The 458935-nt window shown below is 51.2% G+C and carries 399 protein-coding genes, 5 tRNA genes, 2 rRNA genes, 1 other RNA gene and 1 riboswitch (1 of these 408 running past the window's edge); of the genes, 145 read left to right on the plus strand and 262 right to left on the minus strand.

Going from position 1 to position 458935, the window contains the following annotated elements; translation table 11 throughout:
* The 4 genes in view from ACVB80_RS01630 to ACVB80_RS01645 are tightly spaced (at most 10 nt apart) and all read right to left on the minus strand, a layout consistent with a single transcriptional unit that may run on beyond the window.
* A protein-coding gene (locus tag ACVB80_RS01630) for an outer membrane lipoprotein-sorting protein (protein ID WP_481079512.1) crosses the window boundary here: on the minus strand, positions 1–13 show its start. The gene continues 743 nt to the left of window position 1, outside the view; the window shows 13 of its 756 coding nt (coding positions 1–13); its start codon is at positions 11–13; its stop codon lies off the left edge, out of view.
* Entirely contained in the window at positions 6–1268 is a 1263-nt protein-coding gene (locus ACVB80_RS01635; RefSeq protein ID WP_481079513.1) for an ABC transporter permease, read from the minus strand. Before ACVB80_RS01635 ends, ACVB80_RS01630 begins: the two co-directional genes overlap by 8 nt.
* Positions 1256–1942: an ABC transporter ATP-binding protein gene (locus tag ACVB80_RS01640; RefSeq protein WP_481079514.1), complete on the minus strand. Its 687-nt coding sequence runs from the start codon at positions 1940–1942 to the stop codon at positions 1256–1258. The genes ACVB80_RS01635 and ACVB80_RS01640 overlap by 13 nt, the downstream gene beginning before the upstream one ends.
* Before the next feature lie 10 nt (positions 1943–1952).
* Positions 1953–2597, minus strand: coding sequence for a hypothetical protein (locus tag ACVB80_RS01645; RefSeq protein ID WP_481079515.1), 645 nt, complete (start codon positions 2595–2597; stop codon positions 1953–1955).
* A gap of 220 nt (positions 2598–2817) precedes the next feature.
* On the opposite strand from ACVB80_RS01645, the gene ACVB80_RS01650 reads away from it, so the two are divergent.
* The gene (locus tag ACVB80_RS01650) at positions 2818–3543 is read left to right on the plus strand and encodes a MipA/OmpV family protein (protein WP_481079516.1); all 726 of its coding nucleotides are present in this window, start codon (positions 2818–2820) and stop codon (positions 3541–3543) included.
* Positions 3544–3619: 76 nt separating this feature from the next.
* Here the strand turns inward: ACVB80_RS01650 and ACVB80_RS01655 are convergent, their stop codons facing one another.
* On the minus strand, positions 3620–4525 hold the full coding sequence (locus ACVB80_RS01655; RefSeq protein WP_481079905.1) for an aldo/keto reductase: 906 nt from the start codon (positions 4523–4525) through the stop codon (positions 3620–3622).
* Between the two features lie 659 nt (positions 4526–5184).
* On the opposite strand from ACVB80_RS01655, the gene ACVB80_RS01660 reads away from it, so the two are divergent.
* The 6 genes from ACVB80_RS01660 (at position 5185) to ACVB80_RS01685 (ending at position 13460) form a co-directional block, all read left to right on the plus strand.
* Positions 5185–6354 carry a porin gene (locus ACVB80_RS01660; protein ID WP_481079517.1) on the plus strand — a complete coding sequence of 390 codons (1170 nt, stop codon included), beginning with the start codon at positions 5185–5187 and terminating at the stop codon, positions 6352–6354.
* Between the two features lie 54 nt (positions 6355–6408).
* Positions 6409–7014, plus strand: coding sequence for a DUF2057 family protein (locus ACVB80_RS01665; protein ID WP_481079518.1), 606 nt, complete (start codon positions 6409–6411; stop codon positions 7012–7014).
* A 140-nt stretch (positions 7015–7154) separates the two neighbouring features.
* Positions 7155–9224, plus strand: a complete 2070-nt coding sequence (locus tag ACVB80_RS01670; protein WP_481079519.1) for an alpha-amylase — start codon at positions 7155–7157, stop codon at positions 9222–9224.
* A 220-nt stretch (positions 9225–9444) separates the two neighbouring features.
* Complete coding sequence (locus tag ACVB80_RS01675) at positions 9445–10113, plus strand: hypothetical protein (protein ID WP_481079520.1); 669 nt, start codon at positions 9445–9447, stop codon at positions 10111–10113.
* A gap of 194 nt (positions 10114–10307) precedes the next feature.
* Complete coding sequence (locus tag ACVB80_RS01680; RefSeq protein ID WP_481079521.1) at positions 10308–11513, plus strand: cyclic di-GMP phosphodiesterase; 1206 nt, start codon at positions 10308–10310, stop codon at positions 11511–11513.
* 99 nt (positions 11514–11612) lie between these two features.
* Entirely contained in the window at positions 11613–13460 is a 1848-nt protein-coding gene (locus ACVB80_RS01685) for a M3 family metallopeptidase (protein WP_481079522.1), read from the plus strand.
* A 64-nt stretch (positions 13461–13524) separates the two neighbouring features.
* On the opposite strand, the gene ACVB80_RS01690 is transcribed toward ACVB80_RS01685, so the two are convergent.
* Positions 13525–15144, minus strand: a complete 1620-nt coding sequence (locus tag ACVB80_RS01690) for a hypothetical protein (protein WP_481079523.1) — start codon at positions 15142–15144, stop codon at positions 13525–13527.
* 477 nt (positions 15145–15621) lie between these two features.
* On the opposite strand from ACVB80_RS01690, the gene trpB reads away from it, so the two are divergent.
* Positions 15622–16845, plus strand: a complete 1224-nt coding sequence (trpB, locus tag ACVB80_RS01695; RefSeq protein WP_481079524.1) for a tryptophan synthase subunit beta — start codon at positions 15622–15624, stop codon at positions 16843–16845.
* Between the two features lie 47 nt (positions 16846–16892).
* Here the strand turns inward: trpB and ACVB80_RS01700 are convergent, their stop codons facing one another.
* Both ACVB80_RS01700 and ACVB80_RS01705 read right to left on the minus strand, forming a co-directional pair.
* Positions 16893–17300, minus strand: a complete 408-nt coding sequence (locus ACVB80_RS01700) for a hypothetical protein (protein ID WP_481079525.1) — start codon at positions 17298–17300, stop codon at positions 16893–16895.
* 358 nt (positions 17301–17658) lie between these two features.
* On the minus strand, positions 17659–17874 hold the full coding sequence (locus ACVB80_RS01705) for a DUF3820 family protein (RefSeq protein ID WP_481079526.1): 216 nt from the start codon (positions 17872–17874) through the stop codon (positions 17659–17661).
* 131 nt (positions 17875–18005) lie between these two features.
* Here ACVB80_RS01705 and ACVB80_RS01710 point away from each other — a divergent pair, with 131 nt between their 5' ends.
* Positions 18006–18671: a hypothetical protein gene (locus ACVB80_RS01710; protein WP_481079527.1), complete on the plus strand. Its 666-nt coding sequence runs from the start codon at positions 18006–18008 to the stop codon at positions 18669–18671.
* Here ACVB80_RS01710 and ACVB80_RS01715 read toward each other — a convergent pair.
* Both ACVB80_RS01715 and ACVB80_RS01720 read right to left on the minus strand, forming a co-directional pair.
* Positions 18656–19363 carry an SIMPL domain-containing protein gene (locus tag ACVB80_RS01715; protein WP_481079528.1) on the minus strand — a complete coding sequence of 236 codons (708 nt, stop codon included), beginning with the start codon at positions 19361–19363 and terminating at the stop codon, positions 18656–18658. The genes ACVB80_RS01710 and ACVB80_RS01715 overlap by 16 nt on opposite strands.
* A 2122-nt stretch (positions 19364–21485) precedes the next feature.
* The gene (locus tag ACVB80_RS01720) at positions 21486–22814 is read right to left on the minus strand and encodes a DEAD/DEAH box helicase (protein ID WP_481079529.1); all 1329 of its coding nucleotides are present in this window, start codon (positions 22812–22814) and stop codon (positions 21486–21488) included.
* Positions 22815–23099: 285 nt separating this feature from the next.
* Between ACVB80_RS01720 and ACVB80_RS01725 the strand changes: the two genes are divergently transcribed.
* Positions 23100–23369, plus strand: a complete 270-nt coding sequence (locus ACVB80_RS01725) for an Lpp/OprI family alanine-zipper lipoprotein (protein WP_481079530.1) — start codon at positions 23100–23102, stop codon at positions 23367–23369.
* A 37-nt stretch (positions 23370–23406) separates the two neighbouring features.
* Here ACVB80_RS01725 and ACVB80_RS01730 read toward each other — a convergent pair whose 3' ends face one another.
* From ACVB80_RS01730 to ACVB80_RS01745, 4 genes are read right to left on the minus strand one after another with little or no spacing between them, the layout of a single operon-like run.
* Positions 23407–24282: a L,D-transpeptidase family protein gene (locus tag ACVB80_RS01730; protein WP_481079906.1), complete on the minus strand. Its 876-nt coding sequence runs from the start codon at positions 24280–24282 to the stop codon at positions 23407–23409.
* A gap of 31 nt (positions 24283–24313) precedes the next feature.
* Positions 24314–25747: a deoxyribodipyrimidine photo-lyase gene (gene phrB / locus ACVB80_RS01735; protein WP_481079531.1), complete on the minus strand. Its 1434-nt coding sequence runs from the start codon at positions 25745–25747 to the stop codon at positions 24314–24316.
* A gap of 1 nt (position 25748) precedes the next feature.
* Positions 25749–26552: a MerR family transcriptional regulator gene (locus tag ACVB80_RS01740; RefSeq protein WP_481079532.1), complete on the minus strand. Its 804-nt coding sequence runs from the start codon at positions 26550–26552 to the stop codon at positions 25749–25751.
* Positions 26542–27492, minus strand: coding sequence for a YbgA family protein (locus tag ACVB80_RS01745; protein ID WP_481079533.1), 951 nt, complete (start codon positions 27490–27492; stop codon positions 26542–26544). The genes ACVB80_RS01740 and ACVB80_RS01745 overlap by 11 nt, the downstream gene beginning before the upstream one ends.
* Positions 27493–27803: 311 nt before the next feature.
* On the opposite strand from ACVB80_RS01745, the gene deoD reads away from it, so the two are divergent.
* The 5 genes from deoD (at position 27804) to ACVB80_RS01770 (ending at position 36588) form a co-directional block, all read left to right on the plus strand.
* On the plus strand, positions 27804–28514 hold the full coding sequence (gene deoD, locus ACVB80_RS01750) for a purine-nucleoside phosphorylase (RefSeq protein ID WP_481079534.1): 711 nt from the start codon (positions 27804–27806) through the stop codon (positions 28512–28514).
* Positions 28515–28536: 22 nt separating this feature from the next.
* Positions 28537–30006, plus strand: a complete 1470-nt coding sequence (locus ACVB80_RS01755; protein ID WP_481079535.1) for a transposase — start codon at positions 28537–28539, stop codon at positions 30004–30006.
* Positions 30007–30172: 166 nt separating this feature from the next.
* A complete protein-coding gene (locus ACVB80_RS01760; RefSeq protein WP_481079907.1) occupies positions 30173–31636 on the plus strand; it encodes a hypothetical protein in 1464 nt (487 codons plus the stop codon).
* 4 nt (positions 31637–31640) lie between these two features.
* Complete coding sequence (locus ACVB80_RS01765; RefSeq protein WP_481079536.1) at positions 31641–33224, plus strand: GGDEF domain-containing protein; 1584 nt, start codon at positions 31641–31643, stop codon at positions 33222–33224.
* 538 nt (positions 33225–33762) lie between these two features.
* Complete coding sequence (locus ACVB80_RS01770; RefSeq protein ID WP_481079537.1) at positions 33763–36588, plus strand: C25 family cysteine peptidase; 2826 nt, start codon at positions 33763–33765, stop codon at positions 36586–36588.
* 56 nt (positions 36589–36644) lie between these two features.
* Here the strand turns inward: ACVB80_RS01770 and ACVB80_RS01775 are convergent, their stop codons facing one another.
* From ACVB80_RS01775 to ACVB80_RS01830, 12 genes are all read right to left on the minus strand, one after another.
* The gene (locus ACVB80_RS01775; RefSeq protein WP_481079538.1) at positions 36645–37061 is read right to left on the minus strand and encodes a bactofilin family protein; all 417 of its coding nucleotides are present in this window, start codon (positions 37059–37061) and stop codon (positions 36645–36647) included.
* Positions 36971–37912, minus strand: a complete 942-nt coding sequence (locus tag ACVB80_RS01780; RefSeq protein ID WP_481079539.1) for a M23 family metallopeptidase — start codon at positions 37910–37912, stop codon at positions 36971–36973. The genes ACVB80_RS01775 and ACVB80_RS01780 overlap by 91 nt, the downstream gene beginning before the upstream one ends.
* A 141-nt stretch (positions 37913–38053) precedes the next feature.
* Positions 38054–39409: an MFS transporter family glucose-6-phosphate receptor UhpC gene (gene uhpC / locus ACVB80_RS01785; RefSeq protein ID WP_481079540.1), complete on the minus strand. Its 1356-nt coding sequence runs from the start codon at positions 39407–39409 to the stop codon at positions 38054–38056.
* A 2-nt stretch (positions 39410–39411) separates the two neighbouring features.
* Positions 39412–40920 (minus strand): signal transduction histidine-protein kinase/phosphatase UhpB, encoded by a 1509-nt coding sequence (gene uhpB, locus ACVB80_RS01790; protein WP_481079541.1) that lies wholly within the window; start codon positions 40918–40920, stop codon positions 39412–39414.
* On the minus strand, positions 40920–41528 hold the full coding sequence (uhpA, locus tag ACVB80_RS01795; protein ID WP_481079542.1) for a response regulator transcription factor UhpA: 609 nt from the start codon (positions 41526–41528) through the stop codon (positions 40920–40922). Before uhpA ends, uhpB begins: the two co-directional genes overlap by 1 nt.
* A gap of 139 nt (positions 41529–41667) precedes the next feature.
* Positions 41668–43062, minus strand: a complete 1395-nt coding sequence (gene uhpT / locus ACVB80_RS01800; RefSeq protein ID WP_481079543.1) for a hexose-6-phosphate:phosphate antiporter — start codon at positions 43060–43062, stop codon at positions 41668–41670.
* Between the two features lie 235 nt (positions 43063–43297).
* Positions 43298–44050 (minus strand): response regulator, encoded by a 753-nt coding sequence (locus ACVB80_RS01805; protein ID WP_481079544.1) that lies wholly within the window; start codon positions 44048–44050, stop codon positions 43298–43300.
* A complete protein-coding gene (locus ACVB80_RS01810; protein ID WP_481079545.1) occupies positions 44050–47625 on the minus strand; it encodes a PAS domain-containing hybrid sensor histidine kinase/response regulator in 3576 nt (1191 codons plus the stop codon). Before ACVB80_RS01810 ends, ACVB80_RS01805 begins: the two co-directional genes overlap by 1 nt.
* A gap of 253 nt (positions 47626–47878) precedes the next feature.
* Positions 47879–48979 carry an ABC transporter ATP-binding protein gene (locus ACVB80_RS01815; RefSeq protein WP_481079546.1) on the minus strand — a complete coding sequence of 367 codons (1101 nt, stop codon included), beginning with the start codon at positions 48977–48979 and terminating at the stop codon, positions 47879–47881.
* 22 nt (positions 48980–49001) lie between these two features.
* Complete coding sequence (locus ACVB80_RS01820) at positions 49002–50162, minus strand: carbohydrate ABC transporter permease (RefSeq protein WP_481079547.1); 1161 nt, start codon at positions 50160–50162, stop codon at positions 49002–49004.
* Between the two features lies 1 nt (position 50163).
* The gene (locus ACVB80_RS01825) at positions 50164–51189 is read right to left on the minus strand and encodes a carbohydrate ABC transporter permease (RefSeq protein ID WP_481079548.1); all 1026 of its coding nucleotides are present in this window, start codon (positions 51187–51189) and stop codon (positions 50164–50166) included.
* A 70-nt stretch (positions 51190–51259) separates the two neighbouring features.
* Entirely contained in the window at positions 51260–52609 is a 1350-nt protein-coding gene (locus tag ACVB80_RS01830) for an ABC transporter substrate-binding protein (RefSeq protein ID WP_481079549.1), read from the minus strand.
* Positions 52610–52913: 304 nt separating this feature from the next.
* Here ACVB80_RS01830 and ACVB80_RS01835 point away from each other — a divergent pair, with 304 nt between their 5' ends.
* The 3 genes from ACVB80_RS01835 to ACVB80_RS01845 all read left to right on the plus strand — a co-directional run bounded on the left by ACVB80_RS01835 (position 52914) and on the right by ACVB80_RS01845 (position 57208).
* Entirely contained in the window at positions 52914–53945 is a 1032-nt protein-coding gene (locus ACVB80_RS01835; RefSeq protein ID WP_481079550.1) for a LacI family DNA-binding transcriptional regulator, read from the plus strand.
* Between the two features lie 53 nt (positions 53946–53998).
* Entirely contained in the window at positions 53999–55693 is a 1695-nt protein-coding gene (locus ACVB80_RS01840; RefSeq protein ID WP_481079551.1) for a glycoside hydrolase family 13 protein, read from the plus strand.
* Positions 55694–55807: 114 nt separating this feature from the next.
* Positions 55808–57208, plus strand: coding sequence for a coniferyl aldehyde dehydrogenase (locus ACVB80_RS01845; RefSeq protein WP_481079552.1), 1401 nt, complete (start codon positions 55808–55810; stop codon positions 57206–57208).
* A gap of 85 nt (positions 57209–57293) precedes the next feature.
* Here ACVB80_RS01845 and ACVB80_RS01850 read toward each other — a convergent pair.
* The 6 genes from ACVB80_RS01850 to ACVB80_RS01875 form a co-directional block, all read right to left on the minus strand.
* Positions 57294–57369, minus strand: a tRNA-Gly gene (locus ACVB80_RS01850).
* Between the two features lie 22 nt (positions 57370–57391).
* Positions 57392–57465: transfer RNA gene (locus ACVB80_RS01855), tRNA-Cys, on the minus strand.
* Between the two features lie 131 nt (positions 57466–57596).
* Positions 57597–59042, minus strand: a complete 1446-nt coding sequence (locus ACVB80_RS01860; RefSeq protein ID WP_481079553.1) for a methyl-accepting chemotaxis protein — start codon at positions 59040–59042, stop codon at positions 57597–57599.
* A gap of 169 nt (positions 59043–59211) precedes the next feature.
* A complete protein-coding gene (locus ACVB80_RS01865) occupies positions 59212–59718 on the minus strand; it encodes a GNAT family N-acetyltransferase (RefSeq protein WP_481079554.1) in 507 nt (168 codons plus the stop codon).
* A gap of 90 nt (positions 59719–59808) precedes the next feature.
* On the minus strand, positions 59809–61257 hold the full coding sequence (gene viaA / locus ACVB80_RS01870) for an ATPase RavA stimulator ViaA (protein WP_481079555.1): 1449 nt from the start codon (positions 61255–61257) through the stop codon (positions 59809–59811).
* An 8-nt stretch (positions 61258–61265) separates the two neighbouring features.
* Complete coding sequence (locus ACVB80_RS01875; protein WP_481079556.1) at positions 61266–62927, minus strand: ATPase RavA domain-containing protein; 1662 nt, start codon at positions 62925–62927, stop codon at positions 61266–61268.
* Positions 62928–63223: 296 nt separating this feature from the next.
* On the opposite strand from ACVB80_RS01875, the gene ACVB80_RS01880 reads away from it, so the two are divergent.
* Both ACVB80_RS01880 and ACVB80_RS01885 read left to right on the plus strand, forming a co-directional pair.
* Positions 63224–63742, plus strand: coding sequence for an NUDIX hydrolase (locus tag ACVB80_RS01880; protein ID WP_481079557.1), 519 nt, complete (start codon positions 63224–63226; stop codon positions 63740–63742).
* A gap of 76 nt (positions 63743–63818) precedes the next feature.
* Positions 63819–64115 carry a c-type cytochrome gene (locus ACVB80_RS01885; protein WP_481079558.1) on the plus strand — a complete coding sequence of 99 codons (297 nt, stop codon included), beginning with the start codon at positions 63819–63821 and terminating at the stop codon, positions 64113–64115.
* Between the two features lie 30 nt (positions 64116–64145).
* On the opposite strand, the gene ACVB80_RS01890 is transcribed toward ACVB80_RS01885, so the two are convergent.
* Positions 64146–65402: a DEAD/DEAH box helicase gene (locus tag ACVB80_RS01890; RefSeq protein ID WP_481079559.1), complete on the minus strand. Its 1257-nt coding sequence runs from the start codon at positions 65400–65402 to the stop codon at positions 64146–64148.
* Between the two features lie 46 nt (positions 65403–65448).
* Positions 65449–66045, minus strand: coding sequence for an acyl carrier protein phosphodiesterase (locus ACVB80_RS01895; protein ID WP_481079560.1), 597 nt, complete (start codon positions 66043–66045; stop codon positions 65449–65451).
* Positions 66046–66467: 422 nt separating this feature from the next.
* Between ACVB80_RS01895 and ACVB80_RS01900 the strand changes: the two genes are divergently transcribed.
* The gene (locus tag ACVB80_RS01900) at positions 66468–67676 is read left to right on the plus strand and encodes an aromatic amino acid transporter (protein ID WP_481079561.1); all 1209 of its coding nucleotides are present in this window, start codon (positions 66468–66470) and stop codon (positions 67674–67676) included.
* A gap of 324 nt (positions 67677–68000) precedes the next feature.
* A complete protein-coding gene (locus tag ACVB80_RS01905) occupies positions 68001–68210 on the plus strand; it encodes a hypothetical protein (RefSeq protein ID WP_481079562.1) in 210 nt (69 codons plus the stop codon).
* A 61-nt stretch (positions 68211–68271) separates the two neighbouring features.
* On the opposite strand, the gene ACVB80_RS01910 is transcribed toward ACVB80_RS01905, so the two are convergent.
* The 5 genes from ACVB80_RS01910 to ACVB80_RS01930 all read right to left on the minus strand — a co-directional run bounded on the left by ACVB80_RS01910 (position 68272) and on the right by ACVB80_RS01930 (position 72581).
* Complete coding sequence (locus ACVB80_RS01910) at positions 68272–70011, minus strand: TadE/TadG family type IV pilus assembly protein (RefSeq protein ID WP_481079563.1); 1740 nt, start codon at positions 70009–70011, stop codon at positions 68272–68274.
* A gap of 5 nt (positions 70012–70016) precedes the next feature.
* Entirely contained in the window at positions 70017–70595 is a 579-nt protein-coding gene (gene tadF, locus ACVB80_RS01915; protein ID WP_481079564.1) for a tight adherence pilus pseudopilin TadF, read from the minus strand.
* Complete coding sequence (locus ACVB80_RS01920; RefSeq protein WP_481079565.1) at positions 70588–71055, minus strand: TadE/TadG family type IV pilus assembly protein; 468 nt, start codon at positions 71053–71055, stop codon at positions 70588–70590. The genes tadF and ACVB80_RS01920 overlap by 8 nt, the downstream gene beginning before the upstream one ends.
* 152 nt (positions 71056–71207) lie before the next feature.
* Positions 71208–71885 carry an HAD-IA family hydrolase gene (locus tag ACVB80_RS01925; RefSeq protein WP_481079566.1) on the minus strand — a complete coding sequence of 226 codons (678 nt, stop codon included), beginning with the start codon at positions 71883–71885 and terminating at the stop codon, positions 71208–71210.
* A 186-nt stretch (positions 71886–72071) separates the two neighbouring features.
* Positions 72072–72581: a flavodoxin gene (locus tag ACVB80_RS01930; RefSeq protein ID WP_481079567.1), complete on the minus strand. Its 510-nt coding sequence runs from the start codon at positions 72579–72581 to the stop codon at positions 72072–72074.
* 514 nt (positions 72582–73095) lie between these two features.
* Between ACVB80_RS01930 and ACVB80_RS01935 the strand changes: the two genes are divergently transcribed.
* The 3 genes from ACVB80_RS01935 (at position 73096) to ACVB80_RS01945 (ending at position 76991) form a co-directional block, all read left to right on the plus strand.
* Positions 73096–73566: a CreA family protein gene (locus tag ACVB80_RS01935; protein WP_481079568.1), complete on the plus strand. Its 471-nt coding sequence runs from the start codon at positions 73096–73098 to the stop codon at positions 73564–73566.
* 194 nt (positions 73567–73760) lie between these two features.
* Positions 73761–75065, plus strand: a complete 1305-nt coding sequence (locus ACVB80_RS01940) for an inosine/guanosine kinase (RefSeq protein ID WP_481079569.1) — start codon at positions 73761–73763, stop codon at positions 75063–75065.
* A gap of 183 nt (positions 75066–75248) precedes the next feature.
* A complete protein-coding gene (locus tag ACVB80_RS01945; protein ID WP_481079570.1) occupies positions 75249–76991 on the plus strand; it encodes a formate--tetrahydrofolate ligase in 1743 nt (580 codons plus the stop codon).
* Between the two features lie 316 nt (positions 76992–77307).
* On the opposite strand, the gene ACVB80_RS01950 is transcribed toward ACVB80_RS01945, so the two are convergent.
* Positions 77308–77976, minus strand: a complete 669-nt coding sequence (locus tag ACVB80_RS01950; protein WP_481079571.1) for an OmpA family protein — start codon at positions 77974–77976, stop codon at positions 77308–77310.
* A gap of 208 nt (positions 77977–78184) precedes the next feature.
* Between ACVB80_RS01950 and ACVB80_RS01955 the strand changes: the two genes are divergently transcribed.
* The 3 genes from ACVB80_RS01955 to ACVB80_RS01965 all read left to right on the plus strand — a co-directional run bounded on the left by ACVB80_RS01955 (position 78185) and on the right by ACVB80_RS01965 (position 81538).
* The gene (locus tag ACVB80_RS01955) at positions 78185–78817 is read left to right on the plus strand and encodes a thiol:disulfide interchange protein DsbA/DsbL (protein ID WP_481079572.1); all 633 of its coding nucleotides are present in this window, start codon (positions 78185–78187) and stop codon (positions 78815–78817) included.
* A 12-nt stretch (positions 78818–78829) separates the two neighbouring features.
* Positions 78830–79303 carry a BamJ family beta-barrel-assembly machinery protein gene (bamJ, locus tag ACVB80_RS01960; protein ID WP_481079573.1) on the plus strand — a complete coding sequence of 158 codons (474 nt, stop codon included), beginning with the start codon at positions 78830–78832 and terminating at the stop codon, positions 79301–79303.
* 468 nt (positions 79304–79771) lie between these two features.
* On the plus strand, positions 79772–81538 hold the full coding sequence (locus ACVB80_RS01965) for a methyl-accepting chemotaxis protein (RefSeq protein WP_481079574.1): 1767 nt from the start codon (positions 79772–79774) through the stop codon (positions 81536–81538).
* A gap of 59 nt (positions 81539–81597) precedes the next feature.
* On the opposite strand, the gene folE is transcribed toward ACVB80_RS01965, so the two are convergent.
* A complete protein-coding gene (folE, locus tag ACVB80_RS01970; RefSeq protein ID WP_481079908.1) occupies positions 81598–82251 on the minus strand; it encodes a GTP cyclohydrolase I FolE in 654 nt (217 codons plus the stop codon).
* A gap of 162 nt (positions 82252–82413) precedes the next feature.
* Between folE and moeA the strand changes: the two genes are divergently transcribed.
* Positions 82414–83649 (plus strand): molybdopterin molybdotransferase MoeA, encoded by a 1236-nt coding sequence (gene moeA / locus ACVB80_RS01975; RefSeq protein WP_481079575.1) that lies wholly within the window; start codon positions 82414–82416, stop codon positions 83647–83649.
* A gap of 10 nt (positions 83650–83659) precedes the next feature.
* Positions 83660–84424 carry a molybdopterin-synthase adenylyltransferase MoeB gene (gene moeB / locus ACVB80_RS01980; RefSeq protein ID WP_481079576.1) on the plus strand — a complete coding sequence of 255 codons (765 nt, stop codon included), beginning with the start codon at positions 83660–83662 and terminating at the stop codon, positions 84422–84424.
* Positions 84425–84565: 141 nt separating this feature from the next.
* Here moeB and ACVB80_RS01985 read toward each other — a convergent pair whose 3' ends face one another.
* The 3 genes from ACVB80_RS01985 to ACVB80_RS01995 all read right to left on the minus strand — a co-directional run bounded on the left by ACVB80_RS01985 (position 84566) and on the right by ACVB80_RS01995 (position 87513).
* Positions 84566–85873, minus strand: coding sequence for an ATP-binding protein (locus ACVB80_RS01985; protein ID WP_481079909.1), 1308 nt, complete (start codon positions 85871–85873; stop codon positions 84566–84568).
* 15 nt (positions 85874–85888) lie between these two features.
* Entirely contained in the window at positions 85889–86572 is a 684-nt protein-coding gene (locus tag ACVB80_RS01990) for a response regulator (protein ID WP_481079910.1), read from the minus strand.
* A 167-nt stretch (positions 86573–86739) separates the two neighbouring features.
* Positions 86740–87513 (minus strand): EAL domain-containing protein, encoded by a 774-nt coding sequence (locus tag ACVB80_RS01995; protein WP_481079577.1) that lies wholly within the window; start codon positions 87511–87513, stop codon positions 86740–86742.
* A 516-nt stretch (positions 87514–88029) separates the two neighbouring features.
* Here ACVB80_RS01995 and ACVB80_RS02000 point away from each other — a divergent pair.
* The 3 genes from ACVB80_RS02000 (at position 88030) to ACVB80_RS02010 (ending at position 91518) form a co-directional block, all read left to right on the plus strand.
* On the plus strand, positions 88030–88503 hold the full coding sequence (locus ACVB80_RS02000; RefSeq protein WP_481079578.1) for a winged helix-turn-helix domain-containing protein: 474 nt from the start codon (positions 88030–88032) through the stop codon (positions 88501–88503).
* A 73-nt stretch (positions 88504–88576) separates the two neighbouring features.
* A complete protein-coding gene (locus tag ACVB80_RS02005) occupies positions 88577–88888 on the plus strand; it encodes a hypothetical protein (protein WP_481079579.1) in 312 nt (103 codons plus the stop codon).
* A gap of 329 nt (positions 88889–89217) precedes the next feature.
* On the plus strand, positions 89218–91518 hold the full coding sequence (locus ACVB80_RS02010; RefSeq protein ID WP_481079580.1) for a bifunctional diguanylate cyclase/phosphodiesterase: 2301 nt from the start codon (positions 89218–89220) through the stop codon (positions 91516–91518).
* Positions 91519–91531: 13 nt separating this feature from the next.
* Here ACVB80_RS02010 and ACVB80_RS02015 read toward each other — a convergent pair whose 3' ends face one another.
* The 4 genes from ACVB80_RS02015 to ACVB80_RS02030 all read right to left on the minus strand — a co-directional run bounded on the left by ACVB80_RS02015 (position 91532) and on the right by ACVB80_RS02030 (position 97011).
* Positions 91532–92515, minus strand: coding sequence for a zinc-binding dehydrogenase (locus ACVB80_RS02015; RefSeq protein ID WP_481079581.1), 984 nt, complete (start codon positions 92513–92515; stop codon positions 91532–91534).
* A 225-nt stretch (positions 92516–92740) separates the two neighbouring features.
* A complete protein-coding gene (locus ACVB80_RS02020; RefSeq protein WP_481079582.1) occupies positions 92741–93502 on the minus strand; it encodes a DeoR family transcriptional regulator in 762 nt (253 codons plus the stop codon).
* A gap of 207 nt (positions 93503–93709) precedes the next feature.
* Positions 93710–96121 (minus strand): formate C-acetyltransferase/glycerol dehydratase family glycyl radical enzyme, encoded by a 2412-nt coding sequence (locus ACVB80_RS02025; protein WP_481079583.1) that lies wholly within the window; start codon positions 96119–96121, stop codon positions 93710–93712.
* Between the two features lie 2 nt (positions 96122–96123).
* Complete coding sequence (locus ACVB80_RS02030) at positions 96124–97011, minus strand: glycyl-radical enzyme activating protein (protein ID WP_481079584.1); 888 nt, start codon at positions 97009–97011, stop codon at positions 96124–96126.
* 132 nt (positions 97012–97143) lie between these two features.
* Between ACVB80_RS02030 and ACVB80_RS02035 the strand changes: the two genes are divergently transcribed.
* Positions 97144–97818, plus strand: coding sequence for a fructose-6-phosphate aldolase (locus tag ACVB80_RS02035; protein WP_481079585.1), 675 nt, complete (start codon positions 97144–97146; stop codon positions 97816–97818).
* A 558-nt stretch (positions 97819–98376) separates the two neighbouring features.
* On the opposite strand, the gene ACVB80_RS02040 is transcribed toward ACVB80_RS02035, so the two are convergent.
* Positions 98377–98892 carry a lipocalin family protein gene (locus ACVB80_RS02040; protein WP_481079586.1) on the minus strand — a complete coding sequence of 172 codons (516 nt, stop codon included), beginning with the start codon at positions 98890–98892 and terminating at the stop codon, positions 98377–98379.
* Between the two features lie 81 nt (positions 98893–98973).
* Positions 98974–99297, minus strand: a complete 324-nt coding sequence (locus tag ACVB80_RS02045; protein ID WP_481079587.1) for a hypothetical protein — start codon at positions 99295–99297, stop codon at positions 98974–98976.
* Positions 99298–99663: 366 nt separating this feature from the next.
* On the opposite strand from ACVB80_RS02045, the gene ACVB80_RS02050 reads away from it, so the two are divergent.
* From ACVB80_RS02050 to ACVB80_RS02060, 3 genes are all read left to right on the plus strand, one after another.
* Positions 99664–99987 carry a putative quinol monooxygenase gene (locus ACVB80_RS02050; protein ID WP_481079588.1) on the plus strand — a complete coding sequence of 108 codons (324 nt, stop codon included), beginning with the start codon at positions 99664–99666 and terminating at the stop codon, positions 99985–99987.
* A gap of 73 nt (positions 99988–100060) precedes the next feature.
* Positions 100061–100597: a nuclear transport factor 2 family protein gene (locus tag ACVB80_RS02055; protein WP_481079589.1), complete on the plus strand. Its 537-nt coding sequence runs from the start codon at positions 100061–100063 to the stop codon at positions 100595–100597.
* Between the two features lie 153 nt (positions 100598–100750).
* Positions 100751–101284 carry a peroxiredoxin-like family protein gene (locus ACVB80_RS02060; RefSeq protein WP_481079590.1) on the plus strand — a complete coding sequence of 178 codons (534 nt, stop codon included), beginning with the start codon at positions 100751–100753 and terminating at the stop codon, positions 101282–101284.
* Between the two features lie 63 nt (positions 101285–101347).
* On the opposite strand, the gene ACVB80_RS02065 is transcribed toward ACVB80_RS02060, so the two are convergent.
* On the minus strand, positions 101348–102247 hold the full coding sequence (locus ACVB80_RS02065) for a LysR family transcriptional regulator (protein WP_481079591.1): 900 nt from the start codon (positions 102245–102247) through the stop codon (positions 101348–101350).
* Between the two features lie 227 nt (positions 102248–102474).
* On the opposite strand from ACVB80_RS02065, the gene ACVB80_RS02070 reads away from it, so the two are divergent.
* On the plus strand, positions 102475–103512 hold the full coding sequence (locus ACVB80_RS02070) for an alkene reductase (protein ID WP_481079592.1): 1038 nt from the start codon (positions 102475–102477) through the stop codon (positions 103510–103512).
* A 194-nt stretch (positions 103513–103706) separates the two neighbouring features.
* Here ACVB80_RS02070 and ACVB80_RS02075 read toward each other — a convergent pair whose 3' ends face one another.
* The 18 genes from ACVB80_RS02075 to ACVB80_RS02160 form a co-directional block, all read right to left on the minus strand.
* On the minus strand, positions 103707–104225 hold the full coding sequence (locus ACVB80_RS02075; RefSeq protein WP_481079593.1) for a hypothetical protein: 519 nt from the start codon (positions 104223–104225) through the stop codon (positions 103707–103709).
* Positions 104222–105217, minus strand: a complete 996-nt coding sequence (locus tag ACVB80_RS02080; protein WP_481079594.1) for a hypothetical protein — start codon at positions 105215–105217, stop codon at positions 104222–104224. Before ACVB80_RS02080 ends, ACVB80_RS02075 begins: the two co-directional genes overlap by 4 nt.
* A 559-nt stretch (positions 105218–105776) precedes the next feature.
* Positions 105777–105995, minus strand: a complete 219-nt coding sequence (locus tag ACVB80_RS02085; RefSeq protein WP_481079595.1) for a hypothetical protein — start codon at positions 105993–105995, stop codon at positions 105777–105779.
* Between the two features lie 91 nt (positions 105996–106086).
* Positions 106087–106497, minus strand: coding sequence for a structural protein (locus tag ACVB80_RS02090; RefSeq protein WP_481079596.1), 411 nt, complete (start codon positions 106495–106497; stop codon positions 106087–106089).
* A 51-nt stretch (positions 106498–106548) separates the two neighbouring features.
* Complete coding sequence (locus ACVB80_RS02095) at positions 106549–107169, minus strand: hypothetical protein (RefSeq protein ID WP_481079597.1); 621 nt, start codon at positions 107167–107169, stop codon at positions 106549–106551.
* Complete coding sequence (locus tag ACVB80_RS02100; protein ID WP_481079598.1) at positions 107166–107996, minus strand: hypothetical protein; 831 nt, start codon at positions 107994–107996, stop codon at positions 107166–107168. The genes ACVB80_RS02095 and ACVB80_RS02100 overlap by 4 nt, the downstream gene beginning before the upstream one ends.
* A complete protein-coding gene (locus ACVB80_RS02105) occupies positions 107993–108553 on the minus strand; it encodes a chemotaxis protein (protein ID WP_481079599.1) in 561 nt (186 codons plus the stop codon). Before ACVB80_RS02105 ends, ACVB80_RS02100 begins: the two co-directional genes overlap by 4 nt.
* Entirely contained in the window at positions 108553–108963 is a 411-nt protein-coding gene (locus ACVB80_RS02110; protein ID WP_481079600.1) for a hypothetical protein, read from the minus strand. Before ACVB80_RS02110 ends, ACVB80_RS02105 begins: the two co-directional genes overlap by 1 nt.
* On the minus strand, positions 108960–109166 hold the full coding sequence (locus tag ACVB80_RS02115) for a hypothetical protein (protein ID WP_481079601.1): 207 nt from the start codon (positions 109164–109166) through the stop codon (positions 108960–108962). The genes ACVB80_RS02110 and ACVB80_RS02115 overlap by 4 nt, the downstream gene beginning before the upstream one ends.
* Entirely contained in the window at positions 109166–109321 is a 156-nt protein-coding gene (locus tag ACVB80_RS02120) for a hypothetical protein (protein ID WP_481079602.1), read from the minus strand. Before ACVB80_RS02120 ends, ACVB80_RS02115 begins: the two co-directional genes overlap by 1 nt.
* A gap of 3 nt (positions 109322–109324) precedes the next feature.
* Positions 109325–109594: a hypothetical protein gene (locus ACVB80_RS02125; protein WP_481079603.1), complete on the minus strand. Its 270-nt coding sequence runs from the start codon at positions 109592–109594 to the stop codon at positions 109325–109327.
* A gap of 9 nt (positions 109595–109603) precedes the next feature.
* A complete protein-coding gene (locus tag ACVB80_RS02130) occupies positions 109604–110440 on the minus strand; it encodes a major capsid protein P2 (protein WP_481079604.1) in 837 nt (278 codons plus the stop codon).
* A 260-nt stretch (positions 110441–110700) separates the two neighbouring features.
* Positions 110701–111360 (minus strand): type IV secretory system conjugative DNA transfer family protein, encoded by a 660-nt coding sequence (locus ACVB80_RS02135; RefSeq protein WP_481079605.1) that lies wholly within the window; start codon positions 111358–111360, stop codon positions 110701–110703.
* The gene (locus ACVB80_RS02140; protein WP_481079606.1) at positions 111361–111840 is read right to left on the minus strand and encodes a hypothetical protein; all 480 of its coding nucleotides are present in this window, start codon (positions 111838–111840) and stop codon (positions 111361–111363) included.
* Positions 111841–112218, minus strand: coding sequence for a hypothetical protein (locus ACVB80_RS02145; RefSeq protein ID WP_481079607.1), 378 nt, complete (start codon positions 112216–112218; stop codon positions 111841–111843).
* Between the two features lie 78 nt (positions 112219–112296).
* Positions 112297–114300 carry a replication endonuclease gene (locus tag ACVB80_RS02150; RefSeq protein ID WP_481079608.1) on the minus strand — a complete coding sequence of 668 codons (2004 nt, stop codon included), beginning with the start codon at positions 114298–114300 and terminating at the stop codon, positions 112297–112299.
* Complete coding sequence (locus ACVB80_RS02155; protein WP_481079609.1) at positions 114297–114491, minus strand: helix-turn-helix domain-containing protein; 195 nt, start codon at positions 114489–114491, stop codon at positions 114297–114299. Before ACVB80_RS02155 ends, ACVB80_RS02150 begins: the two co-directional genes overlap by 4 nt.
* Positions 114492–114682: 191 nt before the next feature.
* Positions 114683–114934 carry a hypothetical protein gene (locus tag ACVB80_RS02160; protein WP_481079610.1) on the minus strand — a complete coding sequence of 84 codons (252 nt, stop codon included), beginning with the start codon at positions 114932–114934 and terminating at the stop codon, positions 114683–114685.
* 124 nt (positions 114935–115058) lie between these two features.
* On the opposite strand from ACVB80_RS02160, the gene ACVB80_RS02165 reads away from it, so the two are divergent.
* Together ACVB80_RS02165 and ACVB80_RS02170 are read left to right on the plus strand one after the other, a co-directional pair.
* Positions 115059–115727: a S24 family peptidase gene (locus ACVB80_RS02165; protein WP_481079611.1), complete on the plus strand. Its 669-nt coding sequence runs from the start codon at positions 115059–115061 to the stop codon at positions 115725–115727.
* On the plus strand, positions 115724–116716 hold the full coding sequence (locus tag ACVB80_RS02170; RefSeq protein ID WP_481079612.1) for a phage integrase: 993 nt from the start codon (positions 115724–115726) through the stop codon (positions 116714–116716). The genes ACVB80_RS02165 and ACVB80_RS02170 overlap by 4 nt, the downstream gene beginning before the upstream one ends.
* A gap of 161 nt (positions 116717–116877) precedes the next feature.
* Here ACVB80_RS02170 and pstB (ACVB80_RS02175) read toward each other — a convergent pair whose 3' ends face one another.
* The 4 genes from pstB (ACVB80_RS02175) to ACVB80_RS02190 all read right to left on the minus strand — a co-directional run bounded on the left by pstB (ACVB80_RS02175) (position 116878) and on the right by ACVB80_RS02190 (position 120398).
* Positions 116878–117627, minus strand: a complete 750-nt coding sequence (pstB, locus tag ACVB80_RS02175) for a phosphate ABC transporter ATP-binding protein PstB (RefSeq protein ID WP_481079613.1) — start codon at positions 117625–117627, stop codon at positions 116878–116880.
* 72 nt (positions 117628–117699) lie between these two features.
* On the minus strand, positions 117700–118563 hold the full coding sequence (gene pstA, locus ACVB80_RS02180; RefSeq protein ID WP_481079614.1) for a phosphate ABC transporter permease PstA: 864 nt from the start codon (positions 118561–118563) through the stop codon (positions 117700–117702).
* A gap of 1 nt (position 118564) precedes the next feature.
* Positions 118565–119497 carry a phosphate ABC transporter permease subunit PstC gene (gene pstC, locus ACVB80_RS02185; RefSeq protein WP_481079615.1) on the minus strand — a complete coding sequence of 311 codons (933 nt, stop codon included), beginning with the start codon at positions 119495–119497 and terminating at the stop codon, positions 118565–118567.
* Positions 119498–119576: 79 nt separating this feature from the next.
* Positions 119577–120398, minus strand: coding sequence for a phosphate ABC transporter substrate-binding protein (locus tag ACVB80_RS02190; RefSeq protein ID WP_481079616.1), 822 nt, complete (start codon positions 120396–120398; stop codon positions 119577–119579).
* Between the two features lie 299 nt (positions 120399–120697).
* Between ACVB80_RS02190 and ACVB80_RS02195 the strand changes: the two genes are divergently transcribed.
* Entirely contained in the window at positions 120698–122338 is a 1641-nt protein-coding gene (locus ACVB80_RS02195) for a methyl-accepting chemotaxis protein (protein WP_481079617.1), read from the plus strand.
* A gap of 121 nt (positions 122339–122459) precedes the next feature.
* On the opposite strand, the gene ACVB80_RS02200 is transcribed toward ACVB80_RS02195, so the two are convergent.
* Positions 122460–122648, minus strand: coding sequence for a hypothetical protein (locus ACVB80_RS02200; RefSeq protein WP_481079618.1), 189 nt, complete (start codon positions 122646–122648; stop codon positions 122460–122462).
* A gap of 765 nt (positions 122649–123413) precedes the next feature.
* Between ACVB80_RS02200 and ACVB80_RS02205 the strand changes: the two genes are divergently transcribed.
* Positions 123414–125051 carry a methyl-accepting chemotaxis protein gene (locus ACVB80_RS02205; protein ID WP_481079619.1) on the plus strand — a complete coding sequence of 546 codons (1638 nt, stop codon included), beginning with the start codon at positions 123414–123416 and terminating at the stop codon, positions 125049–125051.
* A 41-nt stretch (positions 125052–125092) separates the two neighbouring features.
* On the opposite strand, the gene ACVB80_RS02210 is transcribed toward ACVB80_RS02205, so the two are convergent.
* A complete protein-coding gene (locus tag ACVB80_RS02210) occupies positions 125093–125827 on the minus strand; it encodes a hypothetical protein (RefSeq protein ID WP_481079620.1) in 735 nt (244 codons plus the stop codon).
* A gap of 166 nt (positions 125828–125993) precedes the next feature.
* Here ACVB80_RS02210 and ACVB80_RS02215 point away from each other — a divergent pair, with 166 nt between their 5' ends.
* On the plus strand, positions 125994–126995 hold the full coding sequence (locus ACVB80_RS02215) for an AraC family transcriptional regulator (RefSeq protein ID WP_481079621.1): 1002 nt from the start codon (positions 125994–125996) through the stop codon (positions 126993–126995).
* Positions 126996–127065: 70 nt separating this feature from the next.
* On the opposite strand, the gene ACVB80_RS02220 is transcribed toward ACVB80_RS02215, so the two are convergent.
* Positions 127066–128919 (minus strand): DEAD/DEAH box helicase, encoded by a 1854-nt coding sequence (locus ACVB80_RS02220; protein ID WP_481079622.1) that lies wholly within the window; start codon positions 128917–128919, stop codon positions 127066–127068.
* A gap of 359 nt (positions 128920–129278) precedes the next feature.
* On the opposite strand from ACVB80_RS02220, the gene rnb reads away from it, so the two are divergent.
* Positions 129279–131273 carry an exoribonuclease II gene (rnb, locus tag ACVB80_RS02225; protein WP_481079623.1) on the plus strand — a complete coding sequence of 665 codons (1995 nt, stop codon included), beginning with the start codon at positions 129279–129281 and terminating at the stop codon, positions 131271–131273.
* A 212-nt stretch (positions 131274–131485) separates the two neighbouring features.
* Positions 131486–132313, plus strand: coding sequence for a helix-turn-helix domain-containing protein (locus ACVB80_RS02230; RefSeq protein ID WP_481079624.1), 828 nt, complete (start codon positions 131486–131488; stop codon positions 132311–132313).
* An 81-nt stretch (positions 132314–132394) separates the two neighbouring features.
* Here the strand turns inward: ACVB80_RS02230 and ACVB80_RS02235 are convergent, their stop codons facing one another.
* The gene (locus ACVB80_RS02235) at positions 132395–132754 is read right to left on the minus strand and encodes a DUF3024 domain-containing protein (RefSeq protein ID WP_481079625.1); all 360 of its coding nucleotides are present in this window, start codon (positions 132752–132754) and stop codon (positions 132395–132397) included.
* Between the two features lie 172 nt (positions 132755–132926).
* On the opposite strand from ACVB80_RS02235, the gene ACVB80_RS02240 reads away from it, so the two are divergent.
* On the plus strand, positions 132927–133739 hold the full coding sequence (locus tag ACVB80_RS02240; protein WP_481079626.1) for a phosphate ABC transporter substrate-binding protein: 813 nt from the start codon (positions 132927–132929) through the stop codon (positions 133737–133739).
* 57 nt (positions 133740–133796) lie between these two features.
* On the opposite strand, the gene ACVB80_RS02245 is transcribed toward ACVB80_RS02240, so the two are convergent.
* Positions 133797–134486, minus strand: coding sequence for a MaoC family dehydratase (locus ACVB80_RS02245; RefSeq protein WP_481079627.1), 690 nt, complete (start codon positions 134484–134486; stop codon positions 133797–133799).
* Between the two features lie 442 nt (positions 134487–134928).
* Here ACVB80_RS02245 and ACVB80_RS02250 point away from each other — a divergent pair.
* Positions 134929–135019 (plus strand) — tRNA-Ser (locus tag ACVB80_RS02250).
* Positions 135020–135451: 432 nt separating this feature from the next.
* Entirely contained in the window at positions 135452–135706 is a 255-nt protein-coding gene (locus tag ACVB80_RS02255) for a hypothetical protein (RefSeq protein ID WP_481079628.1), read from the plus strand.
* Between the two features lie 296 nt (positions 135707–136002).
* Here the strand turns inward: ACVB80_RS02255 and ACVB80_RS02260 are convergent, their stop codons facing one another.
* Together ACVB80_RS02260 and guaD are read right to left on the minus strand one after the other, a co-directional pair.
* Positions 136003–136599, minus strand: coding sequence for a hypothetical protein (locus tag ACVB80_RS02260; RefSeq protein ID WP_481079629.1), 597 nt, complete (start codon positions 136597–136599; stop codon positions 136003–136005).
* Between the two features lie 106 nt (positions 136600–136705).
* Positions 136706–138016, minus strand: coding sequence for a guanine deaminase (gene guaD / locus ACVB80_RS02265; protein ID WP_481079630.1), 1311 nt, complete (start codon positions 138014–138016; stop codon positions 136706–136708).
* A 176-nt stretch (positions 138017–138192) separates the two neighbouring features.
* On the opposite strand from guaD, the gene ACVB80_RS02270 reads away from it, so the two are divergent.
* Together ACVB80_RS02270 and ACVB80_RS02275 are read left to right on the plus strand one after the other, a co-directional pair.
* Positions 138193–139131, plus strand: coding sequence for a sensor domain-containing diguanylate cyclase (locus ACVB80_RS02270; RefSeq protein WP_481079631.1), 939 nt, complete (start codon positions 138193–138195; stop codon positions 139129–139131).
* A 278-nt stretch (positions 139132–139409) separates the two neighbouring features.
* Positions 139410–140153 carry a TetR/AcrR family transcriptional regulator gene (locus ACVB80_RS02275; protein WP_481079632.1) on the plus strand — a complete coding sequence of 248 codons (744 nt, stop codon included), beginning with the start codon at positions 139410–139412 and terminating at the stop codon, positions 140151–140153.
* A gap of 102 nt (positions 140154–140255) precedes the next feature.
* On the opposite strand, the gene ACVB80_RS02280 is transcribed toward ACVB80_RS02275, so the two are convergent.
* From ACVB80_RS02280 to ACVB80_RS02315, 8 genes are all read right to left on the minus strand, one after another.
* Positions 140256–140597, minus strand: coding sequence for a hydrogenase maturation nickel metallochaperone HypA/HybF (locus ACVB80_RS02280; protein ID WP_481079633.1), 342 nt, complete (start codon positions 140595–140597; stop codon positions 140256–140258).
* Positions 140598–140666: 69 nt separating this feature from the next.
* Complete coding sequence (locus ACVB80_RS02285; protein ID WP_481079634.1) at positions 140667–143357, minus strand: FAD-dependent oxidoreductase; 2691 nt, start codon at positions 143355–143357, stop codon at positions 140667–140669.
* A complete protein-coding gene (hypB, locus tag ACVB80_RS02290; protein ID WP_481079635.1) occupies positions 143350–144054 on the minus strand; it encodes a hydrogenase nickel incorporation protein HypB in 705 nt (234 codons plus the stop codon). Before hypB ends, ACVB80_RS02285 begins: the two co-directional genes overlap by 8 nt.
* A gap of 63 nt (positions 144055–144117) precedes the next feature.
* Positions 144118–144699 carry a HupE/UreJ family protein gene (locus ACVB80_RS02295; RefSeq protein ID WP_481079636.1) on the minus strand — a complete coding sequence of 194 codons (582 nt, stop codon included), beginning with the start codon at positions 144697–144699 and terminating at the stop codon, positions 144118–144120.
* Between the two features lie 114 nt (positions 144700–144813).
* Positions 144814–145380, minus strand: a complete 567-nt coding sequence (locus ACVB80_RS02300) for a chalcone isomerase family protein (protein ID WP_481079637.1) — start codon at positions 145378–145380, stop codon at positions 144814–144816.
* An 84-nt stretch (positions 145381–145464) separates the two neighbouring features.
* Positions 145465–146340, minus strand: a complete 876-nt coding sequence (locus tag ACVB80_RS02305; protein WP_481079638.1) for a hypothetical protein — start codon at positions 146338–146340, stop codon at positions 145465–145467.
* An 80-nt stretch (positions 146341–146420) separates the two neighbouring features.
* Positions 146421–147590, minus strand: a complete 1170-nt coding sequence (locus ACVB80_RS02310) for a DUF5692 family protein (protein WP_481079639.1) — start codon at positions 147588–147590, stop codon at positions 146421–146423.
* 65 nt (positions 147591–147655) lie between these two features.
* Entirely contained in the window at positions 147656–148549 is an 894-nt protein-coding gene (locus tag ACVB80_RS02315) for a hypothetical protein (protein WP_481079640.1), read from the minus strand.
* 1305 nt (positions 148550–149854) lie between these two features.
* On the opposite strand from ACVB80_RS02315, the gene ACVB80_RS02320 reads away from it, so the two are divergent.
* Complete coding sequence (locus ACVB80_RS02320; protein ID WP_481079641.1) at positions 149855–150034, plus strand: DUF3012 domain-containing protein; 180 nt, start codon at positions 149855–149857, stop codon at positions 150032–150034.
* A gap of 50 nt (positions 150035–150084) precedes the next feature.
* Positions 150085–150468, plus strand: coding sequence for an MAPEG family protein (locus tag ACVB80_RS02325; protein WP_481079642.1), 384 nt, complete (start codon positions 150085–150087; stop codon positions 150466–150468).
* Positions 150469–150537: 69 nt separating this feature from the next.
* On the opposite strand, the gene melA is transcribed toward ACVB80_RS02325, so the two are convergent.
* Genes melA through ACVB80_RS02350 form a run of 5 tightly spaced genes read right to left on the minus strand, consistent with a single transcriptional unit; the run spans position 150538 to position 157737 of the window.
* Positions 150538–151884 (minus strand): alpha-galactosidase, encoded by a 1347-nt coding sequence (gene melA / locus ACVB80_RS02330; protein WP_481079643.1) that lies wholly within the window; start codon positions 151882–151884, stop codon positions 150538–150540.
* A 39-nt stretch (positions 151885–151923) separates the two neighbouring features.
* Positions 151924–153546: an ABC transporter ATP-binding protein gene (locus tag ACVB80_RS02335; RefSeq protein WP_481079644.1), complete on the minus strand. Its 1623-nt coding sequence runs from the start codon at positions 153544–153546 to the stop codon at positions 151924–151926.
* 1 nt (position 153547) lies between these two features.
* On the minus strand, positions 153548–154630 hold the full coding sequence (locus ACVB80_RS02340) for an ABC transporter permease (protein ID WP_481079645.1): 1083 nt from the start codon (positions 154628–154630) through the stop codon (positions 153548–153550).
* Positions 154631–154638: 8 nt separating this feature from the next.
* Positions 154639–155637: an ABC transporter permease gene (locus ACVB80_RS02345; RefSeq protein WP_481079646.1), complete on the minus strand. Its 999-nt coding sequence runs from the start codon at positions 155635–155637 to the stop codon at positions 154639–154641.
* 48 nt (positions 155638–155685) lie between these two features.
* The gene (locus tag ACVB80_RS02350; protein WP_481079647.1) at positions 155686–157737 is read right to left on the minus strand and encodes an ABC transporter substrate-binding protein; all 2052 of its coding nucleotides are present in this window, start codon (positions 157735–157737) and stop codon (positions 155686–155688) included.
* Between the two features lie 369 nt (positions 157738–158106).
* Between ACVB80_RS02350 and melR the strand changes: the two genes are divergently transcribed.
* Positions 158107–159027, plus strand: a complete 921-nt coding sequence (gene melR / locus ACVB80_RS02355) for a transcriptional regulator MelR (protein ID WP_481079648.1) — start codon at positions 158107–158109, stop codon at positions 159025–159027.
* Between the two features lie 39 nt (positions 159028–159066).
* Here melR and ACVB80_RS02360 read toward each other — a convergent pair whose 3' ends face one another.
* From ACVB80_RS02360 to ACVB80_RS02385, 6 genes are all read right to left on the minus strand, one after another.
* Positions 159067–160755 (minus strand): pyridoxal phosphate-dependent decarboxylase family protein, encoded by a 1689-nt coding sequence (locus ACVB80_RS02360; protein WP_481079649.1) that lies wholly within the window; start codon positions 160753–160755, stop codon positions 159067–159069.
* Positions 160756–160801: 46 nt separating this feature from the next.
* Positions 160802–162706, minus strand: a complete 1905-nt coding sequence (locus ACVB80_RS02365; protein ID WP_481079650.1) for a methyl-accepting chemotaxis protein — start codon at positions 162704–162706, stop codon at positions 160802–160804.
* Between the two features lie 398 nt (positions 162707–163104).
* Positions 163105–164358, minus strand: a complete 1254-nt coding sequence (locus ACVB80_RS02370; RefSeq protein ID WP_481079651.1) for an LssY C-terminal domain-containing protein — start codon at positions 164356–164358, stop codon at positions 163105–163107.
* A gap of 3 nt (positions 164359–164361) precedes the next feature.
* Entirely contained in the window at positions 164362–165093 is a 732-nt protein-coding gene (locus ACVB80_RS02375; protein ID WP_481079652.1) for a glycosyltransferase, read from the minus strand.
* A 93-nt stretch (positions 165094–165186) separates the two neighbouring features.
* Complete coding sequence (locus ACVB80_RS02380; RefSeq protein ID WP_481079653.1) at positions 165187–165768, minus strand: GNAT family N-acetyltransferase; 582 nt, start codon at positions 165766–165768, stop codon at positions 165187–165189.
* A 74-nt stretch (positions 165769–165842) separates the two neighbouring features.
* Positions 165843–166316: an arsenate reductase/protein-tyrosine-phosphatase family protein gene (locus ACVB80_RS02385; RefSeq protein WP_481079654.1), complete on the minus strand. Its 474-nt coding sequence runs from the start codon at positions 166314–166316 to the stop codon at positions 165843–165845.
* Positions 166317–166486: 170 nt separating this feature from the next.
* On the opposite strand from ACVB80_RS02385, the gene ACVB80_RS02390 reads away from it, so the two are divergent.
* Positions 166487–167917, plus strand: a complete 1431-nt coding sequence (locus tag ACVB80_RS02390; protein WP_481079655.1) for a protein adenylyltransferase SelO — start codon at positions 166487–166489, stop codon at positions 167915–167917.
* Between the two features lie 22 nt (positions 167918–167939).
* Here the strand turns inward: ACVB80_RS02390 and ACVB80_RS02395 are convergent, their stop codons facing one another.
* The 4 genes from ACVB80_RS02395 to ACVB80_RS02410 all read right to left on the minus strand — a co-directional run bounded on the left by ACVB80_RS02395 (position 167940) and on the right by ACVB80_RS02410 (position 173217).
* Positions 167940–170081, minus strand: a complete 2142-nt coding sequence (locus tag ACVB80_RS02395; protein ID WP_481079656.1) for a bifunctional diguanylate cyclase/phosphodiesterase — start codon at positions 170079–170081, stop codon at positions 167940–167942.
* A gap of 9 nt (positions 170082–170090) precedes the next feature.
* A complete protein-coding gene (locus tag ACVB80_RS02400) occupies positions 170091–171044 on the minus strand; it encodes a phosphate/phosphite/phosphonate ABC transporter substrate-binding protein (protein ID WP_481079657.1) in 954 nt (317 codons plus the stop codon).
* 181 nt (positions 171045–171225) lie between these two features.
* On the minus strand, positions 171226–171672 hold the full coding sequence (locus tag ACVB80_RS02405) for a dCMP deaminase family protein (protein WP_481079658.1): 447 nt from the start codon (positions 171670–171672) through the stop codon (positions 171226–171228).
* 144 nt (positions 171673–171816) lie between these two features.
* Positions 171817–173217, minus strand: coding sequence for an alpha-amylase family protein (locus ACVB80_RS02410; protein WP_481079659.1), 1401 nt, complete (start codon positions 173215–173217; stop codon positions 171817–171819).
* A 469-nt stretch (positions 173218–173686) separates the two neighbouring features.
* Between ACVB80_RS02410 and ACVB80_RS02415 the strand changes: the two genes are divergently transcribed.
* The 3 genes from ACVB80_RS02415 to ACVB80_RS02425 all read left to right on the plus strand — a co-directional run bounded on the left by ACVB80_RS02415 (position 173687) and on the right by ACVB80_RS02425 (position 177277).
* Complete coding sequence (locus ACVB80_RS02415) at positions 173687–174130, plus strand: exoribonuclease R (protein ID WP_481079660.1); 444 nt, start codon at positions 173687–173689, stop codon at positions 174128–174130.
* 506 nt (positions 174131–174636) lie between these two features.
* Positions 174637–175278 carry an HD domain-containing protein gene (locus ACVB80_RS02420; RefSeq protein ID WP_481079661.1) on the plus strand — a complete coding sequence of 214 codons (642 nt, stop codon included), beginning with the start codon at positions 174637–174639 and terminating at the stop codon, positions 175276–175278.
* Positions 175279–176011: 733 nt separating this feature from the next.
* Entirely contained in the window at positions 176012–177277 is a 1266-nt protein-coding gene (locus tag ACVB80_RS02425; RefSeq protein ID WP_481079662.1) for a Rid family hydrolase, read from the plus strand.
* 57 nt (positions 177278–177334) lie between these two features.
* Here ACVB80_RS02425 and ACVB80_RS02430 read toward each other — a convergent pair whose 3' ends face one another.
* Positions 177335–179803 carry a diguanylate cyclase gene (locus ACVB80_RS02430; RefSeq protein WP_481079663.1) on the minus strand — a complete coding sequence of 823 codons (2469 nt, stop codon included), beginning with the start codon at positions 179801–179803 and terminating at the stop codon, positions 177335–177337.
* Positions 179804–179951: 148 nt separating this feature from the next.
* Here ACVB80_RS02430 and ACVB80_RS02435 point away from each other — a divergent pair, with 148 nt between their 5' ends.
* The 5 genes from ACVB80_RS02435 to ACVB80_RS02455 all read left to right on the plus strand — a co-directional run bounded on the left by ACVB80_RS02435 (position 179952) and on the right by ACVB80_RS02455 (position 185281).
* Complete coding sequence (locus tag ACVB80_RS02435; RefSeq protein ID WP_005472135.1) at positions 179952–180173, plus strand: VF530 family protein; 222 nt, start codon at positions 179952–179954, stop codon at positions 180171–180173.
* A gap of 241 nt (positions 180174–180414) precedes the next feature.
* On the plus strand, positions 180415–181026 hold the full coding sequence (locus ACVB80_RS02440; protein ID WP_481079664.1) for a rhomboid family intramembrane serine protease: 612 nt from the start codon (positions 180415–180417) through the stop codon (positions 181024–181026).
* A 107-nt stretch (positions 181027–181133) separates the two neighbouring features.
* Positions 181134–182078: an NmrA family NAD(P)-binding protein gene (locus ACVB80_RS02445; protein WP_481079665.1), complete on the plus strand. Its 945-nt coding sequence runs from the start codon at positions 181134–181136 to the stop codon at positions 182076–182078.
* Positions 182071–183438, plus strand: a complete 1368-nt coding sequence (locus tag ACVB80_RS02450) for a Na+/H+ antiporter NhaC family protein (RefSeq protein ID WP_481079666.1) — start codon at positions 182071–182073, stop codon at positions 183436–183438. The genes ACVB80_RS02445 and ACVB80_RS02450 overlap by 8 nt, the downstream gene beginning before the upstream one ends.
* 334 nt (positions 183439–183772) lie before the next feature.
* On the plus strand, positions 183773–185281 hold the full coding sequence (locus ACVB80_RS02455) for a phosphoethanolamine transferase (RefSeq protein ID WP_481079667.1): 1509 nt from the start codon (positions 183773–183775) through the stop codon (positions 185279–185281).
* A 111-nt stretch (positions 185282–185392) separates the two neighbouring features.
* Here ACVB80_RS02455 and ACVB80_RS02460 read toward each other — a convergent pair whose 3' ends face one another.
* From ACVB80_RS02460 to ACVB80_RS02475, 4 genes are read right to left on the minus strand one after another with little or no spacing between them, the layout of a single operon-like run.
* A complete protein-coding gene (locus ACVB80_RS02460; protein WP_481079668.1) occupies positions 185393–185992 on the minus strand; it encodes a fructose PTS transporter subunit IIA in 600 nt (199 codons plus the stop codon).
* Between the two features lies 1 nt (position 185993).
* The gene (locus tag ACVB80_RS02465; RefSeq protein ID WP_481079669.1) at positions 185994–187697 is read right to left on the minus strand and encodes an alpha-amylase family glycosyl hydrolase; all 1704 of its coding nucleotides are present in this window, start codon (positions 187695–187697) and stop codon (positions 185994–185996) included.
* Between the two features lie 15 nt (positions 187698–187712).
* Positions 187713–190343: a glycoside hydrolase family 38 N-terminal domain-containing protein gene (locus ACVB80_RS02470; RefSeq protein WP_481079670.1), complete on the minus strand. Its 2631-nt coding sequence runs from the start codon at positions 190341–190343 to the stop codon at positions 187713–187715.
* Between the two features lie 60 nt (positions 190344–190403).
* A complete protein-coding gene (locus ACVB80_RS02475; protein WP_481079671.1) occupies positions 190404–191804 on the minus strand; it encodes a PTS fructose transporter subunit IIC in 1401 nt (466 codons plus the stop codon).
* Between the two features lie 175 nt (positions 191805–191979).
* On the opposite strand from ACVB80_RS02475, the gene ACVB80_RS02480 reads away from it, so the two are divergent.
* Both ACVB80_RS02480 and ACVB80_RS02485 read left to right on the plus strand, forming a co-directional pair.
* Positions 191980–192627, plus strand: coding sequence for a MurR/RpiR family transcriptional regulator (locus ACVB80_RS02480; RefSeq protein WP_481079672.1), 648 nt, complete (start codon positions 191980–191982; stop codon positions 192625–192627).
* A 689-nt stretch (positions 192628–193316) separates the two neighbouring features.
* Positions 193317–194945, plus strand: a complete 1629-nt coding sequence (locus ACVB80_RS02485; RefSeq protein ID WP_481079673.1) for an endonuclease — start codon at positions 193317–193319, stop codon at positions 194943–194945.
* 83 nt (positions 194946–195028) lie between these two features.
* Here ACVB80_RS02485 and add read toward each other — a convergent pair whose 3' ends face one another.
* Entirely contained in the window at positions 195029–196024 is a 996-nt protein-coding gene (gene add / locus ACVB80_RS02490; RefSeq protein WP_481079674.1) for an adenosine deaminase, read from the minus strand.
* A 197-nt stretch (positions 196025–196221) separates the two neighbouring features.
* Between add and ACVB80_RS02495 the strand changes: the two genes are divergently transcribed.
* The 7 genes from ACVB80_RS02495 (at position 196222) to fbpC (ending at position 205033) form a co-directional block, all read left to right on the plus strand.
* Complete coding sequence (locus ACVB80_RS02495; protein ID WP_481079675.1) at positions 196222–196887, plus strand: Crp/Fnr family transcriptional regulator; 666 nt, start codon at positions 196222–196224, stop codon at positions 196885–196887.
* Between the two features lie 106 nt (positions 196888–196993).
* Positions 196994–197629 (plus strand): response regulator, encoded by a 636-nt coding sequence (locus ACVB80_RS02500; RefSeq protein WP_481079676.1) that lies wholly within the window; start codon positions 196994–196996, stop codon positions 197627–197629.
* Positions 197626–199221 (plus strand): MASE1 domain-containing sensor histidine kinase, encoded by a 1596-nt coding sequence (locus ACVB80_RS02505; protein ID WP_481079677.1) that lies wholly within the window; start codon positions 197626–197628, stop codon positions 199219–199221. The genes ACVB80_RS02500 and ACVB80_RS02505 overlap by 4 nt, the downstream gene beginning before the upstream one ends.
* 93 nt (positions 199222–199314) lie before the next feature.
* Positions 199315–200649, plus strand: coding sequence for an MFS transporter family glucose-6-phosphate receptor UhpC (uhpC, locus tag ACVB80_RS02510; protein WP_481079678.1), 1335 nt, complete (start codon positions 199315–199317; stop codon positions 200647–200649).
* Between the two features lie 87 nt (positions 200650–200736).
* Positions 200737–201771: an ABC transporter substrate-binding protein gene (locus ACVB80_RS02515; protein ID WP_481079679.1), complete on the plus strand. Its 1035-nt coding sequence runs from the start codon at positions 200737–200739 to the stop codon at positions 201769–201771.
* 97 nt (positions 201772–201868) lie between these two features.
* The gene (locus ACVB80_RS02520; protein WP_481079680.1) at positions 201869–203953 is read left to right on the plus strand and encodes an ABC transporter permease; all 2085 of its coding nucleotides are present in this window, start codon (positions 201869–201871) and stop codon (positions 203951–203953) included.
* 18 nt (positions 203954–203971) lie between these two features.
* Positions 203972–205033 carry a ferric ABC transporter ATP-binding protein gene (fbpC, locus tag ACVB80_RS02525; protein ID WP_481079681.1) on the plus strand — a complete coding sequence of 354 codons (1062 nt, stop codon included), beginning with the start codon at positions 203972–203974 and terminating at the stop codon, positions 205031–205033.
* A gap of 167 nt (positions 205034–205200) precedes the next feature.
* On the opposite strand, the gene ACVB80_RS02530 is transcribed toward fbpC, so the two are convergent.
* Positions 205201–205782, minus strand: coding sequence for a hypothetical protein (locus ACVB80_RS02530; protein ID WP_481079682.1), 582 nt, complete (start codon positions 205780–205782; stop codon positions 205201–205203).
* A 135-nt stretch (positions 205783–205917) separates the two neighbouring features.
* Between ACVB80_RS02530 and ACVB80_RS02535 the strand changes: the two genes are divergently transcribed.
* Positions 205918–207447, plus strand: coding sequence for a DUF7400 domain-containing protein (locus ACVB80_RS02535; protein WP_481079683.1), 1530 nt, complete (start codon positions 205918–205920; stop codon positions 207445–207447).
* Positions 207448–207615: 168 nt separating this feature from the next.
* Here the strand turns inward: ACVB80_RS02535 and ACVB80_RS02540 are convergent, their stop codons facing one another.
* The 9 genes from ACVB80_RS02540 to ACVB80_RS02580 form a co-directional block, all read right to left on the minus strand.
* On the minus strand, positions 207616–208401 hold the full coding sequence (locus ACVB80_RS02540; RefSeq protein ID WP_481079684.1) for an NPP1 family protein: 786 nt from the start codon (positions 208399–208401) through the stop codon (positions 207616–207618).
* A gap of 75 nt (positions 208402–208476) precedes the next feature.
* Positions 208477–210546 (minus strand): metallophosphoesterase, encoded by a 2070-nt coding sequence (locus tag ACVB80_RS02545; RefSeq protein WP_481079685.1) that lies wholly within the window; start codon positions 210544–210546, stop codon positions 208477–208479.
* 2 nt (positions 210547–210548) lie between these two features.
* On the minus strand, positions 210549–211031 hold the full coding sequence (locus ACVB80_RS02550) for a hypothetical protein (RefSeq protein ID WP_481079686.1): 483 nt from the start codon (positions 211029–211031) through the stop codon (positions 210549–210551).
* A 137-nt stretch (positions 211032–211168) separates the two neighbouring features.
* Complete coding sequence (locus ACVB80_RS02555; protein ID WP_481079687.1) at positions 211169–212332, minus strand: MFS transporter; 1164 nt, start codon at positions 212330–212332, stop codon at positions 211169–211171.
* A 40-nt stretch (positions 212333–212372) separates the two neighbouring features.
* On the minus strand, positions 212373–214859 hold the full coding sequence (gene ptsP / locus ACVB80_RS02560) for a phosphoenolpyruvate--protein phosphotransferase (RefSeq protein ID WP_481079688.1): 2487 nt from the start codon (positions 214857–214859) through the stop codon (positions 212373–212375).
* 4 nt (positions 214860–214863) lie between these two features.
* Entirely contained in the window at positions 214864–217449 is a 2586-nt protein-coding gene (locus ACVB80_RS02565) for a glycoside hydrolase family 38 N-terminal domain-containing protein (RefSeq protein ID WP_481079689.1), read from the minus strand.
* A 225-nt stretch (positions 217450–217674) separates the two neighbouring features.
* A complete protein-coding gene (locus ACVB80_RS02570; protein ID WP_481079690.1) occupies positions 217675–218787 on the minus strand; it encodes a PTS fructose transporter subunit IIC in 1113 nt (370 codons plus the stop codon).
* Complete coding sequence (locus tag ACVB80_RS02575; protein WP_481079691.1) at positions 218787–219095, minus strand: PTS fructose transporter subunit IIB; 309 nt, start codon at positions 219093–219095, stop codon at positions 218787–218789. The genes ACVB80_RS02570 and ACVB80_RS02575 overlap by 1 nt, the downstream gene beginning before the upstream one ends.
* Positions 219077–219547 carry a hypothetical protein gene (locus tag ACVB80_RS02580; protein ID WP_481079692.1) on the minus strand — a complete coding sequence of 157 codons (471 nt, stop codon included), beginning with the start codon at positions 219545–219547 and terminating at the stop codon, positions 219077–219079. The genes ACVB80_RS02575 and ACVB80_RS02580 overlap by 19 nt, the downstream gene beginning before the upstream one ends.
* A gap of 402 nt (positions 219548–219949) precedes the next feature.
* Here ACVB80_RS02580 and ACVB80_RS02585 point away from each other — a divergent pair, with 402 nt between their 5' ends.
* Positions 219950–220600, plus strand: a complete 651-nt coding sequence (locus tag ACVB80_RS02585; protein ID WP_481079693.1) for a CatB-related O-acetyltransferase — start codon at positions 219950–219952, stop codon at positions 220598–220600.
* 39 nt (positions 220601–220639) lie between these two features.
* Here the strand turns inward: ACVB80_RS02585 and ACVB80_RS02590 are convergent, their stop codons facing one another.
* Positions 220640–221050 (minus strand): DUF192 domain-containing protein, encoded by a 411-nt coding sequence (locus tag ACVB80_RS02590; protein WP_481079694.1) that lies wholly within the window; start codon positions 221048–221050, stop codon positions 220640–220642.
* Positions 221051–221281: 231 nt separating this feature from the next.
* On the opposite strand from ACVB80_RS02590, the gene ACVB80_RS02595 reads away from it, so the two are divergent.
* The 9 genes from ACVB80_RS02595 (at position 221282) to ACVB80_RS02635 (ending at position 232423) form a co-directional block, all read left to right on the plus strand.
* Positions 221282–221824 (plus strand): heme NO-binding domain-containing protein, encoded by a 543-nt coding sequence (locus ACVB80_RS02595; RefSeq protein ID WP_481079695.1) that lies wholly within the window; start codon positions 221282–221284, stop codon positions 221822–221824.
* The gene (locus ACVB80_RS02600) at positions 221824–223485 is read left to right on the plus strand and encodes a response regulator (RefSeq protein WP_481079696.1); all 1662 of its coding nucleotides are present in this window, start codon (positions 221824–221826) and stop codon (positions 223483–223485) included. The genes ACVB80_RS02595 and ACVB80_RS02600 overlap by 1 nt, the downstream gene beginning before the upstream one ends.
* Before the next feature lie 113 nt (positions 223486–223598).
* A complete protein-coding gene (locus ACVB80_RS02605; RefSeq protein WP_481079697.1) occupies positions 223599–224114 on the plus strand; it encodes a 4Fe-4S binding protein in 516 nt (171 codons plus the stop codon).
* Between the two features lie 157 nt (positions 224115–224271).
* Positions 224272–226713: a DMSO/selenate family reductase complex A subunit gene (locus ACVB80_RS02610; protein WP_481079698.1), complete on the plus strand. Its 2442-nt coding sequence runs from the start codon at positions 224272–224274 to the stop codon at positions 226711–226713.
* 12 nt (positions 226714–226725) lie between these two features.
* Entirely contained in the window at positions 226726–227343 is a 618-nt protein-coding gene (locus ACVB80_RS02615; RefSeq protein WP_481079699.1) for a DMSO/selenate family reductase complex B subunit, read from the plus strand.
* 3 nt (positions 227344–227346) lie between these two features.
* Positions 227347–228159 carry a dimethyl sulfoxide reductase anchor subunit family protein gene (locus tag ACVB80_RS02620; RefSeq protein ID WP_481079700.1) on the plus strand — a complete coding sequence of 271 codons (813 nt, stop codon included), beginning with the start codon at positions 227347–227349 and terminating at the stop codon, positions 228157–228159.
* Between the two features lie 53 nt (positions 228160–228212).
* Positions 228213–228791, plus strand: a complete 579-nt coding sequence (locus ACVB80_RS02625) for a TorD/DmsD family molecular chaperone (protein WP_481079701.1) — start codon at positions 228213–228215, stop codon at positions 228789–228791.
* A 269-nt stretch (positions 228792–229060) separates the two neighbouring features.
* A complete protein-coding gene (locus ACVB80_RS02630; protein ID WP_481079702.1) occupies positions 229061–231097 on the plus strand; it encodes a methyl-accepting chemotaxis protein in 2037 nt (678 codons plus the stop codon).
* A gap of 1047 nt (positions 231098–232144) precedes the next feature.
* Positions 232145–232423, plus strand: coding sequence for a hypothetical protein (locus tag ACVB80_RS02635; protein WP_481079703.1), 279 nt, complete (start codon positions 232145–232147; stop codon positions 232421–232423).
* A gap of 81 nt (positions 232424–232504) precedes the next feature.
* On the opposite strand, the gene ACVB80_RS02640 is transcribed toward ACVB80_RS02635, so the two are convergent.
* From ACVB80_RS02640 to syd, 3 genes are all read right to left on the minus strand, one after another.
* On the minus strand, positions 232505–232921 hold the full coding sequence (locus ACVB80_RS02640) for a globin domain-containing protein (protein ID WP_481079704.1): 417 nt from the start codon (positions 232919–232921) through the stop codon (positions 232505–232507).
* 88 nt (positions 232922–233009) lie between these two features.
* Complete coding sequence (locus ACVB80_RS02645; protein WP_481079705.1) at positions 233010–233786, minus strand: Zn-ribbon-containing protein; 777 nt, start codon at positions 233784–233786, stop codon at positions 233010–233012.
* Positions 233786–234340, minus strand: coding sequence for a SecY-interacting protein (gene syd, locus ACVB80_RS02650; RefSeq protein ID WP_481079706.1), 555 nt, complete (start codon positions 234338–234340; stop codon positions 233786–233788). The genes ACVB80_RS02645 and syd overlap by 1 nt, the downstream gene beginning before the upstream one ends.
* Positions 234341–234430: 90 nt before the next feature.
* Between syd and queF the strand changes: the two genes are divergently transcribed.
* From queF to xni, 5 genes are all read left to right on the plus strand, one after another.
* Positions 234431–235276 (plus strand): NADPH-dependent 7-cyano-7-deazaguanine reductase QueF, encoded by an 846-nt coding sequence (queF, locus tag ACVB80_RS02655; protein WP_481079707.1) that lies wholly within the window; start codon positions 234431–234433, stop codon positions 235274–235276.
* A gap of 24 nt (positions 235277–235300) precedes the next feature.
* Positions 235301–237571 carry a tetratricopeptide repeat protein gene (locus tag ACVB80_RS02660; RefSeq protein WP_481079708.1) on the plus strand — a complete coding sequence of 757 codons (2271 nt, stop codon included), beginning with the start codon at positions 235301–235303 and terminating at the stop codon, positions 237569–237571.
* 100 nt (positions 237572–237671) lie between these two features.
* The gene (locus ACVB80_RS02665) at positions 237672–239243 is read left to right on the plus strand and encodes a GGDEF domain-containing protein (protein WP_481079709.1); all 1572 of its coding nucleotides are present in this window, start codon (positions 237672–237674) and stop codon (positions 239241–239243) included.
* A gap of 142 nt (positions 239244–239385) precedes the next feature.
* Positions 239386–240747, plus strand: coding sequence for a nucleotide 5'-monophosphate nucleosidase PpnN (gene ppnN, locus ACVB80_RS02670; RefSeq protein ID WP_481079710.1), 1362 nt, complete (start codon positions 239386–239388; stop codon positions 240745–240747).
* A gap of 76 nt (positions 240748–240823) precedes the next feature.
* Complete coding sequence (xni, locus tag ACVB80_RS02675) at positions 240824–241594, plus strand: flap endonuclease Xni (protein ID WP_481079711.1); 771 nt, start codon at positions 240824–240826, stop codon at positions 241592–241594.
* Between the two features lie 213 nt (positions 241595–241807).
* Here the strand turns inward: xni and rlmM are convergent, their stop codons facing one another.
* From rlmM to pomA, 7 genes are all read right to left on the minus strand, one after another.
* Positions 241808–242899, minus strand: a complete 1092-nt coding sequence (gene rlmM, locus ACVB80_RS02680; protein ID WP_481079712.1) for a 23S rRNA (cytidine(2498)-2'-O)-methyltransferase RlmM — start codon at positions 242897–242899, stop codon at positions 241808–241810.
* Positions 242896–243291 carry a DUF423 domain-containing protein gene (locus ACVB80_RS02685; RefSeq protein WP_481079713.1) on the minus strand — a complete coding sequence of 132 codons (396 nt, stop codon included), beginning with the start codon at positions 243289–243291 and terminating at the stop codon, positions 242896–242898. The genes rlmM and ACVB80_RS02685 overlap by 4 nt, the downstream gene beginning before the upstream one ends.
* The gene (locus ACVB80_RS02690) at positions 243281–243904 is read right to left on the minus strand and encodes an alpha/beta family hydrolase (protein ID WP_481079714.1); all 624 of its coding nucleotides are present in this window, start codon (positions 243902–243904) and stop codon (positions 243281–243283) included. Before ACVB80_RS02690 ends, ACVB80_RS02685 begins: the two co-directional genes overlap by 11 nt.
* Complete coding sequence (locus ACVB80_RS02695; RefSeq protein WP_481079715.1) at positions 243904–244806, minus strand: transcriptional regulator GcvA; 903 nt, start codon at positions 244804–244806, stop codon at positions 243904–243906. The genes ACVB80_RS02690 and ACVB80_RS02695 overlap by 1 nt, the downstream gene beginning before the upstream one ends.
* Positions 244807–245374: 568 nt before the next feature.
* Positions 245375–246823, minus strand: a complete 1449-nt coding sequence (gene thiI / locus ACVB80_RS02700; RefSeq protein ID WP_481079716.1) for a tRNA uracil 4-sulfurtransferase ThiI — start codon at positions 246821–246823, stop codon at positions 245375–245377.
* 115 nt (positions 246824–246938) lie between these two features.
* Positions 246939–247895: a flagellar motor protein MotB gene (locus ACVB80_RS02705; protein WP_481079717.1), complete on the minus strand. Its 957-nt coding sequence runs from the start codon at positions 247893–247895 to the stop codon at positions 246939–246941.
* A 5-nt stretch (positions 247896–247900) separates the two neighbouring features.
* Positions 247901–248665 carry a flagellar motor protein PomA gene (pomA, locus tag ACVB80_RS02710; protein WP_481079718.1) on the minus strand — a complete coding sequence of 255 codons (765 nt, stop codon included), beginning with the start codon at positions 248663–248665 and terminating at the stop codon, positions 247901–247903.
* A 282-nt stretch (positions 248666–248947) separates the two neighbouring features.
* On the opposite strand from pomA, the gene xseB reads away from it, so the two are divergent.
* Genes xseB through dxs form a run of 3 tightly spaced genes read left to right on the plus strand, consistent with a single transcriptional unit; the run spans position 248948 to position 251960 of the window.
* The gene (xseB, locus tag ACVB80_RS02715) at positions 248948–249199 is read left to right on the plus strand and encodes an exodeoxyribonuclease VII small subunit (RefSeq protein ID WP_481079719.1); all 252 of its coding nucleotides are present in this window, start codon (positions 248948–248950) and stop codon (positions 249197–249199) included.
* On the plus strand, positions 249196–250080 hold the full coding sequence (gene ispA, locus ACVB80_RS02720) for a (2E,6E)-farnesyl diphosphate synthase (protein WP_481079720.1): 885 nt from the start codon (positions 249196–249198) through the stop codon (positions 250078–250080). The genes xseB and ispA overlap by 4 nt, the downstream gene beginning before the upstream one ends.
* Before the next feature lie 20 nt (positions 250081–250100).
* A complete protein-coding gene (gene dxs, locus ACVB80_RS02725; protein ID WP_481079721.1) occupies positions 250101–251960 on the plus strand; it encodes a 1-deoxy-D-xylulose-5-phosphate synthase in 1860 nt (619 codons plus the stop codon).
* A 70-nt stretch (positions 251961–252030) separates the two neighbouring features.
* On the opposite strand, the gene pgpA is transcribed toward dxs, so the two are convergent.
* The 16 genes from pgpA to ACVB80_RS02805 form a co-directional block, all read right to left on the minus strand.
* Positions 252031–252537, minus strand: a complete 507-nt coding sequence (gene pgpA / locus ACVB80_RS02730) for a phosphatidylglycerophosphatase A (protein WP_481079722.1) — start codon at positions 252535–252537, stop codon at positions 252031–252033.
* A gap of 2 nt (positions 252538–252539) precedes the next feature.
* Positions 252540–253514 carry a thiamine-phosphate kinase gene (gene thiL / locus ACVB80_RS02735; protein WP_481079723.1) on the minus strand — a complete coding sequence of 325 codons (975 nt, stop codon included), beginning with the start codon at positions 253512–253514 and terminating at the stop codon, positions 252540–252542.
* Positions 253515–253595: 81 nt separating this feature from the next.
* On the minus strand, positions 253596–254063 hold the full coding sequence (gene nusB, locus ACVB80_RS02740) for a transcription antitermination factor NusB (RefSeq protein ID WP_481079724.1): 468 nt from the start codon (positions 254061–254063) through the stop codon (positions 253596–253598).
* On the minus strand, positions 254063–254533 hold the full coding sequence (gene ribH, locus ACVB80_RS02745) for a 6,7-dimethyl-8-ribityllumazine synthase (protein ID WP_004415274.1): 471 nt from the start codon (positions 254531–254533) through the stop codon (positions 254063–254065). The genes nusB and ribH overlap by 1 nt, the downstream gene beginning before the upstream one ends.
* Before the next feature lie 144 nt (positions 254534–254677).
* Positions 254678–255574: a 1,4-dihydroxy-2-naphthoyl-CoA synthase gene (locus ACVB80_RS02750; RefSeq protein WP_481079725.1), complete on the minus strand. Its 897-nt coding sequence runs from the start codon at positions 255572–255574 to the stop codon at positions 254678–254680.
* Between the two features lie 131 nt (positions 255575–255705).
* Entirely contained in the window at positions 255706–256449 is a 744-nt protein-coding gene (locus ACVB80_RS02755) for an alanyl-tRNA editing protein (protein WP_481079726.1), read from the minus strand.
* A 127-nt stretch (positions 256450–256576) separates the two neighbouring features.
* The gene (gene ribBA / locus ACVB80_RS02760) at positions 256577–257686 is read right to left on the minus strand and encodes a bifunctional 3,4-dihydroxy-2-butanone-4-phosphate synthase/GTP cyclohydrolase II (protein ID WP_481079727.1); all 1110 of its coding nucleotides are present in this window, start codon (positions 257684–257686) and stop codon (positions 256577–256579) included.
* Positions 257687–257781: 95 nt separating this feature from the next.
* Positions 257782–258435 (minus strand): riboflavin synthase, encoded by a 654-nt coding sequence (locus tag ACVB80_RS02765; RefSeq protein ID WP_481079728.1) that lies wholly within the window; start codon positions 258433–258435, stop codon positions 257782–257784.
* Positions 258436–258442: 7 nt separating this feature from the next.
* Positions 258443–259534, minus strand: a complete 1092-nt coding sequence (ribD, locus tag ACVB80_RS02770) for a bifunctional diaminohydroxyphosphoribosylaminopyrimidine deaminase/5-amino-6-(5-phosphoribosylamino)uracil reductase RibD (protein WP_481079729.1) — start codon at positions 259532–259534, stop codon at positions 258443–258445.
* Complete coding sequence (gene nrdR / locus ACVB80_RS02775; RefSeq protein ID WP_481079730.1) at positions 259534–259983, minus strand: transcriptional regulator NrdR; 450 nt, start codon at positions 259981–259983, stop codon at positions 259534–259536. Before nrdR ends, ribD begins: the two co-directional genes overlap by 1 nt.
* Positions 259984–260088: 105 nt before the next feature.
* The gene (locus ACVB80_RS02780; RefSeq protein ID WP_481079731.1) at positions 260089–261333 is read right to left on the minus strand and encodes a glutamate-5-semialdehyde dehydrogenase; all 1245 of its coding nucleotides are present in this window, start codon (positions 261331–261333) and stop codon (positions 260089–260091) included.
* A 12-nt stretch (positions 261334–261345) separates the two neighbouring features.
* Entirely contained in the window at positions 261346–262479 is a 1134-nt protein-coding gene (proB, locus tag ACVB80_RS02785; RefSeq protein WP_481079732.1) for a glutamate 5-kinase, read from the minus strand.
* Between the two features lie 110 nt (positions 262480–262589).
* Complete coding sequence (crl, locus tag ACVB80_RS02790) at positions 262590–262982, minus strand: sigma factor-binding protein Crl (protein WP_481079733.1); 393 nt, start codon at positions 262980–262982, stop codon at positions 262590–262592.
* A gap of 80 nt (positions 262983–263062) precedes the next feature.
* On the minus strand, positions 263063–264310 hold the full coding sequence (frsA, locus tag ACVB80_RS02795; protein ID WP_481079734.1) for an esterase FrsA: 1248 nt from the start codon (positions 264308–264310) through the stop codon (positions 263063–263065).
* Positions 264311–264400: 90 nt separating this feature from the next.
* Positions 264401–264859: a xanthine phosphoribosyltransferase gene (gene gpt / locus ACVB80_RS02800; protein WP_481079735.1), complete on the minus strand. Its 459-nt coding sequence runs from the start codon at positions 264857–264859 to the stop codon at positions 264401–264403.
* Between the two features lie 62 nt (positions 264860–264921).
* Entirely contained in the window at positions 264922–266217 is a 1296-nt protein-coding gene (locus ACVB80_RS02805; RefSeq protein ID WP_481079736.1) for an NCS2 family permease, read from the minus strand.
* Positions 266218–267192: 975 nt separating this feature from the next.
* On the opposite strand from ACVB80_RS02805, the gene ACVB80_RS02810 reads away from it, so the two are divergent.
* Positions 267193–268647, plus strand: a complete 1455-nt coding sequence (locus ACVB80_RS02810) for an aminoacyl-histidine dipeptidase (RefSeq protein ID WP_481079737.1) — start codon at positions 267193–267195, stop codon at positions 268645–268647.
* Between the two features lie 205 nt (positions 268648–268852).
* On the opposite strand, the gene ACVB80_RS02815 is transcribed toward ACVB80_RS02810, so the two are convergent.
* Both ACVB80_RS02815 and purL read right to left on the minus strand, forming a co-directional pair.
* Positions 268853–269158 carry a DUF3622 domain-containing protein gene (locus tag ACVB80_RS02815; protein WP_481079738.1) on the minus strand — a complete coding sequence of 102 codons (306 nt, stop codon included), beginning with the start codon at positions 269156–269158 and terminating at the stop codon, positions 268853–268855.
* 134 nt (positions 269159–269292) lie between these two features.
* On the minus strand, positions 269293–273186 hold the full coding sequence (gene purL / locus ACVB80_RS02820; RefSeq protein WP_481079739.1) for a phosphoribosylformylglycinamidine synthase: 3894 nt from the start codon (positions 273184–273186) through the stop codon (positions 269293–269295).
* A 323-nt stretch (positions 273187–273509) separates the two neighbouring features.
* Between purL and mltF the strand changes: the two genes are divergently transcribed.
* Together mltF and ACVB80_RS02830 are read left to right on the plus strand one after the other, a co-directional pair.
* Positions 273510–274991 (plus strand): membrane-bound lytic murein transglycosylase MltF, encoded by a 1482-nt coding sequence (gene mltF, locus ACVB80_RS02825; protein ID WP_481079911.1) that lies wholly within the window; start codon positions 273510–273512, stop codon positions 274989–274991.
* A gap of 252 nt (positions 274992–275243) precedes the next feature.
* Positions 275244–275378 carry a hypothetical protein gene (locus ACVB80_RS02830; RefSeq protein WP_481079740.1) on the plus strand — a complete coding sequence of 45 codons (135 nt, stop codon included), beginning with the start codon at positions 275244–275246 and terminating at the stop codon, positions 275376–275378.
* A 36-nt stretch (positions 275379–275414) separates the two neighbouring features.
* Here the strand turns inward: ACVB80_RS02830 and tadA are convergent, their stop codons facing one another.
* The 7 genes from tadA to ACVB80_RS02865 form a co-directional block, all read right to left on the minus strand.
* Complete coding sequence (gene tadA / locus ACVB80_RS02835) at positions 275415–275990, minus strand: tRNA adenosine(34) deaminase TadA (protein WP_481079741.1); 576 nt, start codon at positions 275988–275990, stop codon at positions 275415–275417.
* A gap of 12 nt (positions 275991–276002) precedes the next feature.
* Positions 276003–277559 carry an AbgT family transporter gene (locus ACVB80_RS02840; protein WP_481079742.1) on the minus strand — a complete coding sequence of 519 codons (1557 nt, stop codon included), beginning with the start codon at positions 277557–277559 and terminating at the stop codon, positions 276003–276005.
* 327 nt (positions 277560–277886) lie between these two features.
* Positions 277887–279446, minus strand: coding sequence for an AbgT family transporter (locus ACVB80_RS02845; RefSeq protein ID WP_481079743.1), 1560 nt, complete (start codon positions 279444–279446; stop codon positions 277887–277889).
* A 314-nt stretch (positions 279447–279760) separates the two neighbouring features.
* The gene (locus ACVB80_RS02850) at positions 279761–280162 is read right to left on the minus strand and encodes a type IV pilus modification PilV family protein (RefSeq protein WP_481079744.1); all 402 of its coding nucleotides are present in this window, start codon (positions 280160–280162) and stop codon (positions 279761–279763) included.
* Positions 280152–281195 (minus strand): hypothetical protein, encoded by a 1044-nt coding sequence (locus ACVB80_RS02855; protein WP_481079745.1) that lies wholly within the window; start codon positions 281193–281195, stop codon positions 280152–280154. The genes ACVB80_RS02850 and ACVB80_RS02855 overlap by 11 nt, the downstream gene beginning before the upstream one ends.
* A gap of 250 nt (positions 281196–281445) precedes the next feature.
* Positions 281446–282009: a PilW family protein gene (locus ACVB80_RS02860; protein ID WP_481079746.1), complete on the minus strand. Its 564-nt coding sequence runs from the start codon at positions 282007–282009 to the stop codon at positions 281446–281448.
* Positions 281990–282484, minus strand: a complete 495-nt coding sequence (locus tag ACVB80_RS02865; RefSeq protein WP_481079747.1) for a GspH/FimT family pseudopilin — start codon at positions 282482–282484, stop codon at positions 281990–281992. Before ACVB80_RS02865 ends, ACVB80_RS02860 begins: the two co-directional genes overlap by 20 nt.
* 141 nt (positions 282485–282625) lie before the next feature.
* Here ACVB80_RS02865 and ACVB80_RS02870 point away from each other — a divergent pair, with 141 nt between their 5' ends.
* Entirely contained in the window at positions 282626–282985 is a 360-nt protein-coding gene (locus ACVB80_RS02870) for a type IV pilin protein (RefSeq protein WP_481079748.1), read from the plus strand.
* Between the two features lie 63 nt (positions 282986–283048).
* Here ACVB80_RS02870 and dnaJ read toward each other — a convergent pair whose 3' ends face one another.
* From dnaJ to grpE, 3 genes are all read right to left on the minus strand, one after another.
* Positions 283049–284197: a molecular chaperone DnaJ gene (dnaJ, locus tag ACVB80_RS02875; protein ID WP_481079749.1), complete on the minus strand. Its 1149-nt coding sequence runs from the start codon at positions 284195–284197 to the stop codon at positions 283049–283051.
* 514 nt (positions 284198–284711) lie between these two features.
* On the minus strand, positions 284712–286628 hold the full coding sequence (gene dnaK / locus ACVB80_RS02880; protein ID WP_481079750.1) for a molecular chaperone DnaK: 1917 nt from the start codon (positions 286626–286628) through the stop codon (positions 284712–284714).
* A 422-nt stretch (positions 286629–287050) separates the two neighbouring features.
* Positions 287051–287650, minus strand: coding sequence for a nucleotide exchange factor GrpE (grpE, locus tag ACVB80_RS02885; RefSeq protein WP_481079751.1), 600 nt, complete (start codon positions 287648–287650; stop codon positions 287051–287053).
* A gap of 150 nt (positions 287651–287800) precedes the next feature.
* Here grpE and nadK point away from each other — a divergent pair, with 150 nt between their 5' ends.
* From nadK to bamE, 3 genes are all read left to right on the plus strand, one after another.
* Entirely contained in the window at positions 287801–288685 is an 885-nt protein-coding gene (gene nadK, locus ACVB80_RS02890) for an NAD(+) kinase (RefSeq protein ID WP_481079752.1), read from the plus strand.
* 124 nt (positions 288686–288809) lie between these two features.
* On the plus strand, positions 288810–290474 hold the full coding sequence (recN, locus tag ACVB80_RS02895) for a DNA repair protein RecN (protein WP_481079753.1): 1665 nt from the start codon (positions 288810–288812) through the stop codon (positions 290472–290474).
* A 282-nt stretch (positions 290475–290756) separates the two neighbouring features.
* Positions 290757–291116 (plus strand): outer membrane protein assembly factor BamE, encoded by a 360-nt coding sequence (bamE, locus tag ACVB80_RS02900; RefSeq protein ID WP_481079754.1) that lies wholly within the window; start codon positions 290757–290759, stop codon positions 291114–291116.
* Between the two features lie 75 nt (positions 291117–291191).
* Here the strand turns inward: bamE and ACVB80_RS02905 are convergent, their stop codons facing one another.
* Complete coding sequence (locus ACVB80_RS02905) at positions 291192–291548, minus strand: RnfH family protein (protein WP_481079755.1); 357 nt, start codon at positions 291546–291548, stop codon at positions 291192–291194.
* The gene (locus tag ACVB80_RS02910) at positions 291545–291976 is read right to left on the minus strand and encodes an SRPBCC family protein (RefSeq protein WP_481079756.1); all 432 of its coding nucleotides are present in this window, start codon (positions 291974–291976) and stop codon (positions 291545–291547) included. The genes ACVB80_RS02905 and ACVB80_RS02910 overlap by 4 nt, the downstream gene beginning before the upstream one ends.
* 103 nt (positions 291977–292079) lie before the next feature.
* Between ACVB80_RS02910 and smpB the strand changes: the two genes are divergently transcribed.
* From smpB to ACVB80_RS02925, 3 genes are all read left to right on the plus strand, one after another.
* Positions 292080–292565 (plus strand): SsrA-binding protein SmpB, encoded by a 486-nt coding sequence (gene smpB, locus ACVB80_RS02915; RefSeq protein WP_481079757.1) that lies wholly within the window; start codon positions 292080–292082, stop codon positions 292563–292565.
* A gap of 67 nt (positions 292566–292632) precedes the next feature.
* Positions 292633–293000, plus strand: a transfer-messenger RNA (tmRNA) gene (gene ssrA / locus ACVB80_RS02920).
* A gap of 165 nt (positions 293001–293165) precedes the next feature.
* Positions 293166–294404: an integrase domain-containing protein gene (locus tag ACVB80_RS02925; RefSeq protein WP_481079912.1), complete on the plus strand. Its 1239-nt coding sequence runs from the start codon at positions 293166–293168 to the stop codon at positions 294402–294404.
* Here the strand turns inward: ACVB80_RS02925 and ACVB80_RS02930 are convergent.
* The 7 genes from ACVB80_RS02930 to mads1 form a co-directional block, all read right to left on the minus strand.
* Complete coding sequence (locus ACVB80_RS02930) at positions 294401–295234, minus strand: ATP F0F1 synthase synthase (RefSeq protein WP_481079758.1); 834 nt, start codon at positions 295232–295234, stop codon at positions 294401–294403. The genes ACVB80_RS02925 and ACVB80_RS02930 overlap by 4 nt on opposite strands.
* The gene (locus ACVB80_RS02935; RefSeq protein ID WP_481079759.1) at positions 295215–295784 is read right to left on the minus strand and encodes a hypothetical protein; all 570 of its coding nucleotides are present in this window, start codon (positions 295782–295784) and stop codon (positions 295215–295217) included. The genes ACVB80_RS02930 and ACVB80_RS02935 overlap by 20 nt, the downstream gene beginning before the upstream one ends.
* Before the next feature lie 66 nt (positions 295785–295850).
* Positions 295851–296531, minus strand: a complete 681-nt coding sequence (locus ACVB80_RS02940) for a M48 family metallopeptidase (protein WP_481079760.1) — start codon at positions 296529–296531, stop codon at positions 295851–295853.
* Entirely contained in the window at positions 296531–300517 is a 3987-nt protein-coding gene (locus ACVB80_RS02945) for a type I restriction endonuclease subunit R (protein WP_481079761.1), read from the minus strand. Before ACVB80_RS02945 ends, ACVB80_RS02940 begins: the two co-directional genes overlap by 1 nt.
* A 62-nt stretch (positions 300518–300579) precedes the next feature.
* Complete coding sequence (locus tag ACVB80_RS02950) at positions 300580–301845, minus strand: restriction endonuclease subunit S (RefSeq protein ID WP_481079762.1); 1266 nt, start codon at positions 301843–301845, stop codon at positions 300580–300582.
* Positions 301838–304507 (minus strand): type I restriction-modification system subunit M, encoded by a 2670-nt coding sequence (locus ACVB80_RS02955; protein ID WP_481079763.1) that lies wholly within the window; start codon positions 304505–304507, stop codon positions 301838–301840. The genes ACVB80_RS02950 and ACVB80_RS02955 overlap by 8 nt, the downstream gene beginning before the upstream one ends.
* Before the next feature lie 85 nt (positions 304508–304592).
* Positions 304593–304772 carry a methylation-associated defense system helix-turn-helix domain-containing protein MAD1 gene (mads1, locus tag ACVB80_RS02960; RefSeq protein ID WP_007464736.1) on the minus strand — a complete coding sequence of 60 codons (180 nt, stop codon included), beginning with the start codon at positions 304770–304772 and terminating at the stop codon, positions 304593–304595.
* 229 nt (positions 304773–305001) lie between these two features.
* Here mads1 and ACVB80_RS02965 point away from each other — a divergent pair, with 229 nt between their 5' ends.
* Positions 305002–306162: a phospholipase D family protein gene (locus tag ACVB80_RS02965; RefSeq protein WP_481079764.1), complete on the plus strand. Its 1161-nt coding sequence runs from the start codon at positions 305002–305004 to the stop codon at positions 306160–306162.
* Positions 306163–306237: 75 nt separating this feature from the next.
* On the opposite strand, the gene ACVB80_RS02970 is transcribed toward ACVB80_RS02965, so the two are convergent.
* From ACVB80_RS02970 to ACVB80_RS02980, 3 genes are all read right to left on the minus strand, one after another.
* On the minus strand, positions 306238–308499 hold the full coding sequence (locus tag ACVB80_RS02970; RefSeq protein ID WP_481079765.1) for an ankyrin repeat domain-containing protein: 2262 nt from the start codon (positions 308497–308499) through the stop codon (positions 306238–306240).
* Between the two features lie 230 nt (positions 308500–308729).
* Positions 308730–308873 carry a hypothetical protein gene (locus ACVB80_RS02975; RefSeq protein WP_481079766.1) on the minus strand — a complete coding sequence of 48 codons (144 nt, stop codon included), beginning with the start codon at positions 308871–308873 and terminating at the stop codon, positions 308730–308732.
* A 114-nt stretch (positions 308874–308987) separates the two neighbouring features.
* Positions 308988–309203 (minus strand): AlpA family transcriptional regulator, encoded by a 216-nt coding sequence (locus tag ACVB80_RS02980; RefSeq protein WP_481079767.1) that lies wholly within the window; start codon positions 309201–309203, stop codon positions 308988–308990.
* 111 nt (positions 309204–309314) lie between these two features.
* Between ACVB80_RS02980 and radC the strand changes: the two genes are divergently transcribed.
* The 6 genes from radC to ACVB80_RS03010 all read left to right on the plus strand — a co-directional run bounded on the left by radC (position 309315) and on the right by ACVB80_RS03010 (position 312978).
* Complete coding sequence (radC, locus tag ACVB80_RS02985) at positions 309315–309791, plus strand: RadC family protein (RefSeq protein ID WP_481079768.1); 477 nt, start codon at positions 309315–309317, stop codon at positions 309789–309791.
* Positions 309788–310213: a DUF2787 family protein gene (locus ACVB80_RS02990; protein ID WP_481079769.1), complete on the plus strand. Its 426-nt coding sequence runs from the start codon at positions 309788–309790 to the stop codon at positions 310211–310213. The genes radC and ACVB80_RS02990 overlap by 4 nt, the downstream gene beginning before the upstream one ends.
* A 28-nt stretch (positions 310214–310241) precedes the next feature.
* The gene (locus ACVB80_RS02995; protein ID WP_481079770.1) at positions 310242–310676 is read left to right on the plus strand and encodes a DUF2787 family protein; all 435 of its coding nucleotides are present in this window, start codon (positions 310242–310244) and stop codon (positions 310674–310676) included.
* A 94-nt stretch (positions 310677–310770) separates the two neighbouring features.
* A complete protein-coding gene (locus tag ACVB80_RS03000) occupies positions 310771–311520 on the plus strand; it encodes a helix-turn-helix transcriptional regulator (RefSeq protein WP_481079771.1) in 750 nt (249 codons plus the stop codon).
* A 70-nt stretch (positions 311521–311590) separates the two neighbouring features.
* Positions 311591–312412: a hypothetical protein gene (locus ACVB80_RS03005; protein ID WP_481079772.1), complete on the plus strand. Its 822-nt coding sequence runs from the start codon at positions 311591–311593 to the stop codon at positions 312410–312412.
* A gap of 65 nt (positions 312413–312477) precedes the next feature.
* On the plus strand, positions 312478–312978 hold the full coding sequence (locus tag ACVB80_RS03010; protein WP_481079773.1) for a lecithin retinol acyltransferase family protein: 501 nt from the start codon (positions 312478–312480) through the stop codon (positions 312976–312978).
* Between the two features lie 52 nt (positions 312979–313030).
* Here ACVB80_RS03010 and ACVB80_RS03015 read toward each other — a convergent pair whose 3' ends face one another.
* Together ACVB80_RS03015 and ACVB80_RS03020 are read right to left on the minus strand one after the other, a co-directional pair.
* Positions 313031–313687: an inovirus Gp2 family protein gene (locus ACVB80_RS03015; RefSeq protein WP_481079774.1), complete on the minus strand. Its 657-nt coding sequence runs from the start codon at positions 313685–313687 to the stop codon at positions 313031–313033.
* A 262-nt stretch (positions 313688–313949) separates the two neighbouring features.
* Complete coding sequence (locus ACVB80_RS03020) at positions 313950–315017, minus strand: hypothetical protein (protein ID WP_481079775.1); 1068 nt, start codon at positions 315015–315017, stop codon at positions 313950–313952.
* A gap of 111 nt (positions 315018–315128) precedes the next feature.
* Between ACVB80_RS03020 and ACVB80_RS03025 the strand changes: the two genes are divergently transcribed.
* Positions 315129–315728, plus strand: a complete 600-nt coding sequence (locus ACVB80_RS03025; protein WP_481079776.1) for a hypothetical protein — start codon at positions 315129–315131, stop codon at positions 315726–315728.
* A gap of 411 nt (positions 315729–316139) precedes the next feature.
* Positions 316140–316934, plus strand: a complete 795-nt coding sequence (locus ACVB80_RS03030) for an arylamine N-acetyltransferase family protein (RefSeq protein WP_481079777.1) — start codon at positions 316140–316142, stop codon at positions 316932–316934.
* A 135-nt stretch (positions 316935–317069) separates the two neighbouring features.
* On the opposite strand, the gene ACVB80_RS03035 is transcribed toward ACVB80_RS03030, so the two are convergent.
* The 4 genes from ACVB80_RS03035 to ACVB80_RS03050 form a co-directional block, all read right to left on the minus strand.
* Complete coding sequence (locus ACVB80_RS03035) at positions 317070–318113, minus strand: amidohydrolase family protein (RefSeq protein ID WP_481079778.1); 1044 nt, start codon at positions 318111–318113, stop codon at positions 317070–317072.
* A 451-nt stretch (positions 318114–318564) separates the two neighbouring features.
* Positions 318565–319356, minus strand: coding sequence for a retron Ec78 anti-phage system effector HNH endonuclease PtuB (gene ptuB / locus ACVB80_RS03040; RefSeq protein WP_481079779.1), 792 nt, complete (start codon positions 319354–319356; stop codon positions 318565–318567).
* Positions 319343–320956: a retron Ec78 anti-phage system effector ATPase PtuA gene (gene ptuA / locus ACVB80_RS03045; RefSeq protein WP_481079780.1), complete on the minus strand. Its 1614-nt coding sequence runs from the start codon at positions 320954–320956 to the stop codon at positions 319343–319345. Before ptuA ends, ptuB begins: the two co-directional genes overlap by 14 nt.
* Positions 320956–321903: a retron St85 family RNA-directed DNA polymerase gene (locus ACVB80_RS03050; protein WP_481079781.1), complete on the minus strand. Its 948-nt coding sequence runs from the start codon at positions 321901–321903 to the stop codon at positions 320956–320958. Before ACVB80_RS03050 ends, ptuA begins: the two co-directional genes overlap by 1 nt.
* A gap of 1329 nt (positions 321904–323232) precedes the next feature.
* Here ACVB80_RS03050 and ACVB80_RS03055 point away from each other — a divergent pair.
* Positions 323233–323883, plus strand: coding sequence for a hypothetical protein (locus ACVB80_RS03055; protein WP_481079782.1), 651 nt, complete (start codon positions 323233–323235; stop codon positions 323881–323883).
* A gap of 71 nt (positions 323884–323954) precedes the next feature.
* Here the strand turns inward: ACVB80_RS03055 and ACVB80_RS03060 are convergent, their stop codons facing one another.
* Together ACVB80_RS03060 and ACVB80_RS03065 are read right to left on the minus strand one after the other, a co-directional pair.
* Positions 323955–324860 carry a DUF2167 domain-containing protein gene (locus tag ACVB80_RS03060; protein WP_481079783.1) on the minus strand — a complete coding sequence of 302 codons (906 nt, stop codon included), beginning with the start codon at positions 324858–324860 and terminating at the stop codon, positions 323955–323957.
* A 628-nt stretch (positions 324861–325488) separates the two neighbouring features.
* On the minus strand, positions 325489–326835 hold the full coding sequence (locus ACVB80_RS03065; RefSeq protein WP_481079784.1) for a magnesium transporter: 1347 nt from the start codon (positions 326833–326835) through the stop codon (positions 325489–325491).
* Between the two features lie 461 nt (positions 326836–327296).
* Between ACVB80_RS03065 and ACVB80_RS03070 the strand changes: the two genes are divergently transcribed.
* The 3 genes from ACVB80_RS03070 (at position 327297) to ACVB80_RS03080 (ending at position 333114) form a co-directional block, all read left to right on the plus strand.
* Positions 327297–328529 (plus strand): acyl-homoserine-lactone synthase, encoded by a 1233-nt coding sequence (locus ACVB80_RS03070; protein ID WP_481079785.1) that lies wholly within the window; start codon positions 327297–327299, stop codon positions 328527–328529.
* Positions 328522–331431, plus strand: a complete 2910-nt coding sequence (locus tag ACVB80_RS03075; protein ID WP_481079786.1) for a hybrid sensor histidine kinase/response regulator — start codon at positions 328522–328524, stop codon at positions 331429–331431. Before ACVB80_RS03070 ends, ACVB80_RS03075 begins: the two co-directional genes overlap by 8 nt.
* A gap of 210 nt (positions 331432–331641) precedes the next feature.
* Positions 331642–333114 (plus strand): C69 family dipeptidase, encoded by a 1473-nt coding sequence (locus ACVB80_RS03080; RefSeq protein WP_481079787.1) that lies wholly within the window; start codon positions 331642–331644, stop codon positions 333112–333114.
* Positions 333115–333176: 62 nt separating this feature from the next.
* Here the strand turns inward: ACVB80_RS03080 and ACVB80_RS03085 are convergent, their stop codons facing one another.
* Entirely contained in the window at positions 333177–335510 is a 2334-nt protein-coding gene (locus ACVB80_RS03085; RefSeq protein WP_481079788.1) for a S8 family serine peptidase, read from the minus strand.
* Between the two features lie 745 nt (positions 335511–336255).
* On the opposite strand from ACVB80_RS03085, the gene ACVB80_RS03090 reads away from it, so the two are divergent.
* From ACVB80_RS03090 to ACVB80_RS03115, 6 genes are all read left to right on the plus strand, one after another.
* Positions 336256–337260 carry a LacI family DNA-binding transcriptional regulator gene (locus tag ACVB80_RS03090; protein WP_481079789.1) on the plus strand — a complete coding sequence of 335 codons (1005 nt, stop codon included), beginning with the start codon at positions 336256–336258 and terminating at the stop codon, positions 337258–337260.
* A 238-nt stretch (positions 337261–337498) separates the two neighbouring features.
* Positions 337499–337825, plus strand: coding sequence for a PTS sugar transporter subunit IIB (locus ACVB80_RS03095; RefSeq protein ID WP_481079790.1), 327 nt, complete (start codon positions 337499–337501; stop codon positions 337823–337825).
* A 3-nt stretch (positions 337826–337828) separates the two neighbouring features.
* Positions 337829–339163: a PTS sugar transporter subunit IIC gene (locus ACVB80_RS03100; RefSeq protein WP_481079791.1), complete on the plus strand. Its 1335-nt coding sequence runs from the start codon at positions 337829–337831 to the stop codon at positions 339161–339163.
* Positions 339160–339522 carry a PTS lactose/cellobiose transporter subunit IIA gene (locus tag ACVB80_RS03105; RefSeq protein ID WP_481079792.1) on the plus strand — a complete coding sequence of 121 codons (363 nt, stop codon included), beginning with the start codon at positions 339160–339162 and terminating at the stop codon, positions 339520–339522. Before ACVB80_RS03100 ends, ACVB80_RS03105 begins: the two co-directional genes overlap by 4 nt.
* Positions 339503–340384 carry a DUF7916 family protein gene (locus ACVB80_RS03110; RefSeq protein ID WP_481079793.1) on the plus strand — a complete coding sequence of 294 codons (882 nt, stop codon included), beginning with the start codon at positions 339503–339505 and terminating at the stop codon, positions 340382–340384. The genes ACVB80_RS03105 and ACVB80_RS03110 overlap by 20 nt, the downstream gene beginning before the upstream one ends.
* 186 nt (positions 340385–340570) lie before the next feature.
* Positions 340571–340756: a hypothetical protein gene (locus tag ACVB80_RS03115; RefSeq protein ID WP_481079794.1), complete on the plus strand. Its 186-nt coding sequence runs from the start codon at positions 340571–340573 to the stop codon at positions 340754–340756.
* Positions 340757–340844: 88 nt separating this feature from the next.
* Here ACVB80_RS03115 and ACVB80_RS03120 read toward each other — a convergent pair whose 3' ends face one another.
* The 6 genes from ACVB80_RS03120 to ACVB80_RS03145 are packed head-to-tail and all read right to left on the minus strand — an operon-like array spanning position 340845 to position 347268.
* Positions 340845–341612: a substrate-binding periplasmic protein gene (locus ACVB80_RS03120; RefSeq protein WP_481079795.1), complete on the minus strand. Its 768-nt coding sequence runs from the start codon at positions 341610–341612 to the stop codon at positions 340845–340847.
* Between the two features lie 55 nt (positions 341613–341667).
* Positions 341668–342357: an ABC transporter ATP-binding protein gene (locus ACVB80_RS03125; protein WP_481079796.1), complete on the minus strand. Its 690-nt coding sequence runs from the start codon at positions 342355–342357 to the stop codon at positions 341668–341670.
* Positions 342358–342379: 22 nt separating this feature from the next.
* Positions 342380–343663 carry an ABC transporter permease gene (locus ACVB80_RS03130; protein ID WP_481079797.1) on the minus strand — a complete coding sequence of 428 codons (1284 nt, stop codon included), beginning with the start codon at positions 343661–343663 and terminating at the stop codon, positions 342380–342382.
* A 2-nt stretch (positions 343664–343665) separates the two neighbouring features.
* Complete coding sequence (locus ACVB80_RS03135; protein WP_481079798.1) at positions 343666–344880, minus strand: ABC transporter permease; 1215 nt, start codon at positions 344878–344880, stop codon at positions 343666–343668.
* Positions 344877–346145 carry a TolC family protein gene (locus ACVB80_RS03140; protein ID WP_481079799.1) on the minus strand — a complete coding sequence of 423 codons (1269 nt, stop codon included), beginning with the start codon at positions 346143–346145 and terminating at the stop codon, positions 344877–344879. Before ACVB80_RS03140 ends, ACVB80_RS03135 begins: the two co-directional genes overlap by 4 nt.
* A complete protein-coding gene (locus ACVB80_RS03145) occupies positions 346138–347268 on the minus strand; it encodes an efflux RND transporter periplasmic adaptor subunit (RefSeq protein ID WP_481079800.1) in 1131 nt (376 codons plus the stop codon). The genes ACVB80_RS03140 and ACVB80_RS03145 overlap by 8 nt, the downstream gene beginning before the upstream one ends.
* Before the next feature lie 308 nt (positions 347269–347576).
* On the opposite strand from ACVB80_RS03145, the gene ACVB80_RS03150 reads away from it, so the two are divergent.
* The gene (locus ACVB80_RS03150) at positions 347577–347729 is read left to right on the plus strand and encodes a hypothetical protein (protein ID WP_481079801.1); all 153 of its coding nucleotides are present in this window, start codon (positions 347577–347579) and stop codon (positions 347727–347729) included.
* A 60-nt stretch (positions 347730–347789) separates the two neighbouring features.
* Here ACVB80_RS03150 and ACVB80_RS03155 read toward each other — a convergent pair whose 3' ends face one another.
* From ACVB80_RS03155 to ACVB80_RS03195, 9 genes are all read right to left on the minus strand, one after another.
* Entirely contained in the window at positions 347790–350450 is a 2661-nt protein-coding gene (locus ACVB80_RS03155; protein WP_481079802.1) for a hypothetical protein, read from the minus strand.
* A 257-nt stretch (positions 350451–350707) separates the two neighbouring features.
* Positions 350708–351877, minus strand: a complete 1170-nt coding sequence (locus tag ACVB80_RS03160; protein WP_481079803.1) for a tetratricopeptide repeat protein — start codon at positions 351875–351877, stop codon at positions 350708–350710.
* A complete protein-coding gene (locus ACVB80_RS03165) occupies positions 351874–352488 on the minus strand; it encodes an energy transducer TonB (RefSeq protein WP_481079804.1) in 615 nt (204 codons plus the stop codon). Before ACVB80_RS03165 ends, ACVB80_RS03160 begins: the two co-directional genes overlap by 4 nt.
* Positions 352489–352893: an ExbD/TolR family protein gene (locus ACVB80_RS03170; RefSeq protein ID WP_481079805.1), complete on the minus strand. Its 405-nt coding sequence runs from the start codon at positions 352891–352893 to the stop codon at positions 352489–352491.
* Positions 352890–353438: a MotA/TolQ/ExbB proton channel family protein gene (locus ACVB80_RS03175; protein WP_481079806.1), complete on the minus strand. Its 549-nt coding sequence runs from the start codon at positions 353436–353438 to the stop codon at positions 352890–352892. The genes ACVB80_RS03170 and ACVB80_RS03175 overlap by 4 nt, the downstream gene beginning before the upstream one ends.
* On the minus strand, positions 353438–354787 hold the full coding sequence (locus ACVB80_RS03180) for a MotA/TolQ/ExbB proton channel family protein (RefSeq protein ID WP_481079807.1): 1350 nt from the start codon (positions 354785–354787) through the stop codon (positions 353438–353440). Before ACVB80_RS03180 ends, ACVB80_RS03175 begins: the two co-directional genes overlap by 1 nt.
* Positions 354784–355554: a DUF3450 domain-containing protein gene (locus ACVB80_RS03185; protein ID WP_481079808.1), complete on the minus strand. Its 771-nt coding sequence runs from the start codon at positions 355552–355554 to the stop codon at positions 354784–354786. The genes ACVB80_RS03180 and ACVB80_RS03185 overlap by 4 nt, the downstream gene beginning before the upstream one ends.
* A gap of 100 nt (positions 355555–355654) precedes the next feature.
* Positions 355655–356830 (minus strand): GGDEF domain-containing protein, encoded by a 1176-nt coding sequence (locus ACVB80_RS03190; RefSeq protein WP_481079809.1) that lies wholly within the window; start codon positions 356828–356830, stop codon positions 355655–355657.
* On the minus strand, positions 356811–357857 hold the full coding sequence (locus tag ACVB80_RS03195; protein ID WP_481079810.1) for an alcohol dehydrogenase catalytic domain-containing protein: 1047 nt from the start codon (positions 357855–357857) through the stop codon (positions 356811–356813). Before ACVB80_RS03195 ends, ACVB80_RS03190 begins: the two co-directional genes overlap by 20 nt.
* Before the next feature lie 358 nt (positions 357858–358215).
* On the opposite strand from ACVB80_RS03195, the gene ACVB80_RS03200 reads away from it, so the two are divergent.
* Both ACVB80_RS03200 and ACVB80_RS03205 read left to right on the plus strand, forming a co-directional pair.
* Positions 358216–358707, plus strand: a complete 492-nt coding sequence (locus ACVB80_RS03200; protein ID WP_481079811.1) for a hypothetical protein — start codon at positions 358216–358218, stop codon at positions 358705–358707.
* A gap of 335 nt (positions 358708–359042) precedes the next feature.
* Positions 359043–360545: a winged helix-turn-helix domain-containing protein gene (locus ACVB80_RS03205; RefSeq protein WP_481079812.1), complete on the plus strand. Its 1503-nt coding sequence runs from the start codon at positions 359043–359045 to the stop codon at positions 360543–360545.
* Between the two features lie 183 nt (positions 360546–360728).
* On the opposite strand, the gene aroQ is transcribed toward ACVB80_RS03205, so the two are convergent.
* The 16 genes from aroQ to ACVB80_RS03285 all read right to left on the minus strand — a co-directional run bounded on the left by aroQ (position 360729) and on the right by ACVB80_RS03285 (position 376991).
* The gene (gene aroQ, locus ACVB80_RS03210) at positions 360729–361274 is read right to left on the minus strand and encodes a gamma subclass chorismate mutase AroQ (RefSeq protein WP_481079813.1); all 546 of its coding nucleotides are present in this window, start codon (positions 361272–361274) and stop codon (positions 360729–360731) included.
* A 46-nt stretch (positions 361275–361320) separates the two neighbouring features.
* Positions 361321–361758, minus strand: coding sequence for a bactofilin family protein (locus ACVB80_RS03215; RefSeq protein ID WP_481079814.1), 438 nt, complete (start codon positions 361756–361758; stop codon positions 361321–361323).
* 284 nt (positions 361759–362042) lie between these two features.
* Complete coding sequence (locus ACVB80_RS03220) at positions 362043–366440, minus strand: SslE/AcfD family lipoprotein zinc metalloprotease (RefSeq protein ID WP_481079913.1); 4398 nt, start codon at positions 366438–366440, stop codon at positions 362043–362045.
* Positions 366441–366558: 118 nt separating this feature from the next.
* On the minus strand, positions 366559–366882 hold the full coding sequence (locus ACVB80_RS03225; RefSeq protein WP_481079815.1) for a hypothetical protein: 324 nt from the start codon (positions 366880–366882) through the stop codon (positions 366559–366561).
* Positions 366883–366895: 13 nt separating this feature from the next.
* Positions 366896–367333, minus strand: a complete 438-nt coding sequence (locus tag ACVB80_RS03230; protein WP_481079816.1) for a NirD/YgiW/YdeI family stress tolerance protein — start codon at positions 367331–367333, stop codon at positions 366896–366898.
* Between the two features lie 67 nt (positions 367334–367400).
* On the minus strand, positions 367401–367745 hold the full coding sequence (locus ACVB80_RS03235; RefSeq protein WP_481079817.1) for a hypothetical protein: 345 nt from the start codon (positions 367743–367745) through the stop codon (positions 367401–367403).
* A gap of 183 nt (positions 367746–367928) precedes the next feature.
* Positions 367929–368747 (minus strand): EAL domain-containing protein, encoded by an 819-nt coding sequence (locus ACVB80_RS03240; protein ID WP_481079818.1) that lies wholly within the window; start codon positions 368745–368747, stop codon positions 367929–367931.
* A gap of 11 nt (positions 368748–368758) precedes the next feature.
* Positions 368759–369670, minus strand: coding sequence for a type II secretion system F family protein (locus tag ACVB80_RS03245; protein ID WP_481079819.1), 912 nt, complete (start codon positions 369668–369670; stop codon positions 368759–368761).
* A 99-nt stretch (positions 369671–369769) separates the two neighbouring features.
* Positions 369770–371302, minus strand: coding sequence for a GspE/PulE family protein (locus tag ACVB80_RS03250; RefSeq protein ID WP_481079820.1), 1533 nt, complete (start codon positions 371300–371302; stop codon positions 369770–369772).
* Positions 371299–371859, minus strand: coding sequence for a hypothetical protein (locus ACVB80_RS03255; RefSeq protein WP_481079821.1), 561 nt, complete (start codon positions 371857–371859; stop codon positions 371299–371301). The genes ACVB80_RS03250 and ACVB80_RS03255 overlap by 4 nt, the downstream gene beginning before the upstream one ends.
* Complete coding sequence (locus ACVB80_RS03260; protein ID WP_481079822.1) at positions 371834–372655, minus strand: hypothetical protein; 822 nt, start codon at positions 372653–372655, stop codon at positions 371834–371836. The genes ACVB80_RS03255 and ACVB80_RS03260 overlap by 26 nt, the downstream gene beginning before the upstream one ends.
* Positions 372652–373152 (minus strand): hypothetical protein, encoded by a 501-nt coding sequence (locus ACVB80_RS03265; RefSeq protein ID WP_481079823.1) that lies wholly within the window; start codon positions 373150–373152, stop codon positions 372652–372654. Before ACVB80_RS03265 ends, ACVB80_RS03260 begins: the two co-directional genes overlap by 4 nt.
* Entirely contained in the window at positions 373152–374573 is a 1422-nt protein-coding gene (locus tag ACVB80_RS03270; protein WP_481079824.1) for a hypothetical protein, read from the minus strand. Before ACVB80_RS03270 ends, ACVB80_RS03265 begins: the two co-directional genes overlap by 1 nt.
* Positions 374548–375297 carry a LysM peptidoglycan-binding domain-containing protein gene (locus ACVB80_RS03275; protein WP_481079825.1) on the minus strand — a complete coding sequence of 250 codons (750 nt, stop codon included), beginning with the start codon at positions 375295–375297 and terminating at the stop codon, positions 374548–374550. The genes ACVB80_RS03270 and ACVB80_RS03275 overlap by 26 nt, the downstream gene beginning before the upstream one ends.
* An 11-nt stretch (positions 375298–375308) precedes the next feature.
* Complete coding sequence (locus tag ACVB80_RS03280; RefSeq protein ID WP_481079826.1) at positions 375309–376391, minus strand: hypothetical protein; 1083 nt, start codon at positions 376389–376391, stop codon at positions 375309–375311.
* A 63-nt stretch (positions 376392–376454) separates the two neighbouring features.
* Complete coding sequence (locus ACVB80_RS03285) at positions 376455–376991, minus strand: prepilin-type N-terminal cleavage/methylation domain-containing protein (RefSeq protein ID WP_481079827.1); 537 nt, start codon at positions 376989–376991, stop codon at positions 376455–376457.
* 370 nt (positions 376992–377361) lie between these two features.
* On the opposite strand from ACVB80_RS03285, the gene ACVB80_RS03290 reads away from it, so the two are divergent.
* Complete coding sequence (locus ACVB80_RS03290) at positions 377362–377841, plus strand: winged helix-turn-helix domain-containing protein (protein WP_481079828.1); 480 nt, start codon at positions 377362–377364, stop codon at positions 377839–377841.
* A gap of 189 nt (positions 377842–378030) precedes the next feature.
* Complete coding sequence (locus ACVB80_RS03295) at positions 378031–379584, plus strand: winged helix-turn-helix domain-containing protein (RefSeq protein WP_481079829.1); 1554 nt, start codon at positions 378031–378033, stop codon at positions 379582–379584.
* 966 nt (positions 379585–380550) lie between these two features.
* On the opposite strand, the gene ACVB80_RS03300 is transcribed toward ACVB80_RS03295, so the two are convergent.
* The 4 genes from ACVB80_RS03300 to ACVB80_RS03315 form a co-directional block, all read right to left on the minus strand.
* Positions 380551–380727: a hypothetical protein gene (locus tag ACVB80_RS03300; protein ID WP_481079830.1), complete on the minus strand. Its 177-nt coding sequence runs from the start codon at positions 380725–380727 to the stop codon at positions 380551–380553.
* 123 nt (positions 380728–380850) lie between these two features.
* Positions 380851–381249: a hypothetical protein gene (locus ACVB80_RS03305; RefSeq protein WP_481079831.1), complete on the minus strand. Its 399-nt coding sequence runs from the start codon at positions 381247–381249 to the stop codon at positions 380851–380853.
* Entirely contained in the window at positions 381227–381472 is a 246-nt protein-coding gene (locus ACVB80_RS03310; protein WP_481079832.1) for a hypothetical protein, read from the minus strand. Before ACVB80_RS03310 ends, ACVB80_RS03305 begins: the two co-directional genes overlap by 23 nt.
* A gap of 206 nt (positions 381473–381678) precedes the next feature.
* Positions 381679–382545, minus strand: a complete 867-nt coding sequence (locus tag ACVB80_RS03315; RefSeq protein ID WP_481079833.1) for a glycerol kinase — start codon at positions 382543–382545, stop codon at positions 381679–381681.
* A gap of 226 nt (positions 382546–382771) precedes the next feature.
* Here ACVB80_RS03315 and ACVB80_RS03320 point away from each other — a divergent pair, with 226 nt between their 5' ends.
* The 3 genes from ACVB80_RS03320 (at position 382772) to ribB (ending at position 387513) form a co-directional block, all read left to right on the plus strand.
* Entirely contained in the window at positions 382772–383956 is a 1185-nt protein-coding gene (locus ACVB80_RS03320; protein WP_481079834.1) for an acyl-homoserine-lactone synthase, read from the plus strand.
* Complete coding sequence (locus ACVB80_RS03325) at positions 383949–386495, plus strand: response regulator (RefSeq protein ID WP_481079835.1); 2547 nt, start codon at positions 383949–383951, stop codon at positions 386493–386495. Before ACVB80_RS03320 ends, ACVB80_RS03325 begins: the two co-directional genes overlap by 8 nt.
* A 76-nt stretch (positions 386496–386571) precedes the next feature.
* Positions 386572–386728: riboswitch (FMN riboswitch) on the plus strand.
* A gap of 122 nt (positions 386729–386850) precedes the next feature.
* Positions 386851–387513 (plus strand): 3,4-dihydroxy-2-butanone-4-phosphate synthase, encoded by a 663-nt coding sequence (gene ribB, locus ACVB80_RS03330; RefSeq protein ID WP_481079836.1) that lies wholly within the window; start codon positions 386851–386853, stop codon positions 387511–387513.
* A 116-nt stretch (positions 387514–387629) separates the two neighbouring features.
* Here the strand turns inward: ribB and ACVB80_RS03335 are convergent, their stop codons facing one another.
* Both ACVB80_RS03335 and malX read right to left on the minus strand, forming a co-directional pair.
* Positions 387630–388796, minus strand: coding sequence for a MalY/PatB family protein (locus ACVB80_RS03335; protein ID WP_481079837.1), 1167 nt, complete (start codon positions 388794–388796; stop codon positions 387630–387632).
* A 58-nt stretch (positions 388797–388854) separates the two neighbouring features.
* Positions 388855–390423 (minus strand): maltose/glucose-specific PTS transporter subunit IIBC, encoded by a 1569-nt coding sequence (malX, locus tag ACVB80_RS03340; protein WP_481079838.1) that lies wholly within the window; start codon positions 390421–390423, stop codon positions 388855–388857.
* 286 nt (positions 390424–390709) lie between these two features.
* Here malX and malI point away from each other — a divergent pair, with 286 nt between their 5' ends.
* The 4 genes from malI to ACVB80_RS03360 all read left to right on the plus strand — a co-directional run bounded on the left by malI (position 390710) and on the right by ACVB80_RS03360 (position 396403).
* Positions 390710–391732: a Mal regulon transcriptional regulator MalI gene (malI, locus tag ACVB80_RS03345; protein ID WP_481079839.1), complete on the plus strand. Its 1023-nt coding sequence runs from the start codon at positions 390710–390712 to the stop codon at positions 391730–391732.
* Positions 391733–391817: 85 nt separating this feature from the next.
* The gene (locus ACVB80_RS03350; protein ID WP_481079840.1) at positions 391818–393791 is read left to right on the plus strand and encodes a HAMP domain-containing methyl-accepting chemotaxis protein; all 1974 of its coding nucleotides are present in this window, start codon (positions 391818–391820) and stop codon (positions 393789–393791) included.
* 9 nt (positions 393792–393800) lie between these two features.
* The gene (locus ACVB80_RS03355; protein ID WP_481079841.1) at positions 393801–395108 is read left to right on the plus strand and encodes an ABC transporter substrate-binding protein; all 1308 of its coding nucleotides are present in this window, start codon (positions 393801–393803) and stop codon (positions 395106–395108) included.
* Between the two features lie 98 nt (positions 395109–395206).
* On the plus strand, positions 395207–396403 hold the full coding sequence (locus ACVB80_RS03360) for an EAL domain-containing response regulator (protein WP_481079842.1): 1197 nt from the start codon (positions 395207–395209) through the stop codon (positions 396401–396403).
* Between the two features lie 157 nt (positions 396404–396560).
* Here ACVB80_RS03360 and ACVB80_RS03365 read toward each other — a convergent pair whose 3' ends face one another.
* The 3 genes from ACVB80_RS03365 to ACVB80_RS03375 form a co-directional block, all read right to left on the minus strand.
* A complete protein-coding gene (locus ACVB80_RS03365; RefSeq protein ID WP_481079843.1) occupies positions 396561–398345 on the minus strand; it encodes a glycoside hydrolase family 5 protein in 1785 nt (594 codons plus the stop codon).
* Between the two features lie 257 nt (positions 398346–398602).
* Positions 398603–399535 carry an SRPBCC family protein gene (locus tag ACVB80_RS03370; RefSeq protein WP_481079844.1) on the minus strand — a complete coding sequence of 311 codons (933 nt, stop codon included), beginning with the start codon at positions 399533–399535 and terminating at the stop codon, positions 398603–398605.
* Positions 399536–399589: 54 nt separating this feature from the next.
* Positions 399590–400570 carry an ion channel gene (locus ACVB80_RS03375; RefSeq protein ID WP_481079845.1) on the minus strand — a complete coding sequence of 327 codons (981 nt, stop codon included), beginning with the start codon at positions 400568–400570 and terminating at the stop codon, positions 399590–399592.
* A 329-nt stretch (positions 400571–400899) separates the two neighbouring features.
* Here ACVB80_RS03375 and ACVB80_RS03380 point away from each other — a divergent pair, with 329 nt between their 5' ends.
* Positions 400900–402447, plus strand: a complete 1548-nt coding sequence (locus ACVB80_RS03380; protein ID WP_481079846.1) for an alanine/glycine:cation symporter family protein — start codon at positions 400900–400902, stop codon at positions 402445–402447.
* A 73-nt stretch (positions 402448–402520) separates the two neighbouring features.
* Here the strand turns inward: ACVB80_RS03380 and ACVB80_RS03385 are convergent, their stop codons facing one another.
* The 3 genes from ACVB80_RS03385 to guaB form a co-directional block, all read right to left on the minus strand.
* Entirely contained in the window at positions 402521–403117 is a 597-nt protein-coding gene (locus ACVB80_RS03385; protein WP_481079847.1) for an acetate uptake transporter, read from the minus strand.
* A gap of 200 nt (positions 403118–403317) precedes the next feature.
* Positions 403318–404895, minus strand: a complete 1578-nt coding sequence (guaA, locus tag ACVB80_RS03390) for a glutamine-hydrolyzing GMP synthase (protein ID WP_481079848.1) — start codon at positions 404893–404895, stop codon at positions 403318–403320.
* A 72-nt stretch (positions 404896–404967) separates the two neighbouring features.
* Positions 404968–406434: an IMP dehydrogenase gene (guaB, locus tag ACVB80_RS03395; RefSeq protein ID WP_481079849.1), complete on the minus strand. Its 1467-nt coding sequence runs from the start codon at positions 406432–406434 to the stop codon at positions 404968–404970.
* Between the two features lie 184 nt (positions 406435–406618).
* Here guaB and xseA point away from each other — a divergent pair, with 184 nt between their 5' ends.
* Entirely contained in the window at positions 406619–407962 is a 1344-nt protein-coding gene (xseA, locus tag ACVB80_RS03400) for an exodeoxyribonuclease VII large subunit (protein WP_481079850.1), read from the plus strand.
* Between the two features lie 13 nt (positions 407963–407975).
* On the opposite strand, the gene ACVB80_RS03405 is transcribed toward xseA, so the two are convergent.
* From ACVB80_RS03405 to trmJ, 21 genes are all read right to left on the minus strand, one after another.
* Entirely contained in the window at positions 407976–408200 is a 225-nt protein-coding gene (locus tag ACVB80_RS03405; RefSeq protein WP_481079851.1) for a zinc ribbon domain-containing protein, read from the minus strand.
* A 319-nt stretch (positions 408201–408519) separates the two neighbouring features.
* The gene (locus ACVB80_RS03410) at positions 408520–409368 is read right to left on the minus strand and encodes an alanyl-tRNA editing protein (RefSeq protein ID WP_481079852.1); all 849 of its coding nucleotides are present in this window, start codon (positions 409366–409368) and stop codon (positions 408520–408522) included.
* Between the two features lie 58 nt (positions 409369–409426).
* The gene (gene der / locus ACVB80_RS03415; RefSeq protein ID WP_481079853.1) at positions 409427–410908 is read right to left on the minus strand and encodes a ribosome biogenesis GTPase Der; all 1482 of its coding nucleotides are present in this window, start codon (positions 410906–410908) and stop codon (positions 409427–409429) included.
* Positions 410909–411065: 157 nt separating this feature from the next.
* Positions 411066–412223: an outer membrane protein assembly factor BamB gene (gene bamB, locus ACVB80_RS03420; RefSeq protein ID WP_481079854.1), complete on the minus strand. Its 1158-nt coding sequence runs from the start codon at positions 412221–412223 to the stop codon at positions 411066–411068.
* Between the two features lie 10 nt (positions 412224–412233).
* On the minus strand, positions 412234–412854 hold the full coding sequence (locus ACVB80_RS03425; protein WP_481079855.1) for a YfgM family protein: 621 nt from the start codon (positions 412852–412854) through the stop codon (positions 412234–412236).
* 12 nt (positions 412855–412866) lie between these two features.
* Positions 412867–414135 (minus strand): histidine--tRNA ligase, encoded by a 1269-nt coding sequence (gene hisS / locus ACVB80_RS03430; RefSeq protein ID WP_481079856.1) that lies wholly within the window; start codon positions 414133–414135, stop codon positions 412867–412869.
* A gap of 17 nt (positions 414136–414152) precedes the next feature.
* A complete protein-coding gene (gene ispG / locus ACVB80_RS03435; RefSeq protein ID WP_481079857.1) occupies positions 414153–415277 on the minus strand; it encodes a flavodoxin-dependent (E)-4-hydroxy-3-methylbut-2-enyl-diphosphate synthase in 1125 nt (374 codons plus the stop codon).
* Between the two features lie 8 nt (positions 415278–415285).
* Positions 415286–416218 carry a RodZ domain-containing protein gene (locus ACVB80_RS03440; protein ID WP_481079858.1) on the minus strand — a complete coding sequence of 311 codons (933 nt, stop codon included), beginning with the start codon at positions 416216–416218 and terminating at the stop codon, positions 415286–415288.
* A complete protein-coding gene (gene pilW, locus ACVB80_RS03445; protein WP_481079859.1) occupies positions 416199–416963 on the minus strand; it encodes a type IV pilus biogenesis/stability protein PilW in 765 nt (254 codons plus the stop codon). Before pilW ends, ACVB80_RS03440 begins: the two co-directional genes overlap by 20 nt.
* A gap of 47 nt (positions 416964–417010) precedes the next feature.
* Positions 417011–418129 (minus strand): dual-specificity RNA methyltransferase RlmN, encoded by a 1119-nt coding sequence (rlmN, locus tag ACVB80_RS03450; protein ID WP_481079860.1) that lies wholly within the window; start codon positions 418127–418129, stop codon positions 417011–417013.
* A gap of 272 nt (positions 418130–418401) precedes the next feature.
* Positions 418402–418836 (minus strand): nucleoside-diphosphate kinase, encoded by a 435-nt coding sequence (gene ndk, locus ACVB80_RS03455; protein WP_481079861.1) that lies wholly within the window; start codon positions 418834–418836, stop codon positions 418402–418404.
* A 59-nt stretch (positions 418837–418895) separates the two neighbouring features.
* Positions 418896–420185, minus strand: a complete 1290-nt coding sequence (pepB, locus tag ACVB80_RS03460; RefSeq protein WP_481079862.1) for an aminopeptidase PepB — start codon at positions 420183–420185, stop codon at positions 418896–418898.
* A gap of 152 nt (positions 420186–420337) precedes the next feature.
* Positions 420338–420538, minus strand: coding sequence for a Fe-S cluster assembly protein IscX (iscX, locus tag ACVB80_RS03465; RefSeq protein WP_481079863.1), 201 nt, complete (start codon positions 420536–420538; stop codon positions 420338–420340).
* A 131-nt stretch (positions 420539–420669) separates the two neighbouring features.
* Positions 420670–421008 carry an ISC system 2Fe-2S type ferredoxin gene (gene fdx, locus ACVB80_RS03470; RefSeq protein ID WP_481079864.1) on the minus strand — a complete coding sequence of 113 codons (339 nt, stop codon included), beginning with the start codon at positions 421006–421008 and terminating at the stop codon, positions 420670–420672.
* 22 nt (positions 421009–421030) lie between these two features.
* On the minus strand, positions 421031–422884 hold the full coding sequence (gene hscA, locus ACVB80_RS03475; protein WP_481079865.1) for a Fe-S protein assembly chaperone HscA: 1854 nt from the start codon (positions 422882–422884) through the stop codon (positions 421031–421033).
* 13 nt (positions 422885–422897) lie between these two features.
* Positions 422898–423413, minus strand: coding sequence for a co-chaperone HscB (gene hscB, locus ACVB80_RS03480; RefSeq protein ID WP_481079866.1), 516 nt, complete (start codon positions 423411–423413; stop codon positions 422898–422900).
* Positions 423414–423487: 74 nt separating this feature from the next.
* A complete protein-coding gene (gene iscA, locus ACVB80_RS03485) occupies positions 423488–423811 on the minus strand; it encodes an iron-sulfur cluster assembly protein IscA (RefSeq protein WP_481079867.1) in 324 nt (107 codons plus the stop codon).
* A gap of 67 nt (positions 423812–423878) precedes the next feature.
* Positions 423879–424262 (minus strand): Fe-S cluster assembly scaffold IscU, encoded by a 384-nt coding sequence (gene iscU, locus ACVB80_RS03490; protein WP_481079868.1) that lies wholly within the window; start codon positions 424260–424262, stop codon positions 423879–423881.
* A gap of 26 nt (positions 424263–424288) precedes the next feature.
* Positions 424289–425503, minus strand: a complete 1215-nt coding sequence (locus ACVB80_RS03495; RefSeq protein ID WP_481079869.1) for an IscS subfamily cysteine desulfurase — start codon at positions 425501–425503, stop codon at positions 424289–424291.
* A 32-nt stretch (positions 425504–425535) separates the two neighbouring features.
* Positions 425536–426042, minus strand: coding sequence for a Fe-S cluster assembly transcriptional regulator IscR (gene iscR / locus ACVB80_RS03500; RefSeq protein ID WP_481079870.1), 507 nt, complete (start codon positions 426040–426042; stop codon positions 425536–425538).
* 112 nt (positions 426043–426154) lie between these two features.
* Positions 426155–426880, minus strand: a complete 726-nt coding sequence (trmJ, locus tag ACVB80_RS03505) for a tRNA (cytosine(32)/uridine(32)-2'-O)-methyltransferase TrmJ (RefSeq protein WP_481079871.1) — start codon at positions 426878–426880, stop codon at positions 426155–426157.
* A gap of 180 nt (positions 426881–427060) precedes the next feature.
* Between trmJ and suhB the strand changes: the two genes are divergently transcribed.
* Positions 427061–427864, plus strand: a complete 804-nt coding sequence (suhB, locus tag ACVB80_RS03510) for an inositol-1-monophosphatase (protein WP_481079872.1) — start codon at positions 427061–427063, stop codon at positions 427862–427864.
* Between the two features lie 283 nt (positions 427865–428147).
* On the opposite strand, the gene secF is transcribed toward suhB, so the two are convergent.
* From secF to queA, 5 genes are all read right to left on the minus strand, one after another.
* Entirely contained in the window at positions 428148–429095 is a 948-nt protein-coding gene (secF, locus tag ACVB80_RS03515; RefSeq protein WP_481079873.1) for a protein translocase subunit SecF, read from the minus strand.
* Between the two features lie 9 nt (positions 429096–429104).
* Positions 429105–430961 (minus strand): protein translocase subunit SecD, encoded by a 1857-nt coding sequence (secD, locus tag ACVB80_RS03520; RefSeq protein WP_481079874.1) that lies wholly within the window; start codon positions 430959–430961, stop codon positions 429105–429107.
* A 21-nt stretch (positions 430962–430982) separates the two neighbouring features.
* Positions 430983–431315, minus strand: coding sequence for a preprotein translocase subunit YajC (gene yajC, locus ACVB80_RS03525; protein ID WP_481079875.1), 333 nt, complete (start codon positions 431313–431315; stop codon positions 430983–430985).
* Between the two features lie 90 nt (positions 431316–431405).
* Positions 431406–432536, minus strand: a complete 1131-nt coding sequence (gene tgt, locus ACVB80_RS03530) for a tRNA guanosine(34) transglycosylase Tgt (protein WP_481079876.1) — start codon at positions 432534–432536, stop codon at positions 431406–431408.
* 356 nt (positions 432537–432892) lie between these two features.
* A complete protein-coding gene (gene queA, locus ACVB80_RS03535) occupies positions 432893–433942 on the minus strand; it encodes a tRNA preQ1(34) S-adenosylmethionine ribosyltransferase-isomerase QueA (protein ID WP_481079877.1) in 1050 nt (349 codons plus the stop codon).
* 313 nt (positions 433943–434255) lie between these two features.
* Between queA and ACVB80_RS03540 the strand changes: the two genes are divergently transcribed.
* On the plus strand, positions 434256–434702 hold the full coding sequence (locus ACVB80_RS03540; RefSeq protein ID WP_481079878.1) for a CBS domain-containing protein: 447 nt from the start codon (positions 434256–434258) through the stop codon (positions 434700–434702).
* Between the two features lie 4 nt (positions 434703–434706).
* On the opposite strand, the gene ACVB80_RS03545 is transcribed toward ACVB80_RS03540, so the two are convergent.
* The gene (locus ACVB80_RS03545) at positions 434707–435612 is read right to left on the minus strand and encodes a hydrogen peroxide-inducible genes activator (RefSeq protein WP_481079879.1); all 906 of its coding nucleotides are present in this window, start codon (positions 435610–435612) and stop codon (positions 434707–434709) included.
* Positions 435613–435801: 189 nt separating this feature from the next.
* Here ACVB80_RS03545 and ACVB80_RS03550 point away from each other — a divergent pair, with 189 nt between their 5' ends.
* The 3 genes from ACVB80_RS03550 to ppk2 all read left to right on the plus strand — a co-directional run bounded on the left by ACVB80_RS03550 (position 435802) and on the right by ppk2 (position 438276).
* Positions 435802–436410 carry a peroxiredoxin C gene (locus tag ACVB80_RS03550; RefSeq protein WP_481079880.1) on the plus strand — a complete coding sequence of 203 codons (609 nt, stop codon included), beginning with the start codon at positions 435802–435804 and terminating at the stop codon, positions 436408–436410.
* Positions 436411–436619: 209 nt separating this feature from the next.
* On the plus strand, positions 436620–437366 hold the full coding sequence (locus ACVB80_RS03555; RefSeq protein ID WP_481079881.1) for a copper homeostasis protein CutC: 747 nt from the start codon (positions 436620–436622) through the stop codon (positions 437364–437366).
* Between the two features lie 97 nt (positions 437367–437463).
* On the plus strand, positions 437464–438276 hold the full coding sequence (ppk2, locus tag ACVB80_RS03560; RefSeq protein WP_481079882.1) for a polyphosphate kinase 2: 813 nt from the start codon (positions 437464–437466) through the stop codon (positions 438274–438276).
* 63 nt (positions 438277–438339) lie between these two features.
* On the opposite strand, the gene phoU is transcribed toward ppk2, so the two are convergent.
* Genes phoU through ACVB80_RS03580 form a run of 4 tightly spaced genes read right to left on the minus strand, consistent with a single transcriptional unit; the run spans position 438340 to position 443725 of the window.
* Positions 438340–439044, minus strand: a complete 705-nt coding sequence (gene phoU, locus ACVB80_RS03565; protein ID WP_481079883.1) for a phosphate signaling complex protein PhoU — start codon at positions 439042–439044, stop codon at positions 438340–438342.
* A 24-nt stretch (positions 439045–439068) separates the two neighbouring features.
* Positions 439069–439887, minus strand: a complete 819-nt coding sequence (gene pstB / locus ACVB80_RS03570) for a phosphate ABC transporter ATP-binding protein PstB (protein ID WP_481079884.1) — start codon at positions 439885–439887, stop codon at positions 439069–439071.
* A 1-nt stretch (position 439888) separates the two neighbouring features.
* The gene (pstA, locus tag ACVB80_RS03575; protein WP_481079885.1) at positions 439889–441541 is read right to left on the minus strand and encodes a phosphate ABC transporter permease PstA; all 1653 of its coding nucleotides are present in this window, start codon (positions 441539–441541) and stop codon (positions 439889–439891) included.
* 21 nt (positions 441542–441562) lie between these two features.
* Positions 441563–443725, minus strand: coding sequence for an ABC transporter permease subunit (locus ACVB80_RS03580; protein ID WP_481079886.1), 2163 nt, complete (start codon positions 443723–443725; stop codon positions 441563–441565).
* A 196-nt stretch (positions 443726–443921) separates the two neighbouring features.
* Here ACVB80_RS03580 and ppk1 point away from each other — a divergent pair, with 196 nt between their 5' ends.
* Complete coding sequence (ppk1, locus tag ACVB80_RS03585; protein WP_481079887.1) at positions 443922–446006, plus strand: polyphosphate kinase 1; 2085 nt, start codon at positions 443922–443924, stop codon at positions 446004–446006.
* Positions 446006–447505 (plus strand): exopolyphosphatase, encoded by a 1500-nt coding sequence (gene ppx, locus ACVB80_RS03590; protein ID WP_481079914.1) that lies wholly within the window; start codon positions 446006–446008, stop codon positions 447503–447505. The genes ppk1 and ppx overlap by 1 nt, the downstream gene beginning before the upstream one ends.
* Positions 447506–447722: 217 nt before the next feature.
* Here ppx and ACVB80_RS03595 read toward each other — a convergent pair whose 3' ends face one another.
* Genes ACVB80_RS03595 through phoB form a run of 3 tightly spaced genes read right to left on the minus strand, consistent with a single transcriptional unit; the run spans position 447723 to position 450673 of the window.
* The gene (locus ACVB80_RS03595; RefSeq protein WP_481079888.1) at positions 447723–448667 is read right to left on the minus strand and encodes a PstS family phosphate ABC transporter substrate-binding protein; all 945 of its coding nucleotides are present in this window, start codon (positions 448665–448667) and stop codon (positions 447723–447725) included.
* Complete coding sequence (phoR, locus tag ACVB80_RS03600) at positions 448664–449962, minus strand: phosphate regulon sensor histidine kinase PhoR (protein WP_481079889.1); 1299 nt, start codon at positions 449960–449962, stop codon at positions 448664–448666. The genes ACVB80_RS03595 and phoR overlap by 4 nt, the downstream gene beginning before the upstream one ends.
* A gap of 21 nt (positions 449963–449983) precedes the next feature.
* Positions 449984–450673 (minus strand): phosphate regulon transcriptional regulator PhoB, encoded by a 690-nt coding sequence (gene phoB / locus ACVB80_RS03605; RefSeq protein WP_481079890.1) that lies wholly within the window; start codon positions 450671–450673, stop codon positions 449984–449986.
* Between the two features lie 193 nt (positions 450674–450866).
* Between phoB and rdgC the strand changes: the two genes are divergently transcribed.
* The 4 genes from rdgC to ACVB80_RS03625 all read left to right on the plus strand — a co-directional run bounded on the left by rdgC (position 450867) and on the right by ACVB80_RS03625 (position 454226).
* Positions 450867–451781, plus strand: coding sequence for a recombination-associated protein RdgC (gene rdgC / locus ACVB80_RS03610; RefSeq protein WP_481079891.1), 915 nt, complete (start codon positions 450867–450869; stop codon positions 451779–451781).
* A gap of 166 nt (positions 451782–451947) precedes the next feature.
* Positions 451948–453345 (plus strand): prephenate-dependent tRNA uridine(34) hydroxylase TrhP, encoded by a 1398-nt coding sequence (trhP, locus tag ACVB80_RS03615; RefSeq protein WP_481079892.1) that lies wholly within the window; start codon positions 451948–451950, stop codon positions 453343–453345.
* A gap of 262 nt (positions 453346–453607) precedes the next feature.
* Positions 453608–453841, plus strand: a complete 234-nt coding sequence (locus ACVB80_RS03620) for a hypothetical protein (RefSeq protein WP_481079893.1) — start codon at positions 453608–453610, stop codon at positions 453839–453841.
* A gap of 130 nt (positions 453842–453971) precedes the next feature.
* Complete coding sequence (locus ACVB80_RS03625; RefSeq protein ID WP_481079894.1) at positions 453972–454226, plus strand: YfhL family 4Fe-4S dicluster ferredoxin; 255 nt, start codon at positions 453972–453974, stop codon at positions 454224–454226.
* Positions 454227–454235: 9 nt separating this feature from the next.
* Here ACVB80_RS03625 and mepA read toward each other — a convergent pair whose 3' ends face one another.
* Positions 454236–455096 (minus strand): penicillin-insensitive murein endopeptidase, encoded by an 861-nt coding sequence (gene mepA, locus ACVB80_RS03630; protein ID WP_481079895.1) that lies wholly within the window; start codon positions 455094–455096, stop codon positions 454236–454238.
* Between the two features lie 18 nt (positions 455097–455114).
* A complete protein-coding gene (locus ACVB80_RS03635; RefSeq protein WP_481079896.1) occupies positions 455115–455447 on the minus strand; it encodes a DUF1904 domain-containing protein in 333 nt (110 codons plus the stop codon).
* 340 nt (positions 455448–455787) lie between these two features.
* Between ACVB80_RS03635 and ACVB80_RS03640 the strand changes: the two genes are divergently transcribed.
* Positions 455788–458112: a starch-binding protein gene (locus tag ACVB80_RS03640; protein WP_481079897.1), complete on the plus strand. Its 2325-nt coding sequence runs from the start codon at positions 455788–455790 to the stop codon at positions 458110–458112.
* Between the two features lie 281 nt (positions 458113–458393).
* Here ACVB80_RS03640 and ACVB80_RS03645 read toward each other — a convergent pair.
* From ACVB80_RS03645 to ACVB80_RS03660, 4 genes are all read right to left on the minus strand, one after another.
* Positions 458394–458470 (minus strand) — tRNA-Trp (locus ACVB80_RS03645).
* A gap of 37 nt (positions 458471–458507) precedes the next feature.
* Positions 458508–458584, minus strand: a tRNA-Asp gene (locus tag ACVB80_RS03650).
* 42 nt (positions 458585–458626) lie between these two features.
* Positions 458627–458742, minus strand: a 5S ribosomal RNA gene (rrf, locus tag ACVB80_RS03655).
* 86 nt (positions 458743–458828) lie between these two features.
* Positions 458829–458935: ribosomal RNA gene (locus tag ACVB80_RS03660) — 23S ribosomal RNA — on the minus strand; the annotation flags it as partial.

Here is a 458935-nt window from a genome sequence, read left to right on the forward strand (position 1 = left end):
ATTTTCTAAACATAAGCCAGAGCCTCCGTAATTGGGCGGTTCACCCCTTTTCGGGCAGAAAAATACGCTGCAGATACACAAATCACCACCACGGCAAAAAGCGCCATCACGCTCAGCTCCGCTGAGAAATAGATATTGAGTGGATACCCCTCGTTATGACCCGGAGGTGGTGGCATCTGAATATCAGCAACCATTAAAAATACCGTCGTCAGTGCGCTGAGCAGGATCCCAGCCAGTCCACCCACAGCAGCCAACAGCCCTGCTTCTCGCAGGAATCCACTGACGACTTCCCGTGGGTATGCGCCCATCGCAGAAAGCGTACCAATTTCCCGGGTCCGCTCGGTCACCGACATGGTCATGGTGTTAAACAGAGCGACAAATACCAGCAGCGCCATCACCAGCCCCATAATCCCGAAGATACGATCGTAGAGATCTTTCACTTTCTTGTAGAAAAACGCGCGCTCTTCCCACGGCGTGATCTCCAGTCCACCATCCCAGTTAAGCTTCTGCTCCAGTTTGTTCTTAACATTTGCCGTTTCTGGCGTATCAAACAGGAACACCGACAGGGTGCTCACTTTGTCGCTCACCAGCAGCTCCTGAGCCATGGAGATATGCAGATAAAGCTGACGCTTATCCAGCTCCGGAATACCGGTAGAGAATATCCCCTTCACCTTAAAGTCATACGCATTCAGCGCGCCGTCTGCCGTGGTGGCCAACAGGGTAATCCAGTCACCGGTTCCTACACTCAGGTTGCGCGCCAGTTCCCGGCCCAGCATAATTTCCGGCTCAGCCGGGTCATAACGAACGGAATTGACATCCATCAGGGTCCGGCCTTCATCGATATTCAAAAAAGGCCCTTTCATATCAAATTCACGCTCATTCACCCCAATCCCCATAAAGATGGTGGATTTGGAACCGTTTGAAATCAGACCTGACAGGTAAACCCGTGGCTGGACTCCGCGCACCTCTTTAAGGCCGGTAATTTGGGGTACCAGCTCAGTGCTGTTATCCAGCCCGTTACTGAGCGGCATCTCTTCTTCTTTTTCAAAATAGCCAGGCTGACTGATGGTCAAATGACCGGTATCCCTCGCGGTAGACTCTTTGAGAGATTCGTAGGTATAGAGACCAAAACCACCAGCCGAGACCATGGCAAACACCGCGATAGCAATAATGCACACCGACAGCAGGCTTCGGCGTCCATTACGAAACAGATTCAGCGCTGCAATCCGGTAGTTCAGCGGCAACAGTGTGTTTATCAGCTTGCCCATGACAAACTCTCCTTTTCCGTCAACTGACCATCGGAAAGCTCAATCACCCGGTCACAGCGGTGTGCCATACGCGGGTCGTGAGTAGCGATGACAAACGCGGACCCACGTTCATGACCGAGCTGCTTCATGATCTCAATCACGTTGGTCGCCGTTTTGCTGTCGAGACTGGCCGTTGGCTCATCGGCGATAACCAGCTCAGGACTGTGTACCAGAGCGCGGGCAATCGCCACCCGCTGCTGTTGTCCGCCTGAAAGGTGGTCCGGGCGATGATGAATAAACGCCTCAAGCCCAACCCGCGCAAGCATATCCGTCGCCAGCTTTGTCTGTTCGGCCACAGAATATCCATTGAGTCTGAGCGGATAGGCCACGTTCTCCAGTGCGCTCATGACGGGGATCAGATTGAAACGCTGAAAAATAAAACCCATTCGGCCACGTCTTACCGCTGCTGCAACAGCAGGTGCCTGAGGCAAAGATTTTCCGCCCAGTGCCACATTACCCTGATACTGCTGGTCAAGCAGGCCGAGTATGTTGAGCAGCGTACTTTTTCCCGAACCGGACGGCCCGCACAGGGCAACCATTTCCCCCTCTGCGATACTGCCTGATACCCCTTTCAGGGCATGAGTCTCAAGCTCACCCTGACGATACGACTTAACAATGTTATGAAATTCAAGCACTTGATGCTCCTTAACGCTTACTGATCAGCGCCTGGGCTTTGATGGTGTCCATGTGATCCGGTGCGCGCCGGTTCATCACGTCCAGCCACTGCTCTGCCCGCGGCATATCTTCAGCCCGAATCGCCGCAGAAATAGCATACACATATACCCATGATGTGGCTTCAAATGGAGCCTGCTCAAATACCGGCTCTTCCAGCATCGACAGATACAGGTCGTAACCGCGTTCAAAATGGTTAAACATATCCGGAAGTTCGGTATAGGTGCTGGCCGCAAGCGCCGTCGCCAGATAACTGGCAGGCAGGCCCTGAATCACCGCCTGATCGGTTACCGGGACCGGGTTGGTTTTGATAAGTCCCAGGCCTTTATCTATTGTCGCCAACCCCTGCTCTACGTACTTCATTTTGTTCCATGGCAGAAAAGCATCCCGCCCCTGCAGGGTCTGGGTGCTGCCGAGCAATACCAGGCTCAGTGGATCCGCGCCCCGGGCGTCAATCAGTGCGCTGAGCTGCTCTGCTACCGGCTCTACCTGAGCTTCGTCTCCTTCTGCGGCCTGATAATATTGATCTATCAGTGCCTGGGGCGGATTCGCCAGCACAAAACTGCTGCACAGCAAAATCGCAGCGCCGGAAATAAGTCGGGTAATCTGGTTTGTCATTGCCTTGTCCTTAATCTGTTTGGCGTTGATTAAAGAGTATCCGTCCCGGGCACTGAAAACCCCGAAATGCGATAAAACGGCAATGAAAAGGATAAACGGGCGATTTTTCGGACAAACGGCAGAAGCGCTTCGCCAACTGTGTCAAAAATTCAGGTATAAAATTTGCAGGTAACTGGCCGATATAGCATTTTAGTCACCCTGGACTTCACGGATGTACACCATGAGAAAATTCGGCCTGTTATTACTTGCCCTGCTGTCAGCTAACAGCTCTGCTTTGGAGATGAATGATGAGTATGGCTATATTGGCGTCAACACCTGGTATGGTCAGAGTACGTTTTCGACCGTAAACAACGCCATCTGGCGCCTGATGCCTACTGTTTATTACGAAGGGCGGGATGGTTTTATCGATGATAACCTGATCAACTACTACGTATTGCCCTACGTTGGCCTGACGGGTCAGTGGCGCTTTGCCGAAATTGGCGGGATACACGCCAGTGCCCCACACGGTATTGATGACCGGAACGGTAACCTGGACTTTGGTTTTACTCTTGGTGATCAGAATCTTCGCCTGACGTATCTATACGACGTCATGTCGGTCCATAGCGGCCATGAGCTCCAGGCATACGTCAGCCACTCAATTGGCAATGTATTCCGCCGCTTCGAGCTGACACCTTTTATCGAATTCAGCTGGCAGGACAAAAAACTGTCAGGTCATCTGTACAACGTGTCTGCAGCCGAAGCTGCGGCCAGTGGCCTTGACGAGTACACATCCGGGGCAACATACGTCTACAGGGCGGGCCTGACCGGACGCTACGATATGTCGCGTAAACTGATCATGGTGAGCCGTCTTCAGTTCGAAGGCCATGATTACGACAGTCCGCTGGTACAGCGCAACTATGGCTGGTCATTTGAGGTTGGATTCAGTTATCAGTTTGCTGGCTATTGATACCGCAAACTGATTTTCATCTGCATTAATAAAAAACGCCCCGCGGGGCGTTTTTTGTTATCTGTTGAAGGGGCTGCTATGGCACACCGTGTCCTTTCGATGCAACCCATACCCGATACCACTGCTCACGGGTCAGTTCCAGTGAAAGGCCCCGTACCGCCTGCTCCACACGCCCGATTTTGCCCGAGCCGATAATGGGTACCGGCAGAGAAGGCAGTCGTCTTACCCAGGCGTAAATCACCTGCTCAATATTCTCTGCGCCGATCTCTTTGGCAATCACCGTCAGCTCATCACGTACACGCTTATGCTGCTCTGACTCACCGTTGAAAATCGCACCACCCGCCAGACAGGACCAGGCCATTGGGCGAATACGCTCCATCTGCAGCTGATCCAGGGTACCGTCATGCACCACATCAAAGTTAATCGGGTTAATCTCAACCTGATTGGTCACCAGAGACTTGCTCAAACGGGACTGCAACAGAGAAAACTGAGACGGGGTAAAATTAGATACACCAAAGTGCTTCACCTTACCTACTTTATGCAGCTCACCAAACGCTTCCGCCACCTCATCGGCGTCCATCAGCGCATCGGGACGATGAATAAGCAGAACATCAATCTCATCCACACCCAAACGCTCCAGCGAATTATCAACTGAACGGAAGATATGTTTACTGCTGGTATCATAGTGATTGATTTTTCGCTCCGGATGCGCAGCGGTCAGATTAATATCGCACTTGGTAACGATCTCAATCTGGCGGCGCATTGCCGGGTCAAGTGCCAGTGCTTCACCAAACAACTGCTCACACTGATAGCCGCCATAGATATCGGCATGGTCTACCGTGGTAATACCCAGATCCACATGCTGCTTAAGAAAAGTCAGCCGCTCCTGCGCTGTCATGCCCCATTCGGCCAGTCGCCAGTATCCCTGAACCAGTTCTGAAAACTCTGGTCCCTGATTTGCCGTGGTTACTTTCGCCACCATGGATAGTTCTCCTTTCACTTATTTTGCTCCCCATCCTATGGCCGTTCCACCAGCTCGGCAACGGTTAATTTGTTCCAAAAGCTATCTTTGCGGCAAACAAAAAGACCGCTGGCAATGATACAGCGGCCAAATACGATAAAAGAAAGCCCCAAAAAATACCGTCACACAAACGGTAAACACCCGGTTTACGTTGATAAGCCGGTCAGTTATTTCTCTTTTCTAAAAAACTCAGTTGCCTGTCTCTTCGAAAGTTCCACTGAAATAACGGTTTTAACGTTGAATTTACGAGAGAGAGATCAAGTTTTCAGCTCAAAAAAAACTAAACCCTTATCAGTCACTTATGAATAAGGCAAAAAGTGATGTGCCTCCGCTCCCATACCCGCATTGAGATTTGAAGTGCGTCGCATTTAGAACTCCTGAGACCCTCTCGCATTCTTTCATATAAGCACCATAAAACATTGATATTGCAGAATTTACCTTTCCTGCCCGTTCTAAAATTTGAACACAATCATGTTCGGACATGTGTCCCATATTCGTGACAGAAATTCCGGGTAAGCTTATTCCCGTCATCAATCAAAACGACACAACCTGACGGAAAATCAGCGGCCCATTCGATTGCCCTCAAGTTGTAACTAACAGCTAATACATTTGGAGTTTATATGAACAAGCTATTTGCCCGTACACTGATCGCCAGTGCAGTTGCCAGCGTGGCACTGACCGCTACGCCAACCATGGCAAATGAGACGGATGCAAAATATGAGGTCTACGGCATCATTGCCGTTCAGGCTCACTACCGTGACTACAAAGACCAGTCAGAGCATCGTTATGATAAAACGGCTACTCCTGAGAATCTGACCGGTTTCCAGACCAACAACGAAAGCCGGATCGGTTTCCGCGGCTCCAAGCAGTTCAAAAACATGGATTCAAAGTTCATCTGGCAGGTAGAAAGCGGTTATGTTGACCCTTCCTACGCTGGTCATGAAGCAAAAGGTGGTCTGGGTGAACGTGATACTTTCGTTGGTTTTGAAGACTTTGACTCATTCGGTCAGGTTCGTATCGGCCGCGTTCTGACTCCACTTTACGAAGTGGTTGACTGGCCAGGCGCAAACCCGGGCCTGGGCGATGTGTGGGACTGGGGCGGCATGATCGGCGGTAACAAGTTCCAGGACCGTTCATCCAATACAGTACGCTGGGATTCCCCAACCTGGGGTGGCCTTAGCCTGGATGTAGCCTATGGCCGAACCAAAGCCGCAGCAACCGGCAGCGACCAGGGCTGGTGGCAGGGCGGTGCAGCCCACTATAAAGTTGGTCCTGTTCAGTTCGATGCCGCTTATGAAGTCAACCGCGACGTATCAGAATCGGTAGGCAAAGCTGACACAACAGATAACACTGATATCAGCCGTGTCTGGGACAACAACACCTACCTGCTGGGCATGCAGGGCTGGTTCGAGAACGGTATCTCGTTCTTCGCCCAGTACCGTATGCAGGATGCAGAAGTGAAACAAGGCACTGATACCGGCCGCAATGAGAAGCAAAATGCCCTGACCTCCGGCCTGATGTACAACGTCAACGACTGGCAGTTCAAAGTCGGTTACACCAAGAACTTTGATCTGGAAGTGAACGGCAAGACCATCGAAGACAGCGCAGATGACACCATCTCTGCGCAGGCGATGTACTTCGTCGACCCGTCCGCTGTACTGTATGTACGTGCCCGTGACGTTCGTATGGGTGATAACAACACCGTATCAACCGGCAACGGCGGCGACTATGCTCGCTGGAAGTCACACTCCTTCTCAGAAGTATCTGTCGGTGTAGAATACTACTTCTAATCTCAACCAGACAAAGCGGGTGGTGCTGCCACCCGCTGTTGTAAGGAGAAAACTATGAAACAACGTCTGATCACCATCGCAGCAGCGCTGGCTGCTCTGGGCAGCGCACAGGTCATGGCAGACAACACGGTCACCTTCAGTAAAGAGATTGCTCCAAAGGTGCTCAATGAGAAAGGGATCGACAGCGGCTGGTTTGAGACAACCTCAGAACTGACCACCGGAAATGGTCAGAACCAGTTGGTCGTTACCCTTGGCCAGATTGTGGTTGAAGACGGTCGCCGGGTTAAGTACGACTCTGACCCTTATGTAATCGACTTCACCGCATCGGATGCCCAGCTGTCACTGAGCTATAAGCCGTTCCGCACAATTGAAGATGCCCGTATCTTTGCCAAACAACCTGAGTTCAGCCTGATGGATGATCAGGGTAACCGGGTAAAGCACTCGGTAACCAAACTGCACATTGGTGGCCTGCAACTGATGCAGGACTATGAAGGTGCAGTGAAGAAACACAATAGAGGCGATGCTCCGTTGGCCGCGGCAGCGCCACCCACTGCCCCTGCGAGCCCGGCGATGGATGTGATCAAAACCGGATTTGACGCCCTGTCCGCCAGCGAGCAAAAAGCATTTATGATGTGGGCAATGGAAAACATGAAAAAATAGTCCCTGTTTTATTGTTCTCTACCCTACGCCCTGTGCCACGTTTTTTTGATCAATGTAGCGTATTAGGGCGTAGATAAGCAGAATGATGTCAGCCCCTTCTTTGCGGGGTACCCTAAGAAAAAACCTTAGGGAAAAGAATCATGAAGCGTACCTTACTTGCCTGCGCCGTTGCCCTGACAACTGCGCCGGCATTTTCTGCACCCGGCATTACCATTGCCACCTCAACCAACAGCCGCGACTTTCCTCTCAGCGCAGAACAACCACTGGTTGTCCCGCTGACCAAATCGGAATACACCTTTAAAATCGAAGGCCTGAGCGGAGACTGTAAAGCCGCGCCGGGACAAAAAGTAAAGTTCAACACTCCTCTATCCCTGAACTGCCACGAACCCACTACCCTGAAATTCAAAGTACGTTTCAGCGGCGATTATGCGTTCTACTTTGACGATAAAGCCAACACCCTGCTGCTCAAGCGTCAGCCAAAGAAAAGCGCAACGAAAGAGTTTAAGCGCCCTCTTCCTCAGGTTGATTGCCCGGTCTATACCGGTGGCCCGGTCACTATCTCTGTTGGAGATACTTTTTCCGATGGAGAACAACTGCGCGACGCTTACTCTGGCCAGAAGGTCACGGTAAAAAATGGCCAGGTGACGCTGACTCCGGCCCCTGCAGCCGACGGTCTGGTACTGCTTGAGCCGGTCAAAGCGACAGGCCAGGATGCCCCACTCGACTGGCGCAACGCCAACATCTACTTTGTGATGGTGGACCGTTTTAACAATGCGGACAGTTCAAACGATCACAGCTACGGACGCCGCAGTGACGGCAAAGACGAGGTCGGCACCTTCCACGGCGGTGACCTTCAGGGCGTTATCGATAAACTCGACTACATCAAAAACCTCGGCACCGACGCTATCTGGCTCTCTCCTGTTGTAGAGCAGGTGCACGGGTTTGTTGGTGGCGGTGACAAAGGTTCGTTCCCGTTTTACGCCTATCACGGTTACTGGACGCGGGACTTCACCAAAATCGACCAGAACTTTGGTAACGACGATGACCTGAAAGAACTGGTCAGCGAAGCCCATAAACGTGGCATCAAGATCCTGATGGATGCGGTTATCAACCACAGCGGCTACTCTACCCTCGCAGACTTACAGTTCGATAACCTGAACGTGGTGCAACCAGGCCAGAACTGGCCGGAAAAATGGGCTGACTGGCAGCCTGCAGGCGGTGAAAACTGGCACAGCTACCACAAAGCCATCGACTACCAAAGCCAAAACTGGTCAGCCTGGTGGGGCAAAGACTGGGTACGCACCGGTCTTCCCGGATACACCGCACCAGGCAGCTCAGATACCGCAATGGCACTGGCCGGCCTGCCGGATTTTAAAACCGAGTCCGGCGATTTTGTGACGCCACCAAAATGGCTGCTTGAGAATCCGGGCACCCGGGTTAAGCACCGCGATAACTATACCGTCAGTGATTATCTGATTGAGTGGCAAACCGACTGGGTAAAACGATTTGGCATTGATGGCTACCGGGTCGATACGGTGAAGCATGTGGAAGGCGATGTCTGGAAACGCCTCAAAGCCGAAGCAGCAACCAGCCTTGAGCAGTGGCGGAGCCAAAACGGCCGTACCGGACAACCTTTCTGGATGATGGGTGAAGTCTGGGGCCATACCGCCTGGCGCAGCCCATACTTTGACGATGGTTTCGATGCCCTTATCAACTTTGATCTGCAAAAGAAAATGGACAAAGGCGCTGCCTGCCTGATGCAGATGGACGAAACCTATCAGTCGTATGCAACCACTATGGCGCAGGAAGCCGACTTCAACCCGGTCAGTTATATGTCTTCCCATGATACTGAACTGTTCTTCGGCCGCTTCAAAGACATTCCGATGCAAAAAGGTGCGGCAACCGCCCTGCTAATGAGCCCGGGTGCCGTTCAGGTCTACTACGGTGATGAAGTGGCGCGTAAACCCGGGCCTTATGCGGATGACTTCCATCAAAGCACCCGCTCCGATATGCCATGGAAACTGGATAACAAACAGCAGGCTCTGCTTAAACACTGGCAGATCCTGGGCCAATTTCGAAACAAACACCCGGCTATTGGCGGTGGTCAACATACTGCCATCCGTCAGGAAAATGGCTATGGTTTTGCCCGGGTAATGAACAACGATAAAGTTGTGATTTATTTTGCAGGAAAACAGGCCAGAAAAAACTAACACAGACACAATACGTTACAGGGAAAGCGCCTTTCCTTTGAGCTCTGTCTGTAATTAATTGGCACCCATCGTGCTTGCCTTGATGCAGGGTGGGTGTCTTTTTTTTGCGTAGTTTTAACGCAGCAACTACACTTTATAAAAGAGGCATATTGAGCTAATTAAAAAAGAAAACCGGCGCTGAGGCCCACCCCCAAATGCGATCCGGTAAAGGGTGGATAAAATGAGCAAAGAACAATCCAGACTGGCGCTGGCCATCATCAGGGCCTGCACCGCTTTTATCACAGCCATGTACCTTTACCTGTACGTGCTGACTTTCAACTCACAGCAAATTGCATTGAGCTTTGAGCTGATCCCGTTCGTCATCGCAGCTGTGCTGTTCCTGTCTGCAATCCTGTTGGGCGCCTGGTTTTTCCGGCGCTACCATGTATTCATCATAGTAATCCCGGCCGTGCTGTTTGCAGTCGGATACTTCGCCTGGCAGACTCCGGTCATGAACGTAACCCTGCCCTTCCCTATCCATGCTGCACTGGCCTTTTCGGCCATGATGCTTCTGATAGCCCTGGTTCACTTCGTACTGCCCAACAAACTGACCGAACCGGTACTGATCCTGCTGCCGGTCACCGCTTTTGCCTGGCTGTTTCTTAACTTTGTCTATGCTCCGGCGCTGTACTGCTATCAGTTCTGGCTCAATGGCAACATGATCCCACTTGACCGGATCTTAAGGGCAACCTATACCACGCCGCTGAGCTACGACCTGGTCGCCTTCCCACTGGTGATCCTGAGCATCTATCTGATCGCCAAATATGCCAACCCATTCAGTCAGTTTGTATTTGAAGAAGCAGAAGAGGCTCTGCAGAAGTTCCGGCGTTCCGGACACAAGCACTCATAAACCCTGAAACATGAAAGGAAAGCGAAAATGCTTTCCTTTTATCTTGATGTTGCTGAGTCTATGCTTAATAAGAATGAAAATGACCGGATATTATTGCGCAAACGGTTGATTACATTCTCTGTTGCACTTTTTTATAGCGCAATATTTATTTTTTGCTAAAGTAACGCGCCTGATGTTACCAGTGGTTTGAGGTCATGCATTACAATCCTGAACAATCAATAAAAATCGACATATCCAGCCTCGAAATCGGGATGTTTGTTACGGCAATCGAACAAAGCAAACGCGTCAACCTTGCCAATGCAGGCCGGGTTTCTTCAGTTGCCGCCATCAGCCAGTTGAAAAACAGTGGCGTCAGATTTGTATGGGTTGACGTCGGCCTCTCTTCCGGAAAATGCACCTTTAAGCCGGTTAGCACCATCCCGGTCGAAGTGGATACCACTCCGGACACCGGTCACATGACGCCGATAAAACTCGGTGACCGCGGGATCCGCAATAAAAAGGCAAAAAAGCTGATCACAGAAGCCCGTGGGCTGGCGCACAAAATCCTCAGCGAAACCTTTGATGGTAAGCCAATCAACGTTGGCCCGATAGAAGCCTGGGCTGATGACGTAATCGATACCATCCTGGTAGACCCGGACGCGGTAAAATGTGTCTCGGCCCTGCGTAACAAAGATACCTATCTGCTTGAGCATTCGGTCAATGTTGCCTGCCTGCTGATCACTTTCGGCCGCTTTCTTGATTTTGATAAGCCGACCCTCAAGCACCTCGCAATTGGCGGCATTTTGCATGACATCGGCAAGATCAAAGTCGATGACAAGGTACTCAACAAACCCGGTCGCCTGACTGCGAAAGAGTTTGAACACATGAAAATGCACCAGGTGTACGCCAAAGAGATAATCCCTCAGGTACAGGGGCTGAATGACATCAGCCAGAACGTCTGCCTGATGCACCACGAAAAGCTCGATGGCAGCGGTTATCCAAGCGGCTTAACCGCAGAGCAAATCCCGCTCTACGGCCGGATGAGCAGCATCATCGATATCTATGATGCCCTTACCGCTCAACGCTGTTACAAAGACGGCATGAGCTCAGCAGAAGCATTTAAAATTCTGCTCAGTCTGGCGCCTCATCACCTGGATCAGGAACTCGTTTACAAGTTCATCAACTGTATCGGCGTGTATCCGGTTGGCTCACTGGTCGAACTCAGCGATTCGCGTGTAGGCATCGTCTGGACCACCAACCAGCACCAGCCTCTCAAACCTGAAGTAAAATGTTTCTATTCCAGAAAATACAAACGCTTTACCGAAGTGAGTTTTGTTGACCTGAGTAAAAACGATACCAAAATTAACAAAGCGATTGCTCCCACCTCGCTCGAAGTGGATGCAGCCCCCTTCTTTGACTGAAAGCCCTGACTACAGTGGTTTTGCAGCCCTCCTCCCTGTTTTTGTTACCCGGCCGTGCTAACTTATTGGTTTGGACAACAATTTACAGGGAGAAGCGCAATGAGCGCAACGAAGTATCTCAACGGGCTGGACAGCCAGTTCCTTAAGCTCCACCACACCAAAGAAAATGCATTCTGGCACACCTATATGGCACTCAGCGGCCAGTGCGCCGACCTGGCTGATGCTGAAACCGCCATGAGTCGTTACCTTGGCGACCCTGCCAACATCACCATTACCCGCGATCAGCTCAAAGCAGCTGAACAAATTCTGGATCCAGCCGAACGTGACAGCACCGTACAGGCACTTAAAGGCTGGCTGGCCGTGTTTGAAGCCAATGCAATTGAGTCCCCGGAGGCCCGCGAACTAAAAGAAGAACTGATCTCTTTTGAAAGCGAGTTGTTTGACAAAAAGAAATGTCACCCACTGTTCTTTACCGCCGAAGACGGCTCTCAGCAACAGGGCTCCCTGCCAGTGCTGGCCGCTAATATCCGTACCAGTGACAATGAAGACGTACGACAAAGTGCCCATCAGGCGCTGCTCAACCTTGAACAATGGGTACTCTCAAACGGGTATATTGAGCTGGTAAAGAAACGCAACCAGTTTGCCCACCTGATGGGTTTCGATAACTTCTTCGAGTACTCGGTCCAAAAAACCGAAAGAATGACCAGTAAAGAGCTGTTCACCATTCTCGATGAGTTCGAAGAAAAAACGCGAAAAGCCTGCCTGGACAGTCAGCAGGCATTGGCTGATGAAAAAGGATCGCACATTCTCAAGGGGCATAACTTTGTCTATGCCTTCTCCGGCGACAGTCAGCGCAAACTTGATGCTTACGTGCCTTTTGGCCGTTCACTGCGCCGGTGGGTGGAAACCTTTGGCAGACTGAATATCGAATTCTCTATGGCTGAACTGACGCTTGATCTGCTCGACCGCAAAGGTAAGTTCCCCAACGGCTTCTGCCACGGCCCGAATCCGGCCTGGTTTAACGGCCCGGAGTGGATACCGGCCAAAGTGAACTTCACCAGCAATGCAAAACCCGATCAGGTCGGCAGCGGTTACGATGGTATTAATACCCTGGTCCATGAAGGAGGCCATGCCGCCCACTTCGCCAATATCAAGATGAACTCCCCTTGCTTCGCCCACGAGTTCGCGCCAATGTCGATGGCGTATGCCGAAACCCAGTCTATGTTTTGTGACAGCCTGCTGGCTGATGCCGACTGGCTGAAGCTTTACGCTAAAAATGCACAGGGTGATGCAGTGCCGGATGAACTTCTGAAAGAGATCGTCTTCAGCAAGCAGCCATTCCGGGCCTACTCAGAACGCAGCCTGATGGTCGTGCCGTATTTTGAACATGCTCTGTATCAGATGGACGAAGCAGAGCTGACACCGGAGAACATCACTGCGCTGGCGCGCCGTACTGAGCAGAAGATACTGGGCCTGTCGGTCAGTCCCCGTCCGGTAATTTCAGTGCCTCACCTGCTCAGTGATGACTCCGCCTGCTGTTACCACGGCTATCTTCTGGCAAACATGGCCGTTGAGCAAACCCGGGCATTTTTTACAGACAAGTTTGGCTACCTGACCGATAACCCGCAAATAGGTCCGCTGATGGCAAAACACTACTGGCAACCCGGCAATAGTCAGAGCCATTCCGGAAGTATCGAAAGCCTTACCGGCAGCCCGTTCAGTGCCCGGCACCTGGCTGAAGCCTGTAACAAGAGCGCCGAAGAAGCATGGATGGAAGAACAGGAGAAAATCTCCCGGGCAGTGATGCGCCCACAACAGGCTCCGGCACCACTGAATGCCCACATCCGGGTTATTGACGGAGACACTCTGCTGGCAGATAACAGCGGATCAGATGAGACGATGTTTGCAGCGTTTGAGGGATATATAGAAAAGACCTATTTCAGTTGATCATCTCTTCGTGTACAGAACTGATAACGGGGCCCGTCTGTGGCCCCGTTTTATTAATCCCGCCTCAGTTAAGAGACTCCACACACACCAGGCCTTTATCATCCCCCATTGGGTTTGTCATCCCGTAGTGTGAGCCCTTCATTTCACTCTGCAGAAACTCAACCAGCCAAATCACATACCCTGACGGCTCATCCCGACTCAGGAAACGGGTTTTAGTCAGCTCACCCAGTTTATTATTGGCCGCCAGGTGATCCCATAGCTTCTGATAGTCTGCTTTGGTCGCCAGTTGTGAGCCCGGCTGATCACAGGCACCGCGGATTTCCCAGCCGTTAGCAGCCGGGTCCAGCAACACATCATTCAGCTCGGTATATTTCACCCCATCAAATGACCAGGATTTCGAAACCACCAGATCTGATAAGCGAACCCGTAACGTTGAAAAGTAATCACTGCTTTCAGAGCTGGCCATCAGGTACACCGGCTGCTTTGGCAATGTATTGAACCTGAGTTCAGCCTGTCCGCTGCCGGACGTATAACTCAGAGTTACATCCTGAGCTTCACCACTGAGCAGAGTAAGATCAATGGCGCTTTGCGCCTGGCCGGTTTGATAAAAATTCACTGTCAGGCGCCCGTCTTCAGCCACCTTTTTATCCATAACTATGCCCGGTAGCTGGATTGGATTACGCGTCCTGCGCTGCGCGTCTGAAAAATTTTGCTGAGCATAGTTGTTACCCCAGTTATCCGCCAGACCGTAACTCATTCCACTACTGTGAGAAAAACCATACGCATGGGCAATCTCGTGAAACAGGTGATCATAAGTGATGGGTGCATAATTACGGTAAACACTTTTCGACGGATCCTGATAATCTTCCCACAGAGAAGCCCAACCGCCCGACGTAGTAGTAATCTTAGCTATATCCGGAGAAGAACCCCCGCCCATTCCTTCTGCCGCATACACATTGCGCATCGCTTTCAACCCAAGCTGATGGCCATCAAACCCCATCTTCAGCAGACTCAGCCAGCTGTAGCTCAGGCCACCAGCCGGATGCCCGCTGCATCCGGTATAACTGGCACAACTGTTCCCGAAAAACTCCTCAGAAAACTGAGTAAAAGAGCGGCGATTAAACGAGTTTCTGATATTTATCGCAATGACTTCATATATCTCGCGCTCGGTCGCATTCAAATCGTCGTAACAGGTCTTGCTGGTGTCACTGCAGTTTGCGTTAAAACCGGATACCTGCACCACAGGCAAAAACAGCGCGGCCTGCTCCTCCATAGTCAGTTTACTTAAAGTCACAGCCGGAAAATGCAGTGTCCCCTGACTGTATGGCGCAAGAGGTGTATCCAGTACCAGCAACGCCAGACTGCCATCACCGGTTCTCACTGTCAGTCTCTCTGCAGGCTGAGGGGTATGGTTCTCTATCTGCCAGTCGCTGCCAGATGAGGTAAACCGGACATCACTGAAACGAAAATGCGATGTCTGCGCCAGTGGTGTTACCGAAGAAAGCTGAGCGTCAAGACGCGGAAGCTCCTGCGGGGAAAGCGAGGAGGAAAAACTGATTTGGGTGCCGGTACCTGATAGCACGTTTACAGGGAGCGTATCGGGTGCGGAAGAAGAGCCCTCCTCACCACAACCGCCAAGCACTGCTGCAGAGGCCAGCAGTAAAGCTTTATAGGTAAAATTCATAAATACACCCGAGACATATAAAACATCAATGCTACAGGAATGGCACGCCAGCCAGAACCTGCCGGTCAGAGATTTGGGTTCGGGATCAAGTTAAGCAGAGCTTCAGCACAAACTATGAGCAAATTCGCTCACAAGTGATGGTTGAAATCGAAAGTAAGTTGCAAAAAACCGCCCGCCCACATTCGATATCGAACAAAAATAAAACAGAAATGCTCGGTTTCGAAAGGCTTAGTTACATACCTTCAGGAGGGCATCAGAAATTCCGGTGAAATAGTGCCTGAAGCGTTCAAGTACCGCATTCGGGAGACAAACTCCGGTTTTTACTCATTTATAAACCCAGCCCCTCAAAAGTGCCCGACCAATCGCACTATTGAACTAGTGCACGAGATCATCATCACGAAATGTCATCCCCGAGCACTGCGACGACCGCCATTTGGGTATAAATGCATCACCATGCTCATTACCAGGATGTAAACAATGAAAAACTCTTTTGATCTCCCAATGCCGAATGAAGACGGCTATTTCGGCGAATATGGCGGCAGCTTTATCCCACCTCAGCTTGAAGCGATCATGGTGGAAATCAACGCAGCCTATGATGAATGCCGGAAAGATCCGGGCTTCCAGGCTGAGCTTGCCCGTCTGTACAAGCACTTTGTTGGTCGTCCCAGCCCCATTTTCCACGCTGAGAACCTTTCCAGAAAGTACGGTGTTGATGTCTACCTGAAACGGGAAGACCTCAACCACACTGGCGCGCATAAGATCAACCACTGTCTGGGCGAAGCGATCCTGGCTAAGAAGATGGGCAAAACCAAACTTATCGCAGAAACCGGCGCGGGCCAGCACGGCGTTGCGTTGGCTACTGCAGCGGCACTGGTTGGACTGGAGTGCGATATCTATATGGGTGAAGTGGATATCGCCAAGGAGCACCCGAATGTGGTCAGAATGCGTATTCTGGGCGCGAACGTTATCCCGGCAACCCACGGCCGCAAAACGCTGAAAGAGGCCGTAGACGCAGCTTTTGAAGCTTACCTGAAAGACCCTCACACCCAGCTTTACGCGATCGGCTCAGTCGTTGGCCCTCACCCATTCCCAAAAATGGTGCGCGATTTCCAGTCCATTATTGGTAACGAAGCCCGCGTCCAGTTCCAGGAGATGACAGGCGGCCTGCCGGATAATCTTGTCGCCTGTGTTGGCGGCGGCTCTAATGCCATGGGCCTGTTCACTGCATTCCTGGAAGATAAAGACGTCGCCATTCATGGCGTCGAACCTGCTGGGCGCTCACTGGAAGTACCGGGTGAACACGCCGCTACCCTGACCCTCGGCGAACCTGGCGTAATGCACGGATTTAAATCTTACATGCTCAAAGATGACCAGGGCGAACCTCAGGAAGTGCATTCGGTTGCCAGCGGGCTGGACTATCCGTCGGTTGGGCCTCAACACAGCTACCTCAAAGATCTTGGCCGGGTTAACTATGGGACGGTCACAGATGATGAAGCGATCGATGCTTTCTTTGAACTCTCACGTCTTGAGGGGATCATCCCGGCGATTGAATCCTCTCACGCGGTTGCTTATGCACTCAAACTGGCCAAACAGGGACTGAAAGGCTCTGTGCTTATCAACCTGTCAGGACGTGGTGACAAGGACATCGACTTCGTTGTTGAACACTATGGGGCTGACTACGGGATAGAGTCTCTGGTGTAGGAAATGGCAGGCCACCTGGTAAACGGGTGGCCTTTTAGTTTATATCGCTAGTCATCAATACCAAAATCAAGAAAATCAATTCCACCAGAGCTATCTAAACTGGTATTCGTAACTTTACTTCCGGGTACAATATTGACTTCTGCATATAACAAGTAACTTTCAAAAGAAGGTGCTTCAGGTACGTTAAACAAGATCTTTCCAACAGACTTTTTAAACTCTTCCAGCTCACCTAAATCACCTGCCAGCTCCAGAGCCAGGTCGTTACTGTAAGGCAGCAGCATGCCATAGGAAACAGACTTGTAGAACGGGTCATCAGTTCGTTTAATCTGTTTCAGGGCCCAATTGATTTCCTGAAACGAATAGAACTGCTTTTTTCCAAATTTCACGCACAGTTTAGGGGCTACATCTTTGGCTACTGACTTTACGTATGCTTTTTTATTTGAAAAGTTAAACATATCTGACTTCCTTGCTATTCAACGGGCTAAGCAAATGATTAGCTACACAGAACCCGATTTACTTACTGCCAACTGCACCGTACACAAACAAATCACCGCAGAAACAAGCTCCGTGAATTGCACCACAATGCCATCAATTGCACATCATAATACAGGAGTTATTTCAGAACATCTTACTGAATACATAAAGGGCGCAACCCACGGTGCGACACTTCAGGCGCGGTATGTATTCGCACGCTGGAGCATGGGAACAAGGATATAGCAGCAAACTTCAGGACAAAAACGAGTCGGCCGGGGGCTGACTCTTTTGGATGAAAGCGGATCAATCCAATGCAGATTTTTCCGCGATGATGACAGATCACATTCGTTTAAGCGGCCGTACCACACTGTCCAGCCCTTCGATTTTCAGTGCCAGGCACAGTTTAAGCAGCTCGCCCAGTTCACCGGACGGCCAGCCTTTTTTGTCGAACCACAGCAGGTACTCTTCAGGCAGGTCAATCAATACTCTTCCGGCGTATTTTCCAAACGGCATCTGCATTCGCGCCAGTTTGAGCAGGTTTTCTTTTTCAAGCATTACGCTGTCCATTCGCTTATCTGATGGCGCAGCAGTCTACACCACAAGCGATATCCAGCCAAACCAGATACGATTCAGTTGCCATCATTTATCAATTCGCTACACTGACCAAAAACATCCGGAAGTCCTTTATGAAAAAGCGTTTTTTGCCTGTTCCCCTGCTGCTGTTGATCCCCGCTCTTCTGCTTGTCGCCGTGATTGCCGCTGGCAGTTACCGCCTGTCACTCGATGATGAAGACATCGCCTCAAAACAGGGACGCCACGTCCAGAAGGCAGAGGGCGGAGAAGTGATGAAAATGCTGTTTTCGATCACTGATGCAAAGCCCTGGCAGGTTGCAATACCAGAGACCATGGTCAGCGCAACCCTGACCCGGCTCAGTGATATGAAAGGCGACAACCCACGGGCGGAAGGCGATTATGTCAACGAGCCAGAGCGCGGTAGTGTGTCGCTCGATTACACCCAACTGGTGGTGCTCTACTTTGAAGAGCTGCCGGCCAGCCAGATGCTCTTTGCTGCCCCATATACAGTATCCAACCAGGGCAGCGGGCTGTTTACCTACCTTGGGCTGTTCCGCCTCGACCATGACGCAAAAAAGATAACCCAGCTCGATTACCACTTCATCGGTGACCGGATCGCAGGTCTGTCACTGAGTATTGACCACCCATTTGATGTCAGTCACTCGCTGGTGGCAGAGTTCAAAACCCATAAAGATAACCAGGCAATGGCTGAAGAGCCGGCTCAGCAAAACCGCCTGGTCATTGAAGTCACGCCTGAGAAGTTTCAGTCAGACAAGTAATATTCCACCGTAGACACCACCCGGATTTTCTTGATCCAGGCAGTGTTGCTGTCACGGTTTGAGATACTGAAACGCCCCTGAGAGGCAGAGCGGATTTTGCCAAGTCTGGATTCAGAGTCTTTGGCAAACTTCTCTGCCACCTGGCGGGCGTTGCGGGTTGCCTCTTCTACCATTTCAGGCTTGATTTGATTGAGGCCGGTAAACAGATACTCGGGGCGACTGTCATAATTGTCCTGATTGAGCACAATTCCTGCCTGACCAAGTTCACCGAGCTGATTCATCACGCTGCGTACCTTATCCACCCGGGTGCTGTATACCGTCAGCGTCTGGGTGGCGAGATAACGCAGTTCAACAAAGCTGTCACCGTATTGCTGGGCTTTCTTATCGACCACGCCCGGGGAAGAAAAGCTCAGTTCTTCGTCATTCAGCCCCTGCTTCTTTAAAAATTCCGCAACCGTATCCACCTGCTTATCCAGGGTCTGATACAGGTTTTGCAAATCATTATCCGCCACCGTCACCTGAATCGGCCAGATTACCGTATCTGCAGCCACTTCCCTTTCAGACAATCCTTTAACCGTTACAACCCGGTCAAAACTCTTAAAACTGACCACCGCCTGCTGCAACTGAAATCCCAGCAGCGCCAGCCCCAATACCAGGCCAACACCGGTCGCGAGTGAGAATTTTTGATTCATAAGCACGTCCCTGAAATGTTTTTGATTTTTATCAGAATAGGCTTTCAGGGATGAGCATGGTGTGCGCACTGGCGGGTTACGGGAAATTTTGACGGGGAATTTGCATGAAACTTCTGCAGGGCTGACGGGCTGCTGTTGTGCCGATCGCTTCACCAGATCCCGGGTCGCACCTACCAGTGAGTGTTTGGCTGGTGCTGTGGAATGCGCCCGGGATGACTGAGTTTTCCGTTAATAAACAAATAATAAGATTCTGTCATCCCGGAAATTCTGCCCACAGGTGTTTATGTGGTGCACACTGTCTAACCAGAATTATCCGGGATCTCGTGAAGCGATCCGTGGACCACATAGTATTAACTATCGGTTCAGTTATCCCACGATAACCCTCTGCCACCTCCCCTGACCACGCCCACTGTGCCATTCTGAACTTAATTCAGAATCTGCTCACAGCACGCCGTATACTCACGCGCAAGCTATCACTGTGCCCGCGGCAACAAATGCGTGTCGCTGTCGCGAGATAAGCTCGCCCTCGCGGACAGAAGATTCTGAATCGCGCTTTACCTGTTTAACGCGCGGATGATTATGGGGAGCGCGTTCAGAATGACAGGTGTGATGGCAAGGTCGACTGCAACTTTATGGTTCTTCGAATGTTGACAGCATAACCGGGCTTTCACTAACGGTGCTCTTTTGCAGCACAGTTCGCTTCACGAGATCCCGGGTCGCGCCTACCTGTGAACACTTGGCAGGATCAGTGGAATGCGCCCGGGATGACTGAGTTTTCCGTTAATAAACAAATAATAAGATTCTGTCATCCCGGAAATTCTGCCCACAGGTGTTTATGTGGTGCACACTGTCTAACCAGAATTATCCGGGATCTCGTGAAGCGATCCGTGGACCACATAGTATTAACTATCGGTTCAGTTATCCCACGATAACCCTCTGCCACCTCTCCTGACCACGCCCACTGTGTCATTCTGAACTTGATTCAGAATCTGCTCACAGCACGCCGTATACTCACGCGCAAGCTGTCACTGTACCCGTGGCAACAAATGCGTGTCGCTGCCGCGAGGTAAGTCCGCCCCCGCGGACAGAAGATTCTGAATCGCGCTTTACCTGTTTAACGCGCGGATGATTATGGGGAGCGCGTTCAGAATGACCAGCGTGATAGTTAAAAAGTGCAAAACTTCAAAGTTTTCCATGCGCTGACAGCATGAGTTAACTTTCGTTTCGAGTAACCATTTACAGCACAGTTCGCTTCACGAGATCCCGGGTCGCGCCTACCTGTGAACACTTGGCAGGATCAGTGGAATGCGCCCGGGATGACTGAGTTTTCCGTTAATAAACAAATAATAAGATTCTGTCATCCCGGAAATTCTGCCCACAGGTGTTTATGTGGTGCACACTGTCTAACCAGAATTATCCGGGATCTCGTGAAGCGATCCGTGGACCACATAGTATTAACTATCGGTTCAGTTATCCCACGATAACCCTCTGCCACCTCCCCTGACCACGCCCACTGTGCCATTCTGAACTTAATTCAGAATCTGCTCACAGCACGCCGTAAGCTCTCGCGCCAGCGGTCACAGTACCCGCGGCAACAAACGCGTGTCGCTGCCGCGAGGTAAGTCCGCCCCCGCGGACAGCAGATTCTGAATCGCGCTTAACCTGTTTAACACGCGGATGATTCTGGGGAGCGCGTTCAGAATGACCAGCGTGACAGTTAAAAAGTGCAAAACTTCAAAGTTCTCCATGCGCTGACAGCATGAGTTAACTTTCGCTTCGAGTAACCATTTACAGCACAGTTCGGTTCAGTTATCCCACGATAACCCTCTGCCACCTCGCCTGACCACGCCCACTGTGTCATTCTGAACTTGATTCAGAATCTGCTCACAGCACGCCGTAAGCTCTCACGCCAGCTGTCACAGTACCCGCGGCAACAAACGCGTGTCGCTGCCGCGATATAAGCCCCCCCTCGCGGACAGAAGATTCTGAATCGCGCTTTACCTGTTGAGTGCGCGGGTGATTCAGGGGAGCGCGTTCAGAATGACCGAGGTGACCATACACACAAAAAAACCGGAAGCACGACACTTCCGGTTTCTTTAAATCTCAGTCACACCAGCAACAATCAATCGTCACTTGGCTCAACCGGCTTTTTCTTCTTCGGCATGAACACCTGGTCACCCACTGCAACGTTGTTGTAGAAACCCTTATCGCGTTTCGCTGGCTTCTTGGCAACTTTCTTCTGCGGGCGTTTGCCTTTGGCTTGAGGCTTGCCTTTTTGAGCCGTTGGCTTGCGTGGTTTCAGGCCTTTGAACTTACCTTCCAGACCTTCCAGTACATCAAACTTCATGTCCTGCTGCAGGAAAGCTTCAACGCGTTTAAAGCTGTCCCAGTCTTTAGGGCCAACCAGTGAGATAGCTTCACCCTTGTTACCTGCACGGCCGGTACGGCCTACACGGTGAACGTACTCTTCAGTATGTTTTGGCATATCGAAGTTAATCACGTGAGTAACGTTGGCAATATCCAGACCACGGGAAGCCACATCAGTCGTTACCAGAATCTTAAACACATGACGCTCAAACTGGCTCATGATGGTGTTACGCTTGGTCTGGTTCAGGTTGCCACTAAGGGCCATCGCCTTAAGCTTCTTCTCGTTCAGCTTTTCGGTCAGGCGGTCAGTATCAGCGCGGGTCGCGGTGAAGATGATCACCTGGCGATATTCTGCTTCTTCCAGAATACGGTCCAGCAGAGCTTCTTTATGGTCCAGATGGTCACACAGGTAAAAGCGCTGAGTAATGTCCATGTGCTGCTCGTTGGCAGAGCCTATTGAAATACGCTTTGGATTGTTCAGCATCTCAGATGCCATGTCATTCACTTCAGCGTGTTCCAGGGTTGCTGAGAACATCAGAGTCTGGCGACGACGGTGTTTGGCCGCTTTATGAATACGGCGCAACTCTGGCGCAAAGCCAAGGTCCAGCATACGGTCGGCTTCATCCAGAACCAGGGTCTCCAGACCATCAAGGTACAGTGAACGGTGTTCAAGGTGGTCGGCCAGACGACCCGGAGTCGCAACGATAAATTTAGGGTAACGGCGCAGGGCTTTAACCTGGTCGTTAAAGTTTTCACCACCCAGGATCAGTGCTGCTTCATAAGACAGGCCCGCCAGCATGGAGCGCAGTTCACCAAATACCTGTTTAGCCAGCTCACGGGTTGGAGCCAGAATCACGGCACGCGGGTCTTTAGCGGAAAATGCTTTGGTTTTAAGAGATTTATGAAGCATCGGCAGCACAAACGCCAGGGTTTTACCCGAGCCGGTTTTCGATGATGCCAGCAGATCTTTGCCTGCGATCGCTACAGGGATCGCCTGCGCCTGAATGTCAGTCGCACGGGCAAAGTCGTAATGCTTAAGGTTTTTCAACAAGCGGTTATCAAGACCTAAATCTTTAAATTGCAAAGGATTCTCCGGATACAAATCTGAATGTAAAACCCGGCCGGTGCCAGGTAGCCCGCCATGATACTCCCTTTTGATATAAAGCGGTATAGATCACACTAAAAATCCCCCCAAATTGGACGCCATCCTGGTCACCAGCCTCACTTCTGGCTGTTTTTTCTGCGAAAATCTTACTTTTGCCACATATCCACAGCAAAATGTGCCATATTATTAACGAGCGGAAGAGTAAATACCGGAAAAGGCAGATCTGCTCTTTTGCCCGAATCACGTTCCAACAAGGAGTTAAAAATGAGCAAAAAACTACTACTAGCAGCGGGTGTGACTTCTGTACTGTTTCTTGCCGGCTGTTCCGGTAGCCCGGATCCAACCGCAGAGAAGATTGACAACCTGACTAACCAGGTTGAAATGCTGACCAAAGAAGTTCAGTCACTGAAATCAGGTCAGACTCAGGCAACTATGCAGGCTAAAGAAGCGGCCAGCGCAGCGATGGCAGCCCGAGAGGAAGCTGAACGCGCGAACGACCGCATCGACAATATTGCTCAGTCTTACAAAAAGTAAGTACTCCGCAAATTCGCACTTGGCGATTTAACCTGACTTATGGCGTGGCAATTTCGATTGGCACGCCATTTTGTACCTGCAGTACTGCCTTGGCCTTACTGTCGGAGATATTAAACTCATCCATCCACCACTCCAGCTCCATCGGCAGCTCCAGCGCTTTCTGAACGCCCCGGCTGTTGGTCAGCGGTTCATGAGCTTCCATAAACACACTGCGATCCGGCTCCAGCGTCACCTTAACCGGCTGGTTGATGACCCGTACCGGAAGGCCTTTTTCAACCTGTTCGAAAAGCCAGGCAATGTCTTTCGGCTCCATTCGAATACAACCCGCACTCACGCGAAGGCCAATACCAAAATCTTTGTTGGTACCGTGGATAAGATAATCGCCCTTGCCATAAGCAAGGCGCAGGGCAAAGTCGCCCAGAGGGTTATCCGGCCCGGCAGGAACGACATCCGGCAGCTCAATGCCTTTCTCTTCCCGGTACTCTTTGCGAATAGAGGCGGGCGGCGTCCAGGTCGGATTGGGGATTTTTACCGACACTTTGGTCAGCATCTCCGGGGTATCGCGTCCAATACGGCCGATTCCCACCGGGAAGACATGCACTTCACCCCCACCCGGCGGATAGTAATAAAGCCGGAGTTCAGGCAGGTTAATGACAATCCCTTTGTACTCCACCGGAGGAAGAATAAACATCGAAGGAATCGTCAGTACGGTGCCTTCGGCGGGCAGGAAAGGGTCGATTCCACGGTTGGCCGCCATCAGGGACAAAAAGCCAATGTCATAGTGCTTGGCAATTCTGGCGAACGTCTCCCCTTCGCTGACGATATGCCGCTGCACCCGGCCTACGATCCGGCTGCCATCTTCGGGAAGGTCAAACTGCGCAGCAGCAGAAGGAAAGGCGAATCCCATTCCCATTGCGACAGACAACAGCAGCCACAACCATTTCCTAATCATCCTTTATCTCTTTTGCCTGTTTATATAACTCTAAGGCTAATGCTCTTTGGTGGCTGTGATCAACTATTGGCGGCGGATAGTCTGTCTGGCTGTGAGCCGGACAGCACCACGGGCGGTGAATGTACTTATCTGGTACGGCCTTAAGCTCAGGCAGCCAGCGCCGGACGAACGCACCGTCTGGGTCAAACTTTTCGCCCTGAGTCACCGGGTTAAAGATGCGAAACCAGGGCTGGCCATCGCACCCTGTGGACGCGCACCACTGCCAGCCGCCATTGTTGGAAGCAAAGTCGCCGTCAGTCAGCTGAGACATGAAATAGCGCTCACCTTCACGCCAGTTGATCAAAAGGTCTTTACACAGGAAACTCGCGACTATCATCCGCAGCCGGTTGTGCATCCAGCCGGTAGCATTTAGCTGGCGCATCGCGGCATCGACTATCGGATAACCGGTTTTGCCCTGTTTCCAGGCTTCCAGATGCTGCCTTCTTCCCGGCCAGAAAATCCTGTCCGTCCAGGTCACAAAGGCTTCGCCCCGGGAAAGGCGCGGTTCAAAGGCCATCAGGTGAGTGTAAAACTCCCGCCAGACAAGCTCACTCAGCCAGGTCGCTTCCCCTTCACTGAGCTCATCAACAGGCCGGTTTTTCAAAAGCGGGGCCAGGCACTGATTAACCGACAGCGCGCCAATGGCCAGATACACAGAGAGCCCGCTTGTTCCCTGCCGGGCTGGAAAATCACGGCTGTTTTTATAATCGGCGGCCCGCTGTTCCACAAAGCTATTCAGCCGCGCCGAAATCGCTTCGTCTGTCACCGGCAACTCACTGTCGCTGCCATAATCAAAGGCCGGTAACTCAGGCAGCCAGCCGGAGGGTAATGAAGAGAGCTCTGGCATTGCCTGAGCAGGCTGCGGAACACGCAGTTTCAAAGACGTTTTGCCAAACTCAGCCAGCCAGGCCCGTTTGAATGGGGTGAAGACTTTGAAGTAATCACCCTTCTTGTTTCTGACCTGGCCCGGTGGCAACGCGCAGTGAGCGTGATACCAGTACACAGAAATGCTGCCCTGTGCCAGCAGAGCATCAAAGCGGTTATCACGGCGCTGCTCATCGAGCGGATACTCGCAGTTGGCGTGCACAGCGGTTACGTTCAGCTGAAGGGCAAGTTCAGCCACTCTTTCTGCCGATTCGGTAAACGAATCACATTCGGAGTAAACAAGCGGTACATTAAGCTGCTCAAGGCCCTGCTTTACCACCTCCAGTCTCCGGCGGATAACGTCCTGCTGGCGCTCTGCCATGCCATGACGCTGCCATTGCCCGGGCGTGGCAACATACACCGCTGTAACCGGCTCGCCATTTGCCACTGCATGACTCAAAGCATGACAAAGTGCCGGATTGTCCATCCAGCGCAGATCCCGCCTCAGCCACACCAGTTGCATACTAAGCTCCTTCTCCAAAATGAAGCTGACGAATTAGCGGGCTGATGATGACCTCAATATCGTCATCCAGCGCAAGCGACTCCAGCTCACTGACCAGACGCGCAGGCAGCGCCTGACTGGCAAAGAAACAAACGCCCTGATAGAGCTCAGAACTCAACATCTCTTTCAGCCCGACCAGATCTTCCACCTGCTCAATCAGCACCACTCGATGCCCCTGCTCCACCAAACGCAGCATCTGCATTCTGGCGTCAACCGAGCCAAACGGGTCAAAACTAATCAGCAGCATTTTGGGTTTCTTGCCTGCTTTATGCTCAGCTTCAACCACCTTGTGTACTACGCTGCTGACCACAGAATTAAACAGACCAGCCTGCAGAGACTGACGGGTATTTTTCACCAGTTTCAGCGCACTCAGCACCGGACGGATCCCCTGCTCAATGACCAGCTCTCCCGGGTACTCTTTAAACAGCCCCCCAAGCACCTGCTCACAGCGGCTGTACTGCAGTTTCGACAAACAATCCAGCAGCGTTTCCACTTCTTCAAGCTGCGCATTTTGCAAAGGCTCAATGTCAGGCTCATTGCCACTTTTCAGCAGCTCTTTCACTTTGCCGATCGACACCCCTTTCTCAAGCCATGCCTGTATCTTGTGAATGAGCTCAATGTCCTGATCTGAATAGAGACGGTGGCCCTTTTCAGTACGCTGTGGCTGAAGCAGGCCGTAACGGCGCTGCCACGCCCGCAGTGTCACCGGCTTTACACCGGTCATTTCAGAGACTTCCCTGATGGCAAATTTAGGATCACATCCCATATCTTAATCGCAACTCCTGTGGGTAAGGGTCAAAGTAGTGCTGAGTGGCCAGATACGCATCCGGGTAAAGGCTCAGATGATGACGAATCAGGGTCAGCGGCGCCAGAAGCGGAGACAGACCTTTGCGGTAATCGTGGATCAGCTCTGCCAGCTCTTTTTTCTGTTGTTTGTCCAGCGAGCGTTTCAGGTACCCCTGAAGATGCATCAGCACATTGGTATTGGTTTTACGGCTGGCACGATTTCTCAGTGCCAGCATAAATTCCTCCCTGTAGAGGGTGTAAAATTCTTCCGGCTCATGGTCTTTCACCTGGGCAACCAGTCGACCGAGCTCCCGGTAAGACTCCGGATGATGCGCCATCAGCGTCAGTTTATAGCGGGAATGAAACTCCACCACTTTTGCCGGGGTCACACCACCCTCCATAGAGAGATAGAAATCTTTCAGGGCAAACACCCGGGTAATAAAGTTCTCTTTTAAAAATGGATCACTCAACCGGCCATCTTCTTCTATTGGCAACCACGGATTGTGCTCCATCAGCTTCTGGGTAAACAAACCCACGCCGGTTTTATCAGCCCGGTTAGCGGAGTAGACCTTAACCCGCTCCATGCCACATGTCGGTGATTTGCCGCACACTACATAGCCACACAGTTCATCCTGTGCCAGTTCGCGGGCTTTTTGCTCGGAGAAGCTGAGCATTTTATCGGTGTGATCATTAGCAGCGTTTTTGGTTTCAACCAGTGCGATACGCTCTTCATCTGTTACCAGACGAATCGTCGGACGCGGAACCGGCAGACCAATTGAGACTTCCGGGCAAATCGGCACAAACTGCGCGTATTCCCCAAGCTCAGACAATACAAAGCGATTCGCCTTATGGCCCGAGTCAAACCGGACTTTCTGACCAACCACACAAGCACTGACACCAATTCTGATTTCATTACTCATGAGCCCTCTCCTTGTACAGAATGAATTTATGTATAACTTATAGCACAACACCAAAAAGTTGTACAAATAATTTGCATGTACAAGGCACAATAATAGTAAACGTTAGCCAAAACGATTGCCCTCTCCCTTTCAACAAAAATGGTTATCAATAGGAATTTTTCGTGTCGCTACCGATAATTTTGTGACTTAGCTCTCACGGAATAAGCTATATCAGGGCTAATATTGCTTCCAACGAAACAACACATATCAACACGATTGGTAATTAGAGATAAGAAAACCTCATAAATTATCAACATATGGAGTACAACATTATGGCTACCCCGCACATTAACGCTCAACCTGGTGATTTCGCTGAAACTGTCCTGATGCCAGGCGATCCACTACGCGCTAAATACATCGCAGAAACTTTCCTGGATGACGTAAAGCAGGTTTGTGACGTTCGTAACATGTTTGGCTACACAGGTACTTACAAAGGTAAGAAAGTTTCTGTAATGGGCCACGGCATGGGTATCCCATCTTGCTGTATCTACGTTCACGAGCTGATCGCTGAGTACGGCGTGAAAAACGTAATCCGCGTAGGCAGCTGTGGTGCAGTACGTGATGACGTTCAGCTGATGGACGTAGTAATCGGTATGGGTGCATCTACTGACTCTAAAGTTAACCGCATCCGCTTTGGTAACCACGACTTCGCAGCTATCGCTGACTACGACCTGCTGGAAGAGTCTGTGAAACAGGCACGCTCTCTGGAAGTGCCAATCAAGGTTGGTAACATCTTCTCTGCAGACCTGTTCTATACTCCTGAGCCAGAAATCTTCGAAACCATGAAGAAACTGGGCATCCTGGGCGTAGACATGGAAGCAGCAGGCATCTACGGCGTAGCAGCTGACCTGGGCGCTCGTGCACTGACTATCCTGACTGTTTCTGACCACATCCTGCGTGGCGAGAAACTGTCTTCTGAAGACCGTCAGAAGTCTTTCAATGACATGATGAAAGTAGCGCTGGAAACAGCGATCAACATCTAAGAATAATCCAGAGGGGGAGATCGTGTCGTACGGCGAACTGCCAAAAGAAGCGGAAGGGTTGCAACTCAACTTTTGTAAAACATTGGCGTGTGACAACTTTGGATTGAGTGATGCAAAATACTACGTTTTGCAGCAGGCTAACCCTAAGCGACCAGCGATGGTTTGCCGTGAATGCGGCGCTTTCCCCCCCTTACTTAACAACCAGGAAGTGCTGAACGAACTTCAGCGCTTGCGCCGGGTACACAGTGACGGCCTGCCGGCCTGCCGCAATACCGAATGTGAAAACTTCGGTAAGACCGTCCATACCCACAAACATCTCTACCATTCTTTTGGCTACAGTGGTGACCGCCAGCGTTACCGTTGCAAAGCCTGCCAATCTACGTTTGTCGATAAATGGTCCGGTTCCAACCAGAAGCTTCAGCTGCAGGAAATGCTGCTCGGCTTTCTGTTTACCGGTTACTCAGTGCGCGAGATCTGTCGCAAGCTGAGCATGAACCCGAAAACCTTCTATGATCATGTTGACCAGGTAGCCAGCCGCTGCCGGCGTAAACTGGCAATGTTTGATGCCCGCTGGCTCAAGCATGCTACCGAATATACCCTGGCATCACGCTACACCACACTTCAGCCACTGAGTAACAACGGTGTGTTCTGGTTTGTCACCTGTGATGCAAACTCAGGCTATGTGCTCAATCAGCACGTAAACTACTCATTTGACGAAGAGCCACAAGGCAGTGAGGAGCACAATCCTTATCTGACCCCGGCGCGCTTCGTCCCGCGCAGCTATCAGCCGGAAGGCGCTGCCCTGCCCTCGATGAAGAACATGTCATTGCGTGAGCGCATTGACCATAAGTATCAGCAGATACTGGCAAGGGGTAACGTAGAAGATCCGCTCGGTAACCTGTCGCAATTCTATTACCCGTCAAAAGGGGCACTGATCCGTCCGCCGTATACCTCCTACGCGCACTATCTGCAGATCCTGTCGATGTGTGAGCCGGAAAAACATGTGACCCTGTTCATCCCTCAGGACCCGGTTCTGCGTTCAGCCGCACTGACCATTTACATGAACTCCATTCGTGAAGGCAGTGCAGACCTGGTGTACGTGGAAGAAGATGCAGAGTGGAGCTCAGAAATGGACAGCCAGAAGACCGACTTTGTCCATGTCGGCTGGTGGCGTGACCGCTGGGCAATCAAGAGCCACGACAAAGCCGCCAAAGGCATCTGCCACCTGGCCGGTAAAAGCGAAACGCCGGACTACTGGCTGAGCCACGCCACCACGCGTCAGGCTGAGTTTTTCCAGCAGCGTTTTCAGGTGCTGTTCGAAAGCTTCATCAATGAACCCCGTCGCAAACTTCGTCCTGGTGGTTTATTGCCTTTGCTGGACATCTTCCGTGCCTGGCACAATTTATGCTATCAAAATAAGGATGGCCAAACGCCCGCTCAGCAAATGGGGTTATCTGACAAGCCTTTGACGCTTAAGTCTTTACTCTCCTGACAGGTTGAAGAGTTTTTAACCAGCTTGCTGAGCTACGGAGACTGATCTCTGACGGCGATTCAGCAAAATGCGGCTATGATCATTGTATTAGCGGTACCGGGTTTCCCATCGGCGCTCTATAATGAACAGAGCTAATGGCAAAAATCTCAACAGCCTGGACGTAATATTGGATAAAGCCCAACTCCTCATTCAAAATGAGCTGGAACAGTTAAGAGACAAAACAGAAGCGCAACCCAATGAAGTTTTACTTCAGGCTCAACAATGCCTGATCCGCGCTGAGCAGATCCTGTTCCATGATGGCGAAATACTCGCTCATATTATTATCGCCCGCGCATACTGGTGCCTGATGGATTACCGTAACGGTATGAAATCAATCAAAACCGCGCACAATCTTCAGGGCCGGCTGGAAAACGACAATTACCTGCCAGAAATTCTTCATGTCTATGCCCAGCAATACTGGGGTCAGGCCAAATACTATTCTGCCCAGCAATACTGGATTAACGCCCTTGAGCAGTCCGCTCTGGTGGGTGAGACCATTATCGAAATTGAAGCCCTGATCGGCCTTGGTAATGTCTGGCGGATCACTGATGACGTTCAGCTGGCGCGCTCCACTCATGAACTGGCAGTCAAGGTTGCTAACAATGCCCGTATCGACTGGCTGGAAGGCAAATCCCGCATCCTGCTGGCCTGGGACTACTATCTCCTCAACAACTACATTGAGATGCTGTCAGTGCTCGACGGGGCAGAAGAAGCTCTCAAATATCACCAGGACCCGACCTGGCGCGCTGAAATCCTCGATTTTCGCGGCCTCGCTCTGATCGGGCTGGAAAAGCTGGATATTGCTGAAGAAGTAACGCTAAAGGCACACGAACTGGCCGTCGAGCACGACCTCAAGTGGATGAAAGCACATTCATACATAAGCCGGGCACGACTGGAGCTGATACGCAAAAACTACGAAGAAGCTGGCAAGCTGCTGCAAAGTGCGGAAGAAGCTGCCAATAACTTTGACAACGGCGAGCTGCTGTCTCAGATCTGTTTCCAGCAATCAGTTGTGGCCGAAGAGAGCGGCAACTATGAACTGGCGCTGCGCTCGTTTAAAAAATACCGCCACCATTCGATCCTGATGCAAAAGCAGCAGACCAACCGGATCGGAATGGACAAAGCCCGAAGCTCCAAGCGTCAGCTCGAACAACGGGCGCGTAAACTTATTAACCGCATCCGCGGCCAGGTGGAGTTCCACCGGGAGCGCGGTTTCTCTAACGCGGTGTCAGAAACCTACTGGTGGGAACAACTGGTACTGTATAAGGTGGAATCCACTCCGCAGCACGGGGTGATCATCATCCGACATAAAGACACCAATTTTCTTGAAATCTGCATGGAACTCGCGCACTGCCTGTGCGGGCGTGATGACCTGCTCACCCGGCTCGATAATACCCGGATCGGAATGCTGATCGCAGAAAAAGACCAGGGGGCCAAACACCTGTTTGGGATCCTGACCCGAATGATCGAACTCTATCCATGGCAGCGCCGCGGACTGAAAGGCGATACTCCGGTTCTGTCTCTGCATGACATCGCAGCTTTCCCGTTTACGCTCGAACAGCTGGACGAAGACGAGCCTGACCAGGAGTAGGACAATGGATGCAATTCTGACTAAAGTCTCCGATGCCGGCCTTGACCCATCCTCTGTACAGGGGGAGGACGCGATCATTTTTTGGGATCACGTCCGCCAGCATATCGCGACCAATAACGAAGAGCGGGCACACTGCTATGTGATCAGCTCACAATACCGAATCAAACTTAAACAGTCCCGCGCCTCCCTCGATGAGCTGCGCGCCGCCCTTGAACTGCTGACCCTGCCTGAGCACGCAGACGATATTCTCAATATCAAAGCCAGCCTGGCCGATCAGCTCAGTGACAACGGCGACTACGCGCTGGCACTGAAAGAGCTGGTAGCACTCTCTTCACTGGCGGTCGAATACGCGGACATCGACTTCTATGTCATCGCGGTGATGGGCATGGGCAACCTGTGTGACGCCTACGGCGATCACGCGCGTGCCTACAAGTATTACCAAAAAATCGACGGCATTGACCACGCTATCACCAGCCGTTCACTGAGGCTGAGATACAAGCTCTATCTGGTCTCGTGTCTGATCTCACTCGGCAGACTGGCGCAGGCTGAAGAGCAACTGCGCGAATGTGAAGAGCTGAGTATTCTGGTGAGTGACAAGATCCTCGCCGGACAGATTATCCTCTACCAGGCAAAGATCCAGAGCCGTCAGAAGCTTTATCACGAAGCCCTGCTGACCATGACCAAAGCCCGTTATTCGCTCAATAACGTCAGTGCGGTCTGGCTGTCTAACATGATGCGCCTGGAGCTGGCCCGCTGCCTCAATGGCATTGGCCGGACCGATCTGGCTGAAGGCATTCTGCACAACATGACCCGCCGTATCGAACTGGCCAACTCGCCGGTCCTGTTGCGCCGCCTGTACGATACACTGAGCGATGTTCTGGAAGGTCAGGGAGATTATCAAAAAGCCCTCGCCTACCAGAAACACGCGTACCGAATCCATTCAGACCTGGTGAAAAACATCCCGATAAGTGAACTGGCCGGCTTCCAGCTGCGCCGCCTGTCCCGCTTTGAACTTCAGCTCAAGCTGATCATGTCTGAGCAGGAAAACCGGGAACTGAAAGAGACCACCGAGACCCAGAAGTCTACCGTAGCCAAACTTCAGCAGGACGTCTTCACCGATCCGCTGACCAGCCTGCACAACCGACGCTGGCTGGACGTCAAGCTGAAAGACCTGCTGCTCCACGGCACACCATTCTCGCTGCTGGTAGTGGATATAGACCACTTTAAATCGATCAATGACGAGCTGAGCCACCTGGTCGGTGATAAAGCCATCGTCAACGTTGCTCACGAACTGAAAGCCCACTTCCGCTTTAAAGGCGCGTCATGCGTCCGTTTTGGTGGTGAAGAGTTCCTGGTGATCCTGGAAAACGCCAACACCGAACAGGCAGTGATGCACGCAGAGCACTATCGCGAACGCATCTTCCAGTTTGGCTGGCACGAGATCCTCGGCGAACGTGGCCTGACGGTAAGTATCGGCGTCACCAATCACAGAGACGGGGAAAACACACAGCGCACTTTCTACCGGGCCGACAAGGCACTTTACCGGGCGAAAGCTAAAGGGCGAAATCAGGTATGTTATGAAGTATAGATATCCGATACGCCTTTTAAAGTTATAGTACAGTCAATAATAACGCCACTTATTTAAAGTGGCGTTATTATTATGAAACAAATTAAACTATCTTAAATATGATCTTCACCCCAACAAATTCCGGTGCAATCGTTTTAATTGCTTAATATTATCTGATTACAAAACCTTCCATTAAACCATTCTGTTTTATTCCATTCTAAATTAGCTTAAACACAACAATCAGCACCAGAAAAACAGCAAAACCCACAGCAATACCGTTGTTTTTACTGTTATTTTTAACAAGATACAATGATGGAACAAAGATCATACTTTGCGTATTAATAAGCCACACCCAGCTTATGACACCTTGCAGAATCATCACGACATCATATATATATAAATAGGAATGCGGATTTTATAAACTTCTAATTTAGCATTCTCACCCATAAAACTAAAAAGCCATTAATAAGGGAGGCCAACTTCACTCGTTTTAAATAAACAAGACAACCACTTTTATACAAATGTCAGTAATTAAATAAACCTAAAACAGGAAATACTTATGAAACCTTATCAGGCTAGGATACTGTTACCATTCCTTGCATTTTCCGCTACTGCCACAGCCGTTGAACATACCGATGCAAATCTGTTCGACCAACAGATTATCCGTTTTGCCCCCGCTGTCGAAGCCCGCTCCGGCGCAGACAGTGACTATATTCAGCTGGTAGCCAGGCAGGGCCAAAGCGCTGTTTTTGAAGCAAGCCTTACCGAGCTGACCCTTGCCAAAGTTAAAATGGCGGATGGGAACATCTATAACCGCGTGATGCTCCCTGATGGAGGCTCTCCTGCTGAGCCAGGCAAGCCCAACCTGACCGGCTACCAGAAACTGGTACGCATCCCGGACGGCACCCAGCTAAGCGTTGAGATTGAAAGCATTGACTGGTCCAAAGTATATAACCAAATGGAAGTTGACCCGGTACAGCTGCCATTCCCGGACGTAGTCGAAGCTGACGGAAACCGTCCCGATCACAATATGCCATTTGTCAAAGATCAGGCCGCTTATACCCAGCCTGTTGATGCTGCCGAACCGGTTATTTTCGTCAGCGACATTATCCGGGTTCGCGGCAAAAGCTATGCAGTGATCTCCTACCGCCCTGTTGATTTTGACCCAATCGCTCAGACTGTTCGTTTTGCCGGTAAGGTCCGGTTTAAGCTTAATTATCAAAAAACTGACCAGGCCTCAGACAAACGTGCCGACCCGTTAGGTGAAAGCCAGAACGGTTCTGTGATTGACCTCCGTCCAGAGGAGAGCAAAAACACTGAAGCAAAGCCGCTAAACAATAATCAGGAACTGACACCCGCACAGAAAGCAGACTACCTGATTATTACCGCAGACCGTTTTCGCGACGCTATCGAGCCACTCGCCGCCTGGAAGCGCAAAAAAGGCTACCAGGTGCACGTTGAACTGATTTCTGAAGTCGGTAACAGCGAACAACAGATCAAATCCTATCTGCAAAATGCTTACAGCCAGGGGACAATGACCTCGTATGTACTGTTTGTCGGTGACCACGAAGACATCAACAGCTACGAAATTGTCGGTCACCCATACCACGGTGCCAACCACCGCTGGCACACCGACTATGAGTACGCTCTGCTTGATGGCGATGACAAATATGCAGACGTCGCTATCGGCCGTTTCCCGGCAGATACAGTGGCTCAGGTTACCTCTATGGTAAACCACACCCTCGCTTACGAGCAGAACCCTGTTGATACTGACCGCTATCAGCACGTTCTTCTTGCCGGCCAGTACCAGGATAACGACGGCAACCGGGTTGCTGACCGCATGTTTATGGAAGATCTGCATCGTGTAGCTGACTTCCTTGGTGGTGACTATAACTTCTTCTCAGGTCAGGGAGACAGGTATAACAAAGGCTACCAAATCCACACCGCGCTCCAGTGGGATGCTGATCTTACTCTGCCTCTGAGTTATGGCGGCTGGAACTACGGAACAGCGCGTATTAATCCACCAGCCTCAGTACCTCAGGTCTGGAAAGATCAGGGGAACGGCGACCGCCACCAGATAGCGGACGCGATAAACCAGGGTGTGGGCTTTGTCATGCACCGTGACCACGGCTATGGTGACGGCTCCGGCTGGGCGGATCCGCACTATACCGCTATGCAGGTCAATGCCCTGGCAAACGGCAACATGACGCCATTTGTGTTCAGTCTGAACTGTGCGACTGGCTGGTTTGACGGAAAAGACTCATTTGCCGAGTCCTGGATGCGAAATGCTAACGGTGGTGCTGTTGGCTTCACCGGTGCTGCGCGGGTCAGCTATTCCGGCTATAACGACCTGATGCACGCGGCCATCATGGACAGCTTCTGGGATGACTATGACAATAACTGGAGCAGCGACATCTACCCGGTGTCCTGGCGTCCGGCTATGGCACTTAACCGCGCTAAAGAGCGTCTGTTTAATCACTACAGCAGCAGAAATGACACCGCAGTGCTTACTGCTCAGTTCTTTAGCTGGTTTGGTGATCCGGAACTTGAAATGCGTACAAAACGTCCTGCCGAACTGACGGTGACCTACCCTGAACAACTGGCAAAAGGACAGGACACAGAATTTGATGTCGTCGTTCGCCGTGGTGAAACAGCACTTGCTAATGCACGCGTTGCTCTGTTATCAACCAGCGGTAAGCAGTTTGTCGCGACCTCAGATGAAAACGGTATCGCCCACTTTGCGGTTAATCCCGATGGCAAGCTGAGCGTCACTGTCACTGAGCACAACGCCAAAGCTTATCAGGGTGAGATCACAACAGATGGTGATGCTCCTGTGGCCAAAGTCGCAAAAGATATCACCGCCAAAAGCTGGCAGTGGGTTCTGCTCGACGGACGTGAATCAGTCATCCCTGAAGGCAGTAAAGTGACATACAGCTGGCAGCAAATTACAGGCCCAGAAGTACGAATCGACTACGCTGACAGTCCATACGCTTATGCCCTTACACCAGCACAAAGCGGAGAGCTTAAGTTCAGACTGACTGTAACTGACGAACAGGGAGCCAGCAGCAGTGCGGTTCAGACCGTTGTTGTTCTCGGCAATGACGACGATAACAAGGCGCCACTTGCTAAAGTGAAAGTCGGTCAGTACGGTACCTCACAATGGGCAGCACTTGACGGCACAGACTCATCCGATCCGGATGGACAGATCGTCAGCTACCAGTGGCGTCAGCTTTCCGGACCAGAGGTCAAACTGGCCTACGCGGATACGCGCTACGCTTATGCATTGACACCATCTCAGCCTGGTAAACTTACGTTTGAACTGACGGTCACTGATGATAAGGGCAAGTCTGCATCATCGACTGCAGAGCTAAACGTCAGCCTGTAATAAAATAAAAACGCGCCGGATAAACCGGCGCGTTTTTTAATTAGTGCTGCTTTCGCTTACTTCACTTTTGCCAGCGGTGTTACCGCCTCTTCCTTAGCAGAAATATTCACAACCTGATCAGCAGGCTCAGAGGCCGTAGTACCAACAAATCGGCCACCTGGTTCAATACTCAGCGCTTCACTGAACACAGTGCCATTCACCAGGCCATTGCTCAAAATTTCAATCTTGTTGGCGTGACAAACACCTTCGATATTGCCGTTCACGATCACATGGTCAGCATAGATTTCACCATTGATGGTGCCGCCTTCGCTGACAATCAGAGTTTTGGTTACGTGCAGTTCGCCGCTGACGTGGCCGTCAACCTGAATGTCGCATTCCAGTCTCAGCTGTCCTTCGAGGGTACAGCCTTTTGCGATGACAGTAACAGCTGAGTGCTGACCCGCTGCTCGACTTTTTTTACCAAAGAGTCCCATCTGATACCTCGTTCCTTTGTAAAAATGGATTCAAAATTGTTGATGTCCCAGTCAACGAATGACCTTGGGTTCAGTGCTCTTCCCACAAAACGCACTTCGTAATGCAGGTGCGGGCCGGAAGACAGGCCGCTGTTACCGGAATATCCGATGAGCTCACCTTTCTCGACAAACTGTCCGCTCTTCACTGAAAACTTCTTCATATGCGAATATGAGCTGGAAAAACCAAATGAATGCTGAAGCCGCAAGAAGTTACCGGAACCTTTATTACTTGGCCGGGTAACTTCCACCACACCATCAGCAGGCGCATAAATCGGTGTACCGGTATTAACCGCAAAATCCAGTCCACGATGTACAGTTCTCTTTTTGGTCACCGGATGAACCCGTTTACCGTAACCGGATGATAAACGTGCGTCCTTCACCGGCGGTCCGCTTGGGATCTGGTTCAGCATCAGTACCCGCACTGTAGTGGTGATCGCTGCAGTATCGAGCCTTTTATCCAGTCCACCCTGGGCATCTTCCATACCGAGCGCAGATTCAAGATCCCCGAGGCGGTCTGCCACTTCATGCATCCGCGCCTCGCGCTCCAGCAGGTCACTTTCCAGATTGTGTTTCAGGGATTTGAGTGATTCCACTTCTTCGGTCAGGGAGGAGGACTGATTTTCCAGCTCCTGCTGCTTTACCTTAAAGATATCGACTTCACTTTTAAGGTAATAAGCTGTGGCGGCGATCCCAGCGACGCCAAGCATAACTGCGTACGCACTGCCCTTTAAAATCCGGCGGATACGCTTACCCAGCCGGTAATGGCGGGTGCCTCTGATTGAAGAAACGGAAACTACAACGCTTTCTTTCATGACTTGCGAAATTACAAAAACTTAAGGAGCGCGATTGTATCAGGTGCAATCTTTTTGCCGAAGCGTCAACAACGCCAGATTGCAGACTCTTCACATACTTATTGTCAGATTTGTGATTTGTGCTCCGGGTTTGAACCGGAGCTAGTAAGTAATTTGATTGTTTGTTAAGCGGGTTCCGGTACTGCCCTGTGGCGCCTGTGCACGAAGGAACGGCAACAAAAGCAGCCCCACCACGGCTGCAGAGCCGGAAATGACAACAAAGAAGCCATCCCACTGCCAGTGCTGAAGCACCAGTGCCAAAGGATAACCTGCCAGCGCCGCGCCCATATAAGCGAACAGGCCAACAAATCCGGTCGCGGCACCGGCCGAGTTTTTGTGAGAACACTCAGCAGCAGCCATACCGATCAGCATCTGGGGGCCAAAGACAAAGAAGCCGATGGAAAACAGTGCACCGGCCTGCAACGTCAGGCTGGCGATAGGCATGAGCCACAACGCCGCTACTGACATAAATATTCCCATCGCGAAAATCAGGTTCATCGGTCCCCGGTTACCACCAAACAGACGGTCAGAGCCCCAGCCTGCCACCAGCGAACCAGCGAAGCCACCAATTTCAAACATCGACAGCGCTCCATTCGCCGTAATGAGGTCATAACCATACTGCTCGGTCAGATAGAGGTTACCCCAGTCATTTACCGCAGTGCGCACGATATAGACCAGCACATAACTGAATGCCAGCAGCCAGATGTATTTGTTGCTCAGAACATACTTGGCAAGGATCTCCCGGGCACTCAACCCCTGCCCTTCACTTTCCTGGGCAAGCTCCAGTGTGTCGCACCGCCAGTGACCCACGGTTGGCAGGCCCATAGAAGCCGGACGGTCACGAAGCCGCCAGCACAGGAACGCACCACCGGCAACGGCCAGAAGGCCCGGTACAATAAAGCCATGCCGCCAGCTGTAGTGCAGGGTCAGATAGCCCACCACCAGCGGGATCAGCGCCCCGCCCACGTTGTGCGCCGTATTCCACACAGCCCACCACAAACCACGCTCAGAACGGGAGTACCAGCTCGTCAGCAGTTTCGAACACGATGGCCAGCCCCAGCCCTGAAACCAGGCATTCAGAATCCACAGCGAGGTAAATACAAAAATCGACTCTGACAGGCCAAACAAAATATTAATGACCCCGGTAGCGATAAGCCCGGCCCCCATAAACCAACGCGGATTAGAGCGGTCTGAAATAATCCCGGAGAAGAACTTGGAAAAACCGTAAGTGATATAAAACAGGGTACCCATCATACCTATGTCCGATTTTTCCAGCCCAAGATCAGCGATCATCGCTGGCATGGCGTAACTGAAGCTCTTACGGGTAAAGTAAAACAGTGCATAGCCGACGTACATGGTCAGCATGATATGAAAACGCCAGTAACGATACGCCTGATTTACCTCTTCGCTGTTTTCACGAACAGGCAGGGCTGGCAGGGAGCGAAACAGTGACAGCATGGTTACAACCTCGGCAAAACAACAAACAGGCGGGTACCGTGAGCCTGAGCTTCACCGGCACAGCTGGAATCAAGCACAAACCGCCCCCCAAGCGCCTGAACGCGCTCTCTCATCCCGCGAAGACCAAAGCCTTTGAGGTTATCCTGAGGGTGAAAACCGATACCATCATCTTCAATAGTCAGCTGCAGCTGTTCACCGGCTTCAAGGGTAATAGTGACCTGACTGGCTTTGGCGTACTTAACCACGTTATTCAGCCCTTCCTGACAGATCCGGTACAGAGTGACCTGAGCCGCATCACTCAGCTCTGTGCCTGACTGCTGCCAGTCGATGTCCACTTCAATACCGTGTGCCTGACATTCAAGATCCCGCGTCAGCTGCACTATTGCCTCTTCAAGGCCAAGATCATCCAGGGTTTTGGGTCTGAGCTGGGTCAGCAGGCCCTTAGTGGTATCGTAAATATTCAGCGACAGATCTTCGATCATGCCCGCACATCGCTCACCCATGGCGCTGCTTTCCACCCGTTTAAGGATGCTGGCCTGAGTGCGAATGGCCGTAATGTTCTGACCAATTTCGTCATGAAGCTCACGTGCAATGTTGCGCCGCACTGATTCTTCTGCCCGCACCAGTTGGCGGGAGAGATTATGATTACGACCAAGCTCAAATCTGAGCTGACTGTTGAGATCCCGTTGACGCTGGATGGCAATCCCCAGCAGAATGCCCGTCAGGCTTTGGGCAGAAAGAGAGAGCAGCAAATCGGTGACTTCCAGCTCCGACACTCCGCTCCTTGCAGCGATCAGCGCCACTGAATTGAGCAGGGTTCCAAGCAGTGCCCCCTGCCAGCCATAGCGAAATGCGAGCAGGATAATAGGAATTGCAAGGCAAAACGGAGCGAAACGGCGTAACTCTTCCGGAAGACCGATTTGAAGAGCAATACTGACCAGAAACAAAAGGGTATACAGCAGCACATGGCGAAAACGCAGCTCGATGCTGCGGGAAACCAGATTGGCTGTCAGCGGGATCCAGGTGCTCTGGAACAAGTAACTCCAGATCAGATAACACGCAGGCACCAGCATCAGGCCGCCGGTAATACTCACCAGCATTACCATCCACAAGGACGGGCCGTGATCGTTAATCGCCACCACATTTATCAGGGCCGTTGCCAGAATGACCGCCCCCATCACGCAAAGCCGCTGCCACTGACTGCCCCGATAGGAGGTATGCGCAACCCAGACCACAGGAATACTGGCCATACTGGCGGCCAGTACCGCAAACCACTGCGGCTGATCGAGCAACAGAGCAAGACCAATCGTCAGCCACCACTCTGCGCCATACACCACCGGCCAGTACGCTTTAGGGGTATGCAGCGTTACGCCAAGGCGCAGGGCAAAGGGGAACAGAAGAATGGCGAGCTCGGGCTCCATAATGAAGTAGTTAGCAATCGCCCACAGGCAGAACCAGCTGCACGAGAGCAAAAACCAGCTGCACACCGAGGTCAACAGATAGTTACGCATTACATCAGCTCAGACTGAAAGAACTTCGCCAGCCCAACGTTATTCTTAACCCCAAGCTTATCCATCGCATTAGCGCGGTGAACATGGACCGTTTTGTGGCTCAGACCCAGCTCAGCAGCCACTGCCTTAACATCCAGACCGGAAGCCAGCATTTCGCCAATCTGACGCTCACGGCGGGTCAGCTGTTCAATCTGCTTATCACTGCGCTTTGGTGAGGCCAGCTTCATCGCAATATCCGGCGTCAGGTAGCATCCGCCAGCGGCAGCAGTACGTACCGCCTGAACCAGCTCATCCGGACTGCAGCGCTTACTGAGATAGCCACGAGCACCGGTTTCAAGGGCTTTTTCCACCATCGCGGGCGAGTCATGCACGCTCAGCATGATGCAGGCCATAGCAGATGGCAGATCGGCCAGCAACTCAAGGCCACTCTCTCCCGGCATGGAAATATCGATGATACACACCTGCGGACGGGTCGCCGCAAGGCCCGGACGGGCTTCCTGAGCTGAGCCGTACTCACCGGCCACTTCAATGTCCGGCTCCAGCGCCAGCAACTGGGCAAAGCCCGAACGCACAATCATGTGGTCATCGACCAGTGCAACCTTGATCATCAATCTTCCCCCGTAAAAAAGATGGCTAAATTACTCCCAATCGGGATATCACGCAAGCGAATAACCCGCCGTTTCCCGGATAGCAAAACACCACCCATAGCTCAGCCAGGGTGGTGTTTTTTTTAATTCAGTGCCTTACTTATGCAGCAGCAGAAGCAGCCTGAAGTTTTTTGGCACTGCGGATCTTCTTCTCTTCCGCAATCGCTACGAATGCCAGCAGTACAATACAGCAAACTGCAGCGGTATCCAGAGCAGCGAATGTACCCGCCCAGCCGGTCAGACCAAAGATTGGTGTACCATCTGCAATCATACCCAGACCCAGTTTCGCAAAGCTGTCACCGATAAGGTATGCAAAAGTACCTTTGATGCCGTCTGCCACACTGATGGCTTTCTTAGGAACGAAACCTACCGCGGCAACACCAATCAGAAGCTGAGGACCAAATACCAGGAAGCCAAGAACAAACAGTGACGCCAGGTACATAAACTCGCTGGTCGCGTGCTGATACAGACCCAGGGCAAAGATGATCAGACCAAGAGACACACAGGCAACCAGAGCACGGCGGCCATTCGCCAGGTCAGACAGGTAACCCCACATCAGGGTACCGACCAGAGCGCCCACTTCAAACAGGGTGAAACCTGAGATCGCCGCTTCTTTTGACAGACCCAGTTCCTGGTAGGCGTAAACAGTTGACCACTGGTCGATACCGATACGTACGATGTACAGGAAGATGTTGGCAAAACACAGCAGCCAGATAACCTTGTTCTTCAGCACGTACTTCATGAAGATTTCGCGCTTGGTCATTTGGTTCTCTTCAGCGTCGATATCTTCCTGAGAGACTTCCTCTTCAAACAGCTCTTCTACTTTACCCAGACCATAAGCTTCCGGTGAGTCACTGCCGTAACGAAGACCGATGAAACCAACAACAATCGCGATCGCTGAAGGGAACAGGAACATACCGATTACGTGGCCGTCAAACAGGTAGTTAGCACCGAACAGGGCAACACCTGCCGCGCCCGCACCACCAACGTTGTGCGACATGTTCCACATACCCAGGTAACTGCCGCGCTTATTACGCGGAGTCCATTTGGTAATGGTCGAGTAACTTGAAGGACCGCCGGTACTCTGGAAGAAACCACTCAGGCCGTAGAAAGCAATCATCAGGAACAGGCTGACGCTTGAACCGCCCATACTCATACTGAAACCAACCATCGCCAGACCGGACAGGATCAACATGAATGGCAGAAACTGTTTGGTGTTCTTGCCGTCGGCGTAATAGGAAACGACGGTTTTACCGATACCATAGGTAATCGAGAAGCCCAGACCGATCAGACCCAGATCTGTCATCGACAGGCCATAGGTTGAGATCATATCGTTCTGCGCGACGTTAAAGTTTTTACGGATCAGATACATGGTCAGGTAACCGATAAACACAACCAGGTAAGATTGCATAAACGGTTTGAACCACATTTTACGACGTTCTTCGACAGGCAGGTCAAGCGTTGGTTTTCTGACCTGTTCCAGCAGTTTTAACATGTGAAATCCTCAAGATACTCACGAAATCCCCTCACCTGACGCGTCATTGCATCAGGTAACCCAATCATTGCCCGCGTATTTTTGTGCAGGTCTTATTGATGAAATGAATTTTATGGAGTTTGAACGCGGGCTTCCTGAGAAGCCGGCCTAAAACAATTAGGAATAATTCCTGGTTTCGGGCCGGCAGGGGAAAAAGCGTGAATGGCGTCACGCTATGAGAGTGTCATGCACTGGGTCAGTCGGCGAGTTTTTTCACTTTGAGCTGATTGAGTTCGATAATGCTGGCCAGCTCGTTCAACCGGTTGAGCACGCTCCGGTTCAGGGCTATCCCCTGAGCAACCAGGCAGGCACCATTTTTAGCACACAAGTCCTGCATCAGTATCATGCCCGGCTCCAGATGACTCAGTCTGCTGACGGTCAGATAGATCATGTTATTGGCCCTGCGCGCTACCGGCGGAGCTTTGGGCTCTGGCGGCATTTCATCCGGGAAATTCGGCGTTGCCAGGCTGCGCGGTGGCGGGCTTTCAGAAATGGTATCGAAATCGCTGTAAACGTGCTCATAATCGTCTTCATGACACATCTCGGTCTTTTCGACAATCGCCAGCATCACTTTGTTTTTTACGTTATCCAGGGTAATGGGTTTCACCAGAAAAGCATTGATATCCAGGCTCATACAGGCGCGGATGACTTCAATGTTGGAATAAGAGGTCACCGCGATCACTTTGGTTGCAGGGCTGTTTTCCGTCTGATTGGTCCGGATCCGTTTCAGCAACTCTATACCATTCATTTTTGGCATATTGATATCGGTGATCACCACATCCACATAGTGCTGATTGAGTGCGTTCACCGCCTCCTGGCCGTCAGATGCTCCCCAGACCTGGTCGAATCCCAGCCTTTTGAGCATGGTGATCAGGGTAGTGCGGGAAAATGGATGGTCTTCCACAATAAGTGCAGTGCGCCTGTTTAACAGCTCTCCATCACTACTCATTATGCCGCTCCTTTGTTGATTATGGTTTTCTCTGTCAGCAGTTGTTCAATGCTTCCGGCCTGCTGGCGGGCCTGACTGAAATATTGCGCCAGTTCGCTCCATTCAAGCTCCGGCGCCCCCTGCTCAAGGCGGTAGAACGCCTCACCCAGTCCCTCAGCCCCGGCGGACTTCGCAGCCCCCTTAGCTGAGTGCGATACTTTTTGCAGCTCTGAGCGCTCTTTTGCATCCAGCGCCTGTTTAACCGCCGCCATATCATCCTGCAACGCCTGCCAGAACCCTTCCAGTAATGGATACAGCAGTTCCGGGTCATCGGTACCCAGTATTTCCGCCAGACGGTTAAAATCTATTGCGTTTCCCTGGCTATCTTCTGTTTCCGGAGTCTCCGGCTCAGACGGTTCAGGCTCACACTGCGCCTGTGACTCAAAATCCGCTCCCGAACCAGCCAACATGGCCCACTTCCTGAGCATTTTGTTCAACCGCTTCAGCTCTACCGGTTTGGACAGATAATCGTCCATGCCCGCCTGCATACAGGTATCTGCCGTTCCCACCAGCGCATTGGCCGTCAGAGCCAGAATAGGAGTGCGGCCCAGCGAAGAGTCATTCTCTTCTCTCAGCCGAATCTGGCGGGCAAGCTCAAAGCCATCCATTACCGGCATGTGGCAATCGGTCAGCAGCAGGTCAATTCCGCCCTGCTGCCAGCGCAGGAGCGCCTCTTCTCCGTTTTCGGTCATTTCACAGCGGTAGCCAAGCCGCTGCAGCTGACGCTGAATCACATCCCGGTTAGTTGGCTGATCTTCCGCAACCAGAATCAATACATCTTCATGCCTGAGCTCTCCCTCTCCGGGCTGAACAAACTGTCCGGCAAACGTCTCTACCGGAAGACTGGCACGACCAATGGCCGCCAATACTGTTTCAGTCAGCTCACTGACTTTAAACGGATGTACCCCCATACGCAGACACTGAGGCGCAATTACTCCTTTGGCATCCCGGGGCTCTGTTGTCATCAGGATGATGTTCAGTTCCGGATTGGCAGATTTAGTAATGAGCATTTCAGCATCCGGCAGTTCAAACTCAGGCCCGAGAATCACTACATCGAACTGCGGCTGCGCTGCCACCTCATCAAGCACGCTGCCGAAAGTCTCTTTTTCCGTAACCCTGGCCTGTCGCCACTCCAGGTTCTGACTGACTGTGCGGGAAAGCTCCTGATTGCCAATCAGGGTTAATACATGACAGTCCTGAACGCTCTGGGTTTCACTCAGCAGTTTCTCACCATTGACCACCGTAAGCGGCAGGTAAACCGAGAATGTGGTGCCTTTTGACTCCTCGCTCTGCACCATGATCTCACCATTCATCATTTCCACCAGTGAATGGGAAATAGACAGGCCAAGTCCGGTGCCACCATAGAGCCGGGTGGTCGAGTCATCCCCCTGAGAAAAAGCGCGGAACAGGTTGTTCACCTGTTCTTTTGACATGCCAATACCGTTGTCAGTTATCGAAATACAAACCCGGTTGGTCACCCGCTCAAGACCGACCCAAATCGTCACCAGACCCGGGGCATCCGGCTCCCCTTTGGAGAACTTAACCGCATTACCCAGGATATTCAGCAACACCTGGCCAAGACGCACCGGATCTCCTTTGATATGGCGTGGCAAATGGGGTGAGAAGGAAAGATAAATGCCGATATGATTCCGGGTTGCCTGCCACCAGAGCACATCCATGGTGCGCTCAACCGTATCCAGCAGGTCAACAGGCATAGTTTCAATCGACATCTGCCCCGCTTCGATTTTGGAGAAATCGAGAATGTCATTGATGATGTTAAGCAGGTTCAGCGCTGAATCGCGAATGGTACCTGTCATGCTGCGCTGCTCAGAGCTGAGGGGGGTATCGGCCAGCAGGTCAATCATCCCCACAACACCATTCATTGGGGTGCGGATTTCATGACTCATGTTAGCAAGGAACAGGGATTTGGCCTGGCTCGCTGCGTATGCATCTTCTTTTTCCCTGCGCAGCAGAATTTGGGCATTCTTCTCTTCCGTGACATCCAGGTTAACTCCGCCCATGCCGATAGGCACATTGCTGTTTTGATCAAACATTACATCAGCAGAGGCGCGAATCCACCGGAGCTCTCCACTCGGCCTGCGAATACGGAACTCAGCAAAATAACGCGTAAGGCTGCTGCGTGCAGCCTGTAGATCAGCCTCAGCCTGTTCCCGGTCATCTTCAAATATACACTCACGCCACACATCATAAGTATTGCGAACCTCAGTGGGCTCCACCCGGTACATACTGTACATCCGGTCATCCCACTCAAGGGAATCGGTAAGAAAGTTCCATGTCCAGATACCGATACCACCAGCTTCAGTCGCCAGGTTCAGGCGCCGGATGGTCTCTTCCAGATTTCGCTGGCTGTATTTCAGTTCAGATTCAGCGTGTTTACGCTCACTGATATCACGCAGGGTAACCAGATAACAGTTTTTACCATCAAGCATAAGTGGAGCGACCAGTATTTCGACCGGCAGAAGGTTTCCCTCTTTGGTCACCGCCACCGTCTCACGCAGACACTCATTCAGCGTAGAGCCTTCATTATAGTGACAATCACGCAAGTAATTAGTCTGCTCAACGTTAAACTCCTGTGCCAGCAGGCACTCAAACAGGCTGCCAACGATTTCTACTTCTTTCCAGCCAAACATCCGCAACGCTGACTGGTTCATATCAATAATGGTCTCTTCATCACTGACCACTACCATACCGTCAAGTGCAGACTTAAATACGGCCTGCATCTGGCTTTCTGTGCCTTCCAGTTTACTGGTGGTCTGCTCCAGCACCTGCTCCAGTTTCTGGTGAGTCTGGTTAGTTTCCGCCTGGGCAGCCCTCAGTTCGGTGACATCATTGTGAACCAGCATATAGTGCGTCAGCTCATCACCGTTACGAAATACCGGACTGACAACCACTTTGTAGTAGCGGAGCTGATGATAAATGTCATAAAGACTGATAGTGGTTTCAAGCGGCCGATTGAGAGACATTGCGTCCTGAATTTCCGCCAGCTGTACCTGATTGAGTTCACGGTGGTAGAGATGATCCCAGCGGGAACTGAAAAGTTCCTGCTCACTGCAATTGGTAAAGATCTGCATTGCCTGGTTGGCATAAACGACTTTGTACTCACCCTCATCAACATCGAGAATAAGCAATCCGGATGTGGCAGCGTCCATCGCCCTGAGCTGAATATCGAGTTGTCTCTGCTGCAGGCTGTTTTCAAGCTCAAGGATCTGGTGCTGTTCCAGAATCCGCTGCACGCTTACCAGGGTTTCTTCCATCCCATCGATATCGGCAACCACGGTAGTATTGGGGGCCGCGTCCGGGTCTTCAAGCATGCCATTAAACACCCGCCGGACCGAATCAAAACGCCTCTTCATCAGGGCGACGCTGACAGCCACAGACAGGCCACCTGACAGGCAGGCTGCTCCAATCAATACCTCTACAGGCAGGACAATTACAGCAGCCAGCAGGTAGATCCCCAATAGTAAAACCCCATTGAGTACGGCGGCTCCCAATATGACTTTGATATTATGTGCCATACATTCCCTTTGGGATCGCCGGCTCTGCAATCCCTGTAACCCAGCATCTAACGTTATCAGCCAGCCTGTTATCAAAATGTAACACCATGAAAACACAGGCTGTTCATAGCTTAAGTATTGTTGCATATTCACAGAATGCAATGCCGGCCGGAGTGGTTTGCAACAAAATGAGACAAAAGGACGATGCGAATAAGGAGCAGGCACAAAAAACCGGCTGACGGAAAACCGTTCAGCCGGTGATATTTAGCATGATTTACCGGTAAAGATGGCGCAGGGAAATCCCGTCACTGTTGAACAGATGCACTTTAGCCGGGTCCGCTTTAAGACGGACCTGCTCACCTTTGTGCAGGCCAACAATTCCCGGCAACTTGGCTACGATGGCTTCCTCGTGCCCTTCTGCCTCAATATGCAGCAGAGTCACTTCTCCGAGAGATTCAACAAACAATACCTTGCCGGACACCAGTGCGCTGGTCTCATCTGCCAGGATGAAGTCCTCCGGCCGGATCCCCATCTGCAGCGACGTACCGGTATCCAGATTGCAGCGTGGTACCGGCACTTCAATTTCCAGGCCCTGCTCACAGCGGATACGACACTGCTCATTTTGGGTTTCAAGCATAGTCGCCGCCAGCATGTTCATCGCCGGTGAGCCGATAAATCGCGCTACAAATACATTCGCCGGATCGGTATAGAGCTCAAGCGGCGTGCCGACCTGTTCAATACGCCCTTCAGACAGTACGACAATACGGTCTGCCAAGGTCATGGCTTCTACCTGATCATGAGTCACATAGATCATGGTGGTCTCAGACATGGTTTCTTTCAGGTTGGCTATTTCAATCCGGGTCTGAACCCGCAGCGCCGCATCCAGATTCGACAACGGCTCATCGAACAAAAATACCTTAGGATGACGGACAATCGCCCGGCCAATTGCGACCCGCTGACGCTGTCCACCAGAAAGCGCCTTGGGCAGACGGCCAAGATACGGCGTTAACTGAAGCATTTCCGCTGCTTCATTTACCCTCCGGTCGATCTCTTCTTTGGACTCTTTGGCAATCCGCATCGCAAACGCCATGTTGTCGTACACCGTCATGTGCGGATAAAGCGCATAGGTCTGAAACACCATTGCTATACCACGCATCGCTGCCGGGGTGTCGTTCACCCTCGCTCCCTCAATAAACAGATCGCCTGAGGTGATGTCTTCAAGACCGGCAATCATCCGCAGCAGGGTCGACTTGCCACAGCCGGATGGCCCAACAAAGACGATAAATTCCCCCTGGGTGATGTGAAGGTCAATGCCATGCAGGACCTGAGTGTCACCGTAGGCTTTTTTTACGTTAGTTAAGCTTAAACCCGTCATATCATTCCTCACGGTTACACAGTTATTTCACAGAGCCAGACAACAGGCCGCGAACCAGATAGCGCTGCAGAGTAAAGAACACCATCAGCGGCACGGCAATTGAAACAAACGCCGAAGCGGTCAGAATTTCCCAGTTACCACCCCGCGAACCCAGCAGCTCACGCAGCCGCCCGGTCAGTACCAGTTCCTCTTCTCCCACACCGAGGAACACGGTCGCCACCAGCAGGTCATTCCATACCCACAGGAACTGGAAGATGGCGAACGATGCCAGCGCCGGAAAAGAGAGCGGCAGTACGATGCGCATAAATATTTCAAAGTGGGTCGCACCGTCTACCTTGGCCGATTCAATGATTTCCCGCGGCAGACTGGAGATGTAGTTCCTCAGAAGATAGATCGCCAGCGGCAAACCAAAGCCGGTATGCGCCAGCCAGATCCCCAGATAAGTTTTGGCCCCCACACCAAAAAATGACCCTATGTCGTTATACAACCTCAAAAGCGGGATCAGTGACATCTGCAGCGGAACCACCAGCAGGCCAACGATCAGCGCAATCAGTGCGGTTCTGCCCGGCAGCTTCATCCACGACAATGCGTAAGCGGCAAAAGCTGCGATAAGAATAGGAATAACCGTAGAAGGAATGGTGACCGTCAGCGAGTTGATAAACGACTGCCCTATCCCTTCTGCCGTCAGCACTTCCCGGTAGTTATCCAGGCCGAATTTCGGCGGCACCAGCGCGGTATAGAAAATCCGCTTGCCCCGCTTTCCGGTAAAAGGTTTTGGGGAGACCATTTCATAGCGGCCATCCCCGTACACCACCAGAGTCACTCCGCGGCGCATCTCAGCTGTGTCGCCCGGTTTAAATGCAGTCGGATCTTTGGAACTCCAGCCAAAAGCGTGGACTTCCAGCGCTTCGCCATTTTCCCCGAGCATGCCTTTCAGCACATAGTTATCACCGTCCTGAACCTGGGTATCCGGATGACCGGTACGGGCAATAAGATTTTGCTCTGAAGCAGAAAGCGAGGTCCACCAACCGGAGACTGCCAGCTGGTCTTTGTCACGAAATGAGGAGATAAGCAGACCTGCGGTCGGAATCGTCCACAGCACCACCAGAATAAACACCGACAGATGCACCACGATCGTCAGCGGTGAACGGCGCAGGGCACTCATACTAAAACGCGCACTCATACTACCTGCCCTCCATCTGCTGCTTCGCCTGACGTATGTTCCACACCATTACCGGTATCACCGCAACCATAATGATCACTGCAATGGCCGCGCCACGGCCAAAGTCACCTCCACCGCGGAACATCCAGTCAAACATCATATTTGCCAGTACCTGTGTACTCCACTGACCATTGGTCATCGCCAGCACGATATCGAAGACTTTCAGAACCAGAATGGTAATCGTGGTCCATACCACGGCAATGGTGCCCCAGATCTGGGGGATCAGGATTTTGAAAAAGATTTGAACGCCACTGGCGCCATCAAGCACCGCCGCCTCCACGGTTTCCTCCGGAATACCACGCAGCGCTGCAGAGAGGATAACCATGGCAAAACCGGTCTGAATCCAGATAAGGATCACCATTAAGAAAAAGTTGTTCCAGAAAGGGATGGTTATCCAGGCCTGTGGGGTACCGCCAAAATATTCCACCAGCGCATTAAGCAGGCCAATTTGCTCCGAGCCCTCTGCCCGGTAGTCATAAATAAACTTCCAGATGATCGACGCACCAATAAAGGAGATCGCCATCGGCATAAAAATAAGGCTTTTGGCTATGTTGCCCCAACTGACCCTGTCGGTCAGCGCGGCGATCACCAGGCCAAAAAAGGTCGATGCCGCCGGTACCACCAGCAGCCAGAGCAGGTTGTTAAATAGCGACTCCCGGAACTCAGGGTCATTGAACAGCCAAAGGTAGTTATCCAGCCCGACATACTCTTCCCCTGCCCTGTCATGCAACGACAAAATAAAGGAATCGAATACGGGATAAACCAGATAAAGGCCGAGAAAGGCAAGCGCCGGGCCAAGAAACAGCCAGGGCCGGATGGCCGCTGCACGCTGGATATTACGCGCCATGACCGCATTGGAAACGCCCCGGACCGGAAACAGGATAACCAGCAGCCAGTTCGTTCCGAGGAAGTACAGGGCGCAGCCAAGTACGCCAAGAACCATGATAAAGATCGAGTAATAGAGTTGATCCATAACTACCTCGCTCATGCAGGCTCAGCCCGCGATACACAGGCTGAGCACATCCTCCTGCCACCAGAGGCAGCAGGAGGCAGGACGGTTACTTCAGGGCATCCCAGGTTTTCTGGATGTCATCCGCAACCTGTTTGGCAGGTTTGCCACCACTGTAATCCACCATACCTGTCCAGAACGCACCGGCACCGATTTTACCCGGCATCAGGTCTGAACCATCAAAGCGGAAGGTGGTGGCATCAAGCAGGATCTTACCCTGTTTCTTAAGGGTTTCATTGCCATACGCCTCAACATTGGCGCCTTTAAACGGAGTCAGGAAGCCAGACTGTGCCATCCAGATCTCATGGGCGACCGGCGAGCGCAGGAACTGCATAAACGCCTGTGCCCCTTTCGAATCTTTGGTGATGCTCCACATAGTACCTGCGCCAAGAACCGGTTTACCCAGGTCTTTGGACTCATAGGCCGGGAAGTAGAAGAAGTCGGCATCCAGGCCCAGCTCAGTACCTTCAGGGAAGAAGCTAGGAATAAACGAAGCCTGACGGTGCAGGTAACATTTAGCCGGAGAGCTGAACAGACCTTTCGGGCTGTCACGGAAATCCGTCGCCGCTACCGCGCGCGAGCCACCGTCCACGTACTTGTCATTCAGGAACCAGCCAAACTCTTCAATGGCACCCACCACCTTAGGATCGTTGAACTTCAGCTCATTGGTCGTCCACTTATCGTAATCAGACGGGCTTTGGGTACGCAGCATAAAGTCTTCCACCCAGTCTGTCGCTGGCCAGCCGGTCGCACCACCACTGCCAAGACCAATACACCATGGGGTATCGCCATCTTTGGCGATCTGTTCGGTGAGCGCTTTCAGCTCTTCCATAGTCTGAGGGACTTCGTATCCGGCATCCTCGAAGTTTTCCGGTACATACCAAACGAGGGATTTCAGGTCGACTTTGTAGAAAAATCCGTACAGATGATCTTTACCCATCTTGTCAGGGAAAGTACCCAGATCTACCCATGAAGAGCCAGCCGCGTAGTTCTGTTTAATCCAGCTGTCCCAGTCACCGCTGAGCGGAGTCAGGAAACCTTTTGAGGCCAGATCGGCAGCCAGGCCAGGCTGAGGGAAAATAGCGATGTTCGGGGCACTGCCTGCCTGAACATCAATCGCGATCTGCTGCTCGAATGAATCCGAACCCGCGTACTTCACATCCGCGCCGGTCGCGGCTTCAAAGTATGCGATTACGCTTTCTACCAACTCTTTGTCCGGACCAAGCCAGGGACCGCTGATGGTGATCACATCACCCTTCAGATCCATTTTCTTCAGTGCTTCATAGCTTTGCCAGTTGAAACGGGGATCTTTACCCGGCTCATATTTCAGATCCGCAGCAAGGACGCTGCCGGAAGCAACGGCGAGGGAAACAGCAGTGGCCAGAATGGAAGTCTTCATGGTTAAACTCCGTTTTAGTAGGGTACTTTATGGTTATGCTTTAACCAGACTTAATCGGTTAAGTCCTGATAAGTACATTAGTAACGATTGGTTATTTCGCCCAAAAAACAAACACAGAATGTGCCTGCGATCATATTTCTGTACAAATTTCACTCACTGTAGTGATGGCGCTCAAATTGTTATCATCTGTTTACCGAACGGGTTTCTGCTTTTATCTTAATCGTTCTAGAATTCATCAGGGATACTCATTAAGACGGGTATTAATTCTGATACGGCTTTCAGAAGAATTTCAGACGGGTGTGTGATGGACCAGAAAAAACCAACCTTAAAATCTATCGCCAAATCGCTCGGGGTCTCTACCGCGACGGTCTCCAACGCCTTTAACCGCCCGGACCAGCTTTCCCTGTCGCTGCGGGAACGGATCCTCAACGAATGCAAAGCCATCGGCTATACCGGTCCCAGTGTCACCGCCCGGGCCCTGCGTACAGGAAAAACCGGAATTATCGGTGTACTGCTGGCGGACTTCCTCGCCTATAACTTTACCGACCCGGTTGCCACCGAATTTATGCGCGGTGTCTCTGAAGCCCTGGATGAAGTGCACGTTAATATGCTGCTGCTTCCGTCCGATGCTGAGAACTATCAAAACACCCAGGTCGATTCGATTCCCGACAGTTTCATTATTTACGGCAAGCCGATGGACAGCGGCATTGTTGAGCGTCTGAGAGCCCAGGGTAAACCTGTGGTTGCGGTGGACTTTCACGCTGAAGGGATGGCCTCAATCAATGTGGACAATCATCAGGCCTGCTATGAAATCGCCAAACACGCGCTGGCCGGAGGGGCCAATAAAGCACTGATCCTCGGGCTGAGGCTTGAGTCTTCCACTTCCCTCTCTCTTGCCAGGCTCGATCAGCTCTATGACCGTGATGAGTCCATCTCCCGCTGTCGCTACGATGGCTTTATGCAGGCGCTGGATGAAACGGGAATAAAAATGAGCCGCAAAGACGTATGGCAGATCCACGACCTTGAGCCTTCATCCATGAACACCTTCCTGCGCGGCGCACTTACCGCCCCTGACCGCCCGGATGTACTGCTGTGCATGAGTGACCGGCTGGCACTGGCAGCCAGCTCGGTAGCCGCCCAGCTCGGAATAGCCGTTCCGCAGCAGCTGAAAATTGTCGGCTTTGATGATATTCCGGACGCCAAAGCCGCCGGGATCACCACCGTCCGCCAGCCTATTGCAGAAAAAGGCCGCCTCGCTGCCAAAATGGCGCTCGGCCTGGTTCCTTATGAGTCCGTTATTCTCAATACCGAGTTAAAAGTTCGTTCCAGTTGCTGATCCATGCCTGGTGCTCACAGGTATAAAATCAGCGCAAATCAGGAGTTCCAGCAATGAGTAAGGAAAATGCGTTTAACCTGACCCCGAAATGGTGGCACGATGCCGTGGTCTACCAGATTTATCCCCGCAGTTTTAATGACTCCAATGGCGATGGCATTGGTGACATTCCCGGTATCACCGCCCGCCTGGACCACATTCAGGCCCTCGGAGCCAGCGTGATCTGGCTGAGCCCGGTATATCAGTCCCCGATGGATGACAACGGTTACGACATCTCAGATTACTATCAGATTGCCCCGGAATTCGGCACCATGGAAGACATGGACACCCTGATCGCCGAAGCGGATAAACGCGGGATCAAAATCGTGATGGATCTCGTGGTCAACCACACATCGGATGAACACCCGTGGTTTACCGAGTCAAAGAGCAGCCGTGATAATCCCAAACGGGACTGGTATATCTGGAAAGACCCCAAAGCCGATGGCAGCGAACCTAATAACTGGGAATCCTTCTTTACCCCTAAAGCCTGGAAACTGGACCCGGCCACCGGCCAGTACTATCTGCACCTGTTCAGTAACAAGCAGCCGGATCTTAACTGGGCCAACCCTGAAGTGCGCCACGCTGTGTATGACATGATGCACTTCTGGCTTAAAAAGGGTCTCGGAGGCTTCCGTATGGACGTGATCAACATGATTGGCAAGCCGGAAGACTACCCGAACGCGACCATATTTGATCAGGGGGTTGCAGGCTGGGAGCACTGGGCCAACAACAGCCTGTGTCATCAGTACCTGCGCGAAATGCACCATGAAGTGCTGCGTCACTATGATGTGCTGACGGTTGGCGAAACACCTTTCACTACCACTCAGGACGGGCAACTGTACTCCAACCCCGCACGCAACGAGTTGTCGATGATCTTCCAGTTTGACCACGTCAGCATCGACCGGGAAGAACACAATGCGGTGCGCAAACCATTTGATCTGGTGGAGTACAAAGCCATTATGACCCGCTGGCAGGAAGCCCTGCACAACAAAGGCTGGAACAGTGTCTACTGGAGCAACCACGACCAGCCCCGCCCGGTTTCCCGCTACGGTGACGACAGCGAGCAATATCGGGTGATCAGCGCCAAAATGCTCGGAACAGTGCTCCATCTGATGAGTGGTACACCCTATATCTACCAGGGCGAAGAACTGGGCATGACCAACCGCCACTTCAGCTCGATTGAAGAGTTCAACGATCTGATGGCCCATTTCCACTATAAGAAGCTGACTGAGCGCGGCGTCTCATCGCAGGATGCGCTCGATTTCCTCAACGCTTTCTCACGCGACCACGCCCGGGTACCGGTTCAATGGGACAGCAGTGCCAATGCAGGCTTTACCTCTGGCACACCATGGCTTCCGGTCAATGAGAACTATGTGACTATCAACGCAGAACAGGCGCTGGCCGACCCTGAATCGGTCTTCCACCACTATCGCCGGTTAGTTGAATTGCGTAAAAGTGAAGAGTATGGCGCGACTATCGTCTATGGTGAACATACCCTGCTCGATCCGCAGGACGATAAAGTTTACGCATATCAACGCTCAGGGAACGGCAAAAACCTTCTGGTGGTCACCAACTTCAGTGGCGAAACTCAGCAGCGTGACTATAACGGGAATATCAGAAAAGTAATGCTGGATAACTATCCGGCACAGAACCACTCACTGGCCAGACTGGAACTCCAGCCCTGGCAGGCGCTGGTGATTGAACTGGCCTGATGCCCTGTCTTGTGGGAAGGTGGCCGGTTCACTCAGGCCACCTTGCACAGAGTTGCAATAGTCGTTTAATTATCACAACATAGCGTTATTCATTGCTTATCTGCGGCGGAAAATATGGACGATCCCATTACCCGGTTACATCAGGATTTCGAACAACTAAAAACCGACTGTCTTACGACTCCATACCCGGAAGTTAATGACCGAATCAACCGCATCCAGGCGATTAAGCAGAGCCTGATCACAAACAAGCACGCGCTGATTGACGCACTCAGTGAAGATTATGGATACCGGAGTGAGTTTGATACCCTTCTGGCCGATATTCTCGCCACCGTTAATCACGCCAACTACACCCTGAAGCACATCCGTGGCTGGACCAAACCGCAGCGCCGCAGCGCCGGCCTGATGCTGTTTCCATCCCGGGTTGAAGTCTTCCCTCAGCCTCTGGGGGTCGTCGGCATCATCACGCCGTGGAACTTCCCGGTAAACCTGAGCCTGAATCCAACCATAACCGCGCTTGCGGCCGGCAACCGCGTTATGCTCAAAATGAGCGAATTTACACCTGCCACTAACAAGGTTGTTCGCGAGGTCCTTAAGCCGGTTTCTGATCAGGTGGTGTTGGTCGAAGGTGAAGTGGAAGTCGCAAAAGCATTTTCCTCACTGACATTTGATCACCTGTTTTTTACCGGGTCGACCAGTGTCGGCAAACAGGTAGCTTTGGCAGCCGCGCAAAATCTGGTGCCGGTGACCCTGGAGCTGGGCGGTAAATCTCCGGTGATCATTGACGACAGGATCGACATGCGCCGGGCCATTGATGCCATACTGCTGGGCAAGTCCGTCAACAGCGGTCAGATCTGTGTCGCCCCCGATTATATTCTGCTGCCGCCAGGCCGGATTCAGGAGTTTATCGACAGTTATCAGAAACGCTTTGACCATTACTATGCGCGTAATAAACAAAACAACCGTCTGAGCTGTATCATCAATCAGCAGCAGTATCAGCGGCTTCAGGATCATCTGGAGGACGCGAGACAAAAAGGCGGCAGACTGCACCACATCAACGCTGCCCAGCCTTTTGGCGGGCACTTCCTTCCCCCGACACTCATCAGCAACGTCAATGACGACATGACTGTAATGCAACATGAAGTGTTCGGCAGCCTGCTGCCACTGGTGGGCTATCAAACACTTGATCAGGCCATTGACTTTATCCGGGCGCGCCATCACCCACTGGCGCTGTATATCATGAGTGACAACAAGACTCTGGTTAAGACAGTGGTCAAACAGACCCACAGCGGCGGAGTGGCCGTCAACGATACCCTGTTACAGGTTGCGGCCGAGGGCGCTCCGTTTGGAGGGATTGGGCATTCAGGTATCGGGTGTTATCACGGCAAAGAAGGTTTTGACACTTTCTCTCACGCCAAAACCGTTCTGCATACGGGCTCATGGCTGCCGAGAAGCCGCTTTCTGCTGAGATACCGGGATCTGTCCGCCCGGCTGCTGGACAAGCTGTTCATCCGCTGACTTCTCATCGCCGCATTTCTGAGCGGCATTTTTCCATACGACAAACAGCAAAAAGCCCGGTACAAAATACCGGGCTTTTTTAATCTGGAGCGACACACGAGGTTCGAACTCGTGACCTCAACCTTGGCAAGGTTGCGCTCTACCAACTGAGCTAGTGTCGCTTTTCATTTTCAACAAAGAAAATGGAGGCGCGTCCCGGAGTCGAACCGAGGTCCACGGATTTGCAATCCGCTGCATAGCCACTCTGCCAACACGCCTTTATTTGTTTCCCTCATCGCGGGAACGAGGCGTACTTTACCCTATCCCCGAAATGAGTCAACACTAAAAATCGAAAAAGCTCTCCAAGTGCATACTATTAAAGCAATTTGCTGATTATTAGCTCAAAACACTAATCCGCTGTGCGGTATTTCGCCAGCGTGGTACCCAGCTCCTGTGACGCACACACCAGCTCCTGGATACCGGTAACCGATGCCTGAGTGGTACTCAGCAGCTGAGCTGACTGACCGCGGATCTCTGACAGGTCGGCAGAAATCGACTGAACGGTAACATTTTGCTGCTCTGCCGCAGCAGCGATCTGCACGCTCATGTCCATCACCTGCTTGGAAGACTCAGCGATAGAACCCATATCCTCGCCGATTTTCTCGATCATGTCCTGGCCTGACTGGGTTTGCGACAGGGTATCACTGGTCATGTCAGCGATGGTGCGGGTGTCATTTTGCAGCTGATCAATCGTAGAACGAATTTCCACCGTGGCCTGCTGGGTCCGGCCCGCCAGGGTGCGAACCTCATCAGCCACCACAGCAAAACCCCTTCCCTGCTCACCGGCACGCGCCGCTTCGATCGCTGCGTTCAGCGCCAGCAGGTTGGTCTGTTCAGAAATCGCAGTAATGGTGCTGAGCACGTCATCGATTTCCACAGCCTTCTCATTCAGGCTGGCAATTGACTCAGATGCCATCTGAGACTGCTCAGAAAGACTCTGCATAGCTTTAATTGCCTGCATCACTCGCTGGTGGCTCTGCGCGACTTTTTCTGCGTCTTTGTCTGCGTGTTCTGCAGCCTGAGCACCATGACCGGCTATCTCACTGGCAGCAGCAGACATTTGCTCTACCGCCGTCGCGACTGAATCTACAGAAGCATGCTGAGCGTTCACATTCGACTCAGACTCACGGGCATTCTGCTCAAAACTGTCGGCCGTGCTGGTCAGGGTCGCTGAGCTGTTTTTCACCGTATCCACCAGGTGACTGATGGTATCCATACTGCGGTCGAGCTCGAAACCGATCATACCAAACTCATCACGACCAACGTGGAAGCCAAGACGGGAAGTCAGGTCGCCATCTGCAATACGGCGGGTTGCCTGATGCATCACCCACAGTGCGCCGAGCAGGTAAGTGGCTACCCAATAGAAAACCAGTCCAATCAGCGCCAGCGGTAAAAGAGAGAAAATCAGAGTTCTGGTGGCCTGAGAACGGACTTCATCAAAAGAAGTGGATTGAGTGAGCTGTGCGTACTGACCCTTGTAAGGAACAGAAACCTGCACACGACCACCTGTGACAACGTCACCTGAATTAACCTGACTTAATATCACCTGCTTGCCTGAAAGCAACTGACCCGCCTGATCCGGTGAAAGTGTTTGAGCAATACCGGTCAGCATCGTCAGCTCTGCCCTGGCAGCGGAAATAGCCGCCTGCTCGGCCTGAGCCAGACTCTGGTGATAGCGATACCCTGCGGCTCCGCCTAAAGACAGGGCGATGATAATGAACATGGCCCAGAACTTGTCTGTGATATTGGTTTTCACAAACAGCCTGTCTATGGTGCGGAAGTCTACTTCTCTCATGGTTGTTCCTTGTAATCTGCAAACACAATGCGACAACAGTCACACTAATTTGCAATTGTAATAAACATTCCATCAAATATAAGTGAGCAGAATCTCATTAGATTTTTGCCAGCTAAAAAAAAGCAGCGTTCCGCGACGCCGCTCTTAACTTAAACGTATCTGTTAAACATTAATCGTATGGCGTATTGCGGATCCGGCTCATATAGAGCACATCCACGTAACGGCCGCCGCGAAAAGCAAAGTCTTTTGCCTCGCCTTCCACTTCAAAGCCAAACTTCTTATACAGAGCAATCGCCGACTGATTATCTTTGTAAACCGTCAGCTCGATCCGGCGCACGTTAAACCAGTTATCCGCAAGTTCCAGCGCGGCACCAAGCAGTGCACTGCCCACACCTTTACCCTGACAGGAGTCCAGCACACCCATGCCCAGAGTCGCCACGTGTTTACGGCGCGGGCGGGTCATTTGTTCCATACCGAGATTGCCCACCACTTTACCATTGAGTTCAGCGACCAGAGCGGTAACGTGCTCCGGCACGTTTTCGAGTCGCTGCTGCCAACGTTTGGCTGGCGGGTATGGGGTTTGCAGGGTTTGGCCACAGGCATTCTCACCTGCGTAGATGGCGCTGACGGCCGCAGCATCGTGCGGCTCAGCGTGACGGACATGAATATCGGACATGGTACCTCCTGTACAGCGAAAACCAACCTGAACAAGCTGTTATTCAGATTGGCACAATACAGCTAAGTTACCGAAATTCTGATGCTTTTTCTACCAGCGCTTCAGGAGGCGGTTCATGACGTTTGGTGTGTAGGTCCAGGTGTGGTCAAACATCGACATCAGCTGGGGGTTACCGTATTTTGACAGGCAGATAGCATGAAAGCGGTTAGCCGTGGATTTCAGCTGTTCTACTTTTTCCAGAATATGCTCCGGCTGTTTGGGCGCGATGAAGTCAGAAATGACCACCAGATCGCCGTTGCGGTAACGGTCACCCTGCATCAGTTCAATCGCCTGCTCTATCACCGGCTCGATTTCGGTCCCGCCGTGAAAACGGTAGGAAAGAAAATCGCTGGCTTCACGCAAACCGTCCTGACGGGTCAGCTCATAGGTGATCTGCTCGGTGGAGAAGATGATAACAAAGCAATCACGCTCTTCAGCCAATGCGATTTGCATCAGGGCATACGCCATGCCCTTAGCGCACTGCTCCGGAAAACCCGCCATAGAGCCTGAGGCATCCACACAGACAATAAACGGCCCTTTCTCTTTATCGACCTGTTTGTTCTCCGGAGCCTGGGCTTTGACTTTGCGCAGAGTCCGGCGCTTACCCTGGGTTTTGTAGTTCATCAGCCGCTTATCGACCAGATGCTTGTAAAACACCACTTCAAGTTCCGGGTACGCCAGAAACATGGTTTCGTTGGGCAGCAGCTTACTCAGATCGTCACTCTCATGGATGCCGACGATATCATCGGTCGCCTCATCGCTCTTCTCTTCAACCATCTTCAGTTCTTCTGCAGGACTGCGGTTGAGACTCGGGTCGTCCACCTCACTCGCCATACGGCCAAGCTGGCGGGCGATCTCCTGAAGCTGAGTGTTCTTTTTCAAAAACTCAGCGTGACGCTTAATCACTGACATATCCGACTTCGAGAGTTTGGCGGAAGCCATATCCCACAGCCGCCCCACACCAGCCTCATCACCGCTTTCAGTTACCGTGTCCATGTTCTTCATGGTTTCGATGCGCTGATACAGGTCTGCGAACAGACGTTCTTTATCTGCCTCCAGCTCAGTTACCTGCGCCTGGCGAATCGCATCACTCAGGTTCTGGTACCACTGGTCACAGAAGTAATGAGCAAACATCGGATTATCGATGCCTTTGTTTTTCTCCAGCAGACGGCGGGCAGGCATATAGAAAGAGGAGTGCCATTCAAGCTGTTTGACCACGTCATGGATGCGCTCAAAGAACTGCTCTTCATCCCAGTAAATCACTTCCTGATACAGGCCAAGCTCGTGCTGAAAACGCTCGGTTTCGCACACTTTGGTCATCCTGTGCTTCACCTTACCGCGCCATTTGAGCAGATGATTTTTGATCGAGGTTTTCATCCCCCGGTTGCTTTCCGCCATCATCATCACCTGCGAGCGGCCAAGCAGGTCGTTCACCGCCGCGTCCACCAGACCGGAGTCGGCGATCATCAGGGCAAGGTTTAGTCCGTCAGCTCCAAGCATCCCGCCTCCTACTCAAAGAACTGGTTAAGGTTCTCAATCCGGCGTGCCGCTTTTTCACTCTCTGCGGTCACTTTTTCCAGCTGTTTTGACAGCAGTTGAATAGTCGATTCCATCTGGGTTGGGATCTCCGGTTCAACAAAGCTGTGTGGCAGTGCGCCGTGAAAATCGGATTTCACCTTACGCAGATGATGTTCTGCCTGAGTCAGCTCAGCCTGAGCCACTTTCGCCCGCTCACACCACTCCTGATAGAGCTCCTCATCAAGGCCTTTGCCCGTTACCAGCGCTACCAGCACCGAACGGTTGGCAATGTCTTTGATCACCAGGCGCTCATGAGCGTCGATATCAAAATGCATCCGGCACATGCTGGTATTCTGGTTTACATAGCCATAAGCGTCACCGCCGCCCTCTTTGACGGCTTTCTCCAGCTCAGCGGCGCTGACATACACCCAGCGGCTGTCGCCTTTTTCCGACTCAGACACCGACATATTAGCCTGCAGCAGAACCAGTTTGTACAAATCGCGGGTAGCGCCGACCTGATATTTTTTGCCCTGGCTCAGGTCACAACTGTAGGATTCTTTCCTCAACAGTTTACCCGGAGCTTCCATGGTCAGTGGCATGGCAAACTCAGACTCGATACTGGCCTGGATATTGGCCAGCTCTTCCTGACAGGTCTCCAGCTGACGATTAATATGGGACTGATCAAAGGCGTGGTGCAATGCAAAGTCCTGCATGACTTCATTGACGATAAGACGTGATTCCGGACTGTGCCACAGACAGTCGCGCAGCAGCAGCAGATCCAGCGGGTTAATCGCGTCCCGGCCACAGAAATAGGCACTGGCTTTTAGCAGCTTGACCGCTTTTTTCCAGCGACGGTCAGAGATATACAACTCAGAGTGATTAAACTCCTCGCCCCGTTCTTCGGTTCGTTTCTCTATCAGGGTTTTCAGGGTATAAAGCTTTTCGAAACAGTCATCCGTAAGCTGCAGCTGGTCAAGCTCCTGCTGCCACTGACGGTATTCGCTGTCAGTAATTGCCAGCCCTTCGGGGATCTGTGCTTCCTGCTCTGTGCCCACTGTCAGCATGGAGCGGAAGTTTTGTTTGTTCTGAATGCGGTTGACAAACACCCGAACCAGCATCCGGTCATACAGGGCTTCCAGGCCGCTGTCTTCATCGGGCAGTTCGTTAGAGGCGGTGATCAGAAGGCGCATCGGCACTTTTTCAACTTCGTTGCCGTTTTTAAAGGTTTTTTCGTTCACCACCGTCAGAAGGGTATTTAAGATCGCAGGACCTGCTTTCCAGATCTCATCGAGGAATACCACCTGAGCAGTCGGCAGGTAGCCCTGAGTCAGACGAACGTACTTTCCGTTGTCTTTCAGCTCCTGGATACTGAGTGGGCCAAACACTTCTTCGGGGGTGGAAAAACGGGTCATCAGGTATTCGAAATAACTGCTGTCATCAAAAGCCTGGATAAGACGCTTGGCGATAAGGCTCTTGGCGATACCTGGCGGGCCAAGCAGAAAGACGCTCTCGCCTGAAAGAGCCGCCAACAGGCAGAGTTTAATGGTGTGCTCACGCTCATACACCCCGTCGGACAGGGCGGTCACCAGCTTATTAATTCGCTCAGAGAGCAAGGCCTTTTGTGCGTGGGAGCGCGGAGTGGTGTTTGGCATTCAGGGTCCCTCAAATCCCGGGCCAGCCCTGGTCCGGGTAATCATATTTTATTATTAGCATGCTTCCCCACCGATTGAGGTCAGGGGGAAGTCGTTATATCAGATCGCAAAATTACAATAAGTTCAGCAAACTATGTTTACCAGAATAGCAACCCCGTCACAATTTCACCTGGTGGAACGCTCATAGGGTGACTTTGCTCAAATTGCGCCTGATGCCTTATAAAACGGAGATGTTGCTTTACAATCCCCCGGGTTCACAGGCAGTATCGCTAAAAACAATACTCAAACGGGCTTCCATGAACCGCACTATCCACCAATGGAAAAACATTTCACTCTGTGAAGAGGACGTCGAACTGCCTGGCGGAAAGAACGTCCTGCACACTAATATCGTCCACCCTGGCGCCGCTGTCATTCTGCCGGTCTTTGACAATGGCGAGATCCTGCTGATTAATCAGTTTCGTCCTTCATTAAAAAAGTGGCTGCTTGAGTTGCCCGCAGGAACCCGTGAGCCCGGGGAAGACCCGCTGGAATGTGCCCGCCGTGAGCTGGAAGAAGAAACCGGATACAGCGCAACAGAATTTATCTCTCTGGGACAGGTAACACCGCTGGCAGGCTTTTGCGATGAAATCCAGTACCTGTATGTCGCCAAAGGGCTCTGCAAAACCGGGCGTCTGGAGTGTGATGAAGACGAAGTGATCCTGAACCGGACCATCACCATGGATGAACTGGAGCAAATGATTGCCGGTGGCAGTCTGACCGATGCCAAGACCATCGCCTGCCTGTATAAGGCTAAACTCTGCGGACACCTCTCCTGAGCAGTAAAATCGCTTGAGCTTCCCCCTGCGGGAAGCTTTATGCTCATAGCCATTCCCATTAACGGAAATGAACATCATGACCCGCTTTTTCGTAATGCTTTGTGCGTTATATTCCCTGAATGCGTTTGCCGCTGACCCCGAAGCCGGCAAACTCAAATCCCCAAGTTGTCAGTTCTGCCACACTCAGCAGGGTGTAAGCCAGGATGGCTATCCCAGCCTGAACGGGCAAAATGAAACTTATCTGTTCAATTCAATGAAGGCCTACCAGCAGGGCCTGAGAGAGGGAGCGATGGCCGAGCTGATGAAAGCTCAGCTACAGCACCTGAATGATGAGGATTTAAGGGATATTGCGGCTTTCTATACAAACCAGTAAACCGCATTCCAATAAGTAAGGCTCAAGCGATTAACGTTTCTTACCCCGCCCGGCGTGGATCTTAAGCTTGGCTTTCATTTTACGCTTTTCTGAGGAACGGGAGCGGCGACGCGGAGCGCGCTCTTCCTCTCTTGCCGGAGCCGGGGACATACCCGGCTCGTAACCGGCCAGCCACTCCTGAGGAAGACGGGTGTCCAGCAGCCGCTCAATCGCTTCAAGCAGGTAATGCTCATCTTCACTCATCAGCGAAATCGCATGGCCCGGATGACCCGCGCGGCCGGTACGTCCGATACGGTGAACATAGTCTTCCGCCTTAAACGGCATATCGAAGTTAACCACCTGCTCCAGCTGCTGAATATCCAGCCCGCGTGCGGCCACATCGGTCGCGATAAGTGCGCGCACCTTGCCGGATTTAAAATCATCCAGTGCTTTCTGACGTGCGCCCTGGCTTTTATCTCCGTTAATCGCCGCCGCTTTGATGCCATCTTTTTTCAGCTCTTTTGCCAGTGACTCACTGCCTTCGCGGGTTTTGGTGAACACCAGTACCTGCTGCCAGTTACGTGAGCCGATAAGAAACGCCAGCAGCTCCGCTTTACGGTGTTTATCGACCGGATAAACCATCTGCTTCACCAGCTCCGCGGTGGAGTTATCCGGCGTTACCTGCACTTCCACCGGATCTTTTAACATTCGGTAGGCAATGCTTTTCACTTTACCGGCAAAAGTCGCCGAGAAGAAAAGAGTCTGACGCTCATCGCTCATACGTTTGAGGATACGGCTGATGGAAGGCATAAAGCCCATATCCAGCATGCGGTCCGCTTCATCGAGTACCAGCACTTCGGTTTTTGCCAGAGTCAGGGTACCAGTGTACATGTGGTCAATCAGACGCCCCGGGGTGGCGATCAGAATATCTGCGCCCCCTTTCAGATTGCGGGTCTGAACGTTAATGCTGGTTCCGCCGTAAGCCGTAACGATCTTCAGCTGATCGTTGGCATAACTGGTCAGGGCATCAAACACCTGTTGCGCCAGTTCACGGGTCGGTACCAGTACCAGCGCACGAATATCACGGCTCTCTTCATCACGCGAAACCGGCTGGCTGATGAACTTCTGGATCATTGGCAGACCAAACGCCGCTGTTTTGCCGGTACCTGTCTGCGCCCCTGCCAGCACATCTTTCCCCTTCAGTACCGGTTCAATGGCCAGTTTCTGGACCGGAGTTGGCTCAACCAGCCCCAGAGTGGTCAGGTGGCTACAGATCTGAGGGTGAATACCCAGGCTTTCAAAAGACATGCTGAAGTTCCGCGTGCATAAAAATGAGCGCGCGATTGTATCAGCATCAAAGGCTTTGCACCATGCCCGCCGCTTTTATCCTGCCCTGCTCCAGCACGTCCGGATACAAACGGGTAAAGCAGTCACTCAGTCTGGCGTATTCCTGCTTCAGAAAATGGCTGGTATTCGCCAGGGGCGCCATGCGTGGACTGCGGGTAGCCATTCGGCTCAGCGCATACGCGATGTTATCAAACTCAGCGTATGACTGAAGCCAGCCTCCGCGCCACATTGCATCCGTAACGGCAATAAAGCGGGCTGGCAGCACCACGTCAGCCGGTTTCGTCTCTCTGCGGCAATGGTGGCAAAACTGCTCCAGCGAAAGGGAATGGTACTGAGACCAGTCACGGGCCAGACAGTGATCCCAGAACATATCCAGCGCTATGGCAGCAAAACGCCGGTGATCGGAAGGAAAGCACAGCTTTGCCTTCCGTGCCAGCGGATGACTGTCGGTATAGCTGTCAATAAAGCGGTGGAGCCGGATACCATTGGCAATATCCGGCGGAAACTGAACACCGGGGTCACCCTTTACAAAATCGCCGAGCAGGTTGCCTGACAGGTCGCTGTCGCAGGCATCGGCAATATGCAGATGGGCCAGAAAGTTCATTGTGACCTCCGGTTAAAAAAGAGGAGCGTTACTCCTCTTCCTGTTGGGGCTTTTCTTCATAATCGGCGAGACTCAGGCCGATTTCCATAGCATCGAGCAATTCCAGTCCCTGCTCATTTACGCACTGTTCACTCATTAATTTTCTCCCTGAGCAAATTGGTCAGCTTTCGTTATACGACATTTAGCGTACGGGTAACACTATGTTTTACATGAATTACACTGCATATATGACACAGATCACACTATCGTCACCCACACGACTGTAAACCAATATTTACACCAAAAGTACAGATTGGCATACATTTGGGGTTGTTTCTTCCTTCATTTTCTGACAAATTAGCCTGCATCACTGGTAAACATGCCACGTTCAGCAAGAAATACTTAGTGTAAACACAACTCCAGAATTATAAGTGTAAAATAAGATGTACAAGAAAAACTCCAGGCTGCTGGGCAGCACACTAATCATCGCCGGAACCACAATTGGTGCCGGTATGCTGGCTCTGCCACTGGCGTCTGCCGGGCTGGGCTTCACCACGTCCACGATGCTGATGCTGCTCATCTGGAGCCTGATGGCATTTACCGCCCTGCTGATGCTGGAACTTCACCAGCATGCCGACCACAAAGCGACGCTTCACAGCCTCGCGGGTCAGTTTCTGGGTAAGAAGGGCCAGGTAATTGCCACCGTTTCAATGCTGTTTCTGTTCTACGCACTGTGTGCAGCCTACATCGCAGGTGGTGGTGGCCAGTTCCATGAAAAACTGACCAACTGGGCCGGGCTGGACGTTGCACCAGAGTTTTCGACCATCCTGTTTACTGTTGTCATCGCTGCAGTAGTAACCTTTGGCACCGCTTCGGTAGATAAAGTGAACCGACTGCTGTTCACTGCCAAGCTGCTGGTGATGGTAGCCGTGCTGTTTTTCCTCTCACCAAGCATCCGGATGTCTAACCTGGTCGCAATGCCGCTGGAACAGGGTCTTGTTATCTCTGCCCTGCCGGTGATTTTTACGTCATTTGGTTTCCACGGCAGTATCCCTGCGGTAGTACGTTACATGGAACTGGATATCAAAGGACTTAAAAAAGCACTGGTGATCGGTTCATCACTGCCGCTGGTCGTATACCTGTTGTGGCAGGTGTCAGCGCTGGGTGTGGTCAGTCAGTCTGAACTCGCTTCCCAGTCAACGCTGACAGCTCTGATCCAGACCCTGGCTTCAACTGTGCATCAAACCTCACTGTCGCCAGCGGTCTCAGTGTTTGCTGACCTGGCACTGCTGACCTCATTTCTGGGTGTAAGCCTGGGCCTGTTTGAGTTTCTGGGTGACTCGATGAGCAAGCGAAAAGGCGTGCAGAGCCGCGTAGCAACCGCTGTGCTGACTTTCACTCCACCGCTCGGCTTTGCACTGTTCTACCCTCAGGGCTTCATTACTGCACTGGGTTATGCGGCTATTGCCCTGGTGATCCTGGCCGTCTTCCTGCCGGTTGCCATGGCTACAAAAGCGCGTCAGCAGATGAGCTACACCGGTTGCTACCAGGTAATTGGTGGCCGTATCAGCCTGATTGCGGCAGCCAGCGCGGGCGCCATTATTATTCTCACCCAGATGGCCATAAGCCTGGGGCTGCTTCCGGCACTATAATGCCACTCTGAATAAGTCCCTGATTAAATCACTGAGCAGGGATTCAGATCAAACTGGTGTAACCAGACTCATTGCGCGCAGATACTTTATCTGCGCGCTTTAATATCTGCCCTCAGAAAACATTCCGCATAGCGTGCTGTTAGTTTATTTAAAAGCTCAGATAAATAGACAGCACAAATCATTTATGCAAAAAAATTTGAGGTGCGCTGTAGTTCGCAAGGGAAAGCGCAAATTGGTTGGTATTATTTTTGAACGGTTGTTATAGTCAAAAGGTGATTATCACACAATTATTCGGTGGCAAACCATTTTATAAAGAGAGGTGTTATGCCTTACAAAGTCACTGCTTCATCAACCCATTATTTCGCTATGCAGCCCATGAAACATTGCCCAAAATGTGGCAGTCAGGACTATATGATTTCTGAGACAGGTAAGATCTTTATCTGCGAAAAATGCGGGTTCCTGACCCGTAATGCTTCGCAGCCGAAGGTTTCTCTCGATGACAGCCCTGCTTCAGAAGAAGATACGGTACACTGACCATAACTAAAATAAGAAAAGGCCCATTACGGGCCTTCTTTGTTTTTATGTTCTGCGACTGCTATAGCTTTTTGTGACGGTCAATCAGCCCGCCCACTTCACCATTGGCACTGCAGCCATACGCCTGACCCGCTTCCTGCAACAGCTGGGCTATTTTATCTGACCAGCCTTTCAGCTCTGCCTGGTCAAAGTCATAGTCGTTGGTAGTGGTATTGAAGTTAGTACATTTACCAATAGCCGTGTTTCCTGATGCTTTCTGGTAATGAAGGTCTTCAACTATATCAAACTCACTTTCGTAGTTAAGCTCTAAATACTGCTTAGGATCATCTGGCTGCAACTTAATCAGAGCAAATCTGACGTGCGGATGGCGCTCACGCACCTTGGCAAACAGACCATTTTGACCTGAGATCAGCGTTTTGGTCAGCATGTCCTGACTAAACGGAACTTTTTCATAATCCTTGGCCAAGCGCTTCGGATTACTATTGCTGTTCGGCGTATCCGGGCCACCAACCACTACCACGAATAATAGTGGTTTATCCCCATTATGCGCCTGAAGCTCCCTTATACCGCCCAGAATACCCTGAAAAGATGAAGTCCAGCTGCCAAGGTATTGATCTGGTCTGCCATCCATCGCTGGCTGCCAGGCACTGCCTGAGTTAAAACGACGAACCAGGTGAGTATAAGGGTCGTAAACATGGCCATTCCGTTTCAGTGGCGCTTTATTGAACTGATGATCAAAGCCTACCGTCTGCATATTACCGCGGCAAATTCTGTTATATGGCTGCGTTACCAGGTTGTTACCATCAACAGGAAGATCCGCATTGTCATTACGTTTTTTTCCGCTCAACACGCTTTGGATAGTCGCATTCACATCGACTTCCTCTGCATTAAAAGGCAACCAGTCAAAGACTTCCCGGCCATCGGTGCTTTTATTACCTTGTGTAAACAGCGCCTGTGAAACATAAGGCTGCATCAGCGAGCCGCCTTTGGCTATTTGAGCCGGAGACTGCCAGCTGTTTCTCAGCTCCTGTTTCCAGTTAAACTCACCATAACCGGCGCCGCCACCAGATCTGAATTCAAGGTGATTCTCACACATAACCTGCCCAGGAGTACCACTTCGCATTTGACTGCGGGTACCGTTCTCAAATGGCACCAGTGCCAGACGGCCCTGTTTGCTTTCGTCCTGAGTATCAGGCTTTCGGATCTTCTCGATAAACATACGAATCATCTGATGTGTCACTGCTACCTTGGCGCTTTGAAGACGAGGCTTCATAGCTGTCTCAGGCCACGAACAGGTGTTCTGGTTCATCGACATCGAGTGATCCACCACCAGCACAACGTCACCATTGTCCCCACCCGCAGAACCGGAAGGCTGCTTGGCTGCTGCGGCAAAGTTAGCGATATCCTGAGTCGGGCCAAATGAAGGCGTGGAGGCGTACGACATCCAGCTGTTGTAGCGGGTTGTCGCGGCTACCCGGTAGGCAAAACCACGCTCTGGTAACCGAATCACACTGGCTTTGACCTCAGGGAATGATTCAGTATCATGCAGATAAGCCTGAATGGTTTGCTTAACCAGCTCATGAGAGCGTTCGATACGCTCCTTTTTTGGTTCGCCATTCAGTTTCAGCTCCCGTTCCGCCCGATCGGCAGCCAGGATAAGCGATGAGGTTTCCAGCGCGTCACCCAGACGCGCCTTGTAAGTCAGGTAACGCGAGCCTTCAATGCCCAGCGCAGTAATACTGGCAAGCGCAGCGAAGATCAGTACAAACCAGATCGCTGCAACGCCCTGCTGTTTTTTCATTTCAATTACCTGCTGACACTGATACTGGAAGAAACCAGCGCCGTTGGCTGGGTAGCTTCATCAAAGAAACGCGGAAATACATTGTGTGGCCGGTAGTACACAGACACCCGGTACATTGGCTTATAACGCTTTTTCGAGGTGTAAGGAGACAGACGAACCAGGTCAGACAGGCTCTCTTTCTTACCCGCGACATCCCGGTTACCCAGCACACTGGTAAATGCACGGTGCAGCTTGCGAACATCAGGGTCATTTTTCAGTGTCACCGCTTCAACTCTGAGCGCGTAACGCTGCTCATCGAAATTTGGCCACTGAAACGCCAGCTGCTTTCTGACCACCTGATCAATAAGCAATGCCTGGCGCAGATTCGAGCCACCGTCATGCTCGGATGCCTGCATCTCTTCTTTAAAAAGCAACTCCTGCTCACTGAGCATATTGACTGCGGCATAACTCACGTTATCCAGCTCTGCCTGAAGTGAGGTCTGACGCGACAGCTCCGAGGCGAAAACTACCCCCAGCGCCAGCGCGCCGAGAATAAAGGCCATTTCTATCGCGATAACTCCGCGATACTGAGAAAACTTAATCATGTTTGGCGGCCTCCTGAACCACAAGTACGCTACGCCTGATCTCATTGACCGGCATCAGGCTGAAAGTAAGCAGTGGCTTATAGGTATAGGAAACCTGATACTGGGCAATCGGGGCCCGCTTGGAGTGGTGCTGTGAAGAAGGCAGATCATAGGCGAACGCTTTCAGAGAGTGATAATGCTTCACCTTAACCCTGAGCTCCCCCTGATTAATCAGAATCCCCCACAGGGAAAAATGGTTACGCTTGATGATTTTGCGAAAGTTCTCTTCAAACTGCGCTTCAGTGGTCAGGTTCTGAACCTTAACGTCCCTTGCAGATTCGGAGGCGGCAAAGTTGACGACTGCCACGCTGTAGTTCTGCAATCCAATATCCATCAGCAGAATAGTTACCAGCCACAGGGCAATAAAACTGAGCGCAAACTCAATCGTCGCTACGCCTTTTTGTCGCATTTTGTGCGCCATGTCATATCCCGGGGTTGAAAAATGACGAGATATTACGACATAAAACTTATATTAATCAAGAAATAAAAGCCGTCAAAAACGTCAAATTGACCGGAGATCAGATGTGTTGGCGATGAACTATTCAGCAAACATGAGTACAAAGCGTATGATGACTAAGCTATTCTTTCGCCACGCGGTAAAAGCACTTCAGGCGCCAGCTGTCCTATTTGCATGATGGTAGAGACCTGCGGATGAGATATAGATACATCAGCAAGGTTCGGGCGGAAATAGTAGGTACGGATCCCGGCGGCAATGCCGGCTTTAACTCCCTTCAGGGTATCGTCCACATAGACACACTCGGAAGGCATGAAACCCATGTTCATCGCGGTATAGAGCAACAGATCCGGTTCAGGCTTCCAGCTGTTGGCTTCAAATGCGCTGAATACAGCATTGGGGAAATAGTCAGACAGCCCCGTCAGGGCAAGCGCGTGTTCAATACGGTCTTTTTCGCTGTTACCGGCAATGCACAGAGCAATACCGGCTTCACGCAGATCGCCAAGCAGTGACACCACCCCGGGCATCGCTCTGAGCTCTGCATCATAGAGTTGCTGCTTACGGTCGCGATAGCGGGGTTCGAGTTCATCAACAGAGATATTAAGGCCATATCGCTGGCAGGCTTCGGTAAGAATGTCGGCAGGCTTGCCTCCCTGAAAATGACGCAGCGCATCAGCCAGGGCAACTTCGCAGCCGTAACCGGAAAAAACGTCAACCAGCGCACGACAGCAGAGGGTTTCACTGTCCACCAGCGTCCCTTCACAGTCAAAAATGACACATCGGGTTTTCTGCAACATATCTCACCTCGCGTCCTTCCGGGAATTTCAGTGTTGTTCACCTGTTCCCATTTGCAAAGTCCGAGTAGTGAAATCTGCTAACCGTCACCGTTTTTTGATAGTAAAGCGGAGATGAGATCACGAAAAGTGACGTTTACTGCCTTTTTTATCAGCACGTTAACCGGTCACTGTTCGGTCACAACCTCATCAGGTGTCTTCTGTTACCAGCAACGTCAGCCCCGGATGCCGGGTACTCACCTCTGCGGCCACCTGGCTGATAAAGGCCTCTCTGACAGCCGCATCTTCAGCGAATATATCGCTGATCAGCAGGCTATCACCTTCAACCAAGCACAGGGCACACGCCTGAGGCTCGCCATTGAAGAAGCGGATATAGATAGGGTATTGCGGATCCAGAATAATCTGAGTCAGGAATTCGACAATCAGGGACTGATCGGACTCCTGTTGCCAGTGTCTCGACATCATCAGAGAAAACATGATGGTCAAACGATGAAAATCAACCAGATACAGTTCTGATTCATCAGGAGAGAAAGGAGGAAGCTCAGCGAGCTCGCTTTGGGTGTAACTCAGTTCGTCGGCCCGGGCCTGATACAACTTGCGGCCACTCAGGCTCTCTTTGGTAGGAAACTCTACATCTACCTGGCTGTATAACCAGGCCTGCTTCCGGGAAATCAGGCTGGCTGTCTTATCGTCAGTCATAAATCATCACTTATTCAGCCCCAGATATCACAACCGCGGGAATTGCAGATCGGGCGGGGCGTGGAACTACAACCGACAATGATAGTCGCTAACACCACACACAACAATACTTTAGACAGCATAACTACTCCTGGGCAGCAGTATAAAATCAGGATTCCACACCAACAGGGTTTCGTCCCGGCTCAACAGCAAGTATAGAAGGCCTGATCTGCCTTTTAGAAACTTTGCTACGCAGAAACAACCATGATTGTGACACTGATGCGAACGCTGGGGCCCGAATTGAGACTATATGAAACCTTTAAGAATTACTGAGATAATTACGGCCCACTTGCCGGGCCAGATTTCATAAACTCAACAACAAATCTTAATCTGCTGCATTTACCTCCTGAGAGCATTTGCTTCAGTCAGAGCCTGTTTCCCTTCTTATACCTGAGACAGAACAGAATTTGAGCTTTGGATTCAATGGGTTTCTGCTCTATCATTGACAGCAAGTACCACAAAGGACGAACAAAATATGAAAAAGATAGTGATTGCGGCCATGCTGGCAGGTGCCCTGAGCGGATGTGACAGAAATGAAGTTGGCGACGTGTCTCTTGGGGTATTTACCACCAAAGACATTAAACTGAACACCCTGACCGACCCTCTGGTGCCGGGCGTAACCTGTCATATCGCCAGCATCGAAGCGGATCTGAGCCTTGCTGATCCAAGCGACAGCTCCATTTCCTGCCGCCAGACCGGTGATATTACCGCCGGGATGATCGCATCAGTCGATAAGTCCAAGTCCGGTGAAGTGGTATTTAAGAAGTCCAAGAGCATCTTCTTCAAGTCAATGAAAATCCGCCGTATCTACGATGCTCAGACCCAAACCCTGATGTACGTATCCTACTCCACCAAAGAAACGTCCGGCAGCTTTAAGCACAGTCTGTCGACAGTCCCACTGTGGGGAACGAAAGCTTACGTTGAACCAACCGCTGAAGCCAAGTAAATCTCCGGATCACGCAGCCCCTGCCACGGGCTGCGTGAGCGATTGCTTTCGTTTCAGCGGCGGTTATTTAAGCACTCAATGAAATCTGCTCCATTTCCGGCCATTTTTATTGCCAATTTGCCCGCAACAAGTGTCAATTTGATAAAAAAAGTGTGGTAGAATTCGCGCCCTGTTAACCAATCACCTTTTTTTTCATGAAATTTCCTGGTCAGCGTAAGTCGAAGCACTACTTTCCAAGCCACTCCAGAGATCCTCTGATCAACCAGATCCGTCAGGCACCAAGGCTGCACCGCCCTACTATTGTGGGCGTAGGACAAACCATCGTTGATATCGAAGCACGGGTAGACGATGACTTTCTTGCCAAATACGAACTGAGTAAAGGCCATTCGCTGGTTCTTGAAGAGAGCAAAGCAGACGCCCTTTACCAGGAGCTGAAAGAGAAGCACCTGATCACCCACGAATACCCGGGTGATACCATTGGTAACACACTGCACAACTACTCTGTTCTGGCCGACAGCAAATCCGTCCTGCTGGGCGTAATGAGCAAGAACATTGAAGTGGGTTCTTACGCCTATCGTTACCTGTGTAACACCTCTGCCCGTATGGATCTGAACTACCTGCAAACGGTAGACGGGCCTATCGGCCGCTGTTACACCCTGATCTCGGACGATGGCGAGCGTACTTTCGCGATCAACGAAGGCCACATGAACAAGCTTTCTCCTGAAAGCATCCCGGACAAAGTGTTTAAGAAAGCGGCAGCCCTGGTTGTCTCTTCGTACCTGATGCGTGGTAAACCAACCGACCCAATGCCGCAGGCCGTTCAGCGCGCGATTTCACTGGCTAAAGAGAATGACGTACCAGTGGTACTGACCCTTGGCACCAAGTACGTGATTGAAGGCAAATCAGAGTGGTGGCAGGAGTACCTGAAAGAGAACATCACTGTGGTTGCGATGAACGAAGAAGAAGGCGAAGCCCTGACCGGTGAAAGCGATCCTCTTCAGGCTGCAGACAAAGCGCTTGAGTGGGTAGACCTGGTTCTGTGTACCGCAGGCCCTGAAGGTCTGTACATGGCCAGCTACACCGAAGAAAGCGTGAAGCGGGAAACCAACTACCCGCTGCGCGAAGGCAGTATTGAAAACTTCAACCAGTTTGAGTTCAGCCGCGCGATGCGCAAACAAGACTGCACCAACGCGATGAAGGTGTACTCGCACATTGAGCCATACCTTGGCGGCCCGCTGGAAATCAAGAACACCAATGGTGCCGGTGATGCTGCGCTGTCTACCCTGCTGCACGACATGGCTGCAAACCTGTATCACAAGGTGAACGTGCCAAACTCAGTGAAGCACGACCACCAGTACCTGAGCTACTCATCACTGGCGCAGATCTGTAAATACGCCAACCGCGTAAGCTACGAAGTACTGACCCAGCACTCTCCACGCCTGACCCGCTCTCTTCCTGAGCGGGAGGACAGCCTGGAAGAAACATACTGGGATCGGTAACCCAATTTTAGCCAGCGCTCTGTCGCTGGCTTTTTTATTTATACAAACATCAATTATACTGAGTTATATATCCAGCCGAAGTGATTTATCACTAACGAAAACACTTTACAAAGCCGAATAGCAAGGTATATTGCCCACGCAAACGTTTTCGTCTCTGGCTTTATGGCATTTAGGGGGTTTTAAATGCTGAGCGATATCGATATCTGTCGTTCCACTCCACTTTCTTCAATTGATACTGTAGCCCGCAAAGCAGGCCTGCAGGATAACGAATTTAACGCGCACGGACGCCACAAAGCGAAAATTTCTCTCGACTGTCTTAACCGTCTTGCAGATAAACAGGAAGGTAAACTGGTCGTTGTAACGGCAATTACCCCTACCCCTCTGGGTGAAGGTAAAACCGTTACCACTATTGGCCTGGCCCAGGGACTGGCTAAGCTGAACAAATCTGTGATGGCGTGTATCCGTCAGCCATCCATGGGCCCGGTATTTGGTGTAAAAGGCGGCGCTGCAGGCGGCGGCTACAGTCAGGTTGCTCCAATGGAAGAGCTGAACCTGCACCTGACCGGTGACATTCACGCGGTAACCGCAGCTCATAACCTCGCTTCTGCGGCTATCGATGCCCGTCTTTTCCACGAGCAGCGCCATGGCTACGAAGAGTTCAGCGCCAAAACCGGCATGAAAGCCCTTCGTATAGACCCTGAGCAGGTCGTATGGCGTCGTGTGATGGACCACAATGACCGCGCTCTGCGCATGGTCACCGTGGGTAAAAACCAGCCAGGTAAAACCATTAACGGCTTTGAGCGTGAAGACGGCTTTGATATTTCTGCCGCTTCTGAACTGATGGCAATTCTGGCACTGGCCAGTGACCTTCACGACCTGCGTGCCCGTATCGGCCGCATCGTAATGGCATACAACCTGGACGGTGAACCGGTAACAGCAGAAGAACTGCAGGTAGCCGGTGCGATGACTGTCACCATGAAAGAGGCCATTGAGCCAACCATGATGCAAACGCTGGAAGGCGTTCCGACTCTTATCCATGCGGGTCCTTTTGCCAACATTGCACACGGTAACTCGTCTATCATTGCTGACCGTATCGCCACCAAACTGGCTGATTACACCATCACTGAAGGTGGTTTTGGTTCAGATATGGGCTTTGAGAAAGCGTGTAACATCAAAGCGAACATGTCCGGCAAAGGTCCGGATTGTGCGGTTGTCGTTGCTACCCTGCGTGGCCTGAAAGCGAACTCTGGTCTTTACGACCTGCGCCCGGGTCAGCCATTGCCGGAAGCGATTTTCGGTGAAGATGAAGCCTCACTGAAAGCGGGCTTTGAGAACCTGAAATGGCACATCAACAACGTTGCCAAATATAAGGTGCCTGCCGTAGTTGCAATCAACCGCTTCCCGCAGGACAGCGACAAAGAGCTGAAACTGCTGGCATCGTGGGTTGAAGCACTGGGCGCGAAAGTCGCGATCAGCGAAGCCTTTGGTAAAGGCGGCGAAGGTGCAGAAAAACTGGCTGAAGCTGTCACACTGGCCTGTGAAACTCCATCTGACTTCACTCCGCTCTACACCCTTGAGCAGAGCCTGGAAGAAAAGCTGATGGCTGTGAGCGAGACCGGCTACGGCGCACGCAACATCGCGCTGTCTGAACTGGCTCAGAAGCAGCTGACCCGCTTTAATAAGCATGGCTTTACTGACCTGGCCGTTTGTATGGCTAAAACACCAGCGTCGATTTCTGCAGATGCATCAATGAAAGGTGCACCATCAGACTTCGAAGTTGAAGTCCGTGAGCTTAAGCTGTGTGCCGGTGCAGGATTCATCTACGCGCTGTGCGGCAACGTGATGACCATGCCAGGTCTTCCGGAAAAGCCAGCCTTTATGAACCTGGATATCGATGAGAATGGCGATATTATTGGGTTGAGTTAATACTCTCAGCTCTCTAATAAGAAAGCGGTCACTTTGGTGGCCGCTTTTTTTTGCGTGGTTCGCGGGACGCGGTTCGGGAGCCTTTTTCATCCCCCTGCCTTTCTCGTTCCCATGCTCTGCGTGGGAAAGCATACCTGAGCTGCCATTTGCCCATGATCAGAATACTGCTGATACTATTGACCGGCAGATAATTCCTGTCAGACGGGAAGCACGATATGTATTCCCACGGAGGACCGTGGGAACAAGCATTTTAATTTAAGAGCCGGATGGTTGAACGGGTGATCTTTCGGAGAAAGGAATGCAGGGAAAAGCAGAATTACAGCTTGGAAGCCACCGACTGAATAAACATGATCTCAACCCTGCGGTTACACGCCTTACCCTGGCGGGACAGGTTGGTGCAGCTTGGCAGGTGTTTGCCGTAGCCGCGGGTGTAGACATTTTGCGGGTTGACCTGGGCGCCGGTCAGCAGCAGTTTAACTTCCAGCGCGCGTTTGTCGGACAAAGGATCGTTAACCCTGTTACTGCCGGTGCTGTCGGTATGGCCATCAATGATAGTTTTGATATTAGGCCGGGTCGCCAGAAAGCGGCCCAGTTCCGTCAGCCAGATTTTGGAATGGGGAGAGATTTTAGCAGAGCCGGTCTGAAACAGTACCGTCTCTTCCAGCTTTACCACTGTATGAGCTCCCGGAATAACGTCATATCTGAGCTGCTGATTCTCCATATACATAAGCAGAGCACGCATATCGTCCATCGGCAGCACCTGCTTCGCATTGAGCGGTGATGGCTGAGCCTTCTGCGGAATGGCAGCGGCGCTTTCGTCTTCACCCCAGTCAGGATGACGGACTTCCATATCAGTTTTTGGCGCAGTATCGAGCATACTTGGCGGGGTCAGCGCACTGCACCCGGCAAGGCCAAGGCCGGCCAGACCAAACAAAGCGAGTTGTGACAGCATTCGCCCTGCTGACAGCTTTAATCCCATTTTCATCCTCTGTGCCTTTTCATATCACTGTTTTTCCCGGGGTTTGATACTATGCATATCGGCCGCAGCACAAAATACTTTAAGCCAACCGGAACCATTTTTGCCACGGTCTATCTAATTATATCAGTTAACATCACAAACTCCTGTACGTCTGACCCCGGCCATTCAGAGCTGTGGCAGACAAATCTTGCAGTAAACAACGAAGAACCACTACATGCTCAAACAAAAATTCTCCATTCTTTTGGCTGCCACCCTTGGCTTTCTGCTGACCGCGTGCAGCGATAACAACACACCTCAGGAAGGCGTACAGTACCGGCTGCTGCCTACTCAGCTCAGCCAGCCCTCCCTCTCACCCGTTACTGAAGTATTCTCCCTGAGCTGCAGACACTGCAGGACCATGGAAGCCATGCTGCCAGAAATCGAAACTCAGATTAAGCAGCCGATTGGCAAGCTGCATATCATCTTTAACAAGAGTGCTCACGTCGGTGCGCTGATTTACTATGCGGCAGAAATGCAGCTGGGTCACAAGCCGGATCAGGCCATGATGGAAGACCTGTTCAACGCAGTGCAGTCACAGGATTTTTCAGATTCAGCAGAACGCCAGCACGCGCTGGAAGAAGCGTTTAACAGCCGCGGCCTGGTCAGCCCGTACCAGTTTGATGAGATCCAGCAAAAAGCGCTGTTTGAAGTACTTACTGAGGCAGAGACCATCAGCCAGCAAAGCCAGATCAATGCCGTGCCGACATTTATCATCAACGGACGTTACGAGCTCATCACTTCTGGCCATAAAGATGTGAATGATCTGGCAAAAACGATAAACTACCTGCTTTCTCAACCGACTAAGTAAAAAGGACAGCAAATGTCGAAGTTCGTTTTTCCGATTATCATCTTTATCCTCGCGGGCTTTTTTATTTACCGCACCTGGAATAATCATAAGGCTACAGATGAGAACTTTGCTGCCGGACAGGCGTTCCTGGCCGAAAACGGTCAACAGGAAGGCGTGATCACCACCGAAAGTGGTCTTCAGTACAAGGTACTGACTCCGGGAACCGGCACAGAGCACCCGACCGGTGACAGCACAGTAACGGTTCACTACCACGGTACCCTGCTGGATGGTACAGTGTTTGACAGTTCCGTTGACCGTGGCGAGCCAATCAGCTTTAAGCTCAGCCAGGTGATCCATGGCTGGCAGGAAGGTGTTCAGCTGATGACCGTAGGTGAGAAAGTGCGCCTGTTCATTCCAAGCAATCTGGCTTACGGAAACCGCTCAACCGGCCCTATCCCACCAGCATCGACTCTGATATTTGAAGTTGAGCTGCTGAAAATTAAGTAATACTGCACAGACCGCCTCCGGGCGGTCTTTTTTTGCCCAAATTGTTCGTTTCTCACACCAAGCATGGTTCGATAACAAATATAGCTTGTCGACCTCTTCTCCAAATGCCAGACTAGCACAAGCTAACTTATTGAGTTTAGATGGTTTATTCTAAAATGTATGCTATTCAGACGAAACTCTGAACCCTGTCGCATAAGTCGAACATTTATTTTGTGATTTTACTAAAGATTATTTCAATGAAGCCGAAAGGCTCTCATGTGGCAGTGTTAAACTTTGAAATATTATAAAAACGACTATGCTTTTAAAAAGAAGCAATAAACAGAAATGTCAGTTGGATTTGATTAGCGCAGCACCGGCACAGCGCATGGCTTTGCGATTTGAGGTGGCGGCATTACCTCCCATACAGGGGCAAGGTAACGACGGCACAAACTACCAGTTTGGTAACATTTAACGCAAAAAGTAAGTACTATGAATATCAAATCCCGTCTAATTCTCTCCGGCGCTCTGTCCATTTTGGGTATTGTCGCTATTTTAGGAGTCACCGTTAACTTCAACCAGACGGTTGGAGAGCTGGCTCAGGCCCGTACCAACCTGGCTGAGCTCGAGGTAAGGTTGCTCAATCTGCGCCGCAATGAAAAAGACTTCCTGCTGCGTGGTGATGCCAAGTACCTCGACAAGTTCAACAAGAACACTCAGCTGTTTGAGCAAACCAATCAATCCATCCGTACCACCCTGGCAAAACACGATATCCCATTCCCTGCCCGCCTCAGCGATGATCTCAGGCAATACAAGCAGGCTTTTGTTCAGCTGGTGAACGCATCACAAACCCTGGGGCTAAAGGCAGACCAGGGGCTGATGGGTAAATATAACATCGCACTGGAAAATGCCCTGAGCAAAGTCGATACCGAAGGGGACCTCAAACTCAGTATGTTTAATCAGCACATCCTTCAGGGTGAGCTAATGGAAGATCTTGTCAGGGGCGTTGCAGATGAATCCTTGCTTGGTGCCGCGCGCCAGGTTATCGGACAAAAGGAAACCATAGGGCTTAAGTACAACGAAGGCCTCAAAGGCAATGTCCGCAACGGATCTCACCAGATTGAAGAGCAGTTTGGTAAAGCCGCTGAAGCACTTCAGCAAGGCGTCACCGCGATGGAATCGCGCCTGAACACCCTCAAGTGGGGATTGTCTGCGACCATCATTCTGTTGATCGGCGGCCTGATCACTCAAATCATCTTCTCCGTCAGCCGGGTTATCAACGAACTGCTTGTCACTATTCAGGAGATTTCTGAAACAAACAACATTGGCATGCGCGCCAGCCTGAAGGGTAAAAATGAACTGGTTACCCTGGGAAGTTACTTCAATGGCCTTCTGGTGAACATTGAAGATCTGGTTACCGGTTCTCAGCAAAAAGCACGCCACCTGTTCCAGAGCACCGACTCAATGCACCGTGAACTGCAGGGAGTCATTGAGCAGTTTGACGTTCAGTCACAGCACACCACTTCTATGGCGACTGCCGTTCAGGAAATGGTATCTACCATCGGTGAAATCTCTGAGAGCACTGCTGTAGCGGCTGAAGGGGTTCAACAGGCGGCCAATAACGCAAATTCAGGTCGCAGTGTGGTGAGTGATACGGTAGATAACATCAACTCCCTTTCTACAACTCTTGCCAACAGCCAAGCATCGATCTCTTCTCTGGATCAGCACGTTGCTCAAATCGGTGGCGCTGTTGAGATGATTCAGGGCATTGCAGAACAAACCAACCTGCTGGCACTGAATGCGGCGATTGAAGCAGCCCGCGCCGGTGAACAGGGTCGTGGTTTTGCCGTCGTGGCCGATGAGGTACGCGCACTAGCAAGCCGTACTCACGAGTCTACCCAGGAGATCACCTCAGTGGTCAGCGCAATTCAAAGCCAGATGTCTACAGTTGTGGATGACATTGAAGACTGTAACCGCCAGGGCGAAGAGACCAAGCAATACTCCCAGACTCTGGATGAGAACTTTGCTCAAATCATCAATGATATGGAAAACATCCAGAGCAACTCTGAACGTATCGCCTCTGCTATTGAAGAACAGGGTATCGTGATGAACCAGGTCGCGGAGTCCATCACTGAGCTGCAAACTATTTCAGACGGCAATATGGTTTCCGCCAAGCAGTGTCTGGAAGAAGTCGACGGCGTATCCGCTCAGGCGCAGGAAATGGAAAGCGCGGTCTCTCAGTTTAAGACAAGTAATTAATCCTGCTGCAAAAACAAAAAACCGAAGCTGAAAAGCTTCGGTTTTTTATTGCCGGCTGATTACCTCAGACCATGCAGAAATTCGTGACGGGTGGCCGGATTGGACTTAAAAATCCCACCCAGTGCCGTTGTCGTGGTTTCACTGGTGGCATCCATTACGCCGCGTGACTTCACGCAATAATGTACCGCATCCATAGTCACCGCTACGTCATCCGTCTCAAGCAGGGTTTGCAACGCAACCAGGATCTGCTGGGTCATGCGCTCCTGCACCTGAGGGCGCTGGGCGAAAAAGCGTACAATGCGGTTAATCTTAGAAAGGCCAATGATCTTACTGCGCGGAATATACGCGACAGCTGCCTTGCCATCGATAGTAACAAGGTGATGCTCACACGTGCTGGTCACGGTAATGTCTTTTACCCGTACCATTTCACTGCAGGCCATCTTGTTGTCGATAACAGTAATCTTAGGGAAATTGGCGTAATCCAGTCCTGAAAACACTTCGTCCACATACATTTTCGCAATGCGGTGCGGCGTCTCTTCCAGGCTGTCATCGGACAGATCCAGTTCCAGCAGGGACAGGATTTCCCGCATGTGGAACTCAATGCGCTCTTTCTTCTCTTCACGGCTGATATCGTTCGGTACCAGCGGTGTTTCGATCCCTTTTTCGATCAATGCGTCTCTGACCAGAATGGCCGCTTCACTCAGACCCGACATGTTTACCTCTCGCATGCGTGTATGACCCTACCAGAATGGCTGACAAGGATACTCGGATTTTTAAACAATTACACCCATATTTTGCAACCGGTTACTGCTGTGCAACCCGGATTTATGCTATGGTTCGGCAGATCTATACTTATAAATAACAGGAATACTTCAATGGGTTGTTGTGACGCTCCGGGCCTGATGCCTATCGAACACGCAATGGAGAAAATGCTGTCTGCTGTAACTCCGCTTGCACAAACCGAAATCCTTGCATTAACAGAAGCCGAAGGCCGGGTGTTGGCTGAGCCAATCCACTCCCCTATTTCCGTTCCGCCATTTGATAACTCGGCGATGGATGGCTATGCCATTCGACGGGCCGAACTTAAACCCGGTATTGCCATGCCAGTGGCCGGTAAATCTTTCGCTGGCCAGCCATTTGAAGGCCTGTGGCCAGCTGGCAGCTGCGTTCGGATCATGACCGGTGCTCCGGTACCTGCCGGCTGCGATGCCGTGATCATGCAGGAACTGGCACAACAGAGCGATGACGGCATTGTGTTCAGTGTTGATTCGGTTAAAGAAAACGACAATATCCGTCCGCTTGGTGATGACATTACAAAAGGCGCGCTGATCCTCGACGCCGGTCATCGCCTGACCCCGCGCGATATTCCAATGGTCGCATCACTGGGGATTGCCAGCGTATCCGTTTTCCGCCGCCCTGTTGTCGCTTTCTTTTCAACCGGTGATGAACTGAAACCGCTTGGAGAACCACTTGATAAAGGCCAGATCTACGACAGCAACCGCTACGGCATACACTCACTGATCAAAAACTTTGGCTGTGACGCACTGGATCTTGGCATTATTCCCGACTGCCCGGAAACGCTCAAAGTAACGTTTGAACAAGCTCAGCAACAGGCAGACGTAGTAATTACTTCTGGTGGTGTCAGCGTTGGCGAAGCAGACTACACCAAAGATATCCTTGAAGAGCTGGGCGAGATTGGTTTCTGGAAACTGGCGATTAAGCCAGGCAAACCATTTGCGTTTGGAAAGCTGGACAATGCCCTGTTCTGCGGTCTTCCTGGCAACCCTGTTTCCGCGATGCTGACCATGTATGTACTGGTGCAGCCCCTGCTGGCCAAACTCAGTGGTCACAGTCAGTGGCAGCCGCAAGAGTCCATTCCGGCCACCACCCGCTCCCGGTTTAAAAAAGCACCCGGCCGCACCGATTATCAGCGTGCGATTTACCGCATTGAAGATGGGCTGTTTGTCGTGGAGAGTACCGGAAACCAGAGCTCCGGTGCGTTCCGTTCTATGAGTCTGGCCAACTGTTTCGTCGTTCTTGAACGCGAACGCGGCCACGTGGAAGCCGGTGAAACCGTGCAGCTGCAACTGTTCAACCACACTTTATACTGACAGGCGGATTATGGAAGTCTTAAGCGACCAGGAAATGCTGCGGTACAACCGCCAGATCATCCTTAAACAGTTCGATTTTGAAGGCCAGGAAGCACTAAAACAGGCCAGCGTTCTGATCATCGGCGCTGGCGGCCTTGGCTGCGCGGCCAGTCAGTACCTTGCCTGTGCGGGTGTGGGCTCTCTGACCCTAGTCGATGACGACAAAGTCGAGCTTTCCAACCTGCAGCGCCAGGTGCTGCATTGTGATGAGACCATTGGACTGGCGAAAGTTGAATCTGCCGCCAAAGCGCTTGGCAGGCTCAACCCGCATACCACGATTACCACTCACTGCAAGCGTCTTAATGACGACGAAATGGCAGACCTTATCAAAGACCACCAACTGGTTCTTGATTGCAGCGATAACGTTGATACCCGCAATCAGCTCAACCGGCTCTGTTTTGAACATAAAGCTCCGCTGGTATCCGGTGCCGCGATCCGGATGGAAGGTCAGGTCAGTGTGTTTACCTATCAACCAGATCAGCCCTGCTACCAGTGCCTGAGCGCCCTGTTTGGTCAGCAGGCCCTGACCTGCGTTGAAGCCGGGGTAATGGCACCGCTGGTCGGCATCATCGGTGCTACCCAGGCGCTGGAAGCGATCAAAGTCATTGCAGGTATGGGACAGCCGCTGAGCGGAAAACTACTGATGCTCGATGCAATGAGCATGAGCTGGCGGGAAATGCAGCTGGCGCAACTGCCAAACTGTGAGGTTTGTGGGGGGGAAGGCTCGGGGCGCTAGGCTCTCGGTTCTGAAAGAGCCTCCCCCAGAACCCAGAACCTAGAACCTAGAACCTAGAACCTAGAACCTACAAACCCAGAACCTACAAACCCAGGACCTTAAAACAAACGAGAGCCTTAAAAAAGCTCTCGTTTCTCATTTCTAACCTTTCGTATCTGAAGTCAACTCCCGCACCGGCAGCGTTATCCTGAAACACGCCCCACCGAGTGGGCTGTTGTCGACCTCCACCTGTCCGTGCAGGCGGGTGGTTATCTGGCGGACGATCGCCAGTCCCAGGCCGTAGCCACCCTGCTTTTTGTTTCGGGATTTATCAACCCGATAAAACGGCTCAAACAGATGTGGCCAGTGCTCTGCCGGGATGCCTGGGCCATCGTCATGCACACCAATGGTTACCTCTTCCTTCCGGTAATCACATTCAATAATCACCTTTGAACGGGCGTAGCGTGAGGCATTACCCACCAGGTTCACCAGCACGCGCTGAAGTAAAAAGGGATCGCTTTCAATGACCGGCGGTACATTAAGGAGCTGAAGCATGACCTCACAGGAGTAATTGCGCTGCCATTTCAGGTGTTCTTCCGTCAGCCAGCTACTGAGATCGAGCGAACTGACATTCAGCTGCATATCCGGCCGCTCTACTTTGGCATGATAAAGCAGTTCATCCACCAGGTGCTCCATCTCTTCGCTGTCTTCAATGATCGAGCTGATGTCTGCAATATCCTGGGGGGTTTCCAGCCTCTCTTTCAGAATTTCAGCCTGCCACTGCAGGCGAAAAATGGGCGTGCGCATCTCATGGGCTACCGCATTGGTTAACGCTTTGTTACTGGTGATAAGGCCGGAGATCCGGTCCGCCATGTAGTTAAAGCTGCGGTTTAAGTTCCCAACCCGGGCCGAACTTCTCTCTGGCGCCCTGACTTCAAAGTTACCGTCCGCAAACTCATTGGTTACTTTCTCAAGCGCCCTCAGTCTGCGACTTAAAAACCAGATAAGGCCAATACAATAAACAACGAACGTAAAAAGGAAAAACACCCAGACCAGATTCTGACTAAGCTGAGCCGTTTTAATCAGTTCCGCATCATAATCAACGGACAGGCTGTAGAACTCTGAACCACTGTCAAACTGAAACCAGTCCACTTCACCTATCGAATGAGCATGAGACCCGGGATTCTCGTGAAAAAACTCTCTCACCTCATCCGGAGCATCCTTTGCAGGGTAACTTTCGAGCAGGTTATGAATACCTTTTGCATAATCGCCCAACGCATCAACAGCAGCCGTATGACCATTACTGATAGAGATGGTGTTCAGTACCTCACCAAATCCCTGGATATGATGTTCATACAGAGCATCATCCGGATCTGGTCTGGTTTCATAAACGAGAAATTCGTATGCAAACACACTTAACGCAAACAGAACAATCAGTCCTGTCAGAGACTCAAAATAAATACGCCACATCAAAAACAGCCACCGTTACTGATCCCATCCATCCGCGACAAACAGGTAACCTTTACCCCTGACTGTCACAATACCCTGCGGATTGGTAGCATCATCCTTTAGTTTCTTACGCAAACTGACGATCCTGTTATCCACACTGCGGTCAATACCATCATAATCGATCCCGCGAAGGGCTCTTGTCAGGGTATCCCGGGAGAGGACCTCCCCTGCCGACTCAGCCAGAAGCAACAATAAATCAAATTCACTGTCGGTGAGAGTAACGGCTTCTTCTGCAAGATGGCAGCTGCGGCTGGCTTTACTGATACACAGCCGGCCAAACGCCAGGCTGGCTTTATCCGCCGGGTTCCAGTCTCCACGGCGAAGCAGGGTGCGCACCCGTGCCAGCAGAACCCTTGGCTTAACCGGTTTGGTGACATAGTCATCCGCACCGGTTTCCAGTGCCGCAACGTGGTCAAAATCATCATCACTTGCAGTAAGCATAAGCACTTTTCCGTGATATGTTGTCCGGACCTGTCGGCAAATTGTCAGACCATCCTGACCTGGCAGCATCAGGTCCAACAACACAATATCCGGGTCTTCACTGTTGATCACTGCAGCGGCATCCTCTCCGTTGTCACACTCCACAACGCGAAATCCCTGCCCGGCAAAGTAATCAGCCAGCATCTGGCGCAGTTTGTCATCATCTTCAACGATGACCATATTATAATCAGACACAAAAAGACCTATAAGTCAGACGAATGTTGATGGAAACATACCCCTGTTTTATGCTCCAAACAACAAATGGTACGTCAGACTATGACTTTGTGTTGAAGATAGTAGCTGTCTGTAAGTAATGGTCGTAATTTTGTCATTAATCGACGACAAAATCAGAACGAAGCCGCTTCCAACTCCCGCTGTGTCAACAGGTCTCGCGGATAACCCAGATAATACCCCTGTAAAAGCACGACCTTATGTCGTTTCATAGCGAGTAGTTTTTCCAGGGAGTCAATCCCTTCTACGATAACTGCACTGCCAATTTGCTGTGCCAGCTGCAAGGCACCGAGAAGTGGAGCACGATCCATACGCATATACCGGTCAAGCAGTTCCGAGTCCACTTTCAGTACACCCGGCTTAAGCCGCTCTGCGCGGTGGCAGTCCGAGCCCCCTTTACCATAATCATCGATGGCAATACCCAGTCCAATACCCCTGCAATAGTCACATACCTCAGTCAGGGAGTTTTCATCGTCACACTGTTGCTCTGTCACTTCCAGGCACACCTGACCGAGGCTCATACCTTTCTGTTCTATCAGTTCAATAAGGTAATTCATAGCGTCACAGTCACTGGCCAATGTCAGCAAAACATTGGGAGAGACATTGATAAACAGCCGCTTTTTCGCTCCCTTAGGGAAGTTCTTAACGTGGATAATTAAAGAACAGAATTCAAGAGTACTTCGTTCACTGCGGGTCAGGCCGCTCATTACAGGCGCGTTCCCCTCATCAAAGCCATATTCACAGATCCGGCGAAGCAGGGCTTCATAACCGTATATCTGCCCCCGCGATCGATGAATACTTTGATAAACAGAATAATAACGGCGACCTTTAAAATTGATTGTCCAGCCACACTCATCACTAAAGGAGAGTTGGTTCAGGTCAGAGTTCATTGTCTTTCCTCAAGATGTATTTGCCCAGTTCTGAGAGCAGAAACAAGCACACGAGGAATCCGCCGAAGAGGCTGAACAGATACTGTAACGTTTCCATGCTTACCACTTTGATTTCTGAAGTTACCCGGTGCAGGTTGTTCCACTACAAACCTTTCTGCGCCAAGCCTACACTTTTCGTGGCAGTACCCTACTTAAACAAACTAAAACCCCATTCAACCTTTCATTCATGTACAAATAATATTGAATAATGAGCTGATTACGAAAAAGATACCTGAAGATTGCCAAAGCAGAGTTCAACAAAAGATAAAAAGATCAAAACTCTTGCAAACCCGTACTCCGCCCAGAAATCCGCAACCGTTACCAATCTCCCGTCAGATATTGGCTTTGAGGAGATAAACCTCTAAGAGTTCGTTTAAAAAACGTTAATACCGCACCTGAACTGGTTTCAAAATTTTGGATAAAGATCATAGAATGCCGTGATTGCATATCGCACTATAGTAAAAACAAAAAATGCCTATGAATATCACCAAAGAAAAGTTTGTCTTGCTCGACCACTACCTTTTTGACTCCGACCTTATGATCGTCTCCCACCTTGAGCCAGAAAGAAAAGAATCGATCACACTAAACAGAAATGAAACGGCGCTATTAATCCATCTGCTCACCCAATATCCCAACGTCGTTTACCGCAATGAAATGCTCGAGTTCATCTGGAAGGGGCGCCATGTGGTCGATAACAGCCTTAATGTCGTCGTATCGCAGTTAAGGGGGAAGCTGAAACTGCTCGACCCGGCCCTGAAAGAAAGCATCGTCACAGCCCAGGGAGAAGGCTACCGATGGAGAGGACCGGTCACACATGTCAGTTCATACATAGAGCCCCTTCAGGAGAGCTACCCCGGCGTCACAACCCAGGCGACCCTGCCAACGGCCAGCCATATTGTGCTGCTGTTTATCATGATGGTGCTGATCATAGGCATGTTGCTTTATTCGTAGTCGTTGCACACTTGCCCACTATCAGAGAACGATTGCATAATAGGTTATCTGATACCAACAGACAGGGAATAACATGCGCGCAGCCATTATCAGTTTCGTACTCCTCTTTGCCGGCATGTTATTGCTGACTGCGCTGGTGCGCTGGCCAATCACCAGCCCGGAAGGTGAACCCGTGCGGGCTGAAGTAACCAGCAGTGTGTTGACCCAGTCTCTGGATGGTAACCGCTACTATGTGGTGGTCCGCCTGGGGCAGGAAAACCTGCGGGTGTCTGCCGATCCCGCTATCCGGTGCCAGAACGGGGACACAGCCCTGCTCCAGCCTCTGAAGAGTCACCTGCTCTCAGAACAGGGGTACAAGTTGCTGCGCTGTGATAAGAGAGAATAAAGAGAGCGGAAAAACGCGGGACAGATTTCAGCGCTTTATCACCCTGGACAGCAACGCACAGAATGATTTGCAACCAAATTTATAAAACATCAGCATTTGGCTGGAATTTTATGCACAGCTGCTATTTGTCAGGAAGCTCACCAGGACGACCATTTAGACCAAAAAACATTCACTAACAATACATTAGCAAACCAACACTTACTGAGCCCATCCAAATATGGAGCAAGGTCACACTCTTTTATTCAATAATATCAATAGGCGTGACTTCTGCCCCGCCACTGAGATAATACGTCAAAATATGACAGTATTATTTTTTTAACAGGGGTGGTATGCGGAATATCCGGCACAATATCTGGGCGTTATACCGCTTTCTGGTCTTTACCGGCACAATTGTGTTTGCCTTTGTTCTCTGGCAGCAGTACACCGATGTCTCTGAAGCTCACCACGATGAACAGTACAATTCAGTTCAGCTGTTCGCCAGTGGAACCAGTTCTCTGCTTGATAACCAGGAAATGCTGCTGAACATGGTCGCAGAGCGGCTGATGAACTCTCCAAAACTGTCAGATGAAGAGCATCGCCAGTGGCTGAAAAGTCTGCTCGAACTCAACCCAAACATCGCCGGGTTCGGGCTGGTCTCACCATCCGGAAAAGTCATGCTTACCAGCGCAAACCTCAGCCGGGGCCGCCAGCCAAACCTGCTGGATAAAGCCGAAACTCAAACCACTTTTTTGCGCACTCTCAACAGCCACCAGATGATTGTCGGCCGTTCTTATTTTAAACCCGATTTGCACCAGGCCATTCTTCCCATCCGTAAAGCTATCCGGGATGAGAACGACAAAGTGATTGCGGTTATGGCTGCAGGACTGAAACTGGATGGTTCCAGGCTTTTCAATGCCGAGCTTCACGCCCATGACGAACACCAGATAGGCCTGCTCAGATCAGACTATTTCTATCAATACATCGCCGGAGAATCTGAACCTGATCTCTACAGTACTCCGGAGCCCGCGCAAATGGTTAATGCGCTGTTCCAGCAAATTGCTGAGGCAAACAATCTCACCACTGAGGAACTGGAAACGCAAAGTACGCCGGTCTCTGCGACAGTAAAGTACGGCGATGACTATATCTGCTATACCGTTCTGTACCTGCCGCGATATGAACTCTGGGCAGTATCCAGGATCGAGCTGACACACATGCTCAATGAGTACCTCAGCGGTTGCTGGGGTTATATTGTGGTTTACCTCTGTCTGCAGCTGCTGCTCTACTTCTTTGTCCGCTCGATTCACCGTCATGAGAACCGAAGACGTGACGAACTGTTTTATCAGGCCCACCACGATCCTTTAACGGCTCTGCCCAACCGGCACTATCTCCGTGCGCGGTCATACCGCTGGTTCTCAGATCAAAGCCAGAGCTGTGGCCTGCTCTACATTGATATGGACCACTATAAAAGGGTTAATGACAGCGCCGGCCACGAAACAGGCGACAAGGTACTGCGGCAGATTGCCGGGCGTCTGAAAAATCTTCAAACCCGGAATATGACCCTGATCCGCGCCAGTGGTGATGAGTTCCTGTTTCTGGTGACAAACGCCGATTACGAAGAGCTCAATGACCTGGCAACAAGAATCATTGCCAACCTGTCTGAGCCTTATGTGATTGAACAGTTTAGTTTTATCCTGAGTTGCAGCATTGGGATCAGCCGCTTCCCTGACCAGGGTACCAACCTGGATGATCTGCTCCGCGCTGCTGATATTGCCATGTATCAGGCCAAGCAAAAACGTAACAACTTCTGTTTCTTTACTCCTGCGATGCAGCAAAGCTACCTGGATGAGATCCGCCTGGAGCAAAAACTTCGCAAAGCCGTGGCAGAAAAGCAGCTGTTTATGGTCTATCAGCCACAGTTTGATAACCTTGGCAAACTCCACGGCGTTGAAGCCCTGGTACGCTGGCAGGATGACGAGCTGGGTTTTGTCTCACCGGATACTTTCATCCCGGTTGCAGAGTCCTGTGGCCTGATGCCAGCCCTTGGCGACCTGGTGCTTGAGAAAGCACTCTCTGAAATGCGTCAGCTTCAGGAGCAGCTGGGAGTAACCTTCCAGACAGCAGTAAATATCTCCGTTCGTCAGATCACCCAGCCGGATTTTCTCAATAAACTTCTGGTCAGCATTCAGACTGCTCATTACAACCAGCATTATCTGACTCTGGAGATCACCGAAAACCTGTTTATCGAAGATATTGAACTGGTTCGGCCGCTGTTTCACGATCTGGCTAAACTTGGGATACGAATTTCTCTCGATGACTTTGGCACCGGCTACTCCTCGCTGAGTATGCTTGGCGAGCTGCCTTTTAATGAAATCAAGATAGACAAAAGCTTTATTGATAAGATTCTGACTGATGAGGCGGCCTCGCGGATGGCGCAAAACATCATCGCTATCGCCAAGAACTTTGACCGTGAGGTGCTGGCAGAGGGAGTGGAGTGTGCAGAGCATGAAAAGCTGCTGCAGGAGTTTGGCTGTGACCTGTATCAGGGTTACTTCTACGCAAAGCCGGTGTCTGCTGAGGCGCTGATGGCAATGCTGGAGTCTCACAGTGAACAAACGCCCAGGCCGGAAACAACTCAGGCAGTGCTCACATAATACAGGTTACACCTTACGGTTTCAGAACCAGCTTACCTACGGTTCTTCCTTCGCGGATCTTCCTGAGACGGGGACCCAGTGCATCAAAACCAATGATTTCAAGCTCAGGTACCCGAATCACTTCGCGCTCAGTAAGATAGCTGAAACGCTCCCCTGCGTACTGCATATCATGACGACCCAGGCTTCCGTTAACATGCCCGGCACCCAGGCTGAACTGATGAAAGCTCAGGCCACGCATAAAGGCATCCGGGTAGGCTTCCGGCCGCACGGTGCGTACCAGTTCAACCATCTGCCCTTCAAAGCCAAGCACATTGGCACACAGAATGTCGTTGTCACCACCCACACAATCCAGCGCGACATCTACGCCCTGGCCATACGTCAGTGCCATGGTCTCTGCCACCACATCCTGATTTCGATAATCAATGGCATGGGTTGCACCAAGACACCGTACATACTCATGATTGGCCTTACTGCAGGTGGTAATAATAGTTTCAATGCCTGCAAAGCTCGCAAGCTGAATGGCAAAACTCCCGACTCCACCAGAGCCTCCGGCTATAAAAATGCTTGAACGATTTTTGGCATCCAGTTTGTCAAACAGAGCCCGGTAGGCTGTCCAGCCTGCGCATGGGGTAGCGGCAGCCAACTCGGCAGGCACATCAGGATGCGACACAAGAGTGCGGCTGTCGTGGAGAGCGAACTCGGCAAACCCTCCGTACGGACGACGCATGTCACCATGATAGAGCACCCGGTCCCCCACTCCCCAGCCCTCTACTCTGTCACCTGCGTCCACGATTTCACCCGCCACATCCAGTCCGCCAACGAAATCATCGCCCATATCGGGCACCATGCCTTTCCACAGATGAATTTTGGCATCCACCGGATTAAGGCCGGTCGCGTGTACCTGAACCAGCACATCGTAGTCACCTTTCAGTTCCGGAACGGGAAGCTGACGCAAAACAAAGTCATCACTGGCAGCGTGGTAGGTCAGAGCTTTCATGGCGGACTCCTTGTCTGTGAGCCAGGGCAGACAAAACATACCCGAGCAAAAACTCAACACCGCCATTATACCGCTGCAAACACGGTTTCGGTGGTTAATTGAGCAAAATTCAGACAAAAAAAAGCATCCCGAAGGATGCCTGTCGAAAGAACGATAAATTATCTATAGGGGTGTTTAGTTTCAACACAGCCAGTATTGCCCAGGATAATTATTTGAAAAAGTAAATTAAATCGTTTCAGGTGAATTTTTTTCATTTACCACTTCAACCCCCTGATTGCGCAGGTGCTCAATATCTTTTGCCGGGGCATCAGAGTTGGTCACCAGCACCGCGATATCACTAATCTGGCCTACAGATGAGGGATAGATCTGTCCGAACTTGCTCGAATCAGTCACCACGATGTTACGTTTGTTCTTTGCGATAATCGCATTGGCGATATCAGCACGCATCATATCCCGGCTGGTGAAGCCTGTGTCCTGGTGATAGCCGTCAATACCGATAAAGGCGGTGCTGAAATGAGTATGCTCGATACAAAGCCGGGTCAGCGGCCCGACCAGGCTCTCCCCCTGATGCTGATATACACCACCAAGCAGGATCACATTCGACTCACAGTGACGGATAAGGTGAGCAATATAAGCACTTGGGGTAATAATGGTTACATCACCACGGTCTGCCAGGATTCTTGCCAGCAGGGCGTTGGCACTGCCGCCTTCAATCAGTACAGTTTCCCCCGGCACCACCAGCTCTGACGCACGTTGCGCCAGTTGCTGCTTGATATCAAAATGCACTTCCATCCGCGCATCGATATCATCACTCTGCAGGGTAACCGCTGCACCGTGAACCCGCTTGAGGTAACCGTTCTGCTCAAGGAAATTGAGATCCTGACGCACGGTGACACCGGATACCCCTGTCAGCTGCGACAGCTCGGTCACCTGCACTCTCTTGCGCTCATTTACGATTTGCAAAATCTCGCTCTGCCTTGAATTCATGGTTACCCCGTCAGTTGAAAATAAAAAAGCCGGGTTATTGTAACCCAGCCTGGTTTCATTTGAAACTTAAGTGAAAGTCAGGAGTTCCCGGTCCGCCAGTCAGAAGCCACTAAACAAACACGCATGAACCCATCCATGGGGCTTCACCGTTCAGTCCCTTGAACGGAGAGTTTGTTTAGTGACTCCTGACCGGCTCCTATCGATGAACTACAAACTGTGCTCAGTCCTGGCAATAATATCGTCCTGAGCGTCCGGAGACAGCGCAGTGAAGAACGCCGAATAGCCCGCAACACGTACCACGAGATCGCGATACTGCTCCGGATTCTCCTTCGCCGCCAGCAGGGTATCGCGTGACACGATATTGTACTGAACGTGCCAGCCCTTATGATGATTGAAGAAAGTACGAATCAGCATTGAGAGCTTTAGCTTATCACTGTCGGTTGCCAGCGCCGCCGGAGACAGTTTCTGGTTAAGCAGCACACCACCGAGGATTTTTCCGGTCTGGATCTTGGCAATGGAGTTATATACCGCTGTTGGCCCTAAGCGATCCGAGCCTGAGGCCGGGCTGGCCCCCTCTGCCAGAGGGGTGTGGGCTTTACGGCCATCGGGCGTCGCCATGGTCGAGGCGCCAAACGGTACATTGGCTGAAATACTGGATGTGCCTGCGTAGTAGCCACCGCCGATCGGCCCGCGTCCGAAACGGGTATTGTGATAGTGAGACAACTCATCAATATAAGCCTGATAGGCCTGTTCCAGCAGCAGATCGACACTGTCATCATCATTTCCGTATTTAGGTGCAAAGTTGATCAGACGCTGGCGCAGCGCTTCCTGATCTTCAAAATCTCCCTCAAGGGCCTCTGCCAGTTGCTGCTGGGCAATTTCCCCTCTGTCAAATACCAGATGTTTAATCGCAGCCAGGCTGTTCCCCAGGTTTGCAATCCCCACCTGCAGACCGGAAACCCAGTCATACTTCGCCCCACCCTGCTTAACGGTTTTGCCGCGGGCGATGCAGTCATCCACCAGCGCACTGCAGAGAATGTCGTGAGCCTGGTCTTCCAGTACCCAGTCCACAACCGTATCAATCTCAATTGATTTGCGGGTGTAGTAGCGCACCTGTTCGTTCCAGGACTCCATCACCTGGCCGAAGTTTTCAAAGCTGCCATCAGCCAGGGAACGGTTATGAGGCAGGAAAGCTTTGCCACTGGTGGCATCGACACCTTTGTTAAGCGCAGCCAGCAGAATACGGGCAAAGTTAATAAAGCTCATGCCGGTGCAGCGGTAACCCCATTTACCCGGCACGGCAGTTTCGATACAACCAATCGACGCGTAGTTGTAGGCATCTTCACGCTCTACGCCCAGCTTAATAAATTCCGGGATCACGATTTCATCGTTGTTAAACGCGGGCATACCAAAGCCACATTTAATCACTTCAACACACGCCATCAGAAAATCCTGATCAAGGTTCTCATGATAGCGAACACTCAGGTTTGGCTGGGTCGAGCGAAGCTGACCGCAGGATTCCAGAATCGCCCAGGAAAGCGGGTTGACCGCATCATGTGCTTCGCCATTTTTATCCAGACGCTGACCACCGATACAGACATTCTGGTAAAGCGGGCTGCCTGCCGATGCTTTGGAGTGCGCGCCGGAGCGGATTTTGTTCACTTCAAGCAGCTTAAGCCAGCAGCTTTGAAGCAGTTCCAGACCAAACTCACGCTGCAGTCTTCCCTGCTCAAGGTCTTTGGTGAAGAAAGTATTCAGGTACTGGTCCATCCGTCCAAAAGAAACCGAGTGACCGTTAGACTCGATCTGCAGAATAAGCTGGATAAAGTAACAAAGCTGCAGTGCCTGCCAGAAAGTCTCCGGCTTATGGTAAGCAATATGGCGACAGTTCACGGCAATCTGTTTCAGCTCTTCGCTGCGCTCTTTACGGCTCTCTTCACCGGCCATCTTCTCCGCCAGTTCAGCAAAGCGGATAATGTGCTGCTGAACGGCTTCCAGCACGATCTCAACAGACTGATGGAACTGAGCCTTGTGCAGCCCGTCCAGACTGGTCAGTTCCCGTGGCTGAGCCTGCACTTCTTCAAGCAGGCCACCAAGGCCCAGAGAAAGCAGCTTTTCATTATCAATAGCAAGGTGGGCATCGCCCGATGTCATGTTGCCTTCGGCCTTGATGATGGTGGTCGCCAGAATCGCCTGCTGCTCTTTCGTAAACAGGCCGTAGCAACGATCCTGAACGGTATTGCCACGCCAGAACGGAACCAGCTCATGGATGTCTTCTTTATCCTGCTCGCTTACTGCAAAACCGGCACCCGGACGGTCAGCCAAATCATCAATTTCCGCTTCAATCCAGCGCACGGTATATTCAGGGAAAATCGGCGCGGCGCGCACTTTGCTCGCCTGGTTACCGACGATGAGCTCATCGTGTTTAATCCAGATGCTTTTGGTACGCAGGTGCTCTGCCAGAGCCAGAGCCCGGCGGATGATCACAGGTTTATCCTGGTGCGCTTTGTACACCTGAGTATAAGCCTTTGCCCGCTCAGTACAGACTGGCGGAGTTACGATATTCACCAGCGCCAGTTTATGAGCGCGAATTCGCTGGGGTAAGGTGTTGAGTTCCATGCTTAACCTCGTATTGTCACGTTGACGCTGGCGTAGTCCTTAATGCGCTCCAGCAGCTCAGGCTTATTGAGCGGCGTGGTCGCGCACTGGTAAGGCATATCCAGCAGGCGGTATTTGTTAATGCCAAGGGTGTGGTAAGGCAGCAGGTGAATTTCCTGACAGCCCGGCAGACTCTGGGCAAAATCGACGATAGCTTTCAGCTCCGCTTCGGTATCGTTAAATCCGGGAACCACGGGAACGCGGATCACCAGCCGTTTGGCAAGCGGAGCCAGTTTTTCAAAATTAGTCAGAATGCGTTTAAGCGAACCTTCGGCCCATTCGCTGAACTTCTTCTCATCAGTGTGTTTCAGATCGGTCAGCCAGCAATCCACCAACGGCGTCAGCGGCCCGATGTTTTTCCACGGCACATGCATGCAGGTTTCAATCGCAATATTGACCTCCCGCTCCACCAGTTTCTGGCTGACAGAGCGCACTAACTCACTCTGCATCAAGGGCTCTCCACCGGAAAAAGTCACTCCGCCTCCGCTCTGCTGGTAAAAAGGCAGGTCTTTCATCAGTTCTTCAAACAGCTGCTCTTCATCTGCTTCTTTGCCACATACGGTCAGCGCCTGACTCGGGCAAAGGTCATGCAGAGTAATAAGGTCTTCGGTACTGATCTTTCTGCGGTTGATCAACACAATGTCGTCGTGTTTGGTGATAGCAGGCGTTGCCAGGGTGCAGAGTTCACACTCTTCCATACAAAGGCGCTGATCCATCATCAGCTGCGGATGACGGGCACGGCTTTCCGGGTTCTGACACCAGCGGCACGCGAGGCTGCATCCCTTTAAAAACAGAATGCTGCGAATGCCATCCCCGTCGTGAGTAGAGAACCTTTGTATGTTGAAGTACATGTCTGTGTCCTGCTTGCTTTCGATATTTGAAATATAAAAACTTTCATTTGAAATTTCAATTGATCGAAATCAAGATTTCATTTGATGGATAAATTTATATTGAATGCAACTGAAAACGACAGGATTGAAACCATGACTGAACTCTATCTTGATACCGCTGACCTTAACGAAGTCACCCGCTTTGCACGCTGTATGCCACTGAAAGGCGTAACGACCAACCCGACTATCCTTGCCAAACAGGGCTCTGGCGTAAAAGAGACGCTGACAGCCATGTCTGAACTGCTCGGCCCGGATGCCCGCTTTCATGCTCAGGTCGTCAGTGAGACAACCGAAGCCATGGTAGAAGAAGGAATTTCGCTGAGTGAGCTGCCGTGGGATATGGTTGTAAAGGTGCCCGCTACAGAGGCTGGCCTGGCAGCAATTAAGCAACTAAAACAAAGAGGTATCGCAGTACTGGCCACGGCCATTTACTCAACCCAGCAGGGCCTGATGGCAGCACTGAATGGTGCGGATTACCTTGCCCCTTATGTAAACCGAATTGATGCAATGGGCGGAGACGGCGTTGAAGTAGTCGCAGAACTTCAGCAGTTACTGGCGGCCTATAACCTGTCAGCCAAAGTACTGGCGGCAAGCTTTAAGAACACCCGCCAGGCGCTGGAAGTGATGAAACTGGGTATCGGTGCAATCACCCTGCCGGTGGATGTGGCAGCTCAAATGGTGACTCACCCGGCGGCTGAGCCTGCGGTAGCGCAGTTTGGAAAAGACTGGAAAGGGAGTTTTGGGGACAAGCTTTCATTTGAAAGTTGATTATTGCCTGAACTTGTTAGGTTCTCAGATCGCTTGACGGGGTCCCGGCTCAGGGCCGGGATGACAGATTTATGCTTATGAAACAACAGCTAATGACCTGGCGCTGTATCTAACCACGCCCACCGTGTCATTCTGAACCTGATTCAGAATCTTCTTACAGCACGCCGTATATTCACGCGCCAGCTGTCACCGTACTCGTGGCAGCAAATGCGTGTCGCTACCGCGAGGTGAGTCCATCCTCGCGGACAACAGATTCTGAATCGCGCTTTACCTGTTGAGCGCGCGAATAACTCAGGGGAGCGCGTTCAGAATGACCGGGATCGTGGAGAAGGGGATATAACTACTGATTCTCCATGCACTGACAGCATTACCAGGCTGACACTTCAAAATATAATCAGGGTAAACAGATCGTTTCACGAGGTCCCGGCTCAAGGCCGGGATGACAATAGTTTATTGAATGTTAAGGGGAATTTGTCATCCCGGACGCGCTCCACTACCCTTGCCATCCGCACGCAGGTGGGCGCGAGCCGGGATCCCGAACAGCAGGCTTTGTACGGTTCACTCCTGCCCCACAAAAATCAGACGCTCAGTGTCAAAACCACGCTCTTTTGCCATCTGAACAAACTTATCGATGACTTCCTCGTCCACCTGAGGCTTGCGAGCCAGAAGCCACAGATAATCTGTATTCGGGCCTGAGACAAAAGCGTATTCGTAGTTGTCACTGTCTAAAGCAAAAACCACGTAAGAACCATAGAACGGGCCAAAGAAAGACACTTTCAGGTAGCCCTCCGATGTGCTGTTGACGAAATAGGCTTTACCTTCTGCTTCTTTCCATCTGTTTTCGGCTGCCAGAAAGCCTCTGTTCAAAACGGAAACCCCACCATCATCCCTGAGCGTATATTCCGCGGTTACCTGACTCAGTCCCTCTTCAAATGAATGGTCAAGGCGGGCTATTTCGTACCATTTTCCGAGGTAGTTGTTCAGTTCAAAATCAGATACTGGTTTGACTGATTCCGGTATTCCGAGACAACCACTTAAAGCTAAGGAAAGTGCTAACAACAGAATTTTTTTCACAAATACCTCCTGAATAACCGGCTCCCTGTTAAACGACTGCCGGATCACAAACTGGCAGCCGGTCTTTATTGCCTGTCTGCTTTAGTCTCCATTGACGTCACTGTCAGTATCACCGACATGGTCAGCATCACCTGAACCAGATTGGCCGGTATTCAAAGCTACAGCCCATGACAGGAACAGTAAGTTACAAATGTCCGGGCCCCTCTTTCTGATTACCGGAATATCTTCTGCTACTGAGGCCAGAATCAAACAGGATCCAAGCACCGGTACCAGCCAGCTAAAGACAACAGCAGCAATTTTCTGCTTCCTGTTAAGCCCATCTGACAGTACGACGCAATATGACACTACGATATTCAAATAAATGATGGCTGCAACTGACAACCAGATAACCACATAAACTGCCATACTGATCTCCCGTGTACTTCATGCAGCCACATTAATGGTAGTACACCCGAACAACTTCATGAACCATCAGCATTGCAACCTGTTGGATTGCTCCTGCTGCACGCTACCGTTTATACAAATCACGAAACTCCTTTTCGTTTCAGCACGTAATCTTCCAGCTGCGCTCTCTGTACCCGTCTTGTTTCCGACTCAATTCCAAAATCGAATTTAAGCTATTCCATCTGGCCTGGTTCTCCAGCCAGGCAATTAGCCATACCATTTTTCCAGCGATAAGAATCTGCGAACCTGTCCCAACAGACACTTCGCTATTCCTGTCAGTTCTTAGCAAGTTAAATCCTGACCAGTCAGGAGAAGAGGTAGCTAATCATGTCAAAACATCTTGTTTTCTACGTCGAATTCAATGTGAAGCCTGAGTGCGTCGACAAGTTTCTGAAAGGCGCTACCAGCGTACTGGAAGCCATGTCCCATGAAGAGACTTTTGTTTCAACGTATTTCCATCGCGATATCAGCAATCCAAACAAGTTCACCCTTTATGAACGCTGGGATGAGCCATCCATGGAAGCATTCGTAAAGAACCAGCTGGAAGGCAAATCTTACCGCGATGAATACGAAGCCTATTTGCCGGACCTGCTAACCAGTCCGCGAACATTCGCAGTACTTGAACCGCTCGATGAGTGGAAAAGCAATTAACCCGAACGTCAATAAGTAACTGTCACTGCCTCCCGCCAGAACCGGAGACAGTACCAAATCAGAGGAAACAAAAATGGATATGCAGCAAAAGATACAACAACTGCTTGATAAGCAGGAACTGACCGAAATCATGTACAAGTTCGCGCGCGCCCTGGACCGGGTAGACGGTGAGCTAATGAAATCAACCTACTGGGAAGATGCCACTGAAGAACACCAGGATCCAATTTTCCCGGATCTGTTCTTCTACAACGACAACGCTCACACATTCGTTGAACCTGCTATGGAAGGGTTCCGGGCATTGAAAGCAACTCAGCACCGTATCAGTAACCCTCTGATCGAAATCGATGGCGATAAAGCGACCGCTGAGTGCTACGTCTGGGCTTACCACGTTCACGAACAGGATGGTGCCGATAAAGAAGGGATTCTGGGTGGCCGCCATCACTTCCGTTTCGAGCGCCGTGATGGTGTATGGAAAATAAAGCACCGCTCCACTGTATTCGACTGGAACCAGAACCAGGATGCCACGGCTATCTGGGCTGAAAACTACAGTGACAAGCTGCGCGGCAAACGCAACAAAGATGATGACAGCTACAACTACATCAGCTTCTGATTGAATAGCCCTCACCACTCCCTTCAAAGACAGGCAGCAACTGGCAGCTGGTTCAACAGCGCTTTAGTCCGATGCCGGAGCCAGTCACTGCCTGCTATTGAAGGCACCAATTGTGCGAGCCTCAACGTCAGCCCACATTAAAAGGAAAAACTCATGACATCCATCAAGTTCATGCCTGGTACTCAGTTTCCCGCTATCGACTTACCCACTGTCGGCGGTAGCAGGGTTTCTCTTAGCACCCCACAAACAGGCTTCGACTGGCAGTTAGTACTGGTCTACCGTGGCCAGCACTGTCCACTATGTACCCGTTACCTGACTGAAGCAGAAACGCTGAGAAAGGAGTTTCAAAAGCTGGGGATTGATATCATTGCGGTCTCTGCTGACAGCGAATCACAGGCAACTATCCATAAGGAGAAAATGACCATCAGCTTCCCGATTGCTTACGGCCTTAGCATACAGCAAATGCAGCAGCTGGGGCTTTACATCTCATCACCAAGATCTGAGCAGGAAACTGACCACCCGTTTTCAGAACCGGGCCTGTTTGTGATTAACGAGAAAGGCCAGGTGCAGATCCTGGATATGTCGAATGGCCCCTTTGTGCGCCCGGAACTCAAAACTCTGCTTGCCGGGCTGGCTTTCATTCGCAACCCGGAAAATAACTACCCGATTCGTGGCACCTTCCGGTAAAGTACGGCAGCCCGGTCCTCCGGGCAGAATCGAAGCGTTCCCTCATGACATAACGTATTCCGGCTAACAAAACACCGGGTTTGCTGCCAGTTTCTGTTTCATATAGTCAACAAAACTGCGCACTTTCAGCGGGACATGTCTGCTCTGCGGATAAATGGCATTGAATGGCAGTGAACTGGCCTCATAGTCCGGCAGCAATACCTGAAGCCTTCCCGATTTAACATGATCATCAACCATCCAAACCGGAAGCTCTGCGATACCTGTGCCGTTCAGTGCCAGTTCCAGAATCACATCACCACTGTCACACTGACAGTTACCGCTTACCGGTACTGAAAACGCCTCCCCATTGTGCTTAAAGTGCCAGATATTAATTGATTTCAGCAACGAGTAGACCAGGCAGTTATGATGTTTCAGGTCTGCTGGATCAGCAGGCTCTCCCTGTGTTTCGAGATAGTCAGGCGAAGCCACCAGCAACATGGGGTTATCAAACAAATGACGTGCAATCAGTGAAGAGTCTTCCAGCTTTCTGGCACGGAACGCCACATCAATCCCTTCCGCAATCAGGTCGACGTGTTTATCACTCAGAGCCAAATCTACCCGAATGTCCGGGTAAAGAGCCAAAAACTCAGCCAAAACCGGAGCAATAGCTAACCGGCCGAACACCACCGGTGCCGCTACCCTGATGGTCCCCCTTGGAGAGGCCACCTGAGAACGCGCTGTTGCCTCAGCTTCATCCAGCTCACTGATAATCGCCACACATTTTTCAAAGTAACCTGCGCCCGCTTCGGTAAGTGAAAGCTCCCGGCTGCTGCGGGTCAGCAGTTTAACCCCCAGCTTAGACTCCAGTGCAGCGACTTTCTTGCTTATTGTAGCCTGACTGGTGTTTTGCTCTCTGGCCGCAGCTGAAAAGCTGCCTATCTGTACAACCCGGATAAATGCCCGCATCGCGCCCAACTGATCCATCCGCTCTCACCTCATTCAAAACAGGAATAATTAAATGAAAGATTAGCACCCATCTATTCACAATAACAATCCACCCTTTCAATTTTGTTATCCATCGGTCACCTGATACTTAACGAAATTCCTTTTTCGAATAAATGCTATTCGGTTACCCCAGGTTCTCTCCCTTTAAGCACTGCAGTACTTTTTAGGTCATCACACGAAAGATTTCTTAAACGAGGGAAACCGCTATGAACCAGGATATCCTGTTTAACCCATACCCGCTCAGCCCGGAACTGACACTGAAAAATCGCATCGTTATGGCCCCAATGAACCGCAGTATGGCAGACGATGAGTTTGTACCGACTAGGGCTATGGCTGACTACTATGCCCGCCGCGCTGAAGCCGGATTGATCATTACTGAGTCCCTTATGATCTCTCCTTCAGCTCAGGGTTACCCAAATACTCCTGCTATCTTTACCCGCGCGCACATTGAAGGATGGAAAAAGGTAACGGAACAGGTTCACAAAAACGGCGGCAGGATTTTTGCCCAAATCTGGCATACCGGGCGGGTCTCCCATCCTGTTTACCTAAACGGAGAAAAGCCACTGGCTCCTTCTGCCGTTGCCCTTAAGGGCCGGGTTCCGCGCACTGATGATCTGCAATACGGTACACCAAGGGAAATGACAGAGTCTGAAATTGAGCAGATGATCGCAGATTTTGCCCGCGCAGCCGCTAACGCCAGACAGGCGGGGTTTGACGGTGTTGAAATCCATGCTGCCAATGGTTATCTGCTCGATCAGTTTCTGCACTGGGATACCAACCGCCGCACAGATGCATGGGGAGGCAGTGCGGAAAACATGAGCCGCCTCCTGTTTAACGTCCTGGAGGCGGTAAAGCAGGAAATCCCGCACGTTGGGATTCGACTGTCCCCGGTCGCTTATATCCACCTGGAGCATGACGATCGTGATAAGCAAATCTCCGACTATGTTCTGCAGCGCCTGAATCAGTATGAAATAGCCTACGTTCATACCGGAATGTTCGAAGACAGTTACTACCAGCATCTTGCCGGGACCGTTACCCAATATATCCGCAGTATTTACAAAGGCAGTGTGATCGCCTGTGGCAGCTACAGCGCTGTAAGTGGCAGAGAAGCTCTGAATAAAGATGATGCGGATCTTATCGCCATCGGTCGTCCATTCATTGCCAATCCGGATTTTGTTGAAAAAGTCAGGCTCGGTCAGCCCCTCACTCCCTATGAGGCCGGGATGCTTAACGAGCTGTACTGAGCTCATGTGGCCATCAGCCCAAATACAAAAAAAGCCCCTCATAGAGGGGCCGAATAAAATAAAAACAGGCTAATTTTCAATACCTTAAGGTAAACACAATTAATCGCGACCCTATAATGTCCACCACTTACGGGTTACTACCGAACATGGGGCACCTCATCACCTAAAGCACATTTGAAGCGCATCTCATAGGTTCAACCTTTGTTCTCGTCGCCATCTTGCTCAGGTTTAATACCCTCTGCTTTTCTACGAACCTCTATCTCTTGCTCAATTCGCTCTCGCTGAAACTCAACTAAAGAAGCTGGTAGAGAGAACGAAAACATACATGCGATAGAAGCACTAAATAGATAGACATGCTCTAAAATGAGTATGCACTTGGGATACTTGTTATTTAGTAAGATAGATACAAAAATGACAAAGAGTGTGAACAAGTAGAGTTTGAAGAGCCACTTATGCCTATTCAAACGATTAAATGTCAGTTCACTTCCGAGCTGTGCTGCTTGCCACCCCCCGGAAGGCAGTGACTTTGGGTCACCAACCAATGTAATGACCGCTATCAGGAAACCAGCTAAGATAGAGAAAACCGTAACGATTACGTTCACAGCATCTTTGTTCCCATGCAAAAGCGGCTGTCCCAACCATGAGACAAGCCCGCCAATGCAGCAAATAACCGCCGCCCTTAGTACTTTCTTTTTGTCTATCTCAACATTCATTGAACCAATATGCCATTTGCGTCCAGCTGGCCATGATAATCTTTAAGCGCTTTCCAAGCACTAGGTCGACTTAAAGATTTGCCAAGCACTTTAATTGTAAATGTGTCTGATACTCTGATTTCTTCAGATGTAATGACCTGATCATTACTCGTTACTATCACAAAACCATCTTCATTGTGCTTATCGAAAGCATCAAGTACCAAACCAGCGGTTTTGGTTAATCGCTGTCGGCCTTTCTCACCAAAACCAATAGGTAAGTTCTTTCTACGAGCCGCCTGGCCATCAAATTTTATCGACAGGCTGACATTTAGGTTTTCAGTTGCACGTATATCTTTCATACTAGGATCTTTTGCAAACAAGTTCCGTAACTCATCCGCAACTTTTCCACTTAGACTGGCAACTGGAGAGGCATTCTTATTTGCATAGTTCAAACTGGCATCATAAAGACTTGTGTTGAGGCGAATCTCTTTCACACCTTGCTTTTGAATCATGTTCACTTTGCTAACTTTAGCCACTTTGGACAACTCCAGCATAGTTGACTCATGAGGGTAATTCCCCTTGTGCAAAAGGCCAGCCAGATAGCTTACTAAAACTGATTCACGAACTTTAGTTGTGCACATCACAATATCGTTATTTCGAATGTAGGCAAAAACTTCGCCATCAATATAGTCTTTACCCAATGGTGCAGGTTCAGCATCAACTTTTGATGATTTCGCCCCCAAATTCGGCTTGATTGTTGATGCGTGTTCCCCTGGCATATAGGCCGTTATCTGAACAAAAATTCCGGTCCCGGCACCATCGTCTTTAACAAAAGACGCTGTCAATGTACCGGACGTTGTCGCCAAGGTTCTTTCTCCAACATTGCTTAAATGGTTAAAGCAGTCACGAGCAATACTCTCAAGATTTTTCTTAGATTTCGTTTGAGCCCCCCACTCAGCCCGTCGGTAGTAAACTCTTTTACGCTTTGTTTGGTCAGTCTTTTTCTTTGCCACTATTGATAACTCACTCTATAAACAAGATTACTTCTGTCAATGTTGTATCACTTTCAGAAAACGCGATATACACCACAAATCACATTTTATAACTTGTTTATATTTAATGTGGAACTTTTTTTGAGGGATAGATGATGGCCATATACTGCGTAAGCTATGACCTGAATGCACCTGGACAAGACTACGATACTCTAATTGACGAAATAAAAGCACTCGGTGATTGGTGGCACTACCTTGATTCAACGTGGTTAATACATACAAGCTCTTCGACCGCTTCAGATATCGCAACACGACTTAACAAAGCAATTGATAATGATGACAGCTTACTTGTCATTCGAGTGACAAAGGACTTCGCTGGATGGCTACCGCAAAAGGCTTGGGACTGGATTCGAGAACGAGACTAACTTTGAGCCCACTGCAAGTGGGCTTTCCACAAATCAAAACACCTTTGACTCCAGCCTGATAAGGCGGTTGTTGTGCTGCCAGAACATCCCAATAATGACTAGCATTGATGGGGGCAAACCCATCGAAGTTAAGTACTGCAAAATCTCAACCATAACTATTTCCACTCATCTCGCACAGTCTCATACAGACCAATAGCCACCGGTGCCAGTGCACCAATCAGGCCACCGTATTGCACACCCTCTGCGGTCACGCTGGCGGTGATAAGCTCCGGGTGTCCGGTCACCAGTGCAATGCCTGCGCCCAGAAGCGCTACGCCTTTCTTTGTGGATGGTTGGTCAAGGTCGATGCCGATTTTTGCCAGTAAGTCTTTCATAGTAGTTTTGCCTTTTTCAGATATTTAATGGTGTAGGCAGCGAGCACCCCGCCCGCTACCGTCAGTAGTACACTTTTCAGATCTTGCTTGGTCATGCCAGCGCTACCCCCTGCCGGGCGTCACTCAGCGTGTAGTGGTGCCCCACCTCCATCTGTGACATGGCGTGAAGCACCCGCGCTAACAGCTCACTGTCGGACAGGTCAATGGCCGCGTCCGGCGTGGTGCCGACCTTACGCGCCACAAAGCCCGCATAATTGTGAGTCTTGTTTTCGTTTGGCGGCGCAAAGCGGTGAATGATTTCGCCAAGCGTGTACAGGCCATAGTTACGCTGGTAATTGCGCAGCAGCTTGGCACCGGCCCGGAATCCGTATTTGTGGTGTTTGAACGTTTCAAACGACACATCCCGGCTGATTGCCGCTTCACCCTCCCAGTCATTGCCCTTTCGGATGTTGAGCGGGTTGTTATTGCGTATCCCGCGAACGCTTGATTGTGTGTGTGCCATATACAGCCCTATGAGAATTACGGTCAGTAGTACAAAGCGCGTTTTCATGGCTTACACCGGTGAGGGTGACTGATAACCATAGTTCGGCGTTGCGTCGATAGGCGTCACCACTTCCCCAATTACCATGATGGTGCCAGAGCCTGATGAGAGTCCGTTTGGATCCCACTGCATCGTGGTCTGGTGTTTCAGCTCCGGGTGTGGGTTGGTTTTGTCGCCTGTTGGTTCCAGTCGCACAGACATAAAGCCGGTCACCTTATGACGCGAATCATTCTGAAAGGTCGGTGCGAACTTTGGCATTTGCGCCGCGCAGGAGCCGCCATTCATGCTCGGACTGTATCCGTTAGCGTTGGCCGGGTTACCCCGCACAAACACATCAAAATCCACGTAGAGCATCATGGTGACGACTTCACCCGGCTTGGCCTGACGGTAAAGTTTGGAGAGCGCAGCAACAGAAATCTTGCTGTAATCACCACGCCAACCAAGTGAAGTGCGCTCAACTTCGCAGTCATACCCCAAAGCGTCATAGAGCTTTGATTCCATCATCAGGCCCTTATCGCCGCTGTTACGACCAAATTCCACCGGGATAACCACCGCCCCGGTCATATTGCTGACATGGTGCGCCAGAGCCTGAACCTTGTTCTCTGTGCTGCCAGTCCCTAGTTCCACAGTCATTGGACTACCTCGATAAATTCAATGTGATCAGTTTCCCCGCCGGTCATGGCGAGTGCTGCGCAGGTATTCAGGGTCAGTGTCTCGCCTGCTTCGAGACTGAATGCACCGACTTTCACGGCTTCCGTGTTGGCTTTGCTGGCTTTAAGCGTGACGCTCTGCCGCTGGATGTTCTCGGCCAGCTCAAACGGCAACGGCTCAGCGCCGGTGTTGATGCCCTTTGCCACCTCAAGGCCAACCGTCTGGCCGGGCGCAATTTGAGCTTTTGGCATACTGGTGACCGAAAGCGCCTGACCCTGCTCAAGGGCCACTTTGGGCAGGCTGGTTACTGCCAGTTGCTGGCCGTCGGCAATCTCCACCGCTGGCAATTGGGTAACACCCACCGTCTGCCCTTTCTTGATGCCTACCGCTGGCAGTCGCTCAACCTCAAGGCTCTGACCGTCAGCAATACGCATGGCAGGCATAGCGATAACCGCGATTTCCTGACCATCAGCAAGGCGCACCCTTGGCAGGTCGGTAATGGCAAGGTGTTGCCCCTCTGCAATCTCTACCGGGGGCTGTCGCTCAACCGTGACTTTCTGGCCGTCAGCCGGTGGCACATAGCGCCCCATCCCGGTGATGACCTCCACCATGCCCGCTTCGCCCAAGTTCTCCACGGTCACCAGCCCTGACAGCTTGTCATCGAGTACCTGAGCGCCCGGCCTGAGCCGGTACTCACCACGCTCGGTCTGAATACGCAGCTCTGACGGGCAGGACTCGATATAAATAAACTCACCGACCACCTGAAACTGTGCCCGCGCCCTTGGCTGCATCAGCTGTTTCATGCTCATGAGGTCACCGCCTTAGCCACGGCCACAATAGCTGCAGCCCCTGCGATTACGCCCACAACCTTGGTCACCGTGGCGTTAGTGTCTGCGCTGCCGCCGTTAGAGTTGGTTTTTGCCAGTTGCGTCATGGCTTTGAGATTGTCTGAGTTCTGCTTGGCCTGGCTGCCCGCCAGCCCCGCAATGTATTGCAGGTTCTCACTGTGGGCGTTTGCCATGACTTCGCTGTTTTCCCGGCTGAGGTTAATGGCATCCTCGGCAAGGTTTTCCCCCATGCTGAGCGCCGATTGCGTCACTTTGGTGTTACTGTCCAAAGCCGCTTCACTCATCCGGGCGGTCTTATCAATTGCCGAACTGGCAATATCCTTGGTGTTGTTGAGCGCCAACTCGCCCATTTCCTTAGCGGCCTCAATCGCTCCGTGGTCGCTCATGCTCACGTTGATTTGAGAATCCGATACACCGGACAGCGCCACCCCAAGGTTGTCCCCCTGAATGGCGTTTTGTCCGGTGGTGTTTTTGGTGTTGGTTGTTGTGTTACTGGAACTGCTGCCACCGCCGCCCATCAGCACACCTCCATATCGAGTGACAGCACGGAGTCATGCTCACCGCTTGCCACTTGTTGAAATCCAAAGGGGCGCAGAATGCGGCGCATTCCCGGCCGCACCGTGTGATACTTAATGGTGCAGTAACCCCTTGCCCGGACTTTAGCGATGATGGACGGGGCGGCTTTCACCATCCCCTTACCCGTCATGGCTAAAATCAAATACTCGTTGTCATCAGTGACGATGCCGACAAAGCGCACATTCACGCCCTGTCCTTTGATGTGATAGAGACTGGCGCGCCCGGACCTGACCGACTCACAGCAGAAATCAAACTCCTGCTTAGCGCCGTGAACGCCATTAAAGGCCGGGCGCAACAGGTGAAACTGCGCGTTAATATCGGCGCGGCCTGCGCGCATCACTCCCCACTTCATTTGCGCATCACCCACCAGATAAACAGCCCGGTCACACCCGCCACCGCGAGCGTTTTCCACGGCGTCTGACCAAAGGTCACATTGCCATTTCGGGCACCGCCAATGGTGTTGTGAGAGCTGGCCCCACTTGGCCCGGCTGCGCCGCCTCCGGCATTAATCGGCATAGAGCCGCTGTTTGATAAAGTGCCTAATCCTGGAAACATCACTTCACCCCTTTTGTCAGTACGTGGTAAGCGGCATACGCGCCGCCCCCAATCAGGCCAAGTTTGACCGCCTTACTGGCTCCCGAACCTGTCCAGTTACCAAGGCCAAAGCCCACGCCACCTGCGACCAGTGGCAGCAATACAATCAATGGCATGGCTTACCCCTTTTTTGCGACCAGATAGACCAGCGCGCACAAAAGCCCGGTGCCTACCAGCATGGTGGTAGTATTCAGGCGCGGCGCGTAGCCGGTCTGGATTGGCTGACCGTTTGGCTGGCGGGCAGGCTCACTGGTTGGGCGCTGCTCCTCCGGCGCGGCCTGACGGACCCGCTCTGACTCACTGTCAAACCACGAATCCACAAAGCGCTGACTGCCTGACACCACAGAGTCAGAAAGCCCGCTCAGGGTTTCCCCCCAATCGTCAAACATGCCGCCCCCTTACGCGCTGGCGGTAGGCAGTGCGTTTACCTGCTCAACGGCTTCAACAATCACCGGCACAGAGCCAATGGCCGATTTATCCAGCTCAAAGGTCAGCTGTGAACGGGCGGCAGTGTTAAGCATGCCGTCAGCGCCAAAGCCGTAGCGGATAAAGTCCAGACTGAACCAGCCGTCGTTTTGCTCTTTCTTGGCCTGCGCAAGGTCAAAGGCGTTGTCTTCCTTGGTGACGTTGATTTCCTCGTAGGTATCACGCACCACACGCACCCGGTTGATGCTGTCGTCAATGAAGTGAATACGCTTGAGGTTCAGCGCCGGGCTGCGCTCGGCAAAGTCAAACGGGGTACGGCCAGAAGCGGCAGCAAACCACGTCAGCTCATACAGGCGCGGCAGGTAGTAACGCTGGCTTTGCGCTGGCAGAACGTGACCACGGGCGCGAATGGTTGGCGCGTCAGTACCCGGGTCTTTGGCTTTCAGCTGGATATGCACAAACCAGATTTCACCAGGCAGTGTCACAAGGTCGGTCTGACGCACACCAATTTTGGTGCGCAGGGTCGGGTCACCGAATGAGATGATGTAACGACCATCTTCGGCGTAGGTCTTGCGGTGCGCCTGCAGCGCCACCAGTGCTTCGCCCGATACGCTGTATTTAGCCGAACCGTTAAGCGAGACTTCCACGCGCTCAATGTCTTTCGGGTTTTTGATGTTGGTTACCAGCTCGATAGAGTGATAAGTCGGGCCTGACACCAGACGCAAAGAAGCGCGGTTACCCCAGCCAACACCCTCAAGCGGATCCAGCTCTTTAGGACGTGGCGCGAATTTGGTGTTAATGAGTTCCATGGCGCAGCCCCTTAACCAATTACGTCTTCGACTGCATCCACGTTATTGGATGCCCAAACCACCACGCCAGATACCAGCGCAGCAATGCCCGCCACAATGGCAATGTTTTTACCTGTCAGTTTCATCTGTTTTCCTTTTTGAAAATAAAAAAGCCGCTCCACGCAGAGCGGGGAACGACTTCTATTTAAGGGAAAGATTTGGTTTCGATTCCTAATGGTTATTCGGAATCGGTTGGGAATAATTGTGATTTAAATCACAAATCACCAGCGAATGACGCCTTTTTGGAACGCTTTGCCGTCCTGCAGCAGGTACTCAAGCGGGTTGAGCTGGTCAATGTCCTGCGCCGGGATGCCGGTCATTTTTTCCAGATACGAAGCGCTGGCGCGGGTCTTTTGCATCATCACACAGGCCCGCTGACAGTTATCAATGATGGTTTTGGACACCTCCTGCCCCCGCTGAAACAGGTTGATGGTGTGCAGGTTGAACTTGCGCCCAAGGCGTAAAATCTTGCCGTGGTAGCCGGTGGCCTTGCCTGCATTCTCGCTGTGCTCGGCGACTTCCTCACAAATGATTTTAAGCGGTTTATTGTGCTTACCGTTTCCCATTGCCCAAACCACCTGACAGAACCGGTCAAAGTCTTTGGGAGTGGTTTCGTGAGTGGGTTGATAGGCAATCTTAAAGCCCTGTTTGGTTTTGCGTCCGGCGATAAGGGCGGCGGCAAACTCTTTAATGTTGCTGTAACCGCGCACCACCCGCCCGGCCAGCTTGCCGGTGTAATCGCCCATTGGGTCAAAGATAGCGACCTGATCCTTATCTTTGATAAAGAGCTTTTTGGCAGCGGAGGTTTTGCCGCTGCCACTCATCCCAACCGCAAACACATGGCCGTTTTTAAGCGCATTATTCGGGTTAATGGGTTGCATTTATTGGGTCTCCTCCTTTGGCTCGGATTCCGTTTCCTGCTCCACTTCCTTGGCCGCATCCGCCGCTTTAAGGTGACGGATTTGCTGGTAAGAGGAAAAGCCCAGCGCACCCGCTGCCATGACAAAGGCAATCTCTTCCTTGTAAGCGGCCAGCCACGGCGGCATTTCACCGCCATACTTCACCAGCAGCGGCGCGGCAGCATTCGCCACGTTTTCGGCCTGTGATGGGTCAAAAGCAAAATCCTTGTGCCCCATCTGCTTAAAAATCTGCTCGGAAATCCCAAGCACGGCCATCGCAGAAGCCGCACCCTGTGCCAGTGCCTGCTTGTTATCGGCCACCGACAGTCCGGCCTGCTCCGGGTCAAAATCGGCCTCATCGCCAAGCTCACTCAAAAGCGCGGCTTCCTGCTCCGGGGAGTGTTCCTCCACACCCTCAATTTCTTCAATGTCGATTTGGTTTTCTGTGTCTACGGTTGTCATTTACGCCACCACTTTGATTGTTTTTACCAGACCGCCAAACAGCAGCCCCAAGACAGCGCCAATACCGACACAGGTTGCGGTGCCGATTGGCTTCGATTCCGGTTCCGGCTTTGGCTCCGGGTTCGGTTTCGATTCGGTTGGATTGGCAACCGGGGTCGGCGCAGGCGCGGTCAGCGCTTCCAGTTCCGCTTTGACTTCCTCAAGCGGTTTGAAGGCTTTCATTTTCTCCTGCGCGGCTTTGCCGGTTCGGGTATCCGGGCCACATTCACAGCGGCCATGCACAAAAGCCGCCCGCTTGCCTTTGCCCTGCTTAATCGCTTTGGGGGTCAGGCAGGTGCTGCACACCACGTATCCTAAAATTTCGTTTACTTGTTCCATTCGCTGCGCTCCTGCTCTAAGGCGTTAAGTCGTTGGTTAAAGGCTTTAAACAGCCAGACGGTTTTATGTAGCCAGGGTTTAATGAACCCGAACCCCATCGGCGGTTTGTAGGCTTTGGATTCCGTATCCATTTCCTCTAAAAGGCGCTGGGTTTCCGTTTGTAATGTCTTCATTGGTTCCTCGTGCGTTCCAGAACTCCTCCCACTCCGGCGTGCCGCCTCCGTTGAGTTCCATATCTAAGAAAAAGTTGCTGATAATTTGTTGTTGTCGGGTTGGCCTGACTGCTTGCGTACAGTTAGTGCCACTAGTCCAAGGGCGCAGGCTCCCGCCTGCTTGAGAAGCCTCCGGCAAGCCGGACGGCTTTTTAATGAGTTTCCATTCGATATCGCGGGTGATCACGGTCAGGCCGCTACCCTGCAAACCGATAGTTTTGGTGACCGTCTCGCCGTACTTGTTTTCGGATAGCTCCACATAGGGTTTGATTGGACGCAGAGCCTGCGGCAGGCGGTGACCGCCCATGTAATCGAAGTAGGCAGAGAAAAATCCGCTGTCAGCCGCACGGCGCGCTTTCTCGAACTGACAAAACTCCTGCTCGTCAGCAATACGGCGCAGCTCACGCCAGACCGTTACGCTTGGGGTCTTCTGAAACTGGAACTGGCGAAAGCCAAAGGTGCGCGACCACGCCGTGACGTTGGCAATGGTTTCCTGCAGTTTTACCTGCTTCGCATTGAGATCGGACAGGCCGTCAAGACCGAAGCCGTCCACGTTTTTGGCAATGTATTTGGCGATATAGGACACGGCGTCGCCTTTATCCCGGTCGATAACGTCCACGCTTACCCGCGCTTTCATCGCTTTGGGTAACGGCTGGCCATCTTCGGTGTATAGCTCGTCTTGGTCGCGCTGCCACTGGTAGTGCTGCAGGAGCGAGATAAACGCGCCTACATGCTCAAGCGGCAGGAAAAACACGCCATGCCAGTGTGGGGTTCCGTCTGTGTGTGGTTCGACTACCCGCATGCCGTAGTAGGTCAGCTCTGCGCGGTCTGCAGCCGCCCTGAACCGCTGCCAAGACAGGGAAAGCCACTGGTGCGCCAGTTGCGGCGGTGCACCGTTCCACAGAGGATTTTCCACCCAGTATTTACCGCGCATTTTGAGGCGGTGATACTTGCCCGGCGCGGTCATGGTGACGAACACCGCGACATGGTTGTTTGAATCGGCGTATTCCTGACAGCCTGCAATGCGGGTCATCAGCTCATGACGGCGGTTCTCCGGGTTAGCGACAGAACTTCTGTACACATCGCCCATATCCAGTACATCGCCCTTTTCAGACTCAATCGCCATAAGCTCTAACCACTCACGCTGACGGTCTTGGCGGATTTTGAGCCACTCACAGGCCGAGAATGACGCATAAGGGGAAACGTGCGGCGATACCATGCCCACAGCGCGGCGGGCATTTTCAAACGCTGCGGCGACCTGTTTCTCAATGGCTTTTTTCCACACGGACTCATCCATCAGGCGCACCAGCATCGAGTAACACAAGTCATCATCCGACCCTACTTTGTCATCCGGCACCAAGTGCGGCATCCAGAGGCCAGAACCTACATGCTGGTCAATCATCAACAGCGTGTCTTTCACAGAAAGGCCGCTGCCATAGCGCTCACTGGTGGCGTTTTCCAAGTGCATGCGGGCGCGCCCTGCCAATTCCGTGGCAAGACGTGCGCGCTTGAACTCGTTATCCAGTTTCCACCATGGCTCTGGCAGTACCGACAAAGCAGAGAACGCCGCCGGGGCGCGGGACTCGATAAAGGCCAGTGCGCGCTTGAAACCATACTTACGCAGGCGGGCAGCAGAGGCTTTATCCAGATAGTTTTTAATGTCACCCGGTAGCTTGAACTGATTGGCAACCTGCGCAGCAAACGCAAATACCCGCTCACGTGGTGTTTGACCACCAGAGCGGGAGCCGGACACCATTGCCAGTGCCGGCGCGGTTGCCTGATTTTTCACAACGAACGTCGCCAGCTCCTGACGCAGAGCGTCCGGGAGCTTAGTCAGCGGGTTATTGGTGGTTTTGGTGTAAGTCTTCACAACGTAACCGCTTGCAGAGCACCGACTTTGATCAGCACCTCAGCAGGTACAACAATGCGCCCTTTCTCCCAACGTGAGAAAGTCGCTTGAGTTACGTCAAGCTGATGCTTTGCAATAAACTCAAATTGGCTTAAACCGGTGCGTTTGCGGGCTTGTTTCAGCGCAATAGCTGACATTGGAAATTGACTCATGTGTTTGCCTTTTGACGGAATCGGGCGGGAATGTGGGATTTGCGTGCTGGCTTCGTCTGACGGCGAACGTCAGATAAAAGGCGCGATACCCACTCAAGGGATTTTTGGGTTAACTCAGGGTCAGGGTTCACCGTGCCCGCCATATCCGGGCAGGGTTTATGAATAGGATCAAGGATCATCAGAAAGCCTCCTTAAATCGCAGCTTTCCAATCTTCATAAACAGCAGCCTGCTCAACTGCATACATTTCCAGAGCACGCATATTGATCAGGGTTCGGCCACGACGACCACCCTCACGACGGATCACGGGCAGCTTTCCGGTCTGAACCTGGCATTTGACAGCATCCAGCGTGTATCCCGTCAGCTCGGCATACTTCTCCGGTGTAACAAAAGGCGCATAATTGCTTGTTTGACCATTCCCTAATGACTCTTTATGACCTATCATGGTTTATTACCTCTATTGGCATATTCTCGACCTCTCACAACCGTAGAATATGAATTATTAATGACTGATTATGGCGTATTAAACGATCTAATCAGTCATCCGTCAACCTAAAAGGTTATGAATTATGAAGGAATGGTTTTTAAGCTCTGAGCTAGTTGGCCTCCCCGGCATGCCTAATGACGTGAATGGAATAAGCCAAAAAGCCCGCAGAAACAACTGGATAAAACGAAAAGCAGTTGGGCATGGCCGTTCTATGGAGTACCACATTTCCAACTTTCACGATGACGTATTAGAAGTATTAAATCAGAAGTACGGTTCGCTCCCTCCAAGCAACGTGAAGAAGATTGAACCGCTAAAGGACATTAAAGAATGGTGCAGTTTGCCAGTGTATGACGTTCACGCAGCAGCGGGCGCAGGAACGCTAGTAGAATCAGAGTTTCAAATCGGTGTCCAACTTATCCCGTGTGACTGGTTATCCGTCTACGGTCTTTGTGACCAAACCGCCTCGGTGATTTTTGTTGAGGGTGACTCAATGGAACCGACTCTATGCAGTAAGGATCGCCTGCTGGTAGATATTCGGGAAAGGCCGCACCCGGTTGCGAATGGCGTTTATGTCATCAGTATTGACGGTGCCGTTTTCGTTAAGCGCCTGCAGTGGGATATTGAGAACGGCCTGTATGACGTAATTTCAGATAACCCGAAATACAAGAGCTTTAAAATCGACCACAACAACGGCCGTAACTTCAAAATCATTGGCAAAGCCATTACAACTCTGATGAAAGAAGTCCTATGACAATCAAAAAAGACGGTGATAAATGGCTCGTTGACGTTCGTCCTGCTGGCAGGCAGGGCAAACGCTATCGCCGCAAATTTGATAAAAAATCAGAGGCTCTGGCCTATGAAAAACATATCTTGGCGACAGCTCACAACAAAGAATGGCTGGGTTTACCAAAAGACAACCGCCACCTTTCCGAGCTAATTGAGCTTTGGTGGAAAAAAGCAGGACAGTTCAAACGAACTGCAAGCAGCTACCACCGGCACCTGAAACTGGTTTGCAAAGAACTTGGGGATCCAACTGTCAGCCAAATTGATGCCACTCTTATAACTGACTGGCAGAGAGGGCGGGCTGAAAAAGGTCAGGCTACAGGCACAATTCGACGGGCAACTAACTGTATCAGCAACGTTTTCACCGAACTGATAGCAACAGGTGACTTTACTCAAGAAAACCCTATGAAAGGGATAAAACGCCCGGTAGAAAAAAGGCCGGAAATGGCCTATCTGACCAAAGAGCAAATAGCGGTTTTACGTGAACATATCAAAGATGACCGGGATTTAGCCCTGGCAGTAGATGTTTGCCTGTCTACCGGTTCAAGGTGGCGTGAAACTATCACTTTAAAAGCGAGTAACCTATCACCCTATCGAATCCGGTTTACTGAAACCAAAACAGATAAATCCCGGACAGTGCCGATTTCGAAAGAACTGTATGACCGTTTATACCCTAAAGATGGTGGAGCCGTTTTCAGCAGAGATCCCCAGCAAAAATTACGTTATGTAATGACAGAGCTAAAATTCGACTTACCGAAAGGACAAAAGATCCACAGCTTACGCCATTCCTTTGCCAGTTACTTTATGATGCACGGCGGGAATATCCTCACCTTGCAGAAAATCCTTGGTCATAAAGATATAAAGCAAACTATGGAATATGCCCACCTTGCGCCTGACTATCTGCAAGATGCCATAAGGCTCAACCCACTCCAAAGTGACCACAACTTGCCCACATAGTTAATTTTTCCTGACTTTCCCTGATTACAAACAAGAGAGAAATACCATTAGTTTCAATAACATAACCACAAACAACTTTTCTTGACGCATAAAAAAAGCCCCTCATAGAGGGGCAATAAGTACCATCGCTTATAGTTATAAGTTTAGTGCCAGTAAAATAATTAACCGAAATCACCATTTACATAGCCCTGAGTGCGGTCATCGCGGGGGCTGGTGAAGATGGTTTCGGTGTTGTCGTGTTCGACCAGTTCGCCCATCAGGAAGAAGGCGGTGCGGTCTGAGATACGGCGCGCCTGTGCCATTGAGTGGGTAACGATAACGATGGTGTAGTTCTTCTTCAGATCTTCCATCAGTTCTTCGATTTTATGAGTAGCGATTGGGTCCAGCGCTGACGTTGGTTCGTCCATCAGGATCACGTCCGGTGCCATCGCAATGGTGCGGGCGATACACAGGCGCTGCTGCTGACCACCAGACAGGCCAAAAGCGTGTGATTTCAGGCGGTCTTTAACTTCATCCCACAGGGCAGCGCCGCGCAGGGAGTCTTCCACTACCCTGTCGATGTGCTTCTTGTCTTTGATACCCTGAGCGCGCAGGCCGTAAGCCACGTTCTCGTAGATGCTCATTGGGAACGGGTTTGGCTTCTGGAAAACCATGCCAACTTTGATACGCAGGTCTGCCACGTCGATGTTGCCATATACGTCCTGACCATCCATATCCAGCTTGCCTTTGATGGTCACGCCTTCGATAAGGTCGTTCATGCGGTTCAGACAGCGCAGCAGGGTGGATTTACCACAGCCAGACGGGCCGATAAGCGCCGTTACCTGACGTGCAGGAATTGGCAGGTTGATTGCTTTCAATGCCTGGTTGTCGCCGTAGAAAAGATCCAGGTTTTCAATGTTAAATTTGTTCATTTTCGTCATCTCTTAATTCGTAAACTCTGTCAGTGTCAGTGCTGTAAGCAGCTATCCGTTAAACAAACGGGCTTAGTAAGTCGCGGTATTGAATTTCTTCGCGATCAGCTTCGTCAGCGTGTTGATAATCAGTACGACAACAATCAGTACGGTAGCGGTACCGTAAGCCTGATTCCACTCTTCAATAGTGAACAGCTCAGTTGTCAGCTTATACAGGTGAACGGTCAGCGTACGACCAGAGTCCAGCAGGGAGTCCGGGATACGTGCAACCATACCCGCGGTAAGAAATACCGGAGCAGATTCACCGATGACACGACCAATACTCAGAATGACCGAGGTTAAGATACCTGGCATCGCACTCGGCAGAATGAGGCGCCAGATGGTGTAAATTTTGGATGCACCCAGACCGTAAGAACCTTCACGGTAAGTTTGCGGTACTGCCATCAGGGCTTCTTCCGTGGTACGGATAATAACCGGCAGGATAAGAATACTCAGCGTCAGCGCACCTGACAGAATTGAGAAACCCAGTCCCAGGATGGCAACAAAGAACGTCATACCGAACAGACCGAAGATAATCGACGGGATACCCGCCAGGGATTCGGTACAGAAACGGATAACTTTAACCAGCTTACTGCCGACCTTGGCGTACTCAGTCAGGTAGATAGCGGTCATGATACCCAGTGGCGCAGCAACAGCAATGGAAGCTACAACCATGTAAATTGTTGAAACGATCATCGGGAAGATACCGTGCTCTTCACCGGTGCGGGTGTAGTTATCGGTAATGAATGCCCAGTCAACGTGTTTCAGACCGTTAGACAGGATGTACCAGATGATCCAGAACAGAAAGCCTACCGTCAGGGCTGCTGCTGCCCAGACGAAGACATTCAGCATGTTGTCTTTAAAGTTACGTGCTTTTTTAAGCTTTAGCTTGTCCATCTTACTTCGCCTTCTGACGGTTCAGGTATAGAAGAATACCGTTTAAGGTCATGATGAATACCAGCAGAACGACGCCGGTTGCGTACAGTGCGTTGGCGTGAACGCCACTTGCGTACGACATTTCAATCGCAATGTTTGCTGTCAGGGTACGCGCTGAGTCCAGCAGGCCTTCCGGCATCGCCGGGGCGTTACCCATTACCATGATGATCGCCATGGTCTCACCCAGCGCACGGGCAATGCCCAGAATGACACCCGTCATGATCCCCGAGCGGGCAGCAGGAACAAGCAGTTTAAAGATGGTGTAGATTTTCGAAGCGCCCAGCGCCAGCGAACCCTCTTTATATGAGCGGGGTACGGCGCGAATCGAGGTTTCCGATACAGTGATCACCGTTGGCAGGATCATCACACCCAGAACGACAATACCGGCCAGAATGGTGTTACCCGCAGGTACGTCGAATACGTTCTGAATCAGAGGAACAATGATAACCAAACCAAAGAAGCCGTAGACAACCGATGGGATACCCGCCAGAAGCTCTACCGCCGGGCGGATAAGATTCGCTACTGGTTTGGGCGCGATTTCTGCGATAAAGACAGCGGTCAGAACACCAACAGGCACACCCACCACAACCGCACCAAAAGTAGAAACAACCGAGGCAACAATCATGGTTGCAACGCCGTACAGCGCAGGTGGTAACCAGTCCTGGCCCAATACGATGCCGCTTACACCGGCTTCCTGAAATGCCGGGATACTCTCGGCAACGATAAAGTAAGCAATAGTGGCAAGAGAAACGATACCGATAACCGCACTGGAGAGAAACAGCGCATGGAAAATACGCTCTTTAACATCCACACCCTGTTTGGTGCGAAGTTTACTGATCTGCGGTTGTGTGTTTTCACTCTTCAAAGAGTCTTCACTATTTAACGCGATGGACATAACAAATACTCATATCGAAAGTTTCGAGATGGGAAAAGAGCTCAGCTCTTGCGAGCTGAGCAAGGATGATAAAGTTTGATTAGTTAACTGAGATGTAGCCTTTCTTCGCTACGATTGACTGGGCTTCATTTGTCAGCATCCAGTCCAGGAACTTCTGAGTTTCTGCAGAAGGTTTGCCCTTCTTGTAAAGAACCAGGAATGGACGGGCTACTTTGTAAGAGCCGTTCTTCACGTTTTCAACAGAAGCCGGAACACCATCTACCGCCAGAGCGTGTACAGATGCGTCTACCGTACCCAGAGAGATATAGCCGATAGCGTAAGGGTTGCTTGCAACCATGGTTTTCAGTGCACCGTTACCGTTAGCAACCTGAGCGCGCTGAGAGATAGCAGAAACTTTTTTGCCTGCGATTTTCTTCTTCAGCTTCATGATGTCTTCGAATGCACCGCGGGTACCTGAAGCAGTGTCACGGGTAATCGCTACGATTGGCTTGTCAGCACCACCCACGTCTTTCCAGTTAGTCACTTCACCCTTGTAGATTGCCGTTACCTGCTCAGCAGTCAGACCTTTCAGGCCGTTTTTCGGGTTAACGACTACTGCGATACCGTCACGGGCAACCACTTCTTCAACCAGGGTTGCTTCTTTTTCTGATGTCTTCAGGTTACGGGAAGACATGCCCAAATCAGCACTGCCGTTTTTCGCGGCCTTAACGCCAGCAGAAGAGCCGGGCCCCTGAACTTCAATAAATACGTTCGAGTTGGTCTTCATATATGTTTCTGAGAAAACTTCCATCAGTGGCGTTACGCTGCTTGAGCCCACTGCAGAAATAGTTTCTTTCGCCAGAACTGGATTTACTGTTAGTGTGCCAAGAAGAGCTAGTGCACCGATTACTGTCTTTTTCATCACAATTTCCTTAAGAGGCATAGTTGCCGTTGTGTTTCACTTGAACGCTGCTCACTTTAGGAGGGAAATATGACAGTTACGTTTCACCTGTTTGAATCCTGTATGACAGTCACTGTCATTTTTCTGAAACAAAAGCTAACAAATTCAGTTGCCTCAATGGCTCCTGGCCGCGCAAGGGATTCGGGCATCCGTTCTATAAATAATGTGCGCCAACCCAAACTTTTTCAATTGCAACCAGCTGCAGTCCTAATAGAATAAATCCCCTCTAATAACAAAAGGATAAATAATCAGGGCTAGCTATGAACTCATCATTGAAAAGGCTTTCTATTAAAACTCAGGTCATGGTACCTATGCTGTTTACCCTAGTGATTATGGTAGGCGGACTTCTCTTCTCCTCCGGCGAACTGCGCAACGCATTTAATGAAGTAGCCTCATCGGCGGAAAATCTGGCAAACCAGAAAGACGCCATTTCCGGGCTCGATGATGCGGCTTTCCGCATGCGTATTGCCGCGGTCTATGGTCTGAGCGATCTGGATAAACTCAATCAGCTGGATTCCACTCTCAGCCAACGCCACAGCAAAATTGAACAGATGCTGGCACCGCTGAAAAGTCATGGCTCCCTGAGCGATGAGATCAGAACACTGGAACGCTCAATACAGAGCTACAGGGATCTGACCAAAAACCAGATCATCCCGGTTGTTGGCCAATACCTGAATGGCCGCGACGATGAAGCGTTCCTCGATCAGCACCAGCAACTCATCCGAAAGTATGGTGCCCTTGGTGAAGAAATTATTCAGAATATCGACGCGCTTTCAGCCAGTATGGACCGTGAAGCTGAGAAAATATTGCTGTCACGTGAAGCTCAGCACACGCTCGTTCTGAATGCATCAACAGTGGGCATGATCGTTATGCTGTTGGTTGCGCTGACCGCGTGCTGGTTCATCGCCGGTCTTATCGTGGCGCCAATTAAGCGCCTGCAACTGGTAATGCGCGATGTTGCTTCAGGAAATATGACCGTTCAGGCCGGGGTTGAAGGTGAAGACGAAGTAGCTGCGCTGGCTGCCGATGTTAATGCTACCGTTAACCACCTGCGAACCACCGTGGGTTCTCTGGTCGGCATCAGTGACAGTGTGGCCTCTGCAGCAACTGAACTGGCTGCCGTGATGGTCCAGACCCAGGCCAACAGTGAGCAGGAGAAACTGGAAGTTGAGCAGGTTGCTTCTGCCGTAAATGAGCTGTCCAGCACGGCGCAAAACGTCAACACCAACGCCGTAGAAGCGGATACCGCTTCTGCTGAGGCAAATCAGATGGCAGACGCCAGCCTCACGATGTTTAACCAGGCAAGTGAAGCAAGCGAGCAGATGGCCGCTCAGCTGGCACAGGCGGCTGACGTGGTGACAAACCTGAAAGCTCAGTCTGAGAAGATTGGTTCGGTGATTGAAGTGATCCGCGGCGTCTCTGAGCAAACCAACCTGCTGGCACTGAACGCAGCGATTGAAGCCGCCCGTGCCGGTGAAAGCGGACGTGGTTTTGCCGTGGTTGCTGATGAAGTGCGTATGCTGGCCGCGCGCACTCAGGAATCGACCATGGAGATCGAGTCGATTATCGAAGAACTGCAGGCCCAGTCCGGTGTTGCCAACACCAATATGCAGGCGAGCATGGAAGTGCTGGAAAGCAACCGTGAACTGACCGTTCAGGTGCGCGACTCTCTGGATGGGATCAGTGGCGCAATGGATGCGATGACCAACATCAACAACCAGGTAGCAACAGCAGCGGAAGAGCAGAGCCAGGTCACCGATGATATTAACCGTAATATCGCAAATATCTACGAGCTGGTCAGCCAGAACGTCACAGGCGTCCTTCAGTCAAGCGAAGCGAGTAAAGAGCTGTCTGAGCTTGCTGAACAGCAAAAAGACCAGCTGAGGTTCTTTAAGTGCTGATTTAGACAAAATACGTAATCAAAGCGAAGCGCCGGGCGCTTCGCTTTTTTTTTTAACTTTCTTAAGACAACAAAAAGCCCGCATTAAATGCGGGCTTCTCAGCTGTCCGGAGTCCGGTTTGTTATCGGTAAAGACCGATATCGCGCTGCATGTGTGATGACAGCTCGTTTGCGTTGTAGCTCTTTTCTGTATCGCTTACGAAAAGGATGTCCAGAAGGTGAGCAATCAATCCTTTGAAGTTAACAGCGTAAGATTTCTTGTCCATTGACGCTGGAGCTGCGATTGTGCCGATTTGCATTACCTGTGCCATGATTGCCTCACAAAAAATAGTTTTAAGTTTTGATGGGGTAATAATAGGCAATTTCTTCCTGGTTAAATAATGACAAATCTTCCAGATTCGGATTAGATTTTCTTATGCAACATTCCGTTAACACGCAAGATTGGCCCGGATTTAAAATCGTTGCATAACTATTCAGGAAACAGCATGGTGACTGAATAAACGGGATTCATCCCTGCAACGGACAAACGTCAGAAACATTTCGTTTACAATTTGAGCATTTCAATAATTTGAACCTGCTCCCACAAGGGTTTATGCCGTTCTGGCCGGTTCCTGTATCCGGCAGAATAACCGACCGTATTTTGCAAAATCTGCAGCACATCCCTCCCCCACCAGTTTGTCCCCCACAAGCAGGAACATCACCGTTAAGGCCCTGAAAAAACGAGGGTGGCCGCCATATCATGTATAAAAAAGCAATTCTTTCTTCCCTGAATATAACTAATCCAAATATCCACCAACCGGAAAAAGCCATGCCAGTCCCGGATATTTCCAAAAACCAAACGCAAAACCTGTGATCCCTGCTGGCAGGTGTTGCTGTCCGCCGCTTTACGGTATGACACCCTACACACACAGTTACATTTCAACAAACAGACAATTTAATCTAAATTTCATATATTTATATTGAGCAAAATGTAGATTAGATCGCATTTAGCAAAACATAAGGTTCCCTTTATCAATCTCTTCAATAGAATCCATCAACCAGACAAATGAGACCATTTATCAACAAACAGGGACATTATGTTCGCCACCATCCTTAACCGGCTGAAAGTTTCGGCCAAAATTCGTCTGATCATCGCTATTGCGAGTGTTCTGATCCTGGCGGCCAAAATCACTTCGGCTTACAACCTCAAAGAACAAATTATTTATGAACGGATGCAGGCTGCGCAGTCTCTGGTTGAAAGCGCAGTCCATCAGATTGATGCCCTGGGGACAAACAGTGGTAACTTAACCCTGTCGGATGAAGAGTTGCGGTCACTGGCGCTTAAACAGATTGAAGCCATGCGCTATGGCGATAATGGCTACTTCTGGATCAATGACCTTGATGGTCAAATGCTGATGCATGCCACCAAACCCGCGCTGACAGGTAATAACATGGTGACACATCACGAGCACTACATCTCTTATGCCTTCTCGCAGTTCGTCAACACCGCAAAATCGGCAGGCAAAGGCTTTGTAGACTACCAGTGGCCGGTGCCTGGCAGTAAGGAGATGGACGATAAGATCTCATTTGTCATGAAGACATCTTCTCTGCCATGGGTGGTCGGTACCGGGGTGTACTTTGCCGATGTTGAGCAGACCTTTGAAAAAGAGCTGATGACTACCGCCCTGACCACCACGCTTATCGTCGCTGGTCTGATCCTGGTCTCCTCCACCATCGCATCAAACATTCTCAAGCCGATGAACAAACTGACCCGGACCATGGTTCTTATCGCAGACGAGAAGGATCTCTCTGTCGTGATGCAGAGTAAAGGCCGTGATGAGCTCTCCACCATGGCGACCGCATTTAACAAGATGAACGCCAACCTGCGCGAAGTGGTAGTCAATATCCACCGCAATACCGGCTCCCTCGCCTCTCAGGCTGAAGAGCTTTCGTGCGTGACCAGCCAAATCCAGGCCGGGATCCGCGAACAAAAACAGCAGACCAGCATGGTTAACGACCGGATGGAAAATCTGGCCGCTTCAGCAGACCTGGTGACAGACAAAGCCAACCTGGTTCTGAGCGCTACTGGTGAGTCCTCGCAGGCTGTCGCACTCGGCACCCGGGAAATGCAGGAAAATATCGAAGCCATCTCCTGTGTGGCTGAACGGGTCTCTGAGGCCGTAGATGTAGCCAGTGAACTGGAGAAGTCTTCACAGCAAATTGATGCCATCCTGGACGTTATCAAGCAAATAGCGGAACAAACCAACCTGCTGGCGCTTAACGCGGCGATTGAAGCCGCAAGGGCCGGAGAGCAGGGACGTGGTTTTGCCGTAGTAGCCGATGAGGTTAGAACCCTGGCGCAACGCACCCAGGAGTCCACCGGCAGCATTCAGGCCATCATCACAGACCTGCAGGCCGGTGTAGAACAGACGGTAACTACCATGCGAAGCTGTGAAGAACAGACCGGAAGAGGAATAGAAAAAGCCAACCAGTGTGGCGAAGCGCTGGCAAGCATCGGGCAGACCATTGAGACCCTGACCTCAGCAGCCAATGACATTGCGACTTCTGCCGAAGAGCAGCGCCTGCAAATCTCAGACATCAGCGCCAGCCTGAGCAGTATTACGGCCGTAGCCGAGCAGACAGAGGCCGGCACCAGCCAGACCTCTCAGTCGAGCGAGCAGCTGAGCAACATGGCTCAGCGGCTGAATGAGCAGGTTTATGAGTTTAAGGTATAAACGGTTCGAGGTCCTCGGTGCGGGGTCCTCGGTTTTGTGCGCTAAGGTAACAGCTTACGGCATAGGCCAGCCGGATCATAAACGGCGATGCCATCGGATTCGGTGAACTTGTGGCCGTACTCGCAGCGTTTGATTTCATCGGCGCTGGCATCGCCACCGGGTTTCACAAAACTGGTGATGATGCTGCCCATTTTGTTCAGCACCACCGGCTCAGACAGGGTATCCGGTTCCAGATCCTGCTGTGCGCGCGTTCCGTCTATATATAAGTCAGTCTTTTCGCCGGTGTTGAAGTTAGCCACGCGAAAAACACTTTCCGTCTCCCCTTTAGCAACCGGGGCCGGCTTTTCGGTCAGCTTCAGGCGAAGGTCTCCGCCTTTTTTTGTTCCGGCTGCAAACAGATAATACTCGTGGCCCGCCAGGATCGATTGCGGTGCGGTTGAGTAAATAACAGACTGAGTGTTTGGCTCTTTCAGTTCAAACACGACCACCACACTGTCGCCTTCCATCGACAAATCAGACCATTGCGCCGCACCAAACAGGGTGCTGTTCAGCAGAGTCTTCGGCCCTTTGCCTGCGGCAATGGCTGAGACTTCTACCGGAGCCGGGTCAGATGGGTCTGCGTCCGCCGCCATTGAGGTTTCAGCAAGATGATAGACTTTAATTCGGGCTGATTTCAGCTGAGAAGTTGTCTGAGAAGACGAAACGGAAGAACCCTCACCACCACAGGCAGAAAGCAGGACGATAAGAGCGGGAATAGCGATAAATCTGTTGAGCATTAAGGACACCATTTATTATTAATTAATCAATGCTGGTCCGTCAGCAGCGGCCTATGTTAACTGTTATGAGCAAAAACTCAACCAGACAAATTCACAAAACCAATAATAGTGTTGGGCCAGATTGCGGGGTATCATGCTGCTATAAAGCCGAATCAAGCACTTAGCCATGAACACCAGTCATTTGTTTATCCGCTCGCTGTTTTTACAGGAAATGCATAACCACCTCTGCCAGTGGGATGAGCACTCCGCTCCGGCCACTCTCATCCCCGGCTCCGTGTTTTCCAACCCGATGAACCTTATCCCCTGCTCTGAAATGATCCGCTGGTATGAAGAGATCATTCGCAGCTACCCCAGCCCGCACTTTGCACTGGAGATGAACCAGACCCTGAACCTGAAATCACTCGGCAGTATCGGTCTTTGGATGTTTTCCGGAACAGACGCAATCGCCACTATACGGCGTATCAACTTCGGTATGGGGTCTTTGTGTTCAGGGGTGTATATGGCCGGTGCGCAAACCGGCAAGTTCCTGAAATGGAGTTACCGGAATCCTAATCTGCCGGCAGAACTGAGAGTCCACGATGCCATCCGGGTAGCAGTATTCCAAAACAAGGTACTGCGCCACTATCTGGGGGGGAACTTTCGCCCGGCCCGGATAACGCTGCCCGGCAACCGGCCGGACACCGCCCGTTATGAACGCTATTTTGGCTGTCCGGTGGAATGGAACCAGCCGGAACTCACCGTCTGGCTTAACGCTGCCCAGCTTCAGCAGAGCGCCTTCAGCCCACGGCTCAATACCGGCGGAATGTCGGTCAGCTTTAACGACCTGGATGAGTTTCTGGATATGCCCCAGCCTTACGATGAGATCAAAGTGGTATTTGAGGTAATCAACTACAGCCGTCACTTTGGCCTGCCGACCCTGGAGAGAACCTCTGCCCTGCTCGGCCTTTCGACACAGCAGTTCCAGCGCCGCCTGAACGGGCTCGGGCTGAACTTTACTACTGTGTGTTCTTATGTGCTGAGCATCGTTGCGATTAACGCGTTCAAATACACCGACGATATCGACCAGGTAGCGCGCTCACTCGGCTATACCAATACCGAAAGCTTCAGCCGGATGTTCAGGAAAACCCGCGGCATGACGCCAAGGCAGTATCTCTATCATCAGACCTGATGTCTGTATTTTGCGGGTATAAAAAAAGCCGGGTTTCAAACCCGGCTTCTCTTTAACTTATAAGCAGTGCTTACGCTTCCTGGCGACGACCGCGTGATACGCGCTCACCACGGTGGCTGCCACGGTGATCACCACCACGGTTGCGATCGAAACGACGCTCGCCACCTTCGCGACGACCACCGCGTGAATCACGGCCGCCTTCGCGGTTGCCACGGTAACCGCCACCTTCGCGACGAGGACCGCCGTCACGGCGACGACCACGTGGTTCACGGAAGTCATCAAAGTCACATACTACCGCGCCCACTTCTTTCTGACGGATGCGCAGTTTACGCAGCTTGTTAGCAACGTCAGAAGACATAGCTTTAGGCAGCTGTACGAAAGTGTGGCCCTGAGCCAGCTTGATCGCACCGATAGAACCTTTGGTCAGGCCCAGCTCGTTTGCCAGTGCACCAACGATATCTTTAACCTGAACACCCTGCTCACGGCCAACCTGCAGCTGGTAAGTATCCCAGTCCTGGTTACCGCCACCAAAGCCTTCACGACGCTCAGTGCGACGCTCACGACGACGCTGCTTATCACGCTCGATAGCCTCGATCATCGGATCCGGACCAACGTAGAACAGAGGACGTTTGCCCTGCTGACGCTTAAGCAGGATAGCAGCAAGGGTAGCCGCATCCAGTTCCAGAGATTCCTGCAGTTTTTTAACCAGCTCAGTGAATTTCTCCAGAGCTTTGTGCTCTTTCTCAGCTTCCAGCTCAGTGCCCAGTTTAACCAGACGAGCTTCTGCTACTTTGTCACGCTCAGGAAGCTGGATCTCTTCCATAGTTGACTTGGTTACGCGCTCGATGGTGCGCAGCATACGCAGCTGGTTAGTACGTACCAGCAGGATCGCACGACCTTTACGGCCAGCACGACCGGTACGGCCGATACGGTGGATGTATGACTCAACATCGAATGGGATGTCGTAGTTGAATACGTGAGTGATACGCGGCACATCAAGACCACGTGCAACAACATCAGTTGCTACCAGAATATCGATCACACCTTGTTTGATGTGGTCAACAGTACGCTCACGCAGAGACTGAGGAATGTCACCGTGCAGAGCAGCAGCTTTAAAGCCACGTGCGCTCAGCCAGTCAGCCAGACGCTCGGTATCCTGACGGGTACGAACAAACACGATAGACGCATCGGTCTCTTCGGTTTCCAGCAGACGCATCATTGCTTCGTCTTTTTCTACGCCTTTAACAACCCAGAACTGCTGCTCTACTTTAGCAACGGTTTGGTTTTTACCAGCAACGTCAACAGTAACCGGCTCACGCAGGAAGCGCTCAACGATGTTTTTCAGCATCGGAGGCATGGTTGCAGAGAACAGTACGCGCTGTGCTGATTCAGGAGCGTGCTCCATGATCTCGGTTACGTCATCAACGAAACCCATGTTCAGCATTTCGTCTGCTTCGTCCAGTACGAAAGTGTGTACTTCGTCAAGATGCAGGCGTTCGCGGTTGATCAGGTCCTGAACACGGCCAGGAGTACCAACAACGATGTGTGCGCCGCTCTTAAGAGCACGCATCTGATCAACGATAGAAGTACCACCGTAGATTTCCAGAACTTTCAGGCCTTTGATGTTCTTGCCCAGGTTCTTCATTTCTGCTGCAACCTGGATAGCCAGTTCGCGGGTTGGTGCCAGAACGATAGCCTGTGGCTTACGCTGACCCAGATCGATTTTGTTAAGCAGAGGAAGAGAGAAAGCAGCAGTTTTACCGGTACCGGTTTGCGCCTTACCCAGCGCATCTACGCCTTTCATCAGGTGCGGGATAGAAGCCGCCTGGATTGGAGTTGGGGACTCAAAACCCATCGCGTCAAGAGCAGACAGGATGGAATCGTTCAGAGCTAAATCACTGAACTTCATTTCGGAATCTTGCATTGGGATCCTACTATATTAAATTAAAAAACCAGGTCCCATCAGCTCTACCAATTCCAGTACCAATCCAGTTGATTGACTGACTCCGTTCAGATGACGATCAGTATTAAAACGCATCAAGCCACGCAGGGACATTCTTAAGGGAGCGCGATTCTGCCCGAAAAGCATAAAAAAAGCCAGAAAAAATTGAATTTCATCACAAAATTAGTTCAAGACTGAGAAAATCGAATGTAAAGCCGACAAAAAGCGCAACAAAACATCATTCTGAATCCCCGGCTCAACAAAGCATAGCAGGCTTTACGCTGGCATTTGGGCAGTTTGCACATTATAGTGAGGCAGAATTTTTACAGTGATCAGATAAGATGTTTCAAGATAACCCATTACTCGCCCAGCTAAAGCAACAGATCAAAGAAACCCTGCCAACGAAAGAAGGCACGATTAAAGCCACTGATAAAGGCTTTGGTTTCCTGGAAGTTGACAGCAAAACCTCTTTCTTTATCCCACCACCGTACATGAAAAAGTGTATCCACGGTGACAAGGTTGAAGCCATCATCCGTACCGAAAAGGATAAAGAAGTTGCAGAGCCGGACAAACTGCTCGAGCAGTCACTGACCCGCTTTATCGGCCGCATCAAAATGTTCAAGGGTCGCCTGAACGTCGTTCCTGATCACCCGCAGCTGAAAAGACTGTCACTGAAAGCCAAAGCAAAGAAAGGCCTGAATCCTGAAACCCTGGCCGAAGGCGACTGGGTTGTGGCTCACCTGACGCGCCACCCGCTAAATGGTGACAAAGACTTCTTTGTGGAAGTATCCGAAAAGATCACCGACGCCAACGACAAAATCGCACCATGGTGGGTAACCCTGGCACAAAACGACCTGCCAAACTCAGAGCCGGCAGGTATCGACAACTGGCAGCTGAACGATGACGCCGACCTTGAGCGAATCGACATGACTGACCTGCCGTTTGTGACCATCGACGGCGAATCGACCAAAGATATGGACGATGCCCTGCACGCGAAGAAAAATGAAGATGGCAGCTTCTCGCTGACCATCGCAATTGCAGATCCAACGGCCTACATCGCACCTGAATCTGAGATGGACAAAGTTGCCCGCGAGCGCGGCTTCACCATCTACCTGCCTGGCCGCAACATTCCAATGCTGCCACGCGAACTGGCCGACGAGCTGTGTTCCCTGCATGAAGGTGAAGTGCGTCCGGCCCTTTGCTGCAGCGTAACCGTATCGGCAGACGGCGTTATCGGTGACGATATCCGCTTCTTTGCAGCAAACATCAAATCTCACGCACGTCTGGCTTATGACCACGTTTCTGACTGGCTGGAAACCGGCAGCAGCGACAAGTGGCAGCCAGGCGACGAAATTGCTGAAGTGGTACGTGACCTGTACGCCTTCTCTCTCGCCCGCGCTGACTGGCGTGAAAAGAACGCAGTCGTATTCCCGGACCGCCCGGACTACCGCTTTGAGCTGAGTGAAGATAACGACGTAGTTGCGATTCACGCCGACTCTCGCCGCAGCGCAAACCGTCTGGTAGAAGAATCAATGATCACCGCCAACATCTGTGCCGGTGAGTCTCTGAAAGCCAAATTCGGTACTGGCGTGTTCAATACTCACGCAGGTATTAAAGAAGAGAAGCTGAAAGACGTACTGGAGCTGGTAAACCCGGAAGGTGAACTGCCGTTTACCGAAGAGAGCGTAGCAACTCTTGAAGGCTTTGCCGAGCTGCGCCGCTGGCTGGGCAACCAGGAAACCATGTACCTGGACAACCGCATCCGTAAACACCAGACTTTCAGCGAAATCGGCAACCAGCCGCTTGAGCACTTCGCTATGGGCCTGCCTATCTACGCGACGTGGACTTCTCCTATCCGTAAATACGGCGATATGATCAACCACCGCATGCTGAAAGCGCTGATCATGGACAAAGAGCCGGTACAGGTACCGGACGAGACCGTAGGTGAAGAGCTGGCGCTTCACCGCAAGCACCATAAGATTGCCGAGCGCAACGTCGGTGACTGGCTGTATGCACGTACTTTCGTCAACGCACCAAAAGAAGAGACCCGCTTTACCGCAGAGGTCTTTGACGTAAACCGTGCCGGCGTTCGTGTTCGCCTGCTGGAGAACGGCGCTACCGCATTTATCCCGAGCTCACAGATCATGGACAACCGCGAGCGCATCGAATGCAGCGCAGAAACCGGTCAGGTGATCATCGACAAAGTAGTCGAGTGGCAGCTCGCAGATACCCTGGAAGTAGTGCTGATTGATGTCAATATTGAGACACGCAGCCTTGTTGCTAAGCCAACAAAGATATTCCCTGAGCTCCCAGAGAAAGTCGAAATAGCACAGTAAAATCAATAACATAATAACGCCCTCGACCGAGGGCGTTTTTTTATCCTGAAAGAACAAAAGGTTTAATTGTATATTCCTATCAATAGCTTAGACTGTATCTTACACCTCTTGTATCGAAACCTGCTATCGATCATAATTCCGCGCCGCCGGCTTGATTTCGTCTCCGGCTTAGAAATAATTAACACTAAGCAGCACCACAACAGAGCAGCATTATGGCAAAACTATCCCTTCAGCACTTTACTCAGTTCTACCAGCGTAACCGCGACCGCTACGACACCGCGAATCCGGTTATCTTTTATGTCCAGAGTGGCTACGCCTCATTTGTCTTTCCGGACGGGATCAAAGGCGAGCTGAAACAGGGCGAATTTACCCTGCTGGATATTGCCACCCTGTCTGACGTGCAGACCCGCGGCGATGAAGAAGAATTCCGCGCCATCGGCGTTCACATGGATACCGCCCTGCTTCGTGGCCTGTCTGCCGGCAATCAGGAGTACGTGTTCGGTGAAAGCGAAAACGTGTTTGCCAGCTTTGACAGCAGCCACTACATGGCGCACTCCCTGCTGGATCTGCTGATCACTACCATGGGCGACAAACGCCCGACCGAATCCACCGAACTGCTGGCCCGTTCGCTGATCAGTGAAATGCTGGCGACGTATCCTAACCTTCGCCGACTGATCCACAACTCTTTTGAGCTCAAAGTCAGCCAGAAAGTGATTCAGTACATCGAGCAGCACATTCGCGATGAAATCTCGCTGGAAGGGGTATCACGCAGCCTGAGCATGTCTCCGGCCACCCTGAAGCGACGCCTGTCCGCCGAAGGCCTCTCCTTCTCTAACCTGCTCAAGGAAAAGCGCATCAACTATGCGGCCAACCAGCTGCGTGCCTCACCAGAGTCTATCTGTGAGATCGCTTTCCAGAGTGGCTTTAAGAGCGCAGCGCACTTCAGTACTGCGTTCAAGAGTGTTCAGGGCATCACACCAAAAGAGTTCCGCGCCCGCATCAACTGGAACCGCGAAGCGCTCCGTCCGCATCACAGCTGATACCCTGGCGTGTTAAACCCGGGCTCTGAAACCAAAACACCTCCTGAACGGAGGTGTTTTTGATTCGGGAACGGAAAAACATCAGTACCAGATACAGTCTTCCCTGTCGTGTTCAACGACGTTCATCAGCGCAGATACGTCCGAATGGCTGGACAGAACCGGATGCTGACTCCAGACCTTTTGCAAACCGCTGCTGTCCCGTTTACTGATATACAGATGCCAGTGATGATTGTTCGGCTCAAACTCAATTTTCGCCACCTGACAGGAATAACTTGGCGCGCTGGAATCAAGCAGGAAGAATGCCTTAGTAAACACTACTCCGGATTCAATCAACTCATAATACGCCTTACCATGTTCCACCGGAACGCTCTGATTTCTCTGCTCACACAGACGGTGAGCCAGTTTCTCCAGCCGTTGACGTTCAATGTCGCTGCACAACATACGCCTTCCTTTTTTTGCCATTATAGTCAACATTCTAGACACTTAACCCCGCACTGTATGTGATTTAAGAAGCGGATTGGGTAAATCACGATCCTTGCAACAAAAGTGTAACCATTACGACATAGTATAAAGCGCAGTTAACCCCCCTACTGTACCCAAATGGAGTCTATCTATGTTTCGAGTCGCGGCAGCCACTCTTTTATCTGTTCTGGCATTTGGCGTTTCCGCCAAGGAAGTCAATATTTCCGGTTCCACCTCGGTTGGCCGCGTTATGGACGTACTGGCTGAACAGTACAATGTCAGCCACCCGGAAACCTATATTGCAGTACAGGGAATCGGCTCAACAGCAGGTATCACCATGGTCAACAAAGGCGTGGCAGAAATCGGCATGAGTTCCCGCTACCTGACAGAAGCCGAATACAATGAAAAACTTCATGTTTCACCGATCGCGTTCGATGGCCTGGCGGTCGTGATCAACAAAACCAACCCGGTAACCAACCTGACCCGTGAGGAACTGACCCAAATCTATCAGGGCAAAATCACCAACTGGAAACAGCTTGGCGGCAACGATAAGAAAATCGCGGTCGTTACCCGTGAAAGCTCATCGGGTTCACGCTACAGCTTCGAAAGCCTGCTGGGGCTGACCAGAGTTATCAAAGGCCGCATGGTGTCTGACATCAGCGCAGAAAACCTGGTGGTAAACAGTAACAGCATGGTGAAGACCATTGTAAACCACAACCCACAGGCTGTTGGCTTTGTCTCTCTTGGCTCAGTAGACCACTCGGTTAAAGCCATTTCTTTTGAAGGGGTGCAGCCAACCTCTAAAGCGATTGCCAACAACAAATACGAACTGGCACGGCCATTCCTGGTACTGTACAACGAAGACAAGATCACCAAAGACGGCGAATCGTTTATTTCATTTATCCTGTCTGACCAGGGCCAGGCATTGATCGCAGATTACGGCTATACCCCGGCAAAGAAATAACCCCCTAAAACGCGAAAAGGAGCCAAACGGCTCCTTTTCCTGTCTTTAGGCTGCTTATCAGATAACCAAACGGATCACCGACACCACCACACAGCCGGGACGACGAATGCCTTCGATCTCTACCTTAATTTCGCGTTCGATTTCCAACCCTTTGCTGACCGGCGTCACCTTTAACAGTGTGCTGCGCGCGCGAACCCGGTTACCGGCTTTAACCGGATAAGGAAAACGCACCTGGTTCATGCCCACATTAACCGTCATCTTAGCGGTCGGGAACTGAGGCTTTTCCGGATCAACGGCATCGGTCAGACGCGGCAATAGTGACAGCGTCAGGAACCCATGCGCAATAGTGGTTTTAAACGGAGACTCACCCGCCGCCCGCTCAGGGTCGGTGTGGATCCACTGCATATCTTCGGTCACCTTACCGAAAGCATCAATGCGCTCCTGATCTACGGTGATCCAGTCACCCACATGAATCTCTTCACCAATCTGCTGCTGCAGCTCATCAAACAGCGCCTGGCCATCTTCACTCAGAACGATAACTGGCTTGGCACTCTCTTCATTCACCGCCGGCTGCTGGTAGTCGCGGATCCACGGAAAGATTTGATGAGTCTGAGCTTTGTGAACAAAATCGCTCCAGTATTCCCGAAGCGTTGGCGACATCAGATCGCGCAGTTCGCGCAAATCATCCAACGGATGCTTTTTCGCCAACATTTCACTTTTATGCTTGAGAATATCAACAACTTTCATATCTGACCTTGCTAAAAATACCTGTCTCCATAGGAGAATCACAGGCTTATACTGAATGAAAACCGGATTACAGGCAATTTCTTTCGGGCGAACACGCGTATCCTGAGCTCTCAATTAACCATAAATAACAATGAGATACCCAATAAAACAATATTTTATTAATAACTTTGCAATTATGTTTTTGTTACAGAATTTCTACCACTCAGATCACAAATCTGAACAAATACTCTATTTCGTCAAAACCACCCTGTCTCATAAACATAGCAAATAGCATTCCGCTTTCACTACGATATGCCCACAGGCTCACTTCTTCATCCGGGCAAAAAAAACATCACTTCGGAAGCAAAAACATCAGACTGATTAACCTTTGATCGAACGACCCGTTTTTTCTAAAAATATCCTTTACATAACAAGGGATGTTTCTTACTATACGCCCCGCAACGGAGAGATGGCTGAGTGGTTGAAAGCACCGGTCTTGAAAACCGGCATACGTTAATAGCGTATCTAGGGTTCAAATCCCTATCTCTCCGCCACATTCTAAGAAGCCGCTGTTTTTACAGCGGCTTTTTTTCGTCCTGAGAACGAGGATAGAGGGATTTGATGTTAATCCCCCCTGTTCCTTGTCTGGCTCCACCACATTCGAAGAAGCCGTTGAAGATCCCTGCCGAGCCCTTCTATTCCCATGCCATTCCTGCAATGTCCTGATCACCAGGCTCGTTAAACGTCACTGCGACATAATCCTGGTCCGTTCTGAATGCATGTACCAGGCAAGATGCGCGACGGCCAGCAAATAAGGCCGGCAATATTGATTAAGTGAAAGTGAGAGCGTACTATTTGTGCAGGTTCGTTGGAAACCTGCCTCGCGAAAACGAAAGTACCAACATTTACCTCATAACACTGCAAGCATTTCACTTGCATATCATCTCACAGCCGATAGCGAGCAGGCTGACTATAAGGAGAACGATATGCGTCATCAGGAAACAAACGATCTTAAGTTGTGGCTTCGGGAAGCAAAACTGCTGCAAAGAGCGGCTCTGTCATCCTCGCTTTCGCAATCACTGCCTGTACTCCGGCGGCTGATCAACTCTGAAACTCTGACAGGTATTTCATTGCCTGAGTTAAAGAACAAAACCAACATTATTCAGCGTAAACACATACTAAATATGCTGGCTGCAGAGAACGGTGCTGGCTCATGGGCTGAGTTCCGGAAAATGGTCTAGGCATCTCCACAGGGTGAAATGCAGCCATACAGCATTGAACTGCGTAATGCCGGCTATCCGGTTTTATGGTTCCCAACCCAATCAGAAGCTCAGGCATATTTAACCCAACACAACGGAAAGCTGGTGAAAGTTGGCAGCCAGGCAGTCGTCATACCTGCAGAAACAACAGCATAATTCCATAACAAAAAACTCTGAAACGATATGGGGATCGCAGGATTTAAGCAACCTGAACTTATATGAAAATATCACTACGCCAGCCCGGGAAGCTTAAACGCTCCCGAGCTGGCGTTAAAACCTTAAAAATAATATTTCAGCCCAAGACTCAACATATAAAACTCATAATGATGCAGTCTTACCGAATCCTTATTACCGCTTTTAGATGTAGTGATATTTGAGCTGCTTAGCTCTCCGGTTACAGCCAAACGATATCTCGCAGCAATGAACAACTGCGGCAATATCTCATAACCGGCCTCCAGACCGACCTGACCACATGGTTCATACGAGGACAAATCGTAGAGCCCCAGGCCAGCAAAAAGTCCTGCATATAGCTGAGGTGTTATCTGACCGTCTAAGAAAACATTGATGAAAACTGCTGATGCACCATCAAAGTAGAGATACTCTCCTTCAAATCCCCCTATACTGCCAGCCCCAGGTGAAGCGTATCCAGCGGTGATGCTATATGCTGAAGCAACGCCTTGTGTTCTTTCCGTTGTGCACCTGCCTCCTCCCCATATTCCTGAAAAAATGTTCATGCCAGAATCGTCTTCATAACAGGCTGTAATATGGCTGTTAATACTGGTTTCATAACCAACATAAACACCACTCAATTGGTTCGCATGTACCGGAACTACCGTAACACTAAGAGCTATGATAGTTATCAAAAGCTGCTTCATTCTGCCGGACTCCACTGGGGAAAAAAGAGAGCAATATTCAACATCAAGATTAGCCGTTATTTGCGTTGGCTCATGCCTGTTCTGGGAGACGCCGTATATTTGCGATTTAACTGCTCCCTGAATACCTCCGCACCCCGGCCACATACGTCGCCTCAACATTCCTGTCATCCCCCAGCATCATAAGCGCGAACAACTGGTCTTCCAGCTTGGGCGAGTACTGCGCGTGAAGTTTTTGCAGATCGGTAGCCAGCCATTTGAGCACTGCAAAATCGGCTTCTTTGCCTGGGATGAAGTTACCTACTTTATCATCGATGCTGAGCGCTCTTGCTCCGCCTAAGGTGGCCAGGTAGAACCCCATAAAGGCGGAGAGTTTTTCACCCTGCAGCTGCAAGACTTTATAGGCTTCGTTAAGGGTTTGCAGTTGGGAGAAGCTGGTGCCCGCACCAACGTCCGTACCCAGGCCGACGCGGATGTTATTGGCTTCGGCTTTTTCGTAATCAAACAAGCCGCTGCCAAGGAACAGGTTAGAGGTTGGACAAAAGGCAATGACAGAGTCCGTGTCCCGGATTGCCTGCCACTCCTCTGGGGTTAAATGAATCGAATGAGCAAACACGGATTTGGGGCCGGTCAGCCCGTAGTGATGATACACATCGAAGTAATTGCTGTGCCCCGGAAACAGCGACGTCACCCACTCTACTTCGTTCACGTTTTCTGAAAGGTGGGTGTGCACATACACCTCCGGATATTCGGCTTTCAGTTTGCCGGCCAGTGCCAGTTGCTCAGGGGTCGAGGTTGGTGCAAACCGGGGCGTGATCGCGTATTGCAGCCGGGCCTGATTGTGCCATTTTTCAATCAACGCTTTACTGTCTGCGTAGCCTGTTTCCGGAGTGTCCAGCAGATACTCCGGCGCATTACGGTCCATCATCACCTTACCGGCGATAAGGCGCAGGTTCTTATCCTGCGCAGCCTGAAACAGTGCATCCACGGACTGGGGATGGACGGTGCAGAACACCAGCGCACTGGTGGTGCCATTCTTTAAAAGCTCATTGATAAAAAAGGTGGCAATGGCCTGGGCGTGCGCCGGGTCTTCAAACATTTTTTCTGTCGGGAAGGTATAGGTCTCCAGCCACTCCAGCAACTGCTCGCCATAGGCGGCAATCATCTGAGTTTGAGGGTAATGAACATGCGCATCAACAAAGCCGGGAACCACCAGTTTACCCCTCATGTCCTGAATATCCGGGTACAGCTCATTGTCCTCTTCCCTGAACGGCCTGAGCTCGCAGATTAAGCCCTGCTCTACAACCATAAGGCCATCCGGCAGATACTCATACGAATCTTCGGGATTGGCTGATTTCAGCGGATCTTCAGTAAAATGAAGAAAGGCTGAACGAATGCTCACAGACGATGCGGATTTCATAGCTGACTCCTTCCAACGCTTACTCTTTAACTATAATTCACCCCAAAAGGCACGCCACAAACTTACCTGTCCACCAGCGATTTTTTTAAGCAACGCAGTGCACTTAATTTGCCCGCCTCAGCTACGCTTAAGAGAGTCATGAACAAGCAGGCACGTCAGTAAACCGGGGCTATCTTATGGACAACACAGACAACTTCTTTCGTATTGCTCTCGACTCCCTGCCAGAGCAGCTGGCCATTATCGACTCAGAGGGTGAGATCGTGTTCGTCAACCAGAGCTGGCAGGAGTTCGGAGAAACCAATCAGGGTGGCAATCACTGCTGGCAGGGGGATAACTATCTGGCGGTATGTGAACGCTCTGCCTCACAGGGTGACGAAGACGCTGCAAACGTTGCTAAAGGGCTGAGAGAAGTCCTTGCCGGAAATGTGCCCGGCTTTGTTTTCGAGTATCCCTGTCACGGTCCAAAGTCTAAACGCTGGTTTATGATGCGGGTGACGACAATCAATACCGAACAGGGCAGGTTCGTCGTTATCGCTCATCTCAACATCACCGAACGTAAACAGGCTGAGGATAAACTGGCCTGGCTGGCAACACTTGACCCGCTGACGCAGGCTGCCAACCGTTCCAAGTTCGATGAGTTTTTCCTGACCCAGTGGAAAGAACATATGCGGCGGCAACGCCCACTATCCCTGGCCCTTGTTGATATCGACCACTTTAAACTGATCAACGACTGTTTCGGCCATCAATCCGGTGATAAGTGTCTGACTACTGTGGCCGAAATCATGCAGACTCACGCCAGGCGTCCGTGGGACTTATGCGCCCGGCTCGGAGGTGATGAGTTTGCCCTGCTTCTGGGTGAAACCCGCTTAAAAACAGCCCTTGAAATCGCAGACGATATATTGCGTTCAATACGGGAGATCGCTCTGCCCGAAGATGATTCTGAAGAAGCACCAAAACAAATAACGGTCAGCATAGGTATCGCCACTACAACACCCGGAATCGGCTCTGAAATGCTGGATTTGTACTCCGTTGCCGACAGCATGCTCTATAAAGCGAAAAGTGAGGGGCGCAACCGGATTTCATCTCAGGCAGTAGAGAGCAAACAGAAGATATAAGCGGAGATAGTTTCCCCAAACTACCGGGGAAACAGTCTGCTTACCGCCTCCCGGTCAAACCTGTTGCATAACGGGTAATTTGTGAACTCAGCCGGGCACAATCTTATATGCCAATATCCGAAGATGACGGGGCAGCCTGCAAGCAGTATACTCAACCGAAACGCTTGCCATGATGCACGTAATATCGCTGCAGGTTCGACACCCCATCTGGTGTTCTCTTCTGAGTTTCTCCTGACAGCGATTCTTATAATAATTCTATAGCCTGTCTGGAAGGGATAATGAAAACCCGCGATAAAATAATCTATGCAAGCCTGGAGCTGTTTAATCAGCACGGCGAACGAGCTGTTACTACCAATCATATCGCTGCTCATCTCGGTATCAGCCCGGGTAACCTCTACTATCACTTCAGAAATAAAGAAGACATTATCAAGTCCATTTTTCAGGAATATATCTGCTATATGGATGAGTCTTTCCATCCCGCTGACGATAATATTTCTGCTGGCGAGTTTCTCCGCCTCTACTGTGACCAGATTTTTGATGGTATCTGGCGCTTTCGTTTTTTTCACGCCAGTGTACGAGATATTGTTATCCGTGATGAAACACTACACCAGCAGTATCAGGCCAGCCATAAACAACTCAGTGAGCGTGCGCGCACCTCGCTGCTTCGCCTTAAGAAAGAAGGTATCATCGCCATCGACAATGATGACATTGATGATCTGGTTGAGCTGATGAGGCTGGTCGCCGGTTTCTGGATCACCTCCTGGATGGTTAACACCCGAAACCAGTCTATCTCACGCGCTGCCGTATCCCAGGGGGTATTGAAAATGATCGCCCTGCTCAGCCCTTATTCGACAAAAAAGGGTAAGCCGACATTTGATAGTCTGAAAGCTGAATACCGTGCTCTTAAAAACGAACTGGAAGAAAAAGGTGACAGTGAAGAACGGACCCTGATGAAAAGAGGTGACACAGATCAGCGTTCCCTGATCCGCCGTTATGATGAGTTCTTGGGAAAAGGTAAATAGAGATACGAGATTAAGAGGGACGGGGGACGAAGAGCAAAGACGAAATCAAGATCTCTTTGACCAGCCTCCCGTATCTCGTCTCTGATTTCTGTATTCTGGCCTTTAGCAGGCCACTATCTCCTTAATCATAAACTCCCGCCCCCCAAGTAAGCCCCACTCTTCACTCTGGCAGTGAGGACAGCCGGAACGATGCTCAATCACATTAAATACCTTGTGGCATCCTTTACACAGCGCATTGGCTGGCAGCCTTTCAATCTTAAGCCGGGTATTTTCATAAGGCGTGCCGTCTACCGCCGCCGGGTAGCAGGCCTCGATAAACTGCGGCACTACTGAAGAGAGCTCGCCGATTTGCAGCACTATGGTGTCCACCTTTGAAACGCCATTCTGACGTGCAAACCGGTCAACCGTGCGAATTACTTCCATTACCACGCCAAGTTCATGCATAGTCAGACTCCGTTAAAAAGCCGGGGACAGCGCCCCGGCATATTAGGGCGTGTTGAAAACGCCTCTGACTCAGCGGGTTAAAAACGCTGCTTTGATTTGACGAAACGGCTTTTTCACCGCGATTTTAACCTTACGCTTCAGTGCATACTTAATGATGGTCTTCTTCACATCCTTAAGATCCACGCCCTCGGCATCATAGGCCCGCTCCAGAGAAATGGCGTCAAACTTACAGCGGGTAGTACAGGCCCCGCATCCGACGCACATAAACTCATCCGCAACCGCAACGCCACAGCCAAGGCAGCGCTCGGTTTCCGCTTTCACCTGCTCTTCGGTAAAAGTATCCCGCAGATCGCGGAAAGTCTGTCTGGCCTGTTTACCGTCCACATGCGCTATGGTCTGACGGCTGGCATTGTCATAACCGCCAAGCTCCAGCACCTGCTTGTCAAACGAGCGATAATCGCGTTTAATCCGTCCCAGCACCAGACTCTGACCATGCTGCACAAAACGGTGAACAGAAATCGCACCCTCCTTGCCCTGGGCAATAGCATCAATGGCAAACGCCGGCCCCGTCAGGGCATCACCACCGGCAAAGACATCCGGCTGAGCGGTCTGAAAAGTTGCTTCATCGGCGCGGATTGTCTGATTCGGGTTGAGCTCCGCCTGACTTCCTGTCAGCAATTCGCCCCATTCAATCACCTGACCAACCGACAACAGCACATTATCCGCTTCCACCAGCCGGACTTCATCCGGGTCAAAGCACGGATTAAAGCGCCCCTGCTCATCAAAGACCGACAAACATTTCTGGAACTCAACTCCGGTCACCCGGCCATGCTCACTGACGATACGTTTTGGACCCCAGCCGTTATTAATCCCGACTTCCTCCTCCAGTGCTTCGTCCACTTCTTCCTGGTGCGCCGGCATTTCACCAGCCGCTTCAAGACAGTATAGGCTGACGCTATCCCCTTCCAGGCGCACAGCGGTTCTCGCCACATCAATGGCAACATTACCACCGCCGATCACCACGGTTTTTCCACCCAGCGTGCTGCGCTCGCCAAGGTTAACCTCGCGCAGAAAGTCCACGCCACTCATTACGCCAGTGGCATCTTCACCTTCAATCCCCAGACGACGCCCGCCCTGCGCACCCACCGCCAGGTAGAATGCCTGATAGCCTTCGGCGCGAAGCTCATCCAGAGTCGTATCTTTTCCGACATCCACACCGGTTTTAAAAGTCACCCCCAGCTCCCTGAGCACGTCAATTTCGGAGCTGATGACGTCTTTTTCCAGCCTGTATGAAGGGATCCCGAGTGCCAGCATGCCACCGAGCACCGGCTGCCGCTCGAACACCGTGACAGGGTAACCTTCGACCGCAAGAAAATACGCACAGGACAGCCCGGCCGGGCCACCGCCGATCACCGCGATCTTCTTGTCGTAACTGGCTTTGATCTGCGGAACGAAGCGATGCTCTGCATTCATATCCTGCTGGGCGATGAACTTCTTGATATCATCGATGGCGATCGGGTCATCAATGTCGCCCCGGGTACAGTCAGATTCGCACTTCTTCGGACAAATCCGGCCACACACCGCCGGGAATGGATTCTCGTGCTTGATAAGCTCCAGCGCTTCTGAATACTTGCCCTGAGAAGCCAGCTTGATATAGCCCTGAATACCAATGTGCGCCGGGCATTCTGCTTTACACGGACTGGTACCACCTTCGGCTACTACCGCCTTGTTCAGCCGGTAATCCGGGTTCCATTTATCCTCGCCCCACTCCTGGTCGTATGGGAAATCCGTTCTCGGCTGAGGCTGGGCTGCGGTGCCACACAGTTTCTGGCCCAGTTTCAGCGCATTGGTCGGACACGCTTCCACACACTCACCACAAGCCACACACTTCTGCTTGTCCACTTTAACCACATAGTTGGAGCGCACCATATCCGGATTCTGCCACATCTCAGCAAGACGCAGGGCAAAACAGCCACAGCCGCAGCAGTTACAGATAGCGTGGGTTTTGCCCGAACCATCAAGATTGGGAATGCTGTGCATCAGGCCGTTGGCTTCGGCCTTTTTGATCACCTCAAACGCTTCATCACGGGTGACCTTTCGGCCACGCCCGGTGCGGATGTAATACTCCGCCGCATGACCCATCTGAATACACATATCTTCTTTCAGATGACCACAGCCCTCGCCCATGGCTTCACGGGAAGTACGGCAGGCACAGTCTGAGATTGAGAAAGTATCGTTGTCATTAAGGTATTTCGATACCTCTTCATAAGAAGCACTGCGGCTGCTGCCATCAATGGCCGTTTCAATCGGGATCACCCGCATCGGCCCCGAGCCAACCGGGATGTTGCCCGCCGCCAGCGGGCCTTTCTTCTTGCCGAACTCATCAAACGCTGCACCCAGCTGTGGGTATTTGGCGATCAGCTCTTTGTTATTAACGATCATCTCCATGTGGCCCGGTACCCAGACATCAATCCAGTACTTGTCCACCCCGTCGATTTCATTCACAAACGCAGTGCCGGCAACCGCTGATTCCCACAACAGCTTCTCCGTTTCCTCAACGGTTTTTCCGCACATCGGCGCGATTTCTGCTGCGCTTCTTGGCTCTCTCAGCTCAAGGCACAGGGTGGCTTCCGCTACCTCTTCAGAGATGATCGGTTCCAGAATTTTGTATTCCGGGTCATCAACAGTGACACCCGAAGAAGAGCCCCGTTTGGTGCGGCTGATCTTATTGGCCAGATCGAGTACTTTATCCTTAACCATGACAGGCCTCCCCATCCGGCTGCGGCGCTTTCTCTTGCCATTTGGCAACCGTGTTCACCAGCCAGTCAGCCCAGACATCAACCCCTTCGCCGGTTTTGGCGGACACAGGGATAATGGTAATGTTTGGATTCAGCCGTTTAACGCGCGCTTCCAGCACTTCAAAGTCAAAATTAAAGTACTCCATAGCATCGATTTTGTTCACCAGCAGCACATCACAAATGGAGAACATCAATGGGTACTTCAGTGGCTTGTCGTCTCCTTCCGGCACACTCAGGATCATGGCGTTCATCGATGCGCCGGTATCAAACTCCGCCGGACACACCAGGTTACCAACGTTCTCCAGGATCACCAGGTCCAGGCCGTCTGCTTCCAGCCCGGAAAGACCCTGACGTGTCATACTGGCATCCAGGTGACACATGCCACCGGTATGCAGCTGGATCACTTTTGCGCCAGTTTCGGAGATAGTTTTAGCGTCGACATCCGAGTCGATATCTGCTTCCATCACGCCCACGGAAAGCCTCTCTTTCAGCTGCCCGATAGTGCTCACCAGGGTAGTGGTTTTCCCCGCGCCAGGTGAAGACATCAGGTTCAGAAGAAACTGCCCGCGCTCTTTCAGCTCAGTACGCAGCTGCTCTGCCTCTCTGTCGTTATTGCCCAGTACGTTCTCTTTTATCTCTAAAACTTTAAAATTATCCATTGCTCAGCCTTTAATCATGAAAGCCGGACTGAAGCTTTCAGCCCGGCAGAAAATCCGTTTGTTTTAACCGGCGACTACCAGTAACACACCACTTGAAGCCACCATCGCTGCCAGCACTTTCTGTGGCAGATACTGAGCCAGGCGATAACCAATACCGACCAGCATCGCTGAACTGACCAGCATGCCCGGGATAAACTGCATCATGCCGATATCGTGCAGCTCTGCGCCATGTGCCCAGCCGTGAAACAGCACCAGACCAATGGAAATGCTCACCAGCACTGTGCCCGTTGCAGAACGGGTTTGGTACGCTTTCAGAATGGCCACGGCCGCTACAAACGCAGAGCCCAGGATCAGTGCTTCCATTCCGCCAATAACACCAAATAATGCACCCGCTACCGCACCGGCAAACATCGACAGGATCACCCCGCCAGCGAGCAACATGCTCTGTTTTCTGGTCGGAGCCGTGTACGCGAGAACCCCCATCGCCAGCAGAACCAGCAAATGGTCGAAACCTAAAATGGGATGAAGAAAACCATGGGCAAAGGAGTCCACCAGCCCGTGATCACCCACGTGAGCCGATGCAAGAGAAGGGAAAAGTGCCAGTACAGTCCCCGGCAACACAAGATTGCTCTTTTTCATTTTCATAGTGCGTCCTTATTAAAGTAAAAACCAATAATCTGAACGTCCGAAATTATTGGTTTTCACTCTGAAAAAAGGCCGCAGGCTGAACGCCAAAACCGCCTGCGGCCATACGCCAATCTATGACTGGCTGAGCATATCCTCTTTCAGATCTTCATCGGTTGGCTTATCTCCCAGCCAGATCGCCAGCACCGCACGGCGGAACTCCTCACCCGGCGTGACCGACAGTTCGTTACCGTTTTTGTACGCCACGATGCCTTTTTGCGGCACGCTCAGAAAAGTAAACTGATCGCCTTCTTCAATCGGCTCATCGAAGGCGGTCAGGAAGGATTCAATGCTGGATTTCAGCGGGTCGATATTGCCATTGGTTGCCAGCTCAAAGCCGTCATACACTGCTTCGGTCATTTTCTTCGAAGTGATCATTCCCGAAGTGATGTTGAGACGAATCGCCACCGGCTTATCACTGGCCAGCACCTGCTCTGAATCCGACATCAGCGCCGGCGTAAACAGAGAACCCACGTAAAGGTCGACAAAGAACTTACTGCGCACACCCGCGCCGTTAAAGGTCATCTCAGCCCCGTCCAGGGAAATCGTGCCCGGCAGCGTTACACCGGACACTTCTGTATCAGCCATGGCAGGCAGAGAAAAGAGACACGCTGCACCAAGCAGCAAAGCGTTTTTATTCATGGTATATACCCTTGTTTGGGCCGTACCGGCTCCCTGCCGGTACGGGTAAGGAAATAAAGGCAACCGCAGTACGGTGCCTGCCGGTTAAAACGCGTAGTTAAACTCTACCCAGTAGCTGTCATCGGTCGCGTCACTGTTGTCCGACTTGTAGTTAAATCGCACGTTCTGGTGGCTGGTAAACTGGTAAGCCAGAGAAAGCTCACCTTCTACACTCGCCATCTCCATACCGCCATCGAGCACATCCGCATCCCAGCTCTTGCCCTGAATGGAACCGGTGTATCGCGCGCTGCCCAGTACCCACCAGTTATCGTTGATGGTGTAACGCGCATAAGCCATACCTGTCATGATCAGGGATGCCACATCAACCCCGCTGCTGCGAAGACTCAGGGCACCTGCGGTTTTTGGATCCAGGCCGGACTTGGCCAGCAGGTCCAGGTTGTCTTCCACAATCACACCACCCACATACAGAACCGGGAAGATGTAGAAGTCATCCGTTACCGGAATCGTCATCACCGGACCAACCTGCACCGCAGTCATGGTGCCGTAGAACGGGTGCTCACCAATCGCGGCATCAATCGACCAGCCGGTACCGTTGGTGGTATTGATGGTGCCAAAGCGAAGGCGGTAAGAGCTCTTGCTGGTTTCATCATTAAAAGTAGGAACCAGGCCGTATTGTGGGTGAGCAACGGTGCCGGAGAACTTAGGGGTCTTATCACCCTCGTTAAAAATGTTTTTGGCTTCCAGGATCACACCAGTTTTTTGGCCAGATTCACCTTTGGTTTCAGAAAGCATCAGCTGCCCTTTGATATTCATCCCTTCACTGCCGTATGAAACGCCCAGAGAGGTATAAACGTCAGTCGGGTTAGACATATCAATTTCGCTTTTCGCTTCTTCAGCTGCCAGACACAGACCAGGAGCGGTCATAGCCATCACTGCAATGGCAAGGGTTTTCATTTTCATGTTTTCACCTGTTGGATTTTTAAATATTGAAAGTTTTGTTTCCTGGAGCGGCCTTTATATACAGCCGCTCTGTTTTTTATTTATGCGTTCGCTACCTGCTGACGAAGTTTCCATTTCTTACTAAAGAATATGTATGCGTAAACACCATTAATTACGAAGCTTGAAAGACCGGCCAGCAGCATTAATTCATCATTACGTGGCATCATTACCACATTACTTTCGTACATGAACGGGCACGTGAAGTAATACATAAATGAACCTGCCAGGGTAAATGCACGGGCCTGTAGCCAGGTACCTTTCTTGATATAAATAGCTGGAAGCGTGGCTGCGATCAGAACCATTAATTGCGCGGTCGCTGAACCCGGGAAGTTGAGATATACAAACACGATATTCCAGACGTCATAGGCAATAATCCAGAATGAAGTCATCGCCGGCCAAATCATGTCGCGCTCTTTACTCTTGTCTGCGGCAATCTGCGCCCAGCCCGCCAGAGTAATAATCGACAGCACACCACCAATCGCATTCAGAATGTTCGCCAGGTTGCCCATACTGAAGTCCTGCATTACGGCTTCAGAAATGTTGATGGCAAGGAAAGCCGCCGCGCCGAACTTGGCCCACTTCATATCCCCGACTTTGGTAAATCGGATCAGAGTGAACAGCGCTGCTGCGCCAACCACCGAGTAGAGTTTGACCCACTTAAACCAATAGGTCACGCCGTAGCTGCTCCACAATGGGATAAGCACAATCGGCAGTACAAACCAGAACAGGTAGTTGATGTTCTTGTTACGGCGACACAGCTCATTAAGTGCCATCAGGCCAAACAGTACAAAGGTTACGTGCAGCCATGAGCGCCACTGATACCATTTATGGATATTGAAACCGTCATCTTCCAGGGTAAAACGCAGCTCTTCACTGTCTTTTACCGTCATGACTGCGCCATCGAAATCCTTGATTTCATTACCTTCACGGCTTGAGATGGTGACAATCCCATCCTTAACGCGCCAGTCCTGCTGCTCAGTTTTGTTAAAACCGCCTGACTGCTTAGTAACCAGAACGTTGCCGCCTTCTTCAAATTCCAGCCGGTAGAACAGGCTGCCTTCACCTGGTTTACCGTCCCTTGTACCCTGCCAGGTTTCCCCTGCCGGGTTCAGCGACATCTGCTCTGCAGCATTCACCGGCATCACAACAGAGGCCAGCATCAGCAGCGCAGCAAACAGGGCCGCTGTAAAATGTTTAATATTGAGTTTCATATCCGATACTCTCGTCTGCTTCTTCATGTCAGGTGCCCGCAGGCACCTGCTCAGTTTTGTGTTGTTCAGGCTGTGGCTGGTTTTGCCTCGCCCTCTTTGTCCTGCTCAATTTCCGGAGGCGGGTTCTTGCCAAACGGAGGTTCGCCGGTTTCGCTTTGTTTCTGTTTTCGGAAGTACCAGATTGCAAACGGAATATGCAATGCCAGGTTTATCGCACCCCAGTAATAGAGCACGCTGTCATTTGCCCAGCTGGACGAGTCCATAATTGGGGTAAAGATATCGCCCAGCGCACGGACAAGAATATGGAATGCCAGAGTGTAAACACGCGCAATAATATACAACTCAGGGCGACCTTTAATTAATGGGTAAAGTTCTGCTGCCAGCAAAATACAGAATGATGATGCGAAGTAGCCTGCATTTTCACCGTAAACAAACGCCAGGTTCCATGTGGTATACAGGAAGTTCCATGAAGCGGTTGAATAAAACAGAAGATCGTTCGGCTTATCTTTGCCAATCAGCCAGTAACTGCGTTTACCATTCTTATAACGCGGGAATGGAATGGTAATACACAGAATTACACCACACAGGAAGTTAAAGTAATTTCCGGTCACCAGATCTTTTAGTGTTGCTTCTGCGATATTAATAAACAGTACCGCGTACAAAACTTTCAGAACCCAGTCACCACGGAAGAACTTCAGCACGCGGTTTGGGTTGTCATAATAAAGCCAGGCGATCCGCGCACCACCTACGATGATTGCAGTTGGGATCAGTACGCTGACGGTTTTCGCCCATCGGAACCAGCCGTCCAGGTTCTCCGCCCATAGTGGCGCGGTAAACAGTGACAGCAGCCAGAACGCCGCAGTCAGTCTTGGTGTACGTCGCATTGCTTCCACGATAATGAGCAAAATCAGTATGTAAGCGCTCATAGAAACAACATATTGCATAATGGGTATGTCCATTGCCCCCTCCAGGATTGTGTAAGTATTTTCAAATTCGGTTGTCATTGCTGCCCGCTGCCGGCAGTAGTGCCAAAGCTCTACTTTAGAGTCATTGCACTAGACTAGAGCTATTACTCTAGATCTGAAATCGGATCTTTTTTGTGCTCTGGCTCATAAAACAAATCGGTCACATCGGACCAGTTACTGAGTTATTTATAAAAGCGTGAGCAGGCTCCCGTTTGGCTAAATGTTTTCAAATGCGGGGAAAGTGACGCCAAATGGCGCCAAATCACAGAAACTGACAAAAAGGTCACTATCTGTCGGGAAAGTGGGCTAAGTGTTACGTTTGTGTTTAAAGTGGGGCTGATTAGGCATCTTTGTGCTGTGTGCCATATTGTTCGAAACAACGGCAGGAAAGAGGAGTCGCTGCCGCGAGGTGAGTTTTACCCCTGTTGAACGCAGATCCTGAATCGCGCTTTACCTCCTGAGAGCGGGGAAAGTTACCGGGAGCGCGTCCAGGATGACACGATATTTGTTAGTGGTTTCTTGCCGGAAATTGGCTCCTGTATGCTCGGATGGTTTGCTAAATAAAAACGGCCCTGTTTGCAGAACGCACACTGTCCCCACCCACTGTGTCATCCTGAACTCGATTCAGGATCTTCTCACAGCGTGTCGTATGGGTTATGCGCAAGCAATTCTCTGAAATCAAAGCGTTAACCGGGATAACGGTAAGTCTGGTGCCGTCTCTGCCGCGAAGTGGGTTATGCCCCTGCTGAACGCAGATCCTGAATCGCGCTTTACCTCCTGAGAACGGGGAAAGTTGCCGGGAGCGCGTCCAGGATGACACGGTATTTGTTAGTGGTTTCTTGCCGGAAATTGGCTCCTGTATGCTCGGATGGTTTGCTAAATAAAAACGGCCCTGTTTGCAGAACGCACACTGTCCCCACCCACTGTGTCATCCTGAACTCGATTCAGGATCCTCTCACAGCGTGTCGTATGGGTTATGCGCAAGCAATTCTCTGAAATCAAAGTTTTAACCGGGATAACTGCAAGTCTGGTGCCGTCGCTGCCGCGAGGTGGGTTATGTCCCCGTTGAACGCAGATCCTGAATCGCGCTGTACCTCCTGAGAGCGGGGAAAGTTACCGGGAGCGCGTCCAGGATGACACTGTGTTTGTTGGTAGTTTCGTGGATGAAATTAGCTTTTGTGTCTTCCGGATGGTCAGCTTAACGAGAACTGTTTTGTTTGATATGTACTTACGATCCCCTCACAACCAACAACTTCGTGTTACGCTTTATACATAACCAATCACTCAAGGAAGAAACTGATGAAACGGATATTTCAAAAAACACTCGCCACCGCCGGACTGCTCTTTGCGGCGCTGGCTGTTCAGGGCTGCGCGCCGGAAGTAGGCAGCGACGAATGGTGTAAGGACCTGAAGCAAAAACCAAAAGGCGACTGGACTGCCACTGAAGCCAAAGACAACGCCAAACACTGTGTCTTCTGACCGCGTTCTGTAATTGAAAGCGGCCCGGAGCCAAAACAGGAGAAGCGCCTATGATCACCGCAATGTACACCGCACTGCTGGCCCTGTTCTATCTCTACCTGAGCCGGAAAGCGCTGCGGGCCCGCAAGATGGCAAGGATCCCGGTGGGAACCGGAGAGAGTGAAGAGCTGCAGCGCGCGGTGCGGGTACACGCTAACTTTGCGGAGTATGCCCCGTATGCGCTGCTGATCCTGTTTATGCTGGAACAGCTCGGTGGACATCCGGCGTTTATCCATGTCAGTGGGCTGCTTCTGGTCACCGGCCGGACACTGCACGCATGGGGGCTCTCTCAGCTCAAAGAGAACTATCACTTTCGTAAAATTGGCATGGGCTGCACTTTTATCAGCATAGGTGCCGGAGCCCTTTACCTGCTCTGGATCTCGCTGATGAGCTGATACTCTCAGGAAGTTCCACTGAAACAAAACCGCCCGCAATAGCGGGCGGTTTAATGTTATCGGTACAGCTTATCGGAAGTACTCAGGAATAAAGTCCCCGTGCGCTTCAATCAGCTCATCCACCAGTGACCAGATCTGGTCCAGATCCAGTTCCGCTGCGGTGTGCGGGTCCAGCATCGCTGCATGGTACAGGTGTCCGCGGTCACGGGTGGCAAAGGCTTCCACTACCATCTCCTGAACGCCCACGTTAGTGCGGTTCAGCGCTGCAAGATGAGCAGGCATACGGCCCAGTTTCACGGGCTGAAGACCATTGTTATCCACCAGTACCGGCACTTCAACAGCGCAGTCCTGTGGCAGGTTATCAATCAGGCCGTTATTTCGAACGTTGCCATAAATCACCGAAGGTTCACCGGTCCAGATTGCGTTCACTATCTTACTGGCGTACTCATTGCTCTGCTTCACCTCAATGGTTTCAGCGTTGCGGTACTCCTCTGCCTGGGCCTGCCAGCCGGCGATTTGCTCTACACAGCGTTTTGGATACTCATCCAGCGGAATGGAGAACTTCTCCAGAATGTCTTTACGGCCTTCCTTGATAAACCACGGCGTATATTCAGAGAAGTGTTCAGAAGACTCAGTAACAAAGTAACCAAGACGCTTAAGCATTTCGTAACGTACTTTGTTCAGACAACGCGGGTTCCACGGATTCGGTTTCGGATAGTCGCCTTTTTCATAGCCTTCCAGCAGGCGCGGATAGAGCGACTGATAACTGCCGTCTTCCATCTTCTGCTCAAGGTTGAAGTAAAACGCCATGTGATTGATGCCTCCACACACGTAGCGAACCGACTCAGTATCAATATCCAGATCATGGCACAGCTCGTTGACCGTACCCTGAACCGAGTGACACAGGCCAACATATTTGATCTCCGGAGCAAGGCGGGTCATCGCCCAGCTGATCATCGCCATTGGGTTTACATAGTTCAGCATGGTCGCATCCGGACAGGCCTTTTTCATGTCTTCTGCGATATCGAGGAACACAGGAATGGTACGCACCGCACGCATGATGCCACCGATACCCAGGGTATCTGCTATCGTCTGACGAAGACCATACTTCTTCGGAATATCAAAATCGGTAACGGTGGCGGGCTCATAACCGCCCACCTGAAACATGGTCACTACGAAGTCCGCCCCCTCAAGTGCACTCATCCGATCCATGGTCGCACTGATGGTTGGCTCTGCGCCGAGCGTCGCAGCCAGCTTGCGGGCGACCAGAGTGGACTCTTCCAGACGCAGCGGGTCAATATCATGAAGCGCTATCTCACACTGCTTAAAGGCCGGCAGGTGAAGAATGTCCCCCACAATGTTCTTCATAAAAATGGTACTTCCCGCACCGATAAGACACAGTTTTGGTTGTTTCATAATTTCTGTTTCCATAGTTATTGTTGTTTACTGCTGCCGCTATGCTGCGACTTCAAATGCTGCTTTGAGCAATTTGCGCGTGTAATCGGTAGCCGGTGACGCCAGTACTTTCTGCGTGCTGCCCTGCTCAACGATGTTGCCGTGTTTCATCACCACTACCCGGTGACAAAGCGCTTTCACCACCCGCAGGTCATGACTGATAAACAGGTAAGAGAGGCCCTTTTCCCTCTGGAGTTCTTTCAGCAACTCAACGATCTGATTCTGAATCGTTAAATCCAGTGCCGAGGTAGGCTCATCGAGCAAAATCACTTTGGGCTCAAGCACCAGTGCACGGGCAATCGCGATGCGCTGACGCTGACCACCGGAGAACTCGTGGGGAAAACGGTCGAGAATATCGCCGTCCATCCCTGCATCCCGCAGTGCCTGGCGGATTTTCTCCACCCTTTCTTTCTCGTTCGGGTATTTTCGGTTCACGATCAGCCCTTCTTCGAGGATCTGCCGTACCGACAGCCTTGGGTTCATTGACGAGAACGGGTCCTGGAAGACCACCTGCAAATTCTGGCGGATTTGTCTCAGTGCCTCACCCTTAAGCTCATCCAAACGTATTCCTTCCCAGTCCACTTCACCACCCAGTTCGCCTTCATAGAGCAGCTGGAAGATGGCCATCGCCAGGGTGGTTTTGCCTGAGCCACTTTCGCCCACAATGCCCAGTGATTCGCCCTGACGCAGGTCCACATCCAGACCGTTTACCGCCACCAGCTTTTCCTGGGGTTTGCGGCTGAACCAGCCCTTCTTACCCAGCGGAAATTCCACGCTCATATTGCGCGCGCTGAGTATGGTTGTGGCGTCCGCGCTCAGGCTGACCGCCTGTCCGGAGGGCTCAGAGCTGAGCAGCATTTGAGTGTATGGATGAAGCGGCGCGTCAAACAGCGCCTGTGTCTGGTTGTATTCCACCACCTCTCCCTGCTTCATCACGTAAATCTCATCAGCGAACTGACGCACGATGGTGAGGTCGTGAGTGATCAGCAGGACGCTCATATTACGCTCCGCCTGAAGCTGTTTGATGAGCTTGAGGATCTCTGCCTGCACCGTCACATCGAGCGCAGTAGTAGGTTCATCGGCGATCAGCAGCTCCGGATTATTCGCCAGCGCCATGGCTATCATGACCCGCTGACGCTGCCCGCCGGACAGCTGATGCGGGTACTGATCAATCCGCTCTTCCGGCTGAGGGATCTGAACCGAACGCAACAGGTCCAGCACCTGCTCACGACAAGCTTTTTTACTGATGCGGTTGTGAATGGTCAGTACCTCGGCGATCTGAGCACCGACTGTATATATTGGGTTAAGGGAGGTCATCGGCTCCTGGAAAATCATCGAGATCTGATTTCCCCGCAGTGCCGTCAGCTGCTTTTCGCTGCTGGTCAGTATCTCCTGCTGCTGATACCAGACCTGGCTCTTATCACCATAACCGGCGCTTCCAGGCAAAAGCCCCATCAGTGAACGGGCTGAGACCGATTTTCCCGAGCCACTTTCCCCTACCAGCGCGACCATTTTTCCGCGCGGAATGTCATAACTCACGCCTTTCAGGGCCTGTACCGGTCCGCCTTCGGTCTGAAACGTTACGCTCAGATCCTGAACTCTGGCAATTATGTCCTGATTCATCTTATCTCTCCTGGTCTGAGTACGGATCGGCCGCGTCACGCAGACCATCGCCCAGGGCATTGAAGCCCAGAACCGTGATCAGAATGAACACCACTGGTGATAACAACCATGGGTAGGAGCCTATGGTCTGGAACTGCCCGGCAGCATTGAGCAGCGAGCCCCAGCTGAACATCGGCGCTTTAACCCCAACCGCCAGAAAGCTGAAAAAGCTCTCAGTCAGCACTATCCCTGGCAGCATGATGGTTGCCAGCACAATCACATTTGAAGTGACGTTTGGCAGAATATGTTTCAGTACCACCCGCATGTCCTTTGCGCCTACCGAATGGGCGGCTTTCACATAATCGAGCGCGCGAAGGGAGAGCGCCTGAGCTCTCACCTGACGGGCCACAAACGCCCACTGCAGACTGGAAAGGATCAGGATCAGCATGATGAACATGGTCACCGAATCGGCGGTTTGGGGCATCACGGCGATCAGCGCCAGGTAGAGCGGCACTGCCGGGAACGCCAGTGCCAGTTCTGCGATTCGCTGAGTCACGTAATCAAACCGTCCGCCGTAGTAGCCGGAGAGCATGCCCACCAGGGTGCCAACGACCATCACCACCGCAACAACAACAAAAGCAAACAGCAACGTAATGCGGCTGCCAAACAGACAGCGGGCCAGCAGGTCCCGCCCCAGACTGTCTGCGCCAATCAGAAACAGCGGACTTCCGTCTTCCAGCCCGAGCAAATGAGTGGAAAACGTCATACCGAACCACTGGTACTCCCAGCCATCAGCAAGCAGCGTCAGATGAATTTTCCGGCTGGTATCTTCTTCAATAACCGGTAAAAACGTGACCGGATCGAGCGACTCGGTCTGACCATATACAAACGGCCTCAGGCTGAAGTTGCCCTCAGTATCTGTGAAGTGCCACTTTGCCGGTGCAGCATAGACAAAGTCCGCATCCCGCTTCACCGGATCGTTGGGTGAAAAGAACGGAGCAAACACGGTGACCACCATCAGCAGCCCCAGCAGCCAGACGCTCGCCATCGCCATTTTATTTCTGCGAAACCTGCACCATACAAGGCTTGAATAACTTTGCGACATAACTCCTCCTACGAAAGCCGGATACGCGGATCAAGCACCGCCAGCAGAATGTCCGCCAGCAGATTACCGATCACCAGCAGCGCGGCGATCATCAGCATGATGCTGCCGATCACATAGATATCCTGGTCTGCCATCGCGGTGATGATCAGCGGTCCTACGGTTGGCAGGCCCAGTACCAGTGCCGCTTCCATTTCACCGGTGATCATGTATGGCAACGCCACCCCCTGATAAGAGACCAGGCCGTGCATCGCATTGGGCACCGCGTGGCGCATAATCACTTTGCGCTCCGGCAGCCCTTTGGCCCGAGCCGTTTCAACATATTGCAGCTTGAGAACATCAAGCAGGTTGCCGCGCATAATGCGCAGGTTAAATGCCATGCCACCAAACGCGGCAATGGCGACGACAGGCCAGACATGAGCCAGGGTATCGGTGAATTTGGCCCAGGACATGGGCTCAAACAGATACTGGGGAGAGTTCATCGCCCCGAACGAGGCCACATCCCAGGTGAAAATCATGAAATAGACAATAATGATGGTCATCACGAAGCGTGGAACTGTCATCGCGATAAAGGAAATGAAGGTCGCAACCCGGTCACCCAGACGATTCTGATTTACCGCTGCGTACACCCCGGCAATCGCGCCAAACAGGGTCGCACCGATATGGCAACCAAGTGCGATAAAAATGGTCCGTGGCAGCCTTTCGCCCACCACCTCAGTCACCGGCTTGTTATAAGCGAAGGAGTGACCAAAATCGAAATGAAAAACAATGTTGTAAATCCAGTTCCAGTACTGAACCAGTACTGGCTCGTTCAGGCCAAAACGCTCCCGCGCCGCCTGAGCCAGCAGCTCCGCCTGAGCGGGAGAGCTGCCCCCCAGCGTGATCGCCTGATTTTTTACCAGGTCACCGTAGTCCCCTTCGGGCAACTGTATAATCACAAAAGTAATGATACTCAGCACCCACAGCAGACCCGCCGCACCCAGCAGTCTCTTTGCGATAAAACCATACATGAGATTGTCCCCGGAACGGCGGAGCCCGGTGGGCCCCGCCTGATTGAGTTACTGATAAGCCGGCAATGTCTGCGGTCTCAGCTCCTGAATCTGGTCTTTCTTCGCGACCCAGAAACGTTCACGCATTACCGCATCTTCAGCCCACTGGTAAGCGATGATCGGTGCGTTTGGCACGTTCTTGATTCGCTTGTTCATCAACAGAGCGCCAGGGTAAGACACCAGGCCAAGGTGATAAACGTTCTCGGTAGTAATACGGTTAAACTCAAACATCAGCTGCTTCTGCTTAGCCGGGTCAATGGTGGTAGCAAACTCATTGGCAATGCGCTGCAACTCAATTTCAAACGGCTGAAGCTGTTGAGGATCGTTTGAAGTACCACGGTGCCACAGCGGGCCCGTGTTGGTGATCGGCGCCAGCCATTCCAGACGCTGCAGCGGAACAATCAGCTCTTTCTCGCCACGGTGGGTACGCCAGTCAAAGTCACCGGCATCACGGGCGGCATCACCCTGTACGTTATCCAGTGGTCGTGGAATCAGCTTGATGCCCACTTCTGCCATCATGCTCACCAGGTTTTCGTTGTTGGCGATACCTGCGGCCTGATTGCCGGTGTTCATCACGATCTCAACATCCTGACCTTTGGCTTTGCCTTCAGTGAAGTTGAGGATGCCGTTTCCATCGGTATCTTTCAGGCCCAGCTCCGCCAGGTACTGACGCGCCAGATCCGGGTTATAACCGTAGTACACCACGCTCTTTTCATCGTAGTAGGATGTTTCAGGATGCAGACCACCGGCATAAGGGGCAGCAAACGGCCCTTTCACCATACCTTTGGCCAGAGCATTACGGTCTATAGCGTGAGAAATCGCTTTACGGAACTTCAGTGTTCGGTTCAGTTGCCTGATTGCAGCTTCGCGCTCATCGGTCACTGACAGCGTCGGGTTCATGTTCATCTGCAGCTGGGACGACAGGTTACGTGGCCCGAACATCGCTTTGGCCGGTGAATCCTTGTCCGCCAGCTTCCGCAGGGTCTCAATGAACATAGGTGGCGATTCCATGTTAGACATATCAGCCGTACCTGCGATGGTTTCCAGGGTACGGGCGTTCCAGGTCGCCAGTTTAAAGTGCATTTCATCGATGTACGGCAGCTGATTACCCGCTTCATCGACTTTCCAGAAGTATGGGTTACGGCGAAGCACCACAATCTGATCAGACTTAAACTCTACCGGTCCCCATGCACCCATGGTGACGGCAGGGGTCTGCGCTGACGGCAGGGCATTGTTGAAATCCTCGTAAGTCTTGCCTTTGGCGTATTTCGGGTGGTACTCCTTGAGAATATGACTCGGACCAGGACAGAACGTCATGAAGGCCATGTTGTACAGAGCCTGTTGGGAGTTAGCTGACTCAAAGGTCCAGCGAATGGTGTAGTCATCCAGCACTTCCAGCTTCGCGCCCTGGCCGAATGCATTGGGTGATGAAAACGACGGTACATTGGTATCCAGTACCGTGTCTTCCCAGTAGAAACGGACATCTTCAGCATCAAAATCGTCACCGTCTGACCACTTGGCCCCTTTGATCAGTTTCATGGTCAGGACATGACCATCATCAGACCATGTCCAGCTGCGGGCCAGGTTTGGCAACACTTCAAGATCATCGGCATTCAGCTGATACATTGGGCCGGTACGGGTCAGACACTCCTGAACCGTGTAGTTAATGCCACCCCAGCCCTGAGTCTGTGCCGCAGACCAGTTCCAGCCCTGCGGGCGACCACCAATAACGTGACGGAACACACCACCATACTCACCAATTCCATCGGGCATGGATTTACTCATCAATACCATTGGCTCCGGCGGCAGACGCTGCTCGACCGGAGGCAGCTTGCCGGTTTTTACATATTTGTCCGTCACCCATTTCGGCTCATGGTAAGTCTTACGGGCACCAAACTGCACCAGCTCATCACGGTTAAAAAACTGGATTTCAAGACGGTTTGGGATCTCTGGCGCTTTTGGCAGCGCCGATGCTCCGGCAGGGAGATCTGACGCAGCAGCTCCTGTGGTAATGAGCGGCAGAATCACCCCGGCAAGGAGCGATAATCGTAGAGGGTTCATAGTGGCATGTCCTTTTGTTTTGATAATGTTTCAGACTTTCTTATTGTTTCGAATTCATTTCACTCCCTCTTCACAACAAAGGCAACGAAACGGCCACCACACATCACGAAACCTTAGGAAACAGGAGTTATTATGTTATTTACGCGAGTAAACGGGGTGTTAATTTAATTATTCAGACAAAACGAATATATATAAACACTATATTTAACAGCGACCTATATCAGCAGATACATCAACAAGCACCTGAGCCCGCGTAACATTTCCCCGGATAAAGGTTTAAAATGAGACTTACGAAACACTATTTTTCCTGTAACCGATTACACTAAGCAGAATGTCCGTTCATTTCCGCAGGGACGCAGGAAAAATCGCATGGATAACATCGAACACTTTGACCTCTCAGAGCAGTACCCTATAGAAACCCATGAGGCGATGAGCATCAGCCCGCTGTCGCTGTTTTCCCCTGTCCAGGGCATGTTTATTGAAATGCGTGCGCCACACTGTATGGACCGCTTTCACTGGCACAACCATATCGAAGTCAACATCCTGTTTCGCGGCAGCGTGGAATACCTGATGAACGGTGAAAAAGTCAGGATTTCAGCGGGAAAAGTCGGTCTGTTCTGGGCCGCTGTTCCACATAAGATCGTCGCGATAGAGGGAGATGAACCGCTGATGGGGATCGTCAACATACCTGTTCACCAGTTTCTGAGCTGGCCTCTGGATGAACACTTAGCCAACTGCGTGATGAATGGCAGCCTGGTCGCGTCTCACCGGACCCGGCTTCTGAGTGAAGGCGAATGTGAAAGGTGGCAGGACTACTGCCTGAATCAGGATACCGGGCTGCAGCAAATTGCCCGGGAAGAGATTGCCCTGATGATGCGCCGGATCTGTCTGACCGGATGGGAGCACCTGGCGAGCATAAGACGTGGTTCCTTTGAAGGTACAGGAATAACCAACACGCTGCAGTTCAACGTGCAGAAGATGCTCAATTACATCGCCACTCATCATGACCAGCCGATACAGGTCTCAGACGTTGCCGATTCAGTTGGCCTCCATGCCAACTACGCAATGAACCTTTTTCAAAAAGTCATGAAAATGTCGATCAAAAAATACATCAACACCATGCGCCTTAACCACGCAAGAGCCCTGCTCAGTGATACGTCCAAAAGCATCTATGATGTCGGTGTTACCTGTGGATTCAACAGTCAGGGACGCTTCTTCGAACAGTTCAAACGTGCCTACAACATGACGCCCAAGCAATACCGTACTCAGACGCGCAATCAGCCAGGCTGAAGGGCGGAGTTATTCGCCCTTCCTCTTTCCGCTCCTCTCTTACTTCAGTGCCTGAACAAAAGCATCTATGTGCTCACGTCCGGTTTTCGGGTTCATAAACACCGCTTTTTCACCCGGAATGCAGCTGCATGAGCCGCAGCTGTCGTAGTGGGTATGCGCAATTGAAGTAACCCAGTTGGTTTTCAGTCCCTGGCCACGCCGGGCAAGAAAATGCTCACGGTGCCAGAGTGAGTTTTCCACCAGCTTATCCAGCTCAGACTCTTCATGGGGCGCATCCAGTTCCCTGGCAAACGTCCCCTGCGGATCGAGCCCTTTGGCTGGGTCGTACATCCGGAATGCCACGCTCGGCCCCTGGTTTTCCGGTGCCACCACATGACAGTTTCCCAGCTCGTTGAGACGCATACGCAGATAATTGGCATTTTGCAGGCCATGGGCAATCAGGGTCTGGTACCCCTCAACACCAAGGTATTGCAGCGCTGAATAGGCGCTGAACAGCCCCACCGCTCCGCGGGAACACTCTATCGTTGCCTGAAGGTGGGTATGGTTTTGCAGCTCCGGTTCAAAGTAGGTGAAGTACTGAGGGTCATGTTTCAGGGAAGACAAATCAGCTTCATTTTTGACCATCACCAGACTGGAGGTATAAGGCACAAAACCCCACTTCTGGAAATCCACTGTAAAAGAGTCCGCCATGCTGAGCGCTTTGGCGTACTGGGAAAGGCGGTATATCCCTTCAAGGGTCGCCGGATTAATGGCAAGCGGATTATTACTGAAATCATACTCACGGAAAAACAGCATACTCCAGCCAACCGCTGCATCGACGTGGATATGCGGTTTCACCGGCACTTCATACTCCCGGCATAACTTCTCGCGCAGCAGGTACACAGAGCTGATGTCATCCACGGCGAACGTGTCCGTGGTACCAAAGGTCAGCATGATAGTGGGCACCTTAATCCCTTTGGCAAAACAGAGCCTGAGGTGGTACTCAAGATCATCAATATCGATATTGTTACTGTCAGACATCCGGATGCGTATGGTGCGGTTATTCACATCCACACCGAGCAGAGACAGGTTGGTAATGTTGGAGTAATGCCCGCCCTGGGAGTTAATCATCCGGTACTCACCGGTACTGCCCATCCCTTCATACAGGGAGTTTGGCATGCTCTTGCGCAGCCCCATCAGGTAACCATAGAGATTGCAGAAGGTACCGCCCTGAGTAAAAATTCCCGCCGCTTTATCCGGGTCGTACCCCACCAGCGCCGCAATCTGTTTGATCACATGCTTTTCCAGATCAGACGCCATGCCAGCGTACTCGCTGTAGACCAGGTTCGGGTTAACTATGGTAGCCAGCATGGCGCCGTGAATCGCCGGATCACACGGCGCGGTGATCACGTTTTCTACCGCGGTCGGATCATCCCAGTCCTTACAGTTCCCGGCCACATAGGCCAGGGTAGAATCAAAGGCGAGCCCGGCCATTCTGGCGTGATTAGGGATCACCGCCTGCTGACCAAACAGGCCATGTATGTTAATACAACCCGCACCGGGGTCACCTTCACGGATAACCTGACGCTGGCGCATCAGATGACGGATTTCAGGGATGCCGTACAGCGGCCAGCGAACCGCATCACGGCTGAAAAAGGCATTCATAATCTGCTGGTACTGACTGAAAAACGCTTCATCCAGCCTGTTGTGTTGCAACTCTTCTCCAAGAGCGGTATTCGGGTAGGCCATAATGGTTCCTCACAGGGAAAAGGCCGCACGCGCGGCCTTTGCTTTATCAGCGAAGTTTGAAGTTAGATACGAGCCTGTCGAGCTCACCGTTACAGCTGGCCAGTGATTCGGTGGCTGACACCGTTTCCTGGCCGCTCTGCACCAGCGACTCCACAATATCCCGGATCGCCAGCATGTTTCGGGTGATCTCCTCAGCTACACTGCTCTGCTCTTCCGTTGCCGTGGCAATCTGCGAACTGAGATCATCTATCTGAACCACCGAGCCACTCATCACTTCCAGGCTGCCGGAAACGTCCCGGGTTTTCTCTGCAGTCAGCTGACACTGAGCCTTGGTGTTCTCCATTGACGAAACCACCGCATCAGTGCCTTCGAGCAGTTTATTCAGCATCTCTGAAATATCACTGGTGCTGTCCTGGGTACGACCAGCCAGCGCCCGAACCTCATCAGCCACCACCGCAAAGCCGCGTCCCTGCTCTCCTGCACGGGCCGCTTCAATCGCCGCATTCAGCGCCAGCAGATTAGTCTGCTCTGAAATAGCACCGATCACCGACAACACCTCACCAATTCGCAGCGCATTCTGATTCATCGCCACGATCTGTTCAGACATCAGTTCCACATCACTGACCAGCGAGTTCACCGTGGTGACTGCGTTTTCAACATTGACCATCGACTGCTGCATTTCATGGCTCGCACCTTCTGTCACCTGATTAGACTGAACCACACTCTCCGCCACGCTGCGCGAGCTTTCACTCATTTCCGTAATGGAAGTAACTACCTGGTCGGTTTCAGACGAATGATCCAGTAACATGCGCTCGTTTTCACGGGCGGTCAGGCTAAGCTGCTCAATGCTGGATGAAATACTTTGGCTCGCATCAACGATATGTAACATCATCTGCTGCAAATTAGCGGCGAAATTGTTGAAACCTTCGCCGATCTGAGCGAGATCATCATCCCCTTCCACTTTCAAGCGACGGGTCAGATCACCAGTGCCATCAGCCAGATCCAGCACTGCATATTTGAGCCTCAGCAGAGGTTTATAGATGTGATTGAGCATAAACACCATCACCACCATACTGGCCACCAGCAGGCCAAGTCCGGTCATGATCGCATTGCTCTGGGCGGCAAACACGCCCGCCAGCGCAGTGCTCTGATCAACAAATACCATCAGGGTCCAGTGCATATCCGGGCTGAGTTCTACCCGCTTGAAATAACCATCAAACTGGATGCCGAGATACGGAAACTCCAGGTGCCCGGAAAGCTGGCTCCCAAACGCCCTCTCCATATCAGCAAACACCGGGCTGACCTGAGACGGGGTTTTCCCTATGTCAGTCGGGTCATCACTGGCGAAGAATACGTTGTTCCTGTCTGTCAGGGTAGCAGCGCCGCCAGCAAAACGCATATTACTGACCTGCTTAATCACTTCAGTCAGGCTGATATCCCCAAGCAGTACACCAACAAAACGACCCTGCTCAGTAACCGGTGAGACCACGCTGATCACAGGCAGACCGGTTATCGTGTCGGTATAGATATCCGTAATACTGGCTTTCATGGATTGCCGGGTGTCCTGATACCAGGGGCGCTGAGTGAAATCAATCGATGCCTGACTGCCTTCCTGTTTCAGTGACATAAAGGAACGACCATCATCGTAGGCTATGATGACGTTGGAAAGCTGAGCACTGTCTGCCAGAAGATTAACCAGATTCTGATTATCCTCCGCCGAAAGGCGCGAACCAAACTGAGCCGACCCTTTTTGCACGGCCTGGTAACGGGAGTCCACCCAGTACCGCAGCTCTTTAACGTGATAATCGAGCTTCTCCAGAGTCTGCGACTGAAGACTGCTCACCATTTCCCCTTTCAGGGTGACAAGATTCAGCCCGCCAAGTACCGCAAGAGACAGGGTGATTAACAGGGCTACACTTGCGTAGATCCTTGTTTTAAAACCTAAAGACATAGTGAACCTCACCAACAAAGTTGTAATATCAACTCTCTCCCGGCGATACGCGAGGCAAAGCCAGGATTCAGTGATACTTTTTTTATTTTTCAGGTGAGTCTGTTTCAATAGAAATGATGAATGTAATTATGCAGAATCACCCAGCCAACCCCATAAATGTGGAACAAGTCGCACAATTATGCAAATGAATTCAGTGAAACATACAGAATTTATACCAGCTAACTCACAAAATCACTCAGGCAGTAATACTCCAATATCTTGATTAAGCAGGCTTTTAAGCAAAATCAGTGGTAATAAAACGGATGTCTGCTCCCGTTTTAGGCAGGGATGAATACCTGCATCCAGCAGATGGCAGACAAAATTCCGGGTGCCGGCAACAGAAGATATACACCAGCGACCTAAAACGCGGCCACCAGCTTCTGCGCTTTACCGATCACCAGCATCCGGCCATCAGAAAAGTAATCGTGGCGGCTGTTCATCGCAACCTGCTGGCCTGCGCTGATCAATTGACTGACATACTCCGTGCTCCTGAGACTATTCGCCAGCTCATCGCGCTGCCTGTCCACATCCGGGCAGATGGAATGCAGAACAGTCAGGATCCCGGCATACGGCGTCAGGGTCAGTCCGTTATCAAAACTAATCGCTCCCACCCAGACTGGACTTCCCTGGTGATCACCGGCTTTCCACCAGCGAACATGGTTGCGCCTCAGCAAGTCACCCGGTAACTGAAACGCCATATCCTGGACTCTTCCCTGCCAGAACAGATCAGACACCGGCGGCGTCTTCTCTTTTAACAGTCGCCAGTAGTCTTTCCATTCTATTTCATCCCGGGAAAAGGTCTGGTTCTTAAGCCAGCCCAGCTTTTTCATCAGAGACTCAGGGGATTCACCGACATAAACAAGGTTTACCGCCTGAGCAGAATAAACCGATGACTTACCCGGATAAGCTTTAAAACTCGCCTGCTCAATATTAAATGCCTGACTGACCGGCGCGCTCACAGCGTCATCCGCCCGCCAGAAGAAATGGGCGTAATTGGCAACAAGCAGACTGACAAACAGCACCGAAAAGCTCTTCAGCACTTTGCGCTTAACACCCATCCGCCAGCTGATCAGCGCAAATACCAGGGTAACCGCGACAGCAGCCAGACTGTAAGAATGCTCGACGATAAACAACTTTACCTGGTCCCAGCCTGACAGTGCAGAGAGCCCATAAGCCCCAAGATAACCCCACAGCACAAACTGACCAACACCCAGCACCAGACCGACAGATGCAAACAGACTGAAACGCGGCCAGCTCACCTGCTGAGTTCCGGCAATAAAAGGCACCACCCAGGCCACCGGGCCAAGCAGGCGTGAAAACGCCAGTACATAGTTTCCCCGCCGGGCCATCAGACGCCTGCAGCGCGCGATTGGCCGCCTTGTTTTGGGCTGCCAGCGGGTCAGGCGGCGCTGAGCCGGCCTGCCCCATCGCCTGCCTGTCCAGTAACTGGCCTGGTCGCCGATAAAACCGCCAGCAAACACGGCAACAACTGCGAGCCACACCCCCTGATACAGCTTATACCCGGCGGCCAGCATAAATGGCTCGCCCGGTACAAACAGGTTCGGTCCTATCAGAGCATCCAGCAGCGAACCGAAAAACAGACTCCATTCCATGGCTTAGTTTTGTCCGCTGTAGTGACCGAACTTGTATTCCATCTCGTTATTACGCATTTCGCCAAACAGGAAACGGCGCACGTTGGCTTTCAGGTAGGTAAAGCCCATTTTCACAAAACCATCCTGCTCAAGACGGCGGGGATCAAAACGGAAAGTGACCGGCAGCATACGGAACCGCCAGGTCTGACTGGCGCGCTTAACGTAGTCGCAGTCTTCGCACAACACGATTTGCTCATCAAAACCACCTATTTCCTGGTGCAGGCGTTTGGTTGAGAAAATACATGCGCCCACGGCGGTCGGGAAGAAGAACTGAGTAGCAAAAAGGCCGGCGTTGAACAGCCCGTATCCGGCTCGGTAGGCCACTGGCAGAGAATCGGCCCCCATATAAACACCAGCGACTTCCAGTCTGCGGCTTTCCAGTTTATTCAGGGCATTGGAGAGAAAGTCCGGCGCCAGGCGCACATCAGCATCGAGAAACAGCAAACGTTCATTCGATGCCAGCGAAGCGCCGGTGTTACGGCCCAGGCTGACACCGCGGCTTTCCATTTTATGGGTCGTCAGGGAAGGAAGCGCATCTTTGAAAGATTCAGCTACTTCGAGCGTCGCATCATCGCTGTTGGAGTCGACCAGCACCACTTCAAAATCTCTGAAGGTCTGATTGCCAAGGTCGCTCAGCAACTTTCCGATACGCGCTTCTTCATTCAGGGTTATAACAACAATACTTACCGGGTTCATAAGGTTCACCATCTGCTTTGTTTTAGATGGTAAACAGCATAAACACGACAGCATTAACTGCCGGTGACAGCCAGATTCATATTGAGTTAATAATCAGCGAGTTAAGAAATCACTTTTGGTCAGGCCAAACAGCAGGCGATCGTCAAAGCCATCACCACGCTTGTAGTAATCCTTCTGCTGCCCTTCCTGAACAAAGCCGCAGTTAAGCAAAGCGCCTGCCGAACCCACATTGGAGGCATAACAGTCCGCGCACAGCTTATGGGCACCCAACACCTCAAATGCCAGCTCTGTCACAAACCGGCAGGCAGCGGTAGCAATACCCTGACGCCAGGCATGTTCCGGCAACTGGAAACCTACATCAAAGTTCCCACCGAGCATGGCGACCTGACTCAGGCCACACATGCCCATATACCGGCCATTGCGGTCACGGATGGTAGCGGTTGGATTTTCCGGCCAGCGCTGCTGGCTGATCGCTTCTTCGGTATCGGTGATGATTGGCTGAAAAAACGCCTGATAGACTTCGACCGGAGACGGAGCAAAGAACAGATACTCAGCCACACTGGGATTCTCCAGCGTGGCTACGATGTCTTTGAGGTCTTCCCGGCGAATTAAAGAAATGGTCAGGTCTTCAGTCAGTTCGACTGCGCGGCCTGACTTAAAAGCATCAATACTCATACGCTTCTGTCATTAAGTGGCTGAAATCAAATCCAGATATTACCACCACTACAACGAAATCAGCCTATTACTCCTCACAGAAAACGCAGATCCATCAGGAATTGTTTACGCTCATGACGGGTACAGTTTTCGAGATCCAGGCGGGCCATCTCGTCAAAGCGTTTAACCAGATGTTCGGTCTCCACTTCACACAGACGGCGGAACTCTTCATCACTGACATCATCGCCAGGAAACGCTTCCAGATCCCAGCTGGCGCGAACCCCGTCTCCAATCCAGTCAGGCATGGCTTCTCCGTGCATTAAATCACACACACAGATCACCACATCCGGCTTCAACTCCATCCATTTATCCACTGATTTGCTGCGATACAAATCCGGGTCAATGCCGAGGTCTTCCAGGTAAGAAGCGATACGCGGGTCAATGGCCTCAGCGGGCTCACTACCACCGCTGACAATCTGAAAAGATGAGGGTAACTGCCGCCTCGCAATGGCTTCGGCCAGAATGCTGCGGGCGGTATTGTGCTTACAGATAAACAGGATCTTTAACATGACAACCTCTACTCTGCTGCTCCACAGGGGCGAAAACATCCATTTACATTAAGTGTAGACCCGCCAACCCGCATATGGGGGCGGATTCACAGTAACCTCACATTATGCCGGGTTGAGTCCGGGTATGATCTGTGCTTCAGTTAACGGAGCACTTTCCGGAGGGACGTATCGTGAAACTGCAAAATTCTTACCTGCAACTGGGGGATCACTTCCTGCAAAAAACGGATCCCAGGTCATTTCCGGCACCGGAGATGCTGCTGTGGAATCAGCCACTGGCAGACGCCCTCGCGCTGCCGGAAGAAATCCAGCACAGCGCCTGCGACTACTTCAGCGGACAAAAACGCCTGCCCGGCAGCGAACCGGTGGCACTCGCTTATGCCGGTCACCAGTTTGGCAGTTATAACCCACAGCTCGGAGACGGGCGCGCTCACCTGCTGGGCGAAATCACCCTGCCCAACGGCTCGCGCTGGGATCTGCAGTTAAAAGGCTCCGGACAAACCCGCTATTCAAGAAATGGCGACGGCCTGTGCGCGCTCGGCCCGGCGATTCGCGAATACCTGATGAGTGAAGCCCTGTATGCCCTCGGCATCCCGACAACCCGCACCCTGGCGGTGATCATGACCGGTCAGAACGTCATGCGTGACCAGGTTCTGCCCGGCGCGGTGCTAACCCGCATGGCTGCCAGCCACCTGCGGATCGGCACTTTTCAGTATGTGGCTGCCAATGGCAGTAACGACGATCTCACCCGGTTGCTCGACTACGCTATTGAGCGACACTACCCACACTTAAGCAAAACTGACTCAATGGAAGAGAAAGTCGTGCGCTTTGTAAAAGAAGTGATGCAGCGTCAGACAGAAACCGTGGTGGGCTGGATGCGGGTTGGTTTTATCCATGGCGTAATGAACACCGATAACACCGCCATCAGCGGCGAAACTATCGATTTTGGTCCGTGCGCCATGATGGGCAGCTATCATCCTCATACGGTATTCAGCTCCATAGACAGTGAAGGTCGCTATTGCTTTGGCAATCAGCCGTGGATCATGCAGTGGAACCTGGCGCGGCTGGCAGAAAGCCTGCTGCCGCTGCTCGGAGATGATACCGACCGGGCAGTAGAACTGCTTGGCCCGGTGATCTCAGATTTCTCCAGCCAATATACGGAAGCTTTTAACGCCATGATGGCATCCAAGCTTGGTCTTTCTGCTCCTGAGCCGGATCTGGCCCAGGCTATTCTGGATACCATGCAGGAACATCAGCTCGATTACACCGTGACTTTCCACCAGCTGACCAGAGCGCTTGAACATGGAGAGCTTCCACCTGAACTGACAGACCTGGAAGCCTTTACCCGTTGGAAGAAAGCAGTGACGGAGGAGAACACAGAAGAGGCACTGGCGAGGATGAAGCAGGCTAACCCGGTCGTGATACCACGCAATCATCAGGTCGAATACGTACTGGATAAATGCGTTAATGCCCGCTCCGGTGAGCCGGCACAAAAACTGCTTAGCGTGCTGTGCTCCCCTTACGAAGAACAGGAAGAGACGGCCGCTTTTCAAACGCCACCGGAAGACAGAGACAGATATTACCGTACCTTCTGCGGGACCTGATCAGGATAACAGCAAGGCGGTGTCAGGTCGTATGCCTCAGGCTGTCCTGCTCCGCCTTACCGGGAAAGAACCGCGCCTCAAACAGCGCACTTTCCAGAGGTACCGAGAAGTATTCCCCCTGACCAATCCGGCAGCCTTTACCCGCCAGAAATTTCTGCTGATTGAGCGTTTCAATGCCTTCGGCGATCACCTCCAGCCCCAGGTCATGAGCCATGGAAATAATGGTTGAGCACAGTGCCCGGTCGTTGGCATCGGTTTCAATATCACGCACAAAGCTGCGGTCAATCTTAAGTCCATCGACCTTAAACTTACGCAAATAGCCCAGCGAAGAGAAACCGGTGCCAAAATCATCCAGCCATACCTGCATCCCGGTCCCTCTGAGCAGCTCCAGCGTAGCGGCGGCTTCCTTTTCATTGCTCATCAGCAGGCTTTCGGTCACTTCAACGTGAATCTGATGCGATGATACGCCCGAACGTTCCAGCTCACCGGCCAGTACACCGGCCACCTGCTGACCAAACAACTGCCTGGCAGAAAGGTTCACCGAAACAAAGAAGTCATCCGCCAGAACCGACTGCCACTGCGCCCGCTGCTGACAAACGGTTTTGATCACCCACTCACCGATAGGCACAATCAGACCGGTTTCTTCCGCTACAGAAATGAATTCCGCCGGAGACACCACGCCCCGTTCAGGAATACGCCAGCGCAGCAGAGCCTCTGCCCCCAACAGCCTGGAGCCGCTGGTATCGAAGAACGGCTGATACCAGACTTCAAACTGAGACATATCCCGCACCGCCATGTGCAGCCTGCGCTCCATCAGGGCCCGATCACGCACGGCTTTGCGCATTTCATCACTGAAGAAGCTGAGGGTGTTCTTACCTTCCGCCTTGGCGTGATACATAGCAATATCTGCGCATTTGATCAGCTCGTCGGCGGTATGACCATCATGCGGATACACCGACACCCCAACACTGCCACTGACTACAAGCTGCTCATTATCAATCTCAATCGGCCTGCGGATCTCTTCAATCATCTCTTTGGCAAAAGCGCTCAGCACCTCTTCACCCTGATAGCCCGGGAGACACAGCAGAAACTCGTCCCCGCCAATGCGGGCAAGTAAGATCTCATCCTGCTGCCCGCGGATAAGGCGGCGTAAGCGCTTTGCCACCGTGATCAGTAACTGATCGCCGGCCTGATGGCCAAAGTTGTCATTTACCGCTTTAAACTCATCAAGATCGATAAAGCAAATCGCCAGCGGCTGGTGCGAACTTCTTCTGACCAGAAGATAGTGCTCCAGTAATTCGGTAAACCGGGTGCGGTTTGGCAGTTCTGTCAGATGGTCGTGATAAGCCAGAAACTCGATCGCTTCCTGGCGCTCTTTCAGGCTGCGGGCCATATCATTAAACGAACCGGCCAGCGCGCCAAGCTCATCGGTGCTGCGTACCGGAGTGGTACTGTCCAGCTCACCGTCTGAAATGCGTTTGGTATGACGAACCAGCTCCGTCAGCGGGGAAATAATACTCATGGTAACAATAAACGATACCGCGACACTGACCGTACCAAACAGAATCGCCAGTACCACGGCGATTACGGTAGTGCCCTGCTGGGCTTTCATCTTGGTTTCAAGAATGGATGCTCCGGTCTGGGCTATCTGAGCTTTTATTTCGTCTACATCAAAGCGGATGAACAGGCCACCCATCAGCTCATTTCCGATCAGCAGTGGCCGCGCAAACAGATAATCCTCATCTGATATCCGGGTATATATCTGTTGCTGCTCCAGCACCATAGCAACCACCTCTGGTTTACCCAGCCGGTTACCGAAACGGCTCTCGATGCGCTGTCCGGTATGAAAGATCCGGCCGCTGTCATCAAAAACGATAATCTCCAGCACCTGATCGCTGTCGAGAGCGGGCTTTAACAGTTCATAAATCCCTTCCATATCATAGTTATACATAGGATTGATCAGCGCATCAGAGAGGTATTCCCCGGTATACTCCGCCCGGGCTTCAAGCTGCTCAAACAGGCCACGTTCGACCTGCTTGGTGGTCTGTTCCAGTACCCGCTCAGTTCCCTGACGGGAAACAAACACCTGCACCACGGTCAGGGCGGTGATCGCCACCACAACCATAACGGTATTTGCAATTGTGATCCGGCTGAGCAGCTTCATAATCCCCGCTTAGTGCGCCAAAGACGCATCAACAACATTTTTCACATCCTGCGCCCACTCAAGCGCTTTGGTCACCTCTTCTCCTGCCGGCTCGAACTGGCTGGTTTTCTTATAACGCTCCAGCGCCGCGCTTCCTTCTTCGTTATTGTGCATATCGAACAGAATATCCTGCAGGCGGGCTTTAAGCTCTGGCTTCATCCCCGGACGAACCATTTCCAGTGAACGGGGCACAGAACGACTCTGATGGAACAGGGCAAGCTCTTCACGCATGTTGTCCGGCAACTCACGATCCCAGTCCTCACTACTGAACGCTGCTGCTGCAACGATTCCGTTATACACCCAGGAATACATGTTGATTTCACCGCCATCTTTGGTCAGCTCATCAGCAAACAGATAACCTATCTTACCCGCAGGCGGTTTCTCACGCGGCGAAGTCAGTTCAAACAACTCATACCCTTCCTGAAGCAGGTAATACGCCGGAATAAAGTACGCACTGGTGGAGTCACGATCTTCAAACACAATCACCTTGCCGATCAAATCGGAAAAACGCTGAATCCCTGCATCCTGACGGGAGAAAAACACCGTCCGATAGCTGTCTACCCCACCTTTCCAGCGAATGGCCAGCACTTCAGCACCCGCACCCTGAACAAGAATATTGGAAGGCAGTACAGATTCAGACACCATATCCACCCGCCCCTGACGAAGCCAGGTCACCATACGGCGTGAATCCGGCGCAACCACTACCTTACTCTTGGTGATGCCAAACTCCCCCAGACGGGCTGCGATATACTGAGCCAGTGACGCGGTACGCTTTACGGCTTTTCTGGGATTGGAGCTGATGACGCCGATTACGAAGGTATCCGGCTCAAGGGAAGAGGAGTGCCCGGCCACCGCCGGTCCGCCAAACAGCATGCTGCCCAGCAAAATAAAGATAAGCGCCCGCAGGCGGTGGTACAGATTCATACAGCTTCCTTTCTGACAACCCACTGAACAGTGTCGGCACCTTCAAACCGGGTTCCTAACCGGCTGATCCGCACTATTGATGGCACTGATATTAGTCCAGCTAATAACATTGTGTTTATATTCTAATTTGTTACAAAAAAGCCTGCACAAGGCAGGCTGTAAAATGCGAGCTAAAGACGGACTATTTTCCCAGTTCGTCCAGCGGAAGCCAGTCAACTTCCACGCCGGCCTGCTCAAACATGTCCTGGCTGACCTGAATTTTCTCGCCCCAGCGCGACAGGAAGTCTTTGGTCTGAGCCGGGCAATGCACCGCTTTGATGCCGGTCTGAATGATTTTTGCCGCACAGTTTGGACACGGGAAATGAGTCACCCAGATTTCACACTCGTCCAGGTCACGCTTGGCAAACAAGATCGCATTTTCTTCTGCATGCAGGGTTTTCAGGTACTTGGTATCGCGCTCATCGGTATCTGCGCTGTCCGAAATCCCATGAGGATAACCATTGAAACCCACCGACACGATTCGGTTTGACTTGGTGATCACCGCACCTACCTGAGTCGAAGGGTCTTTACTCCATGAACCAACCAGTTCCGCCATCTGGAAAAATCTAATCGCCCACTTTGAAATCATTACCTTTCCTCTAAAATCCGGACTTTTATTAACTGACAAGGATAATAACGCAAAAATTTGATCTTGTACGGGTTTTATTTACTGCTCGGAGGAATGGCCGCACTGTGGCATAAAAAAGCGGTGGCCTGGGCCACCGCTTGGGTATTACAGCTTGTACATCCTGGCGCTGCGGCCCGGAATGGCGATGGTGTGGTAACGGGAGTTCACCGTCATACTGTCACCCGAAAGCACATCGGTATATGGGGTGTACCAGTTAAACTCATGGGCATAAGTATCCACGGTCACGTTTTGGGTATCGCCACACTTGTTAATGGCTACCACCCCGGCTTTACCGCGCTTGAATACCAGAGTGCACTGATCACTGTGTAGCATGGTCATGCTCTGGCCCTGCATCGCATTATGGAAGCTCAGCATGTTTTTCATCAGCGGCTTGTTCCATACGTCTGCCCAGCGGCCGTTATCCTTGTCTTCCGCATCCGGCAGCTCATCACTGTAGATAAGAGGCGTGCCGCCATCTTTACCCAGGATGTAGGCATATGCCAGCTCTTCATCTTTCGGATCCAGGATCTGGTAACGGAAGCCGTCATTGGTTGGAATATCGTGGGTGATGGTAAAGGTCACCGCGCGTGAATCTTCCAGCGCCTGGCCGTATGCCTGCGGGTCGTGAAGCTGGTTAAGACCGCCGCCGTAGGAGAACGCCGCACGGATTGAAGCAAACAATGGGAAATCATACGCCGAATGACTGGTGTTGTTCAGGTACGGTGCAAGGAACGCTTCATAGCCGCCATCGCCTTTACCACCACTGGTGATCACTTCCCCAAACACGTGCATGCCTGAGATGATTTCCTGAGTGAAGATCTGGTCGATCTGATACTGGCTCATGTGCTTAACCGCATCAATCCGGAAGCCTTTAACGCCCATACCTTTGAGCGCTTTCAGGTATTCACGCTGCTGCGACACCACCCAGTTACTCGGGTCCAGATCCGGCAGGCCTTTGTCGCCTTCACCACCACAAAGGCGCCAGTACTGTACATGGCCAGGATCGCCCCAGTTAACAATGCAGCCTTCGTCATGGAAATCATTAGCCGAGAAAATCCCTTCGCTCAGGTTACCAAACAGTTTTTGGCTGGCGTAATACGCACTGCGGTCAGCGTAGTCTTTCAGTACGTCCGCACCCGGGTAGTTCAGATCGTCCCGCTTCCAGCTTTCATTAGCCATATGGTTCAGAACGACGTCTGCGTACACGTCCACGCCCTGCGCTTTCAGCGCATCAATGGAGGCCTGCAGATCCTGCTTATTGCCAAGCGGCGAATCAATCACCCGGATATCCTGCGGCTGATAGCGCGCCCACCACTCGTTCCCGCTCGATTTCAGCGGCGGAGATACCAGCACTTTCTTATAGCCCGCCTGCGCAATTGCACTCGCGTTGGCGGTGATGTCTGAATACTTCCAGTTAAAAGCGTGCAGAATTGCTTCTGCGCTGGCGTTAGCACTGAACCCCGCAGCCGCAACGGCCGTCAACAAGCATAAATTGGATAATTTCATAAGGTATGTCTCTTGTTATTAGCATCATATAATCGTTGTAATAACTCACCTGAACATGCCCCACTACTCCCTCAAAACTTGCGGCACGTCATAAATGAGCTCTCCAATCATAGTGACCAGGCCCCCCTCTTACACCGGACAACGTGCCACATTTTTGTACAGGTCACTTTTTGTAGAGGCTGGATTTATAAATATGTGCTTCATCTGGCATTTTGCAGGGCATTATTAATACTTCTGTCATTTTAACTTGTTGTTATTTAAATGAGTTAATTCGAACCTGCTAACAAACAGGTGCACAGGCCCACCGGTTCAGTGAACCAAAATGCAATGCAAATCTGGCCGGTTTTCTCAACGTTTTACAGTGTAAAGCGCAGCTAATTCCCTGAAAATTAAAGCCTGTTAAATAGCAACTGGCATAATTCCGGCGACTTCATTAGAATGAGCGCCCATTTACTGTGAGGAGAGCCCTGTGGAGCGCGATTACCGTTTTGACTGCCTGGTGAGCATGCCACGCCATGAACTTGAAGAGTTTGCGATGCGTATTCTGACCCGTATGGTGCCGGAAGACATGATGAGCGAACTGTTCACCTTCGACCAGGAAGAAACCGACAACGAAGAACGGATGAAAGCCGCCCAATTCGACGCCATGCTGCGAATGAGCGCCATCGCCCTCGGCCAGGTTAACCTTGCATTCGAAGAATCCGATAACGCGGAACAGAACATCCTGCGCATGAGCCGCCTGCTGCTGTGGCACTTCTACGCGATTTCCTTCAATCTGGAAAAAGCCATTACGCTGGAAACCCACTGTGAGAAAGTGGAAGCCATCCTGAAGAACGCGCCTAAAGATGCACTGGGATGGGTAAAAGAACTGACCGAGCTACTGCATTATTATGCGGAGAAAGCGGAAGGGTGATGGAACGGGCTGAATGGCCCGTTTTTTGTGGGTGGAAATGGGCTCGCATGTTACTTTTCCACCTGTAACATAAACGTCAAACCACTAAGTAAAATCCTCGGCATAACTCAACACCAACCCCGCTCACTGCGCAAGTTCTCCCCCTCCCCGAGGGGGAGTTAGAGGGGGTGAGGTTGGAGCGCTCTTTGGCTAAATTGCCCCGCTAAACATTGAGATACCCCATCAGATCTTAACTCTCCTACAGAAAACTCCTCTACTCATAACACAACAACCCGCTTCGCACATCGCGATACCGAGCATTTGGTTTAACAAAATACAAACAGACAGCACGATTATGAGGACTAAGGTCGGGCCTTGATTCTTGCCCACCATACCCTTGCTTTACCGCAAGTCAAAAGCATCAATCACTCCCGGCAAATCGGACTTTTCACTTAAATCCTGTATCGTGTGACCCGGGATCAGTTAATAATGAATGTTTAAAATATTTAGCTGCAAAAGAGTATCCAATGAAACTAGTGAAACAGTTCGAAGAAAAGCTCCTGGAGTTCATAAGCTCCGAAATGACCCAAGACCAGGCTCACGACCTCAACCATGTCCTGCGCGTCGTAAACACAGCAAAATCACTTTGCGAAAAAGAACAGGCCATTGAAGAGATTGTGATTCCGGCAGCCTACTTACACGACTGTTTTTCATTCGAAAAGAACCACCCAAACCGAAGTAAAAGTTCTGAGGTTGCTGCAGACAAAGCAACACGTTTTCTGAAAGATATTGGCTACCCTTCAGAATATTTGGATGAAATACATCACGCAATCATCGCCCATAGTTACAGCGCGAACATCACCCCGGAAACCCTGGAAGCTCAAATTGTTCAGGATGCCGATCGGCTGGACGCACTGGGTGCAATTGGAATAGCAAGATGCCTTCAGGTGAGCTCAAAACTGGGTCACCCTTTGTATTCAAACGACGATGCTTTTTGTGTAAATCGCGAGCCTGATGATCGTTCGTTTACGATAGACCATTTTTATACCAAGCTGCTGACGCTTGCGGGTACCATGAAGACAGAATCGGCGCGGGCTGAGGCTGAAGTAAGAACGGCTTTTATGAAGGAGTATCTCCGGCAGATGGAAGCTGAGATTAGTAGTCGTTGACGTTTCTGCCTCAGGAGAAGGAGCCTATTCAGCACATACCTCAAGCCTGAAAGTTCCGGGTTAGTTCAGCGCCTTCCTCTGCTCAGATATGCATTACCACGCGGAGCGTGGTAACGAGGTGGATACTCCGATTTCTAATCGCTGAATATAAATCCCAAATAACCGACTTACTACACAACCCATAATTATAAATATTTATCCCGTCCTTTACTCAATCAGAACCAACCACCCACCCATATTAATTCAAACTAAACCCTGCTATTTATCGCTGTTTTTAACTTATTACCCATTCCACATGAAAAATAAGTCACAAAAGATAAATAACGACAAAAACAACAGTATAAATAAACTTTCACAACCACCAAAAACACCCGACACATCACGCTTTATACATGAATCACCACCAAATCCGTGACCAATGTCAAACATCGAGTTTGAGCTGCGCCAGTGGGCGGTATTTGTGATCGCCCTCTTCTTATTAATTAAAAACTACCTAACTGTGCTCGATATGTGATTTTGGTATAAGAATATAATTCTGAACTCTCACACAATGACCTCGCCAACAATAAGGCCATAACTAATAACATAAGCAATCATCTGACTAATTATAATTCAGCGCACCAGTCCCTGGTGCGTTCACGATATTAATTCAAATAATACCCAGCCATTCCCGGCTGTTATTTGCTTATTATTCAATCCACGTGAAATAAATGTCATCAGGAGAATTACCGACATGACTGGCAGTATCATTAAAGTTTCAAGAAACACTGAAAACGCACCACAAAGCACTCTGTCTACTCAAACAGTGGCTTTCTCTCACTACAACAACTTCTCTGCGCAACTGCCTGTAGACCCTGCAACCGGCCAGGTTGTGGCAGGTGATGTAAAAGATCAGGCAAAACAGTGTTTAACGAACATTAAAGCCATTGTGGAAAGCATCGGCCATGTAATGGATGACGTTGTGAAGATCAACGTGTTCCTGAAAGATATTGCAGATATGGAAGCCGTGAACGAAGTTTACGCGACTTTCTTCAATGACCTGCTTCCTGTCCGTACCGTGGTGCAGGTAAATGCGCTGCCTGTGGGTGATGCGCTGGTTCAGATGGATGCGCTGATCTCAAACGGTGAAGGTACCGCGCCTCAGGAGCCATGCCCACTGGTGAAACTGACCCGCAACACCAACAAGGCGCCTTTAAGCACAGTATCTGCGCAGACTGTTGCCTTCTCTCACTACAACAACATTTCAGCTCAGCTTCCGGTTAACCCTGAAACCGGCACCCTGGTTGAAGGTGGTGTAAGAGAGCAGACAGCTCAGTGTCTGAAAAACATGAAAGCGATTCTGGAAAGCATCGACGTACCTTTCGATGACATCGTGAAGATCAACCTGTACCTGACCGACCTGGCTCACGTTGATGCCGTTAACGAAGCGTACTCAACCTTCTTCCCTGATTCCTCTATCGCTCGTGCGGTAGCTTACGTTCCTGCCCGATCTGTGATTGCAGCTGACGCGCTGCCAATGGGCGCGCTGGTACAAATTGATGCATCTGTTTCCCATGGCGATGGCACACCACCTCAGGAAGTGGAAGACCGTCATAACATCGTTATCCGCGCTCACAACACAGAAGCTGCACCGCGTAACCCGCTGCACACCCAGACTGTGGCGTTCTCGCACTACAACCACATTGCAGCTCAGCTGCCACTTGATGCGGCGACCAATGCTATCGTAGCTGGTGGTGCAAAAGAGCAGGCAGAACAGTGTCTGAAGAACATCAAGGCGATTGTTGAGAGCGTTGACCATGTGATGGACGATATCGTTAAGATCAACATACACCTGAAAGACATGGCGGATATGGATGCAATCAACGAAGTGTACACCACCTTCTTTGAGGGTGACCTTCCTGCCCGCACCGTGGTAGGTGTGTCTCAGATTGAAATGGACGCGATGGTACAAATCGACGCGGTTGTTTCTAACGGCGAAGGCACGCTGCCACAGGCATAAACTGCCACGCCCGGGACAGGACTGCCGTCCTGCCCCGGGCGTACTCTTTTACTCTTCTCAAATCTCTATCGACTCTACCCGGTTTCGTCCCGCGTCTTTAGCGCGATACAGAGCCTCATCTGCCGCTTCATAAAGCTGTTCCAGGCTGTAACCGCTTCCTTTGGTGGTGACCAGTCCGATTGATGCAGTAAGCACAGAAGAAACTTTGCTGTACTTGTGTTCATGACCCAGCGCTTCAATTGCTTTTCTTATCTGGTCGGCAAAAGCCGCTGCTTCTTTCGGTGACAGGCCGGAAAAAATGATCCCGAACTCTTCTCCACCCAGGCGGAAGCAAAAGTCAGACGCCCGGTGACATTTCGACGATAGGGTATTGGCAAGGGAGATAAGCATGCTGTCTCCGTTATGATGGCCATAGTTATCGTTGTACTGCTTGAAGAAATCGATGTCCAGGATCACAAAGCTGAGCCATTCTTTGCTGCGCTGCGCCCGGTTGATTTCCGCAGGCAGTACCTGACCATAATGACGGCGGTTAAACAGCCCGGTCAGGGAGTCTGTGATGGCCAGTTTCTCTATTTTTTCTTTTTCTTCACGCAGTTGCTTCTCTATCTGTTTACGCTCCAGAACTTCGTGATTAAGCTTCTGATTAAGGTTAGACAGCTTACGGGCCCAGTAACTGAGCAACAGCAAAATCAACAAGGCTCCAACCACCACTTTCCAGGTCAGGCCGTAATCCACACCATGCTCGTAACGCAGCGTCACCCAGCGGGAGTATATAGCCTGCTTCTCCTGCTCAGACAGAGAGTCTAGCGCTTTTTGCATAATACCGTGCAGAACAGGCCAGTCACTGCGCACCGCCATGCTGAGTTCAAAACGATATGGGGTGACTCCCGATACTTTAAGATTGGTATATCCCTCACGCGTCATCACATAATTGACAGTAGCGATGTTCCCAATATACGCCGCCACCCGACCAGATGAGACCGCCTCAAGCGCATCAGAGATATTGGTGAACTCAATCAGGTCAATTTGAGGATGATTTTCAAGCAACAGCTCATGAGAGGCATAGCCACTCACCACAGCGATGGTTTTTTCATTAAGCGCACTGATGTCATTGACGTAAGGGAGCTCCTGATTGGTGATGATCATCATCGGAAAGCTGAGATAAGGGCGGGTGAAGCTCATATACTCCTCCCGCCCTGGAGTAATAGTCACTGCAGGATAGATATCAAGCTCACGCTGCTTTGTTGCCTCCACAACTTCCGGCCAGCTCATATCCACCGCCGGAATCAGTTCCACGCCCAGCCGTTCTGCGATCAGGTTGATGTAATCCGCCGCTATCCCCTGGTAGACTTTCTGCTCATCCACAAACTCAAAAGGTGGCCAGTCAACATCAATCGCCAGCCGAATCGTGTCATGTTTCTCAAGCCAACGGGTTTCCGCGCCTGTCAATATGAGTGCTTTGGTGTTTTGATAATGAGTATCCAAAAGAGACCGGATACTGAAATCATACAGCTTGCCGCTGCCCTGCTCTTTTGACCGTGCGTTAAAATCAATGCGTTGCCAGTTATCATCAATAAAACTTCTGAAAACCTTTATATTCTGAGGGTTGAGCCCAAACATTCGCGAATGAAACTGAGTGGATTCTGCCGCAAAGTCATTGCCACTCAAATAATCTTTCAGCAAAACCAGCCCCCACGCAGCTTCCAGAAAGTGCCCACCCACAGAGATATAGGGCTCCTCTTTCTGAACGATATGCAGTGCTTCCGGCAACCAGTCAATCCCTCCTACTATAATGCTGTCCATTGGCAGGGATAACTCTTCCATCCCATCCCGTGCTCCGAGTGCCAGAGCATCGGAAGCGGCCCAGACCATATTGATCTCCGGGTATTGCTGGTAATACGCCATAAACTGGCGTTTGGCTTCTTCCCGGCTCCAGCCTGTGCCCGAACCAAACTCAGTGACCACTGTGATCCCCGGACGGTGCCTTATAAACTGATCTAACCCCTGATTCCTCTGCTGAGCAGAAACTTCTCTGAGATTGCCATTTATAACCAGCATATTTACGTCTTCAAACTTCAGCGCCTCCGATTTCAGCAACATCTGCTCCGCCAGCAATGCGCCTGCTTTTCTGTCATCCGGCGTAATACTGCCTATCCATGTCCTGTACTTAGTGCGCGGAAGAAGTTCGGCCGAAACAAAGCCAGTGTTGTAGAGAATCGCCGGGATCTGACAGCGCTCTGTTATCGCAAGGATCTCTTCACCGATCTGTTCGTAGTTCATGAACAGCACCCCATCCACACCCAGCTTACAGGCCTCGTTAACCTGCCGGAGCATGAGTTGTGACTGATTATCTGCATCATAAACGCGCAGAGACACGTCCAAATCGTCTGCCGCGGCACGAGTGATCTTAATCAGAGCCTGCCAGAACGTTGTCTCACTGCGGGGAACAAACAGCGCGACCTCCGCAGCGACGGCCTGCCACGATAAGAGAAAAGTTAACAGAATTATGATGGAGCGTTTTATCATCAGCCATGCTCACGGAATGAGTGTTCTTTGAGTATAGCAGCGGAGTACCGGCCGTAAGGGGAAGGCAAGCGAGCAAAAACTCCGTTACTGCCCCATGCATTCTGCTACACTGCGCGTCTAAATAGCACAAACGCAGGAACAGCCTCAAATGAGCCAGGAACAACCAAACAACCCATTACACGGATTAACCCTGGAGAAGATCCTCGTCCGGCTGCAGGAACACTATGGCTGGGAAGGCCTGGATGCGGAAATCCAGATCAACTGCTTTTACAACAACCCTTCCATCAAGTCATCGCTGAAGTTTCTTCGCCGCACTCAGTGGGCAAGGGACAAAGTGGAAGCGCTGTATATCGATACCTTCTGCAAATAACACCGTCTTTAACCGTACTCAGTGCAGAGCATTTGCCCTGAGTGCGGATTGGTACCCTCCCAATCTCACCCAACAATAAGAGCCTGTTCTCTTATTTTATATGCGCATATAAAAAAACTGGACAATCACTTGCCACTGCGCAAGGCTGGTGCTTGCTTAAAAACTGGCCGGTAACGCATTGTTCAGAAACACTTCCTGACAGCCTGCACCGGTTTCTGTGGATTCTGATTGAGGAACAGTCATGCAGCTCAGGCAACTGCCATACTTAACCCTGGTTTTGGTGACAGCTTCCATAGTGACCTCTTTTGGGGTGAACTACCTGATTTCCGGCTCTCTGTTTGGAAAAGTTAAAGTGCCTGAGCTGGAGCCCTTCGGTGGCTATACCCTGGAGCATATCAAAAACCTGGAACTGTGGAGATTTATCGTCGCCCAGCTTATTCACGTAAAACAGGTCCACATGATTTACAACGCGCTCTCGCTGCTGGCACTCGGATGCCTTCTGGAGCGCAAAGTGGGAAGCATCCGGTTTGCCCTTCTCTGGCTTATTGCCGGCACGGCTGGTACTTTCGCCAGTACTTTTACTGTCCCGGCTCCGTGGAACCTGGGAACCGGAGGCTCGCAGGCCATTCTGGCTCTTGCTGGCTGTGGCCTGGTAATGTTTGTCACCAGACAGATAAAAGGCAAAGTCGCCGTTGCAGTGCTGGCGCTTACCATACTGCCCGCCTTCACCCTTGATCTCATCTATGCAGAAAATCATCTGCCCAAGCTGGGGCATGTTATTAGTTTTGCACTTGGGGCTCTGTCATTCCTTTGGCTTCCGTCTGCAACGAAGAAACAGCCAGCTCCTCAGTAAAATAAGCCAGGTTCGATATTTACCATCTTTCGGCCCATCTTCACCAATACAGACATTCGTCTGAGCCATACAATTCCTGCGTCTGATTAATTTTGAGGAGCCTGAATATGTATCAGTTTGAAAAACAGCGTGTGGCAGTGATTGGCGCAGCAGGACAGGTCGGCACTCCCCTTACCCGCGGATTGCTCTCTCTTGGCCATGACGTTGTACTGCTGTACAGGGCCAAACCAGAAGGCCTGAACCCGGTGCTGGCAGAGTTTCAGCGCAATGGAGCTGAGATCATCAGCGTTAAAAACATGCGTGATACCAATGAGATGGCAGCGGCACTTGAAGGCTGCGATACCCTTATCTGCGCGGTACCTGGCTCTAAAAGCATTATCACCGAAGACGAGCCTCTGTGGCTGGAAGCTGCATTGAAAGCCGGTGTTAAGCGCTTTGTTCCAACCGAGTTTGGCGCGCATACCATGGGCCTGGAATACGGTGACGGTGAGATCTTCGACCACAAGAAAGCCCTGCACGAGAAAATCTTCGACAGCGGTATCGGCTGGACATTCTTCTATACCGGCGGCATTTTCGACTACTTCCTGCCGAATCTGCGCTTTTTTGCCAGCATCACCACCTTTGGCGATATGAGCTTCCCGATCTACACCCATCATATCGATGATATTGGACGCTGTGCTGCGTACGCACTGACCGACAAACGCACCCTGAATCACTGCGTACAAATGGACTTCTCTTGCCTGAGCCAGACTGAAATGCTGGAAAAACTGCACGCGAACTTCCCGGATGCTCCGTTTGAATATCATCATTACAGCAGCGCGTATATCACCCACGCAAACCAAACCGCCGGTGACGATATCTCTGCCAAGAAAGGCGCAGAAACGGATAAAGAGCGCTGGGGTATCAACAATGTTATCTATGTACTGAACAAACTGGCTGGCTTTGATGACAACACCCTGCGTACAAGTGAACTGCTCCCGGATTTTAAGCTGAGCTATACCGCAGACCAGGCGCTGGCTGATCCGAAGTTCGTATTCGAAGATCATGAGTAACTGGCTTACCCTGCTGCCCCCGCTGGCAGCAATTGCCCTGGCGGTCACTACCCGCCAGGTCTACCTCGCCATCGCTACCGGCCTTGTCACCGGCAGCATGATGCTGGAACAGAGCTTTGGCGGTGGCTTCACCGCCAGCTTTGACGCCATCGCTGCAGTTTTTTCTTCCGGATACGCGATTAAAAGCCTGTTGTTCATCGCTATGATCGGTGCCCTGAGCAATGTAATGACCCAGTCCGGTGGGCTCAATCAGCTGCTGAACTATCTGGCAGAAAAACGGGGCCTGGTCCGCTCGCCGGTTCAGGCCCAACTGCTCACCTTCGCGATGGGGCTGATGATGTGTCTGGAAGGGATTGGCTCAATGATGATGGTCGGCATGGTTGGCAAGCCCCTGTTTGCCCGCCACGGCCTGTCCAAATCCCGGCTGGCGTATGTGGCGAACAGCACCGGCGCGCCAATTGCCTGGCTGAATCCGGTCAGTGGTGCCGGGGTGATGCTTGCAGGCCTGCTGGCGGCGCAACCCGGGCTGGTTTCCGGTGGAACGCAGCCAGTTGCTACCCTGTTTGCTTCTGTTCCTTATCAGTTCTATTCATTGCTGGCGCTGCTTTCTGTGCCTGCTTTTGCGCTACTGAAAGGCAATACATCCGGCCACACAACAGCAGAATATGAGTCTGAACCCACTCAGCAAAGCCCGGCTGTCAACCGCTGGCTGCTGTTTGGCGGTGCGCTGCCCATCATTTTGCTGATTGGCTCTATCCTCACTATTTGCTGGAAAACCGGTAACGGCAACCTGCTCAGTGGAAACGTGAGCGGTGCTATTTACTGGAGCGGCTATATCGCACTGATTGGCACCGGCTGTTACTGCGTAATGCTCGGGACCAGTGCAGAGCGCTATATTGGCTGGTGTATCGACGGGATGAAGAACATGCTGCCAGCGCTGATCATCCTGGTACTGGCAATGGCCCTGAGCGGGGTTATCGGTAAGCTGGGTACCGGAGCATTTCTCTCCGGTCTGCTTTCAGAGACGCTGCCTCTGTGGCTGATCCCGGCAGCAGTGTTTGCAGTGGGCATGTTTATTTCGTTTTCCACCGGGAGCTCCGGTGCTGCGGTAACTATACTGACGCCACTGGCAGTCGGCCTCGCCCTGCACCTGCATCTTCCTGTCGCAATGATCCTGGGAGCAATACTCTCCGGCGCAGTGTTTGGAGACCAGAGCTCACCGATTTCAGACTCGGTGATAGTGGCCTCAGGCGCTGCGGGCTGTAAACCGGAACAGCACTTTATCACCCAACTGCCGATCACCAGTTCACTGGCCGGAATAGCGATGGTTGGATATCTGATGCTGGGGCTGAGTTTGTAAGCCACTGTTTTTATTCCTGCGTTTACGCTCTATTTGAACATACAGAGCGTAAATCGCAGGGCTGAACACAGTGACCGGTAAACACATCAATATCGCCATAGCGATTTTCACCTTAATTGCTTCCCAGACTCCCAACCACAAACCATCAGCATATTACCCCATCATATAAGTACTCGCTCAGTTTTAAACACCACTCACTAGCGTATTTACCCCCTTTATAAATGAGAGATTGGTCATTAGTCGCTCATTGTGCTATCGTACCGCGCTTCACGAATCCGTCCTGTTTCGCCGCTCCTGTTCCTAAGTAAAACACTAAAGCCAAGCCGCACTACACATGAAAAAAAAGCTGTTTTTAACGTTTCTGTATGGCTTACTGCCATACCTCTACCTACTCACAATGACCGGAGGTTCTAACCTCGGCCATGGTGCTCCGGTGATAAATCTTCTGGTAATGGCGCTTTGCTGCTCCATAACGCATAAAGCGACAAACCTGATAACCAGGGTGCTCGTGACCCTCCTGTTCTTTGTTCAGGTGGTTGCTTGTTTTTACTACAACTCTTTTCTTAGTTTTGGTGCGTTTTCCTCAATCATGGAAACGAACTCAGGTGAATCTCTGGGATATTTTCAGGAGTTTGGCTACTTCAAGGCATTGCTCGCACTTGGCATCTCAGTACCATTCTTCTTTTTGCTGTCACAGACAAAACTGACAATCAAGAAAAGATATCAGGCAGCACTGCTGATCCTTATCGTTGGATTGCACCCGATCCGCTGGACAGTTTCTGGTAGCAAGTCTTTGGGCGAGTTCATTTCTGAACCATATCTGAAACTTAATAGTCTTTATTACTATACTTTGCTAAATCCTGCGTATAACTACTTAACCTACAAAGCCGAGCAACGCTTTTTATCAGCCCCAGATAGTTTTTTACTGCCAAACCATACTGTAGATACAGGTAATCGTAAGTATGATTACATTTTTTTGATACTTGGTGAAAGTGCAACCAGGCAGCACTACTCCTCGTATGGGTACCCCTACCCAACGACTCCATACTTGAACTCATTAGTCGATGACCCTCACTACCTGCAGGTCGAAAACGCAATTTCTCCAGCGCCAATCACCCGAGAATCTCTTAAGCGAGTACTAACCTATGCTACCGTGGAAAACAAGCGTGGATTCGAGCAGTATATAAATCTGGTTAATGCCGCCAAAACTAAGGGGTACGATACAAACTGGTTATCATCTCAAAGCAATGGGGGCATTCATGACACTGCTATTGGTAAGATCGGCTCTTCAGCTGACTATACTATTTTCAATAACAGTGACGATGACAACTTAATTACCCTCGCAAAGAACAAGTTCAAAAAGGATACCCCTCAGTTTTTTGTACTACACCTTGCCGGTTCACATATTCCCTACATTAACTTTGAAAAAGAAGATATGGAGTTAATGAAGTCTGCTGGCTCAAAGACCCCCGAGTATGACGCAACCCTTCTGAAAACAGATCGCATAATTCAAAATGTCATCGAAGCTGCAAAGCTACAGAAAAATGCACTGGTCGTTTATGCATCAGACCACGGTCAGAAAGTTAACATTGGACATGGCTTGCCATACATGTCAGCAGATCAATATGAAATCCCATTTATCGTTTACGATACAATGGGTAAACCAGACAGTGCTCTAATTGATGCAATGCGCACAGGTGGTAAGTTCAACACGGAGAGACTGATGGAGTATATGATGAACAACCTCGGTTATAGCATTGATAAGGACGCGATAAAGTCCATGCAAAAACCAGCCACCGTGCTGGATGTAAAGAACAATGTAGCCAGCTACGACTTTTCCTGAGCAACGAATACACGAACCCGGTAACGTACCAAAAACAGAATCAACCGGGTTCCTGCAGCGTAAAAAAAGGGGCTGACCAACCGGTCAGCCCCTTTTCTCATCAATGCGCCATCAAAGCATCAGGAACAACAGTCCAACAATCGCTACCCCGATACCCAGCACCATAGGGTAAGCCTGACCACTGATGTCTTTAGCCAGTGGCTGCTCTTCCTGGGCCACTTCCGGCTCTGCCTGCATTGGTTCTTCTGCGCTTGCTTCGTCTGCGCCGAACATTGCCATTACCTGCTGCGGCGTTTTCGCTTCCAGCAGTTGGTCGCGGAAGTCGTCATCCACCAGCGAAGATGTCAGGGTGGTCAGGACTTCCATATGGGTTGAGCCTGCCTGCGCTGGCGGGATGGCCAGCAGGAAGATCATCTTCACCGGCTCGTCGCCGTCCAGGCCCTGCCATTGCAGCTCGTCACGAACGAATGCGCAGGCAAATACCGGCTCAATCACGCCCTCTGATTTACCGTGTGGTACCGCAAGGTACTCACCCAGCGCGGTCGGGCCTTCTTCTTCGCGTTTCAGTACCGCGTCCAGAAACAGTTGCCTGTCGCTCAGTTTTCCTGTGCCGTCCAGTTTGTCGGTCAGGGCTTCGATAGCCATGATGCGGTCATCAAATACCGCGTCCAGCATGATCAGTTCAGGAGAAGTCAGTTGAGATAAGTTCATGTTATTTTCCTTCTGGCTGAGTTAACCAGACAAACTGGTAAGGTTGAAGTTCAAATTCTGCGTCAAACGCACTGCCGCTGATAAGGTCTGTGCCGCCCTGCTCCAGCGTAACCGGTTGGCTCTGAGCACTCAGGTTCACCACAAAGCGAAGTGCGTTTTCACCTTCGCCACGCTCAAGACCAAACAGTGCGCTACCCAACTCCAGCACGCGCTGAGCGCTTTGTGGAGAGAAAGCTTTTTGCTCACTGCGAAGCTCAAGCAGGCTGCGCATTTTGCCAAACACTTTAGAGCGCAGGCTGTTTTCGTCCGCCAGAGCCGCTTCCAGTTGCTCAAGATTCAGTTTCTCGCGGTTGATGCGGCGGTTAATGCCCGACTCCAGCATGCCTTCGATGTGGTTTTCACTGCCCAGCAGGCTGTGGTAGTACATCGCCGGTACGCCGATAAACGACAGCAGAATTGACTGGGCCGCTACAAACTTACGCGCCTTCAGCTCATTCTCATCATCCGGCTCGGTGATCGCACTCAGATAATTTATGTTCAGCTCGTAAGGAGACTGAGTACCGTCACCATTGTTCTTGTAGTTCACCCGGCCGCCTTTACGCTCAACTTCAGTGCACATTGCCAGCCGGTCCTGGTCTGTCAGGATCCCTTCTGTCGGGCGAACACCAATACCATCGTGGCTGGCCAGGAAGTTGAAGTAGGTCGTCTTGTTGCCCGCTTCAAGGTTCGCCATCGCTTCACCGGTCAGACCTTTGGCCCACTGAGTCAGCACTGAGGCGTCCTGGTTGAGGAAGGCGTGAAGCGTCAATGGTGGCAGAGGGAACTGGTATACCATATGCGCTTCATCGCCCGAACCGAAGTATGAGATGTTCTCTTTGTGCGGCACGTTGGTCTCTGTGATCAGCAGCGTACCCGGCATCACTGCGTCCAGCACGATGCGCCACAGCTTGATGATTTTGTGCGCTTCTTTCAGGTGAATACAGCTTGAACCCAGACGTTTCCAGATAAAGCCAATCGCATCCAGACGGATTGAACGGCCACCGTTTGCGGCGTACATCAGCAGAATATCGATGCTTTCCAGCAGCACTTTCGGGCTTTGGAAGTTGATATCGATCTGGTCGTCAGAAAAGGTGGTCCATACATGGACCTGCTCACCCGACGCTTTGGTAAACGGAGTCAGGAGCGGCAAAGCGCGGGGGCGCGTTACGCTTGAGTAATCCAGCGTCGGGTCTGAGTTTACAAAGTAATCCTGATAACGCTCATCACCGGCCAGGTAGCCCTGGAACCAGTCACTGCTCTGCGAGATGTGGTTGATCACGCAGTCGTACATCAGGTCAAAATTTTCCGCCAGCGCGTTCAGCTCGCTCCAGTCGCCCAGATTCGGGTCCACTTTACGGTAATCGACGACGCTGAAACCATCATCTGAGGTGTACGGGAACATCGGCAGAATATGGATGTTGCTGACCGCACCATTCAGGTATTTGTCAGCGAAGCGCTTCATACCGGTGAGCGTTGGCTCGCCTGGCTGTGAGATGCTGTCACCGTAAGTGATAAGGTATGAGGTTTTCTCGTCTACCCAGCTCTCATAGGATGGCGCTTTACCACGCCATTTCTCCATTAGTGACAGGATCTCAGCGGTGATCGCATCGGCCTGATCTTCACCGTACAGTTTGGTGATCTTGTTTCGGATTTTCTGGTCAATCATGGTCATGCTCTCAAATTATTTCCCGGGCCCGGTTTGGGTCGGAGTCAGCAGCAGGTCAATGCTGTTATTTGGCCTTACCACCAGCTCCTGGCTGTCCAGGCGCTGCTCGCGGTAGTTCACCACTTCGAGCTCACGGCAGTTAGCAAATGACTCCGCGCTCAGTTCAATCTGGTCTTCTGTCGGGTTAAACAGGCGCAGTACCACCGCGTCAGCCTTGTTAAATGAGTGGCTGATACTGGAGATTTCCAGCGGCGAACCGACTTCCAGCAGGCTCCACTGAGACGGCAGTAGCTTCTCGTCAAACCGGACCTGGAAACGCTCCAGACGGTTTTCAAAGCTGTTCAGCGACTGGCGCTGGTATGCAAATGGCTGGCTCAGGTAATCCGCTTCAAGAGCGCGCACTGTGGTTTGCGCCGCATCGGATGTCAGCGCAACAGCAAATTCAAACTGCATTGGCTTTTGCAACTGGGCATCCGGGGTGTACACAACGGTGTTGTTGATACCGGAAGCACGGCCCGGGCGCCACAGCAGGTCGTCTTTGCCCAGTTTGCCAGTCGACTTGAACAGGGTCAGAGCCACCTGATGCCCTGCCTCGCCTGGCAGGATCTGGTATTCCTTGATACCGCGGCCAGTAATAACGACCGCTTTCTCTTCCTGCGCCAGAGCAACAGAGCCGTCAGTGGTTTCGATATCCACCGGACATTCGCGGAACCTGTCACGCCAGCCGGAAATATCCGCGCCGATTTCACGCTCCATCAGAGCAAATGGCTGAGTCGCAATCGAAGTACCGGTGACAACATCTGAACCGATCAGCACGCGCACGCGGTGATCCATCAGGTTGTTATCGGTATCCACTGTCACTTCCAGCTGCTGGCTTTGGGCACGCAGTGTCAGGGTGATATCAAACACCATCTCTGCCTGGTTCTCACCGCTCAGGCGGTCTTCCAGCGTCTTCGGTGCCTGCAGGGTCGCACGCAGGGTCATCTGTTGCTTCAGCTCACCGACTTTGGTGCCGAGCAGTTCCAGAGACTGGCTGTATAACGGAGTATCACCTTCCAGCGGAGAGAAATCGTAAGAATCACCGTCATCCGCCTGCTGCTCAAAACTCAGCAGCTGTTTCACTGTACGCCCACTCTTGTTGCTGCTAAGGGTCAGCTCACCGTCAACAAAGCTCAGGCTCAGTGCCTGGTTCCCGATTGTGTTCTGAACGCCAGCGGTCGTCTGGCTGATTTCACCGGCTTCCAGCTGGCATACCTGGTAACCCAGAGCCGGCAGATTCTCAACGTCCACCGCCAGTTCAAAACGATAGTAAGCAGGTACTTCGACCTCTTTTTCCCCATCTTTGGTGACTTCGATAACTTTACCGCCGTCCAGGGTTTCACGGTTCAGTTGCTGCTGGTTCAGTGCTTTGCCATCAATGCACAGCTGCACATTCTCGTGCTGGCTGAATACCACCACTTCGCAAAGACCTGAGTATGGCTGTACGCGGCTGTTAAACAGCATGACTTCACCCGGATTACAGGCGCTGGTCGCCAGCTCTTTCACCACCAGGTTGTACAGGCCGTGACAGGTTTGCTCGGCCTGCGCCAGACGGTGCATGATGTCAGCGTTGGTCGCATCACTGTTACAACCACCCATGCTGTCGTGTGCGTGACACTCCAGGATTTTCTTCCAGGCGATATCCACCAGCTCAGTGTGAACGTTAATGCCATGCGCTTTGGCAATCGCAATCACCGGCTCCAGCTTTTTCAGCAGGAACTGCTCGATTTCGAAGTTCAGCTTCTTGATGTCGTAACGAACTGAACCGATGGTTTTATGAATTCGGGTATAGCGCGGTGCCTTGAACTCACCCAGGTAGGTTTCAAAATCCTGGTTGTTGGCTTTCAGGTACTCAACGTAATCTTCCATCGAGGAAATAGCGTACACATCACCGTCTGAGTTCTGCTCTGTCGCTTTGGCAAGTGTGGCTGGCAGCTCAGGGTCAATGTTCACCTGGTCACCACCGGATGGGATCAGCACTTCATTCAGGCCAGCCAGCTGTTTGATTTTCTCCACCATAGGGAAGATTTTTTGTTCAAACTGAGCCGGTACCACGTTTTTCGCCGCGCCGTAACCGTGAACCAGGTTGTAAGCGACGATTTCATCACCGCCTGCCGAACGCCACATAAAGTTAGAGCGCTCTACCTGCTGGTCGTAGTCGATACCACGCCAGAACACGATGTTGTCGATGCCCGCACCGGCAAACAGAGTTGGCATCTGCGCATTGTGGCCGAAGGTATCCGGCAGGTAGCCCACATTCATGCTGTGGCCCAGTTTGTCTGCGATGTGCATACCGTATTTCAGGTTACGGATGATGGACTCGCCCGCGACGTTGTAGGTATCGGTCTGGGTGTACCATGGGCCGATAAACAGCTTCTTCTCTTTCACCAGCGCCGCCAGGCGGCCTTGCATGTGAGGCAGCACTTTCAGGTAGTCTTCCACAATCGACGACTGTCCGTCTAAGTGGTAGCAGCTGTATTCCGGCTGAGTTTCAAGCGTCTCAATCACTTTGGTGAAGTTATACGCGGCCAGGACGTCACTGTCTTGTTGTGTGAAATACCACTCACGGTCCCAGTGAGTGTGTGGAATGACATGTACTTTAGCCATGAGTCTTTCTCTTAAAAATCTGAAGGATTGGGGCCCGCAGGCCCCCTGACGTTGTTTTAGTTATTTGTGTGAGACAGGTTTGGTGCACAGCAGCAGTGCGATAGCGATAAAGCCTGAACCTGCGATTACCGAGATGGTGTAACTCACCGGGTCAGAGGACAGGAACCAGCCCCAGACTGCCGGCAGTGGCAGGCTTTGCCATACGTTCAGTACCACAGCCAGCTGAGTACCGATAATCGAACCAAGGATCATCACCGGGATCATTTTCGGGTTCTTCAGGATGAACGGGATTGCACCTTCTGAGATACCAATCAGGCCCAGCATCAGAGAGGTTTTACCTACCGTCTGCTCTTCATTGCTGAATACGCGGGGACGGAATTTGCCATCAAGCAGCGCAGCAATACCGACACCAATTGGCGGAATCACGATACCCAGCTCACGGGCAACCAGGTCAAAACCTTCACCCATGCCGTTCAGGCCAAGGGCAACCGAACCCGCGGCTTTGTTGATAGGACCACCAAGGTCAAACGCGGTACCGGCAGCAATCACCATAGAGTAGATACCACGGCCAGCGTCACCCGCTTCGGTAAACAGGTGGATCATCGCCATGTTCAGCGCGCCGAACAGCGGGTTGATGGCGTACTCCATTGTCAGCACCATCACCACACCAGTGATAAGCGGTACCAGCAGCATAGTTTTCAGCGTCGTCAGCTCAGACTTCACCTTGATGGTGTCATTGAGATAGCGAACCAGATAACCAACCAGGAAACCAATCGCAATCGCGCCAAAGAATCCAGACGGTGCCCAGCCTTCCAGGTCAAAGAAGCGTTTGTAGACTTCATCACTCATTATCCCGCCGATAAAGGCTGGAATAAGCGCCGGTTTACCCGCAATGGAATAAGCAAGGTACGCCGCAAAGATCGGGTACATAAACTTGATGGTCATAAACCCAAGCTTATCCAGGGCCTGGATTGGCGTACCGGAGATATCAATAAACTCACCGGTGATCTTCGCCACCGCCATCAGCAGGCCACCCAGTACCACTACCGGCAGCATGTAACTGATACCCGTCATGATGTGGCCGATGAAGACCTGATAAGCAGAGCGCTTCTCATCAATGATTGGTGCAGAGGCATCAGACTTCTGCTTGTCGCGCTTAAACACTTCCGGCAGCAGGGCATCAACGTGTTTGATCAGCTCCTGAGTACGCACTTTCAGTGGATTAGCAGCGTCGAATCGCTCCATATCCATGATTGGCACGTCAACAGCCAGCACAACGCCATCAGCGGTGGCGATATCGTGCGCGGTCAGTTTGTTTTTCACCCCGTCGCTGCCCTGAGTTTCAACTTTGACTTCGTAGCCATGTTTCTCAGCCCAGCTTTGAATTTTTTTGGCAGCCATAAATGTGTGCGCAATGCCTGTAGGGCACGCCGTCACTGCAACCAGTTTTTTCTTTGTCATGGTTTTTCCTACCCATTGTTCTGTCACTGAGCGAAAGTATAAAAAGCCGTGATGTATCAGGATATGGTTTCCTGGTACATGCCGCGTATCACGATACATTTGGGAGGGCGGTCACGGTAATCACCCCGATTTTCCCGCTAAATTGGCCCCTAATTGAAATAAACATCAGGAAACTATGAACACCTTCACCGGCACAGAACGCACCATCTATGAATTTATTATCGGTCATGCCAGTGATCTGGGCACCATTTCTGCCAAGACGATCGCCGCCAAAGCCCTGACCACCACGACTTCGGTCAACCGGGTGTGTAAAAAAATGGGCTATGCCAGCTACACCGAACTGCGCTACAAACTGGCCACCGATCTGGCGAAACAGCGTTCAACCGCCTGTGAAAATGAGGAAGACGAACAGCAAATTCAGTCCCTTGCCGGTATAGTCAGGAAGTCGCATGTGGTCTACCTCTATTCCCGCGGCGCATCCATAGTCAGCGTGAATTATTTATCCCGATTTCTCTCACTGGCCAACGTCCCTCACCTGGTGATAACCGACATCCACCAGCTCACCCGCGCCAACGAAGGCACCCTGGTTTTGATAAGTAAATCAGGTGAAACCCAGGCCGTCGTCGACATGGCTCACACCGCCAAACGCAAAGGTCTGAAGGTCTGTTCCATCAGCCATGTTGGCTCTACGCTGGGACAGATCAGCCACCTGAACATCGGTCTGGAAGAGCAGCTGGATGGGATTTCGCTGTACAGCCGTGAGTCGCAAATACATATTCTGGAGATAGTGGACCGGCTTGGGGAAGAGTTGTTGCGGTTTTGAGAAATGCTCTTTCAACGTGAAACTCAGCGCGCTGGCAACTTATTATTATCACAACCCAAATCGCACACTACGGGTCATCCTGAACTTGATTCAGGATCTGCCGACAACACGCCCTACTGGCTAAGCAACTGCAACCCACGACACCCAAAACGAGCAACGGTGACCGCTTTAATCACTGCACTGTCGCTACCGCGAGCTGAGCCTTATCCCCGCTGACAGCAGATCCTGAATCGCACTTAACCTTATGAGAACATGGTAGTTTAACGGGAGTGCGTTCAGGATGACCGGCGTAGCTGCTGATTACTCTGCCAAACTCATGCTCAACTCGCTGACAGATTATAAGCATCGATAACCACTACTTTCGATTCCGAACCCCAGCAACCAAACGAACACATCCGAAACCATTTCCACGCTCAATTCCGCTCATCTGTTCGAAAACGAAACCAGTAAATCCTGTCCGGCAAAACGCGGCTCTGCACTCTAACTTATCCTGTTGAATAATAAGTAAAATGGCGCTAATCACCCTGTAGCACAACAACTGCACTTTTGTGATGTGCATTCAATTTGCATGAAATATGTACTGAGTGGATACTCTAAAACGGGATCTGCGTTCACTTTATCGCCACATTGACCTCCTATGCTTTAGCCGCGTGACAATAAACGCAATAACTAAAACAAAAGGTGGATACATGAAATATGGAATTTTCCCCCTCGCTGGTGCGCTTTTGCTTTCACAGAGTGCAATCGCGCAGGTAACCAATGGGGATTTTGAACAGTGGGATGGTAATAACCCAACAGGGTGGTCGACGATTGACAGCGGTATCAGCGTATCGCCATCATCCGATCAGGTTAAAACCGGCGGGCTGGCCGCCAAAGTTGTAGTCAACACAGGCTCACAAAGCAGTACCGACTTTTTGCAGTCTGTAAGCGTTGAGCAGGGTAAAACCTACGACTTCTCGGTATCGGTTTTTCATACCGAAGGCGGTGTAAAAGCGCGTCTGTACGTAGATGGCTACCGCGACTACAGCGTTCCAACCAAAACCAACCAGTGGCAGGAAGTTAGCTACAGCTACACCGCTACCGCTAACCAGAACATCACTGTCGGAGTGCGTTTTTACGATGTAACAGGCTTTGATGGTTCCGAAGCAGTCTACCTGGATAACTTCCAGCCAACTGAAACCAGCACTACCCCGCCAACAGGCGATACCTGCACCAAAACAACCGCAACCCTGACACTGGTCACTGACGACTACGCATCAGAAACCAGCTGGCTGGTTAAAGACAGCAACAACCAGGAACTGTATAACGGCTCCGGCTACAGCAACAATACCACCAACACCAAGGCCATGTGCCTCGGCGATGGCGACTATACCTTTGTGATCAATGACTCTTATGGTGATGGTATCTGCTGCGGAACGGGTAATGGCTCGTTCAAAATTGAAGTCGATGGTAAAACACTTGTCTCCGGTGGCGAGTTCCAGCACAGCCAGTCTCTGGCATTTAAGATCGGAGATTCCGGCACTACGCCTCCGGTTGATCCACCAGTCGTTGGCGAATACTACAAAGCGGCAGAAGGCAAAACCGGCTTTGCGCTGAAAACTGCTCTGTATGGCATCATCCGTGATCACAACAGCCAGGGTTACACCAATATCTGGAACCTGGTAAAAGTCGCTGATATCGATAAGTACTACGAGAACGACGGTACAATTCTGGATGTGTACTCAGAAAAACCTGCCGGTGCGGACGCCATCTCCTTCACCAAAGTGACCGACCAGTGCGGCCAGTACAGCCAGGAAGGCGGTTGTTATAACCGTGAGCACTCTTTCCCGAAAAGCTGGTTTGGCGGCAAAGTGGAGCCAATGAACTCAGATGGCCACCACCTCTACGCAACTGACGGCTACGTGAATGCCAAACGCAGTAACTGGCCATTTGGTGAAGTGGGCACTGCGACTTACACCTCAAGTAACGGCTCCAAACTGGGCCCTGCACGTTCAGGCTTAGGCTATTCAGGCACGGTATTTGAGCCAATTGATGAGTTCAAAGGTGACTTTGCCCGCGCTTACTTCTACATGGCAACCCGCTATGAGAACGCCATCGCAAGCTGGGAAGGCAACAGCACCAGTTCAGATGCGGTACTGAATGGCACCAATACCACCGTATTTGAACCATGGCTGCTGACTATGCTGAAGCGCTGGCACAAAGCAGATCCGGTGAGCCAGAAAGAGATTGACCGTAACCAGGCGGTATTTGATTTCCAGGGTAACCGTAACCCGTTTATCGACCATCCTGAGTTTGTGACAGCAATCTGGGGTGAATAAAACTCACCTTACGCCAGTCAAATAACGCAAAAGGGGGAAGTCATTATTGACTTCCCCCTTTTCTGTTTCTGCGACTCTGGCTGTTACTTAGCAAAACCCATCAGTTCAGCTTTCACCGCGTCATCCGCAAAAGAATGCTCAACACTCTGGCGGTAGATCTGGTAGTAATCTTCAACACTCAACTCAAATGTTTCCATCACTTTACGAACTTCATCGGTCATAGTGGTGTTAGACACGGTGCGGTTGTCAGTATTGATGGTGACAGGAATACCGCCCTGGTAGAACTCTTTCACCGGGTGCGCAGCAAATACCGGTACAGCTTTGGTCTGTACGTTACTGCTTGGGCAGGTCTCCAGAGCCACCTGGTCTTCTTTCACGCGCTGGTAAGCCTGCTCGTCATCGCGGATCGCGATACCGTGACCGATACGCTCTGCGCCCAGCATGGTGATCGCTTCATATACGTTCTGGCCACAACCCTGTTCACCGGCATGAATCGTCACGCGGTAGCCTTTCTCCTGCGCGTACTTCGCGTACTCAACGTAATCGTGGCTGAAGCCGTCCAGCTCACTGCCCGCCAGGTCAAACGCAACCACGCCGTTACCCAGGAACTTCACGCCCGCGTCGATCACCGGTTTAATGGTGTCTGACGGCATAAACTTAACCATAGACAGGATAACGTTGCCCTTAATCTCAAACTGCTGCTCGGCACGCTTCATACCTTTAACAACCGCTTCGATAATCTCTTCGTAGCTCAAACCCTGATTGGTGTGAAGCTGAGGACCAAAACGTACTTCCAGGTATTTCACATTCTCAGCAGCTGCGTCTTCAAACAGTTCAAATGAAATACGTTCGATTGCCTCTGCCACCTGCATCACTGATACCGGCAGGTCAAAACGGCTCAGATATTCAGGCAGGTCCTGACAGGTTTCTGGCGCAACCATCATGTCGCGGATTTCATCCAGATTATCGCTTGGCAGCGTGATGCCCTGCTCTTTCGCCAGCTCCATCAGGGTCTGTGGGCGAAGGCTGCCATCCAGGTGGCAGTGGAGGTCAATTTTAGGCAGGTCGATGTAATTCATTGTTTTAATTCCTGTCATTTTCAGTATTCAATTCGGCAAGTCCGGTAATGGCAAGCATAGCGCCATATCTTCCCGTCTGCCCGCTCTTCTCATCAGATTAACACTATGCTACCTAACCTGCTGATTTCGCGACACGACAATTGTCAGGTGCTACAATCGCAGCTTCACAGTTTTAAAGGTATCTGCAGAGAAAGGGTATGAACAAAGGGGAAATCTTAAACGAAGGACTGGAGCGACTCCGCCAGATAGTCAAGAGCGGCGAGTTTCGCACCGTGTATCTCGATAAAGATGACTACATCATCCGCCAGCATCAGGAGCTGAACGAAGTCTACTGGTTCGATGAAGTCCACTTTGTGGTCAACCACACCGCCCCTAACGGGAAAACACTCAGCATGGGCGAGTTCTTTATTGAGGACCACCTGACCGGTGAGATCGAGTTTTTCTCAGAAAAGCTGTGCCAGTTTGACGTGATCGCCATGGCCCCGACTGAAATGATCGCGATCCCCAAAGAGCGTTTCACCGAAATTCTGTTAAATGAACCGAAGATCGCGTTCTGGCTCAGCCACAATATGTCCCGCATGTACCAGGAAACCATGGATATCGCGATTGAACGCTCGCTATACCCTCTGAAGTTCAACATTATCAACGATATTGTCAGAAACCACACGTCAGCGACCCGGCCACAACGCCACAGCTACATGTACCAGGAGGCACAACGTTTTGGCTGTACCGAGCGTGCCTATACCCGCGTTATCAGCGAACTTATTGATGAGGGAATGCTGAAGAAGGGGCCGGATAAGCGTTCGGTGATCCCGGTGGATATGAGCAAGCTGATCGCATACATAGAGCAATATGATCGTTAGCCCAATGCCCGCCGAAATTTAGCGACAACAATCACACCCCTCTCCGCCTTTTTTGAATCCAACTGACAGATTTGCGATTATCTGCCCAGTTGCACAGGAAGGCTTTATGATTTCAGTAGCGTTAGTCGATGACCATATTATGGTTCGCTCCGGGTTTGCCCAGCTTTTGTCGGTCGAATCCGATATAGAGGTTCACAGCGAGTACAGCAATGCACGTGATGCGTACCGGGTGTTGTCTGTGTCGGATGTGGATGTGGCGGTGATTGATATCTCCATGCCTGATGAGAGCGGACTGGTGCTTCTGGAAAAACTGCGCAGGAAAAAGCCAGACTTTAAAGCCATTATCCTCAGCATTTATGATTCCGCATCCTTTGTCAGCAAAGCCATCGATGCCGGCGCTTTTGGCTATCTTTCCAAACGCTGTGGGCCGGGTGAACTGGCGACTGCGATTCGCACAGTCGCATCCGGTAACCGCTATTTGTGCGCGGACGCGCTGGTGAACCTGAGCAATGCGTCAGCCGGGCCATCGGTGCTCGATGAACTGACCAAACGTGAACGCCAGGTCTTTGACCATCTGATCCTGGGTAAAGATGTCAAAGACATCGGCGCTGAGCTTTGCATCAGCCATAAAACCATTCATGTTCACCGGGCCAATATACTTAATAAGCTCGGGCTGTCCAATAACGTTGACCTGGTTCGCTTTGCGCTGCACCACAAGCTGCTTGAAGACGAGCCGGTATGAGTGAGCTTGCCCGGCGGCGTCAGTTGCCGCGCCTGATCCTCACTCATGGATTCACGTACGCCTTTGCCAGCCTGGTTTATGCCATCAGCTGGTTTTGTCTGTGGAACATCAGCCGCTATCTGGTCCCGGATCTGCTGCTCGCCGGGCTGTTTCTGCCAAGCGGACTGAAACTCGCTGTTTACTCTCTGACATCCCGCCGCCTATGGCCGCTGTTTACCTTTACCGAAATCGCACTGATCGTCGCTCTCTCACGGTTGCTTGGTGAAGAGCCTCACACTCTGCTGCTTATTCTGTTCTCCCTGTTCGGCCATGCACTGGCGATCCCGTTCCAGCGGATCTGGCTGCCGCTCGAAGTCTACTGGAAACGACTGCTGGCACTTTGCAGCCTGACTCTGGTGTACGGGGCTGTTTGCGGCCTTTCACTGCTTTTGATGGCAAAACCCGCCGGGCTGAGTGCCCATTACGCGCTTGAGGGCGGAGTGACCTGCATTACAGGCGGTATTCTGCTGACCCCATTTTTCTACCTGCTGTATGACTATCTGCGCCGCCAGATCTGGCAGCCACTCAGCCCGGAGCTTATCCATCAGGAAGTCACCCTGCGCAGCTCTGCCCTGCTCTGGTGCCTGCTGTTTTTCAGCGTTGGACTTATCGCTGAGCTGACCCTGCTGGAACAGATGCAGCCGATGGCGCTGCTGCTTTTCATGCTTCCCAATATCTTCATGGCCTACCGCTATGGCTGGCAGGGGGGCGTACTGGCCAGTGTGATGAACAGTATTCTTCTCGCGGCGGCGCGTCAGGTAACCGGCTCGTTTGATACCGACCTGGAGCTGCAGAGCTTTATTGCTACTCAGGCGCTGGTCGGGCTTGGCCTGGGTATCGCCATCAGCCGCCAGTACCTGCTGGCTCAGCGGCTGCATCAGGCCAACCAAAACCTGGCTTCCGAGCTGGAAAGCAAACAGCAACTGGCGCGCCAGCTGGTTCACGTGGAAGAAGAGATCCGTAAATCGGTCGCCCGGGAAATCCACGATGAAATTGGCCAGAACATCACCGCGATTCAGATCCAGTCGATGCTGGCAAAACGCCTCGCCACCGACACACAGAGCGAGCAGATCGCCGATACCACCAATGATCTGGCAATGCGTATTCACGCCTCAACCCGCCAGCTGCTAAAACAGTTGAGACCGCTGGCGCTCGATGAAATGGGGCTGGAAAACGCCATCCGTCAGCTGGCAGGGGAAATGGGCTTTGCCGAGCGCGGCGTGGATTTCAGGCTCAACTTTGGCATATTCGCCGACAGACTGGACGATATCACCGCAGTGACCCTCTACCGCATTATTCAGGAACTGCTCAATAACGTCTGCAAGCACTCTCAGGCAACTGAAGTTCAGCTGACCCTGGTCCCCGGGGACAGGTTCAGCCTGGAGCTGCGTGACAATGGTATTGGCCTGCCGGATAACTGGCGCAGCAAAGGCCAGGGACTGCGTGGCATTGAAGAGCGCATTCAGGCGCTTGGGGGGCAGTTAAGCATCGACAGCAGCGGTGATGGCAGCCGCTTTATTGTTAACCTGCCCACAAAAATACACACCACCTGATCGAAACTAGGAAATTTTCCTAGTTATTTATAAATTAGTCTCATCCAATTCATTCACCCGTTCGATAGCATCTTTTTACACCAAGGAGAAGCAATGGCCCTGGCAGCAAATACTGACGCAACAACTACTGGTGCAATAAGCACAGACCGGCGTCAGATAAACGAAAGCTACCGCTACTGGCGTCTGCACCTGATGGCAGCCATGTATCTCGGCTATGGGGTTTTCTACTTCACCCGCAAGAGCCTGAACTTTGCCATGCCAGCCATGCTCAGTGATCTCGGCCTGAACACCGCCGATTTTGGCGTATTGGGCACCCTGTTCTACGTGACTTATGGGGCATCCAAGTTCTTCTCAGGCATGGTGAGTGACCAGGCCAAACCCGCCTGGTTTATGGGACTGGGACTTATCGCCACCGGCATTATCAATATTGCTTTTGGCCTGAGTTCATCACTGACCATGTTTGCTGTGCTCTGGACCCTGAATGCGTTTTTCCAGGGTTGGGGATGGCCACCGTGTGCCAAGCTGCTGACCAGCTGGTACTCGCGCTCCGAACGGGGCTTCTGGTGGTCAGTCTGGAATACCTGCCACAACTTAAGTGGCGCGCTGATCCCGGTCAGCATTGGGTTTGCCGCCCTCACCTGGGGCTGGCGTTACGGATTTATTCTGCCGGGCATATTAGCAATCGTTGTCGGTATCGTGCTCTGTTTCCGGCTGCGGGATAAGCCGACCACTATGGGACTGCCAAGTGTCGGAGAGTGGCGCGATGACGAACTGGAGAAAAAGCACGAGGCAGAAGGGCATGGACTTCCATTCCGCCAGATAGTGAAAACCTACGTGCTGGGTAACAAGTATATCTGGCTGCTGTGCAGCTCTTATCTGCTGGTGTACGTGGTGCGAATCGCGATTAACGACTGGGGCAACCTCTACCTGACCCAGCGCCACGGGTACGAGCTGTTGACCGCCAACACCGCGGTCTCGATGTTTGAAGTCGGTGGTTTTCTCGGTTCGCTATTTGGCGGCTGGGGCTCGGATAAGTTCTTTCGCGGTAACCGCGCACCGATGAACCTGATATTTGCGCTGGGGATCTTTATTTCGGTCGCCGCGCTGTGGCTGACACCGCTCAATAACGTGGTGGTGTTATCCGGATGCTTTTTCGCCATCGGATTCTTTGTCTTCGGACCTCAGATGATGATCGGCATGGCCGCTGCGGAGTGTTCACACAAAGACGCCGCAGGCACTGCGACCGGATTTGTTGGCCTGTTCGCCTACATGGGCGCCGCTCTGGCGGGTTACCCGGTAGCCGTAATTATTGAAAGATTTAGCTGGGAGGGCTTTTTCAGCGTCATCACTCTGGCCGCGGCCATGATTGGACTGCTGATCCTGCCTTTCGTTAAAGCGCAGCAACGCGCAGGGATCGCCGTTACCTGACAGTTTATTTCCCTCTTGTTGCAGGCGCTGCGCCAAAACTCATCCAACCCCCTACAGTTGGAACAACAAGAAGCAAGAGGAAATAACATGAAACTCAGAACTAAACGCAGCCTGCTGACAGCCTGCATTCTCGGATCAATGATTGCCGCTCCTCAGGTTATGGCGAAAGGACGTCTTGTAGTTTACTGCAGCGCAACCAACGCCATGTGTGAAGCTGAAACCAAAACCTTCTCTGAAAAGTACGATGTGAAGACCTCCTTCGTACGCAATGGCTCAGGCAGTACCCTGGCCAAAATCGAAGCAGAGAAGAAAAATCCACGCGCTGACGTCTGGTACGGCGGTACGCTGGATCCTCAGTCTCAGGCCGGTGAAATGGACCTGCTGCACGCGTACAAGTCTCCTCAGCTTGAGTTCATCATGGACGGATTTAAAGATCCGGCCAAACGTAAAGGTAACTACTCCTCTGCCGTCTACATGGGCATCCTGGGCTTTGGCGTAAACACAGAGCGCCTGGCTGAGAAAGGCCTGCCAATTCCACGCTGCTGGAAAGACCTGACCAAACCGGAATACAAAGAAGAAATCCAGATTGCTGACCCGCAGAGCTCAGGCACCGCATACACCGCACTGGCAACCTTTATTCAGCTGTGGGATGAAGACAAAGCATTCGACTACTTTAAAGAGCTGGACAAAAACATCTCCCAGTACACCAAGTCAGGTGTGACACCGTCACGCAACTCTGCCCGTGGTGAAATCGCGATTGGTATCGGCTTCCTGCATGACTACTCTCTGGAGCAGTCAAAAGGCGCACCACTGGAGCTTATCTCCCCTTGTGAAGGCACCGGTTATGAGATCGGCGGCGTGAGCATCATCAAAGGCGCACGTAACCTGGATAACGCGAAGAAGTTTGTCGACTTCGTAATGTCGAAAGAAGGCCAGGAAACCGCATGGAAGAAAGGTCAGTCATTCCAGATCCTGACCAACACCACTGCCGAGCAGTCACCAAACGCGCTGGATCCAAAAGAGCTGAAACTGATCAGCTACGACATGGACAAGTACGGCTCGTCTGATGAGCGTAAACGCTTGATCAACAAGTGGGTTAACGTGGTCAAAATGGGCCAGTAATCCGGCTGGCGGGAGTCCGCTCCCGCCTGACTCGTCTCTTTGACAACGCAGGGCCAAAGCTCTGCGTCTGTCCCGCTCATTAATTCAGGTATTAGTAATGAACGAACTTGCCGCACGTATTCAGCCGGAGGCCACCAAACGGGATCCGGTGTTCTACTGGATACTGAGCCTGCTGGCCGCCTTTATCCTGTTACCCGTTTTCTCTCTCGACTGGGGACTGTTTGAGTCCACCCCGGAGGAGTTCCGCGAAGCCATGGGCTGGAGCAGCATGAACATCTCCTGGCTGTGGTTTGCCCTGCCGGCAGTACTGCTGGTGCGCCCTTTATCGCCACTGGATAAATACGCCAAAAAACGCCACTATTTTGATATCGGTTTCAGCGCCTTCTGTATGCTGTTCGTGGTGGTCTCTTCCTGGTATACCGGCAAAGGCCTGGGCTATGCCACTATCGCGCTGTTTATCGCGCTTGGCGCAGTGATGACCCTGGCGTTCTCGCGCCTTGAATATCTGGGGGGCGATACCTTTGTTATCGGCTCACTGATCACCATCGTGCTGCTGATCACCACCTTTATCATCTTCCCGAGCATCGCCATTTTCGTTCCGATGTTTCAGGATGACATGGGAAACTTTGTCGCCTGGCAGTTCCTGGAAATCCTGGGACGGGCGCAGATTATCCAGATTATTCTCAACTCCATCATGCTCGGCACATCAGTCGGTATCGGTGCGACCTTCTTCGGCCTGATCTTCGCGATCTACACCACCCGAATCGCTAAACGCAGCGCCTTTATCGCCCGGGTATTCTCGATTCTGCCTATCGTTACCCCGCCATTTGTAGTCGGTCTGGGTGTGACCCTGATGCTGGGCCGCTCCGGTTATATGACCGAGCTGATGGTGGACTGGTTCGGCCTGACCCAGACCAACTGGCTGTATGGCTTTACCGGGATCTGGATGGCGCAGGTACTCGCCTTCTCGCCGATGTCGTTTATGATCCTCGACGGCGCGATGAAATCCCTGCACCCGTCACTGGAAGAAGCGTCTTATACCCTGCGTGCCAACCGCTACCAGACCTTCTTCAAAATCGTGATGCCTCTGCTTAAACCTGCGCTGGCCAACAGCTTTTTGATCATATTCGTTCAGTCGCTGGCTGATTTCAGTAACCCACTGGTTCTCGGCGGCAGCTTTGACGTACTGGCCACCCAGATCTACTTCTACATTGCCGGTGCCCAGCTCGATTACGCTTCTGCCAGTACCCTTGGCGCGGTTCTGCTGCTGTTCTCACTGGCGATTTTTGTGGTGCAGTATTTGTGGATCGGTAAGCGCTCTTACGTGACCATTTCGGGCAAATCCTACCGTGGTGACGTACAGCCACTGCCTAAGCTGCTGAAAAACGTGGTTTCTGTCCTGCTCTACTTCTGGATGGCATTTAACGTCCTGCTGTACGGCAGCATCATCTACGGCAGCTTTACCGTTAACTGGGGTGTGGACTACAGCCTGACACTGGCTAACTACATCAACCTGTTTGGTCTGGGTATGGGTGAAGGCGCCTGGCCATCACTGATCACCACCATGACCTACGCCGGTATCGCAGCGCCGCTGACCGCACTGTTCGGTCTGCTTATCGCCTATATCGTGGTGCGCCAGCAGTTCCACGGCAAGAAAGTGATCGAGTTTGCCACCATGCTCTGTTTTGCAGTGCCTGGTACCGTAGCCGGTGTCTCCTACATCCTGGCGTTTAATGATGCGCCGGTTTACCTCACCGGTACTGCCGCCATCGTGGTGATTTCCATGGTGATGCGTAACGTCCCTGTGGGTATTCGCTCGGGTATTGCAGGCCTTGGGCAGCTGGATAAGTCGCTCGATGAAGCTTCTCTCAGCCTGCGCGCCAACTCGTTCAAGACCATTATGAACATCCTGCTTCCATTGCTGCGCCCGGCGATTCTGTCGACTCTGGTGTACAGCTTTGTGCGTGCGATGACCACGGTGAGTGCGATCATCTTCCTGGTGACGCCGGAAACACGCGTAGCAACTTCCTATATTCTAAACCGGGTTGAAGACGGCGAGTACGGCATTGCCATCGCTTACGGCTCAGTCCTGATTGTGGTGATGCTGGCCATCATCCTGACCTTTGATTTTCTTGTCGGTGAAGCGCGCATTTCGCGTTCCAAAGCCAAAAACCAAGAGTAGTAACCGGAGATTTAACTCATGGCAAAAGATAACTTTGTAGTGCTCAAAAACGTCTGCAAGCGCTTCGGAGACAAAACTGTGATTGGGGGCCTGGATCTGGAGATCCAAAAAGGCTCTCTGGTGACCCTGCTCGGCCCTTCCGGCTGTGGTAAAACCACCGTGCTGCGCCTCGTCGCAGGACTGGAAAAGCCCACCAGCGGTCAGATCTTTATCGACGGGGAGGACGTCACCAACACCTCAATTCAGCACCGGGATATCTGTATGGTGTTCCAGTCCTATGCCCTGTTCCCGCACATGTCATTACATGAAAATGTCGGTTACGGCCTGAAGATGCTCGGGCTGGACAAAGCGGAGATAAAGCAGCGCGTGGATGACGCCCTGAAACTGGTCGACCTTGAAGGCTTTGGTGAGCGTTTCGTTGACCAGATCTCCGGCGGTCAGCAACAGCGTGTGGCGCTCGCCCGTGCGCTGGTGCTTAAACCTAAAGTGCTGCTGTTCGATGAACCTCTGAGTAACCTGGATGCTAACCTGCGCCGCAACATGCGTGAGACCATTCGAGACCTGCAGCAGCGTTTTAATATCACCTCCATGTACGTGACCCACGACCAGTCTGAAGCGTTCGCCGTATCAGACACGGTTATCGTAATGAAAGATGGCGACATCATGCAGCAGGGCTCACCAACTGAGCTGTACAAGCATCCGGCATCAATGTTTATGGCGAGCTTTATGGGTGAAGCCAACATCTTCGAGGGCGTATTTAACGGAGAACAGATCGATATCCGTGGCTACCAGTTCCCTGCAGCGAAAGACAATGTGGCCGGAATCGACCCGGGTCAGTACCTGATCGGCGTACGTCCTGAGGCCATCCTGCTTGAAGATCACGGTGACCCATCCCAGCAGTGCCGCGTGAGCAGCATCGCCTATATGGGCTCGATGTATGAAGTGGTGGTGGAATGGCAGGATCACGAGCTGTTGCTGCAGCTTAACTCCTCGCAGTTTGACCCGTCGTTTGCCGACCACGCGTATCTGACGATTAACCCCAATGGTGTTTTCCTGCTTCCCCCCGAAGCAGATTCATAAGGTCTGTCGACCAGCCGTTTAGCCGCCTCTTCAGGCGGCTTTTTTTTGTTTTGTTGGTTGCGTGGGACGTGGTTCGTGGGACGCGGGGAGAGTGTTGTAAGTTATTGTGTAACTGTCAGCAACCAGTGAAAATGGCAAGTCTTCCTGAGGACTGACTGGAAACAGCACTAGTTCTGTTTTGCTTCCTGGCTTTTCTGGTAAATGGCTTTGCTCGCTGCTACATGGTCAAGTTCTTTTTGGTATTTTGCCTTGAGGTCTTCAAACCAGCCTATGTACTCTTTCACGTCTGAACGCAGACTGACCACATCCTGGATGTTACCCCGGCTTTCATTAAAATTCGTCATCTGATCGCTGTCAAAACAGTCATCCATGATCACCTGCCAGGCTTTGATCTCCTGGCCAAACCGATGGTGCGCTTTTTCAAGAATGGCAATCTGTTCATTCGCCTGCTTCATGTGTTTGTTCATGTGAGCCTGAACCCCCGGAAGATAATCCCTGATCTCCGGCTTCTCTTCACCCCACAAAGGTGCCAGCATCTGAGGGCTGTATTTATAGTGAACGAAGTTAATATCAAGAGTGTGATCGCTCAGCTTCTCCCATTCATCAAGGCTGTAACGCACGTTCTTTCGGATACTGTTACCATAATCAATCACTTTGTTCCACGATCGCCCGGTACATGCACCATCCCCTGCCTGAGCAGCGCCCGACACCAAAGCGAACAGGGCAAAACCGATTACTTTTTTGTGCATACCTCACCTCCTGTCGCCAGTGTAATAGCTAATTACTTACTGACACCTGTATCAGGTCAATAGATCGCTGCCTTTTATTGATTGCAGCAATCCCGCATTTTTCCCTGCATTGGGTTAACCACAGGACCGGCTCTGATGGTACTATTTCTCCTTCTCCCTATTTACATCAGCCCGTCAGGTACTTACATGGATTTTGGTCTTCCTCCCCAGCTGAAGTTGCTGCTCGACTGCCTGCTCAGCCGCACCTGCGTCTCAGAGCTCACCCCGGAGCAGGTTCAGGTACTGTCAGATATGGAAACGCTGCACTTTGCCCTGCCGTTTTTCATGCGAATGCCTGTGGAGCTTCAAAACCAGATGGGCGACGACTTCCTGCCATATCTGGATTTTATACTCAATGATATGTCGATCCGGGAACGAAACGGCCAGCTCTCTCCTGACTGGAAGATGTCACTAAAACGCGTATCAGAAAAACAGATTGAGCTTGGGGACCTGAACCCAGATACCAGCTTCCAGGTTCTGAGGCTGATGAAGCTGCACCAGGTGCCAGTCAGTAAAGCCAGTATCAACCAGTTGTTTATGCAGGACGCAACCAGTCACTCCCCCAAACAGCGATATAAACCGGTGGAAGAAGATCCCGGGAACGACCTGACCCGGCTGATTGAAGCGGAAGGCATCAATACCGGGCTGGGTTTCTGCCAGTTTATGGCCAGCGAACTGGCTGTGCTGGACAGCTTTGTGGTCAAGGTGATGCTTGAACTTTTTGAGCAGAATAGCTGGCTGCCTGATGCCCTGCTGCTGCTGACTATGTACCCGGACAAAGAGCTGGCAGAAGTAGCGGCCGAAGTGCTCAATCAATTGCCGGAAGAGAGATGGAGTGATATCTCCAACCGTAACTATCTGACCCTGGTGCAGCGTTTTGGACCGGAATCCGTCCGTCACTACCTGCCTGAATGGAATAAGCGGGCAATGAAGTACACCAGGCCCCGCCCTGTTCCTGAAGTGACAGATTTGCAGGTTTCATTTATCGATGGCAGTGGCGCTGCGCTCTTTTGCGGACTGATGGAAGAAGACCAGGTTCTGCACATGTTCGGCGGCGTATTTAAACTCGGCTACGGCATCATCGACAGCTATTTCCAGCCGCGCATCGAGCGTGTCCATTATGAAAAAACCACTGCTGGGATCTGGCAGGATACCCGGGCAGAAATGTGTGACCCGGAAATCCTCGGTCAGATTATGCCCTGGGCGCTTGGCCTTCAGCAAAACAGCGGCGAACCGCTCTCTGCAAACGCCTTTCAAATACTGGCGATGCTGCCCTCAGCCTGGGTACAGCCGCAGGTGTTCGGGCTCGGTGACATTGCCGCTCTTTGCAAAGTCGACCTCAGTGACAACCAATTGATTGAGACTGCCCGTGCAAACAGTAACTCGCTGCGTGATATCCCCCAGATTAATACCTGGCAGGCAGGTGAGTACAAAACCAGCATCAGAAAGCAGTACATTCAGTCGCTCGCTTTTACCGCACTTGTCACACACTACAGCAAGAATGAACATCCAGGCACACCAAAAACCTGCATGGGTTGCGCGGCTGCACTTCATGGGGGCATTGGTGAACAGGAGCCGTTTCCGCTGTTTGACTGGCTCACCTCCCTTAGCCTGAAGCAGGGTTAGCCGCAAACAATTAATATAAATGGCCGCTGCTCAGAGCGGCCATTTTATTACCTCTTACGGACTGCATATCAGACAAGCGTGCCACTAATAGGAAATGACTGAACGCTCAGATTCAATCCAGAACTCAGGACTGACACCAGTTAGCTTCATTGCCTGTCTCCATCATGGTTATTTTGAGGTCTCAATACTCGCCTGAGTAAACTCCGGATAGCCGGAAGGTCTTGAGTTATTGAGGTTGGTTCTGAAGTTACTGTCTTTAAGCGGAATGGTCGCCGAGCCGTAATCAAAGCGGTTGAGCTTGTCTCTCATCGCCTGATTTGAAAGGCCGTCTCCGGTCAGCTGGTACCAACTGGTGACGGCTGGTGTTACCCAGTAGCCATAGTGGTTCTCTGCGATTTCATTTGGCTTGGCAAAACGGAATGCGTGAGTGAGTCCGCCGTCCTTGTGATAGACAAACTTGATATGGTCTCCCTGCATCGGCAGGTCACTGACCGGGCTGGTATTCAGGTCACCGTGAGCACTGTAGCTGCCGTGGGTAATGGCACCATTTTTGGTCCAGACCGCCACATGCTCCCAGTCATGACGGTGACCGAACCAGTCCCAGCCCGCCATCACCTGGTCTTTTTCAAAGTAGAGAGAGTAAAAGTGTCCGCAATAGGTATCTCCCTGACTGTCAATACAGGCGTAACGGTGCAGAGTATTGGAAATTTCCAGGAAACCCGCATCACGGCAGTTGCCGTTCAGCGCACCTGAATTCTTCAGGCCCGGATTCTGCTCACCGCTGCGGCTTATTCCGGCAGCCGGATAGCAACCGTCAGTATCAAAGTCGAATACCGGCTCCTGTCCCTGAATAATGATTCCGGCTGGTAAGGCTTCATCCAGTCTGGGGAACTCTGCGGCATTCACGCCAGATGCCACCACGGCCAGTGCAGAAAGACAGATGATATTTTTCATTGTTATATCCCTTTTGTTTTGGGTAGGTATAAGCAGCCGGCAATCCGGCTGCCCGTTATTACTCTTTATTCAAAGCTACTTCTTCAAATCAACCAGGGTGCCGTCAGCCAGGTTCAGGCTGAAGTGATAACTTGGCTGCCCTTGAGAGAACTTGGACAGGATCGCGAACAGGCCACTGAAACGCTGTTTATAAACATCGCCAAACTGGTCGCCACCTTTTGGTGCTTCGCCCAGCACTTTGGCTAACAGTTCGTACTGAGGCATACGTCCGCGGTCGATATCTTTAAATGCCAGTTCATCTGCGTTTCTCAGGCGATAGAAATCCACAGCGAAATCAAAGCCGCTCCATTCGGCAAAATCGGCCAGTTTCAGTCCGTGCTCTTTCGCAATGGCTTCGGCGCGGGTTTGCGCAACCTGCCAGGCTTTATCGAACGCAGGATCCTTTATCTGGGTTGCATCAAAACGTTCTGAGCTTTCCTGACAGGTTTCAAACGCCTGCCTGCCGCCGGTAAGCAGAGCCACACGCTCTGTTGTCAGGGGGCTGTCCAGCTGACTCAGGATCAGCATCTGGCGGCCATCCAGCGCAAATACCATCTGTTTAAGGTCACAGGGCCACTCCTCAGGCAGAAAACGCATCCGGGTCAGCTCAGTGATATGCCAATTGGTAAACTCGTAATAGTCTTTGGCGGTCAGGACTTCTTTGTTCCAGATATCCTCTTTGCCCTGCTCGTTGAGGTGACGCCACTCTTTCTCATAGTGCTCAAACAGCTCATCAAAACGCGGTACCTTATTGAGGATCACCGTTTCAACATCAACCATCTGCTCCGGTTTGAAGGTCAGCAACTTATACGCAGGCACATAAGCCGCCATGGAAGGAGCCTGGATATTGAACAGGAACGAACCATCTTCGTAGCGTTTCACGCCGGTGTCGTTAAAGTGCATGTGTCCGCCAACGTGCAGCCGGATACCGGTTTTCGCCAGCGCGCGGCTGACATCTTCTTTCGGTGAGCGGGCCAGCTGGAAGTTGCCCGGCCCAAAGATATCTTCGATGGTTTCAGCAGCGCCGTTGTAGAACTCAGTCATAGGGAAATGACTGAACGCTACCAGGGTTTTACCCTCTGCTTTAGCGCGCTCTGTGACACTCTTCATCCACTCGATCACGTGCTGCTTGTGAGTCAGCATCCGGTTGTAGCCCGCATTGCCCGAGCCGGCAAAGTTGGACGCCAGCTCCGGTTTACTGGTATCAGCGTCAGCAACCGGGATGTAGACGTTGGCATCGATCCCCAGAAGCCACAGACCTTCCACCGGCTCGACCAGATAACTGGTATCCGGCACCATGAAGCAGGAGGTATAGTCATCCTGCTTGTACTTACCTCCGGTTCCCTGATGACAGATCTCGTACTGACGCTCTGCATAACCGGACTCATCCAGCGCTTTGCGGAAGCTGTAGTTCTTTTCGCTGTAGTCTGAGTAAGGGGTTTCCCAGTAACGGTAAGACTGCTTAGGGAAGAAGCCGAAATCTCCCATCTCTTTAAGCAGTCCCTCATAACCCAGTTCCCGGATCTCTTCGGTACAAACGGTCGGAAGTTCATAGCCGGCGTCTATCGTGGCGCTCTCGCCCTTGTAGCCCTGGCACTCTTTGGCTCCCTTACTGAAGATCCTCTGGGTCTTGCCATCTTTACCGAGAAAATCGCCCTCTCCGCTCGGGCGGTCGAACGGCCGGACCGGATCGTGGTTACCCGGAGCGGCAAAAAACTCCATACCGTACTCTTTCGAGTAGTGGTCCAGGATGCGGGTCAGGCCGCGGATGTGTACCGGCTGGCCGTCATCGCTGAAATCTCCCGGCAGAGCGACATACTTCACTCCGCGCCTTGCGGCATCATCCAGCGCGGCAAGCAGGGCAAAGTAGTTTTCGTTGAACAGCCGGGTCGAGGTGAGCTGAGCCTGCATGCTGCGGATAGTGGCGTGCTCACCACTCTTACTGTTCTTCAGACCTTTAAAGCTGCCGTCTCTGAAATCACCATATACATCATGAAAGTGAATATCCGGCATAAACGCCACTTTTAATTCCTGCCGGGAATGCTCCGCATAACTGTTTCCAGCACTGAGTGCCAGCAAAATTGCGGCGCTTAATTTTAATTTCATTTTTATACTCCATTACAGGTCGTTATTGGTAATATGCTATTACGCCACCTGAATATTTCACTCAGGTGACAAAAACAAAAAAGCGCAGAAATACCAACCGGCACTTCTGCGCTTTTATTCTTATATTTAACTTCATTATTGGAATCAGGATCACCCTGATTACGCTGACAGATCAGAATACGCATGACGGCAGAAGCCGAACAGGTATAATCAAGCGATTTGATATCGATGGCATGCAAACGGGCAGCAACCGTATCTGCAGCATCAGAACGCTCAGAGCCCCTTACAGGGCGGGATAAAACCATCCTGAAGCCACTCCATAAGCGGCTCCACTGGTGGATTAACACATCGGATTCAGGCTGTGATTCATACTGCAACTGCCGGGTATCCGGCATCAGCGACTGGCAAAATTTTCCAAGCATACGAAATAAAGAAACGCCCACCAGCGCTCCTTTATTTGCCGTACTGGAAAACCATTTATTCATTGCCAAACACCTGAGTATTAATTAGTGGATTATGATTATATCCAGGAGCCAACTTATTTAACCGGACAATGGTCACATATTAGTCAAAGTTACTGTAAATCCAGCATCCCTTATTAAGCCAGACCTTTATTACCTGTTTATGCTGTCTGAACAATTCTTTTCGGCATCTGAACAAATGCATACAGGGCAATTATTAAATATCCACCAGCCGGTACCAGGTAACTCAGCGCCAGCCCTGGCCCTGCTGTAAGCCCGGCTTGCAGCATAGGCACAATACCCCCGCCAACACCGCACATGATCAGAATGGCCGAACCCGCTCCGGCCGCATCCCCCAAACCATCAATGGCCCTTGAGAAAATGATCGGATACATAAATGAGTTACACAGCCCGATAAGGATAAGCGCAATCCCACCATAAAGAGACGGATTAAAAATCGCGTACAGTATCAGCCCAATAGCCACCCAGGAGCCTGCCAGCAGAACCCGCAGAGCTGCAAAGCGCGCCGCAACCAGGCTGTAAAGCAAACGCCCGGCCAGTGAGCCTGCCCAATAAAAGCTGATAAAAGTTGCGGCAGCAGCAGGCGTCAGCCCTCCGTACTCAGAAAGGTAACTGATGGTCACCGTACCTATGCTCACCTCAACCCCGACATAGACGAAAATCGTCACAGCGCCGAACATAAACGTGCGGTGGCGGGCCAGCTCACCAAGATAACTGCGGATATCAACCGGTTTACTGCTTCGAAAATCGGCCAGATCAGAGCGGTATATCACAAACGCAACCGTCACCAGCGCCAGACAGAGCATAAGGTAAATATTGGCCACGCCCAGTGTCAGCATGGCAACCCCGAGCAAAAGCGGCCCCGAAGTGGTACCAAGTGAATTAAGCGTCGACGCAATAGTCAGCCGCCGGGTCGCATCATGCTCCGCACCGGACTGGGTTACGTATGGATTGGCAACCACCTGCAGGGACGCCACACCCATTGCAGTAACAAACACCGCGGCCAGGGCTGCGTAAAACAGCTCCAACCAGAGACCGGCAAACAGACCGATACAACCAAAAGCCGTAAGGGCCAACGCCCCCTGAAGCGTCGTCTTATAGCCCCGCCGGGACATCCATACCGATGTCGGCACACAGGCAGCAAACGGCGCCAGATAAAATGCGACCTGCACCAGCATCGACTGCTGGTAACCCAGGCCGAACTGCTGCTGAAAATACGGCACCAGAATGGTGTTGGCCGAAGTCAGCAGCCCCCAGGCGAAAAAGACCAGCGACAGAAGCGCCAGCGAGTTTCTTTGTTGCATTCCCGTACAGGCCCGCATTACTGCGGGCCAGCTCCTGACATTAAGCGTTGATCACGGCATTAAGGGTTTCGATAACCGCTTCCGGCTTATCAGCAGATTTAAGCGAATCACGAAATTCCTGATGCATCAGCTTGCGGGCGATCTTCGAAAAGATCTTCATGTGGGTATCCTGCCCCTCTTCTGTCACCGTCAGCATAATGATCAGGTCAGCGCTCACGTCCTCACCCCAGTCGATTGGCTTATCCAGCGTCATGACCGAGACGCTGTTGTGAGTCACCTTGTCTGATTTACAGTGCGGCACAGCGACCGAGAAGCCGAGCGCGGTGGAGAAAACCGCTTCCCTGTCCCAGATCGCTCTTTCGACTTCAGCCCCCGACGGTGCCCGTCCCTGAAGCTCCAGATTATCGGTCAGCAGTTTTATTGCCTGCGCTTTGGTCTCAACTGTTTGCTGAGTAAAGACCAGTGACGGGTCGAGCGTTTCACGGCTTTGGCTTCCGGCAAGGAAACGGCTGACCAGCGCCTGAACCTGCTCGCCATTTGCCAGACTGACGGCCTCATCAAGAAGCTCACCACAGTCAGCAGCACTCAGGTGTGCCAGCGCATATTTTGATGCGGCGATCTTACCGCCGGATACCGAAAACTGCCTCAGACCTGCGCCCAGCAGCAGAGGCTGAGCCAGTTCTGACGCCGCCATTTCACCACACAGGCTGACCTCAAGACCTGCCTCATCCGCACGCCGGATGATATCGCGGACAAAGGCGAGAAACGCCGGATTGAAGTGGTCATACAGATGGGCGACCGCCTGGTTCCCCCGGTCACAGGCAAAGAAATACTGTATCAGGTCATTGCTGCCGATGGATATGAAATCCAGGTACTCTTTAGCAACGCCAAGCAGGTAAGCAATCGACGGCACTTCCGCCATCACGCCCAGCTTCACCTTACCAGTCTGATGCCCCTCTGCGGTCAGCTCGCCGGTCACCCGGTCCAGATTTTCACGGCACCAGCGGATCTCATCCAGGTTTGCCACCATGGGTACCATCACCGACACCTCGCCATAAGCACTGGCACGCACCAGCGCCCTGAGCTGGCTGTCGAAAATGTTCTGGTACTCAGGGTACATACGGATTGCCCGGTAACCGAGGAACGGGTTTTCCTCCTGCGGGAAGCCCATATAGTCACACGGTTTGTCGCCACCGATATCCAGAGTGCGGATCACCACTTTTTTGCCCGCGCACTTTTCAATCAGATTGCGGTAGTGACGAAACTGCTCCTCTTCCTCCGGGGCTGAAGGCCGCTCACAGAACAAAAGCTCAGTACGGAACAGGCCGATACCGTCTGCACCATTTTGGAGAACGCCTTCGCCTTCTTCGTCGGAAACCACGTTTGCCAGCACGCTGACACCCTGACCGTCACTGGTTTGGATCTGTCTGGTTTTATACTCAGCGCTGCGAGCTTCCAGCCCGGTCAGCCTGCGTCTTTCCAGCGCGTAATAACGCTCTGTATCCGGATTGCTTTTAAGCACTGCTACGCCGTTTAATGCGTCAACAATAACCGACTCCAGACCTGCTGCACGCGTGCAGATATCTTCTACACCAACCAGAGTCGGGATCTGAAATGAGCGCGCCAGGATCACCGTATGCGACGTCGTTCCGCCATCTCCCATCACCAGCCCTTTAATATGCTGTTTGGGCAGCGCCAACAGCTGGCTCGGCGTCAGCAATGCTGGTGACAGAATGACAACGTCAGAATCAATAACCGGAGCCTGAGTCAGGTTGCGGCCACTGACTGTCGACGCCAGCCGGAGTCCGATATCGCGGATATCCAGTGCGCGCTCTTTAAGATAGGCACTGCTGCTCTGCTCCAGAGACTCACACAGGTCTGCGCACGCACGGGCTATCGCTTCAACCGGGTTGCGGGCGTTGTGATGCCTTGCCAGCGCATCGCGAAGTTCCGGATCACGGCTGATGGTCAGGTGCGCTTCCAGAATCGCTTTACTGTCACCGGCGCAGTTAACAACCTCATCTGCCAGCTCAGCTTCGAGTCCGCTGAGGGCTTCACTCAGCCGGTTACTAATATCACCCTCGCAGCCCAGCTCATCGGCAAGCTCCAGTAAGTCGGCATTTTGCAGGATCAGAGGCCTGGCCTCCCCTATCCCCTGAGACGCCACCGTGCCTCTAAGAAGCTCCGGTGCCGCCATCTGTAAAGAAACCGGCAGAGGCAGAGCGTGTGACTGAGCTGAGCTTTCCGGCGCTTCATCGATATCCGCCAACTCGGTTTCGATAAAGCGGCTGAAGAACTCATACGCCTGCTCTTCATCGCTGCCCGAAATCTCCAGGCTGCACATATCATCGAGCAATACATCCGCGCTGATCAGCGAAAGCACACTCCTGGCATTGGCCGATTTCTCTTTGGTTCGGTTTACCAGGGTGATCTCTGAATGGAACTTTCCGGCCCTGAGCTCGATCTCCTTTGCCGGACGCGCATGAATGCCATTTGGCAGAGGACAAATAAATTCAATACTTTTCATTTTCTTACTTCTCTAACTTCAGGGTAACCGGGCTGCATGGCGCGCTCTGTACGCACAGCTCTGTCTGGCTGGATTCATCTAACTGAACGGCGTGGTATGAAAGCCCGGTATCCGGGCTGCCCGCTGGCATGGCTTCGCGGGTCGGATTAAACATACGCAGGATCAGTCCATCATCCTGTTCAGCTTTTTTAAGGGTGCTGAAGTGAAGTCCGGTATCCCACTCCACCAGGCTCTGCGACTCGCTGTAACTGGCGTCTGATTTATTGAGCCTGAAACGCGCCCAGTCGGTTCCTACGTGCGCCATCACCGGGGTGTTTACTGCTTCTGTCACAGACCAGAATCCGGCCTCATCCTGTGGATTAACCGGCACCAGAGAGAGCTCAAAGCAATGCTTACCGATTAGCTGTGAATCCGGAGAAGAAAGCACCATGCCCGACGCCCGGCCCGGGCGGTAAGTCAGGTTTGCCTGGCCCAGCCAGCCGACACTTCGCATCAGGGTGACCGCAACGGTGCCGGTCTTCTCAGGCTGGATTTCATACTCACGCAGCCCTTTTGTGACAATACCCAGACCTCTGCTTTGGTCTTTCTGCATCACCAGCGACTGCATCGGATACAGAGCCACCGGCGCTTCGGTCCAGCCCTCTTCCTGCCACTGCGCCATCTCCGGCGGGTTGTTAAAGCGCTCGATAAGGCCAAATGGCTGGTCGGCAAAGTGAGTTTCACCGATAACACCGGTTGGGAAGCGCAGCTGGATCCTGTGGTCACACACCTGATTATCCAGCTCAACCCGGGCATCGACTGATGGCCTGTCTGCGCGCAGGGTCAGGGTCATCTCAACCGGCAGAGCCGCGCTGGTTTTCTTTTGCTTACGCTCTTCAAGATCAGCCGGGACCGGCAGTTCAAAGCGAATCGTCATTGAGCTGACCAGCTCGCCTTTGGTGGTTTCGATCTGGTGATCAGCCTCATTGGCACTGAGCAGCCAGTCGTTTTCCAGCGGTGAGAAGTTGTAGTTATCACCCTCATCTGAGCCATCCACCAGCTCAAACAGGTTCCGGTACTGCTGACCGGTACGGTGATCATCCAGGATCAGGCCTTCTGCTCCGCTGTGCGTCAGGGTAAACCACTGGTTGCTGATCTGAGCCTGCTGCTGCGGTTCTGCGGAACGCGCTAACGCCGCCTGCTGGTCCTCCTGCAGGTAAATGGTGGTATAGCCGCAGCCAGGGACTGCTTTCACATCCACCACCAGGGTTATTTTGCGGTACCAGGTCGTCGTCGTGCTGTTCGAGAGCTCCTGGATAATGGTCGACATATCCTGACGTGTTTCGCTCAGGATCTGATACGCCAGTTCGTTGCCCTGCTGGTCTTTAAACGCCAGGCTCTCAGCCGGGGTGCAGATGGTCAGCTCAACCAGGCTGTCTGCCACTTTGGGCTTGCTGTTAAACACCACCACTTTGGTGCCATCCTGTGATGCACTAATACCATCAGCGAGTTTTCTGAAGTTAAGCTCCAGAAGCTGGCTGGCCGTTTCAATCCCGGAGAGCAGACGATTGTGCACCATGGCATTAACGCGGTCCGAGTTACAGCCGCCGATACTGTCGTGAGCGTGGCTTTTCATCGCTTCACGCCAGATGTTATTGACCGCCGTGTGGGGATACGGAAGGCCGTTATGGTAGTTAAGCGCCAGCAGCGGCTCCAGATAACGGCTGACCAGGGTTTCCAGCTCTGCGTTGGCCTGCTTGATATCCATCCGGGTTGAGAAGATCCCGCGGTGGATACGCATATATTTCGGGTCAATCATCTCACCGCGAAACTCAGGCAGGTCCCGGCCAAGCTTTTCAAAATAGTGTTCAAATGAACTGCTGACAAAATGGAATTCATCCTGAGCCTGGTTCACCGCATCCAGCGCCCCTGGCACCTGATACTCAAACGGTGACTGGTCGTTTCCGTTTGGCAGCATGGTATGGTCTGTTGCCGCAAACTGACACTGCTTGCGGGTTTTCTCCAGCAGAGTCTCTGTCAGTTCGCCGGTCTCTGCCGGCAGCCATTTGGCGCAGCCGTAGCCCCAGGGAAAAACTGCAGTAGTCACAGCGCTGCCATCCGGGCTGTGCCAGTTAAACTCTGTGGTTTCCACCAGTCGCTCAGACCAGCCACGCCACAACACCGCTTTATCGATATTGAACTGATTCAGAAACAGGGGCAGTTGTTCAGTCTGGCCGAATGAGTCGGGCACATAGCCGACTTTCATCGCGCCGCCATAGCGGGCGCTGTCTGCCATACCAAGCAGCAGGTTTCTGCTGATCGACTCGGCACTGACGGTCAGAAAGTCGGTCTGGGTGTACCAGGGACCGATCTGAATTCGCCCACCAAAGATAAGTTTATCTAATCTTGTTTTGTTCTCAGGCGCAACTTCAAGGTAGTCTTCCAGCACGACTGTTTGCGCATCTAAAATAAAAGGGCCAAGGTCTAAATCCGATTCCAGACGGCTCATTAAATCTTCCATAAAATAATAAAGAAGAGCTTTTGAATCGTTCTCTGTAAAATACCACTCTCGGTCCCAGTGGGTATGTTGAATTAAATGTATCGTTTTCATAAGGCGCAGTTAACCCGAAGCTTTCGCTCCTAAATAAAGAAATAAGGGGAAGTATTATTAATTGTTGGCTAAATAGCCGTTCCAGATTTCGGTCCGTCTGGCAGATATTGAACACAGACTCACGTAGCCCTTTTCTGGGGCTCCTCCTTGCGTTCCGTGGGGGCCGCCCAGGTGCAAGGAGGGTCTGCTTATCAATATCAGCCTGACTACCAACGAGTAAGGAAACTAACGCGTCACAGTAAACTTCGGCGCGCTGTCCGGCTTGGCTTTCTGTTTGGTTTCTTCACCGTTGAATACCAGCAGAGAACCCAGAGCGATGATCGCTGAACCGGTCGCGATAGCAAGCACGTAGACAAACCAGCTCTCAACCGCCAGCCAGCCATAGAAGCCGGAGATCGGCGCTTTGTTTACCGCCCCAAGGCCTACCGCCATGGCTGCACCGACTGCCGAGCCCACTACGTTCACCGCGATGATCTTCGGGTTAGCCAGAGCAAACGGAATCGCCCCTTCTGACACCCCGATAAGGCCCATCAGAGTCGACGCTTTACCTGCCTCCTGAAGTGATTCAGGGAAACGCTTCTTCCAGATCAGTGTCGCCACACCGATTCCGATTGGCGGGATAATGATCGCCACCTGCGCTGCGGTGTTCGGGTCATAAATACCGGATGCCAGCAACGCCATCGCTGTGGTTACCGCCGCTTTGTTGATTGGGCCGCCCAGGTCAAAGCCCACCATGCCACCGACAACCGCAGCAAGAATGATCTTGTTGCCATCAGACATAGACATCAGCCAGGTTTCCAGACCACGATTAAGCGCAGCCATAGGGTCGCCAATCACATAAGACATCAGCAGACAGACCAGCAGCGTGCCACCAACAGGGATAATAAAGATCGGGCCGGCTGAAGCGAGCGCCTTAGGCAGCTTTATCTTAGTCGCCAGATACTTAACTATGTAACCTGCTAAAAGACCTGCCGCCAGAGCGCCCAGGAAACCGGTGCCGATCTTGCCGGCCAGAAGGCCGCCGATCATACCCGGTGCGATGGCTGGTTTGTTAGCCAGTGCAAACGCAATATAGCCCGCTACCACAGGCAGCATCAGCGACAGCGCCATACCACCAAAGCCATCCAGATCATGGAACAGACGGACCAGGCTGTGAACCGACTCACCGTGGCTGCCGTCCCAGATATTGTCGACACCGTAGAAAGAGGCACCGATACGGGCGATGCCCATTAATACTGCGCCGGCGATAATAAACGGCAGCATATAGGAGACGCCGGTCATGATGGCATTTTTTATATCGGTGCCTACCGATTTGTTTCCGGAATTAAACTGAGTCATTACTGTATCTCCGCCTGCAGGGCTTCAAATAAGGCATCGCCGTGTTTAATAGGGTCTGCAACTTTACACTCTATTTTTGGCAGAGAAGTAAAGCGTTCCAGGCCGTTGATTGCCACATCCGCCGCGATGATCGCTGCATCGGCACGGGCAACGTCTTCGGCCGTAATTTCGTTTTCCGCTCCCATACTTCCCTGGGTCTCTACCTTGATTTCCAGGCCAAGCTCTTTACCTTTGACTTCCAGAGCTTCTGCAGCCATATAGGTGTGGGCAACGCCGGTAGGGCAAGCGGCTACGCATACGATGTACATAGTGTGTTCCTCTTTTTATTGTAAAAAAAAACACACAACGGCAAAACGCTCGTTGTGTGTTCTTTGATTAAGATTGTATTTACAGCAAAACGCGCTCTTTCCAGCACGCTGTACTGACAGGCTTTCAGGATCTCAGTGAAACAAACGCTGGCAATAAAAGTCAGCACACTCAGCGAACGCTGAGCATGTAGTACTGCACATTTGTGTTCATGATGACAACCAGCACCTCCGGCACGGACAAACATACGGCGGAAAGGCGGCACTAACTCAGCACTCTTAGTCCAGAGGCAGGAGTACTGCTCAGACAGATTGAGTTCATCCTTAGCGCTGCTGGTTTGAGTCAGCTTATCGACAGAATAAGGCAGGAAAAACAGACAAAACGCACGCAGCGCCAGTGCAGCGTACTGCAGGCACTCGCTCAGGTTTTGTTTGTTTAACTCAGGTGTTTTCATCACACACGCCTCAATTCCATAATGATGACAACAATAATACCAACAGGATAAAATATCCGTGACCAAAATCTCACTACAGCCAGATTTACAAATTTATTTATAATAAGATCCCTGACATTTAATTCTTAACAAAAATAAAGAGGCGTTAATTTACCCACCTCCCCAGCCGCAAACTTTACAGATTAGTTTTACTAATGCACATGTATTATCAGTTGCAAGCACCGACAGATGCCTTTACCATTCATCCCGTAAATTCAGGCACACAAAGATGAAGTCACTAAAATCCGCGATGGAAGCCATCGCTTATCTCAAACAGCCCCGTATCCATTAGCTGGTTTGGTTCTCACCCAAAGCGGCAGGCATGACTGTGCCTGCTATTTTCTGAACTGAGGAGAACTGAACATGACCAACAAACACTGGACCAAAATGGAAATGCTGCACGAAACCGTGCAGAACCCGAACATCACCATCAGAGGCACCCACAGCTACTACAGCGATGCATACGACAACGGCTTCGAGCGTTCCGTCGTACGTTACCTGCATGGCGATGAGCAGACCCGCGACCGGGAACCACCATGGGAAATCGATAAGCTGCACATCGGCGATTACGTCTGCATCGGCGCAGAAGCCGTCATTCTGATGGGGGGCAACCACACTCACCGCCAGGACTGGTTCAGCCTCTACCCGTTTATGGACAAGATCACCGAAGCCTACCAGAGCAAAGGGGATACCTGGCTGAAAGATGGCTGCTGGATCGGTATGCGCGCGATGATCATGCCGGGCGTGACCATCGGAGAAGGTGCGATTGTGGCAGCAAACAGCGTGGTGACCAAAGACGTGGCGCCCTACACCATCGTAGGTGGTACGCCCGCAAAAGTAGTCCGTACCCGCTTTGAGCCGGAAGTCATTGAGCGTCTGCTGGCGCTGAACATCTACGAATGGCCGGAGGTAAAATTCAACGCGCTGAAAATGCAGATCTGTGACAGCGATATCGACGCACTGGAGCGGGCGTCTGCGCTTTATGATCTTCAGGCAGAGTCAGCTGACGACTAACCACCTTTCTGATATCCGGATCAGGGGACTGATCCGGTATCACCTGAGCCTGTCTCCTACCTGAACGTTGTGCTGCCGGGCAAAGCCCGCATTGGTTTCGAGCACATATCGCACTGGCTGAGAACTCTTCAGCAACTCAGTTGAATGAGGCGTGGTGTTTTCAAAAATCTGCGCCACAATCCCCTCCTCTGTAATAAAAAACATATCCAGCGGGATATAAGTGTTTTTCATCCACATCGAGACATTCACCGGCTCGCTGTAATCAAACAGCATTCCGCATGAATCACACAAACTCTGACGATACATCAGCCCGGTAGCGCGCTGCTCAGGTGTTCTGGCCAGCTCGATATCCAACTTAGCCAGCTCAGAAGAGTCGCGATAAAACGACACCGTGCTCTCACAAGCGGTTAGCAGGAACAGAGTCAGCAGAAGAGTCAGAGATTTACACATAGAAGGCTTATCCATTAAATAGTTAGCAGGACTATGATCAATATAAACCTGAAAATCAATTAATTAACCTGATAAGTTTAAGTCGTCCCGGTTTTCCGGCTGGTTCACCAACTGTCACATTATCCACCGCACAGATCTCTCTGCCGCTTCCGTACAGGTGCACTGATTTGGCATTTCCGTGATTATCACCAATAATTGACTAAAGTAGTCAGGTATTAGTGAGGGGCAGGAATGAAAGGAATCATTTTTACCGAATTTCTGGAGCTGGTTGAAGACAGGTTCGGTCTGGAAGTGGTCGACAAAATGCTGGAACAGTCTGCCGATGATGGTACCTATACCTCTGTTGGCAGCTACGATCACAGAAAACTGGTTACCATGATAATTACCCTGAGCAAAATCACCGGCATCAGCCATGAGGATTTGCAACAGGTCTTTGGCCAGGCAGTATTTGCCAATCTGATTAAAGCACTCCCTTCCACCGCCAGCCTTGGTCAGTGTAAAGATGCTTTTCAGTTTATCCGCCACGTAGAAGACTACATCCACCTGGAAGTAAAAAAACTCTATCCGGACGCCAAACCTCCCCGCTTCTCCTTTATCAGCCAGACAGAAACTGAAATGGTCATGGACTACCACAGTGCCCGCTGCCTCTCACATGTCTGCCTGGGGCTGATAAAAGGCTGTGCAGACTATTTCAACCAGACTGTCGGAGTCACCATGCAGGCGCTGACCAAAGATCAGAGCCAGGTACGCTTTACCCTCGTTCTGGAGCCCTGATGGAAAGCCCGCTTGAACGTAAGCTGCAAAGAGAAATCGCAGCGCGCAAACAGGCAGAGCGGTTGCTTGAGGAGAAAAGCCTTGAGCTCTATCGCTCCAACCAGCAACTCGCCATCGCGCTTGGTGAGCTGGAGAAAACTTCCAGCCGCCAGCTTCAGGAGCTGGAGTTCCAGCGCTTTATTGACGATTTGCTTATCCACTACGGACGGGTTCTGCTGAGAAGAGATCCGGACGAGCTGATTCTGGATGAACTGTTGACTCAACTCGAAGCCAACCCATGGATTGAACACCTCTCACTGACACTCTCTTCCCGGGCAGGTATCCCGGTCAGCCGGTTTAGTGCTGTGCTGCCCCCGGTTTCCCCCGGCTGGGATGATAATCGCCTCACTTTAACGCTTGAACAGGAAGGCTCGCTGCTCGCCATTATGGAGATCCGGACCCGTGGCGAACTGCACGATGAAATAGAAAATGGCCTGACCAAAATTGCCGACCTGCTTTGCAGCGCTTTTCAGCGCCAGATGATATTACGGAGGCAAATTGAGCTGCGTGAACAGGCTCAGGCCTCAGAGCGTGCAACCAGAGAGTTTCTGGCGATGATAAACCATGAGCTGAGAACGCCGCTCAATGGCCTGCTGGGAGGAGCAGAGCTGCTTTCCGAAACATGCCTGGATGACGACCAGAATCAGCTGCTCTCAACGATTAATCACTCCGGCGAACTGCTGCGTTGCATTATTAACGACCTGCTTGATTTCAGTAAACTCAACGCCGGTATGTTTGAGCTTATCCAGCGCCCGTTCCACTTTTCTGAACTGGAGCAGACACTTGAGGGGATTTTTTCGTCGAGGGCACAGCAAAAAGGCCTGAGCTTCTCTATCAGTAGCTCAGACACTATGCCAGCCTGTCTTGAGGGTGATATTGAACGAATAAGCCAGATACTGGTTAACCTGATCGGTAACGCAGTCAAGTTTACCGAGCATGGTTTTGTCCGTGTATCGCTCGACTGGCGAAACGGACTGTTCAGCGCAAGAGTTACTGATTCCGGTATCGGTATCAGCAATACAAAAGGACTGTTTGAACCCTTTACCCAGGAAGACAAAGGTGACAGACGCCAGTACGAAGGAACCGGGCTTGGCCTCGCGATCTGTAAACAGTTGATCGATTTAATGAACGGAGAGATTAAAGTGCACAGCCAGCCAGGTAAAGGCAGCAATTTTTATGTCTCCATCCCGCTTTGTGAAACCCAGGCCCTGCCACCACAGGTCAGTCACTCTGCAGAACAGACCACACCGCTTTCCGGCGAACTGAGTATCCTTGTGGTTGAAGATATCAAAGTCAATCAACTGGTGGTCGAACAGATGCTGAACAAAGTAGGCATTTCCCCCGTCCTCGCAGACAACGGCCTTCAGGCACTGCAGAGCGCAGAGAAAAAGCGCTATGACCTGATTCTGATGGATTGCAGAATGCCCATTATGGACGGTTTTGAAGCAACACGCCGGTTGCGCGACAAAGGGTATCAGCAACCGATTATTGCCCTGACAGCCGGAACCACAGCCGACGAGCGCACTGCCTGCCACGAGGCCGGAATGGATGACCTGCTCTCCAAGCCCTACCGGAGCCATGAACTGGTCAGCATGATTGAAAAATGGGTTCACAGCTCCTGAGCCATATTCCCGCCCCCACTTTAGTCCGCCCAATAACTTCTTATGACTCTTTACTACCCGCGCTTCATGCCGCAGGGGTATACTCTGACCATTCTTTTCTGTGAGGGTAAGCAATGAGCGAAGAAGCACGTCAGGTCAGCCGCCGTGATCTGTTCAGGGGCATAATGCGCCGCGGACAGGAGTCATATCAGGCGACAGAGTTCCGGCTCGAACGCCTTGTGCCCCGCCCTCCCGGAGCGGTTGAAGAGACACTGTTCCAGCACCTGTGTGACGGGTGTGGAAAATGCGCAGAAAACTGCCCACGCTCTGTTCTCAATATGGAGGCAGGATTTCCGGTACTGTCGCTGGATTATAACCACTGCGACCTGTGCGGCACCTGCCAGTCTGCCTGCCCGGCAGGGGCAATTAAGCCCGCAACCAAAACCGGGTTGGTACCGGAGTTTACTTCCCACTGCCATAACAAACTGCTGGGTTATTGTGAACTGTGTATCGAAGACTGCCCGGAAGCAGCGATCAGTGCGGAGCCTGGCCAGCTTCCGCAGCTGGAAGATCAGCGCTGCAACGGCTGTGGTGAGTGCAAAAGCAGTTGCCCTGCGAGTGCCGTGGTACTGACATTGTCCACAAACTGAGCGGCGAATAAGTCAAAAAAACCATCTTTTTTATCAATAAAGATAAAAAACTCCAAACCATTAATAAATCATATAAAACCGCTGGTCCGGTTTGACCTGGATCACACGCCACGACTGAGAATCCCCGATAATTCAGGCCTCTATACTGGAGGCAATCATGTCAAAATCAATAATAAACAGTCTGTTTACCCGCCGTGACTTCATGAAAAGTTCGGCCGCGGTATCCGGTGCTGCCGTTGCAGCAGGTTCGCTCAGCCTGCCGTTCAATGCAGTGGCATCCAAACCAGCTGCTGGCACCCCGTCCGGCGAAGAAAGCATTTCATACAGCGCCTGTCTGGTGAACTGTGGCAGCCGCTGCCCGTTTAAAGTTCATGTACAGGACGGCGTTGCCGTTAAGATTTCGCCGGAAGACGGTGTGGATGAAGCCATTTTCGGTCAGCATCAGATCCGCCCTTGTCTGCGCGGCCGCTCTGCCCGTTTCCGTACTTACAATCCGGACCGCCTGAAATACCCGATGAAACGTGTCGGTAAGCGCGGCGAAGGTAAGTTCAAACGCATCAGCTGGGATGAGGCGACTACTATCGTCGCTACCGAGCTGAAACGCGTTATCGAAACCCACGGCAACGAAGCGATTTACTACCAGTATGGTTCTGGTACCACCGGCGCTAACCTGCAGGGCCGTAACACCTGTAAGCGTCTGCTCAACCTGGCTGGCGGCTTCCTGGATATGCACAACACCTATTCAGAAGGCCAGCTGAACCGTATCGCCCCGTTTGTATTCGGTCAGGCCGGTAATATCTACGGCACCGAGCAGCAGACCCTGTTCTCTGAAATCAAAAACTCAGACCTGGTGGTCATGTTCGGCCAGAACCTGGCTGAGACCCGTATGTCAGGCGGCGGCCAGATCGCAGAGATCTACCACGCGCTTGAGCAAAGCGGTGCCCGCGTCATCATTATCGACCCGCGCCGTACTGACAGTGTGACCGCATTTGATGCTGAGTGGCTGCCAATCCGCCCGGGTACCGACGCAGCTCTGGTTGCAGCTGTCGGCCACACCCTGATCAAAGAAAACCTGATCGACGAAGCGATGCTGAATCAGTACACCGTCGGCTGGAATGAAGACACCCTGCCAGAAGGAGCGCCGGAGAACGCTTCATACAAGTCCTATATTCTGGGCCTTGGCGAAGACAAGACCGAGAAGACCCCTGAATGGGCAGAAGAGCTGACCGCTATTTCTGCAGACCGCATCCGCGAACTGGCGCGTGAAATCGCCGCCGCCAAAGCCGCCTGGATCTCTCAGGGCTGGGGCGTACAGCGCACCCAAAACGGTGAGCACGCTGCTCGCGCTATTATGATGCTGCCGATCATGACCGGTCAGTTCGGCCGTCCGGGCACCAACATCGGAACCTGGGGTGGCAGCGTACCTTACACCCTGTCTGGCCTGTCCATTCCGAACCCGGTGAAAGTGTCTATCCCGTGCTTCCTGTGGACTGACGCGATCGTACGTGGCACTGAAATGACCGCCAAAACCGACTACGTAAAAGGACGTGACCGCCTTAAGACCAACGTTAAGTTCCTGTGGAACTACGCGTCTAACGTGACCGGCAACCAGCACTCTGACCTGAACCGCGTTGATGAAATTCTGCGCGATGAGTCACTGTGTGAGTTTGTACTGGTATGGGATAACCACATGACAGCTTCTGCGAAATACGCAGACCTGCTGCTGCCGGATGTCTCAACGCTGGAGTCTGACGATCTGATCAACAACTCTTATCAGTCCGGCTCGTATCACTACCTGGTCCGCCTGCAACAGGCTATCGAGCCAATGTGGGAAAACCGTCCGACTTACGACGTACTGGCAGAAATCGCAGGCAAGATGGGCCTGAAAGAGGCCTTTACCGAAGGCCGCACATACCAGGACTGGATCGAGCATGCGTACAACGAAGTACGCAAGAAAGAGACACACCTGCCAGAGTTTAAAGACACAGATGGCAAAGGTATCCTGGATCGCCGCATCGCAGACAGCAGCAAACATATCGCGCTGAAAGACTTCCGTGATAACCCGCAGGCAAACCCGCTGAAAACGCCGTCAGGCAAAATTGAGATCTACTCAGAGCAACTGGCGCAGATCGCGGACGAGTGGGAACTGCTGGAAGGTGACCTGATCTCCCCTATCCCGGTTTACTGGCCGGCAGTAGAAGGAATTGAAGACCACAAGACGCTGGAGAAATACCCGCTTCAGCTGACCGGTTTCCACACCAAAGGCCACTGTCACTCGACTTACTCTTCTGTCGCTCAGCTTAAAGAAGCCGCGCCAGACGCAGTATGGATGAACCCACTGGACGCCGAATCGCGCGGGATCCGTAACGACGATATGGTTGAAGTGTTTAATGACCGCGGCACGCTGCGCATTAAAGCCAAAGTATCCAACCGTATGATGCCGGGTGTCACCGCGATGCCGGAAGGCGCCTGGGCGCGCACCAATAAGGCCGGTGTCGATGTTGGTGGCTGTATCAACCGCCTTACCACCCAGCGCCCTACGGCTCTGGCGAAAGGTAACCCTCAACACACCAACCTGGTTGAAATTAAGCGCGTTTAAGGAGCTCATTAAATGAAACAATACGGTTTTTATGTCGACTCTTCTAAATGCACCGGTTGTAAAACCTGCCAGATCAGTTGCAAAGACGAAAAAGCACTGGATGTCGGCCCGAAATTCCGCCGCGTCTACGAGTATGGTGGCGGTAAGTGGGAAAAAGCCGGTCACGCCTGGAAGCAGGAGACCTTTAACTACTACCTGTCCATCTCGTGTAACCACTGTGCTGAGCCGACCTGTGTTAAAGGTTGTCCGACCGGTGCGATGCACAAGCGCAAAGAAGACGGTCTGGTCGTTGTAAACCAGGACGTGTGTGTGGGCTGTCGCTACTGTGAAATGCGCTGCCCGTACGGCGCGCCTCAGTTCGATGCAGAGAAAAAGGTGATGTCCAAGTGTGACGGCTGCTACCAGCGTGTCGCAGAGGGTCTTAAACCTGTCTGTGTTGAGTCCTGCCCACAGCGTGCGCTGGACTTTGGTGAGCTGCATATCCTGCGTGAGAAATACGGTACCGAAAACGCGGTCGCACCGCTTCCGGATCCGGGCCTGACCAAGCCAAGCCTGGTGATCAAAGCACACGCTGATGCGCGTAAGTCCGGTGATACCACCGGTCAGGTTCAGAATCCGTCGGAGGTGTAACAGATGCACGAATTACCACTGGTATTTTTTACCGTACTCGGCCAGAGCGCCGTGGGTCTGGTTGTACTGGCATTTTTGGCCGCGAAAACCGGCCATATTAACCAGCAGCAACTGAACCGCGCTAACCTGATCGCAGCCGTTATTGCCGCTGTCGGCATGGCTGTCGGTGGCACTCACATGGGTCAGCCTCTGCGTGCGATGAACCTGATGTTTGGTGCGGTCCGCTCTCCAATGAGCAATGAGATCCTGCTGAGTGGCGCGTTCTTTGGCCTGCTGGCGGTAACGGCCGGTATGGGCATTGCCAAACTGCGTGCAATCGCCGTCGCGAAGCTGGGTGAAAGCAAAACCGACACACTGCAGAGCCTGGCTAACCTTGGCGCAGCGGTATCCGGTATGGCGTTTGCCTGGTCCATTACCCAGGTGTATCAGCTCGAAACCGTACCAGCATGGAACAGCGTCTATACTTCGCTGCAGCTGTGGCTGACCGTTCTGGTAGCCGGTGGCGCTCTGGCGATGGCCACCGGCGCTCACAAAATTAGTGGCATCGCGGTTATCGGTGGCAGCGCCATCGCACTGGCGACCCGCTCCGGTTACATTGATTTTGTTACCGAAACGGTTCCGCACCTGGCGTCACAGCAGTTCGCATTCTGGAACAGCTACATCGCCGCAGTATTGATCGCTCTGCTGATCGCCCTGCTGACCCTGGTGCGTCGCCGTGCACTGACGCCGCTGCTGTTTACCGGTGCGGCGGTAATGGTAGCCGGTGAGCTGGCCGGACGTATCGCGTTTTACAACCTGTGGTGGATCACCATGTAATCCCCCTGGCCGGAGCGGTATGCACCACTCCGGCCACTGTACAGGAGAGAATAATGATTGCTGTGGTTCCCCGCGTACTTGGCAGCCTGTTTTACTGTTCACCTGGAAGTGAGCAGGCGCAAATTGCGCTGACTGATCTACCATCACTGGACAAACACTTTAACTGGCAGCAGCCAGAGCAGATCGCCGAAATCTGCAGCCGGCTGCCGAAACCGGAAGCAGAGCGCTTCGCCGTTCTGTTTGAAGGTATCGGCGTTATGCCAGCGCCGCCATGGGGATCTGTCTATCAGGATCCCGAGCGCATCGTGATGGGCGAGTCCACCCTCGCCTGGCGCCGCTTTCTGCAGGATAACGGCCTTGCGCCGTCCGGCAGTCAGAGTGAACCGGATGACCAGTTTGGCCTGATGCTGCTGGCACTGGCGCACTTTCTGGAGCAGGAGAACGACCTGGCTGCAGTGGAGCTTCTGGAGCAACACCTGCTGCCATGGGCACCCACATATTTGAGCCGGTTGGAAAACGCCTGCATACAGGATGACTTCTACCACTCTCTGGCCCGGCTTGCTGACCTTTTCCTGAAAGATATGACAGACCAGCTGGACTTAAGTCCCAGAAGTTGCCAGATATTCTCGTAATCCCGAGCCTCTTGCCCCGGCAAGAGGCTTTTCTTTATCAAACCGGCCTCATAAGCCACCACCCTGACCAATCTCCTCTCACCTCAAGAGCTGATCAATAAAGCTTGTTATTCTTGTCATAAATCAATTTACCTTTGCTGATAGATCTATATTATTCACCGCTTCAAAAATATTTATAAAAATTAAAATCTAATGTAGAACTTGCTTATTCACTGTTCACCATGGATGGCACTAAGTGTGGTAGCAAGCAACAAATGACAGGGTAAAAAATGATTGACTACTACAAGAGCCGAACCGTCGGCTTTCAGCTTAAGCTGGTGATAACACTGTGCCTTTTGGTCGCATTCAGTTCGGTAGCCGTACTGGTTTACCGCAATGCTTCCGAGGTTCTGCTCAACAACACGCTTCGTGAACACCAGTCCAAATTACAGTCAATGGCCAAAACCATCTCCGGCCAGTTTGACGCCTACCTGCAGACCGCCAAAGTGCTGGAATCTTCCTTCCGTAACGGCTACCTGGATGGCCTGGAGAAGCAGGAGAACACGGTTGAGTTCAACAACCTCCAGCTTCAGGATCTGACACTGCGCGGTAAGAGCCTTATTGGTGATACCGAGCTTGTGGACGCCTTTACCCGTGATACCGGTGCAGTTGCCACCCTGTTTGTGGCGAACGGCAACGACTGGGTGCGCGTATCCACCTCACTGAAAAACCCGGCAGGACGCCGCGTGGTTGGCTCCCGTCTTGGCGCTGAGCACCCTGGTTACAACAAGCTTCGCAACGGCCAGCCTTACTATGCACAGGTAAAACTGTTCGGCCAAAACTACATTACCTATTACGCACCAATCAAAGATGCTTTCGGTCAGGTGTCCGGCCTGAGCTTTATCGGCCTGCCGGTTGAAGACGCAACCCGCTCTCTTTTCCGCTCACTCGACAGCGTACGCTGGGGTGACTCTGGTTACACCATTATCGTTGATAACCACCGTGACAACCTGGGTAAGTACCTGCTTCATCCGACTAAAGATGAGAACGGCCCATCTATTATCGAAATGCCGGATTATGAAGGTAACCGACCTTTCTCTGCCATCTTCGAAACTGGCAGCGGTCTTATCCGTTACCCATACGAGTACAACGGAACAATTGGTGAAAAATACCTGGTGTTTACCGAAGTACCGGGCTGGGGATGGAAACTGCTTGGCGGCACCTTTATCAGCGAAGTGACCAAAGGCAGCCAGGAGCTGCTCAAGCTGATCGCTGTCGTGGCGCTGGTTGTTGCCGGTCTGACTTTCGCTGTACTGAGCCTGTTCCTGAGCCGCACCCTGAGCCCGCTGGTACAGGTAAACAGCTACATGGAACGTCTGGGCAACGGTGAAGTAAGCCTGGATATCGCACTGGGTAATGAGTCATCGAAAAACGAAATCGTGCGCCTGAACAACGGCGTTGCATCAATGGCACGGAGACTGAATAACCTGGTAGGTGAAATCCGCGCTACCAGTGACCAGGTTGGCACTCAGTCCACCAGCGTTGCTGCTGATGCAAACCAAAGCCTGAGCCAGGCCGATGTGCAGCAGGAGCAGGTTGAACAGGTCGTCACCGCGATTGAAGAGATGGCGACCTCAGCTCAGTCAGTTGCCCAGCAGGTGGAAGCGATTGCTGAAAACGTACGCGTTGCAGATACTGACAGCCAGTCCGGCCTGCAGATCGTAGAATCCGTTTGTACCAACGTTGCCGAGCTGAATGAACAGCTGGACAGCTCTGCCACAGCAATCAACCAGGTAGCCAAGGACAGCGAAAGCATCCAGAGCGTGACCAAGATGATCGATGAGATAGCCGAGCAAACCAACCTGCTGGCACTGAATGCTGCTATCGAAGCTGCCCGTGCAGGTGAGCAGGGCCGTGGTTTTGCCGTGGTTGCCGATGAAGTGCGCACCCTGGCACACCGTACCCAGACTTCGGTTCAGGATGTGGTTGCCATCATTGAGCAGCTTCAGGCTTCAACCGGTAACGCAGTAGACCTGATGCACCAGAGCCAGCAAAACGCCAACCAGGTAATGGATAACGCACGCACTGCGGGCGAATCTCTGGAATCTATTGCTTCACAGGTACGTGAAATCGCTGCTCAGGCGGATGCCATCGCCGCAACGTCTGAAGAGCAGGCCCAGGTATCTCAGGAAGTCGCCACCAACGCGACCGAAATCAGCGAACTGAACAACCTCAACCGCGAGATCAGCGCCAAAACCGCCGACAGCGCCAAACGCCTGCAGGATGAGTCAGAGTCGCTGAAGGAACAGGTTGGGTTCTTCCACTAATAATTTAAAGGCTCTGGGCTCTGGGCTCTGGGCTCTGGGCTCTGGGCTCTGGGCTCTGGGCTCTGGGCTCTGGGCTCTGGGCTCTGGGCTCTGGGCTCTGGGCTCTGGGCTCTGGGCTCTGGGCTCTGGGCTCTGGGCTCTGCAAGCAGAGTTTCTTGCTCAAACCTCACTGTCAACACAATAGCTTCGGTTTCCCACATCACTTATCGCGAGCTCCCCCAGGGCCTAGCGCCCAGAGCCCAGTGCCTTAAACAAGAAAAGCCCCGATACTTGCGTATCGGGGCTATAGTCTTACTCGCAGCAATCCAGCTACTAAAAGTGCTCCATGCATCAAATCCATGATAGTGCGCTGCATTCCTTCAGCGTAGTCCTTTCGTCGCCATCCTAGCGGTGTCCATGACCTTATCCTGGTCTGCTAACCATCCTGATTAGCTCACATCACTTGTTCCCTGAGCGGTGTCCCTTACATCATCCTGATGTCAGTTCCTTTCCCCAATCCGCGGGGTGTCCATTGTCTTTCCTTAGTAGTCATCATCCTGATAACTAATTGAGTCCATTCAATGTCCTGTTGCTCCATGCTGATTATTCATCCTGAATAACCAAATCTTCTTCCTGAAGATAACCAAAATCCCTAGCGTAGTTCCTGTTCCGTGTCAGCATCCTTCCGACACCTTCAAGATTACCGATTCCTGATTCGGGGACAATAGCCTGCAAAGAGTTTTTTTTTGCCCACAACATCACCCCAAGGCCTATATCAATACAAAACAATCACTTAACCTGTCACGCACGCATTCTCTCAGCAGATCAAAGCGTCATTTCCTACACCGTGTGTAAGAGATCTCTCACAAGCATGATGGATTATCTCCTTCTTCACCCGACTTCGGCCAATAATCAAAGTGTGAACTCCGTCACCCCAAAACATAACCAGGTCTGGTTATGCATAACTATTCCGGGAAAATGACTAAAGCAACCAGTTCAAAGGAGGCAGGCGTAAAAACATAAATTGCGCTACCATACCGCTAATCACCAGTTACAGGGATTTGATCGATGCAAACCAAAGACGTTACTCAGGAAATTCAAAGCGTGATTGAGTCGCTGAGCGCTCAGGGCAAAGAGCCAAGCGTGGCCCTTATCCGCGCCAGACTGACCACACCGGTACCCATGCCGGCTGTGATCGCGGTACTGAAAAGCTGGAAAGCGACCGCGAAAGTACCCAAAGTGGAAGTCGCTGCCCAGGCAGAAGAGAGCGCAGAAACGCGTATAGCACGGCTGGAAGCGCAGGTGGCCGCCCTGACTGAGCGGCTGGAAGCACTGGAGAGAAAATAAGGGAAGAAAGCTATTCGGGCGTAAAAACTGTTCGCTCGTAGAAAGCCATTCGCACGTAAAAAACATTCGCGCGTTAAGAAATTACTCGCGTGTAAGGTGGGGCTTCATGGTCTCACTGACAAAGTGATAGAGCTTTTGCCAGGCCCGCGCCTCCTGCGGGTCAAAATCCCCCTGATAGAAGTCACGCAGCGCACTGAGCAGCGCCTGCTCCATCAGGTCGATGTTAGACTGGCTGACGTGATAATCGTTATGCCGCTCTGCCAGTTGTACCAGCATAGGGTGCAGCATTCCCATATCATCCATACCGTAGACCGTCAGCTCCAGCATGGCCACCAGTTTGCGGCCCTGCAGCTCAAGGTCATTACGGAACAGACTGCGGAGATCCGGGTCCAGTTCAAACAGCTTTGCGTAAAAAATCCGGGCAAACGCCGGGGCGTCAGCCGATATCCTTTGATACCCGGTCTGAATCAGTTTTATTTGTTGTTCTGTCAATACCATAGCGGGGTCATTTTCCTTATGCCAACCCCTCCAGACTAGTCAAACACCGGACGAAAGTAAACCCGGCCGGCGTATGGTTAAACCGGTTTTAGTCCTTAAAATCCCACGACAGATTGCTGACCAGCATGCACTCATCGCACTTAAAATCGAACACGTCGTGCAATGGCGATTCCACCGCCCAGTCGCCGCCGCATACCGGACAAACGCGGGCCTGCTCCTCTTCTTTGCTGGTTCCGCCTACCCTGTAGATATACAGGTAAGTTGGAATGCCGCTGACCACCTTCAGGCGACGGCACAGGTCCCAGCCGCGGCGAAACAGCAGGCTCTTGCTTGACGAGATCTCATACAATGACGGATGCTCCACCACCGAACCGTTCATCTGCAGCTGATCACAGGCGCTCCAGTCTTCCTGCCACTTGATGATCTGCTTCTGGTCGCCATTGGCAACTGCCGGCAGACGGTACAGAGGCACCGGTTTAAAGTGCTCGCCACAACGGATTGGGGAGCAGGTATGCAGATAACTGGTATACAACACCTGCCAGGCCGGCGTTTCACAAAAGTCGCTCGGGTCGGAGTTCATATCCTCGCCGACTACCCGTACTTTTGGCTGAAGCAGTCCGGCGTCAGCCAGCTGACTCAGGGCATGCTTCACCTGGGCACTGTGAAAACGCGGATGAAGGCTCTCCTGCTCCGGGCATACCACCCTGGCGGTAAACACCCCATCTTCCTCCATCGCCACCGGCAGCTCACGCCCCAGTACCTGGCCGTTATAGCGCAGGCAGTCAAGCAGGTAGTTGATCGCTTTTTCTACCGCGCCCATTGAGGTATCACGGTAGATCTCAAAACAGATTTCAGTAATGTACATCAGGCAGGCTCCACCACAGGCTCAAGCTGGGCAAGAAATTCACTCACGCTGGCCGCCAGAATGTCACGCTTGTCGGTACCGATGCGCTCGAAGATCACCTCACCGGTCAGGTTGCAAACAGAAATCACGTCCATCTCTGCGTCAGTAACGCCGATAAACACGGTCGGCTTCAGCTTCAGGCGACGCTGCGTCACCAGGTGGCCAAGAATATTTTCCTGCAGGCGGGTAAAGTCATCTTCACTCCAGACCTGAAGCAGAGTCAGGGGCTTGCCCTGCCAAAGCGCAGGCATATCCGCGCTGAACTGACTGCCATAAAACGCCTTGATGTCTTCGTGCAGCGTCAGTTCAATGCCATTTTCAACATTGGAAAAATCCAGCGGTGTTTCATTCTGCAGAGCCTTCCACTCAAGGCTGACACCGTGACTCTTTACAATGCACGGAGACGGGATCCCCACCAGCTCCTCACTTTGCGGCAGGGAGCCTTTCTTCTCCTGCCACGCCTGCTGGTAAGAAAGAGTAAAATCAAACAGGGCGCTGGCCACGCTTTGCGACATGAATACATCCTCAAATCTGGTTCACTTGACTGGACTGTTAAGTGGGTTTAGGTAAACTTTGCCACATTCTAATCGATTTAAACCTGAAGTATGAGCAAATATTCTGACGCCAAAGAGCTGGCAGGCCTGACCCTGGGCCAGAAAACCGAGTACAGCAACCAGTACGACCCTTCCCTGCTGCAGCCTGTGCCGCGCAGCCTGAACCGCGATGACCTGGAACTGGGTGACGAGCTGCCGTTTCGTGGTGTGGACATCTGGACCATGTACGAACTGTCGTGGCTGAACGACAAAGGCCTGCCTCAGGTTGCCATTGGTGAAGTGCGCCTGCCGGCTACCAGTCCGAACCTGATTGAGTCCAAGTCGTTCAAGTTGTATCTGAACAGCTACAACCAGACCTGCTTTACCAACTGGGATCAGGTACAGCAGGCGCTGGCACGTGACCTGTCTGCCTGTGCCGGTGAGACAGTTGAAGTGACACTGGAGAAACTGGGTAATTTTACCCAACAACCTGTGGTAGCCCTGAAAGGTGAATGCATTGATGAACAGGACATCAGCATTGAAAGCTATGAATTTGATACAAAATGGCTCGAAGCCGCTGCCGGTAAAGACATCGTCAGCGAAACCCTTTATAGTAACCTGTTGAAATCTAACTGCCTGATCACCAACCAGCCTGACTGGGGCAGCGTGATGATCGACTATAAAGGCCCGAAAATTGACCGCGAAGCACTGCTGCGCTACCTGGTGTCATTTCGTGAGCACAACGAGTTTCACGAGCAGTGTGTAGAGCGCATATTTACCGACCTGATGCAGTTCTGTAAACCAGAGCAGCTGACGGTTTACGCGCGCTACACAAGACGCGGCGGACTGGACATCAACCCATACCGCACCAACTGTGATGCGATGCCGGCGCACAATCACCGCCTGGCAAGACAATAAAAGAAAAACCGGAGAAGAACTGACATGAGATGGCTGGCTTACGCCCCACTGTTGCTAATCGCATTTTTTACCAGCACTGGCATCCAGGCAAAAGTCTACACTTCTCCGGTACTTAACGAAGCCGCACGGCTGGTTGAGATCGACCCGAGAAAAGCCCGGCTGATCGCCGAAAAATTTCTCACCCAGCGCAAGCTGACCGAAAACAGCAATAAAGGCCCTTCTTCCCTGCCAAGGGAAGATACCGATTCCACCCTGAGATCGCCAAACAGCAGCATCGATGCGTTCCACGTACTAGCACGCTCCGAATTTCTTCTTGGCAAGCCCCGCCAGGCACTGGAGCACACCGATAATGCCCTCCAGCTGGCCGAGCAATTCAACCTGCCGTTCGTCAAACAGGAGACCTGGCTGCTCAAAGCAGAACTGTTGTGGCGGCAAAATCACAACGCAGACAGCGCTACAAAGATCCTGAACCAGGTAGACAGCGCCCTTAAAGAGCTGCCATCCGCGACTCAGCTCGGTTTTGGCCTATACTACCAGCTCGCCATGCAGCGAGGCGATATTGACTCCTGGCTCGGCAAACGGGATAAAGCAGAGCAACAATATGAGCTTGCCGCCATTCAGCTCGAGAAGATCACCTCGGGCTCTGTTCATATCAGCTACCATCTCAAACTCGGAGAGCACTACCTGCGTTTTCGGGCTTACGACAGCGCCATGACCGAGCTGCTGACCAGTTACTGGCGCTCGGTGGAGCAGGATTCCGGCTCCCTGCTGGCAAAATCCAACTACCAGCTGGCCCAGCTGTTTATGCAGCGTCAGGTACTCGACAAAGCACTGGAGCACCTGAGCAATGCCGCAGACTTTTACGGCAACTTTGAGCATTCGCTGGTACTGGCAGACGTGCTCAAGCAGATGGCGGATATCTATTTCCTGCAGGGCAAATACAATCTGGCGCTGGTGCACTACTTCAACGTGCTCGACCACGAGTACTTTTCCCGGGATATCTATGACGTTATCGACCTGCGTCTGAGTATCGCCGATACCTATCTGCAGCTGTTTAACTACCCGCTGGCAGAGCAGTACCTGGCCAAAGCGAGCAACCTCGTCGCCTACACAGACCTTAAGCCGCTCAAAGCGCGCAGCCTGCTGCTGACGTCCGCGCTGGCGCTTCAGCTGAGCGAGAACGAGAAAGCGCTCGCCAATGCCCGGGATGCACTGAAGCTCAGCAATGAGATCGATAATGCGGCCATCAAGCGCAGTGCCTACAAACAGCTTTCACTGGCCTACGAAAAGCTGGGCCGCTTTAACGACTCGCTGGCCGCCCTCAAACACTACACCGTACTGGCCGATAACCGTCAGAAGCGCCTGAACCGCATCAATGAGAACGTCCTGCGTCAGCAAAAAGACATCATTGAACAATCACTGCACTACAAGGGGCTGGAACAGGAGCTTGAAAACAGCCACGGCCAGGCCGAGAAGTTCCAGAAAACCGCATTCGGGCTGTTCTTTGTGTCACTTTTATTCGTGCTTCTGACCCTGAGACGCGGCTATATCATTGACCGGTATAAAAAAAGCGTCAATAGTTTGACGAAGGATCTCTATACCCACACCCGCTCCGGGCTGCGCAACCTGAGAATGCTCAATATCAAACTCCCGGGCTCCCTGAAGCGCAGCAGTGATAACTTTGAGCAATGGCAGATGGGTGAGCTGATCAATGAACCTTTCAGCGACCGGCTGAGATTCGCCATGTTTGATCTGCCCTTCCTGCGTTATACCTACCTGGAGCAGGGCTACAAAGCAGGCCTGATGCTGGAGAAAAGCTTCGGTGACTATATAAAACCGAAGATCAAAAAACCGGCGCGTCTCTACCACTTCTCGGATGCCATGTTCCTGTACGTGGAACCCAATACGAACCCCGACGCACATCCTCAGGATATGTTTGATAAAATTTGTGGCTGGATCGCAGAATTTGAGCCCGAAAGAAAAATTACGCGCAAAGTTCGTGTCGGTATGGCAGATTATCCTTTCCTTCCCCGCGCCTATACTGCGATCAATGATCAGGAGCTGATCGACATCCTGCTGATGTCTACGCACCTGGCCCGCAGTCTGGAGAAAAGGAATAACAGTGAAGAGAGTCAGTGGGTGTACCTGAGGGCGATACAGAACGCCCCGGCAGCCAGTTTTGCCACCGACGATATACGTTCAGCGTGCAAACAAGCGCTCGATCAGGGGCTGATCAAAGCCGTGTCTTCTGCAGAAAATGAGGAAGACCTCAAAAATTTGACACTAAGTGACTAGTTACTAACCGAATGGTTAATTAAAAAAGTGACGTTGTTGCGTTTTTTGTTATCATCGAATAACGAATTTCAGCCATTGAGTGTTTTTGGCAACGCAACTTATGAGTGAATTAACCTCCCTTGAGCAGGAGTTACAACAAGAGCTGCACGGTCTGAAGGAAAAACTTGACCAGTCGCGGCTCTCACAACGTGATGCCCTGTTCAAATTCAAACGGGAGCACAATGTACTCAAGCGCATTATTGCCGGTTTAACTGACGCATGTCAGGGACAGAGCTGCACCCTGGACAGCAGCCTTACTTCACTGAAGCGGGATTTAGAACAATCTCAGGATCTCTCCCGTTTGATCCCCAAACTGGTGATCCTTGAACGGATGCTGAAGAAAAACACAGTGGATATGGAAAGGCAATCAACCCATCTGAATGAGAAAATCCGTAACAGCGGGGAAACGCTGCAACGTATTCCCGGTCTGCCTGCGCAGCTCAAACGTGAGTTGCGTAATCTGCTGCACTTTCCAAACGAGAAACTGAGTAAGGAGATCGATCAGGCAACCCGTCTGCTCGGCCTTTACGAGCGCGCGATCAAAATCATGGCATCCAACTCGCGCAACAGCCTCACCTTTGAACAGAGCTTTGACCAGAGCCAGCTCGACACCCTGACCGACGAACTGCAGAACCTGATCACCGAAATCGACTTTGATGGCGAATCCGGGGATATGCTGTTTGATATCCGGGCTAAACTGCTGATTGGTGTCCCGCCTCAGGAACTGTTCGAACTGATCCTGCGGATACTGAAACTGGTTATTCAGGGGACCCATTTCGAACGCAAGAGCTCAGAAAAACTGCTCGATGAACTCAATTCATCCCTCAGCACCACCCTGAAACACGCCGACACCAGCCTTGAGCAAAGCATCTCTTATACCGGCCACCGCCACAGCATGCATGCTGAGCTTGGCGAACTGGTTACCCAGTCCAAAGCTTCCCTGCACAGGGAAACTGAACTGGAAAGCCTGAAACTGGCCATGAAGCCACTGCTGGACCAGATTGGCAGCCTGACCGAACGGCTGGAACACGTCGAAAAACGGGAGAAGAAACTCATCGAACGCTGGCAGTATGAGCGCAGCCAGCTGCAGTCAGTGCACGAACTGACCCAGAACCACCGCCGCCGCCTGCTGGAACAGGCTCAGCGCATGCAGCTTGATCCGCTGACCAAAGTCTATAACCGCGCCGCCCTGACCGATAAGCTTGAACTGGAATACCGCCGCTGGATCCGCTCCCAGCATAATCTGCGCGTGGCGATCATCGACCTGGATAACTTCAAGTCGATCAATGACAGCTTTGGTTACACCGCCGGTGATAAAGCACTGAAAATCATCGCCAGAACCATTAAAAATGCCCTGGGTGAAGGTGACACCGTGGCCCGCTTCAGTGGTGAAGAGTTTATCGTACTGCTGCCGGAACACAGCAATCAGCAGGTCAACGCCATGCTGAGCAAACTGCAGCAAACCATCAGCGAACTGCCGTTCCGCTTCCGTGAGCAGAACCTGAAAATCACCGTATCAATAGCCAGCGCTGCGTTTAACGACTCCGACACTCCGGAAGAAATCCTCGACCGCCTGAACCTTGCACTAAAGCAATCCAAACGCACCGGGATCAACCAGCTAAACTGGATGTGAACAAATACTCACCAGCCTGCATAAAATCCCCCTTATTTTTGCTAATCAGCTCTTTTTCCACGCTTATTTAGTGGCACAACACGCGGTTCGTGTGTAAGGTGAAAAGGCATAACTACAAGAATTACCAGCTAAGGAGGAGCTTATGATTACCCATATAAGCCCGGCGGGCAGCATGGATTTGCTCTCGCAAATTGAAGTAGAACGGCTGAAAAACACTGCCTCCAGCGATCTCTACCAACTTTACCGCAACTGCACCCTGGCGGTGCTTAACTCCGGAAGCCACACCGACAATTCCGACGAGCTGCTTAACTGTTATAAGAACTTTGATGTCGGGGTCAAACGCCGCGAACGCGGGATCAAACTTGAGCTGATTAACCCACCGGAAGATGCCTTCGTCGACGGCACCATTATTAAGGGGATTCAGGAACACCTGTTCTCTGTACTGCGTGACATTGTTTACGTCAACATGCATCTTGCCGACAACCGCCAGCTGAACCTGACCCGTTCAGACCATATCACCAACCTGGTATTCAGTATTCTGCGAAATGCCGGTGCCCTGCACCCGGGCATGGACCCTAACCTGGTGGTCTGCTGGGGTGGTCACTCTATCAATCCGGTGGAGTACCAGTACACCCGCGAAGTCGGCCACGAACTTGGGCTGCGCGACCTTAACATCTGTACCGGCTGTGGTCCGGGCGCGATGGAAGGCCCAATGAAAGGCGCCACCATCGGCCACGCCAAGCAGCGCTACGATGGCTCCCGCTATATCGGCCTGACCGAGCCTTCGATCATCGCTGCAGAGCCACCTAACCCAATTGTCAACGAGCTGATCATCATGCCGGACATCGAGAAGCGTCTTGAAGCCTTCGTGCGTATGGCGCACGGCATCGTGATCTTCCCGGGCGGGCCAGGTACCGCCGAAGAACTGCTCTACATTCTGGGCATCATGATGCATCCGGAAAACGTCGACCAGCCGATGCCTATCGTCCTGACCGGCCCGAAAGAGAGCGAAGACTACTTCCGCTCGCTGGATAAGTTTATCGGTGACACCCTGGGTGAAGACGCGCAGCGCCACTACGAAATCGTCATCGACGACCCGGCCAAGGCGGCCCGGATCATCAAAACCGCGATGGAAGATGTGCGCGAGCACCGCAAAGCGACCGGCGATGCCTACAGCTACAACTGGTCACTGAAAGTCGAACCGGAATTCCAGATGCCATTTGACCCGACTCACGAGAACATGGCAGCTCTTGACCTGCACCTGAGTCAGGCGCCGGAAGTACTGGCGGCGAACCTGCGCCGGGCCTTCTCCGGTATCGTGGCGGGTAACGTCAAGGCGGAAGGCATCCGTGAGATCAAACGCCGCGGTCCGTTCACCATTGATGGTGACCCGGAACTGATGGATAAGATGGACGCCCTGCTGAGCGACTTTGTTGTCCAGCAGCGGATGAAGCTGCCGGGCTCGGAATACCTGCCCTGCTACCAAATCGCTGGCCGGGAGTAATCTCCCGCCGCCGTTGGTATTAGCTTATTGATTCCATTACACTAGGGGCTCTGGCCCCTTTTTTACTGTTTGTACTATGTCTATCCACCTGGTCATCATCGACGCTCTTAACTTAATTCGCCGGGTTCACGCCGTTCAGCCAGACCCGGAAGACATCGCCCGCACGATTGAGACCACCAGCCGCACTCTTCGCCGCATCATCAATGAATCTGAACCCACTCACATGATTGCGGTGTTTGATCACCACGGCCAGGACAGAGGCTGGCGCGCCAGGCTGCTGCCTGCATACAAACAAAACCGCAAACCTATGCCAGAGCCACTGATGAACGGCCTGGAGCAAATCCAGGACGCCTGGTGGGAACTGGGTATCGACTCACTGCTGTCTGAAGGCGACGAAGCCGATGACCTGGTAGCCACCCTGGCAACCAAAGTGGCCAGCCATGGTGAAAAAGTCACTATTATTTCGACCGACAAAGGCTACTGCCAGCTGCTCTCCCCGACACTGCAGATCCGCGACTACTTCCAGCACCGCTGGCTGGATGCGCCGTTTATCGAAAAAGAGTTCGGGGTGAAGCCTGAGCAACTCTCCGACTACTGGGGCCTGACCGGCATCAGCTCAAGCCAGGTCCCCGGCGTACCTGGAGTCGGCCCGAAAGCGGCCAAAGAGATCCTGACTCAGTACCCGGATATCGAACAGGCGTTCGCTGCTGACGACCTGCCGGCCAAATACCGCAAAAAGCTCGACGAACATATAGAGTCCGCCCGGGTATGTAAACAGGTTGCCGCACTGAAAACGGATATGGAGCTTGGGTTTAATTTGCAGGATATAAGGTTTGAAAGGACCTAGGTCCTGGGCTCTGGGCTCTGGGCTCTGGGCTCTGGGCTCTGGGCTCTGGGCTCTGGGCTCTGGGCTCTGGGCTCTGGGCTCTGCAAGCACGGTTTCTTATCCAGGTCTTACTATCAACACGATAGCTCATCTTCTCACTTCACTTATCGCGAGCTCCCCCAGGGCCTAGCGCCCAGAGCCCAGAGCCAAAAAAAGCGCCCTCAGGCGCTTTTTTTACTTAGGCGAAATGTTCGACAAACACTGCAAATGCACCGTGATCTCTTCACGGTCATGGTAGAGGTGTTTGGCCTGCATGCGGAACTTCACCTTATTCTCGATCAGGAAGACTTTCAGGTTTTCGATGTCCTGCAGTACTTCATCGTAACGGCCTTTCATTGGCAGCTTAAGATTGAAGATCGCCTCTTTGGCCCAGCCTTTGATGATCCACTCACCCATCAGGTGCGCAACGCGGGCTGGTTTTTCTACCATGTCACATACCAGCCAGGTCACGTTCTTACGTGGCGGCTCGAACTTAAAGCCATCTTCCTGATGGTGCTTCACCTGACCGGTCTCCATCAGACTGTCGGCCATCATGCCGTTATCGATAGAGTGCACAAACATCGAACGCTTCACCAGCTGATAGGTCCAGCCACCCGGACAGGCGCCCAGATCCACACCCCACATGCCAGCGGCCAGGCGCTCATCCCACTCTTCACGTGGAATAAACACGTGGAACGCTTCTTCCAGCTTCAGGGTAGAACGGCTTGGCGCATCCGCCGGGAACTTAAGACGCGGGATACCCATAAAGAAGGCGGAGTTATTACCGCTCAGTGAGTAACCGGCAAAACAGTGGCCCGGCGCAACAAAACAGAGGTGCATCACCGGCTTTTTCGGGTTGTCTTTCTTAAACAAGAGGCCTTTGCCGCGCATCGCCTGACGCAATGGCACAGTGAACTTACGGCAGAACTTCAGCAGCTCTTTGGCTTCGTTTGTATCCGGCGTTTCCACGCGCAGGTCACCACACACCGGTAGTTCTCCGGCTTCAGCCAGTTCACCCAGAATCGGCGAAATACGGTCATCCGATGGCAGCTCAGAAAACTCGGCAGCTACCGCAAACATCTGACGGGCAAAGATCAGCGACTGGAAGTCCAGCTCTTTTACCAGACGGGCAGCATCGCCCTGCTGATAGCATTCAAACAGTACATAGCCCGAGTTTTTCACTACGCGGGGAAAGCCAAATACCTCAAGAGCGGTCGCACGGTCCTGGATTTCACCCGCACACTCTTTCTCAAACCCCTGTCGGCAGTAAAGCATTAACTGTTTCACTGAGTTACCTCTTCAATCTTCAACGCAGACATCGCCAGCGCCAGCCAGCCTGCAATAAACATAAGTCCGCCAAACGGTGTGACTGGGCCAAACCATTTGATTCCGGTCAGCGCGAGCGCGTACAGGCTGCCGCTGAAACAAAAGATGCCGATGATAAAGCAAATCACCGCCAGCCGCAGTCTTTTTTGCGCTTTTTCGCCGCTGTTTCTGGCCAGTATGACCGTAACAAAACCTGCCAGTACATGGATAAACTGATACAGGACGCCGGTATTGAACACCTCAAGGTGATAAGCCGACAACATGCCTTTCAGGCCATGGGCGGCAAACGCTCCCAGCATCACTGCAACGCCGCCAAGCAGCGCCAGTACAAACAGCCACAATCTAGTCTGCATGGTTCACCCTGCGGATAAACGCCTCAAGTTCACTGACGGCCAGCTCAATATTATCCTGCTCAGTATGGCCGGACTTCTTGCGCGGCTTAAAACCATGGTCACCATCCGGGATCCATTTCAGGGTGATGCTGTCAGACAGGCTATATCCGGCAACATCGTCCTGATTACCAAACGTGTCACGCTCACCCTGAAGGAGCAGGCATGGCTTATCCAGCGTGGCCAGTTGCTCCCCTTTAAAGTTCTCCGGCTTGCCCGGAGGATGAAAAGGAAAACCCAGACAGGCGATACCCGCTACCAGAGGATGTTCCCCCAGCAGACTGGCCATACGACCGCCCATGGATTTACCACCAATCACGATAGGGCTGCTACCGGCAACGGCTTCAATATGCTGCTCAAAAGCTTCCAGCAGCTTTGGCGCCCTGTCCGGCGGGCGGCGTTTGCCATCTTCAGCCCTTTTCACCATATAAGGAAAGTTAAACCTGACCACCCGGATGCCCTTCTGCGCCAGACCCGCAGCCACTGCCTGCATAAAATCGTGATCCATACCGGCTCCGGCACCGTGAGCAAACAGAAACGTCAGTTCCCCTTCTCCATCAACCAGATAATTATCCATCAGCGCAGCTCCTGCTGCTCTCTGGCGGCTTTGGCCAGCATCCAGTCACGGAAGGTTGAAATACGGCCGGTATCGGCCTGCTGCTCGTGACAGACGACGTAAAACGCGTTCTTACTCACCAGTACTTCATCAAACGGACACACCAGCCGACCGGCTTCGATCTCCGGCTGAGCCAGCACGTTGTTGCCCAGCGCCACGCCCTGCCCGTGTGCTGCCGCCTGAAGTACCATAGTAGTATGGCTGAAAATCGGTCCCTGATTCACATTGACGCCCTCCACTTCGTGGGTGCGAACAAACTGCTTCCACTCTTTTCTGGAGGTGTCATGCAACAGGGTGTGATTTTTCAGATCGTTAAGCTCAGCTAATGGTTTATCTGTCAGTAACAACTGGGGGGAACAGACCGGAACCAGGAACTCCTGGTAGAGTTTATCTGCACGCAGACCCGGCCAGTTGCCCCGGCCGTAATAGATGGCGACATCCACATCGTCAGTCAGCGAACCTTCGTCCAGATCCACCGCTTTGATCCGTACATCGATGTCCGGCTCCTGCTGATTAAAGTCCGCCAGGCGCGGCACCAGCCACTGGATAGCAAAACTTGGCGGAAGGCTGATAGTCAGCGCACCTTTTTCGCTTCTTTCCAATACTTTATCTGTTGCTTCAGAGAGATGGGTGAACACATCCTTGATGTCAAGAAAGTAGCTCTGCCCCTCTTCGGTGAGCAGAAGCGAGCGGTTTCTGCGCCGGAATAACTTCAGCCCGAGGAAGTCTTCCAGAGTCTTAATTTGATGACTAACTGCGGCCTGGGTCACAAATAATTCTTCTGCAGCCCGGGTAAAACTCAGGTGGCGGGCCGCAGCTTCAAACACTTTCAGTGAATTGAGTGGCGGTAAACGTCTTGACATGGATCACCCTTTCTAACTCATTAGTTTTTTTTATTCGAAACATTATAAATTGTCCATTGCCGAGTCGCCAGAGAAATTCTATATTTCACCACGCAACGCTAAGCCTGAACGGCTTGATTATCCCTGATAATCAATTGGTTTGGTTGTTGCGATGTTGTGTTTGCATTAACTCGAAATTCGAGTTGGCAGAGAAATCTGCCACCATGCCCGGGTATTACCCTTACTCAGGCATTACTTCCTGTATTATTTTTGACCTGTCTGTCAAATTTTTTAGCACCGCCTTAATGGCGGTGTTTTTTTATGGGCTTCGCCGGGTCCGCGGTACGTGGGCGCTTCGCTTGGTGGTACGCGGGGTAAGAGCCGGGAACCGAGAACCGGGAACCGAGAACCGAGAACCGAGAACCGAGAACCGAGAACCGAGAACCGATCATCAGTGTTCCTCGTCCCACGCCCCACGCAACCACGCTCCCATGAACAAAAAAAGCGCCCATCTCCCGACAAGCGCTTCTCTTAATTTCTGCACCGCTGTTCCTCAGACCACGTCTCACGAACCGCGTAACCAACAACTCTACGGCCGGTAAACCTTCACATTATTGAAACCCTGCTCCTGCAGGTACAGTGCCTGCAGACGGCTCATAACGCCACGGTCACAGTACAGCAGGTAGGTTTTGGACTGGTCCAGGTCGCCGAATTTGGTCGCCAGTTTGAAGAATGGAATGTGTACCACTTCAACGCCGTCGATTTCCAGAGGATTTTCGTCTTCCTCTTCTGCGCTGCGGATGTCCAGTACCACTGCATGCTGCTCGACGGCTTCAACCATCTCCACTTCAGGAGCCTGCTCTTCGCTCTCTTTGGCGATATCACGGATATCCATTACGCGGGCATCACGAACCACCTGCTCAAGCACAGCAAAATCGAATTTCTCTTCTTCGGTTTCCAGCTTCTCTTTAATCGCTTTAACGGTTGGTTTCTTCGAGATCACGCCGCAGTATTCCGGCATGGTCTTGGCGAAATCTTCAGTACCGATAACACGCGCAAGATCGATGATGTCTTCTTTGTCCCAGTTGATCAGCGGACGCAGGATCAGGGTGTCGGTCACACCGTCGATATGACGCAGGTTAGTCAGGGTCTGGCTTGATACCTGGCCCAGAGCTTCACCGGTAACCAATGCCTGGATACCGAACTTCTCAGCCAGCATGCCGCCTGCGCGCATAAACATACGCTTCAGCACCACGCCCATCTGACCGTCATCGACTTTTTCCAGGATCTCAGCAACCACTGGCTCAAAGTCCACCGCGATAAACTTCACCTTAGCCGATGAACCGTACTTGTCCCACAGGTAGTGTGCTACCTGCTTAACACCGATCTCGTGTGCCGGGCCGCCGAGGTTAAAGAAGCAGTAATGAGTCTTTGAGCCACGTTTGATGTGCAGGTAGCTCGAGACACCGGAGTCAAAACCACCGGAGATCAGGCTCAGCACGTCTTCCTGGGTTCCCAGAGGGAAGCCACCAAGACCTTTGTGACGTGCGATAACCTGGTTCAGTTTCTCACCCGATACTTCCAGGTTTACGGTCACATCCGGGTTCTTCAGCTGCACTTTGGCGCTTTCTACTGCCTGGTTCAGGCCACCACCCACATAACGCTCCAGCTCGATAGAGGTGAAGTCATGCTTACCGCGACGCTTGGCACGTACCACAAAGGTCTTGCCTTCGATCTTGTCACGGTTCAGATCCAGCACCTGCTCGTAGATATGGTGCAGGTCATTAAACTCAGACTGCTGAACTTCCAGCACGTGGTGGATACCAGGGGTCTGGGTCAAAATTGCCAGGACTTGCTCGTAGTATGTGTCTGCTTCAGCCGTCACTTCAATGTGATCACGACGGTTAAACACCGCGACATTCTCAGTATGCTTCTGAATGATAATGCGGATGTTGCATTCCAGAATACGGGTGAAACGCTTACGAACCGATTCACTCTTTACATAGATTTCCGGATGGGGTTTGACAATAAACTTCATAGTAAATCTTCACAATTTCGGTGGTGGCAGTGCCATAAGGCGCGGAATTATACACGAGCCGGGGGCAATAAAAAAGGTGAGCACATGGCTCACCCTGTTTAATTTTCACTCAGCATTATTTGGTGGTAGAGACTTCATCACTGTAATGAGGCTTACCCTGCATAATGGTGATCTCAACCCGGCGGTTTTCGTTACGCCCTTCGGCAGTATCGTTACTCACCCGTGGCTCGGTGTCGGCCATTCCACGCACCCGCAGGCGCTCATGATTAAAGCCTTTCACTTTCTCCATCTCAATCGCCACCGACACCGCGCGCTGAGCGGACAGGTCCCAGTTGGTGCGGTAAAGCTCAGAATCCAGCGGCTGATTATCAGTATGGCCCGATACCCGGATAATACCCGGAACATCTTTCACCAGCTCTGCAATCTGGCGGATCAGCGGGCGGAACTTAGGCTGAAGATAAGCCGAACCTTCCGGGAACGCCCCTTTCTCACGAATGCGGATAACGATCTGCTGGCCAAGACTCTCAACTTCAATCGCCCCTTCATCCATTTCCCGTTCGAGCGCTTTCTTAATGCTCTCGACGATGGTCTCAATCTCTTCCGACTGGGACTCAGACTGAGCTTCAGACTGCTGCTGAGACTCAATCGACTCGGTATTCTGGTTCATCTGGGTCGAGGTTTCCGGCGACTTACCCCCGGTCAGCTTGCCCGCTTCACGTTTGGTACCCCCGGCGCGGTCAGAGTCACCTTCATGGAACTCCAGCGTCTGCTGGGTCATGTCGATGGTCTGCTGCATGATCACTTCAATCGGGGTCGGCTCCGGGCGGCCCGGACGAAATTCCTGGGCGATCACACTGGTGCCCTTGGGAATATCTTTTACTTCGAGCTGATTTTGCACACCGAACGCGAACTTCATCGAACCGGCGATCTGCTTAAACTTCAGTACGTCCATCTCTGAGAAAGAGAGCAGCAGTACGAAGAAACACATCAGCAGCGACATCAGGTCCGCAAAGGTCCCCATCCAGGCGGGGAGCCCGGGTGGTGGACATTTGCATTCAGATTCATCACTCATGACGCTTACTCCGAATCCGGGTCAAGGGCACGCTTGGTTTCATTGAGGTAGTTCTTCAGGTAACTGTCAATAACGCGCGGGTTCTGACCGTCCTGAATCGCCAGCACGCCGTCCATAATCAGGCGGCGGTTAAGTTTCTCCTGCTCACGGCGCAGGGAAAGTTTATCAGCAATAGGGAAGAACAGCATGTTAGACAGGATCGCACCGTACAGGGTGGTAAGGAGCGCTACCGCCATCGCAGGACCGATAGACTTAGGGTCATCCATGTTGGAAAGCATCGCAACCAGACCTACCAGGGTACCGATCATACCCATCGCCGGGGCAACGTCACCAAAGGCTTTAAAAGTCGCGGCACCAAACTCATGACGCTCATCGGTCAGGGCAATGTCTTTTTGCAGGGTTGCCTTTACCACGTCCGCATCGTGACCATCCACCAGCAGATCAATGCCTTTCTGCATAAACGAGTTGCTGATTTCCATCTCTTCCAGCGCCAGGAAGCCACCTTTACGCGCTGCATCTGCCATTTCGACGATTTTTGCGATCAGCTCTTCCGGTTCATCGGTCTTAAACATGAAAGCCTTCACCGCAATTTTGGCAGCACCGAAGAACTGGCCCATGGTGAACTTGGCCAAAACGACAAAGGCAGAACCACCGACCACGATCAGAATGGACTGGGTGTCGATAAAGATACCGATACCACCACCCAGTACCATCGCCATAATAACGAAAGCAAACGAGCCGATAAGGCCTATTAACGTTGCTAAATCCACACAGCACTCCTCATGCTTGCTGGTTACAAATCTCTGCTATAAGTGACTATCGGCAGAAACTGATTAATATTTAGGGCTTTTTATACCGCTTTCTGATCTGTACAGAATAGCAATCTCTGGCAGGATAAGAAATTCGATTACCACATTTTGTAAGCTTCAGCCCAATTCACTCCGGCACACAAAAACTGATATACTGCGTCTTTGTTAAATTTTCCCAATTGCGTTTGACCCTGCCTGATGGCTGGGGTAACGTTCGGGCACCCCTGTAACAGCAGAATCACTATGGCCGGTAAAAAACCTGAAAACATGAGTTTTGAAGGGGCTCTGGAAGAGCTCGACAGCATCGTTGAACAACTTGAAAACGGCGATCTGCCGCTGGATGAAGCGCTGAAGAAATTCGAGCGAGGCATCGGTCTGGCAAGAGCCGGCCAGGAGAAACTGACCCAGGCAGAACAAAGGGTCGCGATTCTGCTCCAGGACGACGATCAGACGCCACTGAGTGATTTTAACCCGGACTCTGAAGAGCAGGCATGACCAACAAGCTGACCCAATACCAGGAGCGCAACAACGCGCAGCTTAACGCCTGGCTCGATACCCTTCCCCACCAGGATCAGGATTTAATCCAGGCCATGCGCTATGGTCTGCTGCTGGGCGGCAAACGCGCCCGCCCTTACCTGACCTATATCACCGGGGAAATGCTGGGCTGTGAAGCCAAAGATATGGACACCCCCGCTGCTGCGGTTGAGTGTATCCACGCCTATTCGCTTATCCATGACGACCTGCCAGCCATGGATGACGACGAACTGCGCCGTGGCCAGCCGACCTGTCACATCCGCTTTGATGAAGCCACCGCCGTTCTGACCGGCGATGCACTGCAGACCCTGGCCTTTACCATTCTGGCAGACGGGCCACTGGCACCACATGCCGAAACCCAGCGTATTGCCATGGTAAGCACCCTGGCGAAAGCCTCCGGCGCGCAGGGTATGTGTCTGGGTCAGGCGCTGGATCTGGCGGCCGAGAACCGTCAGGCCTCTCTCCAGGAGCTGGAAACCATTCACCGCAACAAAACCGGTGCCCTGATCAAATGTGCGATCCGTCTTGGAGCGCTGGCAGCCGGTGACAAAGGCGTTGCGGTACTGCCACAACTGGACAAATACGCTGACCTGGTTGGCCTGGCTTTCCAGGTTCAGGACGACATTCTGGACATCACCAGCGACACCGAAACCCTTGGCAAACCGCAGGGTTCTGACCAGCAACTGAACAAAAGCACTTACCCTTCCCTGCTCGGACTGGAAGGTGCGCAGAAAAAAGCGCAGGAACTGTTAACTGACGCGCTTTCTGCACTGGATGCAATCCCTTACAATACCCAGTTACTTGAAGAGTTCGCCCGCTACGTGGTCGAGCGCAAAAACTAACACTATAAGCGCTGTTATTTATGACTCTTGATATTTCCAAATACCCGACTTTAGCACTGGCCAACACGCCTGATGAGCTGCGCCTGCTGCCTAAAGAAAGTCTGCCAAAGCTGTGTGACGAACTGCGTACTTATCTGCTCAATTCAGTCAGCCAGTCGAGCGGGCACCTGGCGTCAGGCCTTGGTACGGTCGAACTGACCGTTGCGATGCACTATGTGTACAACACCCCGTTTGACCAGCTGATCTGGGACGTGGGTCACCAGGCTTATCCGCACAAAATTCTGACCGGCCGCCGCGATCAGCTGCCGACCATCCGCCAGAAAGGCGGCCTGCACCCGTTCCCGTGGCGTGAAGAGAGCGAGTACGATGTACTGTCTGTCGGTCACTCCTCGACGTCTATCAGTGCCGCGCTTGGCCTGGCTATCTCGGCTCAAAAAGAGGGCCGTGACCGCAAAGTCGTCAGCGTTATTGGTGATGGTGCCATTACCGCGGGTATGGCGTTTGAAGCGATGAACCACGCCGGGGATGTACATCCGGATATGCTGGTTATCCTCAACGACAACGAGATGTCGATCTCTGAGAACGTGGGTGCGCTGAACAACCACCTGGCTCAGGTTCTGTCAGGAAGCCTGTACACCTCTATCCGCGAAGGCGGCAAGAAAGTCCTCTCCGGTCTGCCGCCAATCAAAGAGCTGGTTCGCCGTACCGAAGAGCACCTGAAAGGCATGGTCGTTCCGGGCACTATGTTTGAAGAGCTGGGCTTTAACTACATCGGTCCGGTGGACGGCCATGATGTTACCGAGCTAATCAAAACGCTCAAAAATATGCGTAACCTGAAAGGTCCTCAGTTCCTGCATATTATGACCAAGAAAGGTAAAGGCTACGAGCCGGCAGAAAAAGATCCTATTGGTTACCACGGCGTACCTAAGTTCGATCCGGCCCACAACAGCCTGCCCAAAAACAGCGGTAAGCCAACTTTCTCCAATATCTTTGGTGATTTCCTGTGTGATATGGCCGCTGAAGATCCGAAACTGATGGCGATTACCCCGGCCATGCGTGAAGGCTCAGGCATGGTGCGCTTCTCAAAAGAGTACCCGGAGCAATACTTTGACGTGGCTATCGCTGAGCAGCACGCGGTGACGCTGGCGACCGGTATGGCGATTGCGGGTAACAAGCCAATCGTGGCTATCTATTCGACTTTCCTGCAGCGTGGTTACGATCAGCTGATCCACGATGTTGCTATCATGGACTTGCCGGTGATGTTTGCCATCGACCGCGCAGGCCTGGTTGGCGCCGATGGTCAGACCCACCAGGGCGCATTTGACCTCAGCTTTATGCGCTGCATCCCGAACATGGTGATCATGGCGCCATCTGATGAAAACGAATGTCGTCAGATGCTCTACACCGGCCACCAGCACAATGGTCCGAGTGCCGTTCGCTACCCGCGTGGCTGCGCAACCGGTGCAGATGTGGAAACAGCATTTACCGCGCTGGAGATCGGTAAAGGCCGTGTTGTGCGTAAAGGTGAAAAAGTCGCGATCCTCAGCTTTGGTACTTTCCTGGCCAATGCACTGGAAGCGGCAGAAGCGCTGAACGCAACCGTTGCAGACATGCGCTTTGTTAAGCCACTTGATGAAGCGTTAATCCGCGAGCTGGCAGCATCACACGATGTGATCGTCACTCTGGAAGAGAACGCCATTGCCGGCGGTGCAGGCAGCGGTGTGGTTGAGTTTATGATGAAAGATAAATGCATCAAACCAACCCTGAACCTGGGTCTGCCAGACAAGTTTATCGCTCAGGGCAGCCAGCAGGAGATGCATGCCGAGCTTGGGCTGGACGCTGCGGGAATTGAAAAAGCGATTCGCGAATACATGGGCTAAATACCCACCTAAAAACAAAAAGGTTGCCACCCGGCAACCTTTTTTAATATCTGCTGTTTACTGTTTATGTTCAGCTCAGCCAGCCTGCGTAGCGACCAATCAGCCACAGCGAGACACCAGCCATGACGCCTGCCACAATATCATCAATCATGATACCCAGTCCGCCGTGAATACGCTTATCCAGCCAGCCGATAGGCCATGGTTTTACCATATCGAAAAAGCGGAACAGTACAAAGCCGGTCAACAGCCATTTCCATTCCGATACCGGAAGGTTGAACAGGGGCACCACCGCCATGGTGATCCAGAAACCGGCAAACTCATCCCAGACGATAGAACCGTGGTCGTGCACGCCCATATCATCAGACGTCACCTGACAGATTTTCACGCCAATAATGCAGGAGATCAGCGTCAGCAGCAGGTAAGCCGGCAGCGGCAGCTGAACCAGCAGCAGGTAGAACGGGATCGCCGCCAGGGTGCCCATGGTGCCCGGCACAACAGGTGAAAGACCGCTGCCAAAACCGGTCGCCAGCAGGTGCCATGGATTTTTCAGGGAAAGAAGAGAAACAGGATTAGTCATAATTACTGCGCCTTAAAATGATCATAGCCGGACAGTTCCCAGTCCAGGTTCTGCCCGTCGCGCTGCAGATACAGCTCGCCACCGGTACGGATCTGGCCGATACAGGTCGCTTTGGTGCCGGTCGGAGCCAGCAGGGTATCCATCTGGCCCTTGTGCTCTTCCGGTATGGTGAAGCAGAGCTCGTACTCTTCACCACTGGAAAGGGCCAGCTGAGCTGCTTTGTCCCGGTCGCCACGGCAATATTCCACCAGCTCATTGGAAACCGGCAGTGTATCAACATCAATGACAGCACCCACCCCGGAACCTTTCAGAATATGCCCCAGGTCTGACACCAGTCCATCACTGATATCCAGACAGGCACTGGCCACGTTACGCAGAGCCTGACCCGCCAGCATACGCGGCGTAGAATGATAGTGACGGTACTCAAGGGTATCCGCGTGTGGCATGGTGCGTCTGGCATCGTCCAGAATCACTTCCAGACCCGCCGCACTGTCACCCAGATTACCGGTTACATAGATCCAGTCACCGCCTTTCGCGCCATCACGGCGCAGCGCCTGACCTTCAGGAACAAAGCCCTGCACCGTCAGCGTCATGCTCAGCGGGCCTTTGGTGGTATCCCCGCCAATCAGCTGAACATTGAAGTAGTTAGCGAGATCGAAAAAAGATTCAGTAAATGGTGCAAGCCAAAGCTCATCAGGCTCCGGCAGGGTCAGTGCCAGCGACACCCACGCAGGAGAGGCGCCCATGGCGGCAAGATCACTTAAGTTGGAGGCCAGCGCTTTGTGCGCGACCCAGGCCGGATTAGCATGAGGGACAAAATGGGTTCCGGCAACCAGGGTATCGGTACTGATCGCGATTTGAACGTTATCCGGCGCTTTCACCAGCGCGCTGTCATCACCGAGTGAGAGCTGAACATCCTTTCGCTGGGTCTGCCGGTTAACAAAATATTGGGTAATTAAACTGAATTCACCTGCCATGGCACTGTCTTTATACTTAAAATTTGCTTCATTATACAAAAAGGCCAGCACTGTGGCTGGCCTTTACTTATTCTGTAACACTTACTTCTTGCGTACGTGTGGTGCCGCTTTATCCAGCACACCATTAACGAACTTGTGGCTGTCTTCTGCTGCGAATGTTTTCGCCAGCTCAATCGCTTCGTTGATAACCACTTTGTATGGTACATCTTCGCGACGGGTCATTTCGTACATTGCCATACGAAGCAGAGCCAGTTCCATCATGTCCAGATCCTGCATCGGACGAGACAGGTAAGGACGCAGTTTGCCATCCAGTTCGGTGTGGCTCAGCACAACGCCTGTCAGCAAGTCACGGAAGTAGGCTACGTCAGTCTCCGGAGTTTTCAGAGCTGGTTCAGAAGCGTGATGCTCTTCTTCATCATATTTCCCGCCATTCAGGAACTGCTCTTCAACAACGGCAACATTTTCTTTAGTAATCTGCCAAGAATAGATAGCTTGCAGAGCAAACTGACGTGCATTACGACGTGCGGCTGGTTTCACACTGGCCCCCATTAGGAATCGATTTCAGATAGAACGTTAATCATTTCTAGCGCGCTCAGTGCAGCCTCTGCACCTTTATTACCAGCCTTGGTTCCTGCGCGTTCGATAGCTTGATCAATGGTATCAACAGTCAGGACACCAAACGCCACCGGAAGAGAGTATTCCAGAGACACCTGTGCCAGACCCTTGTTACATTCACTGCACACATAGTCAAAGTGTGGTGTACCACCACGGATCACTGTACCCAGTGATACAATTGCATCAAATTTGCCGGTCTTGGCAACACGCTGAGCAACCAGTGGCAGCTCTACTGCACCCGGGCAACGAACAACAGTAATGTTGTCTTCGCTGACCTGACCGTGACGCTTCAAAGTATCGATCGCACCAGACAGCAGGCTTTCGTTAATAAAACTGTTAAAACGAGAAATAACGATAGCAATTTTTGCATTTGGTGCCGGGAAACCACCCTCGATCACTTTCATAAGCCTTCCTTTAACTATTTGCATCAAGTGAGAATCGGCGGATTCTACCACAATTTTGTGAGGATTATCTAATAAATTTTGACCATCCGCCGCGAAGCAAAAAGCGGCCCGGTGGCCGCTTTTGTCTCACAGGATGATACCCGATCAATAGTGCCACGGGAAGCGGCTGAAGTCCTGATCGCGCTTTTCCAGAAATGCATCGCGACCTTCCTGAGCCTCATCAGTACCATAGGCGAGACGGGTCGCTTCACCGGCAAACAACTGCTGACCAACCAGGCCATCATCCGGCAGGTTGAAGCCGTATTTCAGCATCCGCATTGCAGTCGGCGACTTACTGTTGATCTCTTTCGCCCAGCGCAGGCCCTCTTCTTCGAGCTTATAGTGCTCAACTACTTTGTTCACCATGCCCATTTCGTACGCTTCCTGGGCACTGTAATCAAAGCCGCAGAAGAAAATTTCACGGGCGCGCTTCTGGCCAATCATTTTCGCCAGATAAGCCGAACCATAACCGGAATCAAAGGAAGCCACATCCGGGTCAGTCTGCTTAAACACCGCGTGCTCTTTTGAAGCCAGGGTCAGATCACACACCACGTGCAGGCTGTGACCACCGCCGACTGCCCAGCCAGGAACCAGCGCAATCACTACTTTAGGCATAAAGCGGATCAGACGCTGCACTTCCAGAATATGCAGGCGGCCCATACGCGCCACATCAGCGCTGCCAGGCTCTTCACCTTCGTATTTGTAACCGTCTTTACCACGGATACGCTGATCACCGCCGGATGAGAAAGACCACTGGCCTTTCTTCGACGGACCATTACCGGTCAGCAGCACGCAGCCAACATCAGACCACTGTCGGGCGTGGTCCAGTGCAGTATAAAGTTCATCCACCGTTTTGGGACGAAAAGCATTCAGGCAGTCCGGACGGTCAAATGCAATGCGAACCGTGCCGTGCTCTTTCGCCCGGTGGTAGGTAATATCTTCAAAATCAAAACCTTCCACTTCATCCCACAGTTCAGGATTGAAAATCGTTTTGTCGAACATAGCTGCGCGCTCCTTTCTGTTTTTTCTAAAGCACTTGTTATTTCAATTCGTTGCAAGGGAGCATAACTGGCATGCCCTGCCCAGACCACTCTTTTTAAACCATTTTGCCAATCTGAACTGTTGTCTGAGGCTTACACTAAGGTGAAACGCATGCTGGTCTTGCCTTTTTTGATTTTGATTTCCAGCTCAAATTCCCCAATGCTGCCCGTACCCGAAACGTGCAGACCACCACAAGGCACACAGTACTCTCCACATTGCCAATAACGGAAATCCGGATTCTCCGTATCTGCAAAAGTCGTCACCCTGACATCACTCTCTATATACCGTTGCATTTCTTCCATAATGGCTGCTTTCGCGTCGACCATCTCCTGGTCCGCAAAGTCATAGCGATTGATCCCGTAACCATCCTGGATATCAGATGTTGTCGGTACAGGTAACTCTCTTCCCAGCACCTTCCCGGTAACACAATGCAACAGATGCGCTATGGTATGCGCGCGCATCTGACGGTAACGGAATGCCCAGTCTATGGTTAACCTGACTTCAGCACCACTCAGCAACCGGCAGATTTCAGGATACTGCTCCGGCTTTATGTTACCCATAATGTGCATCACACACTCACCTTCCGCACGGGTATCCGTGATGTCGATAAAACAGGGCTCCCCGTCCACCGGTTTAACTACTTCGATCACCGCCCGGTCACCTTTTTGCCCTCCGCCGTGGACATAGGCCAGGGTTTTATCCAGACAGACATAAATTCCGTACTTATCGTGAACCGCCACACTCACCACTTTTGCTGTGATTTCGGTTGCCTGTGGCTGATTGTAGTACTCCCGTCCGGTCTTCTGCCCGGTTGTATTTAGCTCTGCTACTGTCATGCTCCGCCTCAATCTTTTGTGAACTTAATCACACTATAAGGACTGCTTTGGGCCGGGGCTTGTAAAAAAGTGACAGATACAAAAACGCGAGCCAAAAAGGCCCGCGTTTTCTTAAAGCCGGAGTTGACTACTCACAAACATATTCAACTACGTTGAGACCAAAACCACCCAGAGCGTGGTAACGCTTATTACTTGATGAGAGCAGGCGCATGTCGCTTATCCCCAGATCCGACAGGATTTGAGAACCCACACCGACCCGGCGTGAGGTGCCCTGCCTTTTGGCCATCGCAGGGGCTTCGCCCTTGTCCTGCTGCTCAAACATTTTTACTTTGTGGATCAGGTAGTCACCGGATTCTTCATTCCCCAGAATCACCAGTACCCCGCCTTCATCGGCGATTTTCTTCATCGCTTTTGGCAATGCCCAGCTACGTTCTGCGCTGCGGTCTGAATGAAGAATATCGGTAAACGTATCCTGCAGGTGAACCCGCACCAGTGGTGCCTGACTGCTGTTGCCCTGCTTACACAGCGCATAATGGATCTGGTTATCGATGGTATCGCGGTAGGTTACCAGCTCAAACTCACCGTATTCAGTCGGCAGCTTACATTTGGCCACACGCTCGATAGTGGTTTCGGTGTTGTTACGGTACTCGATAAGGTCAGCAATGGTGCCAAGCTTAATATCGTGTTTTTCCGCAAACACTTCGAGATCCGGGCGGCGCGCCATGGTGCCGTCTTCGTTAAGGATTTCCACGATAACCGATGCGGGCTCAAGACCAGCCAGACGGGCCAGGTCACAACCTGCTTCGGTGTGTCCTGCACGGGTCAGCACCCCGCCATCCTGCGCCGCCAGCGGGAAAATATGCCCCGGCTGAACCAGGTCAGCCGCTTTGGCATCTTTCGCCACCGCCGCCTGCACCGTCACCGCGCGGTCTGCCGCCGAGATACCGGTCGTCACACCTTCCGCCGCTTCAATAGATACGGTGAAGTTGGTGGTGTACTGGGCGTTATTGTCCTGCACCATAGGCGGCAGGCCCAGACGTTCACAACGCTCCTTAGTCATGGTCAGGCAGATCAGTCCCCGCCCGTACATGGCCATAAAGTTGATCGCTTCCGGCGTAATACATTCAGCCGCCATGATCAGGTCGCCTTCGTTCTCCCGGTCTTCATCATCCATCAGGACGACCATCTTACCGGCACGAATATCATCAATAATTTCTTGTGGGGTACTGATTGGCATTGATTGATCCTTCTTATTATTGGTACGCGGTCCGTGGTTACGTGGTCCGCGGAACTTCCCCGAACCGCGAACCACGTAACCACGAACCCGCTTTTTTACGCAAACCCATTCTGTTGCAGGAATTCCATGGTGATTTTCGACTCCGGCTGCTCTTCCTGCTGGCCCTGCAGCAGGCGTTCCATGTAGCGGGCCAGTACGTCGACTTCCAGGTTTACCTTACGGCCGACCTGGAAGCTGTCGATAGTAGTTTCGCTGCTGGTGTGCGGCACGATAGTCAGTTTAAATGCGTTTTTGCGCAGGCCGTTGACCGTCAGGCTGATGCCATCCACAGTGATCGAGCCTTTTTCTGCCACGTATTTTGAAATCTCAGCTGGCATGGAAACCCAGAACTCGATGGCGCGGCCGACCTGGTTGCGCTCAACAATCTCGCCCACGCCATCCACGTGGCCGGAAACGATGTGACCGCCAAAGCGGGTGGTCGGCAACATGGCTTTTTCAAGGTTCACCGCATCACCGACTTTATAGTCAGTAAAACCGGTTTTGTTCAGGGTTTCCAGCGACAGATCCGCGCTGTAGCTGGTGTCGTTAAACTCCACCACCGTCAGGCAAACCCCGTTGGTGGCAATACTGTCACCGAGCTTTACATCGCTCATATCCAGCTTGCCCGATTCCACGGTCACTGTGATGTCTTCGCCTTTTGGTGTAATGGCGGCCAGGCGTCCTGTCGCCTCTACAATTCCTGTAAACATGGTTTCATTACCTGCTCAGCGTTGCGATAACGCGTATGTCTTTACCGACCATACGGGTGTCGGTAATAGTTAAATCAATACAGTCGGCCATTTCAGTCAGGCCCAGACCAGCCAGCACGCCACGGCCATCCCCGCCCATCAGTTTCGGGGCAAGATAGAGCACCAGCTCATCCACCAGTCCGGCTTTAATCATACTGGTCGCCAGTGTTGCTCCGGCTTCGACCCACAGATGGTTGATGCCATGGTCACGGGTCAGCGTATCCATCAGTTCAGGCAACTGATAACCGGCTTCGTCCTGACTCACCTGTGCTTCGCCCTTCGGCGCAACGCGGATGATTTCACCAGGCGTATTAAACAGCTTAAGCTCCGGAGTCAGTTTGTTCTGCCGGTCGAGGATAACCCGGACAGGCTGTCGCAGCTCACTTTCCGGATATTCAGCCTGAACCGATTCAGGCAGCTCACCCCAGCGCACATTGAGGCTGGCGTTATCGGCGATAACGGTCTGGCTGGTCGAAAGAATGGCTCCGGCGCGGGCGCGGAACTGCTGCACGTCACGACGGGCGGCCGGGGAAGTGATCCACTGGCTTTCACCATTAGCAAGTGCGGTCTGACCGTCCAGGCTGGCTGCCAGCTTAAGCTGTACATAAGGACGGGAACGGGTCATCTGAGAAATAAAGCCCGGATTAAGCGCAGCGGCATCGGCTTCAAGCAGACCGATTTCCACTTCAATCCCGGCTTCACGCAGCATAGCGATGCCTCTGCCAGCCACCAGCGGATTGGGATCCTGCATAGCGCAGATAACTTTGCCGACACGGGCTTCAATCAGCGCACTGGCGCACGGTGGTGTTCGGCCAAAATGAGAGCAGGGTTCAAGGGTGACGTAAGCGGTCGCCCCTTCAGCTTTCTCTCCGGCCTGACGCAGGGCGTGCACTTCAGCGTGCGGCTCCCCGGCGCGGTAATGCAGGCCCTCTCCGACAATTTCACCGTCTCTGGTGATCACACAGCCTACTTTGGGATTAGGCGCAGTGGTATAAACGCCGCGGCGCGCCAGTTTCAGCGCGCGCAGCATCATCTGGGAATCAAATTGGGTAAAAGCCATCAGTCTTCCAGCTTGGCGATCTCTTCGCCAAATTCGCGAATGTCTTCAAAGCTGCGGTATACAGAAGCAAAGCGGATATAAGCGACCTTATCCAGCTCTTTCAGCTGCTCCATAACAAGGTTACCGATCATCTCACTCGGTACTTCACGTTCGCCGGTTGCACGCAGTTTGGATTTGATGGTGCTGATCGCCAGCTCAATCGCGTCCATGCTCACCGGACGCTTCTCCAGCGCTCGCTGGAATCCGCCGACCATCTTATCTTCGTTAAATGGTTCGCGGTTACCGTTGGACTTAATCACTTTTGGCATCACCAGCTCGGCGGTCTCAAAAGTAGTAAAACGTTCATGGCACGCCAGGCACTCACGGCGGCGGCGAACCTGATGACCGTCCGCGACCAGGCGCGAGTCAATGACCTTGGTGTCATTCTCTGAACAAAATGGACAATGCATATCACCTCCAAAAAACAGTCGGTTTAGTGTAACGGAAACCCTGAATCCATGGGAAATAAAAAAGGGCTCAAATGAGCCCTTTCATAAACTTAACGCGCGTTTTTGTTAACTGCGAGCCAGATAGTTGGCTTTACCGACCCATTTATAGCTGGTCAGCTCCTCAAGGCCCATAGGTCCACGGGCATGAAGCTTCTGGGTAGATACTGCTACTTCAGCTCCAAGGCCAAACTGAGCACCATCGGTAAAGCGGGTAGAGGCGTTCACGTATACCGCAGCCGAACCGGCTGAGTTAATGAACTTCTCTGCGCTCTCCAGGCTGTCGGTCATGATCGCATCGGAGTGACTGGCGTTATGGACACGCATGTGATTGATCGCTTCGTCCAGGTCCGACACCACTTTCACACCAAGGGTGAAGCTCAGCCACTCGGTATCAAAGTCGTCTGCGCCGGCATCACGGGCTTTATCACCCAGAACGGCCTTCGCTTTTGGCTCTGCCACCAGCTCAACCCTGCTCTGCAGGCGCTCAGCCAGCATTGGCAAAAACTCTGTGGCCACCGCTTCGTGTACCAGCAGGGTATCGAGCGCATTACAGGCTGACGGGCGCTGCACCTTGGCGTTTTCAATCACGTCCAGGCTGCGGGTCAGGTCTGCGCTCTCATCGACAAACGCGTGAGAAATACCAAAGCCACCGATGATCACCGGAATGGTGCTGTTCTCTTTACACATCTTGTGCAGACCGGCACCACCACGCGGGATGATCATATCCACGTACTCATCCAGCTTCAGCAACTGGCTGACCAGCTCGCGATCCGGTTTTTCAATATACTGTACTGACGCCGCTGGCAGGCCGGATTTATCCAGCGCATTCTGGATCACTTTCACCAGCTCCATATTGGAGTGGAAAGTCTCACGGCCACCGCGCAGGATACTGGCGTTACCGGTTTTAAGGCACAGCGCGGCAATGTCGATGGTCACGTTAGGACGGGCTTCATAGATCACCCCAACCACACCCAGAGGGACGCGGCGACGCGACAGCGACATACCGTTCTCCAGTACCTTGCTGTCAATTTCACTGCCTACCGGGTCATTCAGGCTGATCACGTTGCGCACATCACCGGCGATACCAGCCAGGCGCTGTTCGTTCAGCATCAGGCGGTCCAGCAGGGCTTCACTCATACCCGCCGCGCGGCCCGCTTCAAGATCTTTTTCATTCGCTTTCAGAATATCGGCCGCATTGGCTTCCAGCTCATCGGCGATCATCGCCAGCGCCAGGTTCTTCTGTTTGGTGGAAGCGGTTGCCAGGGTAAATGCCGCGTCTTTGCCCGCGACGCCCATTGGGGTTAAATCCATTTCTCTCTCCTGTCAGTCGTGAATAACGACCAAATCGTCACGGTGAATTACTTCTGAACCATACTCGTAACCCAGTATGGCACTGATATCTTTACTGTGTTTGCCAACAATCTTCGCCAGGTCCTGGCTGGAATAACTGCTGAGCCCTTTGGCAATCAGCCTGCCCTGTTGATCGCAGACCCGGGCTACCTCACCACGGGCGAAACTGCCGTGAACCTTCACCACACCTTTGGCCAGCAGGCTGCTGCCACGGCCGACTACTGCGCTTACCGCACCGTCATCGATAACGATGTCGCCACTGGCTGCCGGGCCCGCCAGGATCCAGCGCTTACGATTTTCCAGCGCCTCTTCCAGCGCCACAAAGCGGGTGCCGTGCATATTCTCACCCAGGCTGTCAAAAATCACATTCTCACCACTGCCGGCCGCGATGATCACCTCGATTCCTGCATGACGGGCAATATCGGCTGCCTGCAGTTTAGTCGCCATACCGCCGGTACCAAGCGTGGTGCCGCTGCCACCCGCGATTTTACGCAGGGTATCATCGATGGTCTTGACCTCTTTGATAAGCTCGGCGTTCGGATCATTGCGCGGGTCTGCGGTAAACAGGCCTGGCTGGTCGGTCAGAAGCAGCAGCTTATCTGCACCACACAGAATGCCCACCAGCGCAGACAGATTATCATTATCGCCTACTTTAATTTCTGTGGTTGCCACTGCATCGTTTTCGTTAACCACAGGAACAATGCCGTGCTCAAGCAGGGCGTTGACCGTATCCCGGGCATTGAGGAAGCGTTCGCGGTCTTCAAGGTCGGCACGGGTCAGCAGCATCTGGCCGATCTTAATGCCGTAAATCGCAAACAGGGATTCCCAAATCTGAATCAGCTTGCTCTGTCCCACAGCGGCCAGCAGCTGCTTGCTCGACATAGCGTTGGGAAGTGCGGGGTAGCCCAGGTGCTCACGCCCGGCCGCGATAGCGCCCGATGACACGATAACAACGTTATGACCCTGTTTTTTCAGGGCGGCACACTGACGAACCAGTTCAACCATGTGCGCACGGTCGATCTCTAATGTTCCTCCGGTCAGAACGGAGGTGCCCAGTTTGACCACTATGGTCTGAGGCTTTGTCACTTTCCCTTGGCTTTGATTCATTTGGATAATCAATAAAAAAACAAACACGAACCGTTGTTTTAGCAATGAAGACGGGATTTAACAAGCAAAAAAGGCGCATAAAAGCGCCTTTTTAAGGGGACAAACCGTAATTAGTGTTCGACAGGAACCGAATCAGGATGAAGGCTGTAGCCAAGCTGATGTTTTTCCTCAAGGGCTTTGGTGAGCTTCTGGTCAAATACCGACAAAGTTTTTAAAACTTCCTCATGGGCCTGAGCCGGAACTTCCTCCGCTACCCATTCGCCGGCCTGGTTATAAAGCCCGAGATGAAAGCGCGCTTCAAAACCTTCTTCCTGCTGATTAAACTCCATCCACCAGCCCCAGAACTCCCGTTTTTCCGGAGATTTTTTCTCATCGACACAAACCGACAGACAATCGAACAGATAAAAGCCTTCTTGCGATAACGGCTCTCTCAGATAAGGACCAACAGCTTTAAAAGTGGTAAGCAAGCGGTAATGGGTCGGACTCAGCGTCTTCTCTGACATAGTGAATCTCCATTTCAGTTATAAGAATGATGCAGTTTAACAATTGCACTACATCATCCTTACCTGGATTACAGAGATTGTCACCTAAATAGTTCTTCTTCCAGCCAATTTATTGCCAAATCGAGGGATTGCTCATATCCCCGGGTGATATTCTCAGCCTTGATCTGCTTCGCCATACCACCGTGACTGAACAGTGAAACCAGTTTGTTATCGGTATGAGGACATACCGGATCCCGCTCCAGCCCCATCGCCAGGATCGGCACCTTTGTTTTGCGGCTCACCAGAAAACCCTGAGTCTTGAGCGACCAGGCTTTCATCTGACCGGCAAGGCTGTTGATCTCGACCGGCGATTTACCAAGCCGGGAGGCAAGTACATCCAGGTACATCTTGGGCATGTTTTTCAGCTTTTCTGACGATGCCAGAATATCGTGGATCGGCGCGCCGAGCGTCACACAGGCCTTAACCTTAGTCTGCTCAAGGAAAGAGAGACGTACCATGGAATTACCACCGAAACGGAAACCCAGCAGTCCTACGCGGAAATGGTCAACCCAGGGCACTTTTGGCAACTCATTGAGCACCGCCTGGTGCAGACAGGAGGAGTCTTCACTAAGGTGCCAGTGAACGCTGTGACCAACTGACGGCATATCTATGGTCAGCATGGCGATATTGGCCGGGGCCAGATAATCACGGAACAGACGCCACATATCCGTCTGCAGGCTGTCGAGACCCGCGCTGACGATCACCACCGGCTGCGGCTTCTCTGTACTGGAAAGGTGCAGGTGAGCCACGATCTTACGGTTACGGTAAGGGATCTCCAGCTGCTTGATGATATAGCTGCTGCGCTTTGCCCCTTCATGGTATGCACTGCTGGCCAGAAGCTGAGCCTGAAGAGCCAGGTTGTCCCCACGCAGATGCGGATAACCGGCGATACTGAAACAGAGCGAGGCATTGAAAAAACGCTCCGCCGCTTCATCCCCTGCCAGCTCAATGCCCTGCTTCTGGTGGCGCATTCCGAGTTTGGTCCACTCATACGCCCAGTTACCCGGACGATAGCCCATCACAGTATCGAGCCACTCGTCTTCGGTGCGTGAACCGTCGGACCCGGCGATCCGGGCCAGAACCGCTTCCTGCTCAATCGGGTCGATCCCCTGCCAGACCCACTGCAGGCGGCGGAGGTTCCGGTACCAGGCAAAGCCGTCTTTCTCTTTTTTCTCTTCCAGCCACTCAGCACTGCTCGGCATGTACTGGGTCAGGGCCGAGGTCTCTTTCGCCTGTCTGTGTTTTTCAAACAGGACTTCTGAAAGGTTTACGTTTTGTGTTTCCGCCATATCTCGCTCTTGGCCCGTGGTGTATAGGCTAATCATATAAAAAAAAATGGCCCAAATCCGGGCCATTTTTAAGATTACATAAATATCGCGTTATTTTTTGTTGATAGGGTCAACAAAAGTGATCGCCATATCCCATGGCTGCTCAATCCAGGTGTCCTGCGCAATATCAACGACATAGTCATCAAGCAGTTCAACACCTGCCGGCTTGGCACATACTGCGATCAGCTTGGCTTTTGGATACATTTCACGCAGTTTGCGCGCGGTGTCACCGCTGTCTACCAGATCTTCAACGATAAGGTAGCCTTCACCATCACCTTCCGGTGCTTTCAGTACAGTCATATCCCGCTGATGATCGTGGTCATAGCTTGAGATACAAACGGTATCAACGTAGCGGATGCCCAGCTCACGGGCCAGAATCGCTGCCGGCACCAGGCCACCACGGGTTACACCGATAATGCCTTTCCACTGTTCTGCCGGCATTTGACGTTCAGCAAGCTCACGACAATACATGTGCATATTGTCCCAGGTGATGATAAATTTTTTAGTCATAGTAATCTTCGATCAATCAAGTTTCAGCAGTCATCAAACGTTTGCTTTAAACGATTGCTTATTTACGCCGCTGACAATACAAATTTAAGAATGAAAATGGCAGCCATGATCCACACACTCAGGGAAACATCGCGACCTTTGCCACTGAACAGCTTGATCGCCGCGTAAGCGATAAAGCCCAGGCAAATACCATCTGCAATCGAGAAAGTCAGTGGCATCAGCAAACAGGTCACAACAACCGGAGCCGCTTCTGTCAGGTCGCGCCAGTCAATGCTGACCAGACCAGAGAGCATCAGAATTGCTACATAGAAAAGGGCACCCGCCGTAGCGTAAGCCGGGATCATACCAGCTAATGGCGAGAAGAATAATGCAAGTAGGAACAAAATGCCAACCACAACCGCAGTCAGGCCGGTACGGCCACCCGCCACTACACCAGAAACACTTTCAATGTAAGAGGTTGTGTTCGACGTACCCAGCAGCGCACCCACAGAAGTTGCCGTAGAGTCCGCCAGCAGCGCGCGGTTCAGGCGTGGGATTTTACCATCCTTGCCGATAAGCTCTGCCTTGGTTGCCACTCCCACCAGGGTGCCTGCGGTATCAAACAGGTCAACAAACAGGAACGCGAAGATCACCGAGATCATGCCCACTTCAAAAATGGCTGAGAAATCCAGCTGGAGAAATGTCGGTGCAATGCTCGGTGGCGCAGACATGATGCCGTGATACTGAACGTCACCAAAAAGGATACCCAGACCGGTTACCGCCAGGATTGCGATCATCACCGCACCTTTCACACCGCGGTGAACCAGAGAGATGGTCAGGAAGAAACCTACTGCTGCCAGTACTGCCGGCAGAGAGGTAATTGCGCCCATAGAGACCAGTGTCGCCGGGTTGTCTACTACGATGCCGGCGTTCTTCAGGCCGATAAACGCCAGGAACAGACCGATACCGGCAGAGATACCGGTACGCAGGGAAAGCGGAATTGAGTTGATGATCCACTCACGGATCTTAAACACACTCAGCAGGATAAACAGCACACCGGAAACAAATACCGCTGCCAGTGCCACCTGCCAGGTATGACCCATACCCAGAACCACCGAATAGGTGAAGAAAGCGTTCAGGCCCATGCCCGGCGCCTGAGCGATCGGGTAGTTAGCCACAAAGCCCATGATGAAACAGCCGATCGCCGCCGCCAGACAGGTCGCAACGAAAACCGCGCCACGATCCATGCCGGTGTCCGCCAAAATGGCCGGATTGACAAAAATAATGTACGCCATGGTAAGGAAAGTAGTCACCCCGGCGATAATTTCAGTGCGGACACTGGTTCCGTTCTCACTGAGTTTGAACAACCTCTCAAGCATTGTGGTATCCCTAAAAATGATAAAACTAAACGATTGCGTAAACGATTGGCGCGAATTATAGAGTTATCAAATAGCAATTTCTAGTTCGAAATGGCGTTTTCATCGTATTTTCAGACACAATCTGCGCAAGATAAGCGAAAAAGCAGAGCCACCACAAATCATAAGCCAGGTAAATCAATGGCTAACAACAAAGTTCACTCCGGGTTTGATTCAGGACAATAAAGCATCATGTAGCAAACTTTCACCTAAGAAAGTACGGCTGAAGCGGGACTTAACTGACAATATAGAGGGGTATACGTGCACTCATGCGCACAGGTAAGCAGGAATAAAAAAACGCCACTCAAGAGTGAGTGGCGTGAGAATCATTTCAACCAAATGGTTGTAAGAAAATTCCAAATATTAGGGGGTGAACTTTCGTTCAAATCACATGTTTGGTTAAAACTTAGTAACCGAAACCTGTAAATACGTTGAAGCTTTTGGCGTTAGAAGTACATACGTTTGTGTTAGACCAAAAACTTGCAGAAGACATACCGTTCATAATTATCACCTTAATAAATCAAAACAAAATTCATACTGTTTCTCGGTTCCATGGAGGCGATAGTTCGGACTCATCCTATGAGCATTTAGCGCTTCACTCTGGAAGTGGTTATAAATATACCACCAAGAAATTTTATTACAACCCCAAAACGTGCATAAATCACACTTTTTCGCATAAATTGATTCAAGTCAATTTATACGTGTAATTAAATTACAAAAAGAGCAGTAAACCAGCCTTACTCAGTAGCCAACTTACAAAATGCATGTTCAGGAAATATGACATGCCGCCGGTTTTTGATCTGCTGCAGCACTTTAGACAATCACTTCTCAGTGGTATGCTGTTTTCCCTGCAAAATGAAGGGCAGACAAACCATTTCTGCTGGATCCTCATCCATCCACGGCTGTTTGCCCCATATATAATCAGTTAAGGAGTATTCCGTGTCTGAAATCAGTCAGCTTTCCCCTGCCCCATTGTGGCAGTTTTTCGACCAAATCTGTTCTTTCCCTCATCCTTCCGGTCAGGAAGAAGCTCTTGCGCAGCACATCGTAAGCTGGGCCCAGGAGCAGGGTCTGGACGTACGCCGCGACCCAACCGGTAACGTCTTTATTAAGAAACCAGCTACGGCAGGTATGGAAAACAAAAAAGGCGTAGTACTGCAGGCGCATATCGATATGGTGCCGCAGAAGAATGAAGACACGGATCACGACTTCAGCAAAGATCCTATTCAGCCATACATTGATGGCGAATGGGTAACAGCCAAAGGTACCACCCTTGGCGCAGACAACGGTATCGGCATGGCGACCTGTCTGGCGGTACTGGCTTCTGACGAAATCAAACACGGCCCGCTTGAAGTGCTGCTGACTGTTGATGAAGAAGCCGGCATGACCGGTGCGTTCGGCCTGGAAGCCGGCTGGCTGGAAGGCGACATCCTGCTCAACACTGACTCAGAGCAGGAAGGCGAAGTCTACATGGGTTGTGCCGGTGGTATCGACAGCACCCTGACATTTAAAACTGAGCGTGAAGCCTTGCCACAGGGTTACGTTGTACGCCAGCTGACACTGAAAGGCCTGAAAGGCGGTCACTCTGGCTGTGACGTTCACACCGGTCGCGGTAACGCCAACAAACTGATGGCACGCTTCCTTGCCGGTCACGCTGCAGAGCTGGATCTGCGCCTGACCGAGTTCCGTGGCGGCAGCCTGCGTAACGCCATTCCGCGTGAAGCGTTTGTCACTGTGGCTCTGCCTGAAGAAAACATGGCAAAACTGGAAGAGCTGTTTGAGTTCTACACTAACCTGCTGAAAACCGAGCTTGGCCGTGTTGAGACCGATATCGTCAGCTTCAACGAAGCCGCGCAAGCCAAAGACGTGCTGGCGCAAAACGATCAGCAGCGCTTTATTGCCGCACTGAACACCTGCCCGAACGGCGTGATGCGTATGAGTGATGAAATCGAAGGCGTGGTAGAAACTTCACTAAACGTTGGCGTGATCACCACAGAGCAGGACAAGATCACCGTACTGTGTCTGATCCGTTCCCTGATCGACTCTGGCCGCTCTCAGATTGAAGGCATGCTGAGCTCAGTGGCTGAACTGGCAGGCGCTCAGGTTGAATTTTCGGGTGCATACCCTGGCTGGAAGCCGGATGCGGACTCTGAAATCATGGCAGTATTCCGTGATATGTATGAAGGCATCTACGGGCATAAACCAAACATCATGGTGATCCACGCCGGTCTGGAGTGTGGCCTGTTCAAAGAACCTTACCCGAACATGGACATGGTTTCTTTCGGCCCAACCATCAAGTTCCCTCACTCTCCGGATGAGAAAGTGAAGATCGACACAGTGCAACTGTTCTGGGATCAGATGGTCGCTCTGCTGGAAGCGATTCCGGAGAAATAAGGCTCTGGGCTCTGGGCTCTGGGCTCTGGGCTCTGGGCTCTGGGCTCTGGGCTCAACAAGCAGAGTTTATTACTCTGACCTTACGGTCAAGACATAGCTCAGCTTTTCCACTTCTCTAAGAGCGAGCTCCCCCCAGGGCCAAGCGCCTCGAGCCTAGCGCCTCAAACAAAAAAAGGGTTGGCATCACGCCAACCCTTCTTCTTTTTTACTCTTCGTCTTCCGACTCAGCTTCGCGGGCAGCTTTTGCTTCCGCGGCTTTAGCCGCTGCAGCCAGGGCTGCGGCTTCTCGCTCACTGCGTTTTTCGGCTTTACGATCGTTGCGTTTTGCCTGGTTTGCCACGAACTCTGCCAGAGTTGCTTCAGCCCACTCCATGGCCTTTTCTTCGCTTTCAAAGCCCATTTCGCGCTTTGAAACGATGCTGCGGCGTGAAGTCACCTGACGGGTGATCTCTGCGCACCAGCCGTTTTTCTTTTCAGAAACCTTGATATTAAATTTTTTGCTGTTGGCCATGATATTTTCCACAATGAAGTGCAGATCTCATCACCTGCACAGATTCAAATTCCGGGCGCGCATTAGAGCACATTTTTGGCGATAAAAAAACCGCCGGCTTACGCCAGCGGTTCCGGGGCTAAAAAGAGAGAGAATTAACCCAGGTTCTTACGCGCGTTCTGGAACATACGCATCCACGCACCATTTTCGCCCCAACTGTCCGGGTGCCATGAGTTCGCCACGGTACGGAACACACGCTCCGGGTGAGGCATCATGATGGTCACGCGGCCATCAGCAGTCGTCAGACCGGTGATCGCATTTGGCGAGCCGTTCGGGTTGTTCGGATACTGCTGAGTCGGGTTACCGTGGTTATCCACGTAACGCAGTGCCACCGTACCTGAGTTCTCAATCGCATTCAGGTGCTCACCGTCGCGAACTTCTACGCGGCCTTCACCGTGAGAAACAGCGATAGGCATACGTGAACCTTCCATACCACTGAAGAACACAGAATCAGACTTCTGAACTTCAACCAGGCTGAAGCGTGCTTCAAAACGCTCAGATTCGTTGCGAACAAAGCGTGGCCACAGATCAGCACCCGGGATCAGCTCTTTCAGGTTCGACAGCATCTGACAGCCGTTACATACACCCAGAGAGAAAGTATCTTCACGCTTGAAGAAGCCTTCAAACTGGTCACGTGCCTGTGCATTGAACAGTACTGACTTCGCCCAGCCTTCACCAGCGCCCAGTACGTCACCGTAAGAGAAGCCTCCACAAGCCACCAGGCCGTTGTACTCTTCCAGTACTGCCTGACCGGTCAGGATGTCGCTCATGTGAATATCAACCGCTTCAAAGCCAGCGCGGTCAAACGCCGCTGCCATTTCAACGTGAGAGTTCACGCCCTGCTCACGCAGGATAGCCATCTTAGGCCTGGCGCCGGTTGCGATAAACGGTGCCGCAACGTCTTCGTTAACGTCATAGCTCAGGTTTACGTTCAGGCCCGGGTCAGTGTTGTCTTTCTTGGCTTCAAACTCCTGGTCTGCACACGCAGGGTTGTCACGCAGTGCCTGCATCTTATGGGTCGTTTCCGCCCAGATGGTACGCAGTTCAGTGCGGTTACGCTCAAGAACCACGGTTTCACCAGAGGTGATAACCAGCTCATCTGACGCTTCAACAGAGCCGATAACGTGTGAACACGCTTCCAGGCCGTTCGCAGCCAGTACGGTCTTAACCGCATCCAGGTCTTCGTTCTTAATCTGAACGACAGCACCCAGCTCTTCGTTGAACAGCGCCGCCAGAGCGTCATCACCCAGCGCTTCGATGTTAGCTTTCACGCCACAGTGACCGGCAAATGCCATCTCTGCCAGAGTCACGAACAGACCGCCGTCACCCTTATCATGGTAAGCCACCAGCCTGTCATCACGAACCAGAGTCTGCATCGCGTCAAAGAAACCTTTCAACTGCTCAGCATTGTCCACGTCTGCCGGCTTGTCACCCAGCTGCTTGTAAACCTGCGCCAGTGCGGTAGCGCCCAGACGGTTCTTACCGTTACCAAGATCAACCAGAAGCAGTGAAGTCTCGCCCTTGTCAGTACGCAGCTGAGGCGTCACTGTCTTGCGAACGTCTTCAACGCGGCCAAACGCAGTGATAACCAGAGACAGCGGTGAAGTCACTTCTTTGTCTTCGCCGTTCTCGTTCCACTTAGTCTTCATAGACATTGAATCTTTACCCACAGGGATAGTCAGACCCAGCGCCGGACACAACTCTTCGCCCACCGCTTTAACTGCTTCGTACAGACCCGCGTCTTCACCCGGGTGACCCGCAGGAGACATCCAGTTTGCAGAAAGCTTGATGCGCTTAATGTCACCAATGTCGGAGCCTGCAATGTTGGTCAGGGACTCACCCACAGCCAGACGTGCTGACGCGCCAAAGTCCAGCAGAGCAACCGGAGTACGCTCACCCATAGACATGGCTTCACCGTGGTAAGTATCGTAGCTCGCTGCAGTTACTGCGCAGTTCGCTACCGGCACCTGCCATGGACCTACCATCTGGTCACGTGCAACCAGACCCGTTACCGAACGGTCACCGATGGTGATAAGGAACGTCTTCTCTGCAACGGTTGGCAGACGCAGCACGCGGTCAGCCGCTTCATTCAGCTCAATACCGTCACGGTTGATTGCCGGGCTGTCTACTTTCAGCGTTTTCGCATCACGGTGCATCTTCGGCGGCTTGCCAAGCAGGATATCCATAGGCATATCGATTGGCGTGTTGTCGAAGTGTGAATCTTCCAGAGTCAGGTGACGCTCTTCAGTTGCCTCACCCACTACTGCGTACGGTGCGCGCTCACGCTTACAGATAGCGTCGAACACGTCCATATTTTCAGGAGCAACCGCCATTACATAGCGTTCCTGGGACTCGTTACACCAGATTTCCAGCGGGCTCATGCCCGGCTCATCGTTTGGTACGTCACGCAGCTGGAATTTACCGCCGCGCTCGCCGTCGTCTACCAGCTCAGGCAGTGCGTTAGAGATACCGCCCGCACCCACATCGTGGATAAAGGCGATTGGGTTTTGCTCACCCAGCTGCCAGCAGCGGTCGATCACTTCCTGACAACGGCGCTCCATTTCAGGGTTTTCACGCTGTACGGAAGCAAAGTCCAGATCTTCTGCCGACTGGCCAGAGGCCATAGAAGAAGCCGCACCGCCACCCAGGCCGATGTTCATCGCCGGACCACCCAGTACGATCAGTTTTGCACCAACCGGGATCTCTTTCTTCTGTACGTGCTCGTCACGGATGTTACCCATACCACCAGCGATCATGATTGGCTTGTGGTAACCACGGATCTCTTCACCCGCGTGAGAGGTCACTTTTTCTTCGTAAGTACGGAAGTAACCCAGCAGGTTAGGACGGCCAAACTCGTTGTTAAACGCCGCGCCACCCAGAGGGCCTTCGGTCATGATGTCCAGCGCAGTTACGATACGGCCAGGCTTGCCAAAATCAGTTTCCCATGGCTGCTCGAAGCCAGGAATACGCAGGTTAGACGTGGTGAAACCAACCAGACCCGCTTTAGGCTTGCCACCGATACCGGTCGCGCCTTCGTCACGGATTTCACCACCGCTGCCGGTAGAAGCACCAGGCCATGGCGAGATCGCAGTCGGGTGGTTGTGGGTTTCCACCTTCATCAGAATGTGCGCGTCTTCCTGGTGGTAACCGTACTGACGGCTTTCCGGGTTGGGGAAGAAACGGCCTACTTTAGAGCCTTCCATTACCGCTGCATTATCTTTGTACGCAGACAGAACGTAATCTGGGTGAGTCTCGTAAGTGTTTTTGATCATCTTAAACAGCGATTTTTCCTGGTCTACGCCATCGATAGTCCAGTCCGCGTTGAAGATCTTGTGACGACAGTGCTCCGAGTTCGCCTGAGCAAACATCATCAGCTCGATGTCGTTCGGGTTACGGCCCAGTTTGGTGAAGTTCTCAACCAGGTAGTCGATCTCGTCTTCTGCCAGCGCAAGACCCAAAGAAACGTTCGCTTCCTCCAGTGCTTTGCGGCCACCGGCCAGGATATCTACCTGAGCAACCGGCGCAGGCTCAGCTACAGTAAACAGTGCTGCTGCAGCTTCCAGCTCAGTGAAAACCACTTCCATCATGCGGTCGTGGATAAGCGCTTTCACGGCGTTGGTCTGTTCAGCATTCAAAGGCTGTGAAGATTCGATGTAGTACGCAGTACCACGCTCCAGACGTTTTACTTTGTCCAGACCACAGTTGTGTGCGATGTCGGTAGACTTTGAAGACCACGGAGAGATAGTGCCAGGACGCGGAGTCACCAGCAGTAAAAGACCTTGCGGCTCATGCTCTTCGATAGTCGGGCCGTAAGTCAGCAGCTTTTCAAGTTTGTCGAGCTCAGGCGCGTCAAGGTCAGCGGTCAGGTCAGCAAAGTGCATAAACTCTGCGTAAATACCTGTTACCGGCAGATCTTGCTCGCGGCAAAGTTCCAGTAGTTTGTTAACACGAAACTCAGAAAGAGCTGGGGAGCCACGCAAAATTCTCATGTGCTTAGGTCTCTTATGCAGTTAGTTAAGGTGATATTGGAATAAATTCAGCAGGTTAAGTACAATTTGTAAAACTTATCCCAATTTCACCTCGCTTGTGCGGGCGTATTATAGAGCAAAAATTTTTGTGACGTAACCACAAAAGCAACCGTTTGCGTGTTTTTTTTTAATCGCGGATTTTCCGGTCGCTTTTCACTGTTTTTATTTCTGCTGCTTTGCCCCCCCGGTGGGCTTTGGTATAAAGGCAGGCAGATATGATGTATGAGTGTTGGATTTTGAAGAATTACAGAACCAGAAACGGATGGATTAAAGTAGTCACCATCATGGCCGTAGGCCTTGGTCTGATTGGCTGCCAGATAGAGTCCGATCCGAAAAATGAACTCGAGAAAATTGTCGAGCGCGGCACCCTGCGGGTGGGTACGCTCAACAACCAGCTCTCATACTATATCGGCCCGGACGGGCCAACCGGACTCGACTACGAACTTGCCAAGAAGTTCGCCAATGAGTTAGATGTAAAACTCGAAATGAAACCCGCCTACCGTCTGGCAGAACTTTTTCCTGCGCTGCAGCGTGGCGAGATCGATATGATCGCCGCGGGTCTGAGCCAGACACCGGAGCGGCTGAAAAGCTTCCGCGCCGGTCCGACCTACTACTATGTCAGCCAGCAGGTGGTATACAAGAAAGGCGAGTACCGCCCGCGCAACCTGAAACAGCTGGCCGAAAGAGAGAAAACCCTCACCGTGGTAAAGGGCTCGCACTTTGAGCGCAGCCTTGAACTGCTCAGACAGGAACATCCGGAGCTCAGCTTTGACACGAGTTCAGACTCTGACGTCAACGATCTGCTGCAACAGGTATCGCAGGGAGAGCTGCAGCTGACCATGGCCGATTCGGTGGAACTGTCGCTTGCACAGCGGATCTACCCATCCCTGGCTGTCGCCTTTGAGGTGACCGAAGATCAGCCGACCTCCTGGTTTATGCGACGCTCAGACGATGAAAGCCTGTACGCGCTGCTGATCGAGTATTTCGGTGAAATGAAAGTCTCCGGAAAACTGGACCGGCTGGAAGAGAAATACTTCGGCCACGTTGAAAGCTTTGATTTTGTCGATACCCGCGCCTTTATCCGCGCGCTCGACAGCAAGCTGCCTAAATGGGAACCGCTGTTTAAGAAATACGCCAAAGAGTTCGACTGGCGCCTGATCGCTGCACTGGCTTATCAGGAGTCCCACTGGAATCCGCTCGCCAAATCTCCGACCGGTGTACGCGGTATGATGATGCTGACCCTGCCCACCGCGAAGAGTGTGGGCGTAACTAACCGCCTGGATCCAAAACAGTCAGTGCGTGGTGGCGTTGAGTACCTGCGCCGGATCGTGAAACGGGTGCCGGACTCCATTTCTGAGCACGAGAAGATCTGGTTTGCACTGGCGTCTTATAACGTGGGTTACGGCCACATGATGGATGCGCGCCGCCTGACCAAACGTCAGGGCGGTGACCCGGACTCGTGGGCCGACGTAAAAGACCGTCTGCCACTGCTGAAGAAGAAGAAATACTACAGCACTACCCGTTACGGCTATGCCCGTGGCGATGAAGCGCGTAACTACGTGGAAAACATCCGCCGTTACTACCAGTCGATCATCGGCCACTCAGACAAGAAACAGATCATCGACCAGACTCTGGACACCGGTGACCTGCTGGTGATCGATGTACCGGTTTCATCTGCGGTTTCCGCGGCAGCCTCTGTTGTCGAATCATCCCCGCTCAGCAGCGCGGAAAGCACTTCCTCATCGGCCACAGCCAGCAACAACTAATCCAATACTAAGATGTGCCACCATAATTTGGTGGCACGCCTCACAAATCTGCACTTTGTGGCACACCTCACCCCTTGAAAAGAGACGTGCAAACCCATACATTATTTTTGTGAATCAAAACGATCAGCGAAGTGTCATATAACCTTAATATGCGCCCGCTATAACAAACCTGTCAGGGGATAAACTGTCCTCAGACAGATGATAATAACAGGCCGAAAACGGCCGTCAGTTAGATTGGTAAGGGGAATACGAATGTTCTCTAAAAGAAGTAAAATGAACCGTCTGGTGAAAAAGTCGGTATCGTCCAACCGCCGTAAGCGTATGCTGTCCAATAACAAGAAAAAAGTTATCTGGCGCAGCCGTGGCTTCCTGGCGTGTATGGAATAAACCCTCAAATGGCAAACATCAGCTCTGGTGTTTGCCTTAAGACTCCCTCTCCTGCTTTCTCTTCTCTTTAATTTCCTTACGGCGACGTTTAAAAAACGCCTGCAACTGCTCCCTGCACTCCTGCTCCAAAAGCCCGGACTCTATCGTCGCATAGTGATAAGCCGCCTGGGATTCAAACAGATTCAGCACCGTACCCGCCGCTCCGGCTTTTAAATCCGGCGCCCCAAATACGATCCGCTTTACCCGGCTGTGCAGCAGCGCGCCGGCACACATCGGGCAGGGCTCAAGGGTCACGTACAGAGTCGTATCCAGCAGACGGTAGTTTTGCAGCTTATCCCCTGCTGCGCGCAGCGCCATCACTTCTGCATGAGCAGTCGCATCATTGGTGGTGATCGAACGGTTCCAGCCCTCAGCTATCACCTCTCCGTCTTTGACCAGCACAGCGCCAACCGGCACTTCGCCTTCCTGTTCCGCTTTTTCTGCCTGCGCCATGGCAAGGCGCATAAAGTGTTCGTCCTGAGGGGTAAATCCGGTCACGTGTTGCTCTCTTGGGGAAATAAGGCCGCTTAGTATACCAAACAAAAAGCCCGGCGCGATGGCCGGGCTTGTCATGAGATAAAGGGATCAGAAGCCCAGTGGCAGGCCAAAGGCAAAGAAAGCCACCAGCACACCAGACCACAGGGTCAGGAACGCCACAGAGTAAGGCACCATCATCGCTATCACATCACCAAAGGTCAGCTCAGGCTTGTACTTACGCATAAAGGCCAGTACCACGCCTGCATAGCTCATCATCGGCGTGATAATGTTGGTTGATGAGTCCGCCACGCGGTACGCTGCAGTCACCAGATCCGGGGTCATGTCCGGGTTCACCTGGTACAGCATAGGTACGAAGATCGGACCAAGCAGCATCCACTTAGAGGTCAGGCCGCCAACGAACAGGTTAATAACCGCCGTCGTCAGGATAAAGCCAACCAGCATCAGTGCCGGGAAGTCCTGCAGACCAAGGGACTGAAGGAAAGTCGCCCCCAGATAAGTCACATAAGTGCCCAGACCAGAGTAGCTCAGCAGCGCCAGGAAGTTGTAGCAGAAGAAAGTCAGTACCAGGATATAACCCATGGTGTTCATCTGCTTCACCATGGCCGCAACCACGTCCTGAAGCTTCTTAAACTTACCGGTCGCAAAACCGTAGCTCAGACCGGTGATGGCAAATACCAGCGAAATAAGCAGAATAATGTTGTTCAGGTAAGGAGTAACTTCCTTGCCCGCTTCATTGGTGTAGGTCGCCAGAGGACCAACCGCCAGGCCATAGATCACCGCCAGTGATACCAGCAGGCCAACACCTGCCCAGCGCAGACCTTTATTCTCTGCAGCGGTCAGCTCAAACTCGTCAAAGTTAACTTCTTCCGGCAACTGATAAGACATCTTCTCCAGACGCGGAGTCACAAAACGGGTAGTGATCCATGCGCCAACGATCGCCAGCATAAAAGTGGAAACCAGTACGAAGAAGTAGTGCATAGTCGCCGGGTTCAGCTCTTCACCGTTACGGCCAACGAAAGGCACGTTCTGAGATTCAGCAAAGATCTTGGCGTTCACACCCAGTACCACGTCTACCGGAGTCGCAGGCAGCAGGTTAGCACTGAAACCAGCCGATACACCGGCAAACGCCGCCGCCATACCGATCAGCGGGTTTTTGCCCAGACCAGCGTAGAGAAGACCAGCCAGCGGGATCAGTACCAGGTAACCGGCATCTGCCGCCAGTGAGCTCATAATGCCCAGGAATACAATCAGCATTGGCAGCAGGCGTTCACTGATCTTCAGGCCAACTTTCTTGATTACTGCCGTCAGCAGGCCCGAGTTTTCAGCAATGCCGACCCCCAGCATTACAATCAGAATGATACCCAAAACGCCGTGGCCAAATGCCAGCCAGTTTTGCAGCAGGGCATTATCGAACAGCCAGCGTACGTTTTCAGTCGCCAGCATGTTCTTAATGCTGAACTGAACCGCTTCGCCACCTTTACCGATGGTTTCAAAACTTACGCCATCCATCAGACCTGTGAGCACCAGACAAAGGGTGAACAAAAACATAAAGATGATCACAGGATCAGGGATTTTCTTACCGGCCCGTTCAATGAACCCTATAACGCCGGAGCTTTTTGGTTGTGGGGCTGCCGCCTCAGTCATGGTTACTTCCTATACAATGTTGCGTTTTACTTATAATTTGATGACGCCAAACCCTATCAAAGCCAACACCAGCTGTAAAACTTACCCAGCAACCGACAAAAAGGACATATAGCCATAAACACACAAAAATGCAGTTATTAGCTTCAATTTGAAACCTGTGAACCACAGATAATCAAACGCATCCACCATTAATTTAGTCATTAAATTTTTATAGGATTATTTTAATATTTCAAATTTTTATACAACAAGCAGATTCCGATTCAGCAAAGATATAACAGAAAACAAAAAGCCCCGCATGATGCGGGGCTTTGTCATTAAATCTGTGTTTTACATAGTGTAGGTGTACGGAGCCTGAATACCCAGAGGGATACCCACCGCCCAGTAAGCCAGCAGGAAGATAGTCCAGCCGATCAGCATTGCGATAGAGAACGGCATCATCAGAGAAGCCAGGGTACCGATACCCGTCGACTTCACATAGCGCTGACAGTAAACCACTACCAGTGGGAAGAACACCATCAGAGGTGAGATGATGTTAGATACTGAGTCACCTACACGGTAAGCCGCCTGCGACAGCTCAGGAGAGATACCTACCGCCATCAGCATTGGTACCAGGATAGGACCAATCAGGGCCCATTTAGCCGATGCAGAGCCAACCAGCAGGTTCACACACGCCGTCAGCAGGATCATACCCACAACGGTTGCCTGACCTGGCAGGTTCAGTGCCTTCAGACCTTCTGCGCCGTACAACGCCAGCATGGTGCCGATGTTTGACTGGCTGAATGCCGCCAGGAACTGAGCACAGAAGAAAGACATCACGATGTATGCACCCATGGTCGCCATGGTCTCAGACATCGCCTTGATCACATCGTTGCTGCTCTTGAAGGTGCCAGCCACGCGGCCATACACGATGCCCGGGATGATAAACAGGATAAAAATCAGCGGTACGATAGACTTCATCAGCGGTGCAGAGAACGCGGTGATTTCACCTTCTGGTGAACGCAGCGCCGAGTTTTCCGGCATGATAGCCGCAACCAGCAGTGCGATACCGGCAACCATTGCCCAGCCCGCGTAGCGGAATGCTTTAGATTCGATCGCAGTGAAAGAGCCCAGATCCGGTGCTTCTTCTGCGTCTTCATCTACCGGGGTGTTTTTCAGACGGGGTTCGATGATCTTCTCAGTCACGTACCAGCCGATAGCAATGATGATGATTGAAGAAAGACCGGTGAAGAAAATGTTCGCCAGTGGGTTGATCACGTAATCCTGGTCAAGAACCTGAGCCGCAGTCTGGGTAAAGCCAGCCAGCAGTGGGTCAATACCAGAAGGAATAAAGTTAGCAGAGAAACCGCCCGATACGCCCGCGAACGCAGCAGCGATACCCGCAAGAGGGTGACGGCCAGCTGCGTGGAAGATAATACCACCCAGCGGAATAACCAGAACGTAACCCGCATCCGCTGCCGTGTGCGAAACGATCGCCACCAGGATCAGCATAGGGGTCAGCAGTTTTGCCGGAGTGAAGTTCAGCATCTTCTTCAGGCCGGTAGTAATAAAGCCGGAAGAGTCTGCAACGCCCACACCCAGCATAGCAACCAGTACAATGCCCAGCGGAGCAAAACCAGTAAAGGTCTTAACCATGTTCGCCAGGAAGTGCGCCAGGGCTTCGCCTGTCAGCAGGTTATTAACGATCAGGGCTTCACCGGTACGCGGGTTGATCAGATCAAAAGAAACGTTAGAAAGTAGCGCTGACGCACCCCAAACGATGATAAGTGCCCAAAAGAATAAGATTGCCGGATCAGGTATCTTGTTACCTGCGCGTTCGATAAAATTCAGAAAGCGATCCATCCCCGATGAAGACGGTGACGGCGCCTGCTTTGCAGCTTCGTTACTCATAGTAACCCCGTTGGTTGTGATGTTGGTGTTTAGCGAGCAGATTGTTTGATTATTATTGCTCATCTCCTCAATAGCATATTCTAATTTACCAGCTATTAAAAAGTACAATCAACCATACGGAATTTCAGGCTCAGTCATATATTCCGGTTTTACATACATCAAAACAACATTAACTGCACCCAACATTAACAAGCACGACAAATACGTGTCATCAGCAAGTTAATAACCAGCTGTCAGGCCAATAAAAACAGCGAAAACCATAACTAATGACAGTTCTATAGATATTTTGTATCAGTTACATTTTATTACAATTATCAAAACTTGCTGTGCTTCGAAATCATGGTTTCGAGCGTAATACTCTGAGGCTGGTTTTGGCTGTCTGTCCAGCGGCTTTCTATCGACACTTTGTGCAGAGCTCCTGCACTGTTACCGGTTCCGCCGGTAACAGTCCACCTGAGCGTATAATCCCCCTGACACGTCTCTGTATCACTGGTGATCGCGGCAAAGTCGATACCGCCGGCAACCCCACTGGTGCGAAACCACTCCAGTTTGGACTCTGCACAGTAAAGTGCCTGCTGACTGTGACGGGCAAAATCGAGCTGATGGGTAAAATAGGTGTGCATACTGACCATCGCCAGCGCCGCAACGCTGACCATCACCAGGGAGATCAGCACTTCGGGCAGTCCCGCACCACGGATGTATTTATCAGAAGTCATGCCAGGAACCTGCCTCCCATTTTGGTTTAGTAAATGACGAGCGGGTTTTGTTGATAACATCCCTGTTGTAGTTAAGAGCGAAGGAAGTATAAAACAGAGCGTATTGATCCGGCATGTCCAGAAACATACCGCCGCTGAAAGTAAATGCGCCATGCTGATAGAAGCCCGCTTTTTCGCGAAGAGCTTTATTAAAATCACTGGTAGTAGCCGAAATATACTCGTTAGCTTTCATTCCACCCCAGTCATTTGTTTTAGGCTCATAAGTGGAGTTAAAGGCGACAAGACTGCCTTTAAAAGCCCTGCTTTCCTTGCCTGCAGTTCCTTTCCCCATAACAGATACTGGTCCGTTATGGATAACAATCAGAACACCTTCTGTATCCTGGCTGGCAGCAACCAAAGCATCATACTCTTCTGCTTTTATCTCACACCCCCCTTCAACCCATATCTTGTCCTGCTTTTTATCACCTGTAGATTTGCCTTCAGTATCCGTGGCTGTTATTGCCCGCCTCAATGCCTCACCACAGTTAGCCAACACTAAAGAGGTTCCTGACGGACGTAAAACAGCAAATTCTCCACTGTCACGCACCTGTTTATAGTTAGCTTTATCCTCATTAAAAAAACTCTTAAATGGACTGACATTACCGTCCTTTACCATATCCTGCTTAAGATCCGTTCCCGTTATCGTCTTGTGTGTTGACAGGCAATCTTTCGAAGTATTGGTCGCCGGATTGTAGTTCTCTGTGTCAAAACCGTTCCATGGCTCATTCCCGTGAACTACCCCTTTGTTATCAAACGCAGCACCAAGATGAAGGTAATCCCGGTAAGTGATCGCTGTACACTCCCAACCGTCATCGGTTTCCTTACCTGGATCCGGGGTATAAACAGAAAATGATGAATGAAAGTGCAGGTTTGCACTCGCCTGCAGGGCGCCCCGCAACATGGAGCTGCTTGCGCTCACACGCCGCTTAACCGCCACCTGCTCAAACTGCGAAGCCAGCTCATACCTCCCCCCACCAAGATCCGTCACGCTCAAACTGAGCCCGCTGTTTCCCCCACACTTGTCAGGCGCAGCCGGTACGGCCCCCGTTTTCTGTACCTGGGCATAAATACACTCCAGCCCCCCTTCTGCCTGCCAGGCGTGGGTGCGGGCCAGCAGCTGATTGCGGACTTTTTTGATTTCAAAAAAAGTATTGCGGTGGCTGCCAAGGGTAAGCAGCAACATGGCAATCACAAGAAATACGGTAACCAGTAAGGTGGCGTAACCACGGGAATGAGCAGGCATGTCAGTTCCTCTGCAGGAATGAAACGGTTTGTTGGTAGGGATGTTCGCCGTTTTTCAGTGAGGCGGACAGAGTAATGGTGATGTAAGCTGCCGAGACTGATGGCAAAGCACTGACCAAAAACTGATTCACCTGGATAGTATTTTGATCAGTAAGGTGCTCATGTGAAGAGCCACATGCGGCCAGTCCGGCAGAGGAAGAGACCTTCTTACGGCACAGCTTGATCTGATTGCTCTCTAAAACGAACTGGGTAACATAATGATCTGCCCCATCATAGTAGCGATAGCCCAGTGATGAAGGGGTCACCTCAATAACAGCTCCGGCTCCGGAGGCTGGCAGCAGGCCAGAAGCACTGTAGCCGGCACGCAACGCGTCACGCCGGATATAAGACAATACGTCATCCACCCCCTGCATCACCAGCAGCTGCTCTGTACGCCTGGTCTGGTCTTTGAGCACCGAGATATACAAGGCACCGACAGCGGCGATCACCATCCCCGACAACGCGAGCGCGATCAGCAGCTCAATCATGGTAAAGCCACGCGACCGGTTAACACTTTGGATAGCCATAAACTGCCTTCTCCACTGCACACACTCTTTGTCGTCCGGAAACTGATGAGTTTGTTACTTTTATTGATTCACCCCGGGTGATCCAAAAGCGAATATTCCCAGGAGTTAAAGGCCGGCCATTTAACCGGTTGAACTTAAAGTGGTTTGTTCCGTTAAAGTTCCACTCGACCTTCAGGGAGGAGTATTCATCTCCTGTTATCCTGGCCAATACCTCATCCGTCGCATTGACTCCGGCATGCAGCGTCAGTTTCCAGGGGGAAGTTGCCGTAGCCGGTGTCCATATCAGAGCCAGTTCTTTATTGCGGACCACGGCCTCGTATTTCGCCTGGGAGCTGAAATGCAGCAGGTTATTTGCCAGCTGATGCAACTGCTGCTCTTTGCGGTTTTGCTGATAAGAAGGCACCGCCACCACTGCGATCCCGGTCAGGATCACCACCGTAACCATCATCTCCAGCAAACTAAAACCGCGATCCATTTCCCGCTTCCCAAAATATTCAACCAGTAGCATTTAACAGCAATGCTAACATCACAGCAATCTGGCTCATCTGACATTAAGTAATATATGGAAAAGGCTCGAAAAATTACCTGTAAAGCGCAGCGCTTACATCTGGCGGGAATGACATTGATCGAATTGCTGCTGGCAGTGGCAATTATCGGGATACTCGCGTTTGTCGCGACCGGTGCGTATACAAGTCAGCTGGAGAGCAGCGCCCGTAATGCTGCAATGACAGACATGCTGATGCTGCAAATGGAAGTAGAAAAAAGCTGGGATGGCGCATACCACTGGAGCAATCTGTTCAATGGCCAGCAGTGCAATGACTGCCTGAGCGACCAGGCAAACTACACGTTTTCCATCAACAGTGCCGGCACCAGCTACACCATTACTGCCGTGCCAAAAGGCAACCAGCATAGTGACAGCTGCGGGACACTGAGCCTGAAAGGGAGTGGTGAGCGCCTGCCAGCAAACTGCTGGTAACCAGATTCCGTAAATATGAAAAAGCCGGACACAGGGTCCGGCTTTAAAAAGAGTTGCTGATTATCAGCTGGTCAGGTCATCAAAGAACTTTTTCACGCCTTTGAAGAAGCCTTCTGATTTCGGGCTGTGCTTGTTGCCCGATGCACCGCCACAGCTCTCTTCAAACTCACGCAGCAGTTCTTTCTGACGGGCGCTCAGTTTAACCGGAGTCTCGACGACCAGTTTAACGATAAGATCGCCTACACCGCCGCCACGAACGCCTTTCACACCTTTACCACGCATGCGGAACATACGGCCTGTTTGCGTCTCTTCCGGCACCTTAAGGTTTACGCGGCCATCCAGGGTCGGTACTTCTACTTCGCCGCCCAGTGCTGACATCGCAAAGCTTACCGGCACCTCACAGTACAGGTTGTTGCCTTCACGTTCAAAGATGTGGTGCTCACGCACGTGAACCTGTACGTACAGATCGCCCGCTGGTGCGCCCATTTCGCCAGCTTCGCCCTCGCCTGACAGACGAATGCGGTCACCGGTGTCTACGCCAGCCGGGATCTTCACGTTCAGGGTCTTGGTCTTCTGCTTACGGCCCTGGCCGTGACAGGCATTACAAGGGTCTTTAATGATCTTGCCTTTACCGTGACAGGTAGGACAGGTCTGCTGAACCGCAAAGAAGCCCTGACGCATCTGAACCTGGCCGTGACCATGACAGGTACCACAGGTTTCAGGGGTTGAGCCTTTCTTCGCGCCGCTGCCGTGGCACGAATCACACTCTACCAGAGTCGGTACTTCGATCTCTTTCGAGCAGCCGCGTACCGCTTCTTCCAGAGACAGCTCCATGTTGTAACGCAGGTCTGCGCCGCGCTGAGCACGTGCCTGACCACCGCCACGACGGCCGCCACCGAAGATGTCACCAAATACATCGCCAAAGATGTCGCCGAAGTCAGCACCGCCGCCACCGAAGCCGCCGCCACCAAAGCCACCCGCGCCCTGTTCAAAGGCTGCATGGCCGTACTGGTCGTATGCTGCTTTCTTCTGAGCATCGGTCAGAATTTCGTACGCTTCTTTTACTTCTTTAAACTTATCCGCGGCAGAATCGTCACCCTGGTTACGGTCCGGGTGGTATTTCATCGCCAGGCGCTTATACGCTTTCTTAATATCGCGCTCAGATGCATCACGGCCTACGCCTAATACTTCGTAAAAATCACGTTTCGACATGCTATTTGTCACCAATTTCTTACTGCAAACGGGAGGGAATTTCCCGCCTGGTGGTTGTATCAATCCAGATAAGAGTTCTGGGTCCTGGGTCCTGGGTCCTGGGTCCTGGGTCCTGGGTCCTGGGTCCTGGGTCCTGGGTCCTGGGTCCTGCAACACGCTCGATCTGGTTCTCCCCCTTTGCAAGGGGGAGTTAGAGGGGGTTTCCTGGCCGGGCTCAGTTTAACACCTGACGCACCCTGCCTTTTAACCCCTCCCAGCCTCCCCTTGAAAAGGGGAGGAGCCCGCCCGGAGTCTGCTGTTATTTCAGCACTCATTCTTCTGGCCAAAACTCACGACCAAAAGTGGACAAGCTTCCAGAGCCTCTTATCTTGATTAGCTTTTTACCAAAAACCAAACAAACCAACGGGCGTAAGAGTTACCTCTGACGCCCGCTGACGATCTATTGAAACAAGGAACCTGTTTCAAAATCAGGCAGCAGAACCGTTATCAGCCCTGCTGCGCTGCCGAACAAGCATTATTTCTTGTCGTTTACTTCTTCAAACTCAGCATCAACAACGTCGTCGTCCTGCTTAGGTTGTTCGCCTTCTGCGCCACCCTGAGCAGCTGCTTCAGCCTGAGCTTTCTGCTGTGCGATTTCCATCAGTTTCTGAGCAGCCTGCATCAGAGCCTGAACTTTCGCTTCGATCGCTTCTTTGTCGTCGCCTTTCTTAGCTTCTTCAAGTTCAGCGATAGCAGCTTCGATCTTAGTCTTCTCGTCTGCTGGCAGAGCGTCACCCGCTTCTTCAATCTGCTTGTTAGTCGCGTGGATCATCTGGTCAGCCTGGTTGCGTGCAGAAACCAGCTCTTCGAACTTCTTGTCCGCGTCTTTGTTTGCTTCTGCTTCAGCTACCATCTTCTCGATGTCAGCGTCGCTCAGACCACCAGAAGCCTGGATAGTGATCTTCTGCTCTTTACCAGTCTGCTTGTCTTTAGCAGATACGTGCAGGATACCATCCGCATCCAGGTCGAAAGTAACTTCGATCTGAGGCATACCACGAGGAGCCGGGTTGATGCCTTCCAGGTTGAACTGACCCAGAGACTTGTTGTACATCGCCTGCTTACGCTCACCCTGAAGAACGTGGATAGTTACCGCGTTCTGGTTGTCTTCTGCAGTAGAGAAAACCTGGTTCGCTTTAGTTGGGATAGTCGTGTTCTTCTCAACCAGAGTAGTCATTACGCCACCCATAGTTTCGATACCCAGAGACAGAGGAGTTACGTCCAGCAGCAGTACGTCTTTAACGTCACCAGCCAGTACACCACCCTGAACTGCAGCACCCATTGCTACTGCTTCATCCGGGTTCACGTCACGACGTGCTTCTTTACCGAAGAACTCAGCAACTTTCTGCTGAACCATAGGCATGCGGGTCTGACCACCTACCAGGATTACGTCAGTTACGTCGCTTACAGACAGGTCTGCGTCAGCCAGAGCAACTTTCATTGGCTCAAGAGAACGTTGTACCAGGTCTTCTACCAGCGCTTCCAGTTTCGCACGGGTCACTTTAACGTTCATGTGCTTAGGACCAGTCGCGTCAGCAGTCACGTATGGCAGGTTAACGTCAGTTTGCTGCGCTGAAGACAGTTCGATTTTCGCTTTCTCTGCTGCTTCTTTAACACGCTGCATAGCAAGAGGATCGTTCTTAAGGTTGATACCCTGCTCTTTGTTAAATTCTTCTACCAGGTAGTTGATCAGACGGTTATCGAAGTCTTCACCACCCAGGTGAGTGTCACCGTTGGTTGCCAGTACTTCGAAGGTTTGCTCGCCTTCAACGTTGTCGATTTCGATGATTGAGATATCGAAAGTACCACCACCCAGGTCGTATACCGCGATAGTACGGTCGCCTTCCTGCTTGTCCAGGCCGTAAGCCAGAGCAGCAGCAGTTGGTTCGTTGATGATACGCTTAACTTCCAGACCCGCGATACGGCCGGCATCTTTAGTTGCCTGACGCTGAGAGTCGTTGAAGTATGCAGGAACAGTGATTACTGCGCCGGTTACTTCTTCACCCAGGAAGTCTTCTGCGGTTTTCTTCATCTTTTTCAGAACTTCAGCAGAAACCTGAGGAGCGGCCATTTTCTCGCCTTTCGCTTCAACCCATGCATCGCCGTTGTCAGCCTTAACGATTTTGTAAGGCATGATTTCGATGTCGCGCTGTACTTCTTCGTCTTCAAAACGACGACCGATCAGACGCTTGATTGCGTAAAGAGTGTTCTCTGGGTTAGTAACTGCCTGACGTTTCGCAGGCTGACCAACCAGCGTTTCACCGTCTGTGTATGCAATTACAGATGCAGTTGTACGCTCGCCTTCAGCGTTCTCAATTACGCGAGGCTTGTCGCCGTCCAGAACAGCAACACAAGAGTTAGTAGTACCTAAGTCAATACCAATGATTTTACCCATCAGGCTATCTCCGAAAATCTATAGTCTATCTTTGTATATCCCCAAAAATTGGGGTATCAGGATTGGGTTTCAACCCTGTTTACAAAATTAATTTCAAGCAGTTTGCTTCTTGTATGCACCTTAAATAGGGGCGGGAGAATCCTTTTCAAGGGTGGGGGTGAAAAAAAATGGAAAAAAAAGGCTCTGGGCTCTGGGCTCTGGGCTCTGGGCTCTGGGCTCTGGGCTCTGGGCTCTGGGCTCTGGGCTCTACAAGCGAATTTGCCTGCTCAGCTCTTTCTGACAAGAAAGTATCACTTACTTTGCCACTGGTTCTCCAGCGAACTCCCCCAGGGCCTGGCGCCCAGAGCCCAGCGCCTTAAATAAAAAAACACCCGCCGCTTTCACGACAGGTGTTTCTTCTATTCCGGCTTTTAAGCTGCGATTTACTTCGCAACCATTACCATTGCAGGGCGAACTACGCGGCCGTTCAGCTCGTAGCCTTTCTGCATTACCATCATAACGGTGTTTGACTCGTGATCCGGGCTTTCCTGGATAGACATCGCCTGGTGGAACTCAGGGTTGAACGCTTCGCCTTCAGGGTTGATCTCTTTCAGGCCAAATTTCGCCACAGTATCAACGAAGGTTTTATGAGTCAGCTCAACGCCTTCAAGAACAGGGGCTACTGCTTCGTTCTCTTTGTCTGCAGACTGCATTGCGCGTTCCAGGTTATCAATAACCGGCAGCAGCTCACCAGCAAAACGCTCCAGCGCGAACTTGCGTGCTTTTTCAATTTCCTGCTCGGTACGACGACGCATGTTGTCAACTTCCGCTTTCGCACGCAGCACGCTGTCCTGCTGCTCTTTTACACGTGCTTCGCTGCTCAGAAGTGCTGCTTCCAGCTGAGCGATTTTCGCTTCAGTCTCATCCTGCTCTTCGTTCCAATCGATATCTGCGTCAGTACCTACTGCTTCGACTTCTTCTGTTTCAGTAGTTTCCTGCTGCTTCAGCTCTTCGTCTTTAACTTTGTTCTCTTCGTGACTCATGATATCTCCAGAATTCAGAAGCGAGTATTTCCTTTTCTTTTTTACGACAAAACACTCGCATAGTGCTTCAACTTGCCTTTATTATGGGGACGAAGATTTGCGATTCAAGCATAAAAACTCCCTCTAACCCACAAACTATGGATTTTGCCAATGTCAAAGCCATTCCAGGTTATCGCCATTATTGGTAAACCCCGTGATCACAAAGCCGTACAGACCCACAAAGAACTGTTCCACTGGCTGACCGCTCAGGGCTATCCGGTACTGTTCGACGATCGCCTGAAGGATATTCTCACTGATATTGATACAGAATATTTCACTACCCTGCCCGAAATCGGTGAAAAGGCCGATTTGGCGATTGTTGTGGGTGGTGACGGCAACATGCTGGGTGCAGCAAGAGTACTGTCGCGTTACGACATCTCTGTTATCGGCGTAAACCGGGGCAACCTGGGTTTCCTGACCGATCTGAATCCGGAAGAGTTTGAACAGGCACTGACCAAAGTGCTTGAGGGCGAATATATTGAAGAGAGCCGCTTTCTGCTTGAATCTGAAGTACACCGCCACGGCATGGTAAAAAGCCACAACGCCGCACTGAACGAAGCGGTGCTGCACCCGGGCCAGATCGCACACATGATAGAATTTGAAGTCTATATTGACGACACCTTCGCCTTTTCCCAGCGCTCGGACGGCCTTATCGTCTCAACACCTACCGGCTCTACCGCTTACTCGCTTTCCGGCGGTGGCCCTATCCTGTCACCAAGTCTTGATGCCATCAGCCTGGTGCCTATGTTCCCGCACACCTTATCAAGCCGCCCTCTGGTGGTAGACGGCAACCGCCGTATCAAGCTGCTGATCTCGCCGGATAACCGCGGCACTCAGGAAGTGAGCTGTGACGGTCAGGTATCCCTTCCGGTATCCCCGGGAGATGAAGTCCATATCTTCAAAAGCCCGGACGAACTCAGGCTTATCCACCCTAAAGATTACAGCTACTACCACGTATTGCGCAGCAAACTGGGCTGGTCGAGCAAGCTGTTTTAAGCACAGCAGCCAGGTAAGTCCCTGGTTTTAGCTCACAAAAAAACACCTGTACAACTTTACTGTATAAAGAAACAGTATATACTGTGTCGATATACAGTATTGTTCAGTTATACAGGTGATCAGGATGCTGGCCCATCTCAGTGTAAATAATTTTGCTATTGTAAAATCGCTACAACTCGAACTCGCTTCAGGCATGACCACCATTACCGGTGAGACCGGTGCCGGTAAATCCATTGCCATTGATGCACTCGGCCTGTGCCTGGGTGACCGCGCCGAAGCCGGCATGGTGCGCCAGGGCGAAGAGAAAACTGATGTCAGCGCCTCCTTTATTCTGGATAACAACGTCCAGGCTACACGCTGGCTGGAAGATAACGACCTGCTTGAAGGCAGTGAGTGCATTCTTCGCCGGGTTATCACAAAAGAAGGCCGCTCAAGAGCCTTTATTAACGGCAGCCCGGTACCGGCCTCCCAGCTGAAATCCCTCGGCCAGTTGCTGATCAATATTCACGGTCAGCACGCCCACCATCAGCTGATGAAAAGCGACTACCAGCTCGCGATGCTGGATCAGTACGCAGGGCACAAAGGCCTGCTGGAAAAAGCCCGCAAGCGCTACCAGGCCTGGCGTCAGGCAGATAATCACCTCAAGCAACTGATCCAGAACAGCCAGGAAAACCAGGCCCAGAAGCAGCTGCTCGAATATCAGATCAAAGAGCTCAACGAGCTGGCTCTGGGCGAAGAAGAGTTTGCCGAACTGGAGCAGGAACATAAACGCCTCGCCAACAGCGGCGAACTGGCAAGCTCATGTCAGCAGGCGATTGAACTGCTGTACGAAGGTGAAGAAGTCAACGCACTGGGCATGCTGCAAAACGTCAGCCACACCCTGACCGAACTGGCCGAACTGGATGAGGCACTCAAATCCCTGCCGGATATGGTGGCAGAAGCCATGATCCAGCTTGAAGAAGCCAACAGTGAACTGCGCCACTACCTCGATGGCATCGACGTTGACCCGGCACGCATGGCCTTTGTGGAAGAACGTTTCTCCAAAGTCATGTCGATGGCGCGCAAACACCATGTCATGCCGGAAGAGCTGTACGGCCATCATCAGGATCTGCTGAAACAGGTCGACGCACTGGACTGCTCAGACGAAAAACTCGATGCCCTGACCCAGGACGTAGAAGCCAAACGCAGCGAGTTCCTGAGCGCCGCCGACAAGCTCAACAAATCCCGCCTGCGCTACGCCAAAGAGCTCAACAAGCTGATCAGCCAGAGCATGCACGAACTGAGCATGGAGAAAGCCAAGTTCTGCATTGACGTGGTGCGCGATGAAAACAACGCCTCGCCACTGGGTATCGACCGTGTCACGTTCCTGGTATCCACCAACCCGGGTCAGCCAATGCAGCCGATCGCCAAAGTCGCCTCCGGTGGTGAGCTTTCACGGATCTCGCTGGCCATTCAGGTTATTACCGCACAGAAAGTCGATACCCCTAGCCTTATCTTCGATGAAGTCGACGTAGGTATCAGCGGCCCGACCGCCGCCGTGGTCGGCAAAATGCTGCGTACCCTGGGCGAGTCTACCCAGGTACTGTGTGTGACCCACCTGCCGCAGGTCGCTGGTTGCGGACACCAGCAGATGTTTGTTGCCAAGCAGACCAAAGCAGGCAAAACCGAAACCCAGATGCGCCGCCTGGATAACGACCAGCGCGTGGCAGAACTGGCCCGTCTACTCGGTGGCAGCCAGATCACCGACACCACCCTGGCCAACGCCAAAGAGCTGCTGATCGCTGCGTGACGGCGGTTCCAAACTGTTACCCCTCTCACAGCGTGAGCTTTTGCCCACGCTGTTTCTCTTTTTCCTGTTGCAACTAATCGGTATAACTGTGGTCTGATTATCGGTCAGGGCAAAAACCGGAGCGTATCGCCACGGATTTTGCCTGAAGCTGAAGCGAACATGGCGCATTTGATCTCAATAATGCAAAATGTCCGATTACGGCAGATAGAACTTTTACTTCTCATGCAGAAGTGATTATCATCATTCGCCGAACACAATGAACACAGAGTAAGACGTACCAATATGCAATTTAAGAAGTGGATAATTGCCGTTCCCCTTGCCCTCACCATGCTGACCGGCTGTTCAGTACTGGAAAAACTGGTGTACCGCATCGACATCAACCAGGGTAACTACATTGAGCAAAACGCAGTAGACCAGCTCAAATTTGGTATGAGCAAGGAGCAGGTACGCTATGTGCTCGGTTCACCTATGCTGGTTGAAAACGGCTACCCGAACACCTGGTATTACATCTACCACCATACCGAAGGCCACAAAGACTCAGTTCAGAAGAACCTGTTCGTTAAGTTCAACGACAGCGAGCGACTGGTAAAAGTCGAAGGCGACTACAACATGGGTGATAACTTCTTCGAAGGGATCAACTAACCCTGCCCCATTCAAAAAAAGAGCTCCCATTGGGAGCTCTTTTTGTATCTGAATACCAAAGCCGCAGAATACGGATTAGTCTTCCTGCTTACGCAGCGGATTCACCTTACCACCGGTTACCGGGTCTGCACTGCCTGCCGCTTTGGCCTGCTCGGCGCGCTTACGGCGGATCTCTTTCGGGTCTGCCAGCAGCGGGCGGTATATCTCAATCCGGTCTTTATCACGCACGGTTGCATCCAGCTTCACGTTGCGGCTGAACACCCCAACCTTGTTCTTCGCCAGATCAATCTCCGGGTAACGGGCCAGCACACCGGACTGCTCAATGATCTCCTGCACCGTTGAATCGGCTTCCACCGCCAGGGTGAACACCTGCTGCTCGTTTGGCAGCGCGTACACCACCTCAACGTGGATCATGTTCGGTACACTACTCATACATACACCTGTTTAGCGCGTTGGGTAAACGCATTAACCATATTGCTGGTCAGCTCGTTAAACACTTTGCCAAACGCCATCTCAACCAGCTTGCTGGTAAATTCAAACTCCAGCTTCAGCTCGACCTTACACGCCGCCTCATCCAGCGGAATGAACTCCCAGCCACCTTTAAGCTGCTTGAACGGGCCATCGACCAGGTTCATCAGAATGCGGCGTCCCTCTTCCAGCTGATTGGAAGTGGTAAAGGTCTTACTGATCCCGGCTTTGGAGACATCGACAGACGCCACCATCTGAGATTCACTCGACTCATGAATGCGCGAGCCGGAACAACCGGGCAAAAAATTCGGATAGCTGGCCACATCATTGACCAGGTCAAACATCTGCTCAGCACTGAACGGAACCAGCGCAGAACGGGTCACCTGAGGCATAGTGCTCCCTCTTTACAACAACTTGCCTCACGCCACAAAAAGGTGGTGAGACAGACACAAAAGGATTTCCCAAATTCGGTGCAATCCGTATAATGCCGCCATTATGGCAAAGAAAAAATCAAAAACCAAAGCGACAAGCAACACTATTGCGCTAAACAAGAAAGCCCGCCACGAATACTTCATTGAAGACGAAATCGAGGCCGGCCTGGAACTGCAGGGCTGGGAAGTGAAATCCCTTCGTCAGGGCAAAGCCAACATCACCGAAAGTTACGTTTACATTCGTAACGGTGAAGCTTTTGTCAGCGGGATCAGCATTACCCCTCTTTCGCAGGCCTGTACGCACGTGGTCGCTAACCCGACACGCGTTCGTAAGCTGCTGATGTCACGCCGCGAGATCGACAACCTGTTCGGTCGCGTTAACCGCGAAGGCATGACGCTGGTTGCCCTTTCTATGTACTGGTCACGCTCATGGGTGAAACTCAAAATCGGCGTAGCCAAAGGTAAGAAGCTGCACGACAAGCGTACTGACCTGAAAGACAAAGACTGGCAACGTCAGAAAGCCCGCGTAATGAAAGGTTCGCTGCGCTAAAGTTGACCACTTAAACCTGAATGCCTGTACAGGACTCTGATTTCTGGTATTATGCATTCAACTACTTGGGGCTGATTTAGGATTCGACGGGAATTCTGAAGTCTGAGGTGCATGCCGAGGTGCGGTAGGCCTCGTTAAACAACCGCAAAAAAATAGTCGCAAACGACGAAAACTACGCACTAGCAGCTTAATAACCTGCTCAGAGCTCTCTCGCCCTAGCTTCCGCACGTAAGACGGGGAATAACGAGAGATCAAAACCAAACGCGCTAGCCCGGATTCTCCCGCCTGAGAGATGAACGGCGAATACTAATTCAGGCTAGTCATTCATTCGCGTGTCGGTTCGCAGGTGGGTGGCGAAATTAAAGATCGACTAAGCATGTAGTACCAATGATGAACGGTTTTCGGACGCGGGTTCAACTCCCGCCAGCTCCACCAATTCAATGAATTAAGACGTCCCAGGACGTCTTTTTTTATGCCTACGATAACGAAATATCAACAACTTAGCGTCTGTTAACATCCCATAGCATCCCACCACATCTTTGACTTTTAGTAACCAGTGTAGTAACCATAGATTATGGATACTAAATTATGGTTACTACGATGCCTAGAATCACTAAACCGTTAACAGCTACAGAAGTTAAAAACGCAAAGCCAAAAGAAAAGGAATATCGCCTCTCTGACGGACAAGGGTTACAGCTGCGTGTGCTTCCTAGTGGTTCTAAGCAATGGCAACTCAACTACTACCGCCCAACAAATGGCAAACGAGCTAATTACAACTTAGGTCGCTATCCAGATGTTAACCTTGCACAAGCAAGAAAAAGCTCTTTATTGGCAAAAGAGCTGATCGCACAAGGTATAGACCCTCAAGAAGATCATAAGAAAAAAAAGCAAGAGTATAAAGAAGTTCACGAGCATACCTTTGTAAACGTAACAACAGAATGGTTTGAGATTAAGAAAGACTCGGTGACTCCAAACTACGCTACCGATATCTGGCGTTCTCTTGAACTACATGTCTTCCCTCACCTAGCCGATACACCGGTTAAAGATATTACCGCTCCATCAGTCATTGAGCTTTTAAAACCTATAGAAGCTAAAGGCAGTTTAGAGACAGTCAAACGACTCTCTCAACGACTCAATGAAGTGATGAACTTCGCCACCAACTGCGGTCTGATTCAAGCCAATCCATTAACTGGCATCAAAGCTGCGTTCAAGAAGCCAAAAAAAGAAAACATGGCAGCGCTAAAACCAGCAGAGTTACCCGAACTGATGAGGGCCATCGCAATAGCCAACATCAAACGCACCACCCGTTGTTTGATCGAGTGGCAATTACACACAATGACGCGCCCCGCTGAAGCCTCTGGCGCAAGGTGGGATGAAATTAACTGGGAAGAAAAAGTTTGGACCATCCCCGCCGAGAGAATGAAAAAAAGAAGAGAACACCGCATTCCACTAACAGAGCAAATGCTGGCGCTATTGGAAGTGATGAAACCAATTAGCGGGCATCGTGAATTCATATTCCCTTCTGACCGTAACCCGAAAAAGCCATGCAATAGCCAAACGGCAAACATGGCCCTTAAGCGTATGGGGTTTGCCGGAAGGCTTGTTAGCCATGGTTTACGTTCATTGGCTAGTACAACTCTTAATGAACGAGGCCTTGAAACTGACTTAATTGAAGCGGCTCTAGCGCACGTTGACGATAACCAAGTTCGTAGTGCATACAACCGCACTGACTATCTAGAACGCCGCCGCCCTATGATGTGCTGGTGGAGCGGGCATATAGAAGAAGCAGCCAAAGGCAGCCTCTCTGTTACAGGTACTAAGCAATTGAAAGTGATTTAATCCATTGACTGAACCGAGTTCGCCAAACGCCTCTCATGGCTTAGAGGCGTTGTGTAAAAACGTTGCTCAATACCATAAAGAAGATATTTCAGCTCATCATCAGTTTTGATTTCAAACCTTCCGTTATCTTCATCAAAGCGCAGTTTTTGGTCACAGTAGCTATGAATATAAGAAAGCATTTGGTCGCGTTCATCAGCTTCCATTGCATTAAGAGTATCCATAGCGAGCGCAATACGTTTCCTGTTTGGCTTCGAAACTCTTTCTAAGTCGTAGTCGTCTGACAACTCGATAAAATCCTTTTCCAAAAACTGCTCTACCTCTTGATCCGTCGCTTCTTTATAAAGAACATCAATGCCTTTGAAGACACTTGATATAGTCGCAAGGTTTGTAAAAACCAGCGTATCCGATTGGCTGAGGTAGATAGCATCCGGTTTAACGTTGATTACTAGGCGATTTCCATTCTCTTCAATCTTTGCCGCCTCGCCAAATGCGACCGTCTTGCGGCGAATAAAAAGTGATGGTGTGACTTTTTGAAGGTAAAAGTCTCCATTTTGCACCGAAAAAACACAACCAATCTTCCCGAACTGCTCTTTCTTCAGATCATCATAGTCCTTAGAATCGAAGGGAGACTTGAGAATATCGAGGCAATATCTCCGCTGACTAAAACCCTCAACCTTAAACCATGCATCCTCATCAAGATTATGGTCGGGGTCGTAAGGCACACAAGCATTCACATCAATCTGAACTGTATCAAACAAACTACTATCGGATATGAGCTTGCGATATGGCTTCTTGCGCAACCCCTTCACCTTAGCCAAAACGTGATCCATTACTACCTCGCTCAATAAACGTATAATTATTAATTCGATTTGCTATGGGCACATCGACTTCTCTTGGCTTTTTGTATTTATACCTACTTATCAGAAAGATAGACGTACCGTTCTTCGTAGTAATGTTGTAGAACTCAAATCCAAAAAGCAAGAACAATGGGTTAAAATACAATGCTTGAGACAGAAATGTAAACAGAAACAGTACACCGTATACAAACCACAACGTTTCCCAGTTACCGACACTGAGCGCCACAAAAAAATAACCTAGATAACTGGGTAAAAAGCTATTATTTGCATGCTCGATACTAGCGACTTTATCTGGCTGAAAATCATCTTTTCCAAGCAATGCGCTTAAAATGATACTTAGTCCTGTCAGCAAAATAGGTACAGATAAGTAGGCTAGATACGAGACATAACTCGGCATGCCGACTAAATAGGGACACTTCGGGAAAAAGTGCCCTATTACATACCCCTTTTGAACCAAAAATATAATCACGAGCAACGATGTAGCGTTAAAAGTCAACAACAGCCGATATATAGTATTTATCATCATCACTCCTTAATGTCCGTTCATTGCCACTTGGTGTCAAGTATGGGGCTGAGTACCTCAAATCGATTAGAGAGCCATCCCCGCCCCATTATGCTTCAACCAGGAGACATGTTTTTGGTAGTCCGGCATAATTTTGTCGACTAAATTCCAAAAGGCAGCGTTGTGATTTCGCTCCACACGATGAGCCAACTCATGAACAACGATATAATCCAGCACAGCAAGCGGTGCCATTAGGCAACGCCAGTGAAAGTTCAAGTCGCCTTTCAGTGAGCATGAAGCCCAGTGATGCTGAAGCTCCATCACGCGAATAGCACGGTAGTCGACACCTAATTTGGGTGCGAAATGCTCTACTCGCCTACTGATCCGTGCTAACCCTTTGGTGCGATAGAAATGCTTGAATAGCTCGCTGCCATATTCTGCTTTATCACGGCGCATCAAGAAGTAACCGTTTTTCAGGATCAAGTCTTCTTTCTGCTCCTCCACCAACTTTAAGCGATAATTGCTGCCCAGGTAGGGGAACCCCTCACCGCTAACGAACTCTCGCTCGACCTTGGTACGATTGAGATCTTCCCACTCAGCCAAGTTGCGGTAAATCCAGCTCCGCTTTTCCTCAACTATGCTCTCTACTTTCTCAATATCGTAGCTTTCTGGAGCAAGCACAGTAACACTCCCATCCCGTTCGATAAGAATGCTGGTGGTCTTTCGATTGCTTTGTTTCAAGCTGTATTTGATATCTTTATATTGCATTAGCGGTGCTGATTCTTATCTTGCTTGGATGAAGTACGGTCATGCAGTTGTTTTAGTGCGTCATCAACTAAGTTCTTTTCTTCGGTATAAGAAACCCCATAGTTCGATTCATCAAGCCCGCGCTCTGCACGATTTCGTTCGATCAACGCAGGTAACTCATTTTTAACTCGCTTTCCTTTTGAAACGATATCTTTTATCGGTTGACGCCCCTTCAAAGCAGTCGTTTTAATGACATCGTAGATTAAATTGGTCATTAACCCCACGACAACAGTTATGAACAAACTTCCTTTTGCTGTCTCTTTTAAGGCAACTATAGGCTTATGTTCCAAATCAGGGAAAGTTAGCTCTGATTGAATTGATAGAATTATATCGGCAAGAGCTTCTCGAACATCTTCAGCATTAAGCAAAAACTGCTTCCTGACTTCATACGGCAACGATGAATGGAGTTCTGCCTCTTCAACATAGTTAATATCAGTTGCTACCTTGATCAGAGCTAGCTCGTAGAAGCTCTCATATTGCTCTAGTTCATGGGCGAGATACAAATCAACACCATCCAAGTCATATTTGAGCATGGAGAGAGCAGGTTGTTCGCTGATTTGTTCTTGCAACGCCTCAGGATCAATAGCACGAAGCTTTTCGATAATTTCATCGATTCGTTGATTGATGGCCTGATCGGATAGAATCAACAGCTCCCGTCTACGCGCCAATGCCACCACCTCAATAGTTAGCTGTTCACGCGCTTCTTTCAGTTGCGGTACTTTGCTGAGAATAAAGCGTTTTTTTATGCGCCCTCTCAGCTCTGAAACCAGGTCTTCACGCTCCCAGAAGTCCAAGCTACTAATATTCTCACCCAGCTCTTCCATAATGGCATCAACACAGGCTTTAACCTTGTCCCGTTCTTTAACAAGCTCGCCATCTGGGAATGCAATGCTGACAATCAAATCAAAGAATGGGTCGGAAATTTGAGCGTTAGGGCCACGTCCGGCGTCGATCTCATCTCGCAACGCACTAAGCTCCAGAATCATTTTTTCCCAGTTGCCAGAGTGCTTTTTGATTATCTCATCCAGCTTCTCACTCATTTTTTTGTGGAAGACTGGGTCATCATCCGCATTGACTTTGCAGTGCTTACGAATGGCGTGTTCCATCTCACTCGCTTGCGCTTGTAAATCCGGCTCTTTACCCATGTGCGTCATAAACGCATCACTGAACAGGTCAATCGGCCTAATTTTAGGGTTGATGCCCAGGCTGATCAGATGCTCGTTCACAAGGTGGCGAATTTTTGCGCCCACGCCCTGGAAGCTCATGCTGTCATCCTGGTAGCGCTGACGTGCTTTCGCTTGAATATGCACAAACTGATACATTGGCGTTTTGTAAGGGTTCGCCAAGGAGTTAGGCATAATGATGTCCATGCTTTGAAGAAACTTCTTCAAGAACACATTGAAACTGTCACGCTGGCGAGGGTCTTCTAAAACTGCAATCGCTTGAAGCTGAGCTTGATAGTGTTCATCGACATTGAGCTTCTGGTCCACAAACGCTTCAATGTTGTGAACCTTGAGCTCGGTAAACAGCTGAAGCAATCGGCGATAACGACTTTCCAAAACCGGCACTTCGCTATCAATGCTTTGCAAGCTTTCCAGAATATCGTCTTGGTCATCCTGCGAGTACATTGACAACGCATCTCTCAGGTGATGAGCCAGTCCGATATAATCGACGATATAACCTCGTTTTTTCTCCTTCGCAGTTCGGTTCACACGGGCAATGGTTTGCAGCAAGTTATGCTCTCGCAGTTTCTTATCGAGATACATCACTTGCTCAATTGGCGCATCGAAGCCCGTTAACAGCATGTCGCAGACGATCAAGAAAGCGACGCCAGTATTTGGCTTGCTGTGATCAAACTTCTTCTTGAAGCTCTCGACGGCTTTTATTTCTTTGGCCTGCTTTCTGGCATAGGTGAAAGACGCCGCTTCATTAGTGTCATCACTTGAAATCACTACCGCCGTCTTCAAAAACTCAAGGCGTTCAAGCCAGGCGTTATCAATGCATTGCTCTGGCTGTTTTTTGTATTGCTCGATTTCTTTCGCCAGTGCCTTTTCAATGTAGGTTTGGTAATGAATAGCTGCTTGCTTAGAAGAGCACACCACCTGGGCTTTGAAGCCTGCTGGTAAAATCTGCCGTAAGTAGTGTTTTACTAGGTCCTCAGCAATTTCCTCAATGCGCTTTTCTGCTTCAAGAATATCCCCTTCCGCACCGTATTTTTTACGAATCTCTCTTAGCTCTTCTTCCGTTCTGTCCGCAAAGAGATCTTCAAACTTGGTATCAAACCCCGCTTTATCGTAAATCGCACTGTCAGCAGTTTTACCTTCGTAGAGGATTTTTAACGTTGCACCATCATCGACGGCATCCTGAAGCTTATATTTGTCGATATAGGCTTTTTCTTGGCTGACGCCAAAGCGCTTCCAGGTTGGATAAGTGTGATGGTCAGCGATAAGCGGCGTTCCTGTGAATGCCACTCGGGTAGATTTGGGGAAAGCATCAAACAGATTGTCTGAAAGGCTTGGGCGGTCTTTGCCGCCTCGCTGGGTACGGTGCGCCTCATCCACCAAGATCAGGACTTTTTCACCGGCGTTGATCACGCCGAAAGGTCGATGCATGACGATTTCAGCATCAAAGTCAGCTTCCAGCTCTTCAATGCGCTCTACATCGCCCGCTTCTTTTGCTTCTGCAAGATGCTTAGATAGCAGCTTACGCACGGATTCCGGCAGGAAGCTGCTGTCTTGCTCGCGGAACTTATGCACCATCACCATGTTAGTGTTCGAGGTGTCGTTTGCCAGCTTCTCTTTTGCATCCTTGGTGCTCTTGATCTCAACGACCGTATCACCAATTAACGCTGCGGTATTGGTCAGTTGATCTTCAAGATCACTCCTGTCGTTGACCATCAGTACCTTGTAACTTTTCAGCTCTGGATGGCGACGAAGCTTACGCACCAAGAACACCATGGTCAGGCTTTTTCCGCTTCCCTGGGTGTGCCAAACCACACCGGAGCGTTGAATGCCCGTTTCGCCCTGCTCCATACGCTCAATGATTTTCTGCACCGCGCGAAATTGCTGGTAACGGCAAATCACTTTTACGCGAGGGCCATTGTCGGTATCCATAAACAGGGTGAAACAACGGGTGATATCAAGCAGCCGTTGTGGGTGAAGCATACCCTGAACGAGCTTTTCCTGGCTGCGATGGGTACCAATTTCCGGAGCAATATAGGGCTCAGTCTCGGGGTAGATGGTTTTCCAGTTGAAGTAATAATCTTCATTCGAGGTGATAGTGCCCACTTTACAATCATCACCGTAGGTGCTGATCATCAACTGGTTGGTAAAGAATAGAGCGGGTTCACCCTCACGCAGTTTACTGTGTTCAGGCTCGCGCAAGTCTGCATAGCGGCGCAATTGGTCAATGCCTGCTGCCATTGGGTTGCAACAATGCTGTGACTGCTCTTTACACTCAATCACCACCAACGGCAGGCCGTTGACGAACAATACAATGTCAGGGCGAACATGCTCTTTCCCCAGCCCAGGGGTATCAACGCGGAACTGGTTGATGGCGGTGAAGGTGTTGTTTTCCCAGTTATCAAAATCAATCAGCTGAACTACTGGGTCATCCTCATTTTCCAACTCGTTGCGGTCGATCTGCCACTTGTGCAAACGGCCAATAAACTCTTCATTGGCTGCCAACAATTTGTGAGTACCAAAGTCGGTGACATCATCGAGCAGGACATCTAGTTGGCTATCCGTCAACCAGAGCTTACCGTCATCAGTAGTATTGATGCGCTGGACTGCGGTTTTAAAAATGTCTTTTAAGATGACTTCACGAAAAGAGCTGCGAAAACTGGTGGTTGGGTCCGAAGGCACGCCTTGCCCTAAATCCGTCACATCCCAGCCCATGCTTTTAAGCTGGTTTAGCAGCGGCTTTTCAACCAATTGGTACTCTGACATTGTTTTATATCCTTATTGCAGGCAGCGAGGCGTTTGCCTGCTGCCATTGTTCTAATTTTTTGTTATGCGGGTACTGGGACTATGCCTGTTAAAAGGTCTTGCATTAGACCAGCCTTTTGAAGCTTCAGCTTATCCAATGAGGTCTGATTACCTTCAATATGATTATTTAAATTTTCATAACGTTCATAGATCGCATTTTGTTCTGCTGGCAGAGGAACTACTAGCTTCAGTTTCTTGAGCGTTTGAGACTGGATTGCATCCATAACCCCCCCTTGCGATTCACGCCTAAACCAACTTTCAGCCCAAGGCGAATGGTTCAATTGCCAACAAACTAGTTCAGGTAATATTTGCTCCTTATCAAACGTCATTGTCCATAAATGCTTAGACGATAAAGCCAGCCCTATGGATTCGGGAATAACGCACGATCTTCCGACAGTTCCCATTATCGTAATGACCACGTCTCTTTCTCGAACGGCATAACGAGATAATTCTCTAAACTTCCGCTCAGTAACAAAGCGCTTATAGCTAGCCTTGAATCGCTCAACAAAGATATTATCTATACCTAATAAGGGAATGCCTTCACTGACCAATTCTTCTTTCAACAGAGCACTACCGAATGGCCCACTTCGCATTGGAGTGGTCACATCATCCAGCAGGTTTTCTAACTCAATAACTTTCCACCCCTTCGGTAACATCCCCAAAGGCGTTTTATGATAAAGCTCTGGCGCTTCTTCAAACGTTGGGCGAAGTTCTTTGGTTTCCGGGTCGATACCTCGGCTAAACAAATCGGCCATCATGCCTTGTTTTATCGCGGTGTACTTGTCGATAAGGGCTTGAGTGGCCTCGATTTGGTTGTCGATGGTACGTAAAATAGTCGCGATGTTTCTTTGAACATTCTTATCTTTCGGATATATGATATCTAGTATCTTTCCTAGGTCTTTAGGGACATGGGGAACCCCCGTACCAGTTCGACGAGCTTGAATCCAATCAAATAAACTAACCAGCTTGTAATATAAATACGTTGAGTCGATTTCCTCTGTTGGTGTTAGTCGTGACACAGTAGAAGCGACAACGCCTTGTTGCATGTACCCAACCAGACCAGAACGCTCTCCATCCCAAAGCATCAACAGATCACTAGGTTCAGCAATGACCGCTCCAGCCATATCCGCGAAGCCATCATCCTTACCAGACAAACCTGACGCTCCTAAATAGCGGGCATAACCATTAAGAGCATTTTTTGACGTGTCTGTTTTCCTACCTTTTTGGAAACTAACCAAAGCTCCCAAGGTTTTTTTACACCATCCAGCTGGAAGCTTTGAATCACTCATAACCCAGCTCCTTCATAAAGCCAGCTAATTTGCTCGCTTCCTGCTCTCGCTTGGCAATGATGATTTTGGCGGTAACTAGGTATTTGCGGTGTAGATTCTCGATTGCAGCAATACGGTCAAGCAACAAGGCACGCACATAACTTTGGTATTGGCGATCCAATTCGGTTTTGAACCGGTCCAGAATCAACACTTTTGCCTCTTCGGCAGTAATTTCATTACGCGCAACTTCAAGCAGTTCATCACGAAGCTTTTCAGTTTCCTTTATTTCCGCTTTCAGCAGTCTCAATTCATCTTCCAGCGCTTTGTGTGCTGACAGCTTGGCTTCAATTACAGTTGCTTCAGCCGCCGCAACTGCACCTTTTCGCGCGTGCTCTTTGATCAGCTCAAGGTTATCTAACTGAACGCCAAGTTCATCCGCTAAAGCAAGAATCTCGCTATGGACTGCGAAGTTCGTTTCTTTGCCTGTCAGCCCTTTGGAAAAATCCCCTTGCTTAGTGCCTTTTGGAAGTTCTGCTCTGTTTTTTAACTGGGTAAAGGCATCTTTGATTTGGGCTTTCAGCACTGCCAAGCTCGATTTGATCGTCGCTTTGTGTTCTTTCAGGCCGTCTTTCAGCTGTTTGACATACTGAGATGGCAACGCAGGGTTTTCATCGGTCGGCTCGTAGTCCTCTTCATCTGCTGCATCCACAAAGGCTTGTAGTTCGCTGATACGCGCCTGTTTGGTCTCCAGCTCTTCGACCACATCGGCGCACTGGTTGGCAAACAGCACTTCGTCAGGAATAAGCTCAGCATTCCAGCCGCTTGCAGCAACAGATTTGAAATCTGCTTCCAACGTCTTAAACCAATCTGCCAATGCGCCACGCACCTTGTATTGGTTCAGCAGTTTGATCGGCATTAGGTGCTTTTCAATGGTATTCAGAGATTCACGGCGCAGTGCAAATACACCTTCATCGCCGAGCTTTTTGTCCCCCAGTGTTTCAAAGCCAGCAAAGTCTTGTTTCCAATCATCCAACGCGGCTTGAAAATCCGCATGTTTTTTCAGTACTGCTGGGAAGTTTTCAATATGTGGTTTAAGCGATGACAGCGCTTCAAATTCTTCAGAAAAGTCTTGGAACTCGTTGTTAGAACGCAGAACGAACAGGCTTTCTTTCAAGCCTGGGTAATCATTCCAAGTACTTTGCAGTGCATCAATTTCTTTGGTTGGAATACCGCCGTTTAAGTGCGCTTTAACATTTTGAGGTTCAGGTGCTGGGCTGTTATCGACATAGCGGCGAATATTGAGGTTGTAGTCTTCACGCGCCAGTTCATCTTTGTGTACCAGACGCGCATATTTTTCGACGCCTGGGTGCTCTTCGTCTTCCAGCATGGCTTTATAGACGCTGGTGATTTTCTCAATATCTTCTGGGCGCAGACTGTTTTGGTTTTTGCCTTCACGATATTCACGGTCAGCGTTAATAAACAGCACTGAATCACGGTTTTCACGTCCAGCTTTGTTTAGCACCAACACACTGGCTGGAATGCTCGTACCGTAGAACAAACCATGCGGCAGGCCAATCACGGCTTCAAGAATGCCGCGCTCAATAAAGTCTTGGCGGCAAATACGCTCTTCTGCGCCACGGAACAATACGCCATGAGGCATCACCACGGCAGCTTTACCGTTGGCTTTTAGCGAGGCCACCATGTGTTGCACAAACATCAAGTCCGCTTTCTTACCAGACTCTGGCATAAAGGTGTTGAAGCGTTCTTTGAGCTGCATATCCGCTTTCTTGTAGTTTTGTGAAAACGGCGGGTTGGCAATTACGCGATCGAAAGGACGCACTTCACCATCTTTGGTTCGATGCAGTGGTGTGGCTAGCGTGTCACCATTTTCGATGTCTGCGCCACCCGTTCCGTGCAAGATCATATTCATCTTACAGATAGACCAGGTGCCACCATTGTCTTCTTGGCCGAACAGGTGAATTTTCTTAACGTTACCGCCCGTTTCCTGCACATAGTTGCGGCTTTGGATCAGCATACCACCAGAGCCACAGGTGGGATCGTAAATCTCCATACCTTCGGCAGGTTCAAGAATTTCCACCAGCAAGCGCACCACTTCCGCAGGGGTGTAGAACTCACCGCCTTTTTTACCTGCACTGTCGGCGAAGTATTTGATCAGGTATTCGTAGGCGGCCCCCAAGAGGTCGGGGAATTCGAAATCGTCATTAGAGAGAGGGATGCTGTCAAAGTGCTGAATAAACTCAACCAGACGCTCATCGGGGATAGGCTTTTTACCCACCTTACGGTTGAAGTTAATGTGCTTGAGTACGCCTTCCAAGCCTTTCTTGGTATTGCTCTCTTCCAATGCTTCCAGTGCTTTGTTGAGCCCAGAGCCGACGCTGGTTTTCAAGTGTTTGAGGTTTTCCCAACGCGCTTTTTCAGGCACGAAGAAATCAAACTGTTCTTCGTCTTCCAGCAGAAGTTCGATCTCTTCATCGTCATGTCCCTCTTCCTTTAGCTCGCTGATTTTCGCTTGATAGTCCTTATGGAATTGATCTGACATGCGTTTAAGGAACAGGATGCCGAAAATGTATTCTTTGTATTCAGAGGCATCCATTTTTCCCCGCAGGATGTCACAAGCTTTGAATAGCTTGCTGGACAGTTTATTAAGCGTCAGTTTTTGCATAGTTTTCTCAATGATTGCGTTCAGCCAGTGCGGAACCGTTAAATTCAATGGTGGGTTAAAGATAGAGGGCTTGGTTGCCAATAGGCTATTCAGCCACACCTTTTTGCTTCTCTATCCAGGCTTCGAGATCTTCACGTTTGAAGCGCCAAGAGCCACCCACTTTAAAGCCAGGTAACTTGCCTTCACTGGCAAGCCGGTAGGCCGTTTTTTCAGCAAGCTTTAAATACGCTGCCACCTCTTTCAAGGTTAAAATTTGATCATTCATTTCAGCGTGTTAGCTCTAACCGATTTTGTTGATAAGTTTGATGGTGAGAGAATATGGGAAAATTGGGGAATGGGCAACCTCATAGATCGCATTACAAAATTGAATACAAACACATAACCAACTCACTAAGAAACAGCAATAATTGGCTTTTTTTTCAAACACCTATTTAAATGCACACATACTTGATAGCATAATTCCCCTTTAGATTAGACACTTATGAGTTTCCAGAATGATTATTACGAACGGCTTAGTAGATGAACAGACATTTGCCAAACAGCTAACAGGCCATGGAGAAAGCTGCAGTGAAGCCTGCTTTGTCACAGCCTTTTTCACTCAAGAGCAACAGATAAAAATCATGAGCTTAGCGGGAAAATCCGTTCGACTAACTGTTTCGCTTAGACCACCTACAAGCCCTAGAGCGCTTCGTGAAGTGATGTTGCTTTCGAATGTGGAAGTCCGCTTCTTAGGCCGTGAGCTTCATTCAAAGATCTATGGGTTTGTGAAGGGGGATAGAGATTCATTATTCGGTGGTGAATACAACGTCGCTATTGGCTCATCCAATATGACCAACGGTGGACTATACAATAACATTGAAACCAACGTTCTCTTGACAGGAACTCAAGCAGAACAAGCCTACATACAAGCCGAAGCAATTTTTGATCGTGCTAACCAACTGACTTCTAATGTCCTCGATAGATATGAAGAAGAGTTTGCCGCATATGAGAAACCAGTGTTCAATGATATTGTCTCTTCACCAGCTGAGTTAGATGCTGGCTATGAACGTATTCATAACGCTATCAAGTATGTGTCTAATCTCTGCACTAAGGAAATCTCTCACCACTACCCAGATGTCCCGGTTTCATTTGTTGTCGATCACTTTTGGCATTTCATCGTCGAGGAAAAGAAAAATGAAAAAGATGCGCTACAATTGCAAACGCAGAATGGTCCAAATGAACATTTAACAAAGACACTATTCAGTGAGTTCATCCAGTGGGACCAATCTGGAGAGCAATACTGCCGACAAATGCTGGCTCGTTCGGAAGACCTTAAAAAACTCCTATCAAAATCAGGCCCTCTTAAAGAAGAAGAGCTCAGAGGTATCTTTCTCACATTCCATGCTTCTCGTTATGTGGATAAACGCTATACTGGCAAAGCAGATGATTTCATCAAACGAAACACACCAAAGAAAATAATAAGTTCACTCAAATACTTAGCAGATGAGTCCAAACCGATTATTGAACGAATTACTGCACTCCAGAAAGAACCGTTACATCTATTTGGATTTGGAGAGTCCTCAATCAAGGAGTTTAATGGTTGGTACTACCCAGATAAGTATCCGATTTGGAACAAAAAGTCAGATCAGGCACTAAATATCCTAGGGTTCAGATAACCCCTCCTCTTATGGGAACTTGGCAACAATTAATTAATCTACCCAGGTTCCCCCTAGAAGCTCAGCTCCCCCCCCTTAGGCAGAAAACCGCTCAAACCACATTTGAGATACTTTCTTTGAACGCCAATTTCTTAAAAGTTGGTCAAGGTCAACTCGCTGACGAGTAAGTGAATCCATACAAGTATCACCAAAATTAATCTGGTGATGCTTTGAGTCTATCATTGCTTCCACCAGCTCAGCCTCATCCAGCTCAATGGCTAACATCAATGGTGTATACCCAAGCATAGCCGTATCATGTTTGGCATTAGGATCGGCACCCTGTTCAATTAAGAGCTTTGCTATTTGTCGAAAACCATCAGCAGTAGTGTATTTAGCTATATTGTTTCTCTCTAGCTCCTTCATCACCTCATGCGCACCTCGGAAAATTGGATTGCTTTCTTGCCCCGCCATTACTGCCTTTAAATGCTCTAAATCATGAGGTAACAGCCCTGCTGAGTGAGCTCGAACAGATTGCAAGTTCATATCAGAATACTTCATCATATCCCAATGCATTGCATTGAAATGAGGCCGAGTGTGGTGTGCTATCAGCCCTATAGCGGTGAACAGTGGTGTCTCACCAATAATGTCATGTCTCCTATCCACTGAAGCCCCCATTTCAAGCAATTTCCTGACAACATCTAATCGCCCGGTCTGAACGGCGCATCCTAATGGAGACAACTTTTTCTTGTCAGTCAAGGTATCCAATACACTTCGCTTATGTGGTTTCTGACTCAATAGATTGAATGATTCATCGCTCATCGAGTTCAACGGCACAACGTTAACTTGCATAGATCTAACAGCTAGCAGAATTGCAGATTCATTGCTTGATGAAAGTTGGTTTACATCTGCACCTGCATCTAAAAGTGTCGAAATGGCATCTATATCATCCTGCACCGAGAAATAAACCAATTGGGGCATTTTCTTTACCAGCCCACCTTCTATACCTACGGAAAAGACTTTATTTGTTTTTTTAGAATCTAGCTGATAGCTAGCTTCATCCACCATCCAAACACCATTATTGTCATGTAGATCTTCAGGATAAGGCGCATCAGGGAAGAACGACTCTCTGGTAAAGAACGCGCTGAAGTATTGGCTGAACGCAGCGATTTCCCAGCCTTCAATCTCCTGTGGTTTAGCTTTGAACTCATCACTACAATGCTCCGGTGGCATCAGATCGATCTTCATCACCACAGCCATTCGCCTCAGTCGGTTAATAAGCCTTTTGTTTGGTTTGGGACAGCGGCATGCCGCTACTATCGCCTCGACGATTATTTTCTCTGCATTCTCACCTTGCCTATAGATAACCTGTTCAAATGCCAGCCTATACTCATCAACTGCTGCTGATAACTCTCCCGAATGCAAGAGATAACGAGCGTTCATCCAGTGATAGTAGTATGTCGCTTCATTATCAGTATCAAGCTTCTCTTGCTGCTGCTTAAGTTGATTCAGTAACTCTAAACACCGTACCTGACAGTTAGCTGGTTTAGGCCCTCTCAAGCGTAATAATTCAAACAACCCCAATGCTAACGGCGTCGTCGATTCATACTTACTCTTTCCTTGGTGTAACAGCTTGAACAATTGCTTCGTTAACAGCTCAAGGCATTGCTCAAGTGAGTTATGCCTGAGCATAGCCATATCGGTATATCCACTGCGATAAAAGAAGTAATCCCAAAATCGCGCAGTAATTAACCTCGCCTTGAATGTCCCCCAACTATTCCCTCGTTGCCATTGCTCACCAAGAGAAGCAATGCTTGTTAAGTCAGGCAATTCCGCTCCTGGCCCCAAAGACCACGTTCGCAAGCGTTCTTTCTGAGAGTCAGTACTGTTAATAAGAAATTGTTGCCACTCTGTTGATCCATCAAGTTTTTCTAAAACAAGAGACATCAACGTTCTGTCACTCCAAGCAATATCTCTGTGAGTAAGCCGCATACCATTTAGAGAACTAGAACAAATCTTAGCGACAGCGAAAGTCATAAAATATCGGTCAATAAACTGTCGCGACAGTTCAGCTTTCACGCCATCTAAAGGCACTACCTGTATCAAATTTAGATAAACTTCGATTATGCTTTCAAACTGCGCTAAGACATGATCCGCAAAGTAGATATTCACATACTTGGTCAGCGGTTCATGGATCAACTCTCGTTTTAACGATTCCAGGTGGTATGGGTTTATTTCTGTACTCTTACATGCGTCATCAATTTTTTTACCTGCTAGAGGTTTTGTACCTAAGCCTTTGGCAAACTCTCGAAGCAGATACTGCACGGAGTAATATGGTGTAGTTATTTTTTTATTGGTCATGCTGAACGTTGAATATCTTTACTGAAGTTTCGGAAAGCTCTTTTGTCACTTGGAGTGCCTGGTACTGTAAACCTCTTGCCTGTAGGTGAACAAATAGAACCGTGTTTTTTGCGACGCTGAAATTGCCAATTACATTTTATCAATCGGCATACCAGTTTCTGTATATCCTTGTTGTTGCTATATCTTTGCATTATTAGCTGAGGAGGCAAATGCCTCCTCCCTCCCCCATTTTACTTACCATTTTTCGCAGCAGCCGCTTGTGCCCTGGCAGCAAAGCTTCCCTTAACGACTTGCCCACCGTTTGCTTTGGCTTGCGCACTTTGAATACGAGAAGCCGCTGATGGCGTCATTGGTGTCGATTTTGCTTTTGACATGTTCATTTCTCCTTATGTGCTTGAACAAAAACAAATTAGCAAGAGCACCGAAACCACGCACCCGGGCAAGTGGAGAGTTTTTTTAATAGCTGTCTGATACACACCAACCGGAACTTAGTCACTGGTTCGAATTAGTAGAATTTTTTCCATCCATTCTTCCACCTCACTTTCAATCCAGGCAACGGCCCTATCACCCAAACTTACTGTTTGTGGAAAGCTTCCTTCACCCATCTTTCTGTAGATCGCAGAACGGCTAAGTGCTGTCTTTTCCATCACTTCTTTTAGCTTTAGAAATCTCATGGGACGTCCTCCTATGTTGTGTGTTCCCATGGGATTGACTGGCACGTAGAAAAATACTGTTTGGTGTAACGACCCCTTACTCAAACCCTTTTTAGATATATGTCATCTGCATGAATCCACTCACTAGCAAACGAGAGTTTTATGCGCAGACAAAAACCAACTCTTTACCGTCGTGTTGAAATCGTGACTGAACGACAAGTGCTTGAACAAGCCGCCGAAATAATCGAACGCAACTACCTAAGAGGAGATATGTTCTCTAACCCTGATGCCACCAAAGACTATGTGAAATACAAACTGGGCCATCGTCAACGGGAGGTGTTTGCAGTCATGCTTCTCGACAACCAACACCAACTGATTGAGTTCAAGGTGTTGTTCCTGGGCACCATTGATGCAGCTTCTGTTTACCCAAGGGAGGTAGTAAAAGCCGCCCTGGAAGTTAATGCTGCTGCGGTCATCTTCGCTCACAACCATCCTTCAGGTGACGCAGAACCTTCTAATGCGGATAAGCGCATCACCAGACGGTTATCTGACGCCTTGGCACTGATTGATGTGCGAGTACTGGACCATATTGTGGTGGGGAAAAACGCTGTGTCTTTTGCTGAGAGGGGGTTGTTATGACTCAGTTTACCGTTACAGGCATCCGCACCGACCTTGTGGCTCCCATGCATACCTTCCTGAGCGCATTGTTGGCTGATACTTCAGTTCCAGTCTCAACCAAGCGCTTTGCGCTAAATATCCGATCAACAGATGAACAAGCTCGCTTTCAGCCTATTGAGATCCAATTAGAGCGCTCTTCTGGAGCACGTTCCTGGCAACTCCGGTTTATCGCAACATTTGATGTTGTTTGCGCTGATACCAAACAAAAAGAGCTATCACTTTACTTCAACTTTGCCGGAAGCTGGTTTTATCACCCTGATACCAAGCAATGCAACTTAAGTCATCCTGAAGTACAAGCTCTACTATCCAGTTGGCTTAAAGCCATCACATCAACACTCATCAAATCACCATCATTCTCTGTCGAATTAACCCTGATCCGTTAACCCTTACTTGCCCAAAAAGAGACGTACTATGAATCAATCACCCAACGCACTCGCTTGCGTAATCGAGCGAACTAAACCATCTCAGAAATTACTTAACCTGATAGAACACCACGCTAATAATCAAACGCGAGACGGTGTGATAACCCTCCATTTCAAAGATACGAGTTACACACCAACAGGTGGTGGCTTCCACCCGGTATCTATCATGACTGATATCAAGGGCAACAGTATTACGGTCGCTCAGATCACCGATTCGGCTTATGCATGTGCCGAACTCGAACCCGATCTCCTTTTTGACTTTGCAAACCAAACAGCGTTTGCACGTTTCAGTGGCTGGCTTGATCTGCACCTTAAGGACACCTCAGAGCTCTACCATCATTGGGAAACCAACTTCCTGGCTTACGTTGATTTGGGGGCTTTTGATGACATTACCATCCAGCCATCCAGCTCCTGCGACACATGATGTCGCAGCAATGCACTACCGAGCATAGGCTGCGACATAAGTTGGCGCAGCCTTGCTTAATACTGTCGCGATACAGAACAAAAAGTCATGAATTATGAGCAAAACCAATCGCTCTCAGAACCACATTGAATTGGTGATGGAGATTTATAAACGGATACCCTACAGGACGAAAATTACCGCTAAAGAAATAAAAGCCCAGATTGAGTGCATCGGCATCTTCAGATCCGAACGCACAATTCAAAGGAACTTAGCTGAAATATGTCATATTTTCCCTGACATCGAACTTGATGACCGGGACAAACCTTTTGGTTACAGAAGACGAACAGCACCGGGACTAGAACTAGCACCACATGAAATCGTCCTGCTTTACTGGTCACTATCATCATTTTGTTACCACTCAGGTCCGCTCTTCTCATCTATTTTGAGTGAGTTACAGATCAAGTTTTACAACTCATTCTGTGAATGTGATTCAATTGAGAGGCCACTCTGGATACACAAAGTTCGCTACATTCCCCCTAAATCAAACAAAGCTGTCGAACCAGTAGGTGGGACAGTGTTTCAAACTACATGCCAGGCTGTATTTCAGCAGCGCTATCTTGATGTCACCCTCGTTACGGGCCGCTCATCTGCATTTGAAGTTATCCCTCTGGGACTGGTCTACTATCTTGGATACCCGGTGCTTATTTTCCGCCATGTTCAGAACATGAGCGACAGTGCACTTCTTATCTCAGAAATCGAACGGGTAACACTGTCGAGCTATCAGTTTGCCTACCCTAAAGGGGTCGACCTACACAGCGAAAACCTCAACACCCTCCTTCATTCATCTCTGAACCAGCTTACTTAAGCAAGCCATCGATAAGCATCAGTCTGGATAAAGAGCATCACATAAGTCATAACTCGATAAGGAACTAACAATGTCTATAAACTCGTTTTCCACCGCCTCATTAGGCGTCTTAGCCACATCACTTTTGCTTTTGGGATGTGATGGCAATGCTTCCGACTCACTACAAGAGCAACCCTTTAGCTACTTAAATGGAGAGCGTCAACTGACCCAATACGAGCCATCACTCACCATCAATCAAGCATTCAACAACCGCAAAATCTGTAATGATGTCGAATGGCAAACATTTGAAGACAATCGTGGCAGGAACATTGTTGAGTACCGCTGTGAGCTTGACGTACTTTCTCAGAAATTCTTTGACCAACTGGGTGTCGAGATGAACGAAAGCCTGGACAAGAAAATTCAGACAATCACAAGCGAACACAGCAAACTTGCGAAACTGGCTAACAACCAGGCTAAGTATCAAAAACAGTATGACTCCGCCACCGGATACTACGACAAGAACCGGGCTAAAAACCTGTTAGAGCGAAGCAAGAGAGCCCGCCAAGAGCTACAGGACAAATATCCCGACGGTTTTGAAACTGCGTTAGCAACACTGGAATCCCGGCGCTCTGAGTTCGTTAAACCAGCGAAGGTTGATGAAATCTATCAATGGAGTATTGATGACAAAGAGCAGAGCCACTTCTTATACAACGGCCTGACAGCTCAGTTTTCTGATGGCACAGAACTGATTTGTCAATTTGATTTATTTAAGTCTCTAAAAACTATCTATAAAAACCAATCCGCGGAAAGCTACTTCCGCCTGAATCAAACGCTTGAGCACTGGAGCCATCGCATCAACCTGGGCAGTGATGATCTGATTTACCTCCAAGACCTTGAATGCCAGCGTCAATAAACCACTGCAACTTCCTTTAACCTGGCCCTGAGATTGTCTCAGGGCCTTTTCATTACAGGTATACAATGAATTTACTAAAAGCACTTGGGGTGTATGGATTAAGCCAATTGGCAAAGAGCCTGACCGATAACCTGTTTCATGCAACACAAGCACCAGTCAGAGGCTGCGTTATGTATTGTGACTTAGCCTTCGGACAAGCTGAGCATTCCGGAATTTATGTGGGTGATAAACACATCATCCATCGCAACAGTAACGGCCTCATTGAGAAGGTTACCGTCAATCAATTTCTATTAGGTACTACAGCTATATCGATTTACGTCAGTTGCGACCGGAACGGACGCGCAGTAGGCCATGAGTCTGTCGCTCAAAATGCAGAAGCGATGCTGGGGCAACAGTCTCCCTATTCCTTGCTAAGTAACAACTGCCACCAATTTTGTAGCCACTGCCTCAGCGAAGAGGCCTCCACCAGCACGTTTATGCTCAACCAGCTCAAACAAGATGCCCGGAAGCATCTTCAGGCCCATCAGTGGCGCGTATGGGATTTAAAACAACGACATAGCGCATAGAAGGGGCTTATCCCCCTTCTTCTTTGCCTGCTTATAAAATCTGAGCGATAACTTACCGATAACTGTTACCAAAACAGCGATTTCCCTCACCGTAGTTTTTGGTTCTTTTTTTTGCCAGATAACTGATCCTGTAAAACAGCTTACTGTACCAGTAAGAAAAATCTTTGCTGTTTGAGTCCAGGTAGTAACCGTGATTTCTCGGGAAGTGGACCAGACGACGACATTCTTCATCTTCACAGCCAAGCGCACTCGCCCAGGCTTTTGTCACTAAAGCGGCTAAACTATCTTGCCCTAAGTAGTCACCCACCCTGCAAAAGCGGTCTTTATTGAGAAACAGAACTAAATGGTAATGGTCGTTATATGATGTATCACGCTCTCTTGCCCAGACATACCTGACGTTACAGGGGTGTACCCTTTTTCCCTCTCTGCGTTTCTTTCTTGCCTGAGCTCCAATCCTGGCGCTTAGGGACTCAATAAAGCGTTTCATCAAGTTTGTTCGTCTAAGGTTATAACCGACAATTTCATCACGACTAAGACAATCGAAGAAACTATCATCGACTGGCAACCTGAGATCAATTCGAATGGCATACACTCTCGGGTACTCTTCTAGCGCGTTGTTCATTGTAGTGAGCAACCTGTCGAGATAGAGCGTGTTATTTTCTTCCAGTGAACCCTGAATGGTTAGTCCATGGTAAGTTGATTCTTTCATGAGTTGGTTCCTGTGTTATTCATCCACAGGTATCCCTACTCATCTTATTTTTTACCTTATCTCTATCACCTACTTAGGGTAGGTATAACGCTTATAGTCGCTCCCCTTGTTCTCAGATAATAATCATACCGACACCTCTGCTTCCCCATTACTTGGTCACAAACCTTTTTAGGACGATGCTGCATGTAATCCCGAGATCCCACAATTCACTCGGAAGTTACTGAGCAAATGCAGTATGACTCTTAACGTTCAAATTGCTGCTTCAAAGTTCCCAGCAAACCTCACCAGACTTAAATATAGCCAGACCATTACTTTGCATTTCAATTTCACCAGAGTACGCTTTTCCAAAGTTTGAAAGCACATAGCAAGAGCTCTCGACTCTAATAAAATACACATCGAGAGGGTGCGTTGGTGCGCTAACCGCTACCTGATGATTAATTATCCTTAGAACAAAATCTGAGAACAGGTCAATTTCTCTAGCCCATCTCGACTTAATGTTATGATTTACTTTTTCCTGATCTGTCGACGCAATGATTTCTCTTCTGCAAACAGAGTACTCTTTGGTCAGCTCATCTCGTATCCGTTGAGAAACCAGTTCATCAAAAAAGTGATACAACCTCCCCGCAAGTTTATGGCGATTGATTTCACTCACATCGAAAAGCTGTTTTCTATAGATTCCTTTACCCAATGCTTGGTTAGGATTGCAGCCTAGCAACTCTTCGGCTTGAAACCCTTGAAGCGCAACCCTAAAACCACCAAACACCTTCGAGTCAATGATGCAGATCGAGCTGCTTTTTTTGTACAGAGTAGGAGCATTACCACCAGTTACAAACTTCAAGATAAATCCATCGGCTAACAACTCATTTTTATAACGACGCAACCTCTGAATCGTCATTCCAGTGATAGAGGAAAGATAAGAAAACGTAACGCTTTCAATGATGCCTAAATCATCGCTCAAAGAAACCAATGCAGCTCTAAGTAGTCGCTTTGCCAACTCTTCTGCACGCTCACTGGTTAGTACTGTTCCGACACCTAGTATTTGAAGTATGGCAGCCAACTTCTCTTCAGTTTGCGCTTGAGTACAGTAAAAAGCTGGTGGATAAACGACTGCATATGATGACTGTTCATCGTTAAAAATCACCTTATCACACGCATATAAGCGAGCTACCGAGCCGCGAACTGTCGACTCTTTTATCCTTAGCTTTTCAGCCAGAGATGCGATAGACAGGAACGAACCTTTTTGCTCTCTAGTACACCAAACCCAATGTAAATATACGACCTTATCCTGCGGCTTCAGCCCTTTCCATGACTGGAGAATTACATTAATCATGAGAGTTACATTTCAAACATAATACCTATTAAATTTATAATACCATAACTTTTGACACTCCATACGTTACATGTAAACCTACATGTAACGCAAACAATGCTAGGTATAGTAATGAACTCAGAAGTACGAAAGTTCGAAGAGTGGATGAAATTTGATAACCGTAGAATGTCGGTATGGGCCATGCAGTATTTTCAAAAGCAAGGGATACTCGAAGAAGGCTTGAACATTGCTGGTAAAGGAGAGGAATCTCCCTCAAAAGAAAGCATTATGGAGCAAGCTACGCGCTACTTTTCAGGCCTAGATGCACCTGGAATCAGACAGCGTAACTTAACAAAAATGAAAAGAGCTTGGGACCAGAGAGAGCGACGGCTGAACTCAGCACAAAAAGAACATTCAGTAACCGTTGATCATGATACTTACGACCTCTTAAAAAAAATAAAAGCAGATGGAGAGCTGGATAACCTTGGGCAATCAGTCAGGGCATTAATTGACAATTCAGCATTCAGGAGAGAAATATCCAAATTAGAAAACTCCAACACGTCACTTCGCAAGAAACTTGAGAAACTAAACAGTGACAAAAGCAAGCTCCGCCAGCAGGTGTCTCACCTTGCGGAAATGCATAAAAGAATGAGCGTCCTTGAACAGCAAAATGCCACCTTGATCAACGCTTTGGGAAAACTTACTGCTCATGTGGGTAAAGAAGATACATAACCCTCTCCGGCTCTGCGTAATCTCGTTATGTGTGGGATGGTTCACACATCACTCAATATCCCTATAAAATCTCAGTCAGAATTTTCGGCACAAACCACTTTAGTAACCACCTTAGTAACCAAAACAAAAATCAAATCAACACTTAACAAATAAAATCAAAAGGTTAAATAGCAAATTCAACTTACGCCAGCCCACCAAACGTTTGGAAAGGGCCAACTCGAAAGAGTTGGCCCTTTTTGTTTGTCTGGCGATCGGGCCTATGCACTGTCCACACACCGAACAGGTTCCTCCCCTTGCCCGGAACGCGGAGTGATCGTTAAACCAAACTTCACCAATTGCTGTAGACTTGGTCAGCCGCAACTCCGATAATCCCCGCGAATCTCATGCAATCAGACAGATGGAGCCGTCACAATGAACCCGGGCATGTTAGAAAAATATCTGGCAAAAACAGGACTGTCAGAGAAACCTGAAATCTCACAACAGGGCCTGAAGCAACTCCATATCGCTCAGCACCGCACCATACCATTTGAAAACTTTGATGTGTTTCTGGGGAAATCCATCAGCCTTACCGGGGATGACCTGTTTCAAAAACTGATCGTGAACAACAGAGGTGGCTACTGCTTTGAGCTGAACGGTTTAATGCTGAACGCGTTAAAAGCGCTGGGTTTTGATGCCAGGCCGCTGCTTGGAAGAGTCCACCTGTCCGGTGAGCCATCCGGCCGGGGGCACCAGGTTTGCCTGGTCACCATCAATGAGCAGCAGTGGCTGGTTGATACCGGATTCGGCTCGCAAACCCCAAGGCACCCGCTCCCGCTCACCCCTGACACCGAGCTGCATACTGACACCCAAACTTACCGCTTCGTACAAGACGCCTTATACGGAAACCTGCTGCAGCTAAAAGATGGGGAGAACTGGGTCAGCCTCTACAGCCTGGATATGGGCCACATATGCGCGGGGGATATTGAATATGGCAATCACTATACCTCCACCAGTCACGGCTCTGTCTTCACGTCATCGTGCTTTGTCACACTGGCGACTGACGACGGCATAGTGACACTGCTGAACAACAGACTAAAAACAGTGAAAAGAGACGAGGTTCAGGAAGTCATACTGGAAGATGAACACTCTTATTTAAAAGCACTGCAGGAACACTTTGGCCTGGAGCCGGATCTGCCTGAGCAGTTTCTTCAGCTCGTTACACCTTAAGATCCACACGCTCAGGACAGGCTCCTCCCCTTGAGACACGGGCTGACTATAGACTCAGGTTCATCCGCCAGGGGGAGGCAGGGAGGGATTTGCGCCTGGTGTGAGCATGGGCAAAGCCTGACCCTGGGGCCACACTCACTCACCACCCAGATACCTGACAGGGTTCTCGTTAGCAATCACCCAAAAGTCCTCCTCACCCAGCATCGCCCGAAGATCGACCGACAGGCGTTTTTCGGAATACTTTTCGCTTTCAACCATATAGAAATCAGATCCAAACAGAACCTTAGGCCGGATAGCCGGGTCCTGCAGCAGGACTTTTAGCATCGGCGTATGATCCCGGAAGTTAAAGATGGTGTAGGAAATATCAGCGTAGAGATTAGGGTATTTTTCGCTGCGCATCATAGTGCGGATCTTACTTAGCCAGGTAGGGTTGTTGTCGTCTCGTGGCTCATTCAGATGACGTTCCCATTCATCGATTCCGCCAAAGTGGCCGAGGCAGATCCGCAGCTCCGGGAATGCTTCCATCACCCCTTTATAGTTATCCGGGTCAGCCATTGAATGCGCTTTCTCTCTGCTCATATCCTTACTGTTGACTGAGCCTGGCGAGCAGTGAGCCATCAGCGGGATATTCTGTTCGACCATAAATGGATAGATCTCCTCCATCAGCACTTTATGATCCGGCCGGTAGCCAAGTGGCGGGTAGATTTTTACACCTTTAAAACCTTTGTTTGTTACCAGTTGGGTGAGGCGGGCCAGAGCGTCTGGCCGTCTTGGATCGATATGGGCAAAAGGAATCAATCGGTCCTGGTATTTGTCCATACTGGCGAGCCTGGCCAACATTTCGTGTTGCTCATCTATCTGCTCACGCACCCGGCCTGCGCCCATATAGGCCAAATCCATCGGCAGGATGACAAACTTAGTGGAACCCGGATAGTAACGGATCAGGTGCTCAAGATTCTCTTGCTGGGAGGTTCGGTAAGCCGCATTAATAAAGGCCGAGTAACGGTGTAGCTGGTCGTTTTTACTCCATGGCACAATGGCTTTAAGCAGGCCGCGCATCGCCCCGCGCAAAAACCGGTTACGGGCGACAGCTACCAGCTTAAACGGGAAGAAATCATCAGGAACATTCTCATGGGTAAAAATGTGGCTGTGGCAGTTGTAGATGGTCTTGTCGCTCATGGCTCTTTCCTCACGGGTGGGATTACCCATAACCATATGCAAGCAGTGACACTTTCGGCGTGAACTGTATCTAATTTATGCGAGCGACTGCATATTGTTTTTTAGGCGCATTGAGCTGAACGCGGTACCAGTTGTGTGTGAGTCAGGGTGCGTGGGAGCTTGTCTTGAGTTATTTGATGTGATTGTTGGTGGGTAGGCTGCTGGAAGGCATCCGGGAGTCATCTGATAAAAGGGCTGGCGCTTATTGTTTCTGAAGTGTTCACGGGCTCTGGACTGGCTCCTCGCCTTGGGGTACGAACTGATTGAGAAGCTCAGGTTCATCCGCCAAGGGGAGGTTGGGAGGGGTTGGTGCTCAGAGCCTACCTAATCCATGGGAAAGTATGAAGTCAAGTATGGGCACGGGGCAAGACCTGCCCCTGCCCCCTCCGGATTTTAAGCTAGAGTAAGTGTTTTACTCTTTCAGAGCTTTTTGAGCAATAAGACTGTCTCTGACCAAAAAGTCTCTAGTTGTTTGAAAGTAAAGAGGACCATTTAACCCCGCCCATTTTCGTAGCATAAATCTGAACTTTTTAATATCATTCGATTTTTTGAAGGATGCTAACAGCTTCTCAAAACTAATGTGAACTTCTCGTCTTGCAAGATTAAGACGGTCACAATTCAAGTTAAGCTTTTCGAGAGTCGACTCCAAAAGTTCTGAGCTTGTCTCAAAGTTATTATGTGAAAACACATTTTTGTTTGCGACATCTACATTAACCTCTAGTTTTCCAGAAGCACGAGAATAGTTAAACATATCACTACTTAAATTATCTTCTAATGGGGATACTACCTTCCCTAACCATTTTTTACCTTCGCCATGATTAGTTTCCAAATGTTCCTTATATGAATCACATGACTTGTTATCTGGCATAACAAACTGTTCTGCGCTATTTCTGTCTGTACCGCCAATGCACACTCCGATTAAATTATTCCAATCTAGGTGCCAATTTGGCGGTGCATCGCCTATAACCCACCCAGATTTAGAATTGAAGTGTTCAACTCTCCGATGGTGCTCAAAAACAGTTCTTTCAGACAAATCAATTTCGCAATATGCACAAATGTATCTCTGCTCTTGGAAAATTTTCCTTTTTATTTTTCTTGCATCTTTAGTATTGTTATTGCGAAAATCATCCCAAGTACCATCAGGGTTGCGTATAGCATAAATAGTAAGCTCATTAGGGGGCAAAGATTTATTAATTTTCCTCATACTCTTTCTCCCACTTACGATTATCTATATACAGATCTAATTGGACCAAGTCCTCATAGGCAGCCCCAAAATGGCGAGAAAGTTGTTTTCTCAGTGCTAAAGCATCCTCAGAGTCATACTCATCGGCATAAACAAGCTCTCTGTAACGCTCCAGATTTATCGTTATTTCGTCTTCTGGTGGACGTACTTCAACCTCAAATAAGTTCTTTAATACCCAGGATGACACCGCTCCTCTAGTGCCTTTAGGAGCACGATACTTTTTCCCATCTTTTAACAACCAGATAGATGAACTATCAACAGTATGACAGACTTGTGGACTATGAGTTGTCACTATAAACTGAATGTTAGGGAAAGTAGACTCCAGCCTTTGAATCACCTTTTGTTGCCAAGATGGATGTAAATGCAGGTCTACTTCGTCTATCAGAACAATTCCGGACCCCTCTAAAGGCAATATTGCTTTAGGGTTAAGCAACGTAAGTCTTCTGGCAATATCTGCAACTAACGCCAATATGGTCTTTTCTCCTTGGGAAAGTTGTAACACACTTAATTTAACTCCATCCTTGTCAAGCGTTAAATCGAGTGGTTTTCTTTGAAGCTTCAAGTTACTAAAGCCTGGGAGAAACTTATATATTGCGCCTTTAACAATATCTAATGACTTTTCATCTATACTATATATTGAGTTCAACTCATCTTTATATGCTGCCAATTCCTTTTCATGCGCATCTAAGAGGTACTCCAGTTCAGGATGCTTACTAATCAAATCCTTTAATAATGGGCTGTTAATTTCCGATTCTTTAGCTTGAATTTTCACCCTTAACTCATCGGCGCTACTTGAAACGTCATTATCACTTTCAATCAACTCCTTAAACCATCTAAAAAACAACTTAAAATCTGCTTTACCAGATAAGCTTTTACTATATGCCTTTGCCTTATCCCATACATGTTCATCTTTTATTTCATCAGATTCTTCTATGTCTTTGGTTGTAACATCATTTGCTCTTTCTACTGTATACGAGCAAAACAATGGTAACGACAATTGCGGATCTGATTCATTTGCTTGCCTCAGTATTTGACATATATCATTTATCTGAGTATAGCTTCCTCTGACTCTTTTTGAACTCAAAGAAGTTTTCTGCATAAGCTCCATATTTACAGCTTGCTTCTCTATTTCAAACTCAGCACCTATACTTGAAAAGCTTTCGCCATTCTTTATTTCAATTTCTTCTATTAGGTCGCCATTAGTTGATCTAGTCGCTAGTCTTGAGTTTAGATGTGTTAAGCTTTTTTTTATGGCTTCTAGTATAGTCGATTTGCCACTACCATTATTCCCAACCAAAACAGTAGTAGAATTTAAATCTGAAAAGCCTAAGTCCACATAGTCAAAACCTTTATAGTTGGTCAGCTTAATAGATTTTATTCTAAACGTATTTTTCTTTAGCTGATTAGCACATACGTTTAAATAGTGTTGTGAACGTTCCTTATCCCTCTCCACACTAAAACCTTCAGCATATGACTGTGCTAATTGAAATGACGCAGAAAAGTCACCATTATCAGATCTGGAAATTAACCGTCTAATTGTTTTGCTAATTTTCTCTTCCATCAGTTTTCACCTCCACATCTGAATAAATCAATAAAAATTTTTGTACCGTACCGTGCCTTCATTTTCTCTAAAAAACTTGGTTCAATGTTTTTAGCAAAACCAATAAGTCCCTTCAGGTGCTCAACATCATCATGATTTTTAAGAGATTGTGTAGAAAATTTATGCAGTAAAGCCCTAATATACCTTTTCTTATCTCGCCCTAGAGACAATCTATTATTGTTAGATAATGTTATTCCAGTGACGTGACGATTGTGTGCCTTAGAAGAGTAAACCGATTTGGAACTATTTAATTTAATCTTCCCTAAAAACAAATCATTTAGATGCCCTTCTACAACTCTAGGAATACTAAACAACACGTTCCTATCTGATGTTGAAAATGTCAAATCATCAGCATATCTAGAGTAATTAACATTCAAACTAGCAGTATAATCTGATACAACCCTGTCAAACTTGTACATGATTAAATTCGATAAAAACGGTGAAGAAGGTGCACCCACGCTAAGTACGAGGTTAGGAGCTTTCTTTTTAGTCCTATTCCAGAACAGTAACTCCATTAGTGACTCCACTTCTTCACTAACTAGTTCTATTCCCTGATAGTTAAAAGCGTTTATAAGCATAGATGGGGTTAGGCTATTAAAGAAATTTTCCAAATCAAGTTTCAGCAAGTAATTGGACTTTACATGTACAATTGCATTATCTTTAATATTTACACCTTCAACATAAGCCTTAGCTGAGCTATGAATTTTTACATGAGGTTTAACATATTTAACTATGGTTCTCTGAATGTCCTTTAACTCAGGCGTAGGCTGGGCTATAACTCTGAAACCAAATGTTCGTTTAGGTATTTTATACACTTTATAGTGGCAAGAAGGCTTCTCAGCCAGATACTGGTCAAGACCACTAGGAAAAACTTCTGGTGAGATACGGCTGAGTACTGGAAGCTGCATTGATACAATTACTTACTTAGAAAATAAGTGTGATACAGGTCTCCCTGTATCACGTTAGCTCTTTACTTAAAGGTGCGGAGCGGCATTTCCGATCTGCAATCGTTGCGAAGAATGAGTGACTATTGCAGTTCGGAAATGTTGTTCCGCAACTGCAAAACCACTCAATAAATTAGAGTCTGGCGCAACGCCGGACTAGATTAAATTTTAAACTTAATCCAAATTACGCTAAAGAGCTTTCTCAAGTTAGCTCATTTTTGCTTTCAAATCAATCTTAAAAAAGAGTGGTTTAACTCAATGCTGAGGGTCAGAACATTCTTTGCACTGAACTAAACCTCATATCTTCCAATTAGTTAACTTCGCACCTATGCTCCCCCAACCTCCCCCAACCTCCCCCAACCTCCCCCAACCTCCCCTTAGCGGGGACCTAGGGTCAGGTCTTTCATCTTGCCTAACTCTAAATCCAACGCTTTTCAACAAGTTAAAATCCTCCACCAGACCACAATCACTAAATCACGAAAAGTCGCTACCGCGAACCAACCTCCACCCTCGCTGACAGCAGATCCTGAATCGCGCTTAACCCGTATACCACTTTGCCAGCTAAGTGGAGCGCGTTCAGGATGGACGTGGTGGGGCATGGTGGTTTATTGGGTGCGCAGATCGCTTTGCGGGATCCCGGTTCGCGCCTGCCTTTGTGGGGGTGAACAGTTCAGTGGATCGCGACCGGGATGACCACTTTTTTACTTAATAACAATCGGGGACTTAGGATCAGGTCTTTCATCTTGCCTAACTCTAGATCCAATGCTTTTCAACAAGTTAAAACCCTCCACCAGCCCACAATCACCAAATTACAAAAAGTCGCTACCGCGAGCCAACCTCCTCCCTGGCGGACAGCAGATCCTGAATCGCGCTTAACCCGCATACCTCGTTGCCAGTTAAGTGGAGCGCGTTCAGGATGGACGTGGTGGGGTATGGTGGTTTGTTGGGCACAAGTCGCTTTGCGGGATCCCGGTTTGCGTCAGCATTTTGAACTCAGCTCTGAACGATTTCGATAAGTAAAACAATGGTGTTGTCCCAAAGCAGCAGCCCAACCTTGAGCTGTCCACGCGCTCCGGACTGACTCCTTCCCTTTGGCGACATCCGGCTTTACAGGGAGCCATCCTGCAACAAAGCATCAATTTGCAGCCCTGTAGCCCTACAAACTGTCAACCAGTTAACAGAACAGCTTACCGCCACTAATTAACTCAACAAATCGTGATCCACATCCATTTGCAAGTATTTGATTTTAAATAGATTCACCCCGAAAAATTGATGTATGTAAGGAAGTACAAAATGAAAAAACCAACTCTCATCGCGGCGGCGCTTGTTTTATTAAATGGTTGTGGTGCCGGCAGCAGTGGGATCGATTCTGCACAGGGGGACTGTGCGGCCAATACCAAAGTCGTGCATGTTGTGGACGAAACAGTCTCGCGCAACAGCTATCACTTCTTCCATAACAGTTGCAACAACCTGATGTACACCGGAACCGATAATGGTAGTGAGATCTGGGGTTACCAGGGGACTCTGCCAAACACTGGCATCTGGTGGCACAACATTGAAAGTTACAGCCTGAAGCGAAACTCAGGTACCTATGAGATCAACGCCAGGTTCCCGCGCGCAGCTAACAGCGACGAGCAGAATCAAAACGCGGTGGTTTGCCAGCTCGACGCCAGTGCGAATGGCAGCTACAACAGCTCCAGGATCATCGTCGACAGCTATGATATTACTGAAAATTGCTATGCAGTGGGTGTTGAGAATCCCATTATTTCAACAGCTCGTGATTATACCGACCTGACCAGTGCGCAAGTGGCACTGTTTGAGTCAACCATTCTTAACGGCAACCCGAACTCAGCGAAACTCGCCCAGGCGCTGGACAGCAGCAATGCCAAAGTGTGTAAAGTCGGCAGTGATGATGAGATAGGCAGCAGCCCGTGTGCACAGTAGCCGGACTTGCTGTGATCTAAAACTTTGGGGCTGCCTCAGGCAGCCCCGGTCCTGACCAGATACTCCGGCGCTTAACCCTGCTCCACCGGCTCCGCTTTCTTCCTCGAAAACAGCTTCTTCAGCAGTGAACCAATACCCACCACAATAATCACACCAAACTTCTTCAGGAACACAAACAGTGCCGCGAACAGGCCGGTTTTGGCAGCGACTTTGCCCGCGACCAGCGCGCCGATGCCGTAGGCGGCTACGGTATCAATATCTGCATCAAAGTCCGTGTACTTAGCGCCGCTGTCAAACTCGGCCATCGCCAGAACTGTGTCCAGTTTGGACTCGATCATCGCTTTCTGATCCATACCGGCGATAAAGTTCAGCACCAGTACGCCCTTGCGGCCCAGTACGCGGATGTTGTAGTTCAGGGTATTGAGTTCATACCCGCCGAAGTTCAGCTCTTTGGCCCAGTACAGTTTATGAGTCTGCGCGTTATAGTATGGGGTTGCGGCCCAGCCGATAAGCTCAATAGACTCGTAGCCCTCTTTTACCCGCAGTTTGCTCTCTTCCTGTACGTCCGATTTCATCTGCGCCAGCAGTTCTGTGTAGTCGATGTCACTGGCGTCTTCGTCAGAAACATAGCCGTCTTCTTCATAGCGAATGGTGACTGCCCATGCGTCCTGATCAAATGGGGTAACCTGAGCTGGCATAATCATACCCAGCGTGTTCTGCCCTGGCTGGTTGCCCCATACATCGACCAGAACCGTTTCTGCGTCTTCCGGAGACAGGTAGTAAAAGCCGTCCGGCACATTCAGGGAAGCAACCGCGTCCGCCAGCGGGATATGACCGTTCTGAGGGTTAAGTGACTGCAGAATGCCTTCAGCCCAGGCCTGGTACTGCTCCTCTTCGGAAGTCTGGGTGGCGTCCTGTGCAAATGAGAGCGATGGCAGGAGTAAAAACAGCGAAAAAATTAAAGCCCGAATATTCATTATTATTCCGTTTAGTATTCAAAGTGTGCAGGTGGGCACAGCGCCTTTCAGGACTGGCAGCCCACCCAAAAGGGGCTGAACCATATCACCTTTATTGCTGTACACTCTGAGGCATAAATCACAGGCCACCATTGCATATATGAATACATAAGTTTCACAACATAGACTCCGGGCATGATTGTAAAACTTAGGATCAGACCTTGTATCGCGCTTACCCCACATACCACCTGGTCAGTTAAGTGAGCGCGTTCAGGATGGACGTGGTGGGGTATGGTGGTTTATTGGGTGCGCAGATCGCTTTACGGGATCCCGGTTCGCGCCTGCCTTTGTGGGGATGGACCGTTCAGTGGAACGCGACCGGGATGACAATATTCATTCAAAACAAGAGGTTAGGGTCAAGCCCTTTATCTTACCTAACTCCAAATGCAATATTTTCAATAATTTAAAAGCCTCCACCAGCCCACAATCACCAAATTACGAAAAGTCGCTACCGCGAACCAAACTCCACCCTCGCGGACAACAGATCCTGAATCGCGCTTAACCTACCTACCACTTGGTCAGTTAAGTGGAGCGCGTTCAGGATGGACGTGGTGGGGTGTGGCGGTTTGTTGAGTGCCGGGAGGGGAAATCAGAGCATCACCAGGCTCGCCGTGCCCAGAAATGCGAAGAAACCCACCACATCGGTCACCGTAGTCAGGATCACCGAGCCTGCCAGGGCCGGGTCGAGTTTGAGTTTATCCAGCGCTATCGGGATTAACACCCCAAACAGTGCGGCGGTGGCGATGTTCACCACTATTGCCAGTGCAATGGTGGCACCAAGCAGGGTTGACTGAAACCACAGCCCGGCTATCGCGCCGATGATGACAGCCCATACTATGCCGTTGATTGAGCCGATACTGAATTCATTACGCAGCAGGGCAAGGCGGTTACCGGGCGCTACCTGATTAAGGGCCATGGCGCGTACCATCAGCGTCAGGGTCTGGCTGCCGGCGATCCCGCCCATTGAGGCGACAATCGGCATCAGTACGGCCAGCGCGACCACCTTGGTGATCACATCTTCAAACAGGCCGATGGTGATGGAAGCCAGAATGGCAGTAAACAGATTGATGCCAAGCCACAGGCCGCGTTTTTTAGAGCTTTTCAGTACCGGGGCAAACAGGTCATCCCCCTCATCCATACCGGTACCGGCCATCAGGCGGGCTTCGTAGATTTCCCGCTGGGTGGTCAGGGCGAACTTCCAGTCGATTTCACCCACCAGGGTCTGGTCATCCTCCACTACCGGCAACGCAGGCAGTGCGCACTGCTCCATGCCGTCGATCGCTTCCTGCAGGCTGAGGCGGCTGCCCAGAGTGGTGACGTTCTCCGTCACCAGATTTTTAAGCCGTTCACTCTCCTCTGAGCGCAGGATCTCATAGTAGTTCACCGCGCCTTTAAACTGCTTGTGGCGGTTAATGAGGTAGACCTGCTGAGGCGTGTTGTAGCTGTAGCGTTCCATCAGGAGCCTGGCCCGGCCGACCGAGATATTAAACGGCAGGGTGATCACCTTTCTCTCTGCCCAGCGGCCCAGCTCATCTTCCTCGTACTCGTTCGCCTGGTCGTACAGCTCCAGCTCACTCTGCTCGATAAGCCGGATTGCATCCGAGATGATCTCATCAGGCAGGGAGTCTTCCCACTCGATCAGCGACAGGTTATCCAGCTTGGCGAGGGTCAGTTTGAGCTCGACGTCAGACAGGGCATCAATGATCGAAAAACGCACCTCAGCGCGCATCTCGGTCAATACATCAATGTGCAGCTCCAGCGGCAAACCACGCCACAGGCGTATCCGTTCATCGATGGGGAATGCTTCCAGAATCCGCGCTATGGTGCCGGCCTCAACACCCTGCTCGATAAACTCATTCAACACCGTGTTTTGCTCAGACTCCTGCGCCTGAGATACCAGCTCAATCTGGTGGGATAATTCCTGAAATTCGCTCACTTACTCTCTCTGCCCAACGCCGCTAATCATTCAGTTAACCAGGTATATTCTAAGCAGAGATAGTAACAGCAAATGTGAGTTTGGCGAGTCTCCGCAATAACTAAATCAATGTTCAGAAACAAAAAACACAGTTTCCCGGCTCAGTGCTGGTGCCCCAGCCGCACCTGCAGCCAGGGGATCTGCATCGATAAGCAGCGTAACTTCAGGAGTGAGCATACCGGCAGCCCGTTTTTTCGGGCCATTGCTCATCCCCTTATCGCCTTCAGTAAAACCCGGACAACCAGTACATACACTCCTGACGCAGAACCGGGCAGACCTTCACTCTTCTGGTTATTAATTATACGCTCACTTACCCCTAAACCATTGTTCATAAAACATTAAATCGCCACCCATATCCCGGCGTTATCATTTCTGCGTGCATACACTTTTCCTGATTCATAAACAACAATCAGGAAAATAAAATGAAAAAACAGAAACCGTTATGTACAACCCTTCGCAAGCTGGCAAATACCCTTCCATCTGAACAATCACAACGATGTCTGTTACACACCATAGACAGCTATATTGATTTAACCGGTGACAGCGCACTGTTTGAAGAAATCACCTCCCAACGAATCATCCAGTTATCCAAATCAGACAAAAAACCCGCAGCCAGTAATTTGTTTTATACCTTTACCAGCCCGGAAATGGCCTTAATAACCGAACAGAATGAAATACCCGGCACTCCAGAGTTTTATCCGTTGCTGGAAAAAGCTGCCAATCAGCAGTTTGGTAATATCCTCGCCTGCTGGACGATGCATCGTATATTCAGAATAAAGAAAAACACGCCGGAAAGTTTCGATATATCCGGGAACAACAAAACCGCGTCACACATAAGCGGCGAGCAGAGCTTTCATGCCGAATTAATCCGCGATATTAAACATGATGAAAGATCTTTTCTGACCCATTTTTCAGACAAACCGCTTCGCCTGTCTGATGCCAATGTGCTCATTAATCTTGAAACCTTTGTGAAAGAGCAGCAATGGTACGAAATGCTGTATGATATTGAACTATCTGCAACGGGTGAGCACATTGTTATGTATGAGACAAATGAGCAGGGCCAGATGACACTGCTCTCCTCTGCCCGTATTCAGCGCTGGACAGAAAGAGACAAGTGGCTTGCTTTCGATCCCTTTTTTCAGTCAGATAAATGGACACTTAATGTAACTGATGAGAAAATTTGTTCTCTTGAAAAGTCTGGCGTATTTACTGATGGATTAGTAAATAAATTAGACACAAAATCGGCAGAAAGTCTGGATCGTAGCCTTTCTGCCAATGTGGCATCGGAGGATTCGATGTGTGAGCTGATAAGACTGGCAGTAAGCGGGCCGGCAGAAAGAATGAACCAGATTTTCTTCCTCACAACCAAGCACCTGACGCTGTTACTGAGAGCCGCAAAACTGGAGCTCGTCTATATTATTACTGAGCAGCCTTCGATATTATTTTTTATGGATGCCGCAAACCAGGTCAGCTTTAATGGCAAGCCTTATGTTCCTCTGTCTTATTATCAGGTCAGTGAAAATAGCCCGGTAACCCATAAAGGCTTTTTCCTCAGCAGGATCATTGCTGGCATGCTGGAAAACTGTGACTTCAGGGAGTATTACAGAATAATTATCAAAGCAAGAAAACTGCGCAGGGTCGCCACTCATGTTTGAGTTCCTGAGCAAGGCATTTTCCCATATCCCCGGCCTGCTGCTGATCCTCATCGGCGCGGGGGTACTGTGGTGGGTGTTCTACCTGTGGTATGCCGTTATGTCCGATAAGATGGGGGCCGATAAGTCTATTTATCTGCCCTACTGCTGCTATGCCTTTTCCATAGCAGGCTGGATATATTCCAATGCCTATTTTCAGTCTGATCTGCTGATCACCTACGATAAGCAAACGGCGATCACCATGGCGATCGCCGCCAACCTGTTCTGTGCATCGGCGATGTTTTTTGCCTACCTGTTTTCCTGCAAGATGATCTCCACCAGGCCGAGAAAAAGGGTCAGAAAACATCAGCTCGTTATCTCCGGCACACTGATCAGTCACGCTTTCGTGGTCAATATGATCCCCGGTGAAACCGTGGCGGATATTGATATCTATGCCGCAGGCAACTTTACCCTTCATTTTGGTGACTCGAATAATTTATTCTTTATCTCAGCACCTATTCTGATAATGCTGACCTGTATTAACTTCTTTAAAGCGCGAAACAGTGCGCAAAAGCTGAGGCAGGTTAAGTTCAACTACATGATGGCAGGCGTCACCACCTTTATGGTGTCGACACTGTTTGCGCTGGTGGTTGTGCCGCTTCTCTACCAGGATTTTTCGCTGGTCTGGCTGCCACCCGCGCTGTCTGTTATCGAAGCCCTGTTAATCGGCTATGCCCTGATGCACAGCCGGTTTTACTCGCTCAGGTACAGCCTGCTGCTGGCCGGCAGTTTTGTTCTCAATGCCATCATCTACCTGACGCCGATGCTCATTATTGCCTCTTATGGCAACAGCCCGGGCGTGCTTATCGTGCTGGCGATATGGATGCTCCTCTCCGGTGTTCTGTATCAGAAAACCCTCTCGGCAATACGCAACGTTATCAAGCAGATGCTTTATGACGAGGATGAATACCCGATAGATAACATCTGTAATCTGATTGGCGAGTTCCGCTACTCCAGCGATCAGGCGATCGTCAAACTCAACCAGGTACTGAACGTCAAAAAGGGCTACATTCAGCGGGCCGATGAACAGTCCAGCAATGTGTTTCTGAAGTACTTCCGCGGGGACAGACGGGTTCTGGTCAAAGAGGAGCTGGACTATGCCCTGAGCCACCACAACAAGGAAGACAGTACCGAGATAAAGACGCTGACTGAGGCGATGGATAATACCGGCACTTCGCTGGTATTACCCATTACCGATCATTCCGGTCACGTATCCCATCTTTACATGGTGTCCAAAGACAACAATGAAGCCCTGTTCTCCAGTGAGGAGATCCTGGGGCTTCAGGCTCTGTTTGACGAAGCGAACAAGTGGATCGTCACCGAGGACAAAGTCAGAAAAGCTCAGGTACTGGCCGGGTCCATTGCACATGAGATCCGCAACCCGTTCAGCAAGCTGAACTACCACTTTGAGCGCATCGATGCCGATATGTTTGGCTCCCAGCCGGTTACCCTGGAGCACTTCGCCTCAGACAACATGAAAAAGCTCTATCAGGAGCTGACCGAAAGCAAGAAAGCCGTGATGCTGGGCACCCGTTTCATTGATGCCATTCTGGCAGAGATCAACGGCAACGGTATCAACTCAGAGCAGTTTTCTTACCATCCGGGTAAAGAGCTGACGGTCCGCGCCCTGAATGATTTCTGCTTCGCGCGTGAAGAGCACCGGGAGCGGGTCACCCTGAAAGCCGAACACGACTTCATGTTCTTCGGCTGTGAAACCCTGTTCAGTTTTGTGATCTATAACCTGCTCAAAAACGCGGCCTGCTATTTTGACTCCCACCCACACAGCCGGATAGAGGTCCGGCTCTTCCGGGACGGTGAACAGAACAAACTGACGATCACCGATACCGGTCCGGGTATATCAGAAGCCAACCAGATCCGGATCTTTGATGACTTCTTTACCCACAACAAACAGCACGGAACTGGCCTTGGGCTCTCGTACTGCAAACGGGTAATGGAATCGTTCGGCGGCTCGATTGAGTGTCTCTCACGTGAGGGCGAGTTCACCGAGTTCACACTGACGTTTCCGCAGGTTGATGAACAGAAATACAGCCACCAGCTTCACGCATCACTGGCGGGCTTTCTGGACAGAAAACATGTCCTGATAGCGGGGCCAGAGCAGGCCTGCGAGACACTGTCAGGCTATCTGCTGCCGGACTTTGATCTCAGGTTGTCGGTACTGAACCACTCTTTCGATACAGATCAGGACAGCGCTGATTTTGTGCTTATCACAGGCTGCACATTCCCGCAGGCGATCGATATTGCCAAAATGCTGCGTACCACTCCGGCTGTGCGCCTTCTGCCCATCCTGTATTGCCAGTCCGGCAAATCAGGGATACCGGAGCAATACGCCGGCAGTGAACTGTTTCAGGGCTGCATAACCGGGCATGATAAACACAGCTTCTGGCGCTCGTTCTCCCGCCTGGCAAAAACCGGTGCACTGAACAAACTGGGCAGCGTGGCCGGAAAACGGGTGCTGGTCGTCGATGATATGCAGGTCAACCGTTATCTGGTTCAGGGCTACCTGAGCCGGGAAGGCGTCGAAGTTACTCAGGCTGCTTCAGGGCCAGAGGCAATAGAGCTGGTAAAAAGCACCTCTTTCGACCTGATCTTTATGGATATCCACATGCCGCACATGGATGGCCTGCAAACCACACGTGAGATCCGCAGGCTGACGCCTTCAGTCCCGGTGATCTCACTCACCGGCGAGTACAGCCCGGATGTTCTCCAGGAAGCGGAAAAACTGATGGATGATCACCTGGCCAAACCCGTGACCAAAAACCAGTTAATCGCCATGCTGCTCAAGTGGAGCACTGCGCAGAGTGGGGACTATCCGGCAACCGAAATCGGCGAACCAGCGGCGGGATAACCCCTCCACAAAACCCAAAAACCGCATATTTTTCAGATAATTATTCACACCCACCCAATCCCAAATATGTGATCGGTAAATAAACAATTCTTTAATTCACTGGTTACACTCAGGCTTACCATTCTCACCGAATGACAATAAAAACAAATAACAGCAAATACAACTGACGTGAACTTCGGTTCTTTCTCATTTCAAATGTGGAGAATTCAGATGAAAACATGGTCTGTATCTTTTTTGGCTGCTGCAGTGGCGGTTGCGCTGAGTGGTAACGCCATCGCCTGTACCGGATTGATTGTTGGCAAAGGAGCCTCCAGCGATGGCAGTATTATGATTGCCCGCAACGAAGACTTCGGCGTTAACAACTGGAACAAACACCTCGCCTATCGCCCGGCGCAGGACAACGAAGCCGGCGACTGGAAACTGGGCAACGGCCTGGTGGTGCCTATGCCCAAACACTTCTTTGCTTACTCAGCAATACCGGACTGGGATGCCAGTACCGTCGACAGCGCGGGCAAGTTCTATGAAGAGCGCGGCATTAACCAGCACAATGTCGCCATCTCCGCGACCACCAGCGCCGAAGTCAACGACAAGGCAGCCAAAGCCGATCCCCTGGTGGATAACGGCGTGATTGAGGCCATCATCCCAACCCTTATTCTCCCTCAGGCAGAGAACGCCAGACAGGGCGTGGAACTTCTGGGTCACTACATTGAGACGTACGGCGCCGGTGAAGGTAACAGCCTGTATATCGCCGATACCAAAGAAGCCTGGCTGTTTGAAATTGGCTCCGGCCACCACTGGATTGCGGTCAAAGTGCCGGACAACAGCTACTCGATGATCGCCAACGGGCTGCGCATTCATGGCGTGAACCTGAAAAGTGAAGACGTACTGCACTCCAAAGGACTGGCGAAGTTTGTTAAGCAGCACAAACTGCTGGATAAGCCGGACACCACCTCGTTCAACTTTGCCAAAGCCTTTGGTGTGATCGCTGATGAGTACAACATCGACCGTGAATGGCTGGGCCAGAAGATGCTTACCCCATCGAAGCAGCAAAAAACCAGACTGGCACAATATCCGCTGTTTATGCAGCCGGATGAAAAGATCACCGTGGAAGACGTGGCCGAAGTGCTCAGCGCCACGTATGAAGGTACCGCGCTGGAAGGCAAGTCCAAACGCCCTATCCGGGTTGACCGTCAGCTGGAGTCGCACATTATTCAGATGCGTCCTGACATGCCACACGAGCTGCAGGGCCTGATCTGGCAGAGCTTTGGCGTGTTACCTGAATCTGTGCTGGTGCCGCTCTACTCTACCCTGCACGAATACCCGAAAGCATTCAGCACCGGGGATGACAGCTACAGCGACGATTCCGCCTACTGGCAGTTCCGCAGCCTGACCGCGCTGGCCGCCGCCAATCCGGACAAGTACCTGCCGGTTCTTAAAGAGACCTGGGATAAGGAAGAAACCAAGCTGTACAAGCAGGTCAGCCACCTGGATCAGACGCTGAGCGATATGTACAAAACCGACAAACAGGCCGCGCTGAACATGGCTTCTGACTACTCCAGCGGCCAGCTTAAGCGCACCCTGAGTATGGCGACCCAGCTCAGATACAAAATGATGACAGACCTGACCAAGAGCACTGAGAAGAAGTACTCAGAGGAAGAGTTTAAGAAGATCCTGAGTCTGTAACGTACAAAATCAAAGGGCCGGCATTTCGCACCGGCCCTTTTTATTAGCGAAGAATCTCCTCCCTATTTCTTCCGCAACTCGACCACATTACTGTAGTCGGATACTTCACCGTCTTTGTAAGCCTGTACCCGGTAACTCCAGTTACCTGTTGCCAGACCACTGGTGTCGTAGCTGAATGTGGTAATGTCTGCGCCAACCACACCAATCCGGCTGTACTGAACTCTGCCTTTCACTTTCAGGCCGCTTTCAATGTAGAAGCCGAGCTCATCAGATGAATTATCAGTCCAGTTCAGGGTGACAATATTGCCACTCTGGGTACCGGTCAGGTTGGTTGGTGCCGCAAGGGTACCAGGATCCGGATCCGGGTCAGGCGAGGTGGTATCCACTGTGACTTTAATAGTCTCAGACACGGCTTCGTTCACTGCATTGACTGCTTTCACCCGGTAGCTGTATTCACCGGTTTCCGGCACGGTATCCACATAACTGGTGGTATTGGCACCAAGAGTCACAACTTCTGCAAAGCGTACTCTGCCGCGGTATTTCACGCCGCGTTCAACCACAAAGTTGTCCTCATTAGCGCTGTTATCCTGCCAGGTCAGGGTGACATCCAGTCCATCAACCACACCCGCCAGTCCGGATGGCGCATTAAGTACAAACGGATCCACCACGGTCACATCAACGCTGGTGCTGTTCATGCCACCGGCATTATCGGTAACAGTCAGGGTAACGGTATAGTCCCCTGCAACCGGATAGGCATAGTTCACATCCGCACCGGAATCGCTCTGACCATTGCCAAAGTCCCAGTCATAATCTGTGATGGTGCCGTCCGCATCGGTGGAGTTTGAGCCACTGAAGTAGATGGTTTCACCGATGTCATAGCTGACCGCAGGATTGCCAATCTCAATCACGGCCACCGGCAGTTCATTGGTCACCTGAACTGTAGTGGTATCCGTATTTGTCAGACCATCATTGTCGGTTACTGTCAGGCTGACCTGGTAACTGCCCGCCGCACCGTAAGTATGGCTGAGCTGAACCAGCCCGGAAGTGGTACCGTCACCCAGATCCCAGGCGTATGACACGATAGTGCCATCAGAATCAGAAGATCCACCCGCATCAAAGGTCACCGCGGTACCAAACGGTACAGAGTTACTGCTCACATCAATCTGAGCCACAGGAGCGACGTAGTTACCCAGGTTCAGGGCGTAATCAACCGCGGCCTGAGCGTTCACCAGACCATGGCCGAACACGTTATCATCCCCCACCGCGCCAATATCAACGGCAGTAGAGAACAGCCCGGTTTCGATTTCAGCAGGCGTGATATTTGGGTTCGCCGCTACCATCAGCGCCGCAATACCCGCAGTCAGAGGTGATGAAAACGAAGTGCCGCTGTAGTAGACATAGCTGTTGTCCGGATAAGTGGTGAGAATGCTCACGCCAGGTGCGGTCACATCCACATAGGTACCCCAGCTTGAGAAGCTGGCTTTATCATCGTTCTGGTCGGTTGCACCTACACCAACAAAGCTGGTGTAATCAGGATAAGTCGGATGTTCCTGTCCGCTGTTACCGGCCGACATAAACAACAGGCCATTACGGGCACGCAGATACTGAGCCGCCGCATCAATGGTGGAGTACTCAATACCGCCGTAACTCAGGTTTACTACCCGGGCACCGTTATCTGCAGCATACTCAATACAGACCGCCATGGTTGAGATATAGGCGGAGCTGTTCTGATCACTGATTGCGATCCGCACCGGAATAATATCCACATTCCAGTTTGCACCAGCAACACCGATGCCATTGTTACCTACGGCACCTAATGTACCCGCAGTACCGGTACCATGGCCGTTGGCATCATAGATATAAGTTGAACCGTCCTGAGCATTGTAAGCCAGGTCGGTACGAAGATTCGGCCCGAGATCCGGGTGATTAACATCAAAACCAGTATCACAAACCCCAACCAGTACCGAGCTGCTGCCGGTAGTAATATCCCACGCCTGCTGGCTGTTTACGTTGGTGTGGTGCCACTGGGAACCAAAGTGAGGATCATTTGGAGCCAGGGTTGGCTGGACGATGTAGTCCGGCTCTGCAAACTCAACATAGCCGCTGCTGCGGAGAATATTAGAGACAGCCAGCTCACGTCCCGGATGGTCAAACGTAGCAATGATGATCTGGCTGCCTTCCAGGGTACGCTCTGATACCAGCCCGTGACTTTTCAAAAGTGCATTCAGCCCTTTTAAGTCACTCGTTGAGGCATTAGCGTCGATCTTGTAGATCACCGTTGCGGGACGGAAGCCATCCCCCTCATCCGGTGCTGCGATAACTCCCGCTGCCAGTGGCAGCATGCACGCTACCAGTAACCACGTCAGTGGCGACTTCATCAGTTCAACCCGGCACATACTCTGTCTCCAGTCCATTTATAAACCCACTAATAATAGTTTGGTCAATAGAGTGCCGTATGTAAAATGCCTTCCCGTTAAACCCGGTCATAATGAGTCTTGCGCCTGACTCTCCCTCCCGGGCTTCTCAGAACCGATAAACAGCTGCAAACTCAAATGCTAACTGCGTTCTGAACCATATCCCCCTGTTTACTCCGCCTATATCCAGACGGGTAATCCATGCTTTACGTCATACCAACGCTGCTTTGTTGCTGAATTTTCAGTTTTTTCTCAGGCTGTTCATTTTATGAACTTTTTATGACAACCAGACCAGTTTCGACTTTCAGGCACTTTTTCGGGTAAATCCTGCCCGGTTCCATTTGTTGCATAGCGTACAGGGACAGACAACAACATCCACCGTATCGCGGGGCAAAGCCGGAATGTGGCCTGTCAGGTCAGCAAGGCAGGGGTCGCCTCAGCCAGGCAGACCAGGCGGCGGGAAGCCACCTGCAATATACCGGCTTTCGATTTCGCTCATAAACACTCAAATGACCGAATTCGAAACCGGCCAGAGCGCCCGGAATACCTCTGATTTCGTTTTCGAAAACATGTCATGTCCGATATCGCTCATCTGAGTCTGTACTTAAAGGGGGGAATAATGAACGTGACCAACATTAGCCATTGATAATATTTAACTTTTATTCATATTGCTTTCTGGTATGTTGAGAGGAAACAGCAGTCAGATCTGAATGAATTAGAGGTTTTAATGGCGACCATTTCCGATGTATCCCGTATGGCTGGCGTCTCCAAAGCGACAGTTTCACGGGTGATCAATGGCACGGGGCAGGTAAAAGAAAGCACTCGACAACTGGTTGAGTCAGTCATGCAAGAACTGAACTACAAACCCAGTTCTGTGGCACAGGCTCTGGCCACCCGCAGCGGTAACAGCATCGGTCTCGTTTTATCTGACTTTACCGGCGGTTATTTTGGTTTTCTGCTTAAACAAGCTTCCGTCAGCGCCGACCGTATGGGGAAGCAGCTGCTGATCGCTGACGGTCACAATCAGGCAGAGAGTGAACTTCACGCAGTGCACTCGCTGATCGAAAAAAAGTGCGATGTGGTTATTCTGTACAGCCGCATGCTGTCCGAAGAGCAGTTAATCGCTCTCAATCAGTCCACTGATGTGCCGGTTATAAACGTAGGACGCCACCTTCCGCCCTCAGCTGGATTTTCGGTTACCTTTGATCAACAGCATGCCGTGGAAATGGCCGTTGGCCACCTGATAGACCTTGGCCACAAACGCATTACCTATGTCGGCCCCTCTCCCCTGACCCCGACTTCTGTTTCAAGGCTCGAGGCTTTCAATGCCGTCATTGCTCACTATCAACCACAGTGTATTACAGGAAACCATGTTGCCTGTGATTTTGAATATGCTGACGGCTACGCGGCTGCACGGCAACTGCTGAGCTCAGGCTCACTCCCGCCTGCAATTCTGACAGCTTCAGATGATATTGCGATTGGCTGTATCAAAGCGTTCAATGAGCAGGGGATCAGTGTACCCGGTGATGTCTCTATCGTCAGTATTGATAATGACCCGTGCAGTGAATTCATCACCCCTTCCCTGACGACTGTTGATCTGCCTATTCAGGCAATTACTGAACGGGCTATGGAAGTAGCGCAGCTGCTGATCGAAGGAGAGCACGCCCCCGTCGCTGAGGTGATAAAAGGAACCCTGATACAAAGGGATTCAGCCAGACAAGCTGGCCGCTGACTGTTTACGGTTTCATATTGAGATCCGGTATGAAGCCTCTCTCACTCCACTCCTCTCTGAACCTGTACTTAATCGTCACTTAACCACACTACACCTCAGTCTTAAACGCTCAAAAAACAGACATAGGTTACATATTTCATATTCTTTCCCCTGCTTATATTCCGTTTAAGGTATAAATGTAACCGGTTACTGAAACCGGTTACATTTTGACAATGGAAGCAGTCAACGGAGAGACGAAATGAAAGTTTTTTTATGTTGTGCGGCCGGCATGTCCACCAGCATGCTCGTCACTAAGATGGAACAATCCGCAAAAGAAAAGGGGCTGGAATGTGAGATTTCAGCCCACTCGATAGCAGAATTTAACGACTGCCTGGCCTGGAGTGACGTGTGCCTTGTCGCCCCACAGGTCCGGTTTAAATACGAGGAATTCAAACAGGCAGCCAGCAAACAGGGAAAAGGGTGCGGGCTGATAGATATGATGAACTATGGCTTATTGAATGGTGAAGCAGTACTTGAGCAAGCGATAGCACTTTTTAATGCACACAGTACAACAATGGAGAGCTGACCCATGGGATTTTTCGATAAGGTACTTAGTTTCGTGGAAAACGTCGTCGCGCCGATGGCCGGGAAAATATCTGCCCAGCGCCACATCAACGCAATCAAAGACGGCTTTGTTTCCACCATGCCGTTTCTGATTGTCGGCTCACTGCTTCTGGTACTGGCTTTTCCCCCTTCAGAAGGAAACCTCTTCTTTGATGGCTGGCACGGCCTGATAAAAGCTATAGGCAAAGACAATATACTGGCACCGTTTTCACTGAGCATGGGGATTTTTGCCCTGTATGCGACCTTTGGGATCGCTTTCAGCCTTGCTGAAGCCTATAAGCTGCGCGCAATGAACACGGGTATGCTTGCTATGTTTGCCTTCCTGCTGGCCGTTGCCCCGATGGTCACTGTCGACATCGGCGGCGTATTGCCCGGCGCATTCCTTGGTGGTACCGGAGCCTTTACCGCTATCCTGTGCGGCCTGCTGGTACCGGAAATGCAGCGCCTGCTGATAAAATACAACATCCGTATCAAAATGCCGGATGCCGTTCCGCCCAAGATCTCCGCTTCCTTTGACCTGCTGATCCCGATTGTATTTATCTCCGTGATCATCATGTCCATAAACGTGTTCCTTGCCCAGTACGGCCTGAAAATTCCATCTGCCATCATGCAGCTCTTCCAGCCTCTTGTTCTGGCGTCAGACAGCTACATTGCCTGTCTGATCGCGGTGCTGGTCATTCAGGTTCTCTGGTTCAGTGGCATCCACGGCGGCTCGGTGGTTGGTGGCATAATCGGACCTATGCTGCTGATAAACCTGGGACTGAACCAGGATGCCCTGGCCGCAGGCGAACCTCTGCCAGCCATATTCATCAACCCTGTGATGGACTTCTTCATCTTTGTTGGGGGCGCAGGCGGAACCTGGGGACTGGTTGTACTGATGATGCGTTCAAAAGCCACCCAGCTCAAAACCATCGGTAAAATGTCGATTGTCCCCGGCACCTTCAACATCAATGAACCGGTGATCTTTGGCACCCCAATCGTTATGAACCCGATCTACTTCATTCCGTGGCTGCTGGCACCTGCAATCAACACATCAATTGTCTGGCTGGCATTTAAAACCGGGTTTGTTGCCAAAATCATAGCCATTCCGCCATGGACTATGCCAGCTCCTGTAGGCGCCATCATTGCCACCAATTCAGGAACAGCAGCCATCGTTGTGGCCAGCAGCGTTGTCGTCAGTGCTCTCATTTTCTATCCGTTCCTCAGAATCCATGAGAGACAACTGCTGGCAGAAGAAAATGCACTCAATGAAGCTGAAGTCACGGATGTTGATACTGCAACGGGAGAGCTGGCCCGATGATCACTGAAATCCAGACTCCTGAAGATATAACTGAAGAATTTCTGATGATGTTGCTGTGCCAGGTGGGGGAAGCCCGCTCTGCCTGCATGGAAGCGATAACTCTTGCCCGCCAGGATAAGTTCAGCAAAGCCGGAGAAAGCCTGCGTGCAGCCGATGAAGCACTGATTGCTGTTCACCAGTCACAGACATCGTTAATCGGCTTCGATGAAGGAAAAGGAAAAGTTCCGATGACCCTGATACTGACTCACATTCAGGATCACATCATGACCACCATGTTGTGCCGGGAACTGGCAGACGAACTGATTGCAATTCACAGAAAACTGGAAAAGGTAACCCAACATGAAAAAGCGTATCTTTGACTACACCAGCGCAGACTTTAAGGCGGCAACCCGCAGGCAGATAGTCGACAGCATCCGTCTTTCAGAAGGACGCACCCTGATGGTGGAAAATGTGGTCTCCCTGACTCCCCCGCTGGACGTGGTCTCCGGCGCGGAAATCGCAGCAGCCTTCGGCGCAGACATGATCACCCTGAACTGCCTGGATGTAATGAACCCTGCAATCCGGATTCTGTCGGATAATCCGGATGAGTGCCTGTCAGTCGCAGATATTAAAAAACAGACCGGGCGCCTGATCGGATGTAACCTGGAGCCGGTACCGGACAATGTCAAACACATTGATGCAGGACGAACGGTAACCCGGGAGAGCGTTGAGAGAGCTGCAGAGCTGGGGCTGGATTATGTGATGCTGACCGGCAACCCAGGGAACTGTGTCACCCAGGAAAGCATTCTTGATGCCATCTCACTGGTCCGCAGTGTTTCTCAGGATCTCATCGTAGTTGCAGGCAAAATGCACGCTGGCGGTGTGGGTAATGACTACAGCCTGAGTATCGTTCCTGCCTTTGCCGAAGCCGGTGCCGATATCATGATGTTCCCGGCTCCCTACACCACACCAGGTGTCACCCCTGCGCTGGCTCATGACATGATGTCAGCCGTACACAGTGCAGGGATGCTCGGTATGCTGGCCATCGGTACCTCTCAGGAAGGTGCTGACGAATCCTATATAGAACAGGTTGCCCTTGCAGCCAAAGCAGCAGGGGCAGATGTGGTACATATAGGGGACGGAGGCTACAGCGGCATTGCTCCACCGGAGAACATCATGAAGCTGGGGATCACCCTGCGCGGACGACGCCATCAATACAAACGTATGGCTAACCGCCGCTAAAAAACTCAAAACAAAAGCCAGCCTGATTTCCCCCCGGGCTGGCTTTACTCATTTCTCCGCCGGTCTCACAACTCCCATACGACTTTAGTCTGACCTTCATTAAAACTTGATTCAGATCATTTTTATTCCGGCCGGATGCGTGAGATTGTTAATCATGCGTTAACGGAGAAATCAGAGAGGTACTCAATGGAATTGAAACAAGACCCACGATGCTACACCGACGTATGCGTAAACGGTAAGTGGTTCCATCATGACCACGGAACGGAAACAGCCTATATGCTCAAAGGTGGCGCGTCACCCAGTGTTGACCTGGCCAGAATGCCAACCACGGAAAACGAACTGATCGATCTTATTAACCAGGCGCTGTATTAACTTTTTAACAACCCTTTTATCAGCGCATAATACAAACCGGCCTCAACAGGCCGGTTTTTCTTTGGGACAGAGCTTGTACCCGTCAGGGTCAGTTACCCGGCGACAGGTAATTCTCACGGATCGCCTCTAACCGGCCACTGGCCTTTATCTCTTCAAAACCTTTACTCAGTATCGAGCGCAGCTGATCTTCTTTCGGGGAGCCTTTGCCGTACATGACATTGAAGTGTTTCACCATCAGCGGCTCAGGGGAGTTAGTGATCATCATGCTGTGCGCCCGGGGGAACTGACTCAGCACGTAATAACCAACGTGGAACGACAGCGGAAAATAATCGATCCGGCCGCGCAGCAGCTTTTTGAAGTTCTGCTCATCGGTAGTCACCCACTCCACTTTGCCCGCCTTATCCAGCCGGTCAAAAAGCTCACCGTAGTAGTAACCGAGTGAGGCGCCGAACCGGTACGGAGACATTCCCTCTTCACTGATGGTGATCCCGGGCCGGCTGACCAGGTGAAACAGTACGGTTTCTGTTTTCAGTGGCATAGGGATAAAGCTGAGCGTTTTTTCCCGCTCTTCACTCGACACATACGGAAAAGTGATGTCGTATTCACCGGTTGCGACCAGCCGCTCAGCCCGGCTCCATGGATAGCAGGTGATCTCGGCCCCCACTCCCTGACTTTTCAGTGCCGAGACTACTATCTCAGTGGCCATATTGGCCGGGATCTCACCGGAGGCTTTATTGCTGCACAGGGTAAATGGCGGGTAATCCCCTATCGCAATCTTTACGGTTTGCAGCTTCTCTTCGCCAAAAACGCTTGAGCTCAGTACTGCCAGACTGAGCAGGGTTATCAGTCGCAACATAGCCTTTCCTTTTTAATTGTTGGCTATATGCAAGTATAGACATGCAGCCTGAAATTTAAGGTGCCCGGTCAGAAATTACTTTGCCATCTTTTATGGTGATCACCCGCCGGGTACGCGCGGCCAGTGCGTTATCGTGGGTCACGATGATCAGCGTCCTGCCCTCTGCATGAAGCTGGTTAAACAGGGCTTCGATCTCCGCACCGGATTTGGAATCCAGCGCCCCGGTCGGTTCGTCCGCCAGAATGATCTGCGGGTCATTGACCAGAGCGCGGGCAATCGCGACCCGCTGCTTCTGACCGCCGGAAAGCTGGTTGGGTTTATGGTCGAGACGATCCCCCAGGCCGACCTGCTCAAGCAGCGCCGCGGCACGTCTGCGACGCTCTTTGGCTTTTACCCCGGAATAAACCAGCGGCAGCGCGACGTTATCCAGCGCGGTAGCGTATTCAAGCAGGTTAAAGCTCTGGAAGACAAAACCGATTTTCTGATTGCGGATCGCCGCCAGCGCATTAGGCGTCATGGAGGATACGTCCCTGGCATCGAGGTGATACTCACCGTGGGTCGGTTTATCCAGACAACCCAGCATGTTCATCAGGGTCGACTTACCCGAGCCGGACGGGCCGAGGATAGAGAGGTATTCCCCTTTGGATATACAAAGGTCTACCCCGTCCAGCGCCCGGACCTCAGTCTCACCACTGGCGTAGTATTTACAGATGTTCTCTAACTGAACCAAAGGCTTCTCTGACACCTTAACCGTCCTTCTTTTCAAATCATTCACTTTGCAGCGCCTCCAGTGGCGTCACGCCCGCCGCCCGGTTAGCAGGCAGCCAGGCCGCCGCAACACCAATCACCACCAGGGTCGCGATCACTATGGCCACCACCACCAGAGAGAGCTCCGGTACCGGTTTGCCCAGCTCCTCGTAAAGCCCGTTACCCTCCAGGTTAACCGAGCCAATCAGACTCACCAGGCCATAAGTCACCGCCAGCCCCAGCAGGCCACCGAGCATCATGGTCATCATGGACTGAACCAGGTAGTGAAGCCGGATCGCCATGGGCGTTGCCCCGACGGCCATCCTGACCCCAATATCCCGGGTCGAACGTTTCACGGTAGCGTACATAACATTGGCGATCCCCACCCCGGCCACCGCCAGGGTGACAAAGCCAATTATGCCAAGAAAGCTCTGCAGGCCGACCAGAAACTGCTGCATACTCTTTTGTCTGAGGAACATATCCTGGACCTGCACCACCTGCTTGTCTGAGACAGCGGCGCCGTGCTTACGGGCGATGATCTGACGCAGCATCTCCGCCAGTTTCACCCTGTCCACGTCCGCCTCGGGCTGAATATTGATTGCCCCGATATCCCCGTTCTGAAAAAAGCGCTTCCAGGTCGCCAGCGGCACAAAGCTGGAGTAATTAATCGGGCTGCCCTGCTCTATCCGGGCGCCATTTTTGGCCAGCACCCCCACCACGGTAAACTCCTCAGCGCCTATCTTTACCTTTTTGCCGACCGGATCGGCCTTCAGTTCAACCGGTCCAAACCAGCTGAAATCCTCCTGAGCATTGAACAGATCAGCGGCCACCGCGTAACCGAGTACGATTACTTTGCGTTTCTCTTTCTGGTCCAGCGGGTTAAACCAGCGGCTGCCGGGCAGAAGCTTAAGCCCGGTCATCGCATTGAACTCTGGTGTCACCGCCAGCGGTTTACGCCAGGTAAAGCGGTCCTTCACCGACAGGCTCTCGTTCCACTCCACCGTCGGGAGTGCAGCTTTAACGCCGGGCAGCGCCGCAAGGGCCTGGCTGTCTTCCACTTTGAGTTTCAGAAACTGTCCCTGATGAAAGACCCCGTTATCCACCGTCGCCATTCCGCCGGTCAGGTAAATCAGGTTACCGTTGCCGTTCTGGGCGGTTCTGATCACTCCCTGGCGGATCCCTTCACCCACTGCCAGCATGGCCGCGATACAGAGCGTCGCCCAGGCCACTGCCAGGATGGTCAGGCCAAGGCGCAGTTTCTCTGCCGCCATCTCCTGAAAAATCTGTCTGATTGGTAGCAACATGGTTATACCCTCGCGCTCAGTGCAATAACCGGCGTCAGGCGGGATGCCCTGCGCGCGGGAAAATAGGAAGCCATCAGCGCCAGTACCGCGGTCACCAGCAGCGAGAGTGCCACAGAGCTGAGAGTAATAACCGGCACCCCAATCCAGTCTGGCAGGGCCAGCTGACCAAGCAGGGCGACCAGCCCGTATGACGCCAGAAGCCCGGACGCGGTACCGAGTGATACCAGCACCAGCCCTTCAGCCAGAAACTGACCCAGAATCGCTCCCGGCGTTGCACCGATAGCCAGCCGCACACCGATCTCCCGGGTACGCTCTGTCACCGACAGGAACATAATATTGGCCACGCCCAGCGCACCTACCGCCATGGTCATCGCGCCGCTGGCACCGAGGAAAGTCTGAATGCCACGCAATATGCCGTTAATCATGGCTGCACCGTCACTTAAGTCCGGCAGCTCAATCGCATCCCGGTCAGTCGGGTCAAAGTGCATCTGGCGGGCAAAAAAGTGCAGTATGCTCTGCCTGAGCTGAGGGCCATTTACGCCATCAGCCGGTTTCACCAGCATCATATTCGGCTTACCCTGCCAGATATCACGATAAGTGGTTTTGGGGATCAGGACTTTTCGGCTGTCACCAAAGAAGCTCATGTTGTCTTCATCGCTGAGCAGGCCGATCACGTAAAACGGGATACCGTTCACTTTCACACTGTCGCCAACCGCGATCCCCCCCATCTGCGCCACTTCAGCACCAAGAATGGCCACCCGGGTATGGCTGGCGATATCACTTGGTGAGATGTTACGTGAGCCCGGCTGAAACCTCAGCAGCGCCAGTGAAAAATAAGCATCATCAATACCGGCGACAAACGAGGTCAGCGACTGGCCTTTAATATTGGTCACCGAGGCATCCCACTTCTCATACACCAGAGCCATCGCCTTGACAAAACCGGACTGAGCCAGCAGCTGCGCTTTATCCTCCGGGATCTGCAAAACCCGGCGTGCGGGCAAGCCTTTCCACGGCTTACCGGTCTGAGAGGGAAACACCATCTGAGTATCACTGACCAGCATGGCAAACGACTCGCTCTGGCGCTGATAAAATCCCTCGCCCAGCGCCACCAGCACCACGATAGATAACACGCCCCATGCAACGGCGATCACCGCCAGGGCGCTCTTCATCCGGTGTGCGGTCAGGGTCTGCCAGGTCTGGATTAAAACCGGACTCATGCTCCCAGTGCTCCGGAGATAAGCTTAATGGTGTCATCATCGAGCTTACCTGCGGTCTGTAGCAGGCCGATACGCTGACGCCAGTAGTTATACAGATTCGCCTGCAGGCTGTTACGGGCGCTGAAAAGCAGGTTGTGGGCATCAATCACATCAGAAGCTTCCGACATACCCGCGTTGTACAGAGTCTGTTTACTTTTCAGTACCCGCTCACGGTAGTCCACCAGCTCTCTGGCCATCAGGACCTGTTGCCAGTTAATACCGACCTGGGAGTAGCGCTGCTGCACCTGCTTCTGAATCTCAATTTCAACCTTGCGCAGTTCCTGCTGCGCATTGCGGATCTTAAGGGAAGCTTCATCCACCTTAGCCTGTGTGGAACCATTGAGGTCGATCGGCACGCTAAGAACCAGCCCGGCGTTAAACTCACCTTCGTTCATGTTACTGCCGTCGCTGTAGCCGAGGCTGCCTTTTACCGTCGGGTAGTAACCGCCTTTGGCTGCGTCTTTCGCATATTCACTGACTTTTACCCTCTGGATGGCTGCCAAAAGCTCCGGACTGTTATCTTTGGCCAGCTTCAGCCAGGCCTGCTGAGAGTCCACCAGCATTGCGGGCTCGTTCAGATTGTCGGTACGGATCTGATCGACCTGGTCCGGTAACTGGTTAATAAGCGCGGCCAGCTCTGATCGTTTCTCTTCCAGTCTGGACTGAGCCTGTAAAATTCCGCTCTTTTCTGACAACTGGTTGACGCGCATATCTTCCACGTCGATGGATTTCACTTTGCCGGCTTTATAGCGCTTTTCGGTGATCGTCAGCAGCTTATCACCCTCTTCGAGTTTGCTCTGGGCCAGTGCCAGGTCACCCTGTGCGCTGGCAAGGTCCAGATACGCAGAGATAAGCCGCCGGGCCAGCTCGTTATGAGCCTTTGACATCTCCAGCTGAGCGACAACCAGACCTGCCTCGGCCTGATCCAGCCCGGACCAGAGGCGGCTGTCCCAGATGGTCTGATTAAGGTCGGCGCCATAGCTGTTGCCGGTACCGGATTTATCACTCCATGTGGCACCAGCACGGGCGCCAAGAGATGGCAACAGCTCACTGCGGCTGGACACAATACCGTTTTGCCCCAGCTCAACACCAATCTGAGCCTGTTCCCAGGCCGGATCATACTGTTTGGCCGCCAGCCATGCCTGCTCAATCGAGATCGCCTGCGCCGGAAAACTCAGCGCGGCAACCACAGCGCAACCCAGCACACTCAGCATTTTGTTAGCCATGGAGCGCTCCCATCATGCTGTTGTCGATGATCTCTGCATCCGCTTCAATGCCCTCAAGTACCTCAACATTAATACCGTCAGAAAGGCCGAGTTTCACCGGCTGGGTGTGAAAGCCCTGTTCCGACTGATCCGGAATAAGCACCATCGGGGTCTCACCTTCAAACTTCAGCGCCCGCTCCGGCAGGGTCAGTACATTCTCTGATTTTTTCAGCGTAATTTGTGCGGTAGAAGAGAAACCCGAACGCAGATGAACATCTTCCGGGATCACCAGTTCACCCACTTCGACTTCAAAGCCGTTGTCAAAGCTCCTGGAGCCGGCATCTGTCGGCGAGTTAAGAATTTCAGACTGAATCGCAACCTTGGTCAGCACGCCCTGAATTTCGGTTTCAGGATAAGGGGCAACGGTGAGAATCACCGGCATTCCCGGGCTCAGCTGCGCCGCATCATGTTCGCTGACGCTGCCTTTGAAAATCATGGCTTTCATATCGGCCAGCGACATCATCTCCGTCGCCGCCTGACTTGATTCGGTGGAGATAATTGGTTCACCGACTTCAACTTTGCGATTCAGTACCGTGCCGTCGATAGGCGCATAGATGGTTGACGTCAGGCGGGCGTCACCGATAGAGGCTTCACCACTGCGGATCAGCTCCAGATTCTGACGCTTTTGCAGCACCTCAGCGTCAGCGGATTTCACCAGCGAGCGGGCACTGACATATTCATCGTAATTTGACGGAATGATCTCCTGCTTAACCAGACTCTCAAGGTTCGCCAGCTTCTGTCTGGCTGACTCAAGATCCGCTTCAGCACGCATCAGCGCTGTAGAAGCATCGGTCAGGGCCTGCGGCGTCGGATTAGGCCGGACTTTGATCAGCGGCTGGCCCTGCTTTACTTTCTCGCCGACATTGGCGTAGATCTCCCCAACGATGCCGTTGATCTGAGACTTAATCGACACCGAATGTGCCGGTACCATCTTGCCCACCGCGACCGCTCTCTTCTCGATCGTGCCCTGCTCAACGGCCAGGGTTGGAAAAGCGGCCGGTTCACTCTCCGGGCTAAAGTAAAAATACGCGCCACCACCGACAAGTGCTGCGGCAACAGCGGACAGGACCCAACGCTTGGTCATACATCACTTCCGTTTCTTTAAAATTTCATGGTCATCTGACTGGGTGATGATTATAAAGTTCCGAAGATAAAAAACAGTGTCCAAATCTCAGTTGGTCTGTAATGGTTTGTATGGATTTGTATACAAATAGGAGCATATCGTTGCAATAACACAGGTTATGCCAGAGGTAACCACATCATTTATAAGAATAATTTCTCACGAAAAAACTTTTTGTCTCCACGACAAAAAACCTGATTAGGTCAGCAAAGGCATCGCTGATTTAATAACGCGGTTGTTATATGCCACTCGTTAACTATTAAGGTATTGGAATGTTCGCAATTGATGATCTGGTCGTGGCGACCAAAGGTGTGGATTTTGGTCAGATGGTGGTTACCGGTCTGAGCAGCGGCGGCTTCTACGTGCACGTAAAAGCAGGTGAAGTCACCCTGACTTACCCGGCGCGCGATCTGAAGAAAGCGTAAGGACAGCGCATAAAAAAGGCAGGCCATCTTTAAGCCTGCCTTTTTACTGTCCGCTGTCGTTTAGTTCGACATGCCGGTCATGGTAAATGCACCAGAGAAGATGCTGCCATGGGTATCTGAATTACCCAGACCTGTACTGTTAAACTCAGCATTCTGGATAAAGCCTTTCAGGGCAAAAGACTGCTCGTGATAGTTATAGTTGGTCATCACCAGGGTCTCTTTGGCGTTCAGCACCTGAGCCGCATTGGGCAGACTGATCTGATCGATCACGATATTACCTTCTGAGAAACCCCAGCGTCCGATATACACCGTCTCACCATTTGAACTCAGGCGTACCGACTGACTGCCATCTGATGTGGTATAGAAAACATATTTCTCATGATCATTTTCCAGCATAAATGAGCGTGATGCACGGTTCCAGAGCTGATTATTGATCTGGTCTTCCAGCTTACCGAGATCTTTAACCTTGCAGCCCTCTGTTACCTCATTAAACTGAGCCTGGGTTGACAGGGAAGTTGGCGTGTCTGTCGATTCATTCCAGCTGTCATCACCCGCAGTGCATGACTGAACCTCGTCATAACGCATTGAGTAATAGATCTGAGGCATTTTGCCTTTGTAGTCTTCGGCAATATCTGTACTGAAGCTGTAAATCGTATTATCAACCAGGTTCTCTTCAAACATGCCACTCAGATCGTTGAAAACAATACGGGCACCATTTTCCTGATCGAACACACACTCATTTGAAATCTTGGTTGCGCCATTACTGCTGTTACTCAGATAGAAGTTCGAGAAACGCGGCAGAATGTCACGACAGGCATAGTCCGGACCAAAACCGATTGAGGCAATTGGTTTGTTGTTCAGCTTCGAGTGACCATTAAGGGTAATAGTGACCCCGGTATCCTGATACCCCTGCTCGGTATAGAACAGGTAGCGGTAGGTCATTGTCGAATTGAAATTAGTCGAACTGGCGGTGCTGAGCAGCGATTCCGCTACCGACTTATCACTATAAAACGTAAGCAGCCACTCCTCTGGTGTGTACTGATTTGCACGAACCAGTACCATTCCAGCTTTATCGGCATTCGCTGCAATTTCCAGGTTATCAGTACTTGTCTGACCGTTTTCCGTCACTGTTGCAGTAAGCGCGCTGCCATTTACTTTATAAGTACCGCGCTCGATGGTTGGTTCAGGACAGGTTGTTCCTGTGCCTTCCCCGAAGTATACCGCGCCACTTTGCATCTTAACTGACTTACAGCTCAGCTTCGGATGCTCACCGACGTGTTCATTCTCAATAAAGTACAGAACTTTGTCTTCCAGTGGGTGCGTATCGCCCGGACCAGAAGGTACGTCTTTGACCTTAACGGCAAAGTCTGCCCTGGCTGCCTCTGCGTTGACCGCATCCTTAGCGGTAATCGTCAGGGTGAACTCACCGTCAAACTCCGGCATACCGGAGAACTCGAGTTGCTGATCTTTGATCACCAGACTAAAGCCCTGCAGGTCAGTGGAAGCAGCCAGTGTCAGCGAAGCCGGATCTTCATCATCAAACAGCCCGCTGAGGTCAAATACCTGCTTATCAACAGCAGTGCCTTCGGTAATTTCCAGCTGGCTGATTACTGCCTGTAACTGCGATTTTGCTTTCGCATTTACAGTCGGCGCTGCATCTGGCGAAGTAACAGAGACCTGAAACTCTGCCGGATAGGAATCGGCGCCATGGCTGTCGGTCGCAAAAATGTAGAAAACAAAGGTGCCGGCCCGGTCCAGCTTAACTCCCTGGAGCACACCCTGAGGGGTGATCGACACACCAGACTGATGATCCGAATCACTCTCAACACTCAGGGTATAAGTATCGCCACTGTCTTTATCAGACACTGAGAAACCGAACCGTGCGGCCAGGTCTACTTCCAGCAGATTGCCTTCAGACAACATCGTCTCAATCCCAACATTGTTATTGAGTTTGATCACCGGGCGGTGATTTACCTGAATGTCCGGCACAACCCCGTCTTCACCGATATCACCAATGACCGGACTGAAGTCTTCCAGATCCTGCTCTGAGACTTTATCTTTAACCTTACTGACCACCTGCTTAACAATATTCTGCTTAGCGTCCGGAGTGATATTCGCTTTGCCTTCACTGTCGACCAGCACCTCTCCGATAATCTCCAGCTGCTTGCTCTGAAGCTTACTTTCAGGGGTTCCCTCATCCAGCAGGTAGTCACCAAATATATCGTCTTCACTGACTTCCAGGCCGCTGTCTGTGATTTCCTTCAGCACTTCCGCTTTAGCCAGTTTTACAGCCTCTGCATCAAACTTGCTGCTTTGCTCCAGCTTCTCCATAACCAGGTCAGTCAGCGGGTTAACCACGTCAGAGCCTGCCGGCGCTTTCAGTTCGTAGGCTTTCTTCACCAGACCCCGGGTCTGATCCACCGTCACATTGGCAACGGTGTTAATACAGATCACCGAATCTTTATGTGCCACCGGAACCTGATATTTACCCTGTTCACTGGTTTCACCCAGAAACTTATCACACGCACCATCACCATCGGTATCGACCGAAACCCTGGCCTTATGAAGGTAACCATCCAGTGCGGTCACTGCGAAACTGGTCGGTTGTGGGTTGGCTGAAGGCGACTCATCTGAACCTCCGCCTCCACATCCTGTGATTAAAAGAGAGCCTATCGCAGAAGCGAGTAATGTCTTATTGGCTGAGAACCAGCGAGCTGTCATCGTATCTGTCCTTAATGCTTATAACGTACTGTATTTAAAAGATGCAATTTATTGACTATGCAAGTGCATGTTATTCATAAGTACAGGCAATAACCATCAGGGTTTTATATAAGTATGAGCTCAATCAATAAATTTATAGAATAATTAGTAAGCCATTCTGATCGGGATCAGTTCACGTACTATTTCCTGCAGACATAAAAAACGGAGGTGACTTTCCTGTCACCTCCGTCTGAACAGCGAGCTTCAGTTTCGGCGCCTTACTTCACCAGCCCTTTCAGGTAGTTAATCCAGGCCAGGACGTTGTCCGACGGCTGCTGCTGATAGGCCTGCTGTGCATGCTTCAGCGCGGCCTGTGGCTGACCCAGCTTATGATACGCCAGAGTCATAGCCAGTTGCTGGTCCGCAGTGGGATTTGGGATTACTTTCAGTTCGCTCAGGGCCTGCGCAGGCTCCCCTTCCTGAAGCAGCAGTTGTGCCAGTGGCCAGCGATGAGCCGGATCCAGCTTTGCCGCTTTTTGCCAGGTGGTGATGGCCTGTTGCCACTCTTTGGCCATCTGCCAGTAACGGGCCTGCTCAGCAAGAAGCTGTGCTGTTTTATCCTCAGTCAAACCACCGCCACTCAGCACCTTTTCCATCTGACGGGCGGCGCGTTCCGGCATCCCCTGGCTGGCATAAAGCTGCGCCAGGGTGCGCTGATTGTCACGGGTCAGTGCCACACCCTGACGCTGCGCCAGTGCAAGAACCGTAAGCGCTTTTTGCGGCTTACCGAGCTGCATACAGAGCCCGGCCTGCTGCTGCCACCAGGCGAGCTTATCCGGTTCGATCAGGAGCAGCTGGTCCAGGGTTTTGACAGCGTTACTGAGCTTTTTCTGTTCCAGTTGAGCGGCGAGTTTCAGAGACAGGACCTGACTGGTCCAGGCCGCACCGCTGTGGTGAAAATCATCGGCAGCTTTGACGACCTCAGGCCACTGCTTAAGCTGGAAATGCGCCTGGGTGATGCGCAGCCAGAGTTCACTTTTCTGCTCCGCCTCCGGGGCACTTTTCAGCAATGCGTAGTAGTGGTTAAGCGCTGGCTGATACTGGTGATCATTGAGGTAAAGGTCGGCCAGCATCCGCTCTGTCTGCCAGGCGTACTGGTCTGTCAGCACGCCTGCGCTGACCGCTCTGTCAAGTTGAGTAAGTGCACGCTTACTGTCGCCAGCCTGGCAGTAATAAACGCCCAGCATACGGGCGACAAAAGCCTGATCATAGCTGCGGCCCGGCTCCAGTTTTTCCAGCAGCGTAATGGCCTGAGCCAGTTTATCCTGCTGTTCAAGCTGCTGGGCGTGCTGCACCTTACCGGCCACATACTGGCTGAGCTCTGCCGCGCTGACCGTCAGCGGACTCAGGGCAAATGCGAGAATCAAAAGAGATCTGAGCGGCTTCATTTGTCTATCTTAAACTCCAGTTTGAGCGTCTGGCCCGGCTGGGGTACGGCCCTGCCGTCGACCACTTTGGCCTGGTATTTCCAGCGTGCCAGCGCCTTTTTCGCTTCCCGCTCAAACAGGCGGCGTGGTTTGGCTTCGATCACTTCGATATCGGTCGGGCGTCCCTGAGCATCGATGGTAAAGGAAAGTACCACATACCCCTGGGCACCACGCTTGAGCGCTTTTTGCGGATAACGGGGCTCAACCCGGTAGAGCGGCATCGCCTGCTGGTTACCTGCCAGCTGGCCAAACTCAGGGGCGGCGATCTCAAGGCCACTGATGGCAGTATCCAGGTTCAGTGCCAGCGTCTGCGGCGCAACGGGAGCCTGGCTGGTTTGTGCCTGAACCGGCACAGCCTGCGCAGGTGCCACCGGGCGTTCTGGCTTTGGTGGTGCCTGACGGATCTTACGCGCAGTGGCCGAATCCGGCTCGGTGAGCAGCATATCAAACGCCAGCGGAGGCTGACTTTGCGGCGGTGCCTGAGTATTTCCGCCCACCATCCAGGCCATCAGGCTGAACAGGCTGAAAACCGTCAGCAACGCCAGCGGCACGGCAAGCAGCAGGCGGGCCATTTACGGTGCCTCCGTTGCCAGCGAAATCTTCACAATTCCCGCCTCTTTAGCGCCGTCCATCACCTGAACCACGGTACCGTTGTAAGCGTGCTTATCTGCCTGGATCACCAGCGCAGCATCAGGCTTGTCCAGCGTCAGGTGCTCAAGGGTCGCAGCGACGCGCTCGATATCGACCCGGCGCTTATCGATAAACACTTCGTTAGCAGCGGTAACGGCAACAAAGATGCTGGCGTCTTTCTGGCTGGTCGCGTGGGCAGCCTGAGGACGGTTCACTTCCACCCCGGACTCGCGCACAAACGAGCTGGTGACGATAAAAAAGATCAGCATGATAAATACGATATCCAGCATAGACGTCAGGTCTACCTGGGCTTCATCACGCTGCGCAGAGCGTCGGCCTAATCTCACTGTCGGCTCCTTAATTGCTTTTCAAGCTGGTGCTGCCGGCTACGGCAGGCTTTTACCAGACGTGCGTGGGCAAACATACCCGCCAGAGCGGCGACCATACCTGCCAGTGTGGGAATGGTGGCAAGGGAAATACCCGCCGCCATCAGTTTGGGTTCGCTGCTGCCCTGAGTCGCCATTACATCAAACACAGAGATCATCCCGGTAACGGTACCAAGCAAACCCAGCATAGGGCAGATGGCAACCAGGGCTTTGATAAGGCTCAGCCCCTGATTTAGCCTGAGTTCTGCACTCGCCAGCCAGCCATCACGTATTGCACGGGCGCACCAGCTGGCGTGATCAGCCCTGGCCTGCCAGCTTTCAATCCAGCGCCGCTGCAGCCCCGGAAAGCTGTAGCCAAGAAACAGCAGCCGCTCGAAGATAAGCACCCAGCACAGCGCAACGACACCGGCCAGCCACCACAATACGGTGCCGCCACGGGCCATAAACTGTTCCAGTGCCTGCCACCAGATACTGATTTCAGCCAGCGGTGCCAGTGAGACCTCCATCAGGCTACCCGCTCCTGTTTCACCGGAAACGACTCAGACTCAGGTTCTGAGTCCAGTCTGGCGGCAACCAGAGCAATGCCCTGCTTTTCCAGGATCAGGCGGATAGCTTCAGCCTGACTTGAAAGCAGGTTATGACCGATCAGCAGTGGCATCGCGGCGACAAGACCGAGTACCGTGGTCACCAGCGCCATAGAGATGCCGCCAGCCATGATTTTTGGGTCACCGTTGCCAAACTGGGTAATGGTCTGGAAGGTTTCAATCATCCCAGTTACCGTACCGAGCAGGCCGAGCATAGGCGCCAGTGCGGCCATCAGCTTGAGCATGGAGAGGCCTTTTTCCAGCCCCTGCTGCTCATCGACAATCGACTCAAGCAGGCGCATCTCCAGCGCTTCTGCGCTCTGACTGCGCACTTTCTCTGCCGCGGCCATCACCCGTCCCAGAGGATTATTCTCCAGCACAGATTCGGATTTGATCTGGGCAAAGACCTGAGCCCGGGTGCGCAGCAGCGAAGCGCCGCGAACCAGCACGATAAGCAGGCCACCCGCCAAGAGTGCCAGGATGATTTTTCCGACTACGCCGCCCTGTGCGATACGTTCTTTAAGGTCCGGTGTCAGCGCCAGCTGGCTAATCAGCTGACCACGGGAAGGGTCGAGTGCGACCTGGCCTGAGCCTGAAACCAGAGCGGATATCGTTGGTGCATTAAGAGGCTGAACCAGATACGGACGTGCCAGCTCAGAGGCCGGGTTCCACTCCAGATAGCCCTGGTCACCAATCAGGCCAAATCCGCCAAGACGCACGCCACTCATGGTTTGGCGAACACCATCGCCGCCGACATAAGGCACATCGACCGCCGCGATTTCCGCGCTGGCATCAATCTGCTCCTGCAGCGCCAGCCACATCTGCTGAAGCTGGCTCAGTGATGGCAGGGTTTTGGCTTTAGCGATCTCACTAACCACTTCGCGGTGCTGCTGACGGTCAATCCGGGTGACCGAATCATCGAGCTCCAGTTTGAGTTCTTTGGCTCCCTGGCGCACCACGCCAAACAGCTCGCCGAGGCTGCCGGTCTCAAGACGCAGCTTCTCTTCCAGCCCCGCCAGCTTGTGTTCATTCTCTGAAAAAGTGGTGCTCAGCGCATTGGTTTCGGCTTCCAGCGCGGCGCGGCGGGTTTTCAGCTCCGCCAGTTTGTTCGCGGCCTGCGCCTCTGTCAGTGCAAAAGCGCTTTCACGGTTCTGGTTGTGGCTGGCTTCCTGGGCCGCTGCCTGTTTGGTTTCAGCCAGCAGTTCACTGTTTGCCTGACTGAATGGTGCAGCAGCTACAGCAGCAAGGCAGAGAAGATGGGAAAGTCTCATTGTGTCACCTCCGCAGAAACCGACAGCGACAGGGTAAGAATACGCGGCGCCACCTGCTTGTGAGCCAGCGCGTACGCCTGATTAATATCATCGGCCTGCGTGCTTTCCAGCGGCTGCCATTCTCCTGCCTGCTGCTGCCACAGCCAGAAGTGTTGTCCGTCGAGGCTGCGTGCCACCAGTGACAGGCGGCCAAAATTCAGCAGCTCAGCTTCGATCTTCTCACCACCAGCCAGAGTGATCGGCTGCTGATAGGCGGCGAGTTTCGTGCCGTAATCGAGCTCAACCTGATACGCCTCCAGGATCTGGCGGTACTTTTCTGCATCGCTGACATCGGCGCGGCTCATCAGAGCCTCTAACCGGGCCAGCCTTGCCTGGCGCTGAGGCTGTTTCAGGGGAAGGTCCTGATCAATATGGCGTTTTAAACCATCGATCATGTGATACATCAGCGGCACCACGCCCTGGCGGGTCTGTTTGATCTCTCCGATCTGGGTGTTCAGACTCGTCATCTCCTGCTGCTGGCTTGTCACCAGGCCTTTGAGGTGGTCGCGATAGAGCTCAAGGTCGGCGATCTCCTGCTCCAGCTGCGCCATCTCTGCGCGGGCATCGAGCACTTTGTCTGCGCTTTTATCAATGCGCTTCTGACTGGCGACAGCCGCCTGGTTACTGCGCTGCTCTGTCGCTTTGCTCTGGGCTATGGTATTGGCCGCCACCGGACCGCAAACGGCCGCAGCCACGAGTGCCAAACAGGAAAGTATCTGAGTCTTCATTGAGTTGTCTTAATTCTTTTAGGGCAAACCTTACCAAGAGTACATGAGTTCCCCGGTGAACAAAAACAACGCTTCAGGTTTATTTGGACCGGGCCGCTGTTCAGTCATGCTCCACCCGGTTACGCCCGCGGGACTTGGCCCGGTACAGCGCAGTATCAGCACGGCGTACCGCATCAAAAAATCCCGGTATGCCCATGGTGTAAGCCACACCAAAGCTGGCGGTGATGGTGAACTCCGGGCTGAACGGATGCAGTTCAATTTCACTGCGCAGGCTGCCTGACCGCTCGAAAGCACTTTCTTCGGATGTATTCTCAAGGATGATAAGAAACTCCTCCCCGCCCCAGCGACAAACGATGTCACCCTCGCGGCAATGGGTTTTCAGTACCCGGGCAAACTCCTGCAGCACTTCATCGCCCACGTCATGGCCAAAGTTATCGTTAATGCGTTTAAACAGATCAATATCGATCAGGATAACGGAAAACGGGCGCAGTTCGTGTTCCAGCTTTTCAACATAGCGCATCAGATAACGGCGGTTATAAACCATGGTAAGCGGGTCAACCGAAGCACACTGCACCAGGTTATCCAGGCTTTGCTGCAGACTGGACTCCTGCTGATAGTTCTGAATCAGATTTCCGTTTCCGGGTTCTTCAAACAGCATCGCCATGGCTTTGCTCAGGGTGCTTTGCAGGCTGAGCAGGGAAAGATGCTTAATGGTCAGCTTGATATGATTTTTCTGAGTATCGGTGAGAGGCGGGGTTCGTTCAACGATCACCGTAAACTGTTCAGAACGAAACGCATACAACTCGCCGCGGGCGACCTGGAGCGACAGCTCATCCCGCTTTTTGAGCTGCAGACCAACGATCTGCACGGTATGATCGCTCAGGTTGTCCGCCAGCACCTGGGTATCCTCTTTCAGAACTCCAAACTGCTGGGTGTCACCGACGAAACCCGCCAGATTCTGGCACAGGGCCAGCTCAAAACTCTCTTCTGAACCCTTTTCGATGATGGCTTCGAAATCCCGCTTCAGGGTTGAGTATTTGAGGGTCAAATCCGCCACTTTATCAAGAGTGGAGAAACTCCCGTCCAGGGTTTCACGGATGTTCAGCAACTGCTGGGGAGAGAGGGCCGGGCTGAGAGCACAGTAGATCCCGGCCCCTGGCAGGGGCAGAAGTTTTTGATCTGCCGGGAGTTTATCCGGGGTGTCACTCAGTGACACCACCCCGGCTTCACGGATGGCAGACAGAAGCTTATCGCGGTCATTCTGGTCCACCGGCACTGGTTACTATCCTGACAAACGCATCCCGGTCGAGCTCGGCCTGGTAGTAGCCATCCTGGATCAGATCCTCAAACGCCACCCGGGTGATCAGCCGGTCAAACCTGACTGTCATTTCCGGCAGGATCCGCTTCAGTACCTCAACGTCATGCTGGTTATACATAAAAGAAGGCACATGCGACACCTCTGTTGCCAGTGTCTCAATTGGTGTGACTTCCATAGGAAAGAAATAGGTCGCAATCGACATCACGCAGCCGCCGGGGCGAACATAGCCCGGGGCCTGCTCAAACGCCTGACTGTCATGGTAAATATCTTTACCGGCCGCATCCATGACGACATCGAATACCCGTTGCGGAACATCATCATGAACAAGTGCCGGAATACCGCATTCCTGCACGGCCCGAAGACGGTTGGGAAGATAATCACACAGGGTAACGTCACACTGGCCCAGTTGCCGCCAGACCGCTGCGCAGGCAATCCCAATGGCCCCGGCCCCCATGATCAGTACCTTTTTGCCATCAAGGGAGTGCCCATAACGGTGATACGCGTGCACGCCAACCAGAAGAGGTTCGATAAATGTCAGCAGATCGGGCCTGTCCGGACTGACTTCCAGCAGGTTCGATTCATTCACCACCGAATACTCACAAAACCCGCCATGGTTACCCACCAGGCCGTGATAGGTCAACTCCGGGCACTGATTGACCTGACCCGCACGGCAAAACTCACACTCTCCACAATACGTCAGCGGCAATACCGCCACGGTTTTACCCAGCCACTTGGGATCCACGCCTGCGCCCAGCTTCACTACCTCGCCCCCGTACTCCTGACTGGGAATGATCGGCACACCAATACCGGTTTTGGGATGGGGATTATTACTGATGATAAAGGGGCCTTCGATGAACTCGTTGACCTGGGTCTGGCTGAGGCCGGCTTCGGTGACCCGAATCTGAACCTCGTTTTCTCCGGGATCAGGAACAGGGGTTTCTTCCAGGCGGATATCCCGTCTCGCGTAGAACTGTAGTGACTTCATCAGGGGCTCCTGCGCTTGTACCGGGCTTAGTAACAAAACCCTCACTTAAAAAATAGCACAGTAGCCGGTAAACCATTACAGCAGGTAGTGTTATCACCTGATGGAAAGCACGCCCCCACAGCCTGGCATGACCTGAAGGCAGAGAAGACGGGGCTCCCTGGCACCTGTCTCACAGATAAGACAGGCAACCAACAGTGGAGAACGGCCTTATTAAGCCGCTTCCGGGCTTTGCTTCAGATAACCCGGACAACCTATATAAATCAATCACCTAAAGTTTTCTGTACTGAGTGTGTGATCGTATTAGTTCTTATTAATATAAAGAACCATTACTCTGTCGGCCTTTTTACAGGTACAGACAATGCGTAACCCCGCTATCCCCCTGACTAAGACGGTAATTGCTTTTTTACTGCTGAGCATACTGACGGTGGTGGCCTGGCCGCAGTTTTTCTCACCGCAACGAGACAGCCGGATCGCAGTGATGGAAAATCTGAGCAGCGCTATTATCAGCATCAATGAACTGGTTTACGCCAGAGCTTCGCAGGAACACAGGGAAGAACTGTCCCACGCTCGGGTTTTTCTTCACATGAGCGATATGGAAGCGATTTCTGTTCACTACGGCTACCCGGACTGGAGAGAAGATCAGGTCGAACTGTTAATCAGTCTGGATAAAAAAAAGTGGCGCTGGGGCAGGATCCTGACCGGCCAGGGTGACTACGAAATGCGCATCGGTCTGCGTCAGTTCTACCGCTCAGCCTTTCAGATGCTGACCCAGGATGCCAGACACTGCTATATCTCCATCAGTCATGTCGGTAAAGAGGTAGTAACCAGGCTAAGAAAAGATGACTGCTAACCCTTAATATACAGTCACTTAAATATAAATTAAGCTTTTGTGTATCCTTGTTAGATTTTGTTTTTTGTCTGAATCAGGTCCGGGCGCTTAGCATGCAGTGGTGACCCCAAAGCACATCACAGCGCGCCAAAGGGTCTTTTGCTGGTCAGCTGTTTTCATGCCAGCCTGATACTTCTTAAGTACAGCAGTTTATTGATAGGTCCATCAAAAATTTTCGGGTGTCCCCCATCATCTGACAACCAACAGGGCACCCGCTTTTTTGATGAAATTGTACCCACTCCCTGATATTATCCACGCCCTTTATAATTGCTCCCGGACCCATAAAACAACGCCAGATGAACAGGATTCTTAGCCAAGCCAAAGAGAAAAACTGCCTGATAGCTATCGGGCCACTGAAGTACGACCCGGTCACCCAGCACCTGTATGCCGGTGAGAAACAGATCGAGCTGGAGCCACGCAGTGCCGAACTGCTGGATGTACTGCTTGACCACGTCGGTGCACCACTTAGCGCCGATGAAATCATCGAATCTGTCTGGCAAAGCAAGTTTATCTCCCGTAACGTACTGACCAACCGCATCAGTACGCTGCGCGCTGTTTTTAAGCAATACGCACCGGATATGGATGCCAGCCGGGTGCTGATTACCTATCCCAAAAAAGGTTACTTCTTTAACCAGGATAAAGTGCGCCTGCTTGAGCCGCCGGAGCTGCCGGTCACCACAGAAAAGCCTGAACCAAAGACCACAGCCAAAAAACCACTCTGGCTTGCCGCCGTGGCGGGGATGATCGCTCTTGCTGCAATCATCGGCTTCTACTCATTCCATCAGCAGGCAAGGCAAGAGCTGCACCAGAACACTCAGGTCCCGGTAGTTGAACTGCTGCTTAACCGCATCAAGGCTGCCGATCCACATTCCAGGAAGTACCTGCGGTCGATTAAGATGCTGCTGCTCTCAGAACAGGTCAAACACCCTTATACTTCACTGGTAAATCAGGATGCACCGAGCTACTTCCTCGCTCCCATCGATAACAGCCGCTACTGGCCTGGGGCAACCAGTATCCTGAGCAGCGATTACAAACTGGATATGGATCTGAGTTCCAGCCAGACAGACCAGAGCCTGATGGCGGTGGTGAAGCTGAAACACTACAAGAGCGAAAAGCGGGTTTATCAGGCAGAGTATGTGCTCAATCCAAGTTCGCTGGAAGCCGATATCCACGCCCTCAACCAGGACCTGGTCGACTTCTTTAAACTGCCGGAATGCGAAGACCTGAGCAGTAACAGCCTTCGCACCGAAGAGCTGGTCAATATGACTGTCGACCAGGCAATGGATCAGGCCATCATCCGCGGACAGGTTAACGAGGTGGAAGCGGGCTTTATCTCACGCGCTCTGCTTGGTTCTAAAGACATTAACCAGGAGAAACTGAAAGCGTTTCTTACCGTGGTTGAAAACAGTTTCCGCTATCACAGTGAGGAAACGGGGATCTGGCTGGGTCTGCTCTACTACCGGATGGAAGATTTTGATACCGCCCATGAATATCTGGTCAAAACCCACTTTAACAGCCAGGTAGATAACGCTTTCCTTTATCTGGTGCTGTCCGATATTGCGCTGGAACAAAAGCAGGCTGACGATTTCAGAATTAACTACCTGAAGTCGATGGTCGCCCTGACACGCACCATTCCTTCAGAGCAGATCTTTAAACGTCTGTCGCAGTCAGAAAGCCGCGACACCTGTCTCGAACCCTGGGAGCAGATGGTAAAAGACGCGAAGGTTCAGGAACAGCTCAGCCCCTGGCTTAACCGCTTTACCGGTTACTGCCAGCAGGCGGGAGATTATCTGAAGTAACCAGACATTCATCTGCAGGCCGAATACAACTCTGTATTCGGCCATTTCAACCAGAAAATGCGGCCTGTAATGGCCCCCCCCCCCCCCCCGAAACCTCGTTACTGCTCATCCAGAAAAAACCGACTTTCTAAAGTGCAGGAAACAAGTTATCCCCTTGTATCCCCGATACCCTCGTTATCCGGGTTAGTTTGACTTGATACTCATTAGGGCATCAAACAGCAGTTCCTTATCTTCATAGCTTACATGCTTAACTGAAATGGCTTTTTCAAATGCATTAAACTGCTCTTTTGAAAATCGCCCTTCCACCTCGATATACCCGGCTATTTCCTTGTTTATTTCATTACCAAGTTTAATTAACGATGGGCGTACCTCTTTAACCAAATCCCGTGGCTGCCTGCTGGCAGGATTGGATGCCCAATCATTGAAATACCGGTATTGTATATTTTTAGCGATATCAATTTGTGCACGATAAAAAACTTTCGTACTATCCGGATTTAACCCAAACTTAGCTGCCGACTCCACAGCCTTACTAACTACAACCTTTTCTCTGGCAACATCTTCTATTTCAGCCCCATAATTAAACTTGTATAATGCAACATCCTCCATAAAAGAAAGTCGATCGTTTATTTTTAAAAAGATTCTTTCACCCACCCTATTCTTATGATTATCACTTGCGTAAGCCATCGTAGAGCTCATCATTAAAATAAATAAAAACGGTATAACACGCATAAGTACTCCATACTATATAACCCGCTCAATAAATAACATCTTAAACTCACACTGCACTAAGCTTTTTATCGCCAGCACTATCTTTCTTCTTTGTATCTACGACTTTTATCACTTTATCTACAGAATAATCCTTAACTTCCCCTAAAAACTCCCCTCCGGGCTCTATACTTAAATTATTACTCATAATTGTCCCACTAACTTTCCCCGGTTTTAAAATGCTTAAAAACTCCACACAACACTCTCCCTTCACTATCCCACTGGCTAACAACGTACGTGCGCTTATCTCTCCTTTTACCCGTCCTGAAGGACTGACCGTTAAGACTCCGGCTACATTCAGCTTTCCATCAACAACCCCATCAACCTGCATATCACTCTCAACGTCCAACTGACCCTTTATTACACATCCTTCACTAATAATAGAAACTGAACTATTTGTATTTTTTACTTTTCTCAACACTTCTGCCCCTCCATCAAGGTGCTCCATACAACACAGTTAACACCGGAAACTCTTATATCCGTACAAAGGAAGAATGTACTTATAGACTATCCACTCCGGCAAATTTTTCCCCACCCTCATCTGCAACAGGTAGTAATGAGCAACATTAAACCGGCCTTCCATACCTTCACCTCAAAACACCCAAGAAAAATATAAACAAGAAACAACTAAGAGATTCTTAATTATTATCAAACCCGTGAGGAACTATGGTATAAAAAGGCCACTCATACACTTTTAGGGGGGCATATAAGTGGCAAACACCATAACTTACATCACTTTACTGATATATATTCAGACGGAGATTTAGGTGGCTTTTTAATGTCTAAACTAAGCTGCATTGCAGCTAATGCTGCCAGTGCTTTTGTCGAAACACCTCCGCTGTATAATGACTCTCCATTTGGCAGGACTGCCTTAGTTTCCGATGGATTCCACCGTTTAAAATAGTCAGTCAGGTCGTACCCCGAAAGATATGAAAGACAAACTGCCAGCAAATCTCCCTGAGTTAACCCTGTATCACTCTGTGAGCAGTAATTAATGCCCAGATCTCCAACAGAGTCACCACGAGCCTTACGGTGTGCAAGTTTGAACAAGTTCCAGCCCTCATCATCACCAAATACGCCTGGACGCCTGGTTTCAGCACCATACCACTTGCTTATCCTGAAATGTTCTTCAGCCCAGAGCTTAAGCTGCCCAAACATAGCCAGGCGCATTCCAGCCCCTGCTTCACTCCATGCATGGCCATCGTGGCGATCCAGCCAGTACGGCACCTTTTTCACATCCCATTCGATACGCTCCATATAAGGCTTGTTCATTCGTTGTTCCTGCATGTAGAGTGCAAGAATATTGTTAGTCACTTCCGTTGAACCAGCCATTGTAAAAGGCGCAGATGCCAGATTGTGGCCTACTTCATGCCACAGCAACCAATCATCGAGTGGCGTGGTGGGTATCGAGTCAGAAGCAGTATCAAAGCTACTACTTTGCACCGGATAACCTGAGTGGGCAGCCCCAACAGAAATCTGAACATCATTTACAAAGCGGTGACGATGCTCAGCCAGACCGTCATAGGTAAAACGGCGATGAGTACCAATCTCACTGTCTGAGCCCCGTCCATAGAAATCGCTGGCATGATTGGCAAACGCATTCATTTCAGTCGCAAAACGTTTCAGGTCTGTTCCCTGCAGATTTTTTACCGGAGTTGTGTAAACTAAGTGACCTGTATCAACTTCAGCCAATGGGACATCAAGGTTTAAAGGGTTAACCCAATCACCTTGCTTCCACCACGAAGCTCTTAGCACTCCTTCAAACTGAAATGATGCAACATTCTCAGAACTCTCTTCGATTGGCTGAACATAGATAAGACCACCATAAGGAACCTTAAAGGTCAGCTGTGTACCATCATACTGAAATGTTTTCTGCACCCGGGGAGGCCTTTTCAGGTTCATTTCATGCCCGGCTAACCCCGTAAGATCATCGACCAGTGCGACAATGATTGAAGCTTTAACTCCGCCTCTCACAGTAACCGACTCAAGTTGTGGCGCCCACAAACCTGTTGACTGCATATTACCTGCTGTTCCGACAACGGCATGCCCCTTCGTATAGATTTTGACCGAAGCCACAGAGCCACTCTCAGAAGGCCGACCCGGGTAAGCGCTGGTATCCACTTTGATATCCAGGTCCCAGAATGACCGGCCTAACATGATTCGCGTCAAAGGCTTTTCCATCCAGTTCAGAGGATAGGAAGGATTCAACTCTCCGGATGAAGTCAGCATTGCCCATTGCAGCAGCAACGCTCTGGTCTGGGAAGGACAAATGCGACCACCTTGATGATTGTTACCTGTGTAACAGTTAAGCAGCTCAACTGCACGCTTAAAGCCAAGTTCGTCCTGAACGTTCGGCTTGTATTGGAACTGTTCATCATTCCACATCCATACCGATAAATTATCGTATGCAGAGCTTAACTCCGCTTTTGACAGCCGGTGACCGATCACGCCTTTGCTTCGGTAATACAGCTCATGAGATAGCAACTTGTCCAGATTGCCGCCAAGATTAGCCGCTGTAACCATGCTATCTACCACTTCCATACTCATTGGATAGCGAGTGAAATCCGGCCGGTTATAATTACCCCGGCTTGGAATACCGTGCCCGGAACGGACCTCAATACAGTTCACCTCATACTGATACAGATCTTTACACTCAGGAACGCCCTTAAAGTGCTGTTGTATTTCGTTAATAGCCTTACGCTTTTCCAGTTCATCGCTTACAAAATGGAAGGCATAGACGCTCTGCTTTTTACCATTTACTTCCACTTCATAACGAGGAATCTCAAGCTCTGGCATATCAACAGAACCTGGCTCGGGCCAGGATACCGAGCCATCTGAACTAATGCCCATATTGCTTGTATCTGCATATCGCTCATAGACGACCAGATCAAGTTCACCCAGAGCATGTAGATTTGGCTGATTGATTCCTGATGAATCGTGGCACCAGAAACTCTCACCACAATAGGACTGGAGCGTACGGGCCTGGTTCGCCCCTCCAACAGAGACACCAGCAGCATCAGCAAGGCGGGCTATCGGCTCCGGGTTACTCTGTTCCAGCGCATCAAAAAAAATGATATTGCCTCCGGCATCTACATAATTAATAAGCGCTGTAATATCTTCTTTACTTAACTTAGGTTTCGATACATCAGAAATGACAGATTTGGTTTCATAACCATTTACTTTCACATCGTACGACTGAAGTAAAAGCAGTGGCGTAGTATCTGGACGCAACGAGTTAAACTGGCTACTTCCAATCTGTGTCACATCTTCCAGTTGATAAGATGAATCTACAAAGAAATCGTAAATCCTCCCTTCTTTCCGGGCCGTATAAAAGGCATGTCCTTTACTGATATTCGTTGCCACAGAAATCGGTTGTGAACCGTTACTGTATTGCGGAACCAGCCAACCAATCAGGTTACGAAAGAAAGTATGCATGCTGCCACCGTCATTACGGGTATCCTGTTGCTGAGCACTACTGCTATCTTTCCCGTCAGACAAGCGGTACAAACATTTCATTTTTTGTGGATCTATACTGAGCTGTTTGTTCGCCCAATAGTTATCCGGACATGAAAGTATGGATGTATACATGGCGTTTCCCAGAAACACGACTTTTCCCTGTCCTATCATCCCGGCCGCCATGGTTGGCAAACTAAAAGTTGCGTTCTGTTTTGAAATGACCGGGGGACGTTGCATTGTGACCAATGAGCTCTTGTCCAACGTAGCTGCATCAACAAAAAAGGCTTTTTTATCGGTACCATTTCCACGACTCCAAGCTGCTTCTTCGCCAAACTTCAACCAGTAGTTATTATCATTTCTGAGCATCAGTACAGGAAACGCCGCATTGGTTAAGTTAAGGTTTCGCATTGCCCGGGCCCAACCAGAAGCCCCCCATGACTGGTTATCATGAAAGACATGCAGAGTATCGACATCTCGATAGATCCGCCGCAGAGATTCGGTTACATAGCGCCCTTCGGCCGGTACAGCTTTACGCTCAACTGGTGCAGCATACGCAGAAAACCGTACCCTAAGCGGCCGCTTTAGTTCATTATCAATCAACCGGGTTAGCCCCTGACCAAACTGCTCATCAAACTCATTAGGAGTCTGAATTTGACTGCCCTCAATAGGAGAACCATTTGGCAGACGCAGGTTAATCAGCTCATTGACAACATTTGGATATCTGGCAAAGACATCATGTACCCTTTCGCTAACAGTCACCACTTCTCCATCAGAGTCTCCATAACGCTTGAAGAGCGCTTCCAGGTTCTGCTGCACAGTTTTGTTGCTGTTTAAATTGGCCAGCGAATAGGTCACCTTATTCCCTTTGACCTGGCCCAACGTAAACGTATCAATACCAAAAATAAGCTCTTCGCCCCACAGATATTCAAACTCACCACTGCTGTCTGTTACGCCTTTTGCTGACTGACTGAAGTAATTGACTCCAGCCACAGGCTTCCCCTCGGAGGTAGTCAGTTTACCTCGGGTCAGAACCCGGTTTTCTTTGCTGGGGATGTACTCATAAGCAGCTTCGGCATTGGCTGCTACAAAAGAGTCACCAAGATTACTGCTTGCTCCTGAAGTCACCGCAGGTTTTAGCAAAGGATCCGTATGAGTTGTCGGACGTTTGCCTTCCTCCACACTGACTGGCTTTGGATTCAGGAACTGCTCAATAGCACTCTGGTCATCAGAGCCATAATATGGCTGAATATCAACACTGTTTATTTCATCAAGACAGAACTGAGAACTCTGTGTTGGACAACTGTCTATTTTATTAAGCAAATGCATAGCATTATCTGCATGCTTACCCAGTATCATACTAAGATCGAAGTGAATTGCAGATTCTGACTTGGCCTCTGCTGGCGGCTCAAAATCAAATATACCCAGCACCACACCACCGAAATCACATTGCAAGTCGCTAACATCACTTGTAAATGAGAAAGTGCCTCCGGTCCCTATACTCTCCCCGTTACATTGAACGTCTCCGGTAATCTGACGTGTCTGAATAAATAGCTTCCCCTGATAACTAACCACCTCTGGTTCTGGTGTTAGTTTTGGAGGAGTAACTTCCTGAGCCTCCTCCTTACATCCTAATAATACTGTTATGAACAACAAGCTTGCTGAGAGTCTATACATATAATGACCTGAAAAAACGAAGAATACCCGGAAGTAAAAGAAGGGCATAAGTAATAACTATTAACTACAAAAAAACAGATATAGTAATTAGTTATCCCCCTGAACTAATTAATAAAAATCAGAGGCGACGTTCGAAAATGTTAACTACTAACCTCATGTACTCTAATTGAGCTCGTAATGCCTCTTTAGCGAGATCACCACCAACATCCGTCATCTCAGCCTCGTTAAGCTTTAATATCGAGTGTTGAATCAATTGAACTGTAACATCTGAAGACTTTCTCATTGCAGTAAAATCGTTATAACAACCAAACTCGCTGGCTAACCGGTCAAATTTCAAATCTGCATTCTGTCTTGCCTCTTCACACTCAAGAATGCCCGCCCACCCATTTTCCAGTATGTTAGACAGCAACTTTGCCTGGTTTTTTGACACACTAAACATCATCTTTACTTGTCTCCTAATTAGCCAGGACCACGATTCTATCTACATCTATTTTGGTTCCCAGAATACTTTTATCCAACTCACCATTTATATGTACTTTCGTGTTCGGTGTTGCCGATTGACCAAGCCATTTTTCATGGTCAATTTCGACTGCTATCTCACACTCCCCATCAGTAAAAAGGTACATTTCTCCGCCTAGTGCAGACTTAATATAGCCAACAAAGGAGACAGGTAAATCATTACCAAAAAGGTTTGTATCCAGTGCCTGCCTGACAGTAGTAATCCCGTGGAAGGGGCCGGAAAAACCAAAACCACTGGTGCCATAATTCCTGCCACTGGTAATCTCTGCCTTCTTATCCAACTTAACTTCATTGGCATACCCTAAACCAGGCAACAGGGTTAAGAAAAACAAAGGCACTAACTTAACTAACAATGTTCGTATACCGGATGTCACAATCCTCTCCTTGTTCCATTAATTAACTAACTATAATTAAGGGGAATACGTCCCCAAATACACTTGATTACTCTACAGGTGAATCTTCTACGATGGCTGTTTTTCCATGTTCCTCTCCTGATGAACCTAAAATTAATTCCAACACTACCTTTTTTTTTAAGTTATCATTGCCCTCATAGAGATAATTCTCTAAAATTTTCGCCTTCTCCACTCCCGCCGCTCCTTCTGCTTTAGCTCTGTGAATGACAGCTTTGCTTTCCTCGATAGTAATTCTGTTGTTCCATTCAGCCCTGCGTAATGCAGCAATACCATCCATCTCTTGCTTATAAAGTGTATATCTGGGCCAAGCAACGATGGCAATAATGAGAAAAACGACGAAAACAATAGCTACTGAAATCCCCTGATAGCTCACGTACCGGTCCATACTCCCCTCAAAAAAAATCAATACCAACATTTAGTAAAAGCTACAACATTAATAAGTTCACCAACAGTAATTTAAATTAACAATTTATAAGAGAAGTACACGAAAGTCTTTTAAAGGGAGAGTAGGTGACTCATCAGGCAACCCATATTTCAGGTATCAAAAAAGTTACTCCTATCCAGGAGGAGAGAAATAATACCCCTGATAAAATGTCTCTTCCCCGCCTTTATAAGTATCATATTGAATCTTACTTTCTATCCCTTCAACTATAATAAAACATGCCTTTTCAATACATATACTTCGTATGGCGTCCATAACCTTAACATCTGAGGCGCCAACATTTTTCACAAAAATTTTATCCAGTTTAACAAAATCAGGCCTGACTTTTTCCAAAAGTGAAATATTATTATTTCCGGTTCCAAAATCATCCAGAGCTATCGCAATTCCCTTTTCCCTAAACCTCAATATATTATTAATCAACTTCCCTTCAAAAAACACCCCAGAATTCTCGGTTATCTCAATAAGCTTTACATTTTTACTTCGGTTCATAATAAAGATAATTAACTCCAATTTAATACCACATAAGATTGACGGACAAATATTCACGCCAAACTTATGTGGGCTATCTATTTTTGATACCCTATATATCTGAACAAGTGTATGCAGTAACAAAAAACCTTCAGTACGAAGCATATCTATGACAACAACTGGACTTAATTGGGAACGGAATCTGGACAAAACCTCCAAATATAATATAGGCCCGTTCCTTCTTACCATTATAGATTGATGTTTATACTCACACCAAACAATCAACCTCAATATAATAGCAACCTTCGTGACCGGGACTATAGCCATTAGCAATATCAATATTGATATGTCTGATGACTTTTCACCAAAGAAACCGTAATATCTCACTAAAAACGATGATGAAGAAATAAGAAAAAACAGATCAATGGACTTAATACCAAATGAAAACAGATTTAAGAAACGCATCTTAGTCCCTCTTACTGAGCAAAGCTATTACTAAGCATCATTATCGAAAGATATATCCATACAGCAAAAACAGAAATTACAATCGTTGCTGTCGTCTTCAACTTTGAAGCTAATGTTTCTAACTTACTTTTTAAGTGTGATTGTGAACTAAGAAAGATTTTGTCAGCAGCAAGTGACAAATCAGCAGATTCAGCATACAGAGCCAGTTTGGAAACTAACTGGATTGGCAGAAATCCTGTATTGAGTACATCACCTAATGGTAATCCCTCCGCTTGTTTTTCCTGCATTTTTTTCATATGCTTTTGTATCCATCGCGATTGCGTTGTCGACCTAAAGTTTGAGAATGTGTGTCCAACAGGTACATTTAAACGGATCATTAATGAAAGTACCCCAAGAAAAACTGATGCATACTTCAAGGTCATAATGGATACTACTGGAAAGTTGGTAAATTTTTCTCTAAAAGATCCAATCCCGTTTTTTAAATACCAGTTAAATGATATTATCGAAATGACAATAGATAATATACAGAGAGGAAACATCAGGCTAAAAATAAACTTTCCCAGTTCATAAAGAGATGACGAAGCACCGGGCCATGATTCTACAGGCAGTACAGACTCAAACTCAGGAAAAACTTTAACTGAATAGCCTCCAATCAACATTAATACAAGAAAGATCATAATTACTGGACCTAAAAGTGCCGATACCATTTTATCCATAGCCTGTTTCTTCAGTTCACAGATGTTTTTAGCACGCTCTATTCCAACTATCAGGTCTCCTGCTTCAGATGAAAGGTCTATTATTAACATCTCATCATCAGGTACCTTATCATCCAAAAGAAGCACCAAGTCACCTTTTATACTGTATAACTCATATAACTCCTGATACAGTTTTTGCATTTCCTTATTTTTAATACTCTTGTTCACCTGGATGTTATTCTCAAGAAAACTGGTAATTGAGACATTGTTTTTCAGGCAATCTATAAAAGCGTCATAGATCTCTACTCTCAACCTTGTATTATACATTTAGTTAACTCCATATATTCTTTCAAACTCCTGCGGACAAAGCTTACCTTCTAATACTTTTCTAAAGGCATTCTCAGACATGGTATAACCACTGACACCTTCACTATTTTCTCGCCATTTAGTGAACATCTCTCTGGTACCGACTACGTCTATAACATCATTATATGGAAAAAGAAATTCGACACATATTTGCCTTCCTTTATATCCGGAAAATCCGCACAACTCACATCCACTATCGCTTGCAGCATAGATGGTTGCGTTACTATCCTTTAATTTGTCGTAGAGTGTTCTGGAAAATCTTAGCTGAGAGTAGTCCAGTTCCAATGACAGCTCCTCCTTACAGTTTTGGCACGTTCTCCGAAGAAGCTTCTGTACAATTATTCCGGCCCAGAAGTCATATGATCGTAGCTTATCCATTTCAATGCCAAGAGAATTGAGGCGTGATATAACACCTGACACGCTACTTGCGTGCAGCGTTGTTACAGCAAGGTGGCCACTCTCAACAACATCCGTTAATGCCTTGGCTGTCGCGGGATCCCGGGTTTCTCCTATCAACAACACATCAGGGTCCCGCCTCATTGCTGAGTAGATATACTTCATAAAAGGGTTAGTATCATCACCCTTTGTTTCATTTCTTTTTACGTTTGTCTGGATAGCTCCACGTATATTGTATTCAACCGGGTCCTCTACCGTGAGAACAGAAATAGACTCTCTGTGAAAGCTCAAGTACAACCACTCAAGAAAACCCTTGATTGTTGTCGATTTTCCCGATCCCGTCGTACCTGCCACAATTACCAAACCAAATGGCCGACTCACCATTCGCTTGATTAAATCAGACTCGTCAGAAGAGAAGCCCAGATCTGTCAGGTCAGAAATCTCACCTACCCCGGCGTCTTGCAATACCCTGAATACCGCGTGATAACCTTTCTCTGATCTTGTTTTTAACGGAGAGTGTGCGTAACGGAGATTGAGTATTTTCCCTTTTCTGGTTGGAATTGGGCCCATGGCATCCTGAGGCACCTTACGGTTCCATGAACTCCCTTTACTTATTGCTTCCACATTATAAAAAGTAGAAATTGCAGCATCACTACTGTCTGTATCAATCACCTTATACAGATTCTTATTGCCATCGACCCTGAAAAATATCTCACACTTTCTGTCACCTCTGCAGAAATGAATATCACTGGCTCCGTGCTCACTTGCGTCAGAGAATATAGAAACCAATAACTGTTTTGCCTCTGTTGAGTCAACATTCAAGACATCTTGAGAAAGTAATGACTCCAACTCTATAAATACTTCAATTGGAACAATATAGCTATAATCAAATTTTTTGCGCTTCAGGAACTCGTTAAGCTCAGTAAAATAATTAGGTTTACTTACGCTACCTTTATTGATAAACAGGTAATTCTGCTTCGATTTTGAAAGCGTACATATATAAGCAGCCTTCTCATAATTGCCCAGATCCGTTGAAGAGACTGAAAGATCCTCCCTTTGCAGTAATTCTTTATAAGGAAGTATAATATCTGTTGTCATTTTCTATACCTCAACTCAACCAGGCCATTGACTACTCTGTAAGAATATTTACCTGCAAAACGCTCTCCCGGAGTAATTCCTTTGTATTCCCCACCGTTAGTTTTGTCGACAAAGTCGGCATAAATATCACCTTCAACTTCGTACATCGAAATTAATTGAATCTTATTTTTATTTAAATCTGTTTTACTACTTGACGTTTTTACTGGTTGACCGGTTTTAACTCTGTGGGTGTTAGTCTGGCGATCCGCCTTACTTTTATTACTTTTTACGGACTGTAACTCTGCATCTAACTTTGCTTTCTGAATTAACAATGAATCAAGTTCAATTTTTTTCTCAAGTTCCCTTTTCCTTATTTCATACTCGACCGATCTTTCCCTGTAAGATTGAAGCCTCTCTTCCAAAGACTCACTATCATTTCTGTTTTTAGAAACAACTTCATCAGCGACTTTTTCATTTTTAGATTCTATAGGGATTTCAGTGTTAGCTAAGGCGTCCATAGATAAACAAGACAATGAAAAAATCGCGATCAGATTAACGTTTAGGGCTAGTAACTTCATAAACAATACTTATATTAGATTCGTACTTTTCATTAGTGTAAATCAATTTTTCAAAAACAACATGAGCACCATCAGGAAATAACATCAATAGGTTATACAAATCAAAAAAATCACCTTTATGCTCTAACTTAAGTATGTAAAACAACCTCCCACCGAAGTCATAAATCTTTTCTGGATCACCTTTTATTTTTATCAATTGATTAGGTCTGGATACCTTATAAAACTCGGACCAGTTCCCCAAATCCTTAATGAAACCTTCAAAACTAAAAGCATCATCTGACTGACCAATATTACTAACACTGTGGACCCCGTTTTTGACATGCGCAATATCCACATAGAATTCTGCTCTTGTTGAATTATTAGTAAAAGTAATACCATCCGCTAAATCAGAAAATCCATACTGACTGAACTTATTAAAAACATACTCAGGGTAGAACGCCTCCTGCTCAGAACCACCAGTATACTTTATGCTGGATTTTGGGGGTTTTTTAGAGTCTACTCCATACGAGATTGCCTCTAATTTCCACCCCCCAATCTCCATCTCTGTCGATAAATCAACGTACAATTTGAAATCATTTAAAACCTGTTTTGCCGAATTTAAATTTATATATGTCAGCAAAGCCTGTTGCTGTTTATTACTTCGTTCGATTTCTATGCGGTTTTTTTCCTCAAGCATCATTGCCATATTTTTCTCAGTGTAAGCAATGTAAGTGTCATATGATAAGTATCCAATAAATACAATCATGACCACTGATAATAGAGCAATAGCCACATTCAAGTTCAGAACTCTGTTCATATCAAAGACCTGAATACATAAAGAGCTGTCAAAATTAGAAACAATAATACTGATAAAATGACCAATTTTCCATTTATCAAACTTACCTTTGATAGCCTAATTGAACCTGACAATTTATCCGATATATCTTCAATAATGACCAACTCGGCGTCAAAGCTTATAGCTAAGTCTTTTATCTTACTAACATTCTCATCTGTAAACAAAAAGGGCTGAGATAAAAAACCAGATGTATTAAGGAATACGCCGCTCTTCATAACTGAAATATAGCCACCTTTCTTATCCTCATACAGCCCAAGAAATGTCGCGTTCTTATCTGTTCCTTCAAGAGAATCTAACTTTCTTACAAGCTCCAGATCAAGATTCATATTACTATCTTGCTTACACAGGTATTTGGCTTTCTTATTTAACCAATCAACTCCAACCAACCGGTAGATACCAGTAAAAAGCTTTCTCTCTGATTTTGTCAGCCTTGAGGATGTCCAATATCCCAAATCCATCATATTACCTTCGGTGAGATCAGGATAGCTATCTTCCTGTTCGCCTTCTTTCTTTCCTTGTTGCCACCAAGAAGAAAAGTTCCGGGAACAGTAGAGCCATCACTGTTATTATATCTGTTTTCTTCAAATCCTGTTAAAACAAGAGTGTCACCAGACTGAAGTTTCATTCTTTGAAAAGATGAGTTTTCTGTAGTTTCCGGAAGTTGAATGTTTTCATACTTTTCTAATTTTAATAACTCCTTTTGCTTGATCATGATAGTCATATCAATATTATCTATCTCATCTATAGTAGGAAGAATCATGAGTTCAAGCCCTGAATCGACGCTATCCACATCATAAGTTCTCTTTTCTGTATTTTTATCTTTGTCATACTCGGTTGTTATTGACTTAACATAGTTCCGTTTAGTGGATATATTAAATGGCAATGGAGAGCTGTTAATGCCTACTAAATTAATGCTGCTGGCAATAGATACATTTTTGTTGGCATAAAGACTCTGAAGCAGTAACTCACTTCCTCCGAAATTTCCCGATATGACTTTACCAATCACACTTGTTGCAGAGTCAGCAGATACCTTAGGCACTTCTATGCCAGTTTGGAAATTATTATCCTGATATCCTATTTTCCCGGACATGTTAAAAACAGAGCTCTCATCACCGGAGTACTGAACGATACGAACATCAATTGATACTTGTTTTGCTTGATTCTCAATTAACCTGGTCAGAAATGCCTTTACACCATCAACTGTTTTAGGACGACTTACAATACGTATATGTCCGGTTCTGTCTGAGAAAACCACTTCCCCCATTTCCCCAACCATCGACCTTACAGTACTCACCACAGACTCTACCGTGTCCTGTTTTTGAGTGCCTGATATTGGAGCACTGTCTATAACGTCTACTGACATAGACATATTTGATGAAAAGATAGTTCCTGGCAACTGCGTGGTATAAGTGGTACATTGGTTAAGAATAACGCTGTTTCCCCTGTTCACAGGTTCATAGTTATACTTTCTTTTCAGGTAGTTTAGATATCCATCAACGGTTCCTTGATACTCAATCACTTTATCTTCACCATTTCTGTCATTGATGGAGAAAAAACAGTTATTATTGATTTCAACAGAGATACCATGAGTTCTGACAGGTCTGATCGCATCTGATATTGATACAGGTCTTAATGAAAAGAAAGACATCTTTCTTTCCTTCAAAAAACCTCTCCTGTCTAATTTAACTCTGTCGCCCGCAATATATAGTTCCTGACGAAATTCAATATTGTTTTTTTCCCTGGTTCTTGTGTGTGACTCCAGCCTGTCTATTTTTTCTGAAACCTTTTTAACTTCATCGCTTGAGTCTACTGGCTTTGTGTTAGTACAAGCAGACATACTTATTACTATAAAACTAGTTATCAATAACTTCCAAAACATTGTTCTTCTCATAAAAAGTAAACTTGTACTGGCTAAAATAGGATGACAGCTCTTTGATTGAAACACCAAAGTCTGTATCAAATCTAACATCTGACTCAATCAAACTATCAAATTCAGATGACCATTTGAGCTTTCCTCGTTTTTTTTTCATCCAATCCTGGAGGTTGTCATATAGTGTCTTATCTTTGCTTAAGACATAATAAGAAGTATTGACATGCTCTCCTGCAGCTTCGTCGTTATATCTTAATTTACCTGATTGGACACCGTTATATGATTTTGTAAAACCACAACCAAATCCTTCGAGGTCAATTTTTTCAGATATATTTGAAGGCAGTTTATATGTACAGTTAAGTTCTACCAACCCATTATCACCCCTTTTATCACCTGCACTAGTTACATGGGCGTCATTCACCATGACATTTTTGACCCGGTATTTACCAACAATCAAAGATTGGCTACTTTGACTATACGAACCAGAAGTACAGCGAGGGTCATTAACAAATGGTATCGTTATTTTTTGCCCGATTATTAGCTTATTTTCATCTGATAAATTATTGAGTACCCTTGTGCACCGTGAGTATACGGCCAGATTAGCCAATATCCCTTGCTTCCTTAAAAGACTATATATTGTATCTCCTTTTACTACAGTCACCTGACTTGCCAGAGCAAGTGCTGGACAAAAAAACACTCCTAAAACGAACACTACGCTTTTATTTAGTGACATCTTCAGCAACCTTAACTTTCACACCAAACCTGAGCGAGTGCCAGAACATCAGACTTTGTATATCCTGCAGGCACCACTACATTTATTACCCACTTAGGCTTACCTCCTGATCTGTCCGTATTCCACCCTAATCCAATTCCACTATCCACAGCCCCTGATCCCGTTTTTATTCCCGGGACAAAATTGTCATCACTTGGTTTGACTGATGAGATTCCTGTCCCAAAACTGGCTAATGACAAAGCGATACTTGGATTTAGTCCTGCAGGGCAATCAGGTTTAACTATTCTGTCTCCATCTCTTACTAATGAACTGCTTACACCAGTAAACTCTCCCGAACCGCCATTCTTGGGAGTAATAACATACATGGCTTTCAGGTTTTTCTTGTCACCCGTAGATTTATCTATGATCGAAATTGAGTTATCATCGCCTTCATTCTGCAGACAGATCTTAGTTTTGCTTTTACTTTCCCAACACAATTTCACCGATTGTTCAAAGTCAGAATCCTTGCCTGTTGATATAAAATATTGAACTTCCTTATTGATTACCAGTTGCCCTTTACCCGCTCCAACTTTATTAACCTTAAAGTCAATATTCTTTTGATTAACATTATACCCATGATTTTTTAATCCTTCTTCCATCCCAGCTCTGATAGATGCAATAGCAAATTTCTCTGAAAGAAGTCTCGGTGACCTATACTCGTAATCAATTACAACTTCAATATCACCACTTGTTTTTCTTTCAACCGACCAACTTGTTATTGCAACAGTTCTATTGATAGAAAATGTTGTGTTGCAGTTTACCCCCCGCCAGGGATTAGGTCGTAAACCAGGGGGGGTACACTTAGTAGCGCTTTTAAGCTCCTTTAACTCAGAATTAGTTGAAGAATATTTTCCAGAACTAAACGTTCCCGGCTCATTCGAAAATTGGTATATATAGTATGATATTGATGCCAGACTAATGCCCCCATCTTCATACCTGCTCTGCTCCACCTGATGTATCATATAAACAGAACTACCTATCAAAGCTACAGTAGCAACGGAAATAGCCAGAATAGTCTCCAGTAATGCAAACCCTCGGTTACTTGACACTTTCATTGCACCTCACCTCAGCGAGCAGTGATGGTCTGCATAAATAATGCAGACCATACTTATATAATATTAAAGTTGACTCAACCAAAGTCCATCTTTAATTTTAACAGGAGCACAACCAGCTTTAATATTTGCTGCTGTTTCACCAACAAGGCTAGTTGATTTAGTTATTGCAGACGGAGCTGAACCTGCAATACCATGTGCAAAACTAGAACCTATTGACTGTATCAACTCAATACACATTTTTTCATCCAGCCCTTTTATCCCAATCGAAAATGCATCATCCACAGCAGTACCATCTGAAGACGTAGCCTTAACTTCCAGATCTGTGCCAAAAGGATTATTCTTCGCAGTGTCACTAAGAATTGCATTACTGATACCAGTATAGTTTGACGCATTTGAATATGATTTCTGCACCTGGACAACTGCTTGTGAAATATTAGCAATTAGATCTTTTTTCTTTTGCTCTTCAAATGCAGAACCCGAAAGGGCAACTACTGCGGCCGTAATAATTCCTATAATTCCTATAGCGATGATCATTTCCAACAAAGCAATACCTTTTTGGTTTTGCTTGTTAGCTGTTTTTGCTTTTCTTGAAAACTTCATTAAAACTCCTAGATTATATATTTAACTCGCAAATGCCTTGTTAAGGCGATTTTATGGTGACATTGAGATACTGCTCTATATACGAACCAGATTGGGTGCTTTAACTCATTGATTGGTTTTCCTCATTTCCTTCATATTCAACCCCAAGCACAATACCCCACCAACCAGGCTCATGACATAAATATTAATAAACATTAGTAAACAAAACCAAACAACAAATAACCATAACTAACAGTTATATAACCAATGCTAATCATTTAACACCAATCCAAATCATGTGAGCCAGATCGCTTTTAGACTCAGATTCAATCAACAACAATGGATTTCCATTCATCTAATTACTCAAAAATAGAATGACAAAGGAAGCCCCATGAGAAACGTATTGGAAGAAGCCATTTGTAACAACTGTGATATAATGCTAGCTGACATTAAGTATAATCCTGTTGATAAAACCCTCCACAATAAGGAGGACAAAGTTATATCTATCGACCAACGTTCAATCGAGGTTTTAGAGTTATTACTCTCGAATGTTGGGACTCCCGTAGGAATAGAGACCATGTTGACAAGCATCTGGAGAAATAAGTTCATTTCTAAAAATGTTGTCTCAAATAAAGTATGCCTGATTCGATCTGTTGTAAGAAATAACTCAAACAATATCGAGCCAAGAGACCTTCTTAAGACTTACCCCAAAAAAGGATACTACCTGGTACCGTCCTATATAAAACTGGATAACAGCCTTGAACATAAAAATAAATCCGTTGATAGCAACCATGTGAGCAACAGATATAAAAGCTTATCAGTAATATTGCTTTTTATGGCTATCCTATTTCTTGGAGTAAAGCTATTGTGATTTAAGTTTATTTAACTCTGCTGGAATTCAGACTAAGAAAGACTTTATTGAACAGCTCTATTGCAGATGAGAATTCGAGCTACAGCTCAATTAATACATTGAATAGTAATAGAGCTGAGAACCTATCCATTGCATATTTTTGTGTTATTATTGCCACATAAGAAATCTTAACGCTACCAGCCAGTCGTCATGGTTAATTATTTAAAAAAAGCTAAATTAGAAAGAGCGAAAGTAACGATAGGCAACCTTCAATATGATCCTGCTTTAAGAGAGCTTAGCAGCAATAACTCTGTCGTGCACCTTGAACCAAAAACACAGGAAGTTTTGGAACTATTACTTAGAAATGTTGGAACTCCAATATCGACAAGCAAAATACTGGATCTGGTTTGGGAAAGTGACTTCATATCCAAGAATGTCATTTCAAACAGAATTGGAGACATCCGTTCTTTGGTTAAAAAGCATGATACTGTCAGCGATCCATACAAAGTACTAGTGACATACCCAAGGAAAGGTTACTACTTTAGCCTTGACTATGTCTCCACCTCTGGACCAATACTAAAAAATGGGAAATATCGAGATAAGAGTTACCTATCAAGCTCAACTTTACGTACAATTATAGCAGCCCTAATGTTATCCTTGATTATTTGCTTGTCTATTCTTAAAAATCCACTTTATGGCGAAAACCAGTCAATTTCATCCACCATAAAGCCCCATTTATTGCTAAATGAGATTTCGGCTCTTGACGATTTTTCAAAGCAGCATTTAATTCCAATCAAGGCTTCAATTCTCAATTTTCAACTAAACAATGATAGCGTATATTTATCTAACCTGGATTCACCATTATATTTCATGCAGGTAATTCGTGATGATGAGTATTGGCCAGGTGCACACAATAATAGCAATGGTGACTACATACTGAACATTCAGCTGCATCAGGTTAATAACACAAGGAGAATTCGTTTAGAGTTTGAGGTATTTGACTCGCTTAGGAATACCATAGCTAACAAATCAACCGTTATCATTGATACCGATAATTTTGCATTATCTATCGACAACTTAATTAATACCATCGACAGGCTATTTGGTAATCGCTGCCACGCTTCACACCACTCGTCAAAAAGCCTGTCTACGCTGTTAAACAACAACGTTCAACAATCGATAAGTGATATTATAAGAAAAGGATATGCTACTGACCTGGAGTTGGCATATTTTTCGCCTTTTGTTGTATCTTTACCTGGTATTAGCGACAGGCAGATTAATAAATGGATCTCCGTAATAGAAGAAAGTAAATCATCCTCACTGCAGGTTAGAAACATCTGGCTAGCATTGTTTAACTATAGGCTGGATAGATTTAAAAAATCAAATATGTACTTTTCGAAGTCCATCCTGAGTGGCGTACCAAATAATGCATTTCTTTATTTGGTAAGATCTAACGTGTCACTGCATTTGGGAGATAAAAAAGGGTTTATAGACGATTATTTGCGTTCAATATCCTCTTTAACAAAAGTTCTCCCTCCTCGTTTCATATATTCTCGACTATCCGAATTAAATACAACCGAGAACTGTCTCTCTCCATGGGTTGAGTTGATTGATGGCCTGTCCCTTGAAGACATAAATACATTCTGGACAAATTCTTTCTCTGACTATTGTGAACGTGCGCACGAACATTTATCTGACTACCCAAATGCAATTGCAGAAGGTAATATTTCTAATGATTCTGAATATAGCTCCTCGATACAATAATGTAGCCTGACAATCAGAATGTCACCTCCATGATGTTAATTATTATATGAGAAAGTATTCCTTATAGTTCTCCTGCTCTACAAAAATAGAACACCCTACATGCTCACCTTTACCATTGACTATATTTACTTCTATCCATGCACTTCCACAGCTTTTAACATTGGCTTTCATGAGGATTTTATTCCTATAAATCATTCTATATATCTGAGCTAACTCAAATAAGCATGAAGATGGATTGTATACAGAACTTCTTATTTCCTTTGGAATACAGGTAAGTTGAATCAACGTCTTTACATTTTCCAATGAGTTATTCCTTACGTATGAGTTTTGTCACAGATGCTATTTTATTGAATGCAGGCCTTGTACGCTAACTGCAAAGTGATGATTTTTAATTTTGTGTGATTTTGTTATCCTCTACCAGCTTTGTTTCTGAAAATCAGGTGAAATTAACCAGAAAAACAGCGCGTTACTACACAAATTTTTGTCATTTTTCGACCCGTATAGCCAAACCATCTTTAACGAAAGCAAATGGAAGCAGTATAAGCAAGCCTTTATCAGCAGGTGTGCTCTCATTTTTGTGAAAAAGGAAGCCGTCAACAAAACGACACCGTGACCGACTAAGTCAGGAAACGGGAAGTTTTAGCCACCAACTGATTTCAGGGTCAAAGCCAGATAGTCCATACAACAAAACATGACCTGGTAAGCTCCGGAAGCTCCAAACTGTGCAGTTCGGGCGCGGTATTTCCCGCTCATTAGTACAATTAACGGGTTGTGGGATTATTGATGAAGAGTTTCTTTTTACTTAACTTTTAAATGATATCAGTGTGAAAAATCAGAACAGAAAAGTGCGGATATCCGCAACACTGCACCCGGGTTACCAAGTCAGCAGCTTACTTTGTCAGAGACATCAATCCATGCCCGCTCAGGTTCACCGGATAATCACTGAAAACACTGAGTTCATACGGGTCAATGAAGTGGTTTACAGCCAATTGGCTCTCCGTTAGCGTTTGCAACCAGCGCCAGTGAGAATGCGTGTTCATTTTCGGTGAAATGGCGGATCAGCTTTTCGCGCTCTGAGTCCGTTTTATCCGCCCACAGAGTAATCAGCTTAGCCCGGCAGTCTGCTGCGAACCGGCCGTTCATCTTCTCCGCTTCAAATATCCAGACATTGTTCTTTGCGTGAATACCGTTTGCAGCGATGTGACAACTTCCGTCAATATGTGTGTTCAGGGTAATAACGTCCTGCTGATCCAGATTTTTGCCCAGTTAGTTCAGCTGATACGAACTGTAATACCCAAGATACTTGCTGGGCTGGGAGGCTTCCCACACCGCACCGGCACGGCCGGCCAGAAACTCGACTACAGGAACCGTTTCAACCGCCTGCAACACCAGGGATAACTGGCCATCTCCGGTCTTTTTCTGCCAGGCCACTCCGGCAGGCTTGAGCCCCTCTGAACTCAGCTTAGTCCCCCATTGCTGAGTCAGTAACAGAGACACTTTTTCCGGCATGACCTGCTGCAGTGCCAGCACCGAAAGCAGGTCACTTTCACCCGGGGCTTTATCCCAAAACAGAAACTGACTGGTTTCCGTGCCGTCCTGCACCTCTTTCTTTGCCATAAAGGTAAGGTTATGGCGCACAGTCTCAGAAGGAGCTGCTGCTGCCATGCAGCATAGTCGTCTTCACTCCCTTTTCTGAGCCGGACAGTAGTGTCGCGACTCCGGCAAAACGGGCATCTGAAGAAGCCGTGCGCAGGATGTCCTGACCGTCACTAAGCGTGGTCAGATAGATTCCGATGGACATACCGGCCTCAGGTATGAGTTTACCTGTATCCACGCCAGAGCTGTCACCACCACCGCCACACGCGGTCAGCGCTGTACATACAGACAAAGAGATCAGTCGTTATTTCATGTTTATTTCCATCAGGATGATTGATGAATAACATGCTAAAGGGTGGCGATTGAACGGGCTAAAAACAAAAGATAACAGGAGAAAAGGAAAACTTAATTTATGTTTACCCCTTTGTTTTTATTGTACTAAAAGTATCACTCTCCAAATAAAACACCGTGCCTCTCTTCAGGTAAAAGTGCCATAAATTAGTAAGAGTGGATCCCATACTCCCGTAACCGCCCGGGCAGCACCTCATCAAGGCGCTCCATTTCATGGTATTCCACTTCGATCAGAGCAAACTCATGCTGGCGATACACCTCGCGGAGTTTCTCTTTTTTCTTTTCATCGGCAGCCCCGGCGTCACTGCCCCAGAACTGGAGATAAACCCGGCCCTGTGGCAGGTAGAAATCCCCCAGCACGTCCTCTTCAATGGGCAACTGACGGTCGCAGGCGTGCACAATACCGTTCATGTAGAGCCAGTTGTCGATCAGCAGCTCGCCTTTTGAGCGGACATAGTGCCCGTCCAGAGTGCGGTGTCTGGCAATAAACTTCTGACGAAAGCTTGAGAGGGATTTGTCGGTCGCGTGGGCTTCGGCGTCCTGGCCGCGGAACTCATTTACGGACTGTTTCAGCCGTTTATTTCTCACCAGCGAATCGTGCCAGACCACAAACTGATTGCCACTGGCTTTGTCTTCGCGCTGATAACCACCCACTACCAGCCCGGATGCTGTGACCTGCCAGCCCGTCTCATCACGTGAGAGCCAGCCAAGCTCACTAAGCAGCTGATTGATTTTCTTTGCACTGAGGGAGAGCCGCTCACCGAGCTGGGTCGCGGTCAGGGTTTTGCCGCTGGTCGCAACCAGATCCACCAGCAGATTTTCCGGCCAGACAATAAAGCGGCCGTATTTGGGGTGGCTAGCATACTCACCGCCAAACTTGGTTCCCAGCTCCGTCAGCACCCAGCCCTCTTCCCCCCGGTTAATATACCCGGCGGTTTTCAGCTCGCTGAACAGCGCTTTGGCCTCCATCTCCCGCTTTTTGGCCAGCGCTGTAGTGGACAGTTTTTCGGACATGGTCACTCCTGAACAAAGGCTTACCCTGTTATCTGTATTCATTGTCAGCCTCAATTTCAAGTCAGTTCGTTTGTCAAAACCGGCTTCGGTTCAAAAAACCGACAAAAATCGACTCAGGTTATTTCTCCAGCCTCGAAGCAAGCTCTGAGCAGTGCTACCATGCGCATACAAAATTAATAATAATGCATACTTTTGTGTGCACTTATCCGCGTCAAGGCAGGAAAACGTGAACTTACCTCTATCTGAATGTCATTCAGCGAACAGGGATGCTGCAACTCACAACTGGAAACAGGCTTTATTCAGTGACCTTAAAAATCAAATCCATCTTACCGGTAACACCAGCTTTGAAGGGCTTGTTCGTGCCCGTGAACAGGTACTGCGCAATGCTCTTCCCTGGCTGAGTGGGTGCAATCTGGCAACGCTGTTTTCACACCCGGAGAGCGCCAGAATCACACAGAAAACCCCGCTTTCTGCACCCTATGATGCCTTTCATACTATTGAACTGCGTGCCATTGAACACTTTGGCCACCTGCTGAAATGCTGGGCACAATACGAACGTTACTGGCTGTGTACGCAATATGGGGATGACGGAGATAACCGGCCTCCGCAGGCATTACCGCAATCAGAAGAACAGTATGACTCCACCGTAGTTTCAGCCATCGAAGACGATCCCCGTCTGTTTATGACGCTGCACTCGAACCACCCGATGAAGCTCAAAGACTGCATTACCCTGATAAACCTGGATGTATTTGTAATCGAGCAGGAATGGTATGAGATCCTTTACTGCCTGGAGCTGTCAAAAGCCGGCTGTCACTATATTCTCTGCTATCAGGGAACCGGACATTATCCGACCATCGTATCCAGCGTACTTCTGCAACCATGGCAATCACACACGACATGGCTCAGTCTGGATCCGTTTTTTACCGGCCCGGAATGGCAACCCGACCACAGCCCTGATTTTGCGACACACCTGTATCAAACCGGTGTTTTTCATCCCTCGGTCCTGAGCCGTCCCTTTTTCAACCACCACAGTGAGATAGAAACGCTGCTGACCAAACCTGAGTCGGTCTGGGAAGCGCTTCGCCTGACTCTCAGTGGCACCCGGAGTTACCGGGCTTTCCTGCTGTTTCTGAGCCAGAAACATGTTGTAAGACAGATGCTCAATCATGGTATTGAAGTCACTTTTACCATCATTGAACTGCCTGTCATGTTCAGCTTTTATGCCGGTTTGGACAAAACCTGCTATCTCAGTTACTCCCGCCGGGATATTTGTGGCGATGGCCACGATACATGCCGGGGATTCTGGCTGAACCGGGCTCTCTTTAATCAAATTAAAGACTTCGATTACAGGCAATATCGCCAGCTTCTGCTGAAACAACGTCGCAGCAAACAGGAGCCTGAGCATGCTTAGTTCCCTCATTGAGCACTTTGCCTACCCAAAAGCAATTTTACTCGGCGGTTCAGCACTTTTCGTACTTGGCTGGATAGGTTACTTTGTCCGCTGTGTTGTTAATCAGGGTGGCCGGGCACTGACGAGCCTCTATTACCCATATGTGCTGTACTCCATCTGCATTATGCTGTGGGTATTTTTTAATGCCTATTTCCACACCGGCTACCTGGTCCGCTTCTCTGCAGAAACCACTGTACTGGTCGCGAAGCTGGCTAACGTTTCCTCTTATCTGGCATTTGCTTTTGCCTATCACTTCTCCTGTCGCCTGAGCTCGGAAGATCCCCGGCGGAGACTGAACAGATGGCAACTGACCCTGCTGGTGACACTGAGCGCATTCTCTGTTATTGCCAATATCATCCCTGGCCTGACGGTACAATCCGTTGCGATCCGCGCACCAAGTGACTTCAATATCATCTTTGGCCCACTTACCCCGTGGTTCTTCGCTACCGGGATAGCGCTGGCTTTTCTCACCCTTTCGAATTTTCTGAAGATGAGAAAGAGTGAAGACCGGCTCAGAAAACTGAAGTCCAGTTACATGGTGATGGGGATCGTAATCTTTATGGTTTCCACAGCGGTACTGCATACCTTTGTTACTCTGTTTTTTGACAACTTCGCCATGACCTGGCTGCCACCGGCTCTTTCCATGAGCGAAATGCTTCTGATGGGTTATGCGGTGATCTGCCACCGCTTCTACAGCTGGCGCTACCTTCATTACCTCAGTATCAGTTTTATCTGCCGCGGCACCGTATTTCTGCTGCCACTACTGTGGCTGCGCAGCTATGGCGACAGCGATGGTACTTTTACTGCCGGCGTCCTGTGGTGCGTGCTGTTTGGTATCAGCTACCCGGCGATCCGCCGTGGCTGCCGCCTGCTCGCTTCTCACTTTGTTTACGGAGAAGCGCAGTCACCCGTGGATAAAATCCTCCAGTTGAAGGAAGAGTTTCAGAACTCAGCCCAGCAGGCCATGGTAAAGCTGGCTGATCTGCTGCAACTGCAGCAGGGCAACGCCATTCTGGTGTCTGATGCCCACACCCATAAGCTGTTTGCGACCTATCTGGAAAAAAACAATTCAGTGCTGCTGCTCGAAGAGGTAGAGCACCACGTCAGTAATACCCCGGATCAACGCCTGACGATGATCCGCGATAAAATGCAGGACAATAATTCCGCCATGGTCCTGCCACTGTTTGATCAGCACAACTGTGTCTCGCATCTGCTTATCTCACCGCGCAAAACCGACGGCACTCTCTATTCCAATGAGGAAGTCTCTGCGCTGCAAAGTCTGCTTAAAAAAGTGCAGCCTTATATTCAAAGCGAACGTAAAGTGCTGCAGGCCCAGGCAATGGCCAAGTCCATCGCCCACGAGATGCGCAATCCTCTGGCTCAGATCCAGCTGCACCTGGAAAAGCTCGATAACATGCTCCCAAAATCCGTCCGGCAGGATGCGATAAGCGAAGAGATCGAGCTGGGCAAAAATGCCATCTACCGGGGCTCGCAACTGATCGACATCATTCTGCGCCAGGTCAGTCAGTCAGAGCGGCCAGAAGAGTCGGCCCGGGTTTACTCTGTTTCAGAGCTGATTGAGCGGGCGAAAAAACAGTATGGCTATGAACAGGAGTCATTTGCAGGGCGTATCCACTTTAAGGCGGACAACGACTTTAAAGTAAAAGTAAACGACACTCTGTTTGGCTTCGTGCTTTTTAACCTGATGCGCAATTCACTGTACTACTTTGGCGAGTATCCGGATAACCGGATTGAAATCACCCTGGAACACAGCCTGAAACACAACCGGCTGCGTTTCCGGGATTACGGACCTGGAATTGAACCCCAGATCATCCCGCGGATATTTGATGATTTCTTTACCTACAACAAAACCGGTGGCAGCGGTCTGGGGCTGAGCTATTGCCGCCGGGTAATGCGGGTATTTGGTGGCAGCATTGCCTGTCACTCTGAGTTTGGCAGTTATACCGAGTTTACGCTCAAGTTCCCGGTTTACCCGGCACTGGGGGATACGCCACAGGAAGAACTCCCGGCACCGGCGCAGATTATCCGCACCGCTTCGCCTAAGCTCGAACCAAAACTGCACAACCCGGATGTTCAGGTGCTGATCGCCGATGACAACCCGGCCCAGCGCGCGCTGGTGAAAATCTACCTGACCCAGCTCGGCGCCAAAGTGATCGAAGCAGAAAACGGCCGCCAGGCGATGGACATCGTCAGTCAGCATCCGGTCGATATGGTGCTGATGGATATTCAGATGCCGGTAGTCGACGGCTTTGAAGCCGCCGAGCGTATTAAGAATATCCGTCCGGATCTGCCGGTGATCGCCCTGTCCGGTGAGTCAGGAGAACAGGAAGTGGCAAGGATCACCAGCCTGATGGACGGGCGGCTTATCAAACCGACCACCAAACTGCTGCTCGCAGAAACCATTAACAAGTGGCAGCGAAGCAAACCGGCCTCCCGGGATCAGCACACCAGCGGCGCTGATGAATCCCTGACCAGTTAAACACCCAAAAGGCCGGATAATCAGTGTTTTTCACCCCTGTCTCTTCATTACCCGCCCTGTTCAGGCTACTATGGCTGAGTATTCTCAGGGCGGGGCGCAATTCCCCACCGGCGGTAAGCCAGCATGGCAAGCCCGCGAGCGCCTGCAACGATACTTTGCGTATGGTTACAGGGTCAGCAGATCTGGTGTGAATCCAGAGCCGACGGTAATAGTCCGGATGGAAGAGGATAAATAACCATCAGCTGAATGGCGTATTCGCGCGCAGCTGTGATGGCTCTGTTTGTATGGAAAACCGCCAGGTTTTCTCCCTTCAGTCTGCCCTGATTCTGGTATGAGTTTTTTAATGAGGTTTACCATGAATCAGAACCAAACATCTCTTTTGGCCGAATTCGGCAATCCAATTGAACGCGTTGAAGCGGCGCTTGAAGCGATCAAAGCAGGCAGAGGCGTGATCCTGCTTGACGATGAAGACCGTGAAAACGAAGGCGATATCATCTATTCTGCCGAGCACCTGACCCCGGCGCAGATGGCGCTGATGATCCGCGAGTGCAGTGGCATCGTCTGCCTGTGTCTGACCGATGAGCAGGCCAACCAGCTGGAACTGCCGCCTATGGTTGAAAATAACAACAGTGCCAACCAGACCGCGTTTACCGTGTCGATTGAAGCCAAAGTGGGCGTGACTACCGGCGTTTCTGCCGCTGACCGCGTCACCACCATCAAAACCGCAATCAACCCGGATGCCAAACCGTCTGACCTGGCGCGCCCTGGTCATGTATTCCCGCTGCGCGCACGCCCGGGCGGCGTTCTGACCCGCCGCGGCCACACCGAAGGCACCACCGACCTGATGCAGATGGCGGGCCTGTCTCCGTCAGGCGTACTGTGTGAAGTAACCAACCCGGACGGCACCATGGCCAAAACCCCGGAGCTGGTAGCATTCAGCAAACTGCACAACATGCCGATCCTGACCATCGAAGACATGGTTCAGTACCGCCTGCAAATGGCAGAAAAGACCGCGTAAACCGCGCTTTTAACTGAAACAAAAAAAGCATTTGGATCATGGGTGACCAAATGCTTTTTTTATTTGTTAATCAGAATATTAAAGGCCATGAGAGAAAAAAGATCATGGCAACCCAATTACTCTTCCCTTAGTGCTTTTATCAGCGCTTCCACTCCGGCCTGAAGCTTCTCTTTCGGGCAGCCCACATTCAGGCGCAGGCAGTTCTCGCCCTCCGGCCCGTAGGTATCCCCGCGCATGATCGCGACTTTGTGCTTTTCAATCAGACGCTTCTGGAGCCGGTCCATGTCCACGTTCAGCGGACTGAGGTCAATCCAGGCCAGATAGGTTCCCTCCGGCACCTGATAATCGAGCTGCGGGAAAGCCTGATTAAGCGTATCGGCCACGTATTGCAGATTCTTCTGCAGGTACTGCTTTAATGCTTCCAGCCAGGCTTCTCCCTGGTTATACGCCGCCATGTGGGCAATCACCGACAGGATAGCCGGAGAGGAGAGCCCGTGCGCCGCTTTAAGCTGATGCAGGTAGCGCGCCCTGCTCTCTTCCCCGGCAATAAAGGCATAAGCCCCGGTCAGCGCGGGAATATTGAATGACTTGGAGCCGGAGCTGACCAGCGCCCAGTTATCATCTGCAGCAACCTGACTCCAGGGAATATAAGGGTAATAGGCCATGTCCATGTGAATATCATCGGAGATCACTTTGACCCCGTAGTCATGGCACAATTTGGCCATACGCTGCAGCTCATCCCGGCGCCATACCCGGCCGGTCGGGTTATGGGGACTGCACAGCAGCAGAATCCGGCATTCTGGCCTGGCTATCTGCTGCTCAAACTGCTCCCAGTCAATCCGGTAGCCATCACTGGTATGCAGCAACGGACTGCGCAGCATCCGGCGCTGATTGGCTTCGATCATGTTGGCAAACGCATCGTAGGCCGGAGTATGAACCAGCACCCCCTCACCAGGCGCACTCCACATGGTTATCAGCTGAGAAACGATATAGATCACCGACGGACCGTACACCAGACTGGCGGGCTCCATCTGGCTGTCATAGCGGCGGGCAAACCAGCCGCACACCGCCTGCTTAAAATCATCGTGGTTCCAGCGGCTGTAACCCAGCACGCCGTGGGTCATACGCGTTTCCAGCGCCTGACGAACCGCCGGTGCAGTTTCAAAGTCCATATCTGAAATGGTAAAAGGCAGCAGATCCGGCTGGCCAAAACGGTCTTCGACATAATCCCACTGGGTACAGTAGGTCCCGTGCCGGTCAACCGGAGTGGAAAAATCAAACATAGTCACCTCTGGAAAAAAGAGCGCCCGCAGGCGCTCCTGTCATTGTTACAGGACCGGATCACGCCGGCATCAGGCTCTGAATCTCATTTTTCACCATGTGAACCTGAGGCCCAATCACCACCTGCAGGTTATGGTCATCGAGTTTCACCACACCCAGTGCACCGTTGGCTTTCAGGGTGTCGTCATCCACCAGCGACATATCTTTGACCGACAGACGCAGGCGGGTGATGCAGTTGTCCAGTGCAAGGATATTGTCACTGCCGCCCAGTGCCGCGAGGATGATGTCACCTTTGTAGCCAGCGACTTTCTCACCCACGGTTTCAATCACTTCCTGGCGGGTATCCACTTCACGGCCCGGTGTTTTCAGGTTGAATTTGGTGATCGCAAAGCGGAACACGCTGTAGTACACCGCAAACCAGACACCGGCCACCAGAGGAACCAGATACCACTTGGTTGCCGTACCCTGCAGCACACCGAAGATCAGCAGGTCAATGATGTTGCCATCGGTATTACCTACGGTCACATCCAGCAGGCCCATCAGCATAAAGCCAAGACCGGTCAGGATTGCGTGGATCAGATACAGTGCAGGCGCGATAAACAGGAACAGGAATTCCAGCGGCTCGGTGATACCACCCACGGTACAGGCGACCACACCGGAGATAAGCAGAGCTTTGATCTTATGACGGTTTTCCGGACGGGCACAATGGTACATCGCCAGCGCTGCGCCAGGCAGGCCACCAAGGAAAGTCGGCATTTTACCCTGCGACAGGAAAGCGGTCGCAGAAGATGAGAAGCCATCGGTTGCCGGACACGCCACTTCGGCGTAGAAGATGTTCAGCGCGCCGCTCACCGGCTCACCACACACTTCCAGGGTACCACCGGCTTCGGTAAAGCGGATCAGCGCCACCAGAATATGGTGCAGACCAAACGGCAGCAGCAGACGCTCACCGGCACCGAACATAAACGGACCGGCCGGGCCAGCGTGAGAAATCGCAGTACCCACACCGTTGATCGCCGCAGCAAAGTAAGGCCAGAACAGAGGCACAACCAGGCCCACCACGCCCAGCACGACTGTGGTTACGATAGGCACAAAGCGCGCACCACCGAAGAACGCCAGTGCATCCGGCAGTTTATGGGTATAAAAACGGGCATGCAGGCGGGCAACGATGATACCGACGATCACCGCACCCAGAATACCGGTATCAATCGACTGAATACCCAGTACCGACTTCACGCCGTAGGCCGCTTCCTGCTCTGCGTTACCCAGTACGCCGTTAACCGACAGGTAGAAGTTAATCGACAGGTTAAGCGCAGCAAAGCCGACAAAACCGGCAAACGCCGCCACGCCTTTCTCTTCCCGCGCCAGACCAAGCGGAATCGCCACCGCAAACATCACCGGCAGGTAGATAAAGGCCACCAGACCGATTTTGGTCATCCACATAAACAGGAACTGCAGTACGCTGTTATCCAGCAGTGGCAGGCTCTCTTTTACCGCTCCACTCGACAGCGAGCTGCCGACACCGAGCAGAATACCGGAGAATGCCAGCAGGGCCACGGGGAGCATGAAGGTCTTGCCGAGGCTCTGGAAAAACTCCCATAAGGTCGTTTTGTTTGATGGTTGGGACATAATGATATCCTTGTTTCACTTATCAGATAAAACGTTTTATCTAACTGTTATTAAAAAACGCCAACAATATCGGGGGGATTCCACTGCTGACGCTCAATTTATTCTTTACCACTGAAGAGTAAAACGTTTTATCACCCGGATGTTATGGCGGGGATCACAGATCCGCTGTGGATCCTGTCAATACCGGTCAATTCTGTGAGCCAGACACGCCTTTTTCGCCTCTGATAAAACGTTTTACTTTCAGCTGGAGTATAGTGACCCTGCAACTCACCGCAGTAAGACGTCCATGAGCAAGAAAAAAGTAAAAATAAACGATGTCGCTGAGTACGCAGGGGTCTCGGTTTCCACCGTTTCACTGGTATTGAGCAGTAAAGGCCGGATATCCAAAGCAACCATTGATAAAGTCAATCAGGCGATTGAAGCGCTGGGCTACGTGCGTAACCGCGCGGCAGCGAACCTGCGCTCCCATCAGTCCAATCTGATCGGGCTTATTGTGCGTGATATTACCGACCCGTTTTACGCTCAGATCGTCTCCGGCCTGTCAGAGGTACTGGAAGAAAAAGGCTATATGCTGTTTCTTGCCCAGTGCGGGAAAGAGGCAGAAAAGCTGACTCACTGCGTCCAGTCCATGCTGCAGCAGGGCGTGGCCGGCATCGCCTACAGCCCGTTGCGCGGTGCCAACCAGCAGCTGTTAAAAATGGCGGCAGACGCCGGAGTACCTGCGGTTTGCGTTTCAAGGGCGACCGTCTCCGACCAGGTCGACCATATCTGTCCGGACAACACCCTCGCCGCCCAGATGGCTACCCGTCACCTGATAGAGCAGGGCCACCGCCATATCGCGTATATCGGTGGCAGCAGTGACTCCCTGACCCGCGCGGAACGTATTGGAGGCTACTGCACTACCCTTATCCAGTATGGCCTGATGTTTAAAAACGAATGGGTACTGGAGTGCGATCACAGCCAGCAGCAGGCTGCCGATACGGTCGAACAGCTGCTGCATGCCAACCCAAAAATCACAGCTATTCTCTGCCACCGGGCCAAAACTGCAATAGGTGCCCTGTATGGCGTGCAGCGGGCCAACCGCAGCGTGGGTAAGGATCAGTACATCGACCAGCAGGTATCGCTGATCGGTTTTGACGATGTGGATGAAGCCAGTCTGTGTCAGCCGGCCCTGACGTTCACCTCTTCCCCGGCGTATGAGATAGGCCAACAGGCGGGCCGCCGCCTGCTGGCAAGGCTTGCCAATCCGGTACAGGAAGTACAGAAAATCGTGGTGCCGCCTAAGCTGCTGCTGCGTGACTCAGCCTGAATGACAAAAATGTCAGCATAATCCAGGCAATCTCACTGACCCGGTTCTAACCTTATAGAACCGAGTCAAACAGTGAGGCCTCTCTATGTCCATCGTCCAGCGTACCATCGCCGGGTTTGCGGTGATGTTTGTACTGTTGCTGCTGGTTGCCGCAGTCAACTACAGCAATACCAGCGGGATGCACACCCGTCTCAACGAAATCACCCAGCACTCCACCCCTATGGTGATCGCCACTTTCAGTCTTCAGTCGATTGTTCAGGACAGCCAGCAGGTGTTGTCTGACTACAAATCCGCTACCGACCCCGGACGTTTGCCCGCACTGAAAAGCGCCTTTCAGGACACCAACAGCGAGTTCAGCGCAGCCAGTGAAAAGCTGAAAACCTTCTCTCCGACCCAGCAGGAACAGCGTAAGCTCAATGAAGTGCTCTCGGCTGCTAACCAGTTTTATCAGCTGGCCATGCAGAGCATGGAAATGCACAGCCAGGTGCTGCAAACCCGGCAGAAACTGGGCACGCTGGAAGAAGAGTTCCTTCACCTTGAAGACACCTACAGCTGGGCCGCGACCCTCCTGCTGCAGCGCTCTGCGGTCAGCCGTTCACTGCAAAACCGCGCCGAGCTGATTACCAGTGGTCTGAACCGGGATCTGAAAAATATCCGCCGGATCAACCAGATTACCGATTTAAAAGAACTCAGACAAACCCTGACCGATGATATCCGGGTTGCCCGCCAGCGGATGGAAACCATCCAAATTGAAGCGGACGTCAAACAGCGCTTCCTGCGCAACGTAGAGCGGCTGGAAAAACTGGCACTGGCAGACGATGGTCTGCTGGCCCTGTTTGCCACAGAACATCAGCAAATAGCAGAGCAGACCCGCCTCTCCGCCCAGGCATCCCAGCAGATCAATATCGCCCAGCAGAAACTGCACGAAATGGTCGACCTGGTTCAAAAGTCAGCCAGTGAAAGCGCCACTGCGGCCGAGGAAGCAGCCAATGAATCCACCGCCACTACCCTGGTGATGGCCCTGATTTCCGCGCTGGTCGCAGCCGTGGTCGGGTATACCGTCGCAGTGAGCATCAAGAAACCACTGGAGAAAATCAGCCCGGTTCTGCTCAACATGTCCCGCGGCGATATGACCGGACGTACCGGCTACCAGAGTAAAACCGAGTTTGGAGTACTGGCTGGCGCCATCGACGAGCTGGCTTCTCATACCTCTTCACTGCTGGCTGACATTGGCCAGGGCTCTGAGCATCTGGTTCAGGAAGCATCGAAAACCGCCCAAATCAGTGAACGTACCATGGAGCAGGTCGAAGCGCAGAAAACCCAGACCGAGATGGTCGCCACCGCTATTTCACAAATGGAAGTCAGCGCAGGTGAAGTCTCCCGATCAACCGAAAACACCCTGAATGAAATCGAAGCGGCCAACCACGCGACTCAGGACGGACGTAACAAGGTTATCCAGAACCGCTCTATCACAGAAAAACTTGCCGAAGACATCCAGGAAGCCGTGGCCTGCTCAGAGCAGCTTGGTCAGTTCAGCTCCGCAATTGATAACGTGCTGGATGTGATCCGCGGCATTGCCGAGCAGACCAACCTGCTGGCGCTGAACGCTGCTATCGAAGCTGCCCGGGCCGGTGAAGCCGGACGCGGATTTGCCGTAGTGGCCGATGAAGTGCGGGCGCTGGCCAACCGCTCTCAGGAGTCCACTGAAGAGATCCAGCGCATGATTGAAAATCTGCAAAACAGCTCGAAACAGATCATCGAAGTGATGGCCCGCAGCCAGCAGCAGACCCATGACTGTGTGGAACAAACCCGGCTGACCGAAGAGGCGCTGGAAGCCATCACCAGCCGGATGCAGGAGATATCAGAAATGTCGTCTCAGATCTCCTCTGCCACGCAGGAACAGATCGCGGTAAGTAAAGATGTCGCCAAACACATCAACGGCATCGCCGACGCTGCACGTCAGACCGAACAGGAGGCGCGCCAGTCCGCTTCCAGCAGTGATATTCTGGCCGATCTGGCTCAGAAGCAGCAGCAACTGATCAACCGCTTTAAAGTGTAGGAGGCAGCAATGAAACTCAGAACCATACTTACTGTGAGCTGCGCGCTGCTCGCTCCTGCCAGCCAGGCTGTTACCCTGACCATAGATACCTGGGGGGAGGAAGACACGCTGTGGCAGAAAAGCATTATCCCGGCGTTTAAAAAACACCACCCGGATATCGATATTAAGTTTAATAAAATCGTTAACTCTCAGTATTTTGATACAGTGAGCAACGCGCTGGAAAACGGCACTGCCGCCGATCTGGTGATCTGCCGTCCGTTCGATATCTCTCTTGGCTGGTTTCAGCAGGGTCACCTGGTGGAAATCACCGAAATGAAAGGAATGGAGAACTTCCCGAGCTTCGCCCAGTCTCCCTGGCAAACCGACTCCGGCGCGCAGACGTTCTGCCTGCCAATGGGGGCGGTGATCCACGGCTTTTTCTATAACAAAGAGATTTTCCGCCAGCTGGGGCTGAATGAGCCAAAAACCGAGTCCGAGTTTTTTGCCCTGCTCGACCGGGTAAAAGCCGATGGCCGCTATCTGCCACTGGCGTTTGGCACCAAAGACAAGTGGGAGTCATCCGAAGTCGGCTACCAGAACATCGGCCCGAACTACTGGCGCGGGGAAGACGGCAGACTCGGACTGCTCAAAGGCAGCGAACGGGTTGATGAAGCGCATTACCGCGATGCCTTTGCCACCCTGGCGCGCTGGCCTGACTACATGGGCGCAGACTACCGTCAGCGCAGTTATACCGACAGCTGGGATCTGTTCAAACAGGGTAAGGCTGCGGTAAGCCCGGCGGGCTCATGGGAGATCGTCAACGTACGCGATAAAGTCGAGCTGGGCGTATTCGCCCCGCCGGTACCGGACGGTCAGCAGGGCTGCTTTTTCAACGACCATACCGATAAAGGTATTGGCATCAACAAAGCCAGCCCGAACCGGGAGGCCGCGATGAAACTGCTGCGCTGGATGACCACCAAAGAGTTCGCCCAGCTGTTTACCGAGTCCGAACCGGGATTTTTCTCGCTGTCGAATCACTTCTTTGACATCAGTGATCCTACTGCCCGCACCATGGCAGGGTGGCGTAACGAGTGTGACTCCACCATCCGCAGCTTTGTTCAGGTGCTGTCACGCGGTGAGCCCAACTTTGGCTCAGAAATGATGGAAGTGAGCGCTGAAGTGCTGAACGGCACCCTCTCCCCGGCGGCGGCCACCAGGCGTCTTCAGCAGGGTCTGGACAACTGGTACCCACCCCAGCAACAGGCGCTCAAGCAGCTGAAAGAGCTGGAAAAAGCCAGCCAGTGTGACTGCGCTTCCCTGTCTCTGTCCGGTGAATAAATCAAACGGCTGCCGGACAGGTCCGGCCGCCTTTTTATATGGCGCTTTATCCGATATGAACTATGTTTAAAGGATAATCGTCAGTGGCAGACAACAGAATGAACAGGAACAATCAGGTCGTCATTATCGATGACTCGCACGCAATACTGCTGGTGATGCGCAGCATGCTGGCTGAACTTGGCTACCATAACATTGTGGCATCAGCGAATCCTGCTGCCGCCATTGAACATATCCGCAAATCACCCGAGCGATACAGCGCCGTATTTACCGATCTCAACATGCCGGAAATGGACGGGATGGCGGTGGTCAAAGCGCTGGGTGAACTCGGCTATCAGGGCGGAGTGTGTATCATCTCTGAAATGGATAACCGGATCCTGAAACTGGCTGCCGACATCGCCCGCAAACACAAGGTCAACCTGCTGGGTAACATTCCAAAACCCATTCCTATCAACGATCTCAAACGCATGATGACCAAACTGGAACAGCAGACGTTGCGACGTGCCAGCAAGGCTGATTGTCTGTCCCGGGAAGAGCTCGAAGAGTGTCTGGATAAAGGCTGTCTTCAGCCTTACTACCAGCCCAAAGTGAACCTGGCGAAACGTGAAATCGAAGGCGTTGAGGTACTGGCCAGGATCGTACGGCCGGGAGAGACTGATGCTGTCTTGCCCGGGCGCTTCATTCCCACTGCTATTGAATGTGGTCTGCTCAACAGACTGACTCAGATGCTGCTGAAACTTTCTCTTGATGACCTTCCCCGTTTAACCAGCGAATTTGGTGAAAACGTCAAGCTCAGCATCAACCTCTCCCCCTGCCAGCTGACGGATCAAACCTATCCGGATCAGCTGATGACTCAGATAGAGAAGCACCAGGTCAGCCATAAGCATATCACCCTTGAGATCACCGAAGATTTTGCGCTGGAGAACACAGCACAACTGGAATCGATCAACCGGTTCCGGATGCGTGGCTTTGGTCTGTCGCTGGATGATTTTGGTACCGGTTTTACCAATGTCCAGCAACTGCGTTCGCTGCCATTTACCGAAATCAAAATCGACCGTACCCTGATCAGTAACATTCACCGTGACCGGTTTAATCAGGTAGTGGTGAACTCACTGGCCGAGCTGTCACAAAAGCTCGATGTATCACTGATAGCAGAAGGGCTGGAGCACTTTGAAGACCTGAACTATATGGAAAGCAACCATCTCAACATGAATGTTCAGGGCTTTTTGATCTGTAAACCCAAACCACTCGACAGCCTGGTGCGCTGGTATCACAGTTGGGTGAAGTATCCGTTGTAGATACGGGATTGCGAGAGAGCAGATGAGAGAGACGGGATAGTTCGCAGCTTCGGTTCTAAGTTCTAGGTTCTAAGTTCTAGGTTCTAGGTTCTAGGTTCTAGGTTCTAGGTTCTCAAGCATAGACAGAGCGGGCATAAATGCCCGCTCTTTTGTTACTTTATCTGCAAACCAGGATGGCTTCGGCGTCTCCGCCGGACTGGCCGACACCGGCAATGTACTGGTCGTCAGCAGCCTGAGACTTGTAGATACCCGGCGCCCAGTCACCGCCTTTGGTGCTGAGACGGTTGTCGCCACTGTTAAACCACAGGGTCTGGCACTGATCGCCGAGAGGCTTGCTGGCTTTGGCGCACAGTACGCCACTGGTGCCCCAGCTGCGGCTGGATACACCCGAAACGTAGTAGCCCAGAGGACACTCGTATTTGGTCAGGCCATGTGCCCAATCGGTACCGCGTGGCTGCGTTTCAGAGGTAACGGTAACGGTCGCCTTGTCCTCAGCCCACAGTGGTCCGTAATTCAGGTCAGAGCACAGCACTCTGTCCCATTCCGCCACGCCAATAACGCGCATGCCGTCCACACAGGTGCCTTTGGAGGCGCCGCTGTCCCAGTCACCCAGAGTGACAGACTGATTGTTATCATGGCCCTGGAAGTTCACCAGACGCAGTTCCGGATGAGGGGCTACCGGACCGGTTTTTCCATCGGATGCCAGCAGGCGGTCAATGTGCTCGAAACGCCAGTCAGTACGGAACTGACTCCAGTCTTCGCTCAACAGGGCGTAGTCATCCAGCTTAATTGTCTGCTGTACCCGGGTAGCGTTCAGCGGCCACCAGGCGAAGCTGTAGTCTTTTTCGATCAGCAGGTCGATGATATTGGCCAGCCAGGCTTTTTCCAGCGCATCCGCGTCCGGCTTGAAGTTCGCGCCAAACTCACTCAGCCAGATGGGTGCGGTATAGATACGCTCCAGCTCAGAGACAAAAGCAAACTCATCTTCGATCACCTGACGCAGCTCGTCTTTGGTCATATCCTGATATTTTTTACCGTTGCCGTACCAGATACTGTCTGCGCCCATGTGCTCAGGCCCGGTATAGGAGTAGTTGTGCGCTCCGTAGACCAGTTTGTTGGTCACATTCAGGTTTACCGGGTTGGTTTTGGCTCCTTTAATATGCGGACGCGAGCCACCCAGTGACGGAAGAGCTCCCTGCCAGTTGATTCCTTCGACAATCACCAGCATGTCCGGGTTCTCGGCCACTACGGCATTACCACCACGCTCAGCAGTCCAGCGCCAGTCATTTCTGTCTCCTCCTCCCCAGTTCGGATAATGCAGGCTGCTGCCGGTACGGACCTCGTTACGCAGATCAGCCCCCACGACGGCTTTATTATCTTTATAGCGCCGGGCCAGCATCGCCCAGTCTTCTACCCAACGGTCTGTCGTGTACTCACCGTCATACCACAGGCCGTTCGCATCCAGGCCACAGCACCACTCAGAATAGGTGGTGTGGTTGTTCAGGATCACTGCAATGCCCTGAGAGGTCAGGGATTCGATCACGGCGTCATACACCTCTAACGGTGTCAGGCCGGCCAGATCCGGGTTTGCGGCAATTTGCCACTGCGCTACCGGTGCCGTCACTCTCAGCATTTCATTGGAGAATGGCAACCTGACAGAGTTAAATCCCTTTTCTTTGAGCAGGGTAACTATCGTGTCACGGTGCTGAAAACGCAGCCCTCCGGGAATATGTCCCTCATCACTGGCACCAAACCAGTTGACCGATTTCAGTTTGAAGCGATCGCCACATCCGTCAACGATGTAGCGTCCCTGAGTTGATAGTGGAAACGTTGAACATACTTGTGCTTCCGTGGTTTGTTCTGAGGGAGAAGCCATCACGGATTGCGCGCTGAAAGTCAGTCCCATCAACGCCACTGCCTGCACAATTTTGCGGGTTATCATATTGTTCATTCCTTGTGCTTTTTATTGGATTGTCTGAATTTATTACCACCGATTCAGTTTACAGACCAAAAAATAACCAGGTCATTCGTATTCTGGCACGAAAATGACCCTATCCGCCAACCGGCAGGGAGGAGTCTTAGTCAAAGTGTGATAACGTTTACACAAAGGCAGGCAAATTGTGAACAAAGATCACACAATCATGAAAGAGGAAGAGAATATACACAAAGGCCCGCAGGACGCGGGCCTGACAAACAGGATTACTTACGCAGCAGGATCACCTGGGTGCGCAGTGCATCGGGGGAGACTTTCTCCGGATCATCAATATAGAGCTCAATGCCCAACGGCCTGCGTTTCACCCTGATTTTGTTGTGCCGGGCTGCCATCATCGCCAGTGACCAGGCGTTACCGAGGAACTGATATTCCCCCTTGTGCTCCACCATATAAGTGGTGGTTTTTGGCAGGGTGCCACAGATATAAGGGGCTGGCTCTTTCACCGGCGCGCTGAGCGGATAACAAACCCAGTACTCAAAATACTCCCGCTCCATATCCATACTGCGGTAATAAGTAAACAGAGGACCAACCGGGAGAATGCCATGCTCAGCAAGATGTACTTTTAACTGCTCTACAAGCCTGGCCATCTCTTCGCCAATATCTTCCGTCGTCCCGCCCCCGGCGAGACCGATAAAGTGAGTGGAAGGCCAGTCAGTCAGCCCTTTGTCACTCAGATGACTGATAACCTTTCCGGTTTCAAGCCGGCTTTTGAGCATACGCAGCCCGCGCTGATAATCCATGCTTATCATGGACTTCATCATTTTTTTAAGGAAAAACAGAAACCAGGGAAGGTGGCCGTACATGTGCCATACCACTTCAGTGCCATTATCGACGGTCGCTTCCGCCTCAAACACCACTCTGGCGCGTGATTTAAACGGCCTGGTAAAGGTCAGTGCCATTTCCAGCCGCTGGGTTTCAGCTGCGGTAGTACGCATGCTCCCCGCTCCCACCAGTTCACCATCCCAGTGATACTCACTGTCCACCTCACCAGCTTCACCGCGATACTCAAGCTGGCAACCAGGGTCGAGAACAAGCCAGGGGGACCACTCCGGCCAGTTGTGAAAGTCGGACAAAAATGCCACGACTTCATAAACAGGTTTGTCGATCACAACGGATCGGCTGACGTGATATTCCGGCATATTATGATTATCCTTTTTATGGCCAGCGGGCCAGCAGCCCGCTCATATCCACCATCAGCGCGTCATTTTTTTCACAAACACCACCACAAACAGAGCCATGGTAAAACTGCCGACAAAAGCTTCTGCTGCCGCGATAAAGCGGGCTACCCCTATCGGGGATATATCACCATAGCCCAAGGTGGTAAACGTAACGACGCTGAAATACAGGGCATTAAAAAATTCAAGAACATAGCTCATCGCACCGTGCTCCTGATAAGTATAGGTATTGCTCGCGGTAGTACCGAGAAAAAAGTAGGCCACAGAGCAGAGCCAGATCAAAAAGATCGAGAATAACACCACCCGGATGGGTGACTCACCGTAACCACAAAACAGGTCTACACAACGGGAGAAAATCCGCCTGGTGCTGTATCTGGGCATCTGATAACGACGAAAGACCATCTCTTTTTTGAAGAAAGTACCGGCAGTTTCAAACAGGCCTTCTTTTTCGCACTGCTTGCGGATCGAACGCGCCACTTCCTCAGACTCCTGATAGAGCTGTTTGGCCAGTTTTTCATTTCCCAGCGACAGGGCTTCACAGGCGCGCTCTTCCTGAGCCAGAGCCTGCCCCCAGTCCACGTTTTCCAGCCGAGCTCTGCCAAGGTGGGTACCGAGCAAATTGCACCCTTCCAGCCTGGCGCAATGCAGGTTAGCCGAGTAAAGATTGGCCTTCATCAGCGAGGAGCCGCGCAAATCCAGCCCGAAGCAGTGAGCATAAGAAAGATCTGCCCGGTAAAGGTCGGCATCCCGGCAGGAATAACCATGTTTGCTTCCGCGGTTAACCAGATAAACGTCACTGAGCTGGGTTCTGGCCAGCTGGAAACCATCCAGCGGTTTTCCTTCTGCTACCCATTTCTCCAGCGCCTGCTTTATATCATGCTGACTTTTGTCGACTTTGGGGTCATGCCAGTAACACAGTCCGGATTCCCCGGCCTGCTGATCACATTCCCAGCCGTCGGGACTGCGATAACTGCAACAACTGTGCTGCTGATTTTCCATCACGCTCTCCTTCTGCCCTTTTCAGTGTAGGAGCCGTCAAACCGTTTGTCACAAAAGCCGCTTTGCGGAACTTATCACTGGTAACCTCACGGTTATTAGCAGAACAATCCAACCCACCAGCGGCATCTGCAACAAATATTTAACTACACATCCGCAATTGAATAAGCATTTAATCTTCAATAAACACAGCAAACCCGCACACAATCTTAAATCTGATGTTTTGTGTTTCCGCTCACGTGGCGACAAATCCACCGATTTTGTTGTTAACAATACCATTACAAACAGATTAATATCCCAAGCCGGAGAACAATAAACACAGGGAATGACTCATGCAATCTATGGTCGATTTTTTAAACGGAATTATATGGAGCCCGGCACTGATCTATCTGTGCCTAGGGGCAGGTTTGTTTTATTCGGTGCTGACCCGCTTTGTGCAGATCCGCCACTTCTTTGAAATGTGGCGTCTGCTGATGTCAGGCAAGAGCTCAGCTAAGGGGATCTCCTCTTTCCAGGCACTGGCCGTGTCGCTGTCCGGCCGTGTAGGTACCGGTAACATCGCGGGCGTAGCCGCAGCGATTGGATTTGGTGGCCCGGGCGCGGTGTTCTGGATGTGGGTAGTGGCATTTTTTGGTGCTGCGACCGCTTATGCAGAATCCACCCTGGCTCAGATCTATAAAGAAGAAGACGAAGGCGAGTTTCGTGGTGGTCCGGCTTACTACATTGAAAAAGCCATGGGCCAGAAATGGTATGCGTGGATCTTCGCGGTTGCGACCATTTTTGCCTGTGGTGTGCTGCTGCCTGGCGTTCAGTCGAACAGTATAGGTAACGCAGTCGAAGCGGCGTTTGGCAGCGGGGATATGATTGAAACAGCGGTCGGCACCTTTAGCTTTGCCAAAATTTTCACCGGTACGCTGATCTCAATTATTCTTGGCTTTATCATCTTTGGTGGCGTAAAGCGTATCGCGCACTTCACCCAGGTGGTAGTACCGTTTATGGCGCTGGCTTACATCATCATCGCCTTTGTGATCATTCTGCTGAACGTAGGCGAAATCCCGCGTATCGTAGGTATGATCGTCGGTGATGCCTTTACGCCAATGGCAGGTGTCGGCGCGGCGATCGGTTGGGGGGTTAAGCGTGGCGTTTACTCTAACGAAGCCGGTCAGGGAACCGGTCCTCACGCGGCGGCGGCGGCGAACGTTCAGCACCCGGCTCAGCAGGGTCTGGTTCAGTCATTCTCGATCTATATCGATACCCTGCTGGTCTGCTCGGCAACGGCGTTTATGATCCTTATCACCGGTACGTATAACGTTCACGGCGGCGCAGAGGGCGCTTTCCTGGTGCAGAATATCTCAGCAGAGATCGGTGCCAACGGTCCGGTATTCACCCAGATGGCAATTGAAAGTGCCCTGCCAGGCATCGGCAAACCGTTTATCGCGTTTGCGCTGTTCTTCTTCGCCTTTACCACCATTCTGGCTTACTACTACATCGCTGAGACCAATATCGCCTATATCCGCCGCAGCTTTAAAGTTAACGGGCTGATGTTTGTACTGAAACTGGTCCTGATGTCGGCGGTGTTCTACGGCACGGTGAAAACCGCTAACCTCGCCTGGGCGCTGGGTGATGTGGGCGTAGGCCTGATGGCATGGCTGAACATCGTCGGTATCGTGATTATCTTCTTCCTGTCCAAACCGGCGATTAAAGCGCTGAAGGACTACGAAGCGCAGCAGGCACAGGGCGTGGAAGAGTACACCTTTAACCCGGTGGCGCTGGGGATCAAAGGCGCGGATTACTGGGAAGAGAAATATAAACGCAGAACCAAACCGGTTCAGGCCAAACCGGAACAGGACGAAGACGCTGTCGAGCTGCCTTCAACCTGATAGCCTACAAGCAGAAAAGAGAAAGGGGTTGGCCCGTAAGAGCCAACCCCTTTTCTGTTCCCAATTCTTTTGCTTACGCAGCTACTGCCTGAGCGTTTGCTGCCGGTGCTTTTTTCTTATCACCGATTGGCAGTACAGTGCGGCCGTACTCTGCATTCAGAACCTGAGCCATTGCGAAGTAGATTGCGCTTGCGCCACAGAAGATACCTTCGAAACCAGCGATAGTACCGATCAGCTGGCTGCCGGTGAAGTCACGGATTGCCAGCAGGGCAAACAGTACTGTCAGAGAACCGAATACAACCTGTTTTGCTTTCGGGTAGCACAGTGAGCCGAAGAACATGAAGCCAGTGAAGATACCCCACAGAGCCAGGTACCAGCCCATGAACGGAGCCGGGCTCTTAGGCAGGCCCATGTAAGGCATTACGATGCAGCCAACCAGAGTCAGCCAGAACAGACCGTAAGAAGTAAACGCAGTAGTACCGAAAGTGTCGCCACGCTTAAAACACATGATGCCAACGATAACCTGGCTCAGACCGCCGTAGAAAATACCCATCGCCAGAATCATAGAGTCGATTGGGAAAAAACCTGCGTTGTGGATGTTCAGCAGGATGGTGGTCATACCAAAACCCATCAGGCCAAGTGGCGCCGGGTTAGCCAGTTTAGTTGACATGTGTAATACCTTAAAATTAAAAAAGAGCTGCAAAGTTTGTAAGAAAATTTTAATACGGGTTGACGATTCAGAGGATAGCTATAAGCAAAAAATAAGATTTCACTTTTGATCCATATCGTACCATAAGCTTACATAAGCATTTGTTTAGATGTAAAAAAAGCCAGCATAACGCTGGCTTCTTAATCAAGGCAGTATAAAAATTATTCCCACTCGATGGTCGCTGGTGGCTTACCAGAGATGTCGTAAACCACTCGGGAGATGCCATCTACTTCGTTGATGATGCGGTTTGAAACCTTACCCAGGAAGTCGTATGGCAGGTGTGCCCAGTGTGCGGTCATAAAGTCGATGGTTTCTACCGCACGCAGCGATACAACCCAGTCGTATTTACGGCCGTCACCCATTACGCCTACCGAGCGAACCGGCAGGAATACGGTGAACGCCTGAGATACCTTGTTGTACAGGTCAGCGTTGTGCAGCTCTTCGATGAAGATAGCATCCGCGCGACGCAGCAGATCACAGTACTCTTTCTTGATCTCGCCCAGTACGCGAACACCCAGACCAGGACCCGGGAACGGGTGACGGTACAGCATGTTGTACGGCAGACCCAGCTCAAGGCCGATCTTACGCACTTCATCTTTAAACAGTTCACGCAGTGGTTCAACCAGGCCCATTTCCATATCGTCCGGCAGACCGCCAACGTTATGGTGAGACTTGATCACGTGTGCTTTACCTGTCTTGGACGCTGCAGACTCGATCACATCCGGGTAGATAGTACCCTGTGCCAGCCACTTGGCGTTTTTCAGCTTCTTCGACTCTTCGTCGAACACGTCAATGAACACGTGACCGATGGTCTTACGCTTCTCTTCAGGGTCAGACTTGCCTTCCAGCGCACTCAGGAATCGCTCTTCTGCGTCAACGTGAACGATGTTCAGACCGAAGTGGTCGCCGAACATTTCCAGTACCTGATCCGCTTCGTTCAGACGCAGCAGGCCGTTGTCGACAAATACACAGGTCAGCTTGTCACCGATAGCGCGGTGAACCAGCATTGCAACTACAGATGAATCCACACCGCCAGACAGGCCCAGGATCACTTCATCGTCACCTACCTGCTCTTTGATGCGGGCTACTGCGTCGTCGATGATTGACTGAGAGGTCCACAGCTTTTCACAGCCACAGATGTTCAGTACGAAGTTTTCCAGCATACGCTTGCCCTGACGGGTGTGCGTTACTTCCGGGTGGAACTGAACGCCGTAGAAGCGTTTCTCTTCGTTCGCCATTGCTGCGTAAGGACAGGTGTCCGTTTCAGCGATTTTGGTGAAGTCAGACGGGATTTCCACAACTTTGTCGCCGTGGCTCATCCATACGTCCAGCAGTGCGTTACCGTCAGCTGCCAGTGCGTCTTCGATGTTCTTAAACAGTTCACACTGCTTAACTACTTCTACCTGAGCGTAGCCAAACTCACGCTCATTTGAGCCAGCGACTTTACCGCCCAGCTGCTCAGACATGGTCTGCATGCCGTAACAAACGCCAAGAACAGGAACGCCTGCGTTAAATACATATTCAGGAGCGCGTGGAGAGTTCTCTTCCGTTACGCTTTCCGGGCCACCTGACAGGATGATGCCGTTCGGGTTGAACTCGCGGATGTCTGCTTCTTCTACATCCCAGCTCCACAGTTCACAGTAAACACCGATTTCACGGATACGGCGTGCGATAAGCTGAGTGTACTGAGATCCGAAGTCCAGGATCAGAATACGTTGGTCATGAATGTTCTTAGTCATTGTTTCTTCTCGGGGAATGCTGTTGGACATAATATTCACCGGGCGAAAATTGCCCGGTGACTGTCTTATTTATTACTGGCCGGTACGGTAGTTTGGCGCTTCTTTGGTGATCGCTACGTCGTGAACGTGCGACTCTTTCATACCTGCGCCAGAGATGCGTACGAACTCAGCTTTGGTGCGCAGCGTTTCAATGGTGCCACAACCGGTCAGACCCATACATGAACGCAGACCGCCCATTTGCTGGTGAATGATCTCTTTCAGGCGGCCTTTATATGCGATACGGCCTTCGATACCTTCAGGAACCAGCTTGTCAGCTGCGTTATCAGACTGGAAGTAGCGGTCAGAAGAACCTTTAGACATCGCGCCCAGAGAACCCATGCCGCGGTAAGATTTGTATGCACGGCCCTGGTACAGTTCAACTTCACCCGGTGCTTCTTCAGTACCTGCGAACATTGATCCAACCATTACACAGGATGCACCGGCTGCGATTGCTTTAGCGATGTCACCTGAGAAACGGATACCGCCGTCAGCGATAACAGGAACGCCGTACTCTGCCGCTGCTGCTGCTGCGTCAGAAATAGCGGTGATCTGAGGAACACCAACACCGGTTACGATACGGGTAGTACAGATTGAGCCAGGGCCGATGCCCACTTTTACAGCGCTTACGCCTGCTTCAATCAGAGCTTTCGCACCAGCAGCCGTTGCTACGTTACCACCGATAATCTGCAGATCCGGGTAAGCTGCACGGGTTTCGCGGATACGGTTCAGTACACCTTCAGAGTGACCGTGAGAAGAGTCGATCAGCAGTACATCTACGCCCGCTTCAACCAGCGCTTTAACACGCTCTTCGTTGCCGGCACCAGCGCCCACTGCCGCACCTACACGCAGGCGACCCTGAGCATCTTTACATGCGTTTGGTTTACGCTCTGCTTTGTGGAAGTCTTTTGCAGTGATCATACCGCGCAGCTGGAACTCTTCGTTCACTACCAGTACTTTCTCAACGCGGCGTTCCTGCATTACCTGCTGAACTTCTTCGCGTGATGCGCCTTCTTTAACCGCAGCCAGGCGGTCTTTAGGCGTCATTACCTTCTCAACTTTCTTGGTCAGGTCAGTAACGAAACGAACGTCACGGCCAGTGATGATACCTACCAGCTCGTTGTTATCAGTAACAACCGGGTAGCCGGCAAAGCCGTTTTCCTCGGTCAGGGCTTTAACGTCAGCGATGGTTGCGTCCGGAGTTACGGTTACCGGAGCGGTTACAACGCCAGCTTCAAAGATCTTAACCAGGTGCACCTGATGAGCCTGCTGCTCAATCGACATGTTTTTGTGGATAAAGCCAATGCCACCCTCCTGCGCCAGGGCGATCGCCAGGCGTGCTTCCGTTACTGTGTCCATAGACGCAGAAATCATCGGAATATTAAGAGAGATGTCTTTGGTCAGCTGAGTGTGAAGTTCAGCTGTATTTGGGAGAACGGTGGAGTGTGCTGGCACAAGTAGTACGTCATCGAATGTCAGCGCTTCTTTGGCAATTCTTAGCATTTGCAATATCTCACAACAAGGTTTGTAAAAAAGAGTCCAATTGATTTGGATTTGATATTGCGGAGGGATTATACGGCCAAGGCAATCGCTTGACCACACATTTTTTTGAATTTTTTCTTGCAATTACCCCTTTGCTATGTATTATATTGCCGCTAATTTCCATACTCACGTCTCCGGAATTAGCGTGCCCTCTCTCAGTCACCAAAACAGCAACCCAAACATCTTTACTGTTTCCCGCCTGAACGCCGAAGTTCGTCTTCTGCTGGAAAACGAGATGGGTATTGTCTGGCTGGTTGGTGAATTGTCTAACTTCTCTGCGCCGGTATCCGGTCACTGGTACTTTACCCTTAAAGACAGCCGTGCCCAGGTTAAGTGCGCCATGTTCCGCGGCAACAACCGCCGGGTCACGTTTAAGCCGCAAAACGGCAACCAGGTTCTGGTTAAAGCACGTCTTTCCCTTTACGAACCACGCGGTGACTACCAGCTGATCGTCGAAAGCATGCAGCCGGAAGGCGACGGACGCCTGCAACAGCAGTTCGAGCAGCTGAAAATGTCGCTCGCCGCTGAAGGCCTGTTTGCCCAGAGCAGCAAAATGCCTCTTCCGGAACACCCGAAACGGGTCGGCATTATCACCTCCAAAACCGGCGCAGCGCTGCATGATATTCTCAACGTACTGAAAAGACGCGATCCCGGCCTGCCAGTGGTCATCTACCCGACCATGGTTCAGGGCGAAGGCGCGGCGATTTCCATCGCTCAGGCGATCGGACGGGCCAACAGTCGTGATGAGTGTGATGTACTGATTGTCGGACGTGGTGGCGGCTCGCTGGAAGATCTGTGGTGCTTTAACGAAGAGATCGTTGCCCGCACCATCGCTGCCAGCCAGATCCCGGTAGTGTCAGCGGTTGGCCACGAAGTGGATGTGACTATCGCAGACTTTGTTGCCGATGTGCGCGCGCCAACCCCATCGGCGGCAGCCGAACTGATCAGCCGCGACCACAGTCACCAGCTGCAGGGCCTGATGCAACGCCGCCAGCGCCTTGCTTATGCTGCGGAACGTTATCTGGGCGGTTTTGTCCACCGGCTGCAGCTGCTGGAAAAACGCCTTGCCCATCAGCACCCGCAATACCGGCTGCAACAGCAGTCCCAGCAGCTTGATGAGCTGAGCCTGCGCCTTGAACGGGCAATGCAGGACAGACTGGCACTTTCAGCAGCGAAAACTGAACGGCTCGAGCACCGTCTTGCGCTCTCCAGCCCGGCCCGTCAGCTGGCAGCACGCCAGAATCATCTGACCCGCAGTCACCAGAAACTGCTTGATGCAATGGACAGAAAGCTGCTGCTCACCCGTCACCAGCTGTCACTGGCAGCAGAAAAGCTCGATACCGTCAGCCCGCTGGCGACCCTGAAACGTGGTTACAGCATTACCCAGACAGAGAAAGGGGATGTGGTGACCAGCGCAGACCAGCTGCAGAGCGGGGATACCCTGGTTACGCGACTGGCTGACGGAGAAGTCCGCTCAGTAGTTAACTGAGCGAATAGCCGGATCAAACCTTCTGAAATTCAAAGCGGATTTTTGACTTCGATTTAAGCTCATTGCAGCTGTTACAGAAGTAGTTCGCCGCGCCACAGGCCTGCAGCTTCTCCAGCTTATCGCCGCACTCCGGACAGAAACCAACTTTGCGATAAGCGACCGAACAGAAATCACAGCGGTAGTTGCCACCATCCCACTCCAGGTCGCTTTTGCATTCAGGGCACTGATTCTCGCTCATTATTTCACTCCTGTTATTTATAAGCCGCTCCACTATGTCACAGCGGATCCGTTGCAAACCATGACACAGATCACACCTAATACCACTTTGGCACAGCTAAGCTGCTGATAGATAACCTTCTGCCTGCTATTCTGACTGTGCGGGATCTTTATCGGATCGTCTGCCATAACACAAATGATCAGCGATCTCCCCCGAAAAGAATTTTTATATAACCACACCCCGAAAGCATAAGTTACATGTTCTGCATTTGGATTTTAAACAGATAAAAACTCCAGAAGTGACATTTCAGCCAGCACTTTGCGATATTTACTATTCGATCTTACTTTCTTACACAAGTGTGCATTTCAATATGCTGTAAATCAACTTCACTCAGTGTAATTTCAACTTCGCCCAGCTCTGACAGATGACTGACGTGAGTGCCGCCACAGGGTGTTACAACCTGACTGTCGAGCTGACAACGCCAGTAACGCGAGTCGGTCAGCGCTTCACCCTGACATTCCAGTTCAACCGGGCCAGGGTTTGCCAGCCACTGTGCAACCTGCTGGTTAGCACGCTGTGTAATCTGATTCAGCTCCTTCACCACATCTGCGCTGTTAAGGCCACGCTTACGCAGGGTTTTACCCAGACGGTAAACATCATGACAACGGTCCGGCGTCACCACACTGCTCACCTGAGCGTAGCTGTTGAAATCCGGCCAGCCGAGCGGGTCCTTACGGTCTGCCTCTTTACGCCAGTAGCCCTCACCCAGAACTTTATTCAGTGCCAGGTAGGCAATGTGCCCGGCACTGTGGCCGCGACTGAGGCTGTCCTGGTAGTCCTTATCCACCAGCAGACGGACTGAGTCACCAGTGGCCGGAGCATCTGACTCTTCTGCCAGCCGGTGTACTACCACAAACACCCAGCCTTCGCTGTCGCGTTTTACGGGGATCTGCTCCCCGACATACAGCTCACCACTGGCCAGCTCCACCGCCCCGGTCAGGCAGTCAGTCACCTCACTGCGCTGGCCGTTAAACTCCATCCAGCCTTTGTCCGCCGGATGATCCGGCCAGATATGGCTGACCGGGTGAAACGGTGTCTGCTCTGTTACCACATCGCGGCCTGAGACCAGTAATACCCTGGCGTCGCTCTCTGCCACGCCTTTCGAAAACAATACTTTGGTTGGCTGCATCTTAGTTCTCTTGTTTATCGTGCATTAAAAAAGGCGCCCTGAGGCGCCTTTCCGGTATTTAGTTTTTACGCCCTTTCATCATAGACATCAGACGTTTACGCTTACGCTCCTGAGACAGGGTCAGCTTGTTGGTCTTACCCTCGAACGGGTTATCGCTGCTCTGGAACTGGATACGGATTGGGGTACCCATGATTTCCAGTGAACGGCGGTAGTAGTTCATCAGGTAACGTTTGTAGGAATCCGGCAGTTCGTGTACCAGGTTTCCGTGAACCACTATGATTGGCGGGTTGTAACCACCGGCGTGCGCGTATTTCAGCTTCACACGGCGGCCACGAACCATTGGCGGCTGGTGGTCTTCCTGTGCCATCTTCATGATACGGGTCAGTACCGAGGTACCCACACGGGTAGTCGCGGACTTGTACGCTTCTTCCACTGATTCAAACAGGTGACCTACACCGGTACCGTGCAGGGCTGAAATAAAGTGGATACGGGCAAAGTCCACAAAGCCAAGACGACGGTCCAGCTCTTTCTTCACCGCTTCTTTTACGTCAGTGTCCAGACCATCCCACTTGTTTACCGCAATCACGATAGAACGGCCGGCATTCAGGGCAAAGCCCAGCAGGCTAAGGTCCTGGTCAGAGATGTTTTCACGCGCGTCGATAACCAGCATCACCACGTTGGCATCTTCAATCGCTTTCAGGGTTTTAACCACTGAGAACTTCTCTACGGTCTCATTGATACGGGTACGGCGACGAACACCGGCGGTATCAATCAGAACGTATTCACGCTCGTCACGCTGCATCGGGATGTAGATAGAGTCACGGGTTGTGCCTGGCATATCGTAAACCACGACGCGCTCTTCACCCAGAATACGGTTAGTCAGGGTAGATTTGCCCACGTTCGGACGACCGATGATAGCCAGCTTGATTGGCTGGTCCTGAAGACGCTTGAATTCTGCTTCCGCTTCTTCTTCGGTGTAATCCAGCTTCTCTTCCTGGTCTTCAAACTCAGTCAGGTCTTCGATACCGCCCTGCTCTGCTGCCATCTGCTCAGCGATTGGGTTCAGTGCGCGGTCAATCAGCGCCGCAACACCACGGCCGTGAGCCGCAGCAATCTGATACATCTGGTCCACACCCAGCTGCCAGAAATCGGCACAGGCCGAGTCAGCGTCGATACCGTCGATCTTGTTAACCACCAGCATGGATGTTTTTTCAAGCTTACGCAGGTGATCGGCGATCGCACGGTCGGCCGGGTTCAGGCCCGCACGGCCATCTACCATAAACAGCACTACGTCGGCTTCATCAATCGCCGCCAGCGACTGCTCAGCCATCTTGGTTTCTACGCCCTCTTCGGAGCCGTCGATACCGCCGGTATCGATAACGATAAATTCATGTTCACCCAGCTGAGCCTGGCCATATTTACGGTCCCGGGTCAGGCCTGGGAAATCCGCTACCAGTGCGTCACGCGTGCGGGTCAGGCGGTTAAACAACGTTGATTTACCAACGTTCGGGCGCCCAACCAGAGCAACAACAGGAATCATATCTACCTCTGTAATCTAGAAATTCTGATGTAGTTATAGGTAAGCTTTCCGGGCTTACCTATAACTACACGTTAGCAATAAAACGGCTCCTGGCTGAAGTTCAGCAAGGAGCCGATTGTGAATTGTATCACACCGATTAACGGTGTGCTATTGACGGCTAGTTCAGCTTCTGCTTGAGCACTCTACCTGAACGGGTCATCAGCACGTAGCCATCGTCAACCTGGATCGGAGCTACCGCCAGACCGCTGCTGTCAATCAGTTGCTGGGAAACAAACTCGCCGCTTTCGGTATCCAGCCAGTGCAGATAGCCCTGACTGTCACCGACCACCAGCTTGCCACCGATGATCGCCGGAGCTGTCAGCTGACGGTACTGAAGCTGGTCATTACTCCAGATTTCGGTTCCGCTGCGGGCATCGACAGCAACCAGGTGATCTTTGTCGGTCACCAGGTAAATCTGGCTGTCATCGGTCGCCATATCGGTCGCCGAAGAGTAAGTACGTTTCCAGGTCGGCGCACCTGAGCGCAGGTCAATCGCGACCAGCTGACCATTGATACCAACGGTGTACAGCATGCCGCCAATCAGAAGCGGAGACGCATCTACGTCAACCAGACGGTCGATCTCAGTTGAGCCTTTCGGGTTACCTACCGGCTGCTGCCAGATAAGCTGGCCACGCTGCGCAATCGCTGCGGCAAGACGACCATTCGCCGTTCCCCAGAACACACCACCCGAGATAGTCACAGGTGCACTGTCACCACGCAGGGTCAGCGCCGGAACTTCACTGCTGATGGTCCAGACCTGGTCGCCGTTTTCAGGGTCCAGTGCTTCCATCACGCCGCGGCTGGTATGAACCATCACCAGGTTCACATCGGTTGCCGGTGCAGCAAGCACTTCGCCTTCCACGTCAGTGCGCCACTGCTCTTCACCGGTTTCTTCATCCAGTGCGAGCACCTGGCCGTTCTCACTGCCGATAAACAGTTTACCGTAGGAAGCAGTAATACCGCCGGACAGACGGGCACTGCTCTCTTTACCGAGGTTCTGGCTCCAGATGGTTTTACCCGTTTGCGGATCAAGCGCTTTCACCACGCCATCACGGCTGGCAACAAACACTTTGTCGTAAGCGTAAGCTGGTTTCAGCCGGGAGAAATAATGCCCAACACCCTCACCAACAGCGGCACTCCATTCTCCGGAAGGAGTGAACTGACTGTTAACCTGAGGCAGTGGCGACATCACTATGGTGTCTTCCTCGCTGGCGCAACCAACTACGCCGCCCAGTACGACGGCACACATCAGTGCTCTGCTGAGCATTTTTTTCATCTGTTACACCTTACCTGGCAAGATCGTCCAATTTCATTTTCAGCAGCGGGTTTTCACCGGCTGTCTGTGCCTGCTCGGCTTCAGTGTAAGCGGTGTAAGCACCCGCTTTGTCACCCTGACGCAGCAGGATGTCGCCACGCAGTTCAGCCACGCGCGCTTTCCACGCTTCAGCCTTAATCGCGTCCAGCGAAGCAAATGCCTTGTCAAACTGCTCAAGCTCTGCCTGAACGCGGGCAATACGGAAACGGATCAGAGATTCTGCCGCCACATCCTGGTTGGACGCCTGCGCCCACTCCAGCTGCTTCAGGGCCGCTTCCAGTTCACCTGCCTGAGCCTGAGCTTTGGCCAGCTGCAGTGCAGCCAGAACCGAATACTGAGAGTCCTTGTTAGCGTCGATGAAAGCCTGAGTGCTCTCTGCGCTGTCAGCACCCTGCTGCACAATCGCAGCCAGCGCCTGAGTGTATGCCTTTGAAGCTGCTTCCTGAGCTGCTACCTGGCTGTCCTGGTAATAACGCCAGCCGAAGATACCGCCAAGGCCCACAACCGCGCCCAGAATGACCGCTTTACCGTTTTCCTTCCACCACTCTTTGATGGCTTCTACCTGTTGTTCTTCAGTATCGTAGAGTTCCACGTCCTGTCCTCTTTAAATCAAATGCTTAAGCGAAGCGGCGACATCCGCCTGCGCTACGGTGGTTTGTTCGCCACCGGTCAGGTCCTTCACTACAACAGTACCGTCAGCGACTTCATTTTCGCCCAGTACCAGTGCGGTTACCGCGCCAACTTTGTCGGCACGTTTAAATTGTTTCTTAAAGCCGCCGCCACCGAAGTGACTCATGATGCGGATACCCGGCAGGGCTTCACGCAGCTGCTCGGCCAGCTTCATACCAGCCAGGGTAGTACCCTCACCAGCGGTTACCATGTACACGTCTACTGCGCGGCGGGTCTGAGCCAGGTCCAGCTCTTCCAGCATCAGTACCAGACGCTCAAGGCCCATCGCAAAACCTACTGCCGGAGTGGCTTTACCACCCAGCTGCTCAACCAGACCATCATAGCGGCCACCGCCACAAACGGTACCCTGGGCACCCAGGCTTTCGGTGATCCACTCAAAAACAGTACGGTTATAGTAATCCAGACCACGTACCAGACGCTGGTTTACCTGATATTCGATACCTGCCGCGTCCAGAAGTTCACACAGACCGGCAAAGTGAGCTTTCGACTCTTCGTCCAGGTAGTCCTGAAGCTGAGGTGCATCTGCCAGAACCGCCTGAATGTCCTGGTTCTTGGTGTCCAGAACGCGCAGCGGGTTGGTGTGCATACGACGCTTGCAGTCTTCATCCAGAATGTCGATGTGCTGCTCCAGGAAGGCGATCAGCGCGGTGCGGTAGTTCGCGCGCGCTTCAAGAGAACCGATCGAGTTCAGCTCCAGACGCACGTGCTTGTCGATGCCCAGCTCACGCCACAGGCGCGCGGTCATCATGATAAGCTCAGCGTCCACATCCGGACCGTCGATACCAAACACTTCCACACCACACTGGTGGAACTGACGGTAACGGCCTTTCTGAGGGCGCTCGTGACGGAACATCGGGCCCATGTACCACAGGCGCTGCTCCTGGTTGTACAGCAGACCGTTTTCGATACCGGCGCGCACACAACCCGCGGTGCCTTCCGGACGCAGGGTCAGGCTGTCGCCGTTACGGTCATCAAAGGTGTACATCTCTTTCTCAACCACGTCGGTCACTTCACCGATAGCGCGGCTGAACAGATGGGTCATCTCAACGATTGGCATGCGTACTTCGCTGTAACCGTACGCACTGATCACATGTTTCACCGTGTTCTCTACTTTTTGCCAAAGTGGAGATTGTGTTGGGAGGCAGTCGTTCATGCCCCGGATTGCTTGAATAGTCTTTGCCACAGTTTTTACCGTTGAGATTAGTTGTTTTCTGTCTGTTGAACGTCGATGCGGTTGTTTTCATCCAGCATCGATGCTTTAGCGCGGATCTTCGCTTCCAGCTGGTTCACCAGATCGTCGTTATCAAAGCGCTCTTTCTGACGTTTACCGTCTTCGTAGAAAGCGCTCTTCTTGTTACCGCCGGCGATCCCCATGTGAGAGACCTCGGCTTCGCCCGGACCATTTACCACACAACCGATGATGGATACGTCCATCGGGGTGATGATGTCTTCCAGGCGCTCTTCCAGCGCATTCACCGTACCGATCACATCAAATTCCTGACGTGAACAGCTTGGGCAGGCAATAAAGTTGATCCCGCGCGAGCGAATACGCAGTGATTTCAGAATATCAAAACCGACTTTGATCTCTTCTACCGGATCAGCCGCCAGTGAAACACGCAGGGTGTCACCGATGCCTTCGGCCAGCAACATGCCAAGACCGACCGCCGATTTCACTGCACCTGCACGGGCGCCACCGGCTTCGGTGATCCCAAGGTGCAGTGGCTGATCGATCTTCTGAGCCAGCAAACGGTATGAGTCTACGGCCAGGAAGACGTCTGACGCTTTTACGCTCACTTTGAACTGATCAAAGTTCAGGCGGTCCAGGATGTCCACGTGGCGCATCGCCGATTCCACCAGCGCTTCCGGCGTTGGTTCACCATATTTCATCTGGATGTCTTTTTCCAGCGAACCGCCGTTCACCCCGATACGGATCGGGATGTTCTTGTCACGGGCACAGTCTACCACCGCGCGAATACGGTCTTCTTTGCCGATATTGCCCGGGTTAATGCGCAGACAGTCCACACCGTATTCCGCCACTTTCAGCGCGATTCGGTAATCAAAGTGAATGTCCGCCACCAGTGGTACTGAAACCTGCTGTTTGATCTGCTTAAACGCTTCCGCAGCATCCATAGTCGGTACAGAAACGCGTACGATATCCGCGCCCACTTTTTCCAGTGCACGGATCTGCGCTACGGTCGCATCGACATCGGTAGTGCGGGTGTTGGTCATTGACTGCACCGCAATAGGGGCGCCGTCACCGATTGGCACGTCACCCACGTAAATTCGAGTCGATGGGCGACGTTTAATTGGAGATTCGTGTTGCATAATTGCTTCTAGGGTAATTTGAATTTCGCGACTTTGCCTGCAGTATACCCAGAAAGGTCTACCGCTTCATCGGCTAATCTCATGGTGACGCCTTCCGGTGCACCAAGTACTACGTTATAAGGGAGCTTGCCCTGAAGAGACAAAGACTGACCTGACTTCTTCACCCCGGTAGACAGGGTTTTGCCGGTCGCATCTTTGATAAGGATCCAGCAGTCTGAACTGAATGACATTTCCAGCTGGTTAGCCGCAACTGCTGGCTTTTGCTCAGCCGGCGCAGGCTTCACTGGCGCTTCCGGCTTCGCTTCAGCCTTCGGCTCCTCAGTGGTTACTTCAGGCTCAACAGACGATTCAGGAACAGTATCTTTGACTGGCTCATCGACAGTTTCAGCGACGGCCACTTCAGCTTCCGGCACTTCAACCACCGGGGAGTCAAGCAGCGCGCTGTCGACCACCACTTCCGGGGCCTGCTCTGTCACCGCCTGAGACTCAAGCTCAGCGACAGACAGCGTGTCTTTTTCCTGGTTCTGCCACCACCAAACTGATGAGATACCGGCCAGTACCAGCATGATGCCCCAGGTCAGCAGCATAATACGGCTGTCGCTCTTCTCCCGCTTGGTTTTACGGGAAAAGCTCTGCATTTTGTGGTTTTCCTGCTCCTGCTGGCCATACTGCTGGTCGAATACCGCCAGGATATGTTCTTCGTCCAGCCCAACCAGCCGGGCATAAGATCGCAAATAGCCACGTGTAAAAGTGGCTACCTGGTTGGACTTTATATTGTCTTCTTCGATGCTCTCAATCACCGCGACGCGGAGACGGAGACGATCGGCTATCTCTTTTTGTGACCAGCCAAGAGATTCGCGCTGCTGGCGGAGCATCGTGCCGGGTTTGAGGCGCGGTGCTTCACTTTCTGCATTGGTGTTCTCAGTGTTTTCCGTATTCATTTGCGACATATTCTTGATACTGGATAGAGTCCGGATATTTCTGCGCCAAAATTTCGCGATAACGCTCTGCTACCGCAGCATTGCCCGCTTTTTGTTCTAGTTCAATCAGCAACCCTAAGCTTGCCGCTCTGTATCCGAACTGGTGGTGAAACTTAATCAGTCTGACCCTTGCCTGCCTTAACTCCTGAGCTTCAATTTCCAGCTGGGCCAGTTGCAAAATAGCAACCGTCCGGTTGGGCTCGTGGTCAAGCGCACGGCTGAAATAGTAACGTGCTTTATCCTTATCCCCGCTCTTCAGGGCACACATCGCCGCGTTCTGATAGCTGGCAGAGATAAGATAGTAATAAGGAACTTCAATGGCCTGGTTAAAGAATGCATCGGCGCGTTCATACTCGCCGTGTTTACACAAAAAGGCCCCGTAGTTATTAAGCACGTCCCCGTTATCGGGTGACTCCCTCAATGCCTTCTGATAGGTTTCGCGCGCCTTCTCAGACTCACTGACTTTATCGTAGTAGTGAGCCATAGCGATCAGACCGCGGTAGTAATCCGGTGCATAACTCAGCGCGACCTGGAAGTTCTCTTTGGCTTTGACCATGTCATCAGAAGCCATGTAGCTCAATCCCAGGTTAATCCGCGCTTCAGCGGCGCGCACCCTGTCAAAAGACGAATCTGTTCGATCGTCTGTAACTGTAACACAACCTGACAACAAACTAAGCAGAATTATGTATACAAACCTTGCGAACATCACACTCCCCCAACGAGCTGGGGAAGTGGACCGGAACGAACATCACATCAGATACTGGTTACCGGGATTGGTTCCCCATTTTGTTTGTTTTTAGTACGTTTGGTGCGGTCAATCACATCCCCCACCAACTGGCCACACGCAGCATCGATATCATCGCCACGGGTTTTACGAACGGTGACCGTGTAATCGTACTGCATCAAAGCTTTCATAAAACGATCGATGCGTGAATTACTCGGCTTACCGTATGGTGAACCAGGATATGGGTTGAATGGAATCAAATTGATCTTCGCCGGGGTATCTTTCAGCAATTCTGCGAGCTGCCTTGCATGATCCATATCGTCGTTGACATGATCAAGCAGCACATACTCGACGGTTACCTTACCGCGGTTGGCATTGGAAGACGCGATATAGCGGCGTACTGAAGCCAGGAAATCATCGATGTTCCAGCGGTCGTTGATTGGCATGATCTGGCTGCGCAGCTCGTCGTTCGGCGCGTGCAGGGAAATCGCCAGCGCGACGTCGATGTTGCCTGTCATCTGGTCAAGGCCAGAAACCACACCAGAAGTCGATACCGTTACGCGGCGCTTGGACAGGCCAAAACCCAGGTCATCAAGCATGATTTCCAGCGCAGGGATCAGGTTCTTCATGTTCAGCAGCGGCTCACCCATGCCCATCATCACCACGTTGGTGATCGGACGGCGGCCGGTCTCTTTCTCAAGCCCGACTTCACGTGCTGCACGCCACACCTGACCAATGATTTCCGACACTTTCAGGTTACGGTTAAAGCCCTGCTGAGCAGTCGAACAGAACTTACACTCCAGCGCACAGCCCACCTGAGAAGAGACGCACAGGGTCGCACGGTCGTCTTCCGGGATGTACACGGTTTCCACGTCCTGGTCACCTACGCGCATCGCCCACTTGATGGTGCCGTCTGAAGAGTGCTGCGCTTCAGAAACATACGGGGCACGGATTTCAGCCACGCGCTGCAGTTTTTCACGCAGTTTCTTGTTGATGTTGGTCATCTGTTCGAAGTCATCACAACCAAAATGGTAGATCCACTTCATTATCTGATCGGCGCGAAACGGTTTTTCGCCGAGCTCTTCCGCAAAATATTTGCGCAGCCCTTTACGATCAAAATCGAGTAGATTGACTTTAGCTGTGGTCATGGTGCCTCTCAATGACGGAACAAGAATTAAGGGCGCGAATTGTACAGCCTTTACCCAGTAACAACAAGGGGTAGCGGGAAGGGTTATTGGGAAGGGGTTGAAATTGAACTGATTAAATTTTAACCAGAAGAGCAAAGTTTGAAGGAAGTGAGCAACGGCCCTGGGTTACTGGGTCCTGGGTTTCGGGAAAAGCCCCCGGAGCCCAGGTCCCCTGAGCGAAGCGCCCCAGGACCTGAAAAACCTGCAGCGCTCCTTAACCCTTATCGCAACTCTTAATCTTCCGTACGCGGGCAGATCTCAGAGTGCGGGAAGAAGTATTCAATTTCGCGTGCAGCCGAAACCGGGCTGTCGCTGCCGTGGACTGAGTTATAGCGCAGGCTCAGTGCGTAGTCGGCGCGGATGGTGCCGCAGGCGGCTTCTTCCGGGTTAGTCTTACCCATCAGCTCGCGGTAGCGGGCGATGGCGCCTTCACCTTCCAGAACCTGAACCATAATTGGGCCTGAGGTCATAAAGGCTTTCAGTTCGCCAAAAAACGGCTTCCCTTCGTGCTCGGCATAGAAGCCGGCGGCTTGTTCTTCGGTCAGGTGAACCATTTTGGCAGCAATCACACGCAGACCTGCTCTTTCGATACGGTGGTAGATTTCACCAATCAGGTTTCGCTTTACCGCATCAGGTTTAACAATTGAAAAAGTTCTTTCCAGAGCCATAAGATGTCCTTTACTTCTGCTTTATAAACGGCGGGAGTACCTGCCCCCGCCCAAAATTATTATTTTGCCTGTTCAGTCAAAAGACGGGCCAGGGTACGGATACCCATACCGGTTGCACCGGCGGACCACATGTCTGAAGCAGCTTTACGGTAAGTACCGGCGCAGTCAAAGTGCAGCCAGCCTTTTTTGTAATCGTCAACAAAGTAAGACAGGAATGCTGCAGCTGTGCTGGCACCCGGCGAATACTGACCGCTGCTGATGTTAGAAAGGTCAGCAAAGTTTGACGGTAGCATACTGCGGTGGAAGTCAGCCAGAGGCAGAGGCCACAAACCTTCACTTTCCTCACGGGCACAGCTCAGTGCCTGGTGAGACAGCTCATCGTCAAACGACAGCAGCGCGTGGTAATCATTGCCCAGCGCATTCTTCGCCGCACCGGTCAGGGTAGCGCAGTCGATGATAAGCTCCGGGCTCTGCTCGTTGGCATACAGCAGACCATCAGCCAGCACCAGGCGGCCTTCAGCGTCAGTGTTCATCACTTCAACCGTCTTACCGTTCTTATATTTGATCACATCGCCCAGTTTCAGCGCGCGACCCGATACCATGTTCTCCGCACAGCACAGGACAAGCTTCACACGCTTGTTCAGGCCGCGCATTACCGCCAGAGCCATACCACCGGTGATGATGCCAGAACCGCCCATGTCCGCTTTCATCGCGTCCATAAAGTTCGATGGTTTCAGGCTGTAACCGCCCGAATCAAAGGTGATGCCCTTACCCACCAGACACGCAAATACCGGTGCATTCTCATCGCCGGTCGGGTTGTAGTCCAGCTGAAGCATCGCTGAAGTGCGCTCAGAGCCACGGCCAACCGCGTAGATCCCTGTCCAGCCTTCGGTCAGCAGATCTTTGTCTTTAACGATGCGGTAGCTGACGTGCTCCGGAGCCAGAGACTTGATGAACTCTCCGGCCATGGTGGCAAGCTGACGCGGCGCGACTTCTTCCGCGCTCTTGTTGATAATATCGCGAACCCAGTCACCGGCTTTAATGCGCGCTTTCAGCTCAGCTTCTGCTTCGCCTTCAAGCTCACTCCACTCTACCTTGCTGGTGTTCTTCTGATTGCGGAAGCCCTGGTAAAACGCCCAGATGGTTTCCAGACCCCAACCGTCGCCCTGAAGGCATACGTTTTTGATCCCCTGGCCGTCCAGCTTGCGCGCTGCGCGCTGTACTGACTCCAGTTCGTTATCGGTTACATGAATCGTTGCGCCCTGTTCGCCAAAAGAGAGCAGCGCTTTGTCACCCCAGTGAGGCTGCGCTGCCTGGCGTGAAATCGCTACAGGCATTTGTTGTGACATGTATTCTCCTTAGTAAGCGGCTCCTGTGCCGCTCAGAAAACTGATTGCACCGAAGATGTTAGCACTATGCTGATAGGAAAATACAATTTGATAAAAAAAACGGACCATCTGGTCCGTTTTTTGTGGGCTGGATTCACTGATCCGGTGAATAGTCAGTCTGTTTCGTCCATCCAGCACAGGATAATGGCTTCGAGGATTTTTTCATTCGATCGGTTGGGCTCGTCATCAAACTCCTCCAGCTCACAAATCCACTGGTGCAGATCGGTGAAACGTACCGTTTTCGGATCCGTCTCCGGAAAGCGGTCACACAGCTCGATCGCGATGTCGCGCGAATCTGTCCATTTTAAGCTCATACTCTCATTCCTTCGTCATTCGTGGTACGTGGTACGTGGTACGTGGTACGTGGTACGTGGTACGTGGTACGTGGTACGTGGTACGTGGTAAAAAGCCTGTTACTGCTCCGGGCTGGTGTCAATCCAGCTTATTAATGATCTTCTGACGCGTGGTTCAGGGTATATTTCGGGATCTCAACCACCAAGTCTTCGTCCGCTACTTTCGCCTGACAACCAAGGCGTGATTCCGGCTCAAGACCCCAGGCTTTATCCAGCATGTCATCTTCCAGCTCGTCGCTCTCTTCCAGCGAATCAAAGCCTTCACGGATGATCACGTGACAGGTGGTACAGGCACACGACTTCTCACAGGCGTGCTCGATACCGATACCGTTTTTCAGCGCCACGTCCAGTACGGTTTCACCGCTGTCGGCTTCCAGTACCGCCCCTTCCGGGCACAACTCTTCATGAGGCAAGACTACGATTTTTGGCATGATTACTTTCTACCTGTTCAGATTAAATATTATCAACCGACTGGCCTGACAGCGCAGCGCGGATAGATTTGTCCATACGGCGCGAGGCAAATTCCTGACTGGCCGCATCGGTGGCTTTAATGCCCTGTTCAATGGCATCGGCGTCATCGCCGTTGCGCAATGCGATAAGCTGCTCGATCGACTGCAGCAGTTCGCTGCGTTCGCTTTCAGACAACAGATCATCCCCGTCTGCCTGCATCGCAGCGATAAGCCCTTCGATCACCCGATCAGCTTCCACGCGCTGCTCGGCCAGCGCACGCGCCAGCATGTCTTCTTTGGCATAAGCCATCGAGTCTTTCAGCATGTTGGCCACTTCGTCATCGCTCAGGCCGTAAGATGGTTTCACCTGGATCTCCGCCTGAACGCCGGTGCTTTTCTCCATCGCGGTAACGGAAAGCAGGCCATCCGCATCCACCTGATAGGTCACACGGATATGTGCTGCACCTGCCGCCATCGGCGGAATGCCTTTCAGGCTGAAACGCGCCAGAGAGCGGCAGTCATCGACCATTTCACGCTCGCCCTGAACGACGTGAACCAGCATGCCGGTCTGGCCATCTTTAAAGGTAGTAAATTCCTGAGCGCGGGCAACCGGGATGGTGGTGTTACGCGGAACGATCTTCTCGACCAGGCCACCCATGGTTTCGATACCCAGAGAAAGCGGGATCACGTCCAGCAGCACCATCTCAGAGTCTGGCTTGTTACCCACCAGAATATCCGCCTGAATACCGGCGCCAATCGCGACCACTTCATCCGGGTTGATGCTGGTCAGTGGCTCACGGGCAAAGAACTCACCCACCATTTCACGTACCAGCAGTGTGCGGGTTGAGCCACCCACCATCACCACTTCATGTACTTCATCCTGGCTCACGCCAGCGTCTTTCAGTGCGCGGCGGCATGACATCAGGGTTTTCTTCACCAGCGGGCGAATAAGCGCCTCGAACGTATCGCGGGTTACTTCACCCTGCCAGCCCAGCACGTCGATCTGAGCCGTCTGCTCTGCAGAGAGGGCAATTTTGGCTTCGGTCGCCGCATCAAGCAGCGCGCGGCTCTGCGCCGGGGTCAGTTCGCCTTCAAGGCCGATCTGCTGCTGAATATGATCCGCCAGCAGATGGTCGAAGTCATCACCACCAAGCGCGGAATCACCGCCTGTGGCCAGCACTTCAAACACCCCTTTGGAGAGGCGCAAAATGGAGATATCAAACGTACCGCCACCCAGGTCATAGACGGCGATTACGCCTTCCTGACCCGAATCCAGACCGTAAGCGATCGCCGCTGCGGTTGGCTCGTTTAACAGGCGCAGTACGTGCAGACCCGCCAGTTGCGCAGCATCTTTGGTGCCGGCACGCTGGGCGTCATCAAAGTAAGCCGGTACGGTGATCACCACGCCATTGAGCTCACCGCCCAGAGTTTTCTCTGCGCGCTGAGCCAGGGATTTGAGGATCTCTGCTGAAACCTGCACCGGGTTTACCGCCCCCTGAGCGGTGTTGATCAGCGGCAGGCCATTATCGCTGGCCGAAAAACGGTATGGCAGGCTCGGGTAGCGCGACTGAATGTCTTCCAGAGAGCGGCCCAGCAGGCGCTTGGCTGAAATAATGGTCTGCTCTGGTTCGCTCTGGGCGTGCGCACGGGCCTGACGACCGGTTTTGATCTCTTCACCGCCGTAATAAACCACGGAAGGCAGAATATTGTCGCCCTGCTCATCCTCAAGCGGTCTGGCTTCGCCACTGCGAACTGCCGCTACCAGAGAGTTGGTTGTGCCGAGATCGATACCGACAGCCAGCTTTTGTTCATGAGGAGCAGAGCTCTGTCCTGGCTCTGCGATCTGAAGTAGTGCCATTAAATATCCTTGCTTAGCCGAGCAGGCGTTCTTCGAGCTGCTCGATTTCGTTGTTTAGTTTGGCGATAAATTTGAGTTTACGAATACCGCTGGCTGCTGCCTGCAGCTCTTTGGCTTCCAGCGCTTCGGCCAGCTCAGCCATGTGCGCTTTATAGATCTTACTTACCCGCGCCTCAAAACCGAACAGTTCATCTTCCGGATCAGCCGAGTTCTCTATCGCTTCAAGCTCTTCACGCAGCTCCATCTGCTCCATCAGAAACATAGGATCCTGCATGGTGTTCTGCTCGTTACGGATATCGACGCCAAGTTCGGCAAGCAGATACTCTGCACGGGAAAGCGGCGCTTTTAACACCTGATAGGCATCGTTGATCTGAGCGGCTTTCTGCACGGCAAGCAGGCGATCACGCTCTGACGCGGCGGCAAATTTGTCCGGGTGGAAGCGGCGCTGAAGCTCGCGAAACTGGTCTGATAAAAGATGGGTGTCGAGTTCAAACTGCGTTGGCAGGCCAAATAGTTCGAAATGATTCATGGGTATTTGTTCTCACCGAAAAAAACAGGCGGAAGGACTGGGGTCAAAGCGCAGCGGACTGCGCTTTTTGGTTACTATACGTTAAAGCTCTCTCCACAACCACACTCGCCTTTTGCGTTCGGGTTGTTGAATTCAAAGCCTTCATTCAGGCCTTCTTTAACGAAGTCCAGCTCAGTACCGTCCAGGTAGACCATGCTCTTTGAGTCGATGATCACTTTTACACCTTTGTGTTCAAACACCTGGTCTTCTTCGTTCAGTTCGTCAACAAACTCCAGAACATAAGCCATGCCAGAACAGCCGGTGGTTTTCACGCCCAGTCTCAGGCCAATCCCTTTTCCGCGATTATCCAGGAAAGCTTTCACACGGCTGGCAGCCGCATCTGTCATAGTGATGGCCATGGTACAACCTTAAGTTAACTCGTATCTTGGGACTAAAGGGGGCAAATGCCCCCTGAATTATTTGGTGTTATTCCTGGTGCTTCTTTTTGTAATCAGACACCGCGGCTTTGATTGCATCTTCAGCCAGGATGGAACAGTGTACCTTAACTGGCGGAAGTTCCAACTCTTCTGCAATCTCAGAGTTCTTAATCTCTGCTGCTTCGTCCAGGCTCTTGCCTTTTACCCACTCGGTTACCAGTGAGCTGGACGCGATCGCACTGCCACAGCCGTATGTTTTAAACTTCGCGTCTTCAATGATACCTTCCGGAGATACCTTGATCTGAAGCTTCATTACGTCGCCACACGCAGGTGCGCCAACCATACCACTGCCCACATTCGGATCTTCTTTATCGAAAGAGCCAACGTTGCGCGGGTTTTCGTAGTGGTCAATTACTTTTTCACTGTATGCCATAATTCTTGTCCTCTATTGTGCCGGGATTAGTGATGAGCCCACTCAACGGTGCTCAGGTCAACCCCTTCTTTGTACATATCCCATAGAGGTGACATGTCGCGTAGTTTTGCTACTGCAGTAAGAATTTGCTCTACCGCATAGTCGATCTCTTCTTCGGTAGTAAAACGGCCGAAAGAGAATCGAATTGAACTGTGTGCCAGCTCGTCATCCAGACCCAGCGCGCGCAGCACATAAGATGGCTCCAGACTGGCTGAAGTACAGGCTGAACCAGACGATACCGCCAGGTCTTTCAGCGCCATCAGCAGTGACTCACCTTCAACAAACGCAAAGCTGATGTTGAGGTTAGTCGGAGTGCGGTGCTCCAGGTCGCCATTGATGGTCAGCGCTTCCATTCCTTCCAGGCCTTTCAGCATGCGCTCACGCATCGCCAGCGCATGGTCGTAATCTTTTTGCATCTCTTCTTTGGCGATGCGGAACGCTTCGCCCATGCCCACGATCTGGTGCGTCGCCAGGGTACCGGAGCGGAAACCACGCTCGTGACCGCCACCGTGCATCTGCGCTTCAAGGCGGATACGTGGCTTACGGCGAACGTAAAGTGCACCAATACCTTTAGGGCCGTAAATCTTGTGAGCAGACAGGGAAATTAGGTCCACTTTCATGCTCTGCACGTCGATAGGCAATTTGCCTGCGCTCTGTGCAGCATCCACGTGGAAGACAATCTTACGTGAACGGCACAGTTCGCCGATCGCTTCGATATCCTGAATAACACCGATTTCGTTGTTCACGTGCATGATGGAAACAACCACAGTGTCTTCACGCATCGCCGCTTCCAGCTTAGCCAGATCGATCAGGCCATTGGATTCAGGCTCAAGGTAGGTAACCTCAAAACCTTCACGCTCAAGCTGACGGCAGGTATCAAGAACCGCTTTGTGCTCGGTCTTGCAGGTAATGATGTGTTTACCTTTCTTCGAGTAAAAATGCGCCGCACCTTTAATCGCCAGGTTATCAGACTCTGTCGCACCAGAGGTAAATACGATTTCACGCGGGTCCGCATTCAGCAGGTCAGCGATTTGCTCACGCGCCGTATCCACTGCCTCTTCTGCCTGCCAACCAAAACGGTGTGACCGTGACGCCGGGTTACCAAAGGTACCGTCCATCGTCAGATACTGAACCATCTTTTCAGCAACGCGCGGATCGACCGGACAGGTTGCTGAATAGTCAAAATAAATAGGCAGTTTCATTCTTTACTCCAAATGTGCGAAAGGCGCCTCGCTTACGAGCGGGCATTGACACCTATTGTTGTGGTGTTCGGGTTATTATTTCCAAAACCGTGATTGATCGCCAGGTCGATATCCTGACGGTCAGAAATTTCCAGTACTTCGTTATCCGCCATCAGCTCGCCGAGCGTGATATTGTTAAGAAAACCACTGATTCTATCACTTAAATCACGCCAAAGGGTATGGGTCAGACAGCGGGTTCCGCCCTGACAACCGCCTTTACCCTGGCATTTAGTGGCATCGACAGATTCATCAACCGCAGCGATCACCATGCCAACCGCGATCTGGTCTGCTTCTGCGCCCAGGCGATAACCGCCACCGGGTCCGCGTACACTGGAAACCAGGCCAGCTTTACGCAGCTTGGAAAACAGCTGCTCAAGATAAGAGAGAGAAATTCCCTGGCGCTCGGAAATGTCGGCCAGCGGAACCGGGGTCTGTTGTGAATGCAGCGCAACGTCCAACATGGCAGTGACTGCATATCTTCCTTTAGATGTAAGTCTCATATCACACCGTATCCACAGTAAGTATGTGGAAGAAGTTTCCCATACCCGACTAAACCGGTCAAGTATTTATTTGACTAAATTAGTCAGGTATTTAACCCCGAACCAAAAGCGGTTATTTTTCACCCTGCTTTTCAACCGAAGTCAGGATACCGCGCAGGATATTGAGCTCCTGTTTTTCAGGGCGTGCGCGGCTGAACAGACGCTTGAGCTTGTTCATTACCTGGCCCTGGCCGTCCTCTTCTATAAACTGGGTCTGCACCAGTACCTTTTCAAGGTGCTGATAGAATAGCTCCAGCTCTTTGTGACGCGGGTACGCTTCCTGCTCCGCCTGAGGGTGCTGGTTTTCCAGCTGATTCAGGTGTGCGACGCGGATTTCATACGCCAGGGTCTGAACCGCCATCGCCAGGTTCAGCGAGCTGTACTCCGGATTCGCCGGAATGCAGACATGATAATGACAGGTCTGCAGCTCTTCGTTGGTCAGGCCGGTACGCTCACGGCCAAACACCAGTGCGACCGGATGCTTCTGACCTTCCAGGGCAAACTTCTCACCACATTCACGTGGCTCAAGCATTGGCCACTCAAGGGTGCGCGAACGGGCGCTGGAGCCGACTACCAGACCACACTCTTCCACCGCTTCGGCAAGGGTGCTCACTACTTGTGCATTCAGGGCAATATCGCTGGCCCCTGCTGCCAGGGCGATCGCCTGGGCATCCACCTCACACTGAGGGTCCACCAGCACCATCTGGCTCAGGCCCATCACTTTCATGGCGCGTGCGGCGCTGCCGATATTACCGGAATGGGAAGTGCCAACGAGAACGACTTTCACCTGGTCTAACATGAGTATCCACAACTGCTGATAAATAACCGCAGAATTTTATCACAGCCACGGGACAAATGGATAAACGCCTGCCAGACCAGCCGCTCAAAAGTTCAAAAAATCACCACTTCCATTTCATTCAAACTCTGTTATACTCCCCGCCGCTTTATATCGTTCTTTAACATCCGTTGGGAAAATCGTATGCATCCTATGCTTAATATTGCTATTCGCGCAGCGCGAAAAGCAGGCAATCATATTGCTAAATCACTAGAAACTGCTGACAGAATCGAATCTACTCAAAAAGGCAGTAATGACTTTGTTACGAACGTAGACAAAGAAGCAGAAGCCCTGATTATCGACACGATCAAGAGCTCTTACCCTGAGCACAGCATCGTGGCTGAAGAAGGCGGTCTTATCGAAGGTAAAGATAAAGACGTACAATGGATCATCGACCCACTGGATGGCACCACCAACTTTGTAAAAGGTCTTCCACACTTCTCTGTATCTATCGCCGTTCGCATGAAAGGCAAGACAGAGGTTGCGTGTGTTTACGACCCAATCCGTAACGAACTGTTCACCGCACAGCGCGGCTCTGGCGCTCAGCTGAACAGCGCACGTATCCGTGTAAACCAGCTGAAAGACCTGCAGGGTTCAATCCTGGCAACTGGTTTCCCGTTCAAGCAGAAGCAGCACTCTGAGTCTTACATCAAGATCGTATCTTCTCTGTTCACTGAGTGTGCTGACTTCCGTCGCACCGGCTCTGCTGCTCTTGACCTGTGCTACCTGGCTGCCGGCCGCGTAGACGGTTTCTTCGAGCTGGGCCTGAAACCATGGGACATGGCTGCAGGTGAACTGATCGCACGTGAAGCAGGCGCAATCCTGACTGACTTCGCTGGCGGCACCAACTACATGCAGTCTGGCAACGTAGTAGGTTCAAGCCCACGCGGTGTGAAAGCAATGCTGAAACACATCCGCGAGAACGGTAACGAAGCGATTATCAAATAATTCGAAGAATTATTAAAAAAACCAGCCTCAACGGCTGGTTTTTTGTTTATTGGGTGCTGGGTGCTGGGTGCTGGGTGCTGGGTGCTGGGTGCTGGGTGCTGGGTGCTGGGTGCTGGGTGCTGGGTGCTGGGTGCTGGGTGCTGCAAGATTGTGTCTCTTACATACTATGAATCAAGCACCTCTCTCAATGTATGTTCAAGACTCACAACATACTCCCCCAGAGCCTAGAGCCTAGAGCCCAGAACCCAGGGCCAAAAAAACCGCCCGAAGGCGGTTTTTTTATTTAAGGCATCTCATCAAACTCAGCGCCTTCCTTATCAACCTGCAGTGGCATCAGGTGTTCGCGCTGGATACCCAGTTTCAGGGCCAGTGCGGATGCAACGTAGATTGACGAGTAAGTACCGACCGTGATACCCAGCAGCAATGCTGTCGCAAAGCCGTGGATCATTGCGCCACCGTTGGTGAACAGGGCAACAACCACGAACAATGTGGTACCCGAGGTGATCAGGGTACGGCTCAGGGTCTGGGTGATCGAGCTGTTCATCACTTCAGCCGACTCACCTTTACGCATCTTACGGAAGTTTTCACGGATACGGTCGAATACAACGATGGTATCGTTGAGCGAGTAACCTACAACCGTCAGCAGTGCCGCTACGATGGTCAGGTCCACTTCGATCTGCATCAGGGAGAAAATACCCAGAGTGATGATAACGTCGTGTGCCAGTGCCATAACCGCACCTGCTGCCAGACGCCATTCAAAACGCATCGACACGTAGATCAGGATACAGATCAGTGACACCAGGATAGCCAGGCCACCCGCTTCGGTCAGTTCGTCACCCACGTTTGGACCAACGAACTCGATTCGGCGCATTTCGATGTTTTCACCGGTACCTTCACGCAGCGCGTTAAGGATTTGGTTACCCAGCTTTTCACCCTGGATATCCTCACGCGGACGCAGGCGAACCATCACGTCACGGGAAGAACCGAAGTTCTGTACCGTTGCATCACCAAAGCCTTTCGCTTCCAGAGCCGCACGAACCTCTTCAAGGTGTGCCGGCTGCTCAAAGCCCACTTCAATCAGCGTACCGCCGGTGAAATCCAGGCCCCAGTTCAGCCACTTGGTGGACAGGGTGAACAGCGATGCTGCAATCATAACGATCGACAGGGCAAAGGCCCCTTTCGACCAGCGCATAAAGTCGATCGTTTTGTCTGTTTTCAATATCTGAAACATGGTACTTCCTTAGATCGACAGTTTATCAATGCGCTTACCACCGTACAGCAGGTTCACGATACAGCGTGTACCAATGATGGCAGTAAACATTGAGGTGATAATACCGATAGACAGCGTTACCGCGAAGCCTTTGATCGCACCGGTACCTACCGCAAACAGAATGATTGCAGTGATAAGGGTGGTGATGTTGGCATCGGCGATGGTGCTGAATGCGTTGGCGTAGCCCTGGTGAATCGCCTGCTGAGGGTTACGCCCTTCACGCAGCTCTTCACGGATACGCTCAAAGATAAGCACGTTGGCATCGACCGCCATACCTACTGTCAGTACAATACCGGCGATACCTGGCAGGGTCATGGTCGCCCCCGGGATCATCGACATCACACCCACAATCAGGATGATGTTGGCAGCCAGTGCAAGGTTGGCAAAAATACCAAACTTACGGTAGTAAACCAGACAGAACAGCATTACCGCGGCAAGACCGATCACACACGCCTGAATACCCATATCGATATTCTGCTGACCCATAGACGGGCCAATGGTGCGCTCTTCCACAATCGAGATAGGAGCGATCAGTGCACCGGCACGCAGCAGCAGCGCCAGGTTGTGCGCTTCAGCAGCAGAGTCGATACCGGTAATACGGAAGCTGCGGCCAAGGGCAGACTGAATCGTTGCCTGGTTGATCACTTCTTCATGCTTGTTCAGGATAACCTTGCCTTCCGGCGTACGGCGGCCACTGTCTTTGTACTCAGCAAACACGGTAGCCATCAGCTTACCCACGTTCTTCTTCGAGTAGGCAGACATCTTGTTGCCACCTTCGCTGTCAAGCGAGATGTTTACCTGAGGACGGCCGTATTCATCGGTACTTGAACTCGCATCTGTGATGCTTGAACCACCAAGGATAACGCGCTTCTTCAGTACAACAGGACGACCGTCACGGTCACGCTTCAGCTCACTGCCGGCAGGAACGCGGCCCTGCGCTGCAGCAGCCAGGTCAGCTTTGTCGTTCACTTCGCGGAATTCCAGGGTTGCGGTTGCACCCAGGATTTCTTTCGCACGCGCAGTGTCCTGAACACCAGGCAGCTCAACCACGATACGGCTGGCGCCCTGACGCTGAACCAGCGGTTCGGCAACACCCAGTTCGTTTACACGGTTACGCAGGATAGTGATGTTCTGCTCAACCGCATAGTTGCGGATTTCCTGCAGACGCGCTTCAGTGAAAGTCGCGGTCAGCATAAAGTTGCTGCCGTTATCGCTTTCGGTAAACACCATGTCCTGGTGCTTGCTGCTCAGCACGCGTTTGGCCTCGGCCTGTTGCTCAGCATCACGCAGTACGACTTCCACGCCGTTACTTCCGGCTTTGCGGATAGCGCGGTAGCGAAGGCGTTCTTCACGCAGCTCGGTACGGAATGCGTCTTCCTGCTGGGAAAGCAGTTTGTCCATCGCGGAGTCCATATCCACTTCCATCAGGAAGTGCACGCCGCCACGCAGGTCAAGACCGAGCTTCATCGGCGCAGCACCGATCGCATCCAGCCAGTCAGGCGTAGAGGCGGCCAGGTTAAGCGCGACAATCACGTCTTTACCAAGGGCTTCGCTGATCACGTCACGGGCACTCAGCTGAGTGTCGGTATCGTTGAAACGAACAAGGATGGATCCATCTTCGAGAGCGATGGATTTATGAGAAAGTTGCTCTTTATCAAGAGCGGCGGTGACAGAATCCAGCGTTGACATATCGACTGAGGCACCACGTGCCCCAGTAACCTGAATAGCCGGATCTTCACCGTATAGATTCGGAAGGGCGTAAAGCGCACTGATGGCAATCACAAAGATAACCATCAGATACTTCCATAACGGATAGCGGTTAAGCACAGCGAGGATCCTTTAGCTGTATTACAGAGATTTCAGCGTACCTTTTGGCAGTACTGCAGTAACGAAGTCTTTCTTGATGGTCACTTCGTTGTTGTCGTTCAGAGCGATAACGATGTAGTCGTTGCCTTCTGCGATCTTGGTGATTTTACCTACCAGGCCGCCATTGGTCAGAACTTCGTCACCTTTTGACATGCCAGCCATCAGGTTCTTGTGCTCTTTAGCACGCTTAGCCTGTGGGCGGTAGATCATGAAGTAAAAGATCACCGCGAACATGCCCAGCATGATCAACATTTCAAAACCACCACCCTGTGGTGCACCTTCGCCTGCTGCGTGAGCTACAGAAATCAAACTCATTGAAAACATCCTCTATGTAATGAATTTAGTATTATTCGTTGTCTATTGGGCTGCGCCACTTAACTTTCAAGGGCTAAGTGGCGCAGTTGGTTATTTATTAAGTGGTGGCACTTCACGATTGCGAAGCGCGTAGAATTCTTCCACGTACTCATCGAAGCGATCTTCGTCGATGGCCTTGCGAATGCCTTCCATCACGCGCTGGTAGTAACGCAGGTTGTGGATGGTGTTCAGACGTGCACCCAGGATTTCGTTACAGCGATCCAGGTGGTGCAGGTACGACTTCGAGTAATTCTGACAAGTGTAACAGTCACAGTGCGGATCCAGTGGGCTTGTATCCGTTTTATGTTTCGCATTACGGATCTTGATCACACCGCCGGTCACAAACAGGTGGCCGTTACGCGCGTTTCGGGTCGGCATTACACAGTCAAACATGTCGATACCGCGACGAACGCCTTCTACCAGGTCTTCTGGTTTGCCCACGCCCATCAGGTAACGTGGTTTATCTTCAGGCAACTGAGGACAGGTATGCTCCAGAATACGGTGCATATCTTCCTTAGGTTCACCTACTGCCAGACCGCCGACTGCGTAACCGTCAAAACCGATCTCAGTCAGGCCTTTCACCGATACGTCACGCAGGTCTTCGTACACGCTGCCCTGAACGATACCAAACAGTGAGTTCGGGTTTTCCAGCTTGTCGAAGTGGTCACGGCTGCGTTGTGCCCAGCGCAGTGACATTTCCATCGACTTCTTAGCTTCGTCGTGGGTTGCCGGGTACGGAGTACACTCGTCGAAAATCATGACGATGTCTGAACCCAGGTCTTTCTGGATTTCCATCGATTTTTCGGCGTCCATAAAGATCTTGTCGCCGTTTACCGGGTTACGGAAATGTACGCCCTCTTCGGTGATCTTACGGATGTCACCCAGGCTGAATACCTGGAAACCGCCTGAATCGGTCAGAATAGGACCATGCCAGTGCATGAAGTCGTGCAGGTCACCGTGCATTTTCATGATTTCCTGACCCGGGCGCAGCCACAGGTGGAAAGTGTTACCCAGCAGGATTTCAGCACCCGTGCCTTTCACCTCTTCCGGGGTCATGCCTTTTACCGTACCGTAAGTACCAACAGGCATAAATGCAGGAGTTTGTACCGTGCCACGTTCAAAGGTCAGCTGACCACGACGGGCGTTACCATTAGTTTTTTTCAGTTCGTATTTCAGTTTCACGAAGCCTCCGGTCGCCAGAGAAACAATCTGACGTTCATTTTATTTCACGCCAGTAAGCGTTAGCTCACCGCGCACCACTATACCGGACACTCTCCGGTACAGGTTGGGTTTCCTTACCTTTTATTTCACTGGCTCCCTGAGTGAAAATATAAATTAAGGCGCTGGGCGCTGGGCGCTGGGCGCTGGGCGCTGGGCGCTGGGCGCTGGGCGCTGGGCGCTGGGCGCTGGGCGCTGGGCGCTGCAAGATTTTTTCTCTTGCTGACTACCAGTCAAGCTCTGATCTCAACATTTCTGCGTGGAGCTTTCGACGTACTCCCCCAGGGCCCAGAGCCCCGTGCCCAGAGCCTCCAAAAAGCTTACAGCTTTTTGGTAATAAACATCGCATCCCCATAACTGAAGAAGCGGTACTTCTCAGCTACAGCGTGATGGTAAGCGGCCATTACATTATCATATCCGGCAAATGCACTCACCAGCATAATCAGGGTCGATTCCGGCAGGTGGAAGTTGGTTATCAGGCAGTCCACCAGCTGGTACTCGTAGCCCGGGTAGATAAAGATTTCGGTGTCGCCAAAGAAAGGTACCAGTTCTGTGCCTTTTTTCAGTGCGTCCTGAGCGGCGCTCTCCAGCGAACGTACCGAGGTGGTACCCACCGCAATAACCCGGCCGCCGCGCGCTTTGGTTGCCGCGATTGCTTCAACTACTTCTTCCGGTACTTCCACGTACTCAGCGTGCATGTGGTGGTCGTGGATGTTGTCCACGCGAACCGGCTGGAACGTACCGGCGCCAACGTGCAGGGTTACATAAGCAAACTCAGCGCCTTTGGCTTTGATCTGCTCAAGCAGGGTCTCGTCAAAATGCAGACCTGCTGTTGGTGCGGCTACTGCGCCCGGCTTCTCGTTGTAAACGGTCTGGTAACGCTCTTTGTCTGCGTCTTCGTCCGGACGGTCAATGTATGGTGGAAGCGGCATGTGGCCAACCTGATTGAGGATTTCCAGCACCGTCAGCTCTGAGTTAAAGCGAATCTCAAACAGGGCGTCGTGACGGGCCACCATTTCAGCGCTGAACTCGTCGTTCTCACCCAGGAACAGTTCGTTACCTGGCTTTGGCGACTTGGAGCAGCGCACGTGCGCCAGAATCGACTTGTCATCGAGCATACGCTCAACCAGCACTTCCAGCTTACCGCCGGAGGCTTTACGGCCGAACAGGCGCGCCGGGATAACACGGGTGTTGTTAAACACCAGCAGATCGCCGGCCTGAACCTGATCGAGCACGTTCTTAAAAGTGCCGTCTTTGAGTTCGCCGGTATTGCCGTCAAGCTGAAGTAAACGGCTGGCGGTACGTTCCGGCTGTGGGTAACGAGCGATCAGCTCGTCTGGTAGGTCAAAATGAAAATCGGATACTTGCATGATTACCGTCTGCTGGTGAGTAAATTTTTTGCAGCTCGCTAGTATAGATGGCGTGGGGTCAATAGCAAGCCCGGACTGATGCTTTGTTACACACAGAACCAGTGTGTGTGGTATTGGCCACATTATGTAACACAAATCGCTGTGGCCAATAAACAAAAGAGGAGTTATCTCTCAGTTAAAGCGCCGGGATCAAACTATAGTAAAAGTAACAGGGAGATAACGCCCCACTTTCAGCTTTTGGGCGTAACTGCCACCGCAAAACGGCAGTCCGGATTTTGACTCCCTGCGACAGGCAAAGATGAAGGAGGCCGGGATGATCAAAGTGGAAGACATGATGACTCGCAAGCCCTATACGCTGATGCGGTCACACTCGGTTCAGGATGCCAGGAACCTGATGCAGGAGCACGATATCCGCCACATCCCGGTTGTGGATGGCGACGACAAGCTGCTTGGTCTGGTGACCCAGCGGGACGTGCTGGCCATTCAGGAGTCCATCCTGACTAAAAAAGCCAACGAAGACTCTTATACTCTGACCACACCGCTGGATAAAGTGATGGCGCACGGCCTGATGACCGTATCACCCAAAGCGGGTCTGAAAGAGAGCGCTCTGTATATGCAAAAACATAAAGTCGGCTGCCTGCCGGTACTCGATCACGGCAGGCTGGTTGGTATCATCACCGAAACCGACTTTATCTCGATTGCAATCAGCCTGCTCGAACTCCAGGAAGACGCCGAGCCGGAAGTACTCGACTTCGACTGACGGTTTACAGCAGGTCTGACACCACACCCGCCAGCTTCTGGAAAGTCTCCTGGCGGGATGAGCTCGGACGCCATACCAGGCCAATGTCACGATAGGCCTTTTGACCCGGAGGCTCGACCACGATCAGGTTCTGATTGTGCAGCAGCCCGTGATCAATTGCCATTTGCGGAATAAAGGTGGTACCAAGGCCATTGGCAACCATCTGCACCAGGGTGTGCAGACTGGTGGCGGTAAACGGGTTTATCTTCTCTTTCTTAGTCAGCTTACACGCCGAGACCGCGTGCTCGGTCAGACAGTGCTCATTTTCCAGCAGAAATACGAACTCATCCGGCAGATCGTCATAACGGATAGGAACCCGGATACTGTTCGCCCGGTCCTGGCTTATCACCATCTTGAACGGATCATGACCCACGACCTGACTCTCCATGTTACCGATCTCTACCGGCAGGGCGAGGATCAGTACGTCGAGCTGGCCGTGACGCAACGCGTCTAAAAGATTACTGGTAGTGTCTTCACGCAGCAGCAGGTTCAGCTTGGGAAAGCGCTGGTTAACTTCCTGTACCAGGTCACACAAAAGGAAAGGGGCAATCGTTGGAATACAGCCCAGACGCAGTTCACCCTGCATGCTGTCACCGTGAGCCAGCGAGCCCAGCTCAACCAGGTCCTGGCCTTTGGCCAGCAGGTCGCGGCCGCGCTCAACCACTTTCTCACCTACCGGGGTAAACACCAGCGGGCTCTTTTTATCTTTCTTTTCATAAAGAGGACAACCAATCAACTCTTCCAGATTCTGGATGCCCTTACTCAGGGTCGACTGACTGACAAAACAACGCTCAGCAGCATCACTGAAATGGCGGGTCTCGTGCAGAGTCACCAGGTAGTGCAGCTGTTTAAGGCTTGGCCACTTGTTCATAAAATTATCAACATTTATTAAATGGTTAGTGATTGTTGGCTGACGGCAGCGTTATCGTTTTTTTCGATTGTATCAATCTATTTAATTCGCTTTTTTCTATCCTACGACATGTACTATAGTTTGTCTTGTCGAAACACGGAGCGAACCGAAAACGGTTTGCAACTTCCCCTGATTTTTAGGAGCAAAAAAATGGTACTGGTAGGTCGTCAAGCCCCTGACTTTACTGCTGCAGCAGTTCTTGGTAACGGTGAAATCGTTGATAACTTCAACTTTGCAGAGTACACCAAAGGTAAAAAAGCAGTTGTTTTCTTCTACCCGCTGGACTTCACTTTCGTTTGCCCATCTGAACTGATTGCATTCGACAAGCGTTTCGAAGACTTCCAGGCGAAAGGCGTTGAAGTAATCGGTGTATCTATCGATTCTCAGTTCTCTCACAACGCATGGCGTAACACTGCTATCGAAGATGGCGGTATCGGTCAGGTGAAATACCCTCTGATCGCAGACGTTAAACACGAAATCTGTAAAGCATACGACGTAGAGCACCCTGAAGAAGGCGTAGCTTTCCGTGGTTCTTTCCTGATTGATGAAGACGGTCTTGTACGTCACCAGGTAGTAAACGACCTGCCTCTGGGCCGTAACATCGATGAGATGCTGCGTATGGTTGACGCTCTGAACTTCCACCAGCAGCACGGCGAAGTATGTCCTGCACAGTGGGAAGAAGGTAAATCTGGTATGGACGCATCTCCAAAAGGCGTTGCAGCATACCTGTCTGAGCACACTGCAGACCTGGAAAAATAACAAGCCACTTAGTCCATACCGAGCTCAACGGTATGTGTGGCTGGAATCAAAAAATATAGCGAAAAATCGCAACCAACAGCCAATTCATTAAGTCGTAGTTAGCCAAAATCAAAGCCCGTTACTCATGTAACGGGCTTTTTGTTTGTCTGCTGACACAGCCTGGCCGCAGTGATATAAGATGGCTCAATCGCCTCTTATGGAATCCGCCCATGACGTATGAAATTGAAGTCTGTATCGATAACCTGGAATCCCTGCCCCTCGCCATTCAAGGTGGCGCAACCCGGATAGAACTCTGCTCTTCACTGGCCCTTGGCGGCCTGACGCCATCTCCCGGCATGATGAAGCAGGCTGCCCGCCTCTCTTCCGTCCCAGTCTATGCCATGATCCGCCCGCGTCAGGGGGATTTTCTCTTCTCCGGACAGGATCTGGCCTGCATGCTCGATGATATTGACGCAGCAAAGGCTGCCGGTCTGGATGGGGTCGTGATCGGTGCCCTGACCGCAGGCGGTGAAGTCGATACCGCTTTATGTCGTCAGCTGGCTGAAAGAGCCGCACCGCTGGGCATCACTTTCCACCGCGCCATCGACCAGTGCGCTGATCCTGAGCAGGCGCTGGAAGCCATTATCGAAATGGGCTGTGAGCGTGTACTTACTTCCGGCCTCGCTGCGAACGCTCTGGCGGGTGCAGAGCAGATCAAACGAATGACTGAGCAGGCCAATGGCCGGATTGGCATCATGGCCGGCGCAGGCGTGACCCCGGATAACGCCACAGAGATTGTGCAGCTAACCGGCGTGACCCAGTTGCACCTTTCCGGCAAGTCGACCCGCGCCAGCCAGATGCGCTATATTTCTGATGAGGCGCACATGGGCTCAAAAGATAATGACGACTTCGAAATCCCGGTGACCAGCAGCGAAACCATCGCCAGACTGGCCCGGGCAGTAGGCAATACGCCTTAAATGGTGATACCAACTTCCTTTGCTATGCTTACAAAAAGCATGACAACCAGACGGTTGAAGCCTGAGTGGCAGCTGCCGTCCGGGCAAAGGAGGCCTCATGAGCAAAAAACTCTCCAAAGAGCGCTATGAAAAAGAGCTGAAGAAACTCCAGGTTGAGCTGGTCAAGCTTCAGGAGTGGGTTAAGCAGGAAGGACTGCGGATCGTGGTAGTGTTCGAAGGCCGGGATGCGGCCGGTAAAGGCGGCACCATCAAGCGGATCATCGAAAAGCTCAATCCCCGCGTCTGCCGTATCGCCGCACTGGCGGCCCCGACTGAGCGGGAGAAGACTCAGTGGTACTTTCAGCGCTACGTCGCTCACCTTCCTTCTGCCGGAGAGATAGTGCTGTTTGACCGCAGCTGGTACAACCGCGCTGGTGTGGAAAAGGTCATGGGTTTCTGCAGCGACGACGAGTACGACGAGTTCCTGCGCTCCTGTCCGGAGTTCGAGCGTATGCTGATCCGCTCCGGGATCATCCTGCTCAAATACTGGTTCTCCGTCTCTGATGAAGAGCAGGAGCGCCGTTTCCTGGAACGGATTCATACCCCGGTCAAACGCTGGAAGTTCAGCCCGATGGATCTCGAATCCCGTAACCGCTGGATCGCCTACTCCAAAGCCAAAGACAAGATGTTCGCTTATACCGATACCAAACAGTGCCCCTGGTGGGTAGTGCCATCAGACCATAAACGCACCGCCCGGCTGAACTGTATCGCTCACCTGCTCAGCCAGATTGACTATCACGAAGTGCTGCACCCACCGATCGAGCTGCCGGAGATCAATAAGGAAGGCTATATCCGCGTGCCGGTGGAAGAGCAGTCATTTGTGCCCAATGTTTACGAACCGGATTACAAACAGAAAGACGCCAGTCACTGAGCCTGTTTATAACCAGGATAAGGACAGCAAAAAAACAAAGGGCGGTAATTACCGCCCTTCGCCTTATGATTTGATGATGTCGTCGAGATCTTCGTCGCTGCTGAGATGGCGCACATCGCGCCCTTTGACGAAGTAAATGATGTACTCACAGATATTCTGACAGCGATCCCCCACCCGCTCGATAGCGCGGGCAGACCACATCACCTGAAGCACATTGGGAATACAGCGCGGGTCTTCCATCATGTAGGTCATCAGCTGGCGGATCACCGCTTCGTACTCCGCATCCAGCTTATCATCAAGCTTATACACTTCACCCGCTGCATCCACATCCATACGGGCAAACGCATCGAGTACCTGATGCAGCATCTGAATCGCCTGACGGCACAGAGGCTCAAGCGATACCTGAAATACCCGGTCACGGCCGGAGTCAGACTCAATCGCCACCCGGGCGATCCGGGTCGCCACATCACCAATCCGCTCAAGGTCGGTAATGGTCTTGATGATCGCCATGATAAGGCGAAGGTCTTTGGCGGTCGGCTGACGCTTGGCGATGATCCGGGTACAGGCCTCATCGATCGCCACTTCCATCGAGTTGACCTTGTGGTCTTCGGCAACCACTTTACGCGCCAGCTCCAGGTCCTGCTTGTTCAGTGCCTGCATGGCAAAAGAGAGCTGCTGCTCTACCAGCCCTCCCATGGTCAGAACATGAGTACGGATGGATTCCAGCTCCGCGTTAAACTGGCCTGAAATATGGCGCCCAAAGTGCATAAGATTCCTTTATTTTGCAGTTAATCAGCCGTAGCGGCCGGTAATGTAATCTTCTGTCTGTTTTCTTACCGGTGAAGTAAACACCGAGTCGGTATCACCGTATTCAATAAGCCGGCCAAGGTGGATAAACGCCGTATGGTCACTCACCCTCGCCGCCTGTTGCATGTTATGGGTAACGATAACCACAGTGTACTTCGTTTTCAGCTCGTTGATCAGCTCTTCGACCGTCAGGGTCGAGATCGGGTCCAGCGCCGAAGTCGGTTCATCGAGCAGCAGAACCTCAGGCTCAATTGCAATCGCCCTTGCAATCACCAGACGCTGCTGCTGACCACCGGAAAGGCCAAAGGCGTTCTCATGCAGGCGGTCTTTGACCTCATCCCACAGCGCGGCAGCGCGCAGCGCACGCTCGGCTGAGTCATCCAGGGTACGGCTGTTTTTCACCCCCTGCAAACGCAGTCCATAGACCACGTTCTCATACACCGACTTAGGAAACGGGTTCGGGCGCTGAAACACCATGCCCACCCGGCGGCGCAGGGTCGGCACGTCCACCGACGGGTCATACACATTCTGACCGTGGATTTTGACCTTACCTTCCACCCGGCAGCCTTCCACCAGATCATTCATCCGGTTAATGCAGCGCAGCAGGGTCGATTTTCCACACCCGGACGGGCCGATAAAAGCCGTCACCTGACCTTTTGGAATACGCATAGAAATATCATGCAAAGCCTGGCTCTGCTGATAAAACAGATTCAGCCCGCTGATCTCAATCGCGGTATCCCTGTCGCTCAGGTTGTTGACATCCAGTGGCCTGTCCAGCCCAAGGGTTGAATTAATGGATAACATGTTAATCCTGTCCAAATGTACGGTACTTCTCGCGCAGGCGGTTACGAATGTTGATTGCCGTCAGGTTCAGCCCGACGATCACCGTCACCAGCAAAAATGAGGTCGCGTAGACCAGCGGCCGGGCCGCTTCGATATTCGGTGACTGGAAGCCAACGTCGTAAATATGAAAGCCCAGATGCATGAACTTACGTTCGAGGTGGATGAACGGAAACTCAGCATCCACCGGCAGATTGGGCGCCAGCTTAACCACGCCTACCAGCATCAGCGGGGCTACTTCCCCTGCCGCCCTGGCCACTGCCAGGATAAGACCGGTAATGATCGCCGGACTCGCCATTGGTAACACGATTCGCCACCAGGTTTCAAACTGAGTCGCTCCCAGAGCAAGTGAACCGTGACGCAGCGACGAAGGAATGCGCTGCAGACCCTCTTCGGTCGCCACAATCACCACCGGCAGTGTCAGCAGTGCCAGGGTCAGCGAAGACCACAGCAGGCCAGGTGTACCAAACGTCGGCGCAGGCAGACTGTCGGCATAAAACAGCCTGTCGATTGAGCCACCCAGGGTATAAACGAAAAAGCCCAGGCCAAACACCCCGTAAACGATCGAGGGTACGCCGGCAAGGTTGATCACTGCAATACGGATCACCCGGGTCAGGGCGTTATCTTTGGCGTACTCACTCAAATAGACTGCTGCCACAACGCCAAGTGGCATCACTACCACCGACATCAGCATTACCAGGAAGACAGTACCGAAAATAGCCGGGAACACGCCACCTTCTGAGTTACCTTCACGCGGGTCTTCACTTAAAAACCGGCCGACCTGACCAAACCAGTGGCCCAGTTTCTGCGCCAGACTCATATCATTCGGATACCAGACCGCATAGACCTCACTCAAAGGAATGCTGAACCGGTCGCCGTGCATGTCTTCCACGATCAGAACATCAGCGGCAAACTGACTGTCGAGCTCAGCCAGACGCTGCTCTGCTGACGCAAGGTTGTTCTCAAGTGCCTGCTTCTGGCGCTGATAGTCCTGCTGCCACTCCGCTGTGGCGTCCTGATTCAGCTCACGGCGCTGATGCTCTCTGTTAAGAGTGCGGATATCCAGACTGATACGGCGAATATGCTCTTCGACCAGCTCCGCTCTTTCATCACGCAACGCGTCCATCCGTACCAGTGCGGCCGGCAGCAGCTTATTAAGATCATGACTGAGAAGTTGATCATTTCGCTTCAGGCCCGCCGGGCGGCCAAAGAAGTCACCGTTATGAGCACGCTCTATCACTGCCCATCCTTTAGGCTGAACCGGCTCACCCAGTTCACTTGCCAGCACAGAAACGAAATCCACCCCGTATTTATCACGGTTGGCGACTTTGATGTTATAGCGTTTAACCGACTTCTCACCCGCCAGAGTATCCGCCAGTTCAGGGTTACTCTGAACAAGCCGTTCGACAGGTACCGAATCTGACTGCCAGAGCTGGCCCACCAGCTTCTGCTGGTCACTGTCCTGCCACTGATACAGTGGCGCCGGCCAGAAGTAACTCAGCCCTTTCCAGCCGATCAGAAGCAGCACGCCAAGCACGGCGATCAGGCTGAGGCTGACCGCACCAGAGGTCAGCCATATCCATGGGGAGCCGGAACCGGCCCACTGTTTCCACTTCACCGGCTCTCTCCTGCAAATCTGTTACAGCGCACTGTATTTTTCCCTCAGCCTTTGTCTGACCCACTCTGCCAGTGAGTTAACCAAAAACGTAAACATAAACAAAATCAACGCCGCTAAAAACAGCAGCCGGTAGTGTGAACTGCCGACTTCTGACTCCGGCAACTCAATGGCGATAGTGGCAGAGAGAGAACGCATGCCTTCAAACATGTTCCACTCCATCAGCGGGGTATTACCGGTCGCCATCAACACGATCATGGTCTCGCCCACCGCCCGGCCAAGGCCCATCATCACTGCCGAGAAAATACCCGGACTGGCTGTCAGCAACACCACCCGGGTCAGGGTTTGCCAATGGGTCGCCCCAAGTGCCAGCGAACCGTCGGTGAGGTGTTTGGGCACCGAGAAAATCGCATCTTCTGCGATGGAGAAAATGGTCGGGATCACCGCAAAGCCCATCGCAATGCCGACCACCAGCGCGTTACGCTGGTCAAAATCAATACCCTTATCCGCCAGATAAACCCGGATGTCGCCGCCAAACCAGAGTTGCTCAACACTGGCGCTGAAATGGATCGCCAGCATGCTTACCCCAAGCAGCGCCGGGATCAGAATAATGCTGTGCCAGCCGTTCGGAATGCCCGACACCCAGTCACGCGGCAGTGCATGCCACATTGCGCCGACCAGCACTGTGGTCAGTGGCAGAAGCAGCATCAGAAGCAATACCGCCGGGAGATGGTTTTCCACTATCGGCGCCAGCCATAAACCGGCCAGAAAACCGATGATGACCGTTGGCAGGGCTTCCATAAACTCAATCGCCGGTTTCACAACCCGGCGCATCGGCGCAGACATGAAGTAGGCCGTATAAACCGCTGCCAGCACCGCTACCGGCATGGCGAACAGCATGGCATACATCGCCGCTTTAATCGTGCCGAAGGTGATCGGCACCAGGCTGAATTTCTCTTCGAAATCATCGCTGGCGGAAGTGGACTGCCACACGTATTGTGGCTCCGGATACCCTTCGTACCAGACTTTACGCCACAGCGAACGCAGGGAGATTTCCTGGTGAGGAATGTCCGCCTTAAACCGGAGCAGCCTGCCGTCACTGTATGCCAGCAGCACATCTTCATTGGCAGATACAGCGGTCACCGACGGCGCTTTGGTCAGCAGGTTGTTCTGGTGTAAGTGACTGTCGCTGGTGGTGTGGAAGCTGGTTATCGCACCGCCGGACTCAAACAGATAAAACCCTTTGCGATAGTAGCCGGGCAGCAACAACCCCTGTGAAGTATCAAAACTGCGGATCCGGGTCAGGCTGCGTTTTCCGTCATTCAGCACATCGAACCACTGGGAAACCTGATTATCTTCATGAGTGATAAGCAGAGACTGGGCCCCGGGCAGCAGCGCCAGCTGGCGGCCGGGCTGAGTGGTCAGGTCGATAAACTCGCGCACCTGAAAACGGCCGGACTGAAGTACCGATACCCAAAGTCCTTCACCAGTCAAAATCAATGCCTGACTGGCATCGGGCGTCATCACCACAGAGCGCACATCCCCGATACGGGCTCCCCAGTGATCACGGACTACCCGGCCGTCACGCTCTGTCCGGCTGTGAATTGTGCCATTCTGATCCACTCCCAGAAAAGCGCTGTCCTGGTCATGAATGGCAAAGGCAAACTGTTTGATCACGCTGCCCTGATTGCCAAGCGCCACAGGACTGCCCGCGTTGAAATAAGTCAGTTTAGGCGAAACGACCCGCCCCTGGTCACCATAACGCGCCGCAAACTCCGGACGAAGGGCGCTTATCTGGCCGTTACTGTCGGTAAAAGCGATCCAGCCACTGCTGAGCGGCATCTGAGCCATCGCCACCTGCTCACTGGCAGGCATTGCCACGGTTTTACGCTTTCCGCTGGCCAGTTCAATGAAGTCCACTTCGCCGTTGCCGCTGATCGCGAAGGCGTATTCGCCATAATCGTCCACCCGGAGTGCTGCGGGCGTATTACTCAGTTCTGACGCCCCTTCGGAGCGAATCGTGCCGGAAGAAAAAATCGGTGCCACTTCAATCAGCAGGTAGAAAAATATCAGTCCCAGCGCTGCCAGCACACTCAGGCCACCGGTGGTAACCGCCAGCCTGGCAAACCTGTCTTTCAGCAGGCGGGCCCGGTCCCTGGGATGCAATGTAAATGGCTTGTGTGACATGTAAAATTTTCTACCTTTTTCCAGCTATTGGCATATTATTTCATTAAGGTGACAGATTTATTGCAGCGCGCGATAAACATCTGAATTTTACCTGTTATCTCATCACTCCAACAGCAATTGAAATATAACTGTAATAATAACATTCTACTGTCAATCTGCTTCAAATTGGCAGAATCATCAGCAGGTTAATAAGAATATGAGTACGGATAAACTCTATACGGACAAAGAGCTCAGCTGGCTTTCCTTTAACGAGCGGGTTTTGCAGGAGGCCGCAGACCCCGCCGTGCCTCTGATTGAGCGGATCCGCTTCCTCGGGATCTTCTCCAATAACCTCGACGAATTTTACAAAGTCCGCTTTGCCGATGTTAAACGCCGTATTCTGATCAACCAGGAGCGGGGGCGGGATGACGGTGCCAAAGAACTGCTGAGCAAAATGCAGTCCAAAGCCCTCAAACTGAACTACGCCTTTGAAGAGCTCTACAGTGAGCTGCTGCTGGAAATGGCCCGGCGGCGGATCTTCCTGGTCAACGAACATCAGCTGACCGAAAAACAGCAGAAATGGGTACGCAAGTTCTTCCACCAGCAGGTTCTCCCTCATATCACCCCTATTCTGATGAACGAACAGATCGATGTTCTGCAGTTTCTCAAGGATGAATACGCTTACCTGAGCGTGGAGATGAAAAACGGCGATGAGGTGACCTACTCACTGGTGGAGATCCCAACCGACCAGCTGCCACGTTTTGTAATGGTGCCGGAACAAAAAGGCCAGCGTAAAAAAACCATCATCCTGCTCGATAACATTATCCGTTACTGCCTGGACGATATTTTCCGCGGCTTCTTTCAGTACGAAGAGCTCAACTGTTATGCGATGAAGATGACCCGTGACGCGGAGTACGACCTGATAAGCGAAGTGGAACACAGTCTGCTGGAACAGATGTCTGAGAGCCTGGATCAGCGCCTCACCGCTATGCCGGTACGCTTTGTTTACGAACACGAAATGCCCGATGCCATGCTGCATTTCCTGTGTGAAAAACTGCAGATTTCCAGCTATGACAGCCTGATGCCGGGCGGGCGCTATCACAACTTTAAGGATTTTATCGGCTTCCCTAATGTGGGCCGTGAGTACCTGGAAAACAAGCCTCTGCCGCCGATCAGAAGCGCCGATTTTGACCACTGTGACAACGTGTTCGATGCGATCAGAAACCGCGATATCCTGCTCCACTACCCGTACCACACCTTTGATCACATGGCAGAGTTTGTCCGTCAGGCTTCTTTTGACCCGAAAGTACTCAGCATCAAGATCAACATCTACCGGGTGGCCAAAAACTCCCGGCTGATGAACTCGCTGATCGACGCGGTCTACAACGGCAAGCGCGTTACCGTGGTGGTCGAGCTGCAGGCACGCTTTGATGAAGAAGCCAATATCGAATGGTCCCGGGTACTGACCGAAGCCGGGGTACGGGTGATCTTCGGCGCCCCAGGCCTCAAGATCCACTCCAAGCTGCTGATGGTTGCCCGCCGTGAAGACGACCGGATAGCCCGTTACGTTCACATAGGTACCGGTAACTTCCACGAGAAAACCGCCCGGATCTACACCGACTTCGCCCTGTTTACCGCCAACCCCGAACTGTCGAACGAAGTGCGCAACGTTTTCGACTACATCGAAAACCCATACCGGCCGGTGAAATTCAATCAGCTGATCGTCTCGCCGCGTAACTCGCGCCAGCGTCTCTACCGGATTATCGATAACGAAATCGCAAACGCCAAAATGGGTAAAAAGGCCGCTATAACCCTCAAAGTGAACAACCTGGTGGATAAAGGGCTGATCAGCAAGTTGTACGGTGCCAGCAACGCCGGGGTCAAAATCCGGATGATCATCCGCGGCATGTGCTCTCTGGTTCCCGGGATTGAAGGCGTCAGTGACAACATCTCGATCATCAGTATCGTTGACCGCTTCCTTGAACACCCAAGGGTGCTGATCACCGAAAATGACGGCGACCCTCAGGTGTACATCTCCTCGGCTGACTGGATGACCCGCAATATCGACAACCGCATTGAGGTCGGCGCGCCGATACTGGATCCGCGTCTGAAGCAACGCATCATCGACATTACCGAAGTGCACTTTACCGATACGGTCAAAGCGCGGATCATCGATCAGGAGATGAGCAACCAGTATGTCAAACGGGGTAACCGCAAAAAAATCCGTTCCCAGGTTGCGATTTACGACCTTATCAAGCACATTGAAAAACAACAGCGGAAACAATTACAGCAGGGTGAATGATGGATACTTCCCCACGTTATATCGCGGCTATCGACCTTGGCTCCAACAGCTTTCACATGGTGGTGGCCAAAGTCACCGGCCCGGATCTGCAACTGGTCAGCAGACACAAACAGCGGGTCCGTCTCGCTTCCGGACTGGATAAACACGGCAACCTCGACCATGCCTCCATGCAACGCGGGCTGGACTGCCTGAGCATGTTCGCCGAGCGCCTGTCCGGCTTTGAACCCGGCAGTGTCCGTATCGCTGCGACCCACACCCTGCGCCAGGCCAAAAATGCTCACCTGTTTTTGCAGCGCGCACTGGAAGTGCTGCCCTATCCCATCGAAGTCATTTCCGGTGTCGAAGAAGGACGCCTGATCTTTGTCGGCGTGGCCCACACTCAGCCAGAATCTGAGAAAAAACTGGTGATCGACATCGGCGGCGGAAGTACCGAAATGATCATCGGCAGTGGCTTTGAGCCATCGCTGGTCAACAGCAAACGCATGGGCTGTGTCAGCTACACCAACAGGTATTTCGCTAACGGAAAACTCAGCAGCAATAACTTCACCAAAGCGGATATGGCCGCGCGTCAGAAGCTGGAATCAATAGAGAAAAGCTACCGTAAGGCCGGCTGGGATGCGGCGCTGGGCTCATCCGGCACCATCAAAGCCATCCGTGAAGTGCTGATCGGACTCGGTTTTGAAGACGGGGTGATCACCACCAAACGGCTGAAAAAACTGATCGAAGAGTTGTGCCGCTTCAGCAATATCGATGAGATCGAACTGGAGGGGCTGGCACCGGAACGCAAACCTGTGTTCGCTGCCGGGGTAGCGATACTCAATGCCGTTCTCACCGCCTTTAAAGTCAGTGAACTGCACTATTCCGATGGCGCGCTGCGCGAAGGTCTTTTATATGAAATGGAAGACCGCTTTGCCCGCAGCGACATCCGGATGCGCACCACAGAAAACCTGGCGCAGAAGCACCACGTGGACCTCGGCCATGCAGCCAGGGTTCGCGACCAGGCTGAAGCCTTTTATGGCCAGCTGAGCGCAGAACTGGAAATCAAAAAAGAACAGGAACTCGGCACCCTGCTCGGCTGGGCGTCACTGCTGCATGAGGTAGGCCTGAGCATCAGTTATCAGGCTTTTCACCGCCATTCTGAGTACATTTTGCGCCACACCAATATGCCCGGCTTCAACCAGGAGCAGCAGCTGGTGCTCGCGACTCTGGCGCGTTTTCAGCGCAAGGCGCTCAAACTCAAGGAGATGCCGGACTTCAGCCTGTTTAAGTCCCGTCATATCATCAGCCTGATCCGCATTCTGCGCCTCTCTATTCTGCTGCACGGTCAGCGCAACGATGAGCCCCTGCCGGAACTGAAGCTGGAGATCCTGGCCAAAGACCACTGGCACCTCAGTTGCCGTAATCAGGAAGAGTGGCTGGAGCAAAACAGGCTGCTGCAGGCCGACCTTGTTACCGAACAGGAGCAGTGGCAAAGCGCCGGATGGCAACTGGAATTCTGAAAGCTTTCCTGTTTTGCGTTAAAGCTGAAAGCGACAAGGTAGTGCGATATTTCAGGGCGTTCCTGCCAGGGATGGCAGGTTCGAGCTACAGGGATTGTATCTATGCGTCCCTGTAATATTGTGCTGCCTTGACGCAGTGCGACATAAGTCTCCGGGAAAACTGAACGGTATCAACTATCTGAAACCAACGGCCTCACTGTTCTTTTTATGCCTTCTGTTACAACCCTACTTTTGCCAGCTCCCGGCGGGCAAGCTCAGATGAAACCGGCACATAGCCTTCCCTTTCCACCAGCTTCTGCCCGTCAGCGGAAAAAACAAAACGCAGGAACTCCGCTTCCAGCTTACTGAGTGGTTTCACCGGGTGTTTGTTGATGTAAATATACAGATAACGCGAGAGCGGATAGGCACCGGAAATTACGTTGGCTTTGGTTGGTTCAATGTAGTCATCGCCCTCTGCCGCGATTGGCAGCAGTTTGGCGTCTGAGACGCGAAACCCTATCCCGGAATAGCCGACAGAGTTAACCGATGACGCCACCGACTGAACCACAGATGCCGAGCCCGGCTGCTCATTAACGTTGCGGCGAAAATCCCCGTTACACAGGGCAACCTGCTTGAAAAAGCCATAAGTGCCGGATACCGAGTTACGCCCGAACAGCTGCATGCGCCGCTCTCCCCAGCTCTGCTCCACACCAAGCTGCTGCCATCTCGTCACCGGCTGGCTGGCTCCGCAGCGCAGGGTGACCGAAAAAATGCTGTCTATCTGGCTGAAATTCAGCCCTTTTATCGGATTATCTTTATGAACAAAAATACCGATGGCATCGATGGCCACTTTCAGCTCGACAGGCTTATAACCATGCCGGCGCTCAAAAGCTTCAACTTCCCGGGCACGCATCGGGCGGCTCATCGGGCCGATTTGTGCGGTCCCTTCGGTAAGAGCCGGCGCAGCAGCGGATGAGCCGGTAGCCTGCACCTGCATATTCACGGTGGGATAATGGCGGGTAAATGCTTCTGCCCAAAGCGTGACCAGGCTGCCAAACGTATCAGAGCCCATCGAAGAGAGGTTCCCGGAAATCCGTCCCACACTCTGATAATCCTCATGCCCGGGGCGGGCCTGAGCGAGAGGCGATAACAGAAGGCTCAGCACCAGCCACCAGCGGATCATCGCACCACCAGACGTTTGGGCAGAACAAAGGAGAAACGGCTGCCTTTGCCGACTTCACTCTCGATATCCAGATGAGAGTCATGGTGAGTCAGGGCGTGCTTCACAATCGCCAGCCCCAGGCCACTGCCACCGGTTTCCCGCGAGCGGGCCCGGTCAACCCGGTAGAATCGCTCAGTCAGGCGGTGAATATGCTGTGGCTCGATACCTTCGCCGGTATCCTCCACCGACAGGAGTGCCCCTTCCGGAGTCTCGCTCCAGCGCACGGTGACTGTCGCCTCTGGCGGCGTGTATTTCACCGCGTTATACACCAGGTTGGAAATCGCGCTGCGCAGCTGGTCTTCATCGCCATAAGTTTTCAGCGAATGGTCAATATCAAACACCAGCTGGTGCCGGTTTTCGCCGCTCAGCGTCGCGGCCTCTTTCTCCAGAACCTCAAGCATAGCCGGAATGTTCACCACCTCTTCAAGGTCATGGTTCGGCGACGCTTCAATCTTCGACAGGGTCAGCAGCTGGTTCACCAGGCTGTTCATCCGGTTAAGCTGCTCGGTCATCACACCGTGCGCTTTGGTCCACATCGGACCCACCAGCATATCCGGGTCTTCGGTCATCTCCATGTAGCCCTGCAGTACCGTCATCGGAGTGCGCAGCTCGTGGGAGACGTTGGCGAAGAAGTTACGTCTCATCCCCTCCAGCTGTTTCAGCTGAGTCACGTCACGCACCACCATCAGGTGTTCACCTTCGGTATAAGGCACGATACGCAGTTCCAGCATACGTTCAACGTTCAGCGGAGAGTGCATCTCAAGCGGGTCGGAGAAGTTGCCTTTGGCCAGATACTTGATGAAGTCCGGGGTACGGATAAGGTTGGAGATGGGTTGTCCGGCGTCATCCGGCCAGCGGAATCCAAGCAGATGCTGAGCCAGTTTGTTACACCAGACGATGTTCCCTTCAGCACGGAACACCACTACCGCATCGGGCAGGGATTCAGCACCGTTACGGAAACGGCGGATAAGATTAGTCAGCTCTTTGCGCTTTTTACGCTGGCGCTGCTGAATGCGGTAGATACCGTTAAACAGCGATTCCCACTGACTGCTGCCGGATGGCGGCGTCAGGCGCTTGTCGTCCCACAGCCAGGTCGAAAGGCGTACCTGGTTATGCAGTTGCCAGAAAAGCTGCAAAGCCGTGGCGATCAACAGTGTCCACGGCAGTACATCGAAGATGATCCCACAGGCGACCCATGGGGTGTAGAAAAAAGCCAGCGACCACGCCAGCCTCTTCCAGGTTAATCGCTCAATCATCGAATTTGCGGAAAGCCTCCGTTAAGCACGGGTTGAGAAGCGGTAACCGGCACCACGTACGGTCTGGATTAACTTATCGTGTCCGGCACCTTCCAGCGCTTTGCGCAGGCGACGGATATGTACGTCAACGGTACGGTCTTCCACGTACACATTGGTGCCCCAGACGTTGTTCAGCAGCTGCTCGCGGCTGTAAACCCGCTCCTGATGCGTCATAAAGAAGTGCAGCATCTTAAACTCGGTCGGGCCCATATCTACCGGAGCGTCATTGGCCATTACACGGTGAGAGACAGGATCCAGTTTCAGGCCCTGCACATCGATCACCTCTTCCAGTGCAGTTGGTGTCACCCGGCGGATCACCGCTTTCAGACGCGCCACCAGCTCTTTCGGTGAAAAAGGTTTGGTAATGTAATCATCGGCACCGGCTTCCAGGCCACGAACCTTGTCTTCTTCTTCACCACGTGCGGTCAGCATGACCACAGGAATATTGCGGGTCAGCTCTTCACGTTTCAGGTGTTTGATAAAGTTGATACCGGAGCCGCCAGGCAGCATCCAGTCCAGCAGGATCAGATCCGGGTAAGGTTCGCACAGCTTGCTGATGCCGGTGTCGTAATCTTCCGCTTCTACAGCCTGATAACCTTTCTGTTCGAGAACAAAGCACAACATCTCCCTGATTGGCGCTTCGTCTTCAACCACCAGAATCCTTCTAGACATAATTGAATTACCTTTAGTGTGAGTCTACGCAAGCATTATCGTATTCAATTATGACACTTTTGTGACCTTTGAAAACAATTATTCACAGAACTTTCTCGGGGCATTCATCGGCTTTTTTTAGCTGTGCACTAGGCATCTGCCCACCAGATCCCCTATTATTCTGCCTTTAATAATTCAGATTAAGAGTAGCGATATGTGGTTTAAGAATTGCCTGGTTTACCGCTTTAACCGAGACATCGAGTTTAATGCAGACAAACTGGAAGAGCAGCTGCAGGAGTTCAGCTTCACCCCTTGTGGCAGTCAGGACAAACAGAAGTTTGGCTGGACCACGGCAATGGGCCGGCACGGGGACATGATGACCCACGTATCTGAAAACCGCATTCTGCTGTGCGCAAAGAAAGAAGAAAAAATGCTGCCGGCGTCAGTGATCAAAGAGTCTCTGGGTGCCAAAGTGGATGCGATGGAAGCACAGGAAGGGCGTCCTCTTAAGAAGAAAGAGAAAGACACCCTGAAAGAAGAGATCATCATCGATCTGCTGCCACGTGCGTTCAGCCGCAGCAGCACCACTCAGGTACTGATCCTGCCAAAAGACGGCTTTATCCTGGTCGATGCCAGCAGCTTTAAGAAAGCCGAAGACGTACTGGCTCTGCTGCGTAAAACCATGGGCAGCCTGCCGGTCGTTCCTGCCATTCCTGAGCAGGCAGTAGAAAACACCCTGACCGAGTGGGTGAAAAGCGGCAATACCCCAACCGGCTTTACCCTGCTCGATGAAGCCGAGCTGAAATCAGTCATGGAAGAAGGCGGTATCATCCGCTGTAAGAAGCAGGAGCTGAGCGCGGAAGAGATCCTGTCTCATATCGAAGCCAACAAGGTGGTGACCAAACTGGCCCTGAACTGGCAGGACCGTATTGAGTTCATCCTGGCTGAAGACGGCAGCATCAAGCGCCTGAAATTCAGCGATGAACTGAAAGATCAGAACGAAGACATTCCACGTGAAGATCAGGCGGCCCGTTTCGACGCCGACTTCTCCCTGATGTGCGGTGAAGTCAGCGCCCTGCTGCCGGATCTGTACCAGGCGCTGGGCGGTCTGCCACACGCTGAGCAGTAATCTCTGTCAGGCGGCTTCGTGCCGCCTGTTCTTATCTCCCGCCCCGCTTCTCTTCTCCGTCTTTCTCTGACACTCGCATCTTGACGCTATTTGGCGTAAAATCCCCGACCCGCTCCCATCAGGTGGGACCGGCCTGACTTGTGATCAGATATAAGAGAATGAAGCAATGACAACCCAAACCCCATTTGTACCAGAACTATTATCGCCAGCCGGCAGCCTGAAGAACATGCGCTACGCGTTCGCCTACGGTGCCGACGCGGTATACGCTGGTCAGCCACGCTACAGCCTGCGTGTGCGTAACAACGAGTTCAACCACGAGAACCTGAAAATCGGTATCGATGAAGCTCATGCCCTTGGCAAGAAGCTGTACGTGGTATGTAACATCCAGCCGCACAACTCCAAGCTGAAAACCTTTATCCGAGACCTGAAACCTGTGGTTGAAATGGGCCCGGACGCGCTGATCATGTCTGACCCAGGCCTTATCATGATGGTTCGTGAAGCATTCCCTGAAATGCCGATTCACCTGTCAGTACAGGCGAACGCGGTAAACTGGGCGACCGTTAAGTTCTGGGCGGCAAATGGTGTTGAGCGGGTTATCGTTTCCCGTGAACTGTCTCTGGAAGAGATCGAAGAGATCCGCCAGCAGTGTCCGGAAACCGAAATCGAAGTCTTTGTCCACGGCGCACTGTGCATGGCCTACTCCGGCCGCTGCCTGCTTTCCGGCTACATCAACAAGCGTGACCCTAACCAGGGCACCTGCACCAACGCCTGTCGCTGGGAATACAAAGTTGAGCAGGGCAAAGAGAACGACGCCGGCCAGATCGTAGAGAAATACGAACCAGAAGCTCAGACTGTTGAAGTGCAGGATGAGCGCCCGGAAACCACCATTGGCCGTGGCAAGCCTACCGATGAAGTGGTTCTGCTGTCTGAAAGCCACCGCCCGGAAGAAAAAATGGCGGCGTTTGAAGATGAGCACGGCACCTACATCATGAACTCCAAAGACCTGCGCGCTATCCAGCACGTTGAGCGTCTGACCAAAATGGGCGTGCACTCGCTGAAGATCGAAGGCCGTACCAAGTCGTTCTACTACTGTGCGCGTACCGCTCAGGTTTACCGTAAAGCGATCGATGATGCAGTAGCGGGCAAACCATTCGATGAAAGCCTGATGACTACCCTGGAGAGCCTGGCTCACCGTGGTTACACCGAAGGCTTCCTGCGCCGCCACACCCACGACAGCTACCAGAACTACGACTACGGCTACTCTGTGTCTGACGCCCAGCAGTTTGTCGGTGAATTCACCGGTAAGCGCCGCGGCGAGCTGGCTGAAGTGGAAGTGAAAAACAAATTCGTTGTTGGCGACACCCTGGAGCTGATGACACCACAGGGCAACGTTATCTTCACCCTGGAGCAGATGGAAAACCGTAAATCAGAAGTGATTGACGATGCCAAAGGCAACGGCCACTTCGTATTTATCCCGGTACCAGAAGATGTAGAGCTGGATTACGCCCTGCTGATGCGTAACCTGAACGCCGGCCAGGACACACGCAACCCTACCGGCAAATAACTGCCACTTCGCAAAATCATTTTCAAAAGCGCCCGCATTTTGCAGGCGCTTTTTGTTTTCTGACGATTTTCATATTAATAGTCACACAATTTCATACTAAATCAGAAATTGCTTCTATAATTAGAACATAAGCTTATACAACGTCAGTTGGCTAACACCAACAGCATGCGCTTCGACAAAAAAACGTCATCAGAACGGTATTAAATATGCATGCTTTACACTACAGGATTTTCGAGCGGGTATGAGTCCTAAGGTGGCGCTTATGAGCGAGATCTACAAAATCGAGACTTACAGTGAAGTCTGTGCCCAACTGATCGCCGGCTGCATTCACCGTGCCGGGGGCCGCGCTATCGTACGCGGCTGGGCAATCATCACCGACCACGAGTTCACCCATCAGCAGACGTGTTACATTATCTCCATGGTGTCTAAAACCAGTGGTGACATCAGTGACGATGACATAAAAGTATGGATGAGTATTGTCCAGCTGGTTGCCTGACCAGAGGCACTGGTCGTTGGGCTGGCTGTTATGATACACTTCGCGCCTTGTTAATTTTCCAGGCGTGTGGCGGAGCCACAATCACCGGCAGAACGGGACGTTCGCGTGACTTGCTGAGGTATGTAACCCGATGGCTTTACTGATTACTGACACTTGTATCAACTGCGACATGTGTGACCCTGAGTGCCCGAACGGCGCGATCAGCATGGGCGACTCTATCTACCAGATTGACCCAAACCTCTGCACCGAGTGTAAAGGCCATTACGATGCGCCTACCTGTCAGTCGGTCTGTCCTATAACCAAGTGCATCATCACCGACCCGCAGCATGTTGAAACTGAAGAAGAACTGCTGGAAAAATTCGTTGTGATCCAAGGCCTTGCCTGAGAAACCCCGCTAAGCGCCACCGGAAGGTGGCGTTTTTGTATCTGCCACACTCTGCTCCAGCAGAACCTGACACTGCTGCGGCATCACCTTTGGCTTCTTTTTCTTTGCCGGTTTTTTACTGACACTTTTCGGCTTTGGCTGCGGCCGCCAGCTCGCCAACTCTGCACCACAGCCATCTCCCGGAGGTGGCGAAGCCTGAGGCTTACAGTACTGACTTCCCTGAGGGCAATCCAGCCTGACGTGCATGTGGTAGTGGTGCCCCCACCAGGGACGCACTTTTCGAAGCCAGCGACGATCACTGCTGCTTTCGCTGTCACACAACTGCTGCTTGATCACAGGATGAACAAAGATCCTCGCAACCTCCGGATAACCGGCAGCCATTTTGATCAGCTCAAAGTGCTGCTTTGTCCAGTTTTTGCCGGTAAGACGATAGCGGTTGAGGTCAACCATGCTGAGGGGAGAAGGTTTTGAGAGTTCGGCTCCGGCCAGTGGCTTATCCGTCAGGCGCAGCCAGATATCGATATCCAGCCCGGTCTGGTGACTGGAGTGACCGGAAGAAAACAGCCCGCCCTGAGGAAGGGAAAGATCACCGACCAGCAGAGACACTCCCAATTGCTGAGACACATTCCAGGCCAGCTTCTCAACGTAACCAACAGTATCCGGGTGGGCGTAATAACGACCACGCTCACTTCGGATCACCTGATAGCCCGGCCCATTAAGAGGCAGAGAAGCCGCACCGGACAGGCAGCCATTAGCATAACTGCCTATCGCGGCAGCCTCCCCGGAAGAGGGCTGCTGAAGCTTCTCCCAGGGCGTCGCAGAAAGAGAAAATGTCCCGAATAAACAGCTCAGCAGTATCCACCGGTTCATCATCTCCTCCTCTGTTTATCAGTAGTGCTGGCCGTTGTCGTAGTACTCTGACGGATTAAGCGCTGTGAAGATCACCGCTACATCCAGATCCCGGCCAATCACCGAACGAACCTGCCCGGTAATAACTTCAGCGACCTTATCCTGGGTTTCCTGACCGCGGTTAAACCACAGCACTTCCACAAACGGATAAGCCTCGCTCACTTCACCTTCATGAAAGAAAGTAGTGTGAACATGTTCAAAAGTGAAGTCTTCACGCGGACAATCCATCAGAGGCTGAAGATCATCAATAAGCGGCTTTGACAGGGTTTTCACGGTTTGTGCTTCAACAGCACGAAAACGTAAGTGAGGCATAGTTTGACTCCTGATTAAATTCACAGCTAAGAATAGCAAAAACCGGCCGATTTTGAAGGTCAGGATCACAGATTGTGCTGACGCCTTAAATTGGCGTACTGAAGCACATCAGTTACCCACTCAGAGACCTGGGTCAACTCCCGACCAGCACGGTTACAGTACAGCGTGCACACTGTGTGAGTGTGCTGCCGATTGCATAAATTAAGCGTTGCTGGTGAGATTTCACGCCCTGATAATTACACCGCTGTCAAAATAGCCACTCAATAAAACAAACAGCATTTCCCCCCTCAGCAGCACCAAAGCAAGAAGAAGCGCTAACAACTTTTACAGGATCGTAAATATGAAATTAGCTAGACCTTTTTCCACCGCAGTGATGGTTGCGGGAATCGGCCTGGGTGCAATCGCTCAGGCTCAGGCAACACCACGAACGGCATTTGTTCACCTGTTTGAATGGGGGTGGGATGATATCGCTACCGAGTGTGAAACATTTCTCGGGCCAAAAGGCTTTGCCGCTGTGCAAGTCTCCCCGCCAAACAAAACCATAGATGGCGGACAGTGGTGGACACGCTACCAGCCCGTCAGCTACGTCTTTGAAAGCCGCAGTGGCAACCGTGAGCAGTTCAAAAGCATGGTGCAACGCTGTAAAGCAGCAGGCGTTGATATCTATCTGGATGCCGTTATCAACCACATGGCGGCCTGGAACCGCAGCTTTCCGGAGGTCCCTTACGGCGGGAACGACTTCCACAACTGCACCAGTAATATCGACTACTCCAACCGCTGGCAGGTACAAAACTGCGACCTGTCCGGCCTGAACGATCTGGCGACCGAATCGGAATATGTACGCCAGAAAATCGCAGACTATATGAATGATGCGATTAGCATGGGCGTCGCCGGTTTTCGTATTGACGCCGCCAAACATATCCCTGCCGGTGATATCGCTGCGATTAAATCCAAACTGAACGGCTCGCCTTATATCTTCCAGGAAGTGATCGAAGGCAATGGAGAACCCGTTCGTCCGACCGAATACACCTACAATGGTGACGTTACTGAGTTTGGCTTTGCCCGCAAACTGGGTCCGGCATTTCGCGACAGCAACATCGCCTGGCTGAAAGATCTGGACAGCAACATGGAACTCGGCAGCGCCGATGCCGTCACCTTTGTGACCAACCATGATGAAGAGCGCCATAATCCAAATGGCCCCATCTGGCATGGCGTATCCGGAGACGGTTACTTCCTGGCGAACATCTTTATGCTCGCCTATCCCTACGGCTACCCGAAAATCATGTCCGGCTACTACTTCAACGGCGATTTTGACGCCGGCCCTCCGGCTTCCGGAGTGCACAGCGGCAATGCCTGTGGCTTTAACGGCGGCAGCTGGGTATGTGAGCACAAGTGGCGTGGTATCGCCAATATGGTGGCATTCAGGAACCATACCGCCGAACAGTGGCGCATCACCGACTGGTGGCTGAACGGTAATGACCAGATCGCTTTCGGCCGTGGCGGTAAAGGTTTTGTGGTGATCAACAAACGCTATGGCAGCACGCTGAGCACACAACTCGATACGGGTATGCCTGACGGAGTTTACTGCAACATCATCGAAGCGGACTTTAACGAAGCTACCGGTGCCTGCACCGATGCTGGTGATGCCAAAGGCCCGGTGACGATCACCGTCAGTGGCGGAAAAGCTGACTTCCGGGTTTCCGGCGACAACGCAGCCGCTATTCACGTCGGTGCTATTGTTGATAATCCCTGCACCGGAGACGACTGCCCTTGTACAGACTGTGATATCGATGAGACCCAGCCTGTCGCTGCAACTGAAATCTGTTATGACAATGCTGCCGGTTTCAGTTCTCCGTCCATCTACTACTGGAGCGCCACGCCTGCCGGAGCAGTTGAAAATGCAACCTGGCCAGGCCCTTCAATGTATAAGAACGGTGGTTTCTACTGTCACGACATGGGCACTGAGCTGACCGGACTGAATGTCATCTTCAGCGACAGCGGTACTGACCAGGGTGCCGATCTGACCAGCACCGGATCTGGCTGTTATCAGGGTGGCAGCTGGAAAACACTGCAGGAGTGTGGTTTCACCATCAAAGATGATGAGCCTCAGCCTGTCGGTGAAAGCAAAGTCTGTTACGACAATGCCGCCAGCTACTCTGAACCGACGCTTTACTACTGGAATGTCAGCGCAGAGACCACGGTGGCCAATGCGACCTGGCCAGGCGTCGCCCTGACAGAGCAGGATGGCTACTATTGTCATGACTTCGCCACCGGACTGAGCAGCCTGAACATCATCTTCAGCGATCAGGGTGCGAACCAGAGCGATGACCTGACTGCCCAGGCCGGCGCACTCTGCTTCAGCAACGGCAGCTGGATTGCCCTTACGAACTGCCTGAGCGGAAACAATAATCAGGGAGACGAAAACTGGTATTTCCGCGGAACACCGAACGGGTGGCAGACAAGCAAACTGGATTACGATGCAGACAGCGGACTCTACTATACCGTGCAAAGCTTTAACGGCGAGGAAAGCCCAGCACGCTTTAAGATAGACGACGGAAACTGGACAGAGTCTTACCCGGCGGCAGACTATCAGGTCAGCGACTACGCCACTTACCGAATCACCTTTGACAGCAGCTCGAAACAGATAGCGGTCACTCAGCAGTAACCTCCTTACTGCGCTTCTTCCCGGCCCGGGGTATTCCCGGGCCGGCTTTCTATATGCTTAACCAGTGGTTCTGTGGTTCTGTGGAGAGCTTGCAACAGAGACTGGTGGAACACCATAGCACCATAGCACCATAGCACCATAGCACCATAGCACCACCATATCCCCTCGTACCACGAAGCGAAGCGCCCACGCACCGCGAACCAATACCCCGGAACCAACTGAAAACACAAAAGTTACAGACGCAAAAAAGCCCCAGCATTTCTGCTGAGGCTTTCGAATGATGGCAGGGGTGGAGAGATTCGAACTCCCAACACGCGGATTTGGAATCCGCTGCTCTGCCAATTGGAGCTACACCCCTGTTGTCTCAGTTTTTAAGAGCTGAAACTCTGAATAAGTGGCGGAGCGGACGGGACTCGAACCCGCGACCCCCGGCGTGACAGGCCGGTATTCTAACCAACTGAACTACCGCTCCGCAGCGGTAAACACGTCTTTACACGTGGTTCCTAAATTTAAAGCCTGGCGATGTCCTACTCTCACATGGGGAAGCCCCACACTACCATCGGCGCTATTGCGTTTCACTTCTGAGTTCGGCAAGGAATCAGGTGGGTCCACAACGCTATGGTCGCCAAGCAAATTCTTTAATTCGGAAAGCTGTTTCGTTCTACACTACATTCAATGTTCTTTTTGAGTCCGTAACAAAACCCCTTGGGTGTTGTATGGTTAAGCCTCACGGGCAATTAGTACAGGTTAGCTCAACGCCTCACAACGCTTACACACCCTGCCTATCAACGTTCTAGTCTCGAACAACCCTTCAGGACACTTA

The sequence above is a fragment of the Vibrio sp. 9-16B-A1 genome, from assembly GCF_056726165.1.

Coding starts and splice junctions, on each gene's coding strand:
- ACVB80_RS01655 (WP_481079905.1), bottom strand. CDS start 4,525: ATGGTGGCGAAAGTAACCACGGCAAATCAGGGACCAGAGTTTTCAGAA.
- ACVB80_RS03165 (WP_481079804.1), bottom strand. CDS start 352,488: ATGGCCCGCCTGCTGCTTGCCGTGCCGCTGGCGTTGCTGACGGTTTTC.
- ACVB80_RS01715 (WP_481079528.1), bottom strand. CDS start 19,363: ATGAATCAAAAATTCTCACTCGCGACCGGTGTTGGCCTGGTATTGGGG.
- ACVB80_RS02345 (WP_481079646.1), bottom strand. CDS start 155,637: ATGTATGGTTTTATCGCAAAGAGACTGCTGGGTGCGGCGGGTCTGCTG.
- ACVB80_RS02275 (WP_481079632.1), top strand. CDS start 139,410: ATGAAAACCCGCGATAAAATAATCTATGCAAGCCTGGAGCTGTTTAAT.
- ACVB80_RS02420 (WP_481079661.1), top strand. CDS start 174,637: ATGAAACTAGTGAAACAGTTCGAAGAAAAGCTCCTGGAGTTCATAAGC.
- viaA (WP_481079555.1), bottom strand. CDS start 61,257: ATGCTTGGAGCTGACGGACTAAACCTTGCCCTGATGATCGCCGACTCC.
- dnaK (WP_481079750.1), bottom strand. CDS start 286,628: ATGGGTAAAATCATTGGTATTGACTTAGGTACTACTAACTCTTGTGTT.
- ACVB80_RS02965 (WP_481079764.1), top strand. CDS start 305,002: ATGATTATTACGAACGGCTTAGTAGATGAACAGACATTTGCCAAACAG.
- ACVB80_RS02025 (WP_481079583.1), bottom strand. CDS start 96,121: ATGGAACTCAACACCTTACCCCAGCGAATTCGCGCTCATAAACTGGCG.
- ACVB80_RS01845 (WP_481079552.1), top strand. CDS start 55,808: ATGGACGATCCCATTACCCGGTTACATCAGGATTTCGAACAACTAAAA.
- ACVB80_RS02480 (WP_481079672.1), top strand. CDS start 191,980: ATGAACACCTTCACCGGCACAGAACGCACCATCTATGAATTTATTATC.
- phoU (WP_481079883.1), bottom strand. CDS start 439,044: ATGCACTTTGGGCGCCATATTTCAGGCCAGTTTAACGCGGAGCTGGAA.
- ACVB80_RS02245 (WP_481079627.1), bottom strand. CDS start 134,486: ATGAAAGTTGTTGATATTCTCAAGCATAAAAGTGAAATGTTGGCGAAA.
- ACVB80_RS02370 (WP_481079651.1), bottom strand. CDS start 164,358: ATGGAATGGAGTCTGTTTTTCGGTTCGCTGCTGGATGCTCTGATAGGA.
- ACVB80_RS02905 (WP_481079755.1), bottom strand. CDS start 291,548: ATGAGTAGTGTACCGAACATGATCCACGTTGAGGTGGTGTACGCGCTG.
- ACVB80_RS02485 (WP_481079673.1), top strand. CDS start 193,317: ATGAAATATGGAATTTTCCCCCTCGCTGGTGCGCTTTTGCTTTCACAG.
- ACVB80_RS01840 (WP_481079551.1), top strand. CDS start 53,999: ATGAGTAAGGAAAATGCGTTTAACCTGACCCCGAAATGGTGGCACGAT.
- ACVB80_RS03180 (WP_481079807.1), bottom strand. CDS start 354,787: ATGAGACTTTCCCATCTTCTCTGCCTTGCTGCTGTAGCTGCTGCACCA.
- uhpC (WP_481079540.1), bottom strand. CDS start 39,409: ATGCTGTCACTGTTTCGCTCCCTGCCAGCCCTGCCTGTTCGTGAAAAC.
- fdx (WP_481079864.1), bottom strand. CDS start 421,008: ATGCCAAAAATCGTAGTCTTGCCTCATGAAGAGTTGTGCCCGGAAGGG.
- ACVB80_RS03175 (WP_481079806.1), bottom strand. CDS start 353,438: ATGGAGGTCTCACTGGCACCGCTGGCTGAAATCAGTATCTGGTGGCAG.
- ACVB80_RS02975 (WP_481079766.1), bottom strand. CDS start 308,873: ATGTCAAAAGCAAAATCGACACCAATGACGCCATCAGCGGCTTCTCGT.
- mltF (WP_481079911.1), top strand. CDS start 273,510: ATGGCCGTAGGCCTTGGTCTGATTGGCTGCCAGATAGAGTCCGATCCG.
- secF (WP_481079873.1), bottom strand. CDS start 429,095: ATGTTTCAGATATTGAAAACAGACAAAACGATCGACTTTATGCGCTGG.
- ACVB80_RS02115 (WP_481079601.1), bottom strand. CDS start 109,166: ATGTTTCCAGGATTAGGCACTTTATCAAACAGCGGCTCTATGCCGATT.
- ACVB80_RS02340 (WP_481079645.1), bottom strand. CDS start 154,630: ATGTCGCAAAGTTATTCAAGCCTTGTATGGTGCAGGTTTCGCAGAAAT.
- ACVB80_RS02145 (WP_481079607.1), bottom strand. CDS start 112,218: ATGGAACAAGTAAACGAAATTTTAGGATACGTGGTGTGCAGCACCTGC.
- uhpA (WP_481079542.1), bottom strand. CDS start 41,528: ATGATCAAGGTTGCACTGGTCGATGACCACATGATTGTGCGTTCGGGC.
- ACVB80_RS02010 (WP_481079580.1), top strand. CDS start 89,218: ATGCGGAATATCCGGCACAATATCTGGGCGTTATACCGCTTTCTGGTC.
- ACVB80_RS02865 (WP_481079747.1), bottom strand. CDS start 282,484: ATGGATCGCGGTTTTAGTTTGCTGGAGATGATGGTTACGGTGGTGATC.
- ACVB80_RS02690 (WP_481079714.1), bottom strand. CDS start 243,904: ATGGATAATTATCTGGTTGATGGAGAAGGGGAACTGACGTTTCTGTTT.
- ACVB80_RS03270 (WP_481079824.1), bottom strand. CDS start 374,573: ATGTTTTGGAAGTTATTGATAACTAGTTTTATAGTAATAAGTATGTCT.
- ndk (WP_481079861.1), bottom strand. CDS start 418,836: ATGGCTCTGGAAAGAACTTTTTCAATTGTTAAACCTGATGCGGTAAAG.
- deoD (WP_481079534.1), top strand. CDS start 27,804: ATGGCTACCCCGCACATTAACGCTCAACCTGGTGATTTCGCTGAAACT.
- ACVB80_RS03140 (WP_481079799.1), bottom strand. CDS start 346,145: ATGGCTAACAAAATGCTGAGTGTGCTGGGTTGCGCTGTGGTTGCCGCG.
- ACVB80_RS01815 (WP_481079546.1), bottom strand. CDS start 48,979: ATGACGGGTTTAAGCTTAACTAACGTAAAAAAAGCCTACGGTGACACT.
- thiL (WP_481079723.1), bottom strand. CDS start 253,514: ATGGCAGGTGAATTCAGTTTAATTACCCAATATTTTGTTAACCGGCAG.
- suhB (WP_481079872.1), top strand. CDS start 427,061: ATGCATCCTATGCTTAATATTGCTATTCGCGCAGCGCGAAAAGCAGGC.
- ACVB80_RS02315 (WP_481079640.1), bottom strand. CDS start 148,549: ATGGACATACCCATTATGCAATATGTTGTTTCTATGAGCGCTTACATA.
- ACVB80_RS02520 (WP_481079680.1), top strand. CDS start 201,869: ATGAACGAACTTGCCGCACGTATTCAGCCGGAGGCCACCAAACGGGAT.
- ACVB80_RS03145 (WP_481079800.1), bottom strand. CDS start 347,268: ATGACCAAGCGTTGGGTCCTGTCCGCTGTTGCCGCAGCACTTGTCGGT.
- ACVB80_RS01905 (WP_481079562.1), top strand. CDS start 68,001: ATGCCTTACAAAGTCACTGCTTCATCAACCCATTATTTCGCTATGCAG.
- ACVB80_RS01955 (WP_481079572.1), top strand. CDS start 78,185: ATGCTCAAACAAAAATTCTCCATTCTTTTGGCTGCCACCCTTGGCTTT.
- ACVB80_RS02445 (WP_481079665.1), top strand. CDS start 181,134: ATGTATCAGTTTGAAAAACAGCGTGTGGCAGTGATTGGCGCAGCAGGA.
- ACVB80_RS02075 (WP_481079593.1), bottom strand. CDS start 104,225: ATGAATGTTGAGATAGACAAAAAGAAAGTACTAAGGGCGGCGGTTATT.
- ACVB80_RS03625 (WP_481079894.1), top strand. CDS start 453,972: ATGGCTTTACTGATTACTGACACTTGTATCAACTGCGACATGTGTGAC.
- ACVB80_RS02610 (WP_481079698.1), top strand. CDS start 224,272: ATGTCAAAATCAATAATAAACAGTCTGTTTACCCGCCGTGACTTCATG.
- ACVB80_RS01890 (WP_481079559.1), bottom strand. CDS start 65,402: ATGTCTTTTGAAAGCCTGGGTATTCACCCTCAGATCTGTAGCCACCTG.
- trpB (WP_481079524.1), top strand. CDS start 15,622: ATGAAAAACTCTTTTGATCTCCCAATGCCGAATGAAGACGGCTATTTC.
- ACVB80_RS01745 (WP_481079533.1), bottom strand. CDS start 27,492: ATGAGTAATGAAATCAGAATTGGTGTCAGTGCTTGTGTGGTTGGTCAG.
- ACVB80_RS03240 (WP_481079818.1), bottom strand. CDS start 368,747: ATGCGTTTCTTAAATCTGTTTTCATTTGGTATTAAGTCCATTGATCTG.
- ACVB80_RS02910 (WP_481079756.1), bottom strand. CDS start 291,976: ATGCCTCAGGTGACCCGTTCTGCGCTGGTTCCGTTCAGTGCTGAGCAG.
- ACVB80_RS02850 (WP_481079744.1), bottom strand. CDS start 280,162: ATGACTTCTGATAAATACATCCGTGGTGCGGGACTGCCCGAAGTGCTG.
- iscA (WP_481079867.1), bottom strand. CDS start 423,811: ATGGCCATCACTATGACAGATGCGGCTGCCAGCCGTGTGAAAGCTTTC.
- ACVB80_RS01685 (WP_481079522.1), top strand. CDS start 11,613: ATGAGCGCAACGAAGTATCTCAACGGGCTGGACAGCCAGTTCCTTAAG.
- ACVB80_RS01835 (WP_481079550.1), top strand. CDS start 52,914: ATGGACCAGAAAAAACCAACCTTAAAATCTATCGCCAAATCGCTCGGG.
- ACVB80_RS02570 (WP_481079690.1), bottom strand. CDS start 218,787: ATGACTCAGTTTAATTCCGGAAACAAATCGGTAGGCACCGATATAAAA.
- ACVB80_RS02630 (WP_481079702.1), top strand. CDS start 229,061: ATGATTGACTACTACAAGAGCCGAACCGTCGGCTTTCAGCTTAAGCTG.
- ACVB80_RS02860 (WP_481079746.1), bottom strand. CDS start 282,009: ATGGCTATCCAAAGTGTTAACCGGTCGCGTGGCTTTACCATGATTGAG.
- ACVB80_RS03265 (WP_481079823.1), bottom strand. CDS start 373,152: ATGGATTTGGGATATTGGACATCCTCAAGGCTGACAAAATCAGAGAGA.
- trmJ (WP_481079871.1), bottom strand. CDS start 426,880: ATGTTAGACCAGGTGAAAGTCGTTCTCGTTGGCACTTCCCATTCCGGT.
- ACVB80_RS02030 (WP_481079584.1), bottom strand. CDS start 97,011: ATGTACTTCAACATACAAAGGTTCTCTACTCACGACGGGGATGGCATT.
- ACVB80_RS03005 (WP_481079772.1), top strand. CDS start 311,591: ATGTCTATAAACTCGTTTTCCACCGCCTCATTAGGCGTCTTAGCCACA.
- ACVB80_RS01670 (WP_481079519.1), top strand. CDS start 7,155: ATGAAGCGTACCTTACTTGCCTGCGCCGTTGCCCTGACAACTGCGCCG.
- ptuB (WP_481079779.1), bottom strand. CDS start 319,356: ATGAGGAAAATTAATAAATCTTTGCCCCCTAATGAGCTTACTATTTAT.
- ACVB80_RS02110 (WP_481079600.1), bottom strand. CDS start 108,963: ATGAAGTGGGGAGTGATGCGCGCAGGCCGCGCCGATATTAACGCGCAG.
- aroQ (WP_481079813.1), bottom strand. CDS start 361,274: ATGCGTGTTATACCGTTTTTATTTATTTTAATGATGAGCTCTACGATG.
- ACVB80_RS03250 (WP_481079820.1), bottom strand. CDS start 371,302: ATGACAACAGATATTATACTTCCTTATAAAGAATTACTGCAAAGGGAG.
- ACVB80_RS02470 (WP_481079670.1), bottom strand. CDS start 190,343: ATGGCTAAAGTACATGTCATTCCACACACTCACTGGGACCGTGAGTGG.
- nadK (WP_481079752.1), top strand. CDS start 287,801: ATGTCAAAGCCATTCCAGGTTATCGCCATTATTGGTAAACCCCGTGAT.
- pilW (WP_481079859.1), bottom strand. CDS start 416,963: ATGTTCGCAAGGTTTGTATACATAATTCTGCTTAGTTTGTTGTCAGGT.
- ACVB80_RS03120 (WP_481079795.1), bottom strand. CDS start 341,612: ATGTTGCGACTGATAACCCTGCTCAGTCTGGCAGTACTGAGCTCAAGC.
- ACVB80_RS01810 (WP_481079545.1), bottom strand. CDS start 47,625: ATGGCACATAATATCAAAGTCATATTGGGAGCCGCCGTACTCAATGGG.
- ACVB80_RS02555 (WP_481079687.1), bottom strand. CDS start 212,332: ATGCAACAAAGAAACTCGCTGGCGCTTCTGTCGCTGGTCTTTTTCGCC.
- ACVB80_RS03115 (WP_481079794.1), top strand. CDS start 340,571: ATGGAATTGAAACAAGACCCACGATGCTACACCGACGTATGCGTAAAC.
- ACVB80_RS01730 (WP_481079906.1), bottom strand. CDS start 24,282: ATGGGAATGGGATTCGCCTTTCCTTCTGCTGCTGCGCAGTTTGACCTT.
- ACVB80_RS02220 (WP_481079622.1), bottom strand. CDS start 128,919: ATGCAAGATTCCGAAATGAAGTTCAGTGATTTAGCTCTGAACGATTCC.
- guaD (WP_481079630.1), bottom strand. CDS start 138,016: ATGAAATCCGCATCGTCTGTGAGCATTCGTTCAGCCTTTCTTCATTTT.
- ACVB80_RS02430 (WP_481079663.1), bottom strand. CDS start 179,803: ATGATAAAACGCTCCATCATAATTCTGTTAACTTTTCTCTTATCGTGG.
- ACVB80_RS03360 (WP_481079842.1), top strand. CDS start 395,207: ATGAACAGGAACAATCAGGTCGTCATTATCGATGACTCGCACGCAATA.
- rlmN (WP_481079860.1), bottom strand. CDS start 418,129: ATGACCACAGCTAAAGTCAATCTACTCGATTTTGATCGTAAAGGGCTG.
- ACVB80_RS03640 (WP_481079897.1), top strand. CDS start 455,788: ATGAAATTAGCTAGACCTTTTTCCACCGCAGTGATGGTTGCGGGAATC.
- ACVB80_RS02925 (WP_481079912.1), top strand. CDS start 293,166: ATGCCTAGAATCACTAAACCGTTAACAGCTACAGAAGTTAAAAACGCA.
- ACVB80_RS02425 (WP_481079662.1), top strand. CDS start 176,012: ATGACTGGCAGTATCATTAAAGTTTCAAGAAACACTGAAAACGCACCA.
- ACVB80_RS02005 (WP_481079579.1), top strand. CDS start 88,577: ATGCGCGCAGCCATTATCAGTTTCGTACTCCTCTTTGCCGGCATGTTA.
- tadA (WP_481079741.1), bottom strand. CDS start 275,990: ATGACAAGCCCGGCCATCGCGCCGGGCTTTTTGTTTGGTATACTAAGC.
- yajC (WP_481079875.1), bottom strand. CDS start 431,315: ATGAGTTTGATTTCTGTAGCTCACGCAGCAGGCGAAGGTGCACCACAG.
- pstA (WP_481079614.1), bottom strand. CDS start 118,563: ATGGACAAGCTAAAGCTTAAAAAAGCACGTAACTTTAAAGACAACATG.
- ACVB80_RS02840 (WP_481079742.1), bottom strand. CDS start 277,559: ATGACTGAGGCGGCAGCCCCACAACCAAAAAGCTCCGGCGTTATAGGG.
- ACVB80_RS02305 (WP_481079638.1), bottom strand. CDS start 146,340: ATGAAAATGAAAACCCTTGCCATTGCAGTGATGGCTATGACCGCTCCT.
- ispG (WP_481079857.1), bottom strand. CDS start 415,277: ATGCAACACGAATCTCCAATTAAACGTCGCCCATCGACTCGAATTTAC.
- ACVB80_RS01680 (WP_481079521.1), top strand. CDS start 10,308: ATGCATTACAATCCTGAACAATCAATAAAAATCGACATATCCAGCCTC.
- ACVB80_RS03325 (WP_481079835.1), top strand. CDS start 383,949: ATGCTTAGTTCCCTCATTGAGCACTTTGCCTACCCAAAAGCAATTTTA.
- ACVB80_RS01645 (WP_481079515.1), bottom strand. CDS start 2,597: ATGACAAACCAGATTACCCGACTTATTTCCGGCGCTGCGATTTTGCTG.
- ACVB80_RS03020 (WP_481079775.1), bottom strand. CDS start 315,017: ATGATTAATGTAATTCTCCAGTCATGGAAAGGGCTGAAGCCGCAGGAT.
- ACVB80_RS02160 (WP_481079610.1), bottom strand. CDS start 114,934: ATGATAGGTCATAAAGAGTCATTAGGGAATGGTCAAACAAGCAATTAT.
- ACVB80_RS03260 (WP_481079822.1), bottom strand. CDS start 372,655: ATGAACAGAGTTCTGAACTTGAATGTGGCTATTGCTCTATTATCAGTG.
- ACVB80_RS03185 (WP_481079808.1), bottom strand. CDS start 355,554: ATGAAGACTCAGATACTTTCCTGTTTGGCACTCGTGGCTGCGGCCGTT.
- ACVB80_RS02565 (WP_481079689.1), bottom strand. CDS start 217,449: ATGAAAACGATACATTTAATTCAACATACCCACTGGGACCGAGAGTGG.
- ACVB80_RS02195 (WP_481079617.1), top strand. CDS start 120,698: ATGAACTCATCATTGAAAAGGCTTTCTATTAAAACTCAGGTCATGGTA.
- ACVB80_RS02585 (WP_481079693.1), top strand. CDS start 219,950: ATGACCAACAAACACTGGACCAAAATGGAAATGCTGCACGAAACCGTG.
- ACVB80_RS01725 (WP_481079530.1), top strand. CDS start 23,100: ATGAGCAAAAAACTACTACTAGCAGCGGGTGTGACTTCTGTACTGTTT.
- ACVB80_RS03030 (WP_481079777.1), top strand. CDS start 316,140: ATGAACCCGGGCATGTTAGAAAAATATCTGGCAAAAACAGGACTGTCA.
- ACVB80_RS02535 (WP_481079683.1), top strand. CDS start 205,918: ATGGTACTATTTCTCCTTCTCCCTATTTACATCAGCCCGTCAGGTACT.
- ACVB80_RS03635 (WP_481079896.1), bottom strand. CDS start 455,447: ATGCCTCACTTACGTTTTCGTGCTGTTGAAGCACAAACCGTGAAAACC.
- ACVB80_RS03220 (WP_481079913.1), bottom strand. CDS start 366,440: ATGTATAGACTCTCAGCAAGCTTGTTGTTCATAACAGTATTATTAGGA.
- xni (WP_481079711.1), top strand. CDS start 240,824: ATGTCTATCCACCTGGTCATCATCGACGCTCTTAACTTAATTCGCCGG.
- ACVB80_RS02440 (WP_481079664.1), top strand. CDS start 180,415: ATGCAGCTCAGGCAACTGCCATACTTAACCCTGGTTTTGGTGACAGCT.
- ACVB80_RS03405 (WP_481079851.1), bottom strand. CDS start 408,200: ATGAGCGAGAATCAGTGCCCTGAATGCAAAAGCGACCTGGAGTGGGAT.
- ACVB80_RS02200 (WP_481079618.1), bottom strand. CDS start 122,648: ATGGCACAGGTAATGCAAATCGGCACAATCGCAGCTCCAGCGTCAATG.
- ACVB80_RS02050 (WP_481079588.1), top strand. CDS start 99,664: ATGTCAAAACATCTTGTTTTCTACGTCGAATTCAATGTGAAGCCTGAG.
- ACVB80_RS02120 (WP_481079602.1), bottom strand. CDS start 109,321: ATGCCATTGATTGTATTGCTGCCACTGGTCGCAGGTGGCGTGGGCTTT.
- radC (WP_481079768.1), top strand. CDS start 309,315: ATGCGCAGACAAAAACCAACTCTTTACCGTCGTGTTGAAATCGTGACT.
- ACVB80_RS01775 (WP_481079538.1), bottom strand. CDS start 37,061: ATGGGACTCTTTGGTAAAAAAAGTCGAGCAGCGGGTCAGCACTCAGCT.
- ACVB80_RS03555 (WP_481079881.1), top strand. CDS start 436,620: ATGACGTATGAAATTGAAGTCTGTATCGATAACCTGGAATCCCTGCCC.
- ACVB80_RS01945 (WP_481079570.1), top strand. CDS start 75,249: ATGCTGAGCGATATCGATATCTGTCGTTCCACTCCACTTTCTTCAATT.
- nrdR (WP_481079730.1), bottom strand. CDS start 259,983: ATGCATTGTCCATTTTGTTCAGAGAATGACACCAAGGTCATTGACTCG.
- ACVB80_RS02540 (WP_481079684.1), bottom strand. CDS start 208,401: ATGAAAAATATCATCTGTCTTTCTGCACTGGCCGTGGTGGCATCTGGC.
- ACVB80_RS02505 (WP_481079677.1), top strand. CDS start 197,626: ATGAGTGAGCTTGCCCGGCGGCGTCAGTTGCCGCGCCTGATCCTCACT.
- iscU (WP_481079868.1), bottom strand. CDS start 424,262: ATGGCATACAGTGAAAAAGTAATTGACCACTACGAAAACCCGCGCAAC.
- ACVB80_RS02405 (WP_481079658.1), bottom strand. CDS start 171,672: ATGATTTCAAAGTGGGCGATTAGATTTTTCCAGATGGCGGAACTGGTT.
- ACVB80_RS02495 (WP_481079675.1), top strand. CDS start 196,222: ATGAACAAAGGGGAAATCTTAAACGAAGGACTGGAGCGACTCCGCCAG.
- ACVB80_RS01830 (WP_481079549.1), bottom strand. CDS start 52,609: ATGAAGACTTCCATTCTGGCCACTGCTGTTTCCCTCGCCGTTGCTTCC.
- thiI (WP_481079716.1), bottom strand. CDS start 246,823: ATGAAGTTTATTGTCAAACCCCATCCGGAAATCTATGTAAAGAGTGAA.
- ACVB80_RS02000 (WP_481079578.1), top strand. CDS start 88,030: ATGAATATCACCAAAGAAAAGTTTGTCTTGCTCGACCACTACCTTTTT.
- hscA (WP_481079865.1), bottom strand. CDS start 422,884: ATGGCACTACTTCAGATCGCAGAGCCAGGACAGAGCTCTGCTCCTCAT.
- ACVB80_RS01875 (WP_481079556.1), bottom strand. CDS start 62,927: ATGCCAAACACCACTCCGCGCTCCCACGCACAAAAGGCCTTGCTCTCT.
- ACVB80_RS02285 (WP_481079634.1), bottom strand. CDS start 143,357: ATGGTTAAGGATAAAGTACTCGATCTGGCCAATAAGATCAGCCGCACC.
- ACVB80_RS02105 (WP_481079599.1), bottom strand. CDS start 108,553: ATGGGCGGCGGTGGCAGCAGTTCCAGTAACACAACAACCAACACCAAA.
- ACVB80_RS02230 (WP_481079624.1), top strand. CDS start 131,486: ATGGCAAAACTATCCCTTCAGCACTTTACTCAGTTCTACCAGCGTAAC.
- ACVB80_RS01925 (WP_481079566.1), bottom strand. CDS start 71,885: ATGTTGCAGAAAACCCGATGTGTCATTTTTGACTGTGAAGGGACGCTG.
- ACVB80_RS02755 (WP_481079726.1), bottom strand. CDS start 256,449: ATGACAGTAGCAGAGCTAAATACAACCGGGCAGAAGACCGGACGGGAG.
- ACVB80_RS02235 (WP_481079625.1), bottom strand. CDS start 132,754: ATGTTGTGCAGCGACATTGAACGTCAACGGCTGGAGAAACTGGCTCAC.
- purL (WP_481079739.1), bottom strand. CDS start 273,186: ATGAGAATTTTGCGTGGCTCCCCAGCTCTTTCTGAGTTTCGTGTTAAC.
- ACVB80_RS01965 (WP_481079574.1), top strand. CDS start 79,772: ATGAATATCAAATCCCGTCTAATTCTCTCCGGCGCTCTGTCCATTTTG.
- ACVB80_RS03200 (WP_481079811.1), top strand. CDS start 358,216: ATGCGTAACCCCGCTATCCCCCTGACTAAGACGGTAATTGCTTTTTTA.
- ACVB80_RS01860 (WP_481079553.1), bottom strand. CDS start 59,042: ATGAGAGAAGTAGACTTCCGCACCATAGACAGGCTGTTTGTGAAAACC.
- ACVB80_RS03545 (WP_481079879.1), bottom strand. CDS start 435,612: ATGAACAAGTGGCCAAGCCTTAAACAGCTGCACTACCTGGTGACTCTG.
- malI (WP_481079839.1), top strand. CDS start 390,710: ATGAGCAAGAAAAAAGTAAAAATAAACGATGTCGCTGAGTACGCAGGG.
- tadF (WP_481079564.1), bottom strand. CDS start 70,595: ATGATTAAGTTTTCTCAGTATCGCGGAGTTATCGCGATAGAAATGGCC.
- ACVB80_RS01910 (WP_481079563.1), bottom strand. CDS start 70,011: ATGAAAAAACAGCAGGGCGTTGCAGCGATCTGGTTTGTACTGATCTTC.
- ACVB80_RS02805 (WP_481079736.1), bottom strand. CDS start 266,217: ATGCTTGAGAGGTTGTTCAAACTCAGTGAGAACGGAACCAGTGTCCGC.
- ACVB80_RS03620 (WP_481079893.1), top strand. CDS start 453,608: ATGAGCGAGATCTACAAAATCGAGACTTACAGTGAAGTCTGTGCCCAA.
- ACVB80_RS03135 (WP_481079798.1), bottom strand. CDS start 344,880: ATGAGTCCGGTTTTAATCCAGACCTGGCAGACCCTGACCGCACACCGG.
- ACVB80_RS02215 (WP_481079621.1), top strand. CDS start 125,994: ATGAACACCAGTCATTTGTTTATCCGCTCGCTGTTTTTACAGGAAATG.
- ACVB80_RS03440 (WP_481079858.1), bottom strand. CDS start 416,218: ATGAATACGGAAAACACTGAGAACACCAATGCAGAAAGTGAAGCACCG.
- ACVB80_RS01770 (WP_481079537.1), top strand. CDS start 33,763: ATGAAACCTTATCAGGCTAGGATACTGTTACCATTCCTTGCATTTTCC.
- ACVB80_RS02645 (WP_481079705.1), bottom strand. CDS start 233,786: ATGTACATTACTGAAATCTGTTTTGAGATCTACCGTGATACCTCAATG.
- ACVB80_RS02475 (WP_481079671.1), bottom strand. CDS start 191,804: ATGACAAAGAAAAAACTGGTTGCAGTGACGGCGTGCCCTACAGGCATT.
- ppnN (WP_481079710.1), top strand. CDS start 239,386: ATGATTACCCATATAAGCCCGGCGGGCAGCATGGATTTGCTCTCGCAA.
- ACVB80_RS03075 (WP_481079786.1), top strand. CDS start 328,522: ATGTTTGAGTTCCTGAGCAAGGCATTTTCCCATATCCCCGGCCTGCTG.
- ACVB80_RS02935 (WP_481079759.1), bottom strand. CDS start 295,784: ATGATAAATACTATATATCGGCTGTTGTTGACTTTTAACGCTACATCG.
- ACVB80_RS02435 (WP_005472135.1), top strand. CDS start 179,952: ATGAGCCAGGAACAACCAAACAACCCATTACACGGATTAACCCTGGAG.
- ACVB80_RS03110 (WP_481079793.1), top strand. CDS start 339,503: ATGAAAAAGCGTATCTTTGACTACACCAGCGCAGACTTTAAGGCGGCA.
- ACVB80_RS02970 (WP_481079765.1), bottom strand. CDS start 308,499: ATGACCAATAAAAAAATAACTACACCATATTACTCCGTGCAGTATCTG.
- mepA (WP_481079895.1), bottom strand. CDS start 455,096: ATGAACCGGTGGATACTGCTGAGCTGTTTATTCGGGACATTTTCTCTT.
- hypB (WP_481079635.1), bottom strand. CDS start 144,054: ATGGATAATTTTAAAGTTTTAGAGATAAAAGAGAACGTACTGGGCAAT.
- ACVB80_RS02085 (WP_481079595.1), bottom strand. CDS start 105,995: ATGAAAGACTTACTGGCAAAAATCGGCATCGACCTTGACCAACCATCC.
- bamB (WP_481079854.1), bottom strand. CDS start 412,223: ATGAAAAAAATGCTCAGCAGAGCACTGATGTGTGCCGTCGTACTGGGC.
- folE (WP_481079908.1), bottom strand. CDS start 82,251: ATGTCGGGTCTGAGTGAAGCGGCCATTCTGGTCAGAGACGCATTGATC.
- ACVB80_RS02135 (WP_481079605.1), bottom strand. CDS start 111,360: ATGCAACCCATTAACCCGAATAATGCGCTTAAAAACGGCCATGTGTTT.
- ACVB80_RS02575 (WP_481079691.1), bottom strand. CDS start 219,095: ATGTACATCGTATGCGTAGCCGCTTGCCCTACCGGCGTTGCCCACACC.
- ACVB80_RS03025 (WP_481079776.1), top strand. CDS start 315,129: ATGAACTCAGAAGTACGAAAGTTCGAAGAGTGGATGAAATTTGATAAC.
- ppk2 (WP_481079882.1), top strand. CDS start 437,464: ATGAGCAAAAAACTCTCCAAAGAGCGCTATGAAAAAGAGCTGAAGAAA.
- phoR (WP_481079889.1), bottom strand. CDS start 449,962: ATGATTGAGCGATTAACCTGGAAGAGGCTGGCGTGGTCGCTGGCTTTT.
- ACVB80_RS02845 (WP_481079743.1), bottom strand. CDS start 279,446: ATGAGTAACGAAGCTGCAAAGCAGGCGCCGTCACCGTCTTCATCGGGG.
- ACVB80_RS02625 (WP_481079701.1), top strand. CDS start 228,213: ATGATTGCTGTGGTTCCCCGCGTACTTGGCAGCCTGTTTTACTGTTCA.
- ACVB80_RS03285 (WP_481079827.1), bottom strand. CDS start 376,991: ATGAAGTTTTCAAGAAAAGCAAAAACAGCTAACAAGCAAAACCAAAAA.
- ACVB80_RS03335 (WP_481079837.1), bottom strand. CDS start 388,796: ATGTTTGATTTTTCCACTCCGGTTGACCGGCACGGGACCTACTGTACC.
- ACVB80_RS03255 (WP_481079821.1), bottom strand. CDS start 371,859: ATGAAGTTACTAGCCCTAAACGTTAATCTGATCGCGATTTTTTCATTG.
- pstB (WP_481079884.1), bottom strand. CDS start 439,887: ATGTTATCCATTAATTCAACCCTTGGGCTGGACAGGCCACTGGATGTC.
- ACVB80_RS01930 (WP_481079567.1), bottom strand. CDS start 72,581: ATGACTGACGATAAGACAGCCAGCCTGATTTCCCGGAAGCAGGCCTGG.
- ACVB80_RS02635 (WP_481079703.1), top strand. CDS start 232,145: ATGCAAACCAAAGACGTTACTCAGGAAATTCAAAGCGTGATTGAGTCG.
- ACVB80_RS03130 (WP_481079797.1), bottom strand. CDS start 343,663: ATGTTGCTACCAATCAGACAGATTTTTCAGGAGATGGCGGCAGAGAAA.
- ACVB80_RS03105 (WP_481079792.1), top strand. CDS start 339,160: ATGATCACTGAAATCCAGACTCCTGAAGATATAACTGAAGAATTTCTG.
- ACVB80_RS02140 (WP_481079606.1), bottom strand. CDS start 111,840: ATGACAACCGTAGACACAGAAAACCAAATCGACATTGAAGAAATTGAG.
- ACVB80_RS02350 (WP_481079647.1), bottom strand. CDS start 157,737: ATGAACCCTCTACGATTATCGCTCCTTGCCGGGGTGATTCTGCCGCTC.
- ACVB80_RS03085 (WP_481079788.1), bottom strand. CDS start 335,510: ATGTGCCGGGTTGAACTGATGAAGTCGCCACTGACGTGGTTACTGGTA.
- ACVB80_RS02240 (WP_481079626.1), top strand. CDS start 132,927: ATGTTTCGAGTCGCGGCAGCCACTCTTTTATCTGTTCTGGCATTTGGC.
- ribBA (WP_481079727.1), bottom strand. CDS start 257,686: ATGCCAATCAGTACCCCACAAGAAATTATTGATGATATTCGTGCCGGT.
- ACVB80_RS02460 (WP_481079668.1), bottom strand. CDS start 185,992: ATGAACTTATCTCAACTGACTTCTCCTGAACTGATCATGCTGGACGCG.
- fbpC (WP_481079681.1), top strand. CDS start 203,972: ATGGCAAAAGATAACTTTGTAGTGCTCAAAAACGTCTGCAAGCGCTTC.
- ACVB80_RS03495 (WP_481079869.1), bottom strand. CDS start 425,503: ATGAAACTGCCTATTTATTTTGACTATTCAGCAACCTGTCCGGTCGAT.
- ACVB80_RS02410 (WP_481079659.1), bottom strand. CDS start 173,217: ATGAAATTATCCAATTTATGCTTGTTGACGGCCGTTGCGGCTGCGGGG.
- ACVB80_RS01985 (WP_481079909.1), bottom strand. CDS start 85,873: ATGTGGCGTATTTATTTTGAGTCTCTGACAGGACTGATTGTTCTGTTT.
- ACVB80_RS02020 (WP_481079582.1), bottom strand. CDS start 93,502: ATGAATTCAAGGCAGAGCGAGATTTTGCAAATCGTAAATGAGCGCAAG.
- ACVB80_RS02170 (WP_481079612.1), top strand. CDS start 115,724: ATGACAATCAAAAAAGACGGTGATAAATGGCTCGTTGACGTTCGTCCT.
- ACVB80_RS01660 (WP_481079517.1), top strand. CDS start 5,185: ATGAACAAGCTATTTGCCCGTACACTGATCGCCAGTGCAGTTGCCAGC.
- ACVB80_RS03035 (WP_481079778.1), bottom strand. CDS start 318,113: ATGAGCGACAAGACCATCTACAACTGCCACAGCCACATTTTTACCCAT.
- ACVB80_RS02695 (WP_481079715.1), bottom strand. CDS start 244,806: ATGTCAAGACGTTTACCGCCACTCAATTCACTGAAAGTGTTTGAAGCT.
- ACVB80_RS02995 (WP_481079770.1), top strand. CDS start 310,242: ATGAATCAATCACCCAACGCACTCGCTTGCGTAATCGAGCGAACTAAA.
- ppk1 (WP_481079887.1), top strand. CDS start 443,922: ATGAGTACGGATAAACTCTATACGGACAAAGAGCTCAGCTGGCTTTCC.
- ACVB80_RS03225 (WP_481079815.1), bottom strand. CDS start 366,882: ATGATGTTTAGTGTGTCAAAAAACCAGGCAAAGTTGCTGTCTAACATA.
- ACVB80_RS03295 (WP_481079829.1), top strand. CDS start 378,031: ATGGTTAATTATTTAAAAAAAGCTAAATTAGAAAGAGCGAAAGTAACG.
- ACVB80_RS02095 (WP_481079597.1), bottom strand. CDS start 107,169: ATGACTGTGGAACTAGGGACTGGCAGCACAGAGAACAAGGTTCAGGCT.
- ACVB80_RS01885 (WP_481079558.1), top strand. CDS start 63,819: ATGACCCGCTTTTTCGTAATGCTTTGTGCGTTATATTCCCTGAATGCG.
- ACVB80_RS01665 (WP_481079518.1), top strand. CDS start 6,409: ATGAAACAACGTCTGATCACCATCGCAGCAGCGCTGGCTGCTCTGGGC.
- ribB (WP_481079836.1), top strand. CDS start 386,851: ATGAATCAGAACCAAACATCTCTTTTGGCCGAATTCGGCAATCCAATT.
- ACVB80_RS03055 (WP_481079782.1), top strand. CDS start 323,233: ATGAAAAAACCAACTCTCATCGCGGCGGCGCTTGTTTTATTAAATGGT.
- ACVB80_RS02595 (WP_481079695.1), top strand. CDS start 221,282: ATGAAAGGAATCATTTTTACCGAATTTCTGGAGCTGGTTGAAGACAGG.
- ACVB80_RS02665 (WP_481079709.1), top strand. CDS start 237,672: ATGAGTGAATTAACCTCCCTTGAGCAGGAGTTACAACAAGAGCTGCAC.
- ACVB80_RS01950 (WP_481079571.1), bottom strand. CDS start 77,976: ATGAAAATGGGATTAAAGCTGTCAGCAGGGCGAATGCTGTCACAACTC.
- rdgC (WP_481079891.1), top strand. CDS start 450,867: ATGTGGTTTAAGAATTGCCTGGTTTACCGCTTTAACCGAGACATCGAG.
- ACVB80_RS02870 (WP_481079748.1), top strand. CDS start 282,626: ATGACATTGATCGAATTGCTGCTGGCAGTGGCAATTATCGGGATACTC.
- ACVB80_RS01765 (WP_481079536.1), top strand. CDS start 31,641: ATGGATGCAATTCTGACTAAAGTCTCCGATGCCGGCCTTGACCCATCC.
- ACVB80_RS03080 (WP_481079787.1), top strand. CDS start 331,642: ATGAAAACATGGTCTGTATCTTTTTTGGCTGCTGCAGTGGCGGTTGCG.
- ACVB80_RS02950 (WP_481079762.1), bottom strand. CDS start 301,845: ATGAGTGATTCAAAGCTTCCAGCTGGATGGTGTAAAAAAACCTTGGGA.
- hscB (WP_481079866.1), bottom strand. CDS start 423,413: ATGAATCATTTCGAACTATTTGGCCTGCCAACGCAGTTTGAACTCGAC.
- ACVB80_RS01780 (WP_481079539.1), bottom strand. CDS start 37,912: ATGAAAGAAAGCGTTGTAGTTTCCGTTTCTTCAATCAGAGGCACCCGC.
- ACVB80_RS02100 (WP_481079598.1), bottom strand. CDS start 107,996: ATGAGCATGAAACAGCTGATGCAGCCAAGGGCGCGGGCACAGTTTCAG.
- ACVB80_RS02280 (WP_481079633.1), bottom strand. CDS start 140,597: ATGCATGAACTTGGCGTGGTAATGGAAGTAATTCGCACGGTTGACCGG.
- ACVB80_RS02620 (WP_481079700.1), top strand. CDS start 227,347: ATGCACGAATTACCACTGGTATTTTTTACCGTACTCGGCCAGAGCGCC.
- ACVB80_RS03275 (WP_481079825.1), bottom strand. CDS start 375,297: ATGTCACTAAATAAAAGCGTAGTGTTCGTTTTAGGAGTGTTTTTTTGT.
- ACVB80_RS03375 (WP_481079845.1), bottom strand. CDS start 400,570: ATGGAAAATCAGCAGCACAGTTGTTGCAGTTATCGCAGTCCCGACGGC.
- ACVB80_RS03580 (WP_481079886.1), bottom strand. CDS start 443,725: ATGTCACACAAGCCATTTACATTGCATCCCAGGGACCGGGCCCGCCTG.
- ACVB80_RS02055 (WP_481079589.1), top strand. CDS start 100,061: ATGGATATGCAGCAAAAGATACAACAACTGCTTGATAAGCAGGAACTG.
- iscR (WP_481079870.1), bottom strand. CDS start 426,042: ATGAGACTTACATCTAAAGGAAGATATGCAGTCACTGCCATGTTGGAC.
- recN (WP_481079753.1), top strand. CDS start 288,810: ATGCTGGCCCATCTCAGTGTAAATAATTTTGCTATTGTAAAATCGCTA.
- ACVB80_RS02375 (WP_481079652.1), bottom strand. CDS start 165,093: ATGAACCCGGTAAGTATTGTTGTTATAACCCTGAATGAAGAAGCGCGT.
- ACVB80_RS03595 (WP_481079888.1), bottom strand. CDS start 448,667: ATGATCCGCTGGTGGCTGGTGCTGAGCCTTCTGTTATCGCCTCTCGCT.
- ACVB80_RS02325 (WP_481079642.1), top strand. CDS start 150,085: ATGATCACCGCAATGTACACCGCACTGCTGGCCCTGTTCTATCTCTAC.
- trhP (WP_481079892.1), top strand. CDS start 451,948: ATGACAACCCAAACCCCATTTGTACCAGAACTATTATCGCCAGCCGGC.
- ACVB80_RS02320 (WP_481079641.1), top strand. CDS start 149,855: ATGAAACGGATATTTCAAAAAACACTCGCCACCGCCGGACTGCTCTTT.
- ACVB80_RS01935 (WP_481079568.1), top strand. CDS start 73,096: ATGAAAAAGATAGTGATTGCGGCCATGCTGGCAGGTGCCCTGAGCGGA.
- ACVB80_RS02395 (WP_481079656.1), bottom strand. CDS start 170,081: ATGAAGCTGCTCAGCCGGATCACAATTGCAAATACCGTTATGGTTGTG.
- ACVB80_RS02990 (WP_481079769.1), top strand. CDS start 309,788: ATGACTCAGTTTACCGTTACAGGCATCCGCACCGACCTTGTGGCTCCC.
- ACVB80_RS02780 (WP_481079731.1), bottom strand. CDS start 261,333: ATGGATTTAACCCCAATGGGCGTCGCGGGCAAAGACGCGGCATTTACC.
- ACVB80_RS01920 (WP_481079565.1), bottom strand. CDS start 71,055: ATGGCGCACAAAATGCGACAAAAAGGCGTAGCGACGATTGAGTTTGCG.
- ACVB80_RS03070 (WP_481079785.1), top strand. CDS start 327,297: ATGAAAAAACAGAAACCGTTATGTACAACCCTTCGCAAGCTGGCAAAT.
- ACVB80_RS02125 (WP_481079603.1), bottom strand. CDS start 109,594: ATGTTTGACGATTGGGGGGAAACCCTGAGCGGGCTTTCTGACTCTGTG.
- ACVB80_RS01865 (WP_481079554.1), bottom strand. CDS start 59,718: ATGTCCGATATTCATGTCCGTCACGCTGAGCCGCACGATGCTGCGGCC.
- ptuA (WP_481079780.1), bottom strand. CDS start 320,956: ATGGAAGAGAAAATTAGCAAAACAATTAGACGGTTAATTTCCAGATCT.
- ACVB80_RS02750 (WP_481079725.1), bottom strand. CDS start 255,574: ATGTTCGACAAAACGATTTTCAATCCTGAACTGTGGGATGAAGTGGAA.
- ACVB80_RS03355 (WP_481079841.1), top strand. CDS start 393,801: ATGAAACTCAGAACCATACTTACTGTGAGCTGCGCGCTGCTCGCTCCT.
- ACVB80_RS02310 (WP_481079639.1), bottom strand. CDS start 147,590: ATGAAACTCAATATTAAACATTTTACAGCGGCCCTGTTTGCTGCGCTG.
- ACVB80_RS03290 (WP_481079828.1), top strand. CDS start 377,362: ATGAGAAACGTATTGGAAGAAGCCATTTGTAACAACTGTGATATAATG.
- ACVB80_RS01740 (WP_481079532.1), bottom strand. CDS start 26,552: ATGGGATGTGATCCTAAATTTGCCATCAGGGAAGTCTCTGAAATGACC.
- ACVB80_RS02300 (WP_481079637.1), bottom strand. CDS start 145,380: ATGAATAAAAACGCTTTGCTGCTTGGTGCAGCGTGTCTCTTTTCTCTG.
- ACVB80_RS03150 (WP_481079801.1), top strand. CDS start 347,577: ATGTTCGCAATTGATGATCTGGTCGTGGCGACCAAAGGTGTGGATTTT.
- ACVB80_RS02360 (WP_481079649.1), bottom strand. CDS start 160,755: ATGGCCTACCCGAATACCGCTCTTGGAGAAGAGTTGCAACACAACAGG.
- ACVB80_RS03060 (WP_481079783.1), bottom strand. CDS start 324,860: ATGAATATTCGGGCTTTAATTTTTTCGCTGTTTTTACTCCTGCCATCG.
- ACVB80_RS03410 (WP_481079852.1), bottom strand. CDS start 409,368: ATGCAGCCAACCAAAGTATTGTTTTCGAAAGGCGTGGCAGAGAGCGAC.
- ACVB80_RS02380 (WP_481079653.1), bottom strand. CDS start 165,768: ATGAGTATTGATGCTTTTAAGTCAGGCCGCGCAGTCGAACTGACTGAA.
- ACVB80_RS03050 (WP_481079781.1), bottom strand. CDS start 321,903: ATGCAGCTTCCAGTACTCAGCCGTATCTCACCAGAAGTTTTTCCTAGT.
- ACVB80_RS02295 (WP_481079636.1), bottom strand. CDS start 144,699: ATGAAAATGAAAAAGAGCAATCTTGTGTTGCCGGGGACTGTACTGGCA.
- ACVB80_RS01895 (WP_481079560.1), bottom strand. CDS start 66,045: ATGAACTTTCTGGCCCATCTGCATATTGCCGATGCCTGCGACAGCGAC.
- ACVB80_RS03015 (WP_481079774.1), bottom strand. CDS start 313,687: ATGAAAGAATCAACTTACCATGGACTAACCATTCAGGGTTCACTGGAA.
- crl (WP_481079733.1), bottom strand. CDS start 262,982: ATGTCAGAGAAGACGCTGAGTCCGACCCATTACCGCTTGCTTACCACT.
- ACVB80_RS02155 (WP_481079609.1), bottom strand. CDS start 114,491: ATGAGTCAATTTCCAATGTCAGCTATTGCGCTGAAACAAGCCCGCAAA.
- ACVB80_RS03315 (WP_481079833.1), bottom strand. CDS start 382,545: ATGTCCGAAAAACTGTCCACTACAGCGCTGGCCAAAAAGCGGGAGATG.
- ACVB80_RS02260 (WP_481079629.1), bottom strand. CDS start 136,599: ATGAAGCAGCTTTTGATAACTATCATAGCTCTTAGTGTTACGGTAGTT.
- ACVB80_RS01705 (WP_481079526.1), bottom strand. CDS start 17,874: ATGCTTGAAAAAGAAAACCTGCTCAAACTGGCGCGAATGCAGATGCCG.
- xseB (WP_481079719.1), top strand. CDS start 248,948: ATGGCCGGTAAAAAACCTGAAAACATGAGTTTTGAAGGGGCTCTGGAA.
- rnb (WP_481079623.1), top strand. CDS start 129,279: ATGTTTCAAGATAACCCATTACTCGCCCAGCTAAAGCAACAGATCAAA.
- ACVB80_RS03215 (WP_481079814.1), bottom strand. CDS start 361,758: ATGGAGCACCTTGATGGAGGGGCAGAAGTGTTGAGAAAAGTAAAAAAT.
- ACVB80_RS02530 (WP_481079682.1), bottom strand. CDS start 205,782: ATGCACAAAAAAGTAATCGGTTTTGCCCTGTTCGCTTTGGTGTCGGGC.
- uhpT (WP_481079543.1), bottom strand. CDS start 43,062: ATGTTAAAACTGCTGGAACAGGTCAGAAAACCAACGCTTGACCTGCCT.
- ACVB80_RS02600 (WP_481079696.1), top strand. CDS start 221,824: ATGGAAAGCCCGCTTGAACGTAAGCTGCAAAGAGAAATCGCAGCGCGC.
- ACVB80_RS03205 (WP_481079812.1), top strand. CDS start 359,043: ATGAACAGGATTCTTAGCCAAGCCAAAGAGAAAAACTGCCTGATAGCT.
- ACVB80_RS02660 (WP_481079708.1), top strand. CDS start 235,301: ATGAGATGGCTGGCTTACGCCCCACTGTTGCTAATCGCATTTTTTACC.
- ACVB80_RS01710 (WP_481079527.1), top strand. CDS start 18,006: ATGAAAAAGCGTTTTTTGCCTGTTCCCCTGCTGCTGTTGATCCCCGCT.
- ACVB80_RS02640 (WP_481079704.1), bottom strand. CDS start 232,921: ATGGTATTGACAGAACAACAAATAAAACTGATTCAGACCGGGTATCAA.
- uhpC (WP_481079678.1), top strand. CDS start 199,315: ATGGCCCTGGCAGCAAATACTGACGCAACAACTACTGGTGCAATAAGC.
- ribH (WP_004415274.1), bottom strand. CDS start 254,533: ATGAAAGTGATCGAGGGTGGTTTCCCGGCACCAAATGCAAAAATTGCT.
- ACVB80_RS03000 (WP_481079771.1), top strand. CDS start 310,771: ATGAGCAAAACCAATCGCTCTCAGAACCACATTGAATTGGTGATGGAG.
- ACVB80_RS02615 (WP_481079699.1), top strand. CDS start 226,726: ATGAAACAATACGGTTTTTATGTCGACTCTTCTAAATGCACCGGTTGT.
- ACVB80_RS03095 (WP_481079790.1), top strand. CDS start 337,499: ATGAAAGTTTTTTTATGTTGTGCGGCCGGCATGTCCACCAGCATGCTC.
- ACVB80_RS01940 (WP_481079569.1), top strand. CDS start 73,761: ATGAAATTTCCTGGTCAGCGTAAGTCGAAGCACTACTTTCCAAGCCAC.
- ACVB80_RS02130 (WP_481079604.1), bottom strand. CDS start 110,440: ATGGAACTCATTAACACCAAATTCGCGCCACGTCCTAAAGAGCTGGAT.
- moeA (WP_481079575.1), top strand. CDS start 82,414: ATGGGTTGTTGTGACGCTCCGGGCCTGATGCCTATCGAACACGCAATG.
- der (WP_481079853.1), bottom strand. CDS start 410,908: ATGATTCCTGTTGTTGCTCTGGTTGGGCGCCCGAACGTTGGTAAATCA.
- ACVB80_RS03370 (WP_481079844.1), bottom strand. CDS start 399,535: ATGCCGGAATATCACGTCAGCCGATCCGTTGTGATCGACAAACCTGTT.
- dnaJ (WP_481079749.1), bottom strand. CDS start 284,197: ATGTCGAAACGTGATTTTTACGAAGTATTAGGCGTAGGCCGTGATGCA.
- grpE (WP_481079751.1), bottom strand. CDS start 287,650: ATGAGTCACGAAGAGAACAAAGTTAAAGACGAAGAGCTGAAGCAGCAG.
- ACVB80_RS01635 (WP_481079513.1), bottom strand. CDS start 1,268: ATGGGCAAGCTGATAAACACACTGTTGCCGCTGAACTACCGGATTGCA.
- ACVB80_RS03300 (WP_481079830.1), bottom strand. CDS start 380,727: ATGAACGGCCGGTTCGCAGCAGACTGCCGGGCTAAGCTGATTACTCTG.
- ACVB80_RS02015 (WP_481079581.1), bottom strand. CDS start 92,515: ATGAAAGCTCTGACCTACCACGCTGCCAGTGATGACTTTGTTTTGCGT.
- ACVB80_RS02515 (WP_481079679.1), top strand. CDS start 200,737: ATGAAACTCAGAACTAAACGCAGCCTGCTGACAGCCTGCATTCTCGGA.
- ACVB80_RS02465 (WP_481079669.1), bottom strand. CDS start 187,697: ATGATTGACCAGAAAATCCGAAACAAGATCACCAAACTGTACGGTGAA.
- ACVB80_RS02450 (WP_481079666.1), top strand. CDS start 182,071: ATGAGTAACTGGCTTACCCTGCTGCCCCCGCTGGCAGCAATTGCCCTG.
- ACVB80_RS02045 (WP_481079587.1), bottom strand. CDS start 99,297: ATGGCAGTTTATGTGGTTATCTGGTTGTCAGTTGCAGCCATCATTTAT.
- malX (WP_481079838.1), bottom strand. CDS start 390,423: ATGTCCCAACCATCAAACAAAACGACCTTATGGGAGTTTTTCCAGAGC.
- frsA (WP_481079734.1), bottom strand. CDS start 264,310: ATGGCGGAAACACAAAACGTAAACCTTTCAGAAGTCCTGTTTGAAAAA.
- ACVB80_RS02550 (WP_481079686.1), bottom strand. CDS start 211,031: ATGAATAAATGGTTTTCCAGTACGGCAAATAAAGGAGCGCTGGTGGGC.
- melA (WP_481079643.1), bottom strand. CDS start 151,884: ATGAAACAACCAAAACTGTGTCTTATCGGTGCGGGAAGTACCATTTTT.
- ACVB80_RS02955 (WP_481079763.1), bottom strand. CDS start 304,507: ATGCAAAAACTGACGCTTAATAAACTGTCCAGCAAGCTATTCAAAGCT.
- pstC (WP_481079615.1), bottom strand. CDS start 119,497: ATGTCCATCGCGTTAAATAGTGAAGACTCTTTGAAGAGTGAAAACACA.
- ribD (WP_481079729.1), bottom strand. CDS start 259,534: ATGGCTTTTACCCAATTTGATTCCCAGATGATGCTGCGCGCGCTGAAA.
- ACVB80_RS03380 (WP_481079846.1), top strand. CDS start 400,900: ATGCAATCTATGGTCGATTTTTTAAACGGAATTATATGGAGCCCGGCA.
- ACVB80_RS02190 (WP_481079616.1), bottom strand. CDS start 120,398: ATGAAAAAGACAGTAATCGGTGCACTAGCTCTTCTTGGCACACTAACA.
- ACVB80_RS01650 (WP_481079516.1), top strand. CDS start 2,818: ATGAGAAAATTCGGCCTGTTATTACTTGCCCTGCTGTCAGCTAACAGC.
- guaA (WP_481079848.1), bottom strand. CDS start 404,895: ATGACTAAGAACATTCATGACCAACGTATTCTGATCCTGGACTTCGGA.
- ACVB80_RS02070 (WP_481079592.1), top strand. CDS start 102,475: ATGAACCAGGATATCCTGTTTAACCCATACCCGCTCAGCCCGGAACTG.
- ACVB80_RS01675 (WP_481079520.1), top strand. CDS start 9,445: ATGAGCAAAGAACAATCCAGACTGGCGCTGGCCATCATCAGGGCCTGC.
- ACVB80_RS02605 (WP_481079697.1), top strand. CDS start 223,599: ATGAGCGAAGAAGCACGTCAGGTCAGCCGCCGTGATCTGTTCAGGGGC.
- add (WP_481079674.1), bottom strand. CDS start 196,024: ATGAATTACATCGACCTGCCTAAAATTGACCTCCACTGCCACCTGGAT.
- pgpA (WP_481079722.1), bottom strand. CDS start 252,537: ATGACTAATCCTGTTTCTCTTCTTTCCCTGAAAAATCCATGGCACCTG.
- ACVB80_RS02830 (WP_481079740.1), top strand. CDS start 275,244: ATGTTCTCTAAAAGAAGTAAAATGAACCGTCTGGTGAAAAAGTCGGTA.
- ACVB80_RS02335 (WP_481079644.1), bottom strand. CDS start 153,546: ATGAATCAGGACATAATTGCCAGAGTTCAGGATCTGAGCGTAACGTTT.
- ACVB80_RS03540 (WP_481079878.1), top strand. CDS start 434,256: ATGATCAAAGTGGAAGACATGATGACTCGCAAGCCCTATACGCTGATG.
- dxs (WP_481079721.1), top strand. CDS start 250,101: ATGACTCTTGATATTTCCAAATACCCGACTTTAGCACTGGCCAACACG.
- ACVB80_RS02590 (WP_481079694.1), bottom strand. CDS start 221,050: ATGTGTAAATCTCTGACTCTTCTGCTGACTCTGTTCCTGCTAACCGCT.
- ACVB80_RS02685 (WP_481079713.1), bottom strand. CDS start 243,291: ATGCAGACTAGATTGTGGCTGTTTGTACTGGCGCTGCTTGGCGGCGTT.
- ACVB80_RS02035 (WP_481079585.1), top strand. CDS start 97,144: ATGACTGAACTCTATCTTGATACCGCTGACCTTAACGAAGTCACCCGC.
- nusB (WP_481079724.1), bottom strand. CDS start 254,063: ATGGGGGCCAGTGTGAAACCAGCCGCACGTCGTAATGCACGTCAGTTT.
- ACVB80_RS02060 (WP_481079590.1), top strand. CDS start 100,751: ATGACATCCATCAAGTTCATGCCTGGTACTCAGTTTCCCGCTATCGAC.
- ACVB80_RS02090 (WP_481079596.1), bottom strand. CDS start 106,497: ATGGCACACACACAATCAAGCGTTCGCGGGATACGCAATAACAACCCG.
- ACVB80_RS02165 (WP_481079611.1), top strand. CDS start 115,059: ATGAAGGAATGGTTTTTAAGCTCTGAGCTAGTTGGCCTCCCCGGCATG.
- ACVB80_RS01880 (WP_481079557.1), top strand. CDS start 63,224: ATGAACCGCACTATCCACCAATGGAAAAACATTTCACTCTGTGAAGAG.
- ACVB80_RS01900 (WP_481079561.1), top strand. CDS start 66,468: ATGTACAAGAAAAACTCCAGGCTGCTGGGCAGCACACTAATCATCGCC.
- ACVB80_RS03385 (WP_481079847.1), bottom strand. CDS start 403,117: ATGTCAACTAAACTGGCTAACCCGGCGCCACTTGGCCTGATGGGTTTT.
- ptsP (WP_481079688.1), bottom strand. CDS start 214,859: ATGAAAAGTATTGAATTTATTTGTCCTCTGCCAAATGGCATTCATGCG.
- ACVB80_RS01990 (WP_481079910.1), bottom strand. CDS start 86,572: ATGGTCATCGTTGAAGATGATGACAAACTGCGCCAGATGCTGGCTGAT.
- pepB (WP_481079862.1), bottom strand. CDS start 420,185: ATGTCACAACAAATGCCTGTAGCGATTTCACGCCAGGCAGCGCAGCCT.
- ACVB80_RS01700 (WP_481079525.1), bottom strand. CDS start 17,300: ATGTTTAACTTTTCAAATAAAAAAGCATACGTAAAGTCAGTAGCCAAA.
- ACVB80_RS03100 (WP_481079791.1), top strand. CDS start 337,829: ATGGGATTTTTCGATAAGGTACTTAGTTTCGTGGAAAACGTCGTCGCG.
- ACVB80_RS03305 (WP_481079831.1), bottom strand. CDS start 381,249: ATGGCAGCAGCAGCTCCTTCTGAGACTGTGCGCCATAACCTTACCTTT.
- smpB (WP_481079757.1), top strand. CDS start 292,080: ATGGCAAAGAAAAAATCAAAAACCAAAGCGACAAGCAACACTATTGCG.
- proB (WP_481079732.1), bottom strand. CDS start 262,479: ATGAATCAAAGCCAAGGGAAAGTGACAAAGCCTCAGACCATAGTGGTC.
- ACVB80_RS02705 (WP_481079717.1), bottom strand. CDS start 247,895: ATGAGTGATGAATCTGAATGCAAATGTCCACCACCCGGGCTCCCCGCC.
- ACVB80_RS01825 (WP_481079548.1), bottom strand. CDS start 51,189: ATGAGCGAGGTAGTTATGGATCAACTCTATTACTCGATCTTTATCATG.
- ACVB80_RS01805 (WP_481079544.1), bottom strand. CDS start 44,050: ATGAGTAGTGATGGAGAGCTGTTAAACAGGCGCACTGCACTTATTGTG.
- ACVB80_RS02815 (WP_481079738.1), bottom strand. CDS start 269,158: ATGGCCAACAGCAAAAAATTTAATATCAAGGTTTCTGAAAAGAAAAAC.
- ppx (WP_481079914.1), top strand. CDS start 446,006: ATGGATACTTCCCCACGTTATATCGCGGCTATCGACCTTGGCTCCAAC.
- ACVB80_RS03550 (WP_481079880.1), top strand. CDS start 435,802: ATGGTACTGGTAGGTCGTCAAGCCCCTGACTTTACTGCTGCAGCAGTT.
- ACVB80_RS02065 (WP_481079591.1), bottom strand. CDS start 102,247: ATGGATCAGTTGGGCGCGATGCGGGCATTTATCCGGGTTGTACAGATA.
- ACVB80_RS02270 (WP_481079631.1), top strand. CDS start 138,193: ATGGACAACACAGACAACTTCTTTCGTATTGCTCTCGACTCCCTGCCA.
- phoB (WP_481079890.1), bottom strand. CDS start 450,673: ATGTCTAGAAGGATTCTGGTGGTTGAAGACGAAGCGCCAATCAGGGAG.
- pstB (WP_481079613.1), bottom strand. CDS start 117,627: ATGAACAAATTTAACATTGAAAACCTGGATCTTTTCTACGGCGACAAC.
- ACVB80_RS02580 (WP_481079692.1), bottom strand. CDS start 219,547: ATGAAAACACCTGAGTTAAACAAACAAAACCTGAGCGAGTGCCTGCAG.
- ACVB80_RS01820 (WP_481079547.1), bottom strand. CDS start 50,162: ATGAGTGCGCGTTTTAGTATGAGTGCCCTGCGCCGTTCACCGCTGACG.
- ACVB80_RS03090 (WP_481079789.1), top strand. CDS start 336,256: ATGGCGACCATTTCCGATGTATCCCGTATGGCTGGCGTCTCCAAAGCG.
- ACVB80_RS01690 (WP_481079523.1), bottom strand. CDS start 15,144: ATGAATTTTACCTATAAAGCTTTACTGCTGGCCTCTGCAGCAGTGCTT.
- ACVB80_RS02765 (WP_481079728.1), bottom strand. CDS start 258,435: ATGTTTACAGGAATTGTAGAGGCGACAGGACGCCTGGCCGCCATTACA.
- ACVB80_RS02205 (WP_481079619.1), top strand. CDS start 123,414: ATGTTCGCCACCATCCTTAACCGGCTGAAAGTTTCGGCCAAAATTCGT.
- ACVB80_RS03350 (WP_481079840.1), top strand. CDS start 391,818: ATGTCCATCGTCCAGCGTACCATCGCCGGGTTTGCGGTGATGTTTGTA.
- uhpB (WP_481079541.1), bottom strand. CDS start 40,920: ATGCGTAACTATCTGTTGACCTCGGTGTGCAGCTGGTTTTTGCTCTCG.
- ACVB80_RS03280 (WP_481079826.1), bottom strand. CDS start 376,391: ATGAAAGTGTCAAGTAACCGAGGGTTTGCATTACTGGAGACTATTCTG.
- iscX (WP_481079863.1), bottom strand. CDS start 420,538: ATGAGCTTAAAATGGACAGATTCGCGCGACATCGCGATCGAGCTGTGT.
- ACVB80_RS02545 (WP_481079685.1), bottom strand. CDS start 210,546: ATGAAATTAAAATTAAGCGCCGCAATTTTGCTGGCACTCAGTGCTGGA.
- queF (WP_481079707.1), top strand. CDS start 234,431: ATGAGCAAATATTCTGACGCCAAAGAGCTGGCAGGCCTGACCCTGGGC.
- ACVB80_RS02940 (WP_481079760.1), bottom strand. CDS start 296,531: ATGCAATATAAAGATATCAAATACAGCTTGAAACAAAGCAATCGAAAG.
- mads1 (WP_007464736.1), bottom strand. CDS start 304,772: ATGAATGATCAAATTTTAACCTTGAAAGAGGTGGCAGCGTATTTAAAG.
- ACVB80_RS02455 (WP_481079667.1), top strand. CDS start 183,773: ATGAAAAAAAAGCTGTTTTTAACGTTTCTGTATGGCTTACTGCCATAC.
- queA (WP_481079877.1), bottom strand. CDS start 433,942: ATGCAAGTATCCGATTTTCATTTTGACCTACCAGACGAGCTGATCGCT.
- ACVB80_RS02400 (WP_481079657.1), bottom strand. CDS start 171,044: ATGAATCTGTACCACCGCCTGCGGGCGCTTATCTTTATTTTGCTGGGC.
- phrB (WP_481079531.1), bottom strand. CDS start 25,747: ATGCAACTGGTGTGGCTGAGGCGGGATCTGCGCTGGATGGACAATCCG.
- ACVB80_RS03010 (WP_481079773.1), top strand. CDS start 312,478: ATGAATTTACTAAAAGCACTTGGGGTGTATGGATTAAGCCAATTGGCA.
- guaB (WP_481079849.1), bottom strand. CDS start 406,434: ATGCTAAGAATTGCCAAAGAAGCGCTGACATTCGATGACGTACTACTT.
- ACVB80_RS03365 (WP_481079843.1), bottom strand. CDS start 398,345: ATGATAACCCGCAAAATTGTGCAGGCAGTGGCGTTGATGGGACTGACT.
- gpt (WP_481079735.1), bottom strand. CDS start 264,859: ATGACTAAAAAATTTATCATCACCTGGGACAATATGCACATGTATTGT.
- ACVB80_RS03195 (WP_481079810.1), bottom strand. CDS start 357,857: ATGAAGTCACTACAGTTCTACGCGAGACGGGATATCCGCCTGGAAGAA.
- ACVB80_RS02255 (WP_481079628.1), top strand. CDS start 135,452: ATGCGTCATCAGGAAACAAACGATCTTAAGTTGTGGCTTCGGGAAGCA.
- ACVB80_RS02945 (WP_481079761.1), bottom strand. CDS start 300,517: ATGTCAGAGTACCAATTGGTTGAAAAGCCGCTGCTAAACCAGCTTAAA.
- ACVB80_RS03155 (WP_481079802.1), bottom strand. CDS start 350,450: ATGACAGCTCGCTGGTTCTCAGCCAATAAGACATTACTCGCTTCTGCG.
- ACVB80_RS02385 (WP_481079654.1), bottom strand. CDS start 166,316: ATGTTAAAGATCCTGTTTATCTGTAAGCACAATACCGCCCGCAGCATT.
- ispA (WP_481079720.1), top strand. CDS start 249,196: ATGACCAACAAGCTGACCCAATACCAGGAGCGCAACAACGCGCAGCTT.
- ACVB80_RS02930 (WP_481079758.1), bottom strand. CDS start 295,234: ATGGATCACGTTTTGGCTAAGGTGAAGGGGTTGCGCAAGAAGCCATAT.
- ACVB80_RS01995 (WP_481079577.1), bottom strand. CDS start 87,513: ATGAACTCTGACCTGAACCAACTCTCCTTTAGTGATGAGTGTGGCTGG.
- ACVB80_RS02980 (WP_481079767.1), bottom strand. CDS start 309,203: ATGGGAACACACAACATAGGAGGACGTCCCATGAGATTTCTAAAGCTA.
- bamJ (WP_481079573.1), top strand. CDS start 78,830: ATGTCGAAGTTCGTTTTTCCGATTATCATCTTTATCCTCGCGGGCTTT.
- moeB (WP_481079576.1), top strand. CDS start 83,660: ATGGAAGTCTTAAGCGACCAGGAAATGCTGCGGTACAACCGCCAGATC.
- melR (WP_481079648.1), top strand. CDS start 158,107: ATGGATAACATCGAACACTTTGACCTCTCAGAGCAGTACCCTATAGAA.
- ACVB80_RS03160 (WP_481079803.1), bottom strand. CDS start 351,877: ATGAAGCCGCTCAGATCTCTTTTGATTCTCGCATTTGCCCTGAGTCCG.
- ACVB80_RS02365 (WP_481079650.1), bottom strand. CDS start 162,706: ATGTCTTTAGGTTTTAAAACAAGGATCTACGCAAGTGTAGCCCTGTTA.
- ACVB80_RS02210 (WP_481079620.1), bottom strand. CDS start 125,827: ATGCTCAACAGATTTATCGCTATTCCCGCTCTTATCGTCCTGCTTTCT.
- bamE (WP_481079754.1), top strand. CDS start 290,757: ATGCAATTTAAGAAGTGGATAATTGCCGTTCCCCTTGCCCTCACCATG.
- ACVB80_RS02500 (WP_481079676.1), top strand. CDS start 196,994: ATGATTTCAGTAGCGTTAGTCGATGACCATATTATGGTTCGCTCCGGG.
- syd (WP_481079706.1), bottom strand. CDS start 234,340: ATGTCGCAAAGCGTGGCCAGCGCCCTGTTTGATTTTACTCTTTCTTAC.